Consider the following 461,373-nt stretch of genomic DNA (forward strand, 5'->3'; position numbering starts at 1 on the left):
TTTTGAAACATATTTTCTCCACATTATTAAAAAATAAAGTTTGTGGAAAGTCAGCAATTCCAAGTGCTTCACTTACCTATTTTCAGCGAATTCGTATTTTAGATGCAACCATTTTTCACGTACCAAAACACTTGGCCAATGTATATCCTGGATCAGGTGGTTGTGCACAAACAGCGGGTATAAAAATCTAGTTAGAATATGATTTACATAGTGGTCAGTTTTTAAATTTCCAAGTGGAACCAGGGAAAAATAATGATAAAACCTTTGGAACAGAGTGTTTATCAACATTACGCCCTGGTGACCTATGTATTCGGGATTTAGGCTATTATTCACTGGATGATTTAGATCAAATGGATCAACGTGGTGTGTACTATATATCGCGACTCAAATTAAACAATAGGGTATATGTCAAAAATGAATTTCCTGAATACTTTCGAAACGGAACAATAAAAAAACAATCTCAGTACATCAAAGTTGATTTAGAGCACATCATGAATACCTTAAAACCAGGACAGTCCTATGAAACAAAAGAAGCTTATATTGGAAAGGATAAAAAACTATTTATTCGGGTGATTATGTATCGATTAACAGAAAAACAACTTCGTGAGCGTATGAAAAAACAAGTGTACACAGAAAGTAAAAAAGGGATTACATATTCGGAAAAAAGCAAACGATTAGCTGGCATGAACCTATATGTTACCAATACACCTTGGGAGATTGCTCCGATGGAACAAATCCATAATTTTTACTCTCTCCGCTGGCAAATTGAAATCATTTTTAAAACTTGGAAATCCTTATTTCAAATTCATCATTGGCAACATATTAAACAAGAGCGATTAGAATGCCATGTTTATGGAAAACTCATTGCCATTTTTCTATGTTCTTCTACTATGTTTAAGATGCGACAATTAATTTTACAAAAGAAGAAACAAGAATTAAGTGAATATAAAGCAATTGGAATGATTCAAGATCACTTATCGAGTTTGTATCAAGCCATACAACAAAACATCCAAGAAATAACAAAGATCCTAATCAGCCTGTTCCACCTCCTACAGAAGAACGGAAGAAAATCTCATCGATATGAGAAGAAGACTGTTTTTGATATTATGGGTGTTGTTTATGAGTATAATGGGTTGAAAAAACAAAAGAAAGTTGCATAATTTAAAAAAGGAAACCCGTTAGGGTTTATTTGGTATGCATATTATTAAGAGTATGCTTCTATTTTAGGAATGCTTTACCTCCACAAAATGAAAGTACACTTTGTTTTCATTTTTAAGTTGATGGGCATGTATGGCGCCCCCTCATAGTACAATCTAAAAAAGCATTTATGAAACGAGTTTTAGACCTATTGCAGCACCTAAAACCATACCTATAAAGACAAGTCTTCTCCAGTCTTTTGATTCTCCATAAAAAATCATGCCTAAAATTGCACCTCCAGACGCACCAATTCCAGTCCAAATTGCATAAGCTGTTCCCATAGGTAGTGTTTCCATTGCGTAAGCAAGAAATATAAAACTTAATCCAAATCCGAGAATTAACAAAGCTAATGATTGCCAATTTCGATCTTTATGCAGTTTATTTATCATAGCAACACCAAACATTTCAAAAAGCCCTGCTAAGATTAAAGAAATCCATGCCATTAGGATTCATCACCTTTCTGAACTCTGTCATCTGTAACTAATTTCAAGCCAATTACTCCAGCTAATAAAAATAAAATCAAGAGTACTTTTCCCACTTTAAATGGTTCACCAAAGAACAGGATTTCAGAAAAGACAGTTCCAGCTGTACCTAACCCAACAAAAACAGCATAAACAGTTCCCACGGGAAGTTTTCTTCCTGCCATGATCATTAAATAAAAGCTTAAAAATATAGCAATGATAGTCCCCGTCCAAGTCCAAAAGTCATCAGCATTTTTTAAACCAATAACCCAAAAAATTTCAAAGAAAGCAGCAATAAATACTTTAATCCAGTCTTTACTCATCTAAAAGACACCTCCAATTTTATTCTTACCAAAAAAAACAAAAAAAGCCTAAGAGAAAACTGTTAAACAGTTTCTCCCAGGCTTTTATACTTCCGTGACACAGTAAAGCTGTGAGTTTTCTCTCGGACAAGACCAAAACTAAATATACATCATACACACATGAAAGCAAAATAGTTTACCTAAAGCTGTACCGATAATAGAAAATATAATTGAGCGGTACTTTTTTCTTTGTTATATAAAATTCATATAATAAACGTGGAATTTAACAAAGCGGACCATTGGCCTCCGTAAATCATTCCATATCTCAAACATTGTTTCATCGCTAAAATATTATAAATAAACATTTGTATAATCTTCCTATACCTAATTTCTTTATCACATAAATAAAAAAAGATAAGACAATTCCATTTACATATATTCAAGAATTATAGTTAGTTATAACGTAAAACTCATTTTACTAATTCACATAATTTTCAAATATAAAAAGGGCATAAGTTAGGAATCGGCATATAATAAAATTAACCCGTGGTTATAGTGTTTGCTCCGATTCAAATTATGAGATAGTTTGTTTTAACTTTTTACATTATCTAAAAAAGAACTTGTAGAGATTCCTACAAGTTCTTTTTGTTCTTCGGATTGACGAATAGTAAGTGTTATTGGGGATCCCGCTAACATTTCAAGAGTCGTCATATATTCTTATGACAAAATGCTGTAGAAAGCTTAAGAATTCTTAAGAACTTTTGCCCCTTTTTCTTAAGGTTTGGACTCTAGAGTATGATTATGAGTTCAAACCTGTGGGATGATTAGGTATGAAAACAATTCGCTTTCTTATTTCTGTATATAATTCACTAAAAATCAATTGGTGCAGCCAGTCCAAGTTCAAGGTTTCTTAGAGACAAAATAATTGAAGGAATTGATTTGAAGAAAGTAAATTATATTGTCAAATATGGACTGAGTACAGGTGTATTCACAGAAAAATTAATTAAAAGAAGAAATCACAAGACAATTATTTTATTAGTGGAAAATAATAAGAAATTTTATTTTTTTACTAAAAGCAAAATTTAAAGAAAAAGAGAACGTATTAATTATATATGGTTCAGCAGTAAATATTGAACAATATATTAGGGGAACGATATTACTTATATCTATTATGTTATTTCTTGTCTTCCGTTTGCAAGTTTACAATAAAGAGAAGATAAAAATGTCTCACCTGCTTATGTCTTTAGCTGTTTAATACGAGAAAAAATATGGAGGAATCCTATGGAGTCAAAAATTCTTATTGTCGATGATGATAAAGAAATTAGAAATCTTATCTCTGTTTATTTGGAAAATGAAGGTCTGAAAACTCAAAAGGTAGAAGATGCTATGGAAGCTTTACAACTGTTAGAAGAAAAGGAGTTTGATTTGATTATTTTAGATATTATGATGCCTAATATGGATGGTATTGAAGCGTGTATGAAGATTAGGGAAGACCGCAATATACCTATCATCATGCTATCTGCAAAATCTGAGGATATAGACAAAATTCAGGGTCTAGCCTCTGGTGCAGACGATTATTTATCAAAACCGTTTAACCCATTGGAATTAATCGCTAGGGTAAAATCCCAATTAAGAAGGTTTAAAAAATACAATTCATCAATAGAACATAATAAAAGCATTCTAGAAATTGGTGACTTAACCGTGAATACAGATACACGTCAAGTATGGATAAGAGGAAAAGAAACAAGGTTAACTCCAAAAGAGTTTGCTATTCTCGAACTACTTGCCCGCAATAAAGGGATTGTCCTGAGTGTAGCAAAAATATATGAAGCAGTTTGGGAAGAGGTTTTTTATAAATCAGACAATACCGTCATGGTGCATATTACAAAAATAAGAGACAAAATAGAAGAGGATTCTAAACATCCCATTTATATTAAAACTGTGTGGGGAATTGGATATAAAATATGAAGAATGTTAGTTTCAGAAATAAGATCATTATAAAACTTCTTGGTGCTGTTGCAGTTAGTTTTTTTATTTCATTTGGTTTAACAATCCTCATTTTGGTATACGTCATAGATCCATTATTTGTAAAAAACGAAGAATTTGGTATGTTTGAAGGCAATTTGGCATTGTTTTTCTTATTCGCGTTCGCAATCTTTACCTTTATCATACTTTTTTTGATATTGGTTCGAAAGAAAATAGTATATTTGAAGCTCATTTCGGATAATGTAAATGATATTGCCAATGGAAAACTGGGTTTGACAATTGGGATTAAGGGGAAGGACGAATTGACCCAACTTGCTCAAAATATCAACTATATGTCCAAGGAATTGGAAAATACATTTGAACAAGAAAGACGATTAGAACGTACAAAAAATGAACTTATAACAAACGTATCTCATGATTTACGCACACCGTTAACATCTATTATTGGCTATATAGATTTATTAAAACGAGGGCAATACAATAGTAAAACACAATTACAGGAATACCTTGAAACCACGTATTCAAAGGCACAGAGACTGAAATATTTAATTGATGAGCTGTTTGAATATACTCGTTTATCAGGCATAGATGCTAAGTTAAATCTTAATGAAGTCGATTTATCAGGTTTGTTGGAGCAAATAGTTGGAGAATACATTCCTATATTTGAAAAGGAACGCTTAATCGTTCAAAAATCAATTACACAAGAAACAATACCTATTTTCATAGATGCAGAAAAAATGGTACGTGTATATGAAAATCTGTTTATGAATGCGATAAAGTACAGCATGAAACCATCCGAATTATCCGTATGTCTTGAATTAATGGATAACAAAGCAATTTTAAAAATATCAAATAAAGTCGAGAGACCGCCTGTTAGCGATCCGAATAAATTGTTTGAAAGGTTTTTCAGGGGTGATAAGGCAAGAAAAAATGATCAAGGAAATGGACTGGGGCTTGCTATCTCAAAAAGAATTGTTGAACTTCATCATGGTAATATACATGCAGAATATAAAGAAGGTTGGATATCCTTTATTGTTGAACATCCAATCGAATAGATTGGCTTATGGAATTACAGGTTCCATAAGCTTTTTTTTTATAAACCTTAAGAATTCTTAAGGTTTTTTCAGGGTGTTTCCTAATTTTTATAGTTTATCATGTATGTATTCAAAGCGATGAGGTGAGTGGAGAAATTAAAATAAAATTTTCTTTCAGCTTCCAAGTGGATACATCGTGACCGCCTTATGGAAAAGGTAGATGCAACATGACTATTTTGTTAGTAGCAAATATGAATAGCAACTTATTTTAAAGAAATGAAAAAACAAACGTAGGAGGATATATATGACGAAACCAGTTGTAGACGTGAAAAACGTCCAAAAATTGTACGGTAAAAAAGGTGAGAACCAATCACACGCGTTAAAAGGTGTTTCATTCTCAATTCATGAGGGGGAGTTTGTCGGAATTATGGGGCCATCTGGTTCTGGTAAAACAACATTATTAAATGTAATTTCAACGTTAGATAAAGCGACAGGCGGTGTTGTTGAAATTGCGGGTACGGATATTACGAAAATGAAGCAAGGTGAGCTTTCTGATTTCCGTTCGCAAAAATTAGGATTCATTTTCCAAGACTTTAACTTATTAGAAAATTTATCTATTTACGAAAATATTGCACTTCCACTTTCACTTCAGGGTGTCCCATCACGAAATATTGGACAGAAAGTAGAAAAGGTAGCTGATATGTTAGGAATTTCAGCAATCCTTCAAAAGTATCCATCTGAAGTATCTGGTGGACAAAAACAGCGTTCAGCAGCAGCACGTGCGTTAGTGCATGAGCCAGCAATTATTTTAGGGGACGAACCAACAGGAGCGCTTGATTCTAAAAATGCAACAAGTTTACTGGATGCGATGACAAACTTAAATAAAGAACAAGGTGTATCCATTATGATGGTTACGCATGATCCTTACAGCGCAAGTTACTGTCAGCGTATTTTATTCATTCAAGATGGTGAGTTATATAAAGAAATTCATCGCGGTGGTACCCGTGAAGAATTCTATAAAGAAATTTTAGACGTGCTTGCAAACTTAGGCACAAAAAAAGCGTAAGGAAGGAAGGAAGTTCAATCATGTTATTTAAACTTTCTATGTCAGGCCTAAAAAGTAAGTTGCAAGATTACATTGTTTTACTTGTTGGTCTTATTGTCTCTATTTCAACTTTTTATATGTTTCAAACGCTAGCATCCAATAAAACGTTCCTTGAATCCAACTCTTCTATTAGGGATATTGTGGCTGTCTTTAAAATTGGTTCCTTTTTGTTAGCGGTTATCACATTTTTTTATATTTTATATGCAAACTCTTTCTTATCAGCTCTTCGTCAAAAAGAATTTGGTATGTATATGATGTTAGGAGCAAAAAAGCATAAAGTTACATTACTTATGTTTATCGAAACAATCGTATTAGGCGCTGCGTCTCTTGCGATTGGTATTACAGTTGGTGTAGGACTTGCAGAAGGGATCGGTCAGTTATTAATGAAACAACTCGAGTTTGCTGGTGAAGGTTATAAAGCATTTTATCTGCCATCAATAGCTATTACTTGCGTCTTCTTCTTTGCACTATTTGTATTATCTGCAATTATGAATAGTATTAAATTATCGCGTATTTCTGTACTACAACTTGTACATGCAGATGCACAAACAGAACGTGTTGCCATAAAAGGAAAAATGACAGTTGTAATTGCATTCCTTGGTATTCTTTTATTAGGTATTGGTTATGCATCACTGATCTATATGTCATATGCAAATTCGCTAATTGCTTTGGGATTAATGGCCGTTGGATTAATCTCAGCAACCGCTGGTACTTACCTTATATTTGGATCCCTTCTCCCAGTTATGATTAACAAGCTAAAGAGTAATAAAAAACGTAGTGAAAAAGGCCTCAATGCTTTTACTTTTGCACAATTAAATTTCCGCATTAATGGTCTAACAAATGTGCTTGCAACAGTAGCAATCTTAGTGGCTCTTGGTGCTGGTGGAATTGCTTGTGGTATGGCATTTAAAAACAACATCCTAAAAACGACAGATCAAATGCGAATTTACGATTCAGTCATTCATAATCCAACAGCGGAAGAAAAGAAAATTTTGGGTGGTATCTTATTTCAAGAAAAACATGAATATCATTACAAAGTTGATGATAGGTATGTTTATTATCTTAAAGAAGATGTAGAAAAAAATCGTCCTTTCTTGCAAGGTATGAAAATAGAGAAAGTTTCAGAGGAAATACCCATTGGTGCATTTTCAATAAAACGGGTTCAAGGAGAGACGAACACAAAACAATGGATCCAGGCTTTCAGAACGATCCAGCCAGATTATATGTATCTTGATTATGAAATGAAAATTGTAGATCAAAACATATACGATGGTATGAAGGGTAAAGAAAGTACTGTGTTTATGGGGAGAACAGATGATTTTGGATCATACATAAAAGAATGGAAAAAACTTGATGAATTACAGATGGCAAAATATAAAAATGTGAGAGCGGAAGAATTGGATAGTAAGTATCAAGCATATATTGTGAGTCATAATTTTGCCAGCGGACTAATATTTATGGGTTTTTTCGTTGGAGTTGCATTTTTAGCAATGATGGCAAGCTGCTTAATGTTTAAAATTCTATCCGGTGCATCCAAAGATAGTACACGTTATCAAATGCTTCGTAAAATCGGTGTTCGCAGGGAGTTATTAATACAATCGATTTATAAAGAGTTATTCTTCGTATTTTTAGTCCCAGCAATTGTGGGTATTGTTCACGTATTAGTTGGTATAAACATGTTCAGCGTTCTTTTGGCTGATCCGTACTTTCGTATTTGGCTACCAATTATTATTTTCGTAGTGATTTACTCGATTTACTACTTGATTACAGTTCAATTGTATAAAAGAATTGTACTTCCGAAAGAAAAATAGTTTTACAAAACATACAAAATGTTAAACTCAAAAAAACCAGTGATATCCTACACATGTACTAGTATCACTGGTTTTTTATATGGAAATTTGATGGTCAATTTGACAAATTACAAAAAATTACAAGCTCAGTTTTACATTTTCCCAACGATATTTTTGTAAAATTATCTTTCTTTTCCCTCTGTTTGATTGGCTTGGAACTCCATTTTTAACGCAATACTATCCCCTTGGAACACGTTCTGATCTGTGCCGTTGTCTTCAAATACAAACTTTATCCAAAACCAATCCATTTTCCCAGGTTTTAACCCCCCTGTTTCAGTCCACTTAGAATGAAATACTTTTTTGGAGACAATCTCTGAACTTTGTGATTTTAGTTCTGCAAGGGTTGTCTCGTATGCAGGGCTTTTTGCAGGATCCCAATCCCAAAGAAATTGTACTTTAATATGTTTACCGAAATCTTCTGTAGTATTATTTTGTTTTAAGTCGTTTACAGTATAGTCTATTTTCATCATGATATCTTTAATATCTAATGAACCACTATTTTTTAAATTGAATTTTTTTAATATTTTGTCCCCAGGTTTTAAATTTTCTAAGTTAAGTGAAGTAGTTGGTTGCATAGCTAAATCCAATGTACCTGCAGCAAATGTATTATTTGTCACAACTTGATCGCTAAAATATGCATATGTTCCCCCACCAATTAAAGACATACCAAGAGCGGCTGAAACCACTCCAACACCTAATTTCTTTTTCAATGACATTTTTTGTTCCTCCCATATCATTTTTACAATTTTTCTCCCTAATTAACTAAAACGCTCCCCTTAATACAGGTATAGCATCAATTGTAAGAATTTTGTATTGAAATAAGAATATTACTTATTGAGAAAATTATGTTGTTATCTGTTTTCTATAAATTAAACGTACTCAAAATAGAAAGTTTGAATCCGGAATTTACTTAAAGTTAAAGGGCAATGGATGTACCTGTAACGTACTGTTGATTCGAAAGGAAACACAATCGATTTTTGTCTAAACAAAACAAGAGATGAAAGCGCTGCGGCCTTTTCATGTTTCAAAGCCACGTGTAATAACAGTCGATAAGAATCCGGCTTATTCTATAGCAATTGGGTAGTTGAAAAAAGAAAAAGGCATACCTGATAGTAAGCAACTTAGACAACAAAATTACTTGAATCATATAGTAGATGGACTTGTAACATAGAATACGATTCCGTTAGGAATATATATGTTTTATTCTCTTTTACTTTGTTTTTGCACCAGAACCAAAATACAAAGGGAGCAAGAAGAGCTACGTAACGTCAAGAGAAAATAAAGAAAGAGACAGAAGAACGACAATATATTCAAATACAGAAAGCGTAGCTATATAGAAAAAAGCGCTATGGAACAAATGAAGCTTGTATCATGTCTATATATTGAAACCATATTAAAAGTGAGGGCAGTTTTATGTTTATTCAAATAAGTTTGAGGTGTGGAAATGGAACAGAAGTTTATTGGAAAATGTAATCATGACGAGCTCGACTATGTTATTAAAGACTATTGGCAAGATGTATGGAATTATTCATTTATTATTACAAAAGATCCACACTTATCAGATGATATCACACAAGATGTCTTTATAAAGGTTTTTAAACATTGGCATTCGTTTCGAAAGGATTCATCTATTAAAACGTGGATATTAAAAATCACAAGAAATACAGCAATAAACTATTTAAAATCCGCTTATTTTAAAAGGATATCTTTAGTGGGATTTTTTAGTGACGACAAGCAGTCTTCTTCGGCAGAACAACAGTTTTTTAAACAAGAGGAACTAAATGAAGTGTGGGATGTTGTATTAAAACTACCTAAAAAACAACGTGAAATACTAATATTAGACGCAAAATATGAATTATCTTATGAAGAAATGGCTGAAACATTAGGTGTGTCAATTGGAACAGTCAAATCTAGATTAAGTAGAGCGAGAAGTAAAGTTTCAAAACTAATAGGGGAGGGTAGAAGTGATGAACAGTAAAAAAAATCCTGACTGGTATAGTAAATTGAAAAAAGGACCAATGGAGCATCGGAAAGATGAAGAAAAATATATTGATAAAATAAAGCAATCGGTATATCAAAATAGTGAAGTAGATTCTGTAACATATAAGAGACCATTTCGAAAAAAAGCATTGCCTGTTGTAGTTGTTTTGGTTTGTACAATGTTATTTTTCATTGTTCAACAACCTTGGCTTGATGATAATAAATCACCAGTACAAAGTAGTACTCAAATTGAGCCGAAAACAAAAGATGAATCTGCTCAAGATCCATCATTGAAACAATTTATGAATGATTTATATCAAAGTACAAATTCAAAAAATGAAAATGATTTGTATAGAGCATTAAATGAAGAAGTTCTATTTAAAGGGAAGAGTTATAAGAAGGATGAATTGAAGTTTGATGAAGATATTTTTCATGAGTTGCAAGTCGCTCTTACAATGGGGGGAGAGTTTGCAAATGATACAAAGAAAGTATATAAAGTACCAAGTGGAATGTCAGAAAGTAACCAATCAAAGCGAGACCATTATATATATGTAACTGTTAGTGGAAATAAAACGAAAATTTTAGCTGAACCAAAACGAGAATCACAAATTTTATATGAAGTATCTAATGAAATTGTAAAAGCTTGGATTCCAGAAAAAGTGCAGAATGATGAATATATAAAAATATCGACATTTAACGGTAATACTGGGTATGTACAAAAAGAGTATGTTTTAACGGATATTAAATATTCATTTGTGTTCGAAAAAGATCATGAAGGTATATGGAAAATAATAAATATAGATTCTATATGGTAAAAGAGGAAGGTTCACTTTAATGAACCTTCCTCTTTGTTTTTATTTTCTTGTTGAAGTGTATGCCAGAACTCTAAAACTTCTGCTGTAACGAGAGCAGCGATGTTTTTTTCTGAATTACTACCAGGAATAACGACAGAAATGGCGATTTGTGGATCTTCGGTAGGAGCATATGAAATGAAAAGAGAATGATTTATCATTCTTTCTTGCTCATTCGGAGAACCTGTACTACCCGTTTTACCTGCGACATGAAAGGGTAAATTTTTAATCTCCTCTATATTCTGCCCCATTCCACCTTGCACGACACTCCAAAATTCCATAGGATAACGATTTGAACTTTCTAAAATGGGTTTAAACTTTTTTGTTTCCCTACCATCTTGACCAATAATCGCACTTACAATTTGAGGTTTATATTTATCACCTTTACTTGCCAAAGTTGCTGCATATTGAGCGAGTTGAAGGGGGGTGTGCACTTCATTTTCTCCCCAAGAGGCATTTAATAAAGCGGAGATTCCCTTTTCAAACGTATTAGATGGATGGAATTCATATTGTCCGTCTTCTTCAAAGGGTAAATCAATCCCGGTTTTAGAACGTAGGCCGAATTGCATTAAATAATCTGTCCATATATGTGCCACTTTTTCTATATTCCCATTATTTTGGTTGAATAAGGGCAGAGCTACTTTTGCTGTCATAAATGTGTTAGATGAATTAATAATAGCCTGCCTTGGTGTAATCTCACCTGTTGGCGTTCCAGGTGCATTCGAAATGTTATTTTGATTATCATACTGAAAGGTACCCTTATCTAAATAAGTATCTTCAGGTTGAAAAAGCTTTTCGCTTAATCCAATTAAAATAGTAAGCGGCTTTATAGTAGAGGACATATTTACATAAGATTCACCATACTTTAATTTTTGAATTGTTTTATTTTGCGAAAGTGATTTAAAGTTTTCATTTTTAAATGATACGTGTGTATTTGGATTAAATACTGCCGAGTTGGCCATAGTTAAAACTGCGCCAGTTTTTACATCGCTCACTACAGCATAACCAGCTTTAGCATCAGGAATTTTCTTAATTTGAGATCTTAATGCTTCCTCTGTTTTTTGCTGCAATTTAGAGTCTAAGGCTAGCCGGACATCTTTACCTATTTGTACGTTTTGAATGTTCCAGAAGAACTTTTTATTACCAATCTTAAAAATAAGAGTTTTTCCTGATTTTCCTTTTAAATCATTTTCATATTGTAGCTCAATCCCACTTTTTCCAACAAGCATATGCTTTGAATTAAGGTCATTTTCTACATACCCAATTACTTGCGAGCCAATTTCATGTTTAGGATAATATCGAATCCATTCATCTTTAATTATTACATTATTGGGTTTGTTTTTGTTTATGAATGCAAGTTCGTTCTCAGTTATATCAGAGTATAACGGTATATCATTCATAGTCTGCTTTTTACAAGATTGTTGTAATTGAGATTTTATGTTCTTTGTAGAAATATCATGTTGAAACTCGCTTGAAAATTGATTAAAAAAAGCTAATGTGTTTGAAGTGTCTTGTTTCGATAGCTTTTCATCATTAGAAGTGCAATATAGAGACTTAACTTTCTTATTTGTAGCTAGTATTACACCATTTTGATCAAAAATCTTTCCTCTTTCAGCTGAAGAAGTTGCGATAGTAATTGAAATGAAGTTGATTTTTAATAAAATTAGTAAAATCAAACCTACGATAGAAAGAACCGCAAAAAATCTCCATCTTTTTGTATGTAACATATAACCCTCCCTTATGTAGCCTATTTCATCTTATATTTAATTATTTTTTTTGTAAATGTGGAACAACTTTATTGTTTAGGTTGTCTATTAAGTATTACAGCATGAAGAAAGGAATAATTAGTATGAAAAATTACTAATAAGTCTATTTATAAGTTTAATATGAGTCATTATACAGTTTAGTATTTCTAATGTAAGCAACAAAAAAATAGAGAGAAAAATAAGAAAGGCGATTTATCAATTACTGGGCTGTAACCTACCCCAAAAACAAAAATTTTATCTCTTGACAGTTATTTATGTAAATTAAGCTCGTATTTTTGAACGACATGACGATTTTATCTTATTCAGCCTTGTTTAAAATTACTTCCCTAACGAATAAATCCTACATCTTTTGCGAGCCTTTAAAGATCCAAAGCTCGATTGTTGTATTAGTAATCACTATATAAAATGCATATGTACAAAATTATATTCATAAAAACAGAGGTGTAAAATGAACATTATTTTCAATTTAATCGCTAGTTATGCGATTCCTACGATACTACTCACACTCTTGTTACTATTTGTATTTGTTTTTAGTTATTTTGTAGTATACAAAAAGATATGTAAAAGAGAAAAAAAACTAACTGTAAAACAAATTATATTGTTTGTTTTAATAACAGGATACTATTCCCTTGCATTATCAGCTACTTCACTTGGTCGTTCAGATGATATGGCCTTTGCAAGAACCATTGATTTTGATGTACTTAGTATTTATAAAAAAGCATGGAATACATTTTCATTTACTTCCTTTTTCCATATCATTGTGAATATAGGTATGCTTTTTCCTTTAGGAATTTTATTCCCTTTATTTAGTAAGGTTTTTCAAAAAACAAAATGGATGTTAATCATCTCAATTATAGCAAGTTTATTGATTGAAATTCTTGAATTTACACTGCAACGAGGAAGTATGGAACTAGCAGATTTACTTCATAATACTTTAGGCATGATGCTAGGATATTCTGTGTTAAACATAGTTCTTATATTTTTGAAAAAAAATGAAACAGATACAAAAATAATCAAATATTTATACCTTCCCATTACAGTAAGTTTCGTCGCACTCGGAATAATAATTTCGTATCAAATGAAGGAATTTGGGAATATGCCTATTGATCCCATTACAAAAAATGATATGTCTCAAGTTACTATAAAAACATCAATAGAGTTAAAAGACGCAGAGAACAAAATGCCTGTTTACAAATATTACGGTACAAAAAAATCACATGTTCGAGATGTTGAAATTCTTTCTCCAAAGGAAGCATTTCAAAAACTGAAACAAGGAGAATTTGATCCTATAGGATCTTTCAAAGCAGGTGATACATTATTCATCACAAAATATAATATAGATTACTATACTGATACAAAAGGCTTCTCACAGCCTATATATGTTTTTGAAGTTCAGTTAAATGATAGGGATAGTTGGTTTCAACCTATTTCCGCAAAGAAATAACGTAAATTTGGTTTTGATGCCAAGCTATTTAAGAAATAAACAGAGACCTGAATGTATGAAGAAATATTATGAAGAGCATGAGGATTGGTATGAAAATGAGACGGAAGCAGTTAAGCAACGATATGAGTGGTTAGAAGAAACTTGCCGACTTGAAATGAAATCGTTTAAAGAATTGCAATATAAACGAATTACTGGAACGGATGGAGAAAAAAGATTCACTAATGACTTTGGTGATTATTTTAAACATTATGGTATAGAAACTTAGGATATGGATTCGGTAGAAAAAGAATGTGTAAACGTGACGTTCTTCTTCATTTTAGATGAAGCTAAACAGTATCAAAAATATTATCCTCATAACCTTGGGAAATCAAGAGTATCTTGTACAGCTCTCCTTATACCTAATTATAAATGTTTATGTTCAATCTTAGATTTCCTGCTTGGAGGAATAAAATGATCTTGAACAAAGTTTATATAAATAATCCCACAAACCATTGCAATATAAAATACTGCACAAAAGAAGATTAAAATGTATTTAAATGTCTTGTTCATATTGGTACCTTCCTAAAAGGAACTAATTTGGATTTTAATATTGTATGTAAAAAGGAAAGGATAGATGAACAGGAGAGTATACCTGTTTACATCTATCCTTTTTTACAACAATATGACTACATTTACTACTACAACAAATTTTCATATAGTTATTGAACTATTTTTTGAATAACTAAATTAACCTCTTCATTAACTTTAATTACGAATAAATGGTCCCCTTCACCTTCAATTGGACCAACTACATCTTCATTAAAAGATTCAGCATGTTGTCTACCATGTCTATTAAACTAGCAGTTTTTATTTTCCCTGATTCTTTTCCATACCTAAGGTACCCAAAAGTCCACTGGATTCCCGAGGCTACTATCCACATTTGTGTCTATAAAAAGACTTTTTGTGCCACTAGACGTAACTGTAGATTCCTGAACAAGAAAAATCATGAAAATACACACAAAGTTAGATTATCATCCATTACATTACTGTTTTGCTTCGTTCGAATAGAAAAACTGGGAAGAACGCCACTTGTTCGATATCTCCTCAATGTGATAAGGTGTCGTTCTGCAGCATCCGCCTATTAAACGTGCACCTGCTTGGTACCATTCTTCAGATTGAATATCCAACGTGTTACATTGTTCATGACCATGCCATGTTTTTGTTTCTGGATTATAAGTTTCACCAGAGTTTGGATAAACAATAATTGGTTTTTTTATGTTTGCCCTCAACTCTTGGATTGCACCAGTCACAACAGTTACTGGTGCACAATTGATGCCTATTGCTACAATTTGTTCACTTTTCTCAAAAACTCGTGCACACTCCACTAGTTTCATACCTTCACTAATCTCTTTCTCATTTTTTAGCGAAAAGGAAAGCCACGCATATGTTTCTGGAAACTCACGCAATAATGTATCTAATACTCTTGCTTCTTGCAGGCAAGGGATCGTTTCAAATGCCAATAGATCTGCACCTGCTTCGATTAACGCAGACATTCTCGAACGGTGAAAGTCTACTAATGTTTCATCTGTCACAACATAGTTGCCTACATACTCTGAACCATCTGCAAGGTAAGCTCCGTACGGCCCAACTGATGCAACAACCAATGGTTTAGGCCTATTCGTTTGCGTATTTTCCTTCCAAAAATCATCTCTTGCCCTTCTTGCAAGTAACACCGTTTTCTTAATTAATTCCAAAGCTTCCTGTTCTTGTATTCCACGCGCGGAAAAACCACTAATAGTAGCTTGATAGCTTGCTGTTATGGCACAGTCTGCTCCAGCACGAAAATAGTCCGAATGAACCTGATAAATTAGTTCCGGATTTTCTAGTAACACACGTGCCGACCAAAGGGGATCGTCCAAATTACATCCATGCGCCTCCAATTCAGTAGCTAATGCTCCGTCTAGAAGCATAATGGAATGTTGGGATAAAATAGTATCAATTGGGTTGATTTTGTTCGACATAATCTACACCCCTCTTTTTTAGATTTTTTGTTAGATAATAACTTCCATAGCAAAACAAAATAAACGGTATGCCGCAATATAAGGCAATTCTCTGTGTTGGATCGAATGCAATTCCAATACACGATGCCAGACAAAGGATAAAAGAAGCAATTGGTACTAATGGATATAGTGGTGTGCGATAAATCAAGTCCTTTTCAGAATTTCCTTCTTTCAAAAATTGTCTGCGAAATAGGAACTGGGAAGCGCTAATACTCATCCAAACTATAACTACTGCTAGACCGGAAATGGAAACAAGTACGATATAGACAGTATCTGGTGCCACAATACTTGAGAGCAAAGCCAAAGCTCCACCCATCATACTGAAAATGACGGCGTTGATTGGAACACCTTGCTTCGTCATTTTCCCAAAAATCGGGGATATCGTATTCTTATTAGCAAGCGACCAAAGCATTCTAGAAGAGGCATAAAGGCCTGAGTTTGCCGCAGATAAAATGGCTGTTAAGATAACGAAATTCATAATGTCAGCTGAATATGGCACCCCAATTCGTTCTAGAACTGCAACAAAAGGGCTCTCTAATACCCCTGCATCGGAAATAGGCAATAACGCAGATAAAACAACAATCGTTCCTACAAAAAAGATGATCAATCTCCACAGAGTAGTTCGAATGGCCTTCGGTATCATTTTTTCCGGGTTCGCTGTTTCTCCAGCTGCAATGCCTATTAATTCTGTTCCCGAAAAAGCAAAATTAACCGCAAGCATGGTCATCATAATGGCCGTAGCACCATGAGGAAATAAACCTCCACTTGTAAAATTAGAAAAGAATGGTGCTGCTTTTGAATGAGTCATTGGAAGAAACCCTAGCATTGCTGCTACTCCTAAAACAAGAAAAAGCACAATAGCTATAACCTTTATCGATGAGAACCAAAATTCGGATTCGGCGAAAAATTTAACAGTCAGGACATTTAATACAAAGATCAAAATGGCAAAAAGAACACTCCATAACCAAATATTAACCGATGGAAACCATCGCTTCATAAGTAATCCTGCGGCTGTAAATTCAGAACCTAAAGCAACAGTCCAAGTTAACCAATACAACCAGGCTACTGTATATCCTGTACCCGGTCCAATGTATTTAACTGCATAGCTATGAAATGCGCCTGTTTCAGGCATATGTACGGAAAGCTCTCCTAAACATAGCATAACTAGATAAACCACTAGCGCACCAATCAGGTAGGATAGAATTGATCCAAACGGGCCAGCTTGTTGAATAGTGTAACCCGAGCTTAAGAATAAGCCAGTTCCAATCACCCCACCAAGTGATAGCATGACTAAATGACGTGCTTGCATTTTCCTTTGAAATTCTCGCCCATTTTTGTTCTCCATTTCTACTCTCCTTTAGTTACTATCCAGAAAAAACAAAAACGCACTCTAAAAAAGAGGGCGCTACTGACAAATAAAAACGGAAGCTCTCATCTATCAGGATTATCACCCGCTGGAATTAGCACAGTGTCTACTTAAGCAGACCTGTTGCTGAGGTTTCATAAGGCCAGTCCCTCCACCTCTCTGGATAAGAAATATTTTTTTATAACCTTATCAATCCATTTAATAACTGTCAAGATAATTCTGTTTTTTTAAAAAAATTATCTATTATAGAAATACAAAAAATAGTATTACTATAACTGCAACCCACTCCTTCTCGGGTATTATTTAAAAATCGAACATACAAAACCTGATTTATTTATCATTTTAGCCAAGAAGACTCCTTCCTCAAGGAGCGTGAAGGGTCACAGCCCAGTGAGTAGGTGGGAGATGAATTGGCTTCGAACAAGGGATGGCAGGAAGCCATCTTAATTGTTCGACATACAGAAAGTGTTACTCCACTACCTATCGAATATATGTTTGGTTTGTGATAGTTATATACCGAAATGGAGGTGAATCAAATAATGATTAATAAAGCCTATAAGTTTCGTATCTATCCAAATCAGGCACAAGCAATTCTAATCAACAAAACGATTGGGTGTTCTCGCTTTGTATTCAATCATTTCCTATCCTTATGGGATCACGCATACAAAGAGACAGGAAAAGGCTTGACCTATGGTACATGCTCTGCCAAACTATCTGCCATGAAGAAAGAGCTTGTTTGGCTAAAAGAAGTGGATAGTATTGCGATTCAGTCGTCTGTTCGCAACCTTGCGGATGCTTATATGCGCTTTTTCAAAAAACAAAACAGCGCACCGCGCTTTAAGTCTAAGAAGAACAACGTACAATCTTATACCACAAAACAAACAAATGAAAACATTGCCGTTGTAGGGAACAAAATAAAGTTGCCGAAACTAGGCCTTGTTCGATTTGCCAAAAGTCGCGAAGTAGAGGGGCGTATTGTAAATGCTACAGTTAGACGGAACCCTTCTGGTAGATATTTTGTGTCACTATTAGTTGAAACAGAAGTACAAGAACTTCCGAAAACAAGTTCTTACATTGGAATAGATGTAGGACTAAAAGATTTCGCTATTTTGTCAGATGGAACACACTATGAAAATCCGAAGTTTTTCCGATCATTAGAAGATAAGTTGGCGAAAGCACAGCGTGTTCTTTCTAGAAGAATGAAAGGATCTTCTCGCTGGAATAAACAACGAGTAAAGGTAGCTAGAATTCATGAATACATATCAAATGCTAGAAAAGATTACTTGGACAAAATTTCAACTGAAATCATCAAAAACCACGATGTTATCGGTATAGAGGATTTGCAAGTATCGAATATGTTAAAGAATCATAAGTTAGCAAAAGCAATTAGTGAGGTATCTTGGTCGCAATTTCGATCCATGTTAGAATACAAAGCAAAATGGTATGGCAAACAAGTCATTGTCGTATCGAAAACATTTGCTTCCAGCCAATTATGTTCTTGTTGTGGATATCAAAATAAAGACGTTAAAAATCTAAACCTACGTAAATGGTTTTGCCCTTCATGTCAAACACATCATGATAGAGATATTAACGCAAGTATCAATCTAAAGAATGAAGCGATAAGGCTTCTAACCGCAAGGACTGCGGGGTTAGCCTAATCAATTAGAGTTCGATAGAACTCTTTACTTAGGAATCCCTCACTTCTAAACGAAGTGAAAGTGGGGGTAGTTCAAGATACGGTTCACAAGTACTTCCTCAAAATTTAATGCATTTCTAAATATCTTCGTACTTCTTTGGCTATGGGGTCACCATACATAACCATCAACTCAGGAGATTTTAATACCCTCCAATATCAAAAAACATTATCTTTTCTAAACAAGCTAAATTAGAAAGGATAATGTTTTCTTATGAATCTCTCGATTTAAGATAAATTATTACCATTTGCAGAAGAATTACAACGATATGTTACACCTGTATTCTTAGAAGAACTTGCAAGAGAAATAGAATTTATTAAGCGAAAACTTAAGTTTTCTGGATCAGAATTAGCTGCTATTTGCATTTGGATTAGTCAACGGGTGGCAAGTGATTACTTGGTTCGATTATGTAGTAGGCTTCATGCAGCGACAGGCACTTTACTTAGCTCTGAGGAACTTAATAAAACTTCTATTGAAGTTTCTAATTGACTACAAAGTTGAGTAAGAGAGGTAGTAGCGATTTGTTGATTTAACCATACACACAAAGATAAAAAATGGTGCCCATGGCACTTGCGTTTTCGTTTTATTCCGCCTGCTTCTATGGCTAATTGATTAAGTGTAGTAGGAGTCATATATCGATATAACTCTTCAGCAAATAAAGACAACTCTTGTTTTTGATGAATATTTATAAAAAGCACGTCACCCTTACTCATTAACATAAGAGAATAGTAACGTGCTTTTAACTTCAAGAATAGTCTAAATCCTTAAGTTGATGGATGTGGGTTATCGCCACATGCCCATTAAGCTAAAAATAGATTTTCTATGCAATTCCATTTTTTTGTTGTGCCACTATTACCGTTTCTGTTTCGTTATAAGATAAGCTCAAATTTCTTCTTCATCTTAAAGTGGAACAAATTTATTACTTAAATTGTCTATTTAGTACACTTTTTAAATATGAATATATTTCTTAAAGTAACTTCAATAATTTTAGGTAAATCAACAGGAGAATTGAAAGGCAGGAGAAAGTAGCATGTCAGAAAATTATCGTTCTCGAGAGGAGAGACGACAAGTTAAAAAGAAAAAACAGCCTTCTGCTAAGAAACAAAATGCAAAAGGTAAAACATCTTTTTTTCGTAAGTTTTTAGTTAGTTGTTTATTACTTGGTATTGTGGGGTTAGTCGCAGGGGTTGCTACCTTTTTCGTTATGATCAAAGATGCTCCAAAACTTGAGAAAGCAAAACTTGTTAATCCGTTATCCTCAAAAATTTATGATAAAGATGGGAAATTGATATATGAATATGGAAAAGAAAAACGAACGAATATTATGTATGATCAGATTCCTAAGTTAGTAGAAAATGCGTTTTTAGCAACGGAAGATGCACGTTTTTACGAGCACAGTGGCGTAGACTATAAAGGTACTGCACGTGCAGCCTTAGTCAGCCTAAAGGGGGATTACGGTTCTCAAGGTGGAAGTACGATTACACAGCAAGTTATTAAAAATTACTTCTTATCGATGGAAAAAACGTCAAAGAGAAAGGCGCAAGAAATATACTTAGCATATAAGCTAGAACAACAGTATTCAAAACATGAAATTTTAGAAATGTATTTAAATAAAGTTTACTTAGGTAACCGTTCATACGGAATCGCAACAGCAGTACAAAATTACTATGGTAAGGAATTAAAAGATTTAACACTACCAGAAGTTGCAATGCTTGCTGGTTTAATGAAAGCTCCTAATAACTATGATCCAACGAAAGAACAAAATATCAAAAAAGCAACAGAAAGAAGAAATGTTGTACTTAAATTAATGAATCGACATGGTTATATTACAAAAAAAGAAATGGAAGAAGCATCAAAAGTTCCAGTAACAGAAGGACTTAAGAAAGCAACTGAACAAAAAGAAATGCCCTATCCAGCTTTTATGGATGCGGTTGTGAAAGAAGTTGAAAAAGAGTTGCCAGATGTTAATATAGGATCTGACGGTTTAGAAATTTATACAACATTAGATCCAAAGGCACAGGATTTTGCGGAAAAACTTTTAAATAAAGATATTATTAATTATCCAAATGAGAAATTCCAAGGGGCTTTCACATTTATGGATACGAAAACAGGAGAAGTACGTGCAATTGGTAGTGGACGTGGTGAAAATAAAGCTGTTTTTAAAGGACATAATATTGCAATTGAATTAAATCGCTCAGCAGGTTCAACGATGAAACCAATTTTTGATTACGCTCCTGCAATTGAATATTTAAAATGGGCTACTTACCATCAAATTGATGACTCTCCATTTAAGTACTCAACGGGACAAGAAGTTAGAAATGCTGATAGAAAGCATTTAGGACCAATTACAATGCGTGATGCATTGAAAACGTCCCGAAATATCCCGGCAATAAAAACTGCAAAAGAAGTAGGGATTAATAAATCAAAAGTTTTCTCTGAAAAGCTAGGTATTACATTTAATGTAGCACCGACCGAATCAACAGCGATTGGTACAAATGAAGCGTCACCGACTGAAATTGCAGGTGCTTATGCGGCATTTGGTAATGATGGTAAGTATACGAGGCCACATTTTGTTAAGAAAGTCATTTATTCAGATGGTAAATCAAAAAGTTTTGAGCAAAAGCCAAAACGAGTTATGAAGGATTCTACAGCATATATGATTACTGATATGCTTCGTACTTTTGTTTCATCTGGATTAGGTACAACAGCTAATATAGGTTCTTTAGATATAGCGGGTAAAACAGGTACAACAAACTATTCTTTAGAACAAATAGCACAATATAATCTACCAGAAAGTGCAACTCGTGATAGTTGGTTTGCTGGTTATACACCACAATATACGATGGCAGTATGGACCGGATATACAAAGGATAGTAAAGATGATTATATTAGTAGTAAAAATACGAAAATAGCTCAATTGATTTTTAAAGAAATGATGAGTAAGTTTGCTACAGATAAGTCACAATTTAAAATGCCGAACAGTGTAGTTCAAGAAGGTAGCGAATTACGTATTAAAGGTGAGAAGCGTGATTCTTCTCCAAATACGAAAATAGAAAATACGACTGAACAGCCGAGTGAAAATAAGCAAAAAGAAAAGCAAAAGAAACAAGAAGAGCAAAAGCAAAGTGAGCCAAAAAGTGGTAGTGACCAAGGAAATACAACACCACCAAACAATGGTAATGGCCAAGGAAATACAACGCCGCCAAAAAGTGGTAGTGACCAAGGGAATACAAACCACCAAACAATGGTAATAGCCAAGGAAATACAACGCCGCCAAAAAGTGGTAGTGACCAAGGAAATACAACACCACCAAACAATGGTAATGGCCAAGGAAATACAACGCCGCCAAAAAGTGGTAGTGACCAAGGGAATACAACACCACCAAACAATGGTAATAGCCAAGGAAATACAACGCCGCCAAAAAGTGGCAGTGACCAAGGGAATACAACACCACCAAACAATGAGGATGATCATGGAACGCTACCGTCACCAAGTAATGATGGGAATACAGGAGAGGCTCCAGCTAATAATGGATAATATGTAATCATATAATTAAAAAACGCAATCCTTTTTGTAGAAATATACAGAAAGGATTGCGTTTTTATGTATTCTAAAAGACATAGTCAATTAAACAAACTATAAATGAGATATATCAGAGACAAAGGTTATCACAATCTACATGTTTGAACAAGTAGGATTCTTCTCTTTTGGGATGTACCTTTTCTTTTTATAAAAAATTCAATCAAAAAAACTTGAAAGTTTATGTTATACGTAAAAAAAGCGAATCTATTTTCAAAATAGATTCGCTTTTTCATCTCCTAATAACTTAAAAACTTAAACTTAAAATAGAAAAAATGAATGAAGTATTCGGATGATAGTAAATGCCTGAGTGATTTCAATGTATACATGACGAATCAGTTTGTATTTATTTCCTTGATAGGATTTTATATAATATTAATTTTTTGTGAATTATTAATCTGAAAATAATTTGATTTAAGGTATTATTCACACAAAATGAATACCTTTATGTAATTTATTTAATTTATAAGGTAGTTAGGAATACCAAATCAAAACATAAAAGCTCATTATTGATTGATACTTTATAAAGTTGTATTAATATGTGTCATAAAATAATATCAAAATATAATTATAAACAGAATAAGGGAGGACTATGTAAAAAAGTAATAAATACAAGGTCATAAACTGTTTTTGCACGTAAGTACATGCTAAAGAAACCAAAACTATTAAATTGATCAAGGAAATGAGAGGGAGATACTATGGGGAATAAATCAAATTATAAAACCAAAAGAATACTAGTAGCTACTGCAACAATAACTATAATTGCTTCTGGAATGGCTTCTTCATCAGATGTCTTTGCAGAGGAAATGCAGCAGCAAAAAAATTTATCGCCATCACTGCAAAGTGAAAAGTCAGTTAAATCAGAAAATAGAACATTTACAGTCCCAGGAAAAGGGGATGTTGAGGTACTAAAACAACAGGAAAGAAAAAATATGGCATTTAGTCCATATGAACCAACTGGTTTATATGCAAAGCCAAATGAACAAATAACGATTAATGTAGAAGGTAATCAAGATATTGAGGTATATATTGGAACGTATTCATATGATGCTTCTTGGAGAGAAGATTCTAAGATAAAATCATTTACATTAAAACCTGGTATAAACACAATCCAATCTCCAAATGGGGGGATGATTTATTTTTATAATAAACAACAAGGAGGTAGCATTCGAACAACAATTACAACAGGTGGAACGACTACGCCTTTCTTTGAACTAGGAAAGCATACAAAACAAGATTTAATAAACATGCTGGACCAGTATCCTAGTGCACATGCAGTGGAGTTAAAAGGCGAACGTGTATTAATTACGGCCAGCCCTGCACGTGTTAAGAAATATTTGTTGGGTTCTAATACAGATCCTGTACAACTCTTAAAAAAGATGGATGAAGCTACTCGAATTCAAGACAAAGTAGCTGGATTATCTGAAGAACAAGTAGATAAACATTATGTTCATTACGTAGAAGAAAATCATTCTCCTGATTATTATATGTATGCAACTTCTTATCGAACAGCATATGTAGGAGACGCAATCCAATACGTGTTAGATATTAATAAATTTATAACAGATGGCTGGGGCCCTTGGCATGAGGCAGGACATTTGAGACAACAATCGCCCTGGAAGTTTTATAATATGACAGAAGTACAAAATAATATATACAGCCTTTCTGTAGAAAAAGCATTTAATCAACCATCCAACTTAGAGAAAAGTGGAATTTATCCAAAAGCATTTCAATATCTAGAACAAGTGAATAAAAATTATGATGAAATTAGCGATGTTTTTGTAAAGCTTGTTATGCTTTGGCAACTACAGTTAGCGTATGGAGAGGATTTCTATCCTAAATTGCATCAATTGTATAGAGACATGCCTTCAAGTGAACTTCCACAAACTGATGAAAATAAAAAACAATTATTTATGATTTCAGCATCAAAAGTAGCCAAACAAAATTTGATTCCTTTCTTTGAGAAGTGGGGATTACATCCAAACAACGATACCATTCAAAAAGTAGCTGCATTAGGATATCCAATTTTAACAGCAGAGATTTGGAAGGGTACAGATTCTAATCCAATTAAACCAGATATGCCTAATGTAAATAATATTTTAGAAGGAAACCAGTTTGCATGGTCGCTGAAAGGGATTGGAGATTTTGAATTCGCAAAAGTAAATTTAAATAAATCAACAGAAGAAATGCAAATAGATTTAAAAGCAGGTGTACCACATAACTACTTTGATAGTACATATGCAAGTATTAAAGTGCAAAACACATCAGGTAAAGTGGTCTATAACAAAGAGATTTATGGAAATAAACAACAAAATGCTGAATCGCAAAAAGTCTCGGTTAAGGTAGGAGACTATATAGAGTTAACACATCTAGAAGGTGTGCATAGAGCTACTATTACAAATGTGGAAAAAAGCATCCAGGAAAGTTTTGGGAACAAAGTGGTGTATGAGATTACAAAAGAGGGATTGAAGAAAGTAGATAAAATTGTTAATCCGGAACCAGATACAAAAGCTCCCACACAGCCACAAGGATTATATGCAAGCAACCTTACTTCTAACAGTGTAGAGCTAAAATGGAATCCGTCTACAGATAATGTAGGTGTAAAAGAATATCAGGTATTACGTGATGGACAATTGATTCAAACCGTACAAGGAACGACATTTACTGATCAAAACTTAACAGTTAATAAGGAATATAAATATGCAGTGAAGGCTGTAGATGCAGCTGGAAATACATCAATTCAAAGTGAAATTCTTCTGGTAAAAACAAAAGATCAAAATGTATCTTATGAGAAATGGGATCCAAAGAAGGCATATACAAAGGGCGATAAAGTTGAACATCAAGGGACAGTGTATGAAGCGGTTCAAAGTCATCAAGGAAATGGGGACCCGAATTGGATATTTGCGTTATCTTTATGGAAACCAATTACAATCAAATAACATGTAAGAATCAGATGTGAAGATAGAACAACATAAAATTGGGGCAGTATTTTAAAGATTTACTGGATGTTGCTTGAATTTTGATAGATTTCTCTACTAAGTTATTATTCAATATTGAACTACTGACCACTTAACGCCCTTACGGACTTTTTGAAGTGGGAGATTCCTGCGAACACCGGTGTATCCACTGGTTATCTTAGCAGGCTCTACCCGTAGTCCCTACGGTGAGAACATAAGTATCTTGTACGTTAACGCACCACACTCCCTACTTTAGCTTGGTTTTCGCAACTTCAGTTTTCAATGAGCAATCTGTACAAGTAAATGATAACAAACATGTTGGCTTATGCCAACCGACATTCATCTCCCACCTAAAATTGGTGTTTCACACCTTCACATTTTTGAGGAAGGAGTCTTCTGTCGGGAAACAATAAAAATTAGAAAAGGATGTAGATTAGTGATTAGTCAGAAAACGAAGAAAAGATTTAATAAAGTTATTATAATGATCGCAGCATGTAGCATGTTTTCTATGTTTGGAACGTCTATGTTGCACACTAAAGCTGCAACACATTCAGCTGCTCCAGCAGTTTATGTGAGTCCCCAAAATATACCTGTCTCAGATATTATTAGTATAGACTGGTCACCAGTTCAGACTCCACCTTATACGTACTGGGCTGTACACAACTGGAATGCAGGTGGTGAAGCTGGAGGATATGCTGGTTTTCAACAACAAAGTGGGTTTGATGAAAATGGAAAACGTACTTTACATTTTGCCTTATGGGATCCAATTTCCTCTAAAGAAGCAATAAAAGCCGAATACTTATCTCCGAATTCGCAAGCTGGCCCCTTTGGAGGAGAAGGAACAGGAATGAAGGTTCAAACAACTTATGGTTGGAAAGACAACAATTGGTACAGAATGACAATGCGTTCATGGCAAGAAAATGGTCATACCAAATTTGGACAATGGATGAAAGATGTAACAAAGAATAAATGGCATCAAATTGCAATTATGGACTTTCCGGTTGCTAATGTTGCATTTAATCATGGATTAGGAATGTTTCAAGAAGACTGGGCTGATAGTGGACAGAATGTTCGAGAAGCGCGCCTAAAAAATGGTTATAGCCGAAAATTAGTTGATAAACAATGGAGTTCTTGGAATAATCAAAGTATTTCTGGAACGCATGATAATACTTATCAATATGATGGAGGAGCTACTTCAGAATATGTATGGGTCAAAGCAGGAGGTAATACGCAGTCTACTATTGGGTCAGGAAAAATATTCACGCTAAATCAACCTACTCAACCTGAAATAGGAAAATTAGATTTTGATATCCAATCTATATATTATGAAAATGAAAAATTAAATGTATCTTGGAAACTAAAAGAAAATAGTACACCGCAATTTAAGGGGAAAATTGAAATTTATAACAATGAAAATATGACGGGCCAACCTATTAACGTAATTGATGATATTAAATCTTATCAAAATGGAATCAGTCAATCTATATCATTACCAACAAATGCTTATGCAAAAATTGTATTAACGGATATATTTGATCAAACTGTTGAGAAAAAGGTACAAATCAAAAATGAATCTCCAAACATTTTTGAAGGTAATGAATTTGCTTGGTCGCTGAAAGGGATTGGAGATTTTGAATTTGCGAAAGTAAATTTAAATAAATCAACAGAAGAAATGCAAATAGATCTAAAAGCAGGTGTACCACATGACTACTTTGATAGTACATATGCAAGTATTAAAGTGCAAAACACATCAGGTAAAGTGGTCTATAACAAAGAGATTTATGGAAACAAACAACAAAATGCTGAATCGCAAAAAGTTCCAGTCAAAGTAGGCGATTATATCGAGTTAACACATCTAGAAGGTGTACATAGGGCTACTCTTACAAATGTAGATAATAGTAAACAAGAGAGCTTTGGAAAAAAAGCCATATATGAAGTTACAAAGGAAGGCCTGAAGAAAGTAGAAAAAATGCCAGAAGCAACAATTTTAGAAGGAAACAAGTTTGCGTGGTCATTAAAAGGATATAGTGATAGAGAATTTGCAAAAGTAGATTATGATAAAACGGTAGAAGAGATGAAGGTCAAACTAGAAGCAGGTGTACCACATTCCTACTTTGCTAGTACGTATGCGAGTATTAAGGTCCAGAATTCTTCTGGCAACGTTCTGTACAATAAGGAAATCGTGGGAAATAAACAACAAAATGCTGAAAGCCAAATTGTGCCCGTCAAGGTAGGGGATTACATTGAATTTACCCATATAGAAGGAGAAGCAACAAAGGAAAAAACGCGAGCAACTTTAACTAACCTTGAAAATAACAAAAATGAAACCATTGGAAAGACAGCGAGGTATCAAGTTACAAAAGAAGGCTTGAAGAAAGTAGAGAAAATGCCAGAAACAACGGTTTTAGATGGAAATCAATTCGCTTGGTCATTAAAGGGATATAATGATCGAGAAATCGCGAAAATAGAATATAACAAATCAACAGAAAAAATGCAGATTAAATTAGAAGCGGGTATCCCCCATTCTTATTTTACTAATACGTATGCAAGCATTAAAGTCCAGAATTCATCCGGTAATATTTTGTACAATAAAGACATTATAGGAAATAGACAACAATCTGCTGAGAGCCAAACCGTTTCAGTCAAAGTAGGGGATTGTATTGAGTTTACTCATATAGAGGGAGAAGCACAAAAGGAAAAGACACGCGCCACACTTACTAATCTTGAGAATAGTAAACAGGAGTATATGGGAAAGAAAAGAATATATCAGGTTACCTCTATGGGATTATTAATAAAGTCATAGATTTTACTACAAAAGTTAAATTATAGATTTATATATTATATAAAAATTTTAACCATTATACGCATTAAAAAAATCTCAAGAGAATATAGATTGGCGGGTATAGTATGAACATATTCAAAGGGTTTCTAATTTCATCAATTGCAATGACAACTTTTGTAGGAACAGATCTAATCCTACAAAATGATAGTATTCATAATAAAGTTTATGCTGAATCTTATAATGTCACATACAAGGAAAGAGATTCACAGGAAGAAAGATTAATTGTAAAGTTTAAAAATCAAATTGACTTACCTTATGAAGATGGTATTGAGAAAAGAATAAAAAATGGGGATTATGATAACAATTTAAAGGAGTTATTTTCTGAAAATAAAGAACTTACTTTGAATCGTCTGTTCTCATCAGTAAATCCGATAGAGATTGAAAAGTTATCAGTACACTCTAAATCATTTGCTAATCAATCAGCTAATAATTTATTAAATTATTATATTGTACAAGCTCCTAATAACATAGAAATAGAGTTGTTACTGAAAAAATTTGAAACATCACCTCTTGTAGAGGAGGCTTATATACAAGAAAAACAAATTTTGACACCCCCTGAAATACAGTTACAAGATTTATCTGTTAATCCGTACGATGATCCTAGATTTAAAAATCAAGGATATCTTGAAGCGGCACCAAAGGGAATTAATGCCTCGCATGCTTGGAGCATTAAGGGTGGTGATGGGAAGGGGACAACTTTTGTGGATATGGAATATGGGTGGTTATTGAACCATGAGGATTTAGTCAATAAAAATATAAAGCTTATGTCTGGACAAAATATAAGCCAGCATAGAGCTCATGGTACTTCAGTTTTAGGAATTGTTTCATCCGAAGATAATCAAATTGGAAATATTGGAATAGCACCAAAAGCAAATGTAAAAGTAATATCCCAAATCAGGGATAATGGAATTTATAATACAGCAGATGCTATTTTAAGTGCTGTACATAATTTACAATCAGGGGATGTTCTTTTATTAGAGGCACAAGCTTCATATGATGGGTATGGGGATAAATATTTACCTGTAGAAGTACATCCAGATATTTTTGATGCAATTCGTGTTGGTGCAGATAAAGGGATTATTATTATAGAAGCTGGCGCAAATGGTTCAAACGACTTAGATAATTTTAAAGATCGTAATGGAAAAAAGATCTTAAATCGAAATAGTCCAGACTTCAAGGATTCAGGTGCTATTATGGTTGGGGCGGGATCATCAACTGTTCCACATAAACGTTTATGGTTTTCAAATTATGGAAGTCGATTAGATGTATATGGATGGGGAGAAAATGTTGATACAACATCAGCAAATCCAAATCAAAATACTACAAATTTATATACATCAACATTTAGTGGAACATCAAGTGCTTCACCAATTATTGCTGGAGCAGCAACTTCGATTCAAGGTATTGCTAAAGAACATCGAGGTTCTCCTTATACACCAGCCGAATTAAGAAATATTTTAAGTAATCCAAATACAGGAACACAATCTCAAGATCCTTGGAATGATAGAATAGGTGTTTTACCTGATTTAAAATCTATATTAAATAACTTAGGTTTTAATTCAGATATACCGAACTCTTCTAGTATTTTAGAAGGAAAGCAGTTTGCATGGTCACTAAAAGGAATTAGTGATTTTGAGTTTGCTAAAATCAATTTCAATAAGTCGACAGAAGAAATGCAAGTCGACTTAAAAGCAGGCATACCGCATCATTATTTTAATGAAACATACGCGAGTATTAAAGTACAAAATGCATCAGGGAAAGTAGCATACAATAAAGATATTTATGGAAACAAACAGCAAAATGTTGAATCACAAAAGGTGCCAGTCAAAGTAGGAGATTATATTGAGTTAACACATTTAGAAGGTGTGCATAGAGCTACTTTTACGAATATCGATAATAGTAAACAAGAGAGCTTTGGAAAAAAAGCCATATACGAAGTTACCAAAGAAGGTCTGAAGAAAGTAGAAAAAATGCCAGAAGCAACAATTTTAGATGGAAATCAATTTGCCTGGTCATTAAAAGGATATAGTGATAGAGAAATTGCAAAAGTAGATTATGATAAAACGGCAGAACAGATGAAGGTAAAACTAGAAGCAGGTGTACCACATTCCTACTTTGCTAGTACGTATGCGAGTATTAAGGTCCAGAATTCTTCTGGCAACGTCCTGTACAATAAGGAAATCGTGGGAAATAAACAACAAAATGCTGAAAGTCAAACTGTGCCCGTGAAAATAGGGGATTACATTGAACTTACTCATATAGAAGGGGAAGCAACAAAGGAAAAGACGCGAGCGACTTTAATTAACCTTGAAAATAACAAAAATGAAACCATTGGAAAGATAGCAAGATATCAATTTACAAAAGAAGGCCTGAAGAAAGTAGAGAGAATGCCAGAAACAACGGTTTTAGATGGAAATCAATTTGCCTGGTCATTAAAGGGATATAACGATCGTGAAATCGCGAAAATAGAATATAACAAATCAACAGAAAAAATGCAGATTAAATTAGAAGCGGGTATACCCCATTCCTATTTTACTAGTACGTATGCAAGCATTAAAGTTCAAAACTTATCGGGCAATATTTTATACAATAAAGAAATTGTAGGAAATAGACAACAAGCTGCTGAAAGCCAAACCGTTTCAGTCAAAGTAGGGGATTATATTGAGTTTACTCATATAGAGGGAGAAGCACAAAAGGAAAAGACACGTGCCACACTTACTAATCTCGAGAATAGTAAACAGGAATTTGTAGGTAAGAAAAAAACATATCAAGTTACTCCTACCGGATTATTAATGAAATAGATTAAAAGGATGTCCAAAAAAATAGAATTTTTTTGGACATCCTTTTTTATTCATAGAATATCTCTTTAGTTGAATTTATTTAGTTTTTATTTGATTATTTTATAACAGCAGAAGATTTCCAACACAATATCGTGCCAATATTCGAAAATTAAAATTATCATTTTGATTTTTAATATTGGCACGATATTTGCTTATATAAAGAAATGATGAAATTAGCTGTTCACATATTATATTTTTCTAGATTAGCCTAAAATTTTTAATGATTAATTCATTTCAACATCAAGCAGTGAAAATGATAGGTAAAGATCTTGGGTGAGCGCTTGGCCCTTTGATGGTTTGGTGGAGGATATTGAATCCAAAGCGAATCATTATCTAGCAGTTCAATGGCCTCCAAAAATGATATCGGAATGGAATATTCTACAGCAGAGTTAGTTTGATTAGCCAATTAGTGAATAAAATTAGTGCAAATTTAAGGGTTATAAGTAAAAGAATCAATAGCATTCAGTTACCTCTAAAAAATATAAAAAGGTAATAAAACCATTTTCTTCGAGTTTCTTATTTGCTTGTGCTACTGGCCCCAGACTCACTTTCAATTGTTTTGTCAGTATGAGTATAGAAGGTAATTATGTTTCTTCCTGTAGGAAACGGGGACAGATTTGATAAACAATAGATAAGTATATTTGTTTGGAAAGTGACGTCTCAATGTTATAAAAGAGGCTTGAGTGTTATATATGGTTTCGATATAACATACAAGTAGATCAATGAATTCTTTGAAATAAAGTATTAAAAATAGAAGTCGATAGGGGGAAATAACTCTATTAATAAGGGTTAAGTTAAACATCTATGCTTTAAAAGAATACTCATTTGTTCCGACGTTTTAATCATTTAATACATAAGCAATATAAAACTACAACCTAAAATAGTAATTTTATCTAAACCGGTCATATAGCATAGAGGCACTATACTTCATTTTTGAAATCATGAAATCATTTAATTTTTACTAAATACTTTTCAATGTAATCAGAGACCGTAATATTACCACAATTAAAAGGAGACATATTATGTTTAAACATGATATTATTGTGCGCTCTAGTGAATATGATTTTTTTAGACCTGTAAACAATGCAAATTTTATTATTTACTTTGAAGAAGCGAGAAATCAACTTTATCAAATTTTTAATTCAAGTTTAAAGATAAAATCCTGGAATTTAATCATTGCTTCAATTCAATGTGATTTTATTCACGAGGTGATAAGTACCGAAAAAGTAACTATTTACACATGGATTAGTCAAGTTGGTAATACAAGTTTTCAAGTTGAACATGCTATACAAGACGAACATCAAAATTGGATTGCAAGAGGAAAAGTTATTTTAGCTCATTTTAATTTTCAATTAAAAAAAACAATTCCTTTACCTAAAGAAATACAGCACTTACTTTCGGAACATAATGAGGCACCTAATGGCATTCCGAAGTTAAGATCAAAACACACTCATCTTTTTATTTTAATATAAAAGACGCCATACGGGATATATATAATTACATTAATATAATATGAAAAACTCATGTAATTACAGTGTTATATCAGCTTCTTGTGTGTTATACACATGGTCCATATAGAATATAGTTAATGACTGAAATACTAACTAATGAATAGGAAGGTAAAGTAAGTTTTCATAAAAATATGGAGGTTTGTACAATGAAATATTATGTTGTAGACGCATTTGCAGAAAACGTATTTGAAGGAAATCCTGCAGCAATTTGTATTATGGAACAGTGGATTCCAGAAGAGATGATGCAAAAAATTGCGATAGAAAATAATCTTTCTGAAACGGCTTATGCAGTAAAAGAAGGTGAGGGCTATAAACTAAGATGGTTTACTCCTGGAGGAGAAATTGATCTTTGCGGCCATGCAACTTTAGCAGCAGCATACGTAATTGCTAACTATTATGAAAAAGAAATTGAAGAAATTAAATTTCTAACAAAAAGTGGACAACTTACTGTAACTAAAAAGAATGACATTTATGAGATGGATTTCCCCAGCACAATGCCTGAAAAAATTACATTAACAGATGAGATGATTGAAGCAATTGGCATAAAACCTGTAGAAAGCTACTTAAGTAGAGATTTGATATTCGTATTAGAAAATGAAGAGGATGTTCAGAATCTGACACCTGATTTTGCGAAAATGAAGGAGCTACCTGATGGATTAGCTGTATCCGTTACAGCCAGAAGTACTAAGTATGATTTTGTTTCCAGAGTCTTTTTCCCGAAACTCAATGTAAATGAAGATCCAGTTTGCGGTTCAGGACATTGCAGTTTCATTCCATTTTGGGCCCAACGTCTTGGTAAAGATGAAATGGTAGCAAGGCAGCTTTCTGACCGAGGGGGAACACTATATTGTAAACATGAGGGAGACAGAGTGAAAATTGCGGGAACAGCAGTTGTATATGCCATTGGTGATATTCAAATATAATAAAAACGAGACTAAGAAATGAAATTGTTTAATTAATAAACTAGTGGCAGTCAAAGATTATATTTGCGATTTAGACCGTATTGTAAATGTAATTAAACTACAAGCCTTTGTGCATAGTGTAGCTGGCTTTGATTAACAACATATTGTTATTAACGCTCTTTAAAGTTGTTGCAAGATATATTCGGAATGGAAGGTCAACATGCTCGGACGGCAATTGGAGTGAATCAGCTACCCCATGTATGTCACAGTGGAAATTGATTCTATATTTGAAGTTAAAGCCAAATAAGTAAATAATAAACAAAGTTTTTCTTTAATTGAAAAACACCTACTAAAATTACATGATAACGTATTAATAGTATTAAACCAGTTTCTAATTATATACAGAACTACTTTATATGTGTTGCATGAAATGTAGTTCTGTATATGATTTTTTAAAGAATAACTTATAACAAGGAGTCTTAATATTATTTTAATTGTCATGAAAACTCTAGTGAAAAAGTCTAAATTTTCTTTATCGAAGAGGTAAGAAAGGGTTACAAGTATGAAAAAAGGGGTTCTATTACTAATATTTGCAACATTCCTATGGTCGGGAAACTATATTTGTGGGCGTTTTTTAGGACCAGTATTACCACCAATATTACTTAACACTATTCGATGGGCGATCTCTACTATGATTCTGATCTGCCTATTAATGCTTAATAAACAAAAGTTGCATCTCTTTAAAAATTGGAAAGAATTTAGTATACAAGGTTTTTTAGGTGTATATGCCTTTTCAACTTTAAATTATTTAGGACTCCAAACAATTAGCGCATCCAGAGCAGGAATGATTTCAGCAGGGATTCCCATTATGATTTTACTTTTTACACCTTTTATTCTTAAGGAAAAGATTAAAACAAAGGCATGGATTGGTGCACTTATTTCCATAGTCGGTGTCATAATACTAATTCAAGGAAAATCCTCAAATTCAATAGAAGTCTCGATTATTGGGGATGCTGAGATACTATTATCATGTGTCGCTTGGGGTTTATATACAGTTTTCGGGAAAAAGTATGGAAGAAAGATAGACCCTCTAGCAATGACTGCTGGGGCAGCATTTTATGGGACAATTTTTAGTGCAATAAGTTGCATTGGCACAGTACAGACGGATATGATTCACCTAACTAAAAGTGCATGGGTTTGTATTATTTATGTTAGTACTTTTTCGTCAGTAATTGCTTATATTGCATGGAATACAGGAGTAAAAATAGTTGGAGCAGGACGTGCTGCACCTTTTATTAATTTACTACCAGTATGGACGGTATTATTAGGAGTTTTTTTATTGCAAGAACAGATATCAATCATCACGGTTGTTGGTGGTGTCATCACTATTTTGGGCGCTATTTTAACAAGTTTATAAGATAGCATAAAGTGAATAAATATAGTAGCGCTAAAAGTACAACGGTAAATTTAGTTATTAAATATTAGTAATGAGAGTAAGCATGTATGTGCATGAATAAAAATAAAAATTTTATGAAAAGGAAGGATTGTAAAATGTCATTAGAAAAAGTCATTTCCTATTTCAAACAATATGGTATGGAAGATAGAATTATTGAGGTTAAGGAATCCAGTGCAACCGTTGAACTTGCAGCAAAAGCTTTGCAATGTGAGCCTCAAAGAATCGCAAAAACTCTATCTTTTCAAATAGAAGATCGTGTTTTAGTAATAGTCACTGCAGGTGATGCAAAAATTGATAATCGTAAATACAAGGAACAATTTGGTGTTAAAGCAAAGATGATTGATGTAAACAAAGTAGAAGAGCTAATTGGTCACGCAATAGGTGGTGTTTGCCCGTTTGCTGTAAATGAAGATGTTGAAGTGTATTTGGATGTATCGTTACAAGGATTTACAACTGTCTTTCCTGCCTGCGGTAGTGGGAACAGTGCAATTGAATTAACAATAGAAGAACTAGAAAGATACTCAGAATATTTAAAGTGGATTGATGTCTGTAAGGGATTTGTAAACTAAGAACTAATTTTATGAAAATCTACAGTCTGACGATATTTTAATAGGACTTTAAAATAAAGAGAGGTTGAGTAAGTATGAAAAAAAGATTTTGCATATTAATATTAGTTATGCTATCTAGTATTGGCTTGGTTGGCTGTGAACAATGGGATCGTTATAGTCCTTTTGCAAGCGAGACAGGTGTATACGGTGTAGTAAAAGAAGAAGCTAAACGAGATTCTAACGCACCTAAAGATGTAATTAAGTATTCATATGATTTACTTGGGTATGATGAAGATTTAAATAAAATTGAATTAGGTTTTGGGTCTGAAAACAAATTCCCTATTGGCACATATATTAAAGCTGTTAAAAGAGGAAGCGATACAAGAATGCATGATGTTTCAATTATTAAAAAAGAAGATATTCCAGCACATATAATTAAAAAATTAAATGAACAAGATAAATCTTTAGATTCCCGGAGCATATTTTAAATATATTTGATTTTATCTGTTGTGGATTGAAACTTTGGTATAGTTTCTTAGAAATTAAATAAGTAACGGTGCTTCCATAGATGCTTTATCCATACCATCTCCTGTGTGATTTGGACCATAAGTTTGCCGTTTCGGCAAGTTTATGGTTCTTTTTGTTTGCGGCAAACTTATGCTTCCAGGATTTGAAGAATATTTTTAATGTCGTTTTTAAATAAATTCAAGATGTTTATAAAAAGACTCAATGTTTTGTTTACTTTGATTAGTCTATCTAAAGGGATGTTTTTATAGCTAAAAGAAAATCTGAGCTGAAAGGTGAATGAAGAAACTGTTGAGCAGCAATAAAGTTACTCCACTAAAAGTGGCAGATTGTTGAATAAGAAGAAAAATTTAAGGGCATATATCTTCAAGAAAGAGAAATTCACTTTTTATTGAAATAAAGAATTAATAACAAGAGAAATTATACATTTCAATACAACTATTTTTTAGTTCATCTCATTACTAGGATAAATTTGATTTTTTAAACAGTATAGCTACCATATTATTCAATCCTAAATATGTAATTTGTATATCTTAACTTTTACTTAATGATTCTAAATTTAAAAATGTTGACATAGTCCACTAAATAATTTATCATTTGTTGACATAGTCCACTAATAAAGGGGGATATTATGAACCATAATGAAAATATTGTTAGTGATATAAGGCGATTTAACCGATTTTATACGAATATACTTGGTTTGTTAGATAAGCATGTATTTAATGGTGAATATTCTTTTACGGAGTCTCGGGTAATTTTAGAGATTGGTTTCATGGAAGAATGTATTGCAAACGATTTAGTCGAAAAACTCGATATTGATCGCAGCTATATGAGTAGAATAATTGCAAAGCTTATTAAAGATGGTCTACTAATTAAGGAAAGTTCGACAATTGATAATAGAACAAGTCTGATTCAATTGACACCAAACGGGACTGCTTTTTTTAATCATTTAAATGAAAAATCTAATGAACAAATAGTGAAATTACTACAGGGGCTGTCACAAAAAGAAATAGAAGAAATACATGTTTCTATGTTGTTGATTGAAAAGAAATTAAATAGAACTGAGGAGGATATGAATGCTACGATTTGATAATGATTATGCAGAAGGTGCCCATGGGCGAATTTTGAAGCAATTAGTTGAAACTAATGAAGAGCAGACACCTGGATATGGTATGGATGAACATTGTGCAAAAGCGAGAGTATATATTAAAGAAGCATGTGATACAAAAAATGCAGATGTACATTTTCTAGTTGGAGGAACACAAACAAATACAACAATTATTGCTTCCATATTACGTCCGCATCAAGGGGTAATTTCTGCAATTACCGGTCATATTGCAGTACATGAAACCGGAGCAATTGAAGCTACTGGTCATAAAGTGCTTACTTTGCCGAGTGATGACGGTAAAATTCGTGCAGAACAGGTAAAAGAATTATATGATGCTCATTGGAATGATGCGACTCATGAGCATATGGTACAGCCGGGCTTAGTATATATTTCTAACCCAACAGAGAATGGAACAACTTACAGTAGATCCGAATTAGAAGAATTAAGCAAGGCTTGTCGGGAATGTGGTTTGCCATTATTTATGGATGGAGCTAGATTAGGATATGGTCTGGTTTCCAAAGGCAATGATTTATCCTTAGCAGATATCGCATCACTTTGTGATGTTTTCTATATTGGGGGAACTAAAATAGGAGCATTGTTTGGTGAAGCAGTAGTCATTATAAATGATGCTATAAAAAATGATTTTCGATATATAATCAAGCAAAAGGGAGGACTATTGGCTAAAGGGAGATTATTGGGAATACAGTTTGAAACTTTGTTTGAAGACGGCTTATACTATGATATTTCCAGACATGCTGTGGAAATGGCGATGATGATCCGAGAGGCATTTGTTGAAAAAGGATTTTCATTAAGGTACGATTCAAAAACAAATCAACAGTTTCCTATTTTGCATAAAGATGTAATAACGAAATTGAGCCAAAAATATTCCTTTGCCATTTGGGAGAAAGTCGATGAAACGCACAGTGTTGTTAGATTTTGTACCAGTTGGGCTACAAAAAAGGAAAATGTAGAAATGTTGATAGAAGATATTAAGAAATTAGAATCGCGATTTGTGAATGAGTGAATTGATTTGAATCAATAGTTTATCAGTTAAAGGAAGATGCAAAATGTCAACAAAGGAATTATATGCAGAGAATAGTTATATTAAAGAGTGTAAAGCGCAGATTGTTTCAGTAAAAGGCAATTTTGTTGCATTTGACCAAACGATTTTTTATCCAGGTGGTGGTGGACAACCTTGCGATAAAGGGACCATTAAACAGGGAGATGAAATCTACGAAGTAGTAAATGTAAAAAAAATAGATGGTGAAATCGTTCATGAATTAGATCGTCCATTGCAGCACTTAGAACAAGCAGTCATCATGCATATCAACTGGTCTTGGCGTTTTCAAAACATGCGTTATCATACATTATTACATGTTATTTCTGGTTATTTATTTCAGCATTACGGTGCTTTAGCTACAAGCAGTCAGATTGAAAAGGATTATGCCAGATTAGAGCTAGCGTTTTCTCCTGAAGTTATAGAAGAAATACAGTTTGAGAATTTAGAACAATCAATATGTAGGTTAATATCTAAACATCATAATGTTCAAATGAGAACGATGAGTAGAAGAGAAGCTGAGCAGAAAGAAGGGAGTATTAAGACAATTATTAACTTACTTCCAGCTTCTCTTAACGAAGTACGATTAGTTCAAATTGATGATATTGACGAGCAAGCATGTGGTGGAACCCATGTTAACAAAACAACTGAAATTGGCGACTTCTCCATTATTAAAATTCAAAACAAAGGCGCCACAAAAAGAAGGTTGAAAATTCAGCTTAACTAACAGTTTCTTCTTTAAACTGATTGCATCATTTATTGCTTAAATTTCACGAGTGTTTATAAAAAGGATTGTTCTGTGTTTTATTTGTTAAAACTTAAATTCAATTATAAACCCTTATTACACAAAAGAGCGCGATTGTTGCGCAAACACAGGTAGAAAAATGAATAAACTTTCTTATATAAATTATTTACTAGCAACAAATAACCCAAGCATTTTTGACTGATTTTTTCAAAATGTTTGGGTTTCTTCTGTTAAATGGTCTTTTTTTGTAGCATGTTTTTGATCAAACTTTATTACAAAGTACCAGGATTCACGGCAAGTTTATGGGTTAATAATCACTCTCCGGCAAAGTTTTACTTCCACTAGTGGCCACTTTATGAGTGAAGTCACATCCTGTATGGATAAATAAAATATAAATTATGATTTTAGATGACTAGGCTATTTGTGATTATAATAAAGGGTAAAAACTTTATTCATTTTCTATAGAATACCCATAATTAGAATTATGTTTTGTAAATTATAAAATTATGTACTTTATAAATTTAAAAGTTATTATAGAGTCTTTAATAATTAATTTTCAATTTAAACTTTCTTTTCTTTGAACAAAAAAAGGACAAAGAAAGACATGAAAAGGAATGCTTCTTTTCTTTATTGGTTTAAGAAGGGGGCATGAATTATCGCAAAAAGTAGAAATCCCAATGCAGTATATAACTTTAAGGAGATAAATAATAAGTTAGTTATGCTATTTATTATTGGCTTGGATGGCAGTGAACAATGGGATCGTTATAATTTTTCTAACATTCGATAAATCTGATTTCTATTATATTAAGTATGGTTAAATATCTAGTAAAGTTCATTATTTCTATTAACAAAAAATAGCGATTCTATAATTTATAGAATCGCTATTTTTTGAGTTGTTACTTTTTCAAGTAAAATATAACTAATATTCATTCATTAAGGAGTGAAACGTTTTGCTGCACTCTCTTTTGGATAATTTAGACCAGTTGGTGTATAGCTAATTAGTTCAATTAACATTCCCCAAGGAACACGACCATAAACAAAATGGCCTGTTCCATCTTCCACATCTCCTAACAATTCGCCAGGATCATTCAATAGTTCTCCACCAGCTTCTACAAAACGTTTAGCAGCTTCTTTTATGTCATCCACATAAAAACCAAAATGTTGAACATCATACATAATCAGAAGCAATAGCCGGTTATTGTTGAACGGTATCTGCGTATTTGCTCACCCATACACAAAAACTACTAAATCTTTTGCTTGATACTTACTGGTTCGTTGTACAAAACCAACACCCCTAGCAAGATCCCGTAAGCTATTTGGAGATAAAAAACTTTGAATCCCTTGAGTGAATATTTGAAATTCTTCAGACACAGAAACAGACATAAAAAACACTATCCTTTCCTATGAATCTACAGAAAGAATAGCGTATTTTTTCATTTTAGGGGATATTTTGCTTTGTTAGCTCAATGACAATGCGGTCAAACTCTATTTTAGATACCAGTCAAAGGCGTTTTTATAAAGAATTTTTTTTATGGCTTCTTCTTCAAATTCGTTTTTAATTAACTCTATATCTGAATGTCGGAATGGTATCTTTGCCCTTGTTGAAGGCAAATCAGTTCCAAACATTAACGCATCAGGGTTAATTGAATAAATTGCTTTCATTGCTTCAGCAGCATCAAAGTCAATTCTTCCAAATCCAGTAGCTTTTACTCGAACTCCTTTTTCGACTAAAGCTAATAAATTAGGTAGACCTGCTTTTGACAAACCTAAATGATCAATTGATACTTTTGGCAATTTTTCTAATATATTAGTTATCTCTGGTAAGGCATTTGAATTAATATAAAGCTCTGTATGCCAATTTACTAATTCATATACTCTTCTAGCAAAATTGTCTAAACGTGATATATCCTCTGAACCACCTCGATTTACATTAAAGCGAAGTGCCTTAACACCTTTCTCATTCAATTTAATAATTTCATCGTCTGATGTATCATAGGGTAACTGCGTAACACCAACAAAATTCTTCCCCAATGTTTGCAATGCATTTATTAAGTAAGTTTGATCAAACTTTTGAAAGGAACCAGAGACAATCGCACCACCAATTACATTTAAATTACTGACAGTGTGTAAATAATCTTCAGACGTAAATGGATCTGGCATATATCCTTGATTTTCGTACAATGGAAATTTTGGATCGATTATATGTAAATGTGTGTCAAATACTTTCATAGGATCACTCCATTCAAACGAATTTATAATTAAAGCATAGACTTCTTTTTGATATAAATAAATTAGATATTAATTATTAAAATTTATAAGTATATCTAATCGAATAACAATAATCCAAAAGATGTATAATGAAATTCTATTACATAATCAATATTTTTGAACACCTTTATTATTCACGAACAATGTATACACAAAAAAGCTAGTAAAGTACTAACTTTTTTGTACTCCTCATAAGAATAATTATGAGGAGTACTCAAGTCGCTTATTTAACAACAGCGATTATTATTACATATATAAACTTTGGTTTGTTAGTTTATTGTAGAAAAGTAAACATTTCGTTCTGGGGTATTTATTTTTCTTAATTTGGTAGAGATATGGTGATACCCCTAATACAAAATCATTTAATTAAAACGCGACAGGATTTTGACCTTCATTTTTCCAAACTGTACTTCTACGTTCAAATTCAAACAGTTTTTCTACAGCGTGTGCAATTTTTGATCCTAGTTTTTGTTCAATTGTGTAAATGGCAAGATCTATCCCTGAAGTTACACCACCGCTTGATACTATATCCCCATCATCTACTATACGAGCATGCACCGGTATAGCGCCCATTTTAGGTAAGGCATCCATTCCCATAAAATGTGTACTAGCATATCGACCATTTAGAAGCCCAATCATCCCTAGAAGGTTAGCACCTACGCATACTGTATTTAAAGTAATATTTGGATTTTTTGCCGCTTGGTGTAACAAGGTTTTCAACTCCGTCTCAGAAGCCCTTTTTAATCTATTTACAATTGAATTTGGTCCATCCTCATAGGAATCCCCGGAACTACCTGGAATTAGAATTACACCTTCGGCGTTTGGGTCGAGTATGCCTGAAGCTTCGACTCTTACGTTATCAACTCCACTGTTAACAAATCTTTTCCCTTCAACAGTCACCAACTCTACTGTTACTTCTTCTGGAGAAAGTCCTGCTGCTGCGTTAAAGACATCAAAAGGAGCAATTGCATCCATTAAATCAAAACCATCAAATAAAACAACTTGGAATTTCATATTGTACACACATCCTATTATCATTATTTCAGACCGGACCGACCGGTCTGATGAAAGTGCTGTATACTGGTTAGAAAACAACCTTCCAGTTACAAATAATATAATAATGGATACACATACATAACAGTCAACGGTTATATATAACACTTAATTTTAAATTATTAAAATATTATAATTCATGGTGAGGAAGAAAATAAGAAGAAATTGAAGAAGATAAATTTACAGATGTCTTTAAAACTGATGTATAGATCTTGTTAGCAGTATCATTATATACATATTAAATTTCTTTTCAGTGTTATAAACGAGGGTTGATTGTTATATATGGTTTTGTTGTAACATACAAGTAGCTGAATGAATTTCTTAAAATAAAATATGAAAATTTGCTTGTCATAATTTTACCCCAAAGGAGTGATTAGATTTATTGATAAAGACTTTTATTGTTTGTTAATTCTTAGTAGAAAAAAGAGTACCTATCTTTAAAAATTGGAATAAAGAAGAGAAAAAACAGAATTGAGATACCTTATTAATTTTGAAGCGTCAATTACATGGCGTTATGCAATGGTTTATATCAAAATAAACATATAGAAAATTCATTCAGAGGATACATATGTCTTAACAAACTATTTTCTTCGTATATAAGATTGTATACAATTTATAACTGCTTAACACAACATGTGTAACTTATTTGGTTACAACATATTTAATATTAACTAATAAAAAAGTGAAATATGAATGGAGATGTTATGAAATGAGTATGAAAAAAATCATTTTAGCTGGTGCATTAGGAATCGCAACACTTGCAGGTACAAATTTGCCAGGATTAGAAGCAACAAAAGTAAATGCAGCTTCTATTGAATCAATTACACTAACAATCGAAGGGCGTGTAGTTGAGATTAATAAAAATGTTATATCTGTTAAATCAAAACAGTTTACAGATCCTATCAGTGTCTATTTTAATACTTCACCAAATGTGAAAATAGGGGAGGAAGTAAAGGTTACTGGTACCATGATGAATAATTTCACTGAATATATGGTTGCAAATTCCATTGAAAGTAAATCGTTAAAACCAGGGGTTTATTTCCAAGAAAATGGCCTTCCTGATTATGTAGTAGGAGAGATTAGTAAAAAAGGCCAACTTAATAAATACGGAAATACATCTACAGATTATGTACATGTTAAATATCCTAAAATCAAAGGTGGAAATGACATCATAGAAGTTTACTTAACTCAAGGACAACAATTTAATGTCGGTGACAAAGTTAAAGTGAATAATATGGAACTTGTAGAATGGGGTGGGAGTACCATTCATTGGAATATAAAAAATAACATTGAAAAAATTCAAGAATTGAAAATTCTAAATGACACCAATAATAATGAGGATGATCAATGGATTTGGTCTTAATAAAAAAATCCATCTAATTCTTATTAATCTTTTCTATCAATTATACTAACCAACACATGTATAAACTCCTAATTATCAGCGTGGATTGTTTATCCATAGCTAAAATAATATCTAAAAAGAACTTGTAATCTTTTTACAAGTTCTTTTTTATAAGAAATAGACAGTTTATTAATTATTCTTCTGCAATGTAGAAGTGGAATAACTGTTTACTAGAGAGGTAAATGCTTGGTCATACTCTCCTTTTAATTTTGTTACAATATCAGCAATTGGTTGCACCTGTTTGATGTTTCCTACACCTTGACCTGCAGAAAATATATCTTTCCACGGCTTTATTCCCATTTCATTGGTTTGAGCAAAAGAAAAATCTAATGATGTTTTCTTTTGCAAATGATTGGGATCAAGTTCTACCTTTAAAATACTAGGAATAAGATAATTTGCATGCACTCCGCTAAATGCATCGGTATAAATCAAATCTTCAACATTGGATTCAACCAGCATATTTTGATAAGTATCACTTGCTAAACATTCAGATGAGGCTATAAATCGGGTGCCCATATAAACCATATCTGCCCCCAGAATTTCCATGGCTAAGATGTCTTGACCACGAGATACGCAACCAGCGACTACTGTAATGCCATCCCAGAACTCTTTTACTTCCGTTAGAAAGGCAATTGGATTAAGCATTCCCGCATGTCCGCCAGCCCCTGTACAAACGAGGATTAAACCGTCTATTCCTGCTTCCACAGCTTTTCTTGCATGAGTTAGATTAGTAGCATCGGAGAAAACTAATCCTCCATATTCATGCACAATATTTACAACTAAAGATGGATTTCCTAGTGATGTAATTACAATAGGGGGACGATATGTTTTTATTAGTTCAAGGTCTGCTTCATATCGCTGATTTGTTCGATGTACAATCAAGTTCACTGCCCAAGGAGCAATAGAATGTGCTCCATTTTTAAGTTGACTTGTTGAAAGTTCATATGTGATATGTTTCATCCATTCCTCTAGCATTTCCGTGGTACGAGCATTAAGTAGTGGAAAAGAGCTTACTATTCCTGCTTTACAGCCATTAATGATCATTTCTGGACTTGAAACCAGAAACATTGGAGCTGCAATAACAGGTAATGTTAGTTTTTCTTTTAATAGTATGAACTCTTGTTTTGACATACTTTATCATCCTTTCAAGATGTATGTGCTTTCACATAAGGGAACCTCAATTTTATTTAACTCCTGCTTTTATATTTTTATTCTCACTGAAGGCTTGCTTAGCTTCAGGCAGTAAAAGATTTAAAATTACTGCTCCTATTAAAATGACTATCGACAAATAAAAGGATAAATTATAGTTGCCCTTCTTACTATATAGTATTCCTAGTAAATACGTCTCTAGCGCTAAGCCAATTTGATGACTGAGAAATAACCATCTAATATAAATCCGACTGAATACCGTTTAAAATCTATTATTTCTATAAATTAAGAAAATTTAAAAGACATGTCTCTTACACCTCCGCTTATATAATATGAGGTAGGCATATAAAAGCATATCTACCCCATTACAATTATGCTAACGGGTACATATGCATAACAGTCAAGTACGTTTTATAACACTTAAATTTGAATAACACGTTAAATTACCCTCTAAGTAAGAGTGGTAGAAAAGATAAAAAGTAGACGTTAATCGTTAAATGTTTTAAAAACTGAAATTTACTTGATATAAGAGGTGAGTGGGTAAATTAAAATCTTGAAATAAAACATATGCTTATGTACATGTGCGTTTACATATTAAAAGTATCTAACGAATCATTTTCATAGGCTAGTAATAACAGGAACTTAGACTTATGTTGCTTTCATTCTTAGTTGCCTTTTTTGTTATAGATATAGTTAAATTAGTCAAAAAATATTTGAGTAAATTATAAAAAACAAGATAGATAAAACCTATTTCTTAGGTTCATTTATCTATCTTGTTTGTTAAATATTCTTTTAGCTATAAATTACATTTATCAATTTAGAGTGTATATTCATTTTGAATGAAAAACACCTGATCTATTTACTATCAACTTACAATTAAAAGAAGGGGGAATTGTCGTAAGATTTCTTTTCTGAAATCAAAGAATGGAATATACCGCATAAAATTTCAACACCCTCTTTTAATTGCTTCTCACTCATATAAGAGTAACTTAATCTCATATGATGATTTTCTAGTTCTACAGGATAACATGCTGTACCAGGCAAAAATGTCACTTTTTTCTTTTGTGCTTCTAAAAGAATAGAATTTGTATCCATCCAATCAGGAAGACTAATCCAAAGATTTAATCCTCCTTCAGGTATGAACCATGAAACCTCAGATGGAGCAAGTTTTGACAACAGTTCCAAAACTAGATCTCTTCGTAATTTCAAAGCAGTTCTTAATTTTTTTATATGTTCCATTGATTTTTGTGATCTCATAAATGGCAATATTATTTTTTGAGTAAGTAAAGGACTTCCTAAGTCTGCGTTAGCTTTTGCTGCTAATAATCGATTAAATATAGAACCAGAAGCAATTAATACTCCAATTCTACAACCAGGAGCAAATGTCTTACTTAATCCTTTCAAATAAATGACATGTCCGGAATCATCTAAACTTTTAATGGGAGCCGGTGGTTTTTTATTAAAGTAAATTTCGCTCCATGGATCATCTTCAATAACTATGCTATTGCTACTTTGAGCTATATCAAGAATTTGTCTACGTCTTTTAGCAGTTGTGACAATACCTGTTGGATTATGAAAGGTAGGCACTGTATATATGATCTTTGGTTTATATTTGTCACATAAATTCTGCAGGATATCTATTCTCATACCATCTTTATCGATTGGAACGGTAAGGACTGTAGCACCTCTCCCACGAAAGACATCGATTGCTCCTGGGTAAGTTGGAGCCTCCATTATAACCACATCATCCGGTCCGATAAACGTACGAGCAATAAGACCAATTCCTTGTTGAGAACCATTTGTAACTAAAATGTTTTCTGGAACTGTAGTAATATCCATTCTTTTCAAATATGCGGCCATTTCATGTCTTAGTTCAAGATCTCCTTGTACTTCTCCATATTGAGATAAAATTCTTGGGTTATCAACAAATATCTTTTGAACTTCTTGTTCTAAAAAACGATTTGGAAAAAGCTTTGGATCAATCATCGAAGATGATAATTGAATCATTTCTGGAACATAATGAAAGCGTGAAAATTGAGATCTAGGTAAGTAATCCTGAATTGATACCTGCCAATTATAAGGAGAAACTTTAGGTTGCCTATTAACAACTTCCTTTCTTTCTGGATTAACAAATGATCCTTTTCCTTGAATTGAGGTAACAAAGCCATCTTCTTCAAGTTTCTTATATGCTTTTGCTACTGTCACCAGACTCACTTTTAATTGTTTTGTAAGACTGCGTATAGAAGGTAATTGTGCTCCTTCCTGTAGAAAGCCGGAACGAATTTGGTCGACAATAGATAGGTATATTTGTTTGGAAAGTGAAATTTCACTGTTACGTTGAATTTCAAAATGCATACTAATTCTCCTTTCAGTGTTATAGAAGGGGCTTGAGTGTTATATACGGTTCCGTTATAACATACAAGTAGATTAAGGAAATCTCTGAAATAAAGAATTAAAAAATAGAATTCGAAAGGAGGAAATAACTCTATTAACAAGAGATAGGTTAAACAACTTTGCCTTAAAAGGATACCCATTTGTTACGATATTTTAATCATTTAACACAAAGGCAATATATATTTACAACCTATATAGCAATATTAACTAGACTGGCCATATAGCATAGTGGCACTATACTTCATTTTTTTAAATCATGCAAATACTTATTATTCACTAAATACTTTTCTATGTAATCAGAGACCTTTATATTACCAAGCTTAAAAGGAGATATATTATGTTTAAGCATGATATTACTGTACGTTTTAATGAATGTGATTCTTTGGGACATGTAAACAATGCAAATTATTTTACTTATTTTGAAGAAGCGAGAAATGAACTTTTTAAAATTTTCAATCCAAGTCTAAAGATAAAATCCTGGAACTTAATGGTTGCTTCTACCCAATGTGACTTTATTTGTGAGACGTCATATGCCCAAAAAGTAACTGTTTATACATGGTAGCAAGACAACTGTCTGGCCGAGGAAGAACACTATATTGTAAACATGAGGGAGACAGAGTAAAAATTGCGGGAACAACAGTTGTATATGCCATTGGTGATATTTAAATAAAATAAAAATGAGGTTAGAAAATGAAAGTAGAACAAAGAATTGAGGAACTAGGTATTATATTACCTAAAACTTCGCCTGCTAAAGCATTATACGTACCAGTTAAACAAATAGGAAATTTCCTATTTGTATCAGGACAAGCTCCATTTATTAATGCTAACCTCGCTTATACAGGGAAAGCTGGGGGAGAAAGAACCTTAGAAGAAGCACAAGAAGCAGCAAGACTTTGTATCATTAATACACTGGCAGCAGTCAAAGAATATATTGGTGATTTAGACCGCATTGTAAATGTAATTAAACTACAAGCCTTTGTGAATAGTGAAACTGACTTTGATCAACAACATATTGTTATTAATGCGGCCTCAAAGTTGTTACACGATATATTTGGAATAGAAGGCCAACATGCTCGGACGGCAATTGGAGCAAATCAACTACCAATGAATATTACAGTGGAAATTGATTGTATATTTGAAGTTCAATCCTAATAAGTGGATAATAAATGAAGTTTTACAACAAAAATTAAAAGCACTTACTTAAATTTCATGATGGCTACTAAGGATATTCAACCAATAATATAATTTAGTTTTCAATTATATTACCTGTATTAGATGGAGATGAAGATATGAATAAAAAGAATGATTTAAATAGTACTAAAGAAAAATGTAATAATCTAGAACTTTTGAATAGTGATAAGTGGCAATATGAATCGTATTACAAATATCAGCCTTTATTTTCTTTTAAAGACTTATTAAAGCTTTTCACTAGAAAAGCAAAGCAATAGAATTAAACTAGTTTCTTATTATAGATTGACATGATAACTCACGTGATAAAGTCTGAATTTTCTTTGTTCGGAAGATAAGAAAGGGATGCAAGTTGTGAGATGCAGATGAAAGCAATTACGATAGAGGAAATTTATCAGGAAATTTTAGATGGAAAAAGAAATAGATTCCCACCAAACACATGGAAATTAGATAAAAATAATGAGATGGCTAGAAGAGTAACTAGGTATTTAGTAACAAAACTTTTAAAGTGGAACGACGAAGAGATTAAACAGAATTGGAATTACGCATTAATTGCGAAGTATCGATTACGTGGAGTATTGAAGCATAAGTATGAAAATAGTCCGTACGCAATGATCAATGATTTATATCCAAACAGATATAAAGAATGGGAATTTAAAATGACACCTTTAAATTTTTGGACAAAAGAAAAGGCCTTAGAATTATTAAAATGGATAATTGAAGAAGAAGAGAAATTATCACCCGAAATATTCTTACAAACTTATGGACAAAAATGGTTAAACGAACGACGACTAAGCGCACCTTTAAGAACGCTTTGGGATGGAAGTCCGTATGCGATGATTAATGATTTATATCCAAATCGATTTAAAGAATGGGAATTTACTAAAACTCCTAATAAATTTTGGACAAAAGAAAAAGCATTACAAGCTCTGGTATGGACGATTGAAGAAAAAGAAAAATTAAATCCGGAACAATTGAAGAATATATACGAACATAAATGGTTAACGCAAGTTGGATTGAGAGGGGCCTGTCAAATATATTGGAATGATAGTCCATATGCAATGATTAATGACTTATATCCGAATCAATATAAAGAATGGGAATTTAAGATGACACCTAGTGGTTTTTGGACGAGAAAAAAAGCGTTAGATGCGTTACGGTGGACAATTGAAGAAAAAGAAGAGTTGACAGATGATCAATTATTACAGCAGTACACACTGAAGTGGCTAAAAAGACAGAGATTATGGACACCAGTAGTAAGATACTGGAATGGAAGTCCCTACGCAATGATTAATGATTTGTATCCAAATAAATATTTAAAAAGCTCATTTAGAGGATATGTAAATAAGTCTAAATACTACTAGACATACTTTTAATATTGAAAACACAATCGATAAATTCAGAACTTTCGATATTTAATACCCCGAAAAATACACGTAGGAAAAGAACATTTATTTTTTTACAACAGCTTTCCGATATAAAAGGAACTGCTTCAATAGAGGGAAATATAAGCATTTTTAAAAGAATTTCTTAATATAGTCAAGGTGTTAACCAAAGTAGTTCTGCATTATTTTGTTCTACTTGTTAATTAATAGACCTTCAAACAATGAACATAATCGCTTCATATCAAATGAAAATTTTTTATAAGAAAAAATAAATTTTATAAATATAAAAATTATAATAAGGGCGTCGAGAGATAAGTTATTAACTTTGAAGAAATATCAATCCTCCCAATAATTATATTTAATAAGCAATAAAGGAGAACGAATAGAGATGGAAATGTTAAAAGGTACTTTACTTTTACTTACTGTTCTTTCATGCATGTCATTATTTTGCTACAAAGCTCCACATGGAATGAAAGCAATGGGGGGACTTTCAGGTGCTGCTTGTGCAACCTTTTTAGTAGAAGCTTTTCATAGTTATGTAACTGGTGATTTAATTGGAATTCCATTTTTAAAAGATCTTGGTCAAATGGCTGGAGGACTTGGTGGAATTGCTGCTGGTACACTTGTTTGTTTAAAATTGGGGGTAAATCCTGTCTATTCCATGATGGTTGGGGTAGCAGTAGCTGATTTCAAGTTACTACCAGCATTTATCGCTGGTTATTTGGTATCTTTCCTAATTAAACAAATTGAAAAACGTATTCCAGAAGGCTTTGATTTAATTGTTACTGTTATAGTTGTTCCGGTTATAGCACGTTTAATAGCAACAACAATAGCACCAGTAGTAGTCGGATTATTACAGAATATAGGGGATGTTCTAATATCCGCCGGTACAGGAAGTCCAATTTTATTAGGAATCATTTTAGGTGGGATTATCCCACTCGTTGGCATGAGTCCATTAAGTTCCATGGCACTTACAAGTTTAATTGGTTTAACTGGCATGCCAATGGCGATTGGTGCCCTATCAGTAACAAATTCTTCTTTTGTTAATTATATGTTATTTAAACGTATGAAATTTGGTAATAAGGCCACTACAACAGCAGTTGCTATTGAGCCATTAACACAGTTTGATATTATTGCGTCAAATCCAATTCCTATTTATTTAACAAATGCCATGGGAGGCATGATTGCTGGTATAGTTGTTGCCTCATTTGGACTTATCAATAACGCGGTTGGTACAGCAACACCAATTGCTGGATTAGTGGTTATGTTTGGATTTAATGATCCTATGAAAGTATTATTGTGTACTGCAACTATTATGACTACTGGGCTATTATCTGGATTTATCGGGTCACTAGTATTTAAAAATTTCAAAATCAGAAAAGTGAAAGACATTAGAGAAACCCCTCGAGAAATTTCTGCTTAATTTAAAAAACTAGACTTGGAGAAATTAGACATATAATGCAAATCAATGTTCGATTTTATCGGTCCAATGATGGTAAGTCCATCTAGTTCACATATTACTGGTACTGCACGGACAGATGTTACGGAAAGAGCATGATTTGGTAAACAATCAGATGAAGTTGACATTTCTTTTTATGGTTCTTTCGCTAAAGCATATAATGGGCATGAAACGGATGTAGCTTTTATAATTTGATAAGAAAATAATATATTTAAAATTTTATATAATAATTAATTAATATTCTATATGGTAGGGGTATAAATTTTTGATCAAGTAATGGAATGAAAAATTAATTTATGTAAAATGACCTCGGTTAATAAATTAGAAAGAAGAATATCCTAAGAAATATGGGATGAGAAACTAGGCAATTGCTGAAGATTGGCAATAAATTTTTAGATAGAGCGAGATCGAAAGTTGAAGAAACAAAACATCTCTGTTGGTATTGCGATAAGTAGTGATTTATTATTAGCAGCATGTGGTAATTCATACTCAATTGCATGATTAAAATCAGGAAATTTAACAAAAGGAGAGCCCGATAAAGATTTTAAAAAAAGAGCTAGAAAATCAATTTTACAGCTAATAATGTTTAATTGATATTGAAAAGTTAAGGAATGTTATTTCTGGTGCATTTTTCGCAACGGTTTTCAGTATTTTATCAGGTTACTTATCACGAAACCCATTTACAAATAAAGTGAAATATATTTTTGAAATATAGAAGTAGTGTCTAATTCTTAATTGCTTATTAAGCTATTAGAAGGCGCATATCCGTTTATTGTGAAAAAACCGTATTTTAAGATGCGCTTTCTGCGACTGAGTGTATGAAGCTAGAAAAAGGAGCGAAAAAAATGCGGAGTAAGAGAAATAGAAGAGACAAAAATAAAAAAAACGAAGACCATATTGATGAAACTTGGTTAATTCCGTATTCTGATATGCTAACGTTGTTGTTTGCTTTGTTCATTGTTTTATTTGCAATGAGTAGTATAGATGCAGCAAAATTTAAACAGATGGCAGTAGCTTTTCAAAGTGAACTAGCAGGTGGAACTGGAAATAAAGAGTTTTTGAGTAATCAAAAGCCAAATGAGAAAGAAGAATTATCATTAAGGACCCTTGAGGCAGAACAAGAAAAAAACAAGATAAGTATGAAGCTAAAGAAGAAAAAGAAATGGATGAATTGAAAGCATTACAAAATAAGATTAATCAATATATTGATGAGAAGCAATTAACTTCTTCTTTTCAAACTAAGTTAACCGAAAAGGGATTAATGGTGACAATATTAGAGAATGTACTGTTTGATTCGGGGAAAGCGGATGTGAAATTGGAATCGTTAGGGATTGCAAAAGAAATGTCTAATTTGCTTGTTTCGGCAGCTCCACGTGAAATAACTGTTTCAGGTCACACTGATAATGTCCCCATTGCCAAAGCAAATTTTGCATCAAATTGGGAATTGAGTTCACAACGTGCTGTGAACTTTATGCAAGTAATGCTTCAAAATAAAAAGTTGCAAGCAGAAAAATTTAGTGCAATTGCTCATGGAGAATATCGTCCAATTGATAAAAATGATACACAAGAGGGAAAAGCAAAGAATAGACGTGTGGAAGTGTTTATTTTGCCTTTAACAGGGCAGACAAAATAAAAAACGGTCTAGTATGTATAGACCGTTTTTTCTATGATTTACTAATTTTCCAACCATCATCCGTTTTCTCTAGTTCAATTACGATTACTTTTTTAGGATTATCTTTATATACAGCATCAACAGTTACTGTAGCGATTTCATTTTTCTCTTCAACTTTTCTAATCTTATAGCTTTTAAGATCTTCATTAATTGATTTCATTAATTCTGCATTTCCGCCAATAAAACCAACTATTTTTTTTGCTTCTGGAGTAAATAACTCTCCAAAATCTTTCGCATTTCCTTCTTTTGCATCTTCAAAATATGCTGTAGCAACTTCTTTAGGATCACGATTATCTCCACATGCTGCAAGTGCTGTAACTGATAAGGCCATTACTACCATTAACATGATCATACGCGTAAATTTGTTCTTCATTCAAACCACTCCTTATATAAAACGTAATTTCTACTCTTATAAAGAGCTAAATTACTTGTATAAGTATATAATAAATAAAACTATATATATTTATATATTATTTTTATGATATTGATAGTGTTAAAAATAGGGAAGGAGAGAGAATCTATCAATTACTATAATATTGATTTACGTTATATACATTAGTATAATGATAATGTCAGCGTTATAGGGGTATAATAGACGACGTTCATTTTTAAAATCATAAAATCGGATTCACTTATATGAAAGATAAAAGCCCTTCTTTAATTAGGAGGGCTTTTGTCTTTGCTTGAAGAGTACACATATACATGAGTGGAAATGTAGTAATAGTTATGTATTATGTACCTGCAGGTGTGGTTCCAGAAGACACGATATGTATTTATTTTTATTGCTTATTCATAATATTATGGTATTATTACCTTAAAAAATTGACTACCTAAGGAGAAAATCACAATGAAACTCAACAAGAAAACTATCGCTTTTACCCTAGCCTTATCAATAGGAGTAGGAGCTTGCGGAATCCCGAAAGAAAAGGAAGTTGATCCGAAAGTATCACTGAATTCTAAAATGGATTACTCAAAAGTACCTTACAAGGAGAGAAGCATTTATGTAGATTATCAGCATGGAGCTATCACAAAAGAGGAAATGACCGAAAAGCAAGCTGATAGCTATGAGAAGGCTAAAAAAATTCTTGAGAAGGACTTAAACTCTGAAGAGTTGAAAGAACTCAACAAACAACGGGAAGAACGCCGGGAGAAGTTCCTAAAGAAGCAAGAACAGAAGAAAGTAGATGACAAGAAGAAAACTGAAGAAGATGCTCTAAAGTATAAGAACCGCCAGGAACGTCTCGACAATCATAAGCAAGAAAAGGAACGGAAGGAACTTCAGAAGCTTAATGAAGAGAACGCTGATGAGATGAAACGACAACTGGAGGGATTATCACAATGAAGACACTAAGCACAGCTAGTAAGACATTAGAAGAATGAAATTAAACATAATAAAGTCAGAGTTATAGGGATATAACAGACGACATTCATTCTTTAAATCATAAAATCGGATTCACTTATATGAAAGACGAAAGCCCTTCTTTAATTAGGAGGGCTTTTATCTTTGCTTGAAGAGTACGGCATATACATAAGCAGAAATATAGTAATAGTTATTTAGTTTGTATCTGCAGGTGTTGTTCGAGAAAACACGATTTATATAAAATTACAATTAAAAAACAGAATATTCATAATTGTTATAGGGATTACTTGAACAATAACCTATAATGATACTTTACGATACATTAGAAAAATTTCTAAAAATAACTACACTGAGGTGAATAAAATGCCATTTAAGTTATGGATTAGTCGTGAGGAAGAAGCAGAAATACCTGATTTTAAGGGCCATGAAGAAGCAAGAAAGTATTTTAAAGAGAAGTATGGAGATGCCTTCCAGTTTTCTGAATCTTTAGAAGTAGATGGTAAAAAAAGTATATTTCTACATGTATATTGTAGATAAGGAGAAATTTAATGAAATGCAAGATTATATGGGAAAGCAAAGTACACGTCTTATTAACGCTGGAAATCCAGAAACAAAAGGATTCATGGAATCATACCAATCAATTCAGATCTTCGAAGACGGCAGAGTAAATATTACACATTAAAAATAACAGTCTTATATTATTTGAAGTGGAGACCTGGAAAGAGACTCTTATTTAAGAGCGTATATTTTCAGGTTTTTTACTATTTTATAAATGGGAAGTGTAGTTAAACTCGCGATCTTAAAGCTATTGTTTAGATAAATATTTTGTGAAATTTCAATCTATGCATACTGTATTTTAATAATATCAATACCCAAAATGTGGTACGATTTAAAGAGGGGATATATAAGAATCACCTATGAATGCACTAACTAAAGGAGTGAATACCTATATGGAAAATAAGTTACATTCTAATTCAAGACCACCAAAAATATTCATATCATATGCTTGGACAACTGAGGAATACCAAGAAAAAGTCATTAAATTTGCACAGCGTCTAAGGGAAAATGGTATTGATGTTGTGGCAGATTTTTGGGACTTAAATCCTGGTAATAGTCTATTTGCATTTATGGAAAGTATGGTAACAGATCCTACGATTGATAAAGTATTAGTCTTATGCAATAAGATATACGCTGATAAAGCTGCTGCTTATACCGGTGGAGTCGGTACAGAAACACAAATAATAGGACCTCACATATATAACAAAGTGCGACAAGAAAAGTTTATTCCTGTTATTTTAGAAAGAGAAGAATTAGATACGGAATATATCCCTGTTCATATGAGTGGTTTAATATATATTGATTTAGATCGTAGATTTGAAAAGGGCTTTGAAGAATTACTTCGCTTATTATACAACAAGCCATTATTACGAAAACCAGAATTAGGAACAGCCCCAAGTTATATATTTGAGGAAAAAAAACGAGATTTAAGGTAGATGGAATTTTATCTTCTATGCAGGATGCTATCATTCACCGACCTGGAAGAATAGCATCCTTATGCTATGACTATAAAAAAGCTCTTTTAGAAGATTTAGAAGCATATCGAGTATTAGAATTATCCGAACCTTATGATGAACAAGTATATAATCTAATTCAAGAAATGATTCCATTAAGAAATAACTACATTAAATTTATGGAGCTATTATGCAGTGATCAAACAGTATTTGATACTAAAATGATTACCGATCTTTTTGAGACTCTAAATATTTATTCTGGTTCTTTTGGTACGACTGGTCCAATTGAATTTGAACATTTTCGATATTTTATCCATGAGCTTTTCTTATACACTATAACAATATTAATTTCTAGGAATATGTATGATAAACTTCATGAAATTTGTAAGCATCGATATTTTGTAAAATATAATAATTATGATGAATTACAAGATGGAAGTTATGGATTCTTCTATTTTTATTTACATAGCCTAATAGACACTCGAAATAGAAGATTACAATTAAACCGTACAAGTGTACATGCTGATTTAATCAAGGAACAATCAATTTCCTCTGGATACTCATGGGAGAATTTAATAGAGGCCGACTGTTTATTGTATTGCATAAAAGATATTCAACGATTATTAGGAAAGAAGCAAGAATATAGTAAACGTTGGTATCCTGTAACATATGGTTATGTCCAGTTTTCAGATCCTATATTACCTATACTTCAAAAATTAAAATCAAGAGAGCACTTTAATGAAATAAAAAAATTATTAGGGGTTGAGAGTGTAGAACAATTGGAAAATGTAAAAAATCTTTCAGCAGAAGAAGAATATAGGTCAAGCGTTCCATCACTAAATAATTTACTACCAAATGAATTAGCAATATACTAACCAAATGTGAAATGTAAGTAATTAAAGGGGAGTATTATATGTCAAAAACAATTAACCTAACAAGACTTTTTTCATTGTCACATTCAATGTTAAAACAGCAGCTTGATTACCAAGTTATAAATGGCATTCAGTACAAAAATGATCTGCAAATATGCGCCATATTTAAATATGATTACATAGATTTAAAGAAAAAGAAGTACAATGAATCCTCAGACAAAGAATATATATTAGGATTATTTAAGAAAGGAACCAGAGAGTATATAGAATTACCACTAAAACATAAAAAAACGGAGCAATTTGAATCATTTGAATTACCACTAAAACTTGATAATAATTTGTACAATGAACTTAAAATTTTTTTAGAAATTGATCAGTCAAAACATGGAGATTTTCATCCATGGCACTTTTTTAAAGCCTTAAATGCTGCCATACCAACAAAAGCTAATCAAGACAACCTAGATAGAAGGGCTTGCTCATACTCATATCCTACAAGCAAAGATAATGAACATGAAAAAATTTATTTTCTCAGTTTTAGAGATAATGATAAAAGAGGGGAGAAACGTAGTCTAGAAAATTACGCAAAAACACAAAAACTCTTGCCTTATGCTAACAAAATTATAGGAAATAGAAATATATCAGTATGTTTTACCACTTTGCCGAAAGATATTAATAAAGAAATAAAAGAAATGGTTTACAAAATAAACGATTTATAAGATTTATTTGTGGTTACCATAAAGTAAACATATCCTAAAATTATTGCTTCATTTGAGTTTAATAAAAAAGGAGGGATAGACATCTTTTTTAATAAAATAAACCGAACTAAAAATCTTGAAAAAGAAACTTTGTCTTTAACTTCTAAATTAAATGGATTAAAAGAAAACAAGATTCATCTAGATGGATCTAAGTACATTTATACAACTATTAAAAAAGGGATTATTAATAATACGAACTACTGGCTATTAGCACGCAGTGATTCATTAGCGAAATTAAAGAGCATGCATTCCTTAGCTAAATTTACTAATTCACTACAAAAAAAGGTAGAATCCTCTGAAATCCTATTAAAGACACAAGATTTATTTAAAGGAAAAATAAGAGTAGTATTAATTGAACAAAATGGATCCTATGACTTACTTACTTATTTAAGGTATGAAATGCATACTAAGAACGAGAAGATAGCAGAGTTTATGATTGGATATTATGGGGATTCAGAAGAGCTCCGCATTTGTACTATTGAAATACTAGAAAATAGTAAGCGAAATATGGGGATTGGTACTTGGATACTTCGTTTCATTTTAAAATTGGGAAACGACTTACAAGTAAAAAAAATAGCTGGTGCTGCAAGACCTTTAAATATTTCTGATCCGAACATGTGTCCTTCCAGATTAATGGCGCTTTATGAAAAAAACGGGTTTACTATTCTTAATAAAGATACAGGGGATTTCGAGCTTAAACTATGATATTTGGTTTAATAAAGTTTTACGAATTACAAAATGTATGGAAAAATACTAGTTGTATAATTGTAGAAGGACATGAATCTCTAAACTAAAATCGTATTAATAAACAGGGTGAAGTAGCTACTTTTATGAATTTTATAGGTACTTTCATGTCCCAGAAAAGAGACATGAAAGTATTCTAAATAAGTAGATTTATAGGGGATAAAATGTTCCATTTTAATAATTATAAATCTCATTCACTTATACAAAAGACAAGAAGCTTCTTGTTTTTAGCTTTAGACAAAGCAAATTTATATCAAATTTAAATAACTAAAAGAATCATAGATCTTAGAGAAATAGCATCTATATACTTATTATTATAAGGATTTTCCCAATGGAAACATAATATTTATTTTGCCAACTTTTCAATGATTGGAGCTTTAGCGGATAATTCACCAGTTGCCATATTCTTCATAAAAGATACCCCATAAATAGTAATTGTATCTCCAATATTTATATCTTGTAAGACTTTAGAAGAGACGGTAGCGCTAACAGTCGAACCTTCACTAGAAATTTCAACAGTTTCCTTGGTTTTATTGATTACACTTCCAGTGTACATTTTATATTGCTTTTTTAGAACGTTTTCTTCATTTTCTTTTTGAACAATTGCATATTTAGCTGTAGCTGGATCACCTGGTATTGACCCTATAAACATAGGAGCATAAATGGTAACTGTATCCCCAATCTGAATACTTTTAAGTACCTCAGGGGAAGGAACGTTAGCGTATACACTTGATTTTTCATCAGAAACTACTAATCCATCTTCCGTTTTTTCAATTACTTTACCTGAAAATTTTTGGTGTTGATCCAGAGCATTTTGTTCTTTTTTATCGACTTCTGATATAGAATTCGCTTTATCTATACTTGCATTAGGGATCACAGTCTTACTTGCCAACTTTTCAATAATTGGAGCTTTAGCAGATAATTCACCACTTGCCATATTACTTATAAAAGATGCTCCATAAATAGTAACGGTATCTCCAACTTGAATATCCTCAAGCACTTTTGAAGAAACGACAGCAGTAACAGTCCGGCCTTCACTAGAAATTTCAACAGTTTCCTTGGTTTTATTGATTACACTTCCAGTGTGCATTTTATATTGCTTTTTTAGAACGTTTTCTTCATTTTCTTTTTGAACAATTGCATATTTAGCTGTAGCTGGATCACCTGGTATTGACCCTATAAACATAGGAGCATAAATGGTAACTGTATCCCCAATCTGAATACTTTTAAGTACCTCAGGGGAAGGAACGTTAGCGTATACACTTGATTTTTCACCAGAAACTACCAATCCGTCTTCTGTTTTTTCAATTACTTTACCTGAAAATTTTTGGTGCTGATTTAGAAGGGTATTAGTACTTGTATTGTCTTTTTCTTTTAATTCAATATTCATTTCTCTTGACAGTATATCAGTTTTAGCAGTAAGTTGAGCGGCTTCAGCTCGTGTGATGAATCTATTTGGTTGCCAGCCGTTATCAGTACCATTAGAAATTTTTAAGTCAATTAAAATATTGGCATACTTTTCTCCCCAATGCCCTTTTAAATCCTCAAATTTACTTTGGCCATTATCATTTGCTGTACTTTGTAGTTTATAAGCATTTACTAGCATCGTAGCCATAGCAGCACGTGTAACTTTTCCAGTTGGATTGAAGATGCCATTCCCTTCTCCTTTAATAATGCCAGCTTTTTCAGCTGCAGCAATATACGGAGTAGCCCAGTGGTCTTGGGTATCTGTAAAAGAAGGTTTAGCTTTTGTATCAATTTTTATCCCTAAGGCTTTTGTTATAATTGTTGCAGCGGAAGCTCGATCTAACGTAACGTTTGAGCCGAAAGTTCCATCTGGATAACCAACTATGACTTGTTTATCCACTAAATAGTTTACAGATTGTTCTGCCCACTTTGGAACATCAGGAAATTTGTAAGTATCCGCTAAAATATTAGAAGAATAAGATAATATAGCTCCTGCAAGGATACCTGTTGTAATTAATTTGCGCTTCATAAAAATACACACCTCTACCAATCTATTGTATTACCAAATTGAGATTTTTTATTTTTATATTTATATGTTTGTGATGATGCTGACATCTATTCAATTTGGTGTAACGATTATAGTTACTTATATGCATGAGTGTCAATGAATAACTTTTACAAAAATGTTTAATATTAACATGAAAAATCAGTATAAATTAATTTTATTTACTGAAAATTAATAAGGTGTTGACGTATTAATGTATACTTAACTATAATTAATCGTGATTAATTGAGATTGATTTTCAAGTTTGTATACTAGTTTAACAAGTATACAAAAACTAACTTGAATTTAATTAAAAAAATTGAATATAAACTTATATTTGTTCATTGACACTTATATACAGGCGGCTAAAATCGTTGAACCAAATGTATGTTATGCTTAAAAATTTTTAAACGATACATATTGATAGAAAATGATAGAAAATCTTTTCTCTATATACTCTGTTGGGGAAAGAACCTTTATTTATGCAACTCCTTATATATATTGTCCATTAACAATATAGTTTATTATTAAATAAGCTCACCAACATTTATTGCAATTTTTTATTACTAATTCTTAATAAAGGAATAATGTAAATTAAATGCATGAAAATGGATAGAAATTAAGATTTAGAAGGAGAATATTTTATGAAATCCAAGTTAATTGCTACAGGAATTATTGCAGGAAGTCTACTATCCTACTCATCTAATATATTTGCAGATACTCACAAATTTCCTGATGTTCCCAAGTGGGCAGAGCAATCTGTAAACTATTTAGTGGATAAACAAGTCATAATTGGTTATCCAGATGGAACTTTTGGTTCACATGATTCATTAGACAGAGCTTCCGCTACGAAAATCATGACAAAAGTATTAGGTATACAAATTGACTTCGATGCAAAACCATCCTTTACAGATTCCCAAAATCATTGGGCTACTCCGTATATTGCTGCAGCTGAAAAAGCTGGCATTATTAAAGGAGAAGGGAATGGCATCTTCAATCCAACTGGAAAAGTTACACGTGCTGCTATGGCTACGATGCTAGTAAATGCTTATAAACTACAAAGTACAGCAAATGATAATGGCCAAAGTAAATTTGAGGATTTAAAAGGGCATTGGGGAGAAAAGTATGCCAATATTTTAATTGACTTAAATATTTCCAATGGTACGGATAATGGCTGGCAACCAAATAGGTCTATAACACGCGCCGAGGCCGCTCAACTTACTGCTAAAACTGATATGTTACAACAAAATCTAAACGATGGTTTAGAAGGAAAAGAAATCATTACTGCTACATCATATGAAGATTTAAACTTAACAGTGGCTTCTAATATTACTGCCCAAGAGATTGATAGTTTTATTGCACAATACCATTCAGATAGTCCATTAATGGGACATGGACAAGATTTTATAAATGCGCAAAATAAATATGGCGTGAATGCACAGTATTTAGCGGCACATGCAATTTTAGAATCTGGATATGGAAAATCAGAAATTGCATATCGAAAACACAATTTATTTGGGTTACGTGCGTATGATAAGGATCCGTTTAAATATGCAAAATATTTACCAACCTACGGTGACAGTATTGCTTATAATGCCAATTATGTACGAGAAAGATATTTAGAAGAAGATGGGATGCATTATAACGGACCAACATTAGATGGTATGAACGTAAAATATGCATCAGACAAAGGCTGGGCTGGAAAAATTGCAAATATTATGGAACGTATTAAACCGTTCCGTGTGGCAGACTATACATCCGCAAAGAAATTACCGAAAAACCCCGAAACATTAGATGTTGAAGCGTTATCTAATAACATTCCATTTAACATGTATGAAGATGGGACAACAGCAAATGTTGTATCAACAGCTGCTTATTACCATGTACCGTATCCATTTAACTTAAAAATTAAAAGTAAATCAGATGTAGCTTTCGAGGAAAATAAAGTTGGTACAGTAACTCGTGGAACAAACATCTTTATTTATCGTGAAGATCCAAATGGATGGGTGGAATTCTCTTTTGACACTACTGGAGAAAAATACTGGACATTAAAAAGTAAATTAAGTATGTAATTAGAAAGGTCTCTTTCACTACTCATAATCGTTTAGATTTAAATGACATATAATTATGAGACAAGTTTTTTACTTTTTTAAATATAGTTATGTACACAAAAAAGTTAGAGAATTATTTTCTCTAACTTTTATGCGCTAGTACTTGAAATTAAAAAGATGGTGGGGTTACTCCAAATATAACAGTGACTTTGTGTAAAGAAGTGTTTTCCCATTTATGTTTTACGTATGGTGGGATTTTAACACTATCACCTGGGTTAAGAAGTAAAACCTCATCATTTAGATATAGTTTTACTTGTCCTTCCATAACAAATGCTATTTCTTCACCTTTATGTGCCATAGGCTCCATAGAAGAAGCGGTTTGAGGTAACAGATTCATTAAAGCTAATTCCAGTGATCCATCTAAATTAGGTGATAATAACTCATACGAAACATTGCCGCTTTCAGGGAAAGTTATTTTTTTTCTTTGATTAGCTCTTACAACTAATTCTTCTGTAATGGTATCTTCTAAGAAAAAATTAAATAAAGCAATATTTAATGCTGCAGAAATTAGTTTTAGTGTTTGTAAGGATGGATTCGTGATTCCTTTCTCAATCTGACTTAACATGGAAGGTGTTATATCAGCTAATTCAGCTAACCGTTTACTAGTTAATCCAGCACCTTTTCTAAATACCATAATTTTTTCACCGATATTAATATTGTTCATATGCGTAATCCCCTTTAAATAAGTAAATAAAATTAAAATTAATGTTATTCACTTATACTAAACATGTTGTTAATATACTTAATTATAATAAAGTATGATTAATTTTCAAGCACCTGCATAGTTGTGAGAATAGTAAATAAGACGAGAAATGATTGATACTTATTTTTCCATGTGAACTATTAAGTATGATGACCTGATTATATGATTGAATTTCTGTATAAGATTTTGGGATTGACAATAATGCAATAGCGGATGGACTGGCACTTGGAATAGCATCTGGGTTTGTAGGGGAAGCAATGGAACCATTTTTATGTGGGGCATATACAGTTGGTGATAATCATTTATATAAACTATTAAAAAAAATAGTGGGTAAAGAGGTTATTTAGCTAGAACCAACAATATTAGCAGGAATGATTAGACCTATTAAATTGCATAAAGTGGGGGGAGAGGCTCTTTACAAAATAATGATTTAAAACATAAATTGAATCAAGGTACACAAATTGTATAGAGAGCAGGAGGAAGTGTGATTCCAAAAAAAGTAATGGAAGAAAATACAAGCAAACAGATTCTCAGTTAATTAAAAAGAAGTTCTAATAAATAAATAAATAAATAAATAAATGACAACATATGAGTAAACACCAATGCTTTATTATAAAATTTTTTAGGAAGTGAAAACATTATGAAATCAGCTTTAACTAACATTATAATCTCCTTGATTCTTGCAGTAGGAGGGGTCATTTCGCTTTTGTTTAATTTAATGGGAGGTCAAGATTGGATCTGGGATTGGGTAGGGTTATTACTGGCATATCTATCTTTGGGCATTTTAATAGGCTTATATAATAAAACTGTGGATCACAAAACAGTACCTAGAATATTAAAAAGAATTTTGTTTATTTCCTTTAATGCTACAGTATTAGGAATAATAATAGGGATAACATGCCAACTATTAGGAAAGGCGAATCTTACTATAATGATGTATTATTGGTTGATAATGTTATTACTACATTTCATTACTATAATAACATTAGTTATCCTAGTATTTACACATCTAAATAGTCAAAACTACAGCCTGTTATATACATTTATTGTGATTTTAAATATTTTCCTTACCCTAGGACCAGTATTATATCCTTTGGTTCTAACTATCATAGGAAATGGCATGAATGCTAGTGCAGGACACTAATTTTTATCTATATAGATTATTAAAATAAGTAACCCAAAATTGAAAGTGGTTAAATTAAAAATTATAAACTAATAAGATAATATAACTAAACAACCTAAAGTGGAATAATAGGATGGAAAGAAGATTATAATATGAAAATTAAGCTTAAGAAAAAAAGAATTATCAGTGTATTGTTGGCTATTACATTAGTAGCAATAGGGTATTACATGTTTCAATCTATTACGAATCCTAACCTGGTAAATGCGGAAGAGGCAAATAGTGTTCAACAAGTGAGCAGTCTACCTAAAAATGAATTAAAAAAATCGATACCTACTCGTTTTGATGGTAAAGAAAGAAAAGTTGTATATTTAACTTTTGATGATGGACCAGGAAAATATACAGCTAATTTATTAGATGTATTAAAGAAAAATGATGTGAAAGCAACATTCTTTTTAATTGGCGACAATGTGAAAAGGTTCCCAGATTTGGTGAAACGAGAGCATGTAGAGAACAATTATGTGGGCATGCATAGTATGACACATAATTTTAAAAAGCTATACACCAATCAGGAATATGTTAAGGAAATGAAAGAAGATCAATCTTTAATTAGAAATGTTATTGGAAACATACCAAAATTAACACGCCCACCATATGGATCAATGCCTGGATTAAATGAATCACTTCGAAATGAAGTGGTCGGAAATAATTTAAAAGTATGGGATTGGACAATTGATTCTCTAGATTGGAAATACAATAAATTACCTGTGGATGTAGCAGCCGCAAAAATTGCTCAAAATGTCTTAGCAGGTGCGACGTCTTCGAAGGAAATTGTTTTAATGCACGATATTCATCCACAATCTGTTGCGGCTGTTCCAGCAATTATAAAAGGATTAAAAGAAAAAGGGTATGAATTTGAAGCTTATGATGAGAACAATCATTTCCCAATAAACTTCTGGCATGATAATCGTATATAAAAAGATATGTATTAGTTAAAAGAAAATCAGAATAGAATAAGCAATTCATATAGGGTTTAAATATTTGTAAGAGCGTGTTTAGATAAATAGATGAAAACACGCTCTTTTTACCCAACTATTTTTTATTTTAGATTTAAGTATAGACTTTCTTATGTTAGAAAACTTTATCTGATTCTTTTAATGGATATAAATAATTAAAAGTCTTTTATTTTTACGCACATAATTATTTAATCATTATATAACAATGGAGTGAATTTAATTGTCATTTTTAAAAAACAGTAAAATTGGCACAACACTAAACGCAATGGTAGTTATAGCAAGTGTCTCTTGTATCATATTATCTATACTAGGATTTTGGGGCCTTAAAAAAGGGGAGCATGCTTCTACTACTATGTATGAAGATAGTTTATTACCAATCCAGTGGATAGGAGCTATAGAGTCTAATTTTTATCTGATCAATATGAATGTAAAAGAAACGATCCTATCAAAAGATGAAAAACGAATAAAGGAGCTTTTAAATGAAATAGATGTAGCTCGTACAGAAACTGATCAGTTATTAAAGAAGTTTGAGACTAGAGTTAGTTCTAGTAGAGAAAGGGAATTGTATAACACATTTTATACAATATTTAAAGAATTAAGAACACAACTGAAAAACGTGCAAGATTTGGGACAATCTAATAATGATGAAGCATATGCTTATTACCTAAAAGAGGTTGACCCTAATATGAAAAAGTCAATTCAGGCTATTCGTGAACTTATCCAATTTAATAATAATAATGCAGATCAATTACAAAAAAATAATACTGACAGTGCAACAAATACCATGATGCTATTTGTTAGTATCTCTATTATAGCAATTGCAATTGTTATTTTTATTGGCTATATCATTAAAAGTGCGATTAAACAACCAATTGTACTATTAGAAAGAGATATGGAGCGAGTATCTGAAGGTGACTTAACGATACGTACTACCTATAAATCAAATAATGAATTGGGAAGCATTGTGAAGTCTTTTAATAGTATGCTGGATAACTTGCAAAAATTAATTGGAGAAGTAAAAAACACAACACAAGAAGTTATTTCTTCTACTGATGGGATGTTACAAGATACTAAACGAGCATCTCATATATCAAGAGAGGTTGTTCATACAATATCTGAGGTCGATAAAAGAATAGAAGGACAAGTTACTAGTATTCAGGAAAGTTCATCATCAATGGAAGAAATTGCGACTGGAGTTCAAACAGTAGCTGAATCCTCAGCAACGGTTACAGAAGTGACTATCACAACAACAGAACAAGTTAATTCTGGTAGTGAAGTGATAAAACAATCTATACTTCAAATGAATAATATTTATGAAGTTGTTGAAGATACATCCAAAGTAATAGAGAGACTTGTTACACGTACGCAGCAAATTGATAAAGCTTTGGATACGATCACTAATATTGCTGAACAAACAAACCTACTTGCCTTAAACGCATCAATTGAAGCTGCACGTGCTGGAGAAAACGGTAAAGGATTTGCAGTGGTGGCAGCAGAAGTGGGGGATTTAGCTGAGAAATCTAAAAAATCCGCGAATGAAATTAATAATTTAATTCAATTAATTCAAAGAGATACAAAAGATACAGTTGATGCAATGCAAAAAGGCCAACAAAAAGCTTTAGAAGGAAAAGAAACTGCTAATAAAGCAGATCAAGCCTTTTCATCTATTATGGTGGCTATTAATAAAATCACCAGCCAAATTCAAGAAGTATCTGCAGCAACAGAGGAAATGTCTGCGGGTACAGAAGAAGTAAATGCTTCTATGTCGAGTGTTTCTGAAACCGCAACGCAAGTAGCTAAGGAAACAACTCAAACTGTACAGTCTATCCAATCACAAGCAGCATCAATAGAGGAGATATCGCATCAATCTAACAAAATAAAAGAAAAAGTAGAAGCATTATCAGTATTAGTTTCCAAATTTATTGCTTGAGTAGCAAGACAAAAAGCAATAGAAAATATCAAATGTGCTGTAAGAATAATAAAAAAGACGATTTGTCGGTAGGACTCCTTTTGTAGAATTGTACCTTTAATGACGTTGACGAAATTTTTAATTTAGGATATTATGTACGTATATCATTGGAATTGGGTAGTAATTGTTTTAATACAAGCTAAGCCTATTCATTAGTGTGTATAGAAGATTTTAGGTACTTCTATGCATTTTAATGGATGGGCTTTTTTATGTTATATCGGAATAATATATAACCCCTATAAAATGAAAGATATAAAGAACCCATACTTAAATATCCTTGATTGGAGTGAGATATATGGAAGTTAAAAGGAATCTAAATAACAATGTCGTTATTACGGAGGATAAAAACGGTAAAGAGATTATAGTTATGGGTAAAGGAATAGGCTATCAAAAGTCAAAAGGTGATGTAATTGACGCAAGTAAGGTAAACAAAATTTTCCGTATAGCTAACCAAGATATATCTAATAAATTACAAGAACTGCTAAATAACATACCCATTGAGCACATGAAACTTTCGGATGAAATTATTGCATATGCCCAAAGAAAATTAGGTAAAAAACTCAATGAAGGTATTTATATTTCATTGAGTGATCACATGCATACTGCAATTCAAAGGATTAAAGAAGGAATTCAGATTAAAAATGCACTGCTATGGGAAATAAAAAGGTTTTATAAAGATGAATTTCACATTGGAATGAAAGCACTAGATATTATAGAAAAAGAGACACACATTCGTTTACCTGATGATGAGGCGGGTTTTATTGCTTTTCATATCGTAAACGCTCAGTTGCATAAAGAACAGCCAATCGTACATGAGATCACGCAGTTGATTCAAGAAGTGCTGACAATTGTAAGAGTTCACTTTGGTATTGAGATTATAGAAGAATCGGTTTCCTCTTATCGTTTTATTAGTCATTTAAAGTTTTTTGCATCCCGGCTAATTACCAATAGCACATATAGTGATGAGGCTGATGAAGAGCTACTTGAGATTATTAAAAATAAGTATGTAAAAGAGTTTGAATGTGTTTCAAAGATCCAACTATTTATCCAAAAGAAATACGGGTATTATTTAAGCTCTAATGAAATGATTTATTTGACTATTCATGTATCAAAGGTAGTTCGAGAGTCGAGTAGATAGGTAAAGGAGCATTAAAGGTGGTGATGACTGTAAACATGTAATACATAGCTGGATGGTAACATTAAGTTGGCCAGACCTTCACTATTTCTGTTAATAAATACATGAAAAGATGGAGGATTGAAAAATGAGTAAATACAACGAATTAGCAAAAAAAATTATTGAAGATATAGGTGGAAAGGAAAATATAAATAGCTTAACACATTGTGTGACTCGACTACGTTTTAAATTGAAGGATGAGTCCATTGCAAATGATGATAACTTAAAAAATATGGATGGTATTGTCACCGTCATGAGAAGTGGTGGCCAATATCAAGTCGTTATCGGAAACCATGTACCACAAGTATATGATGATATTAGCGCACTAATCGACGGAGATCAACTGAATGCAACCAAACAAGTTGAGAAAAAGCCTGAAAAACTACTACATAAAGCAATTGATATCATATCAGGTATATTCCAACCAATATTAGGTATTATGGCTGCGTGTGGTATGGTGAAAGGACTAAATGCGCTGTTTATTGCTATAGGATTATATAGCTCAACTTCGGGTGGCTCGATGGTCATTAACGCAATCGGTGATGCTTTATTTACTTTTCTACCATTATTTTTAGGTTATACTGCAGCTAAAAAGTTTGGTTTAAAGCCCATGTTAGGCTTAATTGTAGGGGCTATTATGTGTTATCCAAGTATACAAGCTAGTGTTATTTCTTCAAGTACTAGTGCAATGTATACATTATTTCAAGGTTCTATGTTTAAATCGCCGATTTATATCGACTTCTTTGGCATACCTTTAATTTCGATAAACTATACAGGTACAGTTATTCCTGTTATTTTAGCTGTATATTTCGCAGCAAAATGCGAAAAAGTTTGTAATAAGTTTGTACCAGATTTACTTAAATTCTTCTTTGTTCCAATGCTTACAATATTAATTGCATTACCGGTTGCATTTATTGTAATTGGACCACTTGCAACCTTTGCTTCAACAATTGTTTCTGAATTTGTATTTGTAGTTAGAGACTTTAGCCCATTGTTTGCTGGCATCATAGTAGGAGCTACTTGGCAAATACTAGTTATCTTTGGTATACATTGGGGATTCATACCTGTATATCTAAATAATATTATGACTATGGGATACGATAACGTGATGATGCCTTTCTTTGCTTGTACTTTCGCAACTGCGGGAGTTGTCCTAGCTATATTATTTAAAACAAAAGACAAGAAATTGAAGGAAATGTCTTTACCAAATTTCTTATCCAGTATATTCGGAGTAACAGAACCAGCTATTTATGGAATTCTATTACCCTTAAAGAAACCATTTATTATTAGTTGTATTGCTGGTGGTATCGGTGGGGGATTCTATGGATTCTTTAATTTAAGAAAGTTTATGGCTGGTGGAATGGGTATTTTTGAATTACCTGCGATGATTGAACCGGATGGAGCAATGGGGAATTTAATAGTTGCGGTTATCGGTATTGTAATTTCAATGGCAGTTGCATTTATATTGACGCTGATTGTATATAAAGAGAAAGAGACTGCTGACGCAGGTGTGAATGAGTCTCAAATTGAAACTAGCCAAGATGAAAAGAAAAGTAGATTAGAGAAAGAAATAATTGAAAGCCCAATTAAAGGTGAAGTGCTGCAATTAAAAGATATAGAAGATGCGGCTTTTTCATCAGGTGTATTAGGTAGTGGAGTTGCAATCGTACCTGCAGAAGGAGTGGTTGAGTCTCCTGTAAATGGGGAAGTAACAGCGTTATTCCCTAGTTTACATGCGATAGGTATTACATCGGAGAATGGAGTGCAAATTCTAATTCATGTTGGTTTAAATACAGTCCAATTAGAAGGTAAAGGATTTAAAGCTTATGTAAAGCAAGGCGAAAAGATAAAGAAAGGTCAACGATTGTTAGAGTTCAGTATTGAAGAAATACAACAAGCTGGTTACAGTGTTGTTACTCCAATAGTTATTACGAATTCCGCAGATTATTTGGAGGTTGCGGAGAGTAAGGAAGGTAACGTGGATAGAGGATCGAATTTAATTACGGTTGTATTTTGATACCAAAGACGACCAAGTTTAGACGAAAAAGTTATCTATACATGATTATTAAGAATAATACTTCGATATTGGAGGAATGAGTGATGAAGTTTAGTGATGATTTTTTATGGGGTGGAGCTACCGCAGCCAATCAATGTGAAGGGGGCTATAACGAAGGTGGGAGAGGACTTTCGAATGTCGATGTATGCCCAACAGGAGAAGCTCGATCTTTAGTAATTACAGGAAAGATGAAAATGTTTGATTTTGATAAAAATTACTATTATCCAGCTAAAAAAGGCATTGATATGTACCATCATTTCAAGGAAGATATTCAATTATTTGCTGAAATGGGCTTTAAGGTTTATCGAATGAGTATTGCTTGGACTAGAATCTTCCCATTAGGCGACGAAGAAAAACCAAATGAAGCGGGACTTCAATTTTATCAAGATTTATTTGAAGAATGCCGTAAATATAATATAGAGCCGCTCGTTACCATTACTCACTTTGATTGTCCGATGCACCTAATAAAAAAATACGGTGGTTGGAGAAACCGTAAAATGATTGATTTCTATATACAACTATGCCAGGTCATTTTTAAAAGATATAAGGGTTTAGTTAAATACTGGTTAACGTTTAACGAGATTAATATGATTTTACACGCTCCATTCATGGGGGCAGGAATTTATTTTGAAGAAAGTGAGAATAAAGAAAAGATAAAATATCAAGCTGCACACCATGAACTTATTGCAAGTGCAAAGGCAACTAAACTGGCTCGTGAAATAGATGGAAATTATATAGTCGGCTGTATGTTTGCAGCAGGAAGTGTGTATCCTTATAGTTGTAATCCCAAAGATGTTTGGGAAGCCACAAAATTAGATCGAGAAAGTTATTTCTTTGTTGATGTACAAGCAAGAGGAAAATATCCAAACTATGCTCTGAAAGAAATGGAACGTAATGGGACGATGCCAATAATGGAGAATGGGGACGAAGAGCTCCTCGCAAAATATACAGTAGATTTTATTTCCCTTTCCTATTACAACAGTCGCTGTGTTAGAACAGATAGTGATGGGGGAGATAATGCAGAAGGAAATTTATTTGCATCTACCAAAAATCCTTATTTGAAGTATAGCCAATGGGGATGGCCTATAGATCCGATGGGGCTAAGAATTACTCTAAATCATGTCTACGATCGTTATGAGAAGCCATTATTTATTGTAGAAAATGGGTTAGGGGCAAAAGATGAAGTGGACAAAAATGGTTATGTGGAAGATGATTATAGAATTGATTATTTAAGAGAACACATCCAAGCGATGAAAGATACGATTCAGTTTGATGGGGTAGATATTCTAGGATACACAACATGGGCACCTATAGATTTAGTGAGCGCAGGATCTGGTGAGATGGATAAGCGATATGGATTTATTTATGTTGACCAGGACAATAAAGGAAATGGAACACTAAAAAGAAGTAAAAAGAAGAGCTATTATTGGTATAAAAAAGTTATTTCCACGAATGGCGAAGATTTAGATTAAATAGTGTAGATGGCGTAATCACAGGGTTACAGCTATGATGGAAGAAATACTTCGTCACTGTACAAATGTGGATGCTAAAAAAAGGAAAATTAAAAATATACAAAAAAGAATCCCTAATTTAAAAGGATTCTTTTTTGTTCTTAAAAGCATTTATTGAGATGGCATCACGTTTTAAGAGCCCTACATAATTAACTGGCTAAATACTTAAAGATGTATTAATTATATAAGTAGGAGAATATAAAAGCGAAAGTTTAAACTAGAATCTCATGAACAATTTATGATAAATTGCCATTATCATAAATTTTAGAGGTACTATCATGTCTTAATAACGGGACATGATAGTCTAAACTTCTGTTAATTTTTTCGTTTTTATATTAATGGGTATAGGAAAGTATTCTACAAATATAAAATAAGATTGACAACAATAGATTACAAGTGTAATATTCAGTTGAGATTACATTCGTAATCTATGGAGGTGAAATTATAACTAATGAAAGAATTACCTAAAATTTCAGAAGCTGAATTAGAAGTTATGAAAGTACTGTGGGCGAACTCTCCACAAACGGCAAATGAAGTAATTGAAGCGTTGGAGGTGAAAATGGATTGGAAACCCAAAACGATTCGAACGCTGATTAATCGATTAGTACACAAAGAAGCAGCGGCTTACCATCAAGATAAAGGGCGTTTGTACTCTTATTATCCTTTGGTATCGCAAGATAGTTATTTACAAGTAGAAACGAAATCTTTACTTAAACGTTTCTATGGTGCAGCATTTAAACCTTTGCTTGTAAATTTCTTGAAAGAAGAAAAGCTGTCTTCAGAAGATATTAACGAACTTAAACGCATTCTTGATGAGAAAACTGAGGAAAATCAGAGGAAGGATAGATTATAGTGATAGAAAAATTTATAAATATCTATCTACCTGCTTTTTTTGATTGGATGATTGAGACCTCCATTATGGCTAGTATATTAGTGGGTCTAATCTTATGTATCAAGGTCTTGTTTAAAAATAAGTTAACGCCACGCTGGCAATATATGCTGTGGATCATATTAATTATAAGACTTGTATTACCTTGGTCGCCAGATAGTTCCTATAGTATCTATTCTGTTCTTACTTACAAGAGTGATGATGCATTCATTTCTAGCCAAAACCCTGTAGCTAGTTTTGTTTCAAAAGAACGCATGCAAGAATTGAAAGGTATAGACGATACAAAGGTTCTCCCAAAAGAAGATACTTATACCTCAAGTTCAACACAAGCTGATCAGGCAAACAAGACACAAACACACAATAATAAAAAGCAGGATAATGAGACGATTTCATTTTATACAGTCTGTATATGCATTTGGCTTACTGGCGTTATCCTTCTAAGTGTTGCTACTTTTGTAATGAACAGGCGTGTATTACTTTACATAAAAAAACAGCCTGTTATTACAGATGAGAAGATTGTTCAAATTTTTGAAAAGTGTAAGCAATCTATGTCTGTTCAAAGGAATATTCCTTTGCTTGTATCTGGAAAGGTTTCCAGTCCGACAGTGTTGGGATTTATTAAGCCAAAGTTGTTATTGTCAACTGTACATATGAAAATATTAGATGAACAACAGTTACGATATATTTTCCATCATGAATTAGCTCACATCAAACGAAGAGATGTTGGAGTAAATTGGCTTATGCATGGCTTACTCATTTTAAATTGGTTTAATCCCATTCTATGGTATGCCTACTCATGTATGCGGGAAGATCAAGAACTAGCATGCGATGCATTAGCCCTTACATATATAGATTCAGAGGAACAAATTGCGTATGGACATACTATTATTAGTCTATTGGAACATTACTCAAGTTATTATCAAGTACCGAGTATGGCAAATTTCAGTAAAAATAAAAGGATGTTAAAAAGGAGAATTTTAATGATTAAAAAATTCAAAAAAAATTCATATCGTTGGTCTGCACTAGGAGCTGTAGCAGTTATTGCAGTATCATCTGTATCCTTATTAAATGCCCGTGCTGATATACCAACTAATTCTGAGAAACAACAAACAGAAGTGAAAAATAATATGAACGAATTAAAAACACAACCCGAAATCTTTATACAGCAAATTGTAGAAAAAATGATTGGTACAAAAGAACAGGCAGAAGCAGAATTTTTAGTTTCCGAAGGAGAGTACAATATTTTACTTAAAGAACTTGGAGTGGCACGAAACCTGTTTACGAAAGAAGAATTTGAACGATTTGTTGATTTAGAAACAGAGTCATATACTTTGGGCAAAAAAATAAAGCTAGTTGGGAGTCCTGAAAAGTTAGACACAGAGGAACAGAACAAATATAAGGAAAATGATAAAGAAATTGGACCATTTAGAGAGAAAATTTATTGGAATTTTAGATTAACTAAAAAGGAAGCACAGAAGTATCTTGATTTTCCAATTAAGACACCAACTTCTGTAGTAAAAGAGTTTAAACTAGCTGGAGAAGATGTTCAAACTTCGATGACTCCTGGCAGGAAGAATCCTGTTATTGTTTCTGAATATCGCAGAGGAGATTCGTTGTCTTGGTATGTTGTGAACCAATCTGTAGTTAGAGATAAAGAAGAAAATCCATTTTACGGTATAGTAGAAGAGAGTGAAAAGTTAACAAATTATGAATTAGAAGGTGCAAACATTACTTTTGCAGAATCATCTGAAAGTACTACGAAGTATATGGAAGTAATTGTTCCTGCAAAAGGAAAAAATAGCGCTTATCAAATCATAATACTTGCAAATGATGTTAGTAAAGAAGAATTAGAGAAAGTTATCCTGTCCTATATAAAATAAAAAAATAGAGTCTGAGGATCCTGTTCCTGAGGCTCTATTTTTTTTTTAGAAAGAATCATTCTACGCGAATGTACAGAAAAGTTCTCTGTTTATTAATAGAATTACTATTAAAAATCATGATAAAGATGCTCGTAGATATATATAACTAAAGCAATTCCTTTATAAAAAAGTACCCACTTGGTTGTCCTAAAACAATGATACGAATGGAAGTATCCACTTTCTTGTCTAAAAAGTGGCCATTTTCATGTCTTTCTACAACAACAAGATGGGGGGGGAGGGGTTAACTCTCATCTTCTCAAGAGTTCGTTAAATTCCTATTTAACGAACTCTTGGATACTGGAACTCTATTCCTATTATAGTGGTAGCTTAGTTGGTTTTTAGGTTTGTAATTCATAGCTAGTTTTAAGTTAAGTGACTATTTTGATTGGTCTATAAAGAATTAATTGTTTCGTGTCCTTATCAGCTCAATTAATTCTGGAAATAATAAAGATTTTATAAATTTTTGGCTATAATTACTTTATATTTATGATATTTTAACCCTGTTACATTTATTGCAAGTGACAGATATCTTTGAAGCGTAGAAAGATCTTATTTCTACGCTTCTTTTTAATAAGTAGTAGATTTAGTGTTTTTTCAGATTTGTTATATAAGATTTTACAGCTTGTAATAAGAATTCTTCCTGTCTCATACCAGCTTCCTCTGCCATTTGAACTACTTTTTGCTTGAATTCATGATCTGCATGAAAAGTTAATGGCTCTACATTACTTTTAAAGTAAATACCTTCTACATGTGGAAGGATCGTGCCGGCTTTCATATGAGAATATAAGTACTTAATCTCCTCTTGAAACTGCAATGGATCTACTTGTAATACGAAAGGTTTAATTTCTAATCTGATAGTATCTGATGAAATACTCAATCGCATATTTGTGACACCTAGCTCCTTATAAAATAAATTTATTAGATTATAAGTTATGGAATTAAATAGTTGAGGTTTTTTAAATGAAAAAGATAAATACCCTCGTTTTGTAATTACCGCTTTTTTAATGAAAGGTTCAAAGGTGTAATCATGTTCCTTATAAGTGGATAGAGGGAAAATTTCTTCGTCCTCTGTAAGAATCTTCCCGTCTGCTCCATTGATCTCTATTACCCTAGCTGTTTTTCCGTTATGTTGATGTGTTAATAATTGATATAAGTATATATCTTCATCTTGAATCTTCGTAATGAATGTTTTTCGCTCTTTTGTTTTGGTTTTTTCATAATCAAGCATAAAAATCTCGAGCTCTTCCTCATCGATAATATATACTTGTTTTCCTCTTTTTTCTACCATTGTTGCGGGTAATTTTCCAGATTTGATGTATGTAAAGATAGTAGATGGTGCAACATTAAGAATTTCAGCTACTTCTTTCGTGCTAAGGCCTTTAACCTTATTTTTATTTTTTAAACGTTCAATATCCTCTAAATAGAAAATCTTACTACCGAATTGCTTCCAGTTATCTTTATATACACATTCTATTAATCCATCTTTTTCTTTTTTTAAAATTGTTTGTACCGTTACTCCTAATAAGTCGGCTGCCTCTTTGGTCGTTACAGTAGGTTTTGTAATGAACAATAAATCGTGTGTCATAAAAGGACACCTCCATAACTATCGTTTGCTAATATTTTAGATATGTATATATCATATCAGAATCTGATTTATATTTAAAATAAGAAATAGATTTTATTAAACATCTTAATCATTTTTATGGTTTGAAAATCTTTTTAATTCATTTTATATGTTAATAACTTTTTATTGTTGTTTTTGTTATTAAAGTAATATAAAAATTATGGAGTTAACTATTAAAAAATATCTATTTACTAATAAACTATAAAAAAATATAAGTATAAGTAAACAGAGAAGAATGTAGCGTTCTTACAGAAAGAAAATGAAATATCATTTGTATAATTAATAGAAGTAAAATAAAATGATAATTATAAGTAATAAAGATAATTATATTAATAATCTTCAATAGGAGAGGTTAATTCGAAATATGAATAATAAATATGTAAAAGAAAATTTATCAATTATAAACAATCAAAGTGAGTATATAGATACATATGTAGAGAATATAAGAGATATCGTTCCATTTCTGCATAACAATAGTTATGTAGATAAGGTGGAAGAGAAGATGGAGGTTGCAGAAAAAGAGGGAAAGAGTAAATATACGTATTTAAGTGACATAGAAGTCATTTATCATTTCGTACATTTACAAAAAGATATGGATGAGAAGAAGAATAGAAGAGAGGATACGAAAAAGAGTTATATCTCAGAAATTGTATTATTTTGTCAGTGCATGGTGCAGCATGCAGAAAAATTTGAATTGAATGGGGAAGAGGTACAGAAAAAGGAATCTTTATTGAAAACATTGCAACCTTGGCATATTCGTAAATACAATTCTTGGTTGAAACGGGTAGAGAACGGTAGGAATGGTGACACATATGCAGTTGCAACACTTGCAAAGAAAACAGTGCTCATTCGTTCTTTTCTAAAACATCTTCATGTATTTTCTTATATTGAAAAACCTCTTCATGAAGAACTGCAGCGCGCAAATGTAAATGAGCAGGATCGGCCAAATCGGGATCTATCCTATGATGAGGTTATGAAAATTTTAGGGTTTTATAAAGAAAGAGGACATTTAGTAAACTATACAATTTTACTTGCACTGGCAAGTACTGGTGCAAGAATTCAAGAATTGTGCAACGCGAGAGTGAAGGATTTACATTATGACGGAAAGTACTGGTTAAAAGTTACTGGAAAAGGGGATAAAGTGCGTGAACTTTTCATTTCGGAACATTTATACCAGTGTATTTGTGAAATGAGGCGGAGAAGAGGATGCCAAACCGTATTGGAAAAAGGGGATGAGAGTCCGTTATTTATAAATCAAAGAGGAAATACTTATAACTCTAAAACACTATCAAATCAAGTAACAGATATGATAAAAAAGACAAACTTAGAGTTTCTATTGTATCGTGAAAATCCAGTAACAGCGCATACATTTCGTCATGCTTTTGCAATTATGGCAGTAGAACAAGGTAATGCAGATTTATATCATTTAATGCAAACACTTGGTCATGAAAATATTCAAACGACTAAAATATATTTAGAAAAGCATATGAAGCGTAAAAATAATGTTGGATCTACTTTCGCAGATATGTTGGTTTGAATTATATATAGTTTATAAGGGTATTTAATTATATGTTTTTTACATAATTAAATATTATATATGTTCGTTTATTCGTTGTGAAGATATACAATTGGAAATCTTTACTTGCCGCTGCAGATGTGTTAAAACCTAAGTTTTCGCAAATCAGAAGATGGATATTAGAAGACACAAGGGATAAATAGCAACGTTACTATTACTAAAAGGATTTTTTAAGGATTGAGCAAGTTTATTCCTATGTACATTATCATATTGAATCGAAATGGCATACAGCAAGGCGTAAAATGAAGCCACAAAAAACTATAAAAAACGTAATCGAGACAAGCAAAATATCTCAATTATAAAACTATGGCTAGAAGTTTCATCAAGAATTTAGCCACACAAGAAGATTTAAATATGCTAAAAGAATTAATTACAGAAAAAGAGGGAAATGATTGTGTTAGAAAATAAATTAGGTATCAAAAATCAGTTGGAATTGAATCGAGTGGAAGAACGGCTTTCAAAAATGAAAATCAAAGATTTATATGATTCAGGAGAGATAAACTGTATAGAAGTTGGTACATTCAAGGGTCTTTCTGACATTCATAAATACCTATATGAGGATATTTATTTCTTTGCTGGAAAGGTTCGAAAGGTTAACATAGCGAAGGGGAATTTTCGATTTGCTCCTGTTATGTATCTAAGCCATTCACTAGAACATATAAACACTATGCCACAAACAACCTTTGATGAAATCGTTGAAAAGTATGTTGAAATGAATATTGCCCACCCTTTTAGAGAAGGAAACGGTAGAGCGACTAGAATATGGTTAGATTTAATCTTTAAGAATGAAATTCAACAGGTGGTTGACTGGAATGGGATTGATAAAGAAGATTATTTACTGGCAATGGAACGCAGCCCGATTAAAGATATTGAAATTAAGCATTTACTCCAAAATGCACTTGTGGATAAAATAAATAGCCGTGAAGTATTCATGAAAGGAATTGATATTAGTTACTATTATGAGGGATATACTGAATATGATATAGAGGATTTATAAATAAAAAAGGGCTAAAATAGCCCTTTTTTATTTGCGTCTTGAAGAGGATATTTCATATAAAATCGGCATAAAAGGATTCTACTAGGAATCCCCATTGTTATTTGGAACGTATCCTTTATGTTAAGATTTATAAAAGAAGTTATTTTTTTCTGATAATTAATATTAATACGTTTTGTGTAATTAATATACGTAAATGTTTTTATATTTCATTAATGTATTCCTTTTCATCTGCATGAATTATTTATTGCAACAGGTTTTCCGTCCCAAATAAGATACTCTAACAAAGGACAATATAAGTATCTTTATAATGATTTTTCAATATAATCAATGTGTTTATGAAAGGAACTCTGTGTTATTTTTGCTTTTTTACTAACTAATACAGCTTCAAACAAAGGACACAATTGCTACATACTAAGTGTAATTTATTACCTATTCAAAATTCTGTCTATTCAATCTTTCTAAAAATAAAAAAAGATTAAACTTATAAATATACAAGTTATAATGAGGGCGTCGAGACATAATCTATTACCTCTAGAGAAAATATCAAACCTCGTTTTAGTTTAAAAATTCTAAAGACCTTGCCAGTAATTTTCTGAAATTTTACATACTGATCTGATTACTATACGGAGGGTAGTGGATCAGAAGGGAAGTTTATTCAACTCAACAAAGAAAGCGTTATCAAATAAATTTTATTTTGAATTGGTCATTCCAATAACTTAGATTCAACTGCAATTAAAAATAATAAATTATGGGGGCGTTTATATGAACATGAATGTAGCTTCTATTAAAGAGAAAAAGATTGTTAAATACAAAAGTTGTTCTGATGTGATTGGGCCCATAATGATAGGCCCTTCAAGTTCACATACTGCAGGTGCTTTGGCTATTGGAACAGTTGCTAATAGATTATTTCAAGGTCTTCCAAAAAAAGTTGTGGTAAAGTATTATGAATCATTTGCTGAAACCCATAAAGGTCACGGAACTGATTTTGCAATTATTGCTGGTATATTAGGCTTTGCTGCTGATGACAGCAAAGTGCCAGATGCTATTAAAATAGCAGAGTCTAAAGGAATTGACATTACCTTTATTGAAAAATCGGGTAATAGTCCTGCCGGTCATCCAAATACGGCAGATGTATATGTAGAGGATGAAAGTCGAAGTATTAGAACGATGGGTATTTCGGTCGGTGGTGGGTTGATTGAAGTCATACATGTTGAAATTGGTGGATTTAACTTAGATCTGCAGGGGCCATTGCCAGTTGTTATTGCGATTTCAGAAAGAGCGGACTTTGAATTTGTTTTACGCAGGATCTTTAAACAATATGATGTGGAAATTAACAACTTTCATAGTTTGGAAGATAAAACAAAATATTTATATGCATTCGTGTTAGATTCGATATTGCCTGGTAATGTTCAGAAGGAATTAGGAGATTTAAGCAATATAGCTAATCTTATTATTCTTTAGTTACATTAAGGAGTGAAAAATATGTATATGGCCATAAAAGAAATTGTGGATGCAGCTAATAAAAGTCAAAAGCCAATTTATGAATTAGCAATCGAACAGGAAATCAAACAAACTAAAACTTCTTATGAAGAAGTTTGGAGTAAAATGGAACGAAATTTAGCGACTATGCAACATGCAATAAATAAAAGTATCGAAGGTGACGGTGTATTTTCTCCAACCGGTTTAACCGGAGGGGATGCTGTGAAAATTAAAAACTATCGAGAAAATAGGAAAACTCTTTCTGGAGATTTGATGGTGTTAGGGATTCAAAGTGCTATCGGTGTTAATGAAGTGAATGCTGCATTAGGAGCTATTTGTGCAACTCCAACAGCAGGTGCGAGTGGAACGATTCCGGGAGTCCTATTTAGTATTAAAGATACATTGCAGTTAAGTCATGAAGATATGATTTATTTTCTATTCACTTCAGCGTTATTTGGAACGATAGCCGCAAACAACGCTTGTATTTCAGGAGCGTACGGAGGATGTCAAGCTGAAGTAGGAAGTGCCTCAGCGGATGGCTCCGGCAGCTGCGGTAGAAGCTGCCGGAGGAACGCCACAGCAATCCTCTGAAGCTTTTTCGACCGCATCACAAAATTTACTCGGCTTAGTTTGTGATCCGGTCGCTGGTTTGGTAGAAATTCCTTGTGTAAAGAGAAACGCCATTGGAGCGACAAATGCTTTAGCAGCAGCAGACATCGCATTAGCCGGCGTAAACAATATCATCAATGCTGACGAAGTTATTGAAGCAATGTATAGGGTTGGAAGACAGATGCCTCGTGAGTTAAGAGAGACAGGTTTGGGCGGGATCGCCGCTACACCTACAGGGATTACCATTAAAAATAAAATCTTTGGGGAAAAACAATTAAATCAATAAACAGCTATCGAGTATATTGTGAAATGTTTAACGATATGTGCTCTATTGTTCGCCTAAGGATGTCTGTATGTTGGGGGATTATCAATAAAATATACTACTATATAATTAAAATATTTTGTAAGTGGTAACAACCCCTTCAGGTTGATGCTTCGCTAATTTTTTGATTTTGATTAATTTAGAAGAGGGATATTCGTTGTGATGCACTATATAAGCAATTCATTTTTCAAGAACGGTCTATATTCCTATACCTTAAATATAGAATTAAGAATAGGACACAAGGAGGAATTATTATATGAATGGGAATACTGCAAAAAACATAGAATTTCAAGCTGATATTACTGCAGTAACAAATGAGAAATATCTAGACCCTAAAAAGTGGCATAAACAGGATACTACCTGGGCATTGAGCCTTTTTGGAACAGCAATTGGAGCAGGGGTACTCTTTTTACCGATTAATGCAGGTTCAGGTGGTTTATTATCATTGCTGTTAATTACCATACTTGCATATCCTGTTATGTATTACTCACATAGGGCGCTTGCTAAAATGATTTACGCTTCGAATTCTGCCGATGAGGGAATTACAGGTACTATAAGAGAGTATTTCGGAAATAAGGCAAGTATCATTTTTAACATTGTATATTTCGTCTCGATTTATACGATCGTGCTAATGTATTCGGTCGCACTTACAAATACCGCCAGTAGTTTTATCGTGCATCAATTGCACATGCCGGAGCCTCCAAGGGCCATTTTATCGCTTATATTAGTACTCGGTCTTATCGCTATACTAAATTTTGGGCAAGATATAACTGTAAAGATTATGAGCATGCTAGTGTATCCTTTCATAGTTTCTCTACTTTTTATCGCAATATCTTTGATTCCACAGTGGAATACGTCAATGCTTAGTTTTTCAAGTGTTTCTACTGCCTCAACAGGAACAGGATATTTAGGGATAATATGGATGATACTTCCGATTATTGTATTCTCGTTTAATCATTCGCCTATGATTTCGTCATTTGTTATGAAGCAGAGAGCTACGTATGGAATAGAAGCTACTGATGCCAAATGTGCTCAAATACAAAAAGTTTGTTATATCATGACATTTGCTGTTGTTATGTTCTTTGTTTGGAGCAGTACCTTAAGTTTGACTCCAAATGACCTTAAGGTGGCAAAAGAACAGAACTTGTCAATCCTATCATATCTTGCTAATGAGCTTAATTCGCCAGTAATCACTATTGCAGCTCCTATCATTGCGTTTGTGGCTATTACAAAGTCTTTCCTTGGCCATTATATAGGAGCGTATGAGGTAATGCGTGACATGATTATCAAGTCCGGTAAAAAACGTGGGAAAGATATAGGAGAAAAAACAGTTAAGACAATGATTCTTACTTTTGTCGTATTAACATGCTGGTATGTTGCTTATACAAATCCAAGTATTCTTGGAATCATTGATGCCCTTAGCGGTCCGCTAGTTGCTGCTATCTTATGTATATTACCAATGTATGCGATCCATAAAGTACCAGTACTTGCTAAATACAAAGGGAAAGCGAGCAATGTATTTGTCATTATTATAGGTATCCTTACTGTCTTAGCAAGTATTCAGTCATTATTCTAATCCACTGTTGTTAGTACTGATGCAAAAAACATGGGAAATGAAAAAAATAAAAATTCTTATCGGAACTGAACTCTATATTGTTGAACTAAAGAGATCATGGTTTTGGACAAACTCCTCATCTTGGAGAGTTTGTCTTTTTAATTATATGCATAACTTTTATACTAGCTTAAACAGACTAGATTAATAGTAAATGAAAACTTCATACAAACCACACATTAACTCCACTACTAGCACAAACTACAGTTGTATACTTTAATTATCATTTTTCAACAATAAACATTCGAACATACTAATATTATGTAATATGGAAGTTGCACTACATTAGAAGAAAACAAATAAGGGAGAGCGTATACTATGACAAGATTTGCGAATCAGCATGTAGAGAACACGATTTTAGAAGAGGATGTAGAGCTTTTAAAACTTATGGCACACCCAATGCGTTTAAAACTGATCAATGAGCTTTCTAAACATAAAACACTAAATGTAACCCAAATGACCGAAATTTTAAACATTCCACAATCAACAGTTTCCCAACACTTATCTAAAATGAGAGGGAAGGTTCTAAGAGGAAATCGTCAGGGGTTAGAAATTTACTATAGCATCGAAAACCAAAAAGCTGAAGAAATTATGGGATTATTAGGACCAATACAATAAAATATTAAGTTTACCATTTAAAGATTTACTTATATAGAATACTAAGCCCTCCTTGTTGTGGAGGGTTTTTATTTATTAATTTTTTAAGTAATTATTACTTTAATCCAATGACATCAATATCTTAAATATGTCACGATTTAAAAGAAGAGGGAATATCAGCTGTTTTTCATAGCTTATCAAATGGCGAAGTTCCTAAGGGTGGAGTAATCACGGAAGAAGGTATATTAGACAATACCATCTATACAAGCACTATGTGCATGGAGTCTGGCGCATATTATTATCATACCTACGATTGTAGACAAATTAAAACCATTGATTTATTTGATGCAAACTAATTAGAATAGGTAAACTGTATAAAATACAAATTCAGGGTTCTTATGTGGTTTTAATCTGTTTTTAAATGAAAAATCAATAACTCATAAATATTACAACCTTCCAAAAATCAAAAAGGAAGCGTGATTAGCTTGTAGATTAAGTCTGTTTTAAAACTGATGTATACGGGGGACAATCCCATAAACATCAGTTTTAAAACATTAGATACTTTATTTATCAAGTTAATGCGAGTTACATCAGTATAGGAAACGTTGGAAATCTAAATCTTTGTTTATATGTTAATTACTTCAAACGTATCCCTTCGAATGCGTTTATAACCAAGTCATGTACATAGGATTCATCCAACTTTTCACCGGTTACTAGCAAGCGATAAAAAATTGGTCCGTAAATGAGATCGATGCTTAATTCAACATCGAGGTTTTCTTTTAATTCTCCTCTGTTAATTCCCTTCTCCAGAAGTTGCTTTGCTTGCAGTCGACGTGGCTGGAAATATCGAGCACGATATTCCTCTGCTAGTTTCGAATCAAATTGCCCTTCGCCAACTAACTCATTGATAATAGTTCCTTCTCGACTTATCAAAAAACTGGCTAAACTTGTAGCGTGAATTAAAATATCATTCAAGGCTGAACCTGTGTCAGGTACAGGCAATCTGGCAGCAGCAGAAAGAAAACCATCCATTACCACAGCAGCCTTATTTGGCCACCATTTATAAATCGTAGCTTTGCTGACTTTAGCACGGTCTGCAATTTTATCGACTGTGACTGCTTTAAATCCACTTTCCAATAATAACTCATAGGACGCAGAAAGGATGGCCTTTTGGGTTTCGATATTACGTGGTCGACCTCTTTTACCTTGCACATTAATCATTCCTTTCAAAAACATAAACTATACGTTTAGTATATATTTTTAGTTAATTAATAAACTGCACGTTCAGTTTGTTAATTAACTAACTAACATCTTGTAATGGTATGGCTACATTTAGGTTCCAAAATTCAATAATTAAATTGCTAAAAAACATTTAGAAAAGGGGGATAAAAAAGAGAGGAAATTGGACCTTTTAAAAGCAGAATGGAAATTAGCTCAGACTTAATTTATTACAATAAAAAATGGCATCGCAATAGTACTTGCCGAAGTGATTTAGTAATTTTGAAATAAAAGTATGGGAGGAAATACTTATGTCTAATTTTAAAAATAAAGCAATTGATAAGGACATTTCATCAGGTTTAATCATTCTTTTAGCAACTGCATGTGGTATTATTGTGGCTAATCTTTATTATGCACAGCCTTTAACTGGGCTAATTAGTAATGAAATTGGGCTTTCTAATAGTAGCGCTGGATTAATTGTAATGCTAACTCAAATTGGATATGTTGTTGGCTTATTATTTCTTGTGCCTTTGGGGGATATTGTTGAGAATAAAAAATTGATACTTATATTGTTATTTTTAAGTGCATTTGCGCTCATTTCTATGGTTTTTGTAAAAAGCGCAACCTTGTTGTTAATTGCTCCATTCTTTATCGGACTGGGTTCGGTCGCAGCGCAAGTGCTCGTACCTCTTGTATCATATCTTTCATCTGAGAATGCACGCGGTCGCGTAGTTGGCAATGTCATGAATGGTCTGTTATTAGGTATTATGCTTGCGCGACCGAAATCTAGTCTAGTAGCCGATATGTGGGGATGGAATGCAATATTTGCTTTATCTGCTACTGTAATTATTGTTTTAGCGTTTGTATTATCGAAAGTACTCCCTACTAGGAAACCAAAGGCAAAAACAAATTATATAGCCTTACTTAATTCAATGTGGCAACTGTTACGTACTACTCCAATTTTACGCCGTCGCGCCATTTATCATGCTTGTGTATTTGGGGCTTTTAGTTTATTCTGGACCACTGTTCCATTATTATTATCTAGTCCTGCTTTTCATTTTTCTCAGACTGCCATAGCATTATATGCACTTGTCGGAATTACAGGTGCAATAGCCGCTCCAATAGGTGGTCGTCTAGCTGATCTTGGCTGGACACGACCCGCCACTGGGATAGCTCTCACTGTTGTTATTATTTCTTTAATACTTCCACTTTTTATTCAAAGTAGCTCGCCCTTTGGAATAGCTGTTTTAGTAATTGCTGCAATTCTGTTAGACATGGGAGTATCTGCAAAGCTTGTGCTTAGCCAACGTTTAATTTTCTCGTTGAGTCCAGAAATCCGTAGTCGATTAAACGGGCTATTTATGGCTATTTTCTTTTTGGGAGGTGCTGTTGGATCCTTTATTGGAGGATGGGCATATGCCTTAGGTGGATGGAATCTAACATTATGGATAGGAATCGCTTTTCCGACTATAGCTCTACTTTATTTTGCTACAGAGAAATAGTTCTATAATTTAGTTTTACCAGTCAGGATATGGAATGCCTATTTATTGTTATATCTGAGTTTTAAAGGTTATTTGTGAATTGTATGGAGTTTTTGTATTAGACGCAAATTTTTATTTTCTATTGCTGTAAGTGGAAAAGACTCACCTTGTTGAATATATCTGAAATGCAATAAAAGAGAGCTTGTGTAAAAACACAAACTCTCTTTAAAAAGAAATAACGCAATTGAGATATCTATATATTAACAATTGGCTTCTTATAATTCTATACTTCCTATGTTGAGAAATAATATATTGGTAGTTTGTTAAAACTTAAATGTATTATTGACTTAATATTTCAGCTTTTATGCAAATAACATTGAATTTGAGATATTTTTTAAAATATTGGTAATGATGAGGTTTTATCTTGAAAATCGTTTAAATCTTATGTTTAAACGATTGAATTGAGAACAAGGTCTTCCTATAGACAGCAGGAAATACACGGTTCTCTACAGAAAAAGAAAAACAAGGTAACATCAAAAAGAGACAGATAGTTTTCATTAGCTGTGAAATCAATAAGTGCTAAGTTAATGTCTATCAATTGTTATTGCGGAAATTGTGAGGAAGGAGGTGGAGTAAGAAGCAGAAATTGCTATGCCTTTTGGAAGATTACTGACCAAGAACGCGTTCCGTTTTGTGATACAGAAGTCGCAACTCCAAAGTAATTAAAATCTGGGTTTAAAATCTGTGCTCTATGCCCAAAGGTGCTGATATTCATCCACCAGTTTATTGCCTCTTTAGCAGTTCCAGGTTGGCCGCAATAAAGGATCCAACCAAGTTTTAATCCCGTAATACCTGCGTTTTTTAACATTTTACCCTCGTCTCCGTTGAAGGTAGGGCTGTAATGTTGACAATTTCCAGTAATAGCTACGTCATTTACTTTTAATTGGGTTACTTGAGTTATGCGGTTATTTATAGATAAAGGTTTTAGTCCTGCTTTTTGTCTTTCTTGATTAAGAAGATTTATCATTCGAGTTACTTCAGGGTTAATTTGCCTGAAATACTCATTATAATAATCATAAGGAGATTGATTATATCTATTAAAATAATGGTACAGAACAGGCTCAAACATGAATGATCCCCCCCGATTTTCCTAAATTAACCATATATTTTATGTTTAATTTAGGAATGTAGTAAATTGTCCATTGATAAAAAAGTCCTGAGTAAAAACTCTCATTAATTATTGTATTCTAAACGTGTGCCCCCACATGTTAAAACAAAAAGACTAGAAGCAACTGGAAAAGCAACATGAATTCATTGGTCTGGTACAGGATGTAATGGATCATTGTGAACATAATCCTATTGTCCATTATCAATCGATATATAATGAAAAGTTTTTCCTTTATAATTTGAAAACCTATTGATGTGATTTAAGTTTCATGAAAAGCTATATATCTAAAATAGGAGGCTTAATACCGTTAAGGAGATCCCAAGAACTTAATCCGAAAGAATATTCGAAATGCGGATAATCAACTATGCTGGTAAAATGCCCACCCCAACTTAAACCAAGTTTTTCTCCTATATACCCCATTTGTTTGAATTTTTTGATGTTCTCCCAAGGGATAGAAGTATTTACGTACGGCGCAGCATCAAAGGCTAATCCCCAGTTGTGATATGATTCCCCGCCTCTAGCGTTTGTTACCTTTTTACCAAGTTTCCATCTTCCTAAAGAAAATAACTGATCCTGTTCACTCCAACTTCTAAACACTGAATATATTCGAACATCTAAACCATTAGCTTTCGTTAATTCTAGAAACTCTTTAGCTAACATCTTAACAAATGGGTGTAAGGAGTTTAAGTGACTAGAGCTAGCATAAAATTCATTTTTAGAATTAGGATTAAATAATCTGTGGCGTGTTCTAGGTGTAATATCTCCAGAAGGGTATAAATTTTGCTTCTTTTGGTATTCTTGTGTGGATTGAATAGTTGATATACCGAATATTCCATCAAGTTGTCCCGAATAAACGCCTTCAGTTTGCAGCTTTTTTTGTATTAATATTACGTTCTCAAACAATGATTTCCAAGTCTTCATTTCTACAATTCCATTTGGATTTAATTTAGTTTTCTCTTGAAAAATTTTTGTGTATTTATTTGTCTTTTCATCAAAAAAACCAGTAATAGCAAGTTTTTCATAGTATACTCCCAAACCGCTTAGATTTAATTGAAGAATTGTTACATAATATCCTGTAGAACCTAATTTAATAGTGGGTAAATTCTCCATATGTCACCTCTGGATTTTAGAATGCTGTTACTTATTTATAGATGATTTAAACTTTATTATGACAGACACCAATAGTAAAAGATGAAATAGCAAATGTTTTCTGTTATATTTACATAGTTTTCAAAAGGAACATTTTTTTAATTAATTTTGTCTTAAAGTGAAAGTTACTATATTCAATAGTAATAAGTAGTTTTTCTATTTTCTAAATATAAATTTAAATTAATTTATAACTTTCTTTGTAATAGGCAAGTATAGTTTTGAATTAAATTATCTTTATTAATAAGGTTATTTAACTTTTATAGTATGTAGCAAAAATGTAACTATATTAACCACTCAGATTGAAGGGGTATTTTGGATTGACTAGCAGAAGGTGGTGAAGTTCTAATAGAGCTGTCCATACTTGTCTTTTAGGAATTTTATATAAATTTTTGAGAAAATAGGCTATTATATGATTTCCAAAAAATAGATATGAACATAGTATTTTGGTTAAAGGGGTCCTTTATTAACTTTGTTTATATATGAGAGGTTAAATATAAAGACGATTTAAATGAGAGGAGAGATGGAATTGTATAATTCTTATCAACATTATTTAGGGAGTTCTAATTCCCAATTTAATGCAGCAGGAGCATATGGTAAAGAGCGGGAAGATTTTAAACGGCAACCAAGTGGAAAAATATTCGCGCAAATATACGAAAAAGATACGGAAAGCCCAATTAAGGGTGTCAAAGTATCAATTTATAAAATGACAGAGGAAGGGCGTATTTTATCTTCCCATCGGGATGAAGTTATTACTATGTATACGAATGAATTCGGTGAAACTGAAACAGTTGCATTACCTACCCCTCCTATTGAGAATTCGCTAGATCCTTTAGGTTCAAAACCGTATTCTGAATATGCGATATCCATTGAAGCTGCAGGTTATGCACCTGTAGTATTACGTGGTACACAAATTTTTCCCGATGTTACAGCTGTTCAAAAAATGGAACTTATACCTGTTAATAGAACAGAGGGACGGGACTATGTTGAAGTAATTGATATTCCGGAACATACATTAATTGGACAATATCCCCAGCAAGAATCACAACAGGAACTACAACAAGAATTGGCGAAAAATTTAGAAACAAGACAAGATAGAGATATTGATGTTATAATGCCTGAATTTATTATTGTTCATGATGGTCATCCAAATACAAAAGCTCCAAGATATAAGGTTAGATTTAAAGAATATTTAAAGAATGTTCTTTCTTCGGAAGTGGCACCCACATGGAAAAAAGATGCATTATTAGCAAATGCCCTCTGCGTAATTTCATATTCATTAAATAGAATTTATACAAACTTTTATAAAGATAAAGGATTTACAATTACAAGCACTACACAGTTTGATCAAAAGTATATTCATGGTAGAAATACTTTTAATACAACTGATGACGCAGTGGAAGAAGTTTTCAAACAATACATTGCTAAACCTGGTGAGAACTTACCACTTTTTGCACAATATCGTAAAGGTAGAAAGCAACCATGCCCATACGGAAATCGCCCAGGGATGCTTTTTCAATGGGGATCAGCATGCCTTGCAGATCAAGGAATGAAGTACCCGGATATCTTAAAATACTACTATAAAAGTATAGAAATCCGTTTTGCTGAATTTATACAAGTAATTAAGCCATTCCCGGGATTTAATTTAAAGGAAGGAGATCAAAAAGGAGCTGTTTTGACCGTTCAAAAATACCTATTTCATATAAGAAAAAAGTATTTAGATATCCCTGAGGTAATAATAAGTGGTAAGTTTGATGCAAATACAGTAAATGCCGTCAAAAAATTCCAAAAAATATACGAGATTCCTGAAAGTGGAATTGTAGATGAGTTAACTTGGAATAAACTTAACGATATGTATGTGTATGTTACAAATCTTCCTGGAATTTATCCGATCTTACAAAATGGTAGTCAAGGAGAAAGTGTTAAAACATTACAGACATTATTGAAGAAATATGGTTATTACGACGGGCAAATAGATGGGTTTTATGGGCTTGGAACTGAAAAATCAGTGAAAGAATTTCAAAAAATTAAAGGTTTTACAGTTACAGGAATAGTGCGTAAAGAACTATGGAGAGTACTTGATGAATTACAACATACCTATGGATCTCCACGAACTACTTTAAATAATTTGGCAAATAATTCTGTGCCAGAGCAGACTAATAAAGTCGTCAATATTACAACATATCCACCCACTAATAATTTTAATCCATCATTAGCTTATCCTCCCTCTACGCCAATTATGACAAATTCATCTGCATATCAGCAACCACAATTTTTCTATTATAATAATGGATATCATCCTTATTATTAATTAGAGAATGTTATAAAATTTATTAGGAGTGATCAAAATGAATAGTTATAGAGGAAGGAGCAATAGTTGTGAAAGACTATTATTTTTATCCATGGAATCCACGGAATCTACGGAATACGTTATGTTATCAATCGAATCCATATTTGAATGAAAACCAATTTTCTTATGATACATGCGATTCTTACCGTGCACCAACAGGTAAGTTAATTGTATCTGTTTATGAAATGAATACAGATAAACCAATTAAGGGTGCAAAGGTATTTATTCGTAAGCAAGTTGAGACCAGTCAAGTTATTGCCACACTTCAAACAAATGACATTGGTTTAACAAGTGTCATTTCTCTATCAGCTCCTCCTAAAGAATATGCTTCAGATCCTACAGGTCCTAAACCTTATTCAGAATATATCCTTACAATTGAAGCACCTAACTATGGTGTAAAAGTAATTAGAGGCGTACAAATCTATGAGGGAATTACATCAAAACAAAGAGTAGATATGATTCCTGTTAATCGAACAGGAGAGCTGCACTCAATTGAAATTATTGATGTACCTAAGCATACATTAACTAAACAGTATTTAGAAAGACAAATTCATCCGTCCTTTATTTATCCTTCAGCTCTTCCTTCACATGCGCATAATTTAAATATACCCCAATATATTATAGTTCATGATGGAAATCCTAATGATTCGGCTCCAAGATATAAGGTGGAATTTAGGGAATATATAAAAAACGTAGCTGCTTCAGAACTATACCCTACATGGCCAAAAGAAGCCCTTAGAGCTAATATAATTTGTATAACATCTTTTGTATTAAATCGTATATATAATGCGCATTATTTGGAAAGAGGATTTACAATCAGTAGCACTCCTTCGTTTGATCAATCGTATCATTATGGTAGAAATACATTTTTTGAAATTGATGAGTTAGTTGATGAAATATTTAATCAATACATTACCAAACCATATAGTGTTGAACCGATGTTAATCGTATATAGTAGTGGGATAAGAAATTATCCAAATGAAAGATTTTGTAGATGGGGAAGCAAGTACCTTGCTGATCAAGGGATAGATTATGTTAGTATAATTCGTGCCTTTTATCCACTATCAGAGATTAACTTTTTATAATCAATAAGTAACAATGGAAAGTTAGAAAGGCAACTGAACAGTGTTATTTTTAGAAATATTATTTTGAAGTACTCAAAAAATAAAAAATATAAAACCGTGGAATAAATAATTTCTTCGGTTTTTATTAATTTCTTTAGTTTAATTCAAGTTAAAATTATAAAAAATATTGTTACTTTTATTGGAGTTAATAGAAAGCTACTAGGATTTTTAAGTATTTTTAGCCAAGAAGTCTCCTAGACTCCTTCCTGAAGGAGTGGTGAAGAGGCCTTACCCAGTGAGTAGGTGGGAGATGAATTGGATTCGAACAAGGCATGGCAGGAAGCCACCATAATTGTTCGACATACATGAAGTGTTACTTTATTATCTTTCGAATGTACGTTCTGTTTATAGTGGTTATATACGGAAATGTATTTGAATCAATAAATGATTAATAAAGCCTATAAGTTTCGTATCTATCCAAATTGAGTACAAGCAATTCTAATTAACAACACGATTGGATGTTCTCTTTTTATATTCAATCATTTCCTATCCCTATGGGATCACGCATACAAAGAAATATATGGTACATGTTCTGCCAAACTTCCTGCCATGAAGAAAGAGTTTGTTTTGCTAAAAGAAGTGGATAGTATTGCAATTCAGTCGTCTGTTCGCAAACTTGTGGATGCTTCCAGTCAATTATGTTCTTGTTGTGGATATCAAAACAAAGACGTTAAAAATCTAAACCTACGTAAATGAGACTGCCCTTCTTGCTTTACACACCATGATAGGGATGTTAACGCAAGTATCAATTTAAAGAATGAAGCTATAAGGATTCTAATCGCAAGGACTGCGGGAATAGCCTAATTAATTAGAGTTCGATAGAACTCTTTACTTAAGAATCCCTCATTTCTAAACGAAGTGAAAGTGTGGGGTAGTTCAATTCAACATTAATTTGCACAAGTTGATAATCATGCCCTCATTATGAGTTTACTTTGAAAAAGAATATTTAAGTAATTAAGAGAAGTTTTACTTAACCTTAAAATAAATAAAAACAATTAATTTAATTAAATGAATTTATTAATATAATTCGAAATCTTTAAGACTGTAAGGATAAAAATTCATATTACCAATGCATTAGAAAAATAGAGAAAAGGGCAATATATAAATAATGTTAAGAAATGTGTACTTAGGAGGATGAAAAATGTCTAATATGGGATTTGAAAAAGATTTACTCTTTAATCAAAACTTAATAGCTTTGCAACAACAGCAAGCCCAGAATCGTTATATTGAACGTTCAAACAAGCGTGAGAACCTGCAGAATGAATTACAGTATAAAAACCCATTAGAAGTAAGTAAACCAGAACGAGCTTTTTTTCGAAAAGCAATTATTAATCCACGAGATGGATTAGCGATAGAGCGTATAATTGGTGCGAGTGATTTATTTCCCATTTCTTATTTTGAAGCAGGACTTAAAGCTGCTAAACCTGTCTGTAGAATCGAGGTTCGGGATCGAATTGGAAGGGTTCGCGGACATGGCACAGGTTTCCTTGTATCGCCTTCTTTGCTACTAACAAATAATCATGTTTTAACAGATGAAGACGATGCATTATTTAGCCTCGCACAATTTGATTATGAATTGGGTTTAGATTTAAAAGAAAAAGAGATAAAAAATTTTCGTTTAGCACCAAATCGTTTCTTTATGACAAATGAGAGACTTGATTTTACATTAGTTGCCGTAGAAGAAACATCTGCTGACGGTACAAAATTGAGTGATTATAACTTTCTACCATTACTATCACGTAAAGGCGGAATATTGGTAGGTGAACACTTATCAATAATTCAGCATCCTTCTGGTGCGCCAAAAATGGTAGCAAATAGAGAGAATAAAATCTTAGACATATTTGATGATTTTATTCATTATGAAACTGATACTGAACCAGGATCTTCTGGATCAGCTGTATATAATGATGAATGGATAGTTATCGCGCTTCATCATGCAGGTGTTCCGGATCCAAAAGATAGTACAAAATATATAGCAAACGAGGGTATACGTATTAGTAGTATAGTTCAGTTTGTTATGAATCAGTTACAAAATTTAAGTGATGATAAGAAGAAACTACTTGATGAGCTTGCAAAAGGGTGGGAATTGGCTGAAGATAATTCTGAAATATTATCTTCAGAGAGTCTAGCTCCAGATTGGTATAAGGGGTCTAAAGGTTATGACTCGAAGTTTTTAGGTGATAATTATGAAGTTCCCCATCCTAAATTACGTTCTGATCTTGAAACAGATGTAGCACTTCTTAAAAATGGGGAGAGAATCCTAAATTATACACACTTTTCAATTGTCATGAGTCAATCCCGTCGATTAGCATATTATACTGTAGTTAATCTTGATGGAAATAAGCTTGTAGATCTGGGACGGAATGATAGTTGGGTGTTTGATTCACGGATAGATCAAAAATACCAGTGTGGACCTGAGCTGTACGCTAGAAATGAAATCGACAGAGGGCATCTTGTTCGTAGGTTAGATCCTGTTTGGGGAGACTTAGCCAAGAAAGCAGAAAGAGATACATTCCATTTTACAAATTGTTCTCCTCAACATAAAAACCTTAACCAGAAGACATGGCTGGATTTGGAGGATTATATTTTAGAGAAAGCTTCAAAGTTTAAATTTAAAGCAACAGTTTTTACTGGACCAGTATTTCGTAGTGATGACATAGTTTATCGCGGCGTACAAATACCTGCAGAATTTTGGAAAGTAGCTGTTATGGTTAAGGAAGATGGGAAATTATCAGCTACGGCGTATTTACAATCTCAAAAACATTTAATTGATAATTTAGAAGATGCGTACGGTGCATATAAAACATATCAAGTACCTGTGCTAAAAATTGAAGATTTAACGGGGCTTGATTTTGGAGAATTACGGAATTACGATCCAATTGCTCACGTAGAAGGTCTAATTGGTCATATTATTGAATCACCTGAAGATATAAAAATCTGATTTCTGATATTTTTAAAATGTTTTATCATTTTTTGATAAAATTCCCCCACCTCAATTTGCATAAAGGTGTAATAGTATCTGCAAAGAGGTGGGGGAGACTAAGTAGCGTTCTTTAAGGGTTAAAGGTTCTAAAATATATAGCACATTATATATGGTACTGTATATTAAATCTTATAATGCTGTTGTTAATTTTGATTATCTTAAAAATTAAATTTACTAAACGGGGTAAAAAATGACTCATAATAACTCAAATGATGTAAAGAAAAATGAAGTAGGATTAATACCATTTGAAGTGTTGGAAGTTGTTGATAAAGTTCATGAAATACCTGAAGGTGTACAATTAATAAACGCTCCGGTAGCATGGGATAAAAGTGAAAAAGGAAAAGATATTGTGGTAGCGGTACTAGATACAGGATGTCAAAGCGATCATATTGATTTAAAGGATCGTATTATTGGAGGAAGAAATTTTACTACTGATGATAATAGCAATCCTGATAATTATTTAGATTTAAATGGACATGGAACGCATGTTTCAGGAACAATTGCTGCTACAGAAAATAATAAAGGTGTTTTAGGAGTAGCACCTCAAGCTAAGTTACTTATTGTAAAAGTATTGGGGGGGCCGGATGGTTCGGGCGTCTATGAATGGATAATAAATGGAATTAATTATGCAGTAAGTTGGAGAGGGCCTAATGGAGAAAAAGTAAGAGTTATTTCCATGTCTTTAGGAGGACCTTATGATGTTCCAGAACTACATCAAGCTGTAAAAAATGCGGTGAATAATGGTATATTAGTTGTTTGTGCAGCTGGAAATGAAGGAGATAATAACGGTAATACAGATGAGTTTGGTTATCCAGGTTGCTACCCAGAAGTTGTAGAAGTAGGTGCAGTTGATCTAGAAAAAAAGGTGGCTACATTCAGTAATACCAATAAGAATGTTGATTTAGTTGCACCTGGAGTAGAAATTTTGTCAACTTATATAGGTGGAGGCTATGCAAAATTAAGTGGAACGTCAATGGCAACCCCTCATATTTCAGGGGGTGCTGCATTAATTATTAAACATTGTGAAAATAAAAATGAATTTGATAGAACACTATCTGAGAATGAGATTTATGCTCAATTAATTAGACGGACAACGACTCTTAATTATTCTAAACGGTCAGTAGGTAATGGGTTATTAGATTTAGCAAAAGAATAAAATTGAAAGTGCTGAATTGCTTGATATTAAATCAGGATATTGCATTGTCTCAGATAAAAATCATTAAAGACAAGTATGTTCTTTTAACGGAAAAATCAAAGGAATTTATTTGGAGTTCTCAATTCTTGATTATATGTATATTTAGTAGCAATTTTTTATTATAGTATATGAAGAAAATGAATACAAATTGAAATTCAGCCCATGTTTGAGAGGAGATTGAAGGGTAGCTAATATTGATTCTTTGGATATTGAGTATCTAAAAGACGAAACAAAAGAAATGAAAAGAAAAAGTATTTAAAATGTTTGAAACGATATCTAATATAAAATTTATTATAGATTTTTTATTCACTATGACTATTCTTTTGTTTAATCAAGGCTAGGACAGGCGTTGGAATTTTTAGAAATTGTAATTTAAAAGCCAAGACGTCAAGGGATGAGTTAAGAATTCATCGGTATAATAAACGGTGGAAAATTACTAACATTTTTAAGAGGAAAATAGTTTCCAATAAAAGTAGTTAACTTTTCAAATGTACAGAAAAAATCTTTCCTAAAAGGCCCTATTCAGTGACCTTTTAGGAAAGATTGAATGTATCTTGTTGATATAAAGTCGAAGTGTGGAATAAGTTAACACATAAATACATGTTTTTAATAGTTTAATTTTTTATTTATTAGAAAGTATGCTTTGTATATAGTTTTTTTGTTTTACTGCATAATCTTTGCAACCTCTACAGCTTTAGAAGCATTCACTAATCCGAACCCTGTTGCAACATCATGCCCTGGTTGAGCAGGGTTATTCTGTTGGGAGTGACCTTTTATTACATCTCTAGCAGTTTCTTTTAAAATGTCTCGCAATTGCAATGGAGTTAGTTTTTTATTTACTTGTTTTAATAAAGCACATATTCCGGCTATCTGTGGTGCGGCAGTTGAAGTTCCACTAAAAGCTGCCCAGCCATCACTAGGTGAGGTCTCGTCACCTAGTGGATATTTTATTTCAGCTCTTTCACGATCATATTTTTCATCAGGATCGACTGGTAGCATTATATAAGCAGCGATTGGTGGGAGACCACATAAACCACATATATCAGGGACTTGACGGTTTTGGTAAATCTCACTTTTATAACCACTGGCAAATGGTGTTGCTTCCATAGAACCGTCTTTTGCTACAAAAACACCTCCTACAGAAATGACATCGGGATGCATCCCTGGAAATGGTTGTCCTCCATTTCCGCTGGCAAAGATAACTGTAATGCCTTTCTTTACTGCATCCGCTATTTTAACTGCAAATATGGTTTGTTGGGCTGTTAACTCATTTGGTGGTGTGGGAAATCCCCAACTACAAGTGATAATATCAGGATTTTGTTCTACTGCTTTTTCAAAAGCACCCATTGCCATAAACATGTTCATTTTTACTACAGTTAAATCTACTTCTGGTGCCAAAGAAAAAATATTGGCAGCGCAACCTGTCCCATGCCCCGTTTCGTCATGTATTGGTTCAAAGGTATCAGGACCCAAAATAACTGAATTTATATGGTATTGCCTTGTAAGAAAAAATGGATGTCTATAAAATCCAGAATCAACCATTACAACTTTTATTCCTTTTCCAGTAATCCCAATATCATGCGCTTCTTTTGCTAAGAGAAGTTTAATCAAATCGTGTGGAGGTTCTAGGTAATAATAATCCTTTTTAGGAGGATTAGGAGATATTATTCCAGAGGTATTAGTATTTTCTACGTTTCCCATTGATGGTGTATGTAAAATCGCTTTTTCGTTAATAGCAATGCCCTCTAATACATCTGCTAAATCACTATTTTTTGTATCAATTAAACCTAGCATATTCGAATTTGTTGAGTCTAGTATGGTTGTAGATGTTTGTCCTGTTATTTCTGGTACCTTTAGTTCTTTTGCTACAATTTTAGTATGAAAAACTTTTTCGAAAGTTGAAGGGGAAGCAGCAATTGAAATCGATGTTTCTCCTACGTTTAGTACTCTAAATCCATGTTTCTTCAATTTTTCAACAGCATTTTGTATTTTAGATTTATCAGAATAAAATTTTTCAACAGTTGCACTTGTAATGTTTTTTGAAGTTGTGAATATGGATTGACCACCAATGGAGTGAACGGAGGCCTCGGCATAAATTATTCGTGGCAATTCGGATGTAAGTGTATTTTGCATAATAAAACCTTCCTTTAATATAATCCAATTATATTTATTACTTTCACCAATTATAAGATTGCTAAAAGTTAAGAAACACGCTTTTGAGTATCAAAAATATTTTTATCATTTTAGCCAAGAAAACTTATTCCTCTAGAACGCGAAGGATCATCATAGCCCAGTACAGCATGTAGGAGATGAATCGACATCAGATAAAGAATAGTAATGAAACGATAAGGCTCTTAACCGTAAGGGCTGCAGAGATAGCCTGATAAATTAGAGTTCTATCGAACACTTTACTTAGGAATCCCCAGTTCTAAACAAAGTGAAAGAGGGGGAGGTTAATAAAACCTACACGTTATTCACATACTTCCATACCCGAACTAAAGCTTCTACTATTGGATTGATTACATCATTGTCTATAAAGTATGCATTATGAGCTAATGGATTCCAGCTTGTGATTACATTTCCTACATTAATTTCTCTGTCTTCAGTTACAGCTTTTGCATAAGTTTCATCAATATCTCTTAATGGATAACCTAATACATCATCTTTATCATAAAAATTGATCCACTCACCTTGTAACCCTGGATAAAAATCGTTAAGGTTTGCAGAAGGAATATTTATAGGACGATTAAAATTATAGTATCTTAAGCTCCATAGTGGTAATGTTGTTCCTAATGTATAAAATAATGTTAAGGTTTCTCCTTTTTCTAAAGGTGATAAATTATTTTTTTCTAAATCTTTATGATTTACTTTGAATTGTAAATCATAGAAGTAGTTACTTGTAATAACAGAACCTAGACTGTGCGAGATCACACAAAGTGGAGCACTTTCTCCGGCTACATTAACAAGGTCATTTAGATTCTGTTCAATTTTTTCATGTACTCTTTCATAATTCTGCTTGGCTGTTTCTACAGGTTGGTATGCAATTACATCACCCAAATAATGAATAATGAAATCTCTTAAATCATTGAAGTGTAAATTCTTATTCAACACAATTGTCTGAAAAAGTTTATTTTCTCTTTCAGCGAATAGTTCTGCCCAATGTATTGGCTTAAATGCTAACTGTGACGTAGGATCATCAATTATATGATTAAGGTGACTTGCAAATCGGTTTTTTATTTCTTCAATCATTTTATCGGCAAATTCAGCTTTTTGTTCACCTATACCGTGGATTATTGCAACTGCTATTTTTTGCAATATGTTTTCTCTCCTTAGTTATTGTAAATTGATAAAACTTCTAAAATCCTTCATATTTTTTACAACTATTATTGAATATATGTATTAAACAAAAAATGTGCTTCTTATGTGATCTCTGAGGAGTTTGCATGAGGGTACTCCTCTTGTGAATTTCGTGGTATAAACGCTCCGGATTTAAAAATATATAACAAAAAAATTAAAAAAAGCTACTAAAAATATATATTTTCAATGAATTTCTTTTGAAATAAATCAAATAATTAACTTTGACATTTTTAGAATTGAACCGGCATATATATTGATTATTCGAAAAACAACTAAAAATATTATGAATAGAGAAAGGAGTTATACATGGGAAATTGGTTATATGGAATTTTGTTTAATAATTCAGATGAATTCGTTGGGTGGCTTCAAAGTATACAAATCAAATCAAAACTCTCAAGTATACATATTCATCATACTTACGTACCTAATCATAGTCATTTTAAAGGTAATAATCATCATTACCTACAAAATGAAATGAAAAAATTTCATACAGAAATAAATCATTTTCCTGATATCGCTCAACACATTACTATATTCCCAGATGGTAAAATAATAACAGGACGAAATATAAATAAAAAACCAACTTCCGCCAAAGGTTGTAATGGAAATGATAATGAACATCCATTTATGTTAGAAATGGTAGGGAACTTTGATTTAGGTTTTGACCAATTAAAAGATAAACAATTAGACACTGTAATAAAAATTACACGTTATTTTTATCAAAAAGGTGCAAAAATTCTTTTTCATAGAGAATGTTTAATCAATGGTCTACCACCTAAAAGCTGCCCTGGAACGGGTATAGACAAAAATTGGTTTGTTCATTTAGTTCAATCAAGATACGTATAATTAATATTTGGAATACTATACTAATTTTGGTTCTTTAGCATAGTTTTTCAGATGAAGATATACTCTTTAAAGTAGAAATATGGAGAATAAGGCATGAGATATTTTAAAGAAAAATCACCCAAAAAATTTATTTTAGTGGTTGTTGGTTGCTACTGACGTTTTTCTTTAATCTATTACAATGTCTTTGAATTCCTGAAAAAGTGTGTTATTTCAGTTCGCCCAAAAGCCAACATGCTAGGGGTTCATGAATATGGCAAACTAATGTATCTAATTTGGAAAGTGAAAAATATACCTGCACAATTATTTTGTCATTTGGAAGAGATTTATTCCAAGGTTAATTGATGGTATTGTTACCTCTATTCTGCAATTGATAAAGATGGACACACATTTGGGATATTTAACTACGTGAAAAACCGGAACACCAGGCCGTCTATGCTTTAATAGAATGATTTGTAAAACATTTAAAAGAACAAACAGTTCTTAATAGAAACAATGCGCCCGCATTACTTTATGCATATAACAAAGGAAGAAAAATAAGGATTTTTTCAAACTACAATGCACTGTACAATCAAACATTTAAACAACCTTGTTGAACAGGATTATTGACATGGAAAGAGAAGTTTTGCCAAATACACAGTTTTTTTAATCTTCTTCAAAAGGTATCGTGATCGATCATGCTATATCTAAATAAAGGCGAAGTCTTCAAAAAGACTCAGCCTTTTCAATGTTCAATGAATTTCAACAATTACTTGCTAATTTCTAAACATTGTTTCCTATTTACTTACCCATTTACGCTTTTTGTAACTTTGCAACACAACCACAAATGGCATATAGATTCAAGTTTATTATAAAAACTTAGATGAATAAAAACTGTAGAAATAATTAAGCTATATGGTTTTTCTGTATATTATTATTAAAAAGTTTGTGTTTGGTTAATTTTGTTAAAAATCTTCTGCTTAAAAAAGGTAAGTGAGTAAGTAGTAAGTTTTTTAATTAATATTTATTTGATTATGCAAAAACTTAAGAAAAAATCAATGAAAAATCAATTTTACGGGCATAGTTAGGAAAATCTACAAGGGGGTTTCTATTCCCTTGGGTGTCTTGAATACTTTGATTTCGATGTCGTTCATATATACTTACTGGAAATTCTTCATGCCATTTAAGTAATAATTCAATGTCTATATTTTTTTCTTTATCGTTTGTAATTTCATCTGGATATCTTAGTAAAAAGTATAAAGTAGCTCGAGCCACTATGCCTTTAGCATATTCAGGTTCGAATAAATTCTCCTCTAATTTTCCACACTCTTGTCTAATAATTTTCAGTTCTTTACCTCCTTCATAATCTGAGAAATCATGATAAGGATAGTTACTTCTCAATGAGTTACAGGATGGTTCACATGCGAATAAATGATGTAAATCACCTCTCATTGGTTCCTGTTTATGAAACCATGATTGTGGTACTACATGTTCACAGTTCAGTTTATTGTTTTCTTCAATTCGCTTTTTTTGGGTTTTTAATTCATTTTCTGTTAATGAGTGATCAGCAAGAAGTAAATCTAATTCATTTTTTCGTTTGGTGAGTATTTCAAAGTCTTCAGCAATAACGTCTTCTGGGTTTCGTATCTTCCCTGAGTAGATACTTTTTAATTTTCCGTCTTCTTGCAAATCCACCCAATTATATAAATATTTTGTAGGGTTATACTTAACTGGTTTATGTGTATTTTCTAACAAGGATTGTAATGCTTTGAATAATTCATTTGATTTTAATTCCTCGAAATTAATTGCTGCATAATAGGTTGCTAAAATGTGTTTTTCCAAGTCCAAATCTAAATATTTCCCTGCATCTTTTTCAATAATATCTTTATTTTTATTAAGTTCATTAAGAAGTTCCACTTGTTCACTTTCTTTCACGAATAAGGTCGAAAAATCATCTTCTGGAATACTCGAATTATTTTTTGTCATAATATATTAGTCCTTTCATAAGAATTTAATAGTTAAGCTTAGATAATTCATTCATTAATTGTGTCCTTCAAAGTTAGATTAAATATATTATTTTAGATAGGTAATTCAATACTTATAGAATAAGGAATTTCACATGCGTATAAAATCCTATTAACACTTATGTGAATTGTAATTTAACAGTAAGAATCTCTGTAACCAAAGGATTTGGTGGTATTAGCTGATAAAATATAATGTTATTTGTATATTCCTTTAATGCATTGTTAATAATTTAATAATAAGATTTAGGTATTTAGACAATAAATAGATTGGATTCTTCCTGTATCAACCTTATTTAATGATCTAAGAGCCATACTGTAACTTGAAAACATAAGTGCATCACGAACATTTGAATGGGATAAACCAAGGGCGAGATTTAACTCATGTTCACCTACATTCATTAGATAAATTCTTGATAAGGTTAATTTAATTGACCAGGATTGACTGTCAACAAATCAGCAAGAATTCCATTGTAGGCGATGGAAGGGTAGGTAAGTACCAGTACATTTCCATTACCATCAACTTAGATTGTTATCACTATGCTTACTTGTTGGAAGGCTTTTAGATCATTTATAGAGGTCTCTTTGGAGTTATTTCAGTTCAATAGTTATTAGTATGTGTATTAAAATTCCTTTTTTAAATTTTATACTGGACTATTTTCAGATGAATTTTATTTAATATTTGTAAGTATGTATTGGTCAATACAATTATACTTTACTGTAAATCTAATTTATGGTTTATAGCAAGTTCTTGTAAAAATGTTAATAAGGGACGAAGTTCTACAGGGGCATTTAAATCATTACAGATAAAGTTTTTTTGCTTATCATTATCCTTTAACAATAGTTCGTAATAGAAAATACTAGGCGGGAGGGAAGTGTGCTTTTCAGTAATAGTATCGTTTATTTCCCAAATTTGATATTTATTTATTATATTTTGTATTTTTTTTGAAATTTTTATTGGTAATTTATTTGTTTCTACATTATAAACTAATTGTAAATTGGCAAATCCTCCATGAGAGGTAAAATTAATTTCCATAAGTTTTTCTCCACCTAGTATTATTTTGTTCCATTCTTAATTCTTCAATAAATGAGTATTTAGAGTCCTACGTCTCTAAATGCTGCACGTACAGTCTGTGTTGTACCAAACGGCAATTCTCCATCTTTAGTAAGGATTTGTGCAGATCTAACTAATATTTGTACGGCATCTTTGAAATTTGCGTTTGTCCAAAGGTTTTGTAGTGCATGATACCATAGTTTAGCCGATTTTTCCGTTCCAATGTCCATTGCAACTAGATAAAAAGCTCTATTGAATATTCCACTATTAATATGTACACCATGATTGTCTGCAGGACCGTCAAAGTAATTATTCATGTGACTTGGTTGAGGGTCTTTCCCCATTAAAGGATTATCGAAAGCTGTTCCGGGTGCTTTCATTGAACGTAAAGCTTCTCCAAATAATTTAGGACCCATAATATCATTTCCTATTAACCAATCTGCATCATCTGCTGATTGCTTATTAGAATATTGTTTAATCGCAGTTCCAAAAACATCAGAGAAATGTTCGTTTAAAGCGCCAGATTGGCCTTCATACATTAAATTTGCAGTATATTGTGTAACCCCATGAGTTAATTCATGCCCAATCACATCTTTAGAGTTTGCGAAATTAATGAAGATTTGACCATCCCCATCTCCAAAAACCATCTCATCTCCATCCCAAAATGCATTTAAGAAATTCACACCATAATGAACATTTAAAATTAAATCTAATCCACGATTGTCAATGGAATTTCTATTTAAAACATTCTTAAAGTAATCACGTACAAGACCTGCATATTCATATGCGTGACTAACAATTTCATCTGCGGTATTAGGATCACCTTCAGCGCGAACCATTTTATGACGCAATTCCCATTGATTTTCACAATCGTATACTTGACGTTGCGCTTGTTCATTTGATGAAAATTCTAATGATGGATTTTTACTAATTCCAGCTTCAACTTCCAACACATGAATGTCTTTTTCTTTTCTCTTTAACCTAGAGTCTCTACTATTTTTAATTGTTAATTGTGTTCCATCAATTCCGGATCTAGCCATATTAGATAGAATAGATGGTGGAACAAAACTACATTTACACTTGCTGTGCTTTTGGCACATAAAACCAACTCCTTTTATTAGATAGATTCGTACATCATTCTAACCAATAAAAGGTAAATTATTCCTTTTCGGGTATTCCATTAATTATTTATCAATATATAAATTTTGAATTTAAAAAGATTAAAAAAATATATGTGCTTATAATAAAAAATCGATTATTTTCTTAATATTTTAAGCTTTTCTGCTATACGGTCTATAACTTAAAGGAAACGGGTTTAACTATCTCTAGTGAATAATTGATAAAGAAGGGAGCATAAAGGACATTCAAATCAGTAAAAAGAAGCAAGACTATCTGATTATCTATGTTTTTATGAAGGTATTCAGTGAAAACCTTTAAGATAGTTTAGCAATATATTAGAAGAGCCTATTTTAAGGATTAACTAGGCTTATTCACTATATAACTGTGTCTTAATTATTGATAAAATGATCTAGAAAAATTTTTTCTTCTTGTTTGTACATGAAGAAGAATAATAGGAAAAATAATTAACTTAAATATATGAATTATTTAGGTATTAAATTGGGCTGTGGAAAAGAATGGTGTTTTTTTTGTATAATGAATTTATTCAGTACCCACATTTTAATAATAATTCTAATAGTGGTTATTCTTCTCAAAATGATAATTATAATAATTTTGATGATACGAAATCTATGCATACTGATTAACATCCTTCTAATTAAAAAATCGAGTTATAAAAAAAGAGGGGGATGGCATTTTTTATTGAAGTTTGTTTATAATAGCTTTTTAAGTTGATAGGGATGAATTTTAAAATAGATTATTAACCTCTTTGATAATTTTTATTTTCCTTATAGTATTTGGCATACTGTATTAAAAATTTAATATTTGTAAGGAGAGTCAATCAATATAGGCAAGAAAAAAGAATAGGAAATAAGTCGTTGCTTATCGAGGTAGAAATTAAACGAGTTTTTGTTCATATAAACTAAATAAAGGGGTGTTCTTTATGTGTACTAGTTTGACATTACAGACAAAAAACGGTCAGCACCTTTTTGCACGAACGATGGATTTTACATTAGATTTCAATCAAGAAGTAATAATCATTCCTCGGCGTTATCAATGGAACAATATAACTGGTGAAAATATCAAGGCGAAACAAGCAGTTGTCGGGATGGGGATTAACTATCAAGGAAGGGTCATTCTGGCAGATGGAGTAAATGAATCAGGTATGACATGTGCAACACTTTATTTTCCAGGATTCGCTACTTATAGTAACAGTATAGATGACAATAAAACAAATCTGGCTCCATTTGATTTTGTGGCATGGAGTCTCACACAATTCAATTCTGTCGAAGAGTTAAAGAAATCTGTAGATAGTATTTCTTTTTTAGATGTATCATTATCTGTTTTAGGAGTTACCCCACCGCTACATTGGATCTTAGCGGATAAATGGGGAGAATGTATTGTAATAGAGCCGACAATTGAGGGGCTAAAAATGTATGATAATCCGCTAGGGGTAATGACTAATAGTCCTGAGTTTAACTGGCATTTACAAAATTTAAGACAATATATAGGTCTTAAATCGCAGCCATATGCACCAACTCAATGGGGGGATGTACCATTAAGTGCTTTTGGACAAGGTTCAGGTTCGATGGGACTCCCTGGGGATTTCACTCCACCATCAAGGTTTGTTCGGGCGGCGTATAGCAAACAAAATATTCAAGGGGTAGATAACGAAGAGGAAGGGGTATCGGCCGTTTTTCATATCTTATCAAATTGTGAGCTTCCAAAAGGTGGAGTGATAACGGAAGAAGGTACATTAGATAATACCATTTATACAAGCGCAATGTGTATGGAGTCTGGTATATATTATTATCATACCTATGATTGTAGACAAATTATAGCCATACATCTATTTCATGAAAATTTAGATACAGATGAAATTAGAACGTATCCATTTCAGCGTAAACAAAAGATATATTATCAAAATTAATTAGATTTGGAATAACATCAAAAAGGCAAACTGAATTAAGTTTGCCTTTTTATAATAGGCCATACGACTCATGTTATAACTTTTACACACTTACACTGATATTTTATAGATAGTATTTTTTATTATATTTGTAATCATTTTAAGCGAAGGGTACGTGATTGAGATGAATAATACATATAATGAAAAGACACATGCTCTCATTAAACAATTATTGAACAAATTTTCATCCAAAGCCCCTGGCTTTGCATATATTGCTAGTTTTGATAGTGGAGTAACGTATAAAGGTGCAGTTGGCTTAGCTTCTATAGAGGAAAATCTGCCCATAACCACAAAGAGCGTTTTTAATATCGCCTCAGTTTCTAAACAATTTACAGCGTTTTCTATATTACTCTTAGAACAAGAGGGAAGATTGGGTTTAGATGATTCAATTGTAAAGTTTGTCCCTTCTATAGGAACATATGCTGAACCAGTAACATTGAGGCATCTAATTCATCATACTGGTGGGCTAGTTGATTATATGGCATTGGCTGAAGCAGCAAATATTAAATTTACTGATACATTAACTGTGGAAGAATCTCTAAAACACCTAAATGGTCATCAAATTGCAAGGTTCCCAGTGGGCACAAAATTTGAGTATAGCAATACAGGATATTTTTTATTATCACAAGTGGTAGAGAAGGTAAGTGGCAAGTCTCTACTTCAGTTTACAAAGGAGCGTATTTTTGATCCTTTACATATGAAAGACACAACAATTTTAGATTACTACCCAACTACTATACCAATTACTAGTGGGTATTCGAAGAATGAGCAAGGAACATATAAAATCTATGAAAGCCCTTGGGAACATACAGGTGATGGGGCAGTACATGCAACAGTTGAAGACCTGGTAAAGTGGGGAGAAAATCTAACTACAGGTACCGTTGGTGGAAAAGAACTTGTTAAAAAAATGAGCGAAATAGGTCCGAAAATTTCTCCAACTGGGGAGACGATTATTGATAATGAAAAGTATGCTTTTGGGCTAAGGCTTGCAGAAGGGTTTAACTGTCGATACTTGGAACATTCAGGTAGCTGGGCAGGTTATCGTTCATACTTCATGCGGTTTCCAAAAGAATATTTGTCTGTTGTTGTACTAAGTAACTATGATGAATTTGACTCTAAAAAATATGCTAATGAAATAGCAGGAATTGTTTTAGAAAAATAACAAATAGGGCTTAGAAGACAGTATCTGGATTTGGTTAACCACACGTTGTTTTAGGTGTAATTGATTTTGAGAACGGAAGGCAAGCGTAAATTTATGCTTGCCTTTTTTCGTATTAAAATGAACATAAATATTTATATTCATACAGTTAAAATTAATTAGAAATTCTTTAAATATAGATTGATTAATGTGGTCGAATTTTAAAAATTTTTAAATAAAAATACAAAAATTATATATTACGATTATTAAAATTAATTTTATTAAAAATTGAAATATTAATTAATATTCCTATTGCTATTAAATTGACCATTAAAGAACTTCCACCAAAACTTACAAATGGAAATGGAGTACCTGTAAGAGGAAATAGTCCCGTAATACCACCTAAATTTACAACAGATTGCATACCGATCATACATCCTATACCAATTGCTATAAAACTGCCGAATGGATCTACACATAATTGTGCAATTTTTAAGGAGCGAAGTACTATAATCAAAACTCCAGCCAATATAATAAATACACCAATAAATCCTAGTTCTTCAGAAACTATTGCCATTATAAAATCAGTGTGTGGTTCTGGCAGATAACCTGTTTTTTGTATACTATTTCCAAAACCACGACCAGTGATTCCTCCAGAGCCAATGGCAATAAAAGAATTTACAAGCTGGTATCCATTTCCTTGCGCATCAATAAAGGGATTGAAAATCGTAGTAATACGTGTCTTTTGAACTTCTGATAAACTATATTGAATCAAATAATATAAAATAGGTAACCATAAAATAGAACCGATGGTAGTTCTTTTGATTAGTAGATTTATATTTATTCCTGAGCAAAGAAATATACTAAAACCTATACCTAATATTAAAAGTGCAGATCCTAAATTTGGTTGTTTAAAGATAAGAAAAAAAATTGTAGCTAAAAATAATACAAGTTTTCCGATACCACTCCAGCTATTTTTAGCTTGTTCTTGTCGTAATGCAAAAAAACGGGCTGTTACAAGTATTGTTCCTAATTTAAGAAATTCAGCTGGCTGTATTCCAAAGATCCATGATTGAGCATTATTTACCACTTTTCCTTTCCATAAAACCATAATTAATAAAAAAATCCCCCCAACCATAATAGAGATTGAGATTATTCGTTTTTTCCATATTTCATATGGGAGTAAAGCACAAACTATTAACCCTATTGTTCCTAAAAGTAGCTTTGTTAATTGAGAATCAACAAAATATCTACTGTTATAACCGTAATGTTGGACAGCGACAATGGAGCTTGCACTATACATCATGATAATACCTAAAGTACATGTTATGAATAGAGGAAGGAGCAATAGATAATCGAGTTTTAATATTTTTTTCATTTTAATATCCTCCTGATTTAAAACAAAACATTATATTACATTTGCTAATGAATAGAATCTTGTTCTCGTCTATTACTAAATATGACTTTAATTTAGGAAGATTCTATCACTTACTCCCTGTTTTTTTACGCAAAAATCCCCCTAGTATATAACTAGAGGGATTCAAAATGGCATGACTAAATAAGGCTTTTCTCCCCCTAGTAGAGCTTTGGCACTATACAACGTAAAGTAATGAAAATTCATTACTTAGCTATCTTAAGAAGAGCCTTAATCCGACAATTCCTGTTCTACCCATTGGCGTCTTTCGACATTTTTGGGCAATAGCCTGTGTTTGCATAGGAGCCTCACCTAACAGGTTAAGCAATATAAATTTTATGTGTTTGTTTCGTGTAGCAAGCATAAATATATATTTTTTTCTTGTCAAGTAACCGTATTGCTAATTTTATATGATTATAGCTTTATAGTCCTTTGAGAAATGATATGAGAAAATGTATGTAATCATTCTGTATAAGTATATATTTTCAACTTGTAGTGTATAGTTTGATTAAGTAGTTTAACCATATAAATTTGATAAACAGTAAAGAAGATTGTAATCATAAAAGAAGATTTTTTTATGAATGTTCTTTTGATATACAGAATGACTAATTATTCATCTTCTGTTATAAAGTTGGAATTTGTTTAAAAACAATAAGTTTCATATGTTTTATAACGTTTCTTCGAATTAAATCTATTTGAATTCTATGTTTTTTAGGAGAATTTTAAATTTATAATAAAATATAATTTCATTTTCCATAAAAGATTCTTTTATGAATGGAATTGAAAGTCAGTTGACAAATATTAAATTCTGGTTTAAATTTTGAAGTAATTCAATAAACTTTGTTAGGTGAGGCTCCTGTATAGAGAAACGCTGCTGCCCAAAAATGTCGAGAGACGCCAATGGGTCAACAGGAACGGTCGGATTAAGGCCCTTCTTAATGTAGCTGGTTATAAAAACCTATGCTATACAGTGCTAAAACTCAACGAGGGAGTGGTATACGATTTGATAGAAAGGCACCTCTGTGATTTTGGCAGAGCTGTCTTAATAATCATTTATTTGTATTGTAAAAAACCTTTACTCCTTTTTGAGTAAAGGTTTTTCTGTTTAATGTTATTTGTTTTATCTTGTCTATATTCAAAAAGGAGGTAATTCTAAATAATGAATTGGTTGCAATGTAACTATTATTGCTCTAATAAAAAATTTTAGACAGATAAAATAAAACAAAACCACTCATGAAACTCTAGAGTCTCCCTTAGCAATATGAGGAGGAGTTAACATGAAGAAATTATTAAAAGAATTACTTGTAACCAAAAATAATTTGGATGCAGAGAAAGTTTTACGTCTTCCGTCGTATGATGTTGCGCAAGAAGTAAAAAGATTTTCAATTGAAGATCAAATCATATTGCTAAATACGATTCCCGTATTAAAAAGCTCTAAAATTCTTCAATATATGAGTGCAGAAGAAAAATATAATATCTTAATTCATTTATCTGAAAATAAGGCTAAAAAGTTACTAACTTTACAACCGATTGATGAATTAGTAGATTTACTTCTAGCGGTTCATCCGGAAAAACAGGCTAAATTAATGGCGTATCTAGATAAAATTACAAAACATAACGTAAAAAAATTGATGACTTTCAAACCTGAAACGGCAGGAAGTCTTGTTACAAGTGATTTTGTTGCAGTTAGAGGAAATTGGTCAGTAAAAATGACATTGAAGTACATTAGGGAACATTCTGAAAATGTAGAATCAATATCTTATAGTTATGTTCTTGATAGTCATGGTTATCTTGAGGGAATCGTTTCCATACATGAGTTATTACTAGCAGCAGATGAAGAGATATTATCTACTATCATGATTCAAGAGGTAATTTCAGTACAGGCTGAAGTTGATCAACAAGAAGTTGTAAAAAAGCTACTGAATTATAATTTAGCAGCGATACCTGTGACAACAGCAAATAATAAAATGATTGGTATTATAACATTTGATGACGTAATGAATGTTATGGAAGCAGAAGCTACAGAAGATATTCAAAAGTTAGGCGGAAGTGAACCATTGAATCAATCTTACTTTGAAGCTAGCATTTGGAGCATTTTCTTAAAACGTCTACCATGGTTATTACTTCTTTTTGTTGCTGAGGCATATACAGGTACAGTATTAAAGTATTTTGAAGACGAAATTGAAACTGTAGTTGCCCTTGCTTTCTTTGTTCCATTATTAGTAGGTACTGGAGGGAATACAGGAACACAGGTTGTAGCAACAATTACTCGTGCAATTGGTATTGGAGAGGTGAAATTTAAAGACATTTTCCGTGTAATGAAAAAAGAATTTGCAATAGGTATGCTTCTTGGACTTGCACTTGGTATGGCTGGGCTCACTCGTGCTTATATGTTAGGAGTTGGAACAGAAGTTGCACAAGTTGTAGCAATTACTTTACTATTTATTGTTATTTGGTCCTCTCTTGTAGCAGCTGTTTTACCTTTGATTCTAAGAAAATTAAAACTAGATCCTGCAGTTGTTTCAGGTCCATTTATTACAACATTTGTTGACGGAACAGGATTAGTAATTTATTTCATGGTTGCAAAAACGTTATTAAATTTATAAATATACACTGAAAAAACGAAATTTAGAATAAGTATTTTTCCCTAATTGCTAAAATATAGCGGGGAATTCAGGCATGAGGAAATTGAACACTTTTGTCTTTAGATAAATAATATTTTAATGGATTTATTGAATGTAATGAATGCTGGAGGATAAAACTATGAAACATCTCAGAAAAATCTTCAAACGAATTTTGCTTCTATTGTCTATTTTCATGCTTATTGGCATAGGAATATTATTTGGTACTAGCTATGGCCGGGAGCTTCGCATAACAATGGCTGGGAGTATACTAACTTCTCAACATCCACAATATGCGAAGTATACATTCCTACCCCAAAAGGAACTAGATAAATTGCAAGATAGAATTAATCATCCAAAATGGTCAAATAGTGATGAGCATATTTATAAAAAAATAGCAGGAAAAAGATTAGAAGAATTTAAAAATCAGCCATTAGAAATTAATGTAGAAACGATTAAAAGTAACAAAGATAGTCGCTTTCTTTTTGAAGGAAAATTAGTTACTATTAGCAATCCCTTCAATGTTAAACTTGTTAGCCATCAAGGAACCCAGGGCGCTAAGAGAGGAGAAAAAATTAGCGTAATGGCAAAGCGTAATCATGCACTTGTTGCTGTGAATGCAAGTGGATTTGCTGATGAAACAGGAAGGGGTGGAGGAAATGTTGCAACTGGGATAGTAATAGAAAATGGGAAAGCTATTGATACGAATATGGATAGTAATACCCCTACAATTATTACGGGTTTAACAAAGTTTGGACAAATGATAACAGGAAATTATTCTACCCAACAACTTTTGGATAAACAAGTTGTTTCTGCAGCTGGATTCATGCCACAGTTAATTGTTAATGGAGAAAAAATGATTACAGAAGGAGACGGTGGTTGGGGTTCGGCTCCACGAAGTATTATGGCCCAAAAAGAAGATGGTACAATTATGTTTCTAGTTATTGACGGTAGACAGACGCATAGTATAGGAGCTACGTTAAAAGAGTGTCAAGACATCCTATATGAAAAAGGAGCTATAAATGCAATGGCAATGGATGGAGGATCTTCGGCTACGTTATATTTAGGAGGAAAGGTTATAAATTCACCTTCTACTTTATCCCATGAAGATCGTTATTTACCGAATGCTTGGGTAGTAACAGCAAATCCAAAACAAAAAATAAGAATGACAATAGATGGGGAAAAACTACACATATAAATTAGTAGGTTATGATAAAGAAGATAAAGAGAAGGAATTAAAATTTTTCGCCCCCAAAAATCTCCGTAAAGCTTGTAATCTAGTTACTTTAGTATAGAAGAATAAGATGGGACGCTGTATGCGATGAAGGTCGCACGTACAGTGTTAAGTGGGGGAAAAGATGGAGATAACTTCAAAGTCTTACCTATCGCAACTAATCGAAAAGAGAACCATTAGGGCGTATGGTTCTCTTGGACCAAGAACTATAGTGTTTATTTTTATAGTCTGTATAAGTATATGTACTTAAAAAATAAACAGTGAATCATCTGATATATATTAACAATTTTCTTTTAATTAATTACTTTTTGCTTTCTTGCAAGCAAAGTGAATTGACCCAGCAAATACTAATAAAATGGGAATGCATGCTCCAATTGACATTTTTGCACCTCCTTAAACTATGTGTTCTTATATACTACTATATTTGTATTTTTAAATGTAAGGAAACAAAAAAGAGAGTTTTTAACAAAATCGTTATTTAAAAACAAGAAGCCCTAGAGTTAGGGCTTCTTGTTTTGGTATTCTTACATGGTTTTTCAAAAAGAATAGAACATATTGAAGATAACATGTGAATGTTTCATAAATGTATCAAAAAAGTGAACAAAATTGCTATTGCAGAAGAAGCTGAAATGAAGTTTCTAATACTTAAGTACGTAAAAGGTATTTTTTCCAGTGGATAAAATGCGTGTGGGGCTTCTAATCATTATTTTATTGGAAGAAAAGAATATGTTATGAACTTGGCTGAATGAAAAAATGAAAATTTTACTTTTAGATTGAAACTGAACAAAATTCTTATTGTATGAAAAAAAATAAAAGAACCCATTTTTTATAAATGGATTCTTCCCTTAAGGTGTGCAAGAAATTCAAGGTAACTTGACCAGAGTAACCCGTAAAATTCCTTGGGATAATACTGTATGCAAAGGAACCAATAATGTTAATGAATTTCAAACAAGATCCTTATTTTAAAGTTAAAGATCACCTAAAAAGGTGCTCTGGCCAACATTGAAATTGAAAAAAGAATACCTCATAGTATTGTATGTTTTTTATGGCTGTGCAATTTTTAAATAAAATCGTTATTTGAAAAAATACCAGCTTAAATATTGCGTACATACATTTAAGCTGGAACAAACAAATAAAGTTATTGTTTATGTTTTTCCTCTTTATCAAGGAAAAATACGACGAATATTGCTAGGAATAGAGGAAACCAAACTTCGTGTGGCATATTAAAATCTCCTTAAAATATATTTTTACTATATTTTACCATATATAAGAGGTTAAATGTATGGCAACGAAAAAGATGAGTTTCTAACAAAAACGCTATTTTATAAAAAAGAACCCGCTAACTGCAACGAGTTCTAAAAAAGAGTTTAACTCTGTGTGAGTGCTTCTTTTCTATAATTGTACAGGCCAGATATTGATCCCAAAAGAAGTGAGATGGAGATTATCATGATGAGATACTGTCTGGAATAGATAGTATTTGTAGGCATTCACAGAATAAAGAGGGCTAATAAGACAAGTAGTGAAGTACACATTGTATAAGAGATTTGGAGCTTGATTCTAAGCCTTTCTGTGTCGTTGGTACCTATTTTCTTAAATGTTATAGAGAATAAGATGACAGATACTAGAGTAAGAAAGGGTGTTATACCTACAAATAAATTAAAATGAAGAATGTCACTAGATAACCATGATTCTAACCATTGAAAAATAACCATTTTATCATCCTTTCTTAAATGTCTAAATGATAAATGTTGTTAATCTATGTATATATTAATATATTGTGGGTTTTGAGGGGGAATATAACAAAAACTTCACTTTGTAGAAAAGGATGTGCAGATTGAAATCTGAAGAAGTTAATCAGCTTATCACTGATTTAGAATGTAGAAAATCAAGGTTAAAACGGATCCAAAATGGTCTTTCAAGAATCCATAGCGAGGAATATAGAGAGGGTGTTAATAAACAAATAGGCATTTTGGACCATGTACTTATGAAATTGAATTGGATTGTGAGGGACGAAAGAAATTAGCATAAAAATTTCATTGTGTATAAAAGGGGAATGAATTGATATGTACGATAAAGAGAAAGTATACGATGAGGAAATTGCACCTTTATTGCAACGAATCCTAAAAATATGTAAACGAGAAGAACTTCCTATGGTCGCGCAATTTTATTTATCTGAAGAGTCTCCATATAGCGACTCAGTTCAACCATTATATTGTTCGTCAGTAATCATCCCAGGTGAACGTAATGAAAAAGAAGGAATTCAGCAATTAAAATCAATCTCTAAAATTATGAAATACGGAACCAATGGGCCGCCAGTGGTAATGACAGCAATGATTTGAAAATAAAAGAGCAGCTAGCAAAAGCTAACTGCTCTTATAAGGAAATCGGAGAAAGATAACCATGTGTCTACATTATTGACGAGATATTGAGTTTTATACACAAAGAATGACGTTTAACTTAATGCATAGCCAACGATCAAAGTTAGTGTTAAAAACACTGATAATAAAAGTATTAGTAGAACTGTCGCTATGCTTCTAAGTATAGCAACCCAATTATCTATTTTAGAAAAGCCTTTCATACCAGCAAAAAAAGTTCCTATTGTTAAAACTAGTAAAAAAATAAAGGATGGACAGGTAGCGAATTCATAATAAAAAATTTCGTTTCAATAGAAAGATTCAAATAATATTGGCAGAGTTTTGGCCGCTTTTTGGCAGGAAATGTGCCCATTGTTTTGGAATCAACATGATATATTTGTACTGTGAGAAGTGGCGGAAAACACAACTCATAAACATTCCTTTATAATTTATATTTTGTCTAAACGGTTTCATAATGCCGGCACATAAAATCCGAAACCAGCAGATGGTAGCGACTGAATGATACCGCTATTAAGGAGAGCTTTCGCTCTTCTTCCAGTTACTTAATATTATTGAAGTGAATAAATATAAAAAACATTAAGTAGTTGAAAGAAGAATAAAACTTCATTTACCGCATTTATAAAAATAATATAAAGTTTTGACGAAAGGAATACTGGTGGACAGTCGCCTTTTGATATGTAGATATATAACGAAATGTTATTCTGTATAACTGTCTCTTTTATCAGATAATGTAGATAGAAGAGAGAGGTTAAAAATGATAGTGGAATTTGAATTTCTAGATATGTCAAAGACGAGAGTATATGAAAAAGAAAGACTCTATGATAATTTTGGAGGTCTTATTCTTGATGTAGGGAAATTGTATACATTGAAGGCTATGCATATAAGATAGATAGTAAAGCGTTTATATCTCCATATAATACGTGTGTTAATCTAAAGCTATCATTTTGGTGTAAACAAATAAATAATTAAAAATTATAAAAGCATTCCTTATGGAGTGCTTTTTATTACGTAAAAAAACGTAAATCAAGGCATAAAGTAATAACTAACTTTATTTAATTCATGGTTACCCCAAGTAGGCTGTTTTCTTATAAAGAAGCCTTATTTTTGATTGATAAAGCACATTAATAATGATAATTAATATCATGAAAATTGTAAATATCAATAGGGGAGTGACTAAGTATGTATAATAATTATTGGAATCAAAATCCTGTTCCAGTTGTAGGGGCTAATTATAATTTGTATCAAAACCCTGTTTCAAGTGTGAACTCTGATTACCAGTATTACCAAAATGATATGTCGACTGTTGAACAGGATTACCATTTATATTCAAATCCTGGTACTAAATATAAAGATGAACGATCTACAAGAAGAGAAATTCAGTTATCACCTGGTTCAGCATCACAAACCGACCTTGGAAATGGTTTTATATCATTTAGATGGGCAGGCTATGATATTAATACAGACGAATATCTTGTTGCTTTTTTAAATGCGCCTGGAATGAAAGTTATAAATGGAGGATGGGCACCAAAGGATTACGCTCCTTTGTATGCAATGGAGAGTTTTCCTAGAAGAATAGATCAATGGGTAATTACTACGTTTAATCCAACGCCAGGAACAGGGAGCCCTAGACCAATTGAATTTTATTTAATTGCAAAAGCTTAAGGATATTAATTTCTGTAATTAAGTGTAGGATAGTATGCATTGGTGTAGTTTGAAAAGCTTACATGTGATTAATATGTGCTGTTAGTCTGAAAGAGTAAAAACACCAAGAGTTGACATTGAAAGACATAGATCACAATTTAATAAAAAAGAATGAAGATACGTCTAAAGTATATCTAAGCATCCATAATTGGGTGCTTTTTATTTTGGAGAAAATTAAGAGAGGAATGAGGATAATTGGAAAGTGTATTAAACGGTAAGATTGCTGCACTCGGTCTTATACCTATTGATAAAAAAGCATATATCAAATACATTAAACCTCATGAGAAAGCGTACAAGAAGTCTGGGATTGATGTTAATCAATTCAAATATTATAAGTTATATGAACAGAAGCCGATGTTTTATTCTGTAGAATATCTCACACAAACGCCAATAAAAGATTTATTGGAAAGTGATAGAGGGAATCGAATACGCTGGGTAAAGACAGATGAATGAATATAAAACTAAACAACAGAAGCGTAAGTTCTATGACAGCGGTGACTGGAAGAGTATACGTGAACAAGTAAAGAAACGTGACAACTATGAATATCAAGAATGTAAACGTAATGGTCGGGTTCGTTTTGATACGAATGAGTACAGTGAGAGTGCCCAGCGTAAGAAGATACAACTAGTTGTTCATCATATCAAAGAGCTTGAACATCATCCAGAGCTTGCACTTGATATAGATAATCTCGAAACAATCTGTGTGGATCGCCATAATAAAGAACACGGTAGAATATTTAAAAAGAAAATCAACAAATGGGAACACGATGAAAAGTGGTAAAAAAAGATGAATTAAACCAAGTAATCGAAACATCTTGGCAAGAATTAAAGAAAGCCTGGTCAATGATAAAAACGGTGAAAGGTTCTGAGTACATTGAAGCTTCAGCTTCGCAAGCTAAAAAGCTGAAAATAATTTTAGTCAGCTTTTTAATTACTATAAGCTAGTATCTGTCTAAAAATATTAATTTTCTGAATTTTCAATAAAAATGATTAGATTATACCAACTTAATGATAATGATTAAAGAGACTACTATAGAACCCAAACATTAATAGAAGAAAGACATATACAGGTATTATGAGTTTGAAAATTTCATAAACTCTAAAATCTTATAAAAAGAGGAGCATGAAACATGAGCGAACAATGTCCAATTAATGTACCATGTCAGGTAGAAGGACAAACACAAACACCATTAAGTGATGAGACTGCAACACCAATTGTTACTCCAGGAGCACCCATTGTAAAGATTCCAGTTGTATTAGCTGAAAGAACACTTCAAATTGTTGTAGAGTCCGATATTTCATTAGATCCTCCAGCAGTCGAAATTAAACGCATCTTAAAAAACGTATTTTTAACACAATGTAAGTTAGTGCCTGTAGCATTCGTACCAGTACCAGGTACACCTTACCGACGAGTTACAAGAGCAAAATTATTTGTACAAGGCTATATTCGTAAAAATATTGAATATGCAAATAACGAGTGTAATGGAGTTCTATATGATCGTATTGCAAATGTTCCATTTTCTGGTTTTGCAGATCTGACAGAAGGTGATTTTCTATCATTAGCTTTAGTAGCTTCTTCTTCGGACACTACTTCTCATTTTATAAATCCTAAAAACGGTGATTTACCACGTCTAGACAAATATTTCTTTGAAAATGCAGTTTTTTATAACGAACAACCATATTGTGAATTAGTAAGCGCTCAATTTTTTGAATTAGACTTTTCACCTTGTTCTACAGATCTAAACGAACCATTTGATACGCTTCGTGAAAAAATTGTACTAGATCTTACTTTAAAAGTTTTACAAGTACAACAAGTACAAGTAGCACTATAAAAATAAAAAGAAATTGTCTTTGTTAAAAAGACAATTTCTTTTTTATTTTTATACAACATATATAATGATGAAATGGTCACATACAAAAAAATTTTGAATTTCATCAGACGGGGGGATGGTGATGAAAAATCCATGGATTGGTAAGGGAATATGGGATGAAATTTACAAGTATAAAAACCTGAATATACAAGATAATTCACACGAAAAAAGAGGGGAAAAAGAAGAAGTACCACCTGAATTAAAGGGAGAAGATGTGGCATCAAAATTAGAGAAAGAAGGTCAAGCGTCTGGATCACAAATAGGGCCTTTAATACACTCACTGGTGGTCAAAACTCCATTTTCTATTTTTTCAGAAGTAACTAGTTTTAAAATATTTCCAAAAATAAATGTAAAAAATCAAGAAGCATTTGTATTTAGGAATGAAAAAGGTCTAAAAGGGCGTGAATTAGATTGTAAGTTATTAAATACAGTGCAACAATATCATTCGGATAGTTATTGTAAATTAGTTTCTTTAAATCTTCATGAGAAGAGAGTTCATTTTGAATTATATAACCAAAAAAATGAAGGGAATAAAGAAGAGAATAAGGTAGAGGCATCTTCATGGATTCCTATTCACAGTATAATATTAGAGAGTGAAAATGGGGAAGACGTATATAATTTTATTACAGCGAAACTACCAATAGAAATAGGAAGATATAAAGGTGAAATTAGTTTACGAGAAAAGGTTGTATTTAAAGAAAAAGTCATAGGAATAAAAGAGGTTGAACAGGAGATTATTTTGACAAAAACCGAATTTTTAATACCAAAGGTAAAAAAGAATGGGCAAAATACACTTACAGTTGAAAAAGGGAGCTTATTGGTAGAAGGGTATATATATCAATGTATTGAATATATATCAGAACAAAGTACACTTCATGATAATGAGCATCAGTTAATACAAAATATTGTATTGGAGTTAATCATTCAAGTAATACAAGAACAAGAAGTACAAGTGCGAATTAAATAAAAATAATTATATTCCCTCGATTAGCTGATTATTTTTATTTGTAGTGTATCGATGGGTATTCTTTTGTAAATCATTCAGTGCTGCAAACTATTTGTTAAATGGTTTATCCATGATAAATTCAATTTTACATTGTTACTAAATAGTATGAATCTCCTCTGGTTTATGTTTTAAAAAAGTGCTAACAAGTTTGCAAATGATCTTGCTAACACTTATACAGAATAGACATAAATTATCGCTGATATGCCGTTCACTACCATTAAAAATAAAAATAATTGGAAATAATTATTTTTATTTCAGTATATCCATAATTATTCATTAAAAATGAGTTTAAAGTAACCAACAATTGTAGGAATCTAAAATTTTCATTTATAATCCATCAAGTGAGAGTCTTTATATACCAATTATAGAAGGATTCAAATTATGTATTTTTTACATAATAAAATCAAATTTAAAACGAATAATAAATAGCTTTTAAATCTTAAGTATGTAAAAAAATAAAAGTTCAACAATGCAAAATTGCTGAACTTTTATTCCTTATTCTTTCCTATTCTGCCTAAACTATCTTTAATAGTTGTTTCCCCAAGTTGTGTATATAGCAAAGCTGTATCTTGACTCGTATGTCCAAGTTGCTGCATGACTTGTAATGAGTCTTTCTCTTCCATATATAATTTATTTGCCAATGTATGTCTTAATTTATGAGGAGACATTCTTTTTCCATAAGCTTTAGTATATTTTTCTACTATATCTTGGATAGCCCTAACTGAAAGAGGCTGTGCAGTATGTTTATATTTTGATAGAAACACATTTTTCAATTCTTTCCCTGGAGCGTATTTGTTATCTCGAATTTCCATATATTTTTCAAGATCATTTAATGCAATTGGGGTAATCCATACAGAATCTTCTTTGTTTCCTTTTCGGATTACATCAATGAGTCTTTCTTTTAAGTTTATATCTTCCATACGAAGATCCGCCAATTCACTTACACGAATGCCACTGCCAAGAAAAAGCGAGAGGATTGCTACGTCGCGATCTTTATCTCTTAGGAAATAGAACAACTGATGTTTTGTTAAAGATTTTTCGTGCTCATACTTAACGTAATTTAAAAACTCTTGATCATCATTATTATGAAATATTTTAGATCTCATACGTTTTGCACGAGCATTTAATGTTTCTTTATCTTTATGTATTTCGATTTTAGCCATTACATTTCTATAAAAATAACATTCTCCATCTTCATTCTCTGATAGGGAGGTAAGGTATTTAAATAAGGATTTTAAGGCTGAAATTTTCCTGTTAACAGAAGAATTCTGCATGTTCTGTTGTAGTTTTAGAAATCTCATAAAGTTCTCAACATCTTTTTTCTTTAAATTCTCCAAATCAGCGAAGGATATGTCTTTAATGGGTTTTAATTCAATAACTTGTTCAGATAATAGCCAATTAAAGAAGACTCTAAAATCATATACATAATTCAGTAGGGTGGAGGGAGAGGCATCATGCAATTCTTTGTACTCCACAAATTCTTCTATGTAAAAGGGCATTTCGTTTAGATTTTCGTATAATTTTTTACGATGTACGGATTTTTGACGTTGCTTGCTGTAGTCCATAAAAATCACCTCATATATAATATAACAGAAAAAAGAAGCGAACACAAGTTCGCATTAAATTCAATTTTTACACAAACTTATTTACATAATTAAATTATGAAATACTAAAATATACACAAAATTGAATGATATAGTGTAGTTAGTCAAATGAAAATTATAGCTAACTAAGTGATAAATTTGTATAAGACCATAAAAATTAGTGTAAAAACTACATATAAATGTATGTAAAATAAAAAATTTTTTTATATAAATTCATACAAAAAATCAATATATGAAAACAGTTTAAAATTCGTTATCTAACATGAATTGGCTAATTTAATCATGATTATGAGGGGTTAATTAGATCAACTTAAGAAAAAATCTTATAAATTAAAATGTAATCTACCATAAAAAATATTAATAACTAACTTAGCATTTTATGATTTCTATATAAAGCATGAATTATATAGACACATACCAATATACAGAGATGTATGCTATCGAGCTCGAAATCCCTAAATACTGTATTAGATTTTTAATTATACATCTTATTGTTCGTAAAATTGGTATTTCGTGCGAATTTGTGAGTATTTATTTTTCCACCTCTTTATAAAGGTATCATATACCTTACCTTTCATCAGTCTAAATATCTTTTAGTTTCATATACATTCAGCTATACATTATTAATATTGATTAAATGGTTGCTTATAGGATATAGCCAGTGTATAACATTTTAATACAAATCAGTTAACTTTAACTCCTTAAGACTAAATAGATGGTGTATTTTACAAAATATAATTGTTGTGATGTCGAAATAGAGCATTTCCTTTAATTCTTTTTATTGTACTTGATTTAGCTGAGCATTCCGCTAAATATTATTTAAATGCAGATTTCAAAATATAACTACTAAATTTCTCTTTCTATCTCAATGACATAAGTATTCTTTTTATTTTGAGATTTATTCACTTGTTTTTTACAAATACCTATGAGATGTGTTATGTAAACTGATTATAAGTAAGTTATTGTAATGTATGCTTTTGGCTTCATGTAAGTGCGAATCTGTACATCCGCATTCGCACTTACATGATATATACCAATTTGACTTATATAACTGTGCTCCAGTATATATCGTTTAATCTTTTGATTATCAACTGAGATTGTAATAGCGTTTGCGCCAGGTGCGTATATATCCTATCTTTTAACACTCTCACTACTAATACTAACTAGATCAATTCTTTATTTTTTCAGATTCATATATTCTTCTAAAGTTAGTTTATATATATATATTCAGCAATATCTCCTACGTAACGTACATGCCAAGGCTCATAAGCATATCCAGTAATATTCTCCTTACCTTTTGGGTAACGAATGATAAATCCTGCACGATGTGCGTTATCTTTTAGCCATTTGCCCTCCTTCGTATTTGCAAAGGATAGCTCTAGTTCATTGTTCGCACTATTTTAATGGCACCTCCTGCACGTCCTTTTACTGACATGCTCCTTGATCAGTATCAGTAACTCGGGGCACCTAAGGAATTTATTGATGAACAAAAAAACAATTCGCTTATATTAAGGATCCTACTTTCGATCCAGATCACCCACCAGCTGGTTATAATTATCCTTCTCCACATTTCATGTATGATGTGACTCGTTGGCGTCCAGTTGAGGAAGCGAAATCACGAAAAGAGCCATTACTGATTCTGCAAGGCGCACGTGATTATCAAGTAACTGTAAAAGACGAGTTTACGAGATGGCAAGAAGGGCTTTCAAGCCGCAGTAATGTTCAGTTCAAAGAATATCCGAAATTGAATCACATCTTCACGGAGGGTGACGGGGAATTCAGTCACCCTAGTGAATACGAAGCCCCTTCCAATGTTCCTGCGTATGTCATCCAGGACATCGTTACATGGGTCAATGAGACAAAGAAATAAGAAAACAACAAAAGCCATCATGCAATCATCATTTCGTGTTGGCTTTTGTGATATTAAAACATGTTATATCAGAAATTAATCGCTTCTATGAATTGATATTTTTACAGTGCTTATTTGCTTCATATCTTGCTATTCCTTGTCCGTCAGTGCAAGAATACAAAATTTATTTCGATATGTAAGAATGCATATTATTTCTCTTGGATGTTATGATACACTCTCTTTGTGAGCTGATACGATATTTCTTTAGATTGGAAAACTAAAACCTCATTAACCCAAGTTGGGGGCGCCATTTGGCGTCTTTTTTTAGTTTTGCTCCATAGGGATTTAGCTTAGATATTGAAGTAACCCTAAAACAAAAAATAAGCTGCCCATTTGGAAAACTTATGTACATCATTTTCGAATGCAGGAGTTCCATCTTTCAAAACTAACCTATTAAATAGAGTTAGATGTATAAACTATATTAGTATCGGAATATTCTCGACTTGGGGTTACCGTAAATGCTCTCTCCTAATCATCCATATCGATAAATGACTTACTTCTGATCAATTGCCTTTGTTGTTCTTCGTTTAAAAGGAGCTAGTTTTACATACGATAAAGCACTAAAAAACTGTGCACAAAAACCTGCATGGTAACAAGTTTTTGGCACAGTTCTATTATTTAATCCCTTTCATCAGTACCTGAATCTTTGGAGCCATGAAATATAAAATAACACTTAAAACAATGGATACTCCGCCAATTACACCGAAATAAATAATCTCTGTTTCAGGATTATATAATCGCACAAGCTGCGCATTGATAGCTTGTGCAGATGCACTCGTTAAGAACCATAGACTCATTGTTTGAGCAGAGAACGCTGCTGGGGCTAGTTTTGTAGTAATAGATAAACCTACAGGTGATAAACAAAGTTCCCCGATTACGACTAGAAGGAAACTAATGACTAACCAAATTGGGCTAACAAGGGATTCGGTACCATGGATATATGCAGGAATAATCATCACTAAGAATGATAAACCAGCAAATAATAAACCGATAGCAAATTTATTTGCTGTACTTGGTTGGCGTGAATTCAGCTTTACCCAAAGCCAAGCAAATACTGGTGCTAGTAAAACAATATAAATAGGGTTTAAAGATTGAAACCATGAAGATTGAACCTCCAATCCTGCAAAGTTTAACTGCGTACGTTGATCAGCATAACTAGCTAAGATGATTGCTCCCTGCTCTTGAATCGCCCAAAACATTGTAGCAGCGATAAATAGTGGTATGTAAGCAATTAAGCGAGATTTTTCAACTTCTGTCGTCTTTGGACTACGGTACATAAAGACAAAGTAGCCTGTTGGAATTAGAATACCTAAGATACTTACAAGTAAAGTAAATCGATCAATCGTTAAAATACCTGTTGGAATTGTTAACACACAAACTAGTGCAATTGCGATAATACCAATACTAAACTGTATAAGAACCTTTTTTCTTTCCTTGTCTGTTAAAGGATTTGGTACTTGCGTTCCTGCTAATCCTAGATTTTTCTTTTTCGTAAGAACATACATAATTAATCCAAATAGCATACCAATTGCTGCCACACCAAAACCTAAGTGGAAGTTATACTTTTGACCGAGTGTTCCAATCACAAACGGAGATAATAGTGCTCCTAAATTAATACCCATATAGAAAATACTGAAACCTGAATCACGACGAGTATCTGTTTCACTATATAAATCACCAACAATACTAGATACATTCGGTTTTAATAACCCTGTTCCAAGTACTAAAAATACCATTGAGATAAATAATGTACTAACCGTTCCTGGTAGAGCTAAGATGAGATGACCAATCATTATTAAAACGCCACCCCAAAATATTGTTCTACTTGAACCTAATAGGCGGTCAGCAATCCAGCCACCAATAATTCCTGACATGTAAACTAACGAACCATAGATAGCCATAATGGATGCAGCTGTGGCATGATCCATCCCTAAGCCACCTTTTGAAATGGAATAGTACATATAGTAAAGTAATATTGCTCTCATTCCGTAGTAAGAAAATCGCTCCCAAAATTCTGTAAAGAATAAAGTAAATAGTCCTTTGGGATGTCCAAAGAAACCATTTTGCGGAACGCTGCGAATAATATCGCTTTTGTTAAGCTTCTCCATAAAAATACACTCCTAATATACAGATATAATGATTCTAATTAAGTATATAACAAAAAATAGAAAATTTAAACAAATATTAATTAGTTAAATGATTGGATTTTTTAGAAAAAATAAATTATATATTGTTTTTAATGGTGATTTCATTTAAATTATATAATATAGATATATTAATTAAAATGTTAATACTGTATAAATATAAATACAAATGTAGGAGGATTTATATATTGTCAATGAAAGTCATTGCCATAGAAGATATTTATCAAGAAATATTGGATGGAAAAAGGAAACGATTCCCTCCGAATACTTGGAAAGAAGATATGGATAATAAGCTCGCCCGCAGAGTAATCACATATTTATTACACATTATCTTAAAATGGGATAAGGAAGACATCAGAAAAAAATGGAACACTCAATTACTTGTAAAGTATAAATTACGAGGATTACTCAAACATAGATACGAAAATAGCCCTTTTAAAGCAATAAATGATTTATACCCAAGTGAGTTTAAAGAATGGGAGTTTGGTATGACTCCTTTAAATTTTTGGACGAAAGAAAAGGCATTAACGATTTTGAAATGGATGATTGAAGAAAAAAAAGGTTTATCGAACGAAAAGCTCTTACGCGTATACAGTAAAAAATGGTTGGAGAAAAACAAACTTAGTGCCCCTCTGGCTATGTACTGGAATAGTAGTCCGTTTGCAATGATTAACGATTTGTACCCTAGTCGTTTTAAAGAATGGGAATTTCTCATGACGCCCAATAACTTCTGGACAAAAGAAATAGCATTAGAAGCATTGAAATGGACCATTGAAGAAAAAGAAAAATTAACGCCCGAACAAATACTGGATGTATACAGTATAAAGTTTCTAAAGACTCACAGATTAGCGTCTCCATGTCAATTAATGTGGGGAAATAGTCCATTTAAAATGATAAACGACTTATATTCAGGTCGCTTTAAAGAATGGGAATTTAAAGTTACACCAGTTGGCTTTTGGTCCAAATGTAAAGCACTAGAAGCATTAAGATGGACCATTGAAGAGAAAGAAAAACTGGATGAAAAACAGCTATTAAACGTATTTAGTCAACGATGGCTCATAAAACAAAAATTACGGACACCCTTACAACGCTATTGGAAAGGAAGCCCCTACGGAATGCTTATTGCTTTATATCCAAATCGTTTTTCTAAATGTATGTTAAGAGGGTATTGTAATAATTAAAGTGGAAATGTAAGTATGCAGAGACGCCCTTTGGTGTCTCTTTTTGAAATTCTATGTAAGTACATTCTTATGTGCCTATCGCTTTATTTATTGAAGAAAGTAAACCTGTTATATTATTTTCCAATCCATCTCGTCAAAGCCATACCAAGAAACCCAGCGCCCATCCCTATCAGCCACCCAGTTTGGGCGCTCCCAAACATAAATCCCACTCCCGCGCCAAGAAACGTACAGCCCACAAATACTAACCCCTCGATGCCCCAGTTCAGTCGTTCCATACTTCATCCCCACCCTTTCTTTACAACATATGCTATATGCAAGCTAAACTTTCTAGCTTATGAACTGTTCATTTTCTCGACTATAACTATATGTTTCATATCCATTACTTACAGGTCCGAATGTCCTTTTTACATCAATTCGTCACTTAACTTTATTGGTTACTTTTTTCATCTCATAGGAGATTATTTCTCAACACATAACACATGGAACAAAACTACCAGTAATAGTAATATAAAGGTACCTTCAGTTGTTAACTGTTGTTCCCTTTTTGAAAGTCCTGTCAAAATACAGGACTTTTTAAATTTACTTCCTACTAAATTGGCCTTTTCGTTAATATCCTTTCACCTTTACATTGGACAATTAAACGATATTGGTGGAGATTCACCAGATTTTAAGTTCCTCTTTCCTTATTAAACTACATGCTTAAATATGTGGTTTTCAACTTAGATTCGAATAACAAAATGTTCACTTTTTCGATGCATTTATGAAACATTCTTATAATATATTAATTATATTCTTTTTATAAATCGCATCGTTCAGTAGAAAAGTCCTAGTCCATTCTAGGACTTTTTCATCTGCAAATAGTATGTTTGTCAGTTCTTCCGCACATTATTGTATAGACAACTATATTATTAAATGTTATAATAAAAAACAATTTTATGTAGTATCATATACGACTTTTTCTTTACTTTTAGGACTCTTACTCAATTGAAGGGTCATTTTTTTGTTCAAATAAAATATCTATATAGAGATAACGACATTCAAGTAAGTATTTGATAAATTCCGAAGAGGATATGCTGAAAAATAACGATTGTATATCCTTTTCATTAGTTTCTCTACCTGATAAACCTTACAAATTTATAATACTATTGTCACCTTAATTGATAGTAAATTGGTTAATGTTGGTTTATTATACAGACTATTGACCATATTTAATACAACATCATTGGTAGGTGTCACTTAATGGGAAGAAACTTATTACGCTATGGAATTATAAGTATAGCTTTTATTACCATCCCTATTGTATTTATACTTTTGGCGTCAGCTCATTTCATTCCAAAAGAATACAATGAGGAATGGCCAGAAGTAAAAAAGACTGCTGAACTAGTAACTATCGGTTACTTCAAAAAAGAAAGAAATCTCGATATTGTAATCGAAACAATTAAACCATCAGAAGAGTATAGAACACATGAAATTTATCTGCATGGACATGTCATAAACAATAAACATCAAAAAGTTTCTGTTATTGTTAATTTTAGTGATAACTATTCCATTAGAGATATAACTGAACATAGTCTTAAAATAAGGAGTATTTAACTTATGTTAGATGCTCTTTTTTGCTTAACACTTTTGGTCAATTAAATAATTACTTGGATTCTACAGTGGATCACTCTCCCTTTTTCAAGTAAATTGGCACTTCTAAAAAACAACTTCCTACGAACATTGATTTTTGCCGAAATACTTTTTAGAAAATTCTAGTTTTAGTGAGGTTTCACAAAATCTTACACAGAATTAGTCGTATACCGTATGAATTTGGTAATTTTTTACGATTTGTTTCATTCTATCTACCACGTTTAGACAAAATAGCAAAAACAAAGCAAAAAGGAGAGGTATAGTTTGAAAGGAAAACTTGGATTAACGATTGTAGGATTATCTGTCTTTAGTTTTGGTCTTTTTGGTGTAAACATTGGAGATAGCGGAGTTGTAAAAGCTGAACATGGAGAAACTTTTGCTCCGAAATTAGAGTCGCATGGGGATTCATGGGCTCCTGCTTATGATCACGGAAGACCTCCTATTTCATCATACAACAAAGGAGATACTTGGGCTCCTTCCTTTACAAATACACATGGGGAAGGAATGGCTCCTAAAAAAGAGACTCATGCAGATTTAATCGCTCCTTCGCTAGAATCTCATGGTCATACTGGTGGAGCTCCTGCTTTAAACTGAAGGGAACACCTGTTCTGATACAAGATACGCATGGACATTATCCAGCTCCAAAACTAGAAGCAGATGGGGACCATGGCGGGGCTCCTTCTAATACAGAACCTGGCGAAGGTATCTAAGTTCCCAAAAGGCGATCAAATTAAATTTTAAATGAATCGTATACCAAAAGAAATCCATTTTACGTAACAAATATGATGTATACGCATGTTTTCTAATGTGATACACTGTACCCGAGAGAAATCTCTACTACATAAGTGGTTTTCAAGTCTAAAAAATACACCTATTAACTAGGTGTATTTTTATTTCTAACTCGTTTCTTTCTTCTCATCCTCTTTATGACTTCCCATTTTTCTATTGTATATACTTTGGGATTGTAGTCATGCAACATATGAAACGGATTGTTCTTCCAAAAATTATGTAAGGGCGTTAATTAGCCATTTGCAACAGCCCACTTCGTATCACATGTTACTAATACATCTTCCTCTGCCATCTTATATTTTTCCTTCAATAATATATGTAAAACCTCAAGCGCAGTAGATTTATTCCAATATCCTTCTCGCACTCTTAGGAATAATAAAGATATTTAATTTCATCTTCAGAAAAGTAATAACCTCCCATCAAACATTGTGATAGGAGATTATTACTTTTAGTTAACATAGATTTTTTGTTTAAATGTTATATCTGGGCTGTCTATACTCTCTGGTGTTATCTCAACAATATGGTTAACAATATATACACGTAACCCTTTACTATGTTCATACATACTATTTAATGTCATTTGTATAACTTCTCTTGTCCACATTTTTAAATTTTTATATAATATTTCACGTCTTTACTTATATGCGATTAAGATATATCGGAATTAGAAAAAGGAATCTTTTGAGATTCCTTTTTCTATTTAAAATAAAAAAACAGCGTATTCGCTACCTATCCATATTTCTCGCCTCACAGTGATTCCTTTATATTATTTTATTATATCCTCCCCTTTTAAATCTATTTATTTGTATGTATAATTATAAATAACAACTAACATTTTGAATCGAGGTGACAATCATGAGGAGTTTTAGTTCATTATTAATCTCTACTATCTGTTCAACAATCCTTTTAGTTTGGAATGCCTTTTCTTTCTACACTGGATTCACAGCAGGACATACATACTACTGGGTTAACGGAATCATAGCCTTGGTTTTCCTTCTATTCTTTATCCTAAACATGCGAGATATTATCAAGAAAGACTACAGAACATCAGGAAAATAGGAGTTGATACTTATGTGGAAAAAGATTAATAATTATAAGTTTCATCTAAAAGATTTGAAATTTATGACTTGGCTATTCCCAATTATCGGTTTATTATACGCTTATGAATTCTTCTCTGGTTTAATGTTCTACCAGGGGGTTCGTTGGCTCAAGTTAATATGCATGGCAATAATGATTATAGGATTTATTGATATTAGAAAGAAGCTTAAAAACAAAGATTATAGAGCTGCTTGAATTTACAAACACTCTTGAACTCATTTTCAAATCATGGCATTATAATTTCGAATCTCACTGAATTAAATCAACATCTAAAATAGTACATTAATAGAATTGTTTTTACTAGCTGTACATGCCTACCTGTGGCAATAGTCTCAGGTATTTTTTCGTTCATTGTATTTGTTTGTTTTGTTATCTTTCCTTAACAACAAATAAGACGCCGCCCAAATCAAGGCAGCGCCTACTATAATTCCTATACATTTAATCAAAATCATTTATCCTCACATTATTTATTTCTTTGCTTCCATACCCTATTCTCTTTACGAAAAGTATTCTTTCCATTCATGAAGTCAGCTGTATTACCAGGAATGCTATATTTCTTATTCTTTTTCTTAGACTTCTTCTTCAGCCTTTTCTCTTCTTGGATAGCTTGCAAATCCGCCTTCCATTGTTTCAACAAATCCTTTTCACGTCGCATCGAATTTGTACCCCTTGGTTTAAAATGTGAACCAGATAATTAGATTCTACCTATACATATAGATATCCTCTAATCCAATGTACCAAGTTATGTTTTTCTTTTTAAATAGACCAACAATATATTAAAATATTCTATATATCCAAGGAGGTTTGTCATGCTCAACTTTCATAAAGAATTACCCCTATTAGGATTCTTTTTATTTTTATACAGTTTTATTGGTATCATCTTTTTATTACTATTCCTGAGCGTGTAGTAACAATGCAATGCGTATACATATATGTTTAATGTGAAATTCTATAAAAGAAGTAAAAAGCACCTCTGCTGGATGATTAATATATACTATATATTAATTAGGAGAAAACATTTGGTATAATATAAGTGCTTTATTATATGTGTTTTCTTCAAACCGTCTTAGGGGGAAAGCAGTTTTTTATTTTTTCAATAGTACTTACTAAGTATTTCTGTTAATATTTAGTTACCGATATGTGTATCAACCGGCCTGTGCTTCTGTACGGGCTTTTTTGATGCTTTCACGCATCGTAATATCCAGGAACCTGTCTACTAGGCAGTGCATTCTACTAGATTCCCGGATATTAAGACCAACAAAAGCCTTTTCTATTAACTATATAAAGACAATTTTACAAACATAATCCCTTATAGCTTCTATGGATCATCAACTTTTTCATGATTTTTATCTGAGTTTTTCATATTCACATTTCTGTAACATCTATATATAAAGTTTTTAAATATTATGTGTTAAACTTATAGCATTCCAAGAAGTCCTTTACTTTTAGAATCGACAATTCTTCAATACCCTTAGTCTTGCCCTGCATCCCCTGCAGGGCTTTTATCATTTAGCTAGATTTAATATAACCTTTTGTAGGTTTCTTCAACTTTATCTGTACTGTTATTTATACCTCTAGCTCTAAAATTCTTTATGATCCACAAGATTTTCTTTCGTTCGCATTCATCTCTCTGCTATTCATCCGTTATTTTACATCCTTAATAATCCGTTTATTGATCCATAACTTTATCCTTAGTTAGATTTCCAATAACAGCCTCTATTTTCCTAAAATTCAATCAAATCTTTATAAATTTTTAACGAGTATTAATTGATAGGAATCCCACATCATAAAATGGAATTTATTCTCAAAAGTTATTAATTATTCTATCTGTCAAACTATTAGTTTACCTCTTCTTCATATTTTAATTGTCTTTTGACCACGATCAAACAAATAAAATACATAAATAGGTAAGGAGCATTAGTATGATTATACAAGAAAAATTATCTTTTTCAGATCTAGATTCATTAGATTCAACTACAGACTCCATGATGGATGCGTTTAAAGATCTTTATGGAATACTTCCTGATGAAATTGCAGTAAATAATGAGACATTTCCAATTCATAATAAGACTGCTATTACTGAACGTTATGGTCATGCTTGTTATAAAATGCTGGGCCCTTTTATATTTCGAGATCTTGAAAAACCTTCAATAGATGAAATAACCCTAAAGGAACAATTCGTATGTAATCCTAATAATGAAGAAAAAGAGATTGTAGTGACAATCGAAGAACAATGGGCCAATATACAATCTTGGACTTCGAAATCTATTACAGGTTTAACTTTAAAATCAGATCTTATTATCGCTGGTAAATTTCAATCGGGTAATGAATTTAATATTTCAACTTTTGTAGGCGAAAGTAATTCAAAATCAATTCATATCTCTCCTTCAATTGAACATTCTATTAAAGTGCCTCCAAATAGTAAAATCAAAATAGCGATGATAGGAACATTAATTACTGAGGTTCTACATTTCCAATCAATTATAACGGTACAAGGCATGTTTGGTGCATGTTTTCCACGTATGGTTCGTGGACATTATGTTGGGTTTAAAAGTGCCGGTCACATCCTAAATAAGACATTTGGAATGATTGAAGGATCGATTAACAATACAGTACTTCAGGATATTGAAATACATATTAAAGGGATAGAACCTTATTCCTTTAAACAAGAAGTGATCAAGTAGTAAAGTTGAAAAACAAAAAAATATACTGTTTTTTAATTCTATATCATATATAGATCATTAGAATAAGGAAAAATCTATGGCTAACCGTACTTCAAAATCATTGAATGGGGGAAAATCAATTGTCAAACAAAAATGAGTTAAGTTTTTTCATTATTAGATTAGTATTAGGTTTAACTTTTTTTGCTCATGGACTCACAAAATTTCAAGATGGCATTCATAATACGGAAAATTTCTTCAACAGCCTAGGAATATTCGATTGGCTTGCATATCCAGTAGCAATTCTTGAACTAGTGGGTGGAATTTTAGTTATTCTGGGGCTTGGTACACGAATTATTTCAACCTTATTTTCTTTACTTATAGCCGGAGCTATTATTACTGTGAAATTTGATCAAGGATTTATAGGAGGGTATGAATTTGATTTATTATTATTGGCTGTTTCTTTATTTTTTGTAGTAAATAACAGCCAATCTATATCATTAGATAAACTCCTATCGAATCGTAATAATAAACAACAACAAACTCTATAAGCATAAAGTTTCTCCTTAACACGTAAATTTTTATTTCGCGATGAAGCTTATTTATATGAATTACTCAATTTAGATCCGAAAAAAATAAAAAGAATCCCTTATATTTTGAAAAAGTTTTTTCAAAATATAAGGGATTTATAATTTACTTTTAAATTATTGTATAAAAGGACTTCAACTTTTGGTTACATAAATACCTTCTTATCTTTTTTAAAACGCTCTGTATGCATTTTCTCAGTTGTTAATACCACTTTCTGTGGAATCTTATATAATGGTAGTTTATCTTTACAGAACTCTCTTAATCGCTTTCTAAATTCACTTACACTTTCATTTGTACTTAATTTAACCACAGCCTTAACCATTTGCCCTGTGATTGCATTTTTTTCACCAACAACAGCAACCTCCTCTACTCCATCCATTACCTGTATTACATTTTCAACTTCAGCTGGAAATACTTTTTCTCCGCCAATATTTATAATCTCTGATTTTCTTCCTAAAATTTTAATATAATCTTCATCTACTTCCACCATATCTCCTGTCATAAGCCAACCATCTTGAGTAAATGGACTTGGAGCATTAATATAGCCAATCATTGTAGACATTGATTTGATCTGCAACATTCCATCCACTACTCTTGACTCAATATTCTTATCGCTTAGTTTGATCCACAAAGAATCATTCGATTTAGATTGTGAATATAAAACTCCATATTCTGACAACCCATACATTTGTGTAATTTTAACATGAGGGAATATTTCGTTTATTTTACTTAGTGTAGCCTCAGGCATAACTTCTGATCCATAAGAAATGGTCTGCAAACTATTTAAATTATACTTTTTATAAACCTCACTCAGTATAAGTAGATTTATAAAAGTTGGTGATGCGGGTAGAGCTTGTACTTGATGTTTCTCAATCATGTTACATACTCGATTTGGGGTACGATCATCAATAATTACCAAACACCCTGAGCTGGAAATAATTTGGAATAGAGTATTAACTCCTCCAATGTGATCAAATAACATAAATGGTATAACACGTTTTGCACTCCTTGCGACACTGTACTTCTTTTGAAGTAATGTAAAATCATGTACAATTGCTTTACTACGTCCGGTTGTACCAGATGAAAACAATACTAATCCTGGATGTTTTAACTTTTTCAGTTGTAATAATAATTCATTTTGAATGTAATCCCTTTGTATATTGATTATTTCAAAGCTTGCCTTTTCAACTTTAATTACATTTTCTAATTCAACTATTTCATAGTATTCTTTCTTCTTACTGTCAACCAATGAATTTAATATCGGTACTACAGTACATCCTAATTCAATAAGTGCTAAAAACATTGCTATAGAGTATGGAGAATAATCCGCTTCCAAAGAGACTATTGTATAATCCATCTTTCTATGTTCATTTAACTCCCTTGTATAAATCTTTATTTGATTTAGAAACCACTCATATGTGTAAGTTTTATCCTCCCAAACAATAGCTTCGCATTCTTTATTCATTTCAAATCTTTCAAATAAAAAATCAATATGCATACCTAACCTCCTTTTAAATTTCTCCTTTAATATTTTGTCATGTCAGTGATTTTAATTGTTCCTGGCATTCTAAAATATACGCAACTAATGTTTCTATTGTTTTGAATGGGCTATTATGTTGCGACATTGTATCTAAATTAACCAAATCAACTGATAAACCCAATTCGTCTTCCAAGCCTTGTTCAATACTTACCAGTAAAGATACCAATCCTAACGAATCTAAATACCCTTCCCAATCATAAAGATGTGCTTTCACTCCTTTTTCAAGATCAATTTTATTTTCAAGATTTTCATTCACTTCTTCAACACAGCACAATACGATTTGAATAATTTTTTCTTTATTTGTATCTTCCAAGTAAATACACTCCTTTTTATGAATCATCTTTTTACTATGAAGAGTTCCTTTCAGCAACTGTCGTACTGTATAACATGAACATTGAATACACTTATTCAACTACTGGTAAGTTTCGTAAGTGTACGTAGTAGCCTTACTCTACTTCTCTCAATTATCTTTTCCCTATCAAGACTGAAGGCTATAATTATGTTGCAGAAGAAATAAAATATTCTCATGTAAGACACACTCTCTATTAATAATATCCATCATTATCAAATTAAAAGATTCGAGATCACTTAAGTTACTATCTTTTTTTAATAATTTAATATGTGCAATCTTATACAGTCTTTCCCATGATTGTTTTATATCCATTAACTCACTAGTAACATGAATAAATTTATCTTCAAATAACTCATTCATGTCTATAAGTAAGTCATATAAAAAATATCTACTCCATCTCATATCAAATAAACATTTCAAATACAAAGGAAACATATTTCTTTGTTTATGAAAATCTTCATTTATATTTTCTTTAAGTTCCAGGGCTGCAATCTTACCAAAATAATATATCTTATTGTTTTTTTGCATAACTAAACCTCGAACATACTCACTTGATATTTTTTTTAGTGTTCTTAAAAAAATATCTCTAAGATTTTCCATGCTTATTTTTTCTTGTATAATTACATCAATTGATGAGTAAGGTGAAATCCTTTCTATACCTTTTGCTTGAGCCAATTCAGGTATAGCTTTTCCTCCTTTCCAAAAAGAATGGAACTCCTCCATTGATATCTCACCCATAAATTTATTAGGAACTGGATCTTGAACAAATACTTTATCTTCTGTAAGTTTGTTAATTGCGAGGTAATGGTCTGTAACATATTTATCCGTATGGACATCTATATGACTTTTTATAAATTTGGGGTTCAAATAATCATTACTATATGGTAGAAAAAAGGTGCTTCCTAAGGCAATAAATACTTCTTGACGATTCAAACATTCTTTTATATATTGAAGCCCCTTTTCGAAATTAGAATATACATGTTTCTCCATACGAAATGTTTGATTATATTCTAACAACTGTGTATATCTTGCTACAGAAGGTATCGATGTGATAGTATCCATACGATATGATGGTATACTATATAACTCTTCATTCGCTATTAAACTCATGTAACTAACGCTACCCATACTTTTTAATTTATCGTGAAGAATTGGTATGTAGCATGAATAATAATAAGGGACATCAAAAGTTGGAATTAATTCTTTCATTTTCACTACAGCACTCACCCCATATTTATTTTTTTTACAGCCCTATCCAGTTCTCAACAGTATAATTCAACTGTAAGTCCTTAGTAGCTTTAAATTTTCTATTTGGAATAGGTTGTCCTAATTTATCCACTTCAAAGAGCCTAAAGCCTCTTGAAAACTTAAACCTGCATGCAAGGTCCCTTGGCACTTTAAAATTCCCTGCAAAACGATTTTTTTCTATTCTATCTAGTATCATGCCTACACTCATATAAATTCGTTCACCAACTGGTGTATTTTCAGGTACTTCGACTGTTACAGAAACATCTACAAATTCTGATAATGTTTCTATTACCTTATATTTTTTAGGTATTCCTTTTACACCTTGTGTCACAAAGGTAACTTCGGCTTCTCCTATTTTCTTAGGTATAATTGTTCCATCCCCCATAACCTCTAGCACGTCTGGGTTATCAACTAAAAATACACCATCTAAAACACTCATTTCAAAACCACTATCGTACGTAACAATTGGATTAATTTTCACTTTCATTCCAGTTAATCCAACTACATCTCGACCATCTAATGTAACATTAACTATATTGCCAACATCTCCAAAGAAATATATTAATGGTAGATGCATACGTTCTCCCCAGTCTTTCTCAAAATGTGCACCATTTGGATCCTGATAAAAAATTAAATCATCTCTATATTTGTAACCATTTTCCAATAAAGTTTCTGCAATATCTCTCACATGTTTTACCAAGAAAAAACCTTCCGCACTACCTATATCCATCCATATTTTTAAGTCTTTTTTTCCTTCATACATTTCATATAATTTTAATTCCGAATGATCATCTTCAACTTTCACAAAGAATGGAGATAACATCCCAATTTTCCCAAACACTTCAGGATTGCGGAAACCAATATTATAAGTTGATAAACCACCTGCTGATGACCCTATTAGAGCTGTATTTTCAGCATTAGTCAATGTTCTAAAATTTTCATCAATGTAAGGTTTCACCTCATTGATTATAAATTTTTCATATAATAACCCTGAGCATTCTATATGTTTATCTGGTGAAATGAAATGACAAAACTCATTATTTTCTATGATTCTTTTATGTGCTATACCTACTATTATTATCTCTTGAATTTTACCTTCATAAATTAGCATATCAGTCGTCTTGTGGACATTCCATGATTCATCATTTTTTATTACTGGCTCAAACAATCGCTGCCCAGCATGCATATATAATACAGGATACTTTTGATACGAATTGCTTTCATAACCAGGTGGTAAATATATGAATAGTTTCCTACTATTATTAAGTATTTCAGAATGAAAATTTTCAATCGTAATCACTTTAGAAGCTCGTTCCATAGTAACCTCCAATTTTCTATTTTTCACTTTCATTAATACAGTTCTTTTCTAGTTTTCCCTTAAAAAATTGTACCCTTTGTTAACTTTCAAGAGAATTTTTCAGTATAAGCTTTTGTTTTAGCTACCAGAATGAGATCCCCCCAATTTTAATTACAATTGTAAAAAAAGTAGACCCATATAGTTAAGACTCCACCAAGATAGTTTTTTCTGCAGTTTGCCACTTTACAACCACTTCTCCAGTTCCAAAACTCGGGGTCCGATACTTATGATTCTCTCCGCCTTCAATCAATAGTGTTTTATTGATCTTTCTAATAAATTTAAATTCAAGCAAGGTATCAGCCGGAACACTTATATCAAGATAACCCGTAGGAAATTGATACATTATTTGATTAAAAAATGGCCCTACTGCCTTGCAAGGATTCATATTCCCTAATGAATATGTGTTCCCCATTATAAAAACTTCACTCTCTGTTATTTCATATCCATTTTCAATAACAAATCGAATACAAACTTGCTTTGTATTGAAGACCTCTACATGTTTATAGATATTACTCCTAGTTCCTGTATCTGTTACAACAGTAATTTCATATTTACCATCGTTCACTGCTGGAATTTTTACTTTTATACTAGTATGTGACCATGAAACTACTTCCGCCTCTTTTTCCTCAAATAATACTGATCCTTTTTTAGAAGTAAAGCCACATCCTTCAATACAAATTATTTGACCAACTGTTGTCATCTTATGTCCCACAGTTCCTATTAAAGGTATACTATTTACTCCTTTATGGTGCCAAACATGTACTGACCCAGGTCCAAGCCATAATGAATCTATATTATTATTTTCAACTCTAATTGCTTCACCATCTAAAAGGCCATCCAATATGTCCTTATACTTTCTAGAAGGAAGAATTGTTTTAACATCTTTTATTTCATATCCTTCTGTTAAATTTCGATTCAACGCTATTAATACCACATCACTTCCAAAGTACCTTTCATATACATAAATATCATCCGTTATATATCTTTCTTTGGTATTTCCATATGGAAGTGCATAATTTAAACTACGAAGCGAAGATAAAGATTGTATTATCTTAAAGTTATCTGTATTCACATCAAAAGATTCCATTTGACCACGATTGTTAGGATCTCCATTTCCAACCATATACTGCTCTGTACCATAGTATACAGAAGGTATTCCCCTTGAAGTTAACAAGAATGCTAATGATTGTTCTATTCTACGTTTACTTTGTCCATTAATGTGAAAACGGTCCATATCATGATTATCAATAAAAGTAACAAGATTATTTACATCATTATAAATTTGATATGTTTCTTCAACCATTTTGTGTAACCCATGCATGGAATCCATTCCATCTCGAAAAACTTCACGTACTTTATGAGCAAAACTAAAGTCTAATAAACTCATACCACTATTATTTGCAAAATGAACATTTCTATGGTCATACTCATTCGGATTGATATACCATTCACCAAAAATAAATACTGGTCTATAATTATAGATTGAATTTAGCCAACTTTTTTGCCAGCCATATGACATGTGTTTTACTGCGTCAACTCGTATACCATCTATTCCTTGGTCTAGCCATAGTTTAATAGCTTCTTTAAAATACAAATCAATAGCTATATTTTGGTGATTTAGATCTGCAAGATCAAATAAATTACGATACACTCCATCTTCATATTCTTCAAAATCCGTCCCACCATTATGATGAAAATAATGATTGTAATCATTATCGTATCCACCAAGTAATAATCCATTATCATATAATCTACCATTTTCAGCATAGGTCGCATCATCATGTAATGCAGGCGAAGTGTGATTAGGTGCAAAATCCATAATAATTTTTATATCTTTTGCATGAGCGGTTGTTATTAAGGTTTGAAAGTCTTCAAATGTCCCAAAAAAAGGATTTGTTCTTTTAAAATCACGAGCCCAATATCCATGATATGAAGTACTTCCTACCAAATCATTTATTGGAGTAAAGATATTTTCTACTGGTTGAGATATCCATAATGACGTCACACCTAGTTCAGTAAAATAATTTGTATTTAATTTTTCAATAATCCCTATCCAATCTCCACCAAAGTATTTCTTTTTATTTTTCCTAGATTCATCATATAATCCCCCTTTGGGATTATATGATGGGCATCCATTATGGAATCTGTCCGTTACAATTTGATATATTATATCTTTAGAAAAATTAACGTTGTTCTTATTCATCCTAAGCTTATCTTTTTCTTTCAAATGACAACCTCCATCCCATAGAAGCATTTACCAGCTATTTTCAAACATTTAGTACTCTACCCTTAAGTACTATTTGAAAAATAGTTAAAATATATTTCGCCCCCTAACTAGTAACTCATATTTTGACTCAGTTTTTCATACAAAATAATTTCTACAAGTGGGTTCTATATTTGTCCTATAAACTGTACCATTTGATTTATGTCGAAGTAAGGGAAAAAATGTCATTATATAGGGAGGATAAATATAGAAAATTCTTACATAGAATTATGCTTACAAAATATAGCCCCGATAAAATACATAGACAAAACATTTTTTATTTGGTAATATTCACCTGAAAATATTTGGTAAAACTTTATGTGGAGAGGAGTATTAAAAATAAATACTAGATTATTAATAAAAATACTATTTATACTACTAATACCAATCTTATATTCCAAAATAAACTATAAAATATAAATATAGCTTCCGCTCTTACAAATATTAAAAACCTAGGGAAAAGCTGTAAAGAAATTTCAAAATAATCTGGAGAAATATTTTATTTTTAAAAATCTTATATAAAAATTAAAACATTATTGTACAGTTAAAATATTCCTTCCTAAATGCTAATTAAAATTTTCTTTATAAATTAAAGATTTACTTCTACAAATTTGATAATCCCATTAGTAGATATTTTTTAGTAATTTAATTTCATAACAATTTAAATCCACTTACATTCTAAGATTTCTATGGTTAATTTATATTGTTTTTTATTTTTCAAACATTTATGTACTTAAATCCATTTCATACCTACCATTTTTACCTCAAAATAACAATATCTTATATTAATATAGCTCTTTTACAATTAGATTCCATTTCATTAATCGTCTAATAAACTCAATTACTAAAGTTCATCACCATTAGTTTGCAAACAAATTTTTATAAATGAGTTACTTAAATTTGTGAGGTGACAATACTATGCAACAACAGGTCGAATTAGATTCCGCTCTTGCTGTTTCTTCGAAAAAGACATTATGGAAAAATCGTACATTTACTTTTGTATTTACAGGTTATACCTTATCAATGTTTGGAAATTCATTTCACAGTATTGCTTTAAACCTTTGGGTACTACAAGCAACAGGAAGTGCCAAATTAATGTCTACAATTGCCATAACTCATATGGTCATGAGCATGTTATTTTCTTCCATTGCAGGTACTGTTGCAGATAGGGTAGATCGCAGAAAACTAATGTGGATAACAGATATAATAAGAAGTCTTTTAATACTAAGTATCGCATTTTGTATTGCAATACCCGGTACCCCCTTTATTCTTATTATTATCTTAACCGCTCTTACTTCTTGTGCAGGATTATTTCAGTCTCCTGCATTCCATGCTTCCTTAGTTGATATTGTAGGAAAAGACAAAGTTCAACAAGCTACTGGAGTATTAAATGTAGCAGATAATGTATCTCGTATTTCGGGGCTAGCAATAGGAGGAGTTGTAGTTGCAGCATTTGGTGGTAGCATTGCTATCTCAGTTGACGCAGTTACTTTTATGTTATCCGCTATTTTAGTGTTATTAAGTGGAAAGTTTCCTAATTCTACAAAAAAAACAGGAATTAAAAATTCATTTCAGGAGGACCTTGTTGCAGGCTTCAAGTATATATGGCAGAACCCTTTTGCTAAATCTGTTATTATACTCTCGCCTACTTTAATCACATTTTTCACTGCTTCATTAATGCTTATTCAAGTAATGTCTGTAAAAGTGTGGAAAGCAAATCCAATTGAATTTGGGATAATTGAATCTAGCATTCCAATAGGTTATATGTTAGGCGCAGGCATTATTATCTTTTTTGATAATAAGTTACATCGACGAGGTTGGTGGATAATCCTTAGTATGGTTTTACTAGCTCCAATCTTTGTAGGGCTATCTTTTGCTCCATCTGTTCTTTATGCAGTACCATTAATTCTCCTCTTAGGAATACTTTTTTCATTTTGTACATTGCTTGTCAATGTGATTATTAAAGTTGAGGTAGATCCTGAGTTACAGGGAAGGACTTTTGGAACACTTGGTTCTCTTACGAGTATTGCATCACCAGTTGCTTTAGCAATTTCCTCATTTTTCGCTGACATATATGGTCCACCATTAATCTTATTAATAAATGGGGTCTTATTATTTATTTCAGGACTAATTGTACTGTTCTTTCTTAAATCAATTAGATCATATAAATGATTCTTTTTCGTTATAAAAAACATTAAGTATCCAAACTTGAAAAATGCCGAAATTGTTAAGGAGATCAACTCTTTTGGCATTTTCCCTATATCACTTAAGGAGAGATTTTATGCCAAAGAAAATACTTATACTCGGAACCTTTCTGATAGCGGCTAGCCTGTTAGGTTGCACAGATATAGAACACAAAGATACTCTCAACAAAATAGAAGCACCCGAAAAAGAACCAGTGGATGTAAAAGAAAAAGTTGCACTTAAACATATGACAGCAGAAGAATATTTAAAAAACTATAATAAAATTAAGAGTAATTTATCAACACAAGGCATTGAAATTCTTCCATTTAATCTTGAACTAGAAAAGCAATCCAATACATATAGGTTTTATTACCCTAAAAAAGTAGATAACTCAGATCAAGATATGAAATGGGTAAGTGTCATGTTAGGAGAAAGCGGAAAAGTAATTGATGGAATTATGTATACTGGCTATGTAGATATACCTACGATTAAAGCAATGATTCAAGCTACTAACATTACATGGACTAATGAATTAGATCAGTTAATTGGTTCAATAGGAAATGAAGATTTTTCAAAAACAGTGGAAATTGAAAAAGTGAAACTATCTGTTAAAGGTAATTCGAAAAATATTAAAGTTATGATAGATTCAATGAAATTAGATCCACCCCAATCTCTTTAACACAAATATAGTCCCAAATTCCTATTCAATTTCTTTAGTTTTACACTCTATATGAATTTATTTAGCTTTTAATAATTAAGTCTAGCTATGAGACTATACAAAAAAACGTCAGTGCTTTTAAAAAGCAACTGACGTTTCTTTTATTCTCTTACATTTTTATTAAAATCGGCATCAACAATATGACTATAACTATGTCTATGTCTATGTCTATTCACTTAATTCTAACTTCCAAAACATTATTCTATAATTTCAAAAAGATTATTGCCATTATTACCACTTGGTAATATAAATTTCACATGTTGATCTGCTGGAATAGTTATATAATGATATTGATCAGGTTTAGTTAATTTGGTTGTACTTTTCCAAGTTCCTGAAGTCCAGTACGTTACTTGTGAAAAAAATGCTAGTGGCGGGAATTTCTCTGGATCGGTTGACTTATCATTTTCTGAAATAATTTCAGGCTTAATTCTAATTTTCTTTCCTGCCGCATTTTTAAATTGAAAATCATAAACAATTCCATAGTTTCCTTCAAGCGTCGGGTTAGAATTTTCTAGATACCATATAGGTGCTTCGTATTCATTAATACCAACACGAGGTTGAGGATAGGCTTTACTTGTCTTTGAGCCTACATAAAAGGTACTTGTTGTTACATTATCAATAACAGCATGCCTTTCATCGTAATTATAATTAGCAGTTGAAGTGATTTTATTATAATTTTTAACCTGTGTTGTTTTTATGGGATCAAAAATTTCTGATGGGCTAGAGAACTGTCCATCTGGTTTTTTCTTTGAAACAAATTGACGTAGGGTTAATTTTGCGTTCGGAATAAACTTAATTTTTCCATTAACTGCAAAAGTATCTTCTACATCTTTTTCTAATATAAATACATGTCCATCTGCTGGGATAGTAATAACTTGATCATTGTTACTATTTCCATATTGAACTATAGTACTAGATGTAATGCCCATTATATCCCATGAACCATCAGAACTAACCGGATATGCTGCATTTACAGCACTATTTTTAATTCTTATAGTTTGCGGTTGACGATCTTCATTGTGTATAGCATATCCAAATTTCAATTGACCTCCAGTATAATTTCGATTAAAAAATTCAGCACTATACTCTTGATTTGCTTCTAATATTCTTTCATTTGTGTAGTAAGCATACTTACCAGCTTCAAAGTTTGATCCCATATTTGGATTATCGTATACACTTTCTGGTGCATTTGTATATATGTACTTTGCTCCGCCTTGTTTATACTTTATTTGTGTAATCATAGAAGCCTCTACTCCTCCTGAACTAGTTACTCCTAAAAACAAAAGTGACGATAGTAAAACTGAAGAAAAAAATTTTCTGTTCAAAAATACAGCTCCCTTCCATTTATTACAACTAAATCTAGCATACGCCTTACATACAATAAATGTAAATGGAATGTGTAGCTGTTGTTATTGAGAAATACTGATCTAATAAAACATACTCTTAATGATAATATATGTATTAGATGCAAAATTGCATATTTAATTCAGATATATTGATGTACAATAAAAATGAACTACTCAACATTTTTATTTTAAGTTAGTATATCAAACCCTAACTACCTAAAGAACTCAAGTAAACGTATCTTATGTCATTTAAAAAAATACAACAAGCGCCTCTAGGAAGGGGCGCTTGTTGTATTTTTTGTTTTAGAATTTCTCGATTTGAACCGTAAAGTGTGGTTTGAATTTTACTTTAATTGTTTTGTTTTCTCCCCTTCTTAGACTTACAATGAGTCATTGCGGGGATAGATTCATTTCAACAAATCCATCTTGTTTTCAAAGATACATTTATTTTCTTGACCTCCCCCTTTTTCTATAAGATGTAAAAGTGGGGGTAGGTCAAATGATATTATGCATCCATTCTTTTTAGAATATATAGTTGTTACAGAAGAGTACTTTCCGAAATGCTTTTATAACTACATTCAAAATAACATTTTCGCTAAAATAATTACTCTAGGGAACTTGGACATATTTACCAATTTATTCATCTTTAGATTCATGTTAAAATCTTTTTTGAGTACGACATAACTCAATCTTATCCCGCCCTGTAACATTTTCTGCAGGGCTTTTTTTACAAGCCGTTAGTTAATTGTGCTGACTACCTCAATTTACAAAACAAAGATTTTGTTCACTTTTTGATACATTTATGAAACATTCATGTGTTATCTTGAATACGTTCTTTTCTATTTATAAAACCGTGTGAGATTTACCATCACGAGAAGCTCTAGAGCCCTAACTCTAGGGCTTCTTCATTAATAATAAAGATTTTACTATTCATTACCTTTACGAAAAATTTCTAGCTACTCCTATTACGAACTGTTTTACACGTATCTCGGTTGAACTTCAGAATCACATATTGTTATAATCACTGCTATTCTTCTCTAATTACATCTATAACGTTATCCTTTTTAATTTTCCGAAGAGGAATTAGTACCGATACATAACTAATCAAAAGTGCAGTTATAAATGTGATAAAGCTAGATTGATAAGGTATAATCCATTCAAACGACACCGTATTTGACAGTGCTACATAAAGAATATACGACAGCATACAGCCGAAAAAGATCCCTTGTATGCTTCCAAAGAAACCGTACAGAAGTCCTTCATATATAACCATCTTTTTCAAATCCTTCTGCGACATACCAATCGATTTTAAAGCAGCCAATTCTTTTCTTCTCATAATGATGCTGACTGTAATGGTATTTAAAATATTTACACAACCAATTAGTGTAATAACAGCTATAAATCCGTACCCTAATATTTTTATATAAAGTATATTGTCTGTATGGAAATTACTTTGAACAATATTACTTTGAACAATATTATTTTGTACATCTATAGATGCATCTCCACCCAGTTTCTTTTGTATATCTAAAATTGTAGCATCAGCCCGAGATTGATTCTCTAAATCAATTTCAAAACCTGTTAATTTTTGTGGAGATGGTGTAATATATTCGGCTATTTGTTCACTAGTAATAAAAGTTATGGTATCCATCACTCTGCTCATATTAAAAATGTCCAATTCTACAATAGCAGCTATTTTTAAAGTTTCTAGTTTTTCTTCATTGTAAGAGATTTCCTCTTTAGATTTTCTTTCCTGCTGACTTGTTATTTGGATTTCATCCCCTACCTGAAAAGTACTTAGAGAACCTATATATTTTTTACTTGTATTCATATCATTTGATGCAGCTTGTTTTACTAAAATAACTTCTTTTTCACGATTTAATTTTGAAATATCAATTCTTCCACTAGTTACATTTTCAGCTAGTTTCTTTAAACTATTCTCATCGTATGCTTTTATTTGTGTTTCCATAATTTCTACAGTTTGATTATTGTATTTTACTTTTTGATACAGCGATTCATTTCCCTGTAATTCTTTAATTTGTTTATTTTTTGGTACTTTCGTATAAAAATGATTTGCCTGATATTGCTTGTACAGCTTCTCTACGTTATTAACTTTATAAATATTTTGACTCATACGATCTATGCTAGACTCGTCTAAATTTGTATTAACTGTAACTGATATATCCGATTTTAGAGCTTGAATTTCCGGTTGTTTACGCTGAATGGCAGTATCTATGAGAAACGTAAACGTGATATACAGTACACTACTTATAATAATAGACAAAATTGTAACTGTATATCTATTGGGATTCCTTTGGATGTTTTTTAATGCCATACTTAACGGAAAAGATAGTGGTTTCTTTAATTTTGTTCTCTTTTTTTTCTTTATTTTTTCTTTTTTTATAGCTAATCGGCTACTTACGGCCAATAACGGTGAAATTCTACCTGCAAAGAAAGCAGGAAAATAGCTTGAAATATAAACAGTTATCAATGTAATTAAAGAACATACACATATAATTAACCAATCTAATTTAATTGTATATCCCATAGAGTTTTTAAGTATGTTTATCAGTACTTGATTAAGTAAAAAGACTACTAATATGCTGCACAAAATCCCAAAAAAGATAGCAATAATAGAAAGAAATGTTGCTTCTCTTATCACAATTTTCCTGATTTGTTTTTTTGTAGCCCCTATACTCCTCAATAGGCCAAACTGTTTCATTCGCTCTACTATACTAATTTGAAATGCATTATAAATAATAACAATTGTAGAAATCACAACAATCCCAATACTAATAGCGGCTGCTGCCATTATCTCCACACTAGGCTTTAAGGCTTTCTTTAATTGGTCATTCACTCTTATATTTTCTTTATTCGTCAATAATTTAAATTGATTTTCAACTTCATCAAAGTTTGCGTACTTATGCAATTCAATCAATACGCTACCTTCACCAACTTTGGACTTATTTTTATATGTCAATAATTGACCAGTTTTATTTTCCTGAATACTACTAGACTTATTTAGCAAACCAACAAGTTTATATTTTTTTTCATGAATAGTAAACATACCGCCTAATTTAAGATTGGGACCGAAGTAAGGCAGCATCCATTTTTCCAAAACAGCCTCGTTTTCATTTGAAGGCAGCTTACCTTCTACAGGAATACTAGACTTTAACAGCTTCAATGCTTGATGATCTGCATACATATAAGAAACAGCTATATCATCAACATGGAGCACCTCTCCTGGAGTTATGATGCCATAAGAAGATATATTCGGATTACTTTTTATCATATTGAAAAGCTTTTGATTATAATTTTCAACCGAAATATTTGCAGAACCCATAGAACCTTTTTTAGCATTTTCAATTCCCGAAGTGTATCCACTATTAAAAAAAAGTCCAATCGTTGTTATTAGCCCCAATGCTAAAATAATACCTGTTAATGTTAGCAGAGTACGTTTTATATTACTTCTGAGATATTTTTGACTTAACTGTTTGTAACTATGAATCAATACTCCTCCCCTCCACATTTTTCTTGATTTTGCACTAATTTTTTATCTGAAATAATTATGCCATCTGTAATGGTTATAATTCGATCAGAGTTTGATGCGATAGCAGGATCATGAGTAATTAAAATCACCGTCTGATTATATTTTTTAGCCGTTACTTTTAATAAATTCAGAACTTCTTTTGTATTTTTTGTATCTAGATTTCCGGTTGGTTCATCCGCTAAGATAATATCGGGTTTATTTATAAGAGATCTACCAATAGATACCCTTTGTTGTTGACCACCCGATAATTCAGAAGGCAAATGATCTCGTCTTTCATTTAACCCTAGAGTTCTTATAATTTCATCCAGGTAATGATTATCTACCTGTTCTTCGTCCAATAGAGCTGGCAAAGCAATATTTTCTTGTACATTCAAGACAGGAATTAAATTAAAAAACTGAAATATAAAGCCAACTTTTCTTCGGCGAAAAATAGAGAGTTCATTATCTTTATAATTGTAGATATTTTCATCACCTATAAACACATTTCCCGAACTCGGACGATCCAGCCCTCCTAAAATATGCAATAAGGTACTTTTACCAGAACCTGATGCTCCAACTATGGTTACGAATTCTCCCCTATGAATGGAAAGATTAATTCCTTTTAACGCCTGTACTTGTGTTTCTCCTTCTCCATATGTTTTTACTACATTTTCTAATCTAACAACCTCCATACAACTCATCCTTTTCACAGATTAATTTTGAATCTCTACAAAATAGATTTTATCCTTATCGTACTCACCATTCTCGTCTTTCACTGCATACACTTTTGAAACGTATTCGACCACCTTTTTTACCTTGTTTTTATTTTTATAATCAAAATTTTCTTTTGCAAACTGAATTAACGAAAGGCTTACTTCTTTTTCTTTTAATTGTTTATACGTTTCCTCATTAACAATTACTATCGGTGATGAAAAATAGCCAATCCAATTATTTTGTTCAATATGTTGAACAGGTATCATTTGTCCATTTAAATTTAAATTTCCATCCTTAACTTCCTCATCTTCCGCTTTTTTTCTATAAAATAAATTTTTTTCACTCGCTAATTCTTTTATTTCTTTTACCTGGGTTGAAGTTATTGAACTATCTTCTTTAGATAAGGGTGTTCTTACAATTCCTTTTTTCAAGAATTTTTCTGCTGTAGATTTTGTAATAACCGCGTATTGTTTCTTTCTAACAGATGACTTATCAAGTTGATTGTCCATCTCTTCTTCAGTCATATTTTCTCCTTTTTCTTTCCATTCTTTCTTAATAACTTCTTTCTGTTCGGTAGTGAGTTCTTGTTTTATTAATTCTGTGACCAATTTATAACTATAATCTGCTGTTTGTACGTTTTGATCTTTATACAGATTTTTAACAGCAGATATATTTTCTTTCGATCCAGATACCATGATACCGTTTACTGGTTGTGAGGGACCATTTATATAACGATTTACAGCAAACCCTATACCTATAAAAATTGCTGTTACTGCTAGAAATCCTATTATCTTTTTCATTTTCTTCCTCCTCATATACTGTGTTTAATCTGGGATTAGAACAGTAGGGTTTTTCTTTATATAAACAGGCGCTAAAATGCTACAAGTCTTAATAAAGAATGATTACCTTCAGTATAGACGTCTTTAATTGTTAATTGAATAACTCTTGTCTTACTATATATACTTTAATCTTACAATTTAGTAAGATTACTAAATCTAACTTTTTATATACTCGTAACTCTGATCAAGATATACTTTAAAATTAAATGGCTTTTATACACTTATTTAAGTACACACATACTTTTCAAATTCTCAAAAATCAGCTCCCATTCGGCTCTTATTCTCATTGATCTTTTTTTAAAATTTATTTACATAATTAATGCGAATTCAAATTTCATTTAACATTTTTGTATAAGATAACTTAAACAAAACATTACTGATTGTATAAAAACGTACAAATTCAACAAGACACTATTACAAGGTTTTTCAAAATATAAGCAAGTACATGTATGAATTACGTAAATATTCTACTTTAAGTAATTGTTGTATCTCATTATGTACTGAAAAGCTTCAAGCCGATTTGGGTATTATGCTTATACTCAGAAAAGCCTCTAAAAATCCATTTCCATACTAAGCTATTTTAAATTAGCCAATCAACGTGTAAAATAACTTTCATAATCTAAAATACTGCCATAATCAAAGACAAATGAGGAGAGATACTGTGGATAAAGTATTATTCGTTGAAGACGATAACGATCTAGGAATGGCTATTGAGTTTACTCTAAAAGGAGAAGGACTTGAGGTTATAAGAGTTTCTACTGTACAAGATGCAAAAGACCAATACGAAAATAATAAATTTGACTTAGCTATATTGGATGTTGGACTCCCAGATGGAAATGGGTATGATTTATGTACCTATCTTAAAAGAAAAGGTGATATACCTATTATTTTTCTCACAGCACTGGATGAGGAGGCAAATGTAGTAATGGGCCTTGATATTGGTGGAGATGATTATATAACAAAGCCCTTCAGGGTAAAAGAGCTATTATCTAGAGTAAAAGTACAATTAAGAAAAAAAATTAAAACAGCTTCTAATACTATATTGAGGTCTGAAAATATACAGCTTGAAGTTGAAGCGGCCAGAGCTTTTAAGCATGAGAAAAGTATAAATTTAACACATTTAGAATACAAACTCTTATTAACGTTAATGCTAAATCCTCATAAAGTGTTACAAAGAAATGAGATATTGAAAAAAATAGCAGATGAAGGTGAAGTGTTTTTCGATGAAAATACTCTTTCTGTTTATGTAAAAAGATTGAGAAGTAAAATTGAGGATACTCCACAAAATCCTAATTGTATAATCACTCAAAGAGGTATCGGATATTTTTGGAATAAAGACGTCAGTAAGGAGTAATTTAATGATAAATAGAGAAATAAAAATTAATATACTTACATTAGCATTAATCTCTTTTTTATTTATTATATATCAAGTTATCACAGTTCATATTCTATATGACCATTTAAAAAATGATTATATTACTATTTGGAGTGAAATTACCGGAAAACTAATTGCACAAAACCCAGAAAATGAATACGAAATAATACAAGCACTTACAAATGATACAGCGAATAAAAAAGATTATTCCAGTGATGGAGAAATGCTATTAAATCAATATGGTCTCTCTACTGAATTGGATTCAAGACTTTTTCCTTATTTAAATAAACATATATCTCAAAACAATATATATATGTTCCTTGGAGCAATAGGGTTCAGCTTAATCCTAATTTTTCTAAATTACTTACAATATAAATCTTTTTTCTTAAAAATTAGAAATGTAACAGCTGCAGCGAATAAAATTATTGAAGGTGATTACACCATTGATATCAAGGAAAATAGAGAAGGTGATCTAGCTAAACTTGCTAATTCTTTTCATAAACTGAAAAATGTTATTAGAAAAAGTATGCATAATTTAATGGAAGAAAAACAATTTTTAATTCAAACTTTACAAGATATTTCTCATCAACTAAAAACACCACTCTCAACACTAACAGTGAACAATGATATCTTATTACAAGGTAAATTAAATGAACAACAATATCATTTTTTACACAATAATGATGTTCAAATTTCAAGAATCAACTTTTTAATACATAATTTATTAAAAGTTTCAAAAATAGATGCTAGAGCAATACTATTTGAAAAAGAAAACTCTGATATTATTGATACAATTTATGAGGTCATTGCTAGTTTGAACAGTAAATTAAATAAAAAAAATATGAACATACATTTAAAAACCAATGAAAAAATATCACTTTTCCATGACAGTATTTGGATGCAAGAAGCTTTATTAAATATTTTAAAGAATTCCATTGAACATTCAAATGATAATAGTTCTATTTATATTGAAGTCACAAACTCTCCTATTCATACTGAAATAATAATTCAAGATTTTGGTGAAGGTATTGCATCAGAAGATTTGCCATATATATTCGATAGATTTTACAAAACAAAAAATTCTAATAAAGAAGGCTCCATTGGAATTGGCTTAGCACTAGCGAAATCAATTATCGAAGCTCACCATGGATTTATTAAAGTAGAAAGCCAAAAACACTCATTCACAAAATTCACAATAACTTTTATGAAGTATTAATAGTTCATAAAAGTTATTTTAAAACCCTAATCCTTGAGTATAATTTTTAAAAATTAATCATCTGTAAAAAAAGAAATTCGATTAATTTTTCATAAATGACTGTAGAGAAATAACTTTTTCGTTTTAGGGGTAATTTAAAAACTTAGCTTGATGGGCATAGAGTCACAATATCAAAAAAGAAAACTGTGCGTTTGAACAGCATTTAGACACAAAATATCCGATTCCTTGTACGCTAAGGGATCGGATATTTATTTTACTGTTTTATATAGTGTACAATTTCTCGCTTACGAGGTCTGTGTAGCAACCAAACCAAATCTTACGTTAAGTATTAGTGGGCATCAAAAATAGTAATGACTAATCCAGATTAACATTGATCTGATTCACAATTAAATATACCAATGTGTTAAATGACTAAATAATACAAACGGTATGAAGAGAATTTCTAGTCTTTTCATACCGTTTTACGTTTGTTCTTAAGTTTCATACGAAATTCGTGGAAAGATGACAGCATCTATTTTATAAATAAGGCTCAAAAGTTACCATACCTGACAACGGAAATATTAATGTAACCTTAGTTCCCTTATTAACTTCAGAATCAATGGTAATTTTCATACCTAATTTTGAGCACAGTTTTTCGCATAGATACAAGCCCATTCCTGTACTTTTGCTAAATTTTCTTCCATTCTCTCCAGTAAATCCTTTCTCAAAAACTCTATTTATATCTTTAGTTACTATCCCTACTCCATTATCCTCTATAGTTAGTATTACTGAATTAGTTTTCTTAATTGAGTATATACGTATCATTTGTTCTTTGTTATTTGAGTACTTTATAGAATTCCCTATTATTTGATTAACAATAAATCCAACCCATTTTCCATCACTATATACGATTTCATCAATATCCTGTATATCTAATTTTATTCTCTTATGAATAAAATCTCTATAATTTCTTTTAATTACAGTTCTTACTACATCATCAAGGTTGAGTGGTTTTATAATATAGTCCTTACCGACATTATTGCTTCGAGAATAATATAACACCTGTTCTACAAACCCTTCGATTCGATCCAATTGGGAATCTATTTTATTAGTTACTTCATTTTGATTATTTTCAATTATTAGCTTTGTAGAAGCTATAGGCGTCTTAATTTCATGTACCCATGTTTCTATATATTCCCTATAATCCAATTGCATATCTCTATAATACTTTACATTTTCATGCATATCTCTACTTGTTTCTTGCAGTATAGCGTTAAGCTTTTCTCCATGTATAAAGTTTGATTCCTTTACGACCTCTGGAAGTAGGTATTTTTTCTCCAAGTTTTCTAATATGCCATTAATCTCATTATAATAATTTTTACATCTTATGAATTCCATAGCCATATATGAAATCAATGGAAAGAACCAAATACAAAAGACAAAGAATATTATAATGAACTGAACATTCGCAGTTAGCAATACACCTGCTAGTATAATAAATACCAGTACGTTTGATAGCATTACTATCATTTTATCTTTAATAAATTCACCTATATTCATGGCATTATATACCCTAAGCTTCTTCTTGTTGCAATCGGATTTTCTATACCTATCTCTTCAAGCTTTTTTCTTAATCTATTTATATTAACAGTTAAGGTGCTATCATCCACAAAATAATCAGATTTCCATAAAGTTTCTATGAGTGAATCTCTTTTTACAATATTCCCACGATTATTTATTAAGCATGAGAGTATTTTAACTTCATTTTTAGTTAATTCTACAGACTTGTCTTGATAAGTAACTGTTGCATTTGAAAGATTTAAAGTAAAATCCCTATACATTAAGATATGATTCATTTTGAAATCTCCAGATGTTCTTCTTAAAATATTTGTTACCCTTGCTAATAGTATTTCTGTATTATAAGGCTTTGTTATAAAATCATCTGCTCCTAAATTCATACTTATCAGTTCATCTACATCACTATCTCTACTTGTAACCATGAAGATTGGAACATCTGAAGTTTTACGTATTTCTCTGCATATATAATAGCCATCGAACACAGGAAGATTTATGTCTAGTAATATAAGGTCTGCATTCTCACCTTCTATATATTTGATAATATGATTAAAATCTGTGGGAGCCTTTACTTCATATCCATACTTTACAAAAAAAATTTGTAATTCTTCTCTGATAATTTCGTCATCTTCAATCAGAATGATTTTTTTCATGACTTTTCCCTCCCTATACAGAATATAAGGCTATTACATCTTGAGAAACAAGGTGTAATAGCCCTAATAAGCATTATAAAATCAAGTATTACTTTTTACAATATTTTTATACCCGACATATGTCGTGTAGAAATATACTACATACACTACAAGAAGTACTAAGCCCGTCATCAATGCTGGTAAAATAATGTCTGTTTGTTGAAATGTGTTAATATAATAATTGACTACATAAATTCCAACTATAGAATGAATTATGGCAAGAAAAACTGGAAGACTAAAGTATACGAAAGTTTGAATAAAAATCGTTTTGTCGATCATTGTTCCGTTTGAACCAATTCTCTTCAAAGATTTATATCGATCTATGCTATCACTGGCTTCTGATAATTGTTGAAGAGCTAATACAGCCATACTCGTTATTAAAAATACAATACCTATATATATCCCAATAAACAGTACAATAGTTTTCAATCCCTTACTTCCTGCATAAACTTCATCCTTTGATTTGCCTGCTATACGATTAATATTTAGTTTCGGGCCATTTTCGTCATAAAAGCCCCGTGCAACGTTATCATATTTTTTATTATATTCTTCTCTATTTCCATCTAAATAATTTACATTAAGTACGGATTCAGTAATTTTGTAGCCTGATAAAAACTCATCATTTATAACGATTGTGAAGTAATTAGTTCGCACATCATAAGTGTAAAGATTCTCTTGTATAACTTTAGCGTTTTTTACCGAATATTCTTTTTCTTTAACATTCATCTTATTGCTATTTTTTAATCTTTCATTTGTCGAATTAACAAACCGGCCTTCATTTGATAAAAGTAAAATTTCATTGTTATTTAAAGTGATTTCCTTTTCGCTTTTAAGATTTAAAATTTTATTATAATCAGATACTTTAATGAAATCTATACTCATATTATAATCTTTAAGTTCTGGTACAAAGTCCACCACTTTCATCCCTGTTTGATATACATTATAAGATATATATTTTTCATTATTACTTATTTTAAAGTTAGCTTTCTTTAATACTTCTTCTATAGTGTAACTTTCATCCTTATTCTCCAACGTAATACTGGCATCAAATGGTGTTACTTCTTTCGTTGTTGCGTCCATCATTCTGTTAAAGCTGATTCCTGTAGATAAAGCCACCATTGTAAGGCATAACATTAAACAGATTACAGACATGGATATAAAATTTGTGTTAACCTTACTATTTATTTGTTTGATGATAAATATATTTAAACCTTTAAAATAGACTTTTTTATTCTTCTTTACAACATATAATATAAATCCAGATAAACTAAAGAAAAACAGCAATGTACCTAATATGCCAAGGAGGATTGATACCACGAGCATAGGGTTAGTAAAATTCAACCCGATTTTTAGTATAGTCACATATGCATATCCAAGTGATGCTACACACATAATAAATGTGATTACATAGATAAGAGGAGTTCTAAATTTTACATCTTCGTTTTTTCTACCTGCTGTTAACATATCAATTATTTTGTATTTAGAAACAACATATACATTAAATAACATAACAAGTAAAAACATGATTCCAAAGTATAATACACTTTTACCTATAGCACCTGTTGAAATTGTAAATTTATATTTATTGATGGGCAAGTCAAATAGCTTTAATGCAAATGTAGATAACCCCTGCGATACTCCAATACCTATTATAAGTCCACTCACTAAAGATATAACGCCAACTAGAAATGTCTCTGTTACTAATATTCTGGATATGTTTCTTCTCCCCATACCTAAAGTCATGTAGATTCCTAATTCTTTTTTACGTTTTTTAATTAAAAAATTATTTGCATACAATATTAAACCACCTAATATTACAGATACAAATACTGACACATTTGAGATAGCGTTCATTACTGTAGGCACATACTTTCTATCTGAAGCGTTAATTTCCATAAGTGCCTTTTGTGATTCTATTGAGTTAAAGCTATAAAATATACAAACAGCCAGTGTTAGTGTTAAGAAATATATTGCATAATCTTTAAAACTTTTCTTTACATTCCCAATAGCAATCTTAGAGTACATTATTATCGTCACCTCCAAGAAGGGTTATAACTTCGATAATTTTAGTAAAGAATTCTTTTCTAGAATCATTCCCTCTTACCAACTCGATAAATATTTTTCCATCTTTAATGAAAAGAATTCTACGAGCATAGCTTGCTGTAAATGCATCATGAGTAACCATAAGTATTGTAGCTTTTAAATCCTTATTAAGACTTTCAAATCTTTCGAGTAATAATCTAGCTGATTTAGAATCTAACGATCCTGTTGGTTCATCTGCAAGTACTAAAGATGGATCTGTTACGATAGCTCTTGCCGAAGCAACCCTTTGTTTTTGTCCGCCTGATATTTGATAAGGGTATTTGCTTAATACTTGTTCAATGTCTAAATATTTCGCAACCGCTTGTATTTTCCCATCAATTTTTGAACTTGCCTCACCTTTTATAGTTAACGCTAGAGCAATATTTTCATAAGCAGTAAGGGTATCTAATAAATTAAAGTCCTGAAATACAAACCCTAATTCATTTTGTCTAAACTTATCTAGTGACTTTGATTTTAACCGAGTAATGTCACTATTATTTATCATTATTTTTCCCGTAGTAACATTATCAATCGTTGATATACAGTTAAGCAATGTAGTTTTGCCACTTCCTGAAGGCCCCATTATCCCAACAAATTCTCCCTCATCTATCTTAAAACTAATATTATCTATAGCCTTTGTTACATTATCTTTATTACCATAATATTTTTCGATTTTTTCTACACTTAATATATTTCGCATTAATACTTCTCCTTTTTCATTATAAAAATTCTTTAACTCCCCTTCATTTTATATAATTTCATTAATAGTATCGGTGGAATTACATTTCATTAACATTACATTTTTGTTATATTGAGTGATAGCTCTACATGTAATTTATCAGAAATCGCAGTGGTATACGTAAGGTCTATTCGATGCCTTAACCAAATGGGCAGATAAATGTAGGGTTATCGGTTCTGGTGCAAAAACGATAAGACTTATGTAATTAGTGGAAATAAACAAACTAGTTATAGCGTAACAACAGCTCAATTTAAAAGATATGGATTCATATTCATTTCAGAAGAAGATTTTGAAAACAGAAAAGGATTTGACCTTTAAGACCAAATCCTTTTTATTATTTCGCAGCAAGTTTTTCTTTCGCTTTTGCAGGAAGCTCATCCTTGTTCACTTCTTCCCAATTGGATTTATTATTAAATACGGTACATGAAATTACCAATATTGAACTACCCCCACTTTCACTTCGTTTAGAAGTGAGGGATTCCTAAGTAAAGAGTTCTATCGAACTCTAATTGATTAGGCTAACCCCGCAGTCCTTGCGGTTAGAAGCCTTATCGCTTCATTCTTTAGATTGATACTTGCGTTAATATCTCTATCATGATGTGTTTGACATGAAGGGCAAAACCATTTACGTAGGTTTAGATTTTTAACGTCTTTATTTTGATATCCACAACAAGAACATAATTGGCTGGAAGCAAATGTTTTCGATACGACAATGACTTGTTTGCCATACCATTTTGCTTTGTATTCTAACATGGATCGAAATTGCGACCAAGATACCTCACTAATTGCTTTTGCTAACTTATGATTCTTTAACATATTCGATACTTGCAAATCCTCTATACCGATAACATCGTGGTTTTTGATGATTTCAGTTGAAATTTTGTCCAAGTAATCTTTTCTAGCATTTGATATGTATTCATGAATTCTAGCTACCTTTACTCGTTGTTTATTCCAGCGAGAAGATTCTTTCATTCTTCTAGAAAGAACACGCTGTGCTTTCGCCAACTTATCTTCTAATGATCGGAAAAACTTCGGATTTTCATAGTGTGTTCCATCTGATAAAATAGCGAAATCTTTTAGTCCTACATCTATTCCAATGTAAGAATGTGTTTTCGGAAGTTTTTGTACTTCTGTTTCAACTAATAGTGACACAAAATATCTACCAGAAGGGTTCCGTTTAACTGTAGCATTTACAATACGTCCCTCTACTTCGCGACTTTTGGCAAATCGAACAAGTCCTAGTTTCGGCAACTTTATTTTGTTCCCTACAACGGCAATGTTTTCATTTGTTTGTTTTGTGGTATAAGATTGTACGTTGTTCTTCTTAGATTTAAAGCGCGGTGTGCTGTTTTGTTTTTTGAAAAAGCGTGTATAAGCATCCGCAAGGTTGCGAACAGACGACTGAATCGCAATACTATCCACTTCTTTTAGCCAAACAAGCTCTTTCTTCATGGCAGGTAGTTTGGCAGAGCATGTACCATAGGTCAAGCCTTTTCCTGTCTCTTTGTATGCTTGATCCCATAAGGATAGGAAATGATTGAATACAAAGCGAGAACACCCAATCGTTTTGTTGATTAGAATTGCTTGTGCCTGATTTGGATAGATACGAAACTTATAGGCTTTATTCATCATTATTTGATTCACCTCCATTTCGGTATATGATTATTATACACCAAACGTACATTCGATAGGTAGTGGAGTAATACTTTCTATATGTCGAACAATTAAGATGGCTTCCTGCCATCACTTGTTCGAAGCCAATTCATCTCCCACCTACTTACTGGGCTGTGACCCTTCACGCTCCTTGAGGAAGGAGTCTTCTTGGCTAAAATGATAAATAAAAGCTAAATATACATAACTTCAATCAATTATTTATCTTAATCACATTAAATAACACTATAGTGTAATTACTAAATTTATAAAGAAGTTGTTACATTTCCTAGACTTTCTTACACTCCCCTCCTTTCTTACTGAAAAATTATACGTTCCATAACTCGAATTAAAAACTTACATTCCAATATAGTATTCTAAAATTCACTCGTTCCAAATATCATATTTCTTTATAACTGATTATATTTTGATTAACATAGAAAAAAGTTTCCTTTATAATAGGAAACTTTTACGTATGATTAATCTACAGACTTAAAATTTCTACAATCTGACGAGCTTTATTATTATCAATATAATAATGCATCTCTAATCCTTTTCTTTCTGCACGTATTACAATTCCTTTTAACTTTGCTAAATGTTGTGAAACAGTGGATTGTGGAAGTTTTAATATTTCTGTTAACCTTGTAACATTGCACATTTTATGATGCATTAACTCACTTATAATTTTTAATCGAACCGGATGTGCCATTACCCTTATTACATCTACATCTTCTTCGCGTATTTTAGCTAGGTCATTATTAGATATTACTGTTAACATTTCGCATTCTCCTTTATTATTAATTTCCATTTTCCTATTATCCTTATAAGTAATACTTATAGATAATTACAATTTTTCCTGTTGAGAAAATATATTGTACTTAATACAAAAGTTACATCTACTCTATAGTAGGGAAAGGCTCGTTTGTTGCAAAACAAACAAAGAAACAACGTGCGGATGAACCAAGTGATCCAATACGTGAAAAGTTCAGTACAATCGTTCGAGAGAGTAAGGCTAATCATTTATTAAGGGATGAGTTAATACAAATTATTAATCGTATTTATGAGGAGGAATAAATATGGAGAACATTGTAGAAGTGAAAAATGTTTCAAAAACATATAAGGGATTTTCTTTAAAAAATGCATCGTTCAACATCAAAAAGGGGTTTGTAACGGGATTTATTGGCGCAAATGGTGCTGGGAAAAGTACGACAATTAAACTTATTATGGATCTTATTAGCAAGGATAGCGGAGATATCACAGTTTTCGGTAAAGATCATCAAAAGGACCAAGTTTCTATTAAAGAGCGTATAGGATTCGTATACGATGACAATATCTATTATGAAGATATGACAATTCATCAACTGAAAAAATTCATTGCTCCAGCGTATAAAAAATGGGATGAAAATCAGTTCCAATCCTACTTACAGCGCTTTGAGTTACCGACTAACATAAAAATGAAAGAGATGTCTACAGGGATGAAAATGAAGACTTCCCTAGCGTTTGCACTTTCACACCATGCCGAATTTATACTTATGGATGAACCGACATCTGGACTCGATCCTGTATTTCGAAGGGAACTTTTAGACATCCTTTATGATTTAATGGTCGATCAAGATAAAACAATTTTTTTCTCCACACATATTACCACTGATTTAGATCGTATTGCTGATTATATTGTATTTATTCATAATGGTGAGATTGTGTTTCAAAAAGATATACATAGTATTTCTGAAGAATATGCAACTGTAAAAGGGGATAAATCCTTGCTTACGCCTAAAATCAGAGAACAATTAATCGGGATTCGTGAAACAAACATGGGGTTTGAAGCACTCACAAGTAACGTCAGCCATTCACGTACGCAATTAGGGAATGATGTATTAATTGAAGAAGCGACATTAGAAGATATTATGTACTATACAAAAAAGGGGAATGTTCAATATGTATAATTTAATATTAAAGGATTTTAGATTGCAAAAATTATTGATCTTACTCTATCTACTTGGTATATGCTTTTTTATAGGGACGTTTGGAAGTTTTGGGTTCATAGTCGTTTTGGTGGCTGGTTCTTATATGATAAATCTACATTATTATGACGAAAAGAATAATAGTCACAAATTTATTAATAGCCTGCCTTATAGTAGAAATAAAATTATTATGTCAAAATATATTGGTACAGTGTTGTTTACAATTTTAGTAGCTCTATTCTCATTATTGATACAAGCAGTAATTCAAGTTGCATCCCCGACTTATGGAGTTGAAATTGAAACTCCACAGACTATTGTGGTTAGTGTTCTTACTGTCATGTTGTTTACGTCTATCTACTTACCATTTTTCTATCGCTTCACCAATAAATATTTGATGGCTACTGTCAGCATTATTTTCCCTGTATGTGTTGTTTTATGGAGACCAATTGAGGCATATGTAAATATTACCGACCTTGTATATAGCGTTACTAATCAATTTACTACTAATCAAATAATTACATTTGCTTCAATCGTTACCATGCTTATATTTATCGGTTCTTACTTCTTAACGGTGAGAATATATAAACGTACTGATTTTTTAAAAATTTTTTTAACTGAAATATAGAATATAATAAAACAAAGTTCTCCCCTCAAATAAAAAAATACGCTATCCTTTCTATAGAATCATAGGAAAGGATGGCGTTTTTTTCATTTTAAGGAAATTTAGTTTTGTTATCTTTCCTTAACAGCAAACAAGACCCCACCCAGATCACGGCAGCGCCTACAATAATTGCTATTGGTTTAATGATTAACAAATATATCTGGCCCCTTCTTCAACGCGTACGAGAAACCCGAAATAAATACAACACTAAATATAATAATAGAAGACCACATATTAAAATGATATTCTTTACCTGCAACTAAATTATATATGTTATGGACTAAGAAATTAGCACCTATAATAATTCCTCCTAACATTGAACTAATTAAAATGCTCATTAAATAAAACTTGAACTTCTGGAACATTTCCCTTCTACCCCTTTTCTAAAATAAATTTTATTTAGGTTATACCCAAAAATTGTACCATTTATTTTCCATATATTATCAAAACTATGTTTTAATTAAGGTTATTTTAAGGAAGGCATTATTTATTCAAATGTCCATTTCGGGGTTCCACCAATATGCCCATCAAGCTAATGAAACTAGTTGCCCAAAACGAAGAAAATGAGTTGAATTCTCATGAATAACTGTAAAATAATTAAATTTTCGTTTTGGGGAGCACTTCTAAATAATAGCTTGATGGGCATGGGGTCCCTCCAACATAACGCGAATTTTGTACGCTAAGGAATTATTCGGTGTCTCTTTTTAATATATCGATTAATAAAATAAGTTATGTAAATAATTTGTTATACTTCCATGTACCCTAACTGATATAATGTACAAGGAAATTATTGGTTAATTAATAGTTAACATATATTAGGGAGGTACATAAGTCATGATAGAGGTAATCGCGTCACTATTTTTAGTAGTCGTATATTTTATTAGTTATCTCTTTTCAACAGGAGAAGATAAGAAAAAAGCAAAAGCAGAATTAAAAGAAATTGTTAATGGTACTCAAGGAAAAATATTGGTAGGATTTCTTGGAGGTGCGGCAGTTACAGGAATATTTGTAGTCATTTGGATTTTATCAGAGTAAACCTTTCAGACATTTTAGCTTATATAACGTATAATGCAGTTATTGGTTAATTAAGAAGAAAAGCATTAGAGAAAACAAGATATGAAATAATATATAAGGATCTCGCCATTTCTGTTGGATGGTGAGTTTTTTAATGTACAAAAAAAGACACCCTAAGGTGTCTTCCTCCGACTTGAACCACTTTAATTTTATATAAATATACACGTATTACCCCTTTGTTATACGTGTAAACACATCCTATAAAACAGAATCTTCTATTTACACCAGATTGTTAGTTCACAAAATATCAAGAGATTTGAGATCAATATGTTACGTCTTTCAAAAGAATCTGCTTTATAGAATGTATCCACAATTTATATTTTACTACATGTAATATTTATATAGTGTATTTTTTACGAATATGTATAATTGCATAAAGTTTACGAGAAAAAGAGAGTATACTTTGATATTGTGTAATGAAGATAAAGCCCACCTACGGAAATAGGTGGGTTATTTTATATTGGTGAGCTTGTATAAGTATGATAGAATAAGAACAACTGTATATTGTAGGGTGGTTGGTTGCGATCCTTTCTCTTATTTATAGGGAAAGGAGGTGACCGAATGGACATTCTTTTTCAAATATTATTAGAAGTATCCAAAACTATTGTCCGAGAGATCGTAGTTTTTTGATTTAAAAAAGTTACTTCTAAAAAACAGAAAAAGACCACCCCTAAGCCAGCAAAGCGTGGGCGGTCTTCTAAAAAACGCAAAAATTAATTTTTAGTAACCGATCACCTTGCGGTAGCAGTTACTTAAAGAGATGTTGACGCATCTCTTCTTTTATTATATACGTACAGCAACATTGAAATACCTTTAAGGAAATTATAACAAATGTAAAAACAAAAGAAAAGCCCACTGGTACCAGTGGGGTATTGTTTGGGTACTACTATCTCATTGCACAAAAGGGACTTTGCATTAAAATAATATCATATTCTTAAAGTTGTTATATTGAGAAATAAATTTGATATTTATTTGATGTATTATATCTAATTGGGAACATTTATGGATCAAATATAATTGGGTTATCATAATTAACTTATTTTTATGAATTTTATTGAAAAATAAGTATAATACAATTAAATGAACTGGATACTTTGCTACAATGGTAATATATAACATTAGTAGACTTTTATGGGATGGGGGAATATATAATGATGGTTTCAGCTAAGGGGAATAATGAAATTACAAAGCTATTAAACGATTGGTATCTTGAAATCCGCTCAAGGCGTATAGATAATGCACATCAATTAAAAGAAATAATTGATTCTAAGATTTATAGTATTAAAGAAGATCAAGATTTATTACTCTACTACTCACTACTAGATTTTAGATATCAATTTGTAATTGATAATTTAAGCGTTTCAAAAAGCAGCTTTGAAAAAGTTGAGGCTTTTGATATGCCTACAGATAATTTCTTAGCTTATTATTATCACTTTTTCAAAGGGATCCATGCCTCTACTATTGGTGAATATCAAATTGCAAAAGAGAGTTATGAAAGCGCAGAAAAACTTTTAGACTGCATTCCTGATGAATTGGAAAAAGCGGAATTTTATTATAAAGTTGGAGCTTTCCATTATGACATATATCAAGGACTCTTATCTTATAAAAAAGTATCAGAGGCAAAAGAAATCTTTGGTCAACATGCTGAGTATGAGATCAATGTAGCATTCTGTGATAATCTTATAGGCTTAGCTTGTACTCATTTGAGAGAATGGGAGCTCGCTGAAGAATATTTTACAAAAGCAATGGATATGTTCCAAAAAATAGACGAAGAGCAATTTATTTTAATGGTGCGCCAAAATTTAGGATTAATGTATGCAACTCAAAACCTTTCGCCATTAGCTATTAGATATCTTTCAGAAGTAAATCAAAAAATGCCTAACAATTATAAGGCACTTTTTATTGAGGCAAGGGAACACATGAAGGAAGGAAATCACTCCGTTGCCAAAGATCTTATAGCAAAAGGATATTCCGTTTGTCAAGAGATTGAAAATATAGAGTATCTTCACCATTTTAAAATATTAGATGCAATGAATGGAGGTTTTCCTGCCGAAGCACTTGAAAGGACAGTGTTAAAAGGCGTATCATATTTTAAAGAGCAAGAACTTTTCGAATTCATTAAGGAATACGAAGAATATCTTGCTACTGCATTTTATAAAGAGAATAACCATATTAAAGCAAGTCATTATTTCTATTCATGTTCTCAGGCAGGAAAAAAAGTTATTGAGAAGGAGGCATTAAAATGAAAAAGACAATTCTCGGTTTAGTTGGTGTAATTACTATTTTTACTTTAATGTTTGGTGCCCAATCCCCTACAGAAACACATAAAGCTATTGATGTTATTCAATATGCTCACGGAAATCATGGTGGTTAAGTTCTTAATTTAGCGAGGATAAAATCGCATAATACACTCATAGCCATACTGACGGATATTAAATGAATAAAGGTCTTCACTTCATTGTGAGGGCTTTTTTTTATAAGAACCCCACTTATAACATCTTTAAAATCTACTATATTTAAAAACATTATAATTACACCAAACCTTTTACATCTATAAGAGAAACTTAAAAAGATTAAAATGTTTAAAAAGAGTAAGAGAATATAGATGTATACACAAGAAAACTTTTTATAAAAAATTAATAGAGACACAAAAGTAATAACAAATTTTCTAATCAACGGAGTTAGAATACCTGTAATCATTATTACTGTAGATAAATTTTCAGGGCTGATCCCCAGCAATAGAAATCAACAATTCCCCTATAATCAAGCAATTTCAATAGTTGTTGTATAAACTATCTTAAACTCTAGTGGCTCATTATTAATATATGAGGCACTAAAAAAGGAATCCTTATTAAAAGGATTCACCACAGAAAGATATACATCAATAAAAAGAATTAATTATAATATAAAAATAAAAGAAATATATTGAGAAATACATAATAAAATTGAATATTCTTTCTTTTTATCGTAAAATCAATATGAGTCAAGTGACAACATCTCTCTAACTCTCCTAAAAGAATCCTTTATGACATGGGGATTCTTTTGCTTTGGACAAAGTATCCTTATTTTAGCATTTGCAAAAAAACCTCTTCTTAACCAACTACTCAACAAATATAAGTAAGGATTTAGTTTTAAGAATATTTTTTTGATCTAAGCAACAGGTAATAGCCTTCAATATTTGTTAGATTTAAAAATATCCTAAAAAATAAAAAGATGCTCTATCAATACTGTAAGAAGATTTGCTGCTAAACATGCATTTTTTCATTGTACCTTTTATAATCTGAGCTTTTTAACACTAAAGAATTAAGTATAGATTTATAGCCATGAATTCTTCTATTTGTACATATAATATTCTTTATATCTCTCAAAATTTGTTTTTTTTGTTCGTGTTGATGTTATAGGTGATTTTAATGATTTAGATACTGCTACCTGCTTTGGTGTTTGTAATGTGCCCCGTTTCTTAAGTTCTCTATACAAACTACTCACATTGCACCTCAGATTTTTTGCAATAGTTGGATATTCCTCTCCTTGATTAAATAATTGTACTGCTTTTTTACATTTTATGTCCCATTTTTCTTCTGACGTTTGAAATTTTTGAGTTCGTTTTTTAACTCTATTTTTTTCTAAATTAATACCCTCTCTTTCTATTATACATCGCTTGGAAGAATACTGTTTTGCGTCTGCCTTACGCCCAGAATGCTCCTCCTGTAAACGTAACATTTGTACTTTTTTCGCAATTTCTCTCAAGTTAAAGTCACCTCATTTCGTTTAATAAATTCTACCAGTACTTGATCACCCTATTGTCTGTATCCCCCAATCATCGTTTATAAACAAGCTATAAATACTCAAATTCCCCTTATAATAGTTTTCAATCTAATATTTACGGAAAATTATAATCAATTCTATCTTTACATAATTGGAAACTATAGTAAATTGATAATGTTGACACAGAATATTCTAAACTTTAATTCTAACTATACAAATCAGTAAACTAAATATTTTCTTTGCTTAAAAAGTCAAAAATATCGTTTTCGCATAGCAAAACAAAATACTTTACCTATTTTAGCTATGGCACAAAGAAAAAGAATGCACATGTACTGCACTCTTTTTTAGTAACTCCTATATCAATTTTTCAACACAGTCAGCTCCTCCATTATTAGAAGACTAGACTTTACGCTTCTGAATTTATTATTCTGCAGTACATCAGCTTTTGCAGCTATATTTAACAACACTCTTACTATCATCCTATTTCGAGTTAAAATTAAAGACCTAATACTCCGACAATCTGACATGCCTTAAAATTCACAATATGATAATACATCTCTAATCCCCTTCTTTCTGAGCGAAGAATTTTCCCACGCATTTTAGATAAATGCTGAGATACGGTAGATTGAGGCACATCTAATAGCTCTGTTAACTGTGTTACATTACAAATTTTGTGGCGTTCTAGCTCTTTCACAATTTGTAATCTAACTGGATGGGCCATGATTTTTAATAGTTCTATATCCGCCTCTGGAATTTTGTACATTTCATTACTTACTTGCATTGTTGTCATTTTTTATTTCTCCTTTTTTAACTCTTTTTATTTTTTATCTATTTATAGGTATTTTGTGTTTATTCGAACATATTGTTCATAATCACTGTATTGTTTAATCTTTTGTCTCTCTCAGGTTTAATATATAGAAGTATTATGATAGCTAAACAAAAGATAGCATAGGTATCGAGATGAAACCGAATAAATTTAAGTAATCTTTTGTGCAAGAAACTCCTACTGAACAAATCTGCATCTCACTATTAGGAAACGCTTGAATTGTAATTTGATATACAGATAACATTAAACCAATACACGCAAATGAAAATGCATACGTGCTTACGTGCGAATCTTCTATATATATCCCTATCCCCAATATTAATACTTATGGATACATGGCCATTCTTTAGTACCAGCACAAATCACATGGCGGCAGCTTCATCCATTCACTAAAAAACAAACTAATTAACATTGCACAAGTAGCTATCGTCCAAGCAATTACAATGTGATACTTTTGAATGATCAACATCTTATTTTTCCTCACCTATTTTTTTAAATACAAAACATTTGCTAGTATATGACTAGTTTATTTCCGTGTTTCGAGTACCCTGTTTCAATAGAAAGTATCCAATCATTGATATCTTCTCAGTCGTATCCCCTCTCTTTTAATTCTAGAGGGAAAAGATTTTCAAAATCACCACGCATTTCGTACATGGTTTCTAATGCTTTTTCTAGCGAACCAAATCTATATACCATGTGTGTATGTACTTTTTTGTTTTTCTTTTCTCCTACAACTAAATATACATACCGTCTTTCTTTCGCTAAAACAAACTTTAAAAATCCAGGTACTTGACTCACCTTTCACACTCCTTTTCAGCTTTCCTTACCAAACTTAAAAGGATATGAGTAAGGAAAACTATTTAGCTTTAATTACCAATTTAATAAATGTCCCGTTTTTTTGCTTTGAAAATACAAGAAAACGCTCATCATCACAATATTTATTACACCTGCTGCAGCACCAATTTTGGAGATAACATACACATATTCATTATTACTAAATGGCAATAGACTCGCGAAAATAAATAAAATTGAAATGATAAAGGATAAGAGCATATTTCTTTTGTTTTCATTCATTCAAAAAACCTCCATTTTACACAAATATTTGTATTGCAATGGGTTAGGGTGTTAAGCTGCATCTTTACGGTTATAATGCTGGTTCTTTTCATCTACAAAGCCTTTAATGCTCCGTACGCCAACCTTTGATTCTTTTGCTTCATTTTCTGCTTCTTTCATTTCAGATAGAATTGTAGTATTAGGTCTAGAAATATAGGCTATAATCCCATAACCCGACTTGACCATTAATTCGTTGATGTGTATTCCATCGCAAAATACATAAGCCAATTTTCTACCGTATTTGTCTTCTTTTGGTCCCCGATCATAAACAAATGTTACACTTTTCCCTTCTAGCTGTTTCTTTAAAAAGGAAGATGGTTCTTTTCCCATCTTTTGTGGTGGAATTTTTTGAGATACAGACTCAGGGGTATCTAATAACAGTAACCTTACCATCTGTTTCTGCCCCTTTACGTTTACGTCTATTGTATCTCCGTCTTTTATATGTAATACCTTCCCTTTAACGGTCTCTAAGTCTTTTAATTTCCCCTTATAATTCCCTGGAATATCAACAATACCTTTCCCTTCTACGTACTGTTGTATTCCGTTTTGTACTGCTTGGGCAGGTCTCGAATCATTTTTTGTTTGCGTCGAATTGCTACATGCTGTCATTTGAAATACAAATGATGTTATACAAATAGCCTTAATTCATATTTTCATATCGGAAATTCTTCCTCCTAATCAAAATACGTAAATAGCTACATCTAATAAACAAACGGACTCTCTATTGTATTTACTTCTCGATAATTACAACATAGGCAATACTGTATCCATTTTGGATAATCATTATAAAGTACTCTAAATGAGTGTTTCTTACAATTCGGGCATATTGACACTATGTTTTTTTCATTCTCTTCCTGACTTTTCAATTTTTCAAAAGAAACATTAGTAGATGCTATATTACTGGTACACAATATACATCACCCTTTTCAGTCTTGAAATCTTAAAAACAAATAAAAAAGGACACACCTATCGCATATGTATGCGTAGGTGTGTCCTTTTGCAAGATAGTTTTAGAAGTATTTTGTTACTTTCATCATATCATACTTCTTATTAATTTTATATACGAAATTAAATATTTTACGATATTATTTCTTTTTCTCATGTATAAACATAATGCGTTGTTTTTGTATAACATAGCTTAATTTTGCAGCAAGGTTTTCTCCATTATTCCTATTTTCAAAACTTGAAATTGTATTGGTCATATTCTTTCTAATAACTTTTTTTATTTCGTGCTAGTTATTTTCTTTTTCAACATGATGTTATTTTTCTTTTATTCTGGGTAAACAAATATTACGGGTAGAAAAACGAAAAATTTCTCTTATTCTAAAATAATTCCCTCGACACAAAGATACTATCTCGTTCAAGCATTCAACTTAATAAATATGTTTTAGAAAGGTTAGAAAAAATGGATATTTTATTAGCGATTTTACCAGCATTATTTTGGGGAAGTATTGTACTCTTCAACGTTAAACTAGGAGGCGGTCCTTACAGTCAAATACTTGGAACTACCCTTGGCGCTCTAGTTTTTTCTATCGGTGTTTATATTTTTATAAAACCCGTTTTGACGCCCGTGATGATAATTGTCGGGATTATATCTGGCCTATTTTGGGCATTAGGACAAGCCAATCAATTGAAAAGTATTGATTTAATTGGGGTTTCTAAAACAATGCCTATTTCAACAGGGATGCAATTAGTTTCGACTACTTTATTTGGGGTCATTGTATTTCATGAATGGTCAACAACAACATCTGTTGTATTAGGTGTTCTGGCACTTCTTTGTATCATAATCGGAATCGTTCTCACATCTCTCCAAAGGAAAGAGGAGAAAAACGATGAACAAAAAGGAAATTTCAAAAAAGGGATTGTGATGTTATTAATTTCAACTCTTGGTTACTTAGTATATGTGGTAATTATCCGCCTATTCGGTATAGACGGATGGTCAGCGTTATTACCACAAGCCATTGGTATGGTGTTAGGTGGAATTCTACTAACCTTTAAGCATCAACCATTTAATAAATATGCGATTCGCAATATTATTCCTGGTTTAATTTGGGCAGCAGGAAATATGTTTTTATTTATTTCCCAGCCGCGTGTAGGGGTGGCAACAAGCTTTTCCCTTTCCCAAATGGGGATCGTGATCTCAACTTTAGGTGGAATTTTTATATTAGGTGAAAAGAAAACAAAACGACAATTTATTGCGATTGTCATTGGAATTATCTTCATTATTGCAGCTGGCATTATGTTAGGAATTGCTAAAGGATAAAAAGGAGGAAAAAATTATGTATACAGATTTAAAAGGGAAAGTTGTTGTTATTACGGGTGCATCCACAGGATTAGGAAGAGCGATGGCAATTCGTTTTGGAGAAGAACAAGCCAAAGTTGTAATTAATTATTATTCAAACGAATCAGAAGCAAATGAGGTAGTACAAGTAGTTAAACAAGCAGGTGGAGAAGCGATTGCGATAAAAGGAGATGTAACAGTTGAATCAGATGTTATCAATCTCGTTAAATCTGCTGTGAAAGAATTTGGTACACTGGATGTCATGATTAATAATGCGGGTATTGAAAATTCAGTACCTTCATATGACATGCCATTAAGTGATTGGAATAAGGTAATTGCTACGAATTTAACAGGGGCTTTCTTAGGGAGCCGGGAAGCAATTAAATATTTTGTTGAGCATGATATTAAAGGTAGTGTTATTAATATGTCAAGCGTTCACGAGCAAATTCCATGGCCATTATTTGTACACTATGCAGCAAGTAAAGGTGGCGTTAAGCTAATGACAGAAACATTAGCACTAGAATATGCACCAAAAGGAATCCGTGTAAATAATATTGGGCCTGGTGCTATGAATACGCCGATTAATGCTGAAAAATTTGCGGATCCAGAAAAACGTGCCGATGTTGAAAGTATGGTTCCTATGGGATATATCGGAGAACCGAAAGAAATTGCAGCGGTAGCAGCATGGCTTGCTTCTTCACAAGCGAGCTATGTAACAGGTATTACACTGTTTGCTGATGGTGGTATGTCGCTATATCCATCTTTCCAAGCTGGACGCGGTTGATTGATATATAACTAAATTAGTTACTTTCAATATGTTTAAATGCGGCAGTTAGCTTTTTTATTGAATAACTTTTTAATTATTCGTGACATCACATACATTTTGTAAAAAATACACTTTTCTTTCTGTAGAATTATAGGAAAGGATAATGTTATTTTAGGTTTACAATTTCGCTTTAGTTAAATGCCGATGGGTAAAGAAGCCCTATTAAATTTAATATTATAATCAAAACAAAGGTATCCTTTATTATAAGGTATTCCTTTGTTCTGATTATATAATTATCTATTTTCAATTTCCAAGTAGCCCATTTATATAGTATGTTTATAGGTTACCTAGGATAAATTATAATATTATTTGAAATTAGTTTTCCTATAGGCTGTGTATGAGCGGCATCTTTGTATAATTGAACTATAATATCTGTAGTTTCTTTTTCGCGAACATTACCTATTTTTAGTTGTTTTATTGGAATTTTCAAAGAAAAACTTCCAACAGTTGTATCATGTGCTACAGACTCTAGGTCTCTATCTGATAAAGCCGTATCATAATACATGTTACTACAATTTCCTTCTACCTCTAATTGCATGCCTACGGTTTTATTATTGGGCTTATATTCAGTTTGATCAGTATTTACCCTATCTTTACAATTGTTACCTGCAGCTGTAACTTTATACCATCCTCCCGATGCAGCTTCAGCATTTCCTGATGTAATGAAAATACAACCAAACATAAAACTCAATCCCATTAAAACTTTCATATATTAGATGCCCTATTTAGTCATTCCTGGATCCCACTTTTACTAATAACCTTAACAAGTGGTTATTTACATAATTAGACTATTGTATCCAAAATAAAAAAACACTATTCTTCCTTTATATTTCTACAGAGAGAAAGGCGTTTTTCTGGCAGATATTTCTCTAAACTTTTGAGAGAGATGTTAATGCAAGATTGTTATTCCCTATGTTCCTCTATCACCTTATAGTAATCAATTTTTTCTTCAATAAACATTATACTACTCGGAGTATACCGAGTGTATTTTTGTAAATAATAAGATTGTTAAATGTTAAATCGAGGAGGGTTTGTATGCAAGATCGTAAAAAATCTATAAAAAGTCCTGGTTCTGTTATGAAACCAGATTTTGCTAAAACAGATGCACAAAAAGTGAAACAAGAAATTCAAAATGATGTAAGAGCAGGACAAGGAGCAATGACTTCCCGAGAGGCAGGGGCAATGCGAGATTAAGAAAACACTCCTTATTGGTTTTTTCTTCTCTAGAACTTTAACCAGTAAGGAGTTATTCCCGAACTATTTTAGCTTTTTACGTTTTTCCTTTAGAAACATAATGCGTTTCGTTTGTAAATCATAGGTTAATCTTATATCGAATTTCTCTCCATTAAATCTATTTTTTTAAACTAAGATTATTTTCTTTCAGATAATGTATTGCATCTTTGTTCACCGATCTTAAATCTATACCTTGTTTCTCTGCTGCAAATGAACATCCACAATAACACTGACGGAAAACATCATATTCATTACACATTTCAATTGAACGTTGATATCCATTACTTTTTTTGAAATCACTTGGTAAATAACGCGAATCATAATTTTTTTGCACACCGATTCCAAGTTCATTTATTAATTGACTATTTTTATTTTTAGAAAGAGTAATGGCACTCCCAAAGTAATCAAAACCTTTTTCTTGTGCTACCTCAGCTGAACGATCCAATCTCATATCAAAACAAGCTGAACAACGAAGCCCGCCTTCTGGCTCTTCTGCCAAACCTTCTTCTTTTACCATTTTAAAGAATACATTTGAACGGTAGTCATCCTCAAGAAATCCTACTGTGTGCCCAGTACGATCATTGAACTTTTCTACAAAGATCTTTTGTTCATTAGAGCGTCGCATGTACTCACTTTTCGGATGAATATTCGAATTCGAGAAAAAAACCGTAATATCTGCATGTTCTGCAAGAAATTCCAATGAAGCAGTACTACAAGGAGCACAGCATGAATGAAGTAACACTTTTGGTCTTTCGTTCCTTGCTTCCCAATCATTAATCATTTTTCTTAATACTTTATCATAATTTATTTTCTGATTCTTCATTTTCTTTAAATACGTTTCTACATCTAACACTTCTTTCACAACTAAACCTCCTGTTTATTTTTATTTATTATATCACTTAAATTAATTAATAAAATATAATAATGTATGTATTTATCGATCGTAAAACGGTTCTTATAACCTTTGGTGATGGCTAAAATAATATATGTATTCTATTACCTCTATTTCTAAAATAAATCCTTAATCCTTCTTTTTCATCACAAAATCTTTTGGATTACCTTTTAACTGGTAATACTTCACGTTAAGACGAATAACTACTACGATGATTACCAAAAATCCTATTATATATAACATTGTTCCTTGCTCCGTTTCTTATTGTTTAGCGAACTTATTCTGTAAATACTTCACATGTTTATTTTCAGTATCCTTATCAGTAATATTTGCTTGCAAAATAGTCTGGTAAATATGCTCGACCTCGTCTTTTGTTAATTTCACATCAATATAGGATTCGATACATTTCTTTAGATCGTTATAATATAGGACATGTTTATCTTTAGAATGAACATTTACTCTTTTTAGGCTGCATTTTGGATGAAACGCTACAATAGAAATACACGGCAGCTGTTGTTCCATCACCCATTCAATTGTTTTCATGTGCTTATAGTTTTGTCTAAATGGATTCTGAAAAGAGTGTTTCTTTCTAAAAATACCTTTTGTCCATCTTGCTGCCTTCTCACTTCCATAAATCCAGCCCTCGTAGTTCTTCGTTTCTATAACAAATATACCTGTTTCTGCGATAACAATATGGTCAATTTGAGTTGTATCACCATACTCTGTATGAACCGTCACATCATGTAACACCCAATACCTTTCGTGATCTAATTTTCTTAATATACGTTTTACCATCTTTTCTCCAGCTCTTCCTTTCCATTTTGGAGCATGTTTTTTTACCATAATGTTTATCGGTATCAGAAGCACAATTAGAATTAATTCAAATATTAATACTTTCATAATATAAGTCCCCTTTTCACATTCTTGTGTTTCTACGCATTAAACGATATACATGGGTTTCTAATCCTAAAATATAATATGAGATACATAAACCTTTTATCACCATCTCTATGAATCCTAATGCTAATGAAACAATGAGTCCGCCCCGAAATTGAAATGGTCTTGTCACCCTCCGATTCACTGGTTTTTCAATCACTCCAAAATTAGCCCAGGTTGGCAAACGCTTTTCTACATTCTTTATAGTGCCCATTAATCCATATTTCAATGACAAAATGAAACATCCAATTAGTAAATATACAATAGAAGAAAAATAGATAGATAAGCCCATAACAATAATTGTGAGCAGCCAACCTATCAAGATAGAATTACGTAAAGTGGTATATTCTGGATTTCTTTTCAAAACAAGCACTCCTATCAAAATAAATTAAGTTATTATTAAACACGAGGTATGAATTTCTAATTTAAATATTATTTTAGTTTCTATCTTCCTTGTCTGTTTTGTAGGCATACCAGCTCTACTACGAGGAGTGTTCATTCTACAAATGGAAATCCTTTACAACAAAAAACGATTAAAAATCGAACGAATTATCCCCTATATCAGAGGAGATATTTGCAGAATATGAAAGGAAAAATCAGATGGGTAGATAAAAGGTACTGAATGAACATTCAGTACCTTTTGCATCTATATATATTTCTTTACATATTCGCAAATAACCATGGAGCCAGTACGGCTAACATACATAGTAAACAAGATCCCGTTATAACGCGATTAGACCAACGATAATACTCAGGTTGTTTTGTACTCTCATGAATTCTTCGTAAACGAATTCCTGCAATTAACATAAAGGGTGTAAAAATAAGTGCTGTTGCTTTAAACAGGTCTAAAAAATCCGTAAAAATGTTCATAAACGAAAATACATCCGAACTAAATAAGAAATATACACTTAATCTCATTGCCATCATACTAACGAACGAGAAAATCATACTCCCTGTTGCCCATTTCATCCATTGACCATTCTTTGTAATTAACGCCATAACCATGACAATAACACCTAATATGAAAGAGATAGAAAAGATATTTACCCCTACTTTAAAAGCTGGTGCATACATACCCTCAACTTTTTGTATAATTGATGACCCAAATGAATCGTCTTTCTCTGTCGTTTTTGTTCGATTGTTTAATCCTTCGTTAAAAGATGAAGAAACATCATTTCCTTTCAATTTATTAAAATCCACTTTTACAGATGCATGAGCTGTATGTAAAGGTATGAGTACTAGGATCATAAAAACAAATGTACATAAAACTCCAATCATCCCTTTTTCTCGCTTCACAACACATCACCCGCTAATTTTGGCTTAATGCTCTTTAATTTGATTTCATTTCCTTCTGCAACATAACGGAGATCTGCGGAATAATAGATATTGGCTTTTGTATATGCCCCCATAATCGCATTTGCAATTTCTTCTTTTTCTACTGCTACATATGTTTCATTTTCATTATAAAACTCTATTTCAATTCGATTAATATTATTATTTAATACTGTTATATGTAACTCTTTTAAGCTATTCAAACGATTTTCTAAACCACACACTAGCTTAAATACCTTACTCGCAAGTGTAGGTGGCTTAACATACGTCGTATTAAAATGAATCGTTTCATCATCTATAACACCATCTTCCTCGACTGCGCATGTCATAATGAAAGAATGATTTTGTTTTTCAATTTCTTGTAGACTTAACTTGCGATCAATGACATATTTCAGACTTGTTGATAGATTTTCTATATATTCATCCAGTTCAGTATTTGAAATTTTAACCTCTGAGAATTCTGGGAAAATCATGTAAGCGTGCATATTAGAACTACTTTTACTTACACGTAATACCTGTACCTGTTTCTTTTCATAGCGCACCGTTTGTTCCAATTTTTTTACTACATTGTTGCTTATATGATCTATTATCATATTTCATCAGCCTCCAGTAATTTTAATAAAATAATTTTTACAATCTCATGTATATAAAGCATTGCAATATTTTGCTGAGGTCTCGAAACTCATATTTTATGACTAATAATCACTTTAATCTTAAAACATCTTAATATTACAATGACGTACAGTGTTTCATTATAGTCGAATATTCTTATATGGTGAATCGTTCTGTTTCACTCATTTGCATAAAAATAAAAGGCTATTTTATCCTTATACAAATGAGTGAGAACATACTGTATTTCATGCTATTTATCTAAGAAAATTTAACTGGGAAATGGATGTTATACACCCCCTAGTCATCTATTGTTTGATTCAACTAATGTATAGAAAATAGGTGGATTCACCTCAAATTTTATATACATTCATATATTTTCTGGTATTATCCCTCCTTCTGTATAAATCCGATAGCACTTCTTATTAGATATCTTTATAAATAACGTTAATCCTTGTTCTCTTTCTGTCACTTTTGCAGTCCACTTTAACGCTTGTGCCTCTTCTACTTCTGATTTTCACTATTAACAAAAAGCACAATTGTTCAAGTTCTAGAAATGTCATTCATGTTCTCACTTAGCATTTACTTCTCCATCCAAATTCTTTTAGACCGATGTAACAAATAAATTGTAAACACTGACAGACCCTTTTCTAATGTAATTTCCTTTGTGAGAGTAGTAATACGCTCTTACTCCTTACTAATCATCCTGCATTCCCTTGGTCAGCAAGAAACAAGACGTTTCACCAATACATTTCCCCTCTCAATTATTCAAATGAATCGCACTTAAACTAGCCCTTTACGAATTTGTTTTTTTCTTTTTCTTCTATGTATTGAAATTAAATAAAATTTTTCCGCTAAATCATTTTTATATGCATAATCATCTACCAGATTTCTAATTGCAATAAAAAAGGAAGCTCCAAGTATTCATATCACTTAGTTCTTCCTTTTCCCCTGTATAAACTACCATCACATGATTTATATCGTAGTTCTTCATTTGCACTCCCTAATAACTTATCTATATCAATCAATATATCATCCGGCTCTTTAGATTACTCTTTTAGATCAACTAATACTATTCAAACATTATTTTATTTCATTTTGTTATGAATCATAAATAATCCCACCTGCAACTTGAAAACAACATAAAAAGGACTTCTTCAAGTCGATTAAAAATGTGCATAACAAAATAAGCCATATATGCACTAATCGGCTCAAAGAAGCCCTTTCAAAATTGAAACAAGAACACAACTTGCTTCTGCAACTCAACCACAACACATAAGGCGTGGGAATAAACGGAATTCAACAATAACAATATACCTATATATTATACAATTTAGATTTTTGTATCAAGAATTTTTTTATTATCTTTAGTCATTTGTCAGATGTTATACAATCAATAAGCATTATCTAATAAGTTAATTCCAAGATCAAATATTATAATATTAATAGTAATCACCAGTGAAGTTTTACTAATAATGATAAATAAAAGACGCCAACTAGCGTCTTTTATTTACTCTTCCATATTTTGATTTTTCAATAATTCAAATTCCTATCTATGAAATATACTCCTCGTACCATTTAGCTTTTTTAGTTTACACTTTACACTCTTTTTCTTCATCTCACTCTTGTATTTCTTCGTACATACGCTGCCTTTCTTTGTTAACAGCTCTAATTTGATCGTAATCGTAGTCAATCGATTCCCTTTCTTCTGTTCTACGTTGTATTTCTTCGTATATACGCTGCTGCTCCTTGTAAGCTGCATCCCCCTGATCGTAATCAATTAATTCCTGTTCTTCGCCCCTAATTTGTCTTTTTCGCTCTTCTCTCTTTTGTTGTAGTTGATATCTTCTATATGCCTTCTTATCAGTAATTTTTTCACAGTCGTGCGCTAGCTCCTTCGTTTCGTCATGTCCATGTCCGCAAAAATCGTTTGGAATTATAGCACTAGATTTCTTAACAGATTCAGGATTAGGGTCTTCATGTTCTTTGCTAGCCTTCTCATCTTTAACTGCAGTATTGCTAAGACCATCTTGCTCTTTGTTCGTTACATTTCTATTAGAATCAAACTTTATAGTCATCGAACCGTGTCCACCGTGACCTAAATATATGTAGATAGAGAACAATTTAGTTGTTTCGCTGGATCCAGGCTTTCCTGCTATCTCTATGACTTTGTCCGCAGGCATTCCAACCTTGATTTGATTATACTGTTCTAGTGATACTGTTGATCCGTCTTCATGCACATCTTTATAATGCGGATATTTGTCATTGGTTTCCTCATCTTTATTCTTAGATTCCTCCACTTGTTGTACCTTTTTTTTCTTCTTAGGTTCTTCTGTACCCTCTTTGGCCTTAGGCGGATTGGACTTCTCCCCTTCGATCTTAGGGGGATTAGACTTCTCCTCTTCGACCTTTGCGACTTCTATAGAGTCTTGTTTCTTATATGGATCGTAATCCCCATCTTCCTTTACAGAGCAGGCACTGAAAATTGAAACAGACGTTGCACTTAATATAAGTAATTTGTTTAATAATTTCGTATTAAATTTCATAATATTATTCCCCCGTTACATATATTGAATTGACTCCTTATGCTTCTCCCTATAAACGCTATTCTTCCCATACGCACATAGACTCTTATATAACTTTGCGTAAGCCTCTTTGATATTCATTACAGATCACTTTTTGGCTATAGTACTTGTATAACGCCATAACATTTCAAGTTGATTAGTGTCACCCCAAAGTTAGCGTCTCTGTCATTATTCGCACTCTATTTCTATCAAATATCTTAATTACGTATCTTATTCCCCGGAAAGATTCATATATAAAACGTAATTCATTATTTAACTTACTCCAATAATCATCGGCTAAACGTTCAATTAGTTATATATAATTTTTATCCTTATTTCATACAAATTACTTTATATTACATTATATTAATGTATTCTCATCCTATTAGCAAATATTGTTAATCTATTCAACATTGATATAAGGGGAAAAATGAATAAGTGGAATTTTTAAGAGTGAAGATAAAATTTCGCTCGCTAATTCACATAATTTTCACGCATTAAAGCATGTTGATATTTGTTATATAATGAAACCAAGTCTTAAGTAAGATAGTTTCCCTGTTACGAGTAATGAGATAGTTTGTTTCACCTTTTTATATTATCAAAAAAAGAACTTGTAGTGATGCCTACAAGTTCTTTTTGCATTTTTTATGATTTTAACCAAGAAGAAACATACCAAAATGAAGATGAATTAAGTGATGATTAATAAAGCCTATAAATTTCGAATCTACCCACACCTAGCACAAGCAATTCTAGGCAACAAAGTTAATGTTATCTCTTTATTATCAAGCGAAGGTTTTATAGTACCCTCAGAACGAAATTTTGTGCTAACTTGTAACAATACAGCTCATTTTTTCGTTTTAAGGTATTTCATAATATGGGCTGGATGGGTATGTATAGTGACCTCTGCTTAATTATCACAAAAACATTAGCCTCTAATTGCATACACGCTAATTACGATGATTTCCCAATTCCAGCACCATAATGAATCTCTCCTTCTCCTCTTTTCATCAGTATTGATAGGTAATAGAGGGGCCAGTCACAAAAACAGGTTGTGAAGAAAGTCTTCTTCACAACCTGAGAGTAAGTTATATATCCAAATATGACCTGTTCTTTTAAGTATTTAGTCTTTTATAATCTGTTATAATCGATATAACTAGAGTCATAATAAATCCACTGACCTGTTCCAATTCTTAGCCAACCATTCTTTTCTTCATATACTGTAACTTTTTCGCCTTTACTTGTCTTTCTAACAATAGAATAGTTTGTACCTGACCCGCTTCGAACATTTACCCCAATACCATTAATTTGAGCCGTTCCAACTACCTTTTCAACACTACCATTTTCAATTACTTGTAGCATATTTAGAATGAATGTTGCTGTTTCACCACGAGTTGTTGTTCCTTTAGGGTCGTATTGATTTTCACCCTTACCTTTGACAATACCTAAGCCATACAATCTTTGTACATCTTCTTTATAGCTAATTTGGTCTTTGTCTGAGAATGGTAGGTTTACAACTGGTCCCCATATACCTTTATACTGTAAAGCCTTGTTTACAATAATTGCTGATTCTTCTCTTGTAATAGGTGTGTTTGGGTCAAAATAACCATCTCCTCTACCTTGAATGATACCTGCACTTGCAGTACGTTTAATACCATCTCGTAAAGTTGAATTTGCATCGTTTAGGTCTTTAAATGAAGCATCTCCCGCTGGCAGGTTTAGAGAGTTAGAGATTAATTGAGCAAATTCGGCTCTTGTTATCGCTCTATTGGGTGCGAAAACCCCGTTTCCTTCCCCTATCATAATACCCCTTCTATTTAACTCTCGAATAGCTTCTTCATACCAACCTCCTGTAATGTCATCTTTTGGTTGATAAAGATTATTATAATACCCCTCAACACTATTTACGAATACATCCCATTGCCCATTATTAATCATGTTAGCAGGACAGATTTTACCGCTCCATTTTTGGTGTTTTACAATATTATTTAACGGTACACCAGTTTCTTTCATTAAATAAGCTACAAGTTTCTTAGCGTTATCTACCGCTTTACTGTAGTTTCCGTCACTGTTAACTGCAATTTCAATTGCAATAGATTCTCTATTACCTGGACCATCACCGTCTCCTGCGTGCCATCCGTTCTCGTTTAATGGTAGATGTTGATAAATCTCTTTATCGTCTACTGTAAAATGCCACGATGCAGCTCGGTCCGTGTTCCCTACTGCTTGGTTATATAGGTATTGAGCATGGTTTCTAGCACCTGCTCCTACACTTGTATTATCAGTCTCATGAATTGTAATATACTTTGGACTCATGTAGTTTTGAGGACGAATATTATCGTTACCTGCTGGAACAATCCATTCAGTGAATGGAACACCGTTTATTGTACTAGAGGTGCTAGGTGATATGGGAGACAGACTACGTTTTGTTCTGTTTGAATTGTTAGGAACAGTTAATGTGCCTGTTTCTTCATGAATACCCTCTGAGCGTTGAAGACTATCTGCTTTCTTATTGTCGACAGTACCTCCACCACGTCCGTCTACCTCTTCAAAACTAGCTTCAATACTTTTTAAAGCCTGTTCATCTGTTGTTTGAATTTGGTCTGTGTTCTCTTGCACTTGAAGGCTTGTAGATTGCTTATTGTTTACTGATTGTTGTTCCTCTGCAAACGATACCAATGGTGAAGATAATACCGTTAATCCTGCCGTGAATGCTACTACTTTTTTATTAAATTTAATGTTCATTTCTAATTTGGTATATCTCACTATCTTAATAGATATACCTTCCTCCTTGTACTTCTTTTAGTTCGAATGATAGTTTAAATATTGGTAGCCTGAACCTTCAAAATGACGGATTGATTTTACATTTCATATGTCAAACCGACATCTATAAGTCCTACATGAAATGTCAGTACTTTAGAATTATAACACAGCACGGTTGCAGTCATCCCAGGACTCTTACAAGTAATCTCCTAATCTTGTACATAATGATAGTATGAATCTAAAAAAGGGGCATTATCACATCGCTATCAATCTAAGGTTTTACACTACCCATAAAGTAAAAAATACGTTATCCTTTCTGTGGAATTATAGGAAAGGATGGCATATTTTTTCTTTATGACTCTTTCGATTCTTGACGAACTTCAACCGATTGCTGAAGAATTACAGCAGCATATGTCTCCTCATGTTCTATAAAACCTAGTCAAAGAAAAAGGATTTGTACAACGAAAAAGTAAATATCAAGCACAGGAGTTAGTTGCTTTATATGTATGGCTATTATATACCAAACGTACATTCAATGGATAGTGACGTAACACTTTATGTATGTCGAACAATTAAGATAGCTCCTTGCCATCCCTTTTTCAAAGCCAATTCATCTCCCACCTACTCACTTGGCTTTGACCCTTCACGCTCCTTGAGGAAGGAGTCTTCTTGGCTAAAATGATAAATTATACTATTAAATTCTTAACAGTTATTATTATGGAATCGACAATTGCAACAAATTTTCTTCTCTAAATCTCTGCTTAAAGTGCTGGGATTTTTATTTTTGCACGTGCATTTCCTTTTCTTCTTCACACGTTTCAGATAACACCAATAGTAAAGATTAGGTCCTTCATATCCCATTGATCGTCTATACAGAGTTTTAATTAACTTGCTACATTCCGGACGTTCTTCTATATCATATTTCACGATATTTCCACCACTTAATACTACACATGCGCCTTCCATTACATACAGCATCCCAACTTATTCTTTTATTATTTTGAAAGTACTGTTGAAACGATTGAAGGTTAATATAAAAACATATTATCTTTAAGTCCACTTATAAAAATAAGTGGACTTTTTTATATAACAATTATTAGAATTTTCTGTATTAATTTTCTAAAGTTTTATTCAGAGGTTATTATTATCATATTCAGAATTATATAAAAGTGTCAAAAAGATAGATATATGCAAAAAAATGGAATATGTGAAATTAGGGATGGGGAGTGTTATTTTTGAAAAAGAAAGTTTTATCTTCAACACTAGCTTTATCTATGGCTTTAGGGACATTTGCGACATTAGGTACGCCACGTACATATGCAGCAGAACAAAAAATTCAATACAACCAAGAATTCCAGACACCATCTTATATTGGGGAAGAGTGGAAAGCGCCGAAAGGACTAGATAAAAAAGAAACGGTGTTCGAGTATTTAAAAAGTAAGAAAGAAATGTTTAAATTAGCAGGAAATATGGAAAAGCACTTTGAAATTGTATCTGAAGAGAAAGATGAAAAGACAAATACAACGCATGTGAAATTAGTTGAGACGCATAACAATGTGCCCGTTTATGGATCGGATCAAACGATTGCACTTGATGAAAATAACAATGTAAAAGCATTTTTTGGACAGGTTGTTCCTGATGTGGCTGGTAAAAACATCCCAGCTGAACCCAACATCTCACAAGAAGAAGCTGAGAAAATTGCAAAAGCAGATATCGAGAAAGAAATTGGAAAAGTAGAGGATTACGATAGTATCAAAAAAGATTTATTTGTATATGAGAAAGACGGCAATTACTACTTATCATATTTAGTAAAAGCTTCTATTTCTAAGCCAGAACCAGGATATTGGCATTATTTCATTAATGCGACAAATGGAAATGTTATCAATAAATATAATGCAATCGATCATATGGAAGGCTTCGGTTATGGCGTACTCGGACAAAGAACTTCATTTAAAATTGAGCAAAATAAAACAGGTTCATATCATTTGTTGGATGGTACACGAGGGAATGGAATTCATACTCTTGACGCAAGAAATTCCTCTGTACCATGGCTGTATGAGGAATGGGAAAGATCTCGCTTCACAGGTTGGGAAGTAGTAAGTGAATCAAAAATGTTCCAGGATAAAGCTGCAGTTGATGCCCACGTAAATACAGCAAAAGTATACGATTATTTCAAAAAAACATTTGACCGTAACTCGTTTGATAATAAAGGGGCAAAATTAATTTCAACTGTTCATGTCGGCGATCAATGGAACAATGCAGCTTGGAATGGAAGACAAATGCTATATGGGGATGGGGATGGCGAAATATTCTTACCGTACTCCGCAAGTTTAGATGTTATTGCTCATGAGTTAACGCATGCAGTAACAGAGCATTCTGCGAATTTAGTATATGAAAACGAACCAGGTGCACTGAACGAATCTATATCTGATATTTTTGGAGCGATGGTAGACCGTGATGACTGGCAGCTTGGTGAGGATATTTATACACCAGACACCGATGGGGATGCGCTCCGCTCTTTAAGTGACCCAACATCAATTTCAATTCCACCAAGTCCAATGCATGATTTTCCAGATCATTACCCAGATCATTACAGCAAGCTTTACACTGGTGAGTTGGATTACGGTGGTGTTCATATTAACAGTAGTATAAACAATAAAGCGGCATATTTAATTGCTGAAGGCGGAACACATTATGGAGTATCAGTAAAAGGCGTTGGCCGCGAAGCAACGGAGAAAATTTATTATCGTGCACTTACAAAATATTTAACAGCAAATTCGAACTTTAGCATGATGCGTCAAGCTGCAATTCAATCAGCAAAAGATTTATATGGTGAGAACTCGAAAGAAGTACAGGCAGTAACGAAGGCTTATGATGCAATTGGTGTAAAGTAAGATATAAAAAAGATCTGATATTATTATGTCAGGTCTTTTTTATATCTTATTTATTAACACCTAAACTCACTATGAGAAACTATATATATGTAAAATGATAAAGACATTCATATAGCTAGGACCCTCAGCTTGATAATATGGTAAAATGAACTCCTTTTGCAGCATGAACAACACAATTTGACGGCATATGTGAAATCATTAAGGAGGAAAACAAATTAACTCGGCCGATAAAAGAACTGATTGAGAACATGTTATTATATTCTTTATTATCTGAAGTAAAAATACTAATTACATATTAATAAGATGGTTATTTTCTCTTTAGCTATTTTAAAGTTGTTGGTATTGACCAACAAAATAGTGCTATATATATATATCTTATTCATATTATTTTATATTTTAAATCTATATCTTTTTGCTCCAAATGTCCTTCAGTAAGTTCATCAATCTTATCTACATGTTACAAAATCTTTTCATTATGAGTAATAATAATTTTGGTTTAAGGAATATGAAATAAATTATTAATTACATAATCTGCTGTTTCCCCATCTAAATAATAGTAGGTTCATCTAAAATTAAAATGGGATATTTTTCAATAATACACATAATATAACTAATATTTGTCCATCCGATAAATTCATTCAATCTTCGGATATAACAACATCATTTATTCTTTGAAATTGAATATAATTACTTAGATTTAATTTTTGAATAGAATTTTGTGTTTTTAAATGATTATATCTAATATCGTAATAATCTAAATTCCCCAAAATCCCTTCTAAAGAGCACTTCATCTTGAAGCATTAACCCGATTTTCTTTCTAAATTCATCACTCTTCTATTGTTTAACATTTTGCCTATCTATTAAAATATCACCATTATCAGGATCAAGTATTTTTAATAGCAAATCAACTAAAGGCGATTCCCCACTACCACTTTTTCCAGTAATCACAATACTTTCATGTTTATTAATATCTAAATTTAAATTTTATCATTTTAGCCAAGAAGACTCCTTCCTCAAGGAGCGTGAAGGGTCACAGCCCAGTGAGTAGGCGGGAGATGAATTGGCTTCGAACAAGGAATGGCAGGAAGCCATCCCTTGTTCGACATACAGAAAGTGTTACTCCACTACCTATCGAATGTATGTTCGGTGTATAATAGTCATATACCGAAATGGAGGTGAATCAAATAATGATTAATAAAGCCTATAAGTTTCGTATCTATCCAAATCAGGCACAAGCAATTCTAATCAATAAAACAATTGGGTGTTCTCGCTGGAATAAACAACGAGTAAAGGTAGCTAGAATTCATGAATACATATCCAATGCTAGAAAAGATTACTTGGACAAAATTTCAACTGAAATCATCAAAAACCACGATGTTATCGGTATAGAGGATTTGCAAGTATCGAATATGTTAAAGAATCATAAGTTAGCAAAAGCAATTAGTGAGGTATCTTGGTCGCAATTTCGATCCATGTTAGAATACAAAGCAAAATGGTATGGCAAACAAGTCATTGTCGTATCGAAAACATTTGCTTCCAGCCAATTATGTTCTTGTTGTGGGTATCAAAATAAAGACGTTAAAAATCTAAACCTACGTAAATGGTTTTGCCCTTCATGTCAAACACATCATGATAGAGATATTAACGCAAGTATCAATCTAAAGAATGAAGCGATAAGGCTTCTAACCGCAAGGACTGCGGGGTTAGCCTAATCAATTAGAGTTCGATAGAACTCTTTACTTAGGAATCCCTCACTTCTAAACGAAGTGAAAGTGGGGGTAGTTCAAAACTATTAACTATAATATACCCTTTCAAGAAATTTTAAAAAGGTTGAAGTAGGCAAAAAATATTTTCCGGAATAATTAGATTAATTCCTCTTTTTTGTATATTTATGTTAAATTATTGTTATCACTACAAATTTATTGAATAATTTTAATACTCTCCCCTTTGTACTATGGTAATATGTTGTTCACAATACATATTACCACTATAATTGCAAACATATATAAACCCATATTTAGAATTTTTAAGATTCTTTCATAGCATTAAGATATTTTTTACCTTTTAGTTTGTTTATTCTTAATTTTTAAACTAAAATAATATATATTGGTAATAATTAAATAAAATGCCAATAATTATAGGAAGGAGAAAATTATGAAGAGCATTGTATTATTTGATGGTGATTGTAATTTCTGTAATCAGAGTATTCAATTCATTATTAAGAGGGATCCTAAAGGATATTTTCAATTTGCATCGCTTCAAAGTGCATTAGGTAAAACATTATTAAAAAGGTATGAAATAGACGAAACAATAGACAGCATAGTATTAATAGATAAAAATAATAGTTATATTAAATCAGATGCCATACTAAACATTTGTAGAAATTTGAAAGGTATATGGAAGATTTTCACTCTTTTTATATTAATTCCGAGGCCAATTCGAAACTTTTGCTATGAAAAATTCGCAAAAAATAGATACCGATGGTTTGGTAAACAAGAACATTGTATGTTACCGTCACCAGAAGTAAGAAAAAGATTTCTGGATTAATTCCGAAAATCTTCAAACTTTATATTATATTGTTAATCTTATCAAAATAAATACGCTATTCTTTCTTGCAAATTAAAGGAAGGAATAGTGTTTTTTAACTTTTTCACAATATTTTCAAATCCTACTTTACTCTCTAATTCTCCGTTATATCCCAGCGTGGATGCTCCTGTAATATAGTCAATTTCTACGAACTTATAATATTCTATCCCTAAAAAAATATCTCTAGAAATTACCGAAAGTGAACAAACATGTTTTTGTTAATACATATCCACCTTTTTACCCCTTAAGTCACCTTCGAACTTTACATGGAACAAAAAAGAAGAGAGATTTCTCCCCTCTTCACCAACAAAGGGGATTAAAATGTGTGTGAAGTCAAATGAGTAGTTTTGGTTATTCCACACACAAACAGGTCTTTTTAGAATCAAAACAATTTTATATTTACTCTTTTTCACTTTTGTAGAAAACACACTTTTCGTATCTTTAATCGCTTGATTTTTAACTACACTTGGAAGGTTGACTTCAATATCCTTTGTATTTTTCTTCGTGCTTTTTTTCACTTCAACCATTTCAGATACCAGTGTATTAATGAGTTTAATATAATCAGAACTACTTTGTTCCAATAGCCTAATTTGTTCTTTTGTCGAAAGCACTTTAACTTTGACCGTGACATTCCCAGCCGTAAAAATAAAATAGGAACGTGCCCACAGGCTTGGCAAAAAGCACGAGATGAGAAAACTATTCTCTTAAACGCTTCGACATCACTCTTATTAATCACCTCAATAGTGTATCAATATTATAATAGGAATAGCATCCAAAAATCTCCCTAACAATATAAATCCTCCCTCTCCAATTCCCCTTAATCTGAGCAATTGGTACATCCTTACTGTTCTTTTTGTTTTTATCATCACCTTTTCAAATCATCTTCATATGTTGTATATAGATATCTCCTTTCGTATTGCAATGATGCCTCTTTCAAGTCCTAATGTACGCCGTACAAAGAGCACTTTTGAAAAGTGCTCTTTGTACTTTGTAATACACTCCCTCTATAATAAAGTAATTTTAATGTATGAATAATTTACAGCTGCCTTGTAGTATGAATTGTAACTATTTGCACACACTATAATTGGAAGGCTTGAATCATTGTCATTGAAAAATGTTCAGCGCTTCCGCTCCTTAAGAGAACAGTCTACGCAACTGTTCTCTTTTCCTTTTTTACAAAAAAACAGGACAAGCACAGTTAACTACGCTACGATTAATTGCATTGCAACATTCTCATCGTTTCCTCAACAATTTCTCAATATTTTTCAAGGACAATAGCACACTTCCTCAACCTTAATAATATCTTAATATTAAATACTGCAAGGAGGCGCTAGAAAATGACTTGGTTCATTATTTTAGGATTTATGCTTATTTTAAGTATAGGCGGCTTTCACCCACATAGTATTCATATCATTTTCAAAATAGATTCAGATACAAAAGCTATGCCAAATTGGTCTTTCGTTAATAAAATAAACTTTCGAACATTTAAAGAGTTGTTAAAAAACCCAAACAGGAATAAACTCAAAAGCCTTACCATAGGAGAGCTGTTTATCCCTTTAAGTCTATTCAATAAATTATTTGGCAAAACATTAATTTTTTTAATCCTATTCTTCTATTCTCAATTCTTAAACTAAATATAATATGAGATGAGTAAAAGAATAGCAGTCGCCGACCATAACAAACAACAGACCGCCTATTACAGACGGTCTGTTTTATAACAAATTGACTATATCAATAGAATAAGGATATCTTAATTATTCATAATATTCTTATTATTAATAAAAAAAATCGTAGTTACATATAAGCTATCTATTTCCTGTTATTATCAGATTAAGCCTTTACAGAGAAAAGGGGGATATTATGACTGTTCAAGAAAAAAGTAATAAGCAATTGATGGAATTATTAAATGAATGGTATGAAAAAATTCGTTTATATCATGTAAAAGAAGCAAAACAAACACATCTACAAGTAAAAGAAAGCTTAAAAGTAATAGAAACTGATCCATATTTATCATTTTATTACTCACTACTAGATTTTAGATATAAAGTCTTGGTAGATGGAGTGAGTATTACAAAAGATTCCTTTAAGAATATAGAAAAACTCCCTAATATCGAAGAGGAATATTTATTTTTATCTTATTATTATCATTTCTTTAAGGCAATCCACTTTACAATTATAGCAAATTATAATGAAGCGAAAACACATTATGAAAAGGCAAAGAAACTTTTACCCTATATACCTAACGAAATAGAAAAAGCCGAGTTTGAATATAGAGTTTCAACTTACTGTTATCAATCTTATCAACCATTTGAAGCGATTCAGCATGTAGTAAAGGCCAAAGAAATATACCTAGACCATGTAGGTTATGGAATCAATATTGCTTTATGCGACAATGTATTTGGTTTAGCATGTATAGATCTAAGAGAATTTGAAAAAGCGGAAGAATGTCTCAATACGGTTATTGATGTTTTTAATAAGTATGATGAAGAACATTTATTATTAAGAGCACGTTACAATTTAGGCTGGTTATATAATATTCAAGATTTATATCCATTGGCGATCCGACAAAGTTCTGAAATTATAAATAAAATACCGAATCATTTTAAAGCATTATTTGTCTTAGCAAGAGCATATTATAAATTAGAAGGCATTGAAACAGCTAAATCATATATCGAGCAAGGAATAAACTATACGAATAAAGCAGGAAATGAGGAATATAAGCACCGTTTTGCAGTATTAAATGAACTACTCACAGAATTACCTAGAATTAAACTAGAAAAAGTAGTGACTGATGCAATTTCTTATTTTGAAAAAGAAGAAATGTGGGATTGTGTAAAAGAATATGCAGAGGTTTTAGCACTTCAATTTTATGAGGCAGATAACCATGTTAAGGCAAGCAAATATTTCTATATTAGCAGTAATGCTGGTAAGAAACATTTGAAAAAAGGAGCGTTAAAGTGATGAAAAAAATAAAAAAGATTGTATTAAGTATGGTAGTAATAAGTGCATTAGCATGTGGCATGAATAGTTTACATTCACCTCAACAATCTTCTAATGGTGGAGATACACCAGCACCAACAATACCTAGTGTCTCTGTAGAAGTATCTATTGATTAATGTAATACATTATTCTTAGTTTAAAAATCAGAAAATTCAAGCTTTTCATAAAAAACATTGAATACAATGGATAAAATATTGAACCCTTAGTCCGAAACAGATTTGTTTCGGACTATTCTCGTTACTATAATTGTACGTAGAATGGTAGACTAAAACTTCCACTTAGTCCTGTTCTGTAATTTCTTCTCTTTTTGAAGTAAGTCCTTTAACTTTTTTAAATAATCGATTTCCATACGCAAACATTCATTTTCATCTTTTAATGTCCCTATACCCCCTTTAATAGTTACATTATTTAACTTTGATCTTTTCTTTTCCATAGCTGGACCCCCTTTCTTCTTTTTATATAGGAATTCTACGCCTTTTAAATCATATATTTCCCTTTACCTACGAACTATTCCAATAAATTCTTTAACACAAACAATTAATTTATTTCATGTGTTTTTATTTTATTTCTCAAAATTTGAGATATATCTTTTGAAAAACCCCCTGTATTCCTTCCATATTTATCTCTCCTAAATAAATCGTAATACATATTATACCCAACAAATTTATAAGCTTTAATCTTATTTTTAACAAAGCCTTCTTATTTTAAATAGACATAACACTTCATACTGTCAACTCCCCCTATATTGATAAATATGAAACATCTAATTTATTTGACATTTCAATGACTTATGACAGGAAAATATATACATTAAATTAAACCTAATGTATCTTTGGTTTGTAAGTCGTAGTTAGTTGGCCAACTTTCAATACAATTTAATACTTAAAAATAAGGAGGATTTAAAAATGAATCAAGTATTAAGGAAAAGTAAGAAAAAAATGATGTATCTAGTCGGCTCACTTCTAATTTCTCTATCAATGTTTTCAACTACAAGTTTTGCAGCTACAGAAGGTGCTGTAAAAAGTGTTACAAATAGTAGTTATACTGGAATTACAGCTGATATAAATCTACCAAAATCGGTTGTTGTTAAGGATGGATATGTGAATTGGTACTTAGGTATTGGAGCATCTAAAGTTGAAGGTGGTATTTCAAAAACACCAAGTGGATATAAAGTGTTTCTTAATTCAGGATATAATGAATCAGGTCAAAACAATAAGTATTGGAACACACAATATGATACATCAATTAAAGATGGTGATCGAGTAAACATTAAAATAATTAATAACGGCAATGGTACGGTTACTATGTATGTAAATGGAATCCCTAGATATGCAAATCAGCCTGTATATGGCTCATTTTCTCAATACGAACCAGTAAAAATGGTTCAGGGCGTTGAAGATACTGGACGTAATTCTTTTAGCCAAGCTAGTTTTTCAAACGTACTTCTAAGAACAGATACATCTGGAGCTACCTACAAAAGTTGGAACGGTTCAATTTCTTCCTCATTTTCTAAACACGGTACTTATGGTAACAGTTTCACAGTTTATTCTCAAGTGCCATTAAGCGCAAGTTTACGCTAAAATTGTTCTTGTATACGAATAATTTTGTGAAAAAGGTAGCTGTACTTTTGTACAGCTACCTTTTTCATATGGTGAATTTTTAATAGATATTGTATCAGACATAAGTTACATTCTTCATATTTTAACTTCTTTGAATTCAATAATACTTAATCAGCTTGTCTTATTACTTCACTTAACGTATCGAGATACAGCTTATAGCAACTACAACACGCTTTATTATTAATAATACCACTCTTCTTAATTTAACTTTAATTCCATTGCATTGATTTTTTAATAATAAATATACAACTTAGTAATGATAATAGATATACAATAAGAATAATATACAACTGTTTTGGTTCAATGCTATCGATATAAAGACTCATAATTGGATATGACCAAGGAAACAGTATCCAATAGTTTGTATGAGAGATAAAAAAGCTACCCAACCCGCCTATAACCCCTACTAATAATGAAAGTAACGGGATTTTATAAAATATTATATTTATTAAAAAATGTAAATTCACAATAGTTAAAGAGCTAATCACCATAAAAAGTATAGAAAAAATTAATCTTTGATAAACAGTCCCAAGATTATCAACCGTTAATACTATAGGTATACTAGTTATGACTAAAGCACATATTAAATAACCAAAAGTAATTATTAAGCAAAACAAAAACTTATTACTTAATATAGTTTTTAAAGTGATTCCGTGATAAATAGCAGACATATATCCTTTTCTTCTGAACTCGTTTACAAAAGAAAATGACACTAATAGACCTATTGCAATAGGTAAAAATAATCTACAAAAAAGACTTAGAATCGCTATATGCATGAAAACGCCATCTTTTGATTGAGATGATACAGTTAGAAAGATTTGAAAACTAATTGGTATCAACAGAAATACTAGTAACAGGATATACAATCCATTATGAAGACTTTTTTTATATTCACCTAATATACCCACTTATTTCACCCTTTATTATTCATATGTATAATATTTAAAACTCACAGCTAATAACATAATTCCTAAAATATAGATTGAAGAACTTGCAAGATATATTAAAATAGTTGTTTCTTTCATCATTACATCACTTACTATATTCAATGCATAAAATATTGGAAATGTCTTTGTGAATACTACAGGAAATAATCCATAAGTTACGCTAAAAAAAATCCAAATAACTGACAAGGACGCCGCAAGAATTCCCTTTTTTATAATCAAATGAAAAAGTAATTGAGAATATGGTATTGCTAAAGATAGAATTGTACAAAGCATCAACATTTTCAAAAAATAAAGTATAGATATTTCATATCCATTTATAAAAATATAGATACCCATAACTGAAAAATTTAAAATATTAAAGATTAAATAAAACAGTATAAACAATAAATTTTTAGCTACCAATAATTTAAATTTTGAAATTGGCTTTGTATAGATAATGGCCCAAGTACCATATTTATTTTCAGAAGAAATGATAAAATACCACATACAAGCAGAAAAAATGCTTAATGTTAGTGTATTAAAGTTTACTGTAATTGCTATAAGATTGGTAGATTGAAACATATCGGGATTATTCTTGTTAAAAATAAAATAACTTATACACAAAAAGCTTGATAATAATGAAAAAAACAAAGAAAATAACAATAATTTTCTCCCACCAATTTTCCTCATCTCACTATTCACACTTTTAAAGATAAATTGCATTATGATAGTAACTCCTTTTGTTTAGTTAAAGATAAAAATACTTCCTCTAATGTTAGCTTTTTAGGGCTAACTTCAAAAATATCTATATCATTTTCAATTAATATTCTGGTTAAATTAGGAACACTATTTTGATCTATCATTAGTTTGAATACCCCTTCTTTTTCTATGCTATAAGGTATATCCTCTGTATTTAAAATCCTTTCTGTGGCAGTAGTGTCATTAACATGAACAATATATTCTCTAGAAGTAATAATACTGTTTAAATTCCCTTCATAGAGTAAGTTACCCTTATGTAGTAATGCTATGTGATCTGCTATCATTTCAATTTCAGCTAAATTATGACTAGAAATAAATATTGTCTTCCCCTCATTTTTTACTAAATGAAGTAATAAGCGCCTTATCTCGTGTACTCCCTCTGGGTCTAATCCATTTGTCGGCTCATCAAGAATTAGTATTTTAGGATCATTAAGAATAGCAAAGGAAATACCTAGCCTTTGTTTCATTCCTAAAGAAAAATCTTTCACTTTTTTATCTTTTGCTTTATATATTCCTGTAATTTTTAATACTCTGTCTATTTCATCTAAAGGCTTATTAATCATTTTTTGTACATAGGCTAAATTTTCATATGCTGTCAAATTAGGATAGTAGGTAGGTGAATCAATAAAACAACCCACATTTTCAAATAATTCTTCTTTCCAATCTTTGATATCTTTATTATTAAATAATATCGTTCCTTTATCTAATGGAATTAACCCTAATAGCATTCGCATTGTTGTTGTTTTTCCTGCACCATTTGGTCCAATAAAAGCATATAAACTTCCTTCAGGAACAGATAAGTTTAAATCCCTTACAATGGATTGATTGTCAAAAGACTTTGTTAAATTTTTAGTTTGGATTGCTAATTTCATTTTGTTCCTCACTTTCTTATTCTCAAATAAAAGTAAGTATCTATTAAATTCTTGATCTATTAGATATTCTATTTACCCTTTACCTAATGTTTGCAATTTGGATTTAGAAAATATTTCTCGTTGTTTTAATTTTTTATCAGTAAGTTCATAAACTCTATCTACACGCTCTAAAATATTTTCATCATGAGTGATAATAATCTTAGTGGATGGTATGGCAAATATATTTTCAATAACAGCATTTGCCGTTTCCCTATCTAAATGGTTAGTTGGTTCATCCAAAATAAGAATCGGATATTCTTTCATGAACAATCGTAACATAGCCAACCTTTGTCTTTGGCCACCGGAGAAATTTGTTCCTCCCTCTGAGATTAAAATATCATTTATACTTTGAAATTGAATATAATTACTCAGATTCAATTTATCAATAGACTCCTGGATTTTTGAAGGATCATAATTTATATCAAAGTAAGATAAATTCTCAGATAAACTTCCTCTAAATAAAACTCCATCCTGAGTCATTAGTCCTACATTTTTTCTTAGTTCCTCACTGTTCCAATCTTTAATATCTCTATCGTCTATTAATATATTACCCTTATCGGGAGTATGCAATTTTAATAATAAGTTAGCTAAAGTGGACTTACCACTGCCACTTTCTCCAACAATAGCAATACTTTCGTTATTTTTAATGTTCAAACTTAAGTTTTCTATTATTTTTTTGTCATCAAAACTAAACGAAATATTATTAAATTGAATCGATCCTCTAAGAATGTTTACTTTAGTATCCGATCCATCTTTTTCTAGTTCCTCTTCCAAGATATCTAAAGTTCTTAATAAAAGTGGTTTAACTGAATTCCAATTTAAAATTGATCCTATAATTGTTGAAACCGGAGAAAATATAATACTAGATATAGCAATAAAGAAGAAAATATTACTTAAATCCCCTTCTCCTTTACTAAAATTATAAAATCCTACAGCAAGCATTATGATAATAAATATTGTTGATAGGGAACTATTAAATGATTCTAAAGCATTTTGTTTTAGCGCTCGTTTATGTACCGTATCTAAGTATTTATTATAATCTTTTTGCCATACAGATTTAATTCTAGAAAAAATCCCTGTAGCCTTTACATAATACATCGCTTTTAATGATTCATTAATTTTCCCTCTATGTTCTCCTAGGTAATACGTTTCGACTAAATTAGCATTATATATGAATTTCCCTAAGGAAATATTAATAAATAGGGAACTAGCAATAAAAAACATCAATATTAAAGTATAAAAAGTCTCAGTATATAATAGATACATCAATAATGGAATGATAACTACTATTGATATAATCATTTCAATTAGATCCTCTAAAATATATCCTCGTATTGATTCTAGGCTCATGATTCTTACATTTAAATCCCCTGCATGACGTGTAGTAATTTTTTCTATGGGGGTATTAAACATATGCTCAAAAACTTTTGTTGTACTTTTTCTATCAATTTCTTTCTGAAAGTTTACTTTTATAATAGAAGTTATAGATTTTATCCCTATAACAACGATTAAACTTCCCAAAATAATTAAAAGGTATCTTACATCCACTTCCTTTGAAGCATTCAAAATATCCATAAACTTTTTCAAAATAAAGGGGAAAGCAAGAATTGAGATTTGTGCTAACAATGCTAATAGTGCTAATAAAACAATCTGGCTAGGAGATACAAAATGATCAATATATCTAAGTAATATATGTTTTTCACGCCTTTTAGTATTTGGCTGTATATCTTTTTTGTTTTCTATTACTAGGATATAGTCACAGAACATTTCCTCAAAACTTCTTATATCAATTATCATCGGCCCTGCCTTAGGATCTACAATATAAAATTTATTTGCTTTAACCCTTTCAATAATTACAAAGTGATTAAAGCCCCAAAATGCTATCATCGGCTTTTGTATCCTTTGTAAATCAGTTATATTTTCTATCCTATATGCAGTTGCAGAAAGTCCATACGATTTACTAACTTTTTTAATATCCAACAAACTCCATGCCGATTTTTTATTGATAATTTTACTATTTCTAATTTCCGAAGCTTGTACTGCTGAACCATAATAATGCATAATCATTGCTAGACAACTAGGCCCACAATCAAAAGATGTCATTTGCGGTATAAATTTAATTTTCTTCCTTAACATATTTATCACCTATTCTAGGCATTAAAGTATAAAATGCTATTTAGTTTATTATCCTCTAACCTTTGTAAAAAATACAAAATACTTCCTAGCCCTGTAAATAATGCGATTTTATGAGGATTAAAATCTTCTATATCAAAATTATTCAAAAAGTTATTTGTTACTTTCATAACAATTTGTTTTTCATTGCGCTCTAGCATACCTCTATTTTCTAACTCCAATAAAAAGTCTAGTTTCCCCATTAAACCATGACATAAACAATAATCACTATTTTCATGTAATGTACTTAAGATTTGTTTTTTAAAAAAGATTAAATCTGATTGTATATCTTCATTTTGATACGACTCTAAAATTTTAATTCTCGATATTCCCATTCCACTAAACCCTTTACACCAGCTATCTGTATACTCATATTCACTCATACTCATTTTCTCACTTTTATGTATACCATGTATTACTCTATCGTACTTATTTGTTTTTAATATGTCTTTTAACTTATAAAATGCGAGAAGTTGTCCTGATAATCCATGAACAAACCCCTTTAATGAATCCTCTAAATTTAGAGTATCGTGAGCTTTCCAATATACAAATTCATTATGTGTTTGCATATTATTGACAATGTAGTCACCGAGATTTTCAGCCACTTTAAGCAATATTTTATAATTAGGATTAATTTGATAGAACTTAACTGCCGTTAAAATTAGACCAGCTGACCCCCCTAATATATCAAAATGCTTATCGCTATATTTACCTTTTTCAATATCAGAGTTGACATCCATAAATATTTGCAAGATCAATCTTTCATCAATAGATGTAATATGTGGTGAATTTGTTAAATAGTAAGAAATAATTGCATTAACACCATTTACAAAACCATAATTATTTTTATTTTTGTTTAATATTTCTTGCAGGGCTTTTTGTTCGATTTTATTTATAATTTCAATCTGATTAGGATCAGCATTATTTCTCAGTAATGAACTTATTCCTAATAATCCATCATATATTCCACTATTCAAATGGTTTATCTCAAGCTCCCCTTGCCAATTTGTTTTTAATCCAATAAAATCTACAGAACCGTCTTTTGATATATAACTGCCATCAAGAATTTTCCCTGTAATTGCTTCCTTTATTTTATTTGTAGGTAAATTAGTTCGAAAATTAATTGTTTCCTTTACTGTATTCAGCTTATATAGATTATCATTTTGATTAGAAAGGGATATTTCTATAATTTTTCTTTGTAATAAAAAGTCAGCATATGAAATTTTTTTAAATTTTATTTCTAGATCTATTTCATTACTTGATAAACTTTCGCAAGACTCCCATTCATACTTATTAAAGAAATATGGAACATCATAGGTTAATAATGCCTCTATCTCTTTTTGAATAATATCTTTCCTAGTAGCCAAGTATTTATTTTTTTCAAGAATATTCCGCAAATATTTTATGGTCTTTAATTTATTCTCTAATAAATCCGGAACATTTAGTCTATCTAATAAAAGGGTATAGACTTTAGTATTTCGATATACTTTTCGATAATTCCATTTAGAAACACTATTTTTTAATATACGCATATATTCCTCTTTGTTTTTTAAAACTGAGTTATATGCATTCTCAAAACCTTTAATAATATCATTTATATAATTATCGTACTCATATATATCATCGTTAAAAAATGGTAAATTCTGAACTGTATCTTCTACTATTGTCTCTTCTCTTATTTCAATTGGATTCGATGTAAATTCATTTTTTATTTTAATTGTTTTTACCAAAGTCTTCATTACTCTCCCAATTGCACTGTAATCTCTTATTACCTCCCTACCTCCACTAAACCTTATAGGTAGCATTCTAGAATTTAATACTGAATTAGATAATATAAAACTACTGGTTTCTTCAGTAACACTTGGATTTAATGTACTTCCTAATGTCTCAAAATCAATTATGACTGGTGAGGATTGTTTAGCTATGATATTTTCATTATGTATGTCACTTCCATTAATCAAATACATTACCGAAAGCACTACACCTAAATTATAATAATAATCTTTAATTTGCTCATTAGATTCACATGATTCATGATTAATGTATTCCATATATCCATAATTTCTTTTATTAACTACTTGCGGAATAAAGATATCCGTATTTAAATCTTTATTCAGTTGATTAATTAAACTATGATATAGTATAGAATTTTTCAAATCGACTGGTTTTAAAATTACCTTATTATTAAATTTATCTTCTAAAAGAATTGTTCTCTTTCCATTATTATGGTAGTCACCTAGGTTAATAACTTTTTCTACATGCATAATATTAAAACCCGACATTTTATGAATTTCTTTTTGATCTTTTTCAAGAGCACCTTGTAACCAAATCATATAATTTATTTCATTTTCAATGATTGTAAAAATTTTTTCGTTTAATACGGGTAATATTTTAAAAAAATTCATATAAAATTTTTTAAAATGAAAGAAGTTCTTTGTAAAATACTTATATTCTTCATTGGTATCCATTCCTCTTAAAGCATTTTCTACCCTAAGTTTATTTATGTATACAATTAAGGATGGCCTTAATACTTGGTATAGTCTTTTTTCTAAATCAAGCATTATCCATTCAGAAACCTTCTTAACATTACCAAAAAAATCAATTTTATTTAACATCATATTTTTAAAGAATACTACATATGTTTGTATTATTTTTTGAAAGTTATAGTTTTCGTCATTCTTAATGACATCATTACATGAAAAATCCTCTAAAAAGATAACAAAATTTTTTTCTAGATATTCTTTTGTTACTAAAGAATGTGATCCATTATCTATTGTATTCAAAATTCCATGTGAATTATTTTTCATAATAACCTCTTCTTTTTATAGGTAGGAGAAACAGTTAGAAATTCATTCTCATTAAAGAGAGTAAGGCCTTTCGCCTTACTCTCTTTAACTATTAGTAGCATTTTTTACAAATTCTTTGTCCCATAATCGTGACGCATGCTACAGGCACATTCCAAGGACAATCTTTAGTTAAAGTTTCAACCCAACCAGGTCCTGCTCCACCAACTAATTGTTCAATCTCTTCATCTTCTACGACTTGTAAATATTTTTCAGTTTCCATTTCAATACCTACCTTTTATTTTTTTGAAAATGATGTTATAAATTCAATAATTTACCACAACATTATCTAAAAACAATATACCATTAAATGTTAATAAAAAAAAGATATATTTATAGAAAAATAAAATAATAGGATATTTAACTATATTAATATAATTAAAGGAGACTCACTTACTATATCATTAAAATTTAAAGGCTATTTTTCAAGCTAATATTTTTTAAATTTTATAAATTTATTAATAATCAATGCTATTTAATAATTTAAATAATTCTTCTAATACCTGAATAACGATTAAGAATATTAATTAAACTTGTAAAAAATAGATTTTCAGCAGATATAACTCAAGAATATTTTACCATAAAATAGGATAATCAATTTTTTTTTTAATAGTATAATGCTTCGTCAGAAAATTTTAATCATGCATTGCAAAAAGCATGTTAAAAATAAAAAGATGAAATTGCAAGTATATTCACTTCACAATCCCATCTCTTCTAAAAATTGTATATCATCAACTCTCTTGATCCTCGCAATTCTACCAAATTAATAACAACACATTATGTAGATATAGGTTTATACTATTCTACATTTAAATACATGTAATATTGCCTATACTTTGTTATTTTCATGTGAAACTAATTCACTATATATCTCTTTCTCTATATTTTTCAAGAGAATTTCCAACCTATTTTTTGTAGCTAGATTAAAATGTGGATTTAATTCTTTTATTATAAATTCAAGTATCTCAAAGCTTATGTAATCTCCTAATTCAAGTGAATATTGATCACCCAAGAAAGTTTTTAATTTTTTAGAGATCTCCACTTTATTTTTTTTGGTAATATTTACCCCATCCGATAACAAACCTCTCTTAGATTAGTCTTAAATACTAATTCAAAAAGTTTTTATAACATAATAAAAATATTTTGAATTAATATAAATCATATAATGAAATTTTTACAAATAAATAAAAAATATACATCATAATCATTAAACAATATATTAAGCATCATAAACATATATTGGCTCGTCATAAAGGCGTAAACATTTTGACCAATTTCCACATAACGTTTCCCATTCACCAGCAGGATATACTTCCGTACGCAATATATGAAGTGGTATACGTAAATTCAATAACCGACCACTAAGCGTCGTACGAGTAACTCCCGCTGGCATTAAAAACTTTGCTTCAATTACCTTTTTCAGTTCCATCAACGAGTATTCTGGATAACTCATCAATATTTCATTTGAATGAGGCCAGACCTCAGTATCATTTGAATGACGGCGTACCGTATACTCATGTTGATATAAGCTGACAATACGATGCCATATCTCTAAATGATTAAATAAATCGCTATTTAAATCCCTTGCATATAAAAAATGTACTTGTTTATTTGCTTCTGTAATTTTTGCAAGCAAACGTTTATTAGCAATAATCTTACCTGACCAAATTATTGTAGGTTCTTTCTTTAAATTATTTACCCATTCCCCCATTGGTAATAAATGATTCCAAGCACGAATTTTTATTTTTTCATCAGGTACTACCTGTACAGCAACGCGTTTACAACCTAATGCCATCATAGCCTTCATACGATGGGCACCATCAAGTAACAGATAATTACCATCACTAAGCTCAGATACTAAGGGAGGGTTCCGTAAAACACCTTCGCTTTCCATTACACGACAAATTTGTTCCAATCGTTTGTGTTCATATGATTCATGAAAGCGAATTTGCTTGGGATGTAAGAGATCTAAGGCCGAAATAATTTCACTCATAAAAACAGCTCCTCAAATAATTACATAAATTCTAAGCTTATCAAATAACTAATTTACTATAATGATTAGTCGTGTTTACCAATATTTAGCGGATATTAGACAATTATTTCAAACTGCGTTTTAATAATTTTACTAGTCTTCTAATAAAACACCAATTTCATTTTCCCTAGCCCTTTGATAGTAATAAGCAGCAATGGCTACATCAAATATGGCCATACCCATTGGATTAAATAATATTGATTTGTCATAAGGGAAGTTTTGCAGTGCTCCTCGGATTACAACGTCAGCAATTGATACTGTATCTTCTTTTTGTAAACCTCTTTCAAGGTGCATCCTTTCAACATCAGTTTTTTCACGACAGACTTCTTCCCAATTATCAACAACTAGGGATTTTGTATATTCTAAGATATCAGGCTTAAAGTCACGAAGAGAAACATTGAGTAGTAGCGCCCCATCTTTAGGTTTCTTATCAATATAACCTTCTGCAGAAACAGTACAAGTAATAAAAATATCAGCATCATTATAGGCTTCTTCATATGCATTAACCTTTTGAGTTTTAGAATAAATTTCCTCAGGAATTAATTCGTCTTTAATTCCATTAATATCATATAGGTAAACACTTTCGATTTTATCGCCTAATAGGGCAGTTACCATCTTTAAATGCATCTGACCAATAGGTCCAAATCCAATAATTCCAACTTTAACATTATTTAAATCTCTTAACTTGGCAAACTCTCGAATCATTAACCCTGTAACAGAAGCTGTTCGTATTACACTGACCATCGCTGTATTAAGTGTCGCAAATGGTTTTCCAGTCATAGCATCATTTAATATAGTAACTGAATGAGCACGTTGAATACCTTTCTCAATATTCTTCGGAAAACTAGCTATCCATTTGATTCCTGAAACCTTAAATTCTCCTCCAATATAAGCTGGCATAGCAATAATTCTATTAGCCGGATCATCGAAACGTAAGTATGGCTTAATTGGCTGAGAAAAATCTTCTGCATCAAGACTTTTTACTGCCTTTGAAATGACATTTATTGTTTCTTCCCAATTAACACCCATTTCATTGATATGTTTAGTATTTAAATACATCATAATTGCTTCCTCATTTCTATATCATTTTTATAAAGAAACTAATTGGTCTTCTACTGATTTTTGTGTATTAAGCCATTCTACCCATTCTACGTTGTAAATAGTTGATGTGTAAGCTTGTCCATTATCAGGACACAAGAAAACAACATTAGGTGTATTTTGAACATCCCTATTTTCAAAATACTTTTGAATTGCATAATATGAAGTCCCTGATGATCCACCAGCAAATATTGCATGTTTATTAAATAGCTCATAACAACCTGCAACAGTATGGACCTCCGGTACAATCATTACATCATCAATCAATGCTTTTTTAACCATACCAGGTATCATACTGGCACCAATTCCTGGTATGTACCGTTTACGTGGCTTATCACCAAAAATAATGGACCCTTGACTATCTACCGCAATAATTTTAATATTAGGAAATTTTTCTTTTAATCGTGTAGATACCCCAGCGATAGTTCCTCCAGTACTCACTCCAATGAAGGCATAATCTAACTGTTTAAAATCATTAGATATTTCTTCACCAATTCCTTGATAATGGGCTTCAAAGTTATCAGCATTATTATATTGATTTGTCCAGTATGCATTAGGAATAGTATTTAAAAGTTCTTCCACCTTATTTAAACGCGTTAATAAATAGCCACCTGTTTCATCTCGTTCATCCACTTTAGCTACTTGATAGGAAGTTGCTCTCAAAAAATTCTCATAACTATCATTAATATTTGGATCAATAACTGGTATGAATTTCAGGCCGATATACCTACAAAGAGTAGCAAGAGCAACCGCAAAGTTACCAGATGAAGATTCGATAATCGTAGAATTTTCAGTCACTTCACCGCGACTTATTGCTGATTTTAAAATATGGTAAGCAGCACGTACTTTAACACTATTCATTAAATTGTAATATTCTAGTTTCGCATACAGATTAATCTTTTCATGCTCTAATTTAATCATAGGTGTGTTGCCGATTACCCTTTCTAAACTCTCTAATTTCTTGAGCATAATTTGCTTCCTTTCTTGGTTAAAATCTAAAAAAATAATTAAAGATAAATAGTTGTAAATGTTCTTTCGAATGTATTTCAAATAGAACTTATACCTGAAAGACAATAAATGCTAGATTCTTTAGTATCGATAAGCTAAGCACCATTCAAGTACTGCCATAGCACTATTTAGCTTGTTTTCGGCCTGGGTAAATACAATACTTTTCGGTCCATCAATAACTGTTGCTGCTACTTCTTCCCCCCGGTGTGCTGGGAGGTCATGCATGAAAGTAGCTTCCGGATATAAAGTCAAAATTCTCTCTGTCACTGCAAATGGATTAAATGCATCTTTCCATAAAGGATCTATTTTGCTTGTCCCTGTTGTTTGCCACCTTGTTGTATATACAACATCCACTTCACTAGGTAACATTTTTATATCATGACATTCTACAACTTTAGCACCAGAAAATCGTGCATATTCTTTTGATTTTTCAAGCACACTCGGAGACACTCCATAACCAGCAGGTGTAAAAAGATATAACTCCGTACCTGGAAAACGAGATAAAGAAAGAGCTAGAGCTGCCGCACTGTTATTACCTTCTCCCATATATAAAACCCGTAATCCAGCTATTTCACCAAATTTTTGTTTCATTGTTGTTAGGTCTGTTAGCGCTTGTGTTGGATGTTCTTCCGCACTCATTGCATTAATGACTGACATACGACTTTGAGATGCCAGTTTTTCCATTTCTTTTTGACTATCTGCAGTTCTTGCTACTAGTCCATCCAGCATTCGCGAAAGTACTTGAGTAGTGTCTTCTATAGACTCCCCTGTATTTTCTTGCAAATCATTTGGACCATACGATACAATTTGTGCACCCATCTTTAATGCTGCAACAGAAAATGCCGATCGAGTTCTAGTCGATGTTTTACGGAAGTAAATCCCAATTATATTTCCCGCTAATATGTGATTAGGTTGCGATTTACCTGTGGCAAACTCTACCCCACGAGTTACAATTTGGTTAATATCACTATCAGTAAGATCCTCAAGAGTAATTAAATGTTTTCGAATAGCCATTATTATATTACCTCCCTTTTGAATAAGTGCCTGTAACAAAAATGTATTTACACATATATGTAAATCAAAACTATTAAACAGCTAAGGTAAAACATAATAGATTGCAAATATAATTTATGTGGATCCATTACCACACTTTTCTACATTTGTTTTTAAACTAATGTATAGCAGTTGATATATAGCCTATATGAACTCGAATACTATTTTTACTCATAAATACTTACATATAATTCTATTGTTAGTCTATATTCCTATTTTTTATGATATAGCTCTGCTGAATATATTACACACTACAACGCTAAAAATATACTCAAAATACTGAATTTTCAGCTTTCTCAATTCTTTTATCAATTTTCTGTCAATTCATACTCAAATTATCTTTTTTACTAATAATATACATACAATGTTGGCTGTTTCTTTTATAGCCCACTTCTAAAAAATCCACCCATTCAAAAATATCGTTTTCCGGATTGTCAGTTTAGATACAAATTACTGCTGCAGTCATTAAAGAGCCCTCTTTAAAAGAGATATACTCCTTCTACTGGCTCGCTATTTTTAGTTATGATAACCTCTTAATTGTTACAGCTATAACGCTAACAATTGTTATTGCAACCATTGATCTAAGTAAACAAACAATGAATGACATACTAATATATACACAAAGTAATCTATTAAGCGTAAAATGATTGCATCTCCAGCAAGTTTAAATACTTATTCAGATCTTTGCTTTTATAATTTTCAAAATTAAATTTCCGAAAATTTTCTTTCCTTAAGGAAATATCGATTATTTTAAACTATGTAAGAATGCTTATCTTCTATAAAGTAATTACACAAATCAACAAAGTCAATTTCAATTATTGATTCTGGAAAACTATCTAAAGAAGCACAACAAGAAAGCTTATAATCTTTACCAATAGTAAACTTTTTATAATAAACCTCATTAGATAGCATGTCACCATAAAATATTATATTTTTTTTAATAACAAAAGAGTTTAAAGGTATAGTTAGTCCTTTCCCTATCCATTTAACAAAGCTTTCTTTTATAGTCCATAATTCATAAAACACATCTAATTGTTGTTCTACATTTAATGAATTTAAATAATTAAATTCTTCCTCAGTAAATATATTTTTAATCATTGTAGTATCCATGGGCCGGACTTTTTCTACATCTATTCCTACTTCTTCCTCATGAATAGCTCCAACAACCCAACTTTCGGAATGTGATATATTAAAATGAAAATTATTTAACTCATCAACATAAGGCTTTCCGTATTCATTGTATTTATATTTAATATCTTTATTTTCTTTTGAGAAATTTGTAGTAATTAAATATCTTATTATAATGTCTCCAATTAAGGCGCTATATTGGTCGGGCTTTCTTTTATATTTCTGTATTTTCATCTGCTTTTCTTTTGAGACCAAACTCATAAGTTTCTGCATAATATTATGTTCTATATTTCCCGGCACACGTACCTTATATATATTCATTATTTCCTTCCCACCTAACTTCTTATATAAATATAAAAAACTCTCAATGAATAATTCCTATTTATTTTTGATTAGTAAAAAACATTTTCAGAGGATAATATTCTATTTTACATTCATATTTTCGACTTATTTTCTAACCTCTTTATGTCTATTATTGAATGGGCTCAAAGAAAAAAGTCTCATAATATGTTATACACGAATTTATGAGACTTTTAGAAAACTAATAGTGTACAATTTCAAATAATATTTCACCTATTTACATGTGCTAATAAGAGCATTTGTTTAAAACTCATTTTTATACTCTTTACCAATTCATGAATATGCGGTTTCTCTAACATACTCAGATGGGAACCTGGCACTTGCAAAGCGTATACTTCCCCTGATGTATATTCATTCCATCTGTTATAATCTACTAGTGGGTGAATGTCATTAATAGATGCATTAAATAGAAAGATATCTGCTTTTATTTTTTGTTTACAATTATATTTTAGGTATGCATATCTATTAGCTATCATTACTTTTAACTTATTCATCATTGGATCTTCAAAATTTTGCTGACAACTATTTTCATTCAATGTAAATTTTTTCAGTAAAGATTCTATTAATTGTTCTTCACTCATTTGCTCAAAACTAATTTTCTCAATCCCTAACTGATCATTGAATTTTTCCAATTCTTCAAAGGCATTCTTAATATTTAAACTAAGAATCTCCTTACCTTGTTCAATAGGATGAACATCAAGTAAACCTAGAAAACTAACTTTATCACCTAGTTCTTCTAATTTTCTAGCCATTTCAAATGCAACTATTCCTCCAAAAGACCATCCTAATAAGGTATATGGCCCTTCTTTTTTTACTTGTTTAATTTCTTCTATATATCTTACCGCCATTTCCTCTACAGATAAGTTTGGAAATCTATTATCATCATATCCTATAGATTGTAACCCATATACATTCTTATCCTCTCCTAATTCTCTAGCCAAATCATAATAGTTTAATATACCCCCTCCTTGTCCATGAACAATGAACCATTGACTATCCTTGTTTGTCCCATTTTGAATTGGAATTAAACACTCACTGTCTATTCCTTTATTCCTACTTATTACATCACTTAATTGTTCAATAGTAGCCTTTTGAAATAATAAACTTAATGGCAGTTGCACATTAAACATTCTCTTGATATTTTCGAATAACTTTAATCCCTTAAGAGAATGACCACCTAATTCAAAGAAATTATCATTTATACCAATATTATTTACGCCTAATATACTACTCCAAATATCAATTAAACTACTATCTATTTCATTTCTTGGTGGTACATAATTACTATTGCCCAGTGTATTTAGCTTCGGTAACTTACTTCTATCTATTTTCCCATTTTGTGTTAATGGTATATTGTGAATTGGTATGAGTTGTTGAGGTATCATATAATGTGGTAACTTTGTTGCCAAATATGCTCTTACCTCTGGAATAGGAATATCTTTTTCTGTAACTACGTATGCACATAAATACTTTTCCCCAGCTTCATCTTCTTGATCTATTACTACGGCCGTTTTGATTGTCTCATATTTTAACAAACTCGCTTCTATCTCACCTAGTTCTATTCGATATCCCCTTATTTTTACTTGATGATCGACTCGGCCCAAGTATTCAATGTTACCATCAGGTAGCCACCTTGCTATATCCCCTGTTTTATATAGTTTCTCACCTCGTTCAAATGGATGATCAATAAATTTATCTACTGTTAATTCTTTTCGATTGATGTATCCTCTAGCTAACCCTATGCCAGAGATACATATTTCACCTGGAACACCTATAGGTTGTATCCTATGAAATGAATCCAATATATAAATTTTAGTATTTAACAATGGCGAACCTATCGGTACGTTTTGTGTTGTAATTTCTTTATTACTCTCATATCGATAAGATGTACAACAAACTGTAGCCTCTGTAGGTCCGTATCCATTTAATATTTGGAGGCTCCCCCTAAATAGATGATCGTATTTTGCGAGTAATTCTGTTTTAATGGGTTCTACTCCCACAAGTAACTTATTTAACACTATCTTCTGGTTATCTCTAACAAAATAATCATATATTTCATTTAATAAAGTAGGTGGAATATATGATAATGTAACCTGTTCCTCAAGAATGACTTGTACAAGTTTTGATACATCAAACTTCTCACCTTGATAAATAGTCATTCTTGCGCCATATATCAATGGGACAAATATCTCAAAAATAGTAACATCAAAAGAAATACTACTTGAGAATAGAACGTTATCAGTTATCCCTATATCTTGAGAAAAATCTTCATACATTGCACACAAAAAGTTAGTCAAGGATCGATGTTCAATCATTACTCCTTTAGGTTGTCCTGTAGAACCTGATGTATAAATAACATACGCTAAGTTGTGAGGTTCTATCATCATGTGCATGTCTTCTCCTGGTTCTTCTTCAAAAGACATATCCATTAGATCTATTACATTACCTTGGAACTCTATCCCCTTTATAATAGAGTTTTGATGTACTAATACATGTGAACACCCACTGTCTGTCAGCATATATTCCACTCTTTGTTTTGGTAAGTCGGTATCAATTGGTAAATACGCCCCACCTGCTTTTAAGACACCTAATATACCTATAACCATCTCGATGGAGCGTTCCATCATCACACCAACAATGGATTCTCTTTTAACTCCTTGGTCTAATAACCTTCTCGCCAACTGATTAGCTTTTATATTTAATTCATTATATGTAATTCCTTTTTCATTACATACAACGGCTATTTGATTAGGGTTCCGTTTTACTTGTTCTTCAAACATTTTATGCACTAATAAATGATTAGAATTTGAATTCTCTTTTTTGTTAAATTCATTCATAATACAATGTTCTTCTTCTATAGATAACATATTAATATTATGCAATCGTACTCTAGGGTTATTAGTTACTTCCTCAACTATATTTGTAAAATGTACCATTAACCTTTCTATTGTCTCCGCTTTAAATAACTTAGTACTATATTCTACTTTTAAATGAATGTTATTATCTATTTCCGTTGCTACTAATGACAAATCAAATTTTGAAACTGACTGCTTAAACGGATACGGTGTAAATTCTAATTCACCAATAGTTATTGGATTCATATCCATGTTTTGAAAAACAAACATGGTATCAAATAATGGATTTCTACTTGTATCCCTATGCAAGTCTAAACCTTCTAATAGTTCTTCAAAAGGATAGTCTTGATTTTCATAAGCTTCTAATGTATTGAGTTTTAATCTACTCAAAAACTCAATAAACTCATCGTCATTTTCTAGATAATTTCTCATTACCAAAGTATTAATAAACATACCAATCATATGATTAGTATCAGAATGAGACCTTCCAGCAATAGGCGAACCTACAATAATGTCTTCTTGACCTGTGTATCTAGATAAAAGTATGTTATAAATGGCCAATAAAATCATATATGGCGTGGTACCAGTTTCAGTTGCTAGCTTATTTACTTTAAAAGTTAAATCTGTTCCCAAATTAAAAGAACAAACATTACCTTTAAAGCTTTGTATAGTCGGTCTTTGAAAATCGGTTGGAAAATTTAAAACCGGGAGTTCTCCTTTTAAAGTTGTTAACCAATAATTCTTTTGTTCACTAATTAGATTCTTATAGTAAGGTCCATTTTGCCACATCACATAGTCTTTGTACTGCACTCTCAATTTTGGAAGCTCATTTCCTTTATACAATTCTACAAACTCTTTTATTAATATCCCCATTGATAAACCATCAGATATTATATGATGCATATCTACTACAAGGATATGTCTTTCTTCTGCTATCCTTAAAAGCAACACCCTTAATAATGGAGGTTTTGATAAATCAAATGGACTTATAAACTCATGTATTAAATAATCCGCATCTTTTTCATTTACATGAACGTATTCAATATTGAAATCTACATTAGGCTCAATTTTCTGCACTAATTCCCCATCTAAAATTTGAAAAGAAGTTCTTAATATTTCATGTCTCTCAATTAAAAATTGAAATATATTTTCAAACTTATCTTTACAAATATCCCCTTCTACTTTAAGTATTGTGGGCATATTATAAGTTGTATTTGTACCATCTTCGAATTGATCTACTATAAACATTCTCTTTTGTGACGTAGAAGCTAAATAATACTCTTGTTGTTTTACAGGTTCTATGGAAATATAATTACTTTTTTCCATTTCTAATATACATTTTGAAAAATAAACCAAAACAGGAAACTTAAATAGGGATTTAATAGATAATTGCACATTAAATTCTTTATTAACGATAGAAATTAGCCTAGCAGCCTTTAATGAATGACCACCTATCTCAAAAAAATTATCCCGTATTCCTACCCTTTGTATTCCTAATACATCTTTCCAAATCTCAACTAATTTTCTTTCTGTAGAATTTGTCGGCTCTAGATGACTAGATTTCAAATTATTAATAGGTTGAGGTAATTTTTTTCTATCTATTTTTCCGTTTTGTGTTAACGGTATGTTTTGAATGGATATGATTTGTTGAGGTATCATATAATATGGTAACTTGGTTGCTAAATATGCTCTTACCTCTGGAATAGGAATATCTTTTTTGGTAACTACATACGCACATAAATACTTTTCTCCACTTTCATCTTCTCGCTGTATTACTACGGCGGATTTGATTGTCTCATATTTTAACAAACTTGCTTCTATCTCACCTAGTTCTATTCGATATCCCCTTATTTTCACTTGATGATCAACTCGTCCCAAGTATTCTATGTTACCATCAGGTAGCCATCTCGCTATATCTCCTGTTTTATATAATTTCTCACCATGTTCAAATGGATGATCAATAAATTTATCTGCTGTTAATTCTTTTCGATTGATGTATCCCCTAGCTAACCCTATGCCAGAAATACATATTTCTCCTGGAACACCTATAGGTTGTAGCCTGTGAAATGAATCCAATATATAAATTTTAGTATTTAACAATGGCGAACCTATTGGTACGTTTTGTATTGTAATTTCTTTATCCCTCTCATATTGATAAGATGTACAACAGACTGTAGCCTCTGTAGGTCCGTATAAATTTAATATTTGGAGGTTCCCCCTAAATAGATGATCGTATTTTGCGAGTAATTCTGTTTTAATTGGTTCTACTCCCACGAAAAGTTTATTTAACGATATCTTCTGATTCGCCCTTACAAAATAATCATATATTTCATTTAATAAGGTAGGTGGAATATATGCTAACGTGACCTGTTCCTCAAGAATGACTTGTACAAGTTTTGGTACATCAAACTTCTCACCTTGATAAATAGTCATTCTTGCTCCATATACCAATGGGACAAATATTTCAAATATAGTAACATCAAAAGAAATACTACTTGAGAATAGTACATTATCAGTTATCCCTATATCTTGAGAGAAGTCCTCATACATTGCACACAAAAAATTAGTTAAGGAACGATGTTCAATCATTACCCCTTTGGGCTGGCCTGTAGAACCTGATGTATAAATAACATATGCCAAATTTTGAGGTTCCATCGTTATCTGCAAATCTTCTACTTGTTCTTCTTCAAAAGGAATATCCATTAGATTTATTACACTACCTTGAAATGCTACTCCCTTTATAATAGAGTTTTGATATGTTAGTACATGTGAGCACCCGCTGTCTGTCAGCATATATTCCACTCTTTGTTTTGGTAACTCGGTATCAATCGGTAAATACGCCCCACCCGCTTTTAAGATACCTAATATACCTACAATCATCTCAATAGAGCGTTCCATCATCACACCAACAATGGATTCTCTTTTAACTCCCTGGTCTAATAACCTTCTCGCCAACTGATTAGCTTTTATATTTAATTGTTTATATGTAATTTCTTTTCCATTACATACAATCGCTATTTGATTAGGATTCTGTTTTACCTGCTCTTCAAATAATTGAGGAGCTGTTACAGTCTCACAAAGTAATGTTTTATGAACTCTAGTCGTATGATTGAAATCAAATAATATTTGATTCTTTTCTGTTTTAGGCATTACATCTAGATCCATTGCAGATTTATTTGGATCTTTCATTAATATATCTAAAATATTATATAAATGATTAACTATTCTACTAACTAATCCTTCACTATATAAAGTAGAATTGTAATCCACTTGAACCTTTAACTGTTCTTCATTTTTCATAAACCTAATAACCATATCAGAGTTTATTTTATCTGTACTCTCATAACAATGAATATCATCTAACATTACTATTGTATTTAATAAGGGAAGATTATTACTCTCTCCATCTAGACTTAATAATTGAGTAAGTTTATTAAAAGGAAAATGACAATGTTCATTTGACTCTAAAATTGTTTCTTTAATTTTATATATTATTTCTTTAAAATTATCTTCTTGATTTATTTGAGTACGTAATAATAAAAAATTGTTTTGAAAAACCGTCTCTTCTTGACCTTGTTTAAAAACTGGCATTCCAATTACTACATCATCCTTATCGGTATATCTACTTAAGAGATATTTCACACCTGATAATAAAATAGTGTACAGTAACATATCAGAATTATTGCTAATTGCTACAGCTCTCTTCGCAATATCCGATGGGAATTGACAATAATAACTTTCTTTAGAAGCCTGAATATTATTTAAAGACAGACAATCACAAGGAAATCTACTTAACTCAACATCACCTGATAACTTGTCTAACCAATATTCTTTTTCTTTTTTAAATTTTTCACTAGATAATAAAACCTGCTGGGTAAATTTATCAAGCATTTTTTCTTCCCACCATTCTCTATGATATTGATACTAAATACTACATATTTAGTGGTTATGTTCCCCATAGACCTATCCGTTTTATCATGAGGGGGCACAATCATACTCGTCATTGGGAGTTCTCTTCCTCAGTAATAAAACTTCCCAATGACGACCAATTAGATTGCTACTTTAACGATAGAAGTTTCACATAAAGCATAGAAATTCACTTTTCTCTTACTCAGATACATCTCTTAATTTTTTACTTCACAGATTTTACCCTATCTAGTATTTTCATAATTAACTCGCCCACGATGTCAGCTTGATGTAGTAAAAACATATGACCACCATTAACTGTTAGAAAATGAACCTCATTGCCCCATTCTACCCACTTCTTAGCCCCTTTTACTGTATAATTAGAGTCTGTTGTTCCACTAATAATATATAGGGGCGCTTTCAACAATGTTGTGTCATCATTTATATAATTCTCAATGGCACGAAAGTCTGATCGAATAACTGGAAGGATATAGTTTAAAAGCTCCTGATGTTGTAATACTTCATCCGGTAATCCTCCCAAAGACTTTATATAATCTATAAAGTCTTTATCATCTAAATGATTTGTTTTTCTTCTTATTTCCGGTGGATTCATAGCAGAGATAATAACATTTTTAGGATTTATACCCTTACTTTCTAAAATTTGAGCCATACGGTGAACTATAATTCCTCCCATGCTATGGCCAAATAATGTAACCTCTCCCTCTAAAATTGGTTGCATCTCCATTAAATATAAATTAACAAGATCATCTATGTTATCAACTAGTGGAGAAAGATTAGGACCATGGCCTGGAGGATCAAATGAAATAAGTTTTATATCTTTCGGTAAATAATTCTTTAAAGGTAAAAAAGAATTCGAATAGCCCCCAGCATAAGGAACACAAACCAAATATTTGTTACTATTCAATCCTGGCGATAAATCTTTCATTAATTTTCTCAAGTGACTTCTCCTTTATTAAATAAAATTTTCATCAAATAGTTGTTTAATCAAACAAATTATCAATTTCTTCATCACTAAGGTTTAAGGTTTCAAAATCTGATGAAGTAAATTCTTTTGTTTGCATTTGACAACAGGATTGGATATATGTCTGTAGTCGTTCTAGATAATCTGAAAATAAATTTTCTACAAAATTCTTTTGAAAATGACTTGTACTAAATGTCACATGAATTTCTAAGCTTTTATTCTTAACCATGGCCACAATATCCAATAATGCAGTAATATGATTATCTTTTGATTGTTCACTGCCACTTTGATAATCAACAATAGTAAACCATCCATCCCCGAGAGAATTATCTATCTCTCCTAAATAGTTAAAACGAATTATATTTTGAGTTAAATCTTTGCAAGAAGGAAACTTCTCTTTAAGAATTCCATATCCAATTCCCTTATTAGGTCTTTTACGAACCTCTTCTTTAACACTCTTTATTTGATTAGTAATATTATGCGAAACTTGTAATACAATAGGATACATCGTTGTAAACCACCCTACTGTACGTGAAATATCAAGATGCTCAAATAATTCCTCTCGACCATGACCTTCTAACTCAAATTTAATTTGATCTTGGTTTGTATATTTACCTAAATTTTCTGTCAACACAGCAAGTAACAACTCCATTGGTTGTGTATTGTAAGGCACATTTGCAGTAGTTAATAGTTTTCTTGTATCATCTGCATTCAATGTAAAGGTAAGAGTAGTACAACTTTCAACAGTACTATTTTCTTTTTCTCTATTAATTTGAAAATTATTATCTAGCATGTTATCTATGGATTCCCAATAATCTAATTCAGCACGTACTAAATTAACTCCTCGACTATTTAAAGCTTCAGACCAATCTTGGAAAGAGTTAGTTTTTAATGGTAGCGATGGAACTTCTCCTAAATACAAGCTATTCAAGCATCGGTTTGCATCTTCAATTAAAATACGCCAGGACACAGCATCAACAATAAGGTGGTGTGCAGTTAATAATAACAACTGTTGATCATTTGAAAGCTGGAATAAGGCCCCTTTAAATAATGGTCCTACATTCAAATTTAAACTTCCTTTTAACTCTTCACCTTTTATATGAACCTGATTCAAAGCCATTTCAATTGGAATTTCAGACAAATCAAACATGGTAACCTTAGAATCAACAATGGACATATCTTCGTCATAATAGAAGTAATCCTGCTTATCCTCATACCTTAACCGTAACAAATCATGATGATGCATGATCGTATTTAACATCTTATTAACATATTCTTCTTTAACCGGCTTCTTCAAAGACAGTAATACCGATTGATTCCAATGATGCGGGTTCTTAAACTGTTGATCAAGGAACCAACGCATAATAGGAGTAGGCTCTACCTTTCCTGTTACCAATGTTTGTGAGACTGTAACATCTTTTTGTTTAACTAACATTGCTGCCAATTCACTTACAACTGGATAATTTAGTACATCTTTAACTCTAACTTTCCATCCCAGTTCTTGTAATCTAGCGCTCACTTGGATCGCTTTAATAGAATCTCCACCTAAATGATAAAAATTACTATGCAATTCGATTCTATCAGTCTGTAATATTTCCTTGAGAACTTCACTAACCATTCCAGTAACATCTTCATCTACTTCTTCTAAATGAGTATGGTTAGAACCGTTATTTAACATCGGATCTGGCAACGCTTGACGATCTACCTTTCCATTGATAGTTAACGGTAGCTGCTCCATATAGATAAAAAATGAGGGAATCATATAACTTGGTAGCATATGCGAAATAAAACTGCGTATTTCTATATTTTGAACACTGCCTTTCAAAACAATGTAAGCAACTAGATGATTTGAATTATCATCACCTTGCCAATTTATCACTACTACATCTTTAACAGACTTGTATTGTAACAGTGCATTCTCAACTTCCCCTATTTCAATACGATATCCTTTAACTTTCACTTGAGAATCCATTCGTCCTTGATACTCAATTAATCCATTTGGCAACATGACAGCTAAGTCACCACTTCGATACATCTTCTCACTCGGAATAAATGGATTAGATAAAAAACGTTGCGCCGTTAAATCCGGACGATTCAAATAACCTTTAGCTAGCCCATCACCCGATATATAAATTTCTCCTTTTACACCTATAGGAACCGGCTGAAGATTCTTATCCAATAAATAAATTTGAACATTATCAGCTGGTATACCAATTGGTACGGATGCCCTTCGATCTAGCTCTGGATCATAACGATGAATCATACATCCAACCACGGTTTCAGTTGGTCCATATTCATTAATTATTTCAACTTTACCGCTAAAAAGATCGAATATCTTCTCGGCTACTGAGGTTTTCAAATCCTCTCCACCCACAATCAATCTGCGAAGAGATGAAACTCTTGGGAGTTCATAGTTATTTAACAACGCTAAATGTGAAGGCGTAACTTTCAACACTGTAACTAAATTTTCCTTGAGTATTTTTGACAAAATAAACTCATCTTCTTTATCATGATATATCACTAACAATAAACCGCTTATTAAAGGAGTGAATATTGAAGTTACTGTTAAATCAAAAGAAACGGATGAATATAATGCAAAAACATCATTTTCACTACTAATATAGTTCTTTTTAGCCCAGGAAATATAGTTAACTAATCCACGTTGAGTGATTACAGTTCCTTTAGGATTCCCCGTGGTTCCAGAGGTATAAATTATATATATCGGATCACTTGGTGCAGTTACTAGGGTTAAATTGGAATTATCTCCTTCATAAAGTTTCTGATCACATATATTAATTTTCTCACCTAAATATTCTAAATTCCCCTCATTTGTATAGTCAGTTAAAAGTAATGTTGTACCACTATCATCCAAAATATAACGAATTCGATCCTCTGGGTAAGAAGGATCTATAGGTAAATATGTACCTCCAGCCTTAATAACTCCCCAAATTGCAATCACTATCTCAAGTGAATGTTTAGCTAGTATACCCACGACTTGACCATTTTTGACTCCTTTTTCTCGTAGCTTTCTTGCTAACTGATTAGATTTCTTATTTAATTCAAGATACGTCATTGATCTATCAGCATATTGAATTGCTATTTTTTTTGGTGTCTGTTTTACTTGTTCTTCAAATAATTCTTGAATAGTTTTTTCTTTCGGATACACAACAGCTGTATTGTTAAATTTCTCTAACATAAACTTTTGCTCATCATCCGATAACAAAGATAATTCTTTTATCGATTGATCTTCATTACGTAAAACTTGTTCTATTAAAGCTAAAAACCTCTCATGCATACAATTGATTTGATCTTCTTCAAAATCCGCGACTTTATAATCATATTGAATTTCTAAACCTTCATCTGCCCATTCCTTAATAACTAACTGTAATGAATAGGCTTGGTAACCACTGTAAAACTCCACGTTTTCTAAAGAAAATCCATCAATAGTATTTTTAAGTTTTGTATTATAGTAATTCACACTATATTGAAATAAACCATCGTATCCTTTACTAGTCAATTGCAAGTCTTTTACCAATAAGTTATAAGGATAACGCTGGTGAAATAGACATTGTTTTATTTCATGATTTACTCTTTTAATGAAAGATAGAACACTCTCATCTTCATCCACATTTAACCGTAACGGCATTGTGCTAGTAAACATACCTACTATTTTCTTTTCTAGTACACCGGAACGATTTAGTACAGGAGATCCAATGATTATGTCTGATTGATCATACATTTTATGAATATAAATAAGCATAAAGGTTGAAAATAATGTATTCATAGATATTCTATGTTTTTGTATAAAAGACTGTAGAGCAACCGATTTTTCTTTTTCAATTAAAAATATCTTTCGTTCCCCTTCTAGAGAATGAGATGTTTTTGATAAAAAGAAATCTGGCAGATTCATAAATTTCTCATTCCAATAATTCTTATTTTTTACGTATCGAGGGGATTCCAGATATTTCTCCTCTGCTTGTAAATAAGACAGATAAGTAGATTCAACCGTATCATTTATATGCTCATCATTCTTTAACTTAGAGTAAAAATCGATAATTTGACTCGTCATAAGTTGGATTGTCCAACCATCAGCTATAATATGATGAAACTTAACAAAATAGGAGCTTTCTACATCACTTATTTTCAAGAGCACAAATTCAAACAGAGGGCCTCCTTCAAGTGGAATTTGTTTTTGAAATTCATCCTGGGCCCATTTTCTAGCTTCTAAACTTGGATTATGACGATTAGAAAAATCAATTAAACGTATTGGTGTAGGTTCAAATGGTGATATATATTGGTGGGGTTCTCTATGTTGTTGAAAAATCCGTAGACGTAAACCATCATTTTTCTTAATGAATAATTGAATTGCTTTTTCTAAAATTGTAAAATTAATTTCCCCATTAATAAGAACCATCCCTCCGATGTTATACATAGATGTGTTTGGATAAATTTGTTCATTATACCAAACTCTTTTTTGTGGATGCGTAAGAGAATGCTTTACAATTGTTTGTTGCATATTTCCACTTCCCCTCTATCCACATCCGTTGGTGTTTCCGGAAATTGTATATTAATATAGTGAGGATAAGGATTTATATTCTCAAGATTATGTTCTAAAATTAATATTCCATTTTCGTTGCTAGTTTCCTTAAATCCAGCTAATCGGTACGTAACAAACATCATACGGTTACGGTCAGTCTGTCTAAACTCAGCCAAAAAGCGTTTACCTGCCTGTTTTGTTCTTTCCATTAGATATGTAAGGAGTATAGTACCAACGCCACGGGACATTACACGACAAGACATGAGAAGAAGTTTTAGGCAGTCGGCTTCCTCCGTCCTTTTTACAAGTGTTAAACCAATCTTCCCATAGGAGCCATATTTATCTGATAACTCACAAACTAATAATAAATAATCTGGATGATTACGATAATAGTTTAATTCATCATAATCATAGGTAATACCAGTCGAATTTAATTGATTCGTACGTACTGTTAACTCCTCTGCACGCTGTAAATCTTCCTCACGAGCCTCACTAATCACAAAATTCATCCCAAGTGAAGCTAAAAATTCTTCTTTTGGGCCTTCATATTCTTCTTCATCCTTCGTTCTCTTAAGATTTTCTAAATACATCAGTCTTCGACGACCTGAATCTTCTGTAATTCTTTTTGGTTGTAGTCGTGGCAAGTCTAATAACGACTTATATTCATTTACATGTATACACAGAATATCATTATGAACGCTCTGTACTTCTTCTAATTCAAAAGGTTGGTCATCAATGAACGCAAAAGTATCAATACCTATGTTTAAATTTTTTCTAATTTTCTCAATGGAACTAGATTTAGAGTTCCAATGAATCTCCGGATATAAAAAATACTCTTCTATTCCAAATTCCCGTAATTTAGCTATTGCATCTTCGTAGTTATTTTTACTAGCAACTGATTGCAGTATTCCACGTCGATCTAATTCACATATAATTTCATAAATTCCAGGTTTTAAAGTAACCGTACCACTCTCTAATAAAACACCATCCCAAATTGTACAATCTAAGTCCCAAACAACACATTTAATTTCCTTACTCATAATAATGCCTCCTTTGTTTTATTCATTTTCACAGTTCCCATCTCCATCACTATAAGCTTATCTGCCAAATGAAAATATTGATCGTCGTGAGTAATAGCAATAATACATTTACCCTTCGCTCGCATTTGAGGTAACAATTCTTCATAAAAGAAGCGTCTATAACCAGGATCTTGATCCGCTGCCCATTCATCAAATAAAAGTATAGGTCGATCTTCCAAATACGTAACCAGCAATGCCAACCTTTTCTTTTGTCCAGTTGATAGTTGCGTAGTAGTAAAGCGCCCATTCTCAATGCCAACCTTGTCACTCAGTTGGAGAAGTTCTAAATAATTATCGATTTCTACTTTCATTCCTTCTGTATTAATTCCATATAGCCTATCAAAAACATGAAAATCACTCAGGATAGCTGAATAGTATTGATTCAATTCCTCTGGAGCTATTTCTTTTTCATTTAATAAAATGTTACCTTCATTAGGTTTATATAACCCAGTAATCAGTTTTGATAAAGTAGATTTTCCACTCCCATTACCACCAGCAATAAAGACTATTTCTCCAGAATTAAACTCCATGTCTATTGGACCAATACCAAAACCAGTAAAATCTCCATCTTTATTCTTATACTTATAACTTACATTTTGTAGCTGCAAACAAATTGGCACATCTAAGTACTCTTTTGTTGTCGCGATTTGCTCATTTGCCTTTATATGATCTACACTCTTCACCATTTGTTGAATACGTTGCCAAGAAATACGTACATTTACGAGCTGAGGGATACCGCCCAGTATTTCATTAACTGGACCTGTCATATACAGAAAAACGATTACATAGTTACTTATCGTCTCTTTCGGCATATTAACAAAAATTTCTGGAAATACGAAAACTACAATACCAATAACAAAAATGAATAATAGTTCTCCCAGAACAAACACATTTGCAAATTTAATATCTCCTATCGTTCGTTTAACACGATAGTTATTACAGCTTTCATTCATAACTTCTCGAAAATCGTTTCGTTTTCCAGTATGAAGCCTAAGCTCTTTGAAACCATGCCTTAGATCACCAATCAAACGAAAATATACATTCTGAATATCTCTTGTTTCATTCCAAACTTTATCTGCTTGTCGTCCGATCAAAGAATATACCCCTGCAGTAATAAAGATGATACACAAGGATAGTAAAAAGGCATACATATTCATTACACCAAGATAGAGAAAACAAAATAGTAACGTTAATAAACTTGTTCCAGCAGTAACTAATAGATTGAGAGAACGAGAGATAACTTCCGTATCGTTATTTAATGTCGCCTCTATTCGGCCCTTCTCAATCAACTCCAATTTGTAATAAGGAGTCTGTAACAACTTATCTGTTAATTCCATCCTTTTTTCATAAACTAGCTCGTTTGTATACGATACAATGCTAGTTCTAATAATACGTTGTGAAAAGACATACATAACGATTCCAAGTACAAAGTAAAACAACAAGCCATTTTCCAAATTATTTGATCTAACAAACGTTTCATTAATCACAAAAATGAGAAAGGCATTACCAAATCCTGATATTAATCCCAAAACAATTAAAGTCAAAAGCGACTTTCCCTTTTGTCTTGGAAAACAAAGATTTAAGAATGTATGGATAACATAGGCCAAACCCACCCCAGCAATTGCATATATTGCAAGTACAACAGTTGAAGGAGCCCAAACTTTTATAAATGCCCACGGAAGCCCTCCAAACAAGAGATTTGGTAGTTGATAAAGTGCATAAATCATTAGCCCATATATCGCAACAACTAATACCATATGTAACCATGTTTTTCCCGTTGGTAATATAAATTTTCTTTTTCTAAAAATAATCTCCCTGATTAAATGAAATAACATGACCAATAACGTTAGTAAACACAAAGATGAGATCACAAATAAGGCTGTTCCTATTTGATCCGTTTTCTTATATTCATCATAGAGTAACGGTTTAACTTCTTTATCTATCATCATATTTAAAAGACTGCTACCGATATAGTAAGTGTAATTACTATTCAGATTTGCTAATACTACGACCCCTATCTGTTCCTCATCACGGAAACCAATATACGATGAATAATTTGGGTTACTTCCACCATGTGAAATTTCCCCTCCACCACTTTGATAGACCTCCCATCCAGCTGCATATGAAGCTCCATTGTTATCTGGGGCAACCTTTCTATTCGCTTTATGAGAATCGTTAATCAATTCCTCCGGAAACATCCTAGGCTTTTCAAACCCAAGCTGTAATTTTAACCATCTTTCCATATCATTTATATTTGAAATAAAATATCCAGCCGGTGTATTCCCCCTATAATTAGGAGCGTCATAGGGTAATGATTGTAAGAAATTACGCTTGTAACCTTGGGCCATGTTATCTAATGGGGCCATCTCACGTCCAGCATATGTACTCAATAAATCCAACTTTGATAGCACATGATCTTGAACATATCTTTCAAATGATTGATTAGTTGCCTTCTCGATTACTAAGCCTAATAGATCGTAGTTAACCGTAGAATATTCAAAACTGCTACCCGGCTCTCGGTTTAGTCCTATTGGCATAACATTTCTAATCGTTTTCTCAATAGAATCTTTGCCATTGGTTATAGGAATATATCCAATGGCCTTTTCCGGTATTCCACTAGTGTGGTGTAATAAGTCATAAAGTGTAATTTCATAAGGTTTGCCTTTATACTCCATTTCAAACCATGAAACATATTTAGTTAAAGAATCACTAAGTTTAATTTTCCCTTCTTTTTCTAGCTGCAATACAGCTAATGCCGTAAAAGCTTTTGAAGTAGAACCTAGCTCGAAAAGCGTCTCATTCGTAACTTGACGTTTTTTGTCTGTATTGGCATAGCCATAATTCTTCTTATAAATCGTTTCGTTTCCTTTTACAATTACTACTGAAAGTCCAGGAATACCCGCTTGAGATAGTTGTTCTTCTATATGCTTCTGTATTTTCTTCTCATTAAACTGTACTGTTTCCTGTGCATCCACCTGTCGATAAGGGAGTACTATTAAAGTCATTAAAATGATAAACTTCAACCATACGTTTAACTTCATATTTTTAGCCCTCTTTTAGTTAACTTGGATTAACTTTTCAATTTTCTTTTTAAATGGTTGCACAACATTTTGACCAATACGTTCAATTTCATGCTCACTAATCTGAGAAGTAATAAGAAAATAATTTGCCCCTATTTCCCAAAAATCAGTTAACGTCGAGATGACTTCCTCATAGCTACCAACAATAGAAATTGAATTAGATGGGTTAACTAAACTTAGACCTCCCCAAAGATGATCATCTATCCACATACTATCTTTTGTAATTAAATCTTTGTATCGGCGAAGTCCAACAGAGTCTGCATTATCTAAAAATAGCTTAGTCATCCTCTTTAAGGCTGCTGGTGTTCTCTCAAGTAATTCATATGCTTCTTCATATGCTTCATCCGAAGTCTCACGAGCAATGATGTCTACTAAAATAGCACATGGAATTTTCTCGCGCCCATATTGCTTAGCGTAATTATTAACTGTTTGATAGTGTTCTCTAAGACTTTTGCGGTCTGTTGCATAAAGTATATAAGCATCACCATACTCTGCAGCTATTCTCATTGCCTCCTCGGAGGACCCCGCTACAAAGTAGCGGGCACTTCGAGAGAGATCTTCCTTTGGATAAATATCACTATTTTCTACTTGATAAAACTCACCTTTATAGCTAGTTACTCCTCGTCTTAATTGTTGTAACAGCTCAATATATTCTTTTGTCCTAGCATATCGGACATGGTGCGGCTCTGGTAATCCATCACGCGCAAGGACAAGCGAGGCACTACCAGTTACAATGTTAATATCTGCACGATTACCAATTAAACTATTTAAAGTATTCAATGCTTTTGCTGTTACAGTAGGAAGCATCTGGTTTGTATTTTGTGCAACCAAAATCTTTACAAACTCCGTATTCATTCCAATCATAGACGCTGCTATCATTGGATCAACAGATGTTGGCGCAATGGAAACCAATACCGAGTCAAAGTTATTCTTCTCAGCTCTTTTAGCTTGATTAACATATTCCTCTAGAAGTTCTTTTGTTTGTGGTGTTGGAATAACAGGTAATCCCCAGCAAAACTCAACTTTTGACGGAACTACTTCTTTATTACTCATGTTGTTCCCCTCCCTTTACTACTTTCTACTTTTTAAAGCAGATAATGTATTTTTCATAACCGATTTCGCTTTCAATAACTCTTTTTTATTTGTTAAATTGTTATTTACTTCTTGATTACTTAAATATTTAGCAAGAGATTTAATTGACGTATGCTCATAAAGAACAACTATAGGTAAGTCTCGTTTAAAAGCTTCTTTTAATTTCACATTAATACGAACAAGATCTAAAGAACTCATTCCTAGATCGAAGAAATTATCGTAAATTCCTATTTCTTCAATTCCAAACATATCTTTTAATAATTCGTATAATTGTTGTTCAATTTCATTAGTTGGTGGTCTATACGTTGTGGAAACATCTGAACGATTCTGCTTTAATCTATTCTTACTTCCTTTTTCCAATAGTTCATTATAATAGTTGGCACCATTTAAAAGTTTCCAATGTAAATCTATTGGAGAAACCACAACTTGTTGTTGATTTCTATTGATAATACTACGGAATACCTTCAAGCCCTCTTCTACAGTTACACCATCATGTAATACACTTTCCATATCCATATTAAATTGCTTTGCCCATATTTCAGCAGACTTAAGTGACATACCCACCTCTTGCCAATCTGGCCAGTTAATAGCTACAGTGAACACTCCATCATGAGCTCGCTTATAAAACGCAAATGCATCTAAAAATTCATTCGCTGCATTATAACCACTCTGACCAAATTTCATATGATACGCCACATTACCAATTGATGAACATAGTACGAAGAAATCAATTGGTTCATCTTTTAATAAAGCATCGAGCACTAGTGTACCTTTAATTTTCGGAGCTAAAATTTTATTATTAGATTCTTTTTCACGATTCATCATAATACCTAGATAATCAGCGACACCTGCTGCATGAATTACGCCATTAATAGAACCAAAACGAGATTTAGCCTTTTCAATTGCCTGTTTCATATCATCTTGATTGGAAACATCAGCACTTAGGATCATGTATTCTGCACCTTGAGACTCCATTGTCAACAAATCAGAAATAACTCGGCTTACACGCTCGTCTTTATTTTCTAGGTACTGTTCCCATTGATTACGAGGTGGGAACTCTGAGCGGCCAATCAATATAAGTTTGACATTTGGTACTCTATTAGCTAAATCTTTTGCAATTTCAAATCCAATTCCACCAAGTCCACCAGTAATTAAATAGACGCCACCCTCTCGTAATCTATCAATTTCTACATCTTCTTCCTCAAAAGGACTTTGAATAATCGTTTGCGCCCATCGATGACGTCCTCGATAAGCTACAACTATATCAGTAGAATCCACAAAACTCTCCATTAAACCCGCTTCTTCAAACATTTGTTGAGAATCTGTATCCATATCAATGGTACGACATTTTATATTTTGAAACTCAAGATTGCATATTTTTGAAAAGCCTAGAATTGTAGCTTGCTCTGGTTTTAAATTCAGCTCTGTACCTGTAACTTCGAACATACGGTCAGTAAAGATATTTAACTGTAATGCTCCCTCATAATTAATTTTCCCAATTGCTTGTGCAATATAAAGTAACGAATAATATCCTTCATCCATTGATCGTTCAATTCTCTCTTGATCGAGAATAACCTCATTAACTGGATTAAAGCTCCAAGCATGTATAATCTTATTTGGTAATAAATCTTTTTGTTCTAATTCTGAAAATAGCATTTCATAATGCATTTTTTGAGATGGACATATCGTATATAAACCGTCGGATTTTTCAGAGAAAATACCGCCTGTTTTAACTTCAATTACATCATGACCTTCTCTTTTTAATTTTTCTATCAGTCGATTGAATCTATTTAGATGATCATTGAAAATAAGCCATTTATATTTTTGTTCTTTCTTTATTTGTATAGATTTTAATGTTTTGCGTTCCCAAGAAGGCAAATAAAACCAGTCTTTAATATTAGCCTGTTTATTATGGCCTCTTGTTTCCTGAGTTAAACTCCGAGATTGAGTATTAAAAATTGGATCAGCTTTAAATCGTTTTTTCATGAAAGGATACGTTGGTAAATCTAATAACCTTTTATTCTCAATGTTATTAAAAGTATTCCAATTTATAGTTCCACCTTGCATCCATAACCGTCCCATTTGTTTGCATAAATGCTCGAAGTCATTTGATTTATCCAGAGGATGACGTAACATGTTTAAAGCCAATTGATCTTTACTTCTATTTAAATGTTTTAATACAAAAGTTGATAATGCATTACCTGGGCCAATCTCCAGGCAAATTACATTTTTTAAATGAAAAATTTCAGATAATCCCTTTGAAAATTGAACAGTACTTCGTAGATGCTGTGCCCAATAAGAAGGTGATGTGGCTTGATTTGCTGTAATCATTTCACCTGTAATATTAGATATATAAGGTATTTTAGGACTTGATAATTTTATATTTCCTACAGCTTGCTCAAATGAATCTAGAACTTCATCCATCATTCGAGAATGGAAAGCATGCGAAGTAAATAGACGTGTTGTCTTTACTCCATGATTTAAAAGTAATTCCTCAATCTTACTGATTGAAAGTACAGTACCAGAAATTACTGAATGTTGAGAGGAATTTACAGCTGCTATATCTACATCATCTGTTATATAGGTTTTTAATTCTTCAACAGATAAATTTACACTTAGCATAGCGCCTTCTGGTACGCTATTCATTAACTTCCCTCTAATCATTACTAAATGTAATGCATCTTCGTAAGACATTACTTCTGCTAAACAAGCTGCTACAAACTCACCAATACTATGGCCAAACATGACCCTTGGATAAACTCCCCAATTCATTAGAAGCTTGGCTAATGCATATTCAATAGTGAATAGTAGAGGTTGCGTCATTGAAGTTCTATTTAACTGTTCAGTTCCTTTATCCTCTGTCTCCTTTGTAGGATACAAAATATTTTTCATGTCTATATCTAACCAATTCGAGAGTAAGGCTAAACCTTGATCAACGTGTTCACGAAATACAGGTTCATTTTCATATAAATCTCTACCCATATTGATATACTGTGATCCTTGACCTGAAAAAAGAAAGGCTAAAGGTCTACTCTCCATTGCGTTTGTTTTCTCTAGTCCCGTATCACCAAGTTTTTCTATGGCATCCTCTATTCCATTAGCAACTACAGCAGTTCTATATGGAAATTCACGACGACCTTTTTGTAATGTATAAGCTGTATCAGATAGTGATATCTCTGGATTCTCCTTCAAATGCAATAATAGATCGTTAGTAGCTTTATCTAAGGATTCCTCTGTTTTTGCTGAAACAGTTAATAAGTTCCAAGATTGTTTTTCAAAATTCTTAGCATTGTCAGGAACAGACTCTAACACTATATGTGCATTAGTTCCACCCATCCCAAACGAACTAACACCCGCTCTTCTTACCTCTTCTTTCCATGGGATAAGTTCCGTATTTACACGAAACGGATTTTTTCCAAAATCAATGCTAGGGTTTGGGTTATTATAATGAAGGCTCGGCGGAATTTTCTTGTTTTTCAAAGCTAAGACCGTCTTTATAAATCCTCCAACTCCTGCTGCAGCATCTAAATGTCCAATGTTCGTCTTCACTGATCCAATTAAAACTCTACCTGGTTCTTGCTTACCAAAAGCTAACTTCAATGCTTCTACTTCTATAGGATCACCTAGTTGCGTACCTGTACCATGAGTTTCTATATATGAGATTTCTTCAGGCTTAACGCCAGCTATTTCATGAGCCGATTTTATAACAGCAGCTTGTCCATCAACCCCTGGCGCTGTAAATCCAGCCTTATTGGACCCATCATTGTTTACTGCAGCTCCCTTAATAACTCCATGTATTAAATTCCCATCTCGAAGAGCGTCCTCTAACCTTTTCAGTACTACAATACCAGCACCATTTCCACCCACTGTTCCTTGCGCATCCTTATCAAAAGCACGACAATGACCATCTGGTGAGAAAATCATACCATCTTCATATAAATATCCTGTTTTTGTTGGATAAGTTATACTTACTCCCCCGGCCAAGGCTATATCGCATCGTCCATCGATAAGATCTGCCCATGCATTTTGAATAGCAACTAAGGAGGTAGAACAAGCAGTTTGTACTGTAATCGCTGGTCCTTTTAGATTTAATTTATAAGCCAATCGAGTAGCAAAGAAATCTTTTTCGTTTAACAACATTGCTTGGAAATCTTCTAATGTATTAGAAGATTCACTAGCAATAGAACGAAGCCAGTGGAAATTTGGTGATCCTCCAACATAAACTCCTGTATTCATATGAGAAGAATTAACCTCACCTGCTTGTTCTAGTGCTTCCCATGCGCATTCATGAAGTATACGCAGTTGTGGATCCATCATTTCAGCTTCTTTTAGACTGTAATCAAAAAATTCATTATCAAATGCATCTACATCTTCTAAATACCCTTTAGATTTTATATAATTAGGCTTTTGAATCACTTCTTTTGGTATGCCCATCTCACTAAGCTCTTCATCTGTAAATGTTCGAATGGATTCTATCCCTTGTTCTAAATTTGACCAGAATTGCTTAAGATTAGAAGCGCCTGGCATACGAACCGCCATACCAACCACTGCTACATCATTTTTATTCATAGATAAAAGATTTTCTTTCTTAACTTCTTCAGGTTGGCAGTCCATATCATTATCAATTCTAAAGTAGGAAGCTTGATCATGAACCGTTGGGTATCGGAATAACATAGGCATTGTAAGTTCTTTTTCAAACTTGCTTCGTAAACGAGAGAACAATCGAACCATTTTTAAGGAGTTCCCTCCAACATCAAAGAAATTATCATACAATCCTACTTTTTCTACCCCCAAAACTTCCTTCCAAACATCAGCTACTGTTGTTTCAAGCTCATCTAGCAAATCATTTGGTTGTACTAACTTAGTAGGCTTAGGTAAAGCACTACGATTAACTTTTCCATTCGTAGTTAATGGCATTTCACTTAAAAGCACAAAATACATAGGTATCATATACGAAGGTATTTTGTCAGTAAGATAATAACGTAATTCATTTTGAGATATATCTTGATCAGTTAGTATATAAGCACACAGTTCTTGCTCCTCTCCAAAAGCAATAGATAAAACTACCGCTTCCTTCACATCCGCATGCTGTTGTAAATGATGTTCTATTTCTCCTGTTTCGATTCGATAACCACGTATCTTCACTTGATGATCACTACGACCTATATACTCCATCTCGCCATTTTCAAGAATACGAACTAAATCTCCTGATCTATATAATCTTTCACTTGGATTATAAGGATTCTGTATAAAACGTTCACTGTTTAGTTCAGGACGATTTAGATATCCCCGCGCAACTCCATATCCTCCAACATAAAGTTCCCCTTGCATTCCCTTAGGTGTAGGATTCATATGTTTGTCAAATACATAGCACGAATACGTAGGAAGAGGCACGCCTATAGCACTAAGATTACTGTGCATTTCTTTTTCTCCAATTTCCTTATAAGTAACATGTACTGTCGTCTCAGTTATTCCATACATATTTACTATGACCGTATTAGGTGAACGCTTAAACCAACTTTGCAGTAAACCTGGCTTCAGCATTTCCCCTCCAAATGTAATTAACCTAATTTTAAAAGTGAGTTTAGGCATCTCTTCAACTACTTGTTGAAAAACATAGAATGCAGATGGAGTTTGATTCAATACCGTTACTCCCTCATCTGCAATCAACTGAGCAAGTTTATACGTATCACGGATTGTTTCTTTTGTTGCCAGGACAAGACGTCCACCATAAGTAAGTGATCCAAATATCTCCCAAACTGACATATCAAAACAGAAAGAATGAAATAGTAACCACACATCATTACTAGAGAATTTAAAACTATTTGGTTGATGCATGACAAGTTGTATTACATTACTATGTTCAATCATAACCCCTTTAGGACGTCCTGTTGTTCCAGAAGTATAAATGACATATGCTAAATTATTTGGGGCAACATCTACTCTCTCGAAATCTTGCATCGGTATCTCATTAAGTTCTTCAATAAAAAGCATTGTGCTATCAAATTTAACTTTATCCTCAAATAAATTTGAGGTTATTATTACATTTGAACCACTATCTTGAAGAATAAAATCAATTCGTTCCTGAGGATAATCAGGATCAATTGGAACATAAGCCCCACCTGCTTTTAAAATACCAAGTAGAGAGATAATCATATTAAATGAGTAATCCAACATGACAGCTACTGGAGAATCTAAAGTTACACCTTCTTTTAAAAGAGCAAATGCCACTTTATCCGCACGCTCATTCAACTCTCCATAAGTCATCTCACTATTCTCAAATGTAAGTGCTACTCTCTCAGGATGCTTTTCAGCTTGCATCTCAATTAATTGATGAAGTGTTGTGTGTGGGAATGTAGCACTTTGATTTTGACCACCTTGAAGCAAAAACTTTTCTTCTGCCTCATCTAACATTTTAAGAGTTTGTATTGGTTGTCCTTCATCTAAAAGCATTGAATCTAATAGCTGTATAAAATGGTTAGTTATACTGATAATAATAAATTCATCAAATACATCTTCAGGCCACATCATTGCAAGTTTAATAGAATCGAAACACTCTATTGAGACGGTTAAATCATAGTTGGTCATTTCATTTACTTCATAACCTGAAATTCTTACACTTTCATCAATTTCTTTCAGCTTTTCTATATCAAGAGGATAATTCTCAACTACCATAATAGTGTCGAATGACACGTTTAAATCAACAATTGGAGTCGTTTCATATTCAGTTCTTCTTTGGACATCACTTTGAATTCTTTGTAAAAGATCTGAAACAGTCATTCTCCCATCAGCACTTACACGAAGTGGTGGTGTATTTATAAATAAACCTACCATTTCACTCAGACCGTGCATTGGAATTGAACGCCCGGATACTGTTGTACCGAATATTACGTCCTCTGAATTTTTGTACCTTTGTAATAATAGACCCCAGGCTGTATAAAATAATGTAGCCAATGTTACACCTTGATTACTTGCAAAACTTCGAAATCTATCACTTCGCTCTTTATCTATCTCTTTTACATATGTTTTTGCTTTTTTTAGTTGATTAGAATTTTTATTGGATAAATTTATTTGTTCAGTTAATTCATTTAAATATTGTTCCCAAAAAAGCTTTTGTTTTGATTTATCTTGTTTTTGTTGCCATAGTATATATTCTTTAAATTTCTTTTTATTTATAGATGATGGTACATCTCCCTTTATTAACTCTCGATATACCTTAATAAACTCTTGTAAAATAATACTATTACTCCAACCATCAAACAAAATATGATGATGACGTAAAACCATTTCATATTCGCCTTCGTTCAAGTGGCATAGTTCAATAGAAAAGGGAACTGTTTGTAAATCAAAGCTTTCTATATCATTAGAGACTTTACCATCACTATATATAATGTTCGGAGTATGCTCTTTTAGTATAAGTTGTACAGGTTGTTTAACTTTTTCCCATCGAAAAATTGTACGCAGCATTTCATTTTCCCGCGTTACATAATTCCACGCCTCTTCAAACTTTGGAATATTAATTTTTCCAGTTAAGCAAAGTCGAAGTTCTTCATGATATAGCTTTCCTTCGGGTTCTTTCAAATAATGATAAAGAATACCTTCCTGCACTGGTGTAAGGGCGATTACATCTTCAATATCTTCTTTATGAATCTTTACTGCTTTCCTCATTAACAGAACCTCCTACAAGTGTGGTATGGTGGGAATATTTATCGGAACCTAATAAGGCAAGTACTTTTCTATCTATCTTTCCGCTATCCGTTAATGGCATTTCATTTACACGTACAAAACTGTTAGGTATCATATAATCTGGTAAAAATAAGCGTAGATATTTTTTTAACCTCTCTAACTCAATATCATTTTCTGACTCATAGAAAGCTATTAACTTAACTACCATCTCAGATTCTTGTCTTACAATTACCGCACATTGTAAAACTCCTTCACAAGACATTAAACACGATTCTATTTCTCCTAACTCAATACGAAGCCCATTAACTTTAACTTGAAAATCAATTCTTCCATGAAACTCAATATTTCCATCCGATCTTATTAAAGCTAAGTCACCGGTTTTATATATACGGGTATCAAGGGAATATTGTACAAACTTTTCTGCCGTTAATTGCGGCCTATTTACATATCCACGTGCTAATCCTATACCTGAGATACATAATTCTCCTATATGGCCTTCCGGAAGTTTATTACCATATTTATCAACAACAAACATCTCAATATTCTTAATTGGTCGCCCTATTGGAACGCTCCCTTCTGTAATCTCATGTGTCGGACAATCATAAGCAGTCACATCAATGGTTGCTTCAGTAGGTCCGTACAGATTAGTAAGAAGTGTACCATTAGAGAAATTTAGCAGCTTGTTAAAACGGTTTATATGTTGAGACAGTAGTGCCTCACCACTAACAAATACTTGTTTCAACGATTTTATTCGGTTAGTTTCACCTGTCACATCAAGATAGTGTAAAAATGCACTTAACATAGATGGTACAAAATGCATGATTGTCACGTCATTACTTTCAGTTGTCTCAATAATAGCCTGTGGAAACTTCTCCATCCCCGGCGCAAGAATACATACTTTGGCTCCAACTATGGCCCACCAGAACATCTCCCATACGGATACATCAAATGTATAAGGGGTCTTTTGTAATATAGTATCCTTTGAACTAATTGGATAAGCCTCTTGCATCCACTCAATTCGATTTATTAAGGCCGAATGCTCAATCATAACACCCTTAGGTTTCCCGGTTGAACCGGAAGTGTATATTACGTACACAAGATCAGAGGGTTTGTTAATACACTCTAGATTTTGACTCTTTCCTTCATAGGAAATCGAATCTAAAGCCAACATATCAGCTTTCAAACTATCTTGAAAACGATGTAGGATTTGCTTTTGCGTAAGTATTAATTTAGCACCGCTATCTTCTATAATGAATTGTAATCGTGATGATGGATGATTCGGGGAAAGCGGAAGATATGCTCCGCCCGCTTTCAATATCCCGAAAATTCCGACAACCATTTCGATAGATCGCTCTACCATAATACCTACAACTGTATCTGGACCAACTCCACCTTCACGTAAAAGACGAGCTAATTGGTTACTTTTTTCATTTAATTCCTTATAGGTTAATGTTTCTTTTTTAAAGATAACAGCAACCTCATCTGGCGTACGGACTACTTGTTCTTCAAATAGCTTTTGTATACATGTACTCATCCGGGTTGTATCACTCCTTTAGTTACAGGTATTTTTTCAATGGCACGTTTCGCTTTTTTAGCAAATCCCTTACCAAGTAATAGCTGATGAATCTGATTACTCCCCTCAACGATCTCCATTGTTTTAGAATCTCTAAAGCACCTTGATATTGAATAATTATCATTACAACCAAGTGCTCCCATAATCTGTACAGCATTCGTTGAATGCCTTGTACCTGAGCGCGATGCAAAATATTTTGCAATCATAATCTTTTCAGTAGCATCAGCTCGATGTTCATTTTTGGCCTTACAAGCTTCTAAACTAAGGAGTATAGAAGCTTCTAAATCTACTCCCATATCCGTAACCATATGTGAAATCATGCCATGATCAATTAGGGCGTTACCAAATGCGCTTCTATGTAATACATGATTCCCACAGATTTCTAAACAAGTACGTAATACACCAAGAGCAGCAAAGGCAATTGAAATACGCCCAAATTCTAAAGCATACGGTGCAAGGTAAGTAAAAGCAAATCCTGGTCTACCAATGATATTTTCTAAAGGTATTTCTACATTATTGAATTCAATTTCTGCCAAATATGCAGCTTTAAATCCAAGCATGTCTCTTATATGAGTAACATTTACACCCACACTATCTTTTGGTACTAAACAGGCAATTGGTTGTTCACCATTTAGTTTTCCAAATACCAAAAACACATCAGCAGCTGCACCAAAAGTGATCCACTTCTTCACTCCATTAAGGATTAATTTATCCCCGTGTTGATCGAAGTTCGTTTTAATCATATTTAAATCTGATCCTGCTCCAGGTTCAGTAAGAGCTAATGCAGCTATTTGATTACCAGATGCAAGTAATGGTAACCACTGATTTTTCTGATTTTCTGTTCCCCATTTTAAAATCGTTTCTGTTACCATCGTATGGACATTAAATAATCCCGAAAGAGAGACACTACCTCTTGCTATCGCTTCAGTAAATAACCCATACGTTACATAATCCCATTCTAATCCACCATACTCCGCTGGAAGTGTTCCACCTAAATAACCATTTTTAGCACAAGTCTTTATTATGTCTGATGGAATGCCTTGTTCAATCTCCCAACTATTAGCATGAGGTTCTATATATTCACAAACAAAATCCGAAAAATTCTGATACATTTTATATTGAGATGGCTCTAAGTATTGTTTCATGTCCATTACCGAACCATTTGCTTATTTCTTATAAAATTACCAATAGAATTTACAGACTTATAGTTATCCATATCTAAGTCATCCATAGTTACCTTTATGGCAAATTCTTTTTCAAGAAAAGTCATCAATTGGATTGCAAATAAAGAATTAACTAATCCTTCTTCAAAAATCTCAGTATCATCATTAAATTCAATACCTACATGATCTTGAATATACATATGAATAATTTGTTCTAAATTTTTATCTTGCATTTTATACACCCCTATTTGTAATTTTTAATTTTAATAAGCGTAAAAACCTTTACCACTCTTTCTACCACATTCACCTGCATCCACCATCTTTTTAAGTAATGGACAACATCTAAACTTTGGATCTTGATATTCCTCATAAAGTACATTCAAAGAATGTAATACTGTATCTAACCCAATTAAATCTGCTGTTTCTAATGGACCCATTGTGTGTCCAAAGCATTTTTTAAATATATCGTCTACCTGTTTAGGTGTTGCTACACCATCCATTACGACCCAAGCCGATTCATTCATGAATAAGTGGGAGATACGGTTAGAAACAAACCCAGTCTGATCATTAACCACAATTGCATCTTTATCTAATTGTTTGAGGAAAGATTGAGCTTTTTCGACCGTTTCATCTGAAGTTAAATACCCTCTAATAACTTCTATAGATGGTTTCATATATACCGGATTCATAAAATGCATTCCTATTATTTTATCTGGACGCTTTGTTACTCCTCCTACTTTTGTTATTGAGATACAAGACGTATTGACTCCAAAAATTGTATCCTTTTTACATATCTCATCTAATCTTCTATAGATCGGCTCTTTAATTTGCCAGTTTTCTGGAACATTTTCTACTATATAATCACATTCAGCCACTTCATCAAGATTAGTAGAGCTACTTATTAACGAAAGTACTTCTTCCTTATGCATTCTAGGAAATGCTTTATTAATTAGAGGAGCAAAGCGAACTGTCTCTAATATTTTCTCTTCCGCTATTTCTAACTGCTCTTCTGTAACATCAATTAATACCGTTTCTAGACCATGCAGTACTAAATCTACTGCCATGCCGATCCCCATTGTTCCAGCACCTACAATACCAATTTTCTTGAACATTTATCCATCATCGCTCCCTTAATATATTTATAATTTATATCTAAAAACTTTTACATTGAAGAACTCTTTGCAGGTAACGTTTTTGTTCTCTCTCTTTAATCTGTTTTTCAGTAAGTGCTGTTTTCATCATTTGGATTGCTTCTTCTACATCACTTTTCTCCACTGAATACCCCGAATTAATTTTTTCTTCCAATTGACTTTGGACCTTTTGAAATGGGAGTACTACCTTTTTCTGATAATCACTTAAATCTGTATTATAATTTTTTGTACTTACAACTACAGTTAAACACCCTGATATAACTTCTTCATAATCAGATTCTTGTAATGTAAAAGAATTTTTTGTATTTAGGATATCTTTCTCCCTTTCATAATTAAATGTCGATATAGCAGGGTTAATAGCTTGCAGAAGATACTTCAAGACTTCCTTTGGTCCCATTTCAATAGCTTTCATAGACCCTTGATTCATTAGATAGTGAATCATGTCCAACCATTTCACAGACTTTATTAATTGTAAGTAAAGGTTTTCTCTTATATTTTCTACACCTTTATACATTGAACTATCATGATTCGCTATGACAGGTACTAATGGCTGTTTCATATCTATATTTTCTAGTACACTCTTATATTTTTCAGCAGCAGGTTGCATCATAGGAGAATGAAATGGCCCACTTAATTTAAGGGGGATTGCAATTCCCCCATGCTCTACTACCATTTCACAAGCTAACTGAACCGCAGAGTTTGTACCAGAAATTGATGTTTTATTTGGAGTGTCATAAGCCGATATATATACTTCCTGTCCCTTGGTTGACAATTCTGAACAAATACCTTCAACAATTTCTGGAGCAAGATTGTTAACCCATGCCATAGTTCCATCTATAGTCAATGCATAGCTACTCAAAATCGTACTACGTTCTTGTACTAATTTTAAGGTATCTGAAAATGCAATTGCTCCAGAAGCACATAGAGCTGTATATTCTCCCAAAGAATATCCAATCATTGCCTCTGGTTTATTGCCTATTTCCTGTTCAAAAACTCGAAAAGCTGCCATGCTAGTTGTTACTAAAGCAGTCTGTGAATTTTGTAACTTTTCAAGGTCAGCTTTGTATATCTTCTCCATACAAAGGGAAGCCATGTCTATTTTTAGAGTGTCACTTGCTTCTTCAAATATCTCACGTGCTACAGGGAAGTTTTCATAAAGGTACTTACCCATTCCAGAATAATGGGATCCTACGCCAGGAAACATAAATACAATATTCATCTTTTTATCTCCCTTTTTTTCATCTTAAGCTATCTTCAACTCTATCTAATAAAGCTCGTCCCTCTTCAGTTTTTCTTAAATTCACTAAATCAACTACATAGCGAATATCTGATACATCATTCCATCCTAAATCCAGTGCAAGATTCATATGCTTTAACGAAAGATCAATTCTATCAATTAATGAATAACCACATGAAAGTAAAAAGTGATGCCATGCATTTAAATCTCCTACAGTACGAGCTTTTTGTACAAACTCACTAGCTTTATTAAAATCTGAATAGTATCTTAGTTGATGGTATGCGGTAAAAACGAAATTATCTAATTCGTTATAAGGAAACACATAAGCTGTATAGGTTTGAAGATTTGTGAATCCAACTTTTCCCGCTAGTTTAATAGATGGAATACGAAAATCCTCTGTCTTCCAATGTGGTGTTCTTCCTTGTTTTAAACAGTCATCCAAGAATGCTCTTGCAGCCAACCAAGCATACCCTTTACCTCGCTGGAATAAATCATAAGTGTTAATTCCAATTTCCACATCAGTATCTGTCGCAAAAACCGATAAGCAACTAGTTACAACTTGTTCATGTACCATTACTACATAACCAAATCCATTTCGAATGAAATCCTGAGTTGACTCCCAAAAATCAACAATATCATCCCGTACCATTGCGAACTTTTTATCTGATAACATGTCGATTGTAATACGTTCCACCGTTACCTCATCAGGCATATTAGGTTTAGATAACTTATTATAAGACTCCGGATCAAAAGTAAATGTTACTCGAGTGTAAGGTTTAGGAATAAACATTTGCAATTGTTCCTCGACAACCTGTTTCCATTTTGATTCGGGTAATAATTCAACCTGAAAAAAGTCATCCCCTATCTGCTGAGCCTCAGGTGCAATTACTTCTTTAATAAAAGTTGGTAGACTTGAAACAAAATTACTTGTAGGATCACCTAATAAATAAAAAATTTCTTGTTCTGCCCATACAAGTGCACATCTAGGGTTATTAGGATTATCCACATAAATATGTCCCTTATTGTAACCATGAGCTATACCATTAAGTATTGGATGGTTCTTATAATCAACGAGAAGTGGTGATATTTGTTTGAATTCATCCTTTTCTTTTACCAATTCATAAATCATATTCTTAAAAGTCCTCCCTTTTGAGAACAAGTGTGAAGTGCATGCTGCGCAATAATTGGCTGAAGTACCTGCGAGGTACCTTCAATAATTTCTAAAACCTTTGCTTCCCTAAATAAACGCTCAACAGGATATTCTCTTGAAAACCCGTTTCCACCAAACACTTGGACAGCGTCTGTGGCTACCTTCATAGCCATCTTTGAGGCAAAATATTTTGCAATGGTTGTTTCAATTACAGCATCAGTATGTCTATCCTGACGCTTTTTCCCAGCCTCTTGGCATAACGAACGAGCTGCTTTTATATTTACACTTGCTTCTGCTAAAATTGTTTGAATTGCTTCATATTCACATATATATTTATTTCCTTGTTTTCTTCTTCTTGAATAAGCTACCATTGCTTCTAGTGCTTCTTGAGCAATGGCTACTCCCGCCCAGGCAATACTATATCTACCATGATCAAGAGCTGTGTTAACTACATAACTCCATCCACCCCCAATTGGTCCTAACAAATTTTCAGCTGGTACCTTTACATCTTGCAAATGAATCTCAGCTATATGCGAGGAATTACTTGCTAACAGTTTACTCATTTTATTTGTAGAAACACCCGTCATTGACCGTTCAACAATAAAAGCGCTAACTTTTCCCTCACTAGACGCAAAAACTAAAAAACAATCCGCAATGTCAGCAAAAGAAATCCATTTTTTGTGCCCATTAAGAATAAAATGATCATTAACTTGTTTATAGGAAGTTCCAACAGCTTTTGCATCAGAACCAACCTCTGGCTCAGTTAGGGCAAATGAAAATAATAGGTTCCCCTTTGCCATCTCAGGTAACCATTTTCTCTTTTGCTCTTCAGTCCCCCACCTTTTAATTGACTCCCCTACTAAAGATACATGAACTGTAAGTAATTCACGAACCGAATTACAAGCTTTACCAATGATTTCAGTAAGACGACCATAATCTAAAGAATCAAGAGAAAGCCCACCATATTCTTTTGGTATCGTTGCACCCAATACACCATAACTTGAGATTTCTTGTATCACATCATAGGGAAGCTCTTCATTACTTTCAAACTCACTTGCTCGAGGCCGAAGCTTCTTTTCCGCAAACTCATCAACTACTCCCAGAATCTCTTCTGCATTACTCATACTGTGAAATTCCCATTCTTCTTTTTGTTAATTAGATCAACCATATTATTAATAGTAGAAAAGTTAATAATATCAAGTTCATCATTATCTACTACTATATCAAACTCCGTTTCTATGAAATTTAACATTTGCATAGCAAAGAGCGAATTTACATAACCTTTTTCAAATATGTTGTCATCATTAGCAACAATAGTTTCCTCTGCATTAAAAATAATAAGATTTTTTTTAATGTATTGACGTATTTTTTCATGATTATCCATGTAATTACTCCTTCTGAGACCTGGGAAATCAATTAACCTATATCCCAATTAAAATCAGTCTCTATTTTTATTTTTTCTTTCTCCTGAGTCGCAGATAAAACAAGTTCTTTTTCCTCACTTGTTAACATTTGAATATCTTTTAGACTAACATTAGGATGAGTTGTTATTTCTTCTAATAGAAGGTTAAATCGCCGTCCAAATTCTACTATTGTTGATTTATCAAATAAAGATGTAGCATATTCAAAAGTGAATTCATATATATCTTTATTTTCTTCAGCAATAAGAGTTAAATCAAACTTACTTGTTAGTGTATCTGTGTTTGTTTCCGTGCTAATTTCTAATCCATCCACAACTGTATGTTTTTCATCCGAATTTTGTAATACAAACATGACATCAAATAAAGCACTTCGGCTTAAGTCTCTAGAAAGATCTAATTTTTCCACTAACTGATCAAATGGATACACCTGATGTTCGAAAGCTTCTAACGTATCGTTTTTCACTTTTTTCAAGTGATTAATAAAAGATTGATCTGGATTTATTTGATAACGTAATGCAATTGTATTTACAAACAACCCCATAAGAGGTAACAGATCAGCATGCGGCCTACCTGCAACTGGTGATCCTATAATGACATCCTTTTGTTCCCCATGCTTGTACAGAAAAATAGTGAAGGTAGCCATAAGTAACATAAAAGGTGTCGTATCAGTTTCTAGTGCTATTTTTTTTATTTTCCGAGTAATTTCCTTGTTTACTTGGAAATTATATTGTTCACCCTCAAAACTCTTTACAGGTGGTCGACCTCGATCATATGGTAATTCAACAACTGGTATATCCCCTGAGAATAATTCTTCCCAGTATTTCTCATGGATATCAAATTCTTTAGAAGATAATAATTTTTGTTCCCACACAGCATAATCTTTATATTGCAAACGATTTTCCGGCAATGTTTCCCCAGCATATAGGGCCTTAAAATCATGCATAAATATACTTAAAGACACGCCATCTGTTATGATGTGATGAAGGTCAATTACAAGTAAATAACTATTATCTTTTAACTCCTTTAGTCCAGCCCGCATTAACGGAACCTTAGAAAGATTAAATGGTTGCAACCATTCTTTATACTCTACCTTTATCATTTCTAGCTCAAATGTTACCTGTTCTAATACTCTCTGTACTAACTGATCTCCCTGCCACTCAAACTGTGTTCTGAGTATTTCATGGCGTTTAATAAGCTTTTCAAAGACTAATTCTATCCTTTTCCGGTCCACCATTCCTTTAAGAATAAAACAACTTGGTACATTGTATGTCATCTGTGCCCCATCCATCTCTTGTAATAACATCATTCTTTTTTGAGTCGATGAAACCGGGTATACCTCAGATTCCGGTACTATTTCTATATCTTGCAACCTATTTTCTTTTGAATTTTTAATAAAATGACTTAAAGTGCTTATTGTTGGATACTCAAAAAGATTTGCTAATGATAATTGCACATTAAATTCTTTCCATATTTTAGCGTTGATTACAGTAGCATGAAGGGAATGACCACCAAGTGCGAAAAAATTATCTTCCACACCAATACAAGGATTACCTATAACTTCTTTCCATATATCAACTAGCTTTCTCTCCATATCATCGAGTGGTTTTACATAATTAGTAGTCTCCATCGATGGAGAAGAATCTATAATTACATTCTTTGTATTACCTTCTATAACAGAAAAAAGAAATATCATTATTTGTTCAGCTAAATTTTGCTCGTATTCTGCAGCATGGTGAATTTTATCTGAAATGTTTACTATTCCTTCTTTAGTTACTGATTTTGTTAAGTGCATTTTTATCAATGATCCACGAATTACTCCCCAATTGGCAGCTGCTGTCTTCATAGATTCAGCGATAGTTTGGAAGTCCGAGTGATAACGCTCACCAAGAAACGAAAGCATTTTTGAAAACTTCACTCGGCCATCTACAACTTGACCTAAATGTGAGAATAACGGAACATCATTAAAGTCTAAATATCCATCTGTCTCTTTATTTAAATCAAACCTACTTATTAGTTTCGTAGCAAAAAGGTGCATTTGTGAAAAAATATGTTTTTCATCTTTTATATGTTTTATCCAATTTGACAAATCGGTTGTAATCGATTGTATGTCTGTGATTTCATCTTCAGTAACTTTTAAAGTACTTACTTTTTGATAACCCTTATAAAAAAGTTCTGTTGAAAGTTGTGCATTTTTAACCATAAAATATGGATCGGTAATAATTAAACAGTCTTCTTCGGGCTCATATCCTACAATAACAAATGAATGAACAATATGATTTTTTAGATAATTCTCATCCCAAGGAAGCCAGTATGCATTCATGGTTACCACCACAGGAAATCCCGAGTATAATTGTTCTAATATAATTTCAAATCCTTCATCGGATGAATCTGTATCAAATATAGTACTTTTTATACCATGATATTTTTCTAAATCACTTACAAAATAACCAGACTCTGTATATAAACCATCCCCTAGATTTCCATTATCGACAGGAGAAAAACCAAAATCCCATAATCTAGCGTACATTAAATAATGTTTACGCTTAAACCAATTAGCTAACGTAGCAATTACATCATCAATACAATTCTGTTCAGAACTTTTACAAGGCTCTACATCATATAAGATTGAAGAAGTATAATTTCCCATTTACTCACCTCTATATTTTTACCAACAGGAAAAACTATTGTAATTTGGTTATTTCTCTATACTAAGTTGACAGAGATATGTATATCTTCTTTAAAAAGCTATCCATTATTATTAACGCATTTCATATAAAGAATCTTATTTCTCGAATCACTTTTTTATTTTAATCATTCTATAATAGGGAGGAGAATTCCCTAACTCATAGTCACCAGAATAAACACTAACATTCTAGAAAGCTAAGAGGGAAAGCTCCTTTAATCCCACAGTATAGCAAGTGTAAATTTAAACTCTTAAAAGTCGTGTTTACAATATGAAGTAATACTAATTATTTTTCTTTTCTGCTATATAAGCAGCTAGTTGTTTAATATTGCGTTTTGTATATGCGACTAAGTCGTCCGTATTAAGATTCTCGTTTTCTAAAGCAAGATCAAGCTCAATAGCTAGTAGAGAATTTCCTCCTAAGTCAAAGAAATCATCCTCTACACCGACAGCTTCAATCTTCAATATACTTTTCCATATTTCAACCAAACGAGATTCTAACTCATTACTAGGAGACATCATACTCTCCTCCTCATTCTTAGGTAAAGATCTAGGTGAAGGTAAGGAATGTCGATCAACCTTTCCACTTGGTGTTAATGGTATGTTTTCAACTTCAACAAAGAAAGTAGGTATCATATAACTCGGAACTAATTTCGCAAGATGCAATTTCAAATCAGAAATGGATACAAGTGATTTTGCTACGAAATAAGCTACAAGTTTTTTCTGCCCATCTTCATCTTGAATGTCTACTATCACTGCTTCTTTAATTGCATGATGTGAAGATAAAGCATCTAAAATTTCCCCTGGCTCAATTCGATATCCTCTAATTTTTAATTGTTCATCATTTCTACCGAGGAATTCTATATTCCCATCAGGTAACCAGCGTGAAAGATCTCCTGTCCTGTACATTTTCTCCCCTTTTACAAATGGGTCTGGTAAAAATTTTTCTTCAGTTAATCTCATTTGATTTACATATCCTCTTGCAAGCCCTTCTCCCGCAATATACAGCTCTCCTACCGCGCCAATAGGCTGAAGTCTCTGTTTTTGATTAAGTATATAAAGCCTTACATTCGGAATAGGCTTTCCAATAGGAATAGTATTATAGTTTTCACTTTCTTGAAGTGAAAATGTACTTGCGATAACCGTCGCCTCAGTAGGACCATACATATTTTCTATTTGAGTCGATAGTCGATGCTTTTTAAATTTATTAACCACCTCATGTGTCAAAGCTTCACCCGCAAGTAATATATACTTTACTTTATTTAAAACCTGGCAATTTTCATTATTAAGTGTATTTACGAATGCCCTAAACATAGACGGTACAAAATTTAATAATTTTACATCATATTTATCTATAGTTCTTAAAATTGCCCTTGGGTTTCGATGTTCCCCATTTTCCATTATTACTAATTTACTACCTACTATGGTCCACCCAAACAACTCTAAAACAGATACATCAAATATATAAGGCGTCTTCAGTAAATACGTATCTGATTCATCCATAGGATATAAATGAGTCATTGAAAATAAGAAATTCACAATACTACAATGTTCAATCATGACTCCTTTTGGTCTACCTGTAGAACCTGAGGTATATAAAATATAAGCTAAGTTATTTGGTTTTCCAGTAACCTCCAGGTTACTTGTATCACCAACGTACAAATTTTCTTGCTTTAAATCAATAATCTCTCCTACAAATGGAATTTCACCTACGTATTTAGATTCTGTAAGTACAAATTGAGGATTACAATCCCCTAAAATATGTTCCATTCGACGCTTTGGATATTCAGGATCAATTGGTACATATGCAGCTCCAGATTTTAGCGCAGCAAATATAGCTATAATCATTTCTACGGATCTTTCCACAACGATACCAATTTTAGTTTCCTGATCTACACCTTTTTGTCTAAGTATACGAGCAAGCTGATTTGCTCGATTATTGATATATGAATAACTGTACGATACATCATTTGAAATAACTGCGATTTCTTCTGGTTTATTTTCAACCTGATCCTCAAAAAATTGATGAACTAATTTACCCTGAGTAAAATCTAATTTTGTATTATTAAGTTCATTTAACATCCTTGTGGATTCACTTTTACTTAAAACATTAACATCTTCAATTTTCGCTTCAGGATTAGCTACCATCCACTCTAGCGTATTTATAAAATGCATCATAAACCGCTCTATAGTTTGCGGATAATATAGTCCTGTCGCGTATTCCAATTCTAATCGTAGACCCTCTTCTTCCGGAAATACTTCTATACTCATATCTACCTTTGAAGCTTGATGCTTAATTTCGTAAGATTTAAATGTAATATCTTTTATTTTTTCTGATGTTCTTCCGATATTCTGCATCACTAACATGACATCAAATACAGGATTCCGGTTAGTATGATAAGCCATGTCTAACTTATTTACTAACTCATCAAATGGGTATTCTTGATATTGAAATGCTTCTAGCGCATTTTCTTTTACTTCATTTAAGAATTGAATTATTGTCTTTTCCGCTTTAGGATGATTTCTCATAGGTAGTGTATTTACAAACATACCTATGATAGGCTCAAGATCATGATGAATTCTTCCTGCAATTGGAGAACCTACTATAATATCTTCCTGTTGTGTATACACATGCAATACTATATTTAGTGACGAAAGAAGTACCATATATAAAGTAGCTTCTCTTTCATCCGCAAAGGATTTTAATTTATTAGAAAGTTCAGGTGTTAGATGGAATACTAATCTATCACCTTCAAAAGTTTGATTTAGCCCACGTGGCTTATCAGTTGGGAACATAAGAATTGGTAACTCACCTTTAAACTTATCTACCCAATACTCTTCAATTTCTTTCAGCCCTTCATCGTGTAAACGATTGGTTTGCCAATTGGCATAATCTTTGTATTGTATTTTAATAGGCTCTAAGGCTTTGCCTGAATATAAATCTATAAACTCTTTTTCTAACTTCGCTAAAGATACTCCATCTGCTATTATGTGATGAAGATCAAATAGTAGCAGATATTGATTGAACTCTAATTTCATTAAACCGACACGCATAAGTGGCGCCCTATCTATCTGAAAAGGACGAACAAATTCCTGTATTAACTCTTCAATTGTTGATCTATCAGATTTATATAAATGTTCAATTCTAATATCTAAACTATCATGAATAAATTGAACTGGTTCACCTTTAATAAATTGGAATGAAGTTCTTAATGATTCATGACGTTCCACTAATTCTTTGACACATTGTTCTGCCTTTATAAAATCAAACTCACCTTCAATTAACATTGCACCTGGTATATTGTAGGCAGTTCCTATTCCAGCAAAGCGGTTTAATATATATAATCTTTTTTGTGAAGAAGAAGCTTGATAAAATTCTCTATCAGGTACAATCTCAATTTGAGAATAATTTTTCTTCCCTTCATATTTCTCTATATACTCCGCTAATAGCATAATTGTAGGCCTTTGAAACATTTCACGTATAGGTACATCTACACCTAAACGTTTATATATGTGTGAAACAACAGAAGTAATTTGTAATGAATTACCTCCTAATTCGAAAAAGTTATCATTCACACCTATTTCCTCTATTCCAAGTACTACTTTCCATATCTCAGAGAGCATTTGTTCAATTTCATTACGTGGTTCAATAAATAAAGCTGTGGATTGCTCCCAAATTGGATCTGGAAGAGCTTTCCGATCTATTTTACCGTTTGATGAGATTGGAAACTGCTCAATCGGGATGATGTATGCAGGAATCATATAAAAAGGTAAATACTCTCTAAGGAATTGGCGTACCTCTTCTACTTTAGCTGAAGAATTCATAACAACATATGCACATAAAACCGGAGCATTTTCTCCCTCTTTTTTACGTGTAATTACAATAGCTTCACCAATTTCAGGATATCGTAATAATTGCTTTTCTATTTCTCCCAATTCAATTCGTAATCCACGAATTTTGACTTGATCATCCATACGGCCTAAATATTCAAGATTTCCATCTGGTAACCAGCGAGCCAAATCTCCAGTACGATATACCTTGTCATCTATAATAGAAGAACCCTCTTTGTTGATTTGTATAGGAACAAATTTCTCCATAGTTAACTTAGGTTGATTTAAATAACCTCTTGCTAGCCCTTCTCCTGAAATACACAACTCTCCAGGAATTCCAACGGGTTGTAACTGTTGATTATCACCCATAATATAAACTTTTTGATTGGCTAGAGGTCGTCCTATTGGTAATTGATTCATAAGTTCTAACTTATCGTGCTGAACATGATAACATGTAGAATCTACAGTAGTCTCCGTAGGTCCATAAGCATTTGTTAAATTAGGTTGGCAGTTCTTATTAAATAAACCAAGGAATTTCCGCGCTAATTTCGGTGGTAATTCCTCTCCAGCAATAATAAAATGTTTAAATGAATATTCTATTTTTTCATCTATAAAATTAGTTAATAATCGAAGATGCATCGGCGTTCCATCCGCGATATTTATTTGCTTTTCTTGATAAAAATTCATTAGCTTCTGCCCATCAGTTCTTGCTTCCTCTGGTACTATAAATAAACTATTTCCTAATAAAAGCGCACCAAACATGTTTTGTACTGAAGCATCAAACTCAAAAGGTGAAACTAACCCGATTCGCATAGAGGAACTATATTTATCATATATTTCATTTTTTAACCCGAATATTAAATTTACAACACTACGATTTTCAACCATAATTCCTTTAGGATTACCTGTTGTTCCAGAGGTAAAAATAACATATGCCAAATTGTAAGGTGTACTTACTGAAGGGAAACTAACCAATTCTGTTTCAAGTAGTTCATTAAAACTTACCATACTACAATCCTGGATTTCCCTTGTAAAATCTTCACTAATAACTTCGGGTTTTACTATACAAAGTGGAGATTTACATTCTTTTAGCATTGCCTCTATCCTTTTATACGGCAAATATATGTTAATAGGTAAATAAGCAGCCCCACTTTTTAAAATACCTAGCAATGCAATTACTGCATCAATTGATCGGTCCATCATAAGGCCAACAATGTGTCCTTTTCCAATTCCTTTTTTATGTAGAGAACTGGCAACCAGATCTACCTTTTCTTTTAATTGAGCGTATGTTATTTCTCTTTTGTCATCAGAAACAGCAAGCTTATTTGGATTATGCATGACTTGTTCTTCAAATAACTGTATCACCGTTAAATGATGCGGGTAATCTAACTCAGTTTGATTAAATGTAATTAACTCTCTTACATCATTATCACTAACCCAATCTAACTCTATATGCGGTGTATTCGGTTGTAGTAAAGCTTGCTCTAACAAGTCTATAAAATGATGACCAAATCGCATAACAGTAGATGTTTTGTATAGATGCTCATTAAAATACATATCAACTTCTATACACCCATTTACTTGACGGAAAGAGAATATAATCTCAGCATTGCTCTCACTTAAATAATTTAAATCTTGAATTTCCTCTAGCAAAATTGCAGTACGGAACGGATAATTACGCCCCTCTGGAAGGTAGTTACTCAAAACCGGTTGTAAACTTTCCAATGGGAAATTTTGATGTTCTAAAGCATTAACCATTACTGTACTAACATGCTGGAGAATTTGTCTAAATGTCATATGTTCCTCAAGACCATGTCTTAAAACTAACAAAGTATTAATAAGGTTAGTATCACTGTCTTGTTTTAAAACAGGTGTACCAATGCATATATCTTGCAATCTAGTATATTTATTTAACAGCAAGGTAAGTCCAGCAGTAAGAATCATGTGCAACTGAAGATCTGATCCATTTGCTAACTTTAAAATCTTCTCGGACAATTCCTCTTTTAGTTTTATGTTAACATTTGATAAATTCACCTGTTTGTTTGATGTCCGGTAATCATAAGGGAAATGGCAGTCAGCCAGTTCCCCTGATAAGTTTTCTAACCAAAATTCTCTTTCCTTTATTCGTTCATTTGCGGCAATTACTTTATCTTTATTTGCTATTCGTTCAACCATAGTTACTCACTCCTGACAATAATCAATTAAAAGTTAAAATCCCCAAAATCTACTGATACCTTAACTGGTTGCAGTTCTTGAATTTCTTGTTTAAATGAAATATCTTTTAATAAAATTTCAGGATGATCTACAATTTGTTCAAAAATCTCAACATAACGCTCACATAACTTTTGAACCGTATCCCTAGTATATAAAGAGGTTGCATATTCCATAGTCAGTTCAATTGTATCTTCCAATTCAACCACTCTTAGCAATAAATCCATTTGTGCGCGCTTAAAGTCGTGATCATATGTCCTTAGTTCTAAACCATCGATAAACATATGATCTGCATCCATATTTTGCATAACAAATGAAACATCGAAAAGTGGGTTCCTATTATACGTGCCCTGAAGTCCTAATTGATTAACCAGGTCCTCATATTGACATTTTTGATGTTCAAATGCTTGTAAGACCTGCTCTTTTACTTCAAATAGGAATTGAGTAAACCTTTTTTCAGCTCTTGGATAGTTCCTTATTCCTAACATGTTTACAAATACTCCTATAATATCTTGTAAATCCGCATGCGGGCGACCAGTAATTGGTGAACCAATAACAACATCCTCTTGGCCAGTATATTTACCTAGCAAAATATTATATACAGAGAGCATTAGCGTATATAATGTAGTTTCTTCTTTTGCTAATAAACGCTTAATTTTCTTGGTAACATTTGAATCAATAGTAAAGGTTATTTTACTACCTTTTAGATCTAATATTTCAGGTCTTGTATAATCAGTAGGCATATTCAAGACAGGTACACCATCTTTAAATTGATCTAGCCAATACTGTTCATGTTTGAGAGCAGTTTCTTTTTCTTTTTCACTCTGCTGCCATTCTGAGTAATCCTTATACTGTATTTTTAAGTTTGGTAATTTCTCTCCTGAGTAAAGTGCAAATAGATCTCTAACAAAAATATCATAGGAAACTCCATCGGTTACTATATGATGTAAATCAATAATTAAAATATGTTTTTGTTCTTCCAATCTAATTAACCCTACACGGAAATATGGAGCATTATTAAAATTAAATGGGCGAATAAATTCATTAATTATTTGTTCCACTTCAGATTCAAAGCCCTCAATTTGAGTAATATGGAAATCAGCATGATCATGAATAATTTGTACCGGTTTATCATTTTTCATTTCAATAGTAGTTCTAAATATCTCATGACGCTTAATTAATTGAGTGAACGCCTTTTCTAAACGTTCAATGTTTAATTTTCCATTTAAAAGAATAACGGAAGTATCATTATAAGCTGTACTTTCTGGATACAATCGGTGTAATACATAAAATCTCTTCTGAGCTGAAGAAAGCTGATAATGAGATTTAGGTTCAGCTGGAACAATAACATCAAATTCACTCTTATCTGCCCTTGAAATATAATTTGCTAGTTTCTCAATATTTGATAGAGTAAAGAGTTCTTTAATAGGAACTTCAACATTAAACTCTTTATGAATTTTTGAAACAATAGTAATAGCCTTAAGTGAATCTCCACCTAGTTCCAGAAGATCATCATGAACACCAACTTCTGAAACTTTAAATATATTTCTCCAAATTTTTGAAAGCTTTTCTTCTACCTCATTACGAGGTGCTACATATTCAGTCAAGAGTTGTGGTCTAGAATGGTATAACGTAGAATCTAATTCTTCTTCCTTCTCATCATTGAAAGAATTTAATAACACCCATTGATCAATACGCGCTTGCAGTTCTCCTGGAGAATGAATCAGTACTTCCCCTTGTTTCCATGACAGTGCTATATTAAAAGCCTGAACTCCTTCTTCAGGTGTCATAGATAATTCATGTACACTTGCACCTATCTGCATATCTTTTTCTTCATCTTCCCAGTATTTCCAATCACTCCAATTGACACTTATCCAAGGCAGGTTGGAATAACGATTTATATATTGTGCAAAAACATCCATGTATATATTTGAAGCAGCATATGATACATAACCTAATCCACCTAAGACCGCTGAAATTGAAGACATTAGAACACAAAAATCTAAATCTTTATTTCGTAAACACTCTTCTAAATTGAGAAGACCATAAATTTTTGCAGAAAATTGTTCCTCACAGTCCTCTTTTTCAAGTTCCTGAATTAAATTAAAAGTCTTTCCACCAAGAATACCTGCACCATGAATTACACCATTAATCTTTCCAAATTCTTGTTCTGCCTTATGAATTGCTTCGTATAGTTGTGATTGATCTGTAACATCAGCAGCAAGTACATAAACTTTAGATCCCGTTTCTTCTATCTCTAAAACTTTACGAATTCTGTCCGAATACATCGTATTTTCCTTCAAATGCATATCCCACTCATCCCGATTTGGCAGACCTGTACGTGTAAGAAGAACTAAGTTGGCTTGTACAGTTTGAGCCAAGTGTTTCGCAAGAATTGTACCAATACCTCCGAGTCCTCCTGTAATAAGGTAAACTCCATTTTTTCGTAACGGCAGTTTCTCTTTAGCTGGCTGTTCTAGTTGTAAAGGCTCGTAAGTTTGAACAAATCTTTTATTTCCTCGATAAGCAATCATCTTATCATTCGTATTTGAAAGACATTCTTCTACTAATTGATTTATTAACCTGCTCTTCCATTCTTTGTTTAGAGGTAAAACAACATCAACACTTGAACAAGAAAGATAAGAATACTCTTGTGGAACAACTAATGACGTTCCAAGTACAGTTGATTTTTCTGGAATTAATTCTTCATCACCAATCACTTGTTGAACACCATTTGTAATAATTCGAATTGAGATTGAATCAGAGATATTCTTGTCTCCTAGTGCCTGAGTTAAGTAAAAAATTGAATAGAATCCTAAGTTTTGTTTACTATTTACATATTCAATTGAGGCTTGTCTTTCCTCATCCGTAATTCCCCACATATGAACTATTTTTGTAGGTAAACCACATATTTCCTGTACTTCATCCAATAACTTAACGTAATCTGTACGTTCTTCAGGATTTATAATGAAACGATCGTTATTCTCCTTATTAAAAGCAAAGCCAGGTTCTACTGTAACTACTCTCTCCCCTTTATTTAATAAGTCCTTAACTATTTCATTACCTAATCCTTCTCGATCCACAAAAACAATCCATGTCTCATTCACATCATGATTTGGTTCAAACAATGTAGAACTTTTCCATTGCGGTGTATAGAACCATTCAGAAATGTTGTTATTCTTACTAATTTTAGATTGTTTACTATTAAGCTTTTGACCTAAATCATACGGATTACCTTGTAATTTATAAGATATTTTATTGAAAGAATACATTGGTAATGGGATACGTCTTCTCTTCTCATCTTTATAAAATTGTTCCCAATCTATAGAAATACCTGTTACCCACATTCGAGTGATGTGACTAAATAAGAAATACATATCTGATACATCTTGTTGAACAGATCGAACCGTATTAAATATTCTTTCATTACCATTTTCATAGTCTAAAAGGCGACTAGTAAGCCTACTAAGGTCATTTCCAGGACCAATCTCTATGAATAGACTTGTATTGTCGCTATTCAACTCTTGAATTCCATCAGAGAATCGAACAGTTCCACGCATATGTTTTACCCAATAAACTGGGTTTGTTGCTTCTTCTGGTCGTATCCAAGTACCAGTCAAGTTTGATAAATAAGGTATTTTAGGTTCTCTAAGTGTCAATGTACTAACATAGGAAGCATACTCGTCCAGAATTGAATCCAGTTCGTGTGAATGTGCTGCTCCTTCTATTGTTACTCGCATACACATTAAACGCTTTTTCTTTAATTCATTTTCAAAATCTACAATTGCTTCTTCTGTCCCAGAAACTATACAAGCTGGACCATTAACTACCGCTAAAGAAATGGTATGTTGATATTCTTTTTCAAAAGAATTAATTAAATGAATTAATTCCTCTTCTGGAAGCGGAACACTAAGCATTACCCCTGCAGGAAGACTACTCATTAGCTGACCTCTTTTTACAACTAATTTAAATGCATCTTCCAAAGTAAATACTTCTGCTAAACAAGCAGCCACATATTCGCCAAATGAATATCCAATCATTGCTTCAGGTTTAATTCCCCAACCCATTAATAGTTTCGCAACTGAGTATTCAAACGCGAAAAGAATTGGTTGACTAAATTCCATTCTTTTCAATTTTTCCGTTGCCTCATCAATACTGAAAGTAGTTGGGTATAACACTTCTTTCATGTTTACATTCGTAACAGATTGAAGGATTGCAAAGCATTCATCCATAGCTTCACGGAAAATTGCCTCTTGTTCGTATAATTCTAACCCCATGTTTACATATTGCGATCCGTTCCCAGAAAACAGGAAGTTGATTTTAGGATGTTCCTCTTTTACATTTGCATATTGTACTCTTCTTCCGTCTGGCTGGTTTAATTGTTCAATTCCTTCTTGAGTACTGGAACAAACTAAAGCTCTCCTATGCTTGAATTCCTTACGTCCAATTTGCAATGTATAACTAGCGTCTGCCAAATTCACATGAGGATTCTCTTCAAGGTGATTTCCTAAATTCAAAGTCATACGATCCAAAGCATCTTTCGATTTTGCCGAAATCATTAACATCTGGTATGGTCTACTATTTGAGGTTGCTTCAAGCTTTGGTGCCTCCTCCAAAATAATATGTGCATTTGTACCACCAATACCAAATGAACTAACACCTGCACGTAATGGTTTATTATCCTCTTTCCACTCATTTAATTGTTGATTTACATAAAAAGGTGTCTTTTCAAATCCAATTTGCGTGTTTGGTTTTGTGAAATTCACACTTGGCGGAAGAACCTGATCTTTCATCGCAAAGACCGTTTTAATTAGACCAGCAACACCAGACGCTGCATTTAGATGGCCGACATTTGCTTTAACAGATCCAATTGGTACAGATTGTTTTTCATTAGAGTTAAACACTTCACTAAGCGCCTTGATCTCAATGGTATCTCCTAGTTTAGTAGCAGTTCCGTGTGTTTCAATATAGGAAATGGACTCAGGTTCTACATTTGCTTCATGTTGCGCCATTTTAATAACTTCTACTTGGCCCTCTACACTAGGTGCAGTGTAACCAATTTTCCGATTCCCATCATTATTAATCGCCGTTCCTTTTATTACTGCATGTATAGTATCCCCATCATTTATAGCTTCCTGTAAAGGCTTCAGAACAACAATCCCAACACCGTCTCCAAAAAGCATTCCATTTGCATTTTCATCAAAAGGACGACAATGACCATCTGAAGAAAATAGCATTCCTTCTTGGTAGGTATAACCTGCTTTTTCAGGTTGAGTTAATGTAATTCCTCCAGCTATAGCAATATCACAATGCCCCTGTAATAATGCTTGGCTTGCATTATGAATAGCCACCAATGATGTTGAACATCCCGTAAAGATATTCATACTTGGTCCTTTAAGGTTAAATTTGTAAGAAATTTGAGTACTAAGCGAGTCTTTGTCGTTAAGTAATGAAATTAAAAATTGCCCAGCTGGTTCATTTGCCTCTGATAGAGTAGATAACACTTGCCAATATAAGTTAGGAGATGCCCCACTATATACACCAATTAGGCCCGGGTAGGTCTCAATATTATATCCAGCATGTTCAAGGGCAGACCACGCACATTCATGGAATACTCGTAGTTGTGGATCCATTAATGATGCATCTTGAGGTGTATAATCAAAGAATGGAGCATCAAAATTATCAGTACCCTCCAAATACCCTTTCGCTTTAACATAATTAGGGCTTTTTACTTCCATAGGATTCACACCAGATTCAATTAACTCTTCATCTGTAAAAAATTGAATAGACTCTGTACCAGACTTTATATTATTCCAGAATTCATTTACATTCTGTGCTCCAGGAAAACGTCCATCTATTCCTATAATTGCAATATCGTTATCTTCTTTCGTTTTTCGATTAAAACGTTTTGTATGTTTAACTTGATTCTTTTGCTTATCTCCACTTAAGTATCTCGCTAAAGAACGAATACTTGGATACTCAAACATAACTCCAATTGAAATCTGTTTTTCTAATCTATTAATTAATCTCTCATGAATTTGAATTATATGAAGTGAAGTTGCACCAAGATCAAAGAAATTTTCATTTACATTTACAGTATCAACACTGTAAAACTCTTTCCAAATTCCTATAATTATTTCCTCTACTTCATCTTGAGTTCTGAACTTATCTCTCATTTTCGTTTGAGTTTCCAATTCAGAAATTCGTTTACGAGAATTCAGATTAATCCATTGATCAAAACGTTTATTTAAATCTCCTGAAGAAATAATTACCTGATTTAAACCACTTAAACCAAGCACACATTGGAATGTTTTTTGTCCTTCCTCAGATGTCATTTCAAGTGCTTCTATACTTTGAGCATTGAATATTTTATTAACCTGTTGAGCTCCCGTATACTGCCAATCTCCCCAGTTAATACTGGTCCATCGATTATTAGATGTATTACTCACTTTGTCTGAAAAACTATCTAAGTAAAGGTTTGCTGCTGAATAGGCTACAAAACCTAATCCACCCAAAATAGGTGAAAGTGATGAAACAAGATAACAAAAATCAAGATCATAATTACTCAATAACTTATCAAGAACTAGTACACCATGTACTTTAGGAAGAAATTGCTCTTCACATTCAATCCTACTTATCTTTTCCATTGGACACTGAGCTGATTTAACACGTAAGACACCTGCTGCATGAATTACCCCATTTATGTGACCAAAATTAGCCTCGGCCTGATGAATCACGTTTCTCATCTGCTCTTCATCAGCAACATCTGCAACAGCTGTCATTACTTTTGCTCCCAATGACTCCAACTTCTGAATATGGTTAATACGTTGACATAATTGTTCATTTTCAATCTGATCGTGAAGAATCTGATCCCATTCTTCACGATCAGGAAGAGCTGTTCTACTAACTAATATTAGTTTAGCCTTTACTGTACGCGCCAAATATTCTGCTAATTTAAGGCCTACTCCTCCCATTCCACCAGTAATTAAATAAACCCCTTCCGATCGAACATTCGGAATTTTTGAAGCTAATTCATTTTCATTTATTACTAGCATTTCACTTACTTTTTCATCAGGTATAGGCTCATAGATTCGAATGTAACGAGTGTTATTTCGAATTGCTATTACAGTGTCAATAATGTCCGTTTGAATTTCAGAATATAAGTTTGATATTAATGCTTCTTCATTATCAGACAACATAAAATCTACACTACGGCATCTAATATTTGGATACTCTTGCGGAAATACTTTTATAGGAGCCAAAAGAGTAGATTTTTCTGCAATAATAGACTCGTCTCCTACTACCTTTTGCATATTATTCGTCATAACATTTATATTGATAGGATAAAGTAAATTAAATTTACTAATTGTCTTTGCAAGTGATATTAATGAATAGAATCCAGTATCTAAGGTCTCGATACCTAAATCCTTATTATCCACATTCCATAGGTGAATAATCTCCTCTGGTAAACACTCTTGTTTTTGTAGCTCATTAAATAACTGATAATAATCTTCTTGTTCAGTAGGGCATATTGTAAATTCATTTAAACTAATCTTTTTATATGAAGGACCCAGACCGACTGTTATAACACGATGTCCATCTCTTTCAAGCTTTTCTTTAAGAGCTAAGCCTATATGCTCATTGTCTAAAAATAACAACCAACTTTTAGTAGATTCTTTAGTTACATCTACAATTTCTTTTTCCATCCAACCTGGAGTATAGAACCACTCAGCTATATTAGAACGTTTCTTTATCGATGTTTCTTCACTATTAGTTATATTTTGCTGTTCAGCTGGATCTATCCAATATCGTTTTTTCTCAAAAGGATAAGTTGGTAAGGCAATACGTAATCTATATTCCTCTTCATACAGTTTACTCCAATTAATTTCTACCCCTAACTCCCACGCTTGTCCCAATACCTCTAACAAGTCGTTTCGTAAAATAATCTGATTATTATTAATTTCAGAATTTAACAACTCTCCAATATGTACAATCACAGAATTAGGATCTACATCCTTAACTTGTGTTAGAAGTTCTACTTTTTCTCCATGCGTCCATTCTGTCTGTAACTCTGTATAGTTCTCAACTAATTGATTCAGGACATCTTCTGGCTTAAGAGATTTATTATAAATATCTGAAACCATTCCAGCTAGGCCTGTACCAATAACGTTAGAAGGACGTACATCACATTCAATTAATACATCAATAATCGATTGCAAGCAGACGAAGAAGGTTAAATCTTCAACCAAGCTATCATCTGTTCCTTTAAAGAATGCTTCTTTCAATGCTTTTCCAGTATACATTTGGGCATCAGTCATATTACGCTCAAATACTTGTAAGAATAATGGTTCCTTTTGGTATAGTTCTTTTACATTCTCAATAATTGATGAGTATTCGCTAGGTAACACAAATATCAAATCTGGATTTTCTTGCGTTTTTACGTGAAAATCTTTAACTGTTTTTAAATTGTCTATGGCGCTATCTATATCCTTACATAAGACCGCTCTTCTATACGGAAATGGTCGACGGCCAGTTTGCAATGTGTATGCTACATCTGCTAATTCAACATCTTTATTAGATTCCAGATATTGAACCATATTTACTGTAGCATTATTTAAAGCTTCTTTTGATCTAGCAGAAAGAACCATTAACTTTTTTTCTCTAGTAGAAGCAGAACTTTTAACTTTAGGCGCTTCTTCTAATACAATATGAACGTTAGTTCCACCATATCCGAAAGCACTCACACCTGCTCGAAGAAGATCATTATCTTCACTTTGCCAATTCACCAAATCAGTATTGATATAGAATGGGCTATCTATAAAATCAATTTTCGAGTTAGGGCGCTTCACATTTAAAGTTGGCGGGAGTTGTTTATGTCTCATAGATAAAACTGTCTTTATAAGTCCCGTTACCCCTGCAGCTGTATCTAAATGACCTACATTACTCTTTACAGAACCAATTGCACAAAAAGATTTCTTGTCCACATCTTGAAACGCTCTCTTTAGAGCCTCTACTTCGATAGAATCCCCTAATGGCGTTGCCGTTCCATGCGTTTCTATATAACTAATTGTAGAAGGATCAACTTCAGCAAAACTATGAGCTGCTTGAATTACTTCAGCCTGTCCCTCAACACTCGGAGCAGTATAGCCTACTTTTCGACCACCATCATTATTTGCTGCTGATCCCTTAATTACACCATAGATTGTATCCCCATCAGCAATCGCATCTTCTAATCTCTTTAGTATTACCATACCTACACCATCACTAAAAACTGCACCCTGGGCTTCTGCATCAAAAGTACGTACTTTGCCATCCGGTGAACTTGTCATTCCTTCATGGTATTTATAACCATTCTTTTTAGGATACGTTATAGATACTCCACCTGCAGCTGCAATAGAGCATTCTCCAGTTAACAATGATCTACATGCAAGATGAATGCTCAAAAGAGATGTAGAGCATGCTGTATATAATGTAAAACTCGGTCCCTTAAGTCCCAGCTTATAGGATGTAAGCGTTGAAATTGCATCTTTATAGGAAAGAGTACCTGCCTCTGAAAACTCAACCACACTATCACTGTTTAATAATGGCGTGTGCTTCATCCAATTAAAATTAGTAGATGCTCCTACATATAACCCTATTAATCCTTCATAATCAAATGGATTATAGCCTGCCATCTCTAATGCTTCCCATGTCGTTTCCTGTAACATACGGATCTGAGGATCCATTATTTTCGCTTCTCTAGGTGTATAAGCAAAAAAGGATTCATCAAAATATTCTACTTCCTCCAAATACCCTTTTGCTTTCACAAAATTAGGATGTTGTAAAACCTCTAAATTAACACCTTCTTTAATTAACTCGTCTTCAGTAAATGTAGAAATTGAATCAACACCATTTTTTAGGTTATCCCAGAATTGGTTTATTTCATTTGCACCTGGAAATTTACCTGCCATTCCAATAATCGCTATTTCCAAACCAGTTTTACTATCATCTTGATGCTTCATTTTCACTTTCCTCCTATTTTGTTTAATTCGGATTTTCTATGCTTTACATACTCTTAGCTACAATACTTAGAGCTAATACTCCTATTTCATAAACTTAAGCAAAAGAAAAAACACATGAAATTACCCATAAAGTAGCTAAAGTGATTTACATACCTGACAGAAAACAAAAAATTTTAATTACGATTTCTATTCCTGGATTTCAATGATATTTTGAGCACTCATTTTTCATTCTAAAAACCTAATACTTTGGTAATAATTCTGTTAATATTACACTTTATGTAGTTAGTAACATATTCACAAGAAGTTTTCTTTAAGAAATTAATTTGTAGAGTAATAATTTTGTAGGGGATTTATGTTATAAAATTAAGCATACTTTTTCCAATATCATATAGAAAAAAACAAAAAAGTGACATACAGTGAATATTGAGAAATAAAATTCATTTATTCCATATCTAACCAAAATAGAACGAATTTTCAATTTTAAATTAGATTTTCTTGCATTTATAATTGCATTCTCTATAAATCATCTATGGTGAGCTTTTAAACTTTAAACATAAATGAAATTATATGTGAAATTTTTTAATTTAGATGAGGATCTATACGTGAATCCATTCCAGAGGAATTACATATGCTACAGATTTAATATTCTTCATAAAGTTATATACATAAATTAAATTCCTTCAGCCGTTTTAAGAAAATATTGAGGATGAACATCGTTAGTGGAGCTCTTACTACCGAAAGGCAAACTTATTTCTAAGATTGCTTACCTACAATTTCGCATTGTGCGACTCCTAAGACAGACCAAATAAGTTCATATGCTACAGTACTGTTTATCCTTCCGTTCATGTTTTGATATGTACATACAATATTTTTATCTTATACCCATAACTATTGTCCTGCAGACGCTTTATATTATCTTCAAACCCACTATTTCACTAAACTGTAAAATTAAAACCACCAAATTTCCGAATAAACTGAAAACTAATGAGAAATTGACAAGAAATCTCAATAAGATCTTTTCAATATATCTTAACTTCAATCTCATGGAATCAGGACTCAATAATGATGATATACAGGGGAGTATTCTATTAAGAAGAATTACAGAAACGATTCTGCTTATGCAGGATAAATTAAAAATTTTCCATTTGATCCTTTAACCTTTGTAAAAATCAGGTATTTAAATGTTATAAACAAAAAACGTAGGAATATTTAATTCCTACGTTTTTCATAAATAAATTTAATTTATTTATACAATTCCTCAAATTCGTCAATCTCAGCTTTACGCTTTAAAAATAGTTCCATATCTTTATTTTCTCTTTCTATTAACCCCAGAGCATGTGAATCATCCAAGGCTAGCTCTTTATATCCCCATATATAATCTATAGTTGTATCTTTAACCTGTTTGTGTTCTGCACAATACCATTCTAAAGGTTGTAACGCATCGGATATTTTAAATAATTCTGCTGGATACCATGATGGCATATTTTCACGTTCTCCTAAGATTAAATATGTTAACTCACCACTTTGTAATTTACATATTCCATAAACAATATACTCTTTTTCAATGGTTAAATTAAATGTTTCCTCTGTTATCTTAGATAGGGCATTGCCGGTATTATATAAACAAGTTACTTTCATAACATATTCCCCTTATTTATTTTTATCTTTAAACTTAAAATTCAACCGTTTCACCTGTCCCCACATCAAATGCTTGATAATAACAAGCATAGCGTTTAAAAAGAAATTCATAATATTGCAGAGGTACAGAAACGAGTTGAGATATAAAGAATCAATATGAAAGAAAATCAAATTGATATAATAGAAACCGCAGGAATTAAATATTTCCACAGTTTTATGTTTATCTAAGGTCCGTTTAATTATTTTACAACAATATAGAATTTACTTAGCATTTTTTCTTTTGCAAATACTTATCTTTCAATTTTTATATCCTTACACCATATTTCTAATTCCATAGGAGGCATAATTATATTACAGGTATATAATTTCAAGCCCTCTTTTTCTACTTCACCAATTTCAATATCATGAAGAAAATATGGTAACTGTTCATATGTAAATGTTTTTATTGGCTTTTCTTTTACATATCCCATACTATGTTTGTATTCTATTTTATAGCAACCACTGAATTGAAGAGTTACATCATCATCCCCATCTTTAAAAATCAAAATCACTTCATCGCCAATATAATTGCATTCTAATTTAGTAACCCACGCATCCCAGTAATTTAACTTATCAATTTTTTCTTGTATTCTTTGTACGTTCATATTTCCTCACCTCATCTTTCATATGGGATATGAGCATCTGGACTTTTAGCATCAACTATGTTTCCATTTAAATCTAAAGGATTTTTATTTTCACCGTATAAATGTACATGGTCATACTTTGTAACTTTATACGGTGGATCTATTCTCATTCTTATTGTACCATTACCGTCTCGAACGTGAATAAACCCATTATTATCCGTGTATTTCCATCCGTCTGGAAGCTTTTTTAGAATTCTTTTTTATATTCATTTGGGATATCTTGCTTGTTAAGCTTACCAATAGTTTTTCCAGTAAACTTCGCAGCCTTCTCAAGATTTTTCGCTTTCTTTTCAATATCCTCAACAGTGCCAACTACCTTTCCGATAGTTTTTACAGTTCCACCAGTTAGTAATGATGCAACACCAATCGCGTAATCAGATGGTTTATATTTGTCTTTTTCGCCCATTTCATGGCCTTGTACCAATTGAATAATTTCTTTTGGCACATTAATAATTGGCCAAACATCTAATGAAGCATTCATAAATTTTGTTGTATCTCGACCAGCTTGTTCAAGCTCTCTCATTTTTTCTGGAGTAACACCAAAATCACGGAAAGCATTTGTTAAATCAATTGTACCCCATACATCATCTTCTGGATCATATTTTTACCTGTTATTAAGTCTTCCCCTATAATGAGTTGGCCAATTTCTTTTCCTGTACGGATTATAGGCGTCATGCCCAATATGAATGATACATCTCCATCATTCTTACGATCATGCATTCTAGATGGATCGCCACCTAAATCACGAAGTGCATTACTCAAGTCAATATTTCCAACAATGATGACAGCAGCAGGTATATCGATTTTATAACTTGCTATTTTATTAGCGATTTGTTATTTAGGTCCTTACATGACAGCGCATGTAAATCGATTTGGAAAGTATCATATTGATTCAAATCGCGAACCTGAAAAACTACTGTTTAATCTTTCTGTATCTTCCAAAGACATGGTATTTCATTAAAAATGGGTATAACAAAAAAACGTAGAAATAAATTGTTCCTACGGTTTTAAAATTAAAAGTATTAAATAATTAAGTTAAACCTGAACAAAACTAGATATATTAACTTGAGAACCCAATAAAGATGCTCCTTCTGGAAAGAAATATCTTCAACAACCCTATCTAGTATTAACTAATATTTTTTAACAACGAAATATCACAATACTTTAGAGTAAATGACTTTAGAAAAGAAAGTACTTCTTCTGTTACAATAAGATCTCCTCTAGTTGTTAAACAAAATTGATGTCCTGACCACGCGCTATAATCTCCATTTTCATGGTTTACTGTACCTAAAGGAATAAGCCTCCAGAAATTCGGCAATTCTTTACCGGGATACAATTCTTGAAATTCCACAGAAAGACTAATTAAGCATTCTTCCAATTTAAAATCTTTCAATTCGCTAGATAATAATGCGTTTTTCAGTTTCTCGGAAACAATAAAACAAGGTGTAGATTCTAACAAATCATCGCCAAGCCATCCATAGAATTCATAATGTAAAAATTGAACTTTTCCCGAAATTCCTTCTGTGCCAATATTCTTTTCGTTACTATAAATTGTTTTTTCTCCATGTCCACCAGCTACTTCAGGTGATAATAAATATAAGTTCATAATTTAAATCTTCCTTTTGTATTATTTGTTTACTGGAGGTATAAATTTATCTCCATATCTTTTATCTATTTCTATCATATTGAGGTTTCGCATCATCTGCAGAATGTTTTAGACGAATCGAACTATTTACAACTGTTCCTAAGTCTTTAACTACAGGCCTTTGTGTAGCAATAGAACAGGATAACGCAACAAACATTAGCGGACATTAGAAATGATAAAAATGTCCGTTTCATTTGAAAATAGCTTGATTTTAGATACATTTTCATTCTTATGAAGCAAAAAAGATCAAAAGCGTATTCTACTGTTAATGTCCGATAAATACCATTAGCGGACATCAAGTCATTACAAATAGCTATTTTATGTCCACTAATATACGAAATAATCCTTAAAATGAATGTCCGATAATACTTATTGCGTGATTTGGTGCCATTGTTACATATCCCCCCTTATCAACAATCTTTTCGGTTTAACAATATAAAGTGTAATTCCGCTAGGAATCTTTTTCTCTTTTTTCATATCACACTATTTTTGCACCAGAACCTTAAATTTTTAATTAATACTAAACAAACGTAGGAATCAATGATCCTACGTTTGTTTATAAAAGTCTATTTATTTAATAATATTTTTTACGTCTCCAATACGTATATCACCATCATGATGATACTCAATGACATATCCTACATCTGGTGAATATATCCAGGTATCAAAACTAACAGCTGTAACATCATATATTACTTCCAAAACTTGATGCAATTCTGTCTTAATTACTGGTAATGTCGCGTCATCCCAAATAAGATATACCATATGAGAATATGTTCCAAAACAATTCTGTAAATATGCTTTTATTTCATCCTCATTATATAGCTCAGCATATTTTTGAATATTTTCCCAATCAATTCTTCCCCAAAATGTGATAGGAAATGTATTTTCAAATTTTCTTATTATTGTTCTTCCTTGTGTTTCTTCTAAAATCTCAATATTTACTCCTAATGCCTCTATACATTCTTCTAATAATGTTGCCATTTTATCACCTGATTAATTATTTAAATGTTTTAATAATGCTTTAAAAGTTTCTTCATTTCCTTCAAAAGGAATTGCATATTTTATTGCTTGCTCTTTTTTTCCATTTCTAAAATCTTCTACATTGATATGCATTCCTTTATTAGGATCATAGTCTAAACGCCATCTTGCTTTATTATCGGCTGTTTTTCTACCAACAATTTTACCATAACCAGCGCTTTTTTCCATTGTTCCTATAAATGGTTGTGAATCAGCCCCTAAATCTCCCAATAAACTCATTGCTTTATTTCTTGCTTGTTCATATGTTTGAACCTTATCCAGAACAATCTCTCCAGAACGACCACCTTTAGCAGCTGCTTCTAGTGCTTTTCCTTTCTTTTCAAGATCGCTAATCTTCCCTACAACTTTACCAACAACTCGTGTTGTACCACCAGATACGACGGCCAATGTGCCCCATGCATAATCGTCTGGACCGTATTTTTGACCTGTTACTAAGTCTTCACCTTTGATAAGTTGTCCAATTTCTTTTCCTGTACCAATTATTGGTGTAATACCCAATACGAATGATAAATCCCCATCATTCGCACGATTATAAATACGAGATGGATCTCCACCCAAATCATACAATGCACTACTTAAATCAATATTACCAATATTTCTAGCTGCAGCAGATACATCAACTTTATGACTTGCTATTTTATTAGCCGAGTCCATAAAGATATTTGCAAGATCTATTCCCATCTTGAAATCTGTGAAGAATCCTGGGACTTTCGCATCTAATGCTTGTAAATCTTGCGCAATAATTGGAGCATTTTTTCGTGTTACTTGCACAAGTTCCTCCATCCCAGGTTTTGCCTCATCTATGGAATGTTTCAAACGAATGGAGCTATTTACAACTGGTCCTAAGTCTTTAACTACACCAGATAACCCTTTCGATAACTCTTGCATATTCAATGTGATTTGATGAATATCTTTATTAATCTCATTTTGACATTCAATCGCTTTGGCCGCAACCACATCTAATGCTTGATAATAACCAACATAGGCCTCAATAAGTGATTCATAGTACTGGAGTATAAAACTATATGTCTCTACACCAAAATCTAATAATTCTTTTCCATCAGCTCCAAGTAATTTTACAAGTTCTTTCCTTTGGGTAACGGTTAAATTTTTTATGTCACCTTTCATTGCATTCACTAATTCTTGCAATTTATCATGTGATTCTTTAATCACTTTCATTTTATACTGTACATCTTGCTTTGCGTTGTTTACGTTCCTAGAAATACTTTCCCAGTTCTCTGCAGCATCTAACAACCCTTGTTCTGATTCTTCTAAAATTTTAATCGTGTTATTTATGAATGGTTCGTCACTTTTTAAATAATCTAATACACCTTCAAATATCTTTACTTTCCCATCAAGCAAAGTAAGTGGACTTTTAGCCTCCTGATCAAAGATAATAGCATCATGAATACGTACATATCCTTTTTCTCCTTGATAATTAACCTCATACCAAGAACCGACTTTCCCAGTTACTTCTATCACTTCACCCTTATTCACACGTTTTGCACGTAATGCTTTTCTTAAATCTGGCTCAGGATATACTTTTTTAACAAGGGATTCTAATGTAACCCATCCTTTAACCATTTCTCCATCTTGATTAAAGGAGAATTTCTTATCTTTATATGTAAAATCTCCTGTTTGTAATGCACCTGAAGGCTGTAGTAAATACCAATTAAATTCTTGCTTCATCCAACCATTTTTTGATTCATGAGAAGCATCAAAATAATATGGTTTCCCCTCAACATTTGTAAATCCTGACTGTACAGAACCTAACGGACTAAAGTAATAGATTTTCCCGTCAATATGTTGGACTCCTGTTTGCATCACACCATCGGTTCCCAGATAATAATCTGATCCATTTGTATGTAACCATCCCGTTTGCATAAAACCATCAGTACCAAAATAATAACGTTTCCCATCAATTGCTTGGAAACCAGTTATTCTTTGCCCATCTTTTTTATAATACGTCCATTTCCCTTCTTCTTGTACCCATCCTTGTTTATTATCTAAATAGAGTGCTTCTTTTAATTGATCAATCCATTTTAATCCATTCGCAAGAAGAGCTAAATCACTATCTAGTTGTTTATCAAATTTCTTTTGAATATTGGGTGGAAAGTATTTTTCAGGATCTTTATGATACTCCGTTATCATAAAATGAGACAAATTCGTTGCTTCTTTTGTTACATCCCATGAACGAACTGGTGATTCACCAATTACAACAGATTCAAATATCCGAACATAACCGACTTCTCCTTGATATTTAACCTGATACCATAACCCCTGCTTTGAAATGACCTCTAAGACATCCCCATCCTTTACAGGTTTAGATTTAAATAGAAATTTTGTTTCTGGCTTTGGATAGATTCTTTTAACAGCAGAACGAAGAGTAATCCATCCTTTTTCCATATCCCCGTACTTATTAATTTCAAATGGTTTTCCTTGATAGGTAAATGTTCCTGTTACATACTTCCCATCTTTTAAATAGCTCCATGAAGTTGCAGAAAAACTCCATCCAGTCTTTAATTTACCAGGCTCACTATAATATAAATCGTCTTTTCCTACCTGTTTTCTCCCTTGGAATAGCCTCCCATCTTTAAAAAAGGAATACTCTATTCCATCTAAAATAATGTTATCTATTTGCTTACTTCCATCTTTTTGATAATAGTACCAATTCTCATTTTCCTTCACCCAGCCTACTTTATTTAAAACTTCGGCTGCTTCTGTAAATGTTGGTGCATAGGTAGAGAATAATAAAAATAATGATACTATAAGTCCTATGACTTTCTTCATACTCGCATCTCCTTATCAATTCATTAAAAACTTTTTAATTATATATTAGATTTTAAAATTATTAAAAATATTCAATATAAATATGCATAATTGCATATTTATATTCTCGATAGTGCGATCCCAATCATACTGGGAAGGATTTTTTCCGTATCCCTAAGTTATCTTTACCCCAAAAAAAGAACCTGTTTTCCATAGAAAACAGGTTCTTTTTCATTATTACTTCTCCGCTATACAATCTTTTATTTTTTGTAATCAAATAATTAAGATTTTTAAATAAAAAGTTTCGAAGTGAAACCCTTCTTTTGCTCAAAATAGATAGAGTATACTACAACAGTATTGGTTCTTTAATTAATGGTAAATACTCTATACTCATAGCATAATTTAATAACAAATTAATATACTCTTGATTTGGCTCTAAACAATGTATGTTCTTCAAATATCCTTGCGTGTATAAACAAGATGGTATAGCTACTGATAGCTCTTCTACAGATTCTAATAAAGGCATTATGAGCTCTAAAGCTTTCTGTTCATCAGTAGTTAGATTCGTATTAAAAAACTTCTCTATATACTTCTCTTGTTTCATTAACAGGATATCGTATCCAAAAGCTTGTAAACTATTAATAAATTGGTCCCATTTAAGCTGATTTGGATTACAAATATGCATGGTTTTATTTACTGTATTGGCCTTATAAGATAATTCAGTAATAGCTAAACTTCCATAGTCTACAGGCGTTAAATCTACATACGTATTGACGTCAGGAGCTATGCTAGATAGACATATCCCTTTTAATAATCTATAAAATGCGTTTTCATTAATATTGTATTGAAATTTACCTGTTTTAGAGTTACCCACTAAATTCCCCACACGGTATATTGTGGCACGAACTCCTTTTTCCATTGCTTCTCTGACCATTTTCTCGCCTTGAAACTTACTTTCTAGGTACAGATTATCTAAATTTTGCCCTCTATCAAAATCAGACTCAAAGAATTCAAATTCTTTTGGATCGCTTTCAGCCTGACCTACTACACTTAAAGTCGATATATAATGAAAACGCACATTTGTGTTCTTAGCTAATTCCAATAAGTATTTTGTAGACTCAACATTTACCTTTTGGAAATGCTCACGTTCGCCATAGTGTCTAACTTCTCCACCACAATGTATGATTGATTCTACGTTTTTCTTTAAATGATCCAATTGCTTTGAATCTAGACCTAGATTTATCAAAGATAAATCTCCTTCAATTAATTCTACTCTCTCCTTCAACTTTTGGAAGATTTCTTTACCAAAATAAAACTCCATTCTTTCTTTTAACTTTGCACCAATTACTTGATCTTCATTTTTTCTTACTAAACAGTAAATTGTCGTAGATGGCAACTGTAATAACCTCTCTAAAATATGTGCTCCTAAATATCCTGTTGCCCCTGTAAGGAAAACTGCTTTTGGATAATTCACCATATCTAACTCGCATTCTTCTAATTTAGTTGTTTCATAAACAGGAGTCGTTTTCGTTTCATTTTCCATACATGCTACATTCATATTTTTCTCTTTCTTTAACAACATCTTTTCCATCTCTTCAATATGAGAGGCTAATTTTTCTATGGTTCTATACTTAAAGAAATCTTGAATTTTCAAGTTAGGGTATAACGGTTTTAATTTGACTAATGCCGGCATAACTTTTAAAGAATGTCCACCCAAATTAAAGAAATCATCTTTTAAACCTATAGATTTTACGTTTAGAACTTCAGACCATACCTTTGCAATGTCTTTTTGCACTTTAGTTTGAGGTTTAAGTTTACACTCATCTTTTTGCTCATAACCAAACTCTATTTTTGGCAGCTTTTCAAAATCAATTTTACCGTTCGCCGTTATTGGTATTTCTAACACATGAGAATAATATTTAGGGACCATATATTCTGGCAATACATTTGATAAATGTAAAGCTAACTTATTTTTCTCTATCCCTATACCGTCCACTGTTTTATAATAAGCTTGCAGTAACATTCCATCTTCCGTTTGTGTTACTACAGCCTGACTTATCCCCTCAAGTTGTAACATTGCATCTTCTATTTCACCTAATTCAATTCTGTGCCCTCTAATTTTAACCTGCTTATCTTTTCTCCCCATAAATTCTATATTTCCACTTGGTAACCACCTTGCTAAATCACCTGTTCGATATAATCTTTTACTATTGTCTTCTGAAAATGGGTTTGAAATAAATGCCTGTTTTGTTTTTTCTTCCTGCTTCCAATACCCTTGAGCCAATCCTAAACTTTCAATATATAATTCACCCATAGCCCCTACCGGACAATGTTGCATATATGAATTCAATATATGAACCTTTGTATTAGAAATAGGAATACCAATTGGTATGCTTCCTAAAAGATTATTGTCGCCTTCTAAAACTGGTATGAAATAATACATTGCTGAAACGGTTGCTTCAGTAGGGCCATACTCATTTACCAGCTGTACTTGGTTTTTAAAAGTATTTTGCCAACTTCTAATGGCATTTGTTGATGCAGCTTCCCCTCCCATTATTATAAATCTTAAAGAACGTATCTTTTCGCTATCCAGTTTAGTTAATGAAGTTGATAATTCATTGAAAAATACTGTTGGTAAGTCAGAAATAGTTGCTTGAGTTTCTTGAATGGCTTGAGCATATTCGACAGTTGAATAGCGCTGTTCATCACTTAATAAATATAGTTCCGCCCCATTTAACAAGGTAGAAAAAATTTCTGATACTGAAGAATCAAAACTATGGGAATAAAACTGTGTTACTTTATCATTTGGAGAGATCTGAAATACTTCATTTCTCCATTCAACTAAATTTAATACTCCTTTATGCGTTAATAATGTACCTTTTGGTTTTCCTGTTGAGCCTGAAGTATAAATTACATATGCCAAGTCATTTGGTTTATTTAAAATTTTTACATCATCATTTATAGTCGTACGATATATATCCTCTATTATTGAAACCTTATAATCACTTACATTCAAATGACTTTTGAATTTGTTACTCGTTATAATTCTACATGCCTCACTGTCACGAACTATATAATTTATTCTATCCTCAGGATATTTTACATCGATTGGTATATAGGCAGCACCGGCTTTTAATATTCCAAGCATAGAAACGATACTATTCATACTTCTATCTAAAAATATGGCTACCTTATCACCTCTTTTTATACCTTTTTCGAGTAAATGTTGAGCTACTTGATTAGAGCTCATATTTAATTGTCTATATGTTAAAGATTCCGTTCCAGTCACTATAGCAATCCGTTCGGGTTGTCCATCTACTTGCATATAGAATTGCTCCTGTATATTTTGAAAATAAGGATATGGTCTTTCTGTATGATTTACCTTTTGATATAAAGATTCTTCTTCCTGTGATAGGAATGAAAGATTTTCATATGTTACTGTTCGTTGATGAATAAAGGCGTCCAGTATATTAAGTAAGTTTTGAGTAAACCTGTTAATTGACTCTTCCTTGAAAAGATTAATATCATACTCAAATGAAATCCCTACATAATCCAATCCTTCTTCAACAGCTAAAGAAATGTCAAACTTACTAATATCTTGTTTATTAGGTAACAACTGAAGCTTATACGCATCATGTTGCTGCAGAATATCTTTCTGATAACTAAACATAGTAGAAAAGATCGGGTTATTCCCAAAGCTTCTATCAGGATTTATTTGCTCAATTACTTTATCAAATGGGTACGATTGGTTTTGGAATGAATTCAAACATTTCTCTCTCACTACTTGTAATAGCTGTGTTAAATTTTTCACATCATTCAATTGTGTTCTGATCGCTAAGGTATTTACAAAAAATCCTTGTATTTTTTCAAATTCTTGATGATTCCTTCCAACAATCGGTGTACCTACAATAATATCTTTTTGATCCGTTAGATAATGTAACAATTGAATATACGCTGCTAAAAATAGCATATACATAGAAACATTCTCTTGTTCACATACTTGTTTCAAAGACTCTTTCATTTCATTATCTAACTTCATTTCAAATACTGTACCTTTATTTGTACTTTGACGATTCCTACTAAAATCTAAAGGAAGATTTAATATAGGAAGAGGTGCTGCAAGTTCGGCCATCCAATAAGATTTTTCTGTATCCCATCGACCTAAATTTAACTGCGCCTGTTCCCACTCTGCATAATCTACATATCGATTAGAAATAGTTGGCAACTCAGGATTCCTACGTTTAGCAAAGGCACTATATACCTTCATTAATTCATCTAATAGATTCCTTACACTCCACTCATCTGTAATAATGTGATGTAAATTAATATATAAATAAGACTTTTTCTTATTCAGATTAAAAATTCTAATCCTAAAAAGAGGGCCCTTTTCTAAATCAAATGGTGTATGATCCGTTTGATTTATTGTTGTACGTATATATTCTTGTTGTTCTTTTTTAGACATGTGTTCAATCTCATCGTGAATCAAGTCAATGGCTATTGAGTTTAAAATGACTTGTCTAGGCTCCCCATTTCTTTCAATAAAAACTGTTCGTAGCATCTCGTGTCGTTCAACTAAAAATCTTATGGTGTCTTGTAGAATATCCTTATTTAAACTCGGCTCAATATATATGTGTAGTGGTGTATCATATACTCTATTAATGGCGTTATACTTATTTAAAAACCAGATTCTTTTTTGAGCACTTGATAACTGATAACTTTCCTTATCTGCGACTTTTAATACTTGCATCTCCTGTTCTTCCCTATCATGATTTACTGCCATTAATTTATCGATGTAAGCAGATAGACTAGCAATCGTTGTATACTCAAAAATATCTCTAATTTCAATTTTTAGATGAAACTCTTTTTGAATTTGATTTAACACTTGCACAGCAATTAATGAATGTCCCCCAAGTTTAAAAAAGTCATCCTCTCTGCTGATTCTATATTTCCCTAAATTTAAAATCTCTGCCCATGTTTTTGCCAATCTTTTTTCTGTTTCACTTATCGGTGGAACATATTGCTTCTGCATGTTTGCAAGTAAAGATGGGATTTGTAATTCTAATTTTTTTCTATCTAGTTTCCCGCTTGGTGATACAGGAAAACTTTCAAGGTGAAATACATAATTTGGCATCATAAAATCTGGTAAACTTTCACTTAAGAATGTTTTTAATGCCTCTTGTTTTAGTTCTGTATTGTCTTTTGATAAATAAAAGCTAACGATTTTGTCGTTTTGATACGTGAATACTACAGCATCTCTCACTTCTGGATGTTTAAATAATGTTCCTTCAATTTCATCCAGCTCAATTCGATACCCACGTATTTTTACTTGATTATCTTTCCTTCCGATAAATTCTAAATTTCCATTCGGTAAAAGACGTACTAAATCTCCAGTACGATACATCTTTTTATCGTGATTATAGGATTTATCAAAAGAAATAAACGCCTCTTTTGTTTTTTCCTGTTGATTTAAATATCCGTTGGCAACTCCATCACCGCCAATAAATAACTCACCTACTACACCTGACGGACATAATGTATTGAACGGACTAACCACGAAAACTTCACTATTAGCAATTGGTTTACCGATTGGGATATTAGAAATTTCTTTTTGTATCTCACGATTTACTTCATACATGGTTGCACATACAGTAGTTTCAGTAGGACCATATGCATTAAGAACTGGAATCTTTAACCCTAATTTACTTTGCCATTTACGAACTGATTCAGCAGGTAAAGTTTCCCCTCCTACAAATACACGTTTTACAGAATTTAATTTAAGTAACATTTCTTTTGGCATATCAGCTATTAATTTAAAAAACGCAGTTGGTAAAACCACATTTGTAATACCATTCTTTTCAATTACATTTATAAATTCCTCTGCTGAACGTTTTTCGATTTCAGAAATTAAATGCATTCTCCCTCCACATAGCAAAATCGGAAATATTTCCATAATGGAGGCGTCAAAAATGATCGTTGCAAATTGTAAAAACACATCTTCTTTTCCTAAATGAAATGTATTGATTACTGAATATGATAAATTAACTACGCCTTTATGTGGTACAACGACTCCTTTTGGCAAACCTGTTGAACCTGACGTGTAGATAATATAAGCTGCATCTTCTATGGTATGTGTAGACGCAATATTTTCTATAGAATTAGCGTAGTGAAAATCTTCTAGATAAATTGTATGAATCGCAAACCTTTCAACCAATCCCCTGTATTCTTTCTTCGTAATAATCATTTGACTTTCGCTATCTTTTAAGATGTATTCTATTCTTTTTTCAGGAAACTTTGGATCAATTGGTACATAAACTCCACCTGATTTTAAGATGCCTAGAATCCATACAATGGTATCAATCTCTCTCTCCATTGTAATACTTACACGTTGTCCCTTTTTCAAATCATTTTCACGTAAATAATTCGCTATTTGATTTGACCTTTGCTGTAATTCATAATAGGTAATGGATTTGTCCCCCATTGAAATCGCTATTTGATTTGGCGATTCTAATGCTTGTAGATCGATTAATTGATCTAATGTTTTTGAATGAGGATATGTAAGAGCATTTGAGTTCATCTCTTTGTATAGACGATGATCTTTTTCTAAAAGCAAATCCAATGAATGAATAGGTTCATTCACATTCTTCATTAATTTTTGTAACAAATATATATACCTTTCGACTAAATCACTAATACTCTCTGGTTTATATAATGCTGAGTTATAGTCAACCTCAATTTTATTCTCTGTTTCCCCTTCATATCGCATTATTCTCCAAGTCATATTAAAAGGATTTACTCTTTTACAATCTGTTAAAACTGTTGACTCAATATCAGGAATTTTTAATTCTGGTATCTTCATCGTATTAAATGCTGTGGAATATACCATATTATCATTTGTATTTTTATTTAGATTTAAATCTTTTACTATATGTGAGTAAGGATTATGTTTATACGTAATAGCTAGATGAATAGATTTATTCACTTTATTAAGTATTTCCTTAAATGTTTCTCCCTTTTCTATTGTTATACGTATAGGTACTGTATTAACAAAATAGCCAAAAGTATCTCGTTCTTCTGTATGTGGTCTAGTATTAATTGGAATACCAACAATTATCTCTTCAGCATTTGTCATTTGATGAAGTAATGTACAATAAGTACTTAACATTACTCGATAAATACTTATATTATTTTTTTTAGCAAAACATTGTATTTGATAAAATAGATCCGAATTAATATTCTTGCTTATATTTTGATCTGTATATCTCTTTTCATTTATTTTATTAAAATCAATAGGAAACTCTGTAGGAGTTAATTCACCTTGTAAATAATCTTTCCAATACGATGATCCTTCTTTATATATTGCACTATCAATAAAACCCTCCTCATACTCTACGAGGTTCTTATAAGGAAATTCAAATTCTACATTTGTCTTCCCTTGAAGTAATTCACCATACGTATTGGATAATTGTCGGATGAAAACTCCTAAACTCCATCCATCGTAAATAATGTGATGAAACATTAAATGTAAAACAAATGTATCTTCACTGAATTTAATAATGTGGAATTTAAACAAAGGCCCCTCTTCTAAACTAAATTTCTCATTCACTATAGATTCTAAGAAATTTTTAAAAATAGATTTTTGTTCTGTGTTTTTAAAAGCAGTTAAGTCCTTAATTGGTATATCAAATTCTACATTCTTTTGAATTAATTGCTTTATTTTTTCATCCCTCTTCTTAAATATTGTACGTAGCGCCGGATGTGATTGCACTATCGTAGTAAGCGTTTTCTTTAAAACCTCTATTTGAAGTTTTCCTTTTAACTTTATTATAATCGGTTCATTGTTCATTCCTTTTTCTATTTCCATTTGATGAGCTATCCATAATGCTTCTTGGCCTACTGTTACATCCAATTCTTCTACAATTTCATATTTCTTTTGTATTTCTTTCATATGAATTTCTCCTTTTATAAATATTTAAAAACGGATAATATTTACAGTTACAACTATATGTACACATTCTGCAATTTGTAAATCTATATTTTCCGACTAAATTCAACATTTATTTCGCTTATTGCATAGTTATTAAAATTATGAATAAAACTCATATTTATACTGTATCAATTCATACTTTTATTCAATTTAAGCATAAAAAACCATTTCACTAATAATTCTAATTTCTTTTTATACAGCAATCTTACATATTTTATTAAAGGAAATAGTCTAATTTATACTCCGAAAATAAATTCAAGAATATTCCAACTGGTCACTATATATACTTCTAATAACATAAACTGTAAAGGAGGAGTCCGTACATAATGGAATATAGATTATTAGGTAACACCGGGTTAATAGTTTCAGAGATAGGATTCGGTTCGTGGGCGATTGGTGGAGATGAATGGGGAGCAGTAAAAGATAATGAATCACTTGATGCAATTGAGAAAGCGATTGACCTAGGAGTCAACTTTATTGACACTGCTGATGTTTATGGATTAGGTCATAGTGAAACACTCGTTGCAAAAGCCATAAATAATCGCAGGCAGGATATCATTCTTTCTACAAAAGGTGGATTAATTGGTCATCATTATGACCCAAATCAACCAGCCGTTTATGGAGATCCTCAAAAGATCATTGATGCGTTTGAGGCTAGTTTACTGCGGCTTAAAACGGATTATATAGATGTGTACTTTTGTCATATTTGGTGGGATAAACATGAAGAAACAGAAGCCTTTCTACAAGCTTTCCAAACCTTAAAAAAATCTGGTAAAGTGAGAGCCGTTGGTGTTTCTACTAATGATTTAGATTATATAAGACATTTTAATCAAGATAATGATTTAGATGTCGTACAATTCGATTATAGTATTTTGAATAAAGAACCTGAAAAAGACATCCTTCCTTATATTGAAAAACATAATTTAGGTGCTGTGATAAGAGGTCCACTTAAGATGGGGATTTTAACTGGGAAATTTAATCATGAAACTCAATTTCCAGACGATGATTTAAGAAAAGATTGGCCCAAAGAAAAGTGGTTTAAAGATAGCTTAAACAAAGTAGAGAAATTACGTTCACTTGTACGCTCAAATCGAAGTTTAGCGCAAGTTGCTTTACGTTATGTTTTAAGTCACCCTGCCGTTTCAGTTGCTATTCCTGGTGCAAAAAGTTCTACTCAGGTTAAAGAAAACTCTTCCCACTTAACTCGTCCATTATTATTAGATAATGAAATTGAATTCATTAAAAAGCTTTGATCAGCTCGTTATTCTCCCATAAAAATCAAACTGATGTAGCTACCAAATCCATACCATTACTTCTTCTCCACTAAAACATATCTTTAACACTTCCACCTTATTTTTTCCCTTTTCTCAGCAATATCTACAGTTTATAAGGTAGTTGAACCCTTTTATTCAACTACCTTATAATACGTTCTACATTATATTAAAATATCTACTACACTAGTTGAATACATGCTAAGGCAACATGCAAACCGAATAAACAATTAATTCAGAAATATTTTTAGAAACTTCATTATCTCACAATTACTTTTTTTAAAATAAATCAAAAAATTTTTCTTTACTTTAAATTCCATAATTCATATAATCTTCTATGGAATTACATTTTTTTCTAAATAGCTCCTCATTTCTAAGTATTCAAAAGGGCAATTAAAAATTATTATACCCTTATGTTTAACCAAGTAAAATAAAAATCCAGTTTTTCACAAGGAGAAGTGACTGCATGCAAGATATTTTAAAACTATTTCCGAGCGTTGACGGAAATGAAGAAAAACAACAACTTTTATTAGAATCTATGCAGAAAATAATTAAAAATCTTGACCAATTAAAAAATGAAGAGCGAGCTACTTTAGGTAAATGTGAGGAAAAATCAGAAGGATACTACAATGGCTTAATTCACCAAAGTCATATTCCACTAGCTGGAATCACTATGTCTGAGGTTATAGAAGAGCTAAACCAATTTATGAATGGACATCCGTATCCAAATAAATATTACTTGTCTAACGCTGTACCACTACCAAGTATACCTTCACTATTAGGGGTAATGACAATGGCACTTTTAAATGGTAATGGTGTTTGGGATGTATATGGTCCAGGGGCAGCAGAAGCAGAAGTAAAAGTGGTATCCATGCTTTCAAAACTGATAGGTTATAATCCACATAATAGCGGTGGATATACCACATGGGGTGGACAAGGTTGTGTATTTTCGAGCTTACGCTTAGCAATTTCTAAACAATTTCCATCGGCAAAAGAACATGGTGCTCCACAAAATGTATATTGCTTTGCTTCTGAAAATGCACATTATAGTTTATTAAAGTCAGCTGAAGCAACTGGTATTGGGTCAAATCACTTAATAAAAGTGAAAACTGATCCTTATACAAGTTCTATGGATATAGAAGATTTAGAGGCTAAAATGATACAAGTTATTAACAATGGCGGTATCCCCCTTTATATTCTAGCTACCATGGGATCAACAGACACATTTACTATTGATGATATAAGAAAAATTAAAGAGAGCGCTGAAGCAATACAGAAAAAATATAAATTAAAACCGATTTATATCCATGCTGATTCTGCAATGGGCGGATTCTATAGTTTCTTTAATAATTATAGTTTTGAAGAAAATCCACTCTCATTTGAATCTAATGTAAAAAATGCCTTACAATACGTACAAGATAAAATGCAATATATGTCCCTTGCTGATAGTGTATGTTTTGATTTTCATAAATTAGGACAAACACCTTATGCTTCAAGTATTTTAATCGTAAAAAATCATACTGATTTACAACTGATGGACATTGAACAAGATGACACACCTTATCTTGGTAATAGGTCATATGGAAGTTATCATACAGGCTATACCTTAGAATGTTCACGATCTGGTAGTGCTATTCCAATGTATATCAATCTATTAGCCTTTGGAATTGAAGGATATCAAAAAATATTAGCAAATTATATCCGTGTAAATCTATTATTTAGAGAGAAGTTGCGTAAGGCCCTGCCTCAAGTCGCAATCACAAATGATTTTACATATGGACCAATTACAACTTTCCGTTTCTATCTGAATGGAGATGGCCAAGAAAATTGGGAAAAAGAACGAATTGGCCTTGCAACAAAAGAAGAGATTGAGGATACAAACCGATTAAATATAGAACTATTTAATTACCTAGGAAAAAATCGCGATCAAGTATTTTTTGGTGATACAACTCGTTCTTGTGTAGTAGATGTAATAAACAGTTATGATAGAAATCCGATTTCTACATTAAAATTCTTTTCTATCTCTCCATATACAACTGTTGAATGTATAGATGAGGTCGTAGAATTTCTTTATGAACATATTTCGATTGCTACTAAACAGATTCATTCATATGTTTCATAACCATATTTGTTAGCGCTTTAATAGTTAAACTTAACTAGATGAAATAAAATTTTTAATCCTTTTAATTACTATTCACTATATCAGGAAAGAGGAAAAACATATGAATATAGAGCTACTTGATACACACCACGTGAAAGATGCAGCACATTTACTTGCACATTCTTTTGTGAATAATGAACCTCTTGTAAGCAGTTTACAAATTCCTTTTGCTCCTTTTCACAAAATGTGCGAAGAAATGATGAAACAAGCTGTATCTCAAGCTATGTCATTTGTAGCAATAGAAAATTTTCAAATTATTGGAGTTCTTTTAACAAAAAAATTAACCCAGCCACTAATAGATACAGAGAAAGCGATTGAACTATGCCCACAAATGGAACCTATTTTTCAACTTTTAGATACATTAGAGACAGAATCTATTGAGTTTTCTCATTTAGATAAAGAAAAACTGGTCTATCTAGATATGGGCGCTTGTCATCCAGATTGGATGGGAAGTGGTATAGTCACTACCCTTCTTTCACATGCCATTCAAGAAATAAGTAAAAGAGATTATGATTTTATTGCTGCTTGTACAAATAAAATTTCTCAAAAAATCCTAAAAAAACTGTGTACGACCTATGAAATGAATGAAATAGTGTATAGTAATTTTCTTTATAAGGAAGCATACCCATTTGCTAATACAACAACTTCCTTAGCAGCCCAATTACTATATATACCTCAATCCCAATTTGTCATCGAGGCCATATAAGTTTGTGAAGAAGACTAGCTGTACTTGAGTGCAGCTAGTCTTCTATATAGAGTGCATTAGTAATAGATATTCAAATTAACTTAGGTGACACCTTTTAAGCTTTAACTTATTCGAATTAATAACACTTTCTCAGCATGTCTTATTTCTCAACTTAACCTAGCGGTATCCACCTTCTATTTACTTCAACATGTTATACCATTATTGGATTAACTTTTATCCAAATTAAAACAACCACTATATGTACAAGCATTAGAAAATAGGAAGCATAATATAGAATATTGCTACCTATTTGTATGTTGTATCAACAAGTAGATGCCTTTCAAATAGATTCATTTCATAAAAAGGCATAGGTTTTTTCTTAATATGGTATGTAAGTAACTTTATATACCAAAAGAAATAACACATAATTTTTAATAAAGGAAGTGAAGTCCATGTTACCTTGCCAAGGTACGTGCAATCAATATGTAAATTTTGAGGTTTCAATTAAAGCTCCTGAAGGATATATAATTAATGATACCAATTACACTGGTGCCGTCACCTGGAATACAAACCGCTTAAAATGTGCATTTGAACCATGTACGCTACAAACACCGAACCCTTGTCTTCTTCAAACTGATTTACCAGATGGTTCCTATCCAGTACACAGTGTTCGCATCTATGGTGTACTTTCTATGCTTGTTAGTATTTCCCCTGTTCAAAATCAATATGGACAAGGAGCTGCAGCTTTTTCTAAATGGCACAAATTCTCCATCAATCAGATTATTTATTATACAACGGATTCTAATTGCTGCTTTGATTTTAGTGGCTTTAAACTTAAGAGTCTAACAATCACACCACAAGATGATAATACGTTTATCTTAAGTGGCACCCTTTCCCTTTTACCAGTGCCACCAAATCCTCCTATTTATGCTTTTACAGCAAATCAAGATGATAATACTCTTTCAGTAATTAATACAGCAACACAGACTGTTCAGCAAATAATTGATCTCCCTTATCAGCCAATTAAGGTTGCTGTTAACCCCAATAAAACATATACGTTAGTTTCGCACTTTTATGATAACCGTGTTTCTATAATTACAAATGAAACCCTTGCCATTACCTCTACTCTCTCAATAAATAAACCGATTGATATTGCATTTTCTCCAGACGGTCAGTTCGCATATATACTAAATATTTCAACTGAATCAATGGATATTACTACAATTAACATTCTAACTCAAACGATCTCTAATACGATCTCAATCGGAGTAAGTGGGTTTTCAAGTATAGCCATTGATCCAAATGGACAATACGCTTACATCGTAAATGCTAACGCTTGGAGTATTATAAAAGTTAATTTAAATACAGGTGATATCGTAGAAGAGCGTCCTACTTCAAATGATTATCCAAACATTATTGAAATCAGTTTATTTGATGGATTCGCTTATGTTACAGAAGAAATGGTGGCGTCTGGGACCACTCTTACAGTGATTGACTTGTCTACTTTCCAAAAGATTGGAGATATTCTTACTGGGGCCTATTACAACTCGTTTCTTTCTCTCTCACCTAATCAACCTCTAGCATTGTTAGGAGACAAAACAAACAATGAAATCAATATTATTGATACAGCACAAAGACTATCTACAGGAACAATTTCTATCAATGGACCAGCAGACGCTGCCTTTACACCTAATGGGGAATTCATCTATATTGCCCAGCCAGAACAAAACACAGTTACGATCCTTAACTCCGTTGATTATACGGTAAATACAGTAGTAACGGTTGGAGCATCGCCAGGAAGTATTGCAATATAAAGTTTAATGCTTATTAACATTTAAGGGACACTCAGGTTTTAGAGCCCTACTTAATTTAACTTTATACACTCAATATTTCATATATACAAAAAACTTAGTCCTTTCTCTATATTCAAGGACTAAGTTTTTACTTTTTAAGTAACGATTTATATACGGCTACTCTCTTGAACACTTTAAAACATATTATCTAATAACTCCTGAATATTTTCTATCATTCTTTCCATAACAACTCTCTTTCATTTTGTTTATCTACAAATGCATACCTTATTCCTTATGTCTATCTAATCTTCTTAAAGGAATCCAATTTAAAATTCATTATACAAGTAAACAACCGTTCCATATGTAGAGAATTTAAGAAAAAGAAGTGAAATTACTGGATTCCCCTTTCTTCTCATGTTTTTTAGAAGTTCTTTTAAGTCTAATTCTATTTTATTCCTGCTACATAACATTCCACTAATTAATATCATATTATATGGCTATATTAAAAATTTACCAAATCATTAAAGGAATCTCCTTTCCCCTATCGAATTATTGTAGAGGAAAGGAGAGGAATACATGGAAATTCTAGGATTAGATCCTCGCGCATTAGCGACTTTAGGTGCACTTGAATACACCAATCGTCGCAATAAATTAATCGAAGACTCGGAGAATAACATATACGAGTGTAAAGAAATAAAAGAAATACTTCAATCACTCCCTAAAGAGAAGCAGATTGAGGTTCTTGAGAATCAAGCTCACTTTGAAGCTGTGGCAAAGATGATTGAACAAAACAATTTAATTCTTTTAGAACAGATGAAAGCTCTACAGCTAATTCAGAAATAATAAACTTATGATTGATTAATTCTACATATGCTTCCATAAATAATGTATCTTTATTTATACCATCAGCCTCTGTTTTTACAGAGGCTTTTGTTATGCGTTGATTCATATTCTGAATTTGAATAGTTTCTTTCACATGTACGAATAGATCTTCCAATAAACCTGGTGTCGACTCTAATTCTTGTTTTTCAATCTCCTCTGTAATAGCACTTATAAATTCCCATAGTACTTTTGCACCTAGTAGTTCCGCTAATCGTTTTTCACGCATTTCAAATGTTTTCATGTTCATGCAAATACACTCCTATTATTTATATATAATGATAAAAATATTATTTTTTATGTAAAATTTCCTAAGACACTTTCCAAACTTACATTTCTAAAAAATAACTACATAATCTTAAAAATCTAATATTATTCAACACACTTCGTGTTGTTCTGAATCAAAAAAAATTGTTTGGACTGTAACACCATAAAAATTCGCTAATTTTATTTTTATATTATCCCGTGGAATTCTCTGGCCATTTTCATACATTTGCAATGTACTAACACTGATTCCCACAGCCCTTGCCACTTCTTCTCTAGATTTTTCATTTCTTAAATTAATTAGATTTTTGGCCACTCTTTCATAATTCATGTCTTCTCCCCCTAAAACCACATTTCGTGTTGTTACTTAAAATATAAACTGCACACTTTGTGTTGTCAATAGATTCTAATTATCAACTTTTAAAATTTTTAATTATTTAACACATATTGTGTTAATATATTATCAGGTGATAGAATGAAAACGTTTGGAAATATAATTCGTGATTTAAGAAAACAAAGAGGAATTACGCAAAAAGAACTTGCTCACTCGCTTCAGCTAAGTGAAAGTACAATTGGTATGTACGAACGGAATGAACGTCAACCTGATTACAATACCTTGATACGTATAGCAGATTACTTTAATGTATCTACTGATTTTCTTCTAGGGCGAGATTTTAATGTTACAGAGGACGGAAACAAAATAGAATTAGATCAATGGCTAAAAGATATAAAGTTTGCACCATCCCAAAAGCGTGAAGAATTAAAACGTTTTTGGAAATTCTTAATGCAAGAAGAAGAGTAATCAAATAAACCTTCCCCCATCCTTTCAGGGGGAAGGTTTATTTGATTACTCTCATACTTTATAACACCAATGATCACAAAATTGGTCACATTACCTACAAAATATATTCAATTTTGTTGACTGCATCCTCATGCATCGTTCGCAGCACACACCAGTAAGTATTTAATGTGATTTTGATGTTTCTATAACTTTTAATCTCTCAGAAATAATTTTCACATTCACATCCTTAGCTAGTAGGTTTATTGCATGGGTATGACGTAAAACATGAAAGTGAACCTTAGGAACACCCGCTTTATGAATATCCAAAACTTTTCCACCTAGTAACATGTGGTAATACAGTAGAATTTTCTATGCATTTATAAAAAAGAAGTCCTCCTTTAAAACTTTAATTTTCAAAATCACCCATCTTTCTTATCCTCTCCATAAATGTATGTGTACCCTGAGAGTAGCGGGTTTTCTTCTTTATTATGTATCTCTGGATTTAAATATCGGATTATATAACTCGGAAAAACACGTTGCTCCATCCAATTCACATTAATTCATTATCTTAAATGAATAACTTCTCCTGATATAAACTCCAAATTTAAGTACCTTTATTATATATAGGTGTAATATCACACCTTTCTAAAAATCAAACTTCACGTGCGGCATAACTTTCACCTATTCCTTTACGATAAAACATCATATTAAGGACTTATTCATACCATTATGTGTTACATTGTTAATTTTTTTAATCTATTTATATAAATTTTCCTTTCGATTGAATTAAAACCCTCAGCTCTTCAACAGTAACCAGTGGCTTACGATGAATCATACTATGACAATTAGGGCAAAGCATTGCTAAATCTTCAATTTTAGTCGTTTCATCGTTTTTCATTTCAGATATCGGTTTTCTATGATGTGCCTCTATGAAATTCCTTCCTCTATCACCATAAACTTGTTCAAAGTCCATTCCGCACGCCTCACAATAAAGCCTCCCATGTACTTGGATAAAGCGTTCCTTAGCTTGTTTAACTAATTTATTATTACGTTCTCTATATCTGTGTAATCTAAACTTTTCTTTCCCTTCAGGAAAATCATCTTCTTCATCCACATGTGTATCAAGAGTTATTGTTATAGCTTCTTCACTCAATCGTATTAGAACATCCTTAATAGGATTAAAATTTTCCATTTCTTTTTGTAACAGAGACAGAGCATCAGAAATATTTATTCCTTCAAAGATTCCTTTATGGTCATTCTTTATCCCAATATGATGTAGAATACCCATAGCTTCATAACCTTTGCTCTCCTTCGAATCTAAACCAAGGATATTTTCATCAATCCAGCATTGACTTTTAGCATTGAATAAGTACTCATATACAACAGAATCTCTTATTTCCTCTCCATAAGAACTATACTCTCGGTTTCTTTTAACTGGTTCTAACTTTGAAGTTGAAGTAACTTGAACAGAACCTATTCCTTCATATTCTTCCAAACTTGTAGAAAAAGAAACCTTATAGTATTTCTCATCTATCTTTTTAAAAATCATATACGGTACGTTATCATCAACTTTATTACCCTTTCTAAATTCTTCATATATAATAGGATACTTCATTTGAACATACTCGGTTAGTTTACTAGGCCATAATAATTTTGTCCTAGCTTTTTCTCCCAACCCCTTTCTAATCCTAGCAAGATAGTCTTGTTTCATAAACTCTAGAGTTATTTGAAAATTGCTATTTTCCTTCATTACATCTATCTCAAAAAAAGACCTTATATCAATAGGAATACCTGTTTCATTATTAATAAAAGAGGATTTATCCATTTTTTTCATAGCAATATTATTTGATTTTAAAGCCCATGAATGTTTACTTATTTCTTTTTCTTTTAAAGCTGAATTAACCATACTATTTAGATTCATCATCATTCTCCTGTTCTTGATTATATTTAGAATCAAATAAGTCTTTAAAGTTTAAATAGAAGAGCGAGACTTATCTCAATTCATATACTACCATAATATTATTAATAAGCTACTAACCCAATGATACCAAGGGTTTGAGACATTTTTATAATGTTTTGCTGATACTTCCGAATCCCGATCTAATAAGTATGATATAACGATACACAAGCAAATAACAGGTACATTTTATTTTATTAAAATCAGGTTACAAAAAACGTTACATTTAAATTGCATATCAAGTGCTAATGAAATATTGATTTTATTAAAAACACTCTTAGCTTAGCCCCTTCAGCAAACAATTCTAGAGACTCCATTCTTCTCCTTATAATGAGCAGAGAGTTGAATGTGTACTATCCCGTAAGTCATGTCCGGCTTCGTAGAAACAAAAGTAAAGATAAAAATAGACCTCCCTAAAGAAGTCCATTTTTAATTATATATTGTTATTGACGGTTCAAGTATTTGTTCTTCACTTACTTTTCCTTGATAGCCCTTAGAATTGAACCAGTTGCAATTAACATCGTACCTGCTACAAAAAATGAAGCACTAAGTACAAAGAAACCTGTAAGTACATTTGTATTGATAATATAATTATACGCATCTCCGCCTACGTAGGCATATTTATTTGAATCGGTATATGTTTCAGAATTTTGATATCCTCCGAGTCTATCGAATCCTAAGAAAAGTAATACTGCTGAATGAATGTAAAAGATAATTCCCCAAATTGTCCATTTTTTTGTTTTCACGATAATTCTCCTTTTTGTACCTGTTATTTATTAATTAATTCATTTATACAGTTTAATTGTTTTCTATTAGAATGTAAATCATATTAATCTCGACTTTCTTAGCCTCAACATCTATTCCTAGCTTATCAACTTCTGATGTTAATTGATTCTTATTATAAACAAGGTTTAAAACCTCTTAGAACCCTGTCCTTCTATTGTCAAGTTTCTTTCGCTCAGCATCCATGCCTTCTTTAACCTTTCTCTTTATGTTTGTTAATTCATTCTCTTTATCATCAATTTTCTTTTTCAGCTTCCACACTCTCATATTTCTTTCTCGGACACTCAACATTTCCATACCATGTGTCTGAACCAACCTATACCTATCCTCTCCACTAGTCCTCCTCCGATTGTGAAAATCCCCCCTCTACATCAAACAAGGAATGAGTCTCCTCATTCTCCTTACCGTCTTTATCTTCCACAACAATCTCAGCCAACATCATTTGATTACTTATATCTTGTAGTAATTCATAAACATCACTAGATTCCAAGATATTATCATCGCCTGCATATCTACCACCATATCGAACAGTATTATTAAAAATATCTTCGAACAAACCTCGCTTTTCAGCTTGTTTAAATAAAAAATTTGAAAATCTGTCCCTTAAACCCAATTTCTCACCGCCTTTCAATTAACGAACGTTTCCGGATCCGTTAAAGTAGCTTTGTTCATATTTTAAATTTAACCTTTATTATGCATGGTTAGACAATTATGCATGGACAATTTCCCAAAAAGTATACAGCTAAATATAATATTGTGGAAAACAAGATTAAGATAAGGAGTGATTGTCTTTGTACCGTCAGTATTGTTATAAAGTCCCTTATACCTATGCCCAATGTATGGCGGATTGCACACCTGGAGCTCCAGGTTTCGAATATGAATGTCGGCCTATATGTTGGCAGTATAAAACAAGACCTTGGTATCTACAATGTACAAGACCTACGGCATATACAACTTATGGCATGAACCAAGCTGTACCTTATAATCCACAGCCATCTTATTCTCCCTATTCCTATCCTGAAACGATGTACGTAAATTCGCATAGTACTCATTCCCCTTCAAATGATCCTTGTATGAAAGAATGCGCAAAAGGTGGAAGTAGTCCTTTAGATTGTTGCTATTACTGCGGATGGTGCTAACAGATATTCCTAGAGCCAAAAAGAGCTTTGGGCATCAGGTAGGCATTGTATCATATTAAAAAAACCCATCTTATCTAAGTTGGGTTTCTTATTTCATCCAATGTAACTAATACATATATTGTTGTATTGAGTTTTAAGAGGAAACCGTCTGTTTTAGTTGGCATTCACCCAATTATGCATAGACAATTATTCAAAAATATACAGATGAATAAAATATCGAGAAAAATATGATTAAGATAAGGAGTGATAGACCTTGTATTATCATCCATCTTCACCTTCAAGTCCACAGCAATATTATTATCCCTCTCATCGCTCAATGACTACACCTTATAAGCCACAATCAAATTTATATCATAATAAAGCGACAATGAAGTTATTTACGTTTAAAAGTTTAAACAAGTATAACCCCGTTCTATAATTAGGACGAGTTTATACTTAAAATAATTTAATTTTTGATGTAAGATATTCACTATCCAAAAATATAATAATAAATTCGTTTAAAAATGAATTCTTTGGCTCTTTTATATATTTCTTATTGAGCGTTTATACATTTTCATTGTAACTAACCAGCTAGTAATTGTGATTCCTGCAAAAAGTAATAGCAAATTACTATACAAATGAGTGGACAGATCAGCATTTATAGGTAATAATTTTCGATTTAGCAAATGTATCGATAATAATCCACCTACAATTGCAATACCCATTCCTTCCGATAGAAAGCTTGTGAAATTAAGCAAACTCATTCCAGCACCAGCTTCCTTTTGTTCCAAACTACTTGAAACAATGGTAGAGATAACTGTTTTCGTAAAAGAAAGCCCGGCAAAAACAAACATTACTATAATTGTTATGACCCAAGGCGTTGTTTCTATAAAAAAGGCTGCTACTAAAAAGCTTATAGAAAGAAATGCAACTCCAGTTGTTAATACAAATAGAGAACCTTTCTTATCAACAAGCACTCCCCCAATATAACCGAAAACAATAACACTCATTGCTCCAGGAAAAATAATCCCACTTCCAATTGCGGCAGTACTTAATTGGTAGACATCTCTCATCATGTAAGGAACCATAGAAATAAATCCTGCTACGGTTCCCAATATAAGTCCTCCACAAATGATTCCAATCATAAATGATATATTTTTTCCTAGCGAAGGATTAACAAAAGGATTAGACACTTTCCTAATATGTTTAACAAATATCAAGAAACATATAATGCTAACAACTAGAAAGGAAATTCTATAAGATGTCGTAAACATTATAAAAAATACAATACCGACGGACATATATATTATTCCTTTAACATCAATACTTCCTTTTATTACATCTTCCTGTTTCAATAATTTTGCAAGGAAGGGAACAGTGATAATCGTTACAACAGGCAAAAGCAGTATATAAGACCAATGAGCATATTCGGCAATTACTCCACCAACAGATGGTCCGACACCTTCTCCCATAGCTACAATGGACCCAATAAGCCCAAATGCTTTACCGCTATTTTCTTTTGGAATATAACGCGCAACAACAACCATTACAAGTGCTGGAAATGCAGCTGCGCCAGCTCCCTGTATAAACCGAGCCAGAATAAGTACAGAAAAGAACGAATGTCCAACAAACCCGATAACTGATCCGAAGCAATTTACTATAATTCCAAATAGGAGTAGCTTTTTACTGCCTAACTGATCCGATAACTTTCCATATACAGCTGTTCCTATAGAAAAAGTTAATATGAACGCTGTATTTATCCAGTTTATACTTGCTGGCTCCTTATTAAAATCACTAGCGATATCAGGTAATGAAACATTCAAAACCATTTCGTTTAAAACACTGAAAAAAGAAAGAACACAGAGCCATAATAAAATTTGATTATGGCGTAATATTGAATGTGAATGAGATAAATTCACACTTTACCCTCCAATAATAAGGGTAGACGTAGTTTATAGGGTCATTGATACGCTTTCCCTCTTTAAATGTACCCAATTATATTTATTGCACTTCATAAATAATTCCTCCCCAAAAATGATTTATATATTATATCAAATATATATAATTTAAAATAAAACATATTCTACAATACGTTGTGCATAGATAATAAATTAATCCGACAATCCCGAAATAACATATTTGAGCCTAAAGAAATAAAATTCCTTAAAGAGAAGCAGGTTGAGGTTCTTGAGAGTCAAGCTTATTTTGAAGCTGTGGCAAAGATGATTGAACAAAACAATTTAATTCTTTTAGAACAGATGAAAGCTCTACAGCTAATTCAGAAATAACAAACTTATGATTGATTAATTCTACATATGCTTCCATAAATAATGTATCTTTATTTATACCATTGGCCTCTGTTTTTACAGGGGCTTTTGTTGTGCGTTGATTCATATTTTGAATTTGAATCGTTTCTTTCACATGTATGAATAGATCTTCTAACAAACCTGGTGTAGACTCTAATTCCTGTTTTTCAATTTCTTCTGTAACAGCACTTATAAATTCCCATAGTACTTTTGCACCTAGTAGTTCTGCTAAGCGTTTTTCACGCATTTCAAATCTTTTCATATTCACATTAAACACTTCCCTTATCTAATATTTTCTTAAAAATAACTTATAATTTATTTCGTTTTAGGAAAAAATATAGAAACATAACTTATCACGTTTCTAATTACACAAAACGTGACATTACTCTTCAAAAAAAAGAGTCCAATCAAAATTTAGTACCTTAGCTATATTCTTTGCAACAGGAACACTTGGATTTCTTTCACCACTTTCAATCATTGCATACATACTTCTAGATATTCTTGCCTTATATGCAATATAATCCTGTGTTTTCTCTCTATATTTGCGTTTTTCCAATAACCATAACCTCATTGTTCCCATCCTTTTATTGTCACAAAATGTGTACCTAATAATCACATTACATGAAAATAATTATAAATTCAACATTTTTTACACATTTCGTGTACTTTATTAAATGTTACATATTGTGACGTTATAATTGATATAGAAAACATCTAAAAGGAGGTAGCATATGTTTGGCACAAGACTACTCACTCTTCGAAAAGAACGCAAACTGCGTCAAGAAGACATGGCAAAACAACTAGGGATCGCCCGAACTACATATGCAATGTATGAACAAGGAAATCGTGAACCCGATTATAATACATTGATAAAATTAGCCACTTTCTTTGAAGTATCAATTGATTACCTCCTCGGTACAACTAAAATAAGACAAGTTACAGACATACAAGATCCTGCCCTTTACCAATGGTTTAAAGATATAAGCAATGCGACTCCTCAAAAACGTGAGGAATTAAAAAAGTTTTGGGAGTTTATAATACAAAGAGAAGACTAGATTATTTAAAAGACCTCCACCTTGACAGGGTTTATAGACGGGTTATCAATTATGATATTGAAAAACGTTGATACATGTATAATGTTAAACATAAAAAATTAGCATTAGGTTCCACTCAAATATTGATTGAGACCCAACACTCCGTTTAATCTGTAATTCAGAATACAAGGAGTGTTTTTTATTGTCTTTAGGATACTTTAACGAAAAAGAAAATGTGCGAAAAAGACAACCACATAAGCGAAAAGCTGATAGAATTACAAAGGAAAATGCAGTTGAACGATTATTCGAAAGATTTCTCGAGGTTAAAGTTAAACAAAACCTGCGACCAAAATCTTTAAATCAATTCGTTCTTATGTTCAACAGTATTAAAGCTTTTCATAACGAAAAAAGTACGAAAGCATTTTATCTGTCAGATATAACAACAAACTTTATTTCTGATTGGGTTGGTTGGTTGAAGAACGAATATGTACGTTATGACGGACATGCTTATATGCCCAAAACCTCGCAAACTGTCGGTTCTTGTATTCCACAAGAAACCGAAGCAAACCTGAATGGCAATGTTATATGTTTTTGCATGATGAAAGATTGGACCAAGCCTTAGACGAATATCCAAATGAGAGGTATACCAATGGTGAAAAAACGAGTCGATTTTGAGCGTGTGAAAATGATATTGCTATTCGTGTCTGTAATAATAATGATGTTAATGTTTGCTGTAACCGTGTGGGACGATTTGTTTCATAAAGACGATGAAACGATAAGGCAAGAGCAGGAACGGGAGGAACATCGCCTACAACGTTTAGAAATGATTAAGGATATGGAGTAAAGATGCCCTAATAGGCATCTTTTCCATATTCAGCAAGAAATTTCATAGTATACTAATATTTAGGGATTTATATGATGAAGAAATCAGTATTAGCAGCTGGTTTATCGGTTGTAATGTTAGCGGCTTGCGGCGAAAAAGAAGCGGTTCAAAAAGAGAAGCCAAAAGCACAACAAACAACGGCAAAAACAGAACAACCAAAAGATGAGCAAACACGAATGATGAAAAGTTTTGAACGTAGAACCAAAGAAATTAAAGAGTATTTCGGCGGTACTGTTACAGCGATTGAATTAAAAAAAGAAAACAACTTGTATGTCATATATGTTTTCGTTGACAAAACAGCATTGTCAAATGCAGACGAAGGCCTACGGGAAAATTTCGGCTACAGAACGAGAACAAAGTTAAAAGACGCCGTTGCGCAGAGTGGCTTGCAAGAATACGGCAAAACAACCATAAGATACTTCACATCAGACAATAAAACAGAAATTGAATTTGAATAAGCACTCCTGTAGGAGTGCTTTTTTATTTTAACTTGTTATTTCAAAGGAGGCCCCAATTTGAAGGCTCCCTTCAAATTAAATAAGGGAGTCGTGTTTCACGACACCCTTTTAACTGTGAAAAAATTCACAGCTGAATTTCAAATGAGACGAAATGTCCAAGTTCAATTGTAAATTTTTTTTACAATTGGAGTACCAAATGTGAATTATTTTCACATTTCAACTCGGTAATCTGTTTACCTAGTAACCCAATTACTAGGTTAGAAACACCACTTCCAACCTGTGTTCCTGAAACGCTAGTTAGATAGGTAACGTTTCGTTACCTACCTAATGATAATAGGTGCCTCGCATTTCACGAGGTACCGAACAATTTGTTCGGTACCCAATGATATAAAAGGTATGCCCTAAATTGGGGTAGACCTCATAGGTGCGCTTCAAAACGGAGCCTACCTAATTCACGGTACTCCTTGAAGCTGGGAGTAACCTCCCCCACAGATACTCGGTAAATCACTGAGCATCCAATTAACAAGGAGTGAACGTTTTGCTCCTCCCTTTTTATGTTAATACTTAACAAACATTAAATTACTAAATCATTTTTAATCTTCATTATTTTATTTTGTAATTCTTCTAATTCCGATATTTTATGCTCAAAATTCATTGTTAATAAGAAAGAATCTATACTGTCCCCTTGATATCTCGATAAAAATTTACCATAATCTGATTCAAACATTGATATCAGTGCTTTTGTTTCTAAAAAATATTGGTAACTTTCATGAATAATATAATCATCTGGAATTTTTTCTAATTGATTAAGTCCTTTTTTAATAACTTCGTAGTAAATGGTGAACATTTGATTCTTTTGAAAATAAACCAAATCAGTAGGTGCTATTGCATCTATACCTTTTAAAGATTTTTTTATATCTTCTACAACATGATTATATACATAAGTAGCTTTTAAGAAATTATTACGCTCTTTTCTCTTTTCTTTCAATACATCATAACTTTGATTTTTTCTCATTATTATAAAAGCTACCATTCCAGCAAGAAAAGAGCCAGTTAATGGACCAATTATTACAGTTAAAAAATCTTTCAAAAGCTTTCTCCCCTTAAATATCGAAAATATATTATTATTTTATCAGTACATTTTCTTCCTGTATTTCCCTTCGTATCCAAAAATACCAGTTAACGCCCTCTCAAGAAAATAAACGCCTTGTTCATAAACAATAGCTTGAGTGTTAACATCTAATTGATGCACATTCATTTTTTTATCTGGATGAACAAGATTGTTTCTAAAATCTACGAACATAAATACGCCGTCTTTTTGATACTTCTTAACAATATCTTCATCTAAAAGACGTTCATATATAATTTCTTTTGAAATATTTAATTGATAACAAAAGAGTTTTAAAATATCAGTGGCTCTTAATTTTTTATACCCTTCTTTATCTAACATTTGTTCCTGGTTAACAAGGTAGGTCCATGCTAACTGTTCCAACGCTATTTGGGTAGAAATAATCTTATTCTCAATCATACCATTCCCTTTTATCTCGAGATACCAATTAAGAACAATTTGCAACACATCTTTCCACAATTCTTGTTTTAATTTTGTTGCAACATTTGAAAAAAACTTATTAAATGCATCAACTCCCCCTTTTGGCACCCATCCATAGCTGTCTTGAAAATGCTTCATTGTATTATCTTTAATTACATAATTCTCCCAAACTTTGCTTTCATTTTTAAATCCAATTTGAATTGGAATAGACACACTCTGAGCACTACAAAAAGATAAATACCATTCAAGAATGAACAGGATTTCTTCAATCTCCTCAGTATTAAAGCATGTTTTATCTCTTTTCGAGATAGAACCCACATGAGTTATTTCATTACCTCTATTTTTTCTTAAATTATCGTAATGATTTTCAATATTTTTATCAGGTCTAAACTTAAATTTTATTAACCAATCATCATGTACAAATTCATATTCTGTTTCCTCATAAATCGTTAGCCCAATGTGACCACAATTCATAATAAAAAAAACGACTTCTTCAACTTCTTTATCATCTGTCTTAATACCATTTAAATACATTGTAAAACCTTCAAGAATATCTTCATTATAACTACATTCAGAACCTGAAATATTCATCATATGATTTTTCATTGTCCTAATACCATAGCCATGGGGAAATGAATCCATACCCACTTTCAAGCTCATAGGAATATCTGTAGTTAATAAAATTTTGGGATATGGTGAGTTTTGTAGAATTATTTTACTATAAATAGGAATAAGTTCTTCTTGACTTTGATAAACAATTTCCCCTTCATAAATGTTAAATAACTTTTCATTTAATACATCAACATAAAATTTATCTTTCACGGTATGTTACTCCTCCTAACATATTAAACCTTTTCTTCCCTTACTCTTTCATTTGATTATATCAATTTAAAATTCCAATGTAATGTAATTAATTCATTATTTAACTACATACACAGTGCAATGACAATTTCACGAGTAAATCTTCATGTAATGTTTTACACTATTCCACACAACAAAACCACGCCCAGTGACAAGCGTGGTTTTGTTTACTTGTATTTAATTTTCATCGTTGGTTGTTCATCGCCTTTTCCATACGTCCATTCAATTCGTTCAATGTCACAACTTTTCAAAGAAGTTTCTCCTGTCATCTGTATATCTTTTCAATATAATACTAGTACACATGTATTGGAGGAATGAACATGATAGCTAAAAAGAAACACAACCTATATTCTACATGGAAAAATATGATGGCTTGATGTTATGTCAAAAGTCATCCAAATTATAAATATTACGGTGCTAAAGGAGTGACAGTCTCCGAACAATGGCATAGCTTCGATAATTTTATATATGATATTGATAACATTATGCCAAACGGTCATTTATTATATAATTCTGATTATCAATTAGACAAGGATAAAAAAGGTGAAATGCTATATTCACTTGAGAATTGCAGTATTATATCTACTGAAGAAAATAAAGAAATAGCATATAAAAAACAACAACGAAGCATTGTAGCAACTAGTAAAACTGGAGAAATTTCTTTTCATTCAGTCTCAGAGGCGAGTCAAGCTCTCAATATTAAACGTCCCACTCTTATCAATTATTTAAAAAATGGGAAGCCACATCCTACAGGCTTTCACTTTAAATATTACAATTAAAAACTGTTGTAAGGTTTCAATCATTTCTGTATAATTGATTTAACAGAATTTTCGGAGATGTTGATACATCAACGTTAGTTGGGACCCCGTAGCTCAGCAGGGAGAGCGCCACCTTGACAGAGTGGGGGCCTCTGGTTTGAGTCTAGTCGGGATCATAGTTGTAGAAACCGTGTCAAATTAACGTTTGATGCGGTTTTTATTTGCTTGCTTTTATACTCTAAAAAGCCAGTGATCACATTCCCTACAAAATCTCTTCTATTTTGTTAACTGCATCTTCTTGCATCGTTGATAATACATGCAAATAAGTGTCTAATGTGATTTTAATATTACTATGTCCTAACCGTTCGGAAATTACCTTCACATTCACAGCTTTAGCCAATAATAGAGTTTCATGTGTATGAGGTAAACCATGAAAAAGAATCTTTGACACAGATGCTTTCTGAATCAAAGTGTTTAAACTTCGTCGAACATTAGCACAGGATTAATTGCTGTTCCAGAAAGAGTACACATCACCAAGTCATTGTCTTGTTATTCTTTATCTTGACTCAACTTCTCTTTCAATACGACCGTTCTATGTTCCTTTAGTTTTGCTATTGTCGATGCGGGTAGTAGTATCTTTCTTAAACTTGATTTCGTCTTTCCTCCAAGCAAGAACGTCTTCCAATCATGGCTTAACGTTTGGCTAATAGTTAAATGTCCCTTTTCTAAATCAACATCTTCCCACCAAAGCTCTAGTAATTCACCTTGCCACATTCCAGTTACAAGAGCCATATGAAAGACCATAGAATACCCGCTATTCTGCGCAACTTTCTAGAACAATTGGACTTCCTGCTCGTTCCATATGGTTAACTCTTCCTTATCGGCTTTAGGAAACTTTGTTTTTGCTGCAACATTTTTAGTAATTAACTCTAATTCTATTGAATGTTCAAGAGAGTTCCTAATCATTTTGATTTCCTTCTCAATTGTTCCTCGCTTTAACCCCTCTTCTCGTAATGAATTGACGTAGTTTTGCATATACAATGATGTTAGCTTAGCTAATTTGATTTCCCCTAATGAAGGAATGAAACGACTATTTTCAATACCTTCGATGTTTGGATACCTACACTGTGCTTTTTGGTATTGAACCCACTTTCCAGAAATTCAACATAGAGAAGCTTGCTAGGTTCTACATATGCTCCAGTATGAACTTCTGAAAATAGCTTTGTTAAATCTTTTTCTGCTTCTTTTTTAGTAGTGAATCCCCTTTTCTTCTTTTGCTTTCTTTTACCTATTAGTGGATCAATAACAATATCTACAATATAAAAATATTTTCCCATTTTTTATCTTTTTTGACGCTTCCCTTCATTATTAAGTGGCTCCCTGGAGTCTTTAACTTTGCTGTTTATGGAAATTTCATCACAATGAATAATCTAATTATTATATTTTACTAACCACTCTTTCTGTCACCTCTCTTATATTACTTGTAAAATTTTGTTATATAAATTAAAAACTTTTCTATTAGAAGTAAAGTTTCTAAATATCCCTAGTTCTGCTCTCATAATTTTCTGTTCCATAAAAAAGAAGATACTTCACTTAAAGTACCCTCTTCTAAATTATACACCTTATAATTAACCTATGATAAACCATCAGTGGCATAAAAAGCTGCTAAAGAAGTCAATGTCATACGGTTTATTTTAATACTATCACTATCATAAACGAAAACTTCAAACCTGTCTGTATGCCTATTCTTTCTTATTTCGCCTAATGCTGCAAATGGTACTTTTGTGTATTCGTTCAAATATCTTTGAATATGATGAAAATATCCTATTGCATCGGGACTGTTTGCTGTAAAGACTTCTTCAAATTTAAAATCTACTAAAACATTTTCATGCTCAATTGTTATTGTCGCTTGTTTTTCAACATAACTCAACGATTTAAGAAAACCATAAACTGTTTTTGTTTTTCCAATATCAGTATCTTTTACTCTATCAGCCATCTTACTACTTCCAAGCCTTGGCTTTACAGTATCATCAATTTTTGGAGAAGTTCTCGCATCACTTAAATCAAAAACAATCTTGGTGTCTGGTTTAGGTGAGCCATTTGTAACTTTTTCTTTTTTTGAATCACTTCTTCTTGCTTCTCTTTTTTTTCTTTTTTCTTCCTCCGTCATCGATAGTAACTCGAATGCTCTGTCGAGTGAATCACTTTTTTGTTTTCTAGTTAAAATCCCAAAAACTTCTCCTTCTTTATATCTTCCTGCTTTACCTTTCTCTTCCTTTGTATGATAGTCACATTGAGAAGAATGCTTTTCCAATCTCCAGTTTCTAAAATACCCACGATTTTGTAAACTATCATATACAAAACTCATTTTTGCATTGCATCCTTCATATGCACAAAACAAAAAGCCCCTATACTTACTTTCATACTCTTGAGTTGTCATTGAATCCACATTAATAGTAAATTCTTCTGATTCTGTCCTATAAATTACTTCGTCAACACTTGCCATTATGCTCACCTCTCTCAATATTAAAGAAGTTATAAAAACTCCCACTTAACATTTTTATATTTTAAAATTCGTATATTACTATTTTATAACCAGAAAAAATAATTGTCAAAATTAATAAAATTATCATTAAAACGATAAAATAATATTTATTAAACACTCAAAGCACAAAACAATTTATGAATTGCTCTTATATAAATAATTTTCCCATGTAAAATGTTAAAGATTAAAATTCTATTAATATCTTAAGCCAAAAAGGATAGCCTTGTAGTGACTACCCTTTTACTTAAATATCGATCTCTTATTAAATTTTTTTTACATTTCAACCCAAAACTGTATTTACTCTCATCAAGCTTTTTTAGTAAACCTTCTTGATTCTATTTCTATCCTGCTCATTTTTCCCGCTGATATCATTTCAATAAATTGAAAAACAGATTTCGCGCACCCCTAATACATTCCATATTACAGTAGAAATATAAGGGTATATCCCTATGTCTATTGAGCTATTTGACTAATATCGTTGAATTTAATCTAAAGTATACAAAACTAAAATTTGCTGGGCTATTTTTTTACCATACTCTACATCCTCCGATAAATACCTTCCTTCTAGTAGAATAACAAAAACATCAAGTATGGCAAACAAGATAGCTTTTTCAACTAATAAAAATTTGAACTTGGTAATCCCCATGTATTTCCAAACACTTAGGTTTTCATTACCTTTATTTCTAAAAAAGAATAAAGAAGTTTTTTTATAATCAAAAAACCATTTTGAAAAATTGATCAAAATGGTTTTCTTCATGTAATTTACAATAAAAATTTTATATTAATTTCTTCTAAAAATCCCTCTAATACTTTTCTGTTAAATTCACAAAAATATAATGATACTTTTAAATTTTATCAGATATAAAATAGACTTTACTAAAATATAAAAATTTTATATCTTGTATTAAGTTAATGAGCCATTCGCTATTTCTCTTAATTTATAATGTCTATCTCTTTTTAATATAGCAAGTATAGCTTTATATTTCTCATTCTCTATATTTTTTGATGCTGCTGCAATGACCGAACTTCGAACATATGAATTGCTATCTTGAATTAAATCCAACACCCTATTTACAACTATACTGTTCCACCCATCTGCTTCATGATTTACTTCAATCAATGTATAAATTGCATCTCCTCTAATTTTATACCAATTATCAAACGTTTTTGAATATAAATACTGACTGATTTCATTTTTGTAATTGCCACCATAATTACTTGAAATTGCTTTAACTAATGATAAAGTATTTTCCCTTACATCAACAAAAGAATGAGTACCATACTCTACACACTTTGCAAGAACTTCATTTATATTTGTAGATGATATTTTTAACATTATTACTAATTCAAGTAATTTTAATTCCAAATTCTCTTTACCACATTTATCAAATAAGTCATCACTTCTACCTACTAATACATCTTTCTTTCTGTCAGTTAAAACCGGTTTTAGATCTTTTGTTATAAAGTATATAATTCTTTCATCATGCTTTACTAATCTAATCATACTTTCCAAACATTCTCGTTTATTTGAAGTAGATTGATATGGATTCAATAATACCTCTTTATATAATGGCATAATTTCTTCAAATTTTGTGTAGTAATCTGTCACATTTGCACTTATTAGGTGGTTTACTAATAAATGATAGATAGAAAATCCACCCAAACTCATCCCACTACCTTCAGTCATTCCTTCATTGTTTTCTTTTATTTTTTGCAATATATCTTCATATATTGTATTAATTAATACGGATGGACATTTTTGCATACTAAAATAATTACTTATCTCCAATTTCTTAGTAGATAACCATTCTACAATCATCTCTTCTTCAATTTCTTTAATACTATTCGGATGTGCAGTCTTAATACGAGATAACAAATAATAAACTTTTGATTCTGATATTGCTTTTCTTCTAGTTTTATAAATAATTAATGCCGATTCCTTACAATTATCTAACCCCACTTTTTCCCATTCAATTCGCATTAACAGTTTAATTATTTCTTCATATACAAGTAATTGTACAGCTTCGCTTTCTAGCATCTCTAAAAATTTCCCTAGTATTTCTTCATTGTTAATCCTATTAATAATATCTTTATATGCACTTATTGCACTTCTTTTTACATCCCCACTCTCAACTATTGAAAATTCATACTCTATGCAATTATTTAGAAACAACTCAACCTCTTGTATTTCATCTTCATAAAAATAAGGACCTAGTTTCTCTATAATTGTACATTTCATTATAAGATTTCCTGCACTATCCTTATTTAAAAATGATAAATTTATCAAATCACTAGGAATATCTATTAGCTCCTTATACAAATATCCCCATTCGGAATCTAGAATTTTTTTTACCATCTTCATCTTATTTTCAATCATAAATAACTTTAAAGAATGATACAATAATATTGATTCTTCGTAAATTTTCCCATAATTGTAAAGAATATATGCTAATCTTTCTCTTATGATATGAATAAAAGTATAAGAGCCATTACAAATTGCATCTTCAAAAGCTTTTGTAATCTTTTCTAACGAAGTTCTAAGATTACCACCAAATCTTACAGTTGTAGGTGTATCTGTGTGTACATTAAAATTTTCTTTTATTACTTCAAAAGAGGCACCTTCCAATAGCCAATCTAAATTAGGACGATAGTTCCATTTAGCCATTGCTTCCAAATCTTTTTGCCTTTGACCTTTATAAATAAATCTACCTTCTTTTCTATTCATCTCTATCTCTAAGTTACGTAAATCTAATATAATATCTCTTCTAACCCACTTTTCTATTCTACTAGACTTAGCTGCAGTTAAAGCTTGTAAAAGAAGGTGCTCAGCTTCCTCTAACTCATTATTAAAAATTTTAAGTATTGCTTTCCATCTAATCTCGACAATATCTTTAATTTTCAAAGGTAAAAATTTTATTAACTCCTCATATTTAAGATCCATCGAACCCTTAATAAGCGACAAAATCATGTTAGATATTAATTGTTCCTTATCCTTCTTATGATCGTTTTCAAAAATATGTGTCTCATTATTATAAAAAATATACTCCTCAATGATATTTAATCTTTCATTTCTATTATTATATTCAGACATTCTTTCACCACCTCTAATTACTATTTAATATCCTTTTGGTTTGGATAACCTATCTAGTTGGTTATATAAATTTATATTTTCTTCATATAGTCTTACGTATTTCACAACTAAATCCTCAAGAAGTGTAGCCTCTATCTTATCAATTAGATCTCTATTATCTTTAAATTGTGTGCTTGTCACATATGTATTTACTTCTCGATCAATAAATTCTCTTAATTCTTTTGTTTTTCTTCCTGTATGTATGAAAGCGAAAATTCTCCTTTTACTTCTCGTAGCTGCATAAAACTCATGTATAACACCTTCCCTTAAATCACTTTGGAGAATTAGTATTATTATATCAGCATTTTTAACTTCTTCTATATAACGTGCCCGTATAGATTGATTACTACTTAAATTCTCTATTGCAAACAAGTCATATAAAGGCATTCTCTCCAAAAAGGAAATTATCCCATTTCTTTGATCTTGAAATCTTTCATCTTTCATAGATGAACTAAGAAACACTTTTATTTTATTCGATGTAATGGAATATTTATATTGCAATCAGCTCACCCCCTAATTTTCACAAAAAAAATTATTGATTATTCATTTATTTTCTTAATGAGGCTCTTTAATTTAAACAATAATTTACTATAACCCGAAATAGAATTACCTCCCAAAAGAAGTATAAACTGACTTGTTATATAACAAATACAGTATATAGAGGTTGATTATTTAAATGATATTCATTTATAGCTTTATACATTATTTTCTCTTTAAATAATGTATATTGTTTGTACCTCCCCAGTTTCAATTTTTTCTTGAAGAACCTTGGGCCACAAATCCCTCAAATAAAACAGAATAGATCCATTTATTAGATCCGTTTCATTTACATAGCAAACAATATAGGAAGAGAACATTTTTTATTGCGTATAAAATTTCTTACGACATAAAATCATCATCTAACTTTGTAGATTTTCCTAATAATAAAAATTTTTCACTATTATTCATTCGTTTACACAAGCTAGATTTAATTAAGTTACCCATACTACTCTCTCGCCATGAAACAACTTTCTCATGAGAATTAACAAAATTCCACTCTTTACCTTTCATATAATCCTATTCCTCTGAAATATTGTAATATTATAAATCAAATTTAACTTGATTTTTTAGGACCTCCGCTGCAAAGGCAATATAAGTTCCATTTCTATAAGCCATGCTATTTCCCCCCTAATAACAAAGTTTTTTAAGAGTATTCTTCAATTCAATCATATTAATATATTCAAGATCAGTATTATGAATAACAATTACAAGTTCATCAGTTATATATTTTTCTTTAGAAGAAAATACGAACGATAAAACTATCAACTTGATTAATATATCTTTCCTTGCAGAAGGGATTCTTGCTAGACCTGATCCAATAATCCCCATTGACACCTTATTCCCTTGACCTTTCACTCTAATCTCCTGCCATAAAGAATTTAAGCTATGCCAGAGATTATCTAATGACGATTGAGCCATTAAATCATTTCCCATATAACTATAAGCAGATAGAAAATATTTTGCGTTTTCATTTCCTATCGTTACAGTTGTTCCAATTGGATATCTATACCGTTTCCCTTTATTTTTATTTTCATCGTATTCAGGTTCAGTTTCGAGCTTTTTTAATTCATTTTCTATTAATCTATCTAATTGCTCTTGATCAGAATTATAGATTTGATTTAAGAATTGTCCTTGAATACTCCTCCCTTTAATAATATCTCCTATCTCAGTATCAAAAACATCATTCATTCCAATTACTAGGTGCCCTGGTTCTTTTATTAAATCCCCTATCTTTATTGTTACTTTTGTATTAGGAGAAGTTAATTTATATGTAAAGCCTATAGTCGGAAAATTAATTATTATGGATGTAATTAACGCGATGGTTAATTGTAGTCCCATGCCTAGGAGACCTAATGGAACTTGGTTCGGAAAATAACTCACTAATGGTTTTAGAATTACTGTAATCCCCCCAAATATCGTTAAAAACATTGTTAAAACTTTCAAAAAAAATTCTTTTGATGCAATACTATACCAGATACCTTTTAACATTTCTTTTTCACATCTTTTCCTTTTATTTCAATACAGATTATTTATCTATAAACATACTAAACGTAATTCCAACAATCTCTCCTTTCAATACACATAATTATTAACTTACAATTTTTTATTTTAATACAACATTTATATTACCTCTCAATTTTTCATATTGCTAATAATTTATTCAATTTATCATTTTTTTAACTATAGTCCTCCTAGAATTCATGATTGTAATATCATCTAAAACTGCCACCTCAAGAATATCGACAAATTTCTAAACATCTTCTTTCTTAAATTTTATATAGAAAGCTTCGCAATAAATAGATTAAAACAATTATTAACTTTATACATTTTGTCTATAACCTTTAGATCTAATTCACTTTCGTCTAATACGTTTTTACGTATACACATAGACGCCTGTCCTCCTATCATTGCGTATAATTGGTGTACACGATAGACGATACATAATTAGAGCGTTTAGGCCATAAAGAAAACTTCTCTCACTACTTTTGGGAAATCTTGATATTTCGTAATATTCTCGTATATTGTTCGCACACAAATGCAAAAAAGAGATGATTTACTCATCTCTTTTCTCAAATTCAACGATACCGATAGTCGGGGTCGAACCGACACTCTCGAAGGAACAAGATTTTGAGTGCGTTATAGAATATAATCCTCACCATAAACCATGAAAGACATTTATATATATGTTTTTTAACGTTCAATCCTAATTAAATTATCACTTACAACTATTTTTTAAGCAAGTATGTTTCGTTTAACAAGATTAGTCATGTTGAGTAGTTCCACATAAAACGTGCTTTTTCCTAATTATTATATGTAACATATGATTGCCCATATCGAAAAAACGCTGAGAATATACAAGAAAGTAATTACACTTTCTCTATCAGACCTCTTAAATAATCAGGATATTTATTCAAATTATGCACTATCTCATTTACAAATGTTTCTAGTTCTGATCCTCTAGAGCCATTTATATGTATAATAATATTATTAGCTTGTAAAACAAATTTAGGAATTGATTCAGTCTTATCTTGATATAAGTAAGAAAACTTTGCGAATTGAGGGTTATTATAATTAGGATATAAATAAAAATTCATTAATATAATAAAGGCTACCTGTATTCTTACTTGAGAATCATGATATTCAGGGATTTCACTATGATACTTTCCCCATTTCTCAAGTAGAAAATCTTTAAAATTCACAAAAGCTCTTGGATTTTCCAAATGTCCTCGAAGCTCATGATACATTTCCTTATATTCGACATCAGTTGTTCCAAGCCGATTATGATGGTCAGTTTCAATGAACGTTTCTAATAAATAAATTAAATCTAGACTATGCGTATCATGCGATTCTTTCAAAGGTTTAGTTATATATTCTTCAAATAATGTTCTTAGTTGAAACTGTGAATTTACGCTATACTTTCTTTGAAAAATTTTTTGCAGATAAATAACGGGAGTCTTTATCCCTTTACTTTCTAAAGCATCACACACAGCAGTTTCATCCATCGCCACAACAAACAGTAATCCTGGAAGATCTAAAGTTGATTTTATTAATTGAAATATGTTTAATATCTCGTCTGGAAATAGCCTATCTACTTCATCGATCATAACTACAATTTTTTGATTATTTCCATCAAACATCATTTCAAGTTCATCAATTACCTCCATTTTACGTTTAAACAATGGCTTGTTAAATATCGCTTCTCCTGTTTCCTTTGTTATATCACCTGTTGCGTTCACTAAAGGAGTTATAAATTGAGTGGGAACTCCCTGGCTCGCTGAAACAGCGAGGGTTGTTAATCTTGCTAATGGAGAAGCAATTTTTAAGGCATAATCTTTAAACTTTTCTTTCGCATTCTTAGCCCCGCTATCCATACAATCATATATTTCTTCAAACAAATGTAAAATCAATTCTTCTTTATTATTAACCATCCAAGGATTAAATCGTACAACTTTATATATCCTGTTGTTTAATTCTTTTTCAATAAAATTAAGCATAGTTGATTTCCCTGATCCCCATGACCCATTTACGGATATTGCATAAGGAATAGTATTTGGTACGGCTTCAATAAAATTTGCAATTTCTTTAGCCTTTGTTGAAAAATTTAATTTATCAGTTTCTATACTTGATAAAGGCAAATATCCATCCATTTTAATTTTCTCCTCCTAAAAAGGGGCAATATTATTTTTCAACATGGTCAATACCATGTCCATTTATTCTCACTTCATACTTTCCATCTCTAGTAGATATATAATATATTAAACCCTTTTCTTCTAAATATCGATATGCTAAATGAGTTTCTTCTGATTCTCGATTCCCCCAATTAATCTGAAATATGAATTCTTCTTCTACATTCTCAAAATGATGATTATACGACTCTCTAATTAATTTCTCTCTCAAAATACGTCTTTCTTCAAAAGTCAACCTCCGCCACCCCTTATACAATTATAGGAATTCACTACATAAAATGGTATCAAAGAATATACATACCTACATGGTTTATGTATAAATTCTTTTTCAAATATAAAAAAGCACTTCCAAAAGAAATGCTCTAATTATCGTTTATTAATTCAATAGATTTATCATTTCACTAATCCTTTGACGATCCCATAAAATTGTTCCTGTACTATCAGTAATCTTCATAGCTAATTTATTAAAATGACTAGTTGTAACTACTAATCCCTCATTTATATTGTACAATAATATTCCTACGACTACTTATTATATTGCATCATTTCCAACCGAACCCAAATAACATTTTTTTGAACAGCTAAAATTTCATGTCTTCTGTATGCAAGTACATCATCCCCATGATCTCTGGATCCTTTTGTCAATTCGGTTTTATATCCCATGTGTTGAAATAAATCTGCTATCAACTCTTCAAATTCCATACCATTTAATTGATCTACACCTTCAACTAAAAAGTTAACTCTACTTCCCTGCATTCTTCCCTCTTAAAGAAGTAGTTTGCCAAAGAAAGAAATGTTTCCAAAATCCAAATGCTGATCCTGATATTTCCCCTACGACGTCTATATATTTAAATACAACTTTCTTTAATTCTTCATTATCATTAAAAAATCACCATATTGCGCGTAACACTGTTTAGAATTCACTTATTCTAATGTTTCCATAAATAATTTAGGTGGTTTTTTTCTTTTTATTCGTATCTACTCAACATAATTAAAAGTGAAAATTTTTTATGCTTATCCTTCACATCATTATGTTTCCGATATTGAAGTCGTACATTGTATCTTTTAAATTATGATAAATAATGACTTTTTTCCTTTAACAACTTCATTTGAAACTGCCGCTGCCGCTGCTGGTTCATTTTATTCATATCGGAACATATCTTTAACTTAATTGTTATAGTAGTTTGCTTCATGTAGCACGTCTAATTTATTTTTCCAAGGAAGATAGCTAAAGCCTTCTGAAGTTGCTGTCATAAAGATTTTTGTAGCGTCAGTATTTTCGTTCAAAAAATCAAAGGCTAGTTCAGTTTTCCTATTGAATGAGCTGTCGCTGACAAAGTAATAAGCTTCATCACAAACAATATAATAATAAATTCTAGCAATCTGATTATTTTGTCTATCTTCTGGAAGGCTTGATACGATTTTATATCAAACAGTCCACCTCTAAACTTTTTATTCGTTCCCATTTATATTCTTCCAAGTAACTAATCTTTTATTTTAAAATCTGAGTTCTGTGCGATAGTATCAAGGTTCGTTTTTCATTTTTATCAGCAAATGGAAAAAGAAAGTTTCTCATCCAGTAATTCTTTTCGCTGTTCATTTCAGAACCAATAAGGTAGTTTTTTCGGTTTCCAATTCTTCCACCACATCAGTAGAAATTACATCACTTATATAGATTTTATTTTCCATACCTATCTCCCCCCGATTGAGTTAAGTTTATGTATTGTTATTATTTCTGCTGTTTCAAAAACTTAAATCAAAACAACATAAAATAAAATAGATTATCCTCATTAAATATGATTATCTTTCCCGCCTAACAAATTCTTTTTTTCTACTCAAAGAAATAATTAAATTATAAAGAATACCCACATTTCTAACTCATTACATCTCCTAATCCATAAATTTTTTCTTTAAATATATAAATTTAAAGAATTCCCTCTTATAATACAGTAATAAGAAGATTATGAGAGGTGTCTGTATTGGAAAAACAAAAAGAACTTAATATATTATTAACTGCCAAAGCAACCGAAGTAATTAGCAGAAGTGGGTTGAAATTATCAGTAGTCATTAAAAATCTTCCTGGGGGACTTATTGGTGGTTATAACAAATTTGACAGTACGATAACTATAAATCCAAAACAATTGATCCTCTCTGCTATAGAGCATCAATTATCACCAGAAGATTTTCTAGAGTTAATTATTTGTCATGAATTAGGACATGCTATGGATGCTTTATTGACTGAAGAACTCCTAAAAAACTTAGATTTTATAAAAGAAAAACTCTATAATAAACTTACTGAATTTGATGAATTAGATCTAAATCCTAATAGAGAACATAATAAATTTCAACTAGTTAAGAAAGAGGCTTTGGAGATAATTGAAAGATTGAAGAATCTTGAGTACCCTGCTGAAGAAAGAGCTTGTCAATTAGGCAGAGAACTTGTTGCTAAACATTTGCTTAATGCGTACGATAACCATAGCAAAGAACTACTTAAAACATACCTGAAGAATTATCGGGAAATGATTTTCGATAAATCAACCATACAAAATAGTTGATTTCCTATCCTAAATAACTAAATTTATTCAATCATTATTTAAGTTACTTAAAAATCTAGATTTCTAAGATAAAAGGTTTTATAAAAATAAAGCAACCTGAATTCGATTAATAGCTCATTCAGGTTGTTTTTTAATTAAATCATTAGCATAGAGAAGACATTATTAATATTAGTTCGCTATTGATTCATGCTGGAAAAGTAGAGTTTTTCTGGTAATTTACATCGACATATTACCTTCAACAAAATTTGTAAAGTACATATTGTCTCAATTAAGAATATGATTTTAAAATTGCTAAAAAATTTATTGAAAAGAGGATTGTATCACAAAAAATGTAATCCACTCCTACTGCAAGATACAAGCGTAACGATGTTTTTAAAAGCTAGTAAATATATACATAACATATACAGATGTGTTTGATCACGCTGACCTGAGTATGTTAATTCGATATACGCACTTATTGAAGCATGCATTGATTATTTAGTACAATAAGTTTTTTTGTTAAATATGACATTTTTTACATAATGTTAATTGTAATTCAAATAATTTTCTTTTACATTATTTCAAACCCATAATATATAAAGTACATAACTATCCCATTTTTTTATTCTGATAATTTATACTATTGTTCCTTCGTTTTAAATAATTCATAACGTGTTCCAAATTCAAGATTCCTTCCTCTAAATCCTTAGAAATTCTTTCGCTAACGATATCTTCTTCAGTAAAAAGTTGATGCAAAGTTTCAAGTAAAATTCGAACTTCTTCTAAATCACTAAAAAAACCAGTAGGGATTCTATAGAGTTCTTCAGAATTATTTCGAGTCCTATTTAATACTTTTTCTTGCTCAATTAATTTAGAGTAAATAACATTTAACATTTCTTGTTCAGATGGTCCTTTTTCTTCCCCATCATCAACATTTAAATTGTCTTCGATAATTTTTCCAATTCTTTTTTCTAGGTCCGGCCACCACATATCAAAAGCCTTTTGTAATCTATCTTTATCTAAACTTCCAAACTCTGTACTATCATTGATACTTTCAATTAGACTAAAGATGTTATCTCTATCTAATTCTTTGGCTGACTGAAATTGTTTAAGTGGGCCTTGATTCAATAATGTAACGTTCGATTTATACAAAATCGGAATAACTTTGGAATTCATTGCTTTTGAAAGCGCTCCGGCTTCAAAATTAATCCATGGAGCATTAATATTGGATGGTGTAACAAAGATTAATCCGAATCTAGAATTTTCTAGATTATCCGCAATGTTATTGCTCCACCTTTCTCCTAAAGCAATATCTTTTGCTGACATATATGGATTAATATATTGAAGTATGTTAGGTAACCACTCCTTAAATATTTCTGCCAATTGTTTACTTTCATTTCCTGACCAACTCAAAAAAACTTTCATTTTTATTGTCTCCTTCGTCAAAATCTCCTTTTATAATTATATCAGTATTTAAGAAGGATACATTACTTAATCACGATATTTCATCATCATTTTTCGATGTTCCCCTGATAAAATCTTTAAATAAAAAAGAAATATATACAGAACTCTAATTCAAGATTTTTTCTACTTCATGTAATTATTAAATAAATTTTAAAATCATTATATTTAATAACTTGTAATCTCGAAACATCTAGATAACAAGACTTCGATGGTGAAAAGCATATAACAGGAGTTTTTACAACAAATATAATTCGTGCTTTTTTTCTATTTTGAAATGCAAAGAGATTTTCAGGGGAAATCCAAATGTTTTGAATTTTATTATATTAATAAACGTAAGGTCTGTGGAGCAAACTGCTAAGCTCCAAGAAACTAAAAGAAATTTACAATTATTAAAAATAATGATATTGTGACAACTTTTACAAACTAGCCACTCGTAATGTAAAAAAATGATTAATCAGAAAATTACTGTTGCATTATATATTTAAATTAACAGAATCAAATCCCTAAAATGCACTTTAAAAAGAATATTTTTCATCCTACTAATAATAGTTGCTCTATTACTATAACAAGATACTAAAGGCTAAACACTAAAACCCCTTCAACTACGAAAACACCTTTTCCCTTATCTTTATAATTTTCATAAAAAATTCAGAATTAATCCAAAAAAAAAAAAAAAAAAAAAAACAAATCGTTTTTAACGATTTGTTTCAATTAAATTTTGTTGTCTATACAGTACATCAAGTGCATGCATTTCAGCAAAATCATGTCTGCTAACCGTTCCTCCCGAATTCACTACACCTATCACTTCAGATGAAGGAATACTTTTTTCATACACTTTTTGCCAAGTTAATAAGTCTTCATACTTCAAGGGTGCCAAATGTCTCATATCCAATTTATAATTTATATCTAGCTGTAATTTAGGTTTCGCTGATTTTTCCAACAAAACCTTTTGGGGAACCCTACAAGGTTTCTCCCGTCTAACTAATTGAGACATAAGAATTTCCGCATAAATCCAAGGTGATTTAGTTTGTTGATTTATGACATCTTTAGCACTAATAGAATTAGGTGTATTTAAGAAAAATAAGCACTCTGATTTATCTATCATTGTATGTATTGCAGCTGAAAGCATCATATGAACATGACTAGTTGAAAAATTTCGAGCTTCATAACTATAACTCCCCGTATTGGTAGGGTGTTCACAATACTTATCATCAATTTCCTTCAACAATCCATCTGCTGATCCCCAAACGCAAGAATCTAAAAATACTTTTAAACCAAAATTGTGTTTTAAGAATCCCGCTAGTTCATATGCTTGTTCCAAGTCATTATGAGAGTGTGATATAAATACATCAGCATCAATTGAAGGAAACCAAGTTGTTTGCAACGCTGTTCCATCTATACTTCTATCATCATTTAAGAAATCTTCTAATTCAGCCTCTACTTTCTTCTTCTTATCATCAAAATCACCCTTACCGATTTCTACCATTCTCTTGTTAACTATATGACTTGTTGCAGTCTTTAAATCAAATCCGATGTACATACTATTTACTCCCTCTTAACATAAATTTTATTTGGCTCCTTATGAAATCAGGCAGCTTAGATTTTTATAAACCATTCCCCATCTCCCTTAACTTATAAAAATTAATTTTATCTACTTTTGTTGCATGTATTACTATTGAGATATTTTCGGAATAAGGAAATTTTACTCTACTTACCTTAAATGTCCACAGTATTAATTCAAGTAACTCTTGTTCAGAGATAGGATAATCTTTAAATCTTGTTATCCCCGATCCTAAAAGTGGTATTACAATAGATTCGCCATTATGAACAATATCTATTTCATTCCAAAAATTCATAAGACAATTAACATACTCATTCATAGATAAATATGCCCTGTTATCTTCGTCAAATTTTGAAAAAGCCAATAGTAAATATTCTCCATTTTTGAATATTGAACCTAGTGTATATTTAGTAGAATTTCCTTCAAATCTTCTATTGTTTTCACCTTTAATAATTTTCCTTTTTAAATCTCGATCCTCTTTAATTAAATGATTTAGCCCTCCAACATCTCTTATAAAACGTTCAATATACATACCGTTTAGCGTTCTTTTCGAAATAATTTTATTATCTACTTGTGTATCAAAGTATTCATTAAAAGGAATTACTTTCAATCCAACTTCTCTAAAAACATCGCCTTCTTTAACATGTACAACTGAATTATTAATCTTCAATTTTACTTCCTTCATTCGATTAGCGCGAAACCACAGAAATACATAAAGGATCATTAAACCAGCACTAAAAACCATACCAGAATACTTTTTGTATTCTTCAGGAATCGTAAGCCAAATCAAAGCTAAGGAAAAAACGGTACTTATAACAGATACCTTTGATCTAAACTCTTTTTTTATTTCCTTATCCCAAAAACCAACTTTCATATCCTCTTCCCCTTTTTCATAACTTCAGTCTATTTATAGATGAACTCTCTCCAAAATTATTATTTACAATTAAAACCATTGTAAATAAGAACAGATCATTTGATAAAAAGGCAACCACTACATCCTCTATCAAGATTTTCTTCATTTCTCATTGCTTCACAACAGTTTTTTTCATCAACTACTAAATAATTTTATGAATCATTTAATCTTAATTTCCTTCTATTTAATTAATTAAATTTTAACTCTAAAAGGATTAAGCGTCAATTCAAGAAGGGGTTAATTCATTACAATTGTTGAACTAGTAATAATTACTTTAATGAAATGATTTCTATTAAGCTAAAAAATTCCTATATAGTTTTTTATTTTGTAATTGTGACTTTACCCATAAAGTTGCCGCTAAAGGAAGTATATCTTTGCCAAAAATCACATGTTTTTGAGGAGATTTAGTTGATTGTTCGAGGAAAAAGGAATCATATCTTTGCCGTGGATAAATTATTAACCCATAAGCTTGCCGTGAATGCTGTTAGTTTGTATTAAAGTTTGATTAAAATGCTTGGGTTATTTTTTGCTAGTGAATAATTTTTTATAAAAAAGTTTAATCATTTTTCTACTTGTGTTTGCTCCACAATCGCGTCCGATTGCTGAAGAACGAATATTAAACTTTTGTACCAAATAGCCTTGATATGTATTTATGATACGGCTCACCGTAATGTAGCTAAGTGAGGTTTTTTAAACTCAAGAAAGATTTTTTATTTCCGCAAAAAAGCATACATCATATTTTAAAATATAATGTATGCTTAATATCATATATAAACCCTGGCTTTTCATCGATGTACATAAAGTACATCGATTACTTCGCACCTCGCTTCCCCATGATTTTAAAACTATTGGCGGGGACCCAGGGAGTTGCCGAAATTAATAATTCTTTAGTTTATTTGGTTGTGATTGTGCTTTTTCTATTTTCTTCATGGTATTCCCATTGCATAATTCAAATAGGTCATTTCTCCATTCTATATTATCAAAATTTGTTAATTTGTCAATCTGTGCTCCAAATAAATATCTTTTTCTATCTTTTATTATTCCAAATTTCTTTGCAGCTGAATCTGGTTTTCGATATATACCAACTAACTGTGGAGCACCTCCACAGTATTTATCCTTTATATTAAATAAAGTATCGCAAAAACAATGAAATACGTTTCTGGATGTATTTTGATTTCCCTCTTCTTGATAACGTTTATAGTTATCGTTAAACTCATTTTTCCCACTACCCATAACTAAAAGTATATTAGATTTTTCAGGCAATGAAATCTCTTTACCACTCCATCCGGTTCCTCTTCTCCATTCAATCAAATAACAGAAAAACTTTTTATTATCACTTTGTTCTCGAGATACATAAATGATTTGTAACGTATCATCTGTAATCTCTTTTACTTCATTAGGGTATTTTAAAAATGCTTGTATTAGAGTTTCTTTTATTACTTCAAATTTCTCTTTGCAAGTATAATTCTCTTTAAATAACAAACCAGAATCAGCCATTTCCGCTATTTGTGACAAAACGATTGATGGAAATAATACATCTCCACAATAACCAAGAATGTCTGGTGAATTTTTTAATGCAAAAACTTTTCTTGCATAATCGAACTTACCAAATTTACCCCAAGTGATTCTACTATCACTTGTAATATATGCAGAGCTTGGACCATGCGTATCCACTGCTAACCATGCAACAACCAGTGTCATTATTTCACCTCATATTCAACGATATTAACTCATAACCTAATTTAAATGTTCCTAATAATATAAAATCAAGCTAGATTTATATAGTACAAGGTCATTTCTTTTAAACATCCTCAAAGTCAATTAACTATTACATACCTTGGTAATATTATACAATATTTTTTAAATAATTTTATTATTTAGCCTAATTTTTTTATAGAATAATCAAGTTGCACGTCTTCAATTTGCATTATCCTAATCCAATTGTTTAAACAGCAAGTTTGTTTTTTTTTGATTTATCACCACTGTTATTTATAGAAATTTCGACAGCAATACTAGACATTAACATAACAAACTTCTTTAAGAACAGCTACCTACTCAAATCCTTGTAGTTTTGAAGTCCATAGATTTAACATTTCTAAATAATGAACCATTTCTGCGTATAGTTCTTCATGATTTTATATAGTCTCCAGAGTGTTTCTAGTTAAGGAATCCGCTAATTTTTCAAATACTAACCTAATATCAAGATTATTTGCCATAAATAATTACCTTATAGAGTTAAAATAGTGTATAAGTATTATTTTACCACTTAAATGATTCTTAGCTAAATCTTTTGTAAAAAACCTCATTTACTTATGGTACGGTTTAGCATGATTAATATTAAACTGTTTATACAATAGGTACAATTAATTCTTCAATAATCTGGCCCTTTAGTGGAGTAACTTTATCGTCGCTCAACAGTTCCTTAATCCGGCTTTCAGTTCAGATTTTCTTTTCACTATAAAAACATCCCTTTAAATAAACAGATCCAAAGGGACAAAACATCGCGTCTTTTTTATAAACACCGTGACATTATTTAAAAGCGACATTCAAAATATTCTTCAAATCCTGGAAGTATAAGTTTGCCGTAAACAAAAAGAACCATAAGCTTGCCGAAGCGGCAAACTTATGGTTCATATCACAGTAATTTTTTTGTTATTTATATGCTAAGTCAAGGTGTATGTTACTTGTGAATAACGAATTCATTTAACAATTGTATACTAAAAAAAGCAAACAATGTGCTATTGCTATGATATAAATGGTTTAATTGAAAATTCAATTTATCTTTTCCAATTATTCTAGGTTCTTCTGCATCTAATTCGTTGCCTTAATGCCAATAACAATGTACAAATTTCACATATTTACCTCTACAATATACTGGACTAGCAATAGCACATTTCCTAGCTACTTGATTAATAAGTAGCACTATATCATCATTATAAACTTACCCTAATTTGAATGAGGAAGTTGCTGATAGGCTTAAAAATATCATTAATGTGCACTACAATGAAATTGCTAATAGAAAGATAATTTGAAGCCAATATATAACAAGAAATAAATGAGATTCCTTCTAAAAAAAATATATTAATTCTTCCACAATTAGTAATTAAATATTATAATTAAATATAAGAATGTGTGGTTAGATTTTTTAACTTTTGCTTCGCAAGTTTTAAAAAAAATGGTAGGAAGACTTGTTTCCGCCTCGTAGTGTACCGATATTTATCGATCCTGTAGAATGTAATGAGTAACCACACGTTCTCTTTTTTTCGAGGAGGATATTATGAAAACTTTTGAAAATATAAAAACTTTAGATGATCTTTCTATAATTTGAAAAATTCGGTGTATCTCCTGAGAATCCTATTATATTTATATTAGATAATGAATTAAGTAGTAAAGAGAATAAACCATTAAAGAAATTAATTTCACAAGTTGAACTCGATAAAACTAAAATAGCCTCTTTTAAAGATAACAATTTTATTAACATCTAATCTTTACCTTACTACTCATCAATTAGTAAAAGATCTTAAAGAATGTGAAATAGAAGATTTATTCGATAATGATACTCTAAATGTTAAATTGCATAATAAATCATTTGAAAGAGATTCTAAAAAATTCAATGACAAAATCCATTATGGTAAAGCAATATTTGCAGATCACATTTCTAAAAACTATAAAAATATTGATTTTATCGAGTTTCGTCAATTACTTGATAACTTAAATAATATTATAACTAATTATCCAGTAAATTAATTTTATGTTTGCAAATTGTTTGCAAAGGCAAAAAAAGAGCTTAGAATCCTTTTAAAAACAAGGATTCTAAGCTTATTTTTATTATTCCCACTCAATAATAGACGGTATTTCCTGTTCCCTTAAACAACAGCACTTCTTGAAAAACCCCATTGTTTTGGTGGTGTTTTTGGTGGGAAATACAATCACCGAGCATCCAGTAAGTGAAATCTCCACTTGTGGTAAGGTACAGCCTAATGGGACTAAGTGATATTTACAAATCTGGTAAATATCTTTTCATACCTATAGAGATTGATTCATTCCCTCTTTGTAGTAGCCTTAAAACTAACTCACAATATTCCTTATTATTCACTCCAAAATGACCACCTATAGAGGAAGATAAGCCTTTTTCACTAAAAACTTTTAAAACTTCTGCATAATCTTTTGAATATAATATTGTGTGAAATTTGTCATTAATTAGAGAAGCAAGTTCATTAAAATTAATATATTTCTGTATATTATCGATTTTTTCTTCGATTGCTTCAATATTTTTTCCTGATACATCATATGTGGATAGTTTATATTTAATTTGCGACGTAATAGCTTTAGCGATCTGTTGTGAGATTTGTTTACTAAACCTTTCCTCTATTACATATCTCTTTGCTTTTTCTATTCTTGCATTGTCATTAAATACAAAGTGCTCATTAACTGCTTTTAGTATTTCTTCTATGCAAAATAGATTTTCTACCTCTGCAATATTTAAAACATAAATCTCCTGCAAATTTAAATGTTGTATTTCTTCTTCACTCCGAAAATCTCTATCTATAATGCCATAAGCTTTCAAATGGTGTAATTGACCATTAGACTTCATTGCTTTGGTATAGTCAATAACATTAAGTGAACTTCCACACGGAACAATATAATAATCCTTATAAATTTCCCTATATATAGCTGTATCGTAACTTTCAGCTGTTCCTTCTACAAATATAGTATTCTTACGATTACCTAATATGTCTAGCAAACATTGCTCTGGCAATGACTCATCTGCATTCACAAATTCCCATTCCCAGTTACGGCCATTGTATTCTTTAACCCACAATTTTTTTGCATGTTCATGTGAAGCCGCAAAATGTGTATCATGTGTAATGTATATAAAGAAACAATCCTCACGTACTCTTTCAATTGCCTTCCACAAGCGATTCATAATTGATCTGTGTAAATGCACTTCAGGTTCATCAATTATAATTGTTTTATTACTCGGCACAGCCAAACATTGAGCTATTAAATACAACGCAACTCGCTCTCCATCACTCATTTCTATGCCTTTATAATTTTCTTGATTATATTTCACAAACACTTGCGCATCTTCTATTTTTATTTTTCTATGTGGATATATTTGGTTCCATATATCATATAACTGATCTAAAACTGTGACAGGAACCTTATCATGTGATTTCCCTTCAATATCCCTTTGCCTGCATTCATCTAAATACTTTTCGTTTTGTAAATTTCTTTTTGCAATGATTGCTGATAAAACTGCATCGAAATCATTAACCATAGTGGTTGTATATTTTCCCCAATTCCAACGATACCCCTTATTTTGACTACGATCTCCTTTTTCCTCGCCAAAAAATAAAATATTTTCAGACTGCGTATAACTTTTCAAGTCAATAAAATCCTTAAACATTAAAGATCTTTGCGCACTAACTCTATGTATTATTTCAAGATCCTGCTGTTCAATCCATGCTCCTAATCTACTTTTCCCAGCACCATTTGCTCCAATTATAATTAATGCGTTGTTCTCTAATTCTTCTATTCTAACTTGATTATTCTCATCAGGTAATTTTATTCTATAATTCATTTCTCATACCCCTTAGAAATAATTTCTTAAATTTAATTATACCAAATAAAAAGCAGCCTAACTAATCAATTAGTCAGACTGTTCCTTTGACAAAACTCAAAAAATCATTTACTTATAATACGGTTCACTGAAACTAATATTAAATTCATTATTAAGTCGATTGGGGACTTTCTATCTTATCTTCGCTCCAACTACTTGAATATTCCGAACGTCCTAACATTTTTTCTCTCTAAATAAAGTTACCCTCTTACGTTACTTTTATTTAATACTTGATTACCATTAAATATAATTTTTGTACGTTCAGCCGTTTTGATTTCAATATTTCCAGTCATTGCGTCAGCTATTGCAGTATCAGCACCACTCCACATATGAGCATAGTGCTTCAAAGTAATCTCTGGACTTGAATGCCCCATACGTTGAGATAAAACAAGCACCGATACATTAAATTCATTGATGAGATATGAAGCATGGGAATGACGTAATCCCTTTGCTTGTATCTTTTTCACACCTGCGAATTTAGAATATCGCTCAATAATTCTTGATATCGTTGATTTAATCATCGGTAAACCATCATAACTAAACACAAAATCATTTTCCTTACCTAATCCAATCTCTGTTTGCCTACTTTTCCAGTCATTTAAAATTTTGATAGTGTCATCATCCAGTGCTACTATTCTCTTTCCATCTTCTGTTTTCGTATATGAATTCCGTTTCCAATCCGTTCTGTTTTTCAGAATAAGCATATGATGAATCCGTATACGTTTCTTTATTAAATCAATGTCATTCCAATATAAAGCCGTTCCTTCATTCACACGAATCCCTGTCATATAATAGACCCACAACATAACGAAATTTAGGTGTTCATAAAAATCACCAATATAAATTTGATTTATCACTTTTTCAAATTCTTGTTTCGTCCAATAGGGTACAATAGCTTTTCCTTTGTTGATTGCCCTAACCTTTTTTGAAATATTGTATTCTAAATATTGCATTTCCACAGCTTTATCTAAGCTTTTACGAAATGTTCCAAAAACTAGACTTGCATAGGATTGAGCATATCCAGCTCCTCCATTTTCTTGACTTGTTAATAACCATGTACGAAAATTTTGTACGTCCTCCACTGAAATAGAACGGAGAGGAATAGAAGCAAACCTATCTCTTATCTTTTCCAATATTCTTTTCTTAATAGAAAAGGTACTTTCTTCAACGTCTGTTTGATAATACGGTATATACACAGTATTCATAAATTGCTCGTAAGTCATTTTATAGTTAGCGTAACTATTGACTTTATGATATTCTCTCTTTAATCGAGTTAACTCTTTATTAGCTTCGAACGCGGAAGAAAAGGGCTTTCCATTAACGTCTTTTCTTCCTTTTTTTCGTATTCGTTTTCCTGTAATCCGATCAATGCCAAATTCTGATTGATAAAAGAAATTCCCTTTATCATCAACATATACACCAGGGTATTTTGTTGTTTGCTGCGTTCTATCCTTCATTAGGAATTACTCATTTCTGTTATAAGAGAAACTCCTAAAATGGATTCAACCACATCCCTCGGTACTCTTCCTAGTCTTTTGTTGTTATAATACGGACAACCTTTTTGCACCATGATTGCTTTTGCTTGCCTAATTAGTGAAATAGCTTGATATTTCTTATATCCTAGTCTAATTAAATCATCTTTACATATTGTTGTACCCATCACAACAACCCCTTTCCACACTAATATTCATCCTCACTCATAAGTTCTAAAACACGTTGCTCAATTAATGTTTGGTCGGACTCAGTAATTTTTTCTTTCCCCATATGTATTAACTCTTTCAAATAAAGCTCAGCATATTTTTCACCATATACACGCCTAAATGACTCATAGAGCATACTGATTGATTTTACTGTAGCATTTTCAACCCAATTTTTCTTTTTCTTTAAAGTGAGCTTTTCACGCTTTACTTTTAAGGGAATTGCCTCAATACCATCTACAAATTTTTGCCACCATCTCATTGTAGGAAGTCTATTTTTATTATGTAAATCACTAGCACTCTTAGGTTGTGTCTTGAAACAATAATGAGCTGATAAAATACCTTTAACTATAGTATTAAGTGGTTTCCCATTCGATATTTGAAGAGCAACTTGCATAGCTTTATTTCCGGTCAGCTCTAGTTCCCATCTGACCCACTTTTTAACATTTACAACTTCATCTGCATTATCTCTTCTTTCTTGTTTCTTATCATAGATTCGTAATATTTGCGGAGATGCACCAATATACAATGTAAAACCGGTCAATTTCCCATCAAGAATCCTACCACTATTTATTTCAATAAATTTATGACTTTTCGTACTTAATTGTCCTCGTTTCACATAATCCTGCAACGCTTTTACAGATGGAGTAGAATCATCAAAAATATCTAAAGCCAAATCTATTCTTGATACCTTACCTTGTATTTCTAAAATAACTGATACAAATTTGTACCAATGCCAACCATCAACCCTCGACATGTATTCTTCATATTGTCTACACGCTTGCCCAGACATATCTATAAGAACACTACTATGACTTCGTGAAGAATGAAGCTTTATATTCGCAAAGCTAATGCACATATCATAAGTGGGATATGGAGACCCCTTAATCTCTGAAGAAAATTCAGAAATAGGGATTCCTAAAACTTCATCCGCGACTGCCGGCAACCCACTATTTGGAATTGAACAACGAAGGTAATCAATTAAGCACTGATTACTTCGCTTTTGACTCATGTACTTCACCAATAGTGTAACTATCAGCTTCAATTTTAAGTTCTGCAAACTGCCATGTATCGATCATTGGCTTACCTTGTCCGACAAATGTTTTCTTTTGCACCTTTTTAGGTTTTACTTTAAGACCCGTAAAAGAAATTGGAATAAATTCACCATCTTCATAATCATCAAAGATAGGTAGGCTATCTTGTTTTTCAATAACTACAGTAATAGGCGAGCCAATTTCAGTACCACCATTTTGTAATACAAGCTCAATAAATGGTCTATCGTAAACTTTAAAAGTTATTGCATACTTACCTGTTTCAACTAGCTCACCATTTAGATTCTTTTCTTTTTCAATTCGAGTAGAAAAACCATCTTTTTGCACTAACATTGCTGTAGGAACTTTAAATTGTTTAATATCAAAGTGAAAATCACCTAACTCAACATTTTCCGAGTCATTTAAAGAATGTAATGTTGACGATTTTAAAATTAATTTTCCCATGTTTCCAACTCCTTTTTATCACTTTTTAATCCCGAACTCTCGGGATTTCGAATAAGCTTCCAACCTTAGAGCCCCAACCGATTGAACCATTTCCATTGAGGGTATTACACCCGTGTTACTCAACGGGTGGCTTCGCTAATCTTAGTTATTTATGAGAGTTGAGCAAAGACCGCTCAACTGGACCTCTCGTTTCACGAGCGTTTCTTGCCACTCCGTTTGTCGACCCCAGTCGCCACCGAAACCCTCGCAAAACGAGAGGTTATATTTGAACGTTTAACTGTAATATTTTAATTCTGCAATAAAATCAAATTCCTTATAGTCAAGAAACGGAGTTTCCAGATACTTCGGCTTGCTCCAACCTAATCCATCAAGAAAAATATATCCTGTCCCTTGACCGCTAACTGTCTCCAATCCTTCTAAATCTCCAAACACCATTCTGTAAGCTTCATTACTCATGTTTCCTAACGCAATTCGAACACTCAAATTGTCTCGAAGCTCAGTCGGAATATTAGAAGCGTTTGGCTGCTGAGTAGATAGAATAACGAACACACCCATCTCACGCCCTTTAAGAACAATCTCAGTTAGATTTGACATGGTTTCAGCAAAGGTTTTCTTATCAGCTCCAGCTCTAAACGCACCTAATTCATCAAACACTAAAAATATAGGCTCCAAACCATAGTCAACATATGAAGCCCCGTAGACGAAATTTTCAGGATTTTCTTTGTAAATAGCAAACCTCTCCATCATTTGTTCTTTTACTTCACGAGTTAATCTAGCAATATTATTAGTTTCACTAGCAACATATTCTTTACCCCAAAAATGTTGAATACTTGATAAATCCGAGCGTTTAGGGTCACAGATATAAACTGTGGCTCGCATTTTTTTCATTTCAATAATTAGGTAGTTCAAAAACGTTGTCTTTCCTCCACCTGTAACTCCAGCAAGAAGAAGATGAGGTTGTTTTAATACATTCCAGGTAAGGTTACTGTTAAACGGAATATAAATACTATCGTTATGGGCTTTCCCTTGATCACTTGCCATCACTATACGTTCATCTTGTTTTTTTCTAAAGTAATAATCGCAATAAGAAATTTTATCTACTTTGTTATAAACGGTTAAGCCAACCAATGCACTCAGTCCTGTATCGAGAGAACTTATCTTATCGTTAAAAACATCAGCATTTTTATAGCCACGTACAATCAGAGTTTCCTCGTCCTCTCAAAAACCAAATACTGCACTGTTTGTCACAACTTTTACACGTTCAATATTATTTTCCGAGTCCCTTTTTTCTATCATTTCTGTTTCATACAACTTATTTGCCTTTATAAAATACAAAAGTTTTTCAGCAATTTTAGATAGCTTGTTACACTGCCTATAATAGAATTTCCAAATTTTAAATAAAAGATAGACTAATACAGGCAATAAAATAAAATCTGTAGTTGTATAAAAGAGACCCAAAAAATTGATAGTAGGAAATAAAGGAGCTAACAGTACAACTAACCAAAAAGAAATTAACGATCCAATGACACACATCCAAAATAAGACGTTTATATGATTCTTATCGCCTGTATAAGATACAAGTTTAAAATCTTCTTTTATACTTCTCTTTTTAATAATTCGAGTTATAAAATGGAATAAATTTGTCATGTATTAGCTTCTTTCTTCTCAAATTTAAAACGAGGAAGAGAGAAATCCTCTCACTCAATTCCTTTTGAGATATCTCTTTTTGCTTTTAAGGCTAATCTTCTTTTAAACAAGCCCTCAACATACTTTACTTTGTTATTTAATGCTACTAACACTTGATTGGCTTCTTCCTCCGTAAAGGCATAACGATTTGTTGAAAGATTACTAATTAAGTCAATTTCCTTTAATGTTCTTGCCAAACGTTTTTTTACTAGTTTTTGAAATCTTTCTTCTTTTGTTTTCATGCAATTTCCCCTCTTCCTCTCTTGAATTAATCTTCAATTATAATTTCGCCATTATTATCAATGTCAAAATCACCATTTCCAATTGCAACAGAGTCTAAAAACTCCTCCATATACTCAATAGCCATTTCTCTTTCTTCTTCTGACATGTTTTTCAAATCATCTTCAAACAATCAAACTCACCTCTCCTCACGTTATTCCAAATACAATAAATACAGAACCTTATTTTTTGTATTTAAGATAATGGTAACTTATCTTCCTAAATCAGTCAACAACCAAGTGTAAAAAAACCTTTTTTATGGTATTATACGGGTACATACAGACAAATAATATACTTCAACTATATTGATTGGGAGTTGGTAAGAATGAACAAGGAATCTAGAGAAGAAAAATTCATACGCATTGCTGAAAAACGTATGAGTAGAATTTTTTCACAAATGAATCTTATAGCTAATTTGAGTAGTAAAAAACATTATTCGTATACAGATAATGAAATAAAAGAACTTTTTCAAGGCTATGAAAACAAAGGAAATGAAATAAAAGGCTTTTTTGAGCCTTCATCCAATATAAACTTTCCTCTATCGACAGAGTTTAAATTTTCAGATACTACCGAGCAAGAAGAGAAAGGAGAAAAGTTTAGAAAATTAGCTGAATCTCGTATGAGCAAAGTATTCAATGATATGAACCTTATAGCTAATTTAAGTAACAAAAAAAATTACTCATATAATTCTCTTCAAATTAACGAGCTTTTCCAAGCCTACGAAAACAAAGGAAATGAAATAAAACTTTTTTTTGAACCTCTAAATGACAAATTTACTTTTTCAAACTAAAAAACCCATTAAGAAATTCTTAATGGGCTCTAATTCTCAAACACTTACTTTGAATGTCACAAGTAATGATGCATAAATCTACTTAATAAGAGCTATCTAAACCACAGTTCTTATTAAGTGTCCTCTTTATTATGTTGTATTATAAGATCCCCTTTTATTGTAGAAATCCCTTGTTAAAATCAATTAATTTAATGTTATGGTCTTTAAAAAGATTAGAATCTTTTTTTTGATAATACTTTTCAGCGGATAAACAAATGTACTCACACAATTTATCAATATTTACTGTAACTGTATTTGTCTTTAATATTTTTGAATTGTTATCAGCTTGGTTGAACCAATGTACACCTCTCGAGTCTGCTCCACTTACTCCTAGTCTAAATTCGTAAGCATAACGATAATTATCATCTTCTTCAACGCCCCAGTTTTTTATATCCGCATTTCCAGCGTGTAAAAAAGAACAACGTAAAGAATAACACATCTTTCCTGTAAATAATGGATTTTTTGCCTTAGCATCATCTTCTATCCAACCTGTGTCGTCTGCATAGTAGTGGTTTACCCAATCATCAAACCATGTGGCATACTGTTTACCTATATTTCGTTTTCCATTATCATGTTTAAAATCCGGATATTCAATTTCCCCACAAATATCAGGTAAAGTTAAAGATAATGCAAGCGCTGATAAATAACTTTTATTTTTAAGAGCAAGTTTAATATCCTTTATTTTATCTAACATAGAATCTTCCTATCATAATTTATTTTACTATGGCTGCTAAGTATTAATACTTTAATAAAAATGAAAAGTTCTCTTTGGTTTTGAAGTTTGGATCTTGTTCAATTAAAGTATTCTATTGTCCAAGTAAATTATTTCAAGACCTCTAATATACTTCTATTTATCAAATGAATCCTCTATATAAAAAATGAACCTCACAATAGTGAAGCCCATTAATATACAGCTTAAATTCAATTTTCAAGAATTAGACTTATGTTTTGAGTATTGATAAATCGCAATACAAATATAGCACTAAAATATCATTTGAATTTTAAACTTCCAAAAGCACTTTGTCCGCACTACTCTTGTCTATATTTTTCGCTTCTAAATTACGCTCCGTATCTGCAAGCCTTTTTTGGTATATGTCCATTATATTATTTATGTTATCTAAAACCGATCTAAATTCATTAAAATTAATATCGGAATAGTTCTTTAAAATATACTGAGAGAATATTTCTTTACCATAGTATTTCGAGACGTCATAATTATCCTTTTTTGAAAATTCCTTTCCTTCTATTTTGTGCGAAAGGGTACTTTTTTCAAATAAGTCTTCTATATCACACTCTGGCTTCCCACCAATTAGAGGTACAGTTAAAAGGTATAAACTATCAATAATATTGACCATATATTCATTTTCTAATTTTTTTCTTTTTTCATCAGCAAGCCCTGCATGGATAAAAAATTGACCTATTGGTTTTTTCTTTCCACTCTTAATCTCATTATCGAACATTAAAATCACAGGGTTTGTTGGTAAATTTCCGCTTATCTTTTTAAAATCATTTAAATAATTAAGATTAGATTTCTTAGAACCAAAGAAATTATATATATTATTTAGCGCACTGCCCCCATCCTGATAAATTCCAAGAAAATATCCTAATCTCTTTGTTTTCTTTAGAAAAGATACTTTAAACTCAAATCTTCCATCAGTATGTTTAGTAATTAAATTAGGATATTCTTTATAGAGACTTTTTAAAGCTGATTTTAAATAAATAACATCAGTTTTACCTTCCGTCACAATTAATGGCTTAGGATTAGCAAAAAAGTATTTATAAAATAGAAACCTTTGATATTGAAGTTCTCTCGAAGTGAAATTACTGAAATGAGTTTTGATACCCTCTACTTTGTTATTGTACCAAGTAAGTTGATTTATAAATGCAAATCTTCCTTCTAATTTATTAAGTTTGGCGGGTTTACCATTAATCTCGAAACTTCCTTTTTTATAGAGTTGATGGGCCATCGCTCTAGTCTCTTTGTAATAAATTCTATTTACGTTTATTTTCTTGTTAACAACAAGTCCAGTTACCACTTGTCTTGAATCCCTAAATTGTAACCTTTTCTTCTTTTCATTAATTTTAAATCCAGCTCGTTTTAACTCGCTTGATAATATTTCATAAAATTCCGTTTGTCGTTCCAAAAACTTTTTATCATTAGTAGAAAACGTTAAGTCATCTGCATAACGTGTATAATCTAACTTATATTTTTTAGAAATTTTCAATAATCTTTGATCAAGTATTTCACAAATTAAGTTTGTAATGATTGGAGAAGTTGGCGCACCTTGTGGCAGTTTTCCTTCGTAACATGTTAATTGTGCAATAACTGTCGCTACTTCAGTAGGTAATAAGAAATTATTATTCTTAATAAAAAAACCTCTTACACGACCAAAATGAAAACTCCCAAAAAAGTTTTCCAAATCAATATTCAAAACCAATCTTTTATTCCGATGAATTTTTGCATTGGTTATTATGCTCTTTTCTTTTTCAAATGCATGAGAGAGATTATTTTTTATATTCCGTTTTTTTTTCTTATGCTTATACAATGCCTCGGAAAGTTTTCTCTGAATGTCTTTGAGTTCTGCTAAAGGGGCATTAATCTTTCTAAAGCCACCACTTTTTTTATTTATTTCAAACGAAGTGTACAAAGTATTAATTCCCTTTTTATACAATAGATAACTAAGCTTTTTTCTGGGAATTCCCAGAAAATCCGCAAGATCATTTCGTGTTTTTATATCTTGAAATTCCATCATACAAAACTCCTTCATAAATAAACGTGTGGCTACTCATTATGCAGAGGCGTCGAGTTTACCGTAAAAGTTACCTCCAAGTAGATAGTTAGAATCGGAGAAGCGAATGCTCCCACCTTTATTGTCAACACTTGCGAAGCACAAGCGAAAAAATCTAGCCACACGTTAATAAAATTATACACTATTTTTACTAAATAGGATATTTATAAAGATATTTATAAAGATTTTCATTTGATTCCCATTTAATACCCATAATAAAAATGACCTTTTTAGTAAATTGTCCAATATCTATTATCCATCATAAAAAATAGTGTCAATTGCTATGTTAAATTTCAGTAAAACTCAAAAAATCTTGATAAATAAAGAAAATGACGTATGCCAATTCATACGTCATTTCTTATTTCATTTATTAAGAAAGCACCTCAAAACGGACCCTTTAAAAATAGCTTGGGGGGTTTTTTGGTGGGGAAGCATTTATTTTCAAGCTTTTTTACATTTTAGTAAATGTAGAAAACATTTAAAAATAAGCTTCCACAAACCAACTTATTAAATAACTTTATTCCCACTCAATAGTTTCTGGTACTCCCTGTTTCCATAAATAACAGCTATTCTTGAAAAGTTTCGTTGTATTGGTGGTGAATTCGTTAAGAAATACAATTACCTTGAGCCCTTTTTTAATTATCAAAGTATAAGTTTTTTGCTCTTGTGGTGATTTCATTTACTGTTTTATCTTGCTGTTCCCTTGTTTTTTCAATCAATCCTAAATCCTTAAGTTTACTTGTTCTTTTACCAACCATTTGATGGGTACTGTCAATTAAGTGAGATATTTCTCCAGCTCTCATTTTTCTTTGCTCAGTATATAATGTTGATAATATCTCTAATTCAATAGGATCTAGCATGATATCTTTATCTAATTCAGTGAACTCTTCTTTAAAATTATCTGCAATATAAACAATCGAGCATTCCCCAGTAGAACATTCTGGACATCTCCAATGAAACATTTCAAAACTATCCCTTTTTTCTAATGGGTAGCAAGTTCCGCAATTATTACATTCAATGGTCTGATTACTTGAAAGGTAGTGATGAACAACTCTAGTGTAGTCAAAACAACGCTGGACGAAATAATTTCGATATTCCCTTCCTAAAGGATAGCCCCAATTCATTCTCTCACTTTCAACTAAACCTAAAAATAGAGCATAAACTATTACCTGCTGTCCACTCTTATCCCTTGTATTCTTATATTTTGATAAAAAGAAATTTGATTCCAGTGAAGCAAAAAAATCATTAAATGTAGGTGTAACAATAAAATGACTTGTAGGAGGATTGGAAATATCAGAGAAATAATTTCCCCCAACCTCCCCGCTTGATATCTTCTTACGAGTATCCCTCGCTTCTTTTATTAGGGTATCGAGAAGGGCTTTTTGATTAAAACGATCTAACTTATTTTCAAAGGGTTCAAGTGCAAAACGGTTTAATTTATCAAAATATAAGCTTACAGTATGCTCAAAATATTTCTTCGAAGCTAACCTTATTGCTTGTAAATTAATTTTAGTCCCTTTAGAAACTCTATCCAAATAACATGCATGTAATAAATGTCCAATTATTCTCGGAACATTAAATGAAGCTTGGAAGAATAACTTATAATATTCATCCATACCGTTTGAAGAACAGTCAAAATAGTCCTCTATATTTACATTAAATGTTTTAAATCTGGTTTCTAATAACCGAGCAGTATAACTGATTGCAGATCGCTCCATTTCTTGAACTTCACTTGATTCATATAGTTCAGAGAAATCCAAATTAAGTGTATCTACCTTATTAGGGTCAATTTTCCCGAAATAAACTCTGCCTGGATATCCTGCAATTTTTAATTTAATCGTTTCATTACTAGAGTTATTAAGTGGCGATAAAATAACATCGACAAATAATCGCTGGTCTACAAAATTGAGTTCCGAAAAATCGTCAAGGAAAATAACCATCTTAGATAACCCACATTCATTCAATAATGTTTGGATTTCTGTTATTATCTCATTAAAGGGAAATGACTTATACACCATATCTGAATATTCATTATAAATTTCATTGTCATCCAATGATTTGTCAAAATCAGTTATTGTTGCTTCTGCAACTCCCCCAACAGACGGTAATCCACTTTTATATTGAGCTTGAGCTGATGCTTTTGCATTTGTGGTTTGAGCATTCTCTGTCTGGCTCTTAGATCTTATCTGTGTTGTAATTCTTTGTAATACTGGTAGTTCATGTGACTCCATTTTGGTGTTCTTTACCCTACCCTGTATTTCTTCTAGGCTTTTCGTTAATTCATCGTACGGTTTTCTTTTCCCCCTCCAGCGTTCCCAAATTGATAAATTTTCACAGGTAGATTTTATTTCCTTAAGTAAATCTGAAATAACTTGTCCAAGCATCGACTTTCTTAAAATATGAGCTCTAAATGCCCCTTCACTAATCCCCTCTTTTTGAACTACATCATCTGATACTTGTTGATTTGGAATCATATCATAAAGAGATTTCACATCTAAATAGATAGTAATTATATTCCTCTTTTCTTTCATTGAAAGCTGCGCTTTTGAAAATACTGTGCTTTTCCCTGTTCCTTTTCTACCCAGTAGAAAAGTTGTATTCCCTGACAATATTGAATTTAATACCGCATCTCCTGGAAGGGGATCCACGTATATTTTATTAACTGGATCAACACCAATTTCATCTTCAAAATCTCTAAGTTCAGCTCTTCTGTATTGCCTTAATGATTCAGCTATTTGTTTGAATTTTATATGGTCCACAAAAATCCCCCTTTATAGAAAGTATTTAGGTTTGTTTAGCTAATAACTCAGAAACTATATTAAAAATCTAATTATCTTTCATTTGCTTTTCTAATACAACTATCACATCATTATCATTATAACCTCGAAGAATTTATTAGCCAAACTAATTTTATCCTCTTACATTACTTTTATTTAATGCCTGTTTTCCGTTAAATTTGATTTCTATATTTCCAATCATTACATCAGCAATTGCAGAATCAACCCCACTCCACATATGAGTATAATGTTTTAAATTGATTTCAGGACTTGAATGCCCAATACATTGAGACAAAGTAAGTTCCGACACATTAAATTCATTAATAAGATACGAAGCATGTAAATGACGCAACGCTTTTGCTTATAATTTTTTCATATCCTAATATTTAACCCGTAATCACTTTTTAAGATTTCTTTATTACCATCAATTGTATCTAATTCATTCAATACATAAACCAAGTAATATCCTCCACTAGTTGATTTGCATAAAAAGATAAAAACTCAATATTATCTCCTGTTAAAGGCCGTAGCAAATTTGAAATTAGGACTGAGTGAAGCTATTGCTGTGAATGGGAATGTAGATTCCTTTGAAGTTACAAATAACAAAGTACATGATAACAACATTGGAATTGTTCTGATTGGACATGAAAGAGTATCTCCATTAGCTACTTTAGATCATCACAATGCATCTATCAATAATCACTATAGATATCAATGAAATTGAAAAAGATGACTCCTGTTGAATACAGAAATCATCTTCTTAATATTGCCTAATTTTTTTAACGTCCTTTACATGGGGTACAAATTAAAATTCGTATCCTTTTATATTTCAGAGACTGATAAGACTATTTTAAAATTTTTTAAGATGCTAAATAGAAATTAAAAGTTTGTCTCTTTATGTTCTCTCCTTCTCTTTCTACATTAGCCTATAACTTACAGATAAGAGATTATGTTCCGACTGGTCTTGGATTAAATACCTAGTCTCAAAGTACCAATTTAAACTATTTATTACTCAATAAGCCTTTGATAAATCAAAATACAAAGATCTATTTCTCTAAACAATAATGCTATAGAGAATATTTATACCCTTGATATAGAACTGCCAGTGAAGACACCTTCTGTGATTTTCTGTTCAAAATATTCTCGTACCTCTGGGTCTTCAAAATAAACTCTACATCCACTAATTCCTCTCGTTAATAGTATATAGTAGATATTTAAGACATAGTTAGTAAACTCTTCTTCATTAAACTCTGACAATAATGGCGTACCACCTTTATCTTTGTAGTTTTCTTTAACTACTCTAAGTTTACCCTGCTCCCCAACTTGAATATCATTACCGATAATCACTCCTATATGATCAAGATCTGCTCCTTGAATAGCATGAATAGAACCGATTTCTGTTTTCGACTTCTCAAGTTCAACCCATCTTTCATGTTGGCTGTTCCAACGCCACTTGTTACCCTCTTCTATCCAATCATAAGGTAGATTTTCTCTATTAATCCCTTTGTTTTTTTTCAAATTCGGATTAGATGCCCATTCTTTCGTATATCCAGCAATAACTCGATTCGTTGTATCACCCCAAGAACAATCCATGTCCTCCACATAATTAAATAACTCTTTAATTGAATTCACCACTCTAAAATAAGAATCCTCATTTTTATAGGTAAATATTTCCGGATTAAAATTGTTATCATCCGAGAGATTGAGTGCATATAAAACACCTTTAACGAAATCATCACCGCTAAATTCACCATTACTTGCTATCCTGAATTGTTGATTTAAAGGTAACGTTGTAAAGGATGAGGTTTGTTCAAGATAGGTCCCTCTTAAAATATCTTGAGGTCGCACCGATTGAAACGGGTCGTAAAATAAAACTACTTTCTCTGAAACCTCCTGTAGCATTTGCAACTCATTAATTATCGGGTTTTCTATATCAAAATGTTTTTTAGCCTCAGGGTGCCCCTTTGGATAATACCTTTGTAATCGGTGTGACTCATCTACCAATATAATATGATATTTTTCATTGTTTTTCCTAGCATCAAGAATGAGCTTACCTGCTCTTTCGAACCTTAGTTTATCCTGTAATTTTAGTTGTTTTAATATTTTATTAAACTTATTTGTTAAGTTACCCGTCGTTACTAACCCAATTTTCATATTTGGATTTTCAGTAGCGAGTCTATACATTAATGACATTAAAAGTACAGTTTTTCCTGTACCTGCCCCACCAGTAATCAAATGATTTATATTAGGGTTACTTACTATTTCATTTTCATACTGTGATTGCATTTTACTTAATTGTTTAAATGGTGAGTATTTAAATAAAATCTTATTTTTAATTTGTTGTAAATTTTTTGTTTTCACCAAATTCCGTTTAAATAATTCTTCTTCCCATAAAGTTATGAAATCCCCTGGATTAAAAAAATCTTTTGGTTGTCTTTGTCCACTATTACCATTTTGAATAGTGAATTTTGTAATATCTGACTCAGCGAACATATAATTAATCAACATATATTCTAGGTCCTTCACATGAGAAGCTGAGAATTCAGAAGCATTATAAACAATGAGGCAATTATCAAATTCTCCTTCTTTAAATTTCTTCTCATCCATATGCTGATTATGTCTAATTAAAAAATGCTTCGTTTCTCCAATATAAATTCTTTTATTCGTTAAGTTATAATAAATGTAGGTAACAAAAGAACTTTCCAGGATATTGTACTTGGTATCTGTTACAGACTGTAAATCATCTCGATTGGAAATTTTTTCATTAACTTTTAATTCTAAATCTATTAAACGATACGTCATAAATAACCTCCTAGCCCCAATTCCGATCATGCACTACTTCATACTTACTATACTTTTATTCTATCTTCATTATCGATGTACCCAAAAGAAAAAATATGTATCTTCAAGCAATGAAAGGGATGTGGCATTTTATATTAAAATTTTGATTTTACAAACTAGATACTTATAATCAGATGGCGCCGTTAAGATAATACTAGCTAGAAATGCTAGCACCTTTACTTTCATGCTTAATAAAATTCGATCATAAGAGATACTTTTGATTAAAAAGCAAACTTATAATACACGTACCTTTTTGTATCCCCCTTATAACACATGCACATATAATTGATATTTATCAATTACATATATCGATATACGCATGACCAAATATTATAGCTTCATGTATAAACTGGCTTTATTATCTCGGTAAGAGAAATAATCTCTGAAATTATTCTACCTATAATAGCACAATTATAAAAATACTAATGTCCATAAGCCACATTTTACTTTTTTAATTTATAGCTATTCCACCTTATTTTTATTTACTAAGATCTGTATATCTATGGATCTACTTTAAAGAAGCTATACCGAATATAATCGTCAAAATAATACCAACTATACCCATTGGCATTGACCATTTATTAGAACGTTCTATTTTATCTATTTCTTCTTTTCTTACTTGAATTAATCTTGATAATTCTTTTATTTTACGCTTAATTTCTTCATTTTCTTTATTTTCTGCAAAGCTTAATATATCGTTGATCATACCTTTTTCTGCTTCAGGTAGTTCAGAAAACGGAGATAATTGTTCATTATGCCTAATAAAATCGTCAATTTTTTCCTTCCACTCGTGTATTTGTTCAATCTTCAGACTCTCATATTTTTTTGAATGAAGTTCTACTAAAAACCTTCTCAATAATGTACTTAAATCATACATATATTTTTTATTTTCTAACTTATTAATATTTATCCCCCTATAAATGTTATTTACATCTTCAATTGTATGTATTGTATTTAATGTAAACCCTTTGATTAAAGAATTATAAAAACATTTTATTTTCTTTCGCCTTTGATATGTGTTTAAAGCCCATCCAATTACTACTCCAAAAACTATAATTACATAAGCAGAAAACCCAAAAATTACAAAAAATTGATATATTGTAATGCCATTACTATCCATAAGACCCTACCTCTTTCTTAAATTTTAATATACAAATAACATTATACTACAAGTTTAAAAAGAAAAATTCTCTGTTTCATATATTAATCTGCAATCCCTATATAAAATGCATAAAATACCTTGTAAAAAGAATTGCTTTCTCTAGTTTTTGATAGACCCAATATATCATTCAAACTCGTTCATATGTAGATATTACTTCTTCTTTTTTCCGTAACTGTACATCCTACCTAAATTGCTTTCCTATCTTATCCCTAACTTTTTAATATCTTTCTTTCGATTCATACAACAATAAATTTTTTTGGTTATACTTTCAAAATTTCCCCACGTTTTCTTAATCGAGAATATTTTTTATAATTTATTTCAATATCCTAAATAAATAACTTATCTAGATCTATTATTGAGAACAATTCTGCTAAAATTAGCCCTACTACTTTCATACTTATAGTTAAATTAACATATAAAAAAGAGGCTTGTTCATTTAAAAGCCTCTTTTTTATATAATAACTATCTTTTATCATAAATATGGAAATATACATAGGGAACCCCCATATTTGTAGTATGATCATAAGTATATAAATGATCCTTATTATTAACACACTGCCCTAGCTTTCTATCAAGCTTTTTATCATAGTAGATGTTAACTTTTCCTTCACAGATTGGACAGTAACCGGATTTACTCACTTTATATACCTTACTATCTTCTTTACATAGAATGGGTTTTTCATTTCTATAAACTATACCTTTTTTATTTAAGTCTTCATATTTACTGTTTTGATCCAGTGCATATAGAATTAGACCAATTGTTATCATAAATAAAAACACCTTATAGTCACTATTACTAAACAAATAACCCACAATTGTAACGACAGCAGAAACTATAGATAGAACCCCTGAAATTTCAAACCTTTTTCTATAACCCTTTACTCCTCCAAGGACTTCCCTACCCAATCTATCTTCATACTCAACAACTATTTCTTCCTGATTAGATAGATTTCGATTGTCAATATAAATATCTTGCTTACTATTAATACCCAATCCGATATTTACATTACCCGTTCCAGCGTTAATCACATTATTCGCCTTTTCTCTTGAATTAGATTTAAATCCGCAGAAAGGACAATATAAATATTCATCACTAAAATCTTTATAGCACTTAACGCATTCTATAAAAAACACCCCCAAAGTGAGAAAAAATAATTGAGAAAGACAAGTATAGTTTATGAGATTTTGATTTCCCTAAAAAATTCATTTATTCCACACATATTCTTGTATAGCAGGAAATCTTATAAACTAATATCTATTAAATCTCCATAATATATATTTCTTATTAATGTTTCTTTTTCCTTTTATATAACCTCCAATAATCTCTAAAAATATATAATTTTGGACATAAATTTACTTATAGTGCCCTTATTTATTTTAATTTTCTTTATTTTTAGATAAAATATATCCAAATTCTGTTATTATTAATACATATACTGCAATAGGATGAGGAGGATACTATGGATACTTTAGTCACAGAATATGAAGTAGTCGCTAATATGTTAAATGATTGGTATATTGAAATTCGTGCGAGACGCATTGATAATGCTCACCAGCTAAAAGAAGAAATCGATAATAGAATGAAAGATGTCTCAGATCAGAGCTTACACTTATATTATTCACTATTAGATTTTCGTTATAAATACATAGTAGACAATTTAAATATTTCAAAGGAATGCTTTGATAAAGTAGAATCTTTTCAAATTCCAAATGATAATATATTAACCTACTACTATCACTTCTTTAAAGCAATTCATGCAAGTACCGTGGGCAGCTATTCAATAGCAAGAGATCATTATGATAAGGCAGAAGAACTTCTAAATGAGGTATCTGATGAAATTGAGCAAGCTGAATTTTACTATAAAATTGGCGCTTTCCATTACGATATTTACGAATCACTCCAATCAATTAAGTATGTTAATACAGCTAAAGAAATATTCTCTAAACATGAAGGCTATGAACGAAATATAGGATTCTGTGAAAACCTTTTTGGCATGGCATGTACCAATTTAAGAGAATGGGCATTAGCCGAAGAACACCTTGTAAAAGCAATGGATCTATTCCAAAAAATTGGAGAAGAAAAATTCACTGTAATGGTTCGTCATAATTTAGGTTTATTATATGCAGGGCAAAATATGTCTGAATTAGCTATTCGCTACCTTTCTGAAGTATCCGAGAAGAAACCTAACCACTATAAAGCCATTTTCATTGAAGGCAGAGAACACTCTAAACTAGGAAACCAAGAAACTGCTAATACTTTATTTGAAAGAGGATTACAACTCTGTACAGAACTAAACAATGAAGAATATCAGCATCGGTTTAAAATTTTAAGAGACATTAATAATAATGTCCCTGCTGAAAAATTAGAAGCTACCGTTCTTGCAGGAATTGAATACTTTGAACGAGAAGATTTATATGAGTATATCTATGAATGCTGTAATGCTTTAGCAGAAAAGATTTTTGAACAAGGCCAGCATGCCAAAGCAGGTACATACTTCTATAAAGCAATGCAAGCTAAGAAAAAAGCCGATGCGAAAGGAGCTTTAAAATGAAAAAGCTAATTAAAGTGATGAGTATTGCTACTGCTTTAATATTTACATTGGGAATTACATCTCAAACAGATAGTCACTTAGTAAAAGTCGTTCAAAGTATGATGGCAGACGGAGACCACGGTGGTTGATGTCCTTTGACCCGGAATTCAGTCCCGGGTCTTTTTTTATTGAAACAAGATATAAATCGCCAGTTTTAACTATATAGTTGAGAAGGAATGCCTAAAAAAGAAGGAGGATCATGATGAAATATCAAACAATATTTCCCTCATTAAAAAAATCGCTTTTTATCTTTATCCTTTCTTTCAGTATGTTAATTTTCACACTCCCTGCCTCTACCTTTGCACAATCCAATAGCAATGCAAATCCTGTTACAAATTACTATGTATCTCCAACAGGAAACGATCTCAATCCCGGTACATTAGATCAACCTTTTGCTACCATTCAAAAGGCTGCTAACGTCGCTAAAGAAGGAAGTACAATCTACATAAGAGGCGGAGTTTATAACCAAAAAGTCCGTGTCAATCATTCTGGTGCCTCAGGAGCACCCATTACTTTTCAAAATTACCAGGATGAAAAAGTCATTCTTGATGGTTCTAAAGTCAAGTTAGAAGATGATGGGTTATTTACAATAGAAGACAAAAACTATATTCAAGTAAAAGGATTAGAATTTCGTAACTTAAAGTCAACGAAAGTTAACGAAACCCCTATTGGTATTTATATCACTGGAACAGGAAGTTACATTGATATTAAAAATAATTATATTCACCACATTGAAGCAAATGTTAAGGATGGAAATGCACACGGTATTGCTGTCTACGGTACTTCATCTAGTGCACAAAATAATTTAAATCATATTGTCATCGATAATAACGAAGTAGCAAATTTGAAATTAGGACTGAGTGAGGCTATTGCTGTGAACGGGAATGTAGATTCTTTTGAAGTTACCAATAACAAAGTACATGATAACAACAATATTGGAATTGTTCTGATTGGACATGAAGGAGTATCTCCAGTAGCTGCTTTAGATCAAGCACGGAATGGAATTGTTCGTAATAACATTGTCCATCATAATTCATCCATCAATAATACTAGTTATAATGAATATTCAGCTGATGGTATTTACGTGGATGGTGGGAAGGACATTATCATTGAGCAGAATCAGAGCTATGAAAACGACCTTGGTATTGAAGTAGCCAGCGAACATGCAGGAAAAAGCGCAAGCCAAATTACCGTTAGGGACAATACAATATCCAATAATATCATGAGTGGCATTGCAATTGGTGGATATGATAGTCAGCAAGGATATGCTGAAAATAACACAATTACAAACAATGTGATTTATAAAAATGATACAAAAGATCAAGAGAGTGGCCAAATCGAATTAAATTACGATACCCGCAATAATGTGATTACCAATAACCAAATCTATGCGAGTAATAGCCGTATTTTTATTAGCAATAATTTCAATAAAAATACCGGCAACAAACTTGATTACAATCATTACTATGGGGAATTCGATCAAAGTAATGGCTTATGGCAATGGAAAAGAAAAACATATAAAGGATTTTCATCATATCAAGCAAGTATGAGTCAAGAAGGAAATGAACAACATAGTGTATTTAGCTTCCCCCTTCATCCAAACAAATTTTAAAATTAAACAAACCTACTAAAAACTTAATTTCCATTCTGGATCTTCTTACTATAAAAATTAAAAATTGCAGTTTGATTTTCTTTGAAACTGCAATTTTTCTCTACACATAATTACTCCATTCTCACTTCATATATAAATCGTTCCCCATTAACAATCTTTTTAAGATGTCCTTATACAAACTCTTCTTAATCCCAGACTTCAATAAATTCAAAACCTTTTAAATCACTCTTTAAAACTGCATTTTTGAATTGACCTGTTACTAAAACATAGTTAGAATGTATTTTTCCATATTCCTAAAAGATTGCTCTATGTACTTCAAAAATTTTGATAATCCTCATACGATATCATATTCTAGAATTTAAGTAGTGGTTTCCCCCATGTGTTTAGACAACTATTAAGGAAAAATGAATGTGAATCTCTAAATATGGAAGTGTTATTTATTTATTTATTCATTTATTCATTTATTTAGGTGATAATGAGAGAAGGACATGTTTATATTTAAAAACATTTAAAATTTATATTGGAGGGGTTTTGCTTTGTTTGAAAGAGAAATATTAAATTTTTATAGAAAGGGTATGAGTATGTGGTCATTATTATTTAAGCTCGTATGGATAAGGTCTACTCTTTTTGTAGTAATTCAGGTATGTACTTTTATAGCTTTTGTGATTTTTTCCTTTTACGGTTTAGATAATACAAATGAAATGTCAACTTGGTATATGTCCCTTTTTATAATTTGGGAGATAATCTTACTTTTTATTTTTGGTTTATGTATTGTTAGAAAAGGTAAAAAAAAGTTTTTTAGAATTTATAAAATAGAATTGTATAATGAAGAATGGAATATTTTTAGATGTATCTTGTTAAAAGAATTTTTGATTTATCAAGAAATTTTGTCTGTTAAAAAAGAGGATTTAGAAAAAAATAGAAACACATTAGATTTTTGTATAGAAAGACTAGAAAGCAGACTTGAAAGAAAGAAAAAAACAAGGTTTTTAACAATTTTTTCATCATATAGTGCTGTATTTATAGCTTTTATGGTTCCCGCTTGGACAGGCTTTAATACTTGGTTTTTTACTCAATATTATAATAAAGAAAATCATCCAATGGCATTAGGGCAAGCAACAGCTTATTTAGGTGTTATATTCGGTAGTATTATTATTGTGCTTGCGTTATATATTCTTCTTAAACATTTATTTATAGATGAGATTTTAAGGTGGGGAGATCAAAGGATTTCTTATTTGATTGAGATATTACAAAATATAAAATTTTCTTTAGACAACCCAAAGTACTTTGGTGAATTTGAAAAGAAAAAACATATTAAAGAAAGTATTAGAACTTTACTAGATGAATATACGGTAAATAAAGAAAAAAAAGAATTTACTTGGTGGAAGACTAATATTCGGAATTTTAAATTCTGATGCCTAAAAAAGAAGAATCGAAATTATCATATACATAGAATAAGCTAATATCATATAGATTAGCATACAAACATTTTTTGCTATGATACTCTCATTTTGTATAGCTGTTTATAAAAATGACGGTAAATTATTTTCCGTCATTTTTTTATAGGATAAGTATTTTTTATATGGTATGCTATATATATCAGCAATAATAAGACGATTTAACTCTCTTTTACTGTGTGTGGGAAGGGGGTGTGTTTTAAATGGAGAATGTCGTAATAAGTGCTATTGTTTTGGTGTTATTTAATAGTATTGAATGTGTTGGAAAATTATACATAGACTATTATTTTAAAAGGAAAGCATTTATGGAACAACAGAAAAAAACCGTCTCTGTAGCTGGAACTATAGAAAACGGTCTAAAAAAATAAGTATGCTGGTAAATCGTTTTATTATTGTTTCTTTAAAGAATAAGTGCTGGAACACTTATTCTTTTTTATTTTGTAAATACAAATTACATCTTTGTGTATACATTATAACACAAAGATTCGATTAAGTGATCATTATTTGATCATCACTTGATCATCACTTGATCACCACTTGATCATCACTTGATCACCACTTGATCATCACTTGATCACCACTTGATCATTACTTATCTTAATTTGCATATAAAAATTTTATCTTAGCTCACTTCATCTCCCCTTCTTAACCTCTTCATCTTAATCGGGAAATTGAGAAAGAAAATGCTCAAATAAATGGATTAACTCTTTTCTTATTCCAAACTATTTATTTTATTTTGTATAATAAAGATATTCATATATAAAACCATATTACAAGGAGGCCTTTATCTTGAACTATGGCTGGACTGGAACTATTGAACAATTTAAGCAATTAGATGTACAGTTTTTTATTAAACAATTGCTAGATCATATCTATAAAACCAATGCTAATGATTCAAAAATAACTTCTCAAAAGAAAGCATGGATTGATAGTTTCAATAAACTACAAAGTTTATTTAATCGATTTTCTAATTTAGATGCATCACTTATTTTTGAATATGAGATTTTACGCGGAGGTGGTCGTCGTCCAGATGTACTTTTACTGATCAAGGGTTATCTAATAGTCCTCGAATGTAAAAGTTATAATAACGTTTCGCCTTCTGAATATATCCAAACATCCCTTTATATGCGTGATCTTGAACATTATCACTCAGCTATTCAACAATCTAACATGCAAGTCATCGGTGTTTTACTACTTACAAACTATGAAGGTGAACGCTGGGTTTTCCAAAAAGAATATCAAGTAACCCTTTCCACCATTGATGGATTGGAAAGCATACTTAATCGAATATTAAATAAAACAGAAGCACCAACTTTAACGCTAGAGGAAGTAATCAATGGTGTCTATGAACCCTCACCTTCTATGCTAGAAGCTGCTCGATCCATTTTAAATAATGAACCGCTCCCTGACATTAAAGCTGTATCAAGCAGTAATTTTCCAGAAGTACAACAAACTGTACGCTCAATCATTGAAGAAGCTCAACATACAAATACCCATCATCTCATTTTAGTATCTGGCGAGCCAGGAGCAGGTAAAACATATTTAGGTCTGACTATTGCACACGAGATGAAAAATGCAGTTTATTTATCTGGTAACGGCCCATTAGTAGACGTATTACAAGATACGTTAAAAAATAGAACCTTCGTACAAGGTTTATATGGATATAAAATGGATTTTCTCGAAAAGAGAATGATTCCAAAAGAACAAATCATCATTTTTGATGAAGCCCAACGAGCATGGGATGCAAAAAAAGTCGACCAATCACTAACTCGAAAAAATCGAGAAGCTCAAAACTTAAGCGAACCGGATATTATAATGAATATCACAACAAACAATAAACCGTGGAGTGTAACAATTGGCTTAATTGGTGAAGGACAAGAGATCTATTCTGGTGAAGAAGGCGGTCTCGCTCTATGGAATACTGCGATCGCTGGAAAAAACGTGACTGTTCACTCTAAACATCCTAATTCTCTATTTACAAATGCAGCACATTATAGAACTCATTCTCAGCTACATTTAAACTCATCTTTCCGTGCTCATGCAGCTTTAAAATACTATGAAATTATTAATACTTTATTAGATGCTAATTTTGAACAAACAAAACAACTGATTCATCATCTACCGAAAGAACATTATCAACTTTTTATTACACGCGATCTAAACAAAGCCAAACATACTTTACATCAGCTTTATCAGGATGATACAAAAACAGTTGGCGTTGTCTGTGCTGGTGGCGCTGATCGTCAAAAAGAAGTCCCTGTTCTACCAAGAGATGAACGATATGAACGCCCTAGTAAGATCGCCCAATACTTTAACTATCCCGAATCTCAATACTATTGTAGAGCGCTCAACTACAGCTCAACTGAATTCCAAACACAGGGACTTGAACTAGATATGACGCTCGTTCATTGGGATGATGATCTATATCTACAGAATGGAACTTGGAAGGGGCAGCACTATCAATGGGGTGTCGAAGATCCGTTCCAAATTAAACTCAATGCATATAGAGTTATTTTGACCAGAGGTCGAGATGGAACAATTATTTACATACCACCAAAAACCATACTAGATGAAACTTGGAACTTATTAAAAAATCATTTACATATTCCTGAATTGACGTTTTAAGGCTTATAATAAGAGACGATATTCTAGACTCCTTTAGAATATCGTCTCTTATTTTTTTATTTTACAACAACCAGGGAATTGTTCTTACATACCTTAAAACATTGCAAGAAGGAGTTTCTTTAAACAACTAGTATTATAAGAAATTGTCACTAAAGAAGTTGCTGTTTCTTTTATTCCTCTAAAAACTGAATCGCTTTGCGGTATTTTTCTAATCGTTTTAGGTCTTTATCTGTTATCCTAGCAAGTCTTGAACGATCAGAATTATGTTTTAAGTCTGCAAGTTTAACTGTACGGGCAAGAGAATTTTCTTTCACTCTGCTCAGATATTCAAAATAAGGTGTGTATTTCTCTTTTGTCAGTACCTGCACTGCCTCAACTACGTTATGAGGTATACCAGCACTTAACAGATCATTAGCAGTTATCTCAGTATCTTCCAGAACATCATGCAAATAAGCAGTAGCCTTCTCTTCGTTCGTATTTACAAAGCTAGCAACTGCCTCAGGGTGTTTGATATAATCCATACCTGCTTTATCTACTTGCCCAGCATGGGCTTTTTGGGCTATCTCATAAGCTATCTTTATATAATCAGGTAACATCGCAAAAACTCCCTTTCTTTAAACAAAATCTCCCCCTCTAGTAAGCTGTTCTAAAAGTGAAGGAGGAAAATATTGATATAATCCCTCAGCAAATCATTGGAGTTCATCTTAAAACAAAAAATTTATAAAAATTGCCATCCTCTCTGTATATTTCTACAAAAAGAATAGCGTTTTTTGGTTATACGGATACAATTTTATTTTAATTTGAATTACGCCCTTTTCTCTTACGGGTATTTACTATATTAATGAAGAAAATTAGTCCGAAGATAAGGAATAAAAATGGGTGTACCCATGTTCTAAAATTAACAAGACTTATAATAAGCATTATAATGCAAAGGATACAACCTATAATATCAATGCTAAAAGATAACTTCCCCTTTATTTTTTTCATTTATAACTATTCCCTTCCAGATGCCACCTTTAATTTATAATTCTCAATATAATAATAACATACGTTTCGAATTTTAAATTCTTTACATTTAATCACTTTTTTTGTTCTGGTACAATAAATACTGTTATTGTGTGCACCCAGGTAGCAAGATAGCAATTACCGATGAAATTAAAAGTAAATCTGAACAGGTTGAAGAATCCATTACAAAAAAGCTAACGAAGCAAAAATAAACAACATATAGATTTGAATTATATTTCTCAACAACCAAAATTACTTAATGTGGTAAAATAATATTCGGGTTGGCACCCAATACCATATTACGATGGTTCCAGTCGCAGCAAGGCACCTTTGGGTGTCTTTTCTTTTGCTTAAAACACATTCTGGCAAAATACCTGTATCTTTGTTAATTTACGACTCACATAAACCAACAAACTTCGTATATATAGTTTGTTACCCTAAATGGGTTGACAATACGAACAGTTATAGGAGGATTTTGTGAATGGTAAAAACAGCATGTGTAAGTATGATTACTGGCATTCTTTTAATATGTTCAACAGGATGTGCCACTCAAACTGATTCTATTACAACTAAAACTCAATCAGTAGATGATGGCACATATACAACAAAAGAGATCACAGACGCATTTCCTGTAGGAACATCCATAACTACTTACATCCGAAAAGAAGAAAAACTGAACGTAAAACATCTCACCAGTATTACACTTACAGATGGTGGCGTCGGTAGAGTTTTGGAAGCAACAGATGGTTTTGTTGTCGTATGTGGGAATGAAAAAGGAATTTTTGATGTATTAATATTTAAAACCATGGAAGATGTAAAGAAATATGAACAGAGTTTAAAGCGATAATTAATATCCTTCTTATGCCTTTTACACAGACATTGTCCTCTGTCTCTTGCTATAACTCTATGTACAGTATAATTGCATCATGAATACACACACGTTATAATAGTCACCTAATTACATATAATGAGGTGCAGAAAATGAATAAAACAGAATTAACAAAAGTAGTAGCAGAAAAAGCTGAACTTACACAAAAAGATGCTGCAGCAGCAACACAAGCGTTATTAGATACAATAACAAATGCGTTAGCAGATGGAGAGAAAGTACAAATTCTTGGTTTTGGTACATTTGAAGTACGTGAAAGATCTGCACGTACAGGACGTAACCCACAAACAGGTGAAGAAATGCAAATCGCTGCTTCAAAAGCACCTGCTTTTAAAGCAGGAAAAGAATTAAAAGAGGCAGTGAAATAATTACACATAGTCAAAAGGCTTTCCACGCCCCAGCTTTGCCCCCTCCCCTTCGCATATCCTATTTTGGCTAGCTAATCTGGTTTGTTAAGGGGTGGAAAAGAGAAGAAGGGCAAAAAAAAGAATCCTTTAAAGTGCAGTGACCCCTGTCAAGTAGATAGTATTGAAAAAGCGCAACTAAGCAACCTGAGTTCTATATTTATATGGACTCAGGTTATTTAATTTCTTTTGAAATCTTTGATGATTATAAAAATGTATGTATTTGCGCACGGCAAATTTAACCTCATGCGCTTTGCGGAAGGAATATAAATGAAAGCATTCTGCTTTAAAGTGACTGAAGAAGTTTTCCATACAAGCATTATCCCAACAGTTGCCTCTTCGAGACATGCTTACCTTCATCTGATATTTTGTAAGTAATTGATTATAGTGACGAGATGTATACTGAGATCCTTGATCACTATGTAAGAGAATTCCCTTTACATTTCGTTTTTTCTTTGCCTTTTTAAGTGTATCTAACACAAGCTTTAAGTCGTTTCTACGGCTGGTTTCATAGGCAACAATTTCATTGTTGTACAAATCCTTAATAACTGATAAGTACAAGCGTTGTCCATTAAAAATCAAATAGGTTATATCCGTTACCCATTTCTCATTTGGTTTTGAGGCTTGAAAGTCCCTATTTAGATGGTTATCTGAAATTACATATGCCTCTTTTTTTCCGTAATAAGGTCTCTTTTTTCTAATTATGGCTTTGATGCCTAATTCATTCATCAATCTTTGTATACGCTTATGATTCAAATGAAGGTTATATGTGACTTTCAGCCACACTTGCACTCTTCTATATCCATAAATCCCTTTTAGTTTTTTATGACACTCCAATATCTTTTTCTTGATTTTAGTGTCCGCTAGTTGTTTTTCAGAAGGCACTAAGTGCCGTTTTATTCACTTGTAATACCCACTTCTAGTTATACCAGCAATGGTACATAATAGGGTAACCGTATACCCCTTTTCTAACATCTCAAATATTACTTCAAACTTTCTCGTTTTGGATATAGCTTGCATGCCTCCTTTTACATCCCTAAGAGCTTTTTTAACATTTCATTTTCCGCTTCTAATCGTTTAATCTTGACTTCTGGATCTTCTGGTCTAACTCTTGGTCTGCCTAAACCTGGTCCTTTCGCTTTACCGCGTTTTTCTTCTAATCCTTTAATATCTTCAGCTTCAAAGTGTTTTACCCAACGACTTACAACTGAGTGATGAATACCTAATTCTTCCGCAACAGTTTTATAGCTCATGGCTTCTTTTAAATATAAATCTATAGCTTTTTTCTTAAATTCTACATCGTAAGTAACTCTAATTTTTCCCATAGAAAAATCCCCTCCATAGTAAATAGGTTAATGTGCTTTCTTTTTCCTGTCTACTATAAGGGGATCATATTAGAATGAAGGTGTTTTTTTCTTATAAGTCAGCGTGTGTTTGTAATAAATAATCTGGTCTTGCTGGTGCACCTCCACCGTCTCCTATATTTACAGCTTGATTTTTAAAAGAGTCGTTTAACCCTAACGATAGGATACTAATTAAAGATATTCCAAGTATAGTTAGATAGATTTTTTTCATTATTTTAACGCTCCTTTTTCTAATTCATTTTTTTGAGCTGTATTGCTCATGTAAAAATATTGACTTGCTTTGTTATGGTTATTTTCTTCATAAAACTTTAGAGCTAAGATATCAGCATATTCTTTTACGCATTCCCATAGTTTTTCTTGTTTGAAATAAGTAATACCTTCTGAAATAAATATTTCTAAAGTTAATGTAGGGACATTGTTGTTGAGAGCTTTTAAAATTTTAAAACGATGTTGGAATTCTTGATTGTTAAAATCGTTACTAAGTTTTAATCCTTTTTGAATTAGTTGATCGCTGTAATTATGGTCATTTATCTTATAGTATTCATATGCTTCTACGAAAAATGCTTTGAAATGGTTAGGATTGTTCTTTGTTACTTCAGATACATGACGAATCGCGAGTTTAGATAAATTTTGTTTTGAATATAACCAAGCTAAATTATGTCTTACCATAAGGATAGAATTTTTATGATTATTTTTTTGGAATGTGTCTAGTGCCTTATTAAATGACTCCTCAGCCAATTCGAAATGTTTTAAATCAATACAACACAGACCTATAAAATTGTCACATAGTGCTACATTTATTTCATAACCTTCATGTTTTAAAAATTCTTCTTTAGCTAATTTTATATAATCAAGAGCTATTACTTGTTTATAGATTTGATAATAAAAATATCCCATTCGATAATTAAATTCAGCATGTTCTATTGGATCAGGAATGTGTATTAATAGTTCTTTAGCTTTTTCATAGTGTTCACTTGCTTCAGTGTAATTGGATGTTAAAGTAGAATGGAATGCTTTAAAAAAGTGATAATAATAAGCTAGGAAGTCATCTGCTGGAGTTGTGAAATTATCCATTTCATCAAAACTGCTTTCGTTAATACTTATCCAATCTGTTAATGCTTTGTATCTAAAATCTAATAAAGAATAATATAAGAGTACGTTTTGATTTTCTTTGACATTGTTAATTTCATTGTCTACATACTCTTTTAATTGTTTTGCTTTAACTAATTGTTGTTTTAGCATGGATTGATACCAGTCGTTTAATAATTTTGTTATTTGTTCATTTTCTAGTTGAACATTCATAGAATCTTCCCCTTTTCCAAAATTATCTATATCTAATGTAAAACCATGGTATCATGGTATTACATTAGATTAACCTTTAAATAAGTTGATATATATAATTTAAAATATTCTGTTTATTTTACCTTTAATTTTATTGCGGCCTTTATGTGGTAATAAAATTTAAGGAGGAACAGGTACGAATACAAATACCTTTCACGGGCTATGTTATTTCAGCAGACGATAATTACTTAATTGTTGCTGATACTTTTACGAAAGAAGACGCACTTTATTATCAGAATAATTGATGGGAGCTAGTTTCCCAAAATAAAATTTTAAGAGTACCTGTATCCAATGGTGAAAACTACAAATTAGGTGAAAAATTAAATGTATACGCTGCTGCTTGGACTTACTCTTTACCACCAATCGCTATAATGCCAACAATTGAAAAAGTAGTTTATTAAATACTGCTTATCTAATAAAAGAAACATTGCCCTAATTAGAGCAATGTTTCTTTTATTCATTTGGCATTAGAAATTGAAATGGATGAGAACAGATTTGGAATACTATTCTCAAAAGCTAATGTAAAGGAAGGGATTAATTCATGTATTCTTTCTTGCATTGGTTTCTTATCTACTTCTCCAAGTTCGTTCAAAAGTTCATTCTCTTCTAAAGACTCATCTCCATTGATTAACATCCTTAACATATCTGAGTTAATAATTTCATGAGGCGAATGAACTAGCCCATTCATCATTATATATTTTTGGAGCATGGATGAATTCCCCTCATTCGCTTGCTTTACAGCTTGTTTAAGATATACATCAAAATATTTCTGTGCAAATTCCACACCTTTTAGTGGAACGGCTCCTACATGTTCAACACCTTTCCAACGTAAATCTGCAATTGAACTCAGCCACCATGCCGGCTCAATAGCTTGTTGCATACGTTGCAACACTTTGCGCTCGAATCCCGGTTTATAAGTAGCATGTTCTTTTAAACAAGTATCTAACATTTCAGCTTCAATGGCGGCTACGGTCATCCCCTGTCCATAAATGGGATCAAAGTTACAAAAAGCATCACCTAACACTAATAATCCAGATGGCCAATTTTCCATTTGTTCAAAATGTTGACGAGTGGACTCCTGCGCTCTAAATCCCCTTGGGACACTAATTGGTTCTAACTCTTTAATTAACTCCCTCATCATAGGGGTAACTAAAGAATCCAGTTCTTTTTCATATTCTTTTGAATTTGTTGGTGGATAATGCGTACCTCCAGCAACAAATAGTAGCGCTTGAGCTATGTTATCTTCAATATATAATAAACCTACAGCTCCAACGTTTTTAGCAGGATCTCCTTCAGAAATTGCACTCAATTTCTCTTTGATATGTGAAGGTACTTTATAATATCTCGTGCTATATCCGAAATTCACCTTTAAACGTTCTGGTTCTGGAACATCATAGCCCATAGATGTAAGCCATTTATTGAGTTTAGATTGACGACCACATGTGTCAACTACCAAATCGGTTAACACAGTTCGCTTTGTTTTTAATTCGTCCCGTTCTTGAATATTAATTCCAATAACACGCTTGTGATCAGACGAAGCTAAAATGCCTGTGACTACTTGCTTTGAATAAAAATAGACATTAGGAATTTCTTGCACACGTTGGCGGATTGTCCATTCTAACAATGCTCGACTGCTTGCTGCACCTTTTCGTTCTATAACTAGTTCCAGTGCCCCATACGGAGAAAATCGAATCATTTTATCATTCTTGACATTATGGGCCCCTAAATTTAATAAATCATCAACATATCCAGGAAAGAAACGGTTCATAATTATTTCTCCACGTGGTAATACACGATGAGGATGAAAGTCTTGGGGTGTACCTGGACGTTCAGATGGTTTTTGAGGTAACTCATCTTTTTCAACAACTATCACTGTCTCAAAATAACTGGAAAGCACGCGTGCAGTAAGTAAGCCTGCAATACCAGCTCCAATCACAAGTGCCTTTTCTCTTTTTTGCTGTTGATATAGTAATTGACTATCCATCAATAATCTCTCCTCTTTCTAAAAAGTATGTTTGTTCAACATGAATCTATTAAAACTTTTCCAGAAATCAGAATAAACGAATGATGATTCTTCATTATTTTAATCAAGGTGGTTCAAATCAGAAAGTACACTCAAATGAGTATCATTTTTTAACAAGATTCAGGTTCATATAACCTGTATAACTGCTCACCGTTTATAATAGTCTTTTTTAAATACCGCTTTATTCACCCTCCTTTTATATTTTTAATAATTTGCACCTTAAATGTATCACTTTTGTTATCCCTATAAATATTTAGGGTTTTTAGAAATATTTATTTAATTTTTGGTAATATTAGGATTCTATTTTATCAAATAAAAACTAGAAGGTTTGAGAGAAGTATGTAATAATGCATAATAAATCAACTGGATATTATGATATACTTTCAAAGAACTGATACAAAATTTCTTTAGATTGGAAAACTGAAGTCTTATCTACCTAATTGTAGGGACGCCTTATGGCGTCTTTTCTTTTTATTATAAAAAACCCTCAAGCATCCATATGCTTAAGGGTTTATCAATTGAAAGGTAGAGCTGTTTGAAATTCTTTAAATTAAGAACAAAGCGGGATTACTCCTAAACCAATTAATAAAGCTGCAGCAAACGCTGGAATTGGCGCTGGAATCTCGATACCTTCTACAACTAAAAAGTATTGTCCATTTACTACTTTAAAACAAACTAATTGCATGGTTAATCCTCCCTTCTGTTAGGATTAATACATTATATTAAATAATCATATTATTTATATAATTAAATAGTTTGTTTTTTAGAAAATGTGCAATTTAACAACGTTCAAGGGAAACACATTAATTTATCTTTCCCTTATTTTCAAAAGGACCTGCTCAAGTCATACGTAAAAACATAAGGTAAAGTGAACCCATTAAAACACATGGAATGACCCCTAGTCTTTTTCTCTTATCTAAAGGAGGAACTATTATTATGGGATATGGTGGTAGTTGCGGCGAAGGCTGCGGTTTTGCTGGAGGCTTTGCTTTACTCGTTGTACTCTTTATACTTTTAATCATTATTGGATGCAGTTGCTTCTGCTAAAAAACTATTAGAAAAGGCACCTTAGGGTGTCTTTTCTTTATGCGTAAGAACCTCGCCATCTTATGGAAATGGCGAGGTTCTTATCTATATTATTTATTATCTTGTTCCAGGCTTTTATCAAGATTAGAATTACCATTATTATGGTAACGTTGATAGTTCTCTTCATGTAGCCTTTGTTGTTCTTGTTCAACTTTATTATCATGATCAATTACCTTAATAACAAAAAATAATATTACGATTACAAACACTACAAATGGGATGAGAGCAGTTTTAGAAAGCTCCTTTAAATCCTCTTTTGCTTGTCGCTTTTCTTCTCCTGTTGAAAAGCGATAAGCAAACAAAGCTATTATAAATGCGAAAAAACCTAAGAGTATTTCTACAACTGCAAAAATAGCATCTAACATTACTTATGTATCCCCCTAATATAACATATATGTATTACTAATTAACCAATAATTCCCTTACACATTATATCAGCTAGAATACATGAAAGTATAATATATTATTTGTATAGTTAATTTTATTAATTACCATGCATTACTATACGACAATTCGAATCGTCGGAAGACCCCTTAAGTTTTTTTTATGGAAAAATCCCCACACATTGTGTAGGGACCTTGTTTTTCTTACCATTTAATTTTTGTTGGATTTAACTTGGAAATATATCCACGTACTAATTGTTTTTTGTTACTGTCATAGATACCGATATCACCAGAGAAATTTTCCCAATATTCCCCTAAATAATCTTTTGATGGTACTTTCAAATCTACATTTAATCCCATTGCCCCAAAACTTGCCACCTGGCGCGCTGCTATGTCGCCTACTTGTTGCGCTCGTTCTTTCGTTGTTCCAGCTGGAACGATAACAACAATTCGAGTTAGATTGTCTTTTGCTTCAATATGGACGTCTTGCGCCTGTGCAGCCACCTTTATTCCATCCTTTGCTGTTTGGATGCCTAATTGGCTTAATTTCACACCTTTATTACGCGCTCCCTGGCCTTGTGCTGTCATCGATTGTTCCACTTTTTCTTTTGCTTGTGCCTCATTTAACCCGCTGACTTTCGGTTGTTCAACAGGCGTTGACTCTGCTTTTTGTTCTTCTTTAACTGTTTCTTTTACTACATTTTCATGCTGTTTTGACGTATCCGTCGATTGTTGCACAGTTACTTTCCTATCTTCTTGCTGCTTTTCTGCCTGAAATGCTTTAACTTTTTCTTTTTGTTCCTCTTTCTTCACATCTTGCTCTATTTTCGCTTCTTCAGTACCACACGCTGCCAATAATAAACCTGCTGCAATTGTTAAACCTGCTAATTTAATTGCTTTCATAATAAATACCGCCTTTTCATAATTTAATTCTTTCATATGTATAAACGAACTCAGCTACAAATATTGACTTTGTACTACATATTTGAATTATTTAAATGATAACATATTAATATTCAAATTCTTTATATTTAAATATTAATTTTATAATCTATTTTCAATCAAAACAAATTAATATTTGCATAAAACGTGGCAGTCATTCTTTTAAATCGATAGTGATAGGGTACCGCCACACATCCATCAAGCTAACAGAACAGATTACCCCCTAAACGAAAATTTTGTGTCTTTTTTTAGCGCAGAAGTTCATTATTATCGTTTTTTATGTTCCTTAACTTGATAGAGGTGTGGTGGATCCCTTTTTTAGAAGTAAATACTTCTAAAACCTTGAAGTATTTGAAAATCAATTTTATCTGCTTTTGTCCTTTGAATTATAAAATCTAATCCATTTTTGGTATTGTCCGCATATTTAGGCATTGCTTCAAGAGTATCTGTCAATGGTTTGTTGAAATCGTCCCAATGTATTGGAATAACAAGCTTCGGTTGTACTTTTCGTACAGTTTGCTTGTAATACGTATTTTGGAAAGTACTTTCCTGCTTTCCTAATACCCCTATTCCTAAAAACAAGACATCAGCTCGAATATCATCTAATACTCCTTCTATATAGTTAGCACTTGGTTTAACAAGGAAAGTTTTATTATTGTGTGTAATCAAGTAATCATAAGAAGAGTCTTCATGATAATCTAGGGCTTTAGCAGGTTGTTTAAGTGGCTTTTTTATTTTTTCTCCTTCATCAAAGGTTGGTGAATGTTTCGATGGAAGGACAGTAACAGTAAAATCACCAAACTTCATAGCCTTATTTACTTCATATACAGACATCTGGTTCTTATTTATATCACCACCAATACCTATGTTAATTGCTGATTCTGAACCATATACATGTGTTCCAGTTCGTTTAGCTATATAAGCTAAATCAAACGCATGATCATAATGTGTATGTGCAATAAATAATCCCTTAAGTTTATTATTATCAACCCCTATTTGATTAAAAGCTTTATCCACAGTATCTTCATCTGTTTTTATATTGCTGAACAACATTTTTGGTAAGGATGGCCTAGAAATAAAACCATCAATCATTAATTGTGTATTTCCATCATCAAATAGTAAAGATGATGTTCCTAAAAATGTGACCTTTACATCACCTTGATTCAATACTTTTTGTGTTGTTTTTGGAGCATAATACTCCCTGTATTGTTGAATATCTGCTGAAGGTGTTAAAAACTTGTAATAAACGAAAATAGAAGCGATTATTACTAGTACTAGTAATCCCATAAAAAACACCCTTAATTTTTTTCTTAATGTGTATTTCAAAAACATTCTCCTTTCTAGACAAAAGATATTATTGTTTGCCTGTGCTAAATCCCCCTACTTGAGGCTACCACAAAGTATCTATAAAATTAAAAAAACGCCATCCTTTCCTATGATTCTACAGAAAGAATAGCGTATTTTTTCTTTTTATGGATACATTTTTTAGCTCGATAACGATGGGGTGTTACCTCAAATATAATTATTTTATTTACATGTTTCTTTTAAATTTGTTTCAAATCTTTTCATAGGTTGGTATACAAGAACGTGTAGTGATAAACCTATCACTGCAGTAAAGTTTAAAATAATACTTATAATCATTAAAGACCATTCTATAACTGGAGAAAAGTATCCATTTGTACTTAACGTAGAAGAACTTATACCAAGTATTAAAATCACTATTAGTAAAGGTAAGTTTTTAACCAATTTGAATCCTCCTTTAAATACAATATCTTTATATCATTATATCACAAACTAATTTATGTAATTAATATAAGATAGTTATCTATGGGCAATTTCACATTTTTTTGTTACAAGTTAGCACGAAATTTCGTTCTGGAATACTATAAAATTTCCGTTTGATAGCGATGTGGTGCTATCCCATCCCTATCAAGCTAAGAAATTCATTTTACCCCAAAACGAAAAAAGATGAGAAAATAATAAAAAGCTTATCATTAAGTGCTAAAAGATAAGCTTTTTTATCTATACTTATTAAATTTTATTTGATTTCTTCCATGCTAATACTGTAATAAGATATTGAATACCAAATAGGAAAGCGAAAAGTATAATAAATCTTGCTATTACTGATAACCATCCAACGAAATCTTCAGGTAAGTTATATTTGTATGTGGTAGCACCTATTGCGACAAAACATAAAATAAAGGTATTACTCATTTTTTCTTTTAACTTTTCATTTAATTGTTCTTTATTATTAATATCTGTTTCATAAATACCAGTCAAAATAGATTTAATAAAAAAGAATATCATATAAAAAATTATAATGGCTAATGAAGCAGCCCATTCTAAAAATGGACGGTGTAGATATGCTCCTCTTATTATAAAATCAACAAAAGCTATAAGTAGGACAATAATTCCAGATTGAGCCCAACTTTTCATTTCAATTTGTTGGATTCTTTCATCTGGGTGTGTACTGAGTGAAAACCATTTTTTTAGTTTTTCCATTTTAAAATTCCTCCCAAAATAATTTATCTAAACTTTTATCTAGTGTTTTAGCTGTATGAATGCAAAGGTTTAAAGAAGGGTTATAATTATTACTTTCAATAATACTAATGTTATGTCGTGTAACATTTACAATATCGACCAACCCTTGTTGGGTCAGACCTTTTTCAACCCTTGCAAACTTCACTTTACTTACGGACATTAAATACACCTCACTTGTAAACATAACTTCATACCATAAATCTTATATTTTATATATTAAATTATTAATAACATAAATGCAATATATATTTTACATTAAGTCATGTATAAGTTGCACAATTCTATATTTTTGTATTTAAAACTATCCTACAAATATTAAAACAGGCCATTCTTTCTGTAGAATCATAGGAAAGGATGTTTTTTTTATGTCTGTTTCTGTATATGATAAATTAGAACTATTTGTTCAAGAGATTCAAAGTTACTTGTACGTATCTCCCAATTAATTGTGCAATCTAACCTTTTCATCTATTAAGTTCTTTTACTAAGGAATGGAATCTAAAAAAGAAATAGAAATGAGCCTTTTTTATTATTTTGTTCATCTTTTTTTCGTTTTAGGAGAGATTTTGTTTTTTATCTTGCTAACAATGTGGAGATATCCTAGGTTTAAAAATCCCTTTAGTTACTGCATACTAGCAACAACCTTTTGAAAATTAGGTTACTTCGATGTATAATTACCAGAAAATCTAAGGAGTTTTATATATGGATAATATGAAAATAATAGCTGAGGTTCTGAGTATAGGGTTACAAATTGGTTTATTTTCAAAAACTGAAATAATTGATTGGGCTGATCAGACAATTGAAGCATTAGATAGCCCTTCTATTGAAATTATAGAAGTTTCTCTATCTAGTAATGATAAGTTGGTTGACATCGTACCTAAATTAAAAAACGTAAAAGGAACGTATGATAAAAAATTACCCGTAAAAATAATACTGGGGCTGTTATGGGATAAATTTATCCTAAATGAAGAAAATGTATTGAAAATAAAACCATTTATATCTAATTTGATACATAATAATTGCTGTGAGGGATTCAGTTATGTAGATGAACAGCTATATAATTTTAATGAGGACATTAATTTAGCAGCAGATAATATATATGGGAATCTAGAAGATATTAGTCAAGATTTAAAAAGCTTTCTATTTCCTTATAAAGACTTTAGTAATTACTTCAGTTTTTGGGAAACTTGAAAAATATTAAATTGATGGTAATAGATCATTCGGAAATGTATTCCTATAAAATAGTAGTTTTATTATTACAGCTATCCTACAAAGTGGTTTATCTGTTCATAAAAAAGAAGAACTCATTACACATAATACCAAAATTTATTTTCCTGCTTTAAACCTCACTCCTATAGAATAGCTAGTACAAATAGTTGAACTCGTGAACTACCCGCCACTTAACGTCCTAACGGACTGTTTGAAGTGGGGGCTTCTCGGTTAGTCGTTACTTTTGGTAGCTAACGAATTCGTCCTAAGACAGCCGAGCTAACTCCCTTGTTCCAAGGGTTATTTTATTGCTATCTATGCTAACGCTAATAGGCGTATTGCTTCATTTTTGATATTGATAGCTGCGTTATAATCTCTATCGATATTTACACCGCATATACAAGAATAGACTCGCTCAGACAATGACATATTTTTCACATTTCCACAACTGCTACATGTTTTTGTGGAAGGAAACCATTTGTCTATTTTCACAAGTTGTTTGCCTTGTTCATGTAGTTTATAAGCTAAAAAAGAAGTGAACATACCCCACCCATTGTCAGCGACACTTTTTCCAAAATGAAGTGCTTGCGACATTCCTTTCATATTTAGATCTTCAATAGCTACAACATCAAAATGAGTAGCTAACTCTTGAGACTTATGATGAAGGAAGTTCTTACGTTGATTCGTTACTTTTTCATGTAACTTAGCTACACGGATACGTTGTTTATTCCAACGAATAGAACCTTTTGTTCTTCTTGATAATACTCGTTGCGCCTTTGCTAATCGGTCTAACATTTCACGATAGAACTTAGGATAATTGGCTCTCTCATCCTCAGAACTGACGTATAATTGTTCCATCGCAAAGTCTAATCCAACAACTGTTTCTACTTCTTTTTGTACGATCTCTTTTTCGTATTCAGTCAAAATGGACACATAGTATTTACCAGTAGGTGTCATAGAAATCGTACATGACTTGATTATATGGTCTTGTGGTATTTCTCTATGCTGTTTGATACGTACCATTTTCAGTTTTGGCAATTTGATATGACCGTTAAGCAACATAATATTTCCGTTCACTACATTCGTTGTATAAGACTTTCTGTCTTTTTTGCTTTTGAATGTTGGGAAGTCATTTTGACCACGAAAGAAATTTTTATAGGCAGTTTGCAAGTTTAGTTGAGCATTTGCCAAAGCTAATGAATCCACTTCTTTTAACCACTCAAATTCTGCTTTGTATTTCGCAGGAGTGGGAAGCTTTTGTTTCTTTAGTTGATCCTTATCATCTTTATGTTTTTCATACGCTTCTTTCCGTTCAGCTAACATTCTGTTATACACGAAACGTACACAACCGAATGTTTTACGCATAAGATGTGCTTGGTCTTCTGTTGGATACAAACGGAATTTATATGCTTTATTCTGCTTTGTCATATCATTTCACCTCACTTTTCACTTTGATTTTCAATATATGTTTTTACTACGTCTATTGGCGAACCACCAGTAGTTAGCAAGCAAAAACTTCTTGACCAAAACATCTCTTTCCAAAGTTTCTTTTTCACTTGTGGAAAGTCTCTTTTAATAAGTCGAGAACTTGCACTTTTATAAGCATTGATGAATTTTGTCATTTCTGTATTAGGGTGTGCCTTGAACAAAATATGAACGTGGTCTACATCATGATTCCATTCAACTAACGTGATGTTATAGTTTTTAGATAGTCGAACAAACATATCTTTTGCATAGTCTGACATATCATTATCAAACACATTTCTTCTGTATTTCACGACCAACACAAGGTGATAATATAACAAGAATACTGAATGGTTATTACTATCTAATTTCATTTATATACCAGCCCTTATAATTTATAAGACTGATTATATCAGAGGCAAAATAAAAAGGAAAACCTTTTGGCTACGCCAAACCGAAATTCATCTCCCACCTACCGTTGGGCTACGCCCTTCACACGCTTGAGGAAGGAGAATCCTTTCGGAAAATTCGTTAAAATTTAAAATAGAAAGAAGCTGAAAGTTTATGTATCAACAAAATTATGATGAATACTCATATGATTATACAAATAATCCTAGACAACAATCATTTGTAAATTTAGTAGGTCAGTTTCATATTCTTCCTCAGTCTGTTATTTTACCTAATGGTCAACAACTTCAAGCAGGAACGCGTGTTTTTATTTTTAGAGTAGCTTTTAATCAAATGGGGAACGAAGTGGTTACAATTGTATTCCCTAATGTAGTTGGTGGAAATGTTAGTCTTGGATTAGCGCCAGTTGCAGCTTCTCAACTTTCACCTGGTGGTGGGGTCATGTTCCCCCAAGTTGCCCCTATGCAACCTGGATTTGGTGGTAGATAAAAAAATTTAACAAATAATTTATTTCAGTATATAAAATTAATTAAGTATAGAAAAAACTACACTTAATATAGAAATGGGCCAGATTTTAAAAAAAAAAGATCCTTTTTCAGTATCAATAACGAATTTCACGTCAACTAGCACCTCTTACGAGGCGCTAGTTGTTATTTTTGTTGTATACATATTAGAAGCATACGTTGGCCGCAAACTAAAAAGGAATAAGTTGATCAAAACGGCCATCTTATGCTTCTTGTTACAGTTTTAAACATAGAGTATACAAATTATTACACTTACTTTTCTTCACCGCTTGCTTGCATGGAATTAAACGCCCAATGTAATTTCAACGCATCTCCCCTGAAATACATTTTGGTCTTCACCGCTATCTACGAATGTGAACATTACATAAAATGTATCATCATCACCTGGAGTAAATCCATTTCCTTCTCGATCTACAATACCTTTCTTTACAAGGTCAGGAATACTTCCATTTTGCGTAGCTACCTTTAATTCAGATAATGTAGAATAGTACGTTTTTGCTTTACTCGTTGTACTCTTTATACTTTTAATAATTATTGGATGCAGTTGCTTCTGCTAAAAAACTATGGGAAAAGACACTCTTATTTGGGTGTCTTTTCTTTATTTCTCAATATAAGAGCTATAAAAATATGCTATGATTTTAATAGAAATTCCCTTGTGTGCAATGAGATAGTAATACCCAACAAAAACCCACCTATTTCCGTAGGTGGGCCTTATCTTTATTACACAATCCAAATTATACTCTGATTTTCCCATCAACTTTATGCAATTATACATATCTGAAAAAAATACACCGAATGAATTTTATATATAGTAAAATAATAAACGTGGATACATTCTATAAAGCAGATTCTTTTGAAAGGCGTAACATACCAATCATTATAGAAGGTGTCGCGTCACTCTAATACTGATCTCAAATCTCTTGTACTTTGTAAACTAACAATCTGTTGTATATAGACGATTCTGTTTTATAGGGTGTGTTTACACGCATAACAAAGGGATAATACGGATAAGTTTATACTAAATGAACGTGGTTCAAGTCGGAGGAAGGCACCTTAGGGGTGTCTTTTTTTGTACATAATAAAAGCCTCACCCATCCTATGAAAACGGTAATTCCTTTAAAACAAATAATAATTGTAAATATATTAATTTTACATTACATTAAAAGTTAGAGAAAACTCTTATACTAATACAGTGCTAAATAGTAGGTGAAAAAATGAAATTTAACGATTTGGGTATTACCATTAAAGAACTTAGAATTAACAAAAATATATCACAATCCGAATTATGTCATGGAATATGTTCACAAAGTCAAATTAGCAAGATCGAAAAAGGTGTGATTTATCCATCTAGCATATTGTTATATCAATTATCTGAAAGACTTGGTATTGATCCGAATCATATATTTGCACTAACTCAAAACAAAAAAATTAAATATGTAGAAAATGTAAAATACGTAATAAAAGATTGCTTAAAACAAAAACAATATAAAGAACTTTATGAAATAGTAAAAAAGGAGAAAAACTTAAATAACTTTCAAACAAATGAAGAGAAACAATTTCTAATATGGCATGAAGCAATTGCTATATTTGAGGTAAATAGATCAACCAAAACTGCTTTAACTCTTTTAAATTATGCATTAAAACTAACTTTAACCAATTCTGATTTTTTATCAGAAAGAGAAATAGATATTATGCATACAATGGCTATATTTCATGGAGAAAATAAAGAATATGAAAAAAGTATTACTATATTAAGAAGATGTTTATCTAATTTTAATAAGTTAAATTTTCCTAGAGATAAAGAAATTAAACTAAAAATCATTTTAAATTTAGCAAAATCTTTGGCCTTCACATATCAAAATGAAGAGGCAATAAAATACATTGATAAGGGCATCAAATTAGCAATTAATCTAAATACGTTATACCTATTAGGTGAACTCTTCTATTTAAAAGGTCAGTTTTTATTAAAAATTAAACAACATAATGTAGAAGATGTTATTTATAACTGGAAAAAAGCATTATTTATATTTGAACTAACAGAAAAAGAATATTATACAAAAATGCTACCAGATGAACTTATTGAATTACAAAATAAAAAACACTCATAATTTCGTAAAAACTACTTACAAATCCCACAGAAAAAATCCCTATAGCTTTTAAACTTAGAACGATAATATTAAAATAATTTAAGTCGGCAGAATGCTCCTTTTGGTATCTTTTCTTTATTTTTACAAGTACCTACTCAATTAATTCTTAAAAACATAATAGGAAACATTGTTTTATTTATCCCATTTTCATTCATGCTATATATAAAATTCGTTAATAAACCCACCTCAAATACTAGTTCCTTTTATAAGTCGTTTTTTTGATGTAGCTGATATTATTCTCAATACAATAGAATTAATTATTGGAACATATTTAGCAATATATATCAAAAAACAATAATAAGAAGATCCCTTCCACCTTAAGGTAGAAGGGATCTTCTTATTTCTATTTCAAACTACTCGCAATCTCCGTAAAGATAACCCCAAGTGCGTCAACAAGCGTTTTTTCACCAACTACCGCTCCTCTACCGAACGATCTTTCACCGATAGATTGTATGCCTTGAAGTGCTGCTTGCTACATTTCAGCGAACTCTTTCACTGTTAGCTCACGTTTTTCGCCTGCTGCATTTACGGGCAGCCCGTTAATACGGGATAAATGTTAAATCAACTCCTATTTAACATTTCAATTCAGATATACGACCGTAAAGAATACATCATCACGGTGTCAGCAAGCAAAAGTGTATTCTGCATTTCTGAAAACAGTAGATGGCAGATTATGCCCTACTGAATCTGCTAAGAAAGAATATACAAGAACATCCTTAACATCCTCTTTATTTCCACTAATGATGACATCAAGGAAATCTTCTACTTGAAATTCTGGAGTAAACAACACAATCTTAGTTGTTCTGTTTGGTTCTAAAGAAACAAAAGTACGAGAGATTTCAACTAATTCATTTTGAGTTGGGAAAAAAGTGTTTCGGCTTCTCTTAACAGTTACCGTTACATTACTAGTATGGCAGCGTGAATCATTGTTTAACATAATGTTGAGAGCAGTTGGAATAATCCCATTTTCAGAAACTGGAACTCGAAACACCCCAGTAGATTTATGAGCCATATAATCACATCCTTTCAAAATAAAATATATTTACAATATATTAGATGCAAAAAACGTTCATTTTGATATGGACAAATTATATGATTAATATATCTATAATAACCCTCGGTATTACTAAGCTAATGTTTTAAAAGATTAACAAATATCGCGAGAACCAATCGAATGTATATTAAAATTAAAAAGAATAAGATGTCTAACCCACCCCTATTTTGTGCCAATAATGAGACATTATGTTAATCTTATATGTATAGCTGCACAAAATTGAGAAACTTAAGGAGACAGATAAATTTTATGAGAAAATTATCTATATTACTTACTTTCATTCTAGTATTAGTCAGTGTTACGGCTGCTTGCACACAAGATAAAACAGATAGTGCCGTTGAAAATGCTCCAATAGAAGAACCAAGCGCAAAAAATGTAAATGAAGAATTAATAAACTTTGAAGAAAAGGAAGATATGAGCCGCTTGGAACAAGGTATTTTATTAGTTGGCGAGAGTGTTAAGGGAGGCTATTACTTGGTCGCTGTTCAAAGTGCATATTTAAATGCTAGCAACGATTCCGTCATGGTTAATGTCTCTGTAAAAAATGTACGAGGTCAAACGATTGGACTATCAGAATTAAAATATAACTTAAAAGATGAAAAAGACGGAAAGATCTATAAAGGAAAGGTGCTTGATCAAAACCCTTCTGATATACAAGTTAAACCAAATGAAACGGTAGAATTGAAAATAGCTTTTGAAGCACCAGGTACCGTAGATGAATATATGTTTTATATTGAAAGCTCTTTAGACCCTCTACAAACATACTGGAAAATTGATAAGCTGCAATCACAAAAAAACTAAGTCTAAAATACAATTTGATTGAAGAAATCTCTCAAATAAGCAAAAAGTACCGGAAAATTTGATATAGATACAAATGAATAATATATAAAAGTCCCTCCGCCCTAAGGCAGAGGGACTTTCTAATTCCTATTTCAAACTACCCGTAATCTCCGTAAAGATAACCCCAAGTGCAAGTGCACCTGCATCTGGATATCCTAAGCTTCTTTCGTATACTCTGCTCCTTTTTCAAAGGTAATTTTCACTATATTTAAAATATCTGAACACATAAATTCATTTACTTTTTACGAAAATAAAATTGTATTTTTTAGAATTTTAATGTTAATCAATTTGAAACTTTATGAGTTAATTAAATGTGATATTTAAAGAAGGAATTTGTGATGAAGTACTCACATGATGGAATTAATATAAAAAAACAAAAAAACTCTAACTAATTCGTCATGGCGATTTAGTTAGAGTTTTTTTGTTTGAAATATTCACGAGTATCTACCCTTATCTTTTCAGGTAAAGCAATGTCAAGTTCTTTATCTAACCATGCAAGAGTCTTTTTGCGAAGAAACTCACGCATGTGTTCTTCTGCTTCAAGCATTACTAAGTTAATTGTACAAGAAGAATTGCTAGGTTCACAAGAATTACAAGCCTCATCCCGATATAGTACACCATTCTGTACAATATTTTTACATTGAAAAATAGGTTTTGGGCCTTCGACGGCTTCTATTACATCCCAAAAAGAAATATCTTCTGGAGACTTAGCTAACCTATATCCTCCCTTTACACCTGGGACAGAATTCACAATATCAGCTTTAGATAATTTACCGAAAACTTTTGAAAGAAATGTTTCAGAAAGTCCTTGAAACTCTGCCAAATCTTTTATTCCAACACTTTCCTTGGAAGGAGTATTAATTAAATAAACTAGGCAATGCAAGGCATATTCAACCCCAACACTATATTGCATATACAAATCACCTGCTTTTTATTTTAAGGGTTATCAAATTGTATCTTAGGACCATTTAGAATTTTAGTCAAATAAAAAAAGCTCTTTTAGAATAGTATGTATTTCATTTGACAAAAATAATTTCAGAGTTTATATTAAAGACCAAGTTAATCGTCGATTAACTTGGTCTTTAATATAAACGTAAAAACTTTTAAAAAGGGGAAATACAAATGAACAAAACACTTATCATAAACGCACATCCGAAAGTGGATGATCCATCATCAGTCAGCATTAAGGTTCTTAACCACTTTTTAGTATCTTATAAAGAATTAATTCCTAATAATGAAACGATTGAACAGATTAATTTATACGATGATGTAGTACCAATGATAGATAAAACTGTTTTAAGCGCATGGGAAAAGCAAGGAAATGGACAAAAGTTAACTGATGAAGAACAAAAAGTAACAGAGCGTATGTCCGAGATTTTACAACAATTTAAAAGTGCAAATACGTATGTTATCGTATTACCTTTGCACAACTTTAATATTCCATCAAAGTTAAAAGATTACATGGACAATATCATGATTGCACGTGAAACATTTAAATATACTGAAAATGGATCAGTCGGATTACTTAAAGATGGAAGAAGAATGCTTGTTATACAAGCAAGTGGAGGAATTTATACAAATGATGATTGGTATACAGAAGTGGAATACTCTCATAAATATTTAAAAGCAATGTTTAATTTCCTAGGTATTGAAGATTATCAAATCGTTCGTGCACAAGGAACAGCAGTACTAGATCCACATGAAGTATTACAAAATGCGTATAAAGAAGTTGAAGAGGCGGCTTCTAGATTGGCTAACAAATAAATTTTTTCACTGGAAGAATGATGGTTATAATTAAAGATCCCCTCCACCATAAGGCAGAGGGGTTTCTCTAATTTCTATCTCAAACTACCCGCAATCTCCGTAAAGATAACTCCAAGTGCATGTGCACCTGCATCTGGATAGCCTAAGCTTCTTTCACCAACTGTACCGGCGCGGCCCATGCGAGCTACGATTTCTTTCGTATACTCCGCTCCTTTAACTGCTGCTTCTGCTCCTTTTTCAAAAGCAGTTTTCATGTCTTCTTCGTTTGAAGCGCTATCTAACCAAGAATCTACACATGGAGCAAGTGCGTCAACAAGTGTTTTGTCACCAACTACCGCTCCTCTACCAAATGATCTTTCTCCGATAGATTGTATACCTTGAAGTGCTGCTTGCAACATTTCAGCGAATTCTTTCACTGTTAGCTCACGTTTTTCTCCTGCTGCTTTGCTAGCTGCGCGGAATGCACCACCCCAAATTGGACCAGATGCGCCGCCGCAATGTTCCATAATAATCATTGAACAACCGTCAAGGAATGACCCAATCGTTACGTTCTCTTGATCTACAATAGAATGCCACTCACGTTTTAATTGCTTAAATCCTTTTGCCACACTCATTCCGAAGTCGCCGTCACCTGCGTGTGTATCTAACTCACAGAACGGTACTTCGTTTTTAATAATAACGTCGCTCATTTTATCAACGAGATAAATCATGTTGTTTAATGTAATAACATTATCCTTAATAACAGCGTGCTCTTCCGCTGTTTCTATTTCAAAGGAAACTTCCTTCTCTTCTTTCTCTTCAAGCACATTCACGTACTCTACACTTTCAACTGGCCCATCTACTTTAAACGCTGGTGTATTACACTCTTTTGATAGTAATGTTTTTAACTCATCATCTAACTTCATCACTGTTAAAGACATGCCAGCCATATCGATACTTGTCATATAGTTACCGACGAATACTCTATTGATTTTAATGTTTCTAGCAGCTAATTCTCTCGTCACTGCGTTGTTAAATAAGTAAAGTTCTTGCAGTGGTGTTCCGCCAAAACCGTTAACTAGAAGTGCGATTTCCTCGCCATCTTTTACTCCTAAATCTTTTACAAGATCATTTGTCATACGGTTAGCTAGTTCATCTGCTGACAGCATTTTTTCACGCTTAATTCCTGGTTCGCCGTGAATACCTACGCCGTATTCCATTTCATCTTCCGCAAGTGTGAAAGTAGGTGATCCGCTCGCTGGAACTGTACAAGAAGTTAACGCTAAACCGATTGTGCGCACGTTAGCCGCTGCTTTTTCCGCTACAGCTTTCACCGCTCCTAAATCCATACCTTCTTCCGCTGCTGCGCCGGCAATTTTATGAACTAAAATAACTCCCGCAACGCCGCGGCGTCCTACTGTATATAGGCTATCTTCTACCGCAATATCATCATCCACTTTTACGTAGTCGACTTCAATTCCATCTTCCGTCGCTAAATGAGCTCCGTTTTTGAAATTCATAATATCGCCGCTGTAATTTTTAATAATTAATAACGTTCCTTTTTTACTAGCTGTCTCTTTAATCGCTTGATACACCTGAATTTGTGAAGGTGACGCAAACACATCTCCGCACACCGCCGCATCTAACATTCCTTTTCCGACTAATCCTGCATGTGCCGGCTCATGGCCACTACCGCCGCCACTAATTAACGTTACTTTGTTTTCGTTCATTTCTTTCTTCTTAATAACTTTATATTTTTTCAAAAGTTCAAGCTCTGGGTGAGCCATAACCATTCCGTTACACATTTCCATTACTAATGTTTCTGGTTTGTTTATAATCTTTTTCATTGTGATTATCCCTCAATTCCTTTAATATATTGTGATATATTTGAAATCTTCTTCTGACTACTCATGTTAAAATGAAAGCGTTTTATAGTAAACGGACAAAATGGACAATCTGTCTAAAGACACCGCTCTCATTTATAGATAGGATTTTTATATTACTAACATTCTAGGGATGATTCAGATGACCTCTTCTATAATTTCTAAAAAAATAATCGCGAACTCATTGAAATATTTAATGGAAACAGAGTCGTTTCATAAAATATCAGTGAGCGATATTATGTTACACTGTCAAATGCGTAGGCAAACTTTTTATTATCATTTTAAAGATAAATTTGAACTATTAAGCTGGATTTATAGAGAAGAAACGAAAGAAAACATTATCGACTTTCTCGACTATGAAACATGGGAAACCATTTTCGATTTATTATTTGATTACTTTTACGAAAATCAAAAATTTTACCGAAATGCTTTTAAAGTCATTGAACAAAACTCGTTTAATCACTATTTATTTGAGCACACGAAAAACTTATATATGAAGATTATTGATGAACTATCCGTGAACTGTGGCTTAACTCTTTCTATTGAAACGAAAAATACGATTGCCTCCTTTTATAGTCACGGCTTCGTTGGAACGATAAAAGATTGGATTGAAAGCAAGTGCGAAGTAAATCCATCCATTATGTCTTCTCTCATGAAAAATATGATAAACAATCAATTACTACTATTACTGGAGCAGTCAGCAAAGTAATTAAAGGGTGGCAAAAGCAATGAAAAAGATTATGAATGATGTACAAAATATTGTTCAAGATATGATGCATGGCTTTTATTTTGAACATAACGACAAAGTAAATTACGACGAAACAAATAACATCATTTATGTAAAAGATATTGAAAAACTGAAGCAAAACGTTGCTATAATAAGCGGCGGTGGTAGCGGACATGAACCCGCTGATATTGGCTATGTAGGAAAAGGAATGCTTACGGCAGCAGTAAACGGAAGCATCTTCACTCCGCCTACAGTGGAACAAATTATAATGGCAACTCGCCTTATGCCGAAAGATAAAAGTATTTTATTCATCATTAAAAACTTTAAAGATGACGTTGAAAACTTTCTAGCGGCAAAGCAAATTGCTAAAGAAGAAGGAAGAAAAATTGACCACATCATCGTAAATGACGACGTTTCAATTGAAGATGATGTTTCCTTTAATAAAAGAAGACGCGGCGTCGCTGGTACTGTTTTCATTCAAAAAATACTTGGTGCAGCCGCTCTTGAAGGACATTCTTTAGAAGAACTGACTGCACTCGGCCGTTCTATCACTGAAAACTTACACACATTAGGAGTCGCCCTTTCACCTGCCAACGATCCAGTGAAAGGACAAGCTTCATTCACATTAAACGAAGATGAAGTCTTTTACGGCGTCGGTATTCACGGTGAAAAAGGTTACCGCAAAGAATCGCTGTCCTCTTCTGAAATATTAGCGATTGAACTGATGAACAAACTAAAAAGCATTTATCGCTGGAGAAAAGGCGACAACTTCGCCATCCTTATTAACGGACTCGGTGCGACACCATTAATGGAACAATACATTTTCGCAAACGACATTCGCCGTTTGTGTGAACTTGAAGGATTGCAAGTTACATTCGTAAAGGTTGGTACGCTGTTGACTTCTTTAGATATGAAGGGTGTTTCGCTTAGTTTGCTTAAAGTAGAGGACTTGGATTGGGTGAAGTGGTTGAAGGCGGATGTTAGAGTGGGTAATTGGTAAGTAAAAATTATGATGATAAAAGCCTTTAACTATAACGTGTTAAAGGCTTTTTGCAAATTGAAATATCGTACAGGCGTTAACAAGAAATTCTTAATCACCTCACTGAATAATTACAGGTCTTCCAAATAAAGCTGGATAATAAATTAACATCGCACCTACAAATGAACACACTAAACAAAAAACAGCCTCGTATTTTATGACTAGAGAAGAATTCGTATCAAACTTTTTTTCATCTCTTTTACATATCATTTTAAATAAAACGCTATATAATAAATACCCAATAATCGCCCCGAGGGTGTTCGTAAATAAATCATCAATATCTGTAATTCTATTATTTAGTAATTGATTTAACTCAATTGCCAATGAAAAAAAGAATCCCGCGCATACGGTGTTTTTCATTTTTTTAAACTGCGGCCAAATAGTCGGCAATAAAAAACCTAATGGCATAAACAGTACGATGTTCAAAAGATACGTAGTACTACCCGCCGTATCAAATAGAGTCAAATTGATTTGATTTACACGAATCCACGTTTCATATCTACTTATATCCCATACAGTCGCAATCTGCGTCACCTTATACACTAGCGAAAGATAGAATAGAAAAATATATACCCATAGAAAATGCCGAATAGATATGTTTCTTTTCGCTTTAAAATAAAATCCAATTTGAAACATAATACAAAACATAATAGTAAAAAAATAAGTATATAAATAACTCATCAAAACTCCTGTATGCATGTGGAATCCCCTAACTTTACATTTTCATCTATTATTTTAGAACATAGTTCAAGAACTGGTACTTTGTTCATATATTTAATCTTCTACTTTGTCTTCGAATATAGGGAATATATTAAAAATATAAAATCCCCACTTCTTCATTTTCAGTCTCCTCCTTGATGTAACTTGTTTATAGGATAGGAAAAACTTTTAAAATAAAAAGTGGGGTAAATATAAAATTTTTCTTAAATCTTATGTTGGGTTTAATTATTGCTCTTCTTAATAATCCGCTATTCATTGTTAGGCAACAGTATGCTTAAACTTAGTTTTCACTCTATTCCTTCGCATCCCTCATACTGTAATACCCCAAATTAATAATAATCAAGAAATACCCACCCATAATTCCAGCTGCAAATGTCCACATGAATTCATGATGTTCAATTTCATACATAATAATCGCGCCAAGTATTGCCGCTGCGAACCGATTTATCATTCCGAGCATCGGTGCTTTTTCTTTTTTTACAATGCTATCTCCGAACTTTTCAATACGCCTTCCTAAAATCCAGGCGCAGTACATACTCACCAAAAGGCCAATGCTTATCCCGACAAACTGGGCTGAAAAAGGTGTCACGAGCCATCCCAATAACATTACGCCTAGCAAACAATACATTTGTATGTTGAATGATCTTAATGCCATACGAATCATGTTATTCTCCTTTATCTTTCTCATTGTAGTTCCGTATCATCAATCCAATCTTCCAAGCTTCAAGCTTTCAGCTATATCTTTTTTTAAATGAGGGAATTTGATTTTGCTCACCATTAAATAAGCGAGTACGCATGTACCAAACGCCACGGAAACTGGATTCTTTAAAAAACATAAAATAAGGAGACACATTGCCGCGAATGGAATCGGCATTCCGATAAATGTCGGGAGTTTGCTTTGCTGTGTGTTAAATCTCGCAAGCCGAAGCATTCCGCAAATACTATAAGCGAGCGCGCATATCATCCCGATAGACTGCAAATCTTTTAACGAGGCATTATATGCAAGAATAGATGGTGCCACACCAAAAGTAACTAAATCCGCAAATGAGTCCAACTCTCCACCAATTTCTGAAACAGAATCAAGTTTCCGAGCGACCATGCCATCAAACAAATCAAGGACCATACCTGTAATAATGAACATAACTGCACCGTACATATCGTCAACGAAAACAGCATGAATAGCCAAAAGCCCACACACAAAATTTGCTATCGTAATCATATTTGGTATGTAACTCATCACATGCTTCCCCTCCTTTCTACTAATTGCTTCATCTAAGTTCTTACTCATTACAATCAAGATCTTTCTGCTTTTCTTCCAATATCACTTTATTTATTTTCGTTAACGTCTCTGTCATTTGCTCTAGGGCATTTATATCGATTTTAGAAAAGTATTTCTCAATTAATACATCATCTAACTCAGACAACCGCTCTATATACTTACTACCGTTTGGACCAAGTGTAAGAAAATACTCCCTTTTATTATTAGGGTTTACTTGTTTTGAAATCATCTTCTGTTTCTCCAATTTCGATAAAACTTGGCTAACGGCACTTTTGGATACATTAAAGGTAGTCGCAATGTGATTTGCTGTCGTGTTTTCATTTAAATTAATATGAAATAGCATGCTCTCTTGCTGTCCTGTAAGACCGAACTCATCTTTTAACTCCTGAAATAGTAAAATGTAGAATTCATTATAAGCTCGGTTCATTTCATTAATTACTTCTTTATAAGTTCTAGTCATAGCGTTATTCCTCCATGCTTTTATTTCGTTTCGCTTAATAGTTAAGTTTACTTAACTATAGTATACCGTTATCTTCGTGTAAAGGGAAATATAACTCTACACTTTACTCACAATGATACAAAAAAGAAGACACTCTTCTAAAACAAGTTTAGTCGCTTCTGTCTCACTGCTTTCCTCATCCAAATACTTGGTAAGTCATTCTGAATAATCAAAAAGAAAATCAATAAAATTCCATATAGACCCATTACTGGTTAAAATGTTATAATAGAATTACCCTACATAGTTACTCATAGCCAGACTGAGGAACTAGCGTCTTATTAAGTAATGCGCATAACTAAAATAAAAAAGACACTTTACGGTGTCTTTTTTATTTATATTCATTGCAATTATCTCTTTTATAAACAGACTCTATCAAACAGTAAAGGAAACTAACAGATGGAACATCCTGTTGCAAGAGAACTACGTTTCATACGTGTATACCTCATCATTTTGATTATTGTCATCGCGTTTTGGGATCGTGAGAAAACTGTGGAAATTACTGATCACGGTAGCGATCCTATCTTAAATACCAGCAATATGACCCAAGTTGGTGAGTATACATTTGCATACAAAGACGAATCTAATCAAATTAAAATATTTAAGTTTAATCCAGATACGAATGAAATAAAACTAATAAAAGAGTTTTATGCTAACGAATATGAACTACATACAATAAATAATTCAAATCGATAAAAGGCACTTTAGGGTGTCTTTTCTTTATGGAGTAGGATTATGAAAAGACAGATTTACAATTCTAAGCGACTCGTTGGTACTACCCCATCATCATCAAGCTAATATTTTCATATCCCCCTAAATTAAAATTTTCTTTCTCTACAGATAGTTATTCTGAGAAGCTGCTCATTTTTTCGTTTTGGGGGCATTTCTTTTTCTTAAGTTGATGGGCGTATATGGTGACCCCTATTAGACGATAGTAAATTAACAATTTCGGGGTTCAGTTCAACTTTATTCAAAATAAGATTTTTTTTGCAGTAAAATCAATGTTAGTGGGAATTTTTTAAAAATTAACATAAATACTTGCAATATTTAAATTAGTACTATATAGTTCTAGTTATGACAAAGGTAAAATTAATGAATCAAAAACGTGTGATTGAAGTAGCTGCAACATTATTTTTAGAAAAAGGGTTTGCTTATACAAGTATGGATGAATTAGTACGTGTAAGCAAAGTTTCAAAGTCTAATGTGTATTATCACTTTTCTAATAAGGAACAATTATTAGAAGGGGTCGTTGATTATTGGATTGAAATGTATCAATCTGCAATTGATAACGTACTTTCTCAGAACCAATTTTTAGTTGAAGATCGTATCCAACTGTTTTTAAAGCAATTATCACAAGGAGTTCAGTCGAGAGAGTATAAGGGGAGCTGTCCATTTATTACTCTTTATATTCAAAGTCCTACACAGGCCACGCAAATAAAAGAAAAAATAGGTCTTTTTTTTACAGGATTACAAGAGAAAGTTTCTCTATTACTTAAACAAGGGGTAGAGAATGGAGAATTCAGAAATACGATTCATATTGATGAGGTTGCATCACTTTTTATTACAAATCTTGAGGGAGCGTTATTTATTTCAGAAACATTGAAAGATGCAACTGTAATCACGAAAACAGCAGATCATTTTTTTAAATTGCTTCGATAAAAGAAGCTTTTTTTTTACATCAAATTAGTACTAATTAGTACTACAAAGGGGATTTTATATGAGAACAGTATTTTTAACTGGTGGAACAGGCTTTATTGGAAAGCAATTAGTGAAAGAATTAGCCAAAGAGGATGTTAAAATTCTTCTTTTAGTAAGGTCGAAAAGTAAAGCAATACGCCTTTTTCAAGAAAGAGGCAGCTTAAAAAAGAAAGTTATGCACTTTATTGAAGGTGATTTGACGAAAATAGATTTAGGTCTAAGTGCTGAAGATAAGGAGAGGGTATTGAAAACGGATGTGATTATTCACGCAGGAGGCCCCATGGATATTCAAGCGACAAGTAAAGAGGCAGCTTCCGTATTTTTAAATGGCGCCAAACATATTAGTGAATTAGCTAAAAGTATTCATCAATTGAAGGGCTTGCAACAATTTATTCATGTTGTAGGTTATATGAGTCCCTTTGATGATAAAAATAGCAAGATTGCAATTGATGTGTTTACAGAAGGAAACAATTATTTAAAAATAAAAAATCCATATGAGAGAACAAAATTTTTAGCAGATCTCTATATCCGTCAGCAGGCATCCGCAGTAGGTTATCCGCTTTCTGTAATTAATCCGCCAACTGTAGTCGGTAGTAGTAAAACAGGGAGTACAGAGCAGATAGCAGGATTAGGTTTGCTTGTGATGAGTATGCGAAGAGGGCTCATGCCAATGATTCCTGGAGGTAAGGGATATAGGTTACCACTTATTTCAAACGATGAGCTTGCGAAGTTTATTATGCAGGTTTTCAGATTGGAGCAACCGACTATTCAAACATATACACTTGTTGAAGACAAACAGTACGATCAGAACATTGCTGAATTATTAAATATTATGTCGGAAAGTATGAATATGAGGGCACCAAAAATCTCTGTTCCAATGCCACTTATGAAAGCAATTATGAATAGTGGAGTAAGTAAAATAACAAAAATTCCTTCTGATGGATTGAATTTTATTACAAAACAAAATTTCCCAAATGTTTCAGCGAAAAAAATTATGGGAGGAGATTGGTTTAAGAAGACGAGTGTAATAAAATTTTTGCCTGCCGTAGTAGCTGATCTGGATTATCGAATGATGTATCAAAATGGCCAGCATAATCATTTATTTAAACGAACATTATGCGATAACACTACCCTTTACCAATTACAAGGAGAGGGTAAACCGTTTATTTTATTACATGGTTTATTGAGTGATGGAGAAGATTTATTTCCTTTAGCACAAGAGCTTCATGAAAAAACTGGTCAACCTATATGGATCTTGGATCTTCCAGGTTTGGGACGTTCTCCTTTTAAACGAGAGAAAAATCTTCTAGATATCTATTTGAATGTAGTGAAAAAGTTATTGGAGAAAGCTACGAATGGTGCACATTTAATTGGCCATTCATTCGGTGCGTTTATTCTTCTGGAAGCATTGGTACAAGAGTACATAGATAAGAAGTATGCAATCACTTTACTTCAGCCACCTGTTGCTAAAAAAAATGCTAAATCACTAAATGTTCCTCAATTTATGAACAAATGGACATTAAAATTAGCAACTACTAATTTGATAGAGCGTTATTTATTAAGTAATGGTTTGTTTGAAAGTATGGAGAGCATCCCTGAACATTATATTGAAAAGATAAGTAACAGTTTTACTTCTCCTAGAATTTTAAATACTACGGTTCAGCTTAACAGTTTACTACTGAAAAACGATCAAGGTGATTTCAATGAAGTAACAAAGTATAATCTTCACATTATTTGGGGGGATTATGACAGAGCCTATTCTGCTCCATCGCATCTTGGTAAGGTTGATTTTGTTCCATATGGCCATCATTTTCCTCTTAGCCATCCGAGTGAAACGGCAACATTAGTAATAAAAAATAGTAATACTAGCAGATGAGAGTGTGGGATAAATAAAAAGTATGTAGTAAAATCGTACTGTTTTGGGTCCCACCCTATGCCCATCAACTTCAAGATTTTATAACACCCCAAAACGAAAAAATGAGATTTTTATTGCAAGTAAGCACAATTTTTCGTTCTGAGGGGTAAAATAATATTCGGATGGGAGTCCAATACATATTATTAAAATTAAGATGGTTCAAGTCGGAGGAAGGCGCATTAAGGTGTCTTTTCTCTTTAAATTAAAAAGTTTGAGACATGGAGTCTTTAGTCATAATTACGACTAAAGGCTTTTTTCTATAAAAAAATTAAAACATAGTAAAAACGACATACTTACTTAAATTGTTTTTCGCTTTATAAACTAAATCCAAAAAGTTGGATAGCTTCTTTTACTACTCATATTATTAATGAATAAAGCAATAACTACAATAACAACGGAGCCAATTAAAACTGGTGTTACTAAATAACTCCAACTATTTGCCCCTAAAATAACGATAATCGGATCGGCCCCTGCCGGAGGGTGCGTCGTTCTCGTTAACATCATAACGGCTATTGCCATCCCCACTGCTAAAGCAATTGTCCAATATTCATTCCCAAACAAATGATATATTGATAGACCAATGAAAGTTGAAATCAAATGTCCTCCAATAATATTACGCGGCTGAGATAATGGCGCATTCCAAACTCCAAACGCTAATACACAACTCGCCCCAAATGGAGCCATTAATAATTCTGTAGAGGTTATGCTCGTTAAATATGTTAAGGTAATAATTGTTAAAAATCCCCCTAGTAGTCCTGTTAAAGAGTCCTTTATATTTACTTGTAATGGACTTCCTCCTTTCCCTTTCATTTTTGTAAAATATCGTACACTTATTGGTTGAGGATCTTCCTGCTTAGTTGCTGTTATATTATCCATCATTCTCCTCCTTTATTTACCAACAATTATAACTCGACATAACTAACCTGTAAATATTAATTTTATAGGTTAGTTAAAGAAGAAAAAAAAAAGAATCAACTGTTATAAGTTGATTCTCTAGACTTCTTCAAATTTTCGATCCTGAAATTTTGCTACCTTTTTCCGGTTCCCACATATTTTCATAGAACACCATTTTCGTTTCCCACTCTTATCTATAAATAATAAAACACAGTCAGGATTTGAACACCTTTTAAGGAAAATAAGCTTATTTTCTGCTATTAACGTTAAAGCATCAAATGCAATTAACGATGCGAGTACATCCTCGATTTCTCCAACCGGGATAGATACTAGCTGCTGTTCAATGATTTTATATGTAAATGGTGCTTTCTCAATTTGTGTTTCTAAATACGTAACAAAATCATTGGAAATTTCGTGCTGATCAGCAATTACCTCAAACTGTTTTCTCAGTACCTCTCTTACTTCCAATATAATAGATGTCACTTGATTCGTGCGCTCTTGAATCCTTATAAATGTTTTTTCATTCCAAAAAGGAAGACTAACCTTTATTACATGTAGCCATTCTAATACATCTTCATTTGTTATTAATAAATCATAACGTTGTCCACGCCTAACTAGCTCTGTATTTACTAAATCTAATGAGAGATTTCCAGATATAAGCGGGAATTGTTTTTTGTCCTGCATGTACTCATCACCTTCTCTTTAAATAATCATATTCCAAATTAATACAGAAGTGCAACTTTTTTATAAACTACAAAGTATGAAGATCCAAGCCTTTAGCCATAATTACGACTAAAGGCTTTTTGTAGATAAGTAAATGAAAAGGAGCTAATTTTATGGAACATAATAAAAATGGAGTGCTTGCTTTAATCGTTTTGTTTGTAGGACTAGCATTTTTTGTTATCGGTATGGTTTATCATTTATGGGGAACGGTTTAAAAATAAATAATAATTCATTTAAGAAAAAGTACTCGTATGAGTACTTTTTTTAATGTCATATAAAAACATTCTAAACTTACTTACATGCATACAATCATCAATTATAGTTATATAATTGGGAAGGTTGTAAATTATCAATCTATATCTATATTGATTAGGAAAGGAGCTAAAAATGTTAGAAATCATTTTTGTTGCTGTATTACTTTTATCTAGTATCATTCCCATCTTTATCAAACGGGGTTTGACGAAAAAAAATGGAGTCCTTTTACTAATAAATTATGCATTATTATTTGCCACCATCATTGTAATTGGTGCAAACTGGCGTATGATTCCCGCCTATTTCTTATTGTTCGTTTTAACATTACAAGTTTTTTTGAAACCAAAAACTACAGCCGTTTCTAAAAAGTTAGTGATGAAAGTTTTAAAAGGTTTAGGAATTATCGTAACTGCTATCGCAATGTTTACATTACCTTTACTTTTTCCGATCATAACACTCCCAGAGCCTACTGGAAAATATACAGTAGGAACGAAAGCTTTTCATTTAATTGATACAAATCGAAAAGAAACCACTGTACCAAATAATCATGGAAATCGTGAGTTAATGATACAAGTATACTATCCTGCCGCAAAAGGATCAGGGAAGCCTTCTGCCTATTTTGAGAACATAAACGAGCTGGCTGAACAATTGGCAGTAACAAACGGTGCTCCATATATCGTAACGACACATTTAGGGCTGACAAAAACACATTCTTATCAGAATGCTAAGCCACTTCAAGATAAAGAAAAATTCCCCCTCCTTTTATTCGGCCATGGGATGGGATTATATGGTCAACAAAATACATTCCAGTTAGAGGAATTAGCTAGTCAAGGCTATGTAGTAATCGCTCTTAATTTTACAGGATATGCAGCAACAACGATTTTCCCTAATGGAAACCGTGTAGACTCTATACCAATTGAATATACACCTACCGCCTTAAATACCATAGTTCAAAAATGGGAACAGGATACTACTTTTGTTTTAAATGAAGTAATAGAAGGCAATTTCGATAAAAGTTTTAAAACTATTGCAGACTTAATTGACTATGACAAAATTGGAATGTTCGGTCACTCTTTTGGTGGAGCAACTGCCGCACAAATGTTAGTGAAGGATACGCGTATTAAAGCTGCAATTAATATGGATGGTGGATTGTATGGCGATCCAATGCCTAAAGACGGTCCTCAAAAACCATTCATGTTGATGAATGCTGAAGCTACGATTCATTTTATGAAAGAGGCTGAGAATCCAAAGACAACCGGAATCCAAAATGAATTATTGGAAATAGTCTATTTAAGAAATAAAACTATTGAAAAACCGGGCGTGTACACAGTGGTAATTCCAAAAACAAACCATACTAGTTTTACAGATTTAGCAGCATTTTCACCTATTATTAATGAACCTGGCGAAGATGTAGCCACAAACTACAAACTGATTAATAAACTAGTAACTAGCTTTTTCGATCAAACTTTAAAAGGTAAAAGCGAAAATCATTTAGAAGAAATTCAGAAACAACACCCTGAACTTCCTCTCATTAAACACAAATAACTATTTTCCTAGTTATGTAACCCCTCCTTATGTTTGAGGGGTTTCTACTTTAACACAATTATAAAAAGGCCCCATTACTGGGGCTCTTAAAAAATAATAAGAATAAATGAATTAAAACAAATAACAGACAACTAAAATATATATGCTTAACATTATATAATCTATATATTTATGTAAAATTACATAAATATATAGATTATTATACGCTATACTAAAATAGGAGTCGACAATCGTTATTTTCTTCTTATTTTTAAAGCAATATGGATATACCTTCTTAACTCATTTGGATTGGATAAGAAAAGAAGACAGCTTAAATTGATGTCTTCTTTTTTTATAATTTTATGAATTTTTTTGAGCAGCTGCTCTCCAATCACGAAAAGATGTTGGGCGTCCAGAAAAAGCTCTTTGCTTTGTAACAGATGTTTTTTCTTCAGGAGTCATTGTTTTTTCTTTAAGAGTCGCTGGTTTTTCTTTAAGCGTCACTGATTTTTCTTCAAGAATAGTCACAGCTGTTTGCATTTTTTCTAACTGTTCTTTCAACAATTGTTGTTCAATCTTTAAATCCGTAAGTAAACGTAAAATCATCTCAGAATTAGCCATAAGATCCTCCTTCCCCCAATACACAGAATAAAATACAATATGTAGAAGACGAAATACCGGTGACAAAAATAAGGTCGTCAACTCTTTTTAACTTCCAAAATCCTTTTATTTTTTTAAGGACCTGCTCCATTCATCCTTAAAAACATAAATTAAATTAAATCCATTAATAAATGGTCTTTATGGAAGGAGGAGTTAATATGGGCTATGGCGGTAGTTGTGGTGGAGGCTGTGGTTTCGGCGGCGGATTTGCCTTACTTGTTGTGCTCTTCATCTTATTAATCATCGTTGGCGCTAGCTGTTGGGGCGGCGGATTCGGCTGCTAAGGAGAGGCACTCTTGAGAGTGTCTTTTTTTTTGATATGCGGCTCGTATACATATTGTTCAAATCTATATATTTTTTAAAAATATATATTTAAAACATATTTCTCAATGAATAAAATAACTTAACATGGTAAAATAATATTTGGATGGGAGTCCAATATATTATTAAAATTAAGATGGTTCAAGTCGAAGGAAGGCACCTTAGGGTGTCTTTTCTTTTTTATAAATAATTATAAATTAAAATTACAAAGGATGCTTACTACTTACAAGGAACATTTTCTTCCGTACAACTATTTATTTGAAACTAATTACTATTATAAATATAAAGAAATTATGGATAAAGTAGTGAGGTAAATAAAACAAAATATAGATTTAATTCATGTTTCTCAACGAGGTACTACCAGCATTTTCAAAAAAATATGCTAAGCAAAAAAATAATCAGCTGTCCATATGGACAGCTGATTTACATCATTACATTTCTATTATTTATCTTACCACTTGTACAGATACTGGTTTCCACCCCTGATTTTCTACCCAATCAATATTAACCTTATATTTTTTATTATTTTGCTTATCTCGTACATTACCGTATGCTTTATTACTACCATTATTCCCAATAAAATCGAAAATCAATTGGCTCTCTGGAACATCAACAGCATAAGAAATTGCTTTTTTCATCTCACTCCAATCTACTGTTCCTTCTTTAAATTTCATTTCAGGTTTTGCTCCTTGCTCGGTACCAATTGGCTTCCAAGAAGGATTAGTTTGAGAACCCTTTTCTTGAGATGTCGTTTTTTCTTCCTCATTATTTTCAGTTCCGTTCGTTTTTACCGATTTTTCTGTTTTTGATTTCTCTTCTAACTGTGCTGCCTCTTTATCTTCAGTTTTCTTTTCTTCTATCTTTGCTGTTTCTTTATCTTCAGTTTTCTTCTCTTCTATCTTTGCTGTTTCTTTATCTTCAGCTTTCTTCTCTTCTATCTTTGCTGTTTCTTTATCTTCAGTTTTCTTCTCTTCTATCTTTGCTGTTTCTTTATCTTCAGTTTTCTTCTCTTCTATCTTTGTTACTTTCTTTTCTTGAGCAATTGCTTTCTTTGATGTATTAGAAGCGGTAAATAACTGGTATGTCACTATACCAACTGTCACTAATACCAAAGTAAATGCAATATTAAAAATTGCCTTTTGACGACGATTCTGTTGTTTTTCTTGAAATCTGCTTACTTGTCCCATTCTTCAAACCTCCGTGTTTACTTTCTCCTCTACTCTTTATGTATTATCCCTAAAATTCTTAATATTTTTATTAAACAATAGAAATAAACTACACTTTCCATACAGGATTTCATATCATAATAAAATTTGTGTTTTTTCAAGTATCTGACATATGTTATTCAAAATAGTTTAATACATTAAAAATTGATAAGCTTCTGCACTTAAGAAACCTTCAATTTTATTCAAAGGTGATTCCAATTATGTCCATATTAGATCTCCTGTAGAAAGCTTTTTAACAATTAAACCTCTTCTTCCCTTATTTATAATTTTTAAATTAAATTTCCCTCTATAGTATAATAAAGATGTTTCGTTTTCTAATGGGGTATGTCGTAAAATCAAAAGGGATTTTATCTCTTTTACCTTCTTTTCAGAGTAAATTTCACCACTAGGAAATTCTATTATTCCTAATGTAATCTTTAATTCGCTCTCATCGAAAGGCCACTCCTTATTAAGTTCCCTTATCTTTTGTATAAAGCTTCTTTTGGTTTGTCCTATATATAGCAATGTTACACTCTTAGCACATACTCTAGAGATTGCAAATATCCCCTTCTTAGAAGCTTCTTCCCTATTATAAAAATCATTTATACTATACATTCCATACCATTTAATATGTACTGTTTCTATGAATCTCACCTCATTTTTAGACAATATTATAATTTCTGAATGTTCAAATTATAATGGGCGCATAGTCCTGATTACTTGAATTATAAATTGTGCTTTTCAATAATACATTTTATTATTACTAATTTCAATAATACAAAAAAAAATACAATATTATAGTTTAATTACAAAACTTTATAAAAAAACAAAGTGATGTCGTACCAAATATTATATTTTTTCAATATCAGACTACCACGAACAAAAGTTAGAGAGTTATGGAATAAAATATAATTTGTATGTACATACATTTCTTTAAAAAGAAGTTTTGTAGTTTGCAACTGAATTAAAAAAACATAGATTTTTATGACTCTTTTTGGGATATAGCAAAGTGGGATCTTTTATATGCACGTTACTATACCGAACTTTCGGTATAGTATTTTTTTGCAGCTCCTTGATTTTTCACCAAATACGTATAAAAATTAATAGTATGAAAATAAACTGCTGGCTAAAAGTTTACTTTCGATAAAATAAAAAAGGACCTACTCCATTCATTCTTAAAAACATAAAGTAAAGTGAACCCGTTAAAATACATGAATGGCCCTTAGTTTTAATCCTCTTACCTAAAGGAGGAACTATTATGGGCTATGGTGGTAGTTGCGGAGAAGGCTGTGGTTTTGCTGGAGGATTTGCTTTGCTTGTTGTACTCTTTATACTATTAATCATTATCGGATGCAGTTGCTTCTGCTAAAAAACTATTAGAAAGGACACTCTTATATGGGTGTCTTTTCTTTATGAAAAATATCTATAACCTTTTTCTTATGACTTTTAACATCAACAAAGGGTGATACAAACTATTACATATGTTTGTACCACCCTTTATTGATGCGTTTAAACTTCACAAGTGTTGAAGTTTTAGACTTCTCCCTTAGTGCACCCATATTATTAGAACATCCTGTAATCTGTAGACAAAATGTAGCTAATAAAAACAATATTAATAATTTCTTCAATAAATCCTCCTACATACATAAAACACCATATATCACAAAACAAACATAACATCAACTCTTTATAAAAACAATAAAATCCTCGTTCCTTAAGCTATCTCTTAACATAGGAGTACCGCTACAAATCCATTTTTAAAATATCCTCTACTTAAGGAATTTGTAAGTATCAAGTAAGAAAAACGAGAACTTTGCTTCGTATAATCAAAATATAAAGTGAAGGAAGAAAGATTATTTCTGAAGTTTATATGCATGTGGAAAAGGAGAAATCTACGTTTGTTTAGAGTAATAATATAAATGTGTCCAAGTTTTGGAGATTAATTGTAAATATTTTGAGGTTTTTGTACCAGAATTCTAATTACCGTACTTGTTTTTTACCAGCACATATTGGAGGTTAAAACATGAATAAAAAAAAGAAAATACAAAAATCAGTACTTACTAAAATGTACCCTATAGAATAGACTTTTTTCAAGTGTCTATTCTATAGGGTACATTTTAAAGACTACTCTTGTTTCTTTTCCTTCTCTTCTTTTTCAATTTCCGATACAGACTTTGCTGGTTTTTTCATGTAGTTATCATATAGTTCTCCAGAACATCCAAATTTACTTTCAAAGTCCTTTGTAGTACTAATACTAGCATTAAACCACAATTCCTTATCATCATTTATATATCCTTTTATATAAGGAATACCCATTGGATTTACTTTATGTTCTGTAAATGTGATAGATTTCACGTTTTTAACATTATGATGAATATACTTTTCTACTCGTGTTCCTTGTCGTTTCCAAAATTGTTCTTCTTTTTCTTTTTCTTTTAAGTATTCCATTGTAAAATACCCTCCTGCTATGAGCACCAGAGCAGATACAACCCAAATGATTACTTTCTTCATTAGAAAATCTCCTTATAAAAAACCTACCAATGGATTCTTCTTAAAATGAGACAGAGAAGAAAAGAGTAGTACAAAGACTACTCTTGTTGTTTTTCTTTCTCCTCCTTTTCAATTTCAGATACTGATTTTTTAGGGTTTTTTATTAGTTTTCCAAGTTCTCCAGAACGTGTGAAATCATCTTCGAAATTTTCTGTAGTACTAATATAAGCTATAAAATACAATTCTTCATTATTGTTTATATAACCTTTTAATCTGGGAACACCCATTGGACTTACACTGTGTTCTTTAAATGTAATCGATTTTACATCTTGAATATTGTAATGAATATACTTTTCTACTCGTGCCTCTTGTGCCTTCCAAAACTTTTCTTCTTTTTCTTTTTGTTTTAAGTATTCCATAGTAAAATATCCTCCTGCTATGATCACCACAGCAGATACAACCAAAATCATTACTTTCTTCATTGGAAATCTCCTTATAAAAAGCCTACCAATGTATTCTTCTTAAAATGGGATACAGAAAATAAGAGTAGTGCAAAGACTACTCTTGTTTTTTTTCTTTCTCTTCTTTTTCGATTTCAGATACAGATTTTGCAGGTTTTTTTATCATTTCATCTAATTCTCCAGAACGCGTAAATTTATTTTCAAAGTTTTTAGTTGTACTTATACTAGCTATAAAATCTAATTCTTTATTATTGTTTATATAACCTTTTAATTTAGGGACTCCCATAGGACTTACACCCTTTTCTATAAACGTAATAGATTTTACATCTTCAATATTATAATAAATATACTTTTCTACTCGTGCCTCTTGTACTTTCCAAAATTGTTCTTCTTTTTCTTTTTGTTTTAAGTATTCCATAGTAAAATACCCTCCTGCTATAATACAAATAATGGATAAAAAAATCACCAATTTCTTTTTCATTAAAAATCCCCTTGTATTTGAATATAGTTAAAATATACCATGAAATGAGTTGAGACATATGAATGAATTAAAAAAAAATCCAATTGCGACAGATGAAGATTATTTCGAGTTATCAGATAAAGTTTATGATCCCGAAGTTTTAAAAAAGAAAAAAGTAATAACAGGAAGTAACGGGAAAGAATGGAAAGTTATAGAAACATTTGATGCAGATAAAACAAAAGTAAAAAATGGATTACAAGCAATCGCTGTAGTACCTGCAGATAAGTATAAGCCTGGTAAAAAACAGTATGACGATGTAATCATTGCATTCCGTGGTACTGAATTTGATAGATTCGATGGAGATAAAACCACAGATATAGTTCAAATTACACTTGGACAGAAAAAGAACCTTGGTGTAGCAGGCGGAAAAGCTCCGACATCATTTGATAGTGCATTAGAATTTACAGAAAAAATTAAGAAAAAATATAATCCTACATCTATTCACACTACCGGACATAGTAAAGGTGCTGCGGAGGCTCAATATGTAGCAGCAGAAATGAATTGTTATGCAACAACATATGCTGCACCAAATATTTATAGATTACTAAGTGATAAAGCAAAAAAACGAGTAGATGAAGGCGTAATGGAAAATAAAGTAGTAGATTATACTCATAAAGAAGATGCTGTAGGAAATTTCAATCAATTTGGAGCACCTATGATTGGTAAACAATTTACAACGAAAAGTAATGGAACAGATAGTATTCTCGCGGCTGTATTTATGGGACAACATCCAATGTCAACATTTCTAGAAATGTTCCACAATAATGGTAGTGTTCGACTAGAATTAGAACCAGATGATATCATTCGTCATGCAAAAGAGATACAAAAAATAAGCGATATATTATCTGATATTATTAGAAATATAGAAAGATTTCAACAACAAGAAGAAGAGGAAGTTGCGAAATTAAAGAGTCAATTGAAGCATGAGACAGGCCCTGGAGGAAAATATCATCTGTTAGAAGAACATGAAGTAGATGAAGCAATTAGAGAGGTTGCAAAAATATCCCAAAACGGAAGAGACTATTTTCATGATGTACAACTAGCAGAAGAACTAATTCATCTTTTACGGAAAAAACAAAAAGAATTGATTCATTTTGGAGATGACATTGCTTATGCAGCTAATTCATTACGAGATAAAGATAATCAATTAGGAACCAATTTTGAAGGACTGGTGGCGAGATAATATGACGGATTTTATAGGGGAAATTCAAAAAATAGAGAAAGAAATAGAGAAAGCTACAGTTGGTGCAGTTGGAACTATTATAGATGAGTTGCAAGCTGTTAAAAAGCAATTAGAAAAAGAATTGCAACAATCACTTTTAAAAACTGATGTAGCATTCAAAACAAATAGCATAGTAGCAAGCCAAAAACATGCCATTCAAAAAAACAAAGAAGCATTTCATGATGTATGCAAAAGTTTATCTGAACAAGGAATTGAATTAAACAAAAGTTTTGAAAGCAAAACAGGTAGTGCAATAAAAGAAACATTAAATAAACATCTCAATCAAATTCGAAATGAAATGATTTCTAAACAATATGATTTAATTAATAGTTGTGGAAAAAAATAAAAAATTTCTATTATTATTTTAATCTATATGTATTAGAAAAAGTCCCCTTATGTAGGACTTTTTCTAATACACGAATAGATGCTATATTATCAAGCATTGCTCCTGCTTCCATTCTATGTAGCTTTAATTTCCTAAAAGCGAAATCTACAACAAGTTGAAGAGCCTCTATTGTATAGCCCTTAGCATTATGCTCCTTATCTAAAGTAAATCCTGTATAACAGCTTTGGAGGTCTCCCCTAACAATTTGAGTTAATGAAATGTCTCCGATCAGTTTATCATTTTCTCTTAAAAAGATTCCAAAAGGATTACTTGCCTCAGCTGTCTTTTTTAATGCTTGTTCAAGACGTATTTTTTGATGTTATTCTGTATAAAAACTTCTGGGAGCAACCTGTTCTGTTGGCTTGATGAGCATGACATGCCGCCAATATTCCGAAAAAAAATCACGCTAAACAAAAAACTATAATAAACTTTCCATATGAGCAGCTTATTTACATAAAAAAAGACACCCTAAGGTGCCTTTCTCCGACTAGATAACCACTTTAATTTTACTAATGTGTATTGGACTTTCCATCCTCAATGAATGGAAAGTAGAGATGCTTCAATTATGTACCGATCTGGAGCGTCTCCTATATAGTCAAAAGGATAACAAGTTGTTAATGTTAATGTTGGCTCACTTTTTTCTACAATAACTGTTCGATCTTCTGAATCTGTTATCCAATGCTTGTTAATTTCATATGTATATGTTTTATTTTCATATTCCACGATAAGTTGGTCATTTTCCTTTAATTGACCAAGCTCGGTAAAAACAGTATCTCTATGTCCACTTAAAACTGTATGACCATTTCCAGATGGTGTAGTAGTTAAGTCACTAACAAACATACCTACACCCTTTTTTAGTACTTTATCATCAGCTCCCCAATATATAGAGTATTTCTTTTGTATTTTAGGGATAATTAAATATGCTACTTTATCTCCTAACTGATGGTTTACCTTTGAAGCAGGAATTTGTACAGGTTTTTCTTGTAATGAAGTGTCAGTCTTTATCTCTGTCTCTATTTGATTGATGTTTTGCGTTTCATTTTCTTTAGAAGGTGTGGAGGTCTCATATTGTTTAGCCTCGTTAGTTGTTAACGACTCTGCTGATTGTCTAGCACTATACCATTCTAGAAAATAATAGGAAAAGATAGTAAGTCCAATAACAGTTAAACATAAGCCTATCCATTGTTTTTTATTCACTTTTATCACTCCATTTGAAAACGACAGGATTTCTCCTGCCGTTTTAAGGAACTATTTTATGCGTTTGTCTTTTTACGACGGAACATTAATACAGAACCAGCTAATGCTAATCCTAAGCTTGCTAACATCATTGTAACACCGTTTGATGCTGTATTAGGTAATTTTTCACCTTGTTTTTTTGTTTCTTTTTTCACAACTGTATTAGTATTTTTCTTTGTTTCTTTTGCAGTTGTTTGAGGCTTAGTTTGTTCTTGTTTATGATTTGTTGTTTGGTTATTTTGTTTTGAATTCTCTTGCTTAGTGTTTTCTTGTTTAACAGGTTCTTGTTTAGTGTTTTCCTGTTTAGTATTTTCTTGTTTAGGTTGTTCTTGAGGTTTAGTAGTTTCTTTATTTTCTGTTGTAGTATTTGTGCTCTTTGGATATTTATAATCTTCACATGGAATGCCGTCTTTATCATTATCTAAACGGTGTGGATCATTTCCAACACCATATCCATTTTGATCCCAGAATGCTTGAGCATCTTGTTGACTTTTAAAATGGCCACAGTTTTTTGTATCATTAGGACTCTTAGCTGCAAATGCAGAAGAACTGTACCCCACTGTTAATAGTGTTACCGCTGTTGCTGAAGCTAATAATTTTTTCATAAATTTCTTTATCCCCCTAAATGGTATGTATTTACATTGAAATATTTTACATTTAAAAATCTAAAAATACAATAATAATTTGTAGATAAATGTAAGATTTCTAGATAATAATACCAAACTGTTAATTCATATATTGTCATATTATGTCGAAAGAAAATAAAAAAAGAGCCAAAGCTCTCTTTAATAACTAATACTAACCATAGTCACTATTCTCACAGTAATATGAATTTGATTTATCACAACAAATATATGTTGTTTGTTGGATAAATAATGGAATCAGTAAAGCGTTAGCTGTAGTAGCATTTGAGACAGTAATACTTGAACATCCTCAAATAAGAAAGCTCTTGTATCTCCCGGTGTTAATGTAATTATTACAATTCTACATGCCTAATAAAGAAAAGGTATACCGTATACTTTATACAGTTGGCTATTGTCAGGAATCATTTTGCACGAAAGAAAAGACACTCTATATGAGTGTCTTTTCCAATAGTTTTTAGCAGAAGCAAGAAGCTCCAACGATGATTAATAAAATGAATAACACAACTAATAAAGCAAAGCCTCCAGAAAAGCCACAACCGCCACAACTACCACCATAACCCATAATAGTTCCTCCTTTAGATAAGAGGGGAAAACTAAGGTTCACTCATGTATTTTAATGGATTCGTTTCATCTTATGTTTTTCCGCATTGATTGAGCAGGTCCTTTCGAAAACTATTCACATATTAACTATATTTTTAAAAATAAATAATTTAACTATATCAATATATAGATAAGTTAATATAATGTATTAATCCTAAAAGAAGGGAGGGATAGCCATGCAATTAGTTTGTTTTAAAATAGTAAGTGGTCAATATTTCTTATTTGTAGAAGGTATTCAAATTCCTGTACCAATTCCAGCAGTTGCTGCAGCTTTATTAATTGGTTTAGGAGTAATTCCACTTTGTTCTTAATGTAAAGAATTCGGACCATTCCTATCTTTCCATTGGAAAAGCCTCAAGTATATGAATACTTGAGGCTTTCTTTATATCAGAGAAAAAACACCTTACAGCGCTTGAAGATCTCCTGATTTAATTAATGCGGCCGTTACATCATCACCGAAAGTATTGAGACAGAATACTTGCTCGTCTACCTTATCCATCACTGTAGCTTCACCTATCACGCCACCTTGAAGTTTAATAAAATAGTTATGTTCTTCTACAATTTTACTAAAATCTCTATTTGCCCATCTTTCAGTAATTGCTAATAGCTCTTCTTTGTTCTTGAAATTGTTCCCGTTTAGAATATTTCTTACTTTCTCTGCATTCTTTTTGGACATAGGGGTTGCTCCCTTTCCTTCACACGCTTTTACTTTTTGATGAGTCATGCTATGCATAGCTGAAATAACTTCTTCTTCAGTAGAAGTTACTGTAATGTGAAGTTGTGCATTTGAACCTTTCACTTCTGCTTCATTCGATAGTATGTCTTCTTTATTAACCTCTGCAAAAACATGGTCCTCACCCTTAAGCGGGACTTCAGCAAACTGTAATATTCCATAAGTCATACCAGTTGCAAGTACTACTCCCCCTATAATAGATGCTAGCCAATACGTTAGCTTCTTATCCATCTTCACTTCCCCCGTCTTCGTTTACATACATTAACTAAAGAATACCATATTTAATTCCTTTTTATTGAAGAGTCTCTAATTTCTACTATTTAAAAATATTCTCATCGTCTAATGTAATACGATATAATCATTTTATAATACAAAAAAACCATATTCTCATTCCCTATTTTTTTGGAGGTGATTGTATTGAATAAAAACATCAATCTACTTCTTCAAATGATAATTGGAATTATAATTATGATCGCACCTATTCTCATAACAGGATCTATATACGATGTCACTAAATCATTTGGTGAACTATTAGTGGCAGAACTTATTATAAGAACACTTTCTCTCATTATTGGACTTTTAGTTATTAGCACAGCTTTGCATCGTTATTCTCAATAATTATTCATGTTCAAAAAATACAAATATTTTACATACCAATTCTTATGTATTAAGACATCAAAAACAAGTGTTACGAAAAAAATATAAAAAAGACATCTTTTTTAGGGAAAGATGTCTTTTTATATAAACCTTAATTCTCGTTCTGTAAAACCCTCGCTGCCGTTACTCCCTGTTTCTCTTCTTTTAAAAACAACGAGACGATAAATGCAACAATGATAAAGACTAACCCTAGTGTAAATGCACCTTGGAATCCGGATGTTAAACCGTTTAACTTCTCCACTGGGTCCAGTGGGTTTGCGGAGCTTTCCATATAGCTAGTTGTTCCTGAAGACATTTTCGAAATAAAGATAGCCGTACCAATTGCGCCAGCTACTTGTTGCAGTGTGCTAAACAGTGCTGTTCCGTGCGGATATAGATCTGGTGTTAATTGATTTAAACCGTATGTTTGTGCTGTCATAACAAACATGAGTCCAACCATTAATACGCTATGCATAACAATAATTTGTACCATTGATGTATCAGGAGTAATACCTTTAAACAAGAACATTGCAATTCCTACTAAGACAATACCGGGAACGATAATAACTTTCGGACTAAATTTATCAAATAGTTTACCTGCGATTGGCCCCATTATGGCGCTAATAACACTTCCCGGAAGCATGATGATTCCTGATTTAAAAGCTGTAACGAGTAAAACTGTTTGCAGGAACATCGGTAATAAAGTCATCGTTGAAAATAACGACATCATCACAATGACGATTAATCCAACTGATAATGTAAACATCGGAACTTTAAATGCGCGTAATTCTAAAATTGGATTCTCAATTTTTAATTGTCGGACGACAAAAATACATAATGAGATAAATCCAACAAGTAAAGCGCCATACACTTTCGTATCAGACCATCCTAAATCACCTGATGCACTAAAGCTATACACAAGTCCGCCAAATCCGAGTGTCGATAAAAGGATTGATGGGTAATCTACTTTTGGTCTTGTTAACTCTGAAACATTTTGAATGTACTTCATCCCAATCATAATGGAAATGATCACGATAGGAATAACAATATAGAATAACCAGCGCCAATTTAATGAATCCACAATTACTCCAGATAATGTAGGGCCAATTGCCGGAGCTGCCATCATCACGAGTGCGATTAATCCCATTGTCGCACCACGTTTTTCAGGTGTACAAATGATTAAAATCGTATTCATTAATAACGGTGTAATTAACCCCGTCGCTACAGCTTGGACGATACGGCCAATTAATAAAACGGAAAATGTCGGTGCGAATCCCGCAATTAATGTACCGACTAAAAACGTTACCATAGCGATCAAAAACATTTGCCTCGTTGTGAGCCATTGTTGAAGTAACGCTGTAATTGGGACTAAAACACCAACTACTAACATGTAAGCTGTAGAAAGCCATTGAATTGTTGAAGCTGTTACACCAAATTCTTTCATTAATACGGTTAACGCATTACCAAGTAACGTTTCGTTTAATAACGCAACCATTGCTCCTAAAAGTAACGCAATTAAAATGGGGGTATGTTTCAAATTAGAAGTATCAACTTTGCCACTTGCTGGGCTCTTAGTTGTCATATTCATTTACAAATTCTCCTCCTGTTTCTTACTTAAAAAACTTTAAATACACCGGAACACATGTAATATAATATACATATGTAGATTAAAAAGGGAGAATCAATTTTCAGCCACTGTATATTTAATCTACAAAAAAGGAGAATTGTAGATGAACGATAATGAAAAACAACTTGATTTACGTATTAGACGTACACATAAATTACTGTGGGATTCCTTATTTGAATTAATGACGCAATCAAAACAGAAATATAGTACGATCACGATTAACCAAATATGTGACCGCGCAATGGTACACCGAACAACCTTTTATAAACACTTCGAAGATAAAGATGCTTTATTAGCATTTGGATTTAAACGATATAGCAAGATGATTGCTGAAATACCAGTTTCAGATCGATTAAGTAAACCATTTCAAGTAATGGAACAATTCCTACACCATGAAGAAATCGGTAAAATATTAGAAACGCAAATGTCTGATGAACAATTCATTAACCGGACACAGTATTTAAGTCACGAAACGAGAAAACAAGAAATAGAAGCGTTACATCAACTGCGCAAAAATCATACGATGCCAAATGATTTAATCATTGAATTTTATTCAGGGGCAATCACCTCATTAAGCGCATGGTGGTTTAAAAATGAAAGAAAAGTTTCTGCTGCTGAAATGGATAGGTATCTTCACCAACTTATTAACCAGGATATTTTTCAGTTTGAAAAAGAATAAGACTACACCTTTTCAATCATGGAATCAAATTGACCATAAAGTAGGAGTATGATATATTTTCGGTAGAATATTATATAAGTGTGACAGCGAATAAATTGGCATATAATAAAAAGAAGAGATGCGCTAACATCTCTTCCCTAACTGCTACCGTATGGGTGGTAGTTATTATAAGCTATTTCTTTTTACGAAACCCACCCTTTTGCTTCCTACGGCGCGGAGTGGTTTTTTTGTTGTCCTTATCCAGAAGTTGCTTCCGCAAAAAATACGCTGAAACTTCACGTACAGTCGCTTTTACAAATTCTTTTACAAGGTCAAACAAAAACTCCATATTATTACCCCCTTTCCTTCCAAATGGAAAGAAGGGATAACCACCCACCCTCACAATATGCAGTTACATATATTTTAGCAAATGATTGTAAAGATATTATGTAAACAAAACAAATGAAATTTTATATAGAAAATATGAGTTTATATTATTTTTATTCTCTTCACTTAAATTTTCTTTTTTAATGAAAATTTTTCAGATGCTATCTTTGAATAAATAGCATCTGAAAAATGTTAAAAGGAATTTCCCCTAGTGTCTTCTTATATTTTATGTAATCTACATATTTGACCTTTTCTACATCCTTTGATTACTTACTGAATATAGTCATACAGATTTTTCGCTAACAATAAACAAGTTACTGTAATGAAAAGAGCACGAACATACCCACTTCCTTTTTTTATAGCGAATTTGGAGCCGACAATTCCTCCAGCAATTTGAGCAATCCCCATTATGAAGCCATACACATAGTTTACTTGCCCTACGTACATAAACATCAACAATGCACCAACATTACTTCCTAAATTAAGAAACTTCGCAGTACCTGCTGCTTTTAAAAAATCATACCCAATAAATAAAAGAGAAAACATTAAAAACGAACCTGTGCCAGGCCCTAGAAATCCATCATAAAAACCAATAGCAAAAATAAAAAAGGTAAAAATAATGACGTGTCGACCAGACAATTTTTTATGAGTGGAAATACTTCCCCAATCCTTCTTGAATATCGTATAAATAGCGACCACACCAAGCATGATCAGCATTAATAGCTTCAGTACTTCTGGATTCATTAAATGAACGGTCCATGCCCCTATTATGGAACCTATGAAAGTGATTGGAAATAATTTAAACGCCGATTTCAAATCAAGATTACCAGAACGATAAAACACAATATTACTAGTTGCACTTCCCATTGTCGATGCTAGTTTATTCGTAGCTACTGCACTTGCTGGATTCAGTCCTGTAAATAATAAAGCTGGTAAAGCAATGAGTCCACCACCACCTACAACTGAATCAATAAATGCAGCTACAAATCCAAAAACAATCAAAATCATTAATACGGATGGGTCTAAATAAAAATCCATACTAGTAGCCTCCCCTTTAGTCACTATTGTAATAGTAACTACCAATTTGCTAAATGTAAAGAGTTATTGTAACGTTGAACCAATCGGGCTTTTACGGGCAGTTGATTCCCACCTAACTTCTTTGCTTCCGCTGAATTTTGAGGTGGGGGTCTTACTGCCCGTTAAAGCGGGATAAAAGCAAACATCGGAGGACGAAAAAAGTGGACTACATAGTGCAACAGCTTAAAAAAATTGGTTTCAATGAATATGAAGCTAAATCTTATGTATCTCTTGTTAAACAAGGGCCTGTCACAGCCTACCAAGTGAGTAAGGATTCGGGTGTCCCAAGAGCGCGAATTTATGAGATTTTAGGTAACCTTGTAGAAAAAGGAATTGTCATGAAGGAAGAAATAAATGACACCACTCGCTATTCACCTCTACCTGTTGAAATCTTTTTACAGAAAGCTCAATCAGAATGGCATTCTACTTATGAAGGAATCAGTGATTCATTAAAAAAACTCGAAACTTCCGAGGAAAAAACGGATAATCGAGTGATTACTTTAAAAGACAACAAAACAATCATTAGCTATTGTCAGGCATTAATAAAAAAAGCAGAACAACGTATTGTCATTTCAATGTGGGATGAGATGTATGAAGCGTTAAAAGAGGAACTATGTGAGGTAGCTGATAAAGTTTCAGTACAAGGTATTACCTTACATGTTGAAAATCCAATTAAAAATCTAGAAGCTCATCGTATCACACCTTATACAGAAACCCTCTCTACAGAACATTGGTTTATTGTATCGATAGATTCTAAAGAGATGATTTATGGACCATCAATTGAAGAGCGTAATATTGCTTTTTATACAGATGACCCCGTTCATATATACTTACTTGAGGATTATGTATGGCATGACGTTTTAGTGAATCGACTTGTCCGACGTAGCCAAGACGACTTGGAGCAATGGATCACTGCAGAGAGACGATCTTTCTTTATGGGGAAATAAGAAGTATATTGAAGAGCAAATCAAAAAATTTGCGTATTAAACCTAACAACTTCTCCTTATAAAAATAGCCGACTATTATATAATAGTCGGCTATTTTTAACATGTTGATTTATGCAGACACTGCCACTTTCTCTTTACGAAACATTCCCATTAGCCCACCGATTAATAGTAAAACTGCAGGTAAAATATAAATGAAAGAAATACAAATGAATCCTCCAATTGCAGCAATTGTCATCATAGCCCCGCCCACTTTTGCTTTACTTTTTACCATAACTGATCCAACGATACCTAGAATTGATAATGCGACCGCTGCCCAACCTAAACCAATTACATTACTCGCTCCTTCTGCCTCCATAGCAGAAGCGACTCCACCTATAAATAAAGCAATAAATGCACATAAAATACCGAAAATACCACCAATAAGTCCTAATACAAATTCTGTTGTACGTTTCATTTTGAATCCCCTATCCTTCCTTTATTTCATTCCCATTTGTGCTTTACTCGTAGCAAGTTTTTGCCCATCTTTTTCAGTAAATGTAACATTAAAATTCGCTCCAAGGTCACCATTAATATTCTTTGTCCAGCTAGCAATAATCATTTTAATATCCCCAGCTTGAGACTCCGCTTTATTATCCGGCTCTCCAAACTTTGCGACCACATCTTCGTATTTCTCCCCACCCGCACCAGTTAAAGAATCACCTACTTTAATAGCTTCTACGTCAGCTGCTGAAATTTTCTTTTTACTTTCTTTATTTTCTTTCTTCGTTTCTTGCTTCGGCTCTTCTTTTTTCTCATTAGAAGCTTCCTTAGTAGCATCATCACATGCCACTAAACTTAATGCTACAGCACTTCCTAAAACCAATACCCCTAGTTTTTTTAACATTTCAAATCCCCCTATTAACTATAATGTAAGATTTCCAAGCCTATCTTAGCAAATAACCCACCCAAAATTTGTCATATTATGTCATGGATAATAAAAAAAAGAGCAACACTGAATATCACCCCTTTTAATCGGATAAACGCTTCTCCCACTCTTTCACCTTTTCAATTGTTACATCTAATTTTTTAGCTATTTCTTCTACACTCATTCCTTTAAAGAGCATTCCAGCTGCCGAAAGTGCTTTATCAATTTCTTCTTGCTTCTCTTGTTCATATAAACGACCTACTTTTGTCATCTGTAACCACTCCTTTACTTTTTTATATACCTTCTTCTATTTTATCATCCAACCTCCACAAACCGCCCAAACTCCTTCAAAAATCTCAGCTTAAAACTACCAACAGGCCCATTCCGGTGCTTCGCCACATGAATCTCCGTCATCTCTTTCTGCACCGTTTCCTTATCATAATAATCCTCACGATACATAAGCATAATGACATCCGCATCTTGCTCAATTTGCCCAGTCTCTCTTAAGTCAGATAAAAGAGGTCGCTTATCTTGCCGTGCTTCTACCGAACGAGATAATTGCGACAACGCGACTACACAAACATTTAATTCGCGAGCCAATACCTTAAGCTTACGCGAAATTTCACTAATCTCTTGAAATCGATTGCCCCTATGCTTCGGATCACCCGTAATAAGCTGCAAGTAATCTACAATGACTAAAACCTTCTTATCACCGTTCTTCCTCTTTAACTTACGAGTTTGCATCCAAATATCTTGCACCGAAATGCCTACGTTATCATAAATTTCAAGCGGTAATTCCCCGATTTCCGCAAACGCCTTACTCACCTTTTCCCAGTCCTCTATCGCGAAACGATGCTTCGGATTTTTCAGCCTACCTCCTGACACCTCGCCTACGCAAGACGCCACCCTTTTTAACAATTGCTTACTACTCATCTCTAATGAAAATAATCCTACCGCCGCTCCAGATTTCGCCGCATGCAGTCCAACATTTAGCGCAAACGCAGTCTTCCCCATAGAAGGTCGCGCACCAAGGACAACAAAATCACCATCCTGCAATCCGCACGTCATTTTATTTAGCGATGTATAACCAGTCTCAATACCAGTAATCTCTTTCGCATCTTGATGAAGCTCTTCATATAAATCAACTAGCGCATCCTTCAAATCAAACTCACATACACAGTCCTTTTCCTCTAACTCACAAAGTGCCGTAATCGTCTCACCAATAATTTTCTCATTCTTCTCCGCAATAAGACGCTCCCCCATTTTGTGCCCGAGAACACCCGCCTGATACATTTTCCAGGCACCTCGAACAAGCCCCTCATAATAAGAGAAGTTGGCAGTTGTAGGCACACCATCCATTAACCCTATAAAATACTCCATTCCCCCGATCCCCTCTAAAAACTTCGGATCTACCCTAGAAATGAACGTCACAAGATCAATCGGTTGCCCCTCTTCTTCCATTTTCCGCATTAACTGAAATATAGACTTGTGCACTGACAGAGAAAAATACTGCTCCGTCAAACGGCACTCCTTAATAAGCTCTCCATCAATTAATAGAGAACCTAACACCGTCTTTTCCGCCTCCACATTTTGAATACTCATGGCCGCCACCCGCGCTCCGCTAAAAAGCGCTGCAACTCTTCCTCAGACGGCGCATTCTTCTCCCACTCCTCACACCTCGCCAAAAACTCCTCCGTCTCCCCCGTACTAACAGACGACTCCTTCTTCCGAAAGCTCGCCGTATCCGCCTCAACCTCACACACTTTCGTAAATCCTTTCCCGTGCCACCCTCTCAAAATCCCCTTCACATAAGCAACCGTCCGCTTATTATTCTCAAACGCAATTTGAAGAGCCTTCAGCACAAGCTCCTCTGACAAATCTTCCATCCACGCACTCAGTTCCTCCACAGTATGCGGAGACAAACTACCGAAATGCTCCTCATAAAAAGAAAACACGCGACGTCCCGTTTCCTCCTCTATAACCTCTTCTTCCTCTGTCTCCTCGCAAACTGGCTCGACATCATCCACAGCCAAATCACTCGGCATGCCGAAATGCGCTAAAAGCATCGGAACATTCAGCTCTTCCTCAACGCACTTCTGAAGAAACATATGTACAAACTCCTTATTCTTCACACCCTTAAGCTCACGAAGCACACACTTCTCCACATTCGTATTCGTCACCGGATTATAACGAAGCCAATTTAAAACGAATAACTCCCGAGTATCCGCATCATAAAGAATCTTCCCATAATCAATGAAGCGCTGCACAAGCTTATCAACAGTCTCTCGATTATAACCCGTCTCCATCTCAGCTAACCGCTTCGGAAAAGGAAAAATCCCACACTGCGTCGTCTTCGAACAAGTTAACAAATAAACATAAAAATACCGCTCCTCCGGCGTCAAATCCAAAACAAAATCATCCTGCCAAAAATTCACCTGCACAGTACGATACACCGCCATCCTAATTCCTCCCGTCTCCGTTCAAAAGTAAAAACCTCTTCATAATATATATGGGAGGATGGCAGGGTTTTTGGCGTGTTATTTCAAAATTTTTTTCGACTCCTACTACTACGGTGTTTGTTGGTGTTTTTGTTTTGTTATGTTTTTTCTTAGTGATTTATTACTTGGTAGGGGCTTGTAAGGGGCTTAGGAGGGGCTATTTATCGGTTACTTCGATTAGGAAGATTCGATCTGAGAAGCCGCCTCGTTCTTCTGCTTTCTTTTTACGGATGTTGTTGATTTCTTTTAGTGTTGTGCCTTCGTGTTTGGTTAGGGGGTTTATTAGTTTTAGGAGGTTTAATAGTTCTTCGAGTTTGTAGGGTTTTGTTTTTACTTCTAGGTATTCGGTTAGTTCTTCTTGTGTTTTTTTTCAGAGTTCTTTTATGTATTCGTCTTCGGGTAGAATTCTTGTTATGGGTGTTTTTCCATTGGTTTTTATTATTTGTGGGATTTTGTTTCGGATTAGTTTGTTGTAGGTTGGCATGGGAATTCGAATAATGGAGTTCAGAATTTTTTGATGATATCCTCTATATCGCTTTGAGGTGTATCAAAATAGTTTGTTATCTCCTGTATTAAATGGAGAAATTCTTTCACGGTAACTGGAACATCATGATGAGTTGGATTTCCCTTCCTTATATCCTTTCACATCGCTGCATCCATTCTTTTAACGATCCTATCTTAATTTTATACTTTGAACAGATTTATTGGAGTATACGTTCTCCTGTTTTATAAGCAAGTAACACTTCCTTTTTAAACTTCATAGAGTATGGGTTTTTGACATAGAAAAAAACTTTAAGGTAGACAAGTTTTTATTTTTTAATCTGTCTACCTTAAAGGGAACATATCAATTTGTCGATGTGACCTTTCTAATTTAGTAAGAACACAGAATACTATACATCTCGACCACATTATCCCGCTAGATGTATACGGTAGTAATGACGCTTCAAATTTCCAATTATTATGCGAAAGGTGCAACACTTCTAAAGGAGCAAGATTTACAACCACCAGCTTAGTAAGCACTCCTGTTTGGAATTTGTAAATATCGTTCTAATTCACTAATAATGCTCTCTAATCATCGTCATATCCTCTTTTTATTTTCTAATAAATAAGGCCATATCAAAAGCAAGCATCCCCCGATGCCATTTTGATACAGCCTTATTTACTACTGCTCTTTAATCATTTTAAGGACATGCTGGTATTAAAAACTTACTCTACCTACAAAACATTACCATCCTTTAAATAATCATAAAGCTTATTATCCATCGATTTCTCCATAATCATGTTCATCGTAACAACCGGTAGTTCTTTTCCATTTTTATCTTGCATTTCAGTTTGTTCTACACTTGCTTTATCAGGTCTCGCTTTTCCTAAATAGTAAAAGTCGCTTCCCTCGTCATCATCTTTTTTCACAAAAATATGGACGTCAATATTATTTTCTTTAGCATCAATAATTGTTTGAACTTCCTTTGATTTTAATGTTCTATTACTTCTTGTATACCATTTAAGAACATCTTGATTAAGGAATTCATCACCATAGTCCACACTGGATTCTACCTCATCATTTTTATGGTATGTGATAAATATTGGACAAGTATAGTACTTTGTCTTATAACCATACATAGTTGAGCTCTCATCATTATGCCAATTTAAAAGTTTACAAACATCTTTTCTTGAGTATTTTTTATATACAGTAAGGTTACTATCACACTCATAGTTTTTGCTCTTTTCCCTTGCACTTTTAATAATGTCCATAACCATACGCTTAAAGTATTCATTTTGTTCTAAGCTTTTTCGGATAGAATCATTAAACATATACGCCTTATCGTCCTGTAAAGAGAGAATTGGCTTTTCTCCATATTTCTTTTGGCTGTTTTGCAAGAAAAATTCTAATTCAAAAATTCGTTGTACAGAAGTAATCGTATCATCATCTGTTAAGCAATTAGATTCTTCAAGTTGCTTTATATACTCATCTTTATCAACTTTTTCTTGCTTTAGTAACAATTCTAATAAAACAATTTCGTTTTTACGTTTTCCATTCAATACTTCCAATGAAAACATCGTTAAAACTTTATTTTCGTACTCTGTTAAGGCAGGGACATCTTCTTTCATTTTCAATAAGAACTGATAATAGTTCGAATATCCTTCTGCCAGTACAACTGGATCAATAGAATGGTTTACTATAAAGTCATATAGATATGGAGTTCTTCCTATTCTATTTTTCAACTCAGCAAAAGCTTCCTTTAATACTTTCATTGCTGTTAAATTACTATTATTAATCGCTTTAAAAATTTGCTTTTTCGCTATCTCTTCAAAGTTAACTGTTGAAATACCTTTAATATAACTCGTATCATTTGTATATCTACGTATATTGTCTTTATTTTGTGATCTATCTCCTGAAAGGGCGATTGGAATTAAATAGTTGTTTTTATAATTTCCAATAAAATCAATGATTGTAACAAAATCTTTCGAGTCGTGTTTTCGAAGTCCACGCCCCAGTTGCTGTATAAAGATAATACTTGATTGAGTTTGTCTCAACATAACAACTTGGTTCACACTTGGAATATCAATTCCTTCATTAAAAATATCTACCGTTAGAATATAATCCAGTATGCCATTTTCTAATTGATTCACTCGCAGTTCTCTTTCCTCTTGGGAATGATCACCGGTTAATGCAAATGTGCGAAAACCTCTATTATTTAAGGCATATGATAATTGTTCTGCCTCATCTTTTCGGCTGCAAAACATTAATCCTGTTACTTTCTCACCAGAATAACCATAGTATTTTACTTTTTCAACTACATGATCCACTCGCTCTTCCGTAACAAGTTTAGATAAAGCAGTTGTGTCATCTATCTTTTCACCATTATATTCAAAATCAGTAACTCCGAAATAATGAAAAGGACAAAGCATATCTTCTTCAAGTGCTTCTTGCAAACGAATTTCATAAGCAATATTGTAGTCAAATAGCTCATAAATATTAAAGTTGTCTGTACGTTCAGGTGTAGCAGTCATTCCCATTAAAAATTTCGGTTTAAAATAATCAATAACCCTATGATAAGAACTAGCACCAGCTTTATGAACTTCATCTATTAAAATATAATCGAATAGCTCAGGATCAAATTGGTGTAAAGTGGCCTCTTTTGAAATAGTTTGGATCGTCGCAAATAAATATTTAGCATGCACTTGCTTATTTGATCCTGATAAAATCCCAAAATCCTCATCGGCTCCGCCAAGAACCTTTTGAAAATCTGATTTTGCTTTATTTAATATTTGCTCTCGGTGAACAATAAACAGCATCCGTTTAGGTGCAAAATTTCTAACATCAAATGCTGAAAGATATGTCTTCCCCGTTCCTGTTGCGGAAATGACTAAGCCTTTTGCTTCTCCAGCGTCTCGAATAGCTTGTATTTCTTTTAATGCAGCTTGTTGCATTTTATTTGGCGTAATTTTCAACGCTTCTTCAATTGCATTATGATATTGACCAGGTAATTCTATAACTCGATCTAGCAACTTATTTTCTGCAACTTGTTCATATATTGTTTCGTAATTTGCAATCAACTCTTCAGTTAAAATTTGGGAATTTCTCCAGACTTCTTCAAATTGTTTTTTAAAATGCTGTACTATCTCTCCATCTTCATGCGATGTTAACTTGACGTTCCATTCATAGTTTACCTTCAAAGCATGCGCAGTCAGATTTGAACTACCGACAATTAATGAACAATGTGTTTTATTATCAAATATGTACCCCTTTGAATGAAAACCAGATAAGTTTGTTAATCTTACTTCTACATTTTCAAGTTTCATTAATTCTCTAAACACTTTTGGTGTATTAAAATTTAAAAATGTAGATGTTAATATACGTCCTTTAATCCCTTTTTGTTTAAGATCAAGGAAATGTGACTTTAAAGTCGCTAGCCCACTTTCCGTAATAAAAGCCACCGAAAAAATAAAGGCTGTACTATTTTCAAGCTCTTCCAGCAATGAGCTTAAAACATTTTCATTTTTCTTCGTATTGTTTACTAATAATTTAGGCTTATATATTCCAGGATGATTATGTTTTTGATTAATAAATCCTTTATATAAAGACCCTTCTAACTTTTGAATGAAATTCTCCATATGATCACCATTTATGACAAATTTTTATACTAATTGTATTACTCACTGATTTAAAGTGCAAATTTATTACAATAAAAAAACTATCCGCATAAAACGAATAGTTTTTAATCAAATTACTTTACAAGCGATTCTTTTGATAATTTCTCAATAGTTGGGATATCCGCAGGTGCCCATTCTAAAGCTGCTAGTTCATTCGGATATAACCATTTAATTGCTACGTGCTCAGTTAGAACCGGACTTCCTTCAACAAGTTTACAATAGAAAGTTTTCAAATGAACAATACCAAAATCATACTCATAGGCTGTATAATCAATTTGCTCACCAATCTGCACGCTACAATGCATTTCTTCATCAATTTCACGCTTTAACGCCTCTTGAGGTGTTTCTCCCTCTTCTATTTTCCCACCTGGAAATTCCCACATAAGAGGTAGCGATTTAGATGGCCCTCTTTGTGCACATAAAATTTTCTCATCTTGGACAATTACTGCTCCAACAACATAAATATTTTTTTTCATTATGTCCTCCTTAAATCTCACAGAAACTCTATACTTTATGTTTCCACACTTTATAGACTGAAAAATGCCTTGTATATCTTTTAACGACTAATATATTTTTAATCAGTAAGCTAGATTTTATCTAACCCTATCTAGCCCTTTTAATGTCATTAGCCTAACACTCTCATCTCTTTTATATTATATAGAAGTAACTACAAAAATAAAGCCCGATTGAATACTTCCCTCTTAATTCTCTTTTTTCAGCATTTCCTCATACCTAAAATCACATTGCTCCAACAACAACCTACTCTCCCCACTATCCTTATAATAAGAATTCCAACCCCGCTCCCTCAAAATCCCCTTCCAACTATCACTCTCCACCATCCTCTTAATAACACCATTCCAATAAGCAACCTCTTCCTCTGTCATATCTTTCGGGCCCATAATGCCTTTCCAGTGCTGGAAGATGACGTTGATTCCTTGTTCTTTCCACGTTGGGATCTCTGGTAGTCGGTCTAGGCGTTTTGGTGCGGATACGGCTAGTATTTTTATTTTGCCGGCTTTGTATTGTTTTTCGGCTTCGGATAGGGTCATGGTTGCAGCGCTGATTTGTTTGTTCGTTAGGGCGTTTATTATTTTTTCTTTGTTTTCGTAGACGAAGAATTGTAGTTCGGCAGGGTTTATGCCGAATGCTTTGCTTACTTGTACGAATGATAGGTGATCGTCGTTTCCTAGGCCTGGGGCAACGCCGATTTTGAAGTTTTTCTTATTTTGTTTTAGTTGTTCCATTAGTTCGTTTGCGTTTTCTATGTTTGATTCTTTTGATACGACAACGACTTCCCAGTCCGATGCAAGTGTTGCGAGCGGCGTGAAGTCTTTATATGTTAGTTTACTGTGACCTAGTAGGTTGTTCGTTATGAGTAAGCTTGAGTTAATCGCCAGTACGTGACCGCCTTTTTGTTTCGTATATTTCCATCCGACGTCACCGCTGCCACCTACTTTGTTTGTGACTGTGATTGGTTTTGTGAAGATTTTTTCTTCTGTGAGCGTTTTTTGCATCGCTCGCGCTGTTAAGTCCCACCCTGCTCCTTGAACGTTTGGCGCAACGATTTCTACTTTGTCTATGTTCACTTTATTCGTATGGGATTTTTCCGAGGAACAACCAGCTATTACTCCTGTCATGATCCATATACATAGTAATAATCGTTTTTTCATAGTCCTCGTCCTATTCGGTACTTTCGTTCTGGTCGTCCGATAATGCCGTATGTGTATTCTACTGTGCATTCGCCGGTCGCTACTAAGTATTCTAAGTATCTTCTTGCGGTTGTTCTGGAGGCTCCCATTTGTTCTCCCATTTCTTCTATTGTAATGCCCTCTTCGAATCCTTTTATAATCCCCTTTACTTTTTGCAGTGTTAACGGATCAACGCCTGTCGGTAAGTTTTTTATATCTTGTGTTTGCGAAGTACCGAAGAAGTTATCGATGAGTGCTTGATTCACTTCATTGTTACTATGTAATAATTGTTTCTTTCTTTTATAGTCTTCAATTGTGCGAACGAATTTTTCTAACGTGACCGGTTTTATAAGGTAGTTACTTACACCATTTCGAATTGCTTTTTCTAGCATATGGTTTTCATTTGCCGCAGTAACCATAATGACGTCAACGTTTGGAAAGTCAGCATGAATTTTCGGTAATAAGTCTGTTCCGATTCCGTCTGGTAAGTAATTATCTAATAGAAGTAAATCGATTTCTTCCCTTTGTAGTAGTTCCATCGTTTCTTTTGCGTTCAATGCTTTTCCAATCACTTTTACGTCTTTTATTTTCGATAAAAACTCCTCTTGAATTTGCGCGACGCGGAAATCATCTTCTGCAATTGCAACCTTCAACATATGCCCATCCCCCTGTTTGTCATGTACTTTCTCTCAATGTTTTCGGAAGGTAAATTGTAAAAATAGCTCCCCCATTTTTCTCGTTTTGAATTTCAATTGTTCCCCCTAGTAGATCTACCTTTTCTTTCACGTTTGCTAGTCCGTAACCACGATCATTTCCTTTCGTTGAAAAACCTTTTTGAAAAATGGTCGTTATTTTTTCTTCTGGTATCCCTATCCCGCTATCTATCACTTCAAACACAATGTCATGCCCAATATCCGTAACAAAGAAAGAAACATTCTTCTCCTCTCGTTCACTCACCGCATCAAATGCATTGTCGATTATGTTTCCAAGGATTGTAATAAGGTGCGAAACTTTTATATGGTCTGGTAACGGATGAAGCGCACTATCTCCTTCAATATGAAAATCAATTTTCTTCTCAGACGCTGTTCCGATTTTTCCTAATAAAATAGCTTGTACTTTCGCATCGTGAATTTGATGGAATAAAATGTGGTTTTGGCTTTGATGAATGTTAGATTCTTGCTGGATAAATTCAATCGCTTCTTTGTAATGCCCTAACTGAAGTAATCCTGATAAAACAAAAAGTTTATTTGTAAATTCATGCGTTTGAGCACGTAAGTCCTCTGAATACTTTCTTACCTCAGATATTGTGTTCACTAAGTTTTGCAGTTCTGTTTTATCTCTAAAACTACATACAACGCCTACCGTACTGTTATTTTCGAGTATTGGTGTCCTATTTAAAATAAACACTTTATCTTGAAACGCGATTTCTTGATCGTTTTCTAGTACTCTCTCCATATGAAATTCTGGTAAAACTTTTGAAATGTGCCGCTGCATATAATCATCATGTACATGCAGCATTTCTTCTGCCGAGGTGTTCATCATCGTGATAAGGCCATTTTGATCAATGGCGATAATTCCTTCTTTTATAGATAGTAGTATTGCACTTCGTTCCCGGTATAGCGCTGCGATTTCATTCGGCTCTAAACCGAGTGTATCTTTACGAATACTACGTGCTAAAAGAATGCCACCAATGATTCCAGCTAGTAATACACCTAAGGAAAAGAGGATAATTTCTTTCGTTCTGCTTAATATGTTATATTCGATACCTTTTATTGAAAACTCTACTGTTACAACGCCTACTACTTGATCGTAGTCTTCGTTATGAACAATAATGGGTGCTTTCGCCATTAAAGCTGGACCGCTTGTACCATTTCCTTCGAGCGTATAATAACCACCAAAAGTGAGTGCTTCATAGTTATATGGATTGTTACTCTTTGTGCCAATTAACTCCGAATTAGAATGGGAATACGTCACCCCAAAGCGATCTTCTATAATGACAGTATCTGCACCAGCTTGCTCACGAACTTGTTCCGCAATGGATTGAATGCTACTTTTATGTTCGTTATATTGAAAAGCATCTTTTATAGCTGGCATAAAAGAAAGAGATTTAGCCGTTTGCAGTGCTAGCTGTTCCACTTGACGTTTCGTATCAACGGACTGAATGTAAACAAATATTCCTGCTAATAGGAGAACGACAAATAAAATTAACGTAATAATTAAGCTTACTATTTTCGTTTGCAATGATACTTTGCGTGATTTCTTCATATTTCATATCCTTTGATAAAATATTCAAAACTATCAATCTCCTTTTTCTATTATTATGACAAAACTGAAAATGAAGCAACTATTAAAAATATCCATGTACATAAAGTACAAAAAGAATAAAATTGTCATAATATTGAGATTTAAAATAAAGAACAGTACAATTCAAATACAATGAACACGCTTTCATATATACCTTTTATTACTAAGCAAGAGGAGGAATTAGTATGGCTCAAGCAAAATCTAACCGAGTCGCCGGCAATATCTTTAAAGGTTCTGTCGGCAATTTAATTGAATGGTACGACTGGTACGTTTACTCTGCTTTTGCTGTTTATTTTTCAGCAGAGTTCTTTCCTAAAGGTGATCCAACGAGTCAATTACTGAACACAGCAGCTATTTTCGCAGTTGGATTTTTAATGCGCCCTATCGGCAGTTTGCTAATGGGACGATATGCAGATCGGCACGGACGCCGGGCAGCATTAACTCTTTCCATTACGGTTATGGCCGGTGGTTCTTTAATTATCGCCTGTACACCGAGTTACGAAAGCATCGGGATCATGGCACCAATTATTTTAGTTCTTGCCCGTTTACTACAAGGATTATCACTTGGCGGAGAGTATGGAACTTCCGCAACGTATTTATCTGAAATGGCTAGTAGTGGACGCCGTGGCTTTTATTCAAGTTTCCAATATGTAACGCTCGTTGCTGGGCAAATGGTTGCGTTAGGCGTTCAAATTGTTCTTCAGCAATTGCTAAGCGAACCAGATATGAAAGCTTGGGGCTGGCGTATTCCGTTCATTATTGGAGCGATGGGCGCAGTAGCTGTATTATGGCTTCGCCGCACGATGGATGAATCAGAACAGTTCGCAAACATAAAGTCGCAAAAACGCGAAAGTGCAGGAACCGTTCGTGCGCTTATGAAACACCCGAAAGCAGTATTAACAGTAGTCGGCCTAACATTAGGAGGTACTGTCGCATTCTACACGTACACAACATATTTACAAAAATTCATGGTAAACACAGTCGGTCTTCCGAAAGAAGTTGTAAGCTGGATTAACTTTATCGCACTACTTATTTTCGTCGTACTTCAACCAATTGCAGGGCTACTATCCGATAAAATTGGACGCCGCCCACTATTAATGGCATTCGGTATTCTCGGAACGTTACTAACAGCACCGATCTTCTTCTTTATGGAAAAAACGACAGAACCAATCGTAGCATTCTTACTCATGATGGTCGGCCTTATTATCGTTACTGGTTACACTTCCATTAACGCAATTGTAAAAGCAGAACTCTTCCCAACTGAAATTCGCGCACTTGGCGTAGGTTTACCATATGCACTAACTGTTGCGATATTTGGCGGAACAGCTGAGTTCATCGCACTATGGCTAAAGAGTATCGGGATGGAATCACTATTCTACTTCTACGTAGCTGGATGTATCGCTATCAGCTTTATCACATATTGGCGTATGGATGAGTCATCGAAAACTTCGCAGATTGAGGCGGAGCTTGGTGGTGGGGATAGTTTAGTTAATAATAAATCTAGTTAAAATTATGTATTCTATGTTCTTCGTTTACCTGAACTCGATTTGCTTTATCTAAAAAAGCATAATTCATTAAGATATAATTTAAAAACCTCTACTTATATGTAGGGGTTTTTGTATGACGAAAAAACACGTATTATCGACAATTGCAAAAAGCCGGAGATTTTGCCAATGTAGAATCCATTGGTACTCACACCATGCGAAAAACCTTCGGCTATTGGTTCTATAAACAAACAAAAGATGTTGCTATGTTACAAGAAATTCTTAACCATAGCACACCACACATCCCCCTGAAATATATTGGAATTAATAAAGAAGAAAAAGATAATATTCTTGATACATTTCAAATTTAATTCACTTAAAATTACTATTTCAATCATCATAAAAAAGACCTTTTATTTTAAAATAAAAGGTCTTTTTTTATAAACATATATGTATTAAGATTTATATTTTTTTACTGTACAAGGAATAGTTACAATGTACAAATCTATAGCATAGATTGTAACCCAGATACCTTTACCTTCAGCTTCTAACTTTTTATCTAGTTGAGACAAATGCTCTGAAACTTTTCTTTTTCCCCATCTTCTAGGAAACCATTGAAAAACCTTAGGAACATTATATTTTTTATTATACCAAGTATTCAATCTCCAAAAAATGAAAAAACCAAAACAATAATTATGATACGAAAAATATCAGAATATGAAATTCCTAAAACTATATTATATTTTCTCCATTTCCACTAAAACTCAGATAATTTACTTCTTAATTCTAATTCATCCTCTGTTTCGAAACCCTTAAATAATAAATGAATTATTTGATTATGATTAAAAAACACATTATATTCTTTTGATAAATTACCATGAGGATATGGACAAGAAACATAATCGCATAATTTATTATCAGCTTGTTGTTGCTTTCTTCCATAAATCATAAGAGGTTGATTAATTTCTTCTATAAGAGCTACAGAACCAATTGGTAATAATTAGCCTCCAATTGGAAAATAAGGGACAAACAAAGACAATCTACTCAGCTACCCTAAGATTTTAATGGTTTAATATTTTGATTTTCAAGTTTGCCTTCACAAATTCCTGTTAACACTAATAATAAGAAAAACAGGCCGTAACGGGCGATCAATTTGATCATAAAGGTCATACGCTTCGCCAAGTGGAACATCCGAATCATGTGGTTGTTCACCCTGTAACAATTACTAACAGCGCGTAGAAAACATTTGGATAAATAAGAGGCAAATAAATGATTAAAAAGTTGTAACCCCTACTATAAGAAATACTATTATTACTAAAGGAAGAATGATAATCATAAAGGATATTATTATTGTTAATAATGCTTTCCATGCTGAAAATTGGTGTGCTTCTCCTAAACATTTTAAGGAAATAATGATTGTCCAAATTCCAATAACTATATCAATTATGGCAAAAATAAGAAACAAAATCGTTAAAGTTATGCTACTCTCCATTTTCGGTGTCTCACTCGTAAAGTTTTCTATCCCAAACAAGAAAAATGAAGGCACCCAAACTAATATAAGAGAGTAAACGTAAGGGATATAAGAATAGGCAACTGAGTAACGTGTTTTCTCAAAGGTACCTTGTCCACCAAGTTTTTTTGCCACCCAATTAAATAACGCTGGTAGCAAAAAATAATAAATTAAGAAAGCAACGAAGGTACCGAATATAACCATTGAGATTATTGAAACTGGACTACTTATTGAATCCCCCATATTTTTAGAAGATGCTCGATCTAAAGTCTGTACGAATGAGCCTAGTAAAATGAGTAAAAACACATTCTTTGGTTTGGATATAAAAATTTCTTTCATTGTATCACGTGGTTTTGTCCAAATGGAGAACCAAGGATTAAGCGCACGTTTAAATTGATTTTCTGGAGTTTCCATATAAAAAACATTCCCCTTTCTTAAAACATATTAAATGTAAATCCCTAATTATCCCAATTATGTACATATAAATATTAAAGCATAAATAGTCGATTATTTAAATGTAAATATTCAATCATTTAATTTCATCTGAAACTTAGGGGGAGTGCTTCTTAGCAATTACCTCTATATTTTCTTACATTTTTAACTATGGGCTGATTAGTTACTTTCATTTTTGAGTACCTCACATTCTTTAATACACGGGATAAACAGCTATAATCTTATCATCAATAAGAACAAACCTAATTTCCATTCCTTGAGATGTTTTACCACAATATAATCTTCCACTTATACATCTTTTATTGCTATAAGCCTCGTAAATGGCTTCCATAAGAAGAATGCAATTATACACTTGAAATGCAACAAATCCTCTTTAAAAGCCTATACGTATTTTCCCTCCATCTTCTATATGCTTACGTAAATAATAATACTTATGGAGTTCTATAATCATATAAAACAAAGCAAACGAAAACACTGTGCATGCAGACATAAATACAATTGCCCCCATCTGTTGTGTTGCAATGCTAAGAATTATATTAGCAATTAACTGCCCCAATCCCGCTGCAATAGCTGCTACTTTTACACCACCAGTTCCTTTCGATGATTTTGATTTTTTTCTTGGTTCCTGAAGCTTTTCAATATGATTTTTATAAAAATGATACAAAGCGAAACTATACAAACCAAATGAAAGAATAAAATAGATGGGAGTTTGTAATTGTAACACTTCATAAGCATATTTTTGAGTTATAACTAATAATCCGACTGAACATATGGCGCCATATACTCCTCGAAATAGAGTGTATTGTAACTGTCGTTTCCGAGGATTGATAGCAATCCATATCGCCCACAAATTTAAAAAAATAACTGGAGGAGTTACTATATATACATAGAGTAATCGAAAAGGATTCGCAAAAGCAGGCAAAAGAACAAACACATCTGCCCCCAAAAGGACAAGACCAATTACGTGGACTCTTATTTCATTTACAGGATAAAGAGCCATATAATGTGCAAAAGCTTTCTTATTAAAATCTAGACTTTTTTTCATGTTAATTAAACCACCCCGCTACTGTTCCAATCAGTAAAAGTTTCATAACTATTCATTCTCTCCCCCTAAATTTATCCATAATATTATGAGCAACTATATTCCATAGTAAAGAAAGTACGGTAACAAAAAGTACAGCTAAAGAAAAATAAATCCTATCCTTCCATGTATCATGTACAATCATGCCTAGTATAATCATTATTAACGCACCAACACATATAACTATTTTTGAAAATTTTCGCATTCTATTATCTCGCTTCCTTCTCAAACTTAAATGAAACTCCTGCGGAATCTATAACCATACCCACCTATTACAATCTCACCTTTGGAACTTATATCATAATCACCTAATACAGGTATATAATTAGGTATCTTAATTTTAGTAATTTCCGCTTCATATGTTTGCAACACTATCAACGTTTCAAATGTCCTTTATACATTCCTTATTTAACCCCAAAACATTAAAATATGAATATTATAAAAATTAACTATCTACTTCCCATCAAAATTACGGTAATCCTATTAAGCCTGGGATTACTCCTTCTACCTTCGCCCATTCAAACGAGCACTCAACTAACATTTGATTCTTACACTTAATTCTTAATAAACCTTCTTCTATCGTATTTATTTCAAAATAATCAATTATATTTTCTGTCCCTAAACCTTTTATTGTTAAATTATGAATAGTAAAGAAAGATATCTCTACATAAATTACATCCCACTTATCCCATCTTTTTGGCTTGTTTTCAACATTTTCCTTTGTCATCAATTGAATAACTAAAGTAGGACCATCTCTTTTAAGACGCACATCTAATAACTCTGATTCTTCAAACTTTGGTATTTTCCCAAAAATACTAATTAACGCTTGTGGATTTAAAAATTTAAATTGATCAATCATTTTTATACTTCCTATTTTTTATTTCTCTTCTCAAAATAATAATGATCCTCCATACGATCTACCTGTCCTGTTCGTGTATTGTATTCAGGTCTTACATTATGATGCGGTGACTGATCTCCAATTCCACCTTCTCCAAACTTATGACCCTCTGAATGATCTTGATTGACCTTTTACTTCATATGTAAATTCTCGAGTTATAATAGGCTGTTTATTATCATTTAATATCCTTTTACCATTACTATCTGTTAATGGTACCATTTTTTGACTAATCGGGTGTTGAAATCTAGGTATATTTAATTGTCTTTTAATTTCTTTTAAACTAGCCCCCCTAGATTCATGAGAATTTCCCCCCTCAATCTTCTTAACTTTGAGATAATATTAAAAAGACTTATGCGTAATTCACATAAGTCTTACTTTTGTTACTCATAATTAATTATTCGTCCTCGTCTTCAAACTCATATAAGCTATCAAGTAATTCTGCAAAAGATGAACAAACAGGATAGATTGATTCTTCCATTTCTTCTTCCTCATGGTCCCAAAATACGACTGTTGGTGACTGAGGATTATTTCGGTAATCAAAGCATAGAAGGTTACCAAACGGGTCTCTAGCAAAAGGATATACTTTATCTACCAATCTATCTTTTATACTATTATATGTTTGCAGCATAGAAATTTTTCTCTCAGAGTCTAAGGATAAAAGGTTATTAAGTGAATCTTCATCCCGATTAGGAATATTGAATGTATCTGGAGTAGGATAGCCACCATCATATTTCTTTACACACTCAATAAAATCATTAGGAAATTTAATACCAAAGTACTCTTCTAATTGTTCAATTTGTTCATCTGTAACTTTTTTCTCACTTACATTAATCCATGTAATGTTGTTCATAATTATAAACCGCCCTATCTTTTCCTCAAATTTTATATCCACCTGTATGACCAGTATCGTGATGTATCTGATAATCTACAAGTTGTATTCGACCAGGTTCCTGATTATGAAAGATTTAAAATTAATTCTGCTAAACTATCACAGATTACTTCGAAGCTCCGGCTTTCATAATCTTCTAATTTTACTTGTCCATTTTCATTATCTACAACTACCAAGAGACCATTGAATTCCATACCAATAGGAATATTATTCAGTTGATTATCATGTGCGCCTTGGTACCCTTGTAAAGATACATAAAAATCATGCAGTTCAATTCCTGGTATAACAGAATTTAATTCAAAATCATAACCTAAATAATTACCTCCTAAGTCTAAAAACCAATAAGAATTATAATATTCTTTAATTGAATTATATAATTGTATCCCCAAATCTTTTTCTATATTAGAAAAATCATGAATTATATTTTTTTCTAACGATTTCCAGAATACGTATCCCTCTATATCTGGTTCTCCTTCATAGATAAAAGCCTCTGCTTCTTCTATCCATAAAGATTTTGGCAATGAATTATTACAATCTTGCCACTCTCTAATTATTTTATCAAAACAATTTTTCATTTCATTTTTCATTTTTTTATTTACCGCCTAATGTATGATGTTCAATAAATTTCTGAAGCATTTCTACATATCCTGCATCTTTTCCCCCATGCTCCAATCGATTTTTCTGCGTTATGAATCCCTCCAAAACCAGGATGTAGTGGCAGCGGAACACCAACAGCTTGACCACCACCAATATGGTGATGGACTAATTTAGTTCCACGTAATCCAGTAAAATCATATTGTAGAAATTCCCCTCTAAACCATTAAGGATTTAGAGGGGAATTTCTTTATCACATAAGTAATATCATTTCTTATTAAATTTACTGTGTATCAGTTCAAAGAATTTATTTGTACCAAGTGAAATTGCGCCAATAATAAGAACACCAATAATAAAATAAATCTTTTTAAATAAGTTGTAAGGAGATAAAATAGCAACTACAAGAAGTATTATAATTGCAACGAATGTGACTAATTTCCCAACTTTAAATGCTTGCATATCAGCTTTCCTCCTTCTGGATAAAAACAGCCAATATAGTCATACATCACAGGTTCTTTAACCATAAGTTTTTGTTTCCTTCCATAAATCACAATACTTAAAATTCAATAAACCTCTTTAAAAGGTTTCATGTGTTCTACCCCCATCTTCTATATGCTTCCTTAAATAATAATACCTATGGAGTTCCATAATGAAATGAAACAACATAAACGAAAGCATGGAATATACACACATTAATACAATTGCTACCATCTTTTGTGTTGCAAAACCAAGACTGATATTAGCAATGAGTTGACCCAATCCTACAAAAACCACTACTCCAAAACTAGAGTTTTTTTTCGATGATTTTGATTTTTTGATTGATTCCTGAAGTTTTTTAATATGATTTTTATAATAATAATGCAAAGCAAAAATATACAAACCAACCGAAAAAATAAAATAGATAGGAGTTTGTAATCCTAACATTCCATATGCAAACTTTTGGGTTATAATTAATAATCCTACTGAACATACGATGCCAAATACCCCACGAAATAGAGTGTATTGTAATTGCCGCTTCCTAGGATTTATAACAATCCATATTGCCCATACATTTAAAAAAGCAACTGGTGGAACTATTATGTACATATATATCGGTTGAACAGGATTCGCAAAAGCAGGTAAAAGCACAAATATATCTGCTATCCCAATCACAAGAGTAATTATAGTCGATCTTATATCATTTACAGCATAAAGAGCCATATAATATTCAAAAGCTTTTTTATTAAAATCTGTATTTTTTTTCATGTGAATTAAACCACCCCGCAACTGTTGACCAAGCTTTTTTCGAACCCGTTTTCACCCTATCCTTAATACTATTATCTTCACCATCACCATCTAAATCAACATCCCATTTTACACCTTCTGTGAAATATTATTCCCTTCTCGAAAAGAAGATCAACCCATTAATAAAATCTAGGCTTATCAAAAATTTCAAAAAGCCGGAGAGTTTTCTGGTATCGAATCTATTGGGACTCGCACCATGTGCAAAACCTTCGGCTATTGGTTCTATAAATAAACAAAAGATTTCGCTATGTTGTAAGAAATACTCAATCATAGCACCTCATAAATTACACTAAAATATATTGGCATCAATAAGGAAGAAAAAGATAATATACTAGATAATTTGTATATCTAATCATATATGATCAACATAAAGAAAAATTTGATATACAATCAGATTTAAAAACATTACTTAATAATTCTTTGAATTAAATTGGAGCTGATTCTCTACTTAAAAAACATGACTACTATATATTTCACCAGAATACAGATTCAAAACTATTTAATTAAAGACTAAAAAAAGCTTCTATCTTTAGATGCTTTTTTCAATCCAAAAACTATTTTTCTTTTTTCCATGATATTCGAAATTCCCCACCATGTTCTTCCGTTTTAATTTTAACCTTATATGTATCATCCTTAGGCACTTTAATATTTTTTTCGCCTTCGCCACTATTAAACTCTAGTATTGTATTATCATTTGAATCCACAACATAAGCAATTATAGTTCCTTGTTTAGTTTTATCATCAAAAGAAAAAATCCAATTCTCATCTTTTTTAACTTTCCTATCTTGAGTTGCAGATCCAGTAAATTTTCTATAATCTCCAGATATACTACCTGATACACTATCTGAAGAACCATGAACTTTACCACCAACAATAGTTCCCTCTCTTGTAAAACAACCACTAAGAATTACTAAACACAAAACAAATAAAATTGTATTTTTAAAAATTCCCACTATCATTACCCCTTCTATTCCCAATAAAATTTTCACCATTAAACTTATAAAAATAACTATAATAAAAAATTATATCCATTAAGATATATATGTTTTATTATAGTTATAAATTTCAAATTATTATTTCAAATCTTCACGCAACTTAATTTCATCCTCATTTATGTAACCAGTAAAAATAACTTCTGATATATATTCATGGTTAAAAAACATATTATATTCAGTTGAAACATTTCCAATAGGATAATAACAAGCCACATAATCCCAAGTTTCCTTAGTTTTTGAATCTTCCTGTTTTCTACCATATATCATCAAAGGTTGCTCCCATGTTTTAAATTTCACAACCGAACCTATTGGAAGTAGTTCTAACTCTAAATTTTGTACCATCTTAGTTTCCCCTTCTTAAAATAGCCTTTTTTATAAGGAAATAAGTGATAGAAAACAACAAACAAGTACCAATTGTACCAAAAACTGCAACCGAAATGTTACCTGCTAATGTTTCATTTGGATCCAATGCATTAGGTAAAATTGTACCAAAAATTGCAATACAAGCTAATATAATCATAAAATATTTAAATTGTTTCACTTTTTTATTCATGCTACTTATCTCCTTTATTCCTTAACATTAACTTCTAAACCAAATCCCCATAAACCTACATCAGGACCAAATGGTGCATGGAATTTGAATCCACTTTTTCCAGCTTCAAAAGATTCCCCGAGTGTTCCAAGCGATGCTGATCCCCCAATTTGTAACCTTTTATCCATAAATGGAATAGGAATTTTTATAGCACTCTCATATTTTACTAGAGTAGCTTCAGATCCTATTCCAAATCCTTTAATATTCTCTTGTTCTATCCCGGCTTGTGCTACTGTAAAACCAACCATTTGGTAATAGTTTCATTGATAATTTTTCCTCCTAAATATTAAATGAATTTTCCGAATTATAAATCTACTATTTTTTCTTATTGTCTATACGTTTATAGATATACTCTACTGTAAAGTATGCAATAACATTGCAAATTAGCAGCAAACCTATAAGTAAAATTTTATCTTCTAACCGTATAGTAGAAGAAGCCCCAATTAACAATATAAACATAATACATACAGTAAACTATTTATTGTACGCATATCTTAATTACTCCAGTCTTATATTAATCCCGTTTTTTTGTAAATTTATCATAAAATTTCTCTTGCGCCCACCTTCCGAATTTTAAAAAACATATTAAACCTGCTCCCAAAAGAATGAGAACGATAGTTCCTAACAACTTTTCCCACCAATTGTTGGATGGAGTAATCATTAACCCTATAATAGATACGGATATTACGACATAAACTAAAATATATAATGGTTTATACGCTGGTGTTTTCATATCATTTTTTCTCCTCAGATTTTTCAAATTTAAAACTACTTCCCACAGTAAACCCCTCTAAAACAGGAACTGTTATACCAGTTTCTTTTCCAACACTACCTTTCAAACCTATTGCACCCAATCACAAGAGTAATTATAGTCGATCTTATATCATTTACAGCATAAAGAGTCATATAGTATTCAAAAACTTTTTTATTAAAATTTATACTTTTTTTCATGTTAATTAAACCACCCTGCTACTGTTGACCAAGTTTTTTTCATTTCCCCTTTAATACATAATGAGTAAAATATGAATCGGTTAATTTTACTAAACATATTATGAGATTTTGTCGCGAATTTTCAAACATCAAATCTTTCTATTGAATATTAGCATATAATCAATTCTAATCATGAAACATTCTACCTTTTATAATAATTTTGGATAAGTTATAAATAGTCTCTACCTATTAATATTGTATAATTCAATAAATTTGTTAAGACTGTCTTCTAATCTCTTAATTGTGTTTGGATACTTTTTTGAATAATCCTCACACATTTTTTTAAATAATGATAAAATGTTTGATAATCAATTATTACCTCATCACCACTGTATAATACAAATTCTACCCCTTCAAATGAATCTCCATTGGCAATATCATACTCATCCAAATCTCCTGGAAAAGTACATGCGCCATATTCCTCTCCAAATCCTACTCCTTCACAAACTGAATTGATTACCTTTAAAAATCTTTCATCATCTACCATATTAAACACTGCTTGTATAGGAAAATGGGTTAAATCTAGTAAATCCTCATCTTTTAATCTAAATTCTCTTTGCATACATATCTCTCCTCGTATATCTTTAATTTATTCTGGAAAAAAAGAAGAGATTTCTCCACCTTTATGGTATCCTCTCCAAGTTATTTCTTTACCGTCAACACCCGCCCCTTCTCTCGAAAGAACTCCATCACTGGTTTTTAATTTAGCGTCATTAGCTGCTTCAATTCCACGGTTAATAAATTCCTTATCACTTATAATTTTAGGATCATAAATGTTGTTTGTGAATACTTTATTTCCATACTCTCCTGTAGGGGTGCCATCCATATTTAACTTAGGCATATTGTATTCTACTGTTTTTACACCTAGAATTTTTGAAGGTGATTCACTGACTATTTTTAATATTGTTTTTAAAGAACTCTTCACTGTTGTGTGCTCCATCAATACCTCTCCCTCTCCCTCTCCCTCTCCTTCTTGGAACAGAGGGATCTATATTTTTAATATGATTTTCTAATTTAGGAGTCGCTTTAAACTTTCAAGTGATTTAATGGTGAATGTTTTTGATACTTTTTACCTATTATGGACATTAAAAAAGCTTATGCAGGTTATACATAAGCTTTTTTACTCATGATTAGATATTTTTCAAATGCTACACCTTAATGCAAGTCTTAAAAAGATTAAATATAATAGTCAGGATTTTCATCCATTTTAATTAAAAATTCTTCTAAAGAATCCGCTATTTTCTCATCTTCAGAGTAAGTAGGACATTGACCTAATTCATTTTCCTCTTTAAATTTAATTGTTAAAAAGTTAAGTTCTGTTACTTCAAAAAACACTAATGAATCATCATCTAGGTTTGGATTATATTCATAAATATCTTGCCTTAAACGGAAATCTGCAACTGAAATCGGGTCCATAAATCTGTTGAAAAACGTTCTTGTATCAGACTTAAAAAAACCACAACCTATTTCTTGATAAAAGCGTTTCAGTTCTTTTGGAAGTTCCATTTGTAATAAGCTTTCTGCCTCATCTATCTCATCTTGATATATAGGATAGAAAATAGGTTTTTGTTTAGAACGGACACTTCTGTCTGCTACAACATATTCTTTTAAAAAATTAAACATAATTTTTAATACCCCCTATTAAAGAAGGGTTATTTTTAACGCTTCCTCAAGCATTGTATTAAAATCATTATATGTGTTCATTACCGTACCTGATGGTTTATCAAGTTCTAAATAAGTACCGTCTGATAAGCTCTTACAAAACCACGCAATATTTGAATCGCCAAAGAAAAGATACTCTTTTTGAAATTCATTTTCATACCAAATCTCATTCGTGTCTATAAAACCGCAAATATGTTCATCTTTTTTTGTTTCTAGTAAAGAAGAATCAACTCCGTAAAGTACCAGTCCATCAAAGTCTAAACCATTTACAGTTTTAAGAAACTCTTCGTATTCCCTCGGTAAATCAACATTAAATTTCTCTTTTACATGTTCTCTTAATCTTTGAACTTCAGTATCCGTTGCGGGTATATTCAGCTTATAATTAACACTTTTCAATATATCTCCAATTTCCAAAATCATATTTTTCCACATATAAATTTCACCATTGCTTCAGCTTGAATCAGTTCAAAAATTTCTTTTTCATTTCCCTCATAATTGTTTAACATTCTTAGAATTTTTAAATCCTTTACATCCATGTCACTAACTCCTATCAATTATTTTAGGACTTTCTTTTACATGTTTGCTTCTGAATCCCATACCTCGATAAATTCAAAACCTTTTAAATCACTTTCTAACACTGTATTTCTAAATTCATCTGATACAAAAACGGAAGGAATATGTAATATTTCATTTAAGTAAACTTTAAATATTGTTTGGTTCTTAACCATATTAGGTAAGAATGCGTATTTTTTGAAATCTATTACTAAGCCAGAACGTAGTTTCTTTAGTATAGCTTTCTCATAGTTAATAGCATCTAGTGCATTTAAAACGTTAATTATATAATACACTTCTCCCGTCACATCATGAATTAGGGGAAGAAATTCTACATTATCACCAAGTATAGACTCTAAAAATTTTTTAGCTTTCCCACTAACCATTGGCGTACCAACTTCTCCCCAAAAATGAGGCAAATCACTTTGATTTCCTTCTTCTACACATTTAATACGTATTTCTCCCCATGAATCAGATGCTTTTACTGCCGAGTCAATTTTCCCTTCAAAATACTTTTTAGAATCTTCTTCTAAGTTCAATAGTTGAAAGGATTCATAGTCATCAAATGAACTCTTTAATTCCCAAATTTTCATTTTTACTCTCCTTTGTTATTTTTCTATTATAAGATTACTCTTTCTTCGGTTTATTTAATTTTAATTCACCATTCAATAAACGTTCTCTTATATCATGTAAGGCGTCAACAGCATCTTCTTGAGTACCGCCCCGTTTCTTAACAAGACTTAATACTCTCTCTACTTCAAGTATATACTCTGAACTATGCTTTCCTATGTGTAAGACTTCAGTAGTCACGTATTTATTAACTTTATAAGGTAAAAATACTCCATTAGCCGCCGAATCATGGTCTATCCCAAATTCCTTTAATAATTTTTGTGCCTTTTCTGCCCTACTATCATTCCAAGGTGTTAGATGATGTGCTGCATTAGAATATGGGGGTGGTTCAATCCCTGCATCCTTAAGTTCTTCACGTAATATTTTAGATGCTGTATACGAATCAGGATACTCATTTTTCACTTCAACTCTATCAAGAACTTTATCCGCATAATCTTTTATTACTTCTTGTACACCTTTAACTCTACTTCTTCCACCAGTTTCAGAAAACATAAATGTATCACGGGCTTCTTGTAAAACTTCAAATGTTTTTATCTGATTGCTACCAAAGCCACTAGTACCTGCGAATGCAAATCGTTCTTTCAATGGTAAATGATTCGAAACAGACGAAATACCTTCTGAGAATTTTGTTAGATTTGCAGTAGTTGCTACCTTCGATACTTTACTTAATCCTTTATCACCAATAAGTCCTAATCCAACTTGTGTTAAAGCATAACTTCCCCACTTTGCCCGACTTTCTGCATCTCCATTTATTACATCATTAATAAATGAATCTGACAATGCATTATACATCGTACTAAGGGTATCAATAGGGTGCAAAGCAGCGGTCCCCATGTTTTCCCACGTTTCCCAATCTCCTAAAGCTTTTATTCCGTCTATTGTATCGCTAACTGCTTGTCCCGTACCATCTACAATACCGTCCCATATTTTTTCACCAGTAGATTTTTCTGGTAGCTTACCACACATTTCACCTTCTTCAATTGAATTGGCAGCTTGTCGTGCCCTCTCTTCTGTAATCGCTTGAATTGAAGTTGTCCATTCCATATTCAACCCTTGCATACTAAATGTACCACTTGCAGGACTAAACCCTTTCCCACTTTGAACTTCCGCAAGACCTGCAGCAATACTAGCTGCTAATTGAAGTGCTGTACTATAATTATTACTAGAGTTCTGATTGAATTGATACAAATGATCCAGCTTTTCTTGCAGTTTTTGCCTCATAACAATAAAAAGATTTACCATGGCATCCATACCCGGCATTGGCATAGCTTGATTGACAGCTTCCATACTTGTTTTCATTCGGTCAATTTCCCGAATTTGTTCTAATATCTCTTGTTCAATTACATCTGTGGAAGCGACTTGTGATTGAAATTGACTTGGAAAAGCATCATTTTGACGGATTAATTCTTCACACAAATAAATGATTCCTTGTGCCAAAGGTCGAAAGGTTTGTACAAAAAATGCTTTTGCACTACTATATGTTTGCCCTTGTAAAACAGTATCAACTGCAAAAGCGTCAATCGACTGAATGGCTTGTTCCATACCTTGAATAGTAGCGGTACATACAGCATTCATGCTTTGAGTTTGGCTTCGTACCTCTCCCAAATACATATTTAAACTCATGCATTGACCTCCCTTGTTAATTGTTGTTGTTGATAGGAAAGGGCGTTTTCTAAATCATTAAGGTCTCGTCTTTCTTTAAGCAACGTTTCTTTTTTGTTTTCCAATTCAAATGTGACTTTTCGTTCAATATGTTGTGCATCTTGATACGTATTCATAAAAAACTGGGACATTTCTCTATCACCATGCCAAGTTCCTAAAATTCGATCAAACAAACGACGATTTCGACTTCTACATTCATAAAAATCTGCTTCCGCTTGTTCTTGAGCTTGAATCGCAGATTGATTTCGGTCTTGTTCTTCAAATACACTTCGTAACTTTTGATTTACTTGATTAATTTGTTTTTCAATATCTTGACTCATCTTTTTCCTCCTACTATTTTACTTTACGTAGGTTGTCACATTAGCGAAAAGTATTGTGAAGTTCGTTATCCATTCTCTCAAATTCATTAGATACCGAATGAATATTATCAACCGCTTGTTGAAAGGCAGCGGAAAATTGTTTCGTCAAGTCTAACATTTGTTGATTCGCTTCTTGTGCTTTGAAGTTAACAGATAATGTTGTACGCGTCGCCTTTGTTATAGAACGAGTTGTTGCACTTTGAATCCTATCAGGGGCTGATCCCATTTTCGTAGCAATTTGCGTTGCTGTTTGTAAATTACTTTGAAATTGTCCCATTCTTTCAAACCCTTTCTATAAGTTTTCCAAACGCATCAAAGAAATCTCATAAAATATATATCCCTATCAATATCACTCGCTCTAGGCATGCAATTAAATGAGCCATACAATATAAGCTGTATGGCTCATTTGAAATGCTTGTTATATAGAGTATGACAATTTTTATTTCAAACCGAAATTACGTGATAATTCTTCATCATGAGAAGCAACAGCTTCTGCAGTTTTATTCAGCTGCATATTAATTTCTTGTAATAGCTGTGCAAAGTTTTGTACTTTTGGCTTTAATTCATTGAACTGTTGATCAAAACCTTCGAAAGCACGACCTTCCCATTCTCCTCTTAATTCATTTTGCAAGTTTTGTAGTTGACTTAAAATGTCCTCAATTTGATTTGCACCTTGTCCATATCGAGCCGCTTTCGATTTAAGCTCCTCTGGTGACATACGAATTTGTCCAGCCATTTTCATTTCCCCTTTAATACATAATGAGCAAAATATATATTGGTTAATTTTACTAAATATATTATAATGTATTATTTTGAACTTTTAAACAATTTATCTTTCTATTGAATATTAGAATATTAATATTCTACTTTTTCTTGCTTTACAAGATTTTATGCAAAAAAGACCACCAAAATGAACTGACCCCATAAAGTTAGACAGGTCGTTTCATTAGGCAGCCTTTAGGGCATGAGTTCGATATTGTACCGGACTCATGCCTTTTAGTTTTTCCTTAATTCTTTTGTGATTATAATAATCGATATATTTTTCAAATTCTTGTTTAAAGTGTTCTATGCTTTCAAAATCTTTTAGATAAAGAAATTCAGATTTCATAATAACAAAGAAACTTTCAATAACCGCATTATCGTAACAGTTCCCTTTACGAGATATACTTTGCGTAATCTTGCGTTCCTTTAGGGCATGACGATACTTCTTCATTTGATAATGCCAGCCTTGATCAGAGTGAATAAGGAGTTCGTCTTCTTCTGTCAATTGTTGAAAAGACTTCTCCAACATCTTCGATACAAGTGAATAGGTTGGTCTTGAATCAATTGTATAAGCGATTATCTCTCCATTAAATAGATCTAACATCGGTGATAAGTAGAGCTTCTCGCCACATAATTTAAATTCTGTTATGTCTGTAACCCATTTTTCGTTCGGCTTTTCAGCTTTAAAATTACGTTCTAAAATATTTGGCGCAATCTTACCTACTTGTCCTTTATACGAGCGATATTTTTTCATACGAACTAGACTCTTTAAACCTAACTCTTTCATAATTCGTTGAACTTTTTTATGGTTGATTTTGTGTCCTTCGTTCATTAACTCATCGCGAATACGGCGATATCCATAACGACCTTGGTGTTCATCGTAAATGTTTTGAATTAAGGATCTTTAGCTCTTTATCTTTATCTGGTCGATTAGAATTCTGTATCCAGTAATAATATGTACTTCATGGGAGTTCTGCTAATTTTAAAAGTGCCTGCACCGGAAATGCTTTCCTTAGTTCATAGATTACTTGCGCCTTATCTTGTTTGGCGATTTTTCCTTGTTTTGAACTAAGGCATTCAACTTTTTTAAATAAGCATTCTCCATACGCAAACGCTCCAATTCAGCTTGTAATGCTTCTACTGACTCTTCTGTTTGTGTTTGTTTCTTAATTGATTTTTGATTGTCCTTAGTCATAGATTGACGCCCCTTTTTCTTCGATTTAAGGGCGTCTACTCCTTTTTGATGTAGCTGAATACGCCATTTTCTAATAAGTCCAGGTGAAGAAATATTAAAAATGACTGCCGTTTCGTTTGGAGACGTCCCATTTTCGAACATATAATTTAGTACGTCTAGTTTATACTGTGCAGAATACGTTGTATAGCCTTTTTCAAAGGCCTGGATTCCATGATATTCAAATTGTTTTATCCACATGCGAACCACTTCGTGATTCGCTCCCAATGATTTCGCAATATCTTTTATACTCTCACTTCCATCTTGATAATGTATTACTGCATTCATTTTGTCTTCTGAAGTAAATTTAGTCATAAAAAAACTACACCTCCAATTGTTAGACTGTGTCTAACAATTGGGGTGCAGTTTTTTTATTGTTTCTTGCAAGTAAATTATTTATATTCCTGTCTATATAATTTAAACGAATAAATAGCTCCAATAAAAAATACAAAAGCTTCAAATAATATAAAGATTTGACGGAAATTCTCAATATCTTTACCAACTAAAGAAATAAATATAGCATTCATTAGAATTTGAGTAGTAAACATACGAGAAGTAATTTTTAAATAAATAGCATTTGTGCTTTCATCTGGTTTACCAATTTTTTTGTAAATAATAATAAGTGCAATTACTGAACCCAAAAATAGAAGTGCTGTAATTCCTACAACGATATTGAAATTGCCTGTACTTTCTAACATCCATTTATTTAATAGATCAATCATTATTATCTTCCTTTCCTACATAAGAGAATATTTCGTCCTTCTTTTTCACTATAATAAAAAAAGAAAAAGGAAAACATCGAACTTTCTTACAAACATTCGTGTATTCTTACAGTTTTGTCATTTTGTAAATGTATTCATCGCCTTGCCTTTCACTATTTTCTTTGGAAAACATAGTGAATTACGAGAAAGAGCGCTACAAGATCAACTTCCAAGGAGTAGTGCACTAAAACTCTTAATTAATGCAATTAGTTTGTTTTAAAGTAGTAAGTGGACAATACTTCTTAGTTGTAGAAAGTATCGAGATCCCTATGCCAATTCCAGCGTTTGCTGCAGCTCTATTAATTGGTTTAGGAATAATCCCGCTTTGTTCTTAATTTAAGGAACTCCAAACAGCCCTACCTTTCAATTGATAAACCCTCAAGTGTATGAATGCTTGGAGGTTTCTTATAAAAAAAAGACGCCATAAGGCGCCCCCACAATTGGGTAGATAAGACTTTAGTTTTCCAATCTAAAGAAGTTTTGTATCAGCTCTTTGAGAGTATATCATAATATTCGGTTCATTTATTATGTATTTTTACATACCTATAAAAATCCCTCTATTTTCCACTTAATAAAATGAATTACCAATATTAATAAGATTCAAATAAACATTTCTACAAATTCAAAACATTTACAAAATAAGAAAAGTGATATATTTAAGGTGCAAGTTATAAAAAATATTAAGGGGGATTTATTATGTTCAAGAAATTAGTAGTTGGAGCATTAGCAACTGGTATTAGCTTAATTGTTAGTGCATTTGGAACACCGTTTAATAATAGGATGCAGGTGTTAGCCATGTTACATAGTAAATTCGTTGAAGATTCGGTTCTGGTGCAAAAATGTTAGTTGGAAACATAGAATAGCAATTTTCTCTTCATTTCTATCTTATGAAGCTAAGCCAAACCATTTAGGAATAAATTCTTTCTGATTTTGGACAGACTTGTCCGGTAAAACAAGTTGCCCGTTTTTTATCATATGCATAGATTCGACACCACTCAATATAGAGATTGCTGTTTTAAATGACTTGAATCTCTACAGGATAGGCAGGGTTCTTATCTACTGTTATCACACGAGGTTTAGAAACATGCGAAAAAGCCAAGGCTTTCTTGAAAAAGCGCTTGACTGCTGGTTTATCTCTTGATTTACTTAGATAAAAATCAATTGTATTACCCTCTGAATCAACTGCACAATATAACTATATCCATTGACCTTTTACTTTTCTTTCAACTTAGGTCTTATATCTTTCTGTAACGTTTGTGAGGGATTTAAGTGTCAATTCTTTGTACGATAAATTTCAATGTTAAAATCCGCTTTTTTCTTTTTTCTTTTCTTCAGACCCTCTTATTGATTCTTCTAAACACTTCAATAATACGTCTTCACTTTTGCATCGAATAGCTTCATAAATTTTAGGTCCAATGTTCTCAGGCAATTGCCTAACTGCAACATAGAATCCACTAAACAACATTTCTAATTCACTTGCTGTAAACTCATACTTCTTTAACTCGCCTTCCGATTTGCGTACAGATTCATTCACCAGAGCATTCTGTGTTATATCTAACAAACATATTAAATAATCGTATAAACTTGCATTTTCTTATATATATTCAATAACTTGCAAACGTTCATTAGGAAATCTTCTCAACGCTTCTATTTTTATCTGTCTATAACTCGGAGTGTGCTCATGAATATCTGTTAAAAACTCTTCAGTGCTCATAACTCTTCTCCCTACATACTCATGTTATATATTTTAACATGTATAACTCGTCAGAAATAGAAACATTTATTTAGAATGCTAACGGATAACCATTTTTAATTTAATCCCATAGATGAGGTCTTTTTAAACCTAAAGCCCTCATATCTCTTAATAATTGCCCTGTATGTACGGCTTCATGATACGCCATTCTCATTAACATATCTCCAAGGTTTCTAGTATATCCTACATCTGAGCGATCTATTTTTATATTTTCAAGATCTTCCTCATTTAATCCCATTATAAAATCTAAGAAATTTTTTCGATAAGGTTTTGCAAAATCAACCTCATCTTGAATGGTTGAAAAATCGCGTGTATTGAAAGGATTTGGTTCATCATCGCTATAGGGCAAACTTTTTCTAGTCTTTAAAATTTCAAGATATAAATATTCAGCTTCTAAAACATGCCGTACTTGTTCTAATATAGTCATTGAAGATGAATCAACCCTATGAAATAAAACCTCACTGGGAATAGAACTCCATAAATTTAAACTTCTCCGGCGTACTTCATTAGAATTCATAATTATTAGTTCAATTTTGTTCATAAAATAACTCCCTTTACACTTAACTAATTACAATGCTGTATCATTTTGAATCTTATCTAATCTTTTTCTATCAAATAAACCAAGACTTACACCTACGATTGATGATACTATCGCGAAAGCACCTGCAACTAAGAAGATTGACAAAACATTTATTGACTCAGCCAAAAAGCCAGCTATCATAGCACTAAAAGGTAAAGCTAAAAATGCTACCATTCTAGTAGAACTGATAACTCTTCCGAGCAACTTGCTAGGTACAGTCTCTTGTCGCAATGTAAACCAATTAATAGCTAATAAAGTAACTGATCCTTTAATAAAAATTTGACAGAATACTAAAATTACTAAGCTGAATTGAGAGAAGTACAGGAGCATCTGGGCAAGTCCTATAACAATCCCTGAATAAATAATAACATTTCCTCTTGGAATATGTTTAAATTTACTTGCAAAATAAACAGCCAAAATTGGTCCAATTGCCTGTAATGAAAAAATTAATCCAATATTTATAGGACTCAAGCCTAGATAATCTTTCAAGTAATACATAAAAAGAGATTCTACAGCTCCAAATCCTATATTGATACCAAAAATAACTAGAGAACCAACTAAGATAATTTTCGTTCCAAAGACATATCTTAGTCCTTCAACAATAGGTTTTACTAATTCAGGGCGTTTCTTCTCTTCTTCAGCAAAATCTCTAAATTTTAAAAATAAAAATATTGTTCCTGATAAAAAGAAGGCCACACTTGTTATTAATAAAACATTCGAATTCCCAAAAAGCGCTATTGCAATCCCCGCTACGGCGGGTCCCAAGAATGTAATAATCGTTTCGCTTAGTCTAAAGAATGAGTTACCTTGAATAAGATCCTCTTTAGATAAGATTTCAGGAACTGCAGATTCAAAACTAGGATGATGAAAAGCTGCTAAAGCAGATAAGGTAAAAGCGGCAATATATATAACTATTATGCTGTTATAACCACTTAAAAAAAGTATAGGAACTACGAGTACAAAAAGCGCTGAAGCATAGTCTCCTATTATCATTATCTTCTTTTTAGACATTTGGTCTGCTAATGCCCCACCTATTAAACTAAAAATAACTTGGGCTCCAAGCTCTAATGCTAGTACGAAGGCCATTTTACTTGGAGAATGGGTTAAATCATAAACAATTAATGGAATTGCTATAGTGAAGAACCACATTCCTAATTTACTTATTGTCATCCCAGAAAAAAGTATTACATAATTCTTATTAAAAAAAACTTTAGGTAGCATATCAAATCACTTCACTTCACTTTTAACTACTTGACCACAGAGAGGACAATCTAACATTTTTTCCCACGAAGAAACAGTATTAGTTTCTAGGGTTAAAAAGTCCACTTCCATAACTTTCCCTAAAGAAATAGGTTGTGCAATCTGCGTTAAAATTTTTAATGCTTCATTAACAATTGTTCCAGCTACAATAGCTACGTTTGGACTTATAGCAGCATTGTTTCTAGTAAACTCCATGTTATTCATAGCTTCTAATTGCTCGTCTTGTTTATCGTTTAATTGTCTTGCATAATTAATGTGACATTGTACACAACCTGTCTTAGAAGGAATCATAGAAAAGAATCTACCACGAGTATTTAATACTCCACCATAAACCATTGGCAGATTACATTTAACCACACCTTCGTTTACCCAGTTTGCAATATGTAATGTTGGCTTATCTGCAACACATATCACAAGCTCAGTTCCTTCAATATGTTCAATCACATCTTGAGGTGACTCTATTTTCTTATTTATAATTTGAAGATCCACATTAGGGTTGAATTGGGATATTCGCTTTTTAGCCATTTCAACCTTACTATTCCCTATATCTGATTCCGAATAAAGCAACTGTCTATTAAAATTACTTAATTCAATATTATCAAAGTCCAGAGCTTTTATATTATGAAATCCTAATGCTGCCAAATGATACAGTACTTGTGTTCCAAGTCCTCCTACACCAAGAAGTGCAATAGGCGTTTCTAAAATCTTTTCTTGAATTTTATATTTATCTTCTCCGAATTTCGTGAATAGTGAAAAATAATTTATATTCGCTTTATATCTTTCTAAGATGTAATCATTGAGTTCTGGTACAATTGAATTATCTTCTAAATAACCTTCATTTCCTAAAACTTTTATAGCCTCAATAATTTCATTTGAACTAATATCAGGAAATTCTTTTTGTACTTCTTGAACGATGTTTGGAATGTTTCTCTGGCCATCTAATTTATTTATTAGAAATGAGATGCTACCAGTAGGGTCTGGAATTATACCTGCTAAACCTTCTTCTTCACCAATTTGAATTTCTTTATTTAGGAAAAAATAAGGGATAGTTTCTTTAAATTTTGGTTTCATTTTATAACATCTCCTTAATTAATTGATTAATTAAAAAATTAAGAAGAACCGGAAATCCGGTTCTTCTTAATGACTTAACCTGGTACATTAGTAAGTGCATTAGCAGCAACTACTTTTTTAGAAGCTTTTTTTACTTTAACGATCATATGTAATCACCTCCTACATTTGATAAATCTAGCATAACACACAAAAAAGTGAAATTACATAATAATCTGATAGTTTAAGGTTGAGAAACTTTTTTTTGAAAATTGTAGAAATAACTATTTTTAGTAGTTTATTCACCTGTAAAAAATCAATCCATAAGCAAGTTTAAGTCTTGATAGGTTAAGTTTCCATTTGAATGTAATAATTTTCCCTGTTTAAAGGTGCTGCTTATCTTATCAAGGTTTGTTAGAATATTCCTAAAAGCTGAAGATCCAAGACTCACTCTCTCAATTTTTAATGTCTTTATGTTTTGCATGGAATTTAAGTTTTCACTTTGAAGCAAATTTATAGGTAACTCTATATTTTCTCTAAGTACTTTTATTGTCTCAATATCCTTAACTCCAGGAATAAAAATACAATCTGCTCCGGATTTTTTATATTCTTCTGCACGAACGATTACATCCTTAATACGATCTTTTAAATCGCCAATATCTAGCCAAAAACTATCAATTCTTGCATTTATGAAAAGATGAGGCGAATAAGCTTTAATAAAGTCTAAAATGACCTTTTGCTCATTAATTTCTCTTAAATACGTACCTCTCCCATCCTCTATATTTATACCTACCACTTCAAATTTTTCTAACTCGTTTAATATTTTTCGTAAATCAAAAATATTAGCGGCATATCCTCCTTCAATATCAGCTGAAACAGGAAGTTTGGTATTTTTCGAGATATTACTAATGGAATTTAACATTAACTCTAAAGGAATCTTCTCGCCATCTGGATAACCTAAGGTTGCTGCGATACCAGCACTAGTAGTCCCAATCGCTTGAAAATCGTTTCTCTCAAAAATCTTAGCACTTGATGCATCCCATGCATTTGGAAGCATTAATGGATTGTTTTGATCATGTAACGTTCGAAATAACTTAATTTTCTCTTTAAATTCCAATTTAAACACCCTTTAGTAAATTATTTTTTTAGTTTTACACTTGACTTTTTTTGCACCTACTAGTTATGTTGTTTTACATAACGGATTAAATTAGATCTTGCAGAAAGGATAGGTGTGAGTATATGAAAATCGCGATAGTAGGTTTAGGACCAAGAGGTATATCAGTATTTGAAAGAATAGTCTCTAATATTTTATCTGAATTAAAATCAGAATCTTATGAAATCTTTTTGATTGATCCACATCCTCCAGGAGGAGCTGTATGGAGAACAGACCAGTCACCTCAACTTTTAATGAATACAGTGGCTTCGCAAATAACTTTATTTACTGATGATAGCGTCCAGTGTCGGGGTCCTATCGTTAATGGGCCTAGTCTATTAGAATGGGCAAATGAATTAAGGGATAAAATTGACACTTTAGATATGCCCACCGTTATTACAGAAGAAATTTATTCCTTAGAACCTAACTCTTACCCTACAAGAGCTCTATACGGCTATTATCTTAAAGATTCATTTAATACTATTCTTGAAGAATTACCCTCAAATATTAAGATTAACTTAATTCAAGACACATTAATTAATCTCTATCCGAACAATGAAGATTATACTTTATTTCTTAATAAGTCTTTAACACCAATTAAAGCTGAAAAGGTTATCTTTACAACTGGGCACTCAGATCAGAAATTAACTTCAGCTGAAGAACATTTCTTTGAGTTTGCTAATAGTAACAACCTAAATTACTTCCCACCATCCAATCCAGCAGATGTTAATTTAGATTCAATAGAACCTAAAACTCCCGTAATAATAAGGGGATTAGGCCTTAATTTTTTTGATTACATGTCACTTTTAACAAGTGGGAGAGATGGAAAGTTTGAAGAAATTAATGACAAATTAAATTACATTCCCTCTGGTAAAGAACCTTTATTAATTGCAGGTTCTAGGCGAGGCTTACCTTATCACTCTAGGGGACAAAATCAAAAAGGTTCTTCAGAAAGACATATCCCACTATTTCTAAAAAATGAAGTTATCGAGCAGTTAAAACATAAAAATAACCTAAGCTTTAAAAAAGAGATATGGCCTTTCGTAAAATTGGAAGTTGAAAGTATCTATTATACAACTTTAATTCGCAATCTCTATGGAATAGAAAAATCTTGTCAGTTCCTTTACGAGTTTGTTAATTGTGCCATAGAATACCATAAGGATCTTTTAATCAACTTTGGAGTAAAATCAGAACTATTTTTTGATTGGCACAAAATTAGTTGTCCTTATGGTGATAAAAAATTTAATTCAATAACAGACTTTCATAATTGGTTAGATACTTACTTACATAATGATATTAACGAAGCAAACCTGGGTAATAAAAACAGTCCACTAAAAGCCGCATTAGATGTTTTAAGGGATATCCGAAACGAAATAAGAATACTTGTTGATCATGGAGGAATAAATGCTGAATCTTATAAAGAAGAGTTACGCAATTGGTATACACCTTTAAACGCATTTCTTTCAATTGGCCCTCCTGTTCAAAGAATCAAAGAATTGAGGGCATTAATAAGAGCCGGAATTTTAGTTTTAGTTGGACCTGAAGCAACTGTAGCTACTTCACCTATAAATAAAGATTTTAAAATTAGCTCTAACCGTGTTAAGGATTCGATATTTCATGCAAAGAACCTAATTGATGCTAGACTACCCTCAGTTAATATAAATCAAAGTAAAAATATTTTAATCTCAAATATGTTAAAAGCAGGTCTAGCCTCAGAATTTAAGATTGCAACGAACAATAATTATATTTTTGAAAGTGGAGGTTTAGCAGTGACTCCCCCCCCAAATAGATTAATAGATAAAAACGGTAAAGTTAATCCTAATTTATACTCCTTTGGAATTCCAACAGAAGGCGTTCATTGGGTAACTGCTGCGGGAGCGCGACCAGGGGTTAATTCTGTAACACTCCTTGAATCCGATTCAATTGCAAGAGATGTTCTAGGCTGCAATATTACAATTAATAATGTGTATAAGCAGACCATTAGCTGAGGAATTATTCCTCAGCTAATGGTCTTAAATTGGTTTTATGTATAACTCAACCACTTGTTATAAACATCATCAACAAACTTTTCACTCAACCCTGTGTATGATTCTGGATTAGTAAGGGAATTTATCTCTTCATCGCTAAAATACTTCTTAATTTCATTGTCTTCTAATAAAATATCTTTTAAATCTTTGTCTTCTTCAAAAGCTCTCATTGTTAATTCGTACAATAAATCATGGGCAGTAGTTCTACCAATTATCTTCCCCAATTCTAACATTACGTTCTCAGATACTATTAAACCTTTGGTAAGAAAAAGATTCTTTTTCATTTGTTCTTCATTTACTATTAAGTTTGTTAAGACATTTTTAAGTTGTTCTAATGCGCCGCTTAAAGTTATGCAAATTTCCGAAATATAAGACCATTCAGATTGCCAAAATGTAACATCTCTTTCGTGTTTCTGAATCATACTGTCAATAGCTAAAGTTGATTTTCTATTGACTATTTTAGTTAATCCCACAATATAAGAGCAAGTCATAGGATTTCTTTTATGCGGCATAGTGCTACTTCCTACTTTACCAGAATGGTACCCCTCTTCTACTTCTCTAATCTCTGTTCCTTGAAGGCTTATTATTTCTTCTGCAACTTTAGCTGTAGTTGCTCCAATCATATTTAAAATCATGCTAAATTCTGCAAATCGGTCTCTAGACGTGTGCCAAGATACTAAGGGTTCAATTAGGTTTAAATTTTTTACATACTCTTTTCTAACAGCTAACCCTTGCGCTCCTAATGAAGCTAAAGTACCAACTGCACCTCCCAGTTGCCCCACTAAATATCGGTCTGCACCTTGTTGTAACCTTTCTAAGTGACGACCAAGTTCATCTGACCATATAGATATCTTATATCCAAAAGTAATCGGTAAGGCATGCTGACCTAACGTTCTGCCTGGCATTACTGTTGACTTATATTGCTGGCTTAATCTCAAACATATCTTTAATATTTCTTGAGTTTGATTATAAATAAGTTCATGAGCACCTTTAATTTGCAGGGTAAGTCCCGTGTCAATTATATCTTGTGTTGTTGCTCCCCAATGAATGTACTTACGTGATTCTTCATCACATAAACTCTCGAACTCATGTAGGAATGCTACAAAGGGGTGTCCAGTTTTTTTCATTCCTTCTCTAATCTTATTAAAATCAAGTTTATTTTGGTCAGCTGCATTTGCAATATTAGTCGCTGCATTTTGAGGTATAATACCTAATTTAGCTTCAGCTTTTGCTAAGGAAACTTCTGAATTAAGCCACAATTGTATTAAATTCTCGTCTGAAAAATTTGTTCTCATTTGTTTTGTACCAAACTGGTCCTTAAAGATTTCAGAATCAATTGGTGTCGAATTCATTAGTATCACCTTTCTTTTTCATTAATTTAAGATAAAATATCTACTATTGATATTAGCATATTAATGTAAGTAATTTGTCTTAAAATTGATTTTATATATTTTTGAAACCTAAAATGAAAAGGAATACGGGAACAAAAGAACAAAAAAACACAACAGATAAAAGATTCTTTTCGTAACAAACGAAGGGATCTTTTATCTGTTGTAAGAACCATGGGTTCCCAAGAATCCTTCACCTATCATTTATTCATTTCCTGTTCCCAATTATCAACTTAAATATCCGCTACTCCCTGTTCCAATGCTACACATCTCCTTTTGTTACTGTAGCTTGTTCATATAACGTGTTTAACGATGTTATTCCCCATAAAGAAAAAGATAATCCACTTAAAATTGTAATCTCGATGACAGTTTTCCCCTTACCTTATATAACGTAGAAAGCTGAAAAAGTACTTGTTATATTGTTATTATTCCTTCATACTCGTCTCTACATAGTCTAAATTCAATTCATTAAATTCTTCTAATGTATCTAACGCTCTAACGTATTCTATGGGGGTATTTCTTTCTTTGTTGGATAATAGCTTGTTGTATTTTCCCATCTGTTTGCAATTTTTTGACAGCAATGTCTCATACGATATGAAAAACTCTACTAGGGTGTCTTTTACCCAATATTCAAAAGGTTACATGTGTTTGCTGACTAAAAATTATTTCCTTATAAAGGATAGAATCACAATAATTATGCATATAATTCCGCCTAAAAGCTTGTCCTATTTCAGTGATTTTGTCTAAAAAATTTTGCGTATTTTTTTAACTGTGTTCCTTTAAAATTTCTCATTTCTCATGAGTCTGTTCAGTTTTTTAAAGTGTAACTTTGTTTAAAAAGCTTTGCAACAGAATTACTACCAGTAACACTCGTCATATAATTAATAATTTGTTGTATATATTCACTATTAATAATAGGCCATTGAATACCTAATAATTTTAGTGTTTTTTGAGTTTCAGTCGAATCAAGATTTATTGGTTTATAACAATTATCTTTTGGTTCTTCAAATGTCATGAGGTTTTGAATATCTTCCTGTTTCTTTTTATCTTTAGAAAGTTCTAAAATAAATTGTTGATACTCTGTTTCAGAAATTACTTTAATTGGATATCCCATTGAATTTAGTAATTTTACAAGTACATTTAAATTTAACGTAAGATGATTATATATATGATTTACGCAATTTTTGCTATTTTCATTTATTTCATTTGAAGTTACAAACCCTGTGATAATTTTGCTGCAATAATCTACAGGTGTAAACTCAACTTCACTTGATAATAATACATCTGTCACGATACCATATTGTAATATAAATTTTAATTTGCTCATAAATGCATTTTCGGTGAAGTTATATTGATGTTGTCCATCAATATATCTATTTGTAAGATTTCCTACTCTATAAATAGTAGCATCTGTTCCCCTTAATATTGCCTTGAATATTTCATATTCCGCCAAAAATTTACTTTTCACATACACATTATCTTTGTAATTTTGTTTTACATAAAAATCGCTTTCTTTAAATATTGTTTCCGTTTCATTTAATGCAAATTGTCCGGCTACACCAGTTGTAGATATATGATGTAAATCCTTAGTATCACCAACAAATGCAAGAAGTTCTTTTACCGCCTGGACATTTGCTCTTTCAAATTCACTATACTCGCCAAAATGTTTTGTTAAAGCTGCAGCATGAATAACAGTTGATATTTGTTGATGAAGCTCCTTATATAATTCGTTTTCTAATCCCATATTTTGTTTAGCTAAATCACCTTGTACAATAAAGATACGTTGATTTACTAAAGATTGATAGCTTACAAATTTATTTTTAAAATAAAATTTTAACATGTGTAATAAACGATTATTTGCCTCTTGTTTATTTTCCCCACGAACTAAACAATATATCTTACATTCTGTAGTATCCAATAGTTGTTCTAGTAGGTGAATACCTAAGAATCCTGTAGCACCTGTTAAAAGTATTTTGCTATTATTACTAAATTCGTGTCTTTTTGTTTTCTTTAGCTTCTTTGGAGGAGTTGTCAATTTAATATCTAATGTATCTGAATGTGAATTTACTTTATATCCATATTGAATTTTTTTAGCTATATTATTAATTGTTTTTAATTCAAAGTAATCTTTAATAGTTACATTCCAACCTTCAGAAAATGTTTTTACTAAAGTACTCATAATTTTTAAAGAGTGCCCACCTAGATCAAAAAAATTATCATTTATCCCAATGACAGAGGAGTCAATCCCTAATACCTCTGACCAAATTTCTACCATTTTTTGCTCTACTCTATTCCGAGGTGCTATATATCCCTCGTTCGTTTGTATAATAGAGGCCCATGCAGGTAAAGCATCTTTATCTACCTTCCCATTAACAGTTAATGGCAATGATTCTATCTTGATAAAATGAGCCGGGACCATATAATTTGGAAGATGTACCCCTACATGTTTTCTCCACTCTTGTGTATCTCCTTCGCCCACAATATAGGCTACTAAGATGTTATCTCCAAATGAATCTTCTTGCGCTACCACAGTAACTTCTTTAATGTCTGGATGATTTCCTAATATTGTTTCAATTTCACCTAACTCAATTCGAAATCCTCTAATCTTAACTTGTTTATCAGCTCTTCCTATATATTCTATATTTCCATCAGGTAAATATTTAACTAAATCACCAGTCCGATATAATCTATCATTAGAGCTATTCTTGAATGGGTGTGGGATAAATGAGGCCTTTGTTAATTCAGGTTGATTCAAATATCCTCGTGCTAATGCGATACCTCCTATATAAAGTTCACCTACTGTCCCAATAGGGACAAGTTTTTTAGCTTCATTTAATACATATACCTCTACATTGGGAATAGATCGACCAATAGGTGGTGTCCCTTTGCCGCTATAAATGTCTATAGTAGCAACCGATGCTTCTGTTGGACCATATGCATTTATAAAGAGGTGATTTTTCACCCATCGTTTTGCCACTTGTTCACTACAGACTGAACCCGCAGAAATAACAGTTTGTAATTCCTCAAATTTAGATTCATCTAACAGATTTAGTACCGTAGGTGGTAAAAATGCATGCGTAATTTTTTTTTCTAGCAAAAACTGGGTAAGTGGCTCGACTGGCATAATATCTTGTTGACCACATACATATAAAGTTCCACCAGACACCAGAGTTGCGAAGATATCATATAGTGAAACATCAAATGCAATTGAAGAAAACTGAACTACCTTACTACCCGTATTTAATTTTGTAAAATTAATGCTGGCATTAATAAAATTACATAGACCTTTTTGTTCATAAAGGACACCCTTTGGATTTCCTGTGGATCCAGATGTATAAATTACATATGCCAAATTATCTGGTTTAACTTCAATTGTAGGATTTATATTTTTTTCTCTCGAAATATTCATTTCATGTTCTTTTATATCAATACAGTCTATTTCTTTAGGTATCCACTGTGTTAGATGACTTTGTGTCAGCAATACTTGTATGTTGGCATCTTTCAAGATATATTCAAGCCTCTTTGTTGGATATGCGGGATCTAGTGGGACATATGCGCCACCAGCTTTTATTATTCCTAATATACTTACAATCATCTCTAAAGAACGTTCTATATAAACCCCTACCATACTTTCAGGGCCTATGTTTCGTTTTTGTAGATAAAAAGCTAATTGATTTACTTTTTCATTTAATTCCTTATAAGTTAACTGTTGATCTTTATATACCAACGCAACAGAATCTGGATTCTGAATTACTTGCTGTTCAAATAACTCTTGAATCACTACATCTTTTTGATAATTGCCCTCTATGTTAGTCCATTCATGTAATAATTGCTTTTCTTCGTTCTTAGTGAGTATTCTTAGATTCTCAATAGGTTCCTCCGGAAATTGTAAAATTTCATCTAGCCAAATTTCAAAAGATTGAGCCATTCTTTTTATTGTAGAAACCTTAAATAAGTCTGTATTATATTCAAAATCCACTTGTAATCCTGTTGGTATCTCTTCCATTGCTATAGTTATATCAAACTTTGCACCATTCATATGTCTAGGGATTTTTTCTACGCTATGATCTAATAATTTTGGTAACTCTTTTAATTGATTGTGAAAAACAAACATTGTCTGAAATAATGGAGAATAACTCATATCACGTTCTGGTTGTATAGCTTCTATAACTTTTTCAAAAGGAACGTCCTGGTTTTCTTGTGCATCTAACATTTTTTTCTTTATTTGTTGGACCAATTCTTTAAATGTTATATTATTTGAGCAATCTGCACGATAGACTACAGTATTTGCAAAGAATCCAATAAGATCTTCAACTCCTGGATAATTCCTATTTGCAATCGGGCTGCCTACTAAAATATCTTTTTGATTGGTATAACGAGAAAGAAACCCTTGATAACTTGCTAATAATGTGGCGAATAATGTAACGCCTTCCTTAGAATTGAATACTTTTATTTTTTCTAACAATTTATTGGGTATGACAATTTGATACGTATCTCCATTATAGCTTTGTATTATTGGACGAGGATAATCCAATGGGAGTTCCAATATAGGAAGTAAACCGCGTAATTCTTTCCCCCAATATGCTATTTGTTTTTGTATAATGTCTTCTGTTAACCAACTTTTTTGCCATTTTGTAAAATCAATATACTGAACAGGTAAAGGGGGAAGCTTTTCAGTTTCGTTTTCTAAAAATGCCTGATAAAAACTCATCCATTCATTGATAAAGGTATCTAATGACCAGCGATCAAAAATAATATGATGGATGGTGCAAAGAAGTACTAACTCTTTATTGTCCATTATTATTAAATGAGTACGTAATAAAGGTCCTTGGCTTAAATCAAATGGCTTTTTAGCTTCTATTTTTGATATATTTTCTATTTTAGATGTTTTATCTTCAGGAGAAAGAGAAAGATAACGCAAATCAATTACTGATAAGGGAACTGTTATATCTTGTTGAACAATTTGCACTGGTTTTCCTTCAACTTCATGAAATACTGTCCGTAGAATTTCATGGCGATGTATTATTGCATTATATCCTTTTTTTAACATATCAATGTTCCATTTTCCTTTTAAACGCCATGCAATCGGGACATTGTAAAGCGCACTATTTGTTACAATTTTATCCATTATCCATAAACGCTGTTGAGCGAAAGATAATGGTTCGTATTGTTCACGTTTAACTGATTGTAATGGTGTAAAAACATCGATCTCCCCCGTTTTTCCCAATAAAAATGTTAAACGTTTTGAGAAATGTTTAATGGTAGGGTATTCAAATATATCACGTATTTGTACTAGAATTGAAAAATCAACACCTAAACGTGAAGTTATTTTAGTTGCTAGGAGAGAGTGTCCACCTAACTCAAAAAAATTATCGTTTATTCCAATGGCAGAGGAGTCAATCCCTAATACCTCTGACCAAATTTCTACCATTTTTTGCTCTACTCTATTCCGAGGTGCTATATATCCATCGTTCGTTTGTATAATAGAGGCCCATGCAGGTAAAGCATCTTTATCTACCTTCCCATTAACAGTTAATGGCAATGATTCTATCTTGATAAAATGAGCCGGGACCATATAATTTGGAAGATGTACCCCTACATGTTTTCTCCACTCTTGTGTATCTCCTTCGCCCACAATATAGGCTACTAAGATGTTATCTCCAAATGAATCTTCTTGCGCTACCACAGTAACTTCTTTAATGTCTGGATGATTTCCTAATATTGTTTCAATTTCACCTAACTCAATTCGAAATCCTCTAATCTTAACTTGTTTATCAGCTCTTCCTATATATTCTATATTTCCATCAGGTAAATATTTAACTAAATCACCAGTCCGATATAATCTATCATTAGAGCTATTCTTGAATGGGTGTGGGATAAATGAGGCCTTTGTTAATTCAGGTTGATTCAAATATCCTCGTGCTAATGCGATACCTCCTATATAAAGTTCACCTACTGTTCCAATAGGGACAAGTTTTTTAGCTTCATTTAATACATATACCTCTACATTGGGAATGGACCGACCAATAGGAGGTGCTCCATCTCCTTTGTATATTCCCGCAACGGTATAAACTGTAGTTTCTGTTGGACCATACGCATTAATAAAAAGGTGATTTTGCATCCATCGTTTTGCCACTTGTTCACTACAGGCTGACCCCGCAGAAATAACAACCTGTAAATCTTTAAATACAGATTCATCTAACAAATTAAGTACCGTAGGGGGTAAAAGTGCATGTGTAATTTTATTCTTTTGCAAGAACTGAGTAAGTGGTTCAACTGGCATAATATCGTGTTGACTACATACATATAAAGTTCCACCTGAAACTAGGCTAGTAAATATCTCAAATACTGAAGCATCAAATGATAATGAGGCAAATTGAATATTTCTACTGTCTGAATTCATTTTTGTTAAATTAATACTAGAAATAATAAAGTTACATAAGCTTTTTTGTTCAATTAATACCCCTTTGGGTTTTCCTGTAGATCCAGATGTATAGATTACATATGCCAAATTATCTGGTTTAACTTCAATTGTAGGATTTATATTTTTTTCTCTCGAAATATTCATTTCATGTTCTTTTATATTAATACAGTCTATTTCTTTAGGTATCCACTGTGTTGGATGGTTTTGGGTTAGCAATACTTGTATGTTGGCATCTTTCAAGATATATTTAAGCCTCTTTGTTGGATATGCGGGATCTAGTGGGACATATGCGCCACCAGCTTTTATTATTCCTAATATACTTACAATCATCTCTAAAGAACGTTCTATATAAACCCCTACCATACTTTCAGGGCCTATGTTTCGTTTTTGTAGATAAAAAGCTAATTGATTTACTTTTTCATTTAATTCCTTATAAGTTAACTGTTGATCTTTATATACCAACGCAACAGAATCTGGATTCTGAATTACTTGCTGTTCAAATAATTTTTGAACAGTGTGTTCTGGTCTGTTTGATAATTTAAGATTAGTATTCATTATATCACTCCTTGAATATTATATTTAACAGTACTCATAGCGGTCCCAACAACAAAGCGCGAATTTCGTACGCTCAGGAATTATAAAGATTATAGCCTTAGCGTACAGAATCTATGAAATGTTGGTGCTACCCCATAAGGAAAACGTAAACAATCTCATTAGGCATATTAACTTTTAGGGGCAATGCCTTAATAAGTCAATTATATAACAAGTATTAACATTTGAAGATTTAAATTTTAAAAATTTAGTCAATTAAGAAAACAGAATGATTCATTGTATTTGCATCCCTAAAAAAATCCCATCTGTTCATTTTGTACAAAAAACTTTAAATCAACATTGATATTATAATGAATTAGTTAAATTATAAATATAAGTAAATAGCGAAGAATGGTGCATTCTTACTGAAAGATATATATATTTATCTAAAAATAATATATGCATTAAATATATACATATAGTTATACGCATCTATTAATAAATCCATCATCATCTTTTCTTTTTAAAGTGTTCCAAATATAAATTAATGTATAATTTATATATAACAAAGAAAAAAGCACCTACTCTTATAGGTACTTTTTTCTATTTTGATTAATTGTGCATCTAGTTACAATTGCGACTTCATTTATATTTGAACAAAGGTTAACTAAAATGAGTGGGTCTATAAAAGATTACTATTTAAATAATATAAAAATAGATTGTTCAAATTAAGAATTCTAAAGATCCTAGATTATGCCTAAACAGATAAGTAGCTAACCATCTCTACACTCGATACCACAGAAAGACTGCCAAATAACTCTTCCGACGTATCTTTAAGGTTGTCACTATAAAAATGCTAACGCGCAATGGCTGAATATATGGTTCTGAAGAAAAGTAGCATTTAAACACCTCATAAATAGTAATAAATTATACAAATAACTTATTTGCATCTAACTCGTAGCCGGCATTTTTTAGCTCTTTAAATAACGCCATGTGCCAACCATTCCCTGAATCATAGTTAACATATACAACTCCTGATATATCATTTGGTTTTTCGATATTATCTTTAACTAATGCACAAACATTGGATCTTCCCAATCTAGCAATTAGATATCCATGTTCAAATACAACATTTTGTCTAGCTCTCATTTGTAGTTCATCATCATTCTTAGCCTTACCTAAATCACAAGGCGTATAAAGTACAATTCCAAACCCTACCTCTGTATTATTTTCTATTTTTTCAATAATTGTTGATCCACCACTAGCTTGTTCATGTAAAATTATTGGTTTCAAATCTAACCTTTCCAGAAACCTAGCGACGGAAATTTTTACACTCTCATCATGTCCATGTACTATAAATACTTTTTTATTATCAATTTCAGTAGATGAAGGACTTACTGATAATTTTAGAGGTTCTCGCATTCTTACTTTAGCTTCTTTTATTATTTCTGTTGTTACATCTTGAGTACATTCATCATCAACAAATGCATCCTCTTTTGTTACAAACCAAGCAATAGTTTCTGGTGTTTGAGCATCTATTATTTCTACTATAGCTTTTATTGGCAATTCTGTAGTTTTTACTTGTATTCTAACTATATTTTGAGCCTTTAAAAAATAACCGTTGAATTGTAGTTCTTCTTTTTGTAGGTTAAGAAAAGAAGACATCGCTTAAGATGTCTTCTTTTACTTGTACACTTGGTGTTAAGAAGGTATTTATTGCTTAAAAACCATAAAAAAATATAACAATCATCGAGTAAACATATTATAGCATCAATAAATAGAGTTTTTATATGAATCTTTACATATATATAGATTTATTTATGTTTTATCTATATAGTTAAATTGTCTGTTTCTTGTTTTAATTCGTTTGTTTATTTTGAGTGCTCCAGCAATGGAGCCTTTTTTTATGCAATAAAATATTTTCTTATCATTACTTAGTTGATCTATATTAACTTTACCCTCTTAAATTATATCTATATTTTACCAAAAAATATATAGATAACCAGTTTTTTCTAATAATCTAGTGGATTGATAATTTTAATGTTAGTTATTAATACTTACAGGAAAATTCAGTATGCAATGGAAATTGAGAAATCAAGAATTATAAAAAACTTATAGTATCTTTCGGAAAAATATATTTATAATCCATATCTTAATATGTTATAATTTAATTTCTAAAACTACCAAAAAAGGACTGCCAGTAATGGTGGTCTTTTTAAATTGGTGAGATTGTACTAGGTTGAGCAAAAAAATGGAACCGAAAAAGTTATTTCTAATGAGAATAGCCTTCTTATGATGAAGTTTAATTCAGTGGATCTGCAAGCAAACATAAAAGAAGGAAAAAATTACAATTTTAATTTACGTGGATATAGAGTACCTATACTTTCATGGTTTCCAAATTTAGATGGTGTCGAACCACAAAATTAGCACTATTCTTTAATAAAAAATCCTACTCATTTTTTACTGAGTAGGATTTTTTATTAAAGAGCTATTTCGTATTAATTTGTGCCATCATTTAATATGCTATTTTTAAATGATTTCCAAATTTGATAACTAATTATCTAAATTTCTAAATTCTATACAGCACTATCAATTAAACAATTATTAAATATATCTTCTATCTAAAACATCGTATTATCATTAGCTGCTTCACTTGGAATCTCTTGAATTACATCCCAGTGTTCGACAATCTTTCCATCCTTGATACGAAATATATCCACTATAGCAACTCCCTTATCTTGAGAATTAGTACGAGAGTGTACATGAAGAGCAACCGTATCCCCTTCAGCTACTACACGTTTAATCTCTGCAGAGGAATTAGGATTTTTAACAAAATCCTCCTTAAAGAAATCCATGAAGGCTTTTCGTCCATCAGCAACAAAAGGATTATGTTGCTTATAATCTTCGCTAACATATTTAGGGATAATATCGATATTATGTTTGTTAAAAACTTCATTATAGAAATCAACTACCATCTTTTTATTCTTTTCATTTTCTTTCACTTCTTTTGATACAGAAGTAACATTCTCGCTCTTTATTGAGTTCCCTTTGTTATTACCGGTGGAAGCTTGATATACCAAAGTCGAAACTACTCCTAAAATAAATACAGAAATAATTGTTATGATTAAACTTTTCTCTAATTTCATATATACCTACCTCTTCTACTTAAATAAGTTTTCTTCTATAAAAAGTTTGAAGAAGGAGAAACCTTCCCCAAAATGTAATGTCAGGGGTAATGTTAGGAATTTCATTTATCCTCCCCCTATACAAGGCATATTAGAAACGATTAACTCTAACTTAATACCTCATTAACAGTTGCACTGTCCACAATTTGAATAAACTTCTTAACCTTATCGTTCTCATCAAACTTATAAAGATGACAAAAATCTGCTACAAATGACTTCCCTGTAGCTTTATATGTTCCACTATATTTTCCATACACAATAACAGTATTGTTATTAAAAGTATAAATTTCATCTTTTGCACTATAGTTATCCCATTCCGTACCAAGACGTTCATGTACGTTCTTCACTACTTCATCTGGACCAATATAAGTACCCGCATATGGAAACCCAGCAACTTCTGTCCAAGATACATTTTCACTTAAATACGTTTTGAACGCATCCAATTTCCCTTCGCCAGTTAACACATACGTTTCATGTAAAAGCTTTTGATATTTATTCATATCATTAACCCCAAGGCATTTCTTTTGTTACAACTTTTGCACTTAATTCTAATACACCTTTATTTGCATAGCCTGGATATGCTGCATCAAGTCTTGCTACAAAATCTTTTGAAGTTTTACTTTCCTCAGAAGCTTGAATCGCAGTTCTTAGATAATCCATTGTCGCAGTAAGTGCTTGATTATTTAAGGATTTTTCAATTGATCCATGGCTAGGTACAATGATGTCAGCATGTAATGCTTGTAACACTTTCAAGTTTTCAATCCAAGCCTCCATTGCCGCTTTTGAGCTAGTATCAGCTAAGAATACATGGATTTCGTTAAATACATCAATACCACCAATTAATACTTTCAGCTCTTTATTAAATAAGCTAGTTCTGTAATGATCTAAGCCTACTAGTTCAAATGTTAACCCCTGAAAATCAATTGTTTTTTCTTTAAACACTTGAGGTAATACCACGTTATTCGGTGCATTTTCTCCAAGGGCGTCTTTCCAAACTTTTAATTTCCCTAAGACAGAATGAACGATATGTTCAACAGTAGACTCTGTTGCATACGCTATAGCTTCTGGGTAAACGGCTTTAATGCTCTCTAATCCAAAGTAGTAGTCTGGATCCCCATGAATAATAAAGATTTTATCTAGAGATAAGTTGTTTTTTTTCAGATACTCAACAATTTCTTTCGAATCAGATTGAGTAAATTTTGAGTTTATTAAAAATGCATGTCCTGCTTTCTCAACTAATGTTGCCGTGACCATAAAGCTTTTTTCGTCCGAACTAAACACCGTTAATTTCACATCTTTTTGATTTGTATCGATTGTTTTAAACATAGTATGTTATTCTCCTTTTATTAAAGTTATTAACTAATCATCATATTTTTATCTTGTTCCGATAAAGTGAAACTTTAATCAGTGGGGGTTTTGTTCATCCCCCACTGATTATTAGTTGAACCAATCGGACTTTTACGGACAGTTGATCCCCCACCTAACTTCTTTGCTTCCACTGAATTTTGAGGTGGGGGTCTTACTGCCCGTTAAAGCGGGATAAAATCTCCCACTCCCATTTATCTGAAAGTGTAATAGTACTGGCGAATATTCCGGAGATGAATGTCAGGTGGCTTAAGATAACATGTTTGCTACTATATCCTAAATTTTCTTAATATAAATTTTTAAAACGCGCTTCAATTTTACCTGACGTCATTACGCCACCACCAATAGGAATAATTTGATTATCCTTTTGTAAAAGTAATGAAGGATAGCTATTAACACCAAGCTGTCGAACTTTATTGAAATCATTTTGGACATCTAATATTGTTTCTTGAGCGTTTAAACGTTCTAATACTTGTTCAGGGTCCAAACCATGCTCGATTGCAATTTTGCGATATGTTTCAGGATCACTCAGACTTTGGCCCTCATAATAAAACGCTTTTTGCATAGCCGAAGTGAATTCTAATAAACGGTCTGGCGCTAATGAGCGTAAAGCTGAAAAACCAATTGCAGCATCTTTCGAATTCATTTTAAAAGTCCCTTCCTCCACCAATTTTTGATAGGAAGGACCAAATTCAGCACCTGTAAGTTGATTAATTCTTTTATTTCCCTCTTCTATATATGAGAAGTTTTTCATTGGTAAATTATCTAAAAATAACCCTCCACATAAAACTGTTAATGGCACTTCAGTGTGGTTTTTGTAAAATCCTTTAATACTTTCTGAAAAACCATAGCACCATCCACAATATGCATCCCATACGTAAATAAGGTTATCTTGTTTCGTCTCCATTTAAATCTCCTACCTTTTTTTTATTATCCAGCTCAACTAAATTTTTGGTTTATATAAGTACATCTTTTTATACCTTGTTCTTTTTTAGATACCTTACTATATTTCCCCAAAACTAATATTTCCAAAGAAAGATCCACCAAGGTTTTTAACAAAAGATAACGTTGCACCTTATTGCCCCGTAACAGAAAATACTAAAGCTTGGAATATGCATTGATTTGAATGTGTTAGTAACTTTCTACACCGGGTGGCAACGTATGGACCACCATCCTTAATTAAATATATAAATCATATTTTTAGCAGATATTAGTTGTAACTAAATTCATTACATCTTTATGTAACTATTTTAGTTACAACTAATATAGAAGTCAATTCTTTTTTTCGAAAACATTAAATTTCTACATTATAACGAAATTCTGTGTTAACTTATAACAAAAAAAGAGGAGCCATCTCCTCTTCATAAATAAACACTATTTAATTTGTTCCTTATACTCCTTGTTAACAAGTACATACCATTTTCCTGTATCAAATTTTTCTTTATTAATCACGTAAACTTTACTTTCTCTCCTTACCTCCCCTGGTTTTAATTCCTTAGTAATAGTAGAGGTCTCGCCTTTTTCAACCGCATAACTACTAGCTGCCAACACATCACTTTGGTAAGCATTATCATTTTCATCCACTAAATCCACTGATGGTAAAACGGCTAATTTCATCGGTTCGTTTGTGATATTTTTCCCTTCTGCTTCTACAACAATAAAGACATGTCCATCTTCAGGTTTTTGGAATCCTATACTTTCTTTACCAACCTTATCTCTTTCTACAACTCTTTTTACAGTTACATCAAATTTAGGTGTATGAAAATCCTTGTTTACAGCATACTCTTTTTCTTTTATTTTTGATTTCTCTTTTGTTTGTTCTGTATTTTTCTGCTTTGTATTCTCTTTCGTTTTCGCCTCATCAGTTGTTTGCACTTTCTTTTCTTCTTGTTTAGAATTGGTTTCTTTAGATTCTGAAGAAGTTTTGTCGGATGTATTGCCGCAACCAGATAAATTAAATACTAAAGCGCCACCTAAAATACATGTAGTAAATTTTTTCAACATCTCTTTTTATCCCCCAATAACACGATATGTAAATTCCTTACTTATCATAGCAAAAAATACAATCTTAAATTGTTGCATCTTGTCGAATGATTAAGAATAATCAAGTTACTCCACGTCCTCTTTTATTATAAAGGTAAATATAACGTCTATAAAGCCTGCTATAATAGGTTTTTACACCCTTAGCGTACAATTTTTTACTTTCGGTAATGTGCCCCCCATTTGAAGGATAATTGGAATATTAAGACCAACTGATAGAGGTGTTTGCGTGGAATTATTTGAGTATTATAAAAAAAGGGGGAAGTTGAAGTGTTTAATTGGAACTGGGCTTTTTCTTTATGGATTAATTGGTATGTATAATACTTGGGGTAATATTAATTGGGGACCAGTAATCTTAATTATTATAGCTTCTCTTGTATTTTTTAGTATTGGATTTTGGCAATTAAGAAAAGAAAATTTACTAGAAAAAAATATAGTTAAAAATGATTTAACATTTTGGGATATTGATACTTATGTTTTGTTAGAATTACCCAGCAATAATAAACATTTAGGTTTATATACTCCTGATGGAAGATATGTAGCAGGAACAAAGATGATTTCTTCAACATTACCTATTTTAAAAAACAAAAAAGTTTTTGGATTGGAAGCAAGTGATGGAGAAATTCTTGCATATTTTCAAAGTGAAGTTGAAAATTATGATTGGGCTATTTATGATTCGAATTATAATTGTGTAGGTATGTTTAAAGAAAATATGATACAAGGATTTGGAATGGTACGTGGTTCTTTGATGAATGAAAAAGAGATAAAAATTTCTGAGATAGAAGTGGAATTTGATTTTTTCGAAACGTCTTTTCATACAATGGATGATCGTATATTAATAAACTGCAAGAGGGGATATATGCCTTTAGAATGGAGTGAAAGATTTGGCTTAAATGTACCGATTATTAAATTAGGTAATAATATTTCTAATACTGAAAAAATATTTGGTTTAGGTATTCTTCTTTATATTTTAGAAACAATTAAAGTAAGAAAAAGTAGGATTTTTAATGATTAGAATTAAATATTTATATTATGAAATTTATTGAATCTTTTATTAGAGATTACATCGCTGAAAGTGAAATATTGTATATTTTAGAATTACTTTACGTTCACTTCTTGAAATTGATGAGCATTTGTTATGCCAGAACCAATTGGAAATGGAAACGGCAAGCGAGTATACTCCGCTTGCCGTTTTTTCATAGCTTCGTATGTATTTGAATTCCTTTCGCTTTCTCTTCTTCACCCTTCACACGTACAATTAAATCATATGATCCGGATTTTGGCGCTTCAAAAGAAAGCAAACCTTCTTTTTGAGAAGTGACTTCTTCTTCATAAATGACCTTATCGTCTTTTGTGACTTGCAATAAAATCGTACCTTCTTCAACTGCTGCCTCATAAGGAATTTCCACATTTCCTTTTTCAGCTTTAAGCGTTTGTACATCGTAATACCCCTGCAAAGAACCAATTGTTAAAGTCGTTTCGCCATTTTTTTGAACCTTTGTGACTTTTGTTGCTGTATTACATGCGCTTAACAATACAACAAGAGTCAAAATGAGAAATGAACGAAGCAATTTCATAGAGAGTCCCCCTTCCATTAAATATATTAAAGATAAAATATACAATCTAACATATCATTACAATTATAGTTGAAAAATAAGGAAAATTATATAACAGGAAATGCAACTATAAACAATCACTGACCATTAGTCTACAATCAACCCCACACCCCAACACAAAAGAAAAAAGCACCAGGTCCCCCCTAGTGCTCTCCCTCTAAAACAAATGACAAGCCACCTCATGCCCCTTCTCAATCTCCACCATCTTCGGTACTTCCTGTGCACATTTTTCAGTGGCGAATTTGCAGCGCGTTCTGAATTTGCAGCCGGATGGTGAGTTTAGTGGGCTTGGTACTTCTCCCTCTAGGATGATCCGTTCTTTGCCTGTGTTTGTTGGATCTGGTTCTGGCATAGATGAAAGTAGTGCTTGTGTGTATGGATGTGCCGGTTTTGTGTATAGGTCTTCACTGTCGGCAATTTCTACTATGTTTCCTAAGTACATGACTCCGATTCTGTCTGATATGTGCCTTACCATAGATAGGTCATGTGCGATGAATAAGTATGTGACGCCTGTTTCTTCTTGAATGTCTTGCAGCATGTTTACGACTTGTGCTTGGACTGAGACATCGAGTGCTGAGATTGGTTCGTCACATAAGATAAAGTCTGGTTTTACAGATAGTGCCCGCGCGATGCTAATGCGCTGGCGCTGGCCTCCGCTAAATTCGTGCGGATAGCGATATAAATGTTCTTCTTTTAAACCTACCTTTTTCAGAAGGTCTAAAATGATTTCTTTTTGTTCTTCTTTTTCGTAGGAACCGTGAATGTTCATCGGTTCGCTAATAATTTGGAATACGTTCATTGCCGGGTTTAATGATGCGTATGGATCTTGGAAAATGATTTGCATTCTTTTTCGATATTCTTTTAGTTCACTTTCCTTTAAACTTGCGATATCTTTTCCGTCAAACAAAACGTTACCTGAAGTGACATCATGTAAGCGAATGATACTTCTTCCTGTCGTTGATTTTCCACAGCCAGATTCCCCTACTAACCCGAATGTTTCACCCTTTTTAATAGTGAAGCTTAAGTCATCGACTGCTTTTAATTGCTCTGTTTTTCTGCCGAATAGTCCTTTTTTAATAGGAAAATACTTTTTTAAGTTCCGAACTTCAATTAAGTTTTCTTCATGCATGTGAATCACCTACTGTCTTATCGTTTAACCAGCACATGGAACGTCTTTTGTTTCCGATTTCAAAATATGGCGGACGTTCTTTTTCACAAATGTCCATCGCATGCGGGCAACGCTCTGCGAATGGGCAACCTTGTGGCGGGTTTAATAAGTTTGGCGTTACACCTTGAATAGGAGCGAGTCTTTCTTTTACGCCGTTCGCTATTTTTGGCAAAGAGTTTAATAGCCCTTTCGTATATGGATGATTCGGCGATTGGAAAATATCAAGTACAGGTCCTTCTTCCATAATAAGCCCGCCATACATAACGATAACGCGCGTACAGTTTTGCGCGACGATTCCTAAGTCATGCGTAATAAGAAGTAACGCCATATTCGTTTCGTTCTTTAAGTTTTTCATTAAATCTAGTATTTGCGCCTGTATCGTTACATCAAGTGCAGTCGTCGGTTCGTCAGCAATAAGAAGGTCCGGATTACAAGACATCGCCATTGCGATCATAACCCGCTGCTTCATACCACCGCTTAGTTCATGCGGATATTGTTTTACCCTTTCTTCTGGCGACGAAAGGCCGACTTGTTTTAACAAGTTGATCGCAATCTGCTCTGCTTCTTTCTTTTTCACTTTTTGATGACGTATAATTACTTCCGTCATTTGTTTCCCAATTTTCACGACTGGATTTAGCGCTGACATTGGGTCTTGAGAGATAAGTGAAATTTGATTTCCTCTAATAGAACGTAATTCTTTTTCAGATTTAGAAAGTATGTTTTCATTATGAAAAAGGATTTCCCCTTCTTTCACTTTTCCTGGTGACGTAACGAGAGACATAACAGACTTCGCCATTACACTCTTTCCGCTTCCAGATTCCCCAACGATACCGACTACTTCTCCTTTATTTAAGCGAAATGTAACGCCGCGAACCGCTTCAACTTCGCCACTTTCTATGAAAAAAGAAGTCTTTAAATTTTTTACTTCTAGTAGTTTTTCAGACACGCTTCTCACTCCTTTCACTTAACACTTTAGTTTTCATGTCCGGCTCCTTTTGGTGCGAAAGCTTTCTTCAATGCTTCACCAATTACGTTAAAACTAAGTACCGTTAAAAGGATAAGGAATCCTGGGAAGAGTGTTAAATACCAAGCTTCACCAATATATCCTTGCGCATTGTTTAGCATGCTGCCCCAAGAAGAATCTGGTTCTCTAATACCTAAACCTAAGAAACTAAGTGATGATTCCATTAAAATCGATGTCGCAATCGTTAATGTCGCGGCGATAATAATGGTTGATAAAATGTTAGGAATGATATGTCTTACAATAATCATAAGTGATTTTTGTCCTGATACTTTTGCGTATAAAACGTACTCACGCTCTTTTACAGATAACGTTTCTGCCCTTACAATACGGGCGGTGTCCATCCATGTTAGTAATCCGATAATAAGAACTAGCGTCGTAATTCCTGGTTTTAAATACGCATTTAATAGTAGCATTAAAAAGAATGATGGAATTGACATCAGTACTTCAACAACTCGCATTAAAAAGTTGTCTAACTTTCCGCCAAAATATCCGCTAATTGTTCCAACTGTAGTACCGATTGTAATAGAAACAACCATCGCAAGAAAACCGACCGCAAGTGAAACTCGTCCGCCATATAACGCTCTCGTTAAGTAATCCCTTCCGTAATCATCCGTTCCGAAAGGATGACTCATACTTGGTTCTTGTAAGCGATCTGGAATCGACATTTTGCTAGGATCGTACGGCGATACGAATGCGAAAATTGATGCGACCGTTAAAATCGCAAGTATAATAACTCCCATTGCAACAAACTTATTTTTCGTAAAGCTATGTTTTATCGTTTGAAATCTCCTATTATTCATTCCAAATCACCCCCTCATTCGAATGCGCGGATCTACTACGCCATATAAAATATCAGCAATTAAGTTACCGAGAATTAACATGAATGATGATAGTAATGTAATTGCCATGATAATCGGATAATCAAATCTAAAAATAGCATTTACCCCAAGTGAACCAAGACCCGGCCATGAAAATACTGTTTCCGTAATAAACGCTCCACCTACTAAACTTGGAATCGATAATCCGAAAATTGTAATGATCGGGATTAATACATTTCGAAGTACGTGATTAAATAACACTGTTTTCTTTGAAGCGCCGTACGCATATTGAATTTGTACATATTCTTCTTCTAATTGCTGAATCGTACTTGAACGAATATATCTCATATAAACAGATACGCTTTGGAACGCAAGCACCATGCAAGGTAAAATGCCGTGTTGCACAATATCCCAGACAGAGTCTTTACCTACGGTGCGCATACCCATACTCGGAAGTAGGTTCAATTTTAAGGAGAATAAGTAGACTAATAGTAGTGCAAACCAGAAAACCGGCATAGAAATACCAACGTATGAAATAAAGTTTACAATGCGGTCAAAGAATGAATTCTTTTTCACACCTGTAAATAGTCCAAGTGGTATTGCGATTACGAATGAGACGAGTAAAGATGATCCCATTAATCCAATTGTTGCGGGTAATCTTTCTGCGATAAGATCTAAAACAGGACGATGATTTTGAAGTGAGTAACCAAAGTTCCCTGTTAAAATGTTTTTTAACCATAAAAAATACTGCACGTAAATTGGTTGATCTAGTCCTAAACTTTTGCGAATACGCTCCACATCAATTGGACTCATATTTGGCGTTACAAAGTTTCGAACAGGATCGCCCGGCGCTAGCTTTATTAATAAAAAAGAAATAATAGAAATAACAAATAAAAGCGGAATTGCATTTAAAAGCCTCTTCGCAATTACTTTATACACAAACTTCCCCCCTCAAGCTAAAGAAGCTGATTTCCACCAGCTTCTTTATTGTTTCTTATTTCACTTCATAAATCTTAGATAGATCTTCAAACATTGTGACAGGAATTGCTTTCGCTTCTTTTAATCCATCAAACTTTTTATCTACTGCAATAACTGCTTTCGGATATGCAATTGGTAGATAAGGTACGTCTTCTCTAGCTGTCTCTTGAATTTTATGGTATAGCTCTGCACGTTTTGTTTTATCTGTTTCAACTGCAGCTTCTTCCCATAACTTATCGAAATCAGCGTTTTTATATCGTGCATAATTGTATTCAGCATTGCTTAAGAATAAGCTCTTATATGAATCTGGCTCAGGTCCCATTATGTAACCACCAAATGTAATGTCATATTCTTTATTCTCTTTATCTAAGCCTTTTTCACTTGCCGCACTAGCATCTAATGCATTTAGTTCAACTTCTAAACCAACTTCTTTTAATTTTTGTTGTGTATATAACGCTAAGCTTTCCATGATTTTATTATTCGTTACATACATCACACGTACTTTTTCTTTATCTTTCACGCCAGCTTTTGCTAATAAATCTTTCGCTTCTTTTTTATCATACTTATAGTCTTTAATATCTTTCGCATAATACATAGCGTCTGGCGTTAAGATTGAATTTGCTGGTTCTGCAAATTCACCTGAAACGAATGCTGAGTTAATCATTTCTTTTTTATCTAACGCATGCGCAATTGCTTGGCGCACTTCTTTTTTCTTCATCAAATCTGTATTCATGTTATAAGATAAGTAGAATAGTCTACCTTCAGGGAATGTCACCATTGAGAAGTTCCCAGTGCTATCTAATTTCTTAAAGTCTTGCGGCTCAATCATCTTCATGTTAATTTGACCATTTTGCAGTGAAACATTTGCTGTATTACGGTCTTTTACAACGCGGTATACGATAGAGTCTAATTTAGCTTTACCACCTACATAATCATCAAATCGATCTAATGCAACGTACTCATCTGATTTATACTCTTTAAACTTAAACGGTCCTGATCCTACAGGCTGTAAGTTTTTCTTACTCTTCGCTAAATCTGCTTCCCCTTCAAATACATGTTTCGGAATTGGGAAGAAATCATTCATCACACCTTCGAAAGATGCGCTTACTTGTGGTAAAACGAATTGAGTTGTTAACTCATCTACCTTTTTCACCTCAAGCGGCTTTCCTTTAAAAATAAAGTTTTCACGACTTGAGCTATTTTGCTTCTCATCCAAAATAGATTGGAATGTAAATGCTATATCGTCTGATGTAATTTTCTTACCATCATGCCATTTTAAATTATCTTTTAGTTTCAATGTCCACGTTAATTGATCTTCTGAAAGCGTAAAGCTCTCAGCAAGAACAAACTTTTTCTTACCGTCTTCCATATGATATAGCGGCGCATATAAAGCTTGCTGCACAGTTAATGACACACGATCATTCGCATAAAGCGGATTCATCGTATCTGGATTATCGCTAACACCAATCGTTAACGTTCCTCCATCTTTCGGAGTCCCTGATTTACTAGTGCCCGCTTGCTTCGAAGAATCTTTTTCCCCAGAACAAGCCGCTAATGCAATAATTAGTATTAGAACAAATGGTAATGCAAATAACTTCTGTTTCATCTTTCGGCCCCCTCGAACTGTTTATACCCATAAGAAAACTCGGAATTAATCCCGAGTTTTCTTATAAGTTTTAAATTACCACTACCTGTATGTAAAGTCAAACTTTTTTGTAAATGTGGAAAGTTTGCAATCTACTAATGCATTCTTGCCATAAAATATATTTATAAGGATGATAAAATAAAAAGACCACCAAAAGGCAGTCTCAAAACTCAATCTTACTCCCTACTCCTTGCTCCACCGCTCTCTCATACAAATACTTCGCAACGATAATATCTACTACCGCCAAACCAACTGATTTGAAAATAGTAATCTCTTCATCATTTTCGCGTCCAGCTTTTTCTTTGCTTATAATTTGACCAAGTTCAGCGTGAATGGCGTTTGCTTTGAATAGCCCTTCTTTTATTGGAACTTGAAGGTCTCCTGTTTCGTCTAGTGCTGCTTCTTTTGATTCGACTACTACTTTGTTTGCGCTTGTGATGGCGTGAGATGGTAGTTCTTGCATGCTCGGTCTGAATGAGCCGACGGCGTTTACGTGGACGCCTTTTTGTAGTGTTTCTGAGAAGACTGGTGTGGATGCGTTCGTAGTTGTAACGATGATGTCTGCTTCGCTTATTGCTTCATTTGGATCTCTATAAACGTATGCTGGTTTACCTAATTTCTCTTGTATATATTGCGCAAATGCATACGCTTTTTCTTCTGTTCGATTGTATAAAATGACCTTTTCGATATCTCTAACTGCAAATATTGCTTCGGCAATCCCCTTTGCTTGTTCACCCGTGCCGATAATGCATAAAGTTTTTGCGTTATGACGAGCTAAATATTTTGTCGCTACTCCTGATAAGGCACCTGTTCGAATCATCGTTAAGTACGATCCTTCTAAAAGTGCGAGTGGTTCTCCCGTTTGAAAGTCTGATAGCATCACAATCCCATTGATTGTTTTCTTTCCTATCTGTTTATTTTGCGGGACTACCGTTACTATTTTTACTCCAAGTGCCTCAAGCCTTTCCGCTACTGAAGGCATAATTAATGCCGTATTTTTCTCGTTCGCAAATGGTAATGACCCCCTTATTGGTGTAATCGTTCTTTCTGCGGAAAATTCTTTTAAAGCAAGCGCCGCGTATTCAATAACTTCATTCATATTTACTAAGTTTCTTTGTTCGTTCGCGCTTATGACTAGCATATTTGTTCACCTCCTCCTCTTATCCCGTATTAACGGGCAGTAAGACTCCCATCTAAAAATTCGGTTGGACAAAGAAGTTACACGGGAGATCAACTGCCCGTAAAAACCCGATTGGTTCAACTAATAATCAGTGGGGAACCCCTCCACTGATTAAAGTTTCACTTTATCCTAACAAAAATCCTCGGTTCAAATCATCTCTCGGATCTACAACGAACTGATGAAACCCTGTAATAAATGCATGCCCCGTTACTTTCGGAACGACAGCTTTATATGTATCTACTAGGGTTACCGACAATACTTCTCCCTCGAATTTCCCATCAGTAATGCATTCGTGGACGAACATTTCTCCCTTTTGTAAGGCATCTTTTTCAAAAAGAGTTGCGATTCTCGCTGAAGTTCCTGTACCGCAAGGAGAACGGTCTACTTGCCCATCAGCAAAAATCGTCACATTTCGTAGCGTAGCGCCTTTTTCTTTCGGTTCATCTGAAAATATAACGCCGTATATTCCTTTCAAACCTTCTTCAAGTGGATGTTTCACTTCCATTTTACTCTCTATATAATGTTTAATTTTATTGCCCCACGTTTGAATAGCAGGCAAGTCTTTAAAATCAACTTTCAAACCAAATTCTTTACAATCTACAACAGCGTAAAATGCTCCTCCAAACGCAATATCTACTTGAAATTCATATTTATCTATTTTAATAGGAACGTCTTTTTTGTATACAAATGAAGGAACATTTTCAAATGATACAGATTCTACTTCACTCCCGTTATATTTTGCATACGCAACAACTTCTCCGGCCGGGCTATCAATAATGAACTTTTGTTTTTCACCCTTTACTTCAAACATGCCTGTTTCAATTCCAACTGTAATGACAGCAATAATGCCATGACCACACATCGTACTCCATCCTTCATTGTGCATAAATAACACGCCAAAATCAGCATGAGCACTTGCTGGCGGTGTAATGATACAACCGTACATTCCGTGATGCCCTCTCGGTTCATACATCAGAACTTCACGAAGGTAATCCAAATGTTCCATACAGTATGCGCGTCTTTCCAACTGCGTTTCCCCTTTTATTTCTGGCACTCCGCCCGTAATAATTCGAAGCGGTTCCCCAGCTACGTGTGCATCAATCGTTGTATATATTTTACTAACCTTCATTTCTATCTCTCCCCTATACGTTGATACTATTTCCAACGCAAGTATCATGCCAAATCGTATAGCATTCCTTTTTTCAAATCCCCTGGACAATGTGTATTCTTTTTTCAACAAATTCATATACAACTGTCTACTTTTTTATACACGGCTTGGACGTTACGCTATAAAACACCTCGATAACTTTGCAATTTCACTGGTACACACATGTAGGATTCCTTTTATCATTATTATTTTCAATGTAAAGTTACTTCGCTCCCAAACATATACTGTTCAAAAGCAAAAAGGAAGTGATCCAATGTACTACGGAACAAAAGGCTGGTACGTAGCTGAACTAAAAAAATTAGGCGTACGCTATCATGAAGGACGAAAACTAGAAAGTTACCGCGGGCACATATTACGCAATTTATTAATTGCACAACAAGAGAAATTAAAAGAACAGTAATAGATTCTCCTATCACAATATCAACTTATCGCCGCCTACAAACTGCCAATCAATCACACATTAAACTACACTAAAAAGGTCACCCAAACGGGTGACCTTCCTTTCTTATTCACAAACAAGAATTTGTCTAGTAAATGACCCTTTTCTTGTAATACAGCGATCTGTAATTTCAAATCCTGCTTCATGGATCATGTCATCCATTGTCTCCATCGTTACAACGACTACCTTTTTAGCAATGCGGCGCGCACTTGAAAGAATGGAGAGCTGGTCTTCTGGTGTGGCATGCGTAAATAAGTCATACGGCATATCGATAATTGCAACGTCGTAGTTCTCAGTAATTTCTTCAATTGGTCCTTTTGTTACTGTTCCTTCAAATCCAAAATGTGCGATGTTTTTTCTCGTTCCAAGAACTACAAGTGGATTTATATCTCTACCAACGATATTAATCCCCATAGAAAGTGCTTCTACTACTACTGTTCCAATACCGCAGCACGGGTCAATTGCTCGTACTCCCTCTGGATTTGGTACAGCGATATTTGCAACTGATCTCGCAACACGTGTGCTAAGTGATGTCGAATAGCTATGCGGTTTTTTTATGTGATGATACCAAACTGGTTCGCTTTCTACATAGTGCCCGAAGTACCAGCGTCCTTCAAGAGGAACAATCCCGAATACACGCTCTGGATTACGAACATCCGCTTCTCCTTCAATATGCATGCCAAGGTCTCGTTCAATAAGACGCCTTTCTCCATATTCAATTTTATTTTCTCCAACGAGGTCATTGATTTTAACGAAGATAACTTTAAATGTCGCTCCCGCCAAATCAATTTGTTCCACTTGTTTTAAAATGCTTTCTAAGTCGTCCCCTTCATACATAACCTCAACGCGCTCTTTCATAAACGCACTTCTACTCGGGTCAATCTTGACATCACTTTTTAAAATATTAACGTGGGACTCCATTCCAAAGAACGAGCGCATTTCCAAGTAACATAAAGCACGCTCCTCCTCACGAAATGCATACGTATATATACAGGCAGGTGTTTTACTATGATTATTCAATCTATTATCATCCTCTATCGTTTAAAATTGTTATGATTACAATTACTCAAATACTTTTCTTTTGTATATAAAATTAAATGATATCATATGCCGGAAATAAAGAGAAACGTTAATAAATAAAAGAGACTGCCAATGGCAATCTCTTATTATTTATTAACGGAAAGAAGACACGTTGTTACCCATTTCTTCATAGTAATCTAAAATACCTTGATAAATAGCTTCCGCTGCACGTTGTCTTTGCGCTGGTGTAGCTATTTTATCTGCATCACTTTTATTATCTACAAATGCTAATTCTGCTAATACAGCTGGCATTGTATTTTCTCTAATTACGTATAAATCGCCTTTTTTCACACCACGATCTTTTGTTCCCAGTGCATCTACAAGACGCTCTTGAATTTTTTCTGCTAGTAAACGACTTTCTGATACGTTAGGATTTGTTCCTCTTGCTGTCGCTGATTCATAGTAGAACGTTTCTGTACCTTGTCCATTTTTCTCTTCCGTGCCATTACCATGAATACTTACAAAAATATCCCCATTATTTTTTTGAGCAAATTCTACACGTTTCTTTAAAGAATCAGAAGCACTTGTTCCTGGACGTGTATCATCTGTACGAGTGAATAACACAGTAAATGGTGTCTTTTTCTCAAATATCTTCTGTAATCGTAGTGATACATCTAATACAGTTTCACTTTCTTTCTCATAATAACCTGGATTACCTGAATCAACTCCGCCATGACCTGGATCAATGATAATAGCTTTTCCTTCTAAGAAGTTACCTTGCTTCACTGGATTTAATTGATTTTTATTAACCCATTGGAAACCAGCGCCCATGCGGATACGAATCCAGCTGCCGTTCTCTTCAATAACAGTTACTTGTTGTGCGTTATGTGTTCCCATTACTTTTGAAGAAGAAGAAGCTTCTGCATAAGTAGTGAATCCTTCATTAATAACTTCTGTTTTCTCTACTAAAGGTGTCCATTTATCACCTTTACTTGTTGCAATTTTGATCCATCCATCTCGTTCTTCTTTAATTTCAACCATTTGTGGATTATGCTGATTTGCACTAATCCCAGAACTTAATGATGGTGCGTGATATGTAATGAATTTTCTATCTATGTACATTTTCTTTGTTTCTACTGGACGATCACTATTCTTGCTAAATTTATCTGTTTGCGCAGTAAGCTGAGCTGCTTGTTCACGCGTAATAGAATCATTCGGTTTCCAGCCATTCTCTGTACCTAAAGAAAGTTTTAATTCTACTAAAATATTAACTTCTTCTTTACCCCAATGATTCTCTAAATCAGCGAATTTTGTAGGAACTGGTCCTGTTACTTTGCTCTTCAGATTATATGCTCTTACAAGCATAGCTGCCATTTCAGCACGAGTTACTTTTCCTTCAGGATCAAATACTCCTGGTTCTCGCCCTTTAATAATATTCTCTTTTTCCATGGCTGCAATAAATGAAGCTGCCCAACTATTTTTTGCATCATTATAAGACGGCTTTGCATTTGGATCTACTTTAGCCCCAATTGCTGTTGCGATAATCTTTGCTGCCTGGGCACGTGTTAAATTTCCGTATGGCATAAAGTTACCATCTGGCATACCGTTAATTACATTTCTCTCTACTAAATAATAAATTGCGTCTTTCGACCACGCACTATCTGAAACATCAGGAAATTTCTTCGTTTCTGCTAAACTACTAATTGGATGTGCTAGTAAATTTGCTGCTAATAAACCTGCGGCTATTGCTTTGTACTTCATGAAAAATAAATCTCCTCTCAAAACTTCATATTCATACAATTTTTTTAATCAAGCTAACTAAAACATATTAACTATTAATTAATTCCTTTCATAGTGTATAACATTATATATCTATAGTAAACACGTTTCCGGCCGTATAACAAAAATCGCATATATATAACTTATAATGAATGTATATAAAATAAAACTTTAATCAGCCCACAAATAGCGGGCTAAAAAAGCGATTAGAACATGTCTCCTAATCGCTTCGCCAAATAAAAAGCTGATTAAAAATAATATTTTTAATCAGCTCTCTATTATCTATGAAATTATTCTTCAATTAAATTAGACATTACATATGCATACACTAATGATTCTGTATGCGCAATAGAACTTTCATGTGTACGTTCAAATGCGTGAGAAGAATCAATACCCGCTCCAATTAACGCATGTTTCACGTCAAATCCCGCACGAATCGCAGCTGATGCATCAGATCCGTAGTACGGATAAATATCTACTTTATATTCAATATGATTCGTTTTCGCAAGCTCTACTAAATGTTTACGTAAAGCGTAATGGTACGGGCCGCTAGAGTCTTTTGCACAAATAGATACTGTATATTCATCAGATGTTTGTCCATCACCTAACGCTCCCATATCAACTGCTAAGTATTCAACAGTTTCTTCTGGAATATTAGAATTACCACCGTATCCAATCTCTTCATTATTAGAAATTAAGAAATGCGTCGTATATGGTAATGTTACGTTTTCATCTTGTAATCTTTTAATTAATTTTAATAAAATCGCAACACTTACTTTGTCATCTAAATGACGTGATTTTATGTATCCACTCTCTGTAATTTGAACGCGCGGATCAAATGAAACGAAGTCTCCTACTTCAATTCCTAATTCGCGTACTTCATCAGCTGAAAATACGCGCTCATCAATACGAACTTCAATATTTTTCTCATCGCGTTTTGCTTCACCTGCATCTTTATATACATGTACAGATGTTTGATGCATTAAAATCGTTCCTGTATACGTCTTGCCACTTGATGTTTCAATTTCGCAATATTCTCCTTCTACAGAGTTCCAGCGAAATCCACCAATCATAGAAAGACTCAGGCGACCATCAGGCTTAATTTCTTTCACCATCGCACCTAACGTATCAACGTGTGCCGTTAATAAGCGGTGCTGCGCATCATTCTTCCCTTTTACCGTTAAAATAAGAGCGCCTTTATTGTTACGTTTCGTTTCTACATTCCACTCACTGACATAGTTTTCAATAAAATCAATAATTTTTGCTGTATTTCCAGACGGACTCGGAATAGAGACAAGCTCCTTAATAAGTTCCATCGTTTCTCTCGCATGATGTGCCATTGTCGTTTCCTCCTCATTTTCTCTACTATTCAGTATACAAAATTCACCAGAAAACCTCTACTTATATAGCTTAATTTTCTAAATTGTAGTAAAATTCTTTTTAGTATACAAAAGGAGTCCTGAAATATGAATATATCAAAAAAATATATACACATTGCACTCATTTGGTTTTTAGCATCATTATTTTGTTTACAAGTTTCTTATGCCGTTCATACTACTACTTCTATTACAATCGGCTGGATATTAACAGCTATTTTCTTCATTATTAGCTTCATTGCAACAAAAAAGCATAGCGTTACTCATTAACGCTATGCTTTTCCTATTAAACTATTCTTCCGAGACATCTAATAAATAAATCCCTCTTTCAAATCCACCGCGCTCTACTTCTTTTTTCTTACGAAGGCGTTCCACATCTTCAATTGATGCACCTTCCGCACGTGCTAATGAAATGATTACTTCTAGTGCATCCGCAAGAGAATCTAGCGCATGTTCGCGTTCTTTCATAGAAGCAAATTCACGAATTTCTTCCGTTCCAATTTTCGCTAAAGCTTGTATGTATGCTTGACCTGTTAATTTTTGTGCGGTATACGTTTTTCCAGACATTAAAATCTTCTCTGGAACACGATCTCTTACTAACTTGTTATATGCTGACATCATTCATCCTCCTATATTTAATAACACCCGAGCTCTGCTTTATAGAAAAACCATTTTTTCTTCACGCATGCACTTAACATATCAATTCCTGATTCATGTGCTCTTACATGCGGAAAGAAATAGTGCTCTGAGTTTTCTTCCTTACCATATAGAGTTTGGTACTCATCTGGAATCGCTTCTTTTTTCACATCTTTTTCTTTCGTCACCCCACCAGAAAACGCAACACTTGGATGTCCCTCAAAAAATAACGCAGTCCGAACTGCCAAAGATGGTGTACTATGCAAAGCAGAATATGTAAGCAAAATAATAGTGATAACACCGATCATTCTCTTCATGTATTACTCCTTAAAAAAAAGTGCTAACACAATTATACTAAAATGTGTTAGCACTTTCTCCCCTTTATCCCGAATTAACGAGCTACTCATGAGGAATGGACAAACTTTATTCCCCTTTAAATGCTGGTAAACGTTTCTCTAAAAACGCAGCAATTCCTTCTTTATGATCCGCTGTTTGTCTCATTGCATATTGACCACGCTTTTCTAATTGCAATGTTTGCTCTAAATTAGAGCGATTTACTTCACATAAAATTTGCTTCGTTTGAATCATTGCTTTAATCGGTTTTTGTGACCATTCATTAATTTTTTGCTTCACAGCCGTTTGGAAATCTTCGCCGATTACTTCATCAATTAAGCCGATATCAAGCGCTTCTGTCGCTGATAATTTCTTACCTTCCCAAATAATTTGCTTCGTCATATTTTCACCGACGCGCTTTTGAAGGAAGAAATGACCGCCTCCATCTGGAATTAAAGCGATTCCAATAAAGTTCATTGCAATAACAGATGATATATCCGCCATTACATAATCAGCTGTTAACGCAATACTTAATCCAAGACCTGCAGTTGGTCCATGAATTGCACTAATAACAAGCTTCGGCATCGTATATAATGTCACGACAACTTCAGAAATGGTATTCATAATACCATCGAACTTACTTTCATCATTACTTGAAAGCATCGATTTAATATCCCCACCCGCAGAAAAACCACGGCCGTTCCCGCATAACACAACGATATGCACAGAACTTTCCGCTACTTCTTTCAACTTTTGTAATAACTCTTTTAATGTCGGCTCATCTAACGCATTTAACACCTCTGGACGATTGACCATAACCGTTGCAACGTGGCCTTCATATTTCACAACGACAGATTCTGTTTTACTTGTTATTTCCATTATATATACCCCTCTTTTCTCCATAAAGATTATACTTATATAATTATAGAAAACCACTGAAAAATCCTTCTTTTTTCTTAATTTTCTGTCTAATAATCTCGCAATTTGTACATATATCGTATAAAACATACAATTCCGTTGAAAAATATAGAAATTAAAGTCGGTTTATCCATGCTTTTCATCTATTTACCATTACAATGAAATGGTGTATTCTTAAGTTTGATAAAAAACAAATATTGAAATTCATTCGCCTTACTATGTAAAAAAGGCTTTATACCCATCTTTTGGGTGTTGTAATAAAGGAATGAAGAACTGGAGGAACATATGGTTACTAAGTTGAAACAAACGGATAACTACTTCCCACATTTCCTATTGCTATTCATTGTGTTTCAACCAATTTTAGATTTATTAACATCTTTTTCAATCTATATATTACACATGAACGCAACAGTTGGAGTTGTAGTCCGTTTCGCCTTTATGCTTCTTGCATTAGGATACCTACTTCTTCATCACAAACAACAAGATGCGAAAAAGTACATCCTCTATTTATGTTTACTCGGAATCGCACTCGCAATCGGTCTTGTAAATAATATGATGGTTAAATCTCCAGTTTCATTTGGAGAAGAAGTTAAATTTATCTTAAAGAGCATATATCCAATTGTGCTACTGTTTGGATATATTATCGCCTTTAAAGAGCTAAAAAATAAAGAGTATGTATTTCATAAAATCATTACATATTTCTTATATGCAACTTTAATTTTAAGTATCACAATGATTGTCGCAATGCAAACTGGAACAGATTTCCCAAGCTATCCTCACTCAAAAATCGGTTCAAGAGGTTGGTTCTTCGCTGGAAATGATTTAAGTTCTCTTTTCGCCATTATGTTCCCAATCATTGTCTTATATTCGATACATAAAACAACTTCTTTCTCGAAAATATATTACTGGATTCCAACAATACTTGCGATGTATGCAAGTATTATGGTCGGAACGAAAGTCGGATATGGCGCAATTGTTATTACATTAGGCGTAGCACTTTTCTTCTCATTCATTGAATACATGATAAATCGTAAAAAAGAAGGAAAAGGATTTACACATATTGTAAATACCATTGTTGCCGCAGTTATACTAGGAGGTTTAATTGCTCTTACACCGCATACTCCTATCGCAAAAAATATGGGCATTCACATGCAAATATACGAATACAAAAAATCAGTACAAGAAGAGAAAGATCGAAAAGAAGGAAAAGTAATTAAAGAAGATCCAGAAGATGCAAAAAAACATGCAAAAGGTGAACTTACAGATTCTGAAGTGAAAAGTTTAATTTATAGTGATCGCGACAAATTCTTAAAAACATACAAACAATACTATAAAGACGCACCGCTTTCACAAAAACTATTCGGAATGGGTTACGCTGGTAACTACACAGATAAAATTAAATTAATTGAAATGGACTTCCATGACCTATTTTTCGCCTTTGGCATTGTCGGTTTCCTTATTTACCTACTACCACTTCTATACTTTGGTATTAAATTATTCATCCGCATGATCACAAACTTTAAGAAAATCATGAAAGTAAAGTATATGCTATTAGCGAGCACACTCGTTCTATCACTTGGCATTGGTTTTATGTCTGGCCACGTATTAACAGCGCCAGCCGTTAGTATTTTCTTCGTTGTTATACTCGCTTATATCATTGTTGATTTTGAAATTGAATAGAAAGAAGGTGCTACGAAATATTAGTAGCACCTTCTTTTTTATTTAATTAATGTTTTACGTACTCTAAGCTTTCTTTTGCAATATACGCTTCAGTTACAGTAGGATTATCTGAAATAACTTTAATCCACGCTTTTCCATTTATTATTTCTTCACCAGTAACTGTGACAACTACATTTGTATTCAAACGATACAGTCGCTCATTTGATATACTAGGATTCTTTTTCACTTCTACGTTATTCATCACACGTGCAAGTTTATACTTGTTGTATTCTTTTTTACCTAAATAAGAATCAAAACGGTTCATATGCCCCGCTACTTTTTTACCCCAGTTCGCATCAGATGCATATTTCGCATTTAAACCAGCAGCTTTATCACCTGTATATGTTGCTGTATAACGCCAATGTCCTGGATTTAAATATCCTTCATTCATGTATAATTTTGCTGCATGTTCAATACAATCTTCTTTTGAATTAAATGCTTCCCCGTTACCATATGGACTATCGTCTGTTGCTTTTAAACCAAATAAATTATTTTTATCTTTTGCAAGAGCGCTTGTTCCATAATAACTTTCATGGATTGCTAATGAATATAAGAATAATGCATTTACATTATACTTGCTTTCTACTTCTTTAAATTTCTTTCCTAAACCAATTAATGGAGAGTCTGGCTTAATCGATTTCACATAACTATCTAGTTGTTCAGCTGTATAATTTGTTTTCGAACGTAATGATAAATAATTGAAATATTGATAGAAAGTTTCATCTCCAAATGTTTTTCCATCTACACTATACATTTGCTGTCCTTGCTTCATGAAAGAAGGTGCCACACCATATCTAAATTCTGTATATCCAGGTGAACTTGTATTATATGTATAATATTTATGGTATAAATATCCATCTGATTTCACATAATAAGACGACTGTTTCATTTCATTTGTAGGAATTAAAGTGATTTCATTCTTCTTCACATAACCTGTCAAACCAGAAAGTTGAACTTTCACACGATCTTCGCCAACTTCTAAAACTTTCAATTCTGTTCCATACTGAATATACGTATATACTGTTGACAAATTCTCATCATAAATATTAATGATGTTTTGCCCAGTTATTCTTTTCGCACTTGCAAAACCATCTTTAATCCATAAAAATTCGTTCTCGTATTTTACCGCATTCATACCTTTATTTTGAGCAGCCGTAACTGCTTCTTTATACGTATTATAGCGCTCTACTTCTTGCTCTGTTCCGTTTTCTCTTACATTTGTCACAACATATTTCTTAGTTTCTACAGGATTGCTATTTCCGTTTTTTTCAATCGTCTGAAGCATACGATCCAACATAGCTGAAGCCATCCCTCTTGTAGCTGATAAATGTGGTCTAAATGTATTATCTTCTGGATACCCTTTAATAATTTGAGTAGCCACCATAACTTGTACATGCTCTTTATAGTTAATACTATCTTTATCAGTAAAGGTAAGCGGACTTACAGCTACTTTAATATTTTTATAGTCTAACGCTCGCTTTACCATTATCGACATTTCTTCACGTGTAATCACATCATTTGGTGAGAA

The 461,373-nt window shown here is 32.2% G+C and carries 371 protein-coding genes, 48 pseudogenes and 3 riboswitches (2 of these 422 only partly in view); of the genes and pseudogenes, 161 read left to right on the forward strand and 258 right to left on the reverse strand.

The features are described from left to right. Positions 1-1,160, forward strand: a pseudogene (locus N2V92_RS00885) (IS4 family transposase) (it extends 265 nt beyond the left edge of the window). A gap of 165 nt (positions 1,161-1,325) precedes the next feature. Here the strand turns inward: N2V92_RS00885 and N2V92_RS00890 are convergent. Further along, positions 1,326-1,640 carry a DMT family transporter gene (locus tag N2V92_RS00890; RefSeq protein ID WP_000312327.1) on the reverse strand — a complete coding sequence of 105 codons (315 nt, stop codon included), beginning with the start codon at positions 1,638-1,640 and terminating at the stop codon, positions 1,326-1,328. Beyond that, positions 1,640-1,981, reverse strand: coding sequence for a DMT family transporter (locus N2V92_RS00895; protein ID WP_000031243.1), 342 nt, complete (start codon positions 1,979-1,981; stop codon positions 1,640-1,642). The genes N2V92_RS00890 and N2V92_RS00895 overlap by 1 nt, the downstream gene beginning before the upstream one ends. Positions 1,982-3,241: 1,260 nt before the next feature. Here N2V92_RS00895 and N2V92_RS00900 point away from each other — a divergent pair. From N2V92_RS00900 to N2V92_RS00915, 4 genes are all read left to right on the forward strand, one after another. Further along, entirely contained in the window at positions 3,242-3,928 is a 687-nt protein-coding gene (locus N2V92_RS00900) for a response regulator transcription factor (protein WP_000444090.1), read from the forward strand. Continuing rightward, positions 3,925-5,001: a HAMP domain-containing sensor histidine kinase gene (locus tag N2V92_RS00905; protein ID WP_170264911.1), complete on the forward strand. Its 1,077-nt coding sequence runs from the start codon at positions 3,925-3,927 to the stop codon at positions 4,999-5,001. Before N2V92_RS00900 ends, N2V92_RS00905 begins: the two co-directional genes overlap by 4 nt. Positions 5,002-5,284: 283 nt before the next feature. Further along, positions 5,285-6,046, forward strand: coding sequence for an ABC transporter ATP-binding protein (locus N2V92_RS00910; protein ID WP_340864004.1), 762 nt, complete (start codon positions 5,285-5,287; stop codon positions 6,044-6,046). 20 nt (positions 6,047-6,066) lie between these two features. Continuing rightward, positions 6,067-7,896 carry an ABC transporter permease gene (locus N2V92_RS00915; RefSeq protein WP_340864005.1) on the forward strand — a complete coding sequence of 610 codons (1,830 nt, stop codon included), beginning with the start codon at positions 6,067-6,069 and terminating at the stop codon, positions 7,894-7,896. A gap of 161 nt (positions 7,897-8,057) precedes the next feature. On the opposite strand, the gene N2V92_RS00920 is transcribed toward N2V92_RS00915, so the two are convergent. Further along, positions 8,058-8,651, reverse strand: a complete 594-nt coding sequence (locus tag N2V92_RS00920; RefSeq protein WP_000053759.1) for a TasA family protein — start codon at positions 8,649-8,651, stop codon at positions 8,058-8,060. Between the two features lie 193 nt (positions 8,652-8,844). On the opposite strand from N2V92_RS00920, the pseudogene N2V92_RS00925 reads away from it, so the two are divergent. From N2V92_RS00925 to N2V92_RS00935, 3 genes and pseudogenes are all read left to right on the forward strand, one after another. Next, positions 8,845-9,091 (forward strand): annotated as a pseudogene (locus N2V92_RS00925) (DDE-type integrase/transposase/recombinase); the annotation flags it as partial. 288 nt (positions 9,092-9,379) lie between these two features. Continuing rightward, positions 9,380-9,913 carry an RNA polymerase sigma factor gene (locus N2V92_RS00930; RefSeq protein ID WP_000435498.1) on the forward strand — a complete coding sequence of 178 codons (534 nt, stop codon included), beginning with the start codon at positions 9,380-9,382 and terminating at the stop codon, positions 9,911-9,913. Continuing rightward, positions 9,903-10,730 carry an SH3 domain-containing protein gene (locus N2V92_RS00935; RefSeq protein WP_098377548.1) on the forward strand — a complete coding sequence of 276 codons (828 nt, stop codon included), beginning with the start codon at positions 9,903-9,905 and terminating at the stop codon, positions 10,728-10,730. Before N2V92_RS00930 ends, N2V92_RS00935 begins: the two co-directional genes overlap by 11 nt. 11 nt (positions 10,731-10,741) lie before the next feature. Here N2V92_RS00935 and N2V92_RS00940 read toward each other — a convergent pair whose 3' ends face one another. Further along, the gene (locus N2V92_RS00940; RefSeq protein WP_098377547.1) at positions 10,742-12,493 is read right to left on the reverse strand and encodes a peptidoglycan D,D-transpeptidase FtsI family protein; all 1,752 of its coding nucleotides are present in this window, start codon (positions 12,491-12,493) and stop codon (positions 10,742-10,744) included. Between the two features lie 487 nt (positions 12,494-12,980). Between N2V92_RS00940 and N2V92_RS00945 the strand changes: the two genes are divergently transcribed. Continuing rightward, positions 12,981-13,976 carry a VanZ family protein gene (locus N2V92_RS00945; RefSeq protein WP_098377618.1) on the forward strand — a complete coding sequence of 332 codons (996 nt, stop codon included), beginning with the start codon at positions 12,981-12,983 and terminating at the stop codon, positions 13,974-13,976. A 55-nt stretch (positions 13,977-14,031) separates the two neighbouring features. Further along, positions 14,032-14,241 (forward strand): hypothetical protein, encoded by a 210-nt coding sequence (locus tag N2V92_RS00950; protein WP_241667539.1) that lies wholly within the window; start codon positions 14,032-14,034, stop codon positions 14,239-14,241. Positions 14,242-14,998: 757 nt separating this feature from the next. Here the strand turns inward: N2V92_RS00950 and mmuM are convergent. Both mmuM and mmuP read right to left on the reverse strand, forming a co-directional pair. Further along, the gene (gene mmuM, locus N2V92_RS00955; RefSeq protein WP_170265069.1) at positions 14,999-15,976 is read right to left on the reverse strand and encodes a homocysteine S-methyltransferase; all 978 of its coding nucleotides are present in this window, start codon (positions 15,974-15,976) and stop codon (positions 14,999-15,001) included. Further along, a complete protein-coding gene (gene mmuP / locus N2V92_RS00960; RefSeq protein ID WP_170265072.1) occupies positions 15,951-17,360 on the reverse strand; it encodes an S-methylmethionine permease in 1,410 nt (469 codons plus the stop codon). Before mmuP ends, mmuM begins: the two co-directional genes overlap by 26 nt. Before the next feature lie 83 nt (positions 17,361-17,443). Further along, a riboswitch (SAM riboswitch) is annotated at positions 17,444-17,551 on the reverse strand. Positions 17,552-17,920: 369 nt separating this feature from the next. Between mmuP and tnpB (N2V92_RS00965) the strand changes: the two genes are divergently transcribed. Together tnpB (N2V92_RS00965) and N2V92_RS00970 are read left to right on the forward strand one after the other, a co-directional pair. Beyond that, positions 17,921-19,039: an IS200/IS605 family element RNA-guided endonuclease TnpB gene (gene tnpB / locus N2V92_RS00965; protein ID WP_340864006.1), complete on the forward strand. Its 1,119-nt coding sequence runs from the start codon at positions 17,921-17,923 to the stop codon at positions 19,037-19,039. A 249-nt stretch (positions 19,040-19,288) separates the two neighbouring features. Continuing rightward, positions 19,289-19,540: pseudogene (locus tag N2V92_RS00970) on the forward strand (IS4 family transposase); the annotation flags it as partial. Here the strand turns inward: N2V92_RS00970 and N2V92_RS00975 are convergent. Beyond that, a pseudogene (locus N2V92_RS00975) lies at positions 19,513-19,764 on the reverse strand (IS4 family transposase); the annotation flags it as partial. The pseudogenes N2V92_RS00970 and N2V92_RS00975 sit on opposite strands and share 28 nt — an antisense overlap. Positions 19,765-20,105: 341 nt before the next feature. Between N2V92_RS00975 and N2V92_RS00980 the strand changes: the two are divergent. From N2V92_RS00980 to N2V92_RS01035, 12 genes and pseudogenes are all read left to right on the forward strand, one after another. Further along, a pseudogene (locus N2V92_RS00980) lies at positions 20,106-22,612 on the forward strand (PBP1A family penicillin-binding protein). A gap of 740 nt (positions 22,613-23,352) precedes the next feature. Next, entirely contained in the window at positions 23,353-25,593 is a 2,241-nt protein-coding gene (locus tag N2V92_RS00985) for a M60 family metallopeptidase (RefSeq protein ID WP_170264989.1), read from the forward strand. Between the two features lie 454 nt (positions 25,594-26,047). Next, positions 26,048-28,414, forward strand: a complete 2,367-nt coding sequence (locus N2V92_RS00990; RefSeq protein WP_170264990.1) for a putative mucin/carbohydrate-binding domain-containing protein — start codon at positions 26,048-26,050, stop codon at positions 28,412-28,414. A gap of 104 nt (positions 28,415-28,518) precedes the next feature. Further along, positions 28,519-31,254 carry a putative mucin/carbohydrate-binding domain-containing protein gene (locus N2V92_RS00995; RefSeq protein WP_170264991.1) on the forward strand — a complete coding sequence of 912 codons (2,736 nt, stop codon included), beginning with the start codon at positions 28,519-28,521 and terminating at the stop codon, positions 31,252-31,254. Between the two features lie 1,061 nt (positions 31,255-32,315). Continuing rightward, a complete protein-coding gene (locus N2V92_RS01000) occupies positions 32,316-32,765 on the forward strand; it encodes an acyl-CoA thioesterase (RefSeq protein ID WP_097807870.1) in 450 nt (149 codons plus the stop codon). Positions 32,766-32,950: 185 nt separating this feature from the next. Continuing rightward, on the forward strand, positions 32,951-33,727 hold the full coding sequence (locus N2V92_RS01005) for a PhzF family phenazine biosynthesis protein (RefSeq protein ID WP_097807869.1): 777 nt from the start codon (positions 32,951-32,953) through the stop codon (positions 33,725-33,727). 541 nt (positions 33,728-34,268) lie between these two features. Further along, complete coding sequence (locus N2V92_RS01010; protein ID WP_097807868.1) at positions 34,269-35,123, forward strand: DMT family transporter; 855 nt, start codon at positions 34,269-34,271, stop codon at positions 35,121-35,123. 134 nt (positions 35,124-35,257) lie between these two features. Then, positions 35,258-35,731 carry a YbaK/EbsC family protein gene (locus N2V92_RS01015; RefSeq protein WP_097807867.1) on the forward strand — a complete coding sequence of 158 codons (474 nt, stop codon included), beginning with the start codon at positions 35,258-35,260 and terminating at the stop codon, positions 35,729-35,731. A gap of 74 nt (positions 35,732-35,805) precedes the next feature. Then, complete coding sequence (locus N2V92_RS01020; RefSeq protein WP_170264993.1) at positions 35,806-36,198, forward strand: DUF1093 domain-containing protein; 393 nt, start codon at positions 35,806-35,808, stop codon at positions 36,196-36,198. 665 nt (positions 36,199-36,863) lie between these two features. Next, positions 36,864-37,325, forward strand: coding sequence for a MarR family winged helix-turn-helix transcriptional regulator (locus N2V92_RS01025; RefSeq protein ID WP_097807865.1), 462 nt, complete (start codon positions 36,864-36,866; stop codon positions 37,323-37,325). Next, positions 37,312-38,367 carry a threonine aldolase family protein gene (locus N2V92_RS01030; RefSeq protein WP_098285096.1) on the forward strand — a complete coding sequence of 352 codons (1,056 nt, stop codon included), beginning with the start codon at positions 37,312-37,314 and terminating at the stop codon, positions 38,365-38,367. Before N2V92_RS01025 ends, N2V92_RS01030 begins: the two co-directional genes overlap by 14 nt. 43 nt (positions 38,368-38,410) lie before the next feature. Then, the gene (locus tag N2V92_RS01035; RefSeq protein ID WP_098863717.1) at positions 38,411-39,127 is read left to right on the forward strand and encodes an alanyl-tRNA editing protein; all 717 of its coding nucleotides are present in this window, start codon (positions 38,411-38,413) and stop codon (positions 39,125-39,127) included. 951 nt (positions 39,128-40,078) lie between these two features. Here the strand turns inward: N2V92_RS01035 and N2V92_RS01040 are convergent. The 4 genes and pseudogenes from N2V92_RS01040 to N2V92_RS01055 all read right to left on the reverse strand — a co-directional run bounded on the left by N2V92_RS01040 (position 40,079) and on the right by N2V92_RS01055 (position 42,427). Next, complete coding sequence (locus tag N2V92_RS01040) at positions 40,079-40,321, reverse strand: hypothetical protein (protein ID WP_097807862.1); 243 nt, start codon at positions 40,319-40,321, stop codon at positions 40,079-40,081. A gap of 43 nt (positions 40,322-40,364) precedes the next feature. Then, positions 40,365-40,528, reverse strand: a pseudogene (locus N2V92_RS01045) (IS4 family transposase); the annotation flags it as partial. A 102-nt stretch (positions 40,529-40,630) separates the two neighbouring features. Next, complete coding sequence (locus N2V92_RS01050) at positions 40,631-41,374, reverse strand: amidohydrolase family protein (protein ID WP_097807861.1); 744 nt, start codon at positions 41,372-41,374, stop codon at positions 40,631-40,633. A 405-nt stretch (positions 41,375-41,779) separates the two neighbouring features. Further along, entirely contained in the window at positions 41,780-42,427 is a 648-nt protein-coding gene (locus tag N2V92_RS01055) for a DJ-1/PfpI family protein (protein ID WP_097807860.1), read from the reverse strand. Positions 42,428-43,175: 748 nt separating this feature from the next. On the opposite strand from N2V92_RS01055, the gene N2V92_RS01060 reads away from it, so the two are divergent. After that, positions 43,176-43,829, forward strand: coding sequence for a hypothetical protein (locus tag N2V92_RS01060; RefSeq protein ID WP_170264995.1), 654 nt, complete (start codon positions 43,176-43,178; stop codon positions 43,827-43,829). A gap of 168 nt (positions 43,830-43,997) precedes the next feature. Here N2V92_RS01060 and N2V92_RS01065 read toward each other — a convergent pair whose 3' ends face one another. From N2V92_RS01065 to pdxR, 3 genes and pseudogenes are all read right to left on the reverse strand, one after another. Beyond that, positions 43,998-44,999: an NAD(P)H-dependent flavin oxidoreductase gene (locus tag N2V92_RS01065; protein WP_170264997.1), complete on the reverse strand. Its 1,002-nt coding sequence runs from the start codon at positions 44,997-44,999 to the stop codon at positions 43,998-44,000. Positions 45,000-45,051: 52 nt separating this feature from the next. Further along, a pseudogene (locus N2V92_RS01070) lies at positions 45,052-45,284 on the reverse strand (MFS transporter); the annotation flags it as partial. A gap of 609 nt (positions 45,285-45,893) precedes the next feature. Continuing rightward, on the reverse strand, positions 45,894-47,372 hold the full coding sequence (gene pdxR / locus N2V92_RS01075; RefSeq protein ID WP_170264999.1) for a MocR-like pyridoxine biosynthesis transcription factor PdxR: 1,479 nt from the start codon (positions 47,370-47,372) through the stop codon (positions 45,894-45,896). A gap of 376 nt (positions 47,373-47,748) precedes the next feature. Between pdxR and N2V92_RS01080 the strand changes: the two genes are divergently transcribed. From N2V92_RS01080 to motB, 7 genes and pseudogenes are all read left to right on the forward strand, one after another. After that, a complete protein-coding gene (locus tag N2V92_RS01080; RefSeq protein WP_249383813.1) occupies positions 47,749-47,973 on the forward strand; it encodes an acyl-CoA thioesterase in 225 nt (74 codons plus the stop codon). 128 nt (positions 47,974-48,101) lie between these two features. Next, entirely contained in the window at positions 48,102-48,563 is a 462-nt protein-coding gene (locus tag N2V92_RS01090; RefSeq protein WP_097807856.1) for a RidA family protein, read from the forward strand. A gap of 137 nt (positions 48,564-48,700) precedes the next feature. Further along, a complete protein-coding gene (locus N2V92_RS01095; protein WP_170265001.1) occupies positions 48,701-48,859 on the forward strand; it encodes a hypothetical protein in 159 nt (52 codons plus the stop codon). Between the two features lie 99 nt (positions 48,860-48,958). Continuing rightward, entirely contained in the window at positions 48,959-49,963 is a 1,005-nt protein-coding gene (locus N2V92_RS01100) for a DUF4046 domain-containing protein (protein ID WP_170265003.1), read from the forward strand. Positions 49,964-50,372: 409 nt separating this feature from the next. Continuing rightward, positions 50,373-51,407, forward strand: coding sequence for a PTS sugar transporter subunit IIC (locus tag N2V92_RS01105; RefSeq protein ID WP_170265005.1), 1,035 nt, complete (start codon positions 50,373-50,375; stop codon positions 51,405-51,407). Between the two features lie 622 nt (positions 51,408-52,029). Beyond that, positions 52,030-52,288 (forward strand): annotated as a pseudogene (locus tag N2V92_RS29945) (flagellar motor protein MotA); the annotation flags it as partial. Continuing rightward, a pseudogene (gene motB / locus N2V92_RS01110) lies at positions 52,289-53,076 on the forward strand (flagellar motor protein MotB). A gap of 31 nt (positions 53,077-53,107) precedes the next feature. Here the strand turns inward: motB and N2V92_RS01115 are convergent. After that, complete coding sequence (locus tag N2V92_RS01115; protein WP_170265008.1) at positions 53,108-53,488, reverse strand: DUF4878 domain-containing protein; 381 nt, start codon at positions 53,486-53,488, stop codon at positions 53,108-53,110. 474 nt (positions 53,489-53,962) lie between these two features. On the opposite strand from N2V92_RS01115, the gene N2V92_RS01120 reads away from it, so the two are divergent. The 7 genes from N2V92_RS01120 to N2V92_RS01150 all read left to right on the forward strand — a co-directional run bounded on the left by N2V92_RS01120 (position 53,963) and on the right by N2V92_RS01150 (position 58,318). Then, positions 53,963-54,457: a DNA ligase gene (locus N2V92_RS01120; RefSeq protein WP_170265010.1), complete on the forward strand. Its 495-nt coding sequence runs from the start codon at positions 53,963-53,965 to the stop codon at positions 54,455-54,457. Positions 54,458-54,838: 381 nt separating this feature from the next. Beyond that, a complete protein-coding gene (locus tag N2V92_RS01125; RefSeq protein WP_249383814.1) occupies positions 54,839-55,012 on the forward strand; it encodes a hypothetical protein in 174 nt (57 codons plus the stop codon). A gap of 16 nt (positions 55,013-55,028) precedes the next feature. Then, positions 55,029-55,157 (forward strand): hypothetical protein, encoded by a 129-nt coding sequence (locus tag N2V92_RS01130; protein ID WP_276568709.1) that lies wholly within the window; start codon positions 55,029-55,031, stop codon positions 55,155-55,157. Positions 55,158-55,425: 268 nt separating this feature from the next. Then, entirely contained in the window at positions 55,426-55,968 is a 543-nt protein-coding gene (locus tag N2V92_RS01135; protein WP_249383815.1) for a TIR domain-containing protein, read from the forward strand. Positions 55,969-55,985: 17 nt separating this feature from the next. Then, positions 55,986-56,861: a hypothetical protein gene (locus N2V92_RS01140; protein WP_249383816.1), complete on the forward strand. Its 876-nt coding sequence runs from the start codon at positions 55,986-55,988 to the stop codon at positions 56,859-56,861. Positions 56,862-56,899: 38 nt separating this feature from the next. Next, the gene (locus tag N2V92_RS01145; protein WP_170265012.1) at positions 56,900-57,574 is read left to right on the forward strand and encodes a DUF6037 family protein; all 675 of its coding nucleotides are present in this window, start codon (positions 56,900-56,902) and stop codon (positions 57,572-57,574) included. A gap of 129 nt (positions 57,575-57,703) precedes the next feature. Further along, complete coding sequence (locus N2V92_RS01150; protein ID WP_170265014.1) at positions 57,704-58,318, forward strand: GNAT family N-acetyltransferase; 615 nt, start codon at positions 57,704-57,706, stop codon at positions 58,316-58,318. A gap of 385 nt (positions 58,319-58,703) precedes the next feature. Here N2V92_RS01150 and N2V92_RS01155 read toward each other — a convergent pair whose 3' ends face one another. Further along, entirely contained in the window at positions 58,704-60,353 is a 1,650-nt protein-coding gene (locus N2V92_RS01155) for an S-layer homology domain-containing protein (protein ID WP_170265016.1), read from the reverse strand. 659 nt (positions 60,354-61,012) lie between these two features. On the opposite strand from N2V92_RS01155, the gene N2V92_RS01160 reads away from it, so the two are divergent. Further along, positions 61,013-62,440: an S-layer homology domain-containing protein gene (locus N2V92_RS01160; protein WP_340864009.1), complete on the forward strand. Its 1,428-nt coding sequence runs from the start codon at positions 61,013-61,015 to the stop codon at positions 62,438-62,440. A 148-nt stretch (positions 62,441-62,588) separates the two neighbouring features. Here the strand turns inward: N2V92_RS01160 and N2V92_RS01165 are convergent, their stop codons facing one another. Beyond that, positions 62,589-63,143 carry a helix-turn-helix domain-containing protein gene (locus N2V92_RS01165; RefSeq protein ID WP_170265104.1) on the reverse strand — a complete coding sequence of 185 codons (555 nt, stop codon included), beginning with the start codon at positions 63,141-63,143 and terminating at the stop codon, positions 62,589-62,591. A 679-nt stretch (positions 63,144-63,822) separates the two neighbouring features. Between N2V92_RS01165 and N2V92_RS01170 the strand changes: the two genes are divergently transcribed. The 8 genes from N2V92_RS01170 to N2V92_RS01205 all read left to right on the forward strand — a co-directional run bounded on the left by N2V92_RS01170 (position 63,823) and on the right by N2V92_RS01205 (position 74,797). Next, positions 63,823-64,326 (forward strand): DUF3902 family protein, encoded by a 504-nt coding sequence (locus tag N2V92_RS01170; protein ID WP_340864012.1) that lies wholly within the window; start codon positions 63,823-63,825, stop codon positions 64,324-64,326. A 131-nt stretch (positions 64,327-64,457) separates the two neighbouring features. Further along, the gene (locus N2V92_RS01175) at positions 64,458-65,279 is read left to right on the forward strand and encodes a peptidoglycan-N-acetylglucosamine deacetylase (protein WP_170264918.1); all 822 of its coding nucleotides are present in this window, start codon (positions 64,458-64,460) and stop codon (positions 65,277-65,279) included. A gap of 259 nt (positions 65,280-65,538) precedes the next feature. Beyond that, a complete protein-coding gene (locus tag N2V92_RS01180) occupies positions 65,539-67,248 on the forward strand; it encodes a methyl-accepting chemotaxis protein (protein WP_340864014.1) in 1,710 nt (569 codons plus the stop codon). 334 nt (positions 67,249-67,582) lie between these two features. Then, entirely contained in the window at positions 67,583-68,425 is an 843-nt protein-coding gene (gene licT, locus N2V92_RS01185; protein ID WP_170264920.1) for a BglG family transcription antiterminator LicT, read from the forward strand. Between the two features lie 124 nt (positions 68,426-68,549). Then, a complete protein-coding gene (locus N2V92_RS01190) occupies positions 68,550-70,478 on the forward strand; it encodes a beta-glucoside-specific PTS transporter subunit IIABC (protein WP_170264921.1) in 1,929 nt (642 codons plus the stop codon). A gap of 83 nt (positions 70,479-70,561) precedes the next feature. Continuing rightward, positions 70,562-71,989 (forward strand): 6-phospho-beta-glucosidase, encoded by a 1,428-nt coding sequence (locus N2V92_RS01195; protein ID WP_170264922.1) that lies wholly within the window; start codon positions 70,562-70,564, stop codon positions 71,987-71,989. Positions 71,990-72,479: 490 nt separating this feature from the next. Continuing rightward, the gene (locus N2V92_RS01200) at positions 72,480-72,881 is read left to right on the forward strand and encodes a BlaI/MecI/CopY family transcriptional regulator (RefSeq protein WP_170264923.1); all 402 of its coding nucleotides are present in this window, start codon (positions 72,480-72,482) and stop codon (positions 72,879-72,881) included. Beyond that, positions 72,881-74,797: a M56 family metallopeptidase gene (locus N2V92_RS01205; protein WP_170264924.1), complete on the forward strand. Its 1,917-nt coding sequence runs from the start codon at positions 72,881-72,883 to the stop codon at positions 74,795-74,797. The genes N2V92_RS01200 and N2V92_RS01205 overlap by 1 nt, the downstream gene beginning before the upstream one ends. Positions 74,798-75,419: 622 nt before the next feature. Here N2V92_RS01205 and N2V92_RS01210 read toward each other — a convergent pair. Next, positions 75,420-76,421, reverse strand: a complete 1,002-nt coding sequence (locus tag N2V92_RS01210) for a helix-turn-helix domain-containing protein (protein WP_170264925.1) — start codon at positions 76,419-76,421, stop codon at positions 75,420-75,422. Positions 76,422-76,824: 403 nt separating this feature from the next. Here N2V92_RS01210 and N2V92_RS01215 point away from each other — a divergent pair, with 403 nt between their 5' ends. The 7 genes and pseudogenes from N2V92_RS01215 to N2V92_RS01245 form a co-directional block, all read left to right on the forward strand. Further along, a complete protein-coding gene (locus tag N2V92_RS01215; protein ID WP_170264926.1) occupies positions 76,825-77,997 on the forward strand; it encodes a tyrosine-type recombinase/integrase in 1,173 nt (390 codons plus the stop codon). 427 nt (positions 77,998-78,424) lie between these two features. Next, entirely contained in the window at positions 78,425-79,033 is a 609-nt protein-coding gene (gene fic, locus N2V92_RS01220) for a protein adenylyltransferase Fic (protein WP_212760583.1), read from the forward strand. 762 nt (positions 79,034-79,795) lie between these two features. Beyond that, positions 79,796-80,494, forward strand: coding sequence for a serine dehydratase beta chain (locus N2V92_RS01225; RefSeq protein WP_170264927.1), 699 nt, complete (start codon positions 79,796-79,798; stop codon positions 80,492-80,494). A gap of 21 nt (positions 80,495-80,515) precedes the next feature. After that, a pseudogene (gene sdaAA, locus N2V92_RS01230) lies at positions 80,516-81,407 on the forward strand (L-serine ammonia-lyase, iron-sulfur-dependent, subunit alpha). A 292-nt stretch (positions 81,408-81,699) separates the two neighbouring features. Continuing rightward, positions 81,700-83,019, forward strand: a complete 1,320-nt coding sequence (locus tag N2V92_RS01235) for an aromatic amino acid transport family protein (RefSeq protein ID WP_170264928.1) — start codon at positions 81,700-81,702, stop codon at positions 83,017-83,019. A 354-nt stretch (positions 83,020-83,373) separates the two neighbouring features. Beyond that, positions 83,374-83,673, forward strand: coding sequence for an ArsR/SmtB family transcription factor (locus N2V92_RS01240; protein WP_000196515.1), 300 nt, complete (start codon positions 83,374-83,376; stop codon positions 83,671-83,673). 134 nt (positions 83,674-83,807) lie between these two features. Further along, positions 83,808-84,005 (forward strand): annotated as a pseudogene (locus tag N2V92_RS01245) (linear amide C-N hydrolase); the annotation flags it as partial. 283 nt (positions 84,006-84,288) lie between these two features. On the opposite strand, the gene N2V92_RS01250 reads toward N2V92_RS01245, so the two are convergent. Next, positions 84,289-84,873: a TetR/AcrR family transcriptional regulator gene (locus tag N2V92_RS01250; RefSeq protein ID WP_170264929.1), complete on the reverse strand. Its 585-nt coding sequence runs from the start codon at positions 84,871-84,873 to the stop codon at positions 84,289-84,291. Between the two features lie 308 nt (positions 84,874-85,181). Here N2V92_RS01250 and N2V92_RS01255 point away from each other — a divergent pair, with 308 nt between their 5' ends. After that, positions 85,182-86,372: an MFS transporter gene (locus N2V92_RS01255; protein WP_170264930.1), complete on the forward strand. Its 1,191-nt coding sequence runs from the start codon at positions 85,182-85,184 to the stop codon at positions 86,370-86,372. A gap of 628 nt (positions 86,373-87,000) precedes the next feature. On the opposite strand, the gene N2V92_RS01260 is transcribed toward N2V92_RS01255, so the two are convergent. Both N2V92_RS01260 and N2V92_RS01265 read right to left on the reverse strand, forming a co-directional pair. Beyond that, a complete protein-coding gene (locus N2V92_RS01260) occupies positions 87,001-87,480 on the reverse strand; it encodes a CAP domain-containing protein (protein ID WP_170264931.1) in 480 nt (159 codons plus the stop codon). 315 nt (positions 87,481-87,795) lie between these two features. Further along, on the reverse strand, positions 87,796-88,629 hold the full coding sequence (locus N2V92_RS01265; protein ID WP_170264932.1) for a peptidoglycan-binding protein: 834 nt from the start codon (positions 88,627-88,629) through the stop codon (positions 87,796-87,798). Positions 88,630-89,194: 565 nt separating this feature from the next. Between N2V92_RS01265 and N2V92_RS01270 the strand changes: the two genes are divergently transcribed. From N2V92_RS01270 to N2V92_RS01290, 5 genes and pseudogenes are all read left to right on the forward strand, one after another. Beyond that, positions 89,195-90,976, forward strand: coding sequence for a peptidoglycan-binding domain-containing protein (locus tag N2V92_RS01270; RefSeq protein WP_431189112.1), 1,782 nt, complete (start codon positions 89,195-89,197; stop codon positions 90,974-90,976). 68 nt (positions 90,977-91,044) lie between these two features. Continuing rightward, on the forward strand, positions 91,045-92,100 hold the full coding sequence (locus N2V92_RS01275; RefSeq protein WP_170264934.1) for a SpoIID/LytB domain-containing protein: 1,056 nt from the start codon (positions 91,045-91,047) through the stop codon (positions 92,098-92,100). Between the two features lie 474 nt (positions 92,101-92,574). Next, positions 92,575-92,943 (forward strand): annotated as a pseudogene (locus tag N2V92_RS01280) (zinc ribbon domain-containing protein). 337 nt (positions 92,944-93,280) lie between these two features. Beyond that, the gene (locus tag N2V92_RS01285; RefSeq protein WP_025686820.1) at positions 93,281-95,080 is read left to right on the forward strand and encodes a DNA/RNA non-specific endonuclease; all 1,800 of its coding nucleotides are present in this window, start codon (positions 93,281-93,283) and stop codon (positions 95,078-95,080) included. Between the two features lie 232 nt (positions 95,081-95,312). Further along, a complete protein-coding gene (locus N2V92_RS01290; protein ID WP_170264935.1) occupies positions 95,313-96,278 on the forward strand; it encodes a S8 family peptidase in 966 nt (321 codons plus the stop codon). A 702-nt stretch (positions 96,279-96,980) separates the two neighbouring features. Here the strand turns inward: N2V92_RS01290 and N2V92_RS01295 are convergent. Both N2V92_RS01295 and N2V92_RS01300 read right to left on the reverse strand, forming a co-directional pair. Then, positions 96,981-98,450: a S8 family serine peptidase gene (locus N2V92_RS01295; RefSeq protein WP_170264936.1), complete on the reverse strand. Its 1,470-nt coding sequence runs from the start codon at positions 98,448-98,450 to the stop codon at positions 96,981-96,983. A 330-nt stretch (positions 98,451-98,780) separates the two neighbouring features. Then, positions 98,781-99,632, reverse strand: coding sequence for a chemotaxis protein (locus N2V92_RS01300; RefSeq protein ID WP_170264937.1), 852 nt, complete (start codon positions 99,630-99,632; stop codon positions 98,781-98,783). 348 nt (positions 99,633-99,980) lie between these two features. Between N2V92_RS01300 and N2V92_RS01305 the strand changes: the two genes are divergently transcribed. Next, the gene (locus N2V92_RS01305; RefSeq protein WP_000528836.1) at positions 99,981-100,520 is read left to right on the forward strand and encodes a peptidoglycan recognition protein family protein; all 540 of its coding nucleotides are present in this window, start codon (positions 99,981-99,983) and stop codon (positions 100,518-100,520) included. A gap of 93 nt (positions 100,521-100,613) precedes the next feature. Next, a pseudogene (locus tag N2V92_RS01310) lies at positions 100,614-101,283 on the forward strand (DDE-type integrase/transposase/recombinase). Between the two features lie 257 nt (positions 101,284-101,540). On the opposite strand, the gene N2V92_RS01315 reads toward N2V92_RS01310, so the two are convergent. The 4 genes and pseudogenes from N2V92_RS01315 to N2V92_RS01330 all read right to left on the reverse strand — a co-directional run bounded on the left by N2V92_RS01315 (position 101,541) and on the right by N2V92_RS01330 (position 104,671). Further along, entirely contained in the window at positions 101,541-102,482 is a 942-nt protein-coding gene (locus N2V92_RS01315; protein WP_170264938.1) for an endonuclease I family protein, read from the reverse strand. 281 nt (positions 102,483-102,763) lie between these two features. Continuing rightward, positions 102,764-102,955, reverse strand: a pseudogene (locus tag N2V92_RS01320) (matrixin family metalloprotease); the annotation flags it as partial. Between the two features lie 277 nt (positions 102,956-103,232). Continuing rightward, positions 103,233-103,553, reverse strand: coding sequence for a protealysin inhibitor emfourin (locus N2V92_RS01325; protein ID WP_170264939.1), 321 nt, complete (start codon positions 103,551-103,553; stop codon positions 103,233-103,235). A gap of 59 nt (positions 103,554-103,612) precedes the next feature. Next, a complete protein-coding gene (locus N2V92_RS01330) occupies positions 103,613-104,671 on the reverse strand; it encodes a M4 family metallopeptidase (RefSeq protein WP_000336537.1) in 1,059 nt (352 codons plus the stop codon). Positions 104,672-105,630: 959 nt separating this feature from the next. Between N2V92_RS01330 and bsh the strand changes: the two genes are divergently transcribed. Both bsh and N2V92_RS01340 read left to right on the forward strand, forming a co-directional pair. Continuing rightward, on the forward strand, positions 105,631-106,617 hold the full coding sequence (gene bsh, locus N2V92_RS01335; RefSeq protein WP_170264940.1) for a choloylglycine hydrolase: 987 nt from the start codon (positions 105,631-105,633) through the stop codon (positions 106,615-106,617). A gap of 163 nt (positions 106,618-106,780) precedes the next feature. After that, complete coding sequence (locus tag N2V92_RS01340; protein WP_098506611.1) at positions 106,781-107,818, forward strand: serine hydrolase domain-containing protein; 1,038 nt, start codon at positions 106,781-106,783, stop codon at positions 107,816-107,818. A gap of 226 nt (positions 107,819-108,044) precedes the next feature. Here the strand turns inward: N2V92_RS01340 and N2V92_RS01345 are convergent, their stop codons facing one another. After that, a complete protein-coding gene (locus N2V92_RS01345; protein WP_170264941.1) occupies positions 108,045-109,172 on the reverse strand; it encodes an FtsW/RodA/SpoVE family cell cycle protein in 1,128 nt (375 codons plus the stop codon). A 186-nt stretch (positions 109,173-109,358) separates the two neighbouring features. Then, positions 109,359-109,535: riboswitch (M-box (ykoK) riboswitch) on the reverse strand. Between the two features lie 505 nt (positions 109,536-110,040). Further along, positions 110,041-110,206, forward strand: a riboswitch (M-box (ykoK) riboswitch). Positions 110,207-110,485: 279 nt separating this feature from the next. Here N2V92_RS01345 and mgtE point away from each other — a divergent pair. From mgtE to N2V92_RS01365, 4 genes and pseudogenes are all read left to right on the forward strand, one after another. Then, the gene (mgtE, locus tag N2V92_RS01350; RefSeq protein ID WP_170264942.1) at positions 110,486-111,814 is read left to right on the forward strand and encodes a magnesium transporter; all 1,329 of its coding nucleotides are present in this window, start codon (positions 110,486-110,488) and stop codon (positions 111,812-111,814) included. Positions 111,815-111,971: 157 nt separating this feature from the next. Beyond that, positions 111,972-113,027 carry a phosphodiester glycosidase family protein gene (locus N2V92_RS01355; protein ID WP_170264943.1) on the forward strand — a complete coding sequence of 352 codons (1,056 nt, stop codon included), beginning with the start codon at positions 111,972-111,974 and terminating at the stop codon, positions 113,025-113,027. Continuing rightward, positions 113,005-113,097 (forward strand): annotated as a pseudogene (locus N2V92_RS01360) (YxeA family protein); the annotation flags it as partial. The gene N2V92_RS01355 and the pseudogene N2V92_RS01360, both read left to right, overlap by 23 nt. Before the next feature lie 2,029 nt (positions 113,098-115,126). Continuing rightward, positions 115,127-115,402, forward strand: a complete 276-nt coding sequence (locus N2V92_RS01365) for a hypothetical protein (RefSeq protein WP_170264944.1) — start codon at positions 115,127-115,129, stop codon at positions 115,400-115,402. 113 nt (positions 115,403-115,515) lie between these two features. Here the strand turns inward: N2V92_RS01365 and N2V92_RS01370 are convergent. Next, positions 115,516-115,703 (reverse strand): annotated as a pseudogene (locus N2V92_RS01370) (hypothetical protein); the annotation flags it as partial. Positions 115,704-116,617: 914 nt separating this feature from the next. Here N2V92_RS01370 and N2V92_RS01375 point away from each other — a divergent pair. The 6 genes and pseudogenes from N2V92_RS01375 to N2V92_RS01400 all read left to right on the forward strand — a co-directional run bounded on the left by N2V92_RS01375 (position 116,618) and on the right by N2V92_RS01400 (position 119,977). After that, on the forward strand, positions 116,618-117,100 hold the full coding sequence (locus N2V92_RS01375; RefSeq protein ID WP_000282651.1) for a hypothetical protein: 483 nt from the start codon (positions 116,618-116,620) through the stop codon (positions 117,098-117,100). Positions 117,101-117,334: 234 nt separating this feature from the next. After that, positions 117,335-117,592 (forward strand): hypothetical protein, encoded by a 258-nt coding sequence (locus N2V92_RS01380; RefSeq protein ID WP_000446718.1) that lies wholly within the window; start codon positions 117,335-117,337, stop codon positions 117,590-117,592. Then, a complete protein-coding gene (locus N2V92_RS01385; protein ID WP_170264945.1) occupies positions 117,585-117,920 on the forward strand; it encodes an HNH endonuclease in 336 nt (111 codons plus the stop codon). Before N2V92_RS01380 ends, N2V92_RS01385 begins: the two co-directional genes overlap by 8 nt. After that, positions 117,914-118,066 (forward strand): annotated as a pseudogene (locus N2V92_RS01390) (phage head completion protein); the annotation flags it as partial. The gene N2V92_RS01385 and the pseudogene N2V92_RS01390, both read left to right, overlap by 7 nt. 203 nt (positions 118,067-118,269) lie before the next feature. Then, positions 118,270-118,971 carry a CsxC family protein gene (locus tag N2V92_RS01395; protein ID WP_001294996.1) on the forward strand — a complete coding sequence of 234 codons (702 nt, stop codon included), beginning with the start codon at positions 118,270-118,272 and terminating at the stop codon, positions 118,969-118,971. Positions 118,972-119,092: 121 nt separating this feature from the next. Next, a complete protein-coding gene (locus tag N2V92_RS01400) occupies positions 119,093-119,977 on the forward strand; it encodes a BC_2427 family protein (protein WP_340864020.1) in 885 nt (294 codons plus the stop codon). Positions 119,978-120,504: 527 nt separating this feature from the next. On the opposite strand, the gene xerS is transcribed toward N2V92_RS01400, so the two are convergent. Then, positions 120,505-121,581 carry a tyrosine recombinase XerS gene (xerS, locus tag N2V92_RS01405; RefSeq protein ID WP_000386619.1) on the reverse strand — a complete coding sequence of 359 codons (1,077 nt, stop codon included), beginning with the start codon at positions 121,579-121,581 and terminating at the stop codon, positions 120,505-120,507. A 1,215-nt stretch (positions 121,582-122,796) separates the two neighbouring features. Beyond that, a pseudogene (locus tag N2V92_RS01410) lies at positions 122,797-122,975 on the reverse strand (M15 family metallopeptidase); the annotation flags it as partial. A gap of 39 nt (positions 122,976-123,014) precedes the next feature. On the opposite strand from N2V92_RS01410, the pseudogene N2V92_RS01415 reads away from it, so the two are divergent. Further along, positions 123,015-123,490, forward strand: a pseudogene (locus tag N2V92_RS01415) (alpha/beta hydrolase); the annotation flags it as partial. Positions 123,491-124,143: 653 nt separating this feature from the next. Here N2V92_RS01415 and N2V92_RS01420 read toward each other — a convergent pair. After that, positions 124,144-125,637, reverse strand: a complete 1,494-nt coding sequence (locus N2V92_RS01420) for a peptide MFS transporter (RefSeq protein WP_000413411.1) — start codon at positions 125,635-125,637, stop codon at positions 124,144-124,146. 230 nt (positions 125,638-125,867) lie between these two features. Between N2V92_RS01420 and N2V92_RS01425 the strand changes: the two genes are divergently transcribed. After that, positions 125,868-126,854, forward strand: a complete 987-nt coding sequence (locus N2V92_RS01425; protein WP_430793822.1) for a DUF4046 domain-containing protein — start codon at positions 125,868-125,870, stop codon at positions 126,852-126,854. Between the two features lie 113 nt (positions 126,855-126,967). Here the strand turns inward: N2V92_RS01425 and N2V92_RS01430 are convergent, their stop codons facing one another. After that, a complete protein-coding gene (locus N2V92_RS01430; RefSeq protein WP_255285307.1) occupies positions 126,968-127,090 on the reverse strand; it encodes a hypothetical protein in 123 nt (40 codons plus the stop codon). A 1,003-nt stretch (positions 127,091-128,093) separates the two neighbouring features. Between N2V92_RS01430 and N2V92_RS01435 the strand changes: the two genes are divergently transcribed. From N2V92_RS01435 to N2V92_RS01450, 4 genes and pseudogenes are all read left to right on the forward strand, one after another. Beyond that, a complete protein-coding gene (locus tag N2V92_RS01435) occupies positions 128,094-128,447 on the forward strand; it encodes a phosphoglycolate phosphatase (RefSeq protein ID WP_088070564.1) in 354 nt (117 codons plus the stop codon). A 300-nt stretch (positions 128,448-128,747) separates the two neighbouring features. Next, a pseudogene (locus N2V92_RS01440) lies at positions 128,748-129,193 on the forward strand (hypothetical protein). Positions 129,194-130,127: 934 nt separating this feature from the next. After that, positions 130,128-130,331, forward strand: a complete 204-nt coding sequence (locus tag N2V92_RS01445; protein WP_074790762.1) for a hypothetical protein — start codon at positions 130,128-130,130, stop codon at positions 130,329-130,331. Positions 130,332-130,343: 12 nt separating this feature from the next. Then, positions 130,344-130,565, forward strand: a complete 222-nt coding sequence (locus tag N2V92_RS01450; RefSeq protein ID WP_098506597.1) for a hypothetical protein — start codon at positions 130,344-130,346, stop codon at positions 130,563-130,565. A gap of 268 nt (positions 130,566-130,833) precedes the next feature. On the opposite strand, the gene N2V92_RS01455 is transcribed toward N2V92_RS01450, so the two are convergent. After that, positions 130,834-131,025 (reverse strand): hypothetical protein, encoded by a 192-nt coding sequence (locus tag N2V92_RS01455; RefSeq protein WP_016090630.1) that lies wholly within the window; start codon positions 131,023-131,025, stop codon positions 130,834-130,836. 1,267 nt (positions 131,026-132,292) lie between these two features. Between N2V92_RS01455 and N2V92_RS01460 the strand changes: the two genes are divergently transcribed. Both N2V92_RS01460 and N2V92_RS01465 read left to right on the forward strand, forming a co-directional pair. Beyond that, positions 132,293-133,054: a hydralysin-2 gene (locus tag N2V92_RS01460; RefSeq protein WP_133964093.1), complete on the forward strand. Its 762-nt coding sequence runs from the start codon at positions 132,293-132,295 to the stop codon at positions 133,052-133,054. A gap of 119 nt (positions 133,055-133,173) precedes the next feature. Next, positions 133,174-133,581 carry a DoxX family protein gene (locus tag N2V92_RS01465; RefSeq protein ID WP_170265021.1) on the forward strand — a complete coding sequence of 136 codons (408 nt, stop codon included), beginning with the start codon at positions 133,174-133,176 and terminating at the stop codon, positions 133,579-133,581. 182 nt (positions 133,582-133,763) lie between these two features. Here the strand turns inward: N2V92_RS01465 and N2V92_RS01470 are convergent, their stop codons facing one another. From N2V92_RS01470 to N2V92_RS01490, 5 genes are all read right to left on the reverse strand, one after another. Continuing rightward, positions 133,764-135,116, reverse strand: coding sequence for an ANL family adenylate-forming protein (locus N2V92_RS01470; RefSeq protein WP_086407498.1), 1,353 nt, complete (start codon positions 135,114-135,116; stop codon positions 133,764-133,766). Positions 135,117-135,153: 37 nt separating this feature from the next. Further along, the gene (locus N2V92_RS01475) at positions 135,154-135,471 is read right to left on the reverse strand and encodes a hypothetical protein (RefSeq protein ID WP_000390268.1); all 318 of its coding nucleotides are present in this window, start codon (positions 135,469-135,471) and stop codon (positions 135,154-135,156) included. A gap of 165 nt (positions 135,472-135,636) precedes the next feature. Continuing rightward, positions 135,637-136,725, reverse strand: a complete 1,089-nt coding sequence (locus N2V92_RS01480; RefSeq protein WP_000782268.1) for a hypothetical protein — start codon at positions 136,723-136,725, stop codon at positions 135,637-135,639. A gap of 28 nt (positions 136,726-136,753) precedes the next feature. After that, positions 136,754-138,076 carry an alpha/beta hydrolase gene (locus N2V92_RS01485; RefSeq protein ID WP_098506595.1) on the reverse strand — a complete coding sequence of 441 codons (1,323 nt, stop codon included), beginning with the start codon at positions 138,074-138,076 and terminating at the stop codon, positions 136,754-136,756. Between the two features lie 181 nt (positions 138,077-138,257). Then, positions 138,258-140,342, reverse strand: coding sequence for an alpha-amylase family glycosyl hydrolase (locus tag N2V92_RS01490; RefSeq protein ID WP_098506594.1), 2,085 nt, complete (start codon positions 140,340-140,342; stop codon positions 138,258-138,260). Between the two features lie 954 nt (positions 140,343-141,296). Here N2V92_RS01490 and N2V92_RS01495 point away from each other — a divergent pair. Next, the gene (locus N2V92_RS01495; protein ID WP_001187351.1) at positions 141,297-142,550 is read left to right on the forward strand and encodes an MFS transporter; all 1,254 of its coding nucleotides are present in this window, start codon (positions 141,297-141,299) and stop codon (positions 142,548-142,550) included. A gap of 109 nt (positions 142,551-142,659) precedes the next feature. Continuing rightward, entirely contained in the window at positions 142,660-143,241 is a 582-nt protein-coding gene (locus N2V92_RS01500; protein WP_098506593.1) for a hypothetical protein, read from the forward strand. A 236-nt stretch (positions 143,242-143,477) separates the two neighbouring features. Here N2V92_RS01500 and N2V92_RS01505 read toward each other — a convergent pair whose 3' ends face one another. The 4 genes from N2V92_RS01505 to N2V92_RS01520 form a co-directional block, all read right to left on the reverse strand. Then, positions 143,478-144,605 (reverse strand): copper amine oxidase, encoded by a 1,128-nt coding sequence (locus tag N2V92_RS01505; protein ID WP_098506592.1) that lies wholly within the window; start codon positions 144,603-144,605, stop codon positions 143,478-143,480. 1,048 nt (positions 144,606-145,653) lie between these two features. Next, positions 145,654-148,137, reverse strand: a complete 2,484-nt coding sequence (locus N2V92_RS01510) for an ABC transporter permease (protein WP_170265018.1) — start codon at positions 148,135-148,137, stop codon at positions 145,654-145,656. After that, positions 148,134-148,847 (reverse strand): ABC transporter ATP-binding protein, encoded by a 714-nt coding sequence (locus tag N2V92_RS01515; protein ID WP_098437628.1) that lies wholly within the window; start codon positions 148,845-148,847, stop codon positions 148,134-148,136. The genes N2V92_RS01510 and N2V92_RS01515 overlap by 4 nt, the downstream gene beginning before the upstream one ends. 21 nt (positions 148,848-148,868) lie before the next feature. Further along, complete coding sequence (locus tag N2V92_RS01520) at positions 148,869-149,669, reverse strand: lipoprotein BA_5634 family protein (RefSeq protein WP_098506590.1); 801 nt, start codon at positions 149,667-149,669, stop codon at positions 148,869-148,871. A gap of 700 nt (positions 149,670-150,369) precedes the next feature. On the opposite strand from N2V92_RS01520, the gene N2V92_RS01525 reads away from it, so the two are divergent. Together N2V92_RS01525 and N2V92_RS01530 are read left to right on the forward strand one after the other, a co-directional pair. Further along, a complete protein-coding gene (locus N2V92_RS01525; RefSeq protein WP_097861754.1) occupies positions 150,370-151,062 on the forward strand; it encodes a response regulator transcription factor in 693 nt (230 codons plus the stop codon). A 4-nt stretch (positions 151,063-151,066) separates the two neighbouring features. Then, entirely contained in the window at positions 151,067-152,299 is a 1,233-nt protein-coding gene (locus N2V92_RS01530) for a sensor histidine kinase (RefSeq protein ID WP_098506589.1), read from the forward strand. A gap of 516 nt (positions 152,300-152,815) precedes the next feature. Here N2V92_RS01530 and N2V92_RS01535 read toward each other — a convergent pair. The 6 genes from N2V92_RS01535 to N2V92_RS01560 all read right to left on the reverse strand — a co-directional run bounded on the left by N2V92_RS01535 (position 152,816) and on the right by N2V92_RS01560 (position 159,794). Then, complete coding sequence (locus N2V92_RS01535) at positions 152,816-153,838, reverse strand: sensor histidine kinase (protein ID WP_098506588.1); 1,023 nt, start codon at positions 153,836-153,838, stop codon at positions 152,816-152,818. Beyond that, the gene (locus tag N2V92_RS01540) at positions 153,835-154,506 is read right to left on the reverse strand and encodes a response regulator transcription factor (protein ID WP_098506587.1); all 672 of its coding nucleotides are present in this window, start codon (positions 154,504-154,506) and stop codon (positions 153,835-153,837) included. The genes N2V92_RS01535 and N2V92_RS01540 overlap by 4 nt, the downstream gene beginning before the upstream one ends. Before the next feature lie 81 nt (positions 154,507-154,587). Further along, positions 154,588-156,570 (reverse strand): FtsX-like permease family protein, encoded by a 1,983-nt coding sequence (locus tag N2V92_RS01545; RefSeq protein ID WP_098506586.1) that lies wholly within the window; start codon positions 156,568-156,570, stop codon positions 154,588-154,590. After that, positions 156,560-157,327 (reverse strand): ABC transporter ATP-binding protein, encoded by a 768-nt coding sequence (locus N2V92_RS01550; protein WP_098578597.1) that lies wholly within the window; start codon positions 157,325-157,327, stop codon positions 156,560-156,562. The genes N2V92_RS01545 and N2V92_RS01550 overlap by 11 nt, the downstream gene beginning before the upstream one ends. Positions 157,328-157,879: 552 nt before the next feature. Then, positions 157,880-158,998, reverse strand: a complete 1,119-nt coding sequence (tnpB, locus tag N2V92_RS01555) for an IS200/IS605 family element RNA-guided endonuclease TnpB (RefSeq protein ID WP_340864027.1) — start codon at positions 158,996-158,998, stop codon at positions 157,880-157,882. A gap of 502 nt (positions 158,999-159,500) precedes the next feature. Next, positions 159,501-159,794, reverse strand: a complete 294-nt coding sequence (locus tag N2V92_RS01560; RefSeq protein ID WP_098505791.1) for an ArsR/SmtB family transcription factor — start codon at positions 159,792-159,794, stop codon at positions 159,501-159,503. Positions 159,795-160,092: 298 nt separating this feature from the next. On the opposite strand from N2V92_RS01560, the gene N2V92_RS01565 reads away from it, so the two are divergent. Continuing rightward, positions 160,093-160,962 (forward strand): ABC transporter ATP-binding protein, encoded by an 870-nt coding sequence (locus N2V92_RS01565; protein ID WP_098505789.1) that lies wholly within the window; start codon positions 160,093-160,095, stop codon positions 160,960-160,962. Next, positions 160,955-161,605: an ABC-2 transporter permease gene (locus N2V92_RS01570; protein ID WP_098578132.1), complete on the forward strand. Its 651-nt coding sequence runs from the start codon at positions 160,955-160,957 to the stop codon at positions 161,603-161,605. Before N2V92_RS01565 ends, N2V92_RS01570 begins: the two co-directional genes overlap by 8 nt. Before the next feature lie 176 nt (positions 161,606-161,781). Here N2V92_RS01570 and N2V92_RS01575 read toward each other — a convergent pair whose 3' ends face one another. Next, positions 161,782-162,006, reverse strand: a complete 225-nt coding sequence (locus N2V92_RS01575; RefSeq protein WP_098505787.1) for a hypothetical protein — start codon at positions 162,004-162,006, stop codon at positions 161,782-161,784. Positions 162,007-162,475: 469 nt separating this feature from the next. Between N2V92_RS01575 and N2V92_RS01580 the strand changes: the two genes are divergently transcribed. The 3 genes from N2V92_RS01580 to N2V92_RS01590 all read left to right on the forward strand — a co-directional run bounded on the left by N2V92_RS01580 (position 162,476) and on the right by N2V92_RS01590 (position 165,089). Further along, positions 162,476-162,676 (forward strand): hypothetical protein, encoded by a 201-nt coding sequence (locus N2V92_RS01580; protein ID WP_098505786.1) that lies wholly within the window; start codon positions 162,476-162,478, stop codon positions 162,674-162,676. A 1,190-nt stretch (positions 162,677-163,866) separates the two neighbouring features. After that, the gene (locus N2V92_RS01585) at positions 163,867-164,961 is read left to right on the forward strand and encodes a response regulator aspartate phosphatase (RefSeq protein WP_170265024.1); all 1,095 of its coding nucleotides are present in this window, start codon (positions 163,867-163,869) and stop codon (positions 164,959-164,961) included. Continuing rightward, positions 164,958-165,089: a hypothetical protein gene (locus N2V92_RS01590; RefSeq protein WP_000751016.1), complete on the forward strand. Its 132-nt coding sequence runs from the start codon at positions 164,958-164,960 to the stop codon at positions 165,087-165,089. Before N2V92_RS01585 ends, N2V92_RS01590 begins: the two co-directional genes overlap by 4 nt. Positions 165,090-166,048: 959 nt before the next feature. Here the strand turns inward: N2V92_RS01590 and N2V92_RS01600 are convergent. The 6 genes and pseudogenes from N2V92_RS01600 to N2V92_RS01625 all read right to left on the reverse strand — a co-directional run bounded on the left by N2V92_RS01600 (position 166,049) and on the right by N2V92_RS01625 (position 169,028). Next, a complete protein-coding gene (locus N2V92_RS01600) occupies positions 166,049-166,462 on the reverse strand; it encodes a hypothetical protein (protein WP_098505783.1) in 414 nt (137 codons plus the stop codon). Positions 166,463-166,976: 514 nt separating this feature from the next. Further along, positions 166,977-167,270 carry an ArsR/SmtB family transcription factor gene (locus N2V92_RS01605; RefSeq protein ID WP_000210392.1) on the reverse strand — a complete coding sequence of 98 codons (294 nt, stop codon included), beginning with the start codon at positions 167,268-167,270 and terminating at the stop codon, positions 166,977-166,979. Between the two features lie 59 nt (positions 167,271-167,329). Further along, positions 167,330-167,775, reverse strand: a pseudogene (locus N2V92_RS01610) (disulfide bond formation protein B). Positions 167,776-167,816: 41 nt separating this feature from the next. Next, positions 167,817-168,104 (reverse strand): annotated as a pseudogene (locus N2V92_RS01615) (hypothetical protein). Positions 168,105-168,176: 72 nt separating this feature from the next. Beyond that, a complete protein-coding gene (locus tag N2V92_RS01620) occupies positions 168,177-168,380 on the reverse strand; it encodes a hypothetical protein (protein ID WP_001004894.1) in 204 nt (67 codons plus the stop codon). Positions 168,381-168,431: 51 nt separating this feature from the next. Then, complete coding sequence (locus tag N2V92_RS01625; protein WP_098578005.1) at positions 168,432-169,028, reverse strand: thermonuclease family protein; 597 nt, start codon at positions 169,026-169,028, stop codon at positions 168,432-168,434. 796 nt (positions 169,029-169,824) lie between these two features. On the opposite strand from N2V92_RS01625, the gene N2V92_RS01630 reads away from it, so the two are divergent. Further along, entirely contained in the window at positions 169,825-170,682 is an 858-nt protein-coding gene (locus N2V92_RS01630) for a RhaT/GlcU family sugar-proton symporter (protein WP_098505781.1), read from the forward strand. A 16-nt stretch (positions 170,683-170,698) separates the two neighbouring features. After that, positions 170,699-171,484: a glucose 1-dehydrogenase gene (gdh, locus tag N2V92_RS01635; RefSeq protein WP_170265026.1), complete on the forward strand. Its 786-nt coding sequence runs from the start codon at positions 170,699-170,701 to the stop codon at positions 171,482-171,484. Positions 171,485-171,809: 325 nt separating this feature from the next. Here the strand turns inward: gdh and N2V92_RS01640 are convergent, their stop codons facing one another. Then, positions 171,810-172,235, reverse strand: a complete 426-nt coding sequence (locus tag N2V92_RS01640; RefSeq protein WP_170265028.1) for a hypothetical protein — start codon at positions 172,233-172,235, stop codon at positions 171,810-171,812. Positions 172,236-172,561: 326 nt separating this feature from the next. Here N2V92_RS01640 and N2V92_RS01645 point away from each other — a divergent pair, with 326 nt between their 5' ends. Further along, positions 172,562-172,720: a hypothetical protein gene (locus N2V92_RS01645; RefSeq protein ID WP_170265030.1), complete on the forward strand. Its 159-nt coding sequence runs from the start codon at positions 172,562-172,564 to the stop codon at positions 172,718-172,720. Positions 172,721-172,877: 157 nt separating this feature from the next. Here N2V92_RS01645 and N2V92_RS01650 read toward each other — a convergent pair whose 3' ends face one another. The 3 genes from N2V92_RS01650 to N2V92_RS01660 form a co-directional block, all read right to left on the reverse strand. After that, the gene (locus tag N2V92_RS01650; protein ID WP_031303436.1) at positions 172,878-173,612 is read right to left on the reverse strand and encodes an epoxyqueuosine reductase QueH; all 735 of its coding nucleotides are present in this window, start codon (positions 173,610-173,612) and stop codon (positions 172,878-172,880) included. A 300-nt stretch (positions 173,613-173,912) separates the two neighbouring features. Further along, positions 173,913-174,551, reverse strand: coding sequence for a nuclease-related domain-containing protein (locus N2V92_RS01655; protein WP_098505779.1), 639 nt, complete (start codon positions 174,549-174,551; stop codon positions 173,913-173,915). Positions 174,552-174,567: 16 nt separating this feature from the next. Further along, positions 174,568-174,951, reverse strand: coding sequence for a hypothetical protein (locus N2V92_RS01660; RefSeq protein ID WP_098505778.1), 384 nt, complete (start codon positions 174,949-174,951; stop codon positions 174,568-174,570). 55 nt (positions 174,952-175,006) lie between these two features. On the opposite strand from N2V92_RS01660, the pseudogene N2V92_RS01665 reads away from it, so the two are divergent. Beyond that, positions 175,007-175,199, forward strand: a pseudogene (locus tag N2V92_RS01665) (hypothetical protein); the annotation flags it as partial. A gap of 48 nt (positions 175,200-175,247) precedes the next feature. Here the strand turns inward: N2V92_RS01665 and N2V92_RS01670 are convergent. From N2V92_RS01670 to N2V92_RS01680, 3 genes are all read right to left on the reverse strand, one after another. Beyond that, the gene (locus N2V92_RS01670; protein WP_170265032.1) at positions 175,248-175,883 is read right to left on the reverse strand and encodes a hypothetical protein; all 636 of its coding nucleotides are present in this window, start codon (positions 175,881-175,883) and stop codon (positions 175,248-175,250) included. Further along, the gene (locus tag N2V92_RS01675) at positions 175,880-176,512 is read right to left on the reverse strand and encodes a hypothetical protein (RefSeq protein WP_170265034.1); all 633 of its coding nucleotides are present in this window, start codon (positions 176,510-176,512) and stop codon (positions 175,880-175,882) included. Before N2V92_RS01675 ends, N2V92_RS01670 begins: the two co-directional genes overlap by 4 nt. Before the next feature lie 1,635 nt (positions 176,513-178,147). Then, positions 178,148-179,074, reverse strand: coding sequence for a hypothetical protein (locus N2V92_RS01680; protein WP_170265036.1), 927 nt, complete (start codon positions 179,072-179,074; stop codon positions 178,148-178,150). A gap of 710 nt (positions 179,075-179,784) precedes the next feature. On the opposite strand from N2V92_RS01680, the pseudogene N2V92_RS29950 reads away from it, so the two are divergent. Next, positions 179,785-179,853 (forward strand): annotated as a pseudogene (locus tag N2V92_RS29950) (helix-turn-helix domain-containing protein); the annotation flags it as partial. 367 nt (positions 179,854-180,220) lie between these two features. On the opposite strand, the gene N2V92_RS01685 reads toward N2V92_RS29950, so the two are convergent. Next, a complete protein-coding gene (locus N2V92_RS01685; protein ID WP_170265038.1) occupies positions 180,221-181,834 on the reverse strand; it encodes an S-layer homology domain-containing protein in 1,614 nt (537 codons plus the stop codon). Positions 181,835-182,206: 372 nt separating this feature from the next. Here N2V92_RS01685 and N2V92_RS01690 point away from each other — a divergent pair. From N2V92_RS01690 to N2V92_RS01700, 3 genes and pseudogenes are all read left to right on the forward strand, one after another. Beyond that, positions 182,207-182,365: pseudogene (locus N2V92_RS01690) on the forward strand (IS4 family transposase); the annotation flags it as partial. A gap of 722 nt (positions 182,366-183,087) precedes the next feature. Beyond that, positions 183,088-184,746, forward strand: a complete 1,659-nt coding sequence (locus tag N2V92_RS01695; protein WP_170265040.1) for a M4 family metallopeptidase — start codon at positions 183,088-183,090, stop codon at positions 184,744-184,746. A gap of 185 nt (positions 184,747-184,931) precedes the next feature. Next, positions 184,932-185,111 (forward strand): annotated as a pseudogene (locus N2V92_RS01700) (YolD-like family protein); the annotation flags it as partial. Between the two features lie 469 nt (positions 185,112-185,580). On the opposite strand, the gene N2V92_RS01705 reads toward N2V92_RS01700, so the two are convergent. Beyond that, positions 185,581-185,694 carry an ATP-binding cassette domain-containing protein gene (locus N2V92_RS01705; protein WP_021729497.1) on the reverse strand — a complete coding sequence of 38 codons (114 nt, stop codon included), beginning with the start codon at positions 185,692-185,694 and terminating at the stop codon, positions 185,581-185,583. Positions 185,695-185,933: 239 nt separating this feature from the next. On the opposite strand from N2V92_RS01705, the gene N2V92_RS01710 reads away from it, so the two are divergent. Both N2V92_RS01710 and N2V92_RS01715 read left to right on the forward strand, forming a co-directional pair. Continuing rightward, the gene (locus N2V92_RS01710; protein ID WP_445662003.1) at positions 185,934-186,458 is read left to right on the forward strand and encodes an RNA-guided endonuclease TnpB family protein; all 525 of its coding nucleotides are present in this window, start codon (positions 185,934-185,936) and stop codon (positions 186,456-186,458) included. Positions 186,459-186,900: 442 nt separating this feature from the next. Continuing rightward, a complete protein-coding gene (locus N2V92_RS01715) occupies positions 186,901-187,293 on the forward strand; it encodes a thiol-disulfide oxidoreductase DCC family protein (RefSeq protein WP_021728638.1) in 393 nt (130 codons plus the stop codon). Positions 187,294-187,637: 344 nt separating this feature from the next. Here N2V92_RS01715 and N2V92_RS01720 read toward each other — a convergent pair. Next, positions 187,638-187,979 (reverse strand): annotated as a pseudogene (locus N2V92_RS01720) (RNA-guided endonuclease TnpB family protein); the annotation flags it as partial. A gap of 690 nt (positions 187,980-188,669) precedes the next feature. On the opposite strand from N2V92_RS01720, the gene N2V92_RS01725 reads away from it, so the two are divergent. The 3 genes from N2V92_RS01725 (at position 188,670) to N2V92_RS01735 (ending at position 190,448) form a co-directional block, all read left to right on the forward strand. Next, the gene (locus N2V92_RS01725; RefSeq protein WP_088346263.1) at positions 188,670-188,966 is read left to right on the forward strand and encodes a hypothetical protein; all 297 of its coding nucleotides are present in this window, start codon (positions 188,670-188,672) and stop codon (positions 188,964-188,966) included. Between the two features lie 226 nt (positions 188,967-189,192). Beyond that, positions 189,193-190,293, forward strand: coding sequence for a response regulator aspartate phosphatase (locus N2V92_RS01730; protein ID WP_097855550.1), 1,101 nt, complete (start codon positions 189,193-189,195; stop codon positions 190,291-190,293). Continuing rightward, positions 190,293-190,448: a Phr family secreted Rap phosphatase inhibitor gene (locus N2V92_RS01735; protein ID WP_170264884.1), complete on the forward strand. Its 156-nt coding sequence runs from the start codon at positions 190,293-190,295 to the stop codon at positions 190,446-190,448. Before N2V92_RS01730 ends, N2V92_RS01735 begins: the two co-directional genes overlap by 1 nt. Before the next feature lie 149 nt (positions 190,449-190,597). Here the strand turns inward: N2V92_RS01735 and N2V92_RS01740 are convergent, their stop codons facing one another. After that, complete coding sequence (locus N2V92_RS01740; protein WP_170264828.1) at positions 190,598-190,765, reverse strand: hypothetical protein; 168 nt, start codon at positions 190,763-190,765, stop codon at positions 190,598-190,600. Between the two features lie 472 nt (positions 190,766-191,237). Here N2V92_RS01740 and N2V92_RS01745 point away from each other — a divergent pair, with 472 nt between their 5' ends. After that, entirely contained in the window at positions 191,238-191,912 is a 675-nt protein-coding gene (locus N2V92_RS01745) for a hypothetical protein (RefSeq protein ID WP_021728632.1), read from the forward strand. A gap of 248 nt (positions 191,913-192,160) precedes the next feature. On the opposite strand, the gene N2V92_RS01750 is transcribed toward N2V92_RS01745, so the two are convergent. The 37 genes and pseudogenes from N2V92_RS01750 to N2V92_RS01930 form a co-directional block, all read right to left on the reverse strand. Then, on the reverse strand, positions 192,161-192,859 hold the full coding sequence (locus N2V92_RS01750; RefSeq protein ID WP_021728631.1) for a hypothetical protein: 699 nt from the start codon (positions 192,857-192,859) through the stop codon (positions 192,161-192,163). Positions 192,860-192,874: 15 nt separating this feature from the next. After that, positions 192,875-193,600, reverse strand: a complete 726-nt coding sequence (locus N2V92_RS01755) for an ABC transporter permease (protein ID WP_021728630.1) — start codon at positions 193,598-193,600, stop codon at positions 192,875-192,877. Continuing rightward, positions 193,600-194,508: an ABC transporter ATP-binding protein gene (locus tag N2V92_RS01760; protein WP_098607837.1), complete on the reverse strand. Its 909-nt coding sequence runs from the start codon at positions 194,506-194,508 to the stop codon at positions 193,600-193,602. Before N2V92_RS01760 ends, N2V92_RS01755 begins: the two co-directional genes overlap by 1 nt. 72 nt (positions 194,509-194,580) lie before the next feature. Continuing rightward, on the reverse strand, positions 194,581-196,683 hold the full coding sequence (locus tag N2V92_RS01765; RefSeq protein ID WP_016090586.1) for a peptidase domain-containing ABC transporter: 2,103 nt from the start codon (positions 196,681-196,683) through the stop codon (positions 194,581-194,583). A gap of 14 nt (positions 196,684-196,697) precedes the next feature. Beyond that, complete coding sequence (gene lanM / locus N2V92_RS01770; protein WP_170264829.1) at positions 196,698-199,526, reverse strand: type 2 lanthipeptide synthetase LanM; 2,829 nt, start codon at positions 199,524-199,526, stop codon at positions 196,698-196,700. 91 nt (positions 199,527-199,617) lie between these two features. Beyond that, positions 199,618-199,785: a type A2 lanthipeptide gene (locus N2V92_RS01775; protein WP_016090584.1), complete on the reverse strand. Its 168-nt coding sequence runs from the start codon at positions 199,783-199,785 to the stop codon at positions 199,618-199,620. A 606-nt stretch (positions 199,786-200,391) separates the two neighbouring features. After that, positions 200,392-200,643, reverse strand: coding sequence for a DUF2164 family protein (locus N2V92_RS01780; protein WP_170264830.1), 252 nt, complete (start codon positions 200,641-200,643; stop codon positions 200,392-200,394). A gap of 138 nt (positions 200,644-200,781) precedes the next feature. Further along, the gene (locus N2V92_RS01785) at positions 200,782-201,555 is read right to left on the reverse strand and encodes a ParB N-terminal domain-containing protein (protein ID WP_001289608.1); all 774 of its coding nucleotides are present in this window, start codon (positions 201,553-201,555) and stop codon (positions 200,782-200,784) included. 132 nt (positions 201,556-201,687) lie between these two features. Continuing rightward, positions 201,688-202,656, reverse strand: a complete 969-nt coding sequence (gene sbnB, locus N2V92_RS01790) for a 2,3-diaminopropionate biosynthesis protein SbnB (RefSeq protein WP_136804476.1) — start codon at positions 202,654-202,656, stop codon at positions 201,688-201,690. A gap of 27 nt (positions 202,657-202,683) precedes the next feature. Next, a complete protein-coding gene (gene sbnA / locus N2V92_RS01795) occupies positions 202,684-203,661 on the reverse strand; it encodes a 2,3-diaminopropionate biosynthesis protein SbnA (RefSeq protein WP_136804477.1) in 978 nt (325 codons plus the stop codon). Between the two features lie 120 nt (positions 203,662-203,781). Then, positions 203,782-204,714 carry an ornithine carbamoyltransferase gene (locus N2V92_RS01800; RefSeq protein ID WP_136804478.1) on the reverse strand — a complete coding sequence of 311 codons (933 nt, stop codon included), beginning with the start codon at positions 204,712-204,714 and terminating at the stop codon, positions 203,782-203,784. A 789-nt stretch (positions 204,715-205,503) separates the two neighbouring features. Continuing rightward, positions 205,504-206,202 carry a 4'-phosphopantetheinyl transferase family protein gene (locus N2V92_RS01805; RefSeq protein WP_097938497.1) on the reverse strand — a complete coding sequence of 233 codons (699 nt, stop codon included), beginning with the start codon at positions 206,200-206,202 and terminating at the stop codon, positions 205,504-205,506. A gap of 248 nt (positions 206,203-206,450) precedes the next feature. Beyond that, a complete protein-coding gene (locus N2V92_RS01810) occupies positions 206,451-212,987 on the reverse strand; it encodes an amino acid adenylation domain-containing protein (RefSeq protein ID WP_170264831.1) in 6,537 nt (2,178 codons plus the stop codon). A 241-nt stretch (positions 212,988-213,228) separates the two neighbouring features. Beyond that, complete coding sequence (locus N2V92_RS01815) at positions 213,229-213,960, reverse strand: thioesterase II family protein (protein WP_001228849.1); 732 nt, start codon at positions 213,958-213,960, stop codon at positions 213,229-213,231. Between the two features lie 43 nt (positions 213,961-214,003). Then, positions 214,004-218,500 (reverse strand): non-ribosomal peptide synthetase, encoded by a 4,497-nt coding sequence (locus N2V92_RS01820; RefSeq protein ID WP_170264832.1) that lies wholly within the window; start codon positions 218,498-218,500, stop codon positions 214,004-214,006. Beyond that, positions 218,482-219,561 (reverse strand): HAD-IIIC family phosphatase, encoded by a 1,080-nt coding sequence (locus N2V92_RS01825; RefSeq protein ID WP_000031543.1) that lies wholly within the window; start codon positions 219,559-219,561, stop codon positions 218,482-218,484. Before N2V92_RS01825 ends, N2V92_RS01820 begins: the two co-directional genes overlap by 19 nt. Further along, on the reverse strand, positions 219,558-222,641 hold the full coding sequence (locus N2V92_RS01830; RefSeq protein WP_170264833.1) for a cyclic peptide export ABC transporter: 3,084 nt from the start codon (positions 222,639-222,641) through the stop codon (positions 219,558-219,560). Before N2V92_RS01830 ends, N2V92_RS01825 begins: the two co-directional genes overlap by 4 nt. Before the next feature lie 15 nt (positions 222,642-222,656). Next, a complete protein-coding gene (locus N2V92_RS01835) occupies positions 222,657-223,733 on the reverse strand; it encodes an LLM class flavin-dependent oxidoreductase (RefSeq protein WP_170264834.1) in 1,077 nt (358 codons plus the stop codon). Between the two features lie 18 nt (positions 223,734-223,751). Then, on the reverse strand, positions 223,752-231,440 hold the full coding sequence (locus tag N2V92_RS01840) for a non-ribosomal peptide synthetase/type I polyketide synthase (RefSeq protein WP_170264835.1): 7,689 nt from the start codon (positions 231,438-231,440) through the stop codon (positions 223,752-223,754). Then, on the reverse strand, positions 231,415-232,992 hold the full coding sequence (gene zmaJ, locus N2V92_RS01845; protein WP_098578151.1) for a zwittermicin A synthase ZmaJ: 1,578 nt from the start codon (positions 232,990-232,992) through the stop codon (positions 231,415-231,417). The genes N2V92_RS01840 and zmaJ overlap by 26 nt, the downstream gene beginning before the upstream one ends. Next, complete coding sequence (locus tag N2V92_RS01850; protein ID WP_000367339.1) at positions 232,989-234,182, reverse strand: acyl-CoA dehydrogenase family protein; 1,194 nt, start codon at positions 234,180-234,182, stop codon at positions 232,989-232,991. The genes zmaJ and N2V92_RS01850 overlap by 4 nt, the downstream gene beginning before the upstream one ends. Further along, positions 234,182-234,427, reverse strand: a complete 246-nt coding sequence (locus N2V92_RS01855; RefSeq protein WP_001152970.1) for an acyl carrier protein — start codon at positions 234,425-234,427, stop codon at positions 234,182-234,184. Before N2V92_RS01855 ends, N2V92_RS01850 begins: the two co-directional genes overlap by 1 nt. A gap of 30 nt (positions 234,428-234,457) precedes the next feature. Further along, entirely contained in the window at positions 234,458-235,306 is an 849-nt protein-coding gene (locus tag N2V92_RS01860; protein ID WP_000473347.1) for a 3-hydroxyacyl-CoA dehydrogenase family protein, read from the reverse strand. 40 nt (positions 235,307-235,346) lie between these two features. Further along, positions 235,347-236,564 carry an ACP S-malonyltransferase gene (locus tag N2V92_RS01865; protein WP_097807941.1) on the reverse strand — a complete coding sequence of 406 codons (1,218 nt, stop codon included), beginning with the start codon at positions 236,562-236,564 and terminating at the stop codon, positions 235,347-235,349. A gap of 19 nt (positions 236,565-236,583) precedes the next feature. Further along, positions 236,584-237,711: a GNAT family N-acetyltransferase gene (locus N2V92_RS01870; RefSeq protein WP_000638854.1), complete on the reverse strand. Its 1,128-nt coding sequence runs from the start codon at positions 237,709-237,711 to the stop codon at positions 236,584-236,586. Then, on the reverse strand, positions 237,708-238,856 hold the full coding sequence (locus N2V92_RS01875; RefSeq protein ID WP_000063355.1) for an acyl-CoA dehydrogenase family protein: 1,149 nt from the start codon (positions 238,854-238,856) through the stop codon (positions 237,708-237,710). The genes N2V92_RS01870 and N2V92_RS01875 overlap by 4 nt, the downstream gene beginning before the upstream one ends. Continuing rightward, entirely contained in the window at positions 238,853-239,116 is a 264-nt protein-coding gene (locus N2V92_RS01880) for an acyl carrier protein (RefSeq protein ID WP_000368639.1), read from the reverse strand. Before N2V92_RS01880 ends, N2V92_RS01875 begins: the two co-directional genes overlap by 4 nt. Positions 239,117-239,148: 32 nt before the next feature. Next, complete coding sequence (locus N2V92_RS01885) at positions 239,149-241,800, reverse strand: condensation domain-containing protein (protein ID WP_097807942.1); 2,652 nt, start codon at positions 241,798-241,800, stop codon at positions 239,149-239,151. A gap of 318 nt (positions 241,801-242,118) precedes the next feature. Next, positions 242,119-247,842: a non-ribosomal peptide synthetase gene (locus tag N2V92_RS01890; RefSeq protein WP_170264836.1), complete on the reverse strand. Its 5,724-nt coding sequence runs from the start codon at positions 247,840-247,842 to the stop codon at positions 242,119-242,121. A gap of 26 nt (positions 247,843-247,868) precedes the next feature. Then, positions 247,869-257,879, reverse strand: a complete 10,011-nt coding sequence (locus tag N2V92_RS01895) for a type I polyketide synthase (RefSeq protein ID WP_170264837.1) — start codon at positions 257,877-257,879, stop codon at positions 247,869-247,871. A 1,242-nt stretch (positions 257,880-259,121) separates the two neighbouring features. Continuing rightward, complete coding sequence (locus N2V92_RS01900; protein ID WP_000868982.1) at positions 259,122-259,517, reverse strand: hypothetical protein; 396 nt, start codon at positions 259,515-259,517, stop codon at positions 259,122-259,124. A 290-nt stretch (positions 259,518-259,807) separates the two neighbouring features. Next, positions 259,808-260,161: a hypothetical protein gene (locus tag N2V92_RS01905; RefSeq protein ID WP_001102759.1), complete on the reverse strand. Its 354-nt coding sequence runs from the start codon at positions 260,159-260,161 to the stop codon at positions 259,808-259,810. A gap of 11 nt (positions 260,162-260,172) precedes the next feature. Beyond that, positions 260,173-261,028: pseudogene (locus N2V92_RS01910) on the reverse strand (hypothetical protein); the annotation flags it as partial. Between the two features lie 298 nt (positions 261,029-261,326). Next, a complete protein-coding gene (locus tag N2V92_RS01915; protein ID WP_136804488.1) occupies positions 261,327-261,806 on the reverse strand; it encodes a hypothetical protein in 480 nt (159 codons plus the stop codon). Between the two features lie 609 nt (positions 261,807-262,415). Further along, complete coding sequence (locus tag N2V92_RS01920) at positions 262,416-262,829, reverse strand: CDI toxin immunity protein (RefSeq protein ID WP_000212607.1); 414 nt, start codon at positions 262,827-262,829, stop codon at positions 262,416-262,418. Between the two features lie 12 nt (positions 262,830-262,841). Next, positions 262,842-265,676 carry a pre-toxin TG domain-containing protein gene (locus N2V92_RS01925; RefSeq protein ID WP_170264838.1) on the reverse strand — a complete coding sequence of 945 codons (2,835 nt, stop codon included), beginning with the start codon at positions 265,674-265,676 and terminating at the stop codon, positions 262,842-262,844. A 325-nt stretch (positions 265,677-266,001) separates the two neighbouring features. Then, entirely contained in the window at positions 266,002-273,600 is a 7,599-nt protein-coding gene (locus N2V92_RS01930) for a non-ribosomal peptide synthetase (RefSeq protein WP_170264839.1), read from the reverse strand. A 365-nt stretch (positions 273,601-273,965) separates the two neighbouring features. On the opposite strand from N2V92_RS01930, the gene N2V92_RS01935 reads away from it, so the two are divergent. The 4 genes from N2V92_RS01935 to N2V92_RS01950 all read left to right on the forward strand — a co-directional run bounded on the left by N2V92_RS01935 (position 273,966) and on the right by N2V92_RS01950 (position 279,570). Then, positions 273,966-274,892 (forward strand): aldo/keto reductase, encoded by a 927-nt coding sequence (locus tag N2V92_RS01935; protein ID WP_170264840.1) that lies wholly within the window; start codon positions 273,966-273,968, stop codon positions 274,890-274,892. A gap of 484 nt (positions 274,893-275,376) precedes the next feature. Beyond that, a complete protein-coding gene (locus N2V92_RS01940) occupies positions 275,377-277,032 on the forward strand; it encodes a pyridoxal phosphate-dependent decarboxylase family protein (protein ID WP_170264841.1) in 1,656 nt (551 codons plus the stop codon). 100 nt (positions 277,033-277,132) lie between these two features. Further along, on the forward strand, positions 277,133-277,777 hold the full coding sequence (locus N2V92_RS01945; RefSeq protein WP_001019433.1) for a hypothetical protein: 645 nt from the start codon (positions 277,133-277,135) through the stop codon (positions 277,775-277,777). Positions 277,778-278,208: 431 nt separating this feature from the next. Then, on the forward strand, positions 278,209-279,570 hold the full coding sequence (locus tag N2V92_RS01950) for a YncE family protein (protein ID WP_170264842.1): 1,362 nt from the start codon (positions 278,209-278,211) through the stop codon (positions 279,568-279,570). A 697-nt stretch (positions 279,571-280,267) separates the two neighbouring features. On the opposite strand, the gene N2V92_RS01955 is transcribed toward N2V92_RS01950, so the two are convergent. Then, positions 280,268-280,678: a hypothetical protein gene (locus N2V92_RS01955; protein WP_097807949.1), complete on the reverse strand. Its 411-nt coding sequence runs from the start codon at positions 280,676-280,678 to the stop codon at positions 280,268-280,270. Positions 280,679-280,804: 126 nt separating this feature from the next. Further along, a complete protein-coding gene (locus N2V92_RS01960; RefSeq protein WP_001105582.1) occupies positions 280,805-281,023 on the reverse strand; it encodes a helix-turn-helix transcriptional regulator in 219 nt (72 codons plus the stop codon). 144 nt (positions 281,024-281,167) lie between these two features. On the opposite strand from N2V92_RS01960, the gene N2V92_RS01965 reads away from it, so the two are divergent. After that, positions 281,168-281,494 (forward strand): helix-turn-helix domain-containing protein, encoded by a 327-nt coding sequence (locus tag N2V92_RS01965; protein ID WP_097807950.1) that lies wholly within the window; start codon positions 281,168-281,170, stop codon positions 281,492-281,494. A 162-nt stretch (positions 281,495-281,656) separates the two neighbouring features. Here N2V92_RS01965 and N2V92_RS01970 read toward each other — a convergent pair whose 3' ends face one another. The 8 genes and pseudogenes from N2V92_RS01970 to N2V92_RS02000 all read right to left on the reverse strand — a co-directional run bounded on the left by N2V92_RS01970 (position 281,657) and on the right by N2V92_RS02000 (position 288,208). Continuing rightward, complete coding sequence (locus N2V92_RS01970; RefSeq protein ID WP_229145097.1) at positions 281,657-281,800, reverse strand: hypothetical protein; 144 nt, start codon at positions 281,798-281,800, stop codon at positions 281,657-281,659. A 433-nt stretch (positions 281,801-282,233) separates the two neighbouring features. After that, on the reverse strand, positions 282,234-283,394 hold the full coding sequence (locus N2V92_RS01975) for an HNH endonuclease (protein ID WP_098298030.1): 1,161 nt from the start codon (positions 283,392-283,394) through the stop codon (positions 282,234-282,236). 509 nt (positions 283,395-283,903) lie between these two features. Further along, on the reverse strand, positions 283,904-284,176 hold the full coding sequence (locus tag N2V92_RS01980; protein ID WP_000850455.1) for a hypothetical protein: 273 nt from the start codon (positions 284,174-284,176) through the stop codon (positions 283,904-283,906). A gap of 413 nt (positions 284,177-284,589) precedes the next feature. Then, a pseudogene (locus tag N2V92_RS01985) lies at positions 284,590-284,826 on the reverse strand (phage portal protein); the annotation flags it as partial. 1,047 nt (positions 284,827-285,873) lie between these two features. Then, positions 285,874-287,250, reverse strand: a complete 1,377-nt coding sequence (gene tet, locus N2V92_RS01990) for a Tet(L)/Tet(K)/Tet(45) family tetracycline efflux MFS transporter (RefSeq protein WP_170264843.1) — start codon at positions 287,248-287,250, stop codon at positions 285,874-285,876. A 33-nt stretch (positions 287,251-287,283) separates the two neighbouring features. Continuing rightward, entirely contained in the window at positions 287,284-287,346 is a 63-nt protein-coding gene (locus N2V92_RS29955; protein WP_106081929.1) for a tetracycline resistance efflux system leader peptide, read from the reverse strand. A 148-nt stretch (positions 287,347-287,494) separates the two neighbouring features. After that, positions 287,495-287,905, reverse strand: coding sequence for a hypothetical protein (locus N2V92_RS01995; RefSeq protein WP_170264844.1), 411 nt, complete (start codon positions 287,903-287,905; stop codon positions 287,495-287,497). Positions 287,906-288,019: 114 nt separating this feature from the next. Continuing rightward, a complete protein-coding gene (locus N2V92_RS02000; protein WP_001241908.1) occupies positions 288,020-288,208 on the reverse strand; it encodes a helix-turn-helix transcriptional regulator in 189 nt (62 codons plus the stop codon). A gap of 160 nt (positions 288,209-288,368) precedes the next feature. On the opposite strand from N2V92_RS02000, the gene N2V92_RS02005 reads away from it, so the two are divergent. The 4 genes from N2V92_RS02005 to N2V92_RS02020 all read left to right on the forward strand — a co-directional run bounded on the left by N2V92_RS02005 (position 288,369) and on the right by N2V92_RS02020 (position 290,012). Continuing rightward, positions 288,369-288,692 carry a helix-turn-helix domain-containing protein gene (locus tag N2V92_RS02005; RefSeq protein WP_170264845.1) on the forward strand — a complete coding sequence of 108 codons (324 nt, stop codon included), beginning with the start codon at positions 288,369-288,371 and terminating at the stop codon, positions 288,690-288,692. A gap of 181 nt (positions 288,693-288,873) precedes the next feature. Then, positions 288,874-289,293, forward strand: coding sequence for a hypothetical protein (locus N2V92_RS02010; RefSeq protein WP_242278462.1), 420 nt, complete (start codon positions 288,874-288,876; stop codon positions 289,291-289,293). A 27-nt stretch (positions 289,294-289,320) separates the two neighbouring features. Beyond that, positions 289,321-289,515 (forward strand): hypothetical protein, encoded by a 195-nt coding sequence (locus tag N2V92_RS02015; RefSeq protein WP_170264846.1) that lies wholly within the window; start codon positions 289,321-289,323, stop codon positions 289,513-289,515. A 71-nt stretch (positions 289,516-289,586) separates the two neighbouring features. Beyond that, a complete protein-coding gene (locus N2V92_RS02020) occupies positions 289,587-290,012 on the forward strand; it encodes a hypothetical protein (RefSeq protein ID WP_170264847.1) in 426 nt (141 codons plus the stop codon). Between the two features lie 574 nt (positions 290,013-290,586). Here N2V92_RS02020 and N2V92_RS02025 read toward each other — a convergent pair. Continuing rightward, positions 290,587-291,102, reverse strand: coding sequence for a hypothetical protein (locus tag N2V92_RS02025; RefSeq protein ID WP_170264848.1), 516 nt, complete (start codon positions 291,100-291,102; stop codon positions 290,587-290,589). A gap of 42 nt (positions 291,103-291,144) precedes the next feature. Beyond that, on the reverse strand, positions 291,145-292,383 hold the full coding sequence (locus N2V92_RS02030) for a hypothetical protein (protein WP_170264849.1): 1,239 nt from the start codon (positions 292,381-292,383) through the stop codon (positions 291,145-291,147). 464 nt (positions 292,384-292,847) lie between these two features. Between N2V92_RS02030 and N2V92_RS02035 the strand changes: the two genes are divergently transcribed. Further along, complete coding sequence (locus N2V92_RS02035) at positions 292,848-293,201, forward strand: NUMOD1 domain-containing DNA-binding protein (RefSeq protein WP_242278464.1); 354 nt, start codon at positions 292,848-292,850, stop codon at positions 293,199-293,201. Between the two features lie 241 nt (positions 293,202-293,442). Here the strand turns inward: N2V92_RS02035 and N2V92_RS02040 are convergent. The 11 genes and pseudogenes from N2V92_RS02040 to N2V92_RS02085 form a co-directional block, all read right to left on the reverse strand. Next, positions 293,443-294,546: pseudogene (locus tag N2V92_RS02040) on the reverse strand (tyrosine-type recombinase/integrase). Between the two features lie 267 nt (positions 294,547-294,813). Next, the gene (locus tag N2V92_RS02045; RefSeq protein ID WP_170264850.1) at positions 294,814-295,686 is read right to left on the reverse strand and encodes a hypothetical protein; all 873 of its coding nucleotides are present in this window, start codon (positions 295,684-295,686) and stop codon (positions 294,814-294,816) included. A 523-nt stretch (positions 295,687-296,209) separates the two neighbouring features. Further along, positions 296,210-296,467, reverse strand: coding sequence for a hypothetical protein (locus N2V92_RS02050; protein ID WP_170264851.1), 258 nt, complete (start codon positions 296,465-296,467; stop codon positions 296,210-296,212). Between the two features lie 162 nt (positions 296,468-296,629). Beyond that, positions 296,630-298,816: a HEAT repeat domain-containing protein gene (locus tag N2V92_RS02055; protein WP_170264852.1), complete on the reverse strand. Its 2,187-nt coding sequence runs from the start codon at positions 298,814-298,816 to the stop codon at positions 296,630-296,632. Between the two features lie 24 nt (positions 298,817-298,840). Further along, entirely contained in the window at positions 298,841-299,356 is a 516-nt protein-coding gene (locus N2V92_RS02060; RefSeq protein WP_170264853.1) for a DUF4062 domain-containing protein, read from the reverse strand. A 378-nt stretch (positions 299,357-299,734) separates the two neighbouring features. Next, positions 299,735-299,905, reverse strand: a complete 171-nt coding sequence (locus N2V92_RS02065; protein WP_170264854.1) for a hypothetical protein — start codon at positions 299,903-299,905, stop codon at positions 299,735-299,737. 117 nt (positions 299,906-300,022) lie between these two features. Further along, on the reverse strand, positions 300,023-300,883 hold the full coding sequence (locus tag N2V92_RS02070; RefSeq protein ID WP_170264855.1) for a macro domain-containing protein: 861 nt from the start codon (positions 300,881-300,883) through the stop codon (positions 300,023-300,025). An 878-nt stretch (positions 300,884-301,761) separates the two neighbouring features. Beyond that, positions 301,762-303,042, reverse strand: coding sequence for a KAP family P-loop NTPase fold protein (locus N2V92_RS02075; RefSeq protein ID WP_170264856.1), 1,281 nt, complete (start codon positions 303,040-303,042; stop codon positions 301,762-301,764). A gap of 31 nt (positions 303,043-303,073) precedes the next feature. After that, the gene (locus N2V92_RS02080; protein WP_170264857.1) at positions 303,074-303,316 is read right to left on the reverse strand and encodes a hypothetical protein; all 243 of its coding nucleotides are present in this window, start codon (positions 303,314-303,316) and stop codon (positions 303,074-303,076) included. Positions 303,317-303,457: 141 nt separating this feature from the next. Further along, complete coding sequence (locus N2V92_RS29960) at positions 303,458-303,592, reverse strand: restriction endonuclease (protein WP_431174470.1); 135 nt, start codon at positions 303,590-303,592, stop codon at positions 303,458-303,460. Between the two features lie 14 nt (positions 303,593-303,606). After that, a complete protein-coding gene (locus N2V92_RS02085) occupies positions 303,607-303,837 on the reverse strand; it encodes a restriction endonuclease (RefSeq protein WP_170264858.1) in 231 nt (76 codons plus the stop codon). A 1,223-nt stretch (positions 303,838-305,060) separates the two neighbouring features. Between N2V92_RS02085 and N2V92_RS02090 the strand changes: the two genes are divergently transcribed. After that, positions 305,061-305,636: a hypothetical protein gene (locus N2V92_RS02090; protein WP_170264859.1), complete on the forward strand. Its 576-nt coding sequence runs from the start codon at positions 305,061-305,063 to the stop codon at positions 305,634-305,636. A 588-nt stretch (positions 305,637-306,224) separates the two neighbouring features. On the opposite strand, the gene N2V92_RS02095 is transcribed toward N2V92_RS02090, so the two are convergent. The 13 genes from N2V92_RS02095 to N2V92_RS02155 form a co-directional block, all read right to left on the reverse strand. Next, complete coding sequence (locus N2V92_RS02095) at positions 306,225-307,040, reverse strand: toll/interleukin-1 receptor domain-containing protein (RefSeq protein ID WP_170264860.1); 816 nt, start codon at positions 307,038-307,040, stop codon at positions 306,225-306,227. 733 nt (positions 307,041-307,773) lie between these two features. After that, the gene (locus tag N2V92_RS02100; protein WP_170264861.1) at positions 307,774-308,619 is read right to left on the reverse strand and encodes a toll/interleukin-1 receptor domain-containing protein; all 846 of its coding nucleotides are present in this window, start codon (positions 308,617-308,619) and stop codon (positions 307,774-307,776) included. Between the two features lie 64 nt (positions 308,620-308,683). After that, positions 308,684-309,514, reverse strand: a complete 831-nt coding sequence (locus N2V92_RS02105; RefSeq protein ID WP_170264862.1) for a macro domain-containing protein — start codon at positions 309,512-309,514, stop codon at positions 308,684-308,686. 915 nt (positions 309,515-310,429) lie between these two features. After that, positions 310,430-311,254 (reverse strand): hypothetical protein, encoded by an 825-nt coding sequence (locus N2V92_RS02110; RefSeq protein ID WP_170264863.1) that lies wholly within the window; start codon positions 311,252-311,254, stop codon positions 310,430-310,432. Between the two features lie 2,296 nt (positions 311,255-313,550). After that, a complete protein-coding gene (locus N2V92_RS02115) occupies positions 313,551-315,137 on the reverse strand; it encodes a DUF4435 domain-containing protein (RefSeq protein ID WP_170264864.1) in 1,587 nt (528 codons plus the stop codon). Between the two features lie 239 nt (positions 315,138-315,376). Beyond that, entirely contained in the window at positions 315,377-316,633 is a 1,257-nt protein-coding gene (locus N2V92_RS02120) for a tyrosine-type recombinase/integrase (RefSeq protein WP_170264865.1), read from the reverse strand. After that, positions 316,633-316,836, reverse strand: coding sequence for a DUF3173 domain-containing protein (locus tag N2V92_RS02125; protein ID WP_016119021.1), 204 nt, complete (start codon positions 316,834-316,836; stop codon positions 316,633-316,635). The genes N2V92_RS02120 and N2V92_RS02125 overlap by 1 nt, the downstream gene beginning before the upstream one ends. A gap of 20 nt (positions 316,837-316,856) precedes the next feature. Further along, on the reverse strand, positions 316,857-317,885 hold the full coding sequence (locus N2V92_RS02130) for a replication initiation factor domain-containing protein (RefSeq protein ID WP_170264866.1): 1,029 nt from the start codon (positions 317,883-317,885) through the stop codon (positions 316,857-316,859). Continuing rightward, entirely contained in the window at positions 317,866-318,369 is a 504-nt protein-coding gene (locus N2V92_RS02135; RefSeq protein ID WP_170264867.1) for a peptidase, read from the reverse strand. The genes N2V92_RS02130 and N2V92_RS02135 overlap by 20 nt, the downstream gene beginning before the upstream one ends. A gap of 273 nt (positions 318,370-318,642) precedes the next feature. Then, on the reverse strand, positions 318,643-319,497 hold the full coding sequence (locus N2V92_RS02140; RefSeq protein WP_249383806.1) for an FtsK/SpoIIIE domain-containing protein: 855 nt from the start codon (positions 319,495-319,497) through the stop codon (positions 318,643-318,645). A 90-nt stretch (positions 319,498-319,587) separates the two neighbouring features. Continuing rightward, positions 319,588-320,016, reverse strand: a complete 429-nt coding sequence (locus tag N2V92_RS02145) for a hypothetical protein (protein ID WP_249383807.1) — start codon at positions 320,014-320,016, stop codon at positions 319,588-319,590. Positions 320,017-320,066: 50 nt separating this feature from the next. Continuing rightward, complete coding sequence (locus N2V92_RS02150; RefSeq protein ID WP_000849954.1) at positions 320,067-320,297, reverse strand: hypothetical protein; 231 nt, start codon at positions 320,295-320,297, stop codon at positions 320,067-320,069. A 26-nt stretch (positions 320,298-320,323) separates the two neighbouring features. Continuing rightward, complete coding sequence (locus N2V92_RS02155; protein ID WP_016083758.1) at positions 320,324-320,467, reverse strand: hypothetical protein; 144 nt, start codon at positions 320,465-320,467, stop codon at positions 320,324-320,326. Positions 320,468-320,659: 192 nt separating this feature from the next. Between N2V92_RS02155 and N2V92_RS02160 the strand changes: the two genes are divergently transcribed. Next, positions 320,660-321,124, forward strand: a complete 465-nt coding sequence (locus N2V92_RS02160; RefSeq protein ID WP_170264868.1) for a hypothetical protein — start codon at positions 320,660-320,662, stop codon at positions 321,122-321,124. Positions 321,125-321,278: 154 nt separating this feature from the next. On the opposite strand, the gene N2V92_RS02165 is transcribed toward N2V92_RS02160, so the two are convergent. From N2V92_RS02165 to N2V92_RS02180, 4 genes and pseudogenes are all read right to left on the reverse strand, one after another. Then, entirely contained in the window at positions 321,279-321,857 is a 579-nt protein-coding gene (locus tag N2V92_RS02165) for a hypothetical protein (RefSeq protein WP_170264869.1), read from the reverse strand. A gap of 307 nt (positions 321,858-322,164) precedes the next feature. Continuing rightward, positions 322,165-323,913: a retron Ec67 family RNA-directed DNA polymerase/endonuclease gene (locus tag N2V92_RS02170; RefSeq protein ID WP_249383808.1), complete on the reverse strand. Its 1,749-nt coding sequence runs from the start codon at positions 323,911-323,913 to the stop codon at positions 322,165-322,167. 674 nt (positions 323,914-324,587) lie between these two features. Continuing rightward, positions 324,588-326,711: a MarR family winged helix-turn-helix transcriptional regulator gene (locus N2V92_RS02175; RefSeq protein WP_170264870.1), complete on the reverse strand. Its 2,124-nt coding sequence runs from the start codon at positions 326,709-326,711 to the stop codon at positions 324,588-324,590. A 151-nt stretch (positions 326,712-326,862) separates the two neighbouring features. Beyond that, positions 326,863-327,090: pseudogene (locus N2V92_RS02180) on the reverse strand (tyrosine-type recombinase/integrase); the annotation flags it as partial. Positions 327,091-327,255: 165 nt separating this feature from the next. Between N2V92_RS02180 and N2V92_RS02185 the strand changes: the two are divergent. Further along, positions 327,256-327,429, forward strand: a pseudogene (locus N2V92_RS02185) (DUF5123 domain-containing protein); the annotation flags it as partial. A 380-nt stretch (positions 327,430-327,809) separates the two neighbouring features. Here N2V92_RS02185 and N2V92_RS02190 read toward each other — a convergent pair. The 3 genes from N2V92_RS02190 to N2V92_RS02200 all read right to left on the reverse strand — a co-directional run bounded on the left by N2V92_RS02190 (position 327,810) and on the right by N2V92_RS02200 (position 331,761). Then, positions 327,810-329,531, reverse strand: coding sequence for a DUF2075 domain-containing protein (locus tag N2V92_RS02190; protein WP_170264871.1), 1,722 nt, complete (start codon positions 329,529-329,531; stop codon positions 327,810-327,812). A gap of 547 nt (positions 329,532-330,078) precedes the next feature. Next, the gene (locus N2V92_RS02195) at positions 330,079-330,690 is read right to left on the reverse strand and encodes a hypothetical protein (protein ID WP_119781367.1); all 612 of its coding nucleotides are present in this window, start codon (positions 330,688-330,690) and stop codon (positions 330,079-330,081) included. A 504-nt stretch (positions 330,691-331,194) separates the two neighbouring features. Beyond that, positions 331,195-331,761, reverse strand: coding sequence for a hypothetical protein (locus N2V92_RS02200; protein ID WP_170264872.1), 567 nt, complete (start codon positions 331,759-331,761; stop codon positions 331,195-331,197). A 431-nt stretch (positions 331,762-332,192) separates the two neighbouring features. Here N2V92_RS02200 and N2V92_RS02205 point away from each other — a divergent pair, with 431 nt between their 5' ends. The 6 genes from N2V92_RS02205 (at position 332,193) to N2V92_RS02230 (ending at position 339,017) form a co-directional block, all read left to right on the forward strand. Next, a complete protein-coding gene (locus tag N2V92_RS02205; RefSeq protein ID WP_170264873.1) occupies positions 332,193-333,284 on the forward strand; it encodes a Rap family tetratricopeptide repeat protein in 1,092 nt (363 codons plus the stop codon). Beyond that, positions 333,281-333,412: a hypothetical protein gene (locus N2V92_RS02210; RefSeq protein ID WP_255299784.1), complete on the forward strand. Its 132-nt coding sequence runs from the start codon at positions 333,281-333,283 to the stop codon at positions 333,410-333,412. Before N2V92_RS02205 ends, N2V92_RS02210 begins: the two co-directional genes overlap by 4 nt. A 113-nt stretch (positions 333,413-333,525) precedes the next feature. Beyond that, positions 333,526-334,935 (forward strand): right-handed parallel beta-helix repeat-containing protein, encoded by a 1,410-nt coding sequence (locus N2V92_RS02215; RefSeq protein ID WP_170264874.1) that lies wholly within the window; start codon positions 333,526-333,528, stop codon positions 334,933-334,935. Between the two features lie 536 nt (positions 334,936-335,471). Then, the gene (locus N2V92_RS02220; protein ID WP_088361184.1) at positions 335,472-336,350 is read left to right on the forward strand and encodes a hypothetical protein; all 879 of its coding nucleotides are present in this window, start codon (positions 335,472-335,474) and stop codon (positions 336,348-336,350) included. Positions 336,351-336,595: 245 nt separating this feature from the next. Beyond that, positions 336,596-336,760, forward strand: coding sequence for a hypothetical protein (locus N2V92_RS02225; protein WP_000432712.1), 165 nt, complete (start codon positions 336,596-336,598; stop codon positions 336,758-336,760). A gap of 421 nt (positions 336,761-337,181) precedes the next feature. Continuing rightward, a complete protein-coding gene (locus N2V92_RS02230) occupies positions 337,182-339,017 on the forward strand; it encodes a DNA/RNA helicase domain-containing protein (protein ID WP_170264875.1) in 1,836 nt (611 codons plus the stop codon). 170 nt (positions 339,018-339,187) lie between these two features. Here N2V92_RS02230 and N2V92_RS02235 read toward each other — a convergent pair whose 3' ends face one another. Further along, positions 339,188-339,613: an HD domain-containing protein gene (locus N2V92_RS02235; RefSeq protein WP_074624944.1), complete on the reverse strand. Its 426-nt coding sequence runs from the start codon at positions 339,611-339,613 to the stop codon at positions 339,188-339,190. An 890-nt stretch (positions 339,614-340,503) separates the two neighbouring features. Between N2V92_RS02235 and N2V92_RS02240 the strand changes: the two genes are divergently transcribed. Together N2V92_RS02240 and N2V92_RS02245 are read left to right on the forward strand one after the other, a co-directional pair. After that, positions 340,504-340,869, forward strand: a complete 366-nt coding sequence (locus N2V92_RS02240) for a hypothetical protein (RefSeq protein WP_074790080.1) — start codon at positions 340,504-340,506, stop codon at positions 340,867-340,869. Positions 340,870-341,003: 134 nt separating this feature from the next. Continuing rightward, the gene (locus N2V92_RS02245) at positions 341,004-341,276 is read left to right on the forward strand and encodes an HU family DNA-binding protein (protein WP_070184224.1); all 273 of its coding nucleotides are present in this window, start codon (positions 341,004-341,006) and stop codon (positions 341,274-341,276) included. A gap of 174 nt (positions 341,277-341,450) precedes the next feature. Here the strand turns inward: N2V92_RS02245 and N2V92_RS02250 are convergent, their stop codons facing one another. The 4 genes from N2V92_RS02250 to N2V92_RS02265 all read right to left on the reverse strand — a co-directional run bounded on the left by N2V92_RS02250 (position 341,451) and on the right by N2V92_RS02265 (position 343,978). Then, positions 341,451-342,197, reverse strand: coding sequence for an IS3 family transposase (locus N2V92_RS02250; RefSeq protein WP_098507642.1), 747 nt, complete (start codon positions 342,195-342,197; stop codon positions 341,451-341,453). A 143-nt stretch (positions 342,198-342,340) separates the two neighbouring features. After that, complete coding sequence (locus N2V92_RS02255) at positions 342,341-342,637, reverse strand: transposase (protein WP_170264876.1); 297 nt, start codon at positions 342,635-342,637, stop codon at positions 342,341-342,343. Positions 342,638-342,728: 91 nt separating this feature from the next. Then, entirely contained in the window at positions 342,729-342,887 is a 159-nt protein-coding gene (locus tag N2V92_RS02260; RefSeq protein WP_000725639.1) for a Phr family secreted Rap phosphatase inhibitor, read from the reverse strand. Continuing rightward, positions 342,887-343,978 carry a response regulator aspartate phosphatase gene (locus N2V92_RS02265; RefSeq protein WP_074790084.1) on the reverse strand — a complete coding sequence of 364 codons (1,092 nt, stop codon included), beginning with the start codon at positions 343,976-343,978 and terminating at the stop codon, positions 342,887-342,889. Before N2V92_RS02265 ends, N2V92_RS02260 begins: the two co-directional genes overlap by 1 nt. A gap of 170 nt (positions 343,979-344,148) precedes the next feature. Here N2V92_RS02265 and N2V92_RS02270 point away from each other — a divergent pair. Continuing rightward, a pseudogene (locus N2V92_RS02270) lies at positions 344,149-344,418 on the forward strand (DUF3221 domain-containing protein); the annotation flags it as partial. A 56-nt stretch (positions 344,419-344,474) separates the two neighbouring features. Here N2V92_RS02270 and N2V92_RS02275 read toward each other — a convergent pair. Together N2V92_RS02275 and N2V92_RS02280 are read right to left on the reverse strand one after the other, a co-directional pair. After that, positions 344,475-346,001 carry an NAD(P)/FAD-dependent oxidoreductase gene (locus tag N2V92_RS02275; protein WP_170264877.1) on the reverse strand — a complete coding sequence of 509 codons (1,527 nt, stop codon included), beginning with the start codon at positions 345,999-346,001 and terminating at the stop codon, positions 344,475-344,477. 589 nt (positions 346,002-346,590) lie between these two features. Continuing rightward, positions 346,591-346,725 (reverse strand): hypothetical protein, encoded by a 135-nt coding sequence (locus tag N2V92_RS02280; RefSeq protein ID WP_001177696.1) that lies wholly within the window; start codon positions 346,723-346,725, stop codon positions 346,591-346,593. Positions 346,726-346,976: 251 nt separating this feature from the next. Between N2V92_RS02280 and N2V92_RS02285 the strand changes: the two genes are divergently transcribed. Beyond that, positions 346,977-347,087, forward strand: a complete 111-nt coding sequence (locus N2V92_RS02285) for a YjcZ family sporulation protein (RefSeq protein ID WP_000540371.1) — start codon at positions 346,977-346,979, stop codon at positions 347,085-347,087. A gap of 89 nt (positions 347,088-347,176) precedes the next feature. Here N2V92_RS02285 and N2V92_RS02290 read toward each other — a convergent pair whose 3' ends face one another. From N2V92_RS02290 to N2V92_RS02315, 6 genes are all read right to left on the reverse strand, one after another. Beyond that, positions 347,177-347,491: a fucose 4-O-acetylase gene (locus tag N2V92_RS02290; protein WP_170264878.1), complete on the reverse strand. Its 315-nt coding sequence runs from the start codon at positions 347,489-347,491 to the stop codon at positions 347,177-347,179. Between the two features lie 222 nt (positions 347,492-347,713). Further along, entirely contained in the window at positions 347,714-348,448 is a 735-nt protein-coding gene (locus N2V92_RS02295) for a DUF874 domain-containing protein (protein WP_170264879.1), read from the reverse strand. 321 nt (positions 348,449-348,769) lie between these two features. Further along, positions 348,770-349,777 (reverse strand): MBL fold metallo-hydrolase, encoded by a 1,008-nt coding sequence (locus N2V92_RS02300; RefSeq protein ID WP_098403031.1) that lies wholly within the window; start codon positions 349,775-349,777, stop codon positions 348,770-348,772. Between the two features lie 201 nt (positions 349,778-349,978). Further along, positions 349,979-350,197: a hypothetical protein gene (locus N2V92_RS02305; RefSeq protein ID WP_098403032.1), complete on the reverse strand. Its 219-nt coding sequence runs from the start codon at positions 350,195-350,197 to the stop codon at positions 349,979-349,981. A gap of 285 nt (positions 350,198-350,482) precedes the next feature. After that, positions 350,483-350,953, reverse strand: a complete 471-nt coding sequence (locus tag N2V92_RS02310; protein WP_170264880.1) for a DUF6773 family protein — start codon at positions 350,951-350,953, stop codon at positions 350,483-350,485. Between the two features lies 1 nt (position 350,954). Further along, positions 350,955-351,152, reverse strand: a complete 198-nt coding sequence (locus N2V92_RS02315; protein ID WP_000116660.1) for a helix-turn-helix transcriptional regulator — start codon at positions 351,150-351,152, stop codon at positions 350,955-350,957. A gap of 539 nt (positions 351,153-351,691) precedes the next feature. On the opposite strand from N2V92_RS02315, the gene N2V92_RS02320 reads away from it, so the two are divergent. Continuing rightward, complete coding sequence (locus N2V92_RS02320) at positions 351,692-352,180, forward strand: hypothetical protein (protein WP_000369592.1); 489 nt, start codon at positions 351,692-351,694, stop codon at positions 352,178-352,180. Positions 352,181-352,513: 333 nt separating this feature from the next. Here the strand turns inward: N2V92_RS02320 and N2V92_RS02325 are convergent, their stop codons facing one another. After that, the gene (locus tag N2V92_RS02325; protein WP_016078304.1) at positions 352,514-353,626 is read right to left on the reverse strand and encodes an RNA-guided endonuclease TnpB family protein; all 1,113 of its coding nucleotides are present in this window, start codon (positions 353,624-353,626) and stop codon (positions 352,514-352,516) included. 11 nt (positions 353,627-353,637) lie between these two features. Next, positions 353,638-354,036 (reverse strand): IS200/IS605 family transposase, encoded by a 399-nt coding sequence (gene tnpA, locus N2V92_RS02330; protein WP_016078303.1) that lies wholly within the window; start codon positions 354,034-354,036, stop codon positions 353,638-353,640. Positions 354,037-354,226: 190 nt separating this feature from the next. On the opposite strand from tnpA, the gene N2V92_RS02335 reads away from it, so the two are divergent. Then, a complete protein-coding gene (locus tag N2V92_RS02335) occupies positions 354,227-354,559 on the forward strand; it encodes a hypothetical protein (RefSeq protein WP_000284732.1) in 333 nt (110 codons plus the stop codon). 287 nt (positions 354,560-354,846) lie between these two features. On the opposite strand, the pseudogene N2V92_RS02340 reads toward N2V92_RS02335, so the two are convergent. Next, a pseudogene (locus N2V92_RS02340) lies at positions 354,847-355,078 on the reverse strand (TasA family protein); the annotation flags it as partial. Between the two features lie 10 nt (positions 355,079-355,088). Between N2V92_RS02340 and N2V92_RS02345 the strand changes: the two are divergent. Continuing rightward, positions 355,089-355,151, forward strand: a pseudogene (locus N2V92_RS02345) (YjcZ family sporulation protein); the annotation flags it as partial. Between the two features lie 657 nt (positions 355,152-355,808). Continuing rightward, positions 355,809-356,702, forward strand: a complete 894-nt coding sequence (locus tag N2V92_RS02350) for a helix-turn-helix domain-containing protein (protein WP_340864060.1) — start codon at positions 355,809-355,811, stop codon at positions 356,700-356,702. Positions 356,703-357,363: 661 nt separating this feature from the next. On the opposite strand, the gene N2V92_RS02355 is transcribed toward N2V92_RS02350, so the two are convergent. Continuing rightward, entirely contained in the window at positions 357,364-357,753 is a 390-nt protein-coding gene (locus N2V92_RS02355; protein ID WP_000940662.1) for a hypothetical protein, read from the reverse strand. Positions 357,754-358,044: 291 nt separating this feature from the next. Here N2V92_RS02355 and N2V92_RS02360 point away from each other — a divergent pair, with 291 nt between their 5' ends. After that, positions 358,045-358,596, forward strand: a complete 552-nt coding sequence (locus tag N2V92_RS02360) for a hypothetical protein (protein WP_016078006.1) — start codon at positions 358,045-358,047, stop codon at positions 358,594-358,596. 126 nt (positions 358,597-358,722) lie between these two features. Here N2V92_RS02360 and N2V92_RS29965 read toward each other — a convergent pair. Together N2V92_RS29965 and N2V92_RS02370 are read right to left on the reverse strand one after the other, a co-directional pair. Further along, positions 358,723-358,809 (reverse strand): annotated as a pseudogene (locus N2V92_RS29965) (DAK2 domain-containing protein); the annotation flags it as partial. Positions 358,810-359,041: 232 nt separating this feature from the next. Next, on the reverse strand, positions 359,042-359,548 hold the full coding sequence (locus N2V92_RS02370) for an RrF2 family transcriptional regulator (RefSeq protein ID WP_001200339.1): 507 nt from the start codon (positions 359,546-359,548) through the stop codon (positions 359,042-359,044). Between the two features lie 209 nt (positions 359,549-359,757). Between N2V92_RS02370 and N2V92_RS02375 the strand changes: the two genes are divergently transcribed. Beyond that, on the forward strand, positions 359,758-360,399 hold the full coding sequence (locus tag N2V92_RS02375) for an FMN-dependent NADH-azoreductase (protein ID WP_042597237.1): 642 nt from the start codon (positions 359,758-359,760) through the stop codon (positions 360,397-360,399). Positions 360,400-360,473: 74 nt separating this feature from the next. Here N2V92_RS02375 and dhaK read toward each other — a convergent pair whose 3' ends face one another. Beyond that, on the reverse strand, positions 360,474-362,225 hold the full coding sequence (gene dhaK / locus N2V92_RS02380) for a dihydroxyacetone kinase subunit DhaK (RefSeq protein ID WP_016097856.1): 1,752 nt from the start codon (positions 362,223-362,225) through the stop codon (positions 360,474-360,476). Positions 362,226-362,403: 178 nt separating this feature from the next. Here dhaK and dhaS point away from each other — a divergent pair, with 178 nt between their 5' ends. Both dhaS and dhaQ read left to right on the forward strand, forming a co-directional pair. Beyond that, on the forward strand, positions 362,404-362,970 hold the full coding sequence (gene dhaS / locus N2V92_RS02385; protein ID WP_042597235.1) for a dihydroxyacetone kinase transcriptional activator DhaS: 567 nt from the start codon (positions 362,404-362,406) through the stop codon (positions 362,968-362,970). 19 nt (positions 362,971-362,989) lie between these two features. Next, positions 362,990-363,988, forward strand: a complete 999-nt coding sequence (dhaQ, locus tag N2V92_RS02390) for a DhaKLM operon coactivator DhaQ (protein ID WP_016097855.1) — start codon at positions 362,990-362,992, stop codon at positions 363,986-363,988. Positions 363,989-364,087: 99 nt separating this feature from the next. Here dhaQ and N2V92_RS02395 read toward each other — a convergent pair whose 3' ends face one another. The 4 genes from N2V92_RS02395 to N2V92_RS02410 form a co-directional block, all read right to left on the reverse strand. Continuing rightward, positions 364,088-364,726, reverse strand: coding sequence for a VanZ family protein (locus N2V92_RS02395; protein ID WP_000556870.1), 639 nt, complete (start codon positions 364,724-364,726; stop codon positions 364,088-364,090). 313 nt (positions 364,727-365,039) lie between these two features. Further along, positions 365,040-365,411, reverse strand: a complete 372-nt coding sequence (locus tag N2V92_RS02400; RefSeq protein WP_000620605.1) for an ATP synthase subunit I — start codon at positions 365,409-365,411, stop codon at positions 365,040-365,042. Between the two features lie 39 nt (positions 365,412-365,450). Continuing rightward, positions 365,451-366,035 carry a CDP-diacylglycerol--serine O-phosphatidyltransferase gene (gene pssA / locus N2V92_RS02405; RefSeq protein ID WP_000042027.1) on the reverse strand — a complete coding sequence of 195 codons (585 nt, stop codon included), beginning with the start codon at positions 366,033-366,035 and terminating at the stop codon, positions 365,451-365,453. After that, entirely contained in the window at positions 366,028-366,486 is a 459-nt protein-coding gene (locus tag N2V92_RS02410; protein ID WP_000198943.1) for a MarR family winged helix-turn-helix transcriptional regulator, read from the reverse strand. The genes pssA and N2V92_RS02410 overlap by 8 nt, the downstream gene beginning before the upstream one ends. A gap of 435 nt (positions 366,487-366,921) precedes the next feature. Between N2V92_RS02410 and N2V92_RS02415 the strand changes: the two genes are divergently transcribed. The 3 genes from N2V92_RS02415 (at position 366,922) to N2V92_RS02425 (ending at position 370,096) form a co-directional block, all read left to right on the forward strand. Continuing rightward, a complete protein-coding gene (locus N2V92_RS02415; RefSeq protein ID WP_000400974.1) occupies positions 366,922-367,218 on the forward strand; it encodes a YmzC family protein in 297 nt (98 codons plus the stop codon). 396 nt (positions 367,219-367,614) lie between these two features. Then, the gene (locus tag N2V92_RS02420) at positions 367,615-368,181 is read left to right on the forward strand and encodes a TetR/AcrR family transcriptional regulator (protein WP_001072305.1); all 567 of its coding nucleotides are present in this window, start codon (positions 367,615-367,617) and stop codon (positions 368,179-368,181) included. Between the two features lie 58 nt (positions 368,182-368,239). Then, complete coding sequence (locus N2V92_RS02425) at positions 368,240-370,096, forward strand: alpha/beta fold hydrolase (protein WP_001261153.1); 1,857 nt, start codon at positions 368,240-368,242, stop codon at positions 370,094-370,096. A gap of 360 nt (positions 370,097-370,456) precedes the next feature. On the opposite strand, the gene N2V92_RS02430 is transcribed toward N2V92_RS02425, so the two are convergent. Both N2V92_RS02430 and N2V92_RS02435 read right to left on the reverse strand, forming a co-directional pair. Further along, entirely contained in the window at positions 370,457-371,011 is a 555-nt protein-coding gene (locus N2V92_RS02430) for an HPP family protein (RefSeq protein ID WP_016078010.1), read from the reverse strand. A 117-nt stretch (positions 371,012-371,128) separates the two neighbouring features. Continuing rightward, positions 371,129-371,713 carry a CGNR zinc finger domain-containing protein gene (locus N2V92_RS02435; protein WP_001152933.1) on the reverse strand — a complete coding sequence of 195 codons (585 nt, stop codon included), beginning with the start codon at positions 371,711-371,713 and terminating at the stop codon, positions 371,129-371,131. A gap of 426 nt (positions 371,714-372,139) precedes the next feature. Here N2V92_RS02435 and N2V92_RS02440 point away from each other — a divergent pair, with 426 nt between their 5' ends. Further along, a complete protein-coding gene (locus tag N2V92_RS02440) occupies positions 372,140-373,549 on the forward strand; it encodes an alpha/beta hydrolase family protein (RefSeq protein WP_000889698.1) in 1,410 nt (469 codons plus the stop codon). A 339-nt stretch (positions 373,550-373,888) separates the two neighbouring features. Here N2V92_RS02440 and N2V92_RS02445 read toward each other — a convergent pair whose 3' ends face one another. Further along, a complete protein-coding gene (locus N2V92_RS02445) occupies positions 373,889-374,149 on the reverse strand; it encodes a hypothetical protein (protein ID WP_000013695.1) in 261 nt (86 codons plus the stop codon). A 197-nt stretch (positions 374,150-374,346) separates the two neighbouring features. Between N2V92_RS02445 and N2V92_RS02450 the strand changes: the two genes are divergently transcribed. Further along, positions 374,347-374,472 carry a YjcZ family sporulation protein gene (locus N2V92_RS02450; protein ID WP_000540377.1) on the forward strand — a complete coding sequence of 42 codons (126 nt, stop codon included), beginning with the start codon at positions 374,347-374,349 and terminating at the stop codon, positions 374,470-374,472. 483 nt (positions 374,473-374,955) lie between these two features. Here the strand turns inward: N2V92_RS02450 and N2V92_RS02455 are convergent, their stop codons facing one another. Continuing rightward, complete coding sequence (locus N2V92_RS02455; protein ID WP_042597230.1) at positions 374,956-375,696, reverse strand: YrrS family protein; 741 nt, start codon at positions 375,694-375,696, stop codon at positions 374,956-374,958. A gap of 237 nt (positions 375,697-375,933) precedes the next feature. After that, on the reverse strand, positions 375,934-376,368 hold the full coding sequence (locus N2V92_RS02460) for a hypothetical protein (RefSeq protein ID WP_002100802.1): 435 nt from the start codon (positions 376,366-376,368) through the stop codon (positions 375,934-375,936). Positions 376,369-376,972: 604 nt separating this feature from the next. Between N2V92_RS02460 and N2V92_RS02465 the strand changes: the two genes are divergently transcribed. Further along, the gene (locus tag N2V92_RS02465; protein WP_000540371.1) at positions 376,973-377,083 is read left to right on the forward strand and encodes a YjcZ family sporulation protein; all 111 of its coding nucleotides are present in this window, start codon (positions 376,973-376,975) and stop codon (positions 377,081-377,083) included. A 106-nt stretch (positions 377,084-377,189) separates the two neighbouring features. Here the strand turns inward: N2V92_RS02465 and N2V92_RS02470 are convergent, their stop codons facing one another. The 4 genes from N2V92_RS02470 to N2V92_RS02485 all read right to left on the reverse strand — a co-directional run bounded on the left by N2V92_RS02470 (position 377,190) and on the right by N2V92_RS02485 (position 379,146). Further along, positions 377,190-377,342 (reverse strand): hypothetical protein, encoded by a 153-nt coding sequence (locus tag N2V92_RS02470; protein ID WP_000734746.1) that lies wholly within the window; start codon positions 377,340-377,342, stop codon positions 377,190-377,192. 496 nt (positions 377,343-377,838) lie between these two features. After that, the gene (locus tag N2V92_RS02475; RefSeq protein ID WP_016078012.1) at positions 377,839-378,225 is read right to left on the reverse strand and encodes a DUF1433 domain-containing protein; all 387 of its coding nucleotides are present in this window, start codon (positions 378,223-378,225) and stop codon (positions 377,839-377,841) included. 77 nt (positions 378,226-378,302) lie between these two features. Then, positions 378,303-378,686 carry a DUF1433 domain-containing protein gene (locus tag N2V92_RS02480; protein ID WP_016078013.1) on the reverse strand — a complete coding sequence of 128 codons (384 nt, stop codon included), beginning with the start codon at positions 378,684-378,686 and terminating at the stop codon, positions 378,303-378,305. 76 nt (positions 378,687-378,762) lie between these two features. Further along, positions 378,763-379,146, reverse strand: coding sequence for a DUF1433 domain-containing protein (locus N2V92_RS02485; protein ID WP_000728326.1), 384 nt, complete (start codon positions 379,144-379,146; stop codon positions 378,763-378,765). Positions 379,147-379,204: 58 nt separating this feature from the next. Here N2V92_RS02485 and N2V92_RS02490 point away from each other — a divergent pair, with 58 nt between their 5' ends. Continuing rightward, a complete protein-coding gene (locus N2V92_RS02490) occupies positions 379,205-380,368 on the forward strand; it encodes a hypothetical protein (protein WP_016078014.1) in 1,164 nt (387 codons plus the stop codon). A gap of 1 nt (position 380,369) precedes the next feature. Further along, positions 380,370-380,753, forward strand: a complete 384-nt coding sequence (locus N2V92_RS02495) for a hypothetical protein (protein WP_000129120.1) — start codon at positions 380,370-380,372, stop codon at positions 380,751-380,753. 13 nt (positions 380,754-380,766) lie between these two features. On the opposite strand, the pseudogene N2V92_RS02500 reads toward N2V92_RS02495, so the two are convergent. The 4 genes and pseudogenes from N2V92_RS02500 to N2V92_RS02515 form a co-directional block, all read right to left on the reverse strand. Further along, a pseudogene (locus N2V92_RS02500) lies at positions 380,767-381,135 on the reverse strand (GNAT family N-acetyltransferase); the annotation flags it as partial. Between the two features lie 191 nt (positions 381,136-381,326). Continuing rightward, entirely contained in the window at positions 381,327-381,989 is a 663-nt protein-coding gene (locus tag N2V92_RS02505; RefSeq protein ID WP_001036100.1) for a class D sortase, read from the reverse strand. 56 nt (positions 381,990-382,045) lie between these two features. Further along, positions 382,046-382,633: an excalibur calcium-binding domain-containing protein gene (locus N2V92_RS02510; RefSeq protein ID WP_000734532.1), complete on the reverse strand. Its 588-nt coding sequence runs from the start codon at positions 382,631-382,633 to the stop codon at positions 382,046-382,048. Between the two features lie 493 nt (positions 382,634-383,126). After that, complete coding sequence (locus N2V92_RS02515; RefSeq protein WP_000540375.1) at positions 383,127-383,234, reverse strand: YjcZ family sporulation protein; 108 nt, start codon at positions 383,232-383,234, stop codon at positions 383,127-383,129. Positions 383,235-383,448: 214 nt separating this feature from the next. On the opposite strand from N2V92_RS02515, the gene N2V92_RS02520 reads away from it, so the two are divergent. Then, entirely contained in the window at positions 383,449-383,583 is a 135-nt protein-coding gene (locus N2V92_RS02520) for a hypothetical protein (RefSeq protein ID WP_001177693.1), read from the forward strand. 92 nt (positions 383,584-383,675) lie between these two features. Here N2V92_RS02520 and N2V92_RS02525 read toward each other — a convergent pair whose 3' ends face one another. Further along, complete coding sequence (locus tag N2V92_RS02525; RefSeq protein WP_016078015.1) at positions 383,676-384,236, reverse strand: PRK06770 family protein; 561 nt, start codon at positions 384,234-384,236, stop codon at positions 383,676-383,678. 186 nt (positions 384,237-384,422) lie between these two features. Between N2V92_RS02525 and N2V92_RS02530 the strand changes: the two genes are divergently transcribed. Beyond that, entirely contained in the window at positions 384,423-384,623 is a 201-nt protein-coding gene (locus N2V92_RS02530) for a hypothetical protein (protein WP_033668908.1), read from the forward strand. A gap of 130 nt (positions 384,624-384,753) precedes the next feature. Here the strand turns inward: N2V92_RS02530 and N2V92_RS02535 are convergent, their stop codons facing one another. Further along, on the reverse strand, positions 384,754-386,229 hold the full coding sequence (locus N2V92_RS02535) for an MDR family MFS transporter (RefSeq protein WP_016078016.1): 1,476 nt from the start codon (positions 386,227-386,229) through the stop codon (positions 384,754-384,756). 142 nt (positions 386,230-386,371) lie between these two features. Here N2V92_RS02535 and N2V92_RS02540 point away from each other — a divergent pair, with 142 nt between their 5' ends. Further along, a complete protein-coding gene (locus tag N2V92_RS02540; RefSeq protein ID WP_000999304.1) occupies positions 386,372-386,947 on the forward strand; it encodes a TetR/AcrR family transcriptional regulator in 576 nt (191 codons plus the stop codon). A 172-nt stretch (positions 386,948-387,119) separates the two neighbouring features. Here the strand turns inward: N2V92_RS02540 and N2V92_RS02545 are convergent, their stop codons facing one another. Together N2V92_RS02545 and N2V92_RS02550 are read right to left on the reverse strand one after the other, a co-directional pair. Beyond that, positions 387,120-387,275: a hypothetical protein gene (locus tag N2V92_RS02545; protein WP_016078017.1), complete on the reverse strand. Its 156-nt coding sequence runs from the start codon at positions 387,273-387,275 to the stop codon at positions 387,120-387,122. Between the two features lie 308 nt (positions 387,276-387,583). Then, positions 387,584-388,351: a TSUP family transporter gene (locus N2V92_RS02550; protein ID WP_016078018.1), complete on the reverse strand. Its 768-nt coding sequence runs from the start codon at positions 388,349-388,351 to the stop codon at positions 387,584-387,586. Positions 388,352-388,551: 200 nt separating this feature from the next. On the opposite strand from N2V92_RS02550, the gene N2V92_RS02555 reads away from it, so the two are divergent. Next, entirely contained in the window at positions 388,552-389,337 is a 786-nt protein-coding gene (locus N2V92_RS02555; protein WP_016078019.1) for a TrmB family transcriptional regulator, read from the forward strand. Between the two features lie 109 nt (positions 389,338-389,446). Here N2V92_RS02555 and N2V92_RS02560 read toward each other — a convergent pair whose 3' ends face one another. The 7 genes and pseudogenes from N2V92_RS02560 to N2V92_RS29970 all read right to left on the reverse strand — a co-directional run. Next, the gene (locus N2V92_RS02560; protein WP_000831855.1) at positions 389,447-389,791 is read right to left on the reverse strand and encodes a DUF4064 domain-containing protein; all 345 of its coding nucleotides are present in this window, start codon (positions 389,789-389,791) and stop codon (positions 389,447-389,449) included. Between the two features lie 21 nt (positions 389,792-389,812). Then, positions 389,813-390,220 carry a DUF3862 domain-containing protein gene (locus N2V92_RS02565; protein ID WP_016078020.1) on the reverse strand — a complete coding sequence of 136 codons (408 nt, stop codon included), beginning with the start codon at positions 390,218-390,220 and terminating at the stop codon, positions 389,813-389,815. A 124-nt stretch (positions 390,221-390,344) separates the two neighbouring features. After that, a complete protein-coding gene (locus N2V92_RS02570) occupies positions 390,345-390,512 on the reverse strand; it encodes a hypothetical protein (protein ID WP_016078021.1) in 168 nt (55 codons plus the stop codon). 44 nt (positions 390,513-390,556) lie between these two features. Then, positions 390,557-391,843 (reverse strand): replicative DNA helicase, encoded by a 1,287-nt coding sequence (gene dnaB, locus N2V92_RS02575; protein ID WP_016078022.1) that lies wholly within the window; start codon positions 391,841-391,843, stop codon positions 390,557-390,559. Further along, positions 391,840-392,700 carry a DnaD domain-containing protein gene (locus N2V92_RS02580; protein ID WP_000312179.1) on the reverse strand — a complete coding sequence of 287 codons (861 nt, stop codon included), beginning with the start codon at positions 392,698-392,700 and terminating at the stop codon, positions 391,840-391,842. The genes dnaB and N2V92_RS02580 overlap by 4 nt, the downstream gene beginning before the upstream one ends. Positions 392,701-392,896: 196 nt before the next feature. Further along, positions 392,897-393,223, reverse strand: a pseudogene (locus N2V92_RS02585) (nucleoside triphosphate pyrophosphohydrolase). Positions 393,224-393,246: 23 nt separating this feature from the next. Further along, positions 393,247-393,363 (reverse strand): annotated as a pseudogene (locus N2V92_RS29970) (MerR family transcriptional regulator); the annotation flags it as partial. Between the two features lie 223 nt (positions 393,364-393,586). Here N2V92_RS29970 and N2V92_RS02590 point away from each other — a divergent pair. Continuing rightward, on the forward strand, positions 393,587-393,778 hold the full coding sequence (locus tag N2V92_RS02590; RefSeq protein WP_223697815.1) for an HNH endonuclease: 192 nt from the start codon (positions 393,587-393,589) through the stop codon (positions 393,776-393,778). A 176-nt stretch (positions 393,779-393,954) separates the two neighbouring features. On the opposite strand, the gene N2V92_RS02595 is transcribed toward N2V92_RS02590, so the two are convergent. From N2V92_RS02595 to N2V92_RS02615, 5 genes are all read right to left on the reverse strand, one after another. After that, positions 393,955-396,855 (reverse strand): DUF3427 domain-containing protein, encoded by a 2,901-nt coding sequence (locus N2V92_RS02595; RefSeq protein ID WP_016078023.1) that lies wholly within the window; start codon positions 396,853-396,855, stop codon positions 393,955-393,957. A gap of 113 nt (positions 396,856-396,968) precedes the next feature. Continuing rightward, entirely contained in the window at positions 396,969-397,370 is a 402-nt protein-coding gene (locus N2V92_RS02600; RefSeq protein WP_000739609.1) for a (deoxy)nucleoside triphosphate pyrophosphohydrolase, read from the reverse strand. A 225-nt stretch (positions 397,371-397,595) separates the two neighbouring features. After that, on the reverse strand, positions 397,596-398,564 hold the full coding sequence (locus N2V92_RS02605) for a tripartite tricarboxylate transporter substrate binding protein (RefSeq protein ID WP_042597224.1): 969 nt from the start codon (positions 398,562-398,564) through the stop codon (positions 397,596-397,598). Continuing rightward, positions 398,561-399,238: a response regulator gene (locus tag N2V92_RS02610; RefSeq protein WP_000921553.1), complete on the reverse strand. Its 678-nt coding sequence runs from the start codon at positions 399,236-399,238 to the stop codon at positions 398,561-398,563. Before N2V92_RS02610 ends, N2V92_RS02605 begins: the two co-directional genes overlap by 4 nt. Before the next feature lie 19 nt (positions 399,239-399,257). Then, complete coding sequence (locus N2V92_RS02615) at positions 399,258-400,847, reverse strand: ATP-binding protein (RefSeq protein ID WP_000749664.1); 1,590 nt, start codon at positions 400,845-400,847, stop codon at positions 399,258-399,260. 224 nt (positions 400,848-401,071) lie between these two features. On the opposite strand from N2V92_RS02615, the gene N2V92_RS02620 reads away from it, so the two are divergent. Together N2V92_RS02620 and N2V92_RS02625 are read left to right on the forward strand one after the other, a co-directional pair. Further along, positions 401,072-402,394, forward strand: a complete 1,323-nt coding sequence (locus tag N2V92_RS02620; RefSeq protein ID WP_042597221.1) for an MFS transporter — start codon at positions 401,072-401,074, stop codon at positions 402,392-402,394. A 131-nt stretch (positions 402,395-402,525) separates the two neighbouring features. After that, a pseudogene (locus N2V92_RS02625) lies at positions 402,526-402,741 on the forward strand (tyrosine-type recombinase/integrase); the annotation flags it as partial. A gap of 84 nt (positions 402,742-402,825) precedes the next feature. On the opposite strand, the gene N2V92_RS02630 reads toward N2V92_RS02625, so the two are convergent. The 13 genes and pseudogenes from N2V92_RS02630 to N2V92_RS02690 all read right to left on the reverse strand — a co-directional run bounded on the left by N2V92_RS02630 (position 402,826) and on the right by N2V92_RS02690 (position 409,040). After that, positions 402,826-403,032, reverse strand: a complete 207-nt coding sequence (locus N2V92_RS02630; protein WP_001999199.1) for a hypothetical protein — start codon at positions 403,030-403,032, stop codon at positions 402,826-402,828. 95 nt (positions 403,033-403,127) lie between these two features. Beyond that, positions 403,128-403,361, reverse strand: coding sequence for a DUF4176 domain-containing protein (locus N2V92_RS02635; RefSeq protein WP_073990571.1), 234 nt, complete (start codon positions 403,359-403,361; stop codon positions 403,128-403,130). A gap of 282 nt (positions 403,362-403,643) precedes the next feature. Continuing rightward, positions 403,644-404,294 carry a Yip1 family protein gene (locus N2V92_RS02640; RefSeq protein WP_000449726.1) on the reverse strand — a complete coding sequence of 217 codons (651 nt, stop codon included), beginning with the start codon at positions 404,292-404,294 and terminating at the stop codon, positions 403,644-403,646. 412 nt (positions 404,295-404,706) lie between these two features. Then, positions 404,707-405,378, reverse strand: coding sequence for a hypothetical protein (locus tag N2V92_RS02645; protein ID WP_042597218.1), 672 nt, complete (start codon positions 405,376-405,378; stop codon positions 404,707-404,709). A 505-nt stretch (positions 405,379-405,883) separates the two neighbouring features. Further along, positions 405,884-406,273, reverse strand: a complete 390-nt coding sequence (locus N2V92_RS02650) for an immunity 50 family protein (protein ID WP_016078029.1) — start codon at positions 406,271-406,273, stop codon at positions 405,884-405,886. Between the two features lie 11 nt (positions 406,274-406,284). Continuing rightward, on the reverse strand, positions 406,285-406,395 hold the full coding sequence (locus tag N2V92_RS02655; protein WP_223697817.1) for an HNH/endonuclease VII fold putative polymorphic toxin: 111 nt from the start codon (positions 406,393-406,395) through the stop codon (positions 406,285-406,287). Between the two features lie 311 nt (positions 406,396-406,706). Then, on the reverse strand, positions 406,707-407,162 hold the full coding sequence (locus N2V92_RS02660) for an SMI1/KNR4 family protein (RefSeq protein ID WP_016078030.1): 456 nt from the start codon (positions 407,160-407,162) through the stop codon (positions 406,707-406,709). A 25-nt stretch (positions 407,163-407,187) separates the two neighbouring features. Next, positions 407,188-407,271, reverse strand: a pseudogene (locus N2V92_RS02665) (HNH endonuclease); the annotation flags it as partial. Beyond that, positions 407,267-407,788 carry a SecY-interacting protein Syd gene (locus tag N2V92_RS02670; RefSeq protein ID WP_016078031.1) on the reverse strand — a complete coding sequence of 174 codons (522 nt, stop codon included), beginning with the start codon at positions 407,786-407,788 and terminating at the stop codon, positions 407,267-407,269. The gene N2V92_RS02670 and the pseudogene N2V92_RS02665, both read right to left, overlap by 5 nt. Positions 407,789-407,817: 29 nt before the next feature. After that, positions 407,818-407,958 (reverse strand): annotated as a pseudogene (locus tag N2V92_RS02675) (hypothetical protein); the annotation flags it as partial. 104 nt (positions 407,959-408,062) lie between these two features. Continuing rightward, a complete protein-coding gene (locus tag N2V92_RS02680) occupies positions 408,063-408,254 on the reverse strand; it encodes a hypothetical protein (protein WP_001147554.1) in 192 nt (63 codons plus the stop codon). An 11-nt stretch (positions 408,255-408,265) separates the two neighbouring features. Further along, positions 408,266-408,358 (reverse strand): annotated as a pseudogene (locus tag N2V92_RS02685) (DUF4176 domain-containing protein); the annotation flags it as partial. A 13-nt stretch (positions 408,359-408,371) separates the two neighbouring features. Then, positions 408,372-409,040: a hypothetical protein gene (locus N2V92_RS02690; protein ID WP_016078032.1), complete on the reverse strand. Its 669-nt coding sequence runs from the start codon at positions 409,038-409,040 to the stop codon at positions 408,372-408,374. A gap of 127 nt (positions 409,041-409,167) precedes the next feature. Here N2V92_RS02690 and N2V92_RS02695 point away from each other — a divergent pair. Next, a pseudogene (locus N2V92_RS02695) lies at positions 409,168-409,431 on the forward strand (tyrosine-type recombinase/integrase); the annotation flags it as partial. 202 nt (positions 409,432-409,633) lie between these two features. On the opposite strand, the gene N2V92_RS02700 reads toward N2V92_RS02695, so the two are convergent. The 16 genes and pseudogenes from N2V92_RS02700 to N2V92_RS02775 all read right to left on the reverse strand — a co-directional run bounded on the left by N2V92_RS02700 (position 409,634) and on the right by N2V92_RS02775 (position 419,236). Next, complete coding sequence (locus N2V92_RS02700; RefSeq protein ID WP_170264977.1) at positions 409,634-410,071, reverse strand: hypothetical protein; 438 nt, start codon at positions 410,069-410,071, stop codon at positions 409,634-409,636. Positions 410,072-410,152: 81 nt separating this feature from the next. Next, positions 410,153-410,416 (reverse strand): DUF4176 domain-containing protein, encoded by a 264-nt coding sequence (locus tag N2V92_RS02705; RefSeq protein ID WP_000250495.1) that lies wholly within the window; start codon positions 410,414-410,416, stop codon positions 410,153-410,155. Between the two features lies 1 nt (position 410,417). Continuing rightward, entirely contained in the window at positions 410,418-410,627 is a 210-nt protein-coding gene (locus N2V92_RS02710; RefSeq protein WP_001036924.1) for a hypothetical protein, read from the reverse strand. Between the two features lie 14 nt (positions 410,628-410,641). Continuing rightward, positions 410,642-410,914, reverse strand: a complete 273-nt coding sequence (locus N2V92_RS02715; RefSeq protein ID WP_016078033.1) for a hypothetical protein — start codon at positions 410,912-410,914, stop codon at positions 410,642-410,644. 266 nt (positions 410,915-411,180) lie between these two features. Continuing rightward, positions 411,181-411,399 (reverse strand): hypothetical protein, encoded by a 219-nt coding sequence (locus tag N2V92_RS02720; RefSeq protein ID WP_016078034.1) that lies wholly within the window; start codon positions 411,397-411,399, stop codon positions 411,181-411,183. Between the two features lie 439 nt (positions 411,400-411,838). Next, a pseudogene (gene cdiI / locus N2V92_RS02725) lies at positions 411,839-412,218 on the reverse strand (ribonuclease toxin immunity protein CdiI). 27 nt (positions 412,219-412,245) lie between these two features. Continuing rightward, positions 412,246-412,596, reverse strand: coding sequence for a CdiA family toxin C-terminal domain-containing protein (locus N2V92_RS02730; RefSeq protein ID WP_001999206.1), 351 nt, complete (start codon positions 412,594-412,596; stop codon positions 412,246-412,248). Positions 412,597-412,832: 236 nt separating this feature from the next. Continuing rightward, on the reverse strand, positions 412,833-413,279 hold the full coding sequence (locus N2V92_RS02735) for an SMI1/KNR4 family protein (RefSeq protein ID WP_000481679.1): 447 nt from the start codon (positions 413,277-413,279) through the stop codon (positions 412,833-412,835). Positions 413,280-413,297: 18 nt separating this feature from the next. Next, on the reverse strand, positions 413,298-413,750 hold the full coding sequence (locus tag N2V92_RS02740; protein ID WP_000265800.1) for a YrhA family protein: 453 nt from the start codon (positions 413,748-413,750) through the stop codon (positions 413,298-413,300). 140 nt (positions 413,751-413,890) lie between these two features. Next, positions 413,891-414,463 carry an imm11 family protein gene (locus tag N2V92_RS02745; RefSeq protein WP_000707085.1) on the reverse strand — a complete coding sequence of 191 codons (573 nt, stop codon included), beginning with the start codon at positions 414,461-414,463 and terminating at the stop codon, positions 413,891-413,893. A 34-nt stretch (positions 414,464-414,497) separates the two neighbouring features. Next, entirely contained in the window at positions 414,498-416,123 is a 1,626-nt protein-coding gene (locus N2V92_RS02750; RefSeq protein WP_016078036.1) for an AHH domain-containing protein, read from the reverse strand. Further along, positions 416,120-416,482, reverse strand: coding sequence for a DUF3958 family protein (locus tag N2V92_RS02755; protein WP_000076127.1), 363 nt, complete (start codon positions 416,480-416,482; stop codon positions 416,120-416,122). The genes N2V92_RS02750 and N2V92_RS02755 overlap by 4 nt, the downstream gene beginning before the upstream one ends. 40 nt (positions 416,483-416,522) lie before the next feature. Further along, a complete protein-coding gene (locus tag N2V92_RS02760) occupies positions 416,523-416,798 on the reverse strand; it encodes a TIGR04197 family type VII secretion effector (protein WP_000529663.1) in 276 nt (91 codons plus the stop codon). Between the two features lie 162 nt (positions 416,799-416,960). Beyond that, a complete protein-coding gene (locus tag N2V92_RS02765; RefSeq protein WP_000918588.1) occupies positions 416,961-417,257 on the reverse strand; it encodes a WXG100 family type VII secretion target in 297 nt (98 codons plus the stop codon). Positions 417,258-417,467: 210 nt separating this feature from the next. After that, positions 417,468-418,829 (reverse strand): annotated as a pseudogene (locus N2V92_RS02770) (IS3 family transposase). A 77-nt stretch (positions 418,830-418,906) separates the two neighbouring features. After that, positions 418,907-419,236 (reverse strand): hypothetical protein, encoded by a 330-nt coding sequence (locus N2V92_RS02775; RefSeq protein ID WP_000566275.1) that lies wholly within the window; start codon positions 419,234-419,236, stop codon positions 418,907-418,909. Positions 419,237-419,375: 139 nt separating this feature from the next. On the opposite strand from N2V92_RS02775, the pseudogene N2V92_RS29975 reads away from it, so the two are divergent. The 3 genes and pseudogenes from N2V92_RS29975 to N2V92_RS02785 form a co-directional block, all read left to right on the forward strand. Beyond that, a pseudogene (locus tag N2V92_RS29975) lies at positions 419,376-419,492 on the forward strand (transposase); the annotation flags it as partial. Beyond that, positions 419,476-419,610, forward strand: coding sequence for a hypothetical protein (locus N2V92_RS02780; protein ID WP_001177698.1), 135 nt, complete (start codon positions 419,476-419,478; stop codon positions 419,608-419,610). The pseudogene N2V92_RS29975 and the gene N2V92_RS02780, both read left to right, overlap by 17 nt. A gap of 361 nt (positions 419,611-419,971) precedes the next feature. Continuing rightward, the gene (locus N2V92_RS02785; RefSeq protein WP_000473828.1) at positions 419,972-420,121 is read left to right on the forward strand and encodes a hypothetical protein; all 150 of its coding nucleotides are present in this window, start codon (positions 419,972-419,974) and stop codon (positions 420,119-420,121) included. 39 nt (positions 420,122-420,160) lie between these two features. On the opposite strand, the pseudogene N2V92_RS02790 reads toward N2V92_RS02785, so the two are convergent. From N2V92_RS02790 to N2V92_RS02815, 6 genes and pseudogenes are all read right to left on the reverse strand, one after another. Next, a pseudogene (locus tag N2V92_RS02790) lies at positions 420,161-420,494 on the reverse strand (DDE-type integrase/transposase/recombinase); the annotation flags it as partial. A gap of 81 nt (positions 420,495-420,575) precedes the next feature. After that, positions 420,576-420,809, reverse strand: coding sequence for a hypothetical protein (locus N2V92_RS02795; RefSeq protein ID WP_001005923.1), 234 nt, complete (start codon positions 420,807-420,809; stop codon positions 420,576-420,578). A gap of 280 nt (positions 420,810-421,089) precedes the next feature. Further along, positions 421,090-421,569, reverse strand: a complete 480-nt coding sequence (locus tag N2V92_RS02800) for a DinB family protein (RefSeq protein WP_001033112.1) — start codon at positions 421,567-421,569, stop codon at positions 421,090-421,092. A 27-nt stretch (positions 421,570-421,596) separates the two neighbouring features. Next, the gene (locus N2V92_RS02805; protein WP_000937088.1) at positions 421,597-422,829 is read right to left on the reverse strand and encodes an MFS transporter; all 1,233 of its coding nucleotides are present in this window, start codon (positions 422,827-422,829) and stop codon (positions 421,597-421,599) included. A gap of 6 nt (positions 422,830-422,835) precedes the next feature. Then, positions 422,836-423,939, reverse strand: coding sequence for a HesA/MoeB/ThiF family protein (locus N2V92_RS02810; RefSeq protein WP_000802788.1), 1,104 nt, complete (start codon positions 423,937-423,939; stop codon positions 422,836-422,838). 292 nt (positions 423,940-424,231) lie between these two features. Then, positions 424,232-425,032, reverse strand: coding sequence for an isocitrate lyase/PEP mutase family protein (locus N2V92_RS02815; protein ID WP_000394562.1), 801 nt, complete (start codon positions 425,030-425,032; stop codon positions 424,232-424,234). 122 nt (positions 425,033-425,154) lie between these two features. On the opposite strand from N2V92_RS02815, the gene N2V92_RS02820 reads away from it, so the two are divergent. Further along, the gene (locus N2V92_RS02820) at positions 425,155-427,056 is read left to right on the forward strand and encodes an FAD/NAD(P)-binding protein (RefSeq protein WP_016078038.1); all 1,902 of its coding nucleotides are present in this window, start codon (positions 425,155-425,157) and stop codon (positions 427,054-427,056) included. 35 nt (positions 427,057-427,091) lie between these two features. On the opposite strand, the gene purB is transcribed toward N2V92_RS02820, so the two are convergent. From purB to N2V92_RS02860, 8 genes are all read right to left on the reverse strand, one after another. After that, entirely contained in the window at positions 427,092-428,447 is a 1,356-nt protein-coding gene (purB, locus tag N2V92_RS02825) for an adenylosuccinate lyase (protein WP_016078039.1), read from the reverse strand. An 844-nt stretch (positions 428,448-429,291) separates the two neighbouring features. After that, positions 429,292-435,462: a non-ribosomal peptide synthetase gene (locus N2V92_RS02830; RefSeq protein ID WP_042597206.1), complete on the reverse strand. Its 6,171-nt coding sequence runs from the start codon at positions 435,460-435,462 to the stop codon at positions 429,292-429,294. Between the two features lie 903 nt (positions 435,463-436,365). Next, complete coding sequence (locus N2V92_RS02835) at positions 436,366-437,103, reverse strand: TIR domain-containing protein (RefSeq protein WP_000093953.1); 738 nt, start codon at positions 437,101-437,103, stop codon at positions 436,366-436,368. A 956-nt stretch (positions 437,104-438,059) separates the two neighbouring features. Further along, entirely contained in the window at positions 438,060-438,584 is a 525-nt protein-coding gene (locus N2V92_RS02840; RefSeq protein ID WP_000764218.1) for a nuclear transport factor 2 family protein, read from the reverse strand. A gap of 146 nt (positions 438,585-438,730) precedes the next feature. Continuing rightward, positions 438,731-439,123 (reverse strand): nuclear transport factor 2 family protein, encoded by a 393-nt coding sequence (locus tag N2V92_RS02845; protein WP_016078042.1) that lies wholly within the window; start codon positions 439,121-439,123, stop codon positions 438,731-438,733. Between the two features lie 4 nt (positions 439,124-439,127). After that, a complete protein-coding gene (locus N2V92_RS02850; protein WP_000477270.1) occupies positions 439,128-439,949 on the reverse strand; it encodes a hypothetical protein in 822 nt (273 codons plus the stop codon). Positions 439,950-440,274: 325 nt separating this feature from the next. Then, a complete protein-coding gene (locus N2V92_RS02855; RefSeq protein WP_000448625.1) occupies positions 440,275-440,895 on the reverse strand; it encodes a DsbA family protein in 621 nt (206 codons plus the stop codon). 467 nt (positions 440,896-441,362) lie between these two features. Then, positions 441,363-441,992 carry a hypothetical protein gene (locus N2V92_RS02860; RefSeq protein WP_000913403.1) on the reverse strand — a complete coding sequence of 210 codons (630 nt, stop codon included), beginning with the start codon at positions 441,990-441,992 and terminating at the stop codon, positions 441,363-441,365. Between the two features lie 265 nt (positions 441,993-442,257). Between N2V92_RS02860 and N2V92_RS02865 the strand changes: the two genes are divergently transcribed. After that, on the forward strand, positions 442,258-443,043 hold the full coding sequence (locus tag N2V92_RS02865) for a hypothetical protein (RefSeq protein ID WP_016078043.1): 786 nt from the start codon (positions 442,258-442,260) through the stop codon (positions 443,041-443,043). A gap of 181 nt (positions 443,044-443,224) precedes the next feature. Here N2V92_RS02865 and N2V92_RS02870 read toward each other — a convergent pair whose 3' ends face one another. The 8 genes from N2V92_RS02870 to N2V92_RS02905 all read right to left on the reverse strand — a co-directional run bounded on the left by N2V92_RS02870 (position 443,225) and on the right by N2V92_RS02905 (position 451,586). Continuing rightward, complete coding sequence (locus N2V92_RS02870) at positions 443,225-443,605, reverse strand: BA_1872 family lipoprotein (protein WP_000771857.1); 381 nt, start codon at positions 443,603-443,605, stop codon at positions 443,225-443,227. Positions 443,606-443,801: 196 nt separating this feature from the next. Further along, positions 443,802-444,773 (reverse strand): ABC transporter ATP-binding protein, encoded by a 972-nt coding sequence (locus N2V92_RS02875; protein ID WP_000544137.1) that lies wholly within the window; start codon positions 444,771-444,773, stop codon positions 443,802-443,804. Further along, positions 444,766-445,758, reverse strand: a complete 993-nt coding sequence (locus tag N2V92_RS02880) for an ABC transporter ATP-binding protein (RefSeq protein ID WP_001291161.1) — start codon at positions 445,756-445,758, stop codon at positions 444,766-444,768. Before N2V92_RS02880 ends, N2V92_RS02875 begins: the two co-directional genes overlap by 8 nt. A 26-nt stretch (positions 445,759-445,784) precedes the next feature. Continuing rightward, positions 445,785-446,636, reverse strand: a complete 852-nt coding sequence (locus N2V92_RS02885; protein WP_016078044.1) for an ABC transporter permease — start codon at positions 446,634-446,636, stop codon at positions 445,785-445,787. Between the two features lie 6 nt (positions 446,637-446,642). Next, entirely contained in the window at positions 446,643-447,593 is a 951-nt protein-coding gene (locus N2V92_RS02890) for an ABC transporter permease (protein WP_016078045.1), read from the reverse strand. A 55-nt stretch (positions 447,594-447,648) separates the two neighbouring features. Beyond that, the gene (locus tag N2V92_RS02895) at positions 447,649-449,238 is read right to left on the reverse strand and encodes an ABC transporter substrate-binding protein (RefSeq protein ID WP_016078046.1); all 1,590 of its coding nucleotides are present in this window, start codon (positions 449,236-449,238) and stop codon (positions 447,649-447,651) included. A 202-nt stretch (positions 449,239-449,440) separates the two neighbouring features. Beyond that, positions 449,441-450,418 (reverse strand): ornithine cyclodeaminase family protein, encoded by a 978-nt coding sequence (locus N2V92_RS02900; protein WP_016078047.1) that lies wholly within the window; start codon positions 450,416-450,418, stop codon positions 449,441-449,443. A gap of 163 nt (positions 450,419-450,581) precedes the next feature. Beyond that, a complete protein-coding gene (locus N2V92_RS02905; RefSeq protein WP_016078048.1) occupies positions 450,582-451,586 on the reverse strand; it encodes a proline racemase family protein in 1,005 nt (334 codons plus the stop codon). 208 nt (positions 451,587-451,794) lie between these two features. On the opposite strand from N2V92_RS02905, the gene N2V92_RS02910 reads away from it, so the two are divergent. Next, a complete protein-coding gene (locus tag N2V92_RS02910) occupies positions 451,795-452,025 on the forward strand; it encodes a YflJ family protein (protein ID WP_074790672.1) in 231 nt (76 codons plus the stop codon). A 105-nt stretch (positions 452,026-452,130) separates the two neighbouring features. On the opposite strand, the gene N2V92_RS02915 is transcribed toward N2V92_RS02910, so the two are convergent. From N2V92_RS02915 to N2V92_RS02925, 3 genes are all read right to left on the reverse strand, one after another. Further along, on the reverse strand, positions 452,131-453,084 hold the full coding sequence (locus tag N2V92_RS02915) for a TRM11 family SAM-dependent methyltransferase (protein ID WP_016078049.1): 954 nt from the start codon (positions 453,082-453,084) through the stop codon (positions 452,131-452,133). 153 nt (positions 453,085-453,237) lie between these two features. Then, on the reverse strand, positions 453,238-454,845 hold the full coding sequence (locus N2V92_RS02920) for an N-acetylmuramoyl-L-alanine amidase (protein WP_016078050.1): 1,608 nt from the start codon (positions 454,843-454,845) through the stop codon (positions 453,238-453,240). A 308-nt stretch (positions 454,846-455,153) separates the two neighbouring features. After that, positions 455,154-456,203 (reverse strand): M42 family metallopeptidase, encoded by a 1,050-nt coding sequence (locus N2V92_RS02925; protein WP_000930044.1) that lies wholly within the window; start codon positions 456,201-456,203, stop codon positions 455,154-455,156. Positions 456,204-456,329: 126 nt separating this feature from the next. Here N2V92_RS02925 and N2V92_RS02930 point away from each other — a divergent pair, with 126 nt between their 5' ends. Continuing rightward, positions 456,330-456,509 (forward strand): hypothetical protein, encoded by a 180-nt coding sequence (locus N2V92_RS02930; RefSeq protein ID WP_001027087.1) that lies wholly within the window; start codon positions 456,330-456,332, stop codon positions 456,507-456,509. 21 nt (positions 456,510-456,530) lie between these two features. Here the strand turns inward: N2V92_RS02930 and N2V92_RS02935 are convergent, their stop codons facing one another. The 3 genes from N2V92_RS02935 to N2V92_RS02945 form a co-directional block, all read right to left on the reverse strand. Continuing rightward, positions 456,531-456,857 carry a nucleoside triphosphate pyrophosphohydrolase gene (locus N2V92_RS02935; RefSeq protein ID WP_001277348.1) on the reverse strand — a complete coding sequence of 109 codons (327 nt, stop codon included), beginning with the start codon at positions 456,855-456,857 and terminating at the stop codon, positions 456,531-456,533. Positions 456,858-456,874: 17 nt separating this feature from the next. Then, on the reverse strand, positions 456,875-457,192 hold the full coding sequence (locus N2V92_RS02940) for a hypothetical protein (protein WP_000827125.1): 318 nt from the start codon (positions 457,190-457,192) through the stop codon (positions 456,875-456,877). Between the two features lie 106 nt (positions 457,193-457,298). Next, positions 457,299-458,111: an enoyl-CoA hydratase gene (locus tag N2V92_RS02945; RefSeq protein ID WP_003276890.1), complete on the reverse strand. Its 813-nt coding sequence runs from the start codon at positions 458,109-458,111 to the stop codon at positions 457,299-457,301. Between the two features lie 300 nt (positions 458,112-458,411). Between N2V92_RS02945 and N2V92_RS02950 the strand changes: the two genes are divergently transcribed. Further along, positions 458,412-459,806 carry an O-antigen ligase family protein gene (locus N2V92_RS02950; protein WP_016078051.1) on the forward strand — a complete coding sequence of 465 codons (1,395 nt, stop codon included), beginning with the start codon at positions 458,412-458,414 and terminating at the stop codon, positions 459,804-459,806. 46 nt (positions 459,807-459,852) lie between these two features. On the opposite strand, the gene N2V92_RS02955 is transcribed toward N2V92_RS02950, so the two are convergent. Next, positions 459,853-461,373: the 3' portion of an S-layer homology domain-containing protein gene (locus tag N2V92_RS02955; RefSeq protein ID WP_000847500.1), read on the reverse strand. Its footprint extends 342 nt past the window's final position; only the last 1,521 of its 1,863 coding nucleotides appear in the window; its start codon lies off the right edge, out of view; it ends in the stop codon at positions 459,853-459,855.

The sequence above is a fragment of the Bacillus sp. CH_48 genome (assembly GCF_038008465.1).
GTDB classification, from domain to species: Bacteria; Bacillota; Bacilli; order Bacillales; family Bacillaceae_G; genus Bacillus_A; species Bacillus_A thuringiensis_S.

What these genes read in the sequence shown, in the direction of transcription:
- N2V92_RS00890 (WP_000312327.1), bottom strand. Translation starts at nt 1,640, where the DNA reads ATGGCATGGATTTCTTTAATCTTAGCAGGGCTTTTTGAAATGTTTGGT.
- N2V92_RS00895 (WP_000031243.1), bottom strand. Translation starts at nt 1,981, where the DNA reads ATGAGTAAAGACTGGATTAAAGTATTTATTGCTGCTTTCTTTGAAATT.
- N2V92_RS00900 (WP_000444090.1), top strand. Translation starts at nt 3,242, where the DNA reads ATGGAGTCAAAAATTCTTATTGTCGATGATGATAAAGAAATTAGAAAT.
- N2V92_RS00905 (WP_170264911.1), top strand. Translation starts at nt 3,925, where the DNA reads ATGAAGAATGTTAGTTTCAGAAATAAGATCATTATAAAACTTCTTGGT.
- N2V92_RS00910 (WP_340864004.1), top strand. Translation starts at nt 5,285, where the DNA reads ATGACGAAACCAGTTGTAGACGTGAAAAACGTCCAAAAATTGTACGGT.
- N2V92_RS00915 (WP_340864005.1), top strand. Translation starts at nt 6,067, where the DNA reads ATGTTATTTAAACTTTCTATGTCAGGCCTAAAAAGTAAGTTGCAAGAT.
- N2V92_RS00920 (WP_000053759.1), bottom strand. Translation starts at nt 8,651, where the DNA reads ATGTCATTGAAAAAGAAATTAGGTGTTGGAGTGGTTTCAGCCGCTCTT.
- N2V92_RS00930 (WP_000435498.1), top strand. Translation starts at nt 9,380, where the DNA reads ATGGAACAGAAGTTTATTGGAAAATGTAATCATGACGAGCTCGACTAT.
- N2V92_RS00935 (WP_098377548.1), top strand. Translation starts at nt 9,903, where the DNA reads ATGAACAGTAAAAAAAATCCTGACTGGTATAGTAAATTGAAAAAAGGA.
- N2V92_RS00940 (WP_098377547.1), bottom strand. Translation starts at nt 12,493, where the DNA reads ATGTTACATACAAAAAGATGGAGATTTTTTGCGGTTCTTTCTATCGTA.
- N2V92_RS00945 (WP_098377618.1), top strand. Translation starts at nt 12,981, where the DNA reads ATGAACATTATTTTCAATTTAATCGCTAGTTATGCGATTCCTACGATA.
- N2V92_RS00950 (WP_241667539.1), top strand. Translation starts at nt 14,032, where the DNA reads ATGAAGAAATATTATGAAGAGCATGAGGATTGGTATGAAAATGAGACG.
- mmuM (WP_170265069.1), bottom strand. Translation starts at nt 15,976, where the DNA reads ATGTCGAACAAAATCAACCCAATTGATACTATTTTATCCCAACATTCC.
- mmuP (WP_170265072.1), bottom strand. Translation starts at nt 17,360, where the DNA reads ATGGAGAACAAAAATGGGCGAGAATTTCAAAGGAAAATGCAAGCACGT.
- tnpB (WP_340864006.1), top strand. Translation starts at nt 17,921, where the DNA reads ATGATTAATAAAGCCTATAAGTTTCGTATCTATCCAAATCAGGCACAA.
- N2V92_RS00985 (WP_170264989.1), top strand. Translation starts at nt 23,353, where the DNA reads ATGGGGAATAAATCAAATTATAAAACCAAAAGAATACTAGTAGCTACT.
- N2V92_RS00995 (WP_170264991.1), top strand. Translation starts at nt 28,519, where the DNA reads ATGAACATATTCAAAGGGTTTCTAATTTCATCAATTGCAATGACAACT.
- N2V92_RS01000 (WP_097807870.1), top strand. Translation starts at nt 32,316, where the DNA reads ATGTTTAAACATGATATTATTGTGCGCTCTAGTGAATATGATTTTTTT.
- N2V92_RS01005 (WP_097807869.1), top strand. Translation starts at nt 32,951, where the DNA reads ATGAAATATTATGTTGTAGACGCATTTGCAGAAAACGTATTTGAAGGA.
- N2V92_RS01010 (WP_097807868.1), top strand. Translation starts at nt 34,269, where the DNA reads ATGAAAAAAGGGGTTCTATTACTAATATTTGCAACATTCCTATGGTCG.
- N2V92_RS01015 (WP_097807867.1), top strand. Translation starts at nt 35,258, where the DNA reads ATGTCATTAGAAAAAGTCATTTCCTATTTCAAACAATATGGTATGGAA.
- N2V92_RS01020 (WP_170264993.1), top strand. Translation starts at nt 35,806, where the DNA reads ATGAAAAAAAGATTTTGCATATTAATATTAGTTATGCTATCTAGTATT.
- N2V92_RS01030 (WP_098285096.1), top strand. Translation starts at nt 37,312, where the DNA reads ATGCTACGATTTGATAATGATTATGCAGAAGGTGCCCATGGGCGAATT.
- N2V92_RS01035 (WP_098863717.1), top strand. Translation starts at nt 38,411, where the DNA reads ATGTCAACAAAGGAATTATATGCAGAGAATAGTTATATTAAAGAGTGT.
- N2V92_RS01040 (WP_097807862.1), bottom strand. Translation starts at nt 40,321, where the DNA reads ATGTATGATGTTCAACATTTTGGTTTTTATGTGGATGACATAAAAGAA.
- N2V92_RS01050 (WP_097807861.1), bottom strand. Translation starts at nt 41,374, where the DNA reads ATGAAAGTATTTGACACACATTTACATATAATCGATCCAAAATTTCCA.
- N2V92_RS01055 (WP_097807860.1), bottom strand. Translation starts at nt 42,427, where the DNA reads ATGAAATTCCAAGTTGTTTTATTTGATGGTTTTGATTTAATGGATGCA.
- N2V92_RS01060 (WP_170264995.1), top strand. Translation starts at nt 43,176, where the DNA reads ATGAGTATGAAAAAAATCATTTTAGCTGGTGCATTAGGAATCGCAACA.
- N2V92_RS01065 (WP_170264997.1), bottom strand. Translation starts at nt 44,999, where the DNA reads ATGTCAAAACAAGAGTTCATACTATTAAAAGAAAAACTAACATTACCT.
- pdxR (WP_170264999.1), bottom strand. Translation starts at nt 47,372, where the DNA reads ATGCATTTTGAAATTCAACGTAACAGTGAAATTTCACTTTCCAAACAA.
- N2V92_RS01080 (WP_249383813.1), top strand. Translation starts at nt 47,749, where the DNA reads ATGTTTAAGCATGATATTACTGTACGTTTTAATGAATGTGATTCTTTG.
- N2V92_RS01090 (WP_097807856.1), top strand. Translation starts at nt 48,102, where the DNA reads ATGAAAGTAGAACAAAGAATTGAGGAACTAGGTATTATATTACCTAAA.
- N2V92_RS01095 (WP_170265001.1), top strand. Translation starts at nt 48,701, where the DNA reads ATGAATAAAAAGAATGATTTAAATAGTACTAAAGAAAAATGTAATAAT.
- N2V92_RS01100 (WP_170265003.1), top strand. Translation starts at nt 48,959, where the DNA reads ATGCAGATGAAAGCAATTACGATAGAGGAAATTTATCAGGAAATTTTA.
- N2V92_RS01105 (WP_170265005.1), top strand. Translation starts at nt 50,373, where the DNA reads ATGGAAATGTTAAAAGGTACTTTACTTTTACTTACTGTTCTTTCATGC.
- N2V92_RS01115 (WP_170265008.1), bottom strand. Translation starts at nt 53,488, where the DNA reads ATGAAGAACAAATTTACGCGTATGATCATGTTAATGGTAGTAATGGCC.
- N2V92_RS01120 (WP_170265010.1), top strand. Translation starts at nt 53,963, where the DNA reads ATGAAACTCAACAAGAAAACTATCGCTTTTACCCTAGCCTTATCAATA.
- N2V92_RS01125 (WP_249383814.1), top strand. Translation starts at nt 54,839, where the DNA reads ATGCCATTTAAGTTATGGATTAGTCGTGAGGAAGAAGCAGAAATACCT.
- N2V92_RS01130 (WP_276568709.1), top strand. Translation starts at nt 55,029, where the DNA reads ATGCAAGATTATATGGGAAAGCAAAGTACACGTCTTATTAACGCTGGA.
- N2V92_RS01135 (WP_249383815.1), top strand. Translation starts at nt 55,426, where the DNA reads ATGGAAAATAAGTTACATTCTAATTCAAGACCACCAAAAATATTCATA.
- N2V92_RS01140 (WP_249383816.1), top strand. Translation starts at nt 55,986, where the DNA reads ATGCAGGATGCTATCATTCACCGACCTGGAAGAATAGCATCCTTATGC.
- N2V92_RS01145 (WP_170265012.1), top strand. Translation starts at nt 56,900, where the DNA reads ATGTCAAAAACAATTAACCTAACAAGACTTTTTTCATTGTCACATTCA.
- N2V92_RS01155 (WP_170265016.1), bottom strand. Translation starts at nt 60,353, where the DNA reads ATGAAGCGCAAATTAATTACAACAGGTATCCTTGCAGGAGCTATATTA.
- N2V92_RS01160 (WP_340864009.1), top strand. Translation starts at nt 61,013, where the DNA reads ATGAAATCCAAGTTAATTGCTACAGGAATTATTGCAGGAAGTCTACTA.
- N2V92_RS01165 (WP_170265104.1), bottom strand. Translation starts at nt 63,143, where the DNA reads ATGAACAATATTAATATCGGTGAAAAAATTATGGTATTTAGAAAAGGT.
- N2V92_RS01170 (WP_340864012.1), top strand. Translation starts at nt 63,823, where the DNA reads ATGAAATCAGCTTTAACTAACATTATAATCTCCTTGATTCTTGCAGTA.
- N2V92_RS01175 (WP_170264918.1), top strand. Translation starts at nt 64,458, where the DNA reads ATGAAAATTAAGCTTAAGAAAAAAAGAATTATCAGTGTATTGTTGGCT.
- licT (WP_170264920.1), top strand. Translation starts at nt 67,583, where the DNA reads ATGGAAGTTAAAAGGAATCTAAATAACAATGTCGTTATTACGGAGGAT.
- N2V92_RS01190 (WP_170264921.1), top strand. Translation starts at nt 68,550, where the DNA reads ATGAGTAAATACAACGAATTAGCAAAAAAAATTATTGAAGATATAGGT.
- N2V92_RS01195 (WP_170264922.1), top strand. Translation starts at nt 70,562, where the DNA reads ATGAAGTTTAGTGATGATTTTTTATGGGGTGGAGCTACCGCAGCCAAT.
- N2V92_RS01200 (WP_170264923.1), top strand. Translation starts at nt 72,480, where the DNA reads ATGAAAGAATTACCTAAAATTTCAGAAGCTGAATTAGAAGTTATGAAA.
- N2V92_RS01210 (WP_170264925.1), bottom strand. Translation starts at nt 76,421, where the DNA reads ATGACACACGATTTATTGTTCATTACAAAACCTACTGTAACGACCAAA.
- N2V92_RS01215 (WP_170264926.1), top strand. Translation starts at nt 76,825, where the DNA reads ATGAATAATAAATATGTAAAAGAAAATTTATCAATTATAAACAATCAA.
- fic (WP_212760583.1), top strand. Translation starts at nt 78,425, where the DNA reads ATGATTGTGTTAGAAAATAAATTAGGTATCAAAAATCAGTTGGAATTG.
- N2V92_RS01225 (WP_170264927.1), top strand. Translation starts at nt 79,796, where the DNA reads ATGAACATGAATGTAGCTTCTATTAAAGAGAAAAAGATTGTTAAATAC.
- N2V92_RS01235 (WP_170264928.1), top strand. Translation starts at nt 81,700, where the DNA reads ATGAATGGGAATACTGCAAAAAACATAGAATTTCAAGCTGATATTACT.
- N2V92_RS01240 (WP_000196515.1), top strand. Translation starts at nt 83,374, where the DNA reads ATGACAAGATTTGCGAATCAGCATGTAGAGAACACGATTTTAGAAGAG.
- N2V92_RS01250 (WP_170264929.1), bottom strand. Translation starts at nt 84,873, where the DNA reads ATGATTAATGTGCAAGGTAAAAGAGGTCGACCACGTAATATCGAAACC.
- N2V92_RS01255 (WP_170264930.1), top strand. Translation starts at nt 85,182, where the DNA reads ATGTCTAATTTTAAAAATAAAGCAATTGATAAGGACATTTCATCAGGT.
- N2V92_RS01260 (WP_170264931.1), bottom strand. Translation starts at nt 87,480, where the DNA reads ATGTTTGAGCCTGTTCTGTACCATTATTTTAATAGATATAATCAATCT.
- N2V92_RS01265 (WP_170264932.1), bottom strand. Translation starts at nt 88,629, where the DNA reads ATGGAGAATTTACCCACTATTAAATTAGGTTCTACAGGATATTATGTA.
- N2V92_RS01285 (WP_025686820.1), top strand. Translation starts at nt 93,281, where the DNA reads ATGTCTAATATGGGATTTGAAAAAGATTTACTCTTTAATCAAAACTTA.
- N2V92_RS01290 (WP_170264935.1), top strand. Translation starts at nt 95,313, where the DNA reads ATGACTCATAATAACTCAAATGATGTAAAGAAAAATGAAGTAGGATTA.
- N2V92_RS01295 (WP_170264936.1), bottom strand. Translation starts at nt 98,450, where the DNA reads ATGCAAAATACACTTACATCCGAATTGCCACGAATAATTTATGCCGAG.
- N2V92_RS01305 (WP_000528836.1), top strand. Translation starts at nt 99,981, where the DNA reads ATGGGAAATTGGTTATATGGAATTTTGTTTAATAATTCAGATGAATTC.
- N2V92_RS01315 (WP_170264938.1), bottom strand. Translation starts at nt 102,482, where the DNA reads ATGACAAAAAATAATTCGAGTATTCCAGAAGATGATTTTTCGACCTTA.
- N2V92_RS01325 (WP_170264939.1), bottom strand. Translation starts at nt 103,553, where the DNA reads ATGGAAATTAATTTTACCTCTCATGGAGGATTTGCCAATTTACAATTA.
- N2V92_RS01330 (WP_000336537.1), bottom strand. Translation starts at nt 104,671, where the DNA reads ATGTGCCAAAAGCACAGCAAGTGTAAATGTAGTTTTGTTCCACCATCT.
- bsh (WP_170264940.1), top strand. Translation starts at nt 105,631, where the DNA reads ATGTGTACTAGTTTGACATTACAGACAAAAAACGGTCAGCACCTTTTT.
- N2V92_RS01340 (WP_098506611.1), top strand. Translation starts at nt 106,781, where the DNA reads ATGAATAATACATATAATGAAAAGACACATGCTCTCATTAAACAATTA.
- N2V92_RS01345 (WP_170264941.1), bottom strand. Translation starts at nt 109,172, where the DNA reads ATGAAAAAAATATTAAAACTCGATTATCTATTGCTCCTTCCTCTATTC.
- mgtE (WP_170264942.1), top strand. Translation starts at nt 110,486, where the DNA reads ATGAAGAAATTATTAAAAGAATTACTTGTAACCAAAAATAATTTGGAT.
- N2V92_RS01355 (WP_170264943.1), top strand. Translation starts at nt 111,972, where the DNA reads ATGAAACATCTCAGAAAAATCTTCAAACGAATTTTGCTTCTATTGTCT.
- N2V92_RS01365 (WP_170264944.1), top strand. Translation starts at nt 115,127, where the DNA reads ATGTACGATAAAGAGAAAGTATACGATGAGGAAATTGCACCTTTATTG.
- N2V92_RS01375 (WP_000282651.1), top strand. Translation starts at nt 116,618, where the DNA reads ATGTATAATAATTATTGGAATCAAAATCCTGTTCCAGTTGTAGGGGCT.
- N2V92_RS01385 (WP_170264945.1), top strand. Translation starts at nt 117,585, where the DNA reads ATGAATGAATATAAAACTAAACAACAGAAGCGTAAGTTCTATGACAGC.
- N2V92_RS01395 (WP_001294996.1), top strand. Translation starts at nt 118,270, where the DNA reads ATGAGCGAACAATGTCCAATTAATGTACCATGTCAGGTAGAAGGACAA.
- N2V92_RS01400 (WP_340864020.1), top strand. Translation starts at nt 119,093, where the DNA reads ATGAAAAATCCATGGATTGGTAAGGGAATATGGGATGAAATTTACAAG.
- xerS (WP_000386619.1), bottom strand. Translation starts at nt 121,581, where the DNA reads ATGGACTACAGCAAGCAACGTCAAAAATCCGTACATCGTAAAAAATTA.
- N2V92_RS01420 (WP_000413411.1), bottom strand. Translation starts at nt 125,637, where the DNA reads ATGGAGAAGCTTAACAAAAGCGATATTATTCGCAGCGTTCCGCAAAAT.
- N2V92_RS01425 (WP_430793822.1), top strand. Translation starts at nt 125,868, where the DNA reads ATGAAAGTCATTGCCATAGAAGATATTTATCAAGAAATATTGGATGGA.
- N2V92_RS01435 (WP_088070564.1), top strand. Translation starts at nt 128,094, where the DNA reads ATGGGAAGAAACTTATTACGCTATGGAATTATAAGTATAGCTTTTATT.
- N2V92_RS01445 (WP_074790762.1), top strand. Translation starts at nt 130,128, where the DNA reads ATGAGGAGTTTTAGTTCATTATTAATCTCTACTATCTGTTCAACAATC.
- N2V92_RS01450 (WP_098506597.1), top strand. Translation starts at nt 130,344, where the DNA reads ATGTGGAAAAAGATTAATAATTATAAGTTTCATCTAAAAGATTTGAAA.
- N2V92_RS01455 (WP_016090630.1), bottom strand. Translation starts at nt 131,025, where the DNA reads ATGCGACGTGAAAAGGATTTGTTGAAACAATGGAAGGCGGATTTGCAA.
- N2V92_RS01460 (WP_133964093.1), top strand. Translation starts at nt 132,293, where the DNA reads ATGATTATACAAGAAAAATTATCTTTTTCAGATCTAGATTCATTAGAT.
- N2V92_RS01470 (WP_086407498.1), bottom strand. Translation starts at nt 135,116, where the DNA reads ATGCATATTGATTTTTTATTTGAAAGATTTGAAATGAATAAAGAATGC.
- N2V92_RS01485 (WP_098506595.1), bottom strand. Translation starts at nt 138,076, where the DNA reads ATGGAACGAGCTTCTAAAGTGATTACGATTGAAAATTTTCATTCTGAA.
- N2V92_RS01495 (WP_001187351.1), top strand. Translation starts at nt 141,297, where the DNA reads ATGCAACAACAGGTCGAATTAGATTCCGCTCTTGCTGTTTCTTCGAAA.
- N2V92_RS01500 (WP_098506593.1), top strand. Translation starts at nt 142,660, where the DNA reads ATGCCAAAGAAAATACTTATACTCGGAACCTTTCTGATAGCGGCTAGC.
- N2V92_RS01515 (WP_098437628.1), bottom strand. Translation starts at nt 148,847, where the DNA reads ATGGAGGTTGTTAGATTAGAAAATGTAGTAAAAACATATGGAGAAGGA.
- N2V92_RS01520 (WP_098506590.1), bottom strand. Translation starts at nt 149,669, where the DNA reads ATGAAAAAGATAATAGGATTTCTAGCAGTAACAGCAATTTTTATAGGT.
- N2V92_RS01530 (WP_098506589.1), top strand. Translation starts at nt 151,067, where the DNA reads ATGATAAATAGAGAAATAAAAATTAATATACTTACATTAGCATTAATC.
- N2V92_RS01535 (WP_098506588.1), bottom strand. Translation starts at nt 153,838, where the DNA reads ATGAATATAGGTGAATTTATTAAAGATAAAATGATAGTAATGCTATCA.
- N2V92_RS01540 (WP_098506587.1), bottom strand. Translation starts at nt 154,506, where the DNA reads ATGAAAAAAATCATTCTGATTGAAGATGACGAAATTATCAGAGAAGAA.
- N2V92_RS01545 (WP_098506586.1), bottom strand. Translation starts at nt 156,570, where the DNA reads ATGTACTCTAAGATTGCTATTGGGAATGTAAAGAAAAGTTTTAAAGAT.
- N2V92_RS01550 (WP_098578597.1), bottom strand. Translation starts at nt 157,327, where the DNA reads ATGCGAAATATATTAAGTGTAGAAAAAATCGAAAAATATTATGGTAAT.
- tnpB (WP_340864027.1), bottom strand. Translation starts at nt 158,998, where the DNA reads ATGATGAATAAAGCCTATAAGTTTCGTATCTATCCAAATCAGGCACAA.
- N2V92_RS01560 (WP_098505791.1), bottom strand. Translation starts at nt 159,794, where the DNA reads ATGTTAACAGTAATATCTAATAATGACCTAGCTAAAATACGCGAAGAA.
- N2V92_RS01565 (WP_098505789.1), top strand. Translation starts at nt 160,093, where the DNA reads ATGGAGAACATTGTAGAAGTGAAAAATGTTTCAAAAACATATAAGGGA.
- N2V92_RS01570 (WP_098578132.1), top strand. Translation starts at nt 160,955, where the DNA reads ATGTATAATTTAATATTAAAGGATTTTAGATTGCAAAAATTATTGATC.
- N2V92_RS01575 (WP_098505787.1), bottom strand. Translation starts at nt 162,006, where the DNA reads ATGTTCCAGAAGTTCAAGTTTTATTTAATGAGCATTTTAATTAGTTCA.
- N2V92_RS01580 (WP_098505786.1), top strand. Translation starts at nt 162,476, where the DNA reads ATGATAGAGGTAATCGCGTCACTATTTTTAGTAGTCGTATATTTTATT.
- N2V92_RS01585 (WP_170265024.1), top strand. Translation starts at nt 163,867, where the DNA reads ATGATGGTTTCAGCTAAGGGGAATAATGAAATTACAAAGCTATTAAAC.
- N2V92_RS01590 (WP_000751016.1), top strand. Translation starts at nt 164,958, where the DNA reads ATGAAAAAGACAATTCTCGGTTTAGTTGGTGTAATTACTATTTTTACT.
- N2V92_RS01605 (WP_000210392.1), bottom strand. Translation starts at nt 167,270, where the DNA reads ATGACAACAATGCAAGTAAGTAATGAAATGTACAAAATTCCAGAGGCG.
- N2V92_RS01620 (WP_001004894.1), bottom strand. Translation starts at nt 168,380, where the DNA reads ATGAATGAAAACAAAAGAAATATGCTCTTATCCTTTATCATTTCAATT.
- N2V92_RS01625 (WP_098578005.1), bottom strand. Translation starts at nt 169,028, where the DNA reads ATGACAGCATGTAGCAATTCGACGCAAACAAAAAATGATTCGAGACCT.
- N2V92_RS01630 (WP_098505781.1), top strand. Translation starts at nt 169,825, where the DNA reads ATGGATATTTTATTAGCGATTTTACCAGCATTATTTTGGGGAAGTATT.
- gdh (WP_170265026.1), top strand. Translation starts at nt 170,699, where the DNA reads ATGTATACAGATTTAAAAGGGAAAGTTGTTGTTATTACGGGTGCATCC.
- N2V92_RS01640 (WP_170265028.1), bottom strand. Translation starts at nt 172,235, where the DNA reads ATGAAAGTTTTAATGGGATTGAGTTTTATGTTTGGTTGTATTTTCATT.
- N2V92_RS01645 (WP_170265030.1), top strand. Translation starts at nt 172,562, where the DNA reads ATGCAAGATCGTAAAAAATCTATAAAAAGTCCTGGTTCTGTTATGAAA.
- N2V92_RS01655 (WP_098505779.1), bottom strand. Translation starts at nt 174,551, where the DNA reads ATGAAAGTATTAATATTTGAATTAATTCTAATTGTGCTTCTGATACCG.
- N2V92_RS01675 (WP_170265034.1), bottom strand. Translation starts at nt 176,512, where the DNA reads ATGATAATAGATCATATAAGCAACAATGTAGTAAAAAAATTGGAACAA.
- N2V92_RS01680 (WP_170265036.1), bottom strand. Translation starts at nt 179,074, where the DNA reads ATGAAATTTAATACGAAATTATTAAACAAATTACTTATATTAAGTGCA.
- N2V92_RS01685 (WP_170265038.1), bottom strand. Translation starts at nt 181,834, where the DNA reads ATGAACATTAAATTTAATAAAAAAGTAGTAGCATTCACGGCAGGATTA.
- N2V92_RS01710 (WP_445662003.1), top strand. Translation starts at nt 185,934, where the DNA reads ATGATTAATAAAGCCTATAAGTTTCGTATCTATCCAAATCAGGCACAA.
- N2V92_RS01715 (WP_021728638.1), top strand. Translation starts at nt 186,901, where the DNA reads ATGAAGAGCATTGTATTATTTGATGGTGATTGTAATTTCTGTAATCAG.
- N2V92_RS01725 (WP_088346263.1), top strand. Translation starts at nt 188,670, where the DNA reads ATGACTTGGTTCATTATTTTAGGATTTATGCTTATTTTAAGTATAGGC.
- N2V92_RS01730 (WP_097855550.1), top strand. Translation starts at nt 189,193, where the DNA reads ATGACTGTTCAAGAAAAAAGTAATAAGCAATTGATGGAATTATTAAAT.
- N2V92_RS01735 (WP_170264884.1), top strand. Translation starts at nt 190,293, where the DNA reads ATGAAAAAAATAAAAAAGATTGTATTAAGTATGGTAGTAATAAGTGCA.
- N2V92_RS01740 (WP_170264828.1), bottom strand. Translation starts at nt 190,765, where the DNA reads ATGGAAAAGAAAAGATCAAAGTTAAATAATGTAACTATTAAAGGGGGT.
- N2V92_RS01745 (WP_021728632.1), top strand. Translation starts at nt 191,238, where the DNA reads ATGAATCAAGTATTAAGGAAAAGTAAGAAAAAAATGATGTATCTAGTC.
- N2V92_RS01755 (WP_021728630.1), bottom strand. Translation starts at nt 193,600, where the DNA reads ATGCAATTTATCTTTAAAAGTGTGAATAGTGAGATGAGGAAAATTGGT.
- N2V92_RS01760 (WP_098607837.1), bottom strand. Translation starts at nt 194,508, where the DNA reads ATGAAATTAGCAATCCAAACTAAAAATTTAACAAAGTCTTTTGACAAT.
- N2V92_RS01765 (WP_016090586.1), bottom strand. Translation starts at nt 196,683, where the DNA reads ATGTTAAGGAAGAAAATTAAATTTATACCGCAAATGACATCTTTTGAT.
- lanM (WP_170264829.1), bottom strand. Translation starts at nt 199,526, where the DNA reads ATGAAAAATAATTCACATGGAATTTTGAATACAATAGATAATGGATCA.
- N2V92_RS01775 (WP_016090584.1), bottom strand. Translation starts at nt 199,785, where the DNA reads ATGGAAACTGAAAAATATTTACAAGTCGTAGAAGATGAAGAGATTGAA.
- N2V92_RS01785 (WP_001289608.1), bottom strand. Translation starts at nt 201,555, where the DNA reads ATGAGTGAAATTATTTCGGCCTTAGATCTCTTACATCCCAAGCAAATT.
- sbnB (WP_136804476.1), bottom strand. Translation starts at nt 202,656, where the DNA reads ATGATGTATTTAAATACTAAACATATCAATGAAATGGGTGTTAATTGG.
- sbnA (WP_136804477.1), bottom strand. Translation starts at nt 203,661, where the DNA reads ATGCTCAAGAAATTAGAGAGTTTAGAAAGGGTAATCGGCAACACACCT.
- N2V92_RS01800 (WP_136804478.1), bottom strand. Translation starts at nt 204,714, where the DNA reads ATGGCTATTCGAAAACATTTAATTACTCTTGAGGATCTTACTGATAGT.
- N2V92_RS01805 (WP_097938497.1), bottom strand. Translation starts at nt 206,202, where the DNA reads ATGAATATATATAAGGTACGTGTGCCGGGAAATATAGAACATAATATT.
- N2V92_RS01810 (WP_170264831.1), bottom strand. Translation starts at nt 212,987, where the DNA reads ATGCTTGATAAATTTACCCAGCAGGTTTTATTATCTAGTGAAAAATTT.
- N2V92_RS01820 (WP_170264832.1), bottom strand. Translation starts at nt 218,500, where the DNA reads ATGCAACAAACAATTGTAAAGCATTCTCTTACGCATCCACAAAAAAGA.
- N2V92_RS01825 (WP_000031543.1), bottom strand. Translation starts at nt 219,561, where the DNA reads ATGAGTAAGGAAATTAAATGTGTTGTTTGGGACTTAGATTGTACAATT.
- N2V92_RS01830 (WP_170264833.1), bottom strand. Translation starts at nt 222,641, where the DNA reads ATGAAGTTAAACGTATGGTTGAAGTTTATCATTTTAATGACTTTAATA.
- N2V92_RS01835 (WP_170264834.1), bottom strand. Translation starts at nt 223,733, where the DNA reads ATGAGTAATAAAGAAGTAGTTCCGTCAAAAGTTGAGTTTTGCTGGGGA.
- N2V92_RS01840 (WP_170264835.1), bottom strand. Translation starts at nt 231,440, where the DNA reads ATGAGGAAAGCAGTAAAGATTCATAAAGAAGATATTGAAGATGTAATC.
- zmaJ (WP_098578151.1), bottom strand. Translation starts at nt 232,992, where the DNA reads ATGAGTACATGTATACAAAAGCTATTTGAAGAACAAGTAGTCCGTACG.
- N2V92_RS01850 (WP_000367339.1), bottom strand. Translation starts at nt 234,182, where the DNA reads ATGGACATGAAACAATACTTAGAGCCATCTCAATATAAAATGTATCAG.
- N2V92_RS01855 (WP_001152970.1), bottom strand. Translation starts at nt 234,427, where the DNA reads ATGCAAGATAAAAATTTAGAACAAATTATTCATATGTATATTCAAGAT.
- N2V92_RS01860 (WP_000473347.1), bottom strand. Translation starts at nt 235,306, where the DNA reads ATGTTCAAGAAAATTGGTATTGTAGGTGCTGGAACAATGGGGATCGGC.
- N2V92_RS01865 (WP_097807941.1), bottom strand. Translation starts at nt 236,564, where the DNA reads ATGAATATTGTATTTATGTTTCCTGGCGTAGGATCCCATTATTCTGGA.
- N2V92_RS01870 (WP_000638854.1), bottom strand. Translation starts at nt 237,711, where the DNA reads ATGATTTATGAATTGGTAAAAGAAAAGGATGAATTCAAACAAATATCA.
- N2V92_RS01875 (WP_000063355.1), bottom strand. Translation starts at nt 238,856, where the DNA reads ATGAGTAATGCAGAAGAGATTCTGGGAGTAGTTGATGAGTTTGCGGAA.
- N2V92_RS01880 (WP_000368639.1), bottom strand. Translation starts at nt 239,116, where the DNA reads ATGGATAATCATGAAAAAATACGTCAATACATTAAAAAAAATCTTATT.
- N2V92_RS01885 (WP_097807942.1), bottom strand. Translation starts at nt 241,800, where the DNA reads ATGGGAAATTATACTTCTTCAATCTTATATGATGTAGAGCCTTGTAAA.
- N2V92_RS01890 (WP_170264836.1), bottom strand. Translation starts at nt 247,842, where the DNA reads ATGGTTGAACGAATAGCAAATAAAGATAAAGTAATTGCCGCAAATGAA.
- N2V92_RS01895 (WP_170264837.1), bottom strand. Translation starts at nt 257,879, where the DNA reads ATGAAGCATCAAGATGATAGTAAAACTGGTTTGGAAATAGCGATTATT.
- N2V92_RS01900 (WP_000868982.1), bottom strand. Translation starts at nt 259,517, where the DNA reads ATGAAAGTAACTTGTTTATATAATACCGGCAATGCCCTATCTAAGATA.
- N2V92_RS01905 (WP_001102759.1), bottom strand. Translation starts at nt 260,161, where the DNA reads ATGAACGTACAAAGAATACAAGAAAAAATTGATAAGTTAAATTACTGG.
- N2V92_RS01915 (WP_136804488.1), bottom strand. Translation starts at nt 261,806, where the DNA reads ATGAACTTATATTTATTATCACCTGAAGTAGCTGGTGGACATGGAGAA.
- N2V92_RS01920 (WP_000212607.1), bottom strand. Translation starts at nt 262,829, where the DNA reads ATGGCAACATTATTAGAAGAATGTATAGAGGCATTAGGAGTAAATATT.
- N2V92_RS01925 (WP_170264838.1), bottom strand. Translation starts at nt 265,676, where the DNA reads ATGAAGAAAGTCATAGGACTTATAGTATCATTATTTTTATTATTCTCT.
- N2V92_RS01930 (WP_170264839.1), bottom strand. Translation starts at nt 273,600, where the DNA reads ATGAAAGAAATACAAAAGAAATATGAAATTGTAGAAGAATTGGATGTA.
- N2V92_RS01935 (WP_170264840.1), top strand. Translation starts at nt 273,966, where the DNA reads ATGGAATATAGATTATTAGGTAACACCGGGTTAATAGTTTCAGAGATA.
- N2V92_RS01940 (WP_170264841.1), top strand. Translation starts at nt 275,377, where the DNA reads ATGCAAGATATTTTAAAACTATTTCCGAGCGTTGACGGAAATGAAGAA.
- N2V92_RS01945 (WP_001019433.1), top strand. Translation starts at nt 277,133, where the DNA reads ATGAATATAGAGCTACTTGATACACACCACGTGAAAGATGCAGCACAT.
- N2V92_RS01950 (WP_170264842.1), top strand. Translation starts at nt 278,209, where the DNA reads ATGTTACCTTGCCAAGGTACGTGCAATCAATATGTAAATTTTGAGGTT.
- N2V92_RS01955 (WP_097807949.1), bottom strand. Translation starts at nt 280,678, where the DNA reads ATGAACATGAAAACATTTGAAATGCGTGAAAAACGATTAGCGGAACTA.
- N2V92_RS01960 (WP_001105582.1), bottom strand. Translation starts at nt 281,023, where the DNA reads ATGAATTATGAAAGAGTGGCCAAAAATCTAATTAATTTAAGAAATGAA.
- N2V92_RS01965 (WP_097807950.1), top strand. Translation starts at nt 281,168, where the DNA reads ATGAAAACGTTTGGAAATATAATTCGTGATTTAAGAAAACAAAGAGGA.
- N2V92_RS01975 (WP_098298030.1), bottom strand. Translation starts at nt 283,394, where the DNA reads ATGAATCTAAATAGTATGGTTAATTCAGCTTTAAAAGAAAAAGAAATA.
- N2V92_RS02000 (WP_001241908.1), bottom strand. Translation starts at nt 288,208, where the DNA reads ATGAGGTTATGGTTATTGGAAAAACGCAAATATAGAGAGAAAACACAG.
- N2V92_RS02005 (WP_170264845.1), top strand. Translation starts at nt 288,369, where the DNA reads ATGTTTGGCACAAGACTACTCACTCTTCGAAAAGAACGCAAACTGCGT.
- N2V92_RS02015 (WP_170264846.1), top strand. Translation starts at nt 289,321, where the DNA reads ATGGTGAAAAAACGAGTCGATTTTGAGCGTGTGAAAATGATATTGCTA.
- N2V92_RS02020 (WP_170264847.1), top strand. Translation starts at nt 289,587, where the DNA reads ATGATGAAGAAATCAGTATTAGCAGCTGGTTTATCGGTTGTAATGTTA.
- N2V92_RS02045 (WP_170264850.1), bottom strand. Translation starts at nt 295,686, where the DNA reads ATGGCAAGTGTTGACGAAGTAATTTATAGGACAGAATCAGAAGAATTT.
- N2V92_RS02055 (WP_170264852.1), bottom strand. Translation starts at nt 298,816, where the DNA reads ATGTCTGAATATAATAATAGAAATGAAAGATTAAATATCATTGAGGAG.
- N2V92_RS02065 (WP_170264854.1), bottom strand. Translation starts at nt 299,905, where the DNA reads ATGAAAGGTAAAGAGTGGAATTTTGTTAATTCTCATGAGAAAGTTGTT.
- N2V92_RS02070 (WP_170264855.1), bottom strand. Translation starts at nt 300,883, where the DNA reads ATGTTAAAAGGTATCTGGTATAGTATTGCATCAAAAGAATTTTTTTTG.
- N2V92_RS02075 (WP_170264856.1), bottom strand. Translation starts at nt 303,042, where the DNA reads ATGGATGGATATTTGCCTTTATCAAGTATAGAAACTGATAAATTAAAT.
- N2V92_RS02085 (WP_170264858.1), bottom strand. Translation starts at nt 303,837, where the DNA reads ATGCAGGGAAGTAGAGTTAACTTTTTAGTTGAAGGTGTAGATCAATTA.
- N2V92_RS02095 (WP_170264860.1), bottom strand. Translation starts at nt 307,040, where the DNA reads ATGAAAGTTTTTTTGAGTTGGTCAGGAAATGAAAGTAAACAATTGGCA.
- N2V92_RS02100 (WP_170264861.1), bottom strand. Translation starts at nt 308,619, where the DNA reads ATGTACATCGGATTTGATTTAAAGACTGCAACAAGTCATATAGTTAAC.
- N2V92_RS02105 (WP_170264862.1), bottom strand. Translation starts at nt 309,514, where the DNA reads ATGAAAGTTGGTTTTTGGGATAAGGAAATAAAAAAAGAGTTTAGATCA.
- N2V92_RS02110 (WP_170264863.1), bottom strand. Translation starts at nt 311,254, where the DNA reads ATGACACTGGTTGTTGCATGGTTAGCAGTGGATACGCATGGTCCAAGC.
- N2V92_RS02115 (WP_170264864.1), bottom strand. Translation starts at nt 315,137, where the DNA reads ATGAATTATAGAATAAAATTACCTGATGAGAATAATCAAGTTAGAATA.
- N2V92_RS02120 (WP_170264865.1), bottom strand. Translation starts at nt 316,633, where the DNA reads ATGAAGGATAGAACGCAGCAAACAACAAAATACCCTGGTGTATATGTT.
- N2V92_RS02125 (WP_016119021.1), bottom strand. Translation starts at nt 316,836, where the DNA reads ATGGGTACAACAATATGTAAAGATGATTTAATTAGACTAGGATATAAG.
- N2V92_RS02130 (WP_170264866.1), bottom strand. Translation starts at nt 317,885, where the DNA reads ATGAGTCAAAAGCGAAGTAATCAGTGCTTAATTGATTACCTTCGTTGT.
- N2V92_RS02135 (WP_170264867.1), bottom strand. Translation starts at nt 318,369, where the DNA reads ATGGGAAAATTAATTTTAAAATCGTCAACATTACATTCTTTAAATGAC.
- N2V92_RS02145 (WP_249383807.1), bottom strand. Translation starts at nt 320,016, where the DNA reads ATGACAAATTTATTCCATTTTATAACTCGAATTATTAAAAAGAGAAGT.
- N2V92_RS02150 (WP_000849954.1), bottom strand. Translation starts at nt 320,297, where the DNA reads ATGAAAACAAAAGAAGAAAGATTTCAAAAACTAGTAAAAAAACGTTTG.
- N2V92_RS02160 (WP_170264868.1), top strand. Translation starts at nt 320,660, where the DNA reads ATGAACAAGGAATCTAGAGAAGAAAAATTCATACGCATTGCTGAAAAA.
- N2V92_RS02165 (WP_170264869.1), bottom strand. Translation starts at nt 321,857, where the DNA reads ATGTTAGATAAAATAAAGGATATTAAACTTGCTCTTAAAAATAAAAGT.
- N2V92_RS02170 (WP_249383808.1), bottom strand. Translation starts at nt 323,913, where the DNA reads ATGGAATTTCAAGATATAAAAACACGAAATGATCTTGCGGATTTTCTG.
- N2V92_RS02190 (WP_170264871.1), bottom strand. Translation starts at nt 329,531, where the DNA reads ATGACGTATCGTTTAATAGATTTAGAATTAAAAGTTAATGAAAAAATT.
- N2V92_RS02195 (WP_119781367.1), bottom strand. Translation starts at nt 330,690, where the DNA reads ATGGATAGTAATGGCATTACAATATATCAATTTTTTGTAATTTTTGGG.
- N2V92_RS02205 (WP_170264873.1), top strand. Translation starts at nt 332,193, where the DNA reads ATGGATACTTTAGTCACAGAATATGAAGTAGTCGCTAATATGTTAAAT.
- N2V92_RS02210 (WP_255299784.1), top strand. Translation starts at nt 333,281, where the DNA reads ATGAAAAAGCTAATTAAAGTGATGAGTATTGCTACTGCTTTAATATTT.
- N2V92_RS02215 (WP_170264874.1), top strand. Translation starts at nt 333,526, where the DNA reads ATGAAATATCAAACAATATTTCCCTCATTAAAAAAATCGCTTTTTATC.
- N2V92_RS02225 (WP_000432712.1), top strand. Translation starts at nt 336,596, where the DNA reads ATGGAGAATGTCGTAATAAGTGCTATTGTTTTGGTGTTATTTAATAGT.
- N2V92_RS02235 (WP_074624944.1), bottom strand. Translation starts at nt 339,613, where the DNA reads ATGTTACCTGATTATATAAAGATAGCTTATGAGATAGCCCAAAAAGCC.
- N2V92_RS02240 (WP_074790080.1), top strand. Translation starts at nt 340,504, where the DNA reads ATGGTAAAAACAGCATGTGTAAGTATGATTACTGGCATTCTTTTAATA.
- N2V92_RS02245 (WP_070184224.1), top strand. Translation starts at nt 341,004, where the DNA reads ATGAATAAAACAGAATTAACAAAAGTAGTAGCAGAAAAAGCTGAACTT.
- N2V92_RS02255 (WP_170264876.1), bottom strand. Translation starts at nt 342,637, where the DNA reads ATGGGAAAAATTAGAGTTACTTACGATGTAGAATTTAAGAAAAAAGCT.
- N2V92_RS02260 (WP_000725639.1), bottom strand. Translation starts at nt 342,887, where the DNA reads ATGAAAAAAATCTATCTAACTATACTTGGAATATCTTTAATTAGTATC.
- N2V92_RS02265 (WP_074790084.1), bottom strand. Translation starts at nt 343,978, where the DNA reads ATGAATGTTCAACTAGAAAATGAACAAATAACAAAATTATTAAACGAC.
- N2V92_RS02275 (WP_170264877.1), bottom strand. Translation starts at nt 346,001, where the DNA reads ATGGATAGTCAATTACTATATCAACAGCAAAAAAGAGAAAAGGCACTT.
- N2V92_RS02280 (WP_001177696.1), bottom strand. Translation starts at nt 346,725, where the DNA reads ATGCAATTAGTTTGTTTTAAAGTAGTAAATGGACAATACTTTTTAGTT.
- N2V92_RS02285 (WP_000540371.1), top strand. Translation starts at nt 346,977, where the DNA reads ATGGGATATGGTGGTAGTTGCGGCGAAGGCTGCGGTTTTGCTGGAGGC.
- N2V92_RS02290 (WP_170264878.1), bottom strand. Translation starts at nt 347,491, where the DNA reads ATGTTAGATGCTATTTTTGCAGTTGTAGAAATACTCTTAGGTTTTTTC.
- N2V92_RS02295 (WP_170264879.1), bottom strand. Translation starts at nt 348,448, where the DNA reads ATGAAAGAATTAAATTATGAAAAGGCGGTATTTATTATGAAAGCAATT.
- N2V92_RS02310 (WP_170264880.1), bottom strand. Translation starts at nt 350,953, where the DNA reads ATGGAAAAACTAAAAAAATGGTTTTCACTCAGTACACACCCAGATGAA.
- N2V92_RS02315 (WP_000116660.1), bottom strand. Translation starts at nt 351,152, where the DNA reads ATGTCCGTAAGTAAAGTGAAGTTTGCAAGGGTTGAAAAAGGTCTGACC.
- N2V92_RS02320 (WP_000369592.1), top strand. Translation starts at nt 351,692, where the DNA reads ATGGATAATATGAAAATAATAGCTGAGGTTCTGAGTATAGGGTTACAA.
- N2V92_RS02325 (WP_016078304.1), bottom strand. Translation starts at nt 353,626, where the DNA reads ATGACAAAGCAGAATAAAGCATATAAATTCCGTTTGTATCCAACAGAA.
- tnpA (WP_016078303.1), bottom strand. Translation starts at nt 354,036, where the DNA reads ATGAAATTAGATAGTAATAACCATTCAGTATTCTTGTTATATTATCAC.
- N2V92_RS02335 (WP_000284732.1), top strand. Translation starts at nt 354,227, where the DNA reads ATGTATCAACAAAATTATGATGAATACTCATATGATTATACAAATAAT.
- N2V92_RS02350 (WP_340864060.1), top strand. Translation starts at nt 355,809, where the DNA reads ATGAAATTTAACGATTTGGGTATTACCATTAAAGAACTTAGAATTAAC.
- N2V92_RS02355 (WP_000940662.1), bottom strand. Translation starts at nt 357,753, where the DNA reads ATGGCTCATAAATCTACTGGGGTGTTTCGAGTTCCAGTTTCTGAAAAT.
- N2V92_RS02360 (WP_016078006.1), top strand. Translation starts at nt 358,045, where the DNA reads ATGAGAAAATTATCTATATTACTTACTTTCATTCTAGTATTAGTCAGT.
- N2V92_RS02370 (WP_001200339.1), bottom strand. Translation starts at nt 359,548, where the DNA reads ATGCAATATAGTGTTGGGGTTGAATATGCCTTGCATTGCCTAGTTTAT.
- N2V92_RS02375 (WP_042597237.1), top strand. Translation starts at nt 359,758, where the DNA reads ATGAACAAAACACTTATCATAAACGCACATCCGAAAGTGGATGATCCA.
- dhaK (WP_016097856.1), bottom strand. Translation starts at nt 362,225, where the DNA reads ATGAAAAAGATTATAAACAAACCAGAAACATTAGTAATGGAAATGTGT.
- dhaS (WP_042597235.1), top strand. Translation starts at nt 362,404, where the DNA reads ATGACCTCTTCTATAATTTCTAAAAAAATAATCGCGAACTCATTGAAA.
- dhaQ (WP_016097855.1), top strand. Translation starts at nt 362,990, where the DNA reads ATGAAAAAGATTATGAATGATGTACAAAATATTGTTCAAGATATGATG.
- N2V92_RS02395 (WP_000556870.1), bottom strand. Translation starts at nt 364,726, where the DNA reads ATGCATACAGGAGTTTTGATGAGTTATTTATATACTTATTTTTTTACT.
- N2V92_RS02400 (WP_000620605.1), bottom strand. Translation starts at nt 365,411, where the DNA reads ATGATTCGTATGGCATTAAGATCATTCAACATACAAATGTATTGTTTG.
- pssA (WP_000042027.1), bottom strand. Translation starts at nt 366,035, where the DNA reads ATGAGTAAGAACTTAGATGAAGCAATTAGTAGAAAGGAGGGGAAGCAT.
- N2V92_RS02410 (WP_000198943.1), bottom strand. Translation starts at nt 366,486, where the DNA reads ATGACTAGAACTTATAAAGAAGTAATTAATGAAATGAACCGAGCTTAT.
- N2V92_RS02415 (WP_000400974.1), top strand. Translation starts at nt 366,922, where the DNA reads ATGGAACATCCTGTTGCAAGAGAACTACGTTTCATACGTGTATACCTC.
- N2V92_RS02420 (WP_001072305.1), top strand. Translation starts at nt 367,615, where the DNA reads ATGAATCAAAAACGTGTGATTGAAGTAGCTGCAACATTATTTTTAGAA.
- N2V92_RS02425 (WP_001261153.1), top strand. Translation starts at nt 368,240, where the DNA reads ATGAGAACAGTATTTTTAACTGGTGGAACAGGCTTTATTGGAAAGCAA.
- N2V92_RS02430 (WP_016078010.1), bottom strand. Translation starts at nt 371,011, where the DNA reads ATGGATAATATAACAGCAACTAAGCAGGAAGATCCTCAACCAATAAGT.
- N2V92_RS02435 (WP_001152933.1), bottom strand. Translation starts at nt 371,713, where the DNA reads ATGCAGGACAAAAAACAATTCCCGCTTATATCTGGAAATCTCTCATTA.
- N2V92_RS02440 (WP_000889698.1), top strand. Translation starts at nt 372,140, where the DNA reads ATGTTAGAAATCATTTTTGTTGCTGTATTACTTTTATCTAGTATCATT.
- N2V92_RS02445 (WP_000013695.1), bottom strand. Translation starts at nt 374,149, where the DNA reads ATGGCTAATTCTGAGATGATTTTACGTTTACTTACGGATTTAAAGATT.
- N2V92_RS02450 (WP_000540377.1), top strand. Translation starts at nt 374,347, where the DNA reads ATGGGCTATGGCGGTAGTTGTGGTGGAGGCTGTGGTTTCGGCGGCGGA.
- N2V92_RS02455 (WP_042597230.1), bottom strand. Translation starts at nt 375,696, where the DNA reads ATGGGACAAGTAAGCAGATTTCAAGAAAAACAACAGAATCGTCGTCAA.
- N2V92_RS02465 (WP_000540371.1), top strand. Translation starts at nt 376,973, where the DNA reads ATGGGCTATGGTGGTAGTTGCGGAGAAGGCTGTGGTTTTGCTGGAGGA.
- N2V92_RS02475 (WP_016078012.1), bottom strand. Translation starts at nt 378,225, where the DNA reads ATGAAGAAAGTAATCATTTGGGTTGTATCTGCTCTGGTGCTCATAGCA.
- N2V92_RS02480 (WP_016078013.1), bottom strand. Translation starts at nt 378,686, where the DNA reads ATGAAGAAAGTAATGATTTTGGTTGTATCTGCTGTGGTGATCATAGCA.
- N2V92_RS02485 (WP_000728326.1), bottom strand. Translation starts at nt 379,146, where the DNA reads ATGAAAAAGAAATTGGTGATTTTTTTATCCATTATTTGTATTATAGCA.
- N2V92_RS02490 (WP_016078014.1), top strand. Translation starts at nt 379,205, where the DNA reads ATGAATGAATTAAAAAAAAATCCAATTGCGACAGATGAAGATTATTTC.
- N2V92_RS02495 (WP_000129120.1), top strand. Translation starts at nt 380,370, where the DNA reads ATGACGGATTTTATAGGGGAAATTCAAAAAATAGAGAAAGAAATAGAG.
- N2V92_RS02510 (WP_000734532.1), bottom strand. Translation starts at nt 382,633, where the DNA reads ATGAAAAAATTATTAGCTTCAGCAACAGCGGTAACACTATTAACAGTG.
- N2V92_RS02515 (WP_000540375.1), bottom strand. Translation starts at nt 383,234, where the DNA reads ATGGGTTATGGTGGTAGTTGTGGCGGTTGTGGCTTTTCTGGAGGCTTT.
- N2V92_RS02520 (WP_001177693.1), top strand. Translation starts at nt 383,449, where the DNA reads ATGCAATTAGTTTGTTTTAAAATAGTAAGTGGTCAATATTTCTTATTT.
- N2V92_RS02525 (WP_016078015.1), bottom strand. Translation starts at nt 384,236, where the DNA reads ATGGATAAGAAGCTAACGTATTGGCTAGCATCTATTATAGGGGGAGTA.
- N2V92_RS02535 (WP_016078016.1), bottom strand. Translation starts at nt 386,229, where the DNA reads ATGAATATGACAACTAAGAGCCCAGCAAGTGGCAAAGTTGATACTTCT.
- N2V92_RS02540 (WP_000999304.1), top strand. Translation starts at nt 386,372, where the DNA reads ATGAACGATAATGAAAAACAACTTGATTTACGTATTAGACGTACACAT.
- N2V92_RS02545 (WP_016078017.1), bottom strand. Translation starts at nt 387,275, where the DNA reads ATGGAGTTTTTGTTTGACCTTGTAAAAGAATTTGTAAAAGCGACTGTA.
- N2V92_RS02550 (WP_016078018.1), bottom strand. Translation starts at nt 388,351, where the DNA reads ATGGATTTTTATTTAGACCCATCCGTATTAATGATTTTGATTGTTTTT.
- N2V92_RS02560 (WP_000831855.1), bottom strand. Translation starts at nt 389,791, where the DNA reads ATGAAACGTACAACAGAATTTGTATTAGGACTTATTGGTGGTATTTTC.
- N2V92_RS02565 (WP_016078020.1), bottom strand. Translation starts at nt 390,220, where the DNA reads ATGTTAAAAAAACTAGGGGTATTGGTTTTAGGAAGTGCTGTAGCATTA.
- N2V92_RS02570 (WP_016078021.1), bottom strand. Translation starts at nt 390,512, where the DNA reads ATGACAAAAGTAGGTCGTTTATATGAACAAGAGAAGCAAGAAGAAATT.
- dnaB (WP_016078022.1), bottom strand. Translation starts at nt 391,843, where the DNA reads ATGAGTATTCAAAATGTGGAGGCGGAAAAGACGGTGTTAGGTTCTCTA.
- N2V92_RS02580 (WP_000312179.1), bottom strand. Translation starts at nt 392,700, where the DNA reads ATGGCGGTGTATCGTACTGTGCAGGTGAATTTTTGGCAGGATGATTTT.
- N2V92_RS02595 (WP_016078023.1), bottom strand. Translation starts at nt 396,855, where the DNA reads ATGGAGAATTTCATTCAAAAGTTAGAAGGGTCTTTATATAAAGGATTT.
- N2V92_RS02600 (WP_000739609.1), bottom strand. Translation starts at nt 397,370, where the DNA reads ATGAAAAAAAATATTTATGTTGTTGGAGCAGTAATTGTCCAAGATGAG.
- N2V92_RS02605 (WP_042597224.1), bottom strand. Translation starts at nt 398,564, where the DNA reads ATGAAAAAACGATTATTACTATGTATATGGATCATGACAGGAGTAATA.
- N2V92_RS02610 (WP_000921553.1), bottom strand. Translation starts at nt 399,238, where the DNA reads ATGTTGAAGGTTGCAATTGCAGAAGATGATTTCCGCGTCGCGCAAATT.
- N2V92_RS02615 (WP_000749664.1), bottom strand. Translation starts at nt 400,847, where the DNA reads ATGAAGAAATCACGCAAAGTATCATTGCAAACGAAAATAGTAAGCTTA.
- N2V92_RS02620 (WP_042597221.1), top strand. Translation starts at nt 401,072, where the DNA reads ATGGCTCAAGCAAAATCTAACCGAGTCGCCGGCAATATCTTTAAAGGT.
- N2V92_RS02640 (WP_000449726.1), bottom strand. Translation starts at nt 404,294, where the DNA reads ATGGAAACTCCAGAAAATCAATTTAAACGTGCGCTTAATCCTTGGTTC.
- N2V92_RS02645 (WP_042597218.1), bottom strand. Translation starts at nt 405,378, where the DNA reads ATGAAAAAAAGTCTAGATTTTAATAAGAAAGCTTTTGCACATTATATG.
- N2V92_RS02650 (WP_016078029.1), bottom strand. Translation starts at nt 406,273, where the DNA reads ATGATTGATCAATTTAAATTTTTAAATCCACAAGCGTTAATTAGTATT.
- N2V92_RS02660 (WP_016078030.1), bottom strand. Translation starts at nt 407,162, where the DNA reads ATGAACAACATTACATGGATTAATGTAAGTGAGAAAAAAGTTACAGAT.
- N2V92_RS02670 (WP_016078031.1), bottom strand. Translation starts at nt 407,788, where the DNA reads ATGAAAAATGAAATGAAAAATTGTTTTGATAAAATAATTAGAGAGTGG.
- N2V92_RS02680 (WP_001147554.1), bottom strand. Translation starts at nt 408,254, where the DNA reads ATGCAAGCATTTAAAGTTGGGAAATTAGTCACATTCGTTGCAATTATA.
- N2V92_RS02690 (WP_016078032.1), bottom strand. Translation starts at nt 409,040, where the DNA reads ATGAAAAAAAATACAGATTTTAATAAAAAAGCTTTTGAATATTATATG.
- N2V92_RS02700 (WP_170264977.1), bottom strand. Translation starts at nt 410,071, where the DNA reads ATGGTGAAAATTTTATTGGGAATAGAAGGGGTAATGATAGTGGGAATT.
- N2V92_RS02705 (WP_000250495.1), bottom strand. Translation starts at nt 410,416, where the DNA reads ATGGTACAAAATTTAGAGTTAGAACTACTTCCAATAGGTTCGGTTGTG.
- N2V92_RS02710 (WP_001036924.1), bottom strand. Translation starts at nt 410,627, where the DNA reads ATGAATAAAAAAGTGAAACAATTTAAATATTTTATGATTATATTAGCT.
- N2V92_RS02715 (WP_016078033.1), bottom strand. Translation starts at nt 410,914, where the DNA reads ATGGTTGGTTTTACAGTAGCACAAGCCGGGATAGAACAAGAGAATATT.
- N2V92_RS02720 (WP_016078034.1), bottom strand. Translation starts at nt 411,399, where the DNA reads ATGAAAACACCAGCGTATAAACCATTATATATTTTAGTTTATGTCGTA.
- N2V92_RS02730 (WP_001999206.1), bottom strand. Translation starts at nt 412,596, where the DNA reads ATGGAGCACACAACAGTGAAGAGTTCTTTAAAAACAATATTAAAAATA.
- N2V92_RS02735 (WP_000481679.1), bottom strand. Translation starts at nt 413,279, where the DNA reads ATGTTTAATTTTTTAAAAGAATATGTTGTAGCAGACAGAAGTGTCCGT.
- N2V92_RS02740 (WP_000265800.1), bottom strand. Translation starts at nt 413,750, where the DNA reads ATGTGGAAAAATATGATTTTGGAAATTGGAGATATATTGAAAAGTGTT.
- N2V92_RS02745 (WP_000707085.1), bottom strand. Translation starts at nt 414,463, where the DNA reads ATGAAAATTTGGGAATTAAAGAGTTCATTTGATGACTATGAATCCTTT.
- N2V92_RS02750 (WP_016078036.1), bottom strand. Translation starts at nt 416,123, where the DNA reads ATGAGTTTAAATATGTATTTGGGAGAGGTACGAAGCCAAACTCAAAGC.
- N2V92_RS02755 (WP_000076127.1), bottom strand. Translation starts at nt 416,482, where the DNA reads ATGAGTCAAGATATTGAAAAACAAATTAATCAAGTAAATCAAAAGTTA.
- N2V92_RS02760 (WP_000529663.1), bottom strand. Translation starts at nt 416,798, where the DNA reads ATGGGACAATTTCAAAGTAATTTACAAACAGCAACGCAAATTGCTACG.
- N2V92_RS02765 (WP_000918588.1), bottom strand. Translation starts at nt 417,257, where the DNA reads ATGGCTGGACAAATTCGTATGTCACCAGAGGAGCTTAAATCGAAAGCG.
- N2V92_RS02775 (WP_000566275.1), bottom strand. Translation starts at nt 419,236, where the DNA reads ATGATTGATCTATTAAATAAATGGATGTTAGAAAGTACAGGCAATTTC.
- N2V92_RS02780 (WP_001177698.1), top strand. Translation starts at nt 419,476, where the DNA reads ATGCAATTAGTTTGTTTTAAAGTAGTAAGTGGACAATACTTCTTAGTT.
- N2V92_RS02785 (WP_000473828.1), top strand. Translation starts at nt 419,972, where the DNA reads ATGTTCAAGAAATTAGTAGTTGGAGCATTAGCAACTGGTATTAGCTTA.
- N2V92_RS02800 (WP_001033112.1), bottom strand. Translation starts at nt 421,569, where the DNA reads ATGAACAAAATTGAACTAATAATTATGAATTCTAATGAAGTACGCCGG.
- N2V92_RS02805 (WP_000937088.1), bottom strand. Translation starts at nt 422,829, where the DNA reads ATGCTACCTAAAGTTTTTTTTAATAAGAATTATGTAATACTTTTTTCT.
- N2V92_RS02810 (WP_000802788.1), bottom strand. Translation starts at nt 423,939, where the DNA reads ATGAAACCAAAATTTAAAGAAACTATCCCTTATTTTTTCCTAAATAAA.
- N2V92_RS02820 (WP_016078038.1), top strand. Translation starts at nt 425,155, where the DNA reads ATGAAAATCGCGATAGTAGGTTTAGGACCAAGAGGTATATCAGTATTT.
- purB (WP_016078039.1), bottom strand. Translation starts at nt 428,447, where the DNA reads ATGAATTCGACACCAATTGATTCTGAAATCTTTAAGGACCAGTTTGGT.
- N2V92_RS02830 (WP_042597206.1), bottom strand. Translation starts at nt 435,462, where the DNA reads ATGAATACTAATCTTAAATTATCAAACAGACCAGAACACACTGTTCAA.
- N2V92_RS02835 (WP_000093953.1), bottom strand. Translation starts at nt 437,103, where the DNA reads ATGTCTTCTTTTCTTAACCTACAAAAAGAAGAACTACAATTCAACGGT.
- N2V92_RS02840 (WP_000764218.1), bottom strand. Translation starts at nt 438,584, where the DNA reads ATGAAATTAGAGAAAAGTTTAATCATAACAATTATTTCTGTATTTATT.
- N2V92_RS02845 (WP_016078042.1), bottom strand. Translation starts at nt 439,123, where the DNA reads ATGAATAAATATCAAAAGCTTTTACATGAAACGTATGTGTTAACTGGC.
- N2V92_RS02850 (WP_000477270.1), bottom strand. Translation starts at nt 439,949, where the DNA reads ATGTTTAAAACAATCGATACAAATCAAAAAGATGTGAAATTAACGGTG.
- N2V92_RS02855 (WP_000448625.1), bottom strand. Translation starts at nt 440,895, where the DNA reads ATGGAGACGAAACAAGATAACCTTATTTACGTATGGGATGCATATTGT.
- N2V92_RS02860 (WP_000913403.1), bottom strand. Translation starts at nt 441,992, where the DNA reads ATGTTGAAAAAATTTACTACATGTATTTTAGGTGGCGCTTTAGTATTT.
- N2V92_RS02870 (WP_000771857.1), bottom strand. Translation starts at nt 443,605, where the DNA reads ATGAAATTGCTTCGTTCATTTCTCATTTTGACTCTTGTTGTATTGTTA.
- N2V92_RS02875 (WP_000544137.1), bottom strand. Translation starts at nt 444,773, where the DNA reads ATGCATGAAGAAAACTTAATTGAAGTTCGGAACTTAAAAAAGTATTTT.
- N2V92_RS02885 (WP_016078044.1), bottom strand. Translation starts at nt 446,636, where the DNA reads ATGAATAATAGGAGATTTCAAACGATAAAACATAGCTTTACGAAAAAT.
- N2V92_RS02895 (WP_016078046.1), bottom strand. Translation starts at nt 449,238, where the DNA reads ATGAAACAGAAGTTATTTGCATTACCATTTGTTCTAATACTAATTATT.
- N2V92_RS02900 (WP_016078047.1), bottom strand. Translation starts at nt 450,418, where the DNA reads ATGCTAGTCATAAGCGCGAACGAACAAAGAAACTTAGTAAATATGAAT.
- N2V92_RS02905 (WP_016078048.1), bottom strand. Translation starts at nt 451,586, where the DNA reads ATGAAGGTTAGTAAAATATATACAACGATTGATGCACACGTAGCTGGG.
- N2V92_RS02920 (WP_016078050.1), bottom strand. Translation starts at nt 454,845, where the DNA reads ATGAAGTACAAAGCAATAGCCGCAGGTTTATTAGCAGCAAATTTACTA.
- N2V92_RS02925 (WP_000930044.1), bottom strand. Translation starts at nt 456,203, where the DNA reads ATGGCACATCATGCGAGAGAAACGATGGAACTTATTAAGGAGCTTGTC.
- N2V92_RS02930 (WP_001027087.1), top strand. Translation starts at nt 456,330, where the DNA reads ATGAATATATCAAAAAAATATATACACATTGCACTCATTTGGTTTTTA.
- N2V92_RS02935 (WP_001277348.1), bottom strand. Translation starts at nt 456,857, where the DNA reads ATGTCAGCATATAACAAGTTAGTAAGAGATCGTGTTCCAGAGAAGATT.
- N2V92_RS02940 (WP_000827125.1), bottom strand. Translation starts at nt 457,192, where the DNA reads ATGAAGAGAATGATCGGTGTTATCACTATTATTTTGCTTACATATTCT.
- N2V92_RS02945 (WP_003276890.1), bottom strand. Translation starts at nt 458,111, where the DNA reads ATGGAGAAAAGAGGGGTATATATAATGGAAATAACAAGTAAAACAGAA.
- N2V92_RS02950 (WP_016078051.1), top strand. Translation starts at nt 458,412, where the DNA reads ATGGTTACTAAGTTGAAACAAACGGATAACTACTTCCCACATTTCCTA.